Source organism: Shewanella sp. 492 (genome assembly GCF_059338445.1).
This window is the reverse complement of record NZ_CM181702.1, coordinates 807402-1268774: the sequence shown is the minus strand read 5'-3', so window position 1 is coordinate 1268774 and position 461373 is coordinate 807402. Positions and strand designations below refer to the sequence as shown.

The window sequence follows — 461373 nt, the reverse complement described above, 5'->3', positions numbered from 1 at the left end:
CGCCTTCTTCCCCCATACACAGGGGATTAAGCCAAGCACTACAGCAATTAGTCAGCAGTGAAGCAACACACTCAAGCAGATCCCAGGTATCGAGTGAGCAATCACTACTGAGCTTAGTCAAGCAGCAACTGGCTCTGGCCTTTCCTCGTCCTTTAGCCGATCTCGCCGTGCCAAACATTTTGCAACGAGAATTGATAGATACCTTAGCAGGAATAGCCTCTCCGCTAACCGCCCATACATCAGCTGCTAGTCATAGTGGCACTATCGCGGTGCTCTTTCAGTTATTATTAGGTCGTAATTTACAACAAAACAGCCAAGTCGATGCCAGTAAATACCTTATGCAACTACAGCGACAAGTTGGAGCAAGTTCTTCCCTGCTGAGATTATTAGATAAAGCGGGAGTGGGTGAATCTATGGGTAAGTTGTTATCTGGCTTGTCTTTATATCAGCAAGCCAGTAGTGATAACAATCAAGGCATCAACTGGTATTTTGCCTTGCCTTATACCCTAGACAATAAGCAAGAGGAGCTAGAAGGTCATTTTGAACAAACAACTCAAGATGCTGATAACAAGAATAAATGGCGGTTACAGCTTAAGTTTAACTTAACTAGTGGTAGCCTATTGATCAATGCTGATATCAAACAACAGCAACTTAACCTTAGCTTTACCTCAGATAGTAAGCCACTGCTCACAAGCATCGATTTACGCCTTGAGGGGCTACAACAAAAACTAACCAATATCGGTATGCGAAGTATCAATATAATTACTCAGCAAAACCAGGTACCTGCTAGCTTACTGCCTGGTGAGCACTACTTAGTTAAAATAAAAGCATAAGGCCAACCCATTATGTCTACAGACAAGAACACAACTTCGGGTGCTACTCAAGCGGTCGCGTTAAGCTATGATGGAGTATCGAGTCCGAAGATCACAGCCAAAGGCAGCGATTTAGTGGCAGCGGAGATCATCGCCCTAGCCAAAGAATCGGGCATTTATATTCATCAAAACCCGGATCTAAGTCATTTTTTACAAAAACTTGAGATTGGCGAAGAAATACCAAAAGAACTCTACCTACTTATTGCCGAGTTGATCGCTTTTGCTTATATGCTAGATGGTAAATTTCCCGACCGTTGGGATAATATGCACCAAAAAATCGTTGAAGCAGTTTAACTCCTCACCTTGAGTAGATTGTTATGACTCCACATTAGCCCTTGCCATGTAACCTGAGAAGCAATTCGGCTTCAGCTTTGGGTAATTCACACTCGGCGACCAATTCATCGACTCCAGCGCCCAATGACACCATCTTCATTGCCCTAGAATAGAGGCGCGATTGCGGATCTTGTTGGCTAGTTTCATCAATTCTGGCATCTTGCTTTGCCAATCGTTTTTCTAATTCGAGCATCCGCCGGCCAACCCCAATGGTCCCGGTGCGTAACTCTTGCAATTCGCGTTTAACCGCTTCTCGCTGGCGATCACTCTCTTTAACCAGTAATGTCAACGCATCCACCTTAGATCGTAACTTAGCTGTTTGTTTTTGTTGATATAATACTAATGCTAAGCAAGCAATTACATAGAGTAATGCCGCGATTAAAATTTCATCGGCAATCATATTCCGCTCCAATCCATTCTATTTATTGTGATACGTCACGAAGGTTAGACCACCGTTATACTGTGGGCTGTCGATTATACTAAAAAGCCATCGCGATAAGCGATGGCTTTTATCCTAGCTGAATAATATGCTAACAGCTTAACTTATTATAATTGAGTCAATTCCATCCACTCTTCATCAGATAAAAGCTTATCTAGATCAACCAAGATCAACAGCTCATTATCTCGATTACTGACACCTTGAATAAACTTAGCACTTTCTTCTGTGCCCACATTAGGGGCATTGTCGATATCTGAAGCACGTAGATAAACTACCTCGGCAACGCTATCAACCAAAATACCAATCACTTGCTTTTCAGCTTCAATGATCACGATACGGGTTGAGTCATCGACATCAGATGAAGCCAAGCCAAAGCGTGAGCGGGTATCGATAACAGTAACCACATTACCGCGCAAGTTGATGATACCCAACACATAATGCGGTGCACCAGGAACAGGAGCTATTTCGGTATAACGCAGCACCTCTTGAACCTGCATCACATTAATGCCATAGGTTTCATTGTCTAAACGGAAAGTAACCCACTGCAACACTTCATCATCTTTACTTGCAGCCACTGCCGCGACGTTTCTTACATCTGCCATATAAACCTCAGTCAATAGAGTCCTGACTACTCAATCCTAAATTCAACAATTCAATCAATGCTTGCACATGTAATATGCCGCACATCTGCTCTTTCACAACGCCAGCTAACCAAGGGCGTTTACCCGCTTTGGTACGCCAGTTAACTTCCGATTTTAAAATTTTAACTGAATTGATTAGCGATTCGCACGCCAATCCCCAGTTGCTGTTTTCTAGCTGCACAATATATTGGTAATTCACCGATTGTGCTAGTTTGTCATCGTATTTTTCGGGCATCACCCAGGCGCACGTATCGACCACGTTGAGCTGTGAGCCGCGATGCGCTTGAACACCATGGTACCAGTTCGGTCTTCCCATGATATGGTTAACCCGCTCAATCTTAACAATGCCACCTAGACTGACTAAAGGGACGGCAAGCGTTAAACCTGCAACGTTAAAAAATAATACTTGAAATTGCTCATCCAAAGTGTCGATTAATGCCTCGGTTATCCCGGGTGGACTTGAGCCCGTTTGGGTTTGAGGAGCAATAGATTGCTCTGTCTCAACAACCTCTTGACGACCCAAATTAAGAGTAGCTGAAGTTGCAATCTTTTCTTTGACTTGCGACGTAGGCTTCGCTATCTCCGCCACTGTCTTATCAGTAATCTTAACCTGCAGTTGTGTATTTAATCCCGTCTTTAATTCCGTTTTCAATTGAGGTGTTAACTTGGTCTCAATTCGAGTTTCAAGATTGGCAATTAACTTAGCGCCAATATCAGTTGGAGACGCTTCAGCCACTGGTGCTAACAGTTGCGCTAATGATTTTTTATTAACCTTTGGTGTCGCATAATTAGCCTGCTGATTTACCTTGGCGGTTTGTAACACCGGTTTAACCTCAGGGACAATGACACGGATAGCTTCATTAACCTGTTTATCATCTTGCCTGCCTTGCTGTTTATTCGGCGTTATATCCGTCTCAGGCTGCGCATTATCCTCAGTGATATCTTCTGCTAGCAACAGTGAAAAATAATCTAACACCGCATCATCAGTTGAGTTCGACATGAGCAAATTCCTTGCTGAGCAGATAATCTAATAAGCGCTCATAAGCTTTTACACCACGCGAATTCGCCGCATAATGAGAGGCTGGAAGATGCGCTAAGCTAGCGTCTCTAAACTTGGTATCTATCGGAATAACATCTGGCCACAACGCCGCGCCAAAATCACTTTCTAAGTGTTGTAGTGCTGATGAAGACGCCTTAGTGCGCCTGTCATACATGGTTGGGATCACCGTATAACTATATGTGATTTTTTTCGAACGCCCCATTAGAATCATGGTTTTCACCATTCTGTCCAGGCCCTTTATCGCTAAAAACTCGGTTTGTACCGGCACCAATATATGCTCACTGGCTGCCAATGCGTTTACCATTAAGACACCAAGGATCGGGGGGCAATCGATAAGTACGGTGTCGTAATCCTGCTCGACCAAAGACAATAGTTTTTTTAAAATCAACCCCATGCCTTCTTGATGACCTAAGGAGCGATCTAGAGTCGCTAACGCCATCGTCGCCGGCAATAAGCTTATCCCCTCGACTTTGGTCAGCACAATATGCTCGGACACCTGCTGTTTAGTCAGTGTCTTATGGTTCAAAAACAGATCATACAAGGACCCAGAAATCGATTCAGAATCGATCCCCAAATAATAGCCCAGCGATGCATGGGGATCGGTATCGACCATCAATACCCGTTGACCGCGCTTCGCTAACGCACCTGCAAGGCTGACTACCGATGTTGTTTTACCCACACCGCCTTTTTGGTTTGCTATGGTCCAGATCTTCAACAAAAACCCCTTTATATCCTGCAGCGTTTCGCTAGCTTATTGACTTAATTATCATCACGCGTGGTCACCCTAATTCCCCCATGAGGTAAGGCTATCACCTTAACACCATCTTCACTTTCAGACAGTTCATTGGTTTGCGAATGGGCAGTTCTATCACTCTTTATAGGCAAATGATCTGCTGCATCGCTCGCTTGTGGCGTCATGATCGGTGAACGTCTGCCCCTCGCATCCCCAAGTAATCCCATTTCAATCCGCACCTGTGAGCCGGGTTGAGCCTGTCCAATAATTGACTGCGTCACTTTTGGGTTAGCCGCCATCCATTGGGCAAATGTTTGCGCCTGCTCTTCTGGCACCATTAATAGTACTTGGCTATTTTCCAGTTCAGCAATTTTTGCTTCTAACAGACTATTTTTATGCCGCATATCGAAATACAGCGCCCCGGTCACGATACTGCTAATGATAAGTAAGAATAGCCACAACATAGTGGTAGTACTTATCTGCTGTTTAGCCACGACCAGTCTCAGTTAAAATCGCTTCTGCCATCTCATCCAAGGCGAATGACTTGCTTGATATCCCCGCAGCCGTTACCGCTTGTGGCATACCATACACAACACAACTGGCTTCATCTTGGGCCCAAATGGTGGCGCCCACATTTTTTAGCATTCGCGAGCCTTCACGACCATCAGCCCCCATTCCGGTCAGGATCACCGCAAGCGCATCTCCCCCAACCAACTTTGACGCCGAGGCGAAGGTAATATCGACACAGGGTTTATAGTTCATATCGGCACTGCCAGCGATAATTTTAATCCGCCCATAAGCGCCGCTGCGCTCCAGCATCATTTGCATGCCTCCGGGGGCTAAATAAGCGCAACCTGCACGCAGTTGATCGCCATTTTCTGCCTCTTTAACATTAATCGCGCACAAGCTATTTAAACGCGTAGCAAAGGCTGGCGTAAACGCCGCTGGCATATGCTGTACCAATAAAATAGGGTGTGGATAATTAGCGGGAAGCTTGGTTAAAATCCGCTGCAGGGCTACCGGGCCACCCGTTGATGTACCGATAAGTAATATTTTGTACTTTTTACCACTCGCCCGGTGTGACATTTGGCTGCGGGAAGTGGGTCTATCGGGGGCCACCACCTCTCGACTATCCGTGCTCACAGTTACGCCAGTTCTGGTTAAAGTACTCACTGACGCTGGACGTGGCGTAATAGGTCGATAAATTCGACGTCGTCCTAATGCCTTTATGCGCTGCTGCAGTAATACGATGGCGTCATCTTTATTAGTGGCAATATCTTCAAAACGCTTAGGCAGAAAATCGAGTGCGCCCGCTTCTAACGCATCTAACGTGGCTTGGGCACCATCATGAGTCAAAGAGGAAAACATTAAAATAGGCGTCGGACACTTAGCCATGATCTGACGCACAGCGGTAATGCCGTCCATCACTGGCATCTCGATATCCATGGTGATCACTTGAGGCTTGAGCTGTTCGGCCAGTTTAACCGCTTCAGCGCCATTGACGGCAGTACCTATGACTTCTAAATCTGGGTCCTTAGATACGATCTCACTGACTCTTCGACGAAAAAAACTCGAATCATCGACAACTAATACTTTAATGGCCATTCAATTTCCTATCGACAGCAAACCTCTGTAAGCAATCAAACGTGACCCTGTTACGGGGGTCACGCTTAATAGGTTATCAGACAGTCTTACTTAACGTTTACTGCTTGTTTTTAGCGTAATGCTTCAATAATCCAGGTACGTCTAAGATCAATGCAATCCCCCCATCAGAGGTGATCGTTGCACCCGCCATACCTGGGGTGCCATGAAGCAAGGTCCCTAACGGCTTAATTACCACTTCTTCTTGACCAATCAAGGAGTCAACCACAAAACCTATCTGAATTGTGCCTAACTGAACGATCACCACATGGCCTTTCTTTTTATCGCCATGCTTGAAGCCGCTCTCTTTCCTGTTAAGCCAATTCTCTAGATAGAACAGCGGCACCGCCTTATCACGAACAATAACGGTTAGCTGACCATCTACAATATTGGTTTTTGTCAAATCAAGATGGAAAATTTCATTCACACTGGTTAACGGCAAAGCAAACACTTGCTCGGCCACTTCCACCATCAGTGTTGGCATAATCGCCAAGGTCAAGGGGACTTTAATCTCTAAACAAGTGCCTTTGCCTTTGAGCGAATCAATATGCACCGTGCCATTAAGCTGGGTGATACGCGTCTTAACAACGTCCATCCCCACGCCACGGCCGGAAATATCGGAGATCTCTACCTTAGTTGAAAAACCTGGGGCGAAAATCAGATTATATGCTTCTGAATCCGTCATACGCGCAGCGGCATCTTCATCGAGCACACCACGACTGATAGCGATTTGCTTAAGCTTATCGGGATCCATACCTGCGCCGTCATCCTCAATCTTGAGCAGGATATGATCCCCCTCTTGACTGGCTGACAAGGTAATGGTGCCGGTACGCGTTTTACCGTTAGCTTCACGCTCATCAGGCATCTCTATACCGTGATCGACAGAATTACGCACCAAGTGAACTAGTGGGTCGGCCAGTGCTTCAACTAAGTTTTTATCCAGATCGGTGTCTTCGCCTATCATGCGAAGATCAATCTCTTTGTTAAGCGTTCTAGCTAAATCACGTACCACGCGAGGGAAACGACCAAATACCTTTTTAATCGGTTGCATGCGGGTTTTCATCACCGCACCTTGCAGATCGGCAGTCACCAAATCTAAATTAGCTAAAGCTTTAGACATATCTTCGTCATCACGAGAAATGCCAAGACTCAGCAGACGATTACGTACCAATACTAACTCTCCGACCATATTCATGATCTCATCGAGTCGAGCAGTATCAACCCGCACTGTGGTTTCGGCCTGTGGCATATTAGCAGCAGGTGCTTTAGTAACGGCGGCTTGTGGTTTAACTTCAGTCTTAGCCGGACTCGGTGTCACTTCAACCGCTGCAGGCGTGGGCGCTGCAACCACTTTCGCCGCCGGAGCCGCAATAGATGAAGCGCCAGGGCCTGCACCAGAGCCGTGCAATTCATCGAGTAACTTTTCAAATTCATCGTCACTAATTTCGTCGGCATCAACTGCTGGAGCTGGCGCCTCAGGCTCTTTGGCAATGGCGGCTACAGGTGGTTTAAAACTGCCTGCGCCGTGCAGCTCATCTAGCAGCGATTCAAACTCATCATCGGTAATATCATCACTGGACAAGCTAACATCATTAGAAGCTGATTCAGTCACTGTTGGGCCTTTACCCGATCCATGCAGCGCATCGAGTAAGGCTTCAAATTCTGACTCGTTGATTTCATCAATACTGCCGTCGCTGCCACCATCAATAGCACTCACTACTGTGTTATCGCTGGTATCAAGCGGTTCAAACAAGGTGGCACCTTCATCGCTAGGAACATCGGCTACCTCATCGACAATCGTTGCCTCTGCCGTACCGGCAGACAATGCCACCTCTGATGCGAGCATACCGCCAGAACTTAACAGTTTAAGATTTGCCAGTAAGGTTGCATCGGCAGGGCTTTGAACTTGTCCGGCTTTCGTCTCGGCAAACATCGAATTAATCGCATCGACAGCCTGTAAAATAATATCCATAAGCTCAGCAGAGACACTTCGTTTGCCAGTACGCAGCAAATCAAAGGTATTTTCTGCTTCATGGCAAACATCGACCATGGGAGTCAGACTTAAAAAGCCCGCTCCGCCTTTAACGGTATGAAATCCACGAAAAATGGCATTGAGCAGTTCGGTATCATCTGGATTATTTTCCAACATGACCAGCTGTTCAGATAACAGTTCGAGTATTTCTCCCGCCTCTATCAGAAAGTCCTGCAGTATCTCTTCATCAACATCAAACGACATTAATATGACTCCTACTTAGAAACCTAGACTCGACAGTAAGTCATCCACTTCATCTTGCCCTGTTACCACATCATCACGCAGTTCTGCGTTCATAATCGGGCCTTCGGCTTCGACACTCTTGGTTGACTTAAGCGCCTTACTCGATGTGGGGTGCTCACCAAAGACGGTCAACATCGACACTAAATTGTTTTCGACTTCACGCACCAACTCAATCACTCGGCGGATCATCTGCCCAGTAAGATCTTGGAAATCTTGCGCCAACAAGATATGGTTGAGCAGCTCTTTCAAGCGTGTTGAATCAGACTCGCTGCGGTCAATAAACTGCTGCACATCGTGACATAATGCTTTAAACTCATGCAGTTGGATGTCTCGCTTCATCAAGCGATCCCACGTTGGCTTAACCGCTTTAATATTGGTGGTTAGTGCATCGGCAAGGGGCAATGACTCTTCAACTGCATCCATGGTTTTATTGGCCGCTTGTTCTGTCATCTCAATGACATAACTTAAGCGCTCTTTAGCATCTGGAATTTCACTGTTGGTCAATTCAACCAAACGGTCATCAACCTGAAAATCGACAATGGCACTATGAAGTTGACGGGTTAACCTGCCAACTTCATCAAATAACTCTTTTTGAATCGGACTCGCAATATCTCTTACGATATTGTCAGCTTTATCCTGTTCATTAGCCTCAAGCAATTCAACAAGTTGTCTTGCTTGTGCTAACGTGATCAGCCCTAAAGTATTTGCTTGCATAGCTCAACCTTAATTAACTGAGTCGTTCAAAAATTTTGTCTAACTTCTCTTTTAATGTTGCCGCGGTAAAAGGCTTAACAACATAACCGTTTACACCAGCTTGTGCTGCTGCAATGATCTGTTCCCTTTTAGCTTCCGCTGTCACCATTAACACCGGTAGGTGCTTAAGATTGTCATCTGCGCGAATGGCCTTTAGTAGGTCAATTCCTTGCATACCAGGCATGTTCCAGTCGGTTACGACAAAATCAAAATCACCTTTCTGTAGCATGGGCAATGCCGTTGAACCGTCATCTGCTTCCTGAGTATTGTTAAAACCCAAGTCTCTTAACAAGTTCTTGATGATACGCCTCATTGTTGAAAAGTCGTCAACGACGAGAATCTTCATATTCTTGTCCAAGGTTTCCTCCGCGGAGCTGTTTTTATATTGCTCATGTAATCGTTATGTATGGGTCCAATGCTTTAATTTAGCTTTTAATCTCAACATGGCCTGACTCAATATCTGGCTCACTCTCGACTCGCTAACGTCCAGTACGGCTCCAATCTCTTTTAAATTTAATGCTTCGTCATAATACAATGACAAAACTAAACCATCTCTTTCTGGCAGTAATTTTATCGCGTCAACCAAGGCTTCATGAAACTGAGTTTCGGCTAATGCATCGAAGGCATCGTCTTGGTGATCGTCTTCCTGCCTTACTATATCGACCGAAACGCCGAGATCTTCAATACCAATTACCTTGCCGACTGATACATCGTTTAAAATGTGATGATATTCATCCAGTGTCATGTCTAATCGGTCGGCAATTTCGGTATCTTTAGCGTCGCGGCCCAGTTCCTGTTCGAGCTCATCAATCACTTGCGCAACACGGCGTTGATTACGGTGCACCGAACGCGGTACCCAATCGCCGCGCCTTATTTCATCAAGCATTGAGCCCCGAATTCGAATCCCCGCAAAGGTTTCAAATTTGGCGCCTTTACTACCATCAAAATTTGAAGAGGCTTCAAGCAGGCCCATCATACCGGCTTGTAACAGATCATCTAATTGAACCGATGCTGGCAAACGGGCTAATAAGTGGTGGGCAATCCTTTTTACCAGCGGCGCATACTGTTCAACGATAGACGCTTTATTATCTAAACAGGTATACGCGGCCGCTTTACTCACTCGTGCCTTCCTCTTGCTGATTGTTACGCTGTACTAAGCGTTCAACGAAAAACTCTAAATGACCACCCGGTTGCTGTGGGATCGGCCAACTGATTATTTTATTTGCTAGCCCATGATAGGCGATTGATGCAGGTGATTTTGGAAAGGCTTCGACGATAAGCTTTTGCTTACGAACTGACTTTCTGAGGTTTTCATCGAATGGAATCGTCGCGACAAGTTCAAGCGCTACATCAAGAAAACGGTCGGTCACTTTACTTAATTTAGCAAACAACTCCATCCCTTCACGTAGACTGCGAGCCATGTTGGCAACAATTTTAAAACGGAACACACCATGCTCACGGCTTAATATCTTAATCAGGGCGTAGGCATCGGTGATCGACGTTGGCTCATCACATACCACGATTAATACATCTTGCGATGCCCGTGAAAAGCTCAGCACCATGTCAGAAATACCCGCAGCGGTATCGACAATTAAAATATCAAATTGAGTACGCATTTCGCTGAAGGCGCGAATAAGCCCGGCGTGCTGAGCAGGAGATAGCTCGACCATCGACTGTGAGCCCGACGTAGCAGGGATAATACCAATCCCTTTGGGGCCTCTAACAATCACATCATCAAGATCGGCATCGCCCGATAGCACATGGGATAAATTACGCTCAGCCCTTAAGCCTAACATCACATCGACGTTCGCTAAGCCCAAATCGGCATCGAGCACTAAAACACGCTTACCCTTTTCGGCGAGTGCAACCGCGGTATTGATAGAGACACTGGTTTTACCCACGCCACCTTTACCGCCAGACACCGCAATTACTTTTACTTTTTCGTTATTTGGTTGATTCATCATTCGTAAACCGCTTGCTTGATCCCGACTCATTGTTTTACTCAAATGCATAGGCCTGTTGATGTGACCTTTCAGTTTGTTGTACAGGTTGCTCTTTCTTATCTAATACTGAAAGCGCCTTGTGTGCTAACGCGAGTGTATCTGCAACCTGCATATCTTCTGGAACTCGTTGGCCATCAGTGACATAACTTAATGGTAAACCACTTTGGATCAATACGCTCAAGGCTGGTGCTAAGGCGACCGACTCGTCCAGTTTGGTTAATACTACACCCGATAATGGGATTCTAGCGAACTGCTTCACCGCATCTTCTAGTACTCTTCTTTGACTCGTTGACGACAGTACCAGATAACTGCGTATAGGTAATCTGCTATTTGCCGTTAAATTATCGAGTTGCTGGAATAAGCGTATATCTCGCTGCCCCATGCCAGCTGTATCGATCAATACTAACTTGCGATTGCGCAGCTGATACAAAATTTGTTCCAACTCATTAAGATCATGCGCCTGCTTTACTGGACATCCCATTATTTTGCCATAGGTTGCCAGCTGCTCATAGGCTCCGATGCGATAATGATCGGTTGTTATCAATGCTACTTGATCTGAACCATGATGTGCTGCAAATCGAGCGGCAATTTTGGCAACACTGGTGGTTTTACCGACACCTGTTGGCCCAACAAAAGCGACCACACCACCTTGGCGCACAATATCATCGCCCTGATTGTCGAGCATATTCGCCAGACTTCTCGGTAAGATTTTGACTAATTCTGCTGGCGGATAATGTTCACTCAGCCCTGACAACTTGGTCGCCACTTCGGCAGAAAACTCTGCCGCTAATAGGCGGCTCTCAAGCATGGCGCCGACAGGATCCAGTCGGCTCTTTTGCTCGCTAAGCAGCGAAGTTACTTGGTGAGTCAATAGGTTACGCAGTGATGCGAGCTCTTCTCGCATTGAGTCAAATTCAACACTCGCCGCGCTCGGTTTATCACGCTTTTGACCAAAATGGTTTTGTTGGTTGGATTCGGCGCGTGCTGGCTTAGGCTCGCTACTAGGCGCTTGTAGCCCTTTAGCCCATTCAGGCATCTCTAATTCTTCATTAGTACGACCAATCTGCTGGTTAACGCGGCTTTGTTGACGCTCAAGCAGGGCTTGTAACGAATCGGCAGCGGGTGCAGGTTGTTTTTTTGACTCGGTCTTGATGGGTTGGCGACCAATGGAGACTTTTTCATCGGCGAGATCAAGTAAGCTCGACGGCGTCATATTCGCGACCGCTGGACTTGGCGATTTTTTGGGCTCGTCATAATCGACAGCCGCGACAATCTCGATGCCACCGGTGACTTTTTTGTTAGACATGATCACCGCATCAGAGCCTAAGGTCTCTTTCACTTGGGCCAAAGCTGAGCGCATATCTTTTGCTAAAAAACGTTTAATTTTCATCTAAATACTCTCTACTGACCGACCGCTGATACGATGCGAATTTGTTTTTCATCGGGCACTTCTTGATAGGAGATCACCCGTAAATTTGGAATCGTATGTTTAACGAATCGTGACAGCGTCGAACGTAACATTCCTGAGGTCAACAAGATGGCGGGCTCTCCTACCATCTCTTGCCGTTGCGATGCATCGATAAGCGATTTCTGCATCCGCTCAGCCAGACTCGGTTCAATATTCGGCCCATCGCCGCCTGTTGCTTGCATAGACTGATGCAACATCTGTTCCAACTCTGGCGCCAAAGTAATGACAGGAATTTCCACCTCTGGGCCACTGATCTCTTGGATGATCATGCGCTTTAAGGCAATACGCACTGCGGCGGTCAACACCTCAGTATCATTGCTCTTGGGCCCGTATTCTAACAGGGTTTGTACTATGGTTTTCAAATCTCGGATAGACACGCCCTCGTTAAGCAAGTTTTGCATCACTTTAACCACAGTGCCCAGCGGCATCACATCGGGAATAAAGCCATTAACTAACTTGGGCGAATGCTTAGCCAGCATATCCATTAACTGCTGCACCTCTTCATAACCTAATAATTTAGAGGCATTATTGGTGAGCAATTGGCTAAGATGCGTGGCAACCACTGTAGCTGCGTCAACGACGGTATAACCTAAGGTTTGTGCGTGCTCTCTAAGCTCTGGCGCTATCCAAACGGCTTCAAGCCCAAAGGCGGGATCGGTGGTTTCGACGCCATCAAGCTTGCCATACACTTGGCCTGGGTTAATCGCGAGCTCGCAATCATGGCGAATTTCAGCCTCACCCGACGCCACGCCCATCAAGGAGATGCGATAAGTGTTGGGCGACAGATCTAAATTGTCACGGATATGCACCGCCGGCACCAAGAAACCTAATTCTTGTGACAGCTTCTTACGCACTCCTTTGATACGGTTGAGTAATTCACCCCCTTGGCCCTTATCGACCAAGGGGATTAATCGATAGCCCACCTCTAACCCTATGGTATCGACATGTTGCACATCATCCCAACTCAACTCTTTAGGCTTATTGTCACCAGCGGGACTCGGAGAGGTTTTAGCAAGCTCTAGCGCTCTTTGACGATCGAGATCTTTTTTACGATGAATATAATAGGCACCACCGGCAGTCAGCAAACCAAAGCTGAGAAAAGCAAAATGCGGCATGCCAGGCACAATCCCCATGATCAACAATACCGCGGCCGCAATACCTAAGGATTTAGGGCTGTCAAACATCTGCCCCATCACCATTTGCCCCATGTCGCCTGACTCATTTTGACGCGTCACCATTAACGCGGCCGCAATCGACAACAACAGGCCTGGGATCTGCGCCACCAAACCATCACCAATGGTCAGCAAGGTATAAATTTCTACAGCTGAGGAGAAATCTAGCCCGTGCTGCACCATACCAATGACAAAGCCGCCGAGAATGTTGATCACTAAAATCATGATGCCGGCAATTGCATCGCCTTTGACAAATTTTGACGCACCATCCATCGCACCATAAAAGTCGGCTTCTTTAGTGACTTCTGCACGGCGTAAGCGCGCCTGATCTTGGTTTAACACCCCGGCGTTTAAGTCGGCATCGATAGCCATCTGTTTACCTGGCATCGCATCGAGGGTAAAACGGGCGCTCACTTCAGAAATACGTCCAGCACCTTTAGTGACTACGGCAAAGTTGATAATGATCAAGATAAGAAACACGACCAAACCCACGGCATAGTTACCGCCAATTACCACAGAACCGAACGCTTCAATCACCTTACCGGCGGCATCGCCACCATTATGGCCTTCGAGCAAGACGATACGCGTCGAGGCCACGTTCAGCGCCAGTCGCAGCAAAGTAGCGACTAGCAATACCGTTGGGAAGGCCGCAAAGTCGAGGGGGCGATCTGAATAGATGGCCACTAAAAGCACCACCAAGGCTAAGGCAATATTGAACGAAAATAGGATATCGAGTAAGAATGCTGGCATCGGCAAGATGATCATCGCCAAGGCTGCAAGCACGAGTACAGGCGTACCAATGCCTTTAAAGTTTGCCGGTTTAACCTGTTTTAGTTGACCTAATGTTGCTTTCAAATCCATCAATTTAGCGCCTGAACTTTGACATCTGAACGGTTAACAGCAAAAAGCGCGCCAACCTACTTGCAGTCACCTAACGACAGCAAACACGACGCTAATATTTCAGCTCATCGGGAATAGGCTGATTTAACGGCACGGGGGTGGGTCGCTTACCGCCTTTTTGTTGATATTGCTTCAACTGAAAGACATAGGCCAATACCTGAGCAACAGCGGTGAAGAGCCCCTCGGGGATCTCTTGCTCTATCTTAGTCGTATGATAAATGGCCCGTGCCAGCGGTGGAGCTGATACGATTGCCACCTCATGCTCTCTGGCAATTTCACGTATCTTAAAGGCAACCTCGTCGACCCCTTTCGCCAATACATAAGGCACTGCGGCCTTGGTGACATCATATTTAATCGCCACCGCATAGTGTTCTGGGTTGACCACTATCACATCGGCATTGGGTACCTCGGTCATCATGCGACGCTGCGCCATTTCGCGCTGCATCTGCCGCACCCGTCCCTTAACTTCGGGCTGGCCTTCGGTATCCTTGTATTCGTCTTTGATCTCCTGCTTGGTCATGCGCAGCTGTTTACTGTGGTTCCAAATTTGAAACGGTACATCAATAGCAACAATGATCACTGTCGATGAACATAAAATAATGAACATCCATATCAGCAGATCCAGCGCATTATACACATTACCCGGGAGGTGTCCTTGTGACAGGGTCAAGATATCAACGAAATAGTAATACAGTAAAAAGTACGCCATCATAGCGACCACAGAAAACTTTGCAATTCCCTTGGTTAATTCCACCAACGCTTGCACACCAAACATACGTTTAAAGCCACTCATCGGGTTCATTTTGCTCGCTTTGGGCATAAAGGCCTTCACCGAAAAGGTGATCCCCCCGATAACGATGTTGCCTAAAAAAGCCACCACAGCCAAAAACACGATAAAAATTGCCATGGGCATGGCCAGTTCACGCAGTACCAGCTCCCACACGTTGTACATACTATTGGTATCAAAAATCGCGGCACGATCCATGGTAAACAGCTTTTTCATCACATTGATAAGCGCCACACCTAAATCAGGGCCCACAATGACAAAACCAAATGCCGCCGACATCAGAACCGCAGAGGTGCCTAACTCTTTTGAGCGGGCAACCTGGCCTTTATCACGCGCCTGTTGACGCTTTCTGGAGGTGGCTTCCTCGGTTTTTTCTTGGCTAGAATCATTTTCAGCCATTAGAAACTCCCATCAGCGCGGCACTGTAACTGCACCACATCACACAGCAATAGCTGCGCTGAGCGCCAGACTTCATCGAAGTGCGCCATAATGGGCGTTAAGGTGAGCCACAAAATCACCAGCCCACTCACCATGGTGACAGGGAAGCCAACAGCAAAAATATTGAGTTGCGGTGAGGCGCGGGTCATGACCCCAAAAGATAAGTTAATCAATAACAGCGCCACAATCGCTGAAATAGACATGGTCAACGCAGCGCCAAACATGTAACTGCCCCATTCGGCTAATTGGCGATAACTGCTAATAGAAATACCTTGGTTAGAGACGGGGATGGTGTCAAAACTGGCAACCAGCATACGGATCATCAGGAGGTGGCCATCGACAGCAAGAAAGATCATCGTGGTCAACAACAGAAAAAAGTTACCAATCACCGGGGTTTGCTGGCCAGAGCCAGGGTCGACCATAGAGGCGAAACCTAAGCTGGTTTGCATACCAATAATTTGGCCTGTTAACACAAAGGTTTGCATGATAAGCAGGGTGACAAACCCCATCGCTACCCCAATGACGATCTGCTGCGCGGTGACAAATACCGCCGCCAATGAAAACAGCTCAACATCAGTATTTACAGGGAGCATAGGCGCAATGGCAAAGGTTATCGCCACCGATAACAACAGACGGATCCGCACAGAAGTGGTGTTAGCGCCAAAAACAGCCATCACCATCAACATGCTCGACACCCGATAAAGTGGCCACATGTAGGCGGAAATGGTCTCCATTATGGTGGACATCAATATTTCCATATTCGCCTCAACACTTAGCCGACCAGCGCACGTAACATGAGCGTATTGAATCGATTTACGTGAGCTAGCCTGGCGCAGTAAACCGTCATACTTAGCCAACGACCATGGGGATCATATCAACCATTTCAAAAAAGAATTCCATCATGGTTTGGACTAACAGATGTCCTAGAAACATCAGCGCTAACAAGGTCGTTAGCAGTCTAGGCAAAAAGCTTAAAGTCTGCTCGTTTATCGATGTCGCCGCTTGGAATACCGCCACCACTAACCCGACCACCAAGCCTGGCACAATGATCATCGACACTATGGTAACGATAACGGCCAAGGCTTCGCGAAAGATATCAATCAGGGCTTCGGGTGACATAGCGGCTCCTAAATCCCAAAACTATTGGCTAGGGTACCCATCACTAAGCTCCAACCATCAACCAATACAAACAGCATGATTTTAAAAGGCAGCGATACAATCATCGGCGACAACATCATCATACCCATGGCCATCAAGATACTGGCCACCACTAAGTCGAGTACTAAGAATGGCACAAATAACATAAAGCCAATCTGAAAGGCGGTTTTTAACTCACTGGTTATAAACGCAGGGATCAGCACGCTCATAGGAGCATCTTCTGGGGTGTCAATGTTTTGATAACCCGAGATCTCGACAAAGGTTTGCAGATCGGTCAGGCGAGTTTGTGACAGCATAAAGGTTTTCAGTGGCGCTTTACCCGTCTCAAACGCCTGCTCTATGGTCAGGGTTTCATCCATGTAGGGCTGCACGGCATTGGCATAAATCTTGTCAAATACTGGCGCCATAATGAAGAAGGTCATAAACAGACTCATCCCAATAAGCACTTGATTTGATGGGGTTTGCTGTAAACCAATCGCTTGGCGCAATATCGATAACACCACGATAATGCGCGTAAAAGAGGTTAGCATTATCACCATTGCGGGCAAAAAGCTCAGCGCTGTCATCAACAACAATATCTGCATGGTGACAGAATATTGCGTGGCACCGTCGGCTCCTGTCGTGACCGTTACTGCTGGTAAAATACCGTCTTGCGCCCACGCTAACTGGGGCAGCAATAAGGCGCTCATTAAGCTGACTAAGAGAATAATCCGTTTCATGATTGCGATGATTTAGCTTGGCGTAAACGGCTGGCAAACGAGTCTTGTGATACTGTCACAGGGGTCTCGAGTTTATCGATCAAGGTCACCTGATGGCTGGTCACACCAAGTAAATATTGCTGCCCTTCGACTTCCACCAAGACCATTTTCTCTTTTTGCCCTAGCGGCGTGACCGCCACGGTCTTAAGCACGCCATGGCTAGTAGGCACTAACTTGAGTCGCTTCACCACATAGGCCAATAAAAAAATCAGTGCGATAACGACAATAAGTCCACCGAGCATATTCGCCATGGTGGTTAACGCTGGCTCTCGCTCTGCGGTGACCTCTGCCGCAGACGTGGTTATTGCACTAGCCATCATTGGCATCGATAATGACATTCCCATTAACCTTGCCTCACTTAAGCTTTTTAATGCGTTCGGTTTGGCTAATGACGTCGGTCAATCGAATACCAAACTTGTCATTAACGACAACCACTTCGCCGTGGGCCACAAGAGTACCATTAACCATAACATCTAACGGCTCGCCGGCGACACGATCTAACTCCACTACCGAGCCTTGGTTCAGCTGCAGTAAATTACGAATATTAATAAAACTGCGACCCACTTCCATAGAGATGGTCACCGGAATATCCATAATAGTATCGAGTTTGGCCGCTTCCTCTTCGGTTAACGGTTGAGAACTATCAGCTAATTCGTCTAATTCAACCGCTTGAGCCTCTTCAATCGCTTGCTCGGCCATTGCTGCAGCCCAATCATCACCTGTATCTTGTGTGCTCATCACTTTTTACCTTTAAAACTCAAATAATGGTTAACTAACCTAAACTCGGATTACCTAAATATTGCCAATTTCTCTTGCCTTGCCTTTTTTGGTGACCAGCTGTAATTCGCTTTTCGCCGTCTCGGGCCGTGGGATTTTTTCCCGGATATGTAAGGCTAAATTCTCTCTTGAACGTCCGAGTTTACAGCGATAAGTGGGTAAGTCTTCGACCCGCATCACTATGTGTTCAGGCATTTCAACCGGGATAATATCGCCAGCCTTTAAGCTCAGAACGCTCTTCAATGACATCTCTTTTTCGACTATGGTGGCATCGATACCCACTTTGACGTCCATGATTTCATCTTTTAACGCCTGCGACCAGCGCATATCTGTGTCTTGGGTATCACTTTGCACCCCCGCATCGAGCAGTTCACGAATCGGCTCGATCATCGAGTAAGGCATGGTAATGTGAAAATCGCCACCGCCACCGTCGACTTCGATATGAAACGAACTCACTACCACCACTTCGGTAGGACTAACAATATTGGCCATCGCGGGATTGACTTCAGAGTCCAGATAATCAAACTCAACATCCATCACCGGGGCCCAAGCTTCTTTATAATCTTCGAAGATGATTTTAAGCAGCAGTTGCACGATGCGCCGCTCGGTGGGGGTAAATTCTCGCCCCTCAATCTTGGCATGAAATCGGCCGTCACCGCCAAAAAAGTTGTCGACCAGAATAAACACCAAACGGGCTTCCATGGTGATCAATGCAGTACCTTTTAACGGGCTAAAACGCACCATATTAAGGCTAGTTGGCACAAATAAGGTATGCACGTATTCGCCAAACTTAAGCATCTGCACGCCATTAATCGACACTTCTGCCGCGCGGCGCATCATGTTGAACATGCTGATGCGTAAATGGCGGGCAAAACGTTCGTTAACGATCTCAAGGGTCGGCATCCGGCCACGGACGATACGATCTTGAGAAGAAAAGTCATAGGAGCGCGCATCTAGCTCATTATCACTTGCCTCATCTTCATCAACGTCATCGACACCGTGTAATAACGCATCAATTTCGTCTTGGCTTAATAGATCACTCACAATATCGCCCTACCTGGTTAATCAAGGTTGCCGCTAGCATCACTGCATTACAAACCCAGTAAAGAGTACCCGTTCGACCACTTTGCGCCCGGTCACGGGTCGTAATGTGTTTTGCACATTCAGCAGCGCCATCTGTCGTAACTCATCTTTACCGGCTAACGAACTTAACTTTTGTACATTAGCACTACTGAACGTCGTTAATAGCGCATCTTCGATTAATGGAATGTGTTTCTTCAGTAACACATCATCATCAGCGCCTCGTACCATCAGCTGTACTTTTATTTCGACAATACGCGCACGCTTTTGCCCTGGCAGGTTAAACAGAAATGGCCTTGGCATACCCACATAAAACGCTTCACCACTATTAACCGATGCCGCTTGCTCTACAGGCGCCTCTTCTGATACTTCGCTATCGGATGCGTCACTCGAGCCCAATAACAACCATAGCGCCACAGCCCCCCCAAGGAGGACAACAAGCCCTACTGAAGCAAAAATAATCAGCTTTTTTTTGCTTTTGAGTGGCGGGTTTTCTTCCAGTTGTAACGATTCTTCTTCAGCCATGTTTATTTCCTATCACACGCTACTTTTTAAGTGCCTAAACCCGGTGGAGCAATCTATAACCCTATAGGTTACCTGCTTATGCGTAATAATCTATACCTGAGCGGTAACTTGTTGCGTTATTCGCGGCCAATAAGCTTTCATCTGTTGATATTTCATCCATATCCGCTGATAAGGTGCCATTTTGCTGGCCAGAGCCATCCGCTTGCCCCTGCTCTCGACCGCCACCGCCTTGGGACACATTACTGTCTGTCAGTTGCATTCCTTGTTCGGCCAACATCTCACGTAAACGCGGCAGTGCCTGCTCGACCAGATCTTTGGTTTGATGTTGCATCACCTGAAACTGCACTTGAGTCTGATCGCCCTGTACTTGAATGCGCACCATCATCTGTCCAAGCTCAGGCGGGTCGAGACGGATCTCGGCATGTTGCACCCCTTGGCTGACCATGGCGATCAATTGTTGACGCATGACGGGGGAGAATTTTTGAATCATCTCTTGCATCTGCTGGGCAGGTTCACCTTGCGGGCGAATAGAGACTTGATACTGTGCTGGTGTCTCGGCTCGCGCAAAAGGAGTCGATGTCATGGTCGATGATGTGGGTTTTAACTCGTTTGCGCCATTGTCGGCGATATCACCCTCTGCCGCCATGGAGACCATTAACTTGGCATTTTTAAGCTCATTGGCCGCACTCGTGCTGGCATCCGCTTGAGCCTGCACTTTAGCGGTTATTTGCCCGGCAGCGTCTGGTTTAAGCTCTGAGGTTACGTCAGATTGAGCTCCACCCAACATCGATTTAGCATCGTCGCCGCCCATCTTAGCCCCAAGACTGTTAGCCCCAAGGCTGTTAGCCCTACCCGCACCTTGCGCGGCTAAAACCGTGTTGGCTTGCTCGATTAAGGCGTTGAAAGCCGAACTCTTACCCTGCTGCGATCCATCAATTAATGCCGCCATCATATGCGGCGGTAATTGCGCTAGCTGTGCCTCATCTAGGCCTGTTTGACTCTCAAGCCCTTCAAGCTGGGATTGCGTTAGGCTGGCTAACAACTCGTCGGTACTCGTCTCGCCTGTCAGATTCAGATCTGAGCCTAATTCACCATCGAGTGGCAATTGTGCGCCGCCCTCGGCAAGTTCCTGGTTTTCCGCTAACTGTGTCGCCCAGTTAATTTGCGCCAACACATTGGCAACGTCATTATCCTCGTCTTGCTGCTCATCCGCTGCCACGACCTGTTGATTGTCATGCGTTATCTTATCGGCTTCAGGAGAGCCTTGGGTTTTATGACTTGGGCCATTATCGGCTGACGCTTGCGCTAACGCCGTAGAAAAGTCATTACTTTTCGGGCTGTTAGCACTAGATTTGTTAGGTTGCAAACCCAACTTATCGCCCGAGCTATCCGCTTTAGATAACAGCACGCTATTCATTTGTGGCATAAATCCTCCAACACTTTTACGCGTAACACGCGGCGCTTATGTCACGCTTCTAGTGTCAATTATTCGGTCGTACTGCCGATAAGAAATTAGTATTTTGATAAAGAATGCAAATAAAGCGCCAACTGTTAAGTTGTTGCCTTGTTTGATGATTATTTTTAATGAAGAGCAATATCGTGGCGACTGAGGCGCTTAACGCTGCGGTTTTCGAAAAAATTGCTGAGAGGCAAACTCATCAATCATCTTTTGTTCTTGTTTTAATTCGGCAAGTTGCCGCTTATGCGCCTTGCGCTCAAGCAGCAGCTCCACCGCTTTACGCTTTTGCTGTTTGACTTGCCACACTTGCTGGCCAATTTGACGCTGCTTATCAGACTCGTTCACCGCAAAATGCTGTTTGGTGATCGCCTCATCTATTTGACGGATAAACTGATGAAACTGATGATAATTACTTGCACTTATCACCTGCCCCTGTTGCTGCTCCATCTGTTTCATGTAATCAAGACGGTATTGCTGTAATGCGCTTAGTTGCTGCTGGCATTTTTGCAGCACCATCTGCGCAGAGCGCAGTTGAAGTGACGCTTGCTCTTCGGCGTCGAGCGCCAATTTAAGCACGGTATCGAGTGGATCAGGTTTCGCCATCACATCCTCTAAATCATCAAACTCAAGGGCATCTATTTATTTCACAATAGCCGCTACCCCTGACATTGGGCACTCAATTGACCTAACATCAAGGCACAACTGTCAAAACTAAGCGACTCTTTCATCGTTTGACGTAAAAAGGCGTTCATTGCCGGTTGCAGGCGAATGGCGTTATCGATACGGGGATCGCTGCCTTGGGTATAAGCACCAATCGAGATCAAGTCGCGATTTTGCTGATACAAGGAATACATCTGTTTTACTCGGCGAGTGGCTTCTAAGTGGGCTTCACTGATCACCATAGGCGCAACACGGCTAATGGATGCCTCGACATCGATAGCAGGGTAATGGCCCGAATCGGCCAAGGCACGTGACAGCACAATATGCCCATCGAGGATCGCTCGCGCCGAGTCGGCGATAGGATCTTGTAAATCATCACCTTCGGTTAATACTGTATAAAACGCAGTGATCGAACCTTGTCCCACGCCACCATTGCCGGCGCGTTCCACTAACTTAGGTAACTTGGCAAACACCGAGGGCGGATAGCCCTTGGTGGCAGGCGGCTCACCGACGGCCAGTGCAATTTCACGTTGCGCCTGCGCGTAACGAGTCAGACTGTCCATTAACAGTAAGACGTTATAGCCCAAATCACGAAAATACTCGGCGATCCGGGTCGATGTTTCACAGGCGCGCAGCCGCATTAACGGCGAGGTATCGGCCGGAGCGGCCACCACCACAGAGCGGGCTCGCCCCTCTTCACCTAAGATCTCTTCGATAAACTCTTTCACCTCACGGCCACGCTCGCCAACCAAGCCCACGACGATGATATCGGCGGTAGTGCCACGGGTCATCATCCCCAGCAGCACACTTTTACCGACGCCAGAGCCGGCAAACAGCCCCATACGTTGACCCTTGCCGACCGTCAGCATCGCATTGATGGCGCGTACGCCAACATCGAGCGGCTCGGTGATCGCCCGCCGTGCCAATGGATTAATGGGCGCGGCATGACGCGGTGCTTTTTGGTCAGTATGCAGATGGCCTAAGCCATCGAGTGGCACGCCGTTGCCATCGAGCACTCGCCCCAGTAAGGACAGGCCGACATTGAGCCCAGCCTGCGCCCCCAGTGGCGTCACTTTAGCGCCAGGCATCACGCCTCTGAGCTCTTCGACTGGCATTAAATACAGTAGTTTGTCGTCAAACCCCACCACTTCGGCAATAAGATCGCCGGCCATGGTGGCAATACTGCACAAACTGCCTACCGATGCACGGCAGCCGGTGGCTTCCAGCGTTAAGCCTACCACTCGAACCAGTTGACCACTGGCGTCGGGCATAAACGGATTGACGTTATGATTATGCTGTTTAAATTTATTCAGCAGTTGATGTTGTCGCGTCTGCATCTTGTTGGCCTTGGCTAGCATGCTTTTCATCATGGAGCGTGGCAGCATCCACGACTGGAGTGGGTTGAACCTCGGATGCCGACACCTCGCTCACCGCCTCACTCGCCTGCTTAGCTAACGTCTGTTGCTGTTGCAACTTCTGTTGCTCTAAGTGGCTTTCGCTGTGGACTAAGTTTTCAAATACCGCCTTAATGCGGTTTTCAAGCCCCATATCGACGCGGCTTCTATCATTACTGATGATGCACTCGCCGCGGCGCAGTGACGGATCGGACTCTATCTCCCAGCGATTTTTTTGCAGTTGGGCACTGCCATACAACTGCTCAACCAAGGTGACATCTTCTGGGTGCAAACGCACATTGACGCCTTGCTCTTTTAACGGAAGGGCGTCAATGCCTTGGCGAAGGGCCGCCAAGACATGTTCTGGATGCACCTGCAGCTCATGGCCTATCACAGCCTTGGCTAAGGTCATGCTGAGGTTAACCAGCGATTGCTCAATTTCGGTATCGAGTAGCGATAAAGGTGCCACTAATTGCTGCATTAAGGCTTCAAATTGTTGAACTTGTTGCTGCGCTTGCGTCAAGCCGTGCTGGTAACCTTGCTCTTCGCCTTGGCTAAAGCCTTCTTGATGACCTTGCTCTAACCCACTGAGGCGGCCTTTTTCTAAGCCCTCTTGATAGCCTTGCTGCTGGCCTTGTTCAAAACCTTCAGTTTCGGCTTCGGCGCGGATAGTTTCGATTTCAACAAGCGTTGGCGGCAGCACCTGCTGCTCTACCTCTACCGCTTCTTTTACCGCGGCACTGCGACCAAAGAGGTTTTCTTTTACCGTGGTATCGACCACTGTCACATCAGGCAATTGCCAGTGACTAAAGTCAGCCTTATCTTTAGGCGTTGAGCGATCGTTGGCGTTACTCATTATAAGAACTGCTCTCCACTGCCACCGCCGAGAATAATTTCGCCGGCATCACTTAAGCGGCGGGCAATAGACAGTATTTCTTTTTGCGCCATCTCCACTTCACTGATGCGAATAGGCCCCATGGCTTCCAAATCATCGTTAAGAATTTCAGCGGCACGTTTGGACATATTGCGTAATATTTTCTCTTTAAGTTGATCGTCAGCGCCTTTAAGCGCTTTCATCAACACATCTTGCTGCACTTCGCGCAGCAGAGTCTGCATACCAACATCGTCAACATCGGAGAGGTTTTCAAACACAAACATCAAGTCTTGGATCTGCTGGGCTAACTCTTCATCGGATTCACGCAGAGTTTCCATTAACTGACTTTCAACCCCGGTATCGAGGTAGTTCATGATGCTGGCCGCCGCTTTGAGTCCGCCCATCTTGGCCGCTTGCGCGCCGCCTTGGCCTGCAAACTGTTTCTCCATGATGTCATTAAGCTCTTGCAGCGCTGCGGGTTGAACCTCTTCGAGATTCGCAATACGCATCATCAAATCTAAGCGAGTATTTTCAGGTGCTTGGGCAAAAATTTCCGCCGCTTGATCAGGCTCTAAATACGATAAGACAATGGTTTGGATCTGCGGGTGTTCATTTTGAATAATGGTGGCCACCTGTCTGGCATCCATCCATTTTAATGACTCAAGCCCTCGCGCACCGCCGCCCATAATGATCTGCTCAATCAGGTTACCGGCTTTGTCTTCACCCAGGGCGGCAGTCAAGGCTTTACGAACAAACTCTTCACTGTTAAAGCCAATAGATGAGTATTTCTGCACCTCCTCTAAAAACAGCTTATGCACCCCAATCACTTTACTTTGACCGAAGTCTTTCATGGCTGCCATCGACATGCCGACTTTTTGCACCTGCTTAGGCTCTAAGTGTTTTAAAATCGAGGCGGCATCGGCTTCACTCAAACTGAGTAATAAAATCGCCGTTTTTTCGATCCCCGTAAGTCCATCAACGTTGAACTCGGCAGCACCACCTTTAATTGCAATATCTTTATCATTACTCATTTTCTTGTAACCAACCTTTGACTACTTGGGTGGACAGTTCCGGTTCGTTCGCCACTAGGGCGCGGATGGCCTTAATCATATCATCGTCTTTATGCAGATCCGGTATCAAAATAGAGCCATCATCGGCATAGCTGTATTCGGCATCGGGACGATTTAACATGCCCAAGGTATCGGCGGCATACTGATCTTCAATTTCTGCAAGCTCGCCCCCTAGCATAGGATCGTCTGGCATCTTATTGGCATCGGGGTAAATAAGCCGTTTTAACATCGGCCGCACCACAAAGAGGATCAACGCCAGAATAATAAGCCCACCCATCACTAGCTTAACCGCGCGCCAAAACCAGGGTTGCTCCCACATTTCTAGCGCAGGCGCGTCTTCAATCAACTGATCCATAAAGGGAACCGTAACCAGTTCAATCATGTCCCCTCGCTGGGTATTAAAGCCCACGGCGCCTTCGAGTAGCCGACGAATATTGGCCAACTCCTGCTCGGTGCGCGCCACACGCTGCACTTGACCATCGGCGCCAGCAGGACCGGTTTTAAAGTCGATGGCAACCGATACACTGACGCGTCTGACCACGCCAATTTGCTGGCGGGTATGGCTAATGGTGGTGTCGAGTTCATAGTTGCGGGTGGCTTCTTTATGGCTAGAGCCAGGTGCCGTGCGCTCTTGTTGGTTATCCATCGCGTTTTGAGGAATGTTCGACTCCATCGGCGGTTGGTTCGACAGCGCGCCAGGAATGCCGCCTGTGGTCGAGCCCACCGATTGATTTTCAACGGTCATTTCACTGCGCATGGCAGGTAAATCAGGATTAAAGCGTTTCGCGGTCTGCTCCACGGCAGTAAAGTCCATATTCACATCGACCTGAGCGGTAAAGTTTTCTGGGCCGAGAATAGGCATCAATATCGACTCAATCTTATTGCGATATTCTGACTCTTTTTGCTGTACTAACTCTTGCTCTCGCCTGGCCCTTGCAGAAACTGCATCTTGGCTGCCCGAGTTAAGTAAACGGCCATTAGAATCAGTAACCGTGACGCGCGTAGGCTCAAGACCGTGTACCGCAGAGGCGACGATGTCGACAATCGAGTCTATCTCTTCTTGGCCTAATCCGCCTCGGCGAGTACTGATAACTACGGTGGCGGTTGGAGTTGAACGATTTCGAGCAAAGACATTTTCTTTGGGGATGGCCAAAATCACTTTAGCGCGATTGACACTCTTAAGCTCTTCGATGGTACGGGCAAGGTTTTGCTCTTGGCTGTGTTTTAAACGTGCTTGCTCCATGCGCTGACTGACACCGAAGCCGCTGTCTTGGGACAGATAATCATTTTTAGCTGCCGAGTTGTCGATGCCTTCTCGGCTGAGCATCATTTTCACTTCTTGATATTGATCCTCAGGCACCTTCAACACATCAACATCAATTTGGTAGTCAACTTTATTTTTATCTAGCACATCGAGGACTTGCACCATCTCGGCAGTGTCCATTTTACCCAACGGGCGATATTCAGGCTCTTGCGCCCATAACATGACAAACACAGCCAAGGCTAAACAGATCGCCAGCGCTAAGATCATGGTCACTTGACGTAGCATGTCGACGCCGCCAAAAGCACCACCACTGGGTTTGTGCTCTTCTTGGACTCCACCGGCTAACATGTCGTCTGCAGTAGAGTTTGTTCCCACTACCATATCTGTGCTCACTATAGATACCTGCTGTGTTTTTTATTAAGAAATGCGTGATCGAAAAAGCTGCCCACTATACCGGCATGCTCATGATCTCTTTGTACGCTTCGACAAGTTTGTTACGCACTTGCACTGTGGCTTCAAATGCGACGCTGGCTTTTTCGCGTGCGATAACAGTGTCAGATAATGTCACTCGGGTATCGCCCATATCGAGACGCGTTTGCATCGACGATGAGTGCCCCTGTAATGAGTTCACTGTGCCGACCGCTTGTGAGAGGAGTTGACCGAAGTCACTGCCACTGGTGTTGGAGACTTGCTGAGTTATGTTAGGAGTGATCCCGCTAGGCTTAATTTCACCACTGAGCGATTGCATCTCCTGCAATAAAGAATTGGCACCAATCTGCATACTAACCTCTTAGTCGCCGTATTATTGACGAAAAATTTCTGTTAGCAAGTGCAATGCAATATTATTGCCAGAATGATCAACCGATAGCACTTTAAGCCAGCGAATTGCTTAAATAACCGCCTAGAGGTGACCATTAAATCAAGCATTGGTCTAGAATTGACCACGCAAATAAGCGGTGAACCGCGAGCCTTAAATAGCAGAAGTAAAAGCGCAGCATAAGAAGATAACTTCTGCTGCGCTTATCGGTCATAGCCCATGTTGTGCGTTTTACGAGGGGGAATTACGCCGGAAGTTGGATGCCTAAATCGCGCATCTTGGCCATTTTATAACGCAGTGTGCGGGCACTGATCCCCAGTTTTTCGGCAACCAACTTGCGACTGCCATTGCACTGAGACAATGTCTCGAGGATGATCACGTGCTCTTGTGCTTTGAGCTCATCGCCTAGGCCATCTAGCTCGGCACTTTTGGGTTCGCCAAATTGCGGCGCACTGTCGATACCGATATCTTGGTTGTCGATAATAATATCGCCCCCCGTGATGCTATCTCCCGACTGTAAAATCAGGGCTCGTTGTATCACGTTATCGAGCTCACGTACGTTACCCGGCCAGCGATGGGTTAATAATCGTCGTGATGCCGACTCATCTAATTGCGGTACATAAGCTAATCCGCCCGACTTGGCATGACGCTGCACTAAGTGCTTAGCCAAGGGTAAAATATCTGCAGGGCGCTGATACAATGCCGGCCATGTCAGCGGAAAAACGTTAATCCGATAATAGAGATCTTCACGGAACTCGCCTCTAGCGGCGATAGCTTTTAAATCACGGTTGGATGTCGCCAATACCCGCACATCTAGCTTAATGGTTTTGCGGCCACCTAAGCGCTCGACTTCTCGCTCTTGCAGCACCCGTAATAGCTTGGCCTGTAGGCCTAAATCCATTTCAGAGATCTCATCAAGCAACAAGGTGCCGCCCTGTGCCTGTTCAAATTTCCCCGGACAGGCCTGATAAGCGCCAGTAAATGCGCCCTTTTCATAACCAAACAGGGTCGCCTCAAGCATATTTTCAGGGATCGCCGCACAGTTAATTGCCACAAAAGGGCCTTCGGTGCGGGTACTGTGCTGATGAATGTAGCGGGCTAATACTTCTTTGCCCGAACCACTTGGCCCCATGATCATCACCGAGGCGTCTGAATGAGCCACCTTTTGCGCCAACGCCAATAATGCTAGGCTTTTGTCATCGGCCACAATCGGCTGATTTTCGATCAATTTAGGTTTTAAATAGCGCGACACCTGATTTAATAGCACCTCGGGCGCGAAGGGTTTAGCTAAATAATCAACCGCACCCAATTTAATGGCGCTCACCGCATTATCTATGGTGGCAAAAGCGGTCATTAATAGCAGTGGCAACTGACTGTAGTGCTGCTGTAAATAATTGAGTAAGCCTAAGCCGCCGATGCCGTCCATCTGCACGTCACTGATCACCATGTCAAACCGATGTTCTTTTAACGCCACTATCGCCTCTTCGGCAGAGCCAACATCGACACATTCATACTGGGCTAACAGTAAGGTATCGACCAAAGCCTCACGCAGAGAAACGTCATCTTCAACCAATAAGATATGAGCTTCAGCCATGGGCCACCTCCACGTTCTGTTCGACCATTGCCGGTAAGGCGAATGAGGCCCGGCACCCTTGACCGCGTATACAATTGAGCTGCAGTTGGCCATGATGGTTTGCCACCACGGTTTGCACCACGGCCAGACCTAAGCCAGTACCTTGAGATTTGGTGGTGAAAAATGGTTCTAATACCTGTTGCTGCATGGATTTATCCATCCCTTTGCCGTTATCAACCACTTCAAACAGGATCTCCTGCGCATTATCCTGCGCCTTAATCCAAATGTGTGTGGCTCCGGCCTCTACACTGTTGATCACTAAATTATTAATGGCAGAACTCAATGCGGCGCGATTGGCCATAAAGGTCTGTGTTGAGGTCATATCCACATGCAAGCGACACTCTTTGCGCGCCGCGATCGGCTCACAATTGGCCAGCACAATATCGACCACTTCGGTCATGGTACACTCATCGGTCAACTCTTGTTGACGCCCTTTAGCCATCAACAACATATCATCGACCTGCTGCGATAACTCATTGAGCCTGTCGATAAGCTTTGATTGAAAACGCTGGCGTGAATCCGGGGTTAGTTTCGGGCTACCCAGATTCGAGGCATACAATAAGGCAGCCGATAATGGGGTTCTCACTTGATGCGCTAAGCTTGCCACCATTTTACCTAAGGCAGATAAACGTTGCAGGTGAGATAAGTTCTTTTGCAGCAAACGGGTCTCGGTCAGATCGGTCAGCACAATCAACTGCCCTGGCTCTGGCGTTAAGGGGGTTATCGCCAACTTAACTCGGCGACCATTTTTCAGTGAGACTTCGTGGCCATCATCATGTTGCGGCGCAAAGGCGCGGTTAATGATCTGCAGCCAGCGCATGCCCGCCAGTGGCTGCCCAAGTAACTGTACCGCCACTGGATTAGCCTCAGTCACAATACCATCGCCATTAATGATCACTACACCAGATGGCATCGCTTGGAGAATATGCTCCATGGTGCTAGACATCGCATCGTTAGCGACGCTGCTGGCCATCATCAATGGCGCTGAGTCAAACTCAGTAAAATCTAATTTGGGCGTAGCGGACATAATCACTCCGTCAATAAAATGCTGCTAACGGAGTTAATGCAGATATTATGCCAATAAAAAAGGGCACTATGATGAGTGCCCTTAGATCAGTGTTTTTGTACCTGTAAGCAGGAGTGGTTAGTCTTTACTCATGCCATATTTACGCATTTTTTCAACTAAGGTGGTGCGACGTATTCCCAGCATTTCTGCGGCTCTGGCGACCACATTATCTTGTTGTTCTAGCGCTTGGCGGATCATATCAATCTCAAGTTCAGCCAAGAGATCTTTCAGGTTGACCCCTTCAGGTGGTAATTCACTGGGGAAGCGGCTCTCAGGCATATCCACCACCACTTCATCGCTAAAGATAGACGCCAAGGCATCACGCTCTAACTCTTCTTCGCTGATTTCAACTTGATATTCTGGCACATCAATATGACGATACTTCAATGGCAAGTCGTTCACATCGACTAGGCCACCAGGATAGAGAATAGTTAAACGTTCGACTAGGTTAGACAGTTCTCTGACATTACCTGACCAGCTATGCTCTTTAAGTGATTCGATGGCACGCTGGGTAAAACGTACCTTACCACGGCCCTCGTTATAGACTCGACTCACAAGCTCTTGCAGTAACAGGGGTATATCGTCTTTACGCTCACGTAGTGCTGGCATCTCAACGGGAAACACGTTTAAGCGGTAGAAGAGATCCTCTCGGAACTCCCCATCGGCAATCATGGTTTCAAGCTCACGATGAGTCGCGGCAATCACCCTAACATCAGTTTTAAGTGCCTTGCTGCCACCGACACGTTCAAAGACTTTTTCTTGTAATACACGCAGCAGCTTAACTTGCATCTGCAGTGGCATATCACCAATTTCATCGAGAAACAGCGTTCCCCCTTCGGCTAATTCAAACCGACCTTTACGTGCACTGATAGCACCAGTAAAGGAGCCTTTTTCATGGCCAAAGAGTTCACTTTCTAATAATTCAGCAGGAATAGCACCACAGTTAACTGGAATAAAAGGGCCATCACGGCGCTCTGAAAGATAATGAATATTTCGCGCCACAACCTCTTTCCCCGTACCTGATTGACCCAATATCAATACTGTGGCATCAGAGCCTGCCACTTGGTTAATCAGATGACGAACTTGAGCAATCCCTTCACTGCGACCCACTAAGCTACGAAATAATTTGGTTTGATTGCCACTGGTTGGCACTTCTGGACGTTTAGCCTGGACAAAAACCTGGCAAAAATGTAACAACTCAGTGAGCTGCGGATAGTTGAGAGGTTCTTCGATACATCCAAGAGTGTTAGATGTGCTAAGGGCATCGGTTTGACCCAATACCAGTATCGGTTGCCACGGAATTGCGCTGGCAATGGCTTTTAAAAGCTCTTTAGACTGAGCATCTTGAGCAAGCACCAGCGCCCGAAAACGGGTATTGGAAACTCGAGCTTCAAGTTCATCAACGCCAAGCCGTTCAACTTGTTCACCAAGAAACTCAAAAACACAAGATAAGCGATTAGTTCGCTCTGACTCATTACCGACAAGTAGAATTCGTTGATCTGTTTGCATCATTTAAGAAGGCCGTAAAAGCGCTCAGTGTTGTTCGCATTAGTTATTAGTGTTAGCAGCTTAGAAAACAAGAGAATACCGTTATTACTGATTTTAAATAAACTAACTACCATTAAGGAATAGTGTATTATCAGCACCGTATTAGCAAGTGTCTGATTCACTTTATGACAAACTCATCTGATTCTAGGACAATTTATCTACGATTCAAGCTCGAGGTGTCAAAGGCTTGACACCTGACAGGATTGCGACGCACAAAAAGCCTTTATAAGCCAAGCAATTACGCGTCATTGTGCGAGACTAAATGGTGATCTTTTTGCGGAATAGCATCCCAGCCCTCTTTAATCGTTCTGAGTATTTCACTTACATCATCAATGGCTTGCACATCATTATTGATATTAGCTTCCGATATTTTACGCAACATAAAATCATAAAGATCGCTAAGATTATTGGCGATATCACCGCCCGCGTCCATATTCAAACTGTTATTTAAGCCGGTAATAATTCCAATGGCTTTACCAATATAGATCCCTTTATTGGCAATATCTTTATGTTCAATTGCATAACGACTTTGCGCTAAACGTTGCAGCGCGCCCTCAAACATTAACTGAATGATACGATGGGGAGAAGCGACCGAAATTTCGCTCTCAACTGATACCTTACGGTATGATTTCAGTGACGTTCTCATAAATACCTACTATGAACCTATAGATTTATACACATTAAGCTGCTTTTGACTCTTACGCCCTAAATGCAGCAGCTGTTGACGATGTTGTAACAAGGATACCGCACGTGCTGTGAATTGATTGGTTAGCGTTAATTGTGTCTGCAGTACGTGTCTATCTTCCTCTTTAGGAGACTCAAGCAACTCATTAAGCAATAATTGACGCTGACTCACCATATCAAGCAAATTTGATACCAACTCATCTGCTTTTTCATCTTCAGCGGCAATAACCTCTAATTGATCTAATAGAGCAGCCAGCTGTGCGTTTAATGTATTAAGTGATTGCAAATCCAAATGACCTTACCATTAACCCTATGCCTTAATGACACCTGGGAGCGAATTTAATGCATTGATCACGCCATTACCTTGTGAAGTTAAATTACCGACGACTAAGTCCATGGCATTGAACTGCTTAAATAATCGCGCCTGCAATTGTTCCATCTTCATGGTAAAGGCTTCGCGCTGATCTTCTAAACGTTGCTTATCTGCTGTCAACGTATTGTTACGTGAGTCTAGCAGACCAGTGGTTTTAACATAACCTTCTACCATGGTATCTAAGCGGGTTGCCAGACCTGTGTCTTTGGTGGCAAACAGGGATTCAATGCTGCCCATATCTTCATTGATCACTTTATCTAGCTTAGTGCTATTAACAGATAACTTACCATAGCGATCGGCTTCGATACCGATATCATAGAGGGCAATACTCTCGCCGCCACCAGTATCGACCCGGGTCGAGATCATATTGCGCATTTGCGACTCGATAGAGCGGATCATTGAATCGCCTTGCATCGCCGCCGCTTTTTTCTCTTCGGCGTCATAAGATGATAGGCTTTCTATCTTATCGATCAGGCTGTTATAAGCATCAACGAAGCCCTGTACATTCTCTTTCACGGCCTCTTCATCAAGCTCAATTTTGAGTACAGAGGTCTTATTCAGATCGGCATCGGTTAGGTTTAAGGTCACGCCTGAAATCGCATTGCTAATATCATTGGTTTGCGACTGTAACTTTTGCCCGTCGATATACACAATGGCTTCTTTGGCCGCTTGAACTTCGGTCAAATTACCTGCGCCAAACATATCATTAAGCCCAGTCCCACTAATGTCGTTTGCCGCGACGCTGACATTACTGTCAGAACCTTCGGTGTCTGAGCTTATCACTAAACGGCTACCGCCATCAGTGGTCACTATGGTCGCGGTGACTCCAACGTTATCGTCGGCATTATTAATACTGGCGGCTATCGCATCGAGCGAGTCACCCGCTGCGACATCAACACTAAAGGTATTACCATTAACCGTAAAATCTAAGCTACCTTCACCAACTGCGGCTTTAGGATCGGCAGTAAAGTCGCCGGCAACCTTATGACGCTGGGCAAGTTGCTCAACCACAATATTGTAGCTACCCGACTGAGCATTTTTATCGGCGCTAGCGGTAAAATAATGACTCTCACCGGTGCTGACTAGACGCTGATTTAAGCTGTCACCATCTTTTAGTTTTTCTAAGGCGTCTTGAAAGTTAGACAGGGCGCTTTTTAAGCTGCCAATAGCTGAAACCTGCGCTTCAAGCGCATCTTCTTTTTTATTAAAGATCGCTTCTTTTGGCACTTTTTCGGCATCAACGAGTACGCCGACAATCGTATTGATATCGAGCCCAGAACCAATTCCCGTTGCTGTTAATGCCATAAATACCTCAACTTAATTATGATGTTCTAACGCCTTACACTTCAGTTTTCATCAGTAAACCTGTCACTTCCGACAGTTTTTGTGCCAATTTCAGCGCTTCTTCATTCGGAATTTGACGAATAATATCGCCAGACTCTATATCCATAACACTTACAACATTCGTGCCAGAGTCTTCATCGATTTTAAATGCCAACCCTTTTCGCATCAGCGACATCATATCAGACAGTTCATCGACGACGCCTTGCAGTTGCTTTGGTTCGGCTTGTGCTGCGGGTGCCTCTTCTGCTGCTTCCACTGCGTTAATGGCAGAGCGAGTATCTAATTCAACATCCTGCTGATTCGGCTTCAAAGCCGCATGACCTACATCCACTTTAGTCGGAGCAAGAGTGACTGAGTTAACCATATTGATATCCATTGCAATAACCCTCGATTCACCGTGTTGCTTAAAATCACGAAAGGGAGGCTCGTTGCCGAACCTCCCTTATCGTATCAATGCTTAACCTTGGCTCGTTATAGTAACGATAGTGCAACCTGTGGCAACTGGTTAGCTTGCGCTAACATGGCCGAACCCGTTTGCTGTAGTACCTGGTTTTTAGTCATTGCGGAGGTTTCTTTGGCGAAATCCACATCCACAATACGACTCTTAGCATCTGAAACATTAGCTTGCGTGTTAGCGCTGTTACTGATGTTGTAAGAGAGACGGTTTTGCACCGCACCTAAGTCGGCGCGTTGACTGTCGATAGTTTGAATCGCAGCATCAATTTTCTTCAGCGCACTTGCTCTATCGCCAGCTGACGCATTAGCTAATGCACCAAGAGATAGCGTGGTCTTGTTTGTTGTTGCCACAGAAAGAGTGATATCTTCACCATCTTGGTGACCCACTTGGAACGATTTACCGTTAGAAAAACCACCGGCTAATAATTTTGTGTTACCAAAAGCGGTATTGCTACCAATTTCATCAATCTCGGTGGCCAAGGCATCCATTTCAGCCTGCAGTGCAGTTAGATCGTCAGTACTGTTGGCACCGTTTTCTGCTTGTACGGTCAAGTCACGCATACGTTGTAGCATGTTAGTCTGTTCTTGCATCGCGCCTTCGGCAATCTGGGCAATAGAGATCGCATCGTTAGCGTTACGCATACCCACTTCAAGACCACGAACCTGAGAATCTAGACGGTTAGAGATCGCCAGACCGGCGGCATCGTCTTTTGCACTGTTAATACGCAAACCACTTGATAGACGCTCCATAGAGGTCGCTAGGTTACCACTAGACTGATTCAAGTTCTTTTGAGCTTTCATCGATGTAACGTTTGTATTTACTGTAATAGCCATTATCGTTTCCTCTACTATGCCTGACTTAATCACTTGCCTGTCTGATTTGAGCCAGGCGGAGCTAATTGGTTACAGTAAATGTAACGGCACGAGGATTTTAATCTTTAGCTTTTTTTCAAAAAAAACACAAATTTAGATTAAACAATTGAATTTATTACTTTAAATACCAAGTTCACACCGGTGAACGCACTAAAGTTGAGCCGAATTGTGCGGCTCAACTTTACCCATATCTATCTTATTGGTGACCATTAGCCTAACAGTGACAAGGCCACCTGTGGCAACTGATTCGCCTGCGCTAACATTGCTGAACCCGTTTGCTGCAGTACCTGGTTCTTGGTCATAGTGGCGGTCTCTTTAGCAAAATCCACATCCACAATACGACTCTTAGCATCGGCGACATTCGCTTGAGTATTGGCACTGTTACTGATGTTATGGGCTAAACGGTTCTGCACCGCACCCAATTTAGCGCGCTGGGTATCGATAGTGTTAATCGCCGCATCAATCTTCTCTAATGCCGACTTACGATCACCTGCTGAAGCATTAGCTAAAGCACCTACTGATAGACTGACCTTATCGGTTTTACCCACCGAAATGGTAATGTCTTCGCCATCTTGATGACCCACTTGGAAAGTTTTACCCGCAGCAAAGCCACCGCTTAACAGCTTAGTATTACCAAAGGCAGTATTACTACCAATCTCATTAATTTCATCGGCCAGCTGATCCATCTCTGCTTTTAGTGCCAGCAAATCATCGGTACTGTTGGCACCGTTTTCAGACTGAATCGTCAAGTCACGCATCCGCTGTAGCATGTTTGTTTGCTCTTGCATCGCGCCTTCGGCAATTTGTGCGATAGAGATGGCATCATTGGCATTACGCATACCCACTTCTAAGCCACGGACCTGCGAATTTAATCGGTTCGAGATGGCTAGACCTGCCGCATCATCTTTAGCGCTATTGATCCGCAAACCACTAGACAAACGTTCCATTGACGTTGCCAACCCCTGAGATGAGGTATTGAGGTTTTTCTGCGCCTTCATCGATGTAACGTTAGTATTTACTGTAATAGCCATTGTGTTTTCCTCTTCTTGGTTGCACTGCCAAGACGCTGAGCTTGGCTAAAAAATCCTGAGTTAACATCTATCGAGATAAGCCTCGTTAGATATAGTCAAATAGTGTCGTCGACCCGACTTTGCTAAACACACTCGACACCGCATTTAACGCTAATTGCTGTTTTTCGAGCTCTGTAATAGCAGAGGCGTAATCTAAATCTTCGAGCATCGATAACGCCGAATTGTTGACTAATTGCTCTTCAACATGGGCCGAACTGTGACTCTCTAGACTTTTCAAATGAGTGCCCGATTGACCTCGGGCAATACTGATTTGATTTACACCACTATCGATATCATTCAATACCTGTGCCAACTCTGATCTTCCTTGCGGCGTATTTATTTTGTTGGGATCTTCTATCAAGGAAATGGTTTGATTGATGGTGTCGAAAATACTGACTTCACTTTGAGGATTTATGGTAAAACTGTCGCCGTTTTCAGGCATGTCCGAGAGAGAAACCTCAATACCATTAACACTTACAGGGGTAGATGGGTCGAACGGCGATACCGTGGTCACCAACGCAGCGCTTGAGTCTCTTACCTCTAAATCGCCGCCCACCATGGTAAAGGTGTAACTGTCTTCAACATAAGCTGCAGGATCGGTAATACTGGCGCTGTTAACACTAAAATCACCAACTTGTGTTGCCAAATAATTGACACTGAAATCGCCTAATCCTGATGGCGCATTCATAAATGCCTGATCGCCCGGAATATTTGTGCCTAAGGTGACGCCCGATGCGACGACCGCATCACGCACGCCGCTATCGCCGTTATAAACCACATTGCCTGCGGCATCGAAACTAAATGGCTGCTTACCCGTTTCGAAGCCACCAAATAGATAATTGCCCGATTCATCTTGGGTATTGGCAATCGCAACTAACTCTTCCAAGGTTGTGCGCAGTTCGACGGCAATCATTTGCCGCTCGGAATCTTCTAAACCGCCATTTGCTGCACGCAACACTTGTTCTCTAACCGAAGCCGTCAATGTCTCGGCGCTGCCAAGCTTGCTTTCGGTCAATGACAAACGGTTGTTGGCATAGTCGATATTTTTCATAAACTGATCGACTAAGGCATTTTGTTGGTTAAGGTTATCGATACCAATAGCGGCAACTGGATCGTCACCTGCGGTATTGACTCGCTTACCGCTTGACAGTTGCTCTAAGATTTTACTGGTCGATGATTGCCTGTCTAACACACTGGTAATACTTTGGTTAAACATCTGTGCCGTTGAGATGCGCATCTGATTTACTCCTATCTCACCGAACTAAATAAAGTGTCAAAAATTTCAGCGGCCGTGGTCATGATCCGCGCTGATGCCTGATAAGACTGTTGAAAACGCATTAAATTGGCGGCCTCTTCATCGAGGTTCACCCCAGATTCGCTTTGCACTCGGCTATAGGCCTGTGCGTAAACCGCCTCGGCCGAACCTAATGCCACCTCGGCCGATTTAGCTTTGCCGCCCACGGCTAACTTAGTCGACTCATATACATCACTTAAGGTGGCGCTACCGCCCTGCATCAATTTGGCTTCGTTTAATTTGGCCATCGCAAGGGCATTGTTGTTATTACCTTCGGCAAAATTGAGATCGAAGGTAAAGCGCTGACCAGCCTCGGCGGTACTGCTTTGCACATCGAAATTCATTCCAAAGGCGTCAATATTAGGTGGCGTAAACATCCCCACACCTAAAGATGTACCTGTTGCATCAAAGGCTTGATAGCTATTGGTGATGGTGTCTATTTCAAAGGTGATTTCACCGCCTACGCCAGGAAAATTGGCTTGGCTAGGATCCATACTGTTTAATGTGAGGCTCGTGCTACCCGTATTGGCCGCATCGGCATTGATACTCGGACCCGCAGCGGCAATGCCTTTAGGGTCGCTCATCACCACATCTATACCAGCAGCCGCCCCCGCTGTGGGCCTGATCTCAAACTGATCGCCCGAGGCCAAGGTGCCAGCGGCTATTTGAATACTAAAGCCGTCACCACCAGTGAGCTCGTTACCGTTAAGCACCAATGGTGTGACAACGCCACTGTCGTTATCTTTAAGCTCATAGGTTGCAGGCGCAGTAAAACTTAACTGATAGTTACCACCAGAGAGCGCCCCAACATCATCGATATTGACCTTAAGGGTGGCATCGCCCGTGTTATTGCCGTAAGCGCCTACGCGGCCCGTCGACATCTTAGGATCGTTGATATCTAAAAAGAGGTTTGCGCCCACATTGCCATTTAAATCAAATCCTTGGCCCTGAGCTTGGTTAAAGCTATCGGCAATACCCACGGCCAGTTGCCCCATCTCCATTTGCGCTGGGATCAAGGTGTCATCCCTAAATTGAAATAAGGCGCCTAAACTACCGCCCATTTTAGCGGGATCCAGCACCAGGCTTTGATCGCCAACCGATGCGGTGATCCGCAGCTCTCCACCAAATGGATCGCCGGTTGTCGACCCCACTTGCATCGACACCTCACCAGACACCAACATGGCGGCGCCGCCAAGCATGATGCTTTTGGCGCCTGATTCCAGTGGGATCACATTGACTGCCGCGTACTCGCTCAGCTCTTGGATTAAGGCATCTTGTTGATCAAGCAGCTGCATGTCGGCCCCTTGAGACTTCATCAACTCTTGGTTGATATGCCCAAGCTCCTTGCCGATAGCATTAATTCTGTCGGTGATCGCCACGATTTGATCGTTAGTCTGCTGCATTTGACCATTAAGGTGCGAGTTCATCTGGTTTAATGCATTAGCCAGCTGTTCGGCATTCCCAAGTACGCCACCTCGAATGCCTAAATCATCGGGAAGATCGCTCAAGCTGTTTAGCCCAGCAAACAGGTCATTTAAACCTTGCGGCACCGATTTGCCGATCTGCGAAAACAGTTGGTCAAGCTCGCCCATTTTGATCTGCGTGGTCTGCGCCTGACTCACCGCTGTTTGCCCAATACGCAGTTCGCGTGCAGCGTAATCGTTATAAATACGCTTAACATCGCTCACATAGGTACCCGCACCAAAAAAACTGTTGCCTAAGCGCTGCGACTCGAGGCTCGACTGCTCGGCCACTTGACGGTGGTAGCCTTGAGTGTTGGCATTAGCGATGTTATTACTGGTTATCGCCAATTGTGACTGCGATGCCAGCACGCCCGTACGAGCAATATTAAGTAAGTCCAATGACATTAAAAAATCCCTCCTACAGGGCGGGCGATGGTAATTTGACTCATGGTGTTACTCCCGATATGGCTGAACCCAGCCCTTTGGTTACCGATTGCATCACCTTGATCACTTTGTCGGCGTAATGTGGATCGGTTGCATAACCGGCATCTTGCAGGGCTTGTACAAACGCAGCAGGATCGGCCGCCTTCTCCATGGCCGCTTGATAACGTGGCCCTTCAGAGATAAATGACACAAAGTCATCGAAACTCTGCTTTATGCCGTCATATACGCGAAAATCGGCTCGTTGCTTCACCGCCACACCTTGTTCAAACTCCAAGGTGCTCACGCCCGCTTTGTCGCCTTGCCAGCGCTTGTCGGCCTTAATATTAAATAGGTTATGACTGGGCTCACCCTGTGTGGTGCGCACCATTTTTTGTCCCCAACCGGTTTCGAGCGCCGACTGGGCAATGAGCACCTCTGGCGTGGTGCCAAGGGATTGTGCTGCGGCCTTAGCATGGGGATATAACGCGCTAACAAACTCTTCACGGCTACTGAAGCCATTTATGGGCGCGGCCGATGGCAACACTTTGCCGCTGACGACCTCGTCGAGCGCCTCAGGTAAAGAGGGAGTTTGAGTCGCTGAAACCTTAGATTGGCTTAAATGCTGCGCCGTCATATTGACGCTAGATGAGCTAGGCTGCTGCATGCCACCACGTAACACTGACGCTGGGGTAAAGGCACTGGCTGTAGGATCGAGCTGCTGCACCATCAAGTCGGCTAGGCCTAACATGCCTTTGTCGGAGAGGTTAACCGACATCTGCTGATCGTGCATCTGCTCGTAAAACTTAGTGTATTGGCTGTTCATCGGGCTGTCGGATTCAAATACAGCATTGGCGTCGCGCATGCTCTGCATCAGCATTTGCACGAAGATCCCCTCAAACTGTTGCGCCACTTCCTTCAAAGCTGACTTATCATCTTTTTGTGCTTTGGCACGCAGGGAGTCTAGCCCCCCGATGTCCATAAAGTGCGATGAATGTGACAGCTTTTCCATAGTCAACCCGACAAAAATTAGATGATGATAAGCTCTCCATGCAAAGCGCCTGCCACTTTTAACGCTTCGAGAATGGCCAGTACATCCGATGGCGCCGCGCCAACCAAGTTAACCGCCCTAACGAGCTCGTCGAGGGTGGTACCTGGGTTAAACAAAAACATACGGTTATCTTCTTCAGACACATCGATAGTGCTGTTACTGGTGACCACTGTTTCGCCATCCGCAAAGGGATTGGGTTGTGACACTTGGGTCGCCTCAGCAATAGTGACCGTCAAACCACCGTGGGTGACTGCGGCAGGCAACAAACGTACGTCAGCTCCTACAACTATGGTGCCGGTGCGGGAATTAACGATAACCTTAGCCGACTCTGATGCGGGCTCAACGTCGATATTTTCCAGCGTGGCTAAAAATGACACCCGTTGTGACACATCGCGCGGTGCACTCACTTGTACCGAAGCGGCATCAAGCGCTCGGGCCATACCTGGGCCAAGCAAGCCATTGATGGCATCGGCTAAGCGTTTAGCCGTTGAGAAATCAGCGCGGCGTAAGTTAAACGTCAGGTGATCGCCAGTTGAAAATGGCGTCGCTACCGTGCGCTCAACAATCGCGCCGTTGGGAATACGCCCCACGGTTGGGGTATTTTGGATGACTTTTGAGCCATCGAGCCCTTCGGCACTAAAGCCACTGACCACCATGCTGCCTTGAGCGATGGCGTAAACATTACCATCGACCCCTTTTAGAAAGGTTTGTATTAAGGTGCCGCCGCGCAGGCTTTTGGCTTCACCTAAGCTCGATACGGTAACATCTAAGGTTTGCCCCGGTTTAATAAAGGGCGGCATATTGGCGTGCACGGCAACCACCGCGACGTTTTTAATCTTGGGTCGAAAGTTATCCGGTAGATTGATACCGAAATTTTTCAGCATGGTTTTAAATGTCTGCTCGGTATAACGGGTCTTTTCACCGGTACCGGGCAAACCCACCACGAGACCATAACCAATGAGTTGGTTATTTCTCACCCCTTGCACATTGGCAATGTCTTTAATGCGCTGGGCAAAGCTTATTGAAGAAAACAGGGTCAGAGCACAAAGTAAAATAATTTTAACTTTCATGATATTACTTCCTAAAAAGGCCACCAATCACTCATGAAAAATTTCCCTAACCAACCCACTTTTTGTGCATCGGCAAAGGTGCCTGTCCCACTGTATTGAATGCGCGCATTAGCAACGCGTTGCGAGTCAATGGTGTTGTCGGGACGAATATCTTGCGAACGTACAATGCCGGTCACCCGCACAAATTCATCGCCGTTATTGATGGTGATCCATTTCTCACCGCGGATCACTAGGTTGCCATTATTGAGCACCTGCATCACATTGGCCGAGATACTGCCTGACAGGCTATTGCTCTGATCGGCGTCTGACTCTCGCTTGGTGTTAAAGCTGTCTTTATAACGTAAATCGATAGGTACGCCTTTGATGGTGACATTGCCGCCACCAGCATAAATGGGGTCAAGACTAAGATCTGAGCCTTTTTTAATCTCATTATTAGCGCTCTTGGACGCTTGGGTCGACTCTTGCAAAATCACCGTGATGATGTCGCCCACTTTTAACGCCTTGATATCGGAATACAATCCCGATGCCTGACTGTCTTGATACATAGATCCCGTTGCCGCCACCTTGGTTGGCGGGGCTTCTGGGTAAACGGGCGCATAATAAGGGTCATCAGCAATCGGCTTATTATTGCTAGTCGAGCTACACCCCGCTAAGGCGATGGCTGCCACCAGCATGAGATACTTAGTCATATTAAGCCTCTACAAATTCTGGTTAACGTAAGACAACATCTGATCGACGGCTGAGATCACTTTGGAGTTCATCTCGTAAATTCGCTGACTCTCAATCAAGTTAACCAGCTCTTCGGTTACATTCACGTTAGAGGTCTCCAATGCACCTTGACGAATCGCGCCCATGCCATCTAAAGAGGCCGTTCCTTGAATCGGTGCACCGCTCGCGCCAGTTTCGGTGTAGAGGTTTTGCCCCATAGGATCTAACCCACTTGGGTTAATAAAGTCGGACATGGCTAACTGGCCCACCACTTGGTTTTCGGCCGCACCCGGAGTTTTTACCGAGACCTCCCCTTCTGCCGACACTGTGATACTGGTGGCGTCATCAGGAATGGTGATCGCTGGCTGCAACACATAACCTGAGCCAGGGGTAACGATTTGACCAGTATCATCTAGGGTGAACTGGCCATTACGTGTATAGGCCGCGGTGCCATCTGGCATCTGCACTTCAAAAAAGCCGGGGCCTTCAATCATTAAATCGAGTGAGTTATCCGTGGTTAACATGTTGCCTTGGGTGAACATCTTTTGCGTCGCCACCACTTTGGTACCCGCACCGATATTCAGGCCATTGGGCAATTTGGTGTTAGAGGCACTGATGCCACCAGCTTGGTTAACCGTTTGATAAAGCAAGTCTTCAAATACGGCGCGGCTTTTCTTGTAGCCAATGGTGCTCGCATTAGCCACGTTGTTAGAGATAACCGAAATATCGGTTTGCTGAGCATCTAAGCCTGTTTTACTGATCCATAACGCGGGATGCATAATCTATCTCCTAACTAATGCGCATTAATGTCGAAGAGGCTTGATCCATCTCTTCGGCCGTTTTCATCATCTTGACCTGCATCTCAAACTGACGCTGCAAATCGATTAACGACACCATTTCATCGACAGCATTCACATTACTGCCCTCAACGGCGCCACTCTCTACAAACACCTGCGCATTGGCAGGTGCGATTTCGCCAGAGATTTGACGGAACAGGCCATCTTCTCCGCGCATTAAATTTTGGTTACCTGGGTTAACGAGCTTGATCCGGCCAACCTCTTCAATCACTTCCGCTGTCGCCCCTAAAGGGCGCACCGAAATAATGCCATCTTGGGCAATTTCTATTTTTTCGATAGGCAGAGGTAATACGATGGGACCGGCATCCCCCATAATGGGATTACCACGGTCGTTTCGCAGCAAGCCGGTGTTATCTATGCTTAAGCTGCCTGAGCGGGTATAGGCTTCGCCACCGTCGGCACTCTGCACGGCAATCCAACCATCGCCTTTAACGGCAATATCCAGATCGCGGCCTGTGGTTTTTAGCGGTCCGCTGGCAAAGTTAGCCGATGGGCTTTCTGTCATCGAAAACACCCGTGTCGGCAAACCTTCACCAAAGGCTTGCATAGAGCGAGATTGTTCTAAGTCTGACTTAAAACCATCGGTATTGGCATTAGCAAGGTTGTTCGCACGTACCGCCAGCGAATTCATATTCTGCTTGGCGCCACTCATGGCGACATAAAGTAATTTATCCACTTGCTGCTCCGTCAATGTTTCAACTAAAACTGTCGTATCACAGTACAAAGCAAGCATCGTGCCAATAGCAAAAATCAATGAGAATGGAAGATCAATGGGATGCGAAGATAAATAATACGAAAAGAGGAGCAGTTCAACGAAAAGCGGCAGTGTGTTGCCGTTGCGGCAACACACTTAAGTCAAGCATTAACGGATCTGGAGTACCGTTTGTTGCAACGTATTATTGACCTCTAAAGTACGCGAGTTAGCCTGGAAGTTACGCTGCGCAGAGATCAAATCAACCAGCTCGGTGGTCAAATCAACGTTGGATTGCTCTAATGCTGACGAGCGAAGTCCACCAAAGGTACCGCTATTAGCCTCACCGGCTAACGCTGGGCCTGAATCTAAACTAGCCTTCCACGACGTATTACCCACCTGCGTTAAGCCTTGCTCATTAGAAAAACGGGCCAACGCCACGCGGGCTAAGGCTACCGTAGATCCGTTACTGTAACTGGCATTAATCAAGCCATCGACACCCACTTCTACATTGGTTAAGCGGCCAACAGTGGTGCCATCTTGGCTCAGCTCAGTCACCTCAAAAGCTGATGAATATTGCGTCGGATTATTAAAGTTAAGCGTTAGGGTTTGCGCGCCGTCAGTACCCGGGCCTAAGACATTAGCCCCGCCCACACCAAGCGCTTCGGTCTGTACTACGGCAGGGTCGCTACCGGTATAGGTGCCAGTATCGTTAAAAGACAATACAGAGCCTTTCCAACCACTGGCATTTTCGGCATTACCTGTCGCATCGGCAGTACCATCACCAGTGGTATCTCGCCCATAAGTCCCTACAGGGCCTGCAATATCGACCTGTTTACCATCGACGGCATAAAACGCCACCCAATTACTCTCACCATTGTGCGCCGCTTCTGGCGGGCGAACAAAGTAAGTGGTTAAAATCTGTGGCTCACCTAAGGAGTCATATATGGTCACAGATGTCGAATTATTAAAGGTCTCGGGCTTAGTGGGATCGAAATTCGCTGGATCGAGCGTATCTTCAGCGGCATTCAGGTTCATCTGAATGCCCACATCATTAGTCTTTTGTGGTTGACCTGCCGTATCGGGAATTTGCACAGGCTTAGTCGTGGTTAAACTCACTGATGTTGAATTGCCATCTTTATCGACTGGAAATGTCTGCAAGAAGTTACCTGACGAATTAACCAAATAGTTATTACCATCGACTTTAAACGCTCCCGCGCGGGTATAAGACATATCTTGCGAGCCCAATTCAGATGAGGTCACAAAAAAACCACCACCATTAATCGCCATATCGAGCGCGTTATTGGTAAACTGCATACTGCCTTGGTGGAACTGCTGCGCCACTTGTGATGTGGTCACGCCGCCACCGACTGTGGTTTTACTGTTAGCAAAAATCGAGTTGGCATACACATCGGCAAATTCGGCGCGAGACTCTTTAAAACCAACCGTGTTAACGTTAGCGATATTGTTGGCCGTGGTATTAAGATCTTTTTGGGCTGCTGAGATACCGCTCAATGCAATGTTAAATGACATAAATCACCTCATTAAAAATTTTATTCGTTGTCGTGGACGTTATGCCCTAACGTAAGCTTTATCTAGGTTTCAGAGACGGCGAGTACATCACCAATCTTGATACCCCCTATGCCCCTAAGGTTTAAAATTGCGCCGGTACTGGCTGTACCTAATGAGACGCTGGTTACATGTGCGTAGGTTGATACGGCGAGGTCTTCACTTTGACCATCCACTTTGCCAGATGCCTTAATCGAATAATTGCCACTTGCCACCGGCTCGCCATTTTTATCTAGCCCATCCCAGCTGACATCAATATTGCCGCCTGCGCTGCCATCGACGGTAAACGTCTTGATGAGCTGACCTTTTTCATCTTCGATGCGCACGGTAATGTCATCGATAGCCTCTGGCGTACTGATGATCCCTTTTAAGTGCGGATCTTCAGCAGAAATATGGCCGGTATCAGAGGGGATAAGCACTTTCTGCCCAACGAGCCCTGAGGCTTGTAGTGCCTGACTCGAGGTCATCACAGCATTAAGGTTAACAATCTCCTCATTAAGCTTGCTGATCCCATCGACGGTCGAAAATGAGGCCATCTGCGCGATCATTTGGTCATTATCCACCGGCTTAAATGGATCTTGCATCGACAACTGTTGACTCAATAAAGAGAAAAAATCGTCTTGTGTCAGCTCCTGATTATTTGCCTCAGGAATCGATGACTCCTCAGGTAAGCGAATACCATCTAGAAACGGATTTCCCGTAGACTCGGTGATGGCACTGGTTCTGCTGTTTGCTTGCGGTGTGATCTGCCCACTTTGCTGTTCACTGCTCAGGGGAGACTGACTGCTTAACGGATTAATGAGGCTCACTCATTACCTCCTAAGATTTGCCGATTCGCAAAGTCTGTTGCAGCATAGACTTGGCCGCTTCAGCAACTTGTACGTTCATTTGGTACGAACGCGATGCAGAGATCATGTTCGCCATCTCCTCCATCACATTCACATTGGGTTTATAAATAAAGCCGTCGGCATCGGCCAACGGGTGATCAGGAGAATATTCTTTCTGCAGCGGCTTATCACTTTCAACAATGTCCGCCACTTTGACCGACTGTGAGGTTTGTTGCTGATGACTCGCTTTGGCCATTTCCGCTTCAAATACAGGATGCCGAGCACGGTAAGTCTGGTCGATGCTACTGGAAACCGAATCGGCATTGGCAATGTTACTTGCCGTGGTATTAAGGCGGATAGATTGCGCCGACATACCCGATCCTGAAACATCAAAGATATTAAATAAGCTCATCATTAATTTCCTTTAAGTGCTTTTTTCAGCCCAGCAAATTTACTGTCAAGAAAGCCTAACGACATCTGATACTCTAAGGCGTTTTGCATAAATTCAGATTGCTCTTGCTGAATATCGACGGTATTACCATCACCCGTATCCGGCTGATTGGGCACGCGATAACTCACATGTTGCTGACTTAAAGCCGCTAAATCGAAATGACGTTCGTCACTGCGGCTCATGGCTAAACCGCCTTGTCGAGTACGCGCCGCTTGCAGCGCCTTATCAAAATCGAGATCTTTAGCTTTATAATGAGGGGTATCGGCATTGGCAATATTAGATGAGATCACCTGCGCACGCGTTGAACGCACACCCAAAGTGAATTGATGTACACCTAATGCTTTATCAAAACTGATCGCCATAAAATTGCCTCCTCATACAGATACCAACAAGAAAGCAATTGTTATGCCAAGCAAGATGTAAACGAGCAGAGAGTGATGAATAAAAAACCAGAACGATAAAAAATGCCAGCTTATTGCTGGCATTTTAGCTAACTGAGGTGATTAAGGTTAACCACGCTTTTGATAATAGATGCCAGGATTACAGCGCACCATCTCAAATTCTTCGGTTAATCCGGCAATCGACTCTGAAGCGCCAAGGAATAAGATCCCTTTGGGGTTCAAAGCGGCAGCAAATTGCCGCAATATTTTGGCCTTTGCCTCAGGTGCAAAGTAGATCAGTACGTTGCGGCAAAATATAATGTCAAATTTACCCAGTAAGGTATAACTTTCAAGCAAATTATGGGCTCTGAAATTAACCAGACGTTTTACATTATCGTTAAGCACCATAGAGCCAGGGGTTGTGGGTGCAAAAAATTGTCGTTTACGCTCATCAGATAAACCGCGCGCCAGCGCTAAATTATCATATTGCGCCGCCTTACACTTATCGAGCATGGATGGCGAGAGGTCGGTGGCCAGTATCGATGCACTCCCCGGTAAAGCCCCCGGCTTACGCTGCTGATATTCTAAAATGGTCATGGCTAACGAATAGGGCTCTTGCCCAGACGAACACGCTGCCGACCATATTTTGAGTGGCCGGCCTAAGCGGGTATATTCTGGCAATAAGTTATTTGCCAGTAACTCGAACGGATAACGATCCCTGAACCATAAGGTTTCGTTAGTGGTCATCGCATCGATAACCTCTGCTCTTAACTGCCGCTCCGTCGGCTTCATCGAATGTTTAACCACCTCAGATAACGAGGGAAGATTATATTTCCCCATTAACGGTGCCAAGCGACTACGAACTAAATATTGCTTATTTTCACCCAGCACGATCCCGCTGTGTTGTTCCAGAAATAACCTAAATTGGTTGTACTCAGCTTCAGCAAGTGATTTATTTGGCACCTAGATATCCCAATCTCAAAAAAATAAAACAGGCTACAACATACACTACTATAGCAAGCATTAAACAGCTCAGGGTTATACATTAGCTAACACACTGAGACAAGCATAAACTACGTAAAGTTAGGGGCTTGTATAACGACGCTTAAATTACAAACTAAGGTGCTTATTCACTGCTGCGGCTAACTCATCAGGATTAAATTTGGCAATAAAATCATTGGCGCCCACTTTTTCCACCATCGCTTGATTAAACACGCCACTGAGTGAGGTATGTAGCACCACCTTAATATCTTTAAGCTTAGGGTTGTCTCTAATCTCTGCCGTTAAGGTATAACCGTCCATTTCGGGCATTTCGATATCAGAAATCACCAAGGGGAGCTCACGAGCGACATTGTCCATATTGGCCGCCATCGCCTCTAATTGGTTGAGGGCATCACGGCCATCTTTAGCGGTATCGATTTGCAGATTTAATGACTCTAACGCCCTAATAATTTGCTTACGGGCCACTGTTGAATCATCAATCACCATAATATGATAGTGGCGGTCTCTATCTATGGTTAACTTATCATCCATTTCTTGGCTTATCTGCGTCTTAACAGGGGATATCTCATCGAGGATTTTTTCGACATCAAGGATCTCAACCAACTCCCCTTCGACTTCAGTAACGGCCGTTAAGTAGGAATAGCGTCCAGCCCCCTGCGGCGGTGGCATAATGGCTTCCCAGTTCATATTAATGATTCGCTCAACAGACTGGACTAAGAACCCTTGCACGCTGCGGTTATACTCAGAAATGATAATAAAACATTCGTCAATATTTTCAATTGGACGCCCCCCCGTAGCAGCACTTAAATCAATCACAGATATCGTCTTGCCGCGAATATGCGCCACTCCCCGAACCACAGGATTTAGCTTAGGTAATGCCGTCAATGGCGGGCACTGCAGTACCTCTTTGACTTTAAATACGTTAATACCAAATCGTTGCTTACTGTTTAATTTAAACAGCAGCAATTCTAGACGGTTTTGTCCCACGAGTTGGGTACGTTTATTTACTGAATCAAGAATACTCGACATAATGCCTTTGCCTTGTGAATGCTTCCCCAACCATAGTAACTATAAGTATAGGCATGCTAATTGCTTTAAAAAATGTGTATGATAACCAGGCCCTAAACTCGTCAAATTTATGACACTAATTTCTATGAAAAATGTCTATAAAGTACGGGCCACAACGAAGTATAGGTGCTCTCTAGCTATCTAAGCTAGTCTATTCAATATGAAAGTAAATACAGTATACTTTTTCATCGCTTTACTCTGCTCATGCCCAAGTTTTGCGGCTGATGAGCTTAGCGTACCCTCTTTATCGACGATATCACGATTAGCTATAGCGGCAATTGAAAATAAAATTGAAGCCCCAAGTGATGCTAAGGTCAATATATCGCCGCAAAGTTTAGACACCCGAGTGACGCCACCCGCTTGTAGTTCAGCATTAAGCGTTGAGGTCGCCAGCGATCGCGCTATTGGCCGTAACAATACCGTTAAAATCAGTTGTGAAACTCCAGAGCTAGCCTATCCTTGGCAAATCTACATATCGGTCAGAGTCGATATTCTTTACCCTGTGGTTGTGGCGACACAAACCTTAGGCCCGGGTGATCTGATTAACGCTGAGCAGGTGACACTCGCTTATGTAGAGCAGAGTAATTTACGTGGCCAACAATTTGATGATCCGGCGCAGGTCACTGGCACCCGGGTCAAACGCAGAATTGCCGCCAACCAAACCCTGTTTAGCAGTAACCTTTGCTTTGTCTGCAAAGGCGACATGGTGTCTATTTATGCCCGTACTGCCAATTTTGAGATAAAAACTATCGGTGAGGCCTTACGTGATGGTAACTTAGGCGATAGAATTCAAGTTAGGAATAGTCACTCACAAAAAATGGTAGATGCAAACGTTATCGGGGTCGGTGCGGTTGAGGTTAGAATGTAGTACGACATGACTCACTTTGATGAGCATTTTTTGTTGCTCACCACAAAATTCTACTAAAGCTTTAAAAGTGAGCGCCGATATACAGTTATGTTGATCTCACTAAGTAACGTTGGAACCTATTATGGCTATAGACATAAAGCATGTAAATACAAGCACGAACAATCGAGTCACGTCGCCATCAACCGATAAGTCATCGGCTAAAACTGGCCTGGTATCGCCCGAAACCACTACGGCTAAAACCGTAAAAAGTGACTCGGTATCGATAACTCCTCAGGCGCAGCAACTGCAAAGTGCTCAGGCAAAATTAAACAACTTACCTGAAATCGATACTAAAAAAGTCGAACAGATAAAAGCGGCTATTGCTGAAGGTCGCTATAAGATTGATGCCGACAAACTGGCCAGTAATATTGCGCAGTTTGAAAATGAACTAAAGGATCTTGGCTAAGCTGATATGAACTCAATAATCGACATCATCGCCAATCAACATACGTTATTAAACGACTTAAAACGCCTTATCGAAGCAGAGAAAGCGGCACTCATAGCACAAAGTGCCGATGAGTTGCTAACGCTGGCCGCAGATAAAGCTAAGTTGTTAGATGAGATCAAAGCGGTCGATGTACGATTATCAGAGCACCCCGACAGCGGTAAACTCAGTAGCGATCTTAAGCTGCAAAAATTAGTCGATATAACCAAACAAGTGTTAGCCCAATGTAAGACGCTTAACGCGCAAAATGCTACATTAATCGAACACAGCATGGCCAGTATCAATCGCTTCTCTCAAGCCTTGCAAGCCAGTCGAAACGCATCCAGTCTTACCTACGATGGTAAAGGCAAAACCTCAACGATTTCGACCTTAGGCAATAACCTTAAAGCTTAGGCACTTAATCACAGCGTAGTGTTATCTTGATTCAGCATCGCGCCTAGCTCATGCACCTCGCTTTCGCTACGCAATGACCCAATCTAAAAAACACAACCAAGAGACACAAAAAAGCCTCTAAAATAGAGGCTTTAATATTGCGCAATACATTAAGTCGCTCAATTAAAATGGAGCTCCGTTAAAAGGAAACTCTCTTAGAAGTAAGTCACTTGCTTCACTTTTTGTGGACGATTTTGCTGTTGGTACAAGGCCCACACTTGAGAAAAATCAAGTTCCAGCTCAGTCACATAATGCTCACCCGCCGGGTAACTCTTAACCACTCTGGCGCCGCGTATCACCCCGGTCACCGAAGCTTGAATATTATCATCAGACAACATCCAATCCCTGACTTGGCTCGACGCAGATAACTGCTGGCCGTATACCTGCTCAGCTAACTCACGATAAGCCGCGATTTTGGATGCTTGCATCGCCATTAATACCCGTTGCGACTGCTCTTTGGCCGGTTGTGTCGCTAAGGGGGCGTAGCCGATAGCGGTTAACTTAGGAAACTGCTCAGGCGCTTCTGTTTCCCACTGAATATATCTATCTTGGGAAGCGCAGCCACTTAGCGTCAGCAGTATTGCCATTAACCAGATTCTCATTGCAGCTCTCCTACCATTTGCATGTTACCCTGCCCCTGCATGCTGTGACGGATCAACAAGCCTTGCTTAGACTCCACCCGCTCAGACGCCCTAAGATAACCAGGCAATTCAGCCAAGGTGACACTCGCCGAAGCAACTGATACCACACGATTATTGGTTACATTCACAATACGACTATTGACCACCAGCTCATCAAGCGACAGATTCATGGTCGACACCAAAACATGCTCCACTGGCAAATCGTCCGCAAGTTTACGCCAATCACGACTCAATATAAAATCACCACTGTCGGTCACGCGCACACTTTGTGCCACATTGAGATCGACCAAATTAAATTGATGATCATGCATAGCAGCAATTAAACCTTGCTGTAATTGTAACCCCAAGGGATTAGTGCCACTTAAATTGCCTAACAACACTGGCGTTGTCACCAATAACGGATGCTTAGGTGTGAGTTGATCGTTTTGCCTGATCAGTTCATTAGCCAATTGTTGGCTTAGGTGTAGCACTGCCGATTGAGCAGGCAAAGTATTGCCGCTTGCCAATGACGGCGCAGCAGGCTCATTGCTCGCACATCCCCCCAATAGTAATAAAGATGACAAAAATATCGCTGTACGCATTGCTCTGTCCTGTATAACGCTAAGCAAGGCTTAGCCGGAAAAAATGCACATATAACATGCCGTTTCAATATGAACGCAAGGGCTTGATCGCCGCCCATCTAAGTTAACCGCTAACGATTTAACTGTTGACTTAACCTTTGACGGCGCTGATGCATTAACATCACAACCCGGTCGATACTGACGCAGACGATAACTTTGATTATCGCTATGTCACACGACAAATTCGCGGCGCGTTCGACTGGCATAAATTTAAAATGCAAATTATGAGCCAATAGCTAAGTGCTAACCTAATTACTTATATGGCTATTATGGCATACTAAGTATCTCAGGCATCAGCAATCGCTGTGAGCGCGATAAGACAATAATCAACGCCAAGGTCATAGCAATAGTCACTATGGTTTCCCACCCTATATCGGCCTCAACACGCCAACCTTTAACCCCATTAAGCAAGCAATCGTGCCACAGAGTACATACGGGCATGTATATTGCTTGCTATGATGCCATCTGGCTAATATCGCCCAACAACCGCAAATACTGTCATCATTTTGGCAGTTAATAACGCAGGTTGTAGCGTTTACGTTGTTATTATTGAAAGAGACTTTTACATGAATCGGCTAACCATATCCTTGCTACTGCTCGGTTTAACCCATCTTAATGTGTCAGCACAGTGGATTGAAGCACATGGCGAGGCCAACGTGCTCAACAACAATGTCAATCAGGCGCGCGAAGAAGCCATACAACAAGCCTTAAGTGTTATCACCTTGCAATCGGGTGGCCAATTTACCAGCCAGCAACAGACGCAAAATGGTCAACTGGTACAAAGCCGGTTTTCTATGTCGAACCAAGCCAACATTGCGCGAGTCGAACTGCTCAGTGAGCGCATCGAAAACCAACAAATCACAGTGACATTAAGAGCCGATGTTATCGATGGCGCAGAGCAACAGTGCCAAGTGGAACCATTAAAAGCCGCCATTTTAGTGCCACAGGCATCGATTGCCGATCGTGCGCAGCTCAGATACGGCAATATCGGTCAATTTGAACAGGCACTATCACAACGCTTGGGAAACATCATTCAGCAGCGCAGCAATGCCAGCCTTGCCAACGTTCACGCCAACGAACGCCTCGATATTGAGCAATCGTTAGTTGATGTTCGAGGCTACCGTTTGCCCAGTTGGTTAAGCGACATCACCGACAGTCAATATATCCTACTGCCAGCAATCGTCGATATCTCCACCGATCCCGTTGAAGGCGGATTACTAGGTCTTTGGAATAACTATCCACAACGGCAATTTCATCTAAAGCTATCGCTGTATCATGGTATCAGCGGTGAGCAAGTTTGGAGCGAGCTATATCATTCATCAGCCCCATGGGAGTTTGATCGACAAGCCACAGTGCCGGCAAACAGCGCCCGCTTTTGGCATTCCAGCTATGGCCAACATATTGATGCCGTATTAGCACAAGCCAGTGCCGATATCGATAAAGTGCTTAACTGCAGGCCACTACTCGGACAAATTGTGTCTAAGCAAGACAGACGAGTGATCATCAACCTGGGGCGTAACAACGGTATAAAAGTGGGCGACCGTTTTCAAATTGTATTGCAACAAAACTTACCCGATAGGCTCGACAACATGCGCCCAATCGCCGGGGAAACTCGCGCAACGGTCACCATAGATCAAGTCACGCAGCAAAGTGCAACAGCCTTGCTCGAGCCAAAAAATGGGACGCTAAATATACAAGTAAATGACATTGCGATTAAAATTTAGCGGACAAGCGGCCACTAATTAAGCAACTAAATCTAAAGCCTTTTCATCGAGATGAAAAACAGTATAATCAACAGCGTCTCCCTATAGCTCAACAGGATAGAGCAGTCGCCTCCTAAGCGATCGATCGGGGTTCGAGTCCCTGTGGGGAGACCAGATAGACCCTTTTACTTATAAAACTCAATAACTTACGAATTTAACAAAATCTGGTGCCGCCCCTGTGCCGCCATAGAACAGGCCTTTTTTAGCACTTTTTGTTATAACTTTTTTGAATAACGCCTGTTTTGCTCAGTTAACCTCAGTTGTAGACTTTTCACTCCATTTCTAATAGTTTTGGAATGAATAAAGTAAGGCAAGGAGATTAGCTGCATGAACCCTTTTGAACCTGCGGTAAAGGAGGCAACCAAGCACATTCAAAACCAAATCACACCTCATGATTTATCGAGTAAGAACAATCCCAACCTATATGCCGTTGTAGAATATCTTGTCGCTATTGCTAACTATGATTGGCCGCAAATGCTGTTTAGCCGTCTTCTTCCAACTCTCGACAACGATATGAGTTATGAAGAACTCTTAAATAATCTTGCCAAAATCGAAAATATTCATGTGAAAATTGAACAAATAAACTCTGAAGCTGCTGAAAGTTTCTTTGAGTTATCAACCGCACTCCCAATGGCTAGAAAAGAACCTAATCATAAATTACTGCATGATTTTGCCAGATCGCCGAATCTCCTTTCAGCCTTTACACATCACGAAGATATCACTCAATACTCAGAATTAATTTCAACTCTTGGAACGAAGGAGGCCGATCTTTTACAAGCAGCTCTTTCATGTGAAATGGCTGGCTTGTCAAAACCAGCTGAAATACTAAAGAGAGAGTTTACAGAACGAATGTTCCTATATGGAAATCATTTCTATGTTTATCTAATGATAGGATTAGGAGATATTTTAGGCAGAAAAAGCTCAGTAAAATTAGCAGGAAAGATCGGGAATGACTCTAGACATGCCATAAATAGAAGAGTTAAAGAAGCTGCAATTGAATTGTATAAACAAGGTACATATCAAAATCCTAGACATGCTGCTAAGTCATTACTCCCAAAAGTCTCAGCAATCTCAAAAGAGATGGGCTCATCCCTAGAGTGGGAAATCAATGGCTTTAACCGATTATATGATTGGTTGAGATCGCCAAAAATTTAACCTGCCAATATGCAGCTCTCGCAGCGAGCCGTATACATTTCGCAGCGAGCCATGCATTTCTCGCAGCGAGAACTAAATACTCTCTAACCCCCGTCCCCTAATCTCACTCCTGACTTAATTAAATTAATCAGGAGCTATCATGACAAATTCACTTTTAACCCCTTCTATGGTTGCCGACTATCTCGGCGTAACCGAAGGTACCCTTTCTGTATGGCGCTGCACTGGTCGCTACCCTCTTAGCTTTATAAAAGTTGGTCGTCGTGTGATGTACCGCCAAAGCGATGTTGAAAACTTCATCAACGGGAGGGTTTATGAACACACTGCTTAAATTCGGCGCTATCGTCATCATTTGTTTTTTATCTCATATGTGTGGAATGCTTGATGCATCTACCACAATGCTCAAAGCCTCAATCGGATCCAGCCCGTTAACGGGTACCACAGAGCAATTATCGCCCTTGTACCCGTTAACGGGTACACAAGTCGAAAACGACGCACTTGATTCATCTATGTCCCCGTTAACGAAACATGAACTCGTTAACGGATCGGATGAAAGTAAACCTGTAACCAAGGCTTCGTTACATAACGGGCTGTCAACACCGCAGCTAACAGCAAAGAAACCATCAAAACTGCCAGCACCTGAACATGAAACAACCGCTAATACTGAAGGAGGCAATTAATGGCCGCCTTCACTAACGAGCAAGTTGAGTTCATCCAATGGTTAGCTCAGGGCAATAACATCGATGTCTGTATCGAGATCTGCCCTGACCTTTGCAAGATGACGGGCTTTGAAAGCTATCACGGGCACTTTCAAAAGCGCACCCTTTTTAAATTAAAGTCTCAGGGCTTTATCTTTGAGAGTGTCCATTACATAACGGGAATGCGTTGGTTACGTTGCAGCCTTAACCAACGTGGGCTTAATTGGCTGACAACTCATGCAGAGCAAAGCGGTGATAAAGCGCTGAGCAAGGGGCGCCACAATGCCTAACGTACATGAACATGATAAGCATTGGCTTAAAGGGCGGCTCTACGGCCTACCCTCGCTGCATAAAGCCGCCATAATGCAAGGCTACAAAAAACAACCGTCAAGACGAGAAGCGAACCTCTACGTGCTGCAAACCACCAAGGCCATTGCTAAGGTGTTAGGCAAGGACAGCCATTTTTACAGCGTTAATGTCGAAGACAGAGATCATAAACGCCAGGCTCAATATCATGCTCGTTGCTGCATTAAAATTGCAGCCGCTAGTAACGGCAGTTTACTCAACACTTATAACCGCATTATCCATTACATAACGGGTTATCAAATCACCCCGCCTAAGCTTTCTGAGTCAGTCATTAACAACCTTAAGGCTGACACATTAAACCAAACGGAACTGGCTCAAGTCGTTGGCGTACTCAAACGCGCTAACGATGAGTCGTGGTGGAAGCCAAAACTACGGCGGCAACATAACAGGCAGATTGAAACCATCTCTCGCCTGTTAAACCAAGTGAACAAACATCGGGGAATTTACGCCAGTAATATCACGGTCGATAACTTTAAAACTCAATGGCAAAACAACCAAGAGTTATTAAAAAACACCATCGCCACCAATGAACTCGATTACAGCATGAGCCTTGCTGAACTCTCAAAGCTCAACGTCTCCAACCCAGCCATACGCAAAGCAGAGTTAATGGTTCGCATCCGTGGCTTTGAAGACTATGCCAAACAGATGGGCTATTCCGCTCTCTTTCTTACCATGACAACACCGTCTAAGTACCATAGAAGCTATTCTAAATCAGGTGATGAAAACCCTAACTGGAACGGCGCGACACCACTTGACGCGCAAGAATACTTAAATCGTACCTTTCAGCGTATACGCGCATCCCTTAATCGAGACAAGATCACTCCGTTTGGTTTCCGCATTGCAGAGCCGCATCATGACGGCACGCCTCATTGGCATCTATTACTGTTTATTCCAACGGAGCAGCAACAAGCCTTAGTCGACACCTTCGAGCAATATTGCCTAGAGGAAGACGGAGACGAACGCGGCGCTAAAGAGCGCCGTTTTAAGGTTGAATACATTGATCCCGAAAAAGGCTCGGCAACGGGCTATGTGGTTAAGTACGTTTCAAAGAACATTGACGGTGAAGGCATAGATCACGACTCATACGGAAAAGAAGCGATAACCTCAGCGGTACGCATCAAAGTATGGGCTTCTTGCTGGGGTATACGTCAGTTTCAGCAAATTGGCGGCGTTGGTGTTACCCAATGGCGAGAGCTTAGAAGATTAGCACCAATCAAAGATGAATCAATGCAGTGGGTTGAAGAGATCAGGCAAGCCGCAGATGAGTCCAACTGGAACAAATATACCGACCTTATGGGCGGCGTTTTCTGTAAACGCACTGAGCAATTAATCAGGCCGCTTTATGTTCAAAAAAAGAATGATAAAAAAGTACAAGCGGTAAACAGCAAAGTTCAACAAATCAAGCAGCAAACCTACCATAGAAATTCCAGCAATCCCCAGAACGAATCTAGGGTTGCTCAACATAGTATTCCCGAAAGTATCCAGCACGCAGACTTCACCGTTTCCGCAATCGATGCCGAAAATAATGCCGCATTTCTTGAAACGGTTCCTGAATCACCTTCGGGGAATTGCGGCAATAATCCAGAAGTTTCGGAAACTGAGAACACCAGTAAACTCGCGCCAGTTGTAGGCATTGCCGAAATTAATACCGCAATAAAGGCAAGTAACCAGCCTGAAAACACATATGAACCAAAGCGAGAAAACGCATGTATAGAGCTAGAAAGCGCACATAAAGAGTACAAGACCAATCGTTATGGCGATGAGCTTATGACTCAGCTAAAAGGCATTGTCTGCTTAGGGGTGGAGATCATTACACGCCATCACGAATGGTCACTATCTTTGGTGCCTCTAGCTTTAGAAAAGCTTGATGCTGTTAACTTGGAGTTCTGTCAATAAGTGTACTAACATCCTATTACTTCTTAAATGTGTAAATTGTAATCTTTCCCTTATTGGTAGAGATACTAGATATATATCTATTTTCCTTGAGTAAATCAGAAAGAACTTCATTGTATCTAGTATGTTCAAGCTTAGGACAGCGCCCTTTTATGGGGATAGAGTTATATGGGTGTCCAAACAGGGATAGAAATGACATAACTTCATCCATTGTCCAGTCTCCGAAAGTACTGCACAGCACTTCTACTTTCAGTTGAGTATGTTTTGACTTTGAAATTGCTATTTTTAGCAAGTTTTTATCAAGTAGTCCGAGTGAAGCATCATCGGATGATGCAACTTCAAGCACTATGGTAGCAAAACCTGATTTATCCTCAAGATATTGAGAGCTTACATCATTCAGTAGCATTCTTTTATCACGAATATCTAAATCTGACTCTAACAGTTTTTGAATTATTTCCTGTTCAACGTCATACTTATTTCTATCATCTAAGTATATAGAAATATTTGATTTCAATAGAACATATTGTAACTCTTCAGACTCAGCATCTGAAAAAGTGTCAGGATTAAGCGTTAGAATTCTCTCTTTCGCTAAAAATAATAGCCGTTCAAGGCTAACGTCTACCATTTTTTTATAAACTAAGTTTAAGCAACGTTTAACTTCAGAGTATGCTTCGATAGTAAGCTCGCTTTGTTGATCCAGAAAAGATGAGATCTCCCTCCTTTCGTCTAAATTTAATCCGGATAATTTATTTGAAACCAATTCTTGTCTAAACGGTTTACTTTCTAACAAACCAACCTTGCTCGAATCAAGTACAGAGTCTGAATTCAATACTTTCGAAAAATTCGGCCACGTACCTAAAATTTTAAAACTTGAAGCTTGCTGTTCCCAAAATAACTCTGGTACCTGATTAATATCCGACATAACACATTCTTGCATTTTAAGAAATTTCAGTTTCAATTCTTCACTAACAGATTTACTCGACAACAAGTAGTGAATTGAACTTTCACTCTCCTTTGTGTTAGTAGTGATAGTTAACAACACTTTAGAAAAATATAAAGTTAAGTTATTAACAATATGACATTTTAACTTATCATCTAAATTTCTTATGTAGGAAAAGTTAGAATACCTAAAGGCATCTTCATCGAAGTTTGAAGCATCCAAGCCTGCAGATAAAACCAGCAAGTTGTTAACATTGATTTCATACAGGTCATTTCGATAGATATAATCAGCAAGTTCAGTTCTATCTTTTATTACATCTAAATCATCAACATTAACTAGCAACTCCTTAAGAAGCGAAAATTTTGAACATTCAATATTGCTATAAACCCAGACATCTTCTAAATTTCTCCTAAAAAAATCTCTAAGCAATTCATTATTTAGCGTTTTTATTATAAAATCCAACTCAAGTTCTTGAATAGCACTCAGGATATGAGAAGTTGCATTTGATGACTCAGTAACGAAAATTAAATAATCTGGAAATCTTAGATACAAACTCCTTAAAAATTTGTAGACATACTTACCAGTAGCGAGATAATTTAAAACGAAAGGCTCTGAGTCACTTTGATTTTCGTGTATCCATGAAATAGCTCTTTCATATAAAGCACTATATGTTTCATTTAAAATGATTTCATTAAAGATATGTATGTTTTGAAAATATATCTGACTAAAATCTTCCTCCCGCATATTTTTAATCACTTCATCTATATTATCAATGAGCTGGTTAAAATCTGGCTTTTGAAAGTTACGAATAGTGATTATAAACTCTCTATCGTTCTTAGTCATTCTTCCTTCATGGAAATTTGACGTATATAAATAGTAACTTTCATCAAGATATCCATTTAATATTAAATACGAAAAAAGTCTTCTCTCGCAACTGTCACCAACAATTTCATCGATTACACTTATATTCCCCTTCATCAAATCCATAAGTTTAAACGTTGAAATATCATTAATCTTCTTTTTAATGGCGTGTATTTCCAGCTTAGCTTTAGAGCGAAAATCTGAAGATTTTCGTTTCCTAATTTCAACTCTTTCAAAGTACGAATGAGTTGGGTTAATTACCTTCTCCAAATCTCTAAATGTTTCATTAATAGAACCACCGTATCCATTACCATACCTGTACTCAATTCTACTTTTGCTTTGCACAAGCTTTTTAAACAAATCAGGATTTAGCAATTGTTTCATCGAGTAGTAATTATTATCTAGCCTTATAGCATTCGCGTCATGACCAATTTGTGAGAAAATATTAGCTAAGTAAACTAGATTCAGCTCATTTATGCTGGATGATTCTTCTTTATCAATTTCTGACAATTGGCCCTCAAGATTGATTATATCATCATCCAACTCTTGTTTTAGTTTACTTAACAATTTTTCCTTTTTGGCAATGATTGAGAACAGCATACCACTACCCTGATGTAACAACTCAAAATCATTAGGGTAAACATTTTTATAAATTAAAACAGCAAGCAGACTTGTAACATTCATTTGCTTGCTACCGATCTTACTATAATAAATATTAAACTCATTAAAAATATTATGGATGAGTCTCATATCATCTAAAAAAAATGACACATCTCGAAGAAAGTCCATATTAACCAGATGATTTAGCTCTTTACATTTAACTCGTTCTAATATTTTATCCAAAGAGTTAGAGCTATTAATAACTGGAACAACAGGGATTATAAAATCAAAAAACTTCGCTCTATTTTTATTTTTAAACATATCATCTTTAAGAGCATATAAAAACTTTACAGTCCTATTAACTTTAGAATTATTGTTAACTAAAAAATTAATCTCTCTAAGCTTTACAAAAATCTCAGGATCGCCGAACCTATCTAGATCTTCAAAAACAACCACGTCATAATCTGTTTGTTGGAAAAAGTATATTATTTCATCTATATATTTATTAAGTATGGAACCATCTGAAATATTTTCAGCCTCAATTTCACCTGTAGTTAATGATACTCGCCTAAGGGAGAGACCAAAAAAAATATGATAGATAGTTTTTACAACCACAAAACTGATACCAATAGAAACTGCAAAAAAAATTGCATATAACCACCAGCCAATGTTGTTAAAATCAAACTTTAACAACATATACCGATCATTAAAAAGGAACGCCAGCAACATCATATAAACTACTATCGTAGCCGATTTTATATTGGCTTTTGTGGGTGTATTTATTCTCTTGAATCTCGAGTAAAGTAGCTTTTCAGCATCAGCACCATATAGTAACTGTTGTAAAATGCTCTCTTCAATAACCTTAGTTTCTACGAAATTAGGATCAGTTCCCCCTCCTTCGCTACCAGTTCCTTTAGCAGGTTTTGCAGTTATATCGTCTTTGAATGATGCTAAGGAAATATTGAGAAACTTATATTCAAGCTTATTATTTTTCTCAAATGTATTTATCACGCTGCTTTTTCCTGAACCATATGGACCAGTTATAGCAACGTTTTTAACTTTAGGATTATCTAATGCAAATTTTAAGGCCTTCGAGTAAGTACCATCTTTATCAGCACTGTCGATCGGAGCTAGATCTACAAACTCTACAGCTTCATGAAAAGCATCCTCCACAGCAAGATCATTGGTCATACTATATTTCAACTCTAACTCGTTTATAGTTTCACTAATCATAATCTTTCTAACCTTAAAAAATCCTCTCTCCCAATGATGGGAAACAGGCTAAATCATTAATTAATTTTCGCCACTCAAACATCTCTGCGCCACTTGGTACACGATGGCATTAACTTGTTCTTGGTTAAATGCTTGCGCTCGAAGCGTTGGTATCGTCTTCACAAGCTGCTTGTGATTCATGATTGGGAACATGGGCTTTGATTGGCAGGTAACAAACCAACCAGGGAAAACAAGAACAGGTAAAGGTGAGATAGGTTGACCGACTGATTTGGTTAACCACTCTCCTATCCACTTAGCTTGTCTTGTTGCTTGCTCTAACGGTTTAGTCTCTGCCCAAGACGGAAAGACTAAGCGATTATCTTTAAAGAAAAGTTGGTAATCTTTGCCGCCATTCTTCTTATCTTTGGTTCGCTTATGCCGCCCTTTTGTTTCAATGGCAAAAACACCATTTTGACCGATGACTAAGTGATCGATATTAAACCCATCAGCTTGTACATCATGAAAGACTTGATAGCCCAAAGCTTGTAAACCGATAAGCTCACTGGCAGTTGCTAGTTCTGCAGTATGGCCTAGCCTGAATTTAAATAGTTGAGAAAAGGATTTCCACGTTTTGTAACCCGTGTAAATAAGGCCAATAACTATAAACAGGGTAAACAACCAAGGAAATGTACCTGTGGTTAGATGTGCTTTGACACCAAGATACGCAAAAGGAAAGCAGACAACCATCACAGCCATGAGCAAGGCTGATAGTATATCAAATTGAAGATCTTGAATTTTATTCTGTAGGCCGAGTGCAGGAATTCGAGTGAGCTGTTCTCTATCAATTGGCAGCTTGACGGTTCTATCACGATGCTTAAGCATCACAAACGATACCAACAACACCGCGCCCATCCCTGAGAGCAAAATCACTATAGATAAAAGGTTCGCGGTTAACTCACTCATACTCATCCTTGAATAAACGACAAATAAGACAACAATTTAACGCAATTGTTATCCTATAAATTTGGTCTAGAGCATAGTTATATCATTTAGCTGACAAAAAATCTTTTCGTGATGAGATAGAAAATCTTCAAACTTCTCAAAGTTTGCTTTATGCATTCTATCAATAGCGAGTGCATCCCCTTCATTGACACCTAATTGAGCCATTAGTGATCTGTCTAGGTCATCGGCCAATTTCAATCTGAATTCACGTCCAACTTTTCTAAAGGTGATTCGATGTTTATCAAATAACTTATCAATATGAGCACACAATAATATGCCATTTGCACCATCTAATCGCTCTGTTGTGCTTTCACAATTGCGCCACGCTTTTATATGCGAAGCGATCAGCATATCCTTAACAGGAGTCAGAGTTAGCGCGCAAGTTTCACTTCCCCAAACTCTGATGACATTTTGCCTAAACTTCCCCTGACCAATCCTTGCCTTTATCATTTGCTCACGCTCAGAATCTCCTAGCTCTATCAACTCACAAATATCTTGAAAGAGAGCATTAGCTTCAGAGCCTGCTGTTTTGGTACGGAGGTCAAAATTGCTAACTTCCAAATCAAAAAGATCACATAAAAGTTTTACGTCTGGGCCATTTTTCTCAAACTCTTCGGCTTTAATTTTTGAGATCGTCCTCTTTTCAATCGTATCATTTACAAATCGTTTGTAATAAACATGAGCATTACTATCTCGTCGAATATCCCAAACAATAGCAAATAAAGGATCAGAGTACCCCTTACTCTGTAGGTAATCATTCCCATTAGAAAATAGTGCTTTGACGCCCCGCGTTTCATCTTCTTCTGCATATTTAATATTCTCAAATCTAGATTTAGTACGCCACTCCCCCCCTTTGTGAAGTACATTAAGCTTTATACATTTTTCACTTCCTTTTCTACTCATAATATTTCCTTATTTTCAAACTGACTTTAAAATCTATATTTTAGTTAAACCTACCTAATAACTCTCTCCTCTCCACCTCAGAGAGCTGTTGTATCTCCTTCACCAAACTATCCACTTTCGACTCTTGAACATCAGTCCCAAGTAACTGCGCCGTGGTGATCCCAAGCTCCGCCCTTACTTGCTCAACATCTAAATGAGCATAGGTGCTGGCTGTGATTCTGGCTATTGTTTAGATCTCTGTCTAACGAAAGATGGCTATGACCTAGCAGCTTACTGGTGGTTTGACTCTCGAAATGAAGAGCTACCGCCACGCATCACGCTCCAACTGGCAATGGTTCGGCGCAGATCATGAATGGTGACACTCTCGCCTTTTTTCTCACTCCGCAAGCCAGCCCGTTCGGTGATGCGCCACCAAAAGCTGCCCTTGCCCGACTTTTCAGTGATGTGACCTGACAGACTTTTGCTTGCAGGAAAAACATATTTCTCTCCACGTTTGGCCTCGCTACTTCGGCGCTCAAGAATTTCCATGACTTCTTTGGTTAATGGTACTGCATGAGGCTTTTTCACTTTCATCTTAGTAGTGGGGATAAGCCAGATAAATATCTAAACAAATATCTCGTTATCCCCTTGCTGAATGAATGTGTTGCCTTTAAAATATTTAACATACTTATCAATAAATTAAACTCTAGTTATTCAACTTTATAAGGATATTAAATGAAAAAAGTCATTTTAGGTGCACTAGTCGCGGGCATTTTAACCCTAACAGGATGTGCATCAGGCCCTAGTCCATGGGCTGGTGTACCATACGAAGAAGCAAACGCTTGGAGAGGAATTGGCGTACAAGCCTATGACGCGAAATCACTAAGACAAAATGGCTTCACACCTTCGGATGCAAGTGGTTGGATTCAAGCAGGAATCAACTCTCCAAAGCATATTATAACCTGGCATAGAGCTGGTTTTTCACCTCGCGAAGCCTCAAAGTGGATAAACAAAGGCTTCTCAGTAGAAAGAGCATTAGAGTTTAAGAAGCAAGGCTTGACTGTTGCAGGCTAATATTTCAACTAATTAACATAAACAGCTCTCTTCTATCCTCCTCAGAGAGCTGTTTTATCTCTTTCACTAACCTATCCACCTTCGATTCTTTTAAATCAGTCCCTAACAACTGAGCTGTCGTGATACCAAGCTCAGCCCTCACCTGCTCAATATCTAAGTGGGCGTAGGTGCTGGCGGTAATACTGATATCACTGTGACCAAGTAGCTTACTGGTGGTTTGAATGTTACCGCCGCGCATCACGCTCCAACTGGCAATGGTTCGCCGCAAGTCATGAATGGTGACGCTCTCGCCTTTTTTCTCACTCCGTAAGCCAGCCCGTTCGGTGATGCGCCACCAAAAGCTGCCCTTACCCGACTTTTCGGTAATGTGACCTGACAGACTTTTGTTTGCGGGGAAGACATATTTCTCTCCCCTTTTGGCCTCACTACTTCGGCGCTCAAGAATTTCCATCACTTCTTTGGTTAATGGCACCGCATGGGGCTTTTTCACTTTCATCTTAGTGGTGGGGATAAGCCAGATACCACGCTGATGATCGATCTCCTTCCACTCCATACTGAACACGCAGCTTTTACGTTGACCTGTCAGCAATAGAGTCATGACCACATCACGATAAATGGCTTCTTCACTATTGAGCGCCTCAAGCAAGTTTTTAACTTCCAATTGACTCAAAATGCGCTCACGTTTGGTGTCGGCCAGTTTTTTGATTTTGCTAAAGGGATTAGTTTGCTGTTCGGCGAACATCGACTTAAGCAAGGTTAAACACTTATTGCGCACTGACACCGAGCGTTTAGTTAATATCAGTTTTAACAGATTGCTGGCTTCTTGCTCAGTGATCTTATCGATAGGCAAATGGCCGATTCGTGCTTGCAGATGGGTTCGCCATGTGGCGCGAATATCTTGTAAGGATTTTTGACGCCGCTCGCCCGATTTTATCTTTAACTCAAATTCCACTTCAAAAACGTCAAACAATTGTTGCACCGACATTGAAAGCGCACGTTCAAGCTCAGCATCGAGCTTCTGCTGACGTTTTACCTCATTGGGGTTCTGACCGTCGGCCAATTCAGATGCGTGTTTTGCGGCGAGCTTGCGGGCGTTTTCTATTGTAATTGTTGGGAAGTGCCCTATAGTAATTGTGACGTCTCGACCTAAGCGCTTGCGGCGAAAGCGAAAAATGGTTTTTCCAGACGGCAAAACATCTAAAAACAACCCTTTAATTGAGTCTCTAAGGCCAATATCGTGGATTCTATAGCGTTTTTGGGGTATTTTTAGCTGTTCTAAACTACGTTTTGTGAAAGGTATTTCAGTGTTCATAATGACTTACCTGTAAATCTGGTGCCGCCCCTGTGCCGCCATAGGGATTAATTTTAACCAATTTACAGTAATTTTCGTTAATGTCAAAAACACCAAAATGCAACTTAAGATACTGAATAATAAAGAATGATTAAAAATCATCAATTTTCGTTAATCTCGCTAAAGCTCTCCTGTGGGGAGACCATAAGATAGCCACTAAAATGGTTATCTTATGCATAGGTAAAGTAACCATCACTAACCGCCAACATCCTAATACATCCCTCTAGGTTAACAATGGTTTAGTGCCCCTGCGTAGCTAGGTGAATAGGTTAACACTCACGGCTTAGCCTTCGATTTAATCGATTTAATCTTATTTAATTAGTGCTATACCAATCCTTGCGGCCATGATCATTTTTAAGCCCAATGTCTAAGTTTAAATCCTCACACTTGTGGTTAGGGTGCCAAGCGCATTTAATGTGATTTTTGACTGACTCGCTATCCGCTTTATCATGGATTTTGAGGCGTTTTTAAGGTACTTTAGCCCCATGAAAGTAACTGCGTATTACGGCGTGAAAGTAGCGTAATAGTCGCATGATAAATAATGCTGGCAGCCAAAGTCAGCTTTGTCGTCAACGCTGCGCAATAAACATCAACTTATCTCCATTATTCCTATTTACCTCAACCCTATAAAGGATAGCGTCAATGACTGAGCTGTTTACTGCTAACCTCGAGATCATTAATAAGCGTTGGCCTCTGCTCGCTTCAGCCTTACATGCGGCAAACATTGAACACTTCGATGCTTGTCTCGTTAATGGCAATGAACAAACCATCAGTGTCAATGGTATTCAATTGAGCAGTCGGCATAACCGTATCGCCGAAGCGCAGCTGTTGATTAAACAACTGCCAGCAAACTGCAATGACCTCACGGTTTATGGTGTCGGCATGGGAGATGTCCCCGCCGTCCTAGTGCAGCACCCCAATATAAAAAGCATTCGTATTGGCCTGCTCAATGTCAGCCTGTTTGCCTTATTACTGACTTATACCGATCAGCGCGAATGGTTGAGCGATCCGCGCCTAACGCTTATGCACCAGCTTCAACAACACCGACTACCGCCCCACTACATTACCGTCACGCCCGAACTCTTATTGAGCAGCGATGACAATGCTAGGTTGCGTGACTTATTGGTATTTAACAATAACCTTGATTTTGCCAACAGAAGCCATGGCAATGATGACGCAGAGCTTCAGCTGCGCATGCGGGATAATCTTGCGACCATGCAACAAGATAGCGATGCTGCAACGTTACGCTTGCAATATCAGCCAACTCAGACCTTAGTCATCGCCACAGGCCCCACGCTCGAGCAGCATTACGCTTACCTTAGGGCGCAACGAGCATTACCAGAAGCGACTCGGCCATTGATGATTAGCGTCGACACCGCATTAAAAGCCTTACTCAATGAACAGATTGTTCCCGATATCGTCGTGAGCATAGATCAAAATGTCACGCGTGACTTTTTACCCGATAACGTGCCTGATAGCGTGAAACTGGTCTACTTCCCCAAGTCACAGCAAGCAGTGTTACAGTGGTGGCCAGGGCAACGTTTTGCAGCCTACTCGCACAGTAAAATCTATGATGAGTTCCACCAGCAATGCCCTAAACTGCGCCTATTTGCCAATGGTAGCGTCATCCATCCGGCCATCGATTTAGCAGTACATTTAAACAGCCCATCGATAACCTTATTTGGTTGCGATTTTAGTTATCCGCATAATAAGACCCACGCTTTCTGGCAAGACGGTAAATTAGGCCCTTCTATCGCCAATGCCAAGCAACATTGGGTGATGAATGGACATGGCGAAAAAGTAGCAACCGATCTGAATTTTCGCGGCTATTTGCTTGCCCTTGAACACTATATTCTCACTAAACCTGAGGTGACTTTTTATAATGCGAGTTTAGATGGTGCCGCCATTGATGGCGCTCAATATCAGGAGTGTAAGTGATGAAAAGTACTGCAACTGACGCCCTTATCCAAATACTGACTTCGGCTGCGCATAAGTTTCGCTTAGGCCATGAAGCCGATGGCTCTCATGACTTTGCTCAGTGCATCGACCTGCTTAAACCCCTGTTGCCTGAGTTACAAAATGCCACGACGGTCGTCGAGTTATTTCGTGAGATGCTGGCGGCACAGGAACGCCACGACTGGCTTGCTTTGGCTGACAGCCTCGAATATGACTTGCCCTTACTGCTGCAAGCCGCGCAGTAACACATGATGGCGATGAATCAGGCGTACACAAGCTTAAACGGCTTTTTAAAACGCGTAAGCCCCTCAAATTGAGGGGCGTAACAAGTTTTAAAAGCCATATTACCCAGTAGTATTATTGGCGTTTAAGCGGTTTGCATTGAATCACTTGAGTAAGCTATTACTCAGCGTCTGCAATATGCTCCCACGACAGCGGCGTGCCTTTAGCGTGTGAACCGCGAAACCTTTTACCTAATAATTGTTCAAGATACTTGGGGTGTAAGCCAAATCCCGGTCTGACCGAGCGAACATTATCCAGAGAGATCACACTGCCATCGACTACATCTTGAGTAATAAACAGTGAGCGCGAAAACTGCCTTAATTTGGTGAGCTTAGGCGATAATGAATAATTAACCGTTCCGAGTGCTTTTTCGGTATCCCTAATGGTTGTGACTAGGGTGGTAAATTCTTGCGGATCGAGAGAGAAGTCGGCATCTGGGCCGCCTAACAGCTTATCTAAAATAAAATGTTTCTCCACTACGCGTGCGCCCAGAGCAACCGCGGCGGCCACCACTGTGGTGCCCAGCGTATGATCAGACAGGCCAACTTCACAACCAAACGTGCTGCGAATATTTGGAATGGTATTAAGATCCACTTCATCTAATGGCGTTGGATAAGCCGAGGTACATTTTAAAATGATGATCTCATTGTTACCCGCCTTACGACAGGTTTCTACGGCAAGTTCAATATCAGCAAGTCGTGCGATACCCGTAGAGATAATGATTGGCTTGTGTTGACGAGCCACATAATCAATCAGAGGAATATCGGTGATTTCTGCCGATGCTATCTTGTATGCTGGCACATCTAAATCGGCTAAAAAATCAACCGCGGTTGGGTCGAACGGCGAAGAGAAACAGATCAACCCTAACTGCTTAGCGTAGTCCATTATCTCTTGGTGCCACTCCCACGGGGTAAAGGCTTTTTGGTACAAGGAATATAAGGTTTCACCGTCCCACAGAGTCCCATGGTTCACCTTAAAGTGGTCACTATCGCAGTCAAGCGTTAAGGTGTCGGCGGTATAGGTTTGCAATTTAATGGCATCGGCTCCGGCATCTTTAGCCGCTTTGACCGTGGCTAAGGCAACATCTAACTGTTGGTTATGATTGGCCGACAGCTCAGCAATGATAAACGTTGGCTGATCTAGACCAATCTTTTTGTCCGCAATATTAATACTCATAATGTTCCTCAAAAATCGTTTTTAACGAAGTCCCACGACAACGTGCGCTATAGCCACTCAAATCATCTAACCGACTAAACCGTCCCTGCAATACCCTAACGGTATCGACTCCTAATAACACACCTGGCTGAATATCATGGCTGGGATTATCACCAATAATCACAGTATCCTCGATATCAACCTTCAAGTGCTTAATCGCTTGCTTAAATCCTTCTGGGCTAGGTTTAGGTGCGCCAATTTCCCAGCAGTAAACGATGAGATCGGCATAGGCCGCTAATCCCAGCGCTGCCGTTTTTTGCTTTTGCATACTGGCAAGCCCATCGGTGACGATGGCAATTTTTTTACCGTCAGCCCGTAAGCGCGTCAACACTGCTTCTGCACCGTCGACAAACTTAAGCTCCGGTTGATGCTGGCGATAAATATCGACCAATGCCGCTATCGTCAGTTGCTGCGCGATAGCAGGATAACCGTGTAGCAGCTTGTCAAAAATCTGCTCACGACCTTGGGTTAAAAAGGTCGAGTGTAGAAACTGTTTAATCTCCTCGCTCGGCAATCGACACTGCGCACCAATGTATGACGCCACGGCGCTAAAACCGCTAAGGACATAATCTCGCTCGAGCACTAAGGTGTCGTCGAGATCAAAAATAAATAATAACTTATTATTCAACATCATCTTGGATCATCAGGTCCTTAGAATATCTCAGCATTTTTAAGCCATACTGAATTGGATTGACCCGTTCAACCGTAGCGTCATCACCACAGACACTGGCGATAAGCTTTCGGGGAGAATCTAGCCCAGCAACAATGCTTAAATTAGATGCGCCGCCAAAGCGTGGATTCACTTCGATCAAGTAACTGCGTCCATCCACATAAAAGGCTTGAATGGTCACGTGGCCGCTAAAGTCAAAAGCAGAGCTTAAGCGATGCGCCAAAGCGACTAGCTCAGGATTATCGACCACCCGAGACACCTTAGACTCACCACCAACGACTATCAGTCTCTGCCTTGCCACCGCCTGTATACAGGTGCCATTATTGGCATAAAAGGCATCGATGCTGTACTCATCATACGGCACAAAAGGCTCGAACAGAAAAGCCTCTGCAGGGTACTCGGCCAACAATTGCGAAAGAGCCGCTTGACCAGACAACAGATGCACCCCAGTACCCGCACTGCTATAGGCTTGCTTAGCGACGCAAGGGTAATGCAACTCATCGGGCGCAAGCTGGGGCAATATGGGTAACCCCTTAGCGACACACGCGGCGTGAAACTGATGTTTATTGCTGCAGGTTCTTATCGTGTCACTGTCACTCATTAACAAACCGATGCCCTGCTGCGCCAATTGGTTACTGTGCTCAGCAAAAAATAACAAATCTTGATCCCGCGTAGGAATAATGTGGCCTATTTGCTGGTCGCGGCAAAACTGAAACAAGGCGTCTAAATAGTTATCGTCGCTTATTTTGGGCAGTAATTGATAATCATCGGCAAAATACAATGCTGGGCTATTGGGGCTAATATCTGTCGCGAACAGGCGCACGCCATAATCTCGGCACGCCTGCGTTAAACTTTCAATCAGCTGCACTTTGGCCGCGACACTGGTAACTAACACATGTGGATTAGTGGTCATTCATACTCTCCATCACATCTACAACCCGTGAGCATCCAAGTGCATCGACCATCTGGGCTACCGTTGACGATTGTGCTTGTAATCGCTCTGGTGAGTTCATTAGGGTGATAAACGCGCGTGCATAATCCGCCGAGCGAGTCTGCTGCTGCGGCCCTAAACAAAGATGCGCATCGATTTGACTCAGGCTCTCAGCTAACGCCTGCTGATTTAACGCCACGGTTGAGGTGATCGCAGGTAAAGCAAGGCTGCAGCGCTCCCATACAGTGGCCCCAACGGCGCCAATATAGAGAAAAGCGTGTGCCATTCGCCGCGCCATATCATCAACTTGAACCGCTAACGACAATTGGCCAAAGTCACGACAAAAGGCAGCAACATCGGCCTGGTGCGGATTATGTTTGCCTAAGATAACCTGCCCCGTTAATTGATATTGGCGCAGCAAGGGGGCAACGCCTTTGAGCGCCTTTAAGGTTTCATTATCTTTATCTATGCCGCCGAAAAAAAACAGCACTTGCCCTTGAGTAAGGCGCTGTGGATAAGGCGCAAGCTGACTTTGCAGTTGCCCAAACATCTCGTTGAGCAGGGCAAATTTGGGCCCGATAAGTTTGGTTGTCGCGGCCGCACAGCGGGCGTCATAGCGCGAGTCCATATTCAAATAGAAGTTTTGATCCAGTAAAATATCGCAGTCGAAATCTCTGTCGGCTAAATCATCGATTTGCAACACTTGCCGGCAACGACTGCGCATTGCTGTATGCCAGCGATGCTCGATCCCATAGTGGTCTATGATTAGCCAATCTAACTGAGTACAACCTATTTCGCCAAGGTAATGGTCAACAACTTGAGCCGCTTGCGCTATCTCTTGTTGGTAATCGACCCCTAACCAGTCGCCATGCTGGCAGTGATCATTTGCTGTGGTGGTCGTCATCGCACCTTGACTTAGGCGCAATACCCGAAAGTCATGGGCTGTAATTAAGTCAATCAAGTTACCGGGCAGCTGCCGACAGATAAACACCACCCGATGACCATGTTGACGCAACTGACTTGCTAAGGTCAGGCAGCGATATACATGGCCAGTGCCCATGGTTAATGACGCGTCAACGCGCAGCGCCACATTGAGCCTCATATTACACCGACTCCGATGCAGCAAGGGCTTTAAGCTGAAACAACTGCACCGCGTAACGCCAATCATCTTCGGTATCGATATCCACCACATCTCGCCTCGAAATCGGCATGGGGATAGCATAGGAGGAAAACATCGGCGTTTCCGTTAAATAACCTATCGGTCTGCCCCAATAAAACTGCCCTACGTCATGGTAGGCCGCGGGTAAATCTTGCGAGCGCATGGGAAAGCACTCAGGCTGAAACATGGTCGCGCGGCCATCATTATCAATGCCAATGGCCCTTTGTATAGGAAAGGCAAATTCACATACAGGAAAACAGAAGTAAGCATCGGGATTCGCCAGCAGCAGCGCCATCGCCTCGCGTATTTTTGTTGGTGCAATAAACGGCGAACAAGCATAAATACAGCAGACTAAATCCAGCTCAACACCTTGATGCTGGCACCACTGCACGGCGTGCTTTATCACTTGCCCTGTGGAGGCAAAATCATCGGCTATGTCACTTGGGCGCATAAAAGGTACCTCGGCGCCATAGGCTTTAGCGACGCTGGCAATTTGCTCATCGTCGGTAGACACTATGATCTTATCGAAGCACCCAGATGCCATTGCCGCCTCGATAGAGTAGGCAATAACCGGTTTGCCGAAGAAATCTTTAATATTCTTCCCCGGAATTCGCTTACTGCCGCCTCTGGCAGGAATGATGGCCACTTTCACTGTCTGCCTCCGGTTATTCAAACACTATGTATGACATATATGGGTTTTGTGGCGAGCGCGTAATTTTGTATTTCGACAACGAAAACACTTCTTTAAAGGCAATGGTTTCGCCGGGGAAAGTGGCACAATTTAACTCATCAAAGCCAATAATGCTGCCCTTGGTCAAATGCCCTTTAATGGCCTCTAAGCAATTTTTGGTCGGCTCATAGATATCAAAATCAAAGTAGGCAAAAGCGATGATGGTCTCTGGATTATCTGCCAGATATTGCTCAATCGTCTGCGACGCATCCCCTTCGACTAATTGGTATTTTTTAATGTGTGAGATTGGGCTTTCTGACTCATGGTAATCTAAGATCCCTTCAAGGTAATCTTTATATCCTTGTGTTACCGAGTAGGCGCCAACGTCAATCACGCTGTGATCGCCATCTTTAGCATCGACTGAGGGGAAACCACTAAAGGTGTCGAATCCGACAATTTTACGCGTGTAGTTATAGGGTTCGTACATACCTCGAAAGGATTCAAATAATGCGAGATTCTGCCCCCAGCGAACACCAAACTCCATCACAACACCATGCACATCGATGATTTTTTGATACATCTCATGCATAAATAGTATGCGCGATAAGGTTTGTCGATTAAGGAAAAGTCCCAAGTTGCTTAACATCTCAGACGAGGGAATTGGACACTGTTTAAAGTCTTGAAAAAACTGCTCACGCATCTGCACCTCAGCGTTACGTGAGTGCCCTGCTACCTTAATTTCTTTCGCCATTGTTATACCTTAAATTTATTTTGATCATTAACGCCATATCACTGTGGCCACACTTATTACAACGGTAGCTCACATCGCATTGTTATTGAGTGACATAAACCGTTAAGTTTCGCGACAAGCCAACTTCGGCCATGCAGCGCAGATACTCAACATGTTTATCGACACCCTGGGTGAAAACATAATTGTTGATCATGACTCGGCTCAAATGTGCCTGCTTACCTCGGCTTCTCTCTTGCGCATAATTGGAAAAATCATTTGCCAGATACATCTCAATCGGAAAATCGCCCGTCATAAACGCTAAGCGTAAACCACAATTGGCCACGAAAGCCTTTAGGCTGTCCTTATTGAAATAGTGTAAGTGTTCTGGAGGGCAAAACCAGGTATTGTCGGTTTTGTTATGTTGTTGCAGCAACGACTGAAACGCCGAGTAATCGTTAGGCACTTCGATACGTATAGCACCATTAACGGCTAACAACTGGGTTAGTGCTGCCATTAAGGCTTGAGGATCGATAACGTGTTCGAGTACATTTTTAAGATTAATTAACTCAAATTTACGCTGCTGCGCAATCAAGCCTTCTAAGGTTTGTAGCACATCACCTTGCTCAAAAAACGCCACCAGCTGCGGATTATGGTGCTGTAAGCCGTATTGAGAATAATCACATAAATGCACATGCCAGTCTTGCTTGTGACACTGCGCCGCAAAAAAGCCTTCACCACACCCCACATCCAATAAACGCGGTTGCTCAGGTAAAGGCGACAGTGATTGACAAATCGCGATAGAGGATTCCACCTCAGATAAAAAGTAAGTCAACTCATCGAGGCTATATTCACTCTGATAGCTGCTCATTTCTGCTTGGTAATATTTATCTTTATAAAACTGATCTAGCGTCGCTTTACTTGGCATTGGCGCAACAGAAAACATGCCTAAGGGATTTTTGACCAATTGGTAAGTAGTGGTACTCATAACATAACCTTGTTAATACACGCAGTGATTGGCTCGCCTTAGCAACAGCCATTCTTTTGGCACATCAAAGACAAATACAAACTTTTGCAAATCTCTGCAAACTTCATACCTAAACACCAATCAAGTGGCATAGGGAATACATTAACCATCTAAAATGGTTATCTAGAGTGTGCGAGGCAGTTACGCCATCGACACTATCAAGTTAGACGAGGCTGAATTTGGCCAGGCGAGATCACAGCAGATCTCGCAATGTCGCAATCACCTTATGCTGCTCATCAACGGTAAGCGCAGGAAATAAAGGCAAGGATAAACAATGCCGATAAAAATACTCAGCATGAGGGAAATCATGCTCGGCAAAGCCAAGATCTTGATAGTAAGGCTGCAGATGCACAGGAAAATAATGAACGTGGACACAAATGTCTGCATCTCTCATGGCATTAAATATCGCTTTTCTATCTAAGGTTTCCGGCAGCAACGCGACCATCAGATGATAGGCACTGTGACTGTTTTCAAGCGGAGTCACCCATTGCAGATTAAGATCAACAAAAGCCTGATGGTACTGGGTCGCCAACTGATTACGTGCAGCAACAAACTCATTTAAACGTGCCATCTGACTCAAACCTAATGCGGCCTGCATCTCGGTCATGCGGTAGTTAAACCCTAACGCGTGTTGCTCGTAATACCAATCGCCTTCATCTGGGCGCTGCATTTTGTGGGGATCTTTGGTAATGCCATGACTGCGATACAGCCCCATTTTAACCGCTAAATCGGCATTATTGGTGGTTGCCACGCCACCTTCGGCACTGGTGATGATCTTCACCGGATGAAAACTAAATACGCTAATATCGCTATAACAACAACTGCCGAGCTTATTGCCCTGATGACTACCGCCAATACCGTGAGAAGCATCTTCAATCACGTAAAAACCGTATTCACTGGCCAGTGCCGCAATCGCAGCCATATCACAGCTATGCCCGCACAAATGCACAGGGATCACCACTTTAGGTAAACATCCTTGAGCTTTAGCCACTTCAAGCTTAGCCTGAAGCGCCTTAGGACACATATTACCAGTAGTAGCATCTACATCGACAAAATCGACCTTGGCACCACAATAAAGGGCGCAATTAGCCGAAGCGACAAAGGTAATTGGCGATGTCCAGACATAATCGCCTGCTGCAACTCCCAGCGCTAAACACGCGACATGTAATGCTGAGGTGGCACTGTTAACGGCCACCGCGTATTGTGCCCCAGTGTAGTCACAGATAGCTTGTTCAAAAGCGGGCACTTTCGGCCCTTGAGTAAGGTAATCTGACTTTAATACCTCAACAACAGCATCAATATCATCTTGGTTAATGTGTTGTTTACCATAAGGGATCATGAGGCAGACGCTTCCTTATCAAAATGTTTAATCTCATCTGCCGTCAAGAAGTGCGGATTATTGCCAGAGTGATATTCGTACCCCTGCTGAACCGCATGCCCTTTCTCACCCAAATTATTGGCAGTGTAATCATGCTCACGACCAAAGAAGGAGATGCTCGGCGTTATTACAAAATGATCGTCAAATTCGATGGTGTGGTGCGAATCGTCGGCTGGGCACATAATTTCGTGCATCTTCTCACCCGGGCGAATCCCCACAATCTCATGCTCTAGCCCTGGGCCATAGGCCTCGGCCAAATCGGTAATTCTCACCGAGGGGATTTTAGGGACAAAAATCTCTCCCCCTTGCATGCGAGCAAAGTTCTTAAGCACAAAATCGACGCCATCTTGCAGGGTTATCCAAAAGCGGGTCATGTCGGGGTGAGTAATAGGCAGTGAGGTCGCGCCATGATTGATTAACTGTTGGAAGAAAGGCACAACAGAGCCACGCGAGCCCACCACATTGCCATAACGCACAGCAGAGAATCGGGTTTCCCCTGCGCCGACAATGTTATTCGCTGCAACAAACAGTTTATCTGACGCCAGTTTAGTGGCGCCATAAAGGTTAATGGGGTTAGCCGCTTTATCGGTAGATAAGGCTATCACGCGCTTAACTTTATTCGCGATAGCCGCCTTAATTACGTTTTCAGCGCCGTAAATATTGGTCTTGATGCATTCCATGGGATTATATTCGGCTGCAGGAACCTGCTTAATTGCCGCGGCATGAATAACAAAGTCGACGTCATTAAACGCTTGCATAAGACGATCGCCATCGCGCACATCGCCAAGAAAATAGCGCATGCAAGGATCGTTATAGACCTGCTGCATCTCATACTGTTTTAACTCGTCACGAGAGAGAATAATCAACCGCTTAGGTTTATAACGCGCTAAAATCGTCTTGGTGTATTTTTGACCGAATGAGCCTGTGCCGCCAGTTATGAGGATGGATTTATTGTTAAACATATAGTCTCCAAATAGCTGCTTTAAACAGCACGACTAAAATTAAAATGAATGTAGCGAAATCTGATCCCCAATATAATGGAGTTCACACTAAAAAATATAATATGCTGCGTTAACCAAGCAACAGGCAGACTCATAGATAGAGCCAGACAAAAGATAGAGTCAGGCGAAAAAGTAAACTTATAAACGCATTTAATTTTAGTAACTTAATCTTAATTGTCTAACTATATTTGCCCCTGCCGTGCAGCATGTTACTCATATTGTACGATTTATCGACTCACCTGCGCCCAGCTAATCACTTTTTATCCTATGAATAGAATACAATAGAATACCGTGACACCAAGCAAGGTGACTACAAGCGACAATAAACCGTCATCCATGCAATGCTCTAGCCTATATAGAGCCGCTTTTGTGACAAGCGTCTCACTTTGCACATTAAACACAGTAAAGAGCAATTGCTAGTTAACAATAAAGCAAAGCAGGGCACCAGCGATGCCAAATAGAAAGGAGCGAGTCATTATCGACAACGAATTTCGCCAGCAAAAATAGGAAACCCATTTGAATCAGCCGCATTAGCAGGTAGGCTATGCTCATCAATGGTCAAGCGCAATTCGAACCGACGAATGAGGACATCATGTTAGATAATCCGCCAGAAATCTCCAGAAGCTTTGCTGTCAGCCGCTTTGGCGAATATTACCTGCCCAGCATCAATCGTAATACATTTGAAAAAATTGACTCCACTTCATTGTATAACGAGCGCTTCAAACAGGCCTTATCTAAACCCGATACCTTACATATCATCATCGGCCTCGATTCTGGGCTGCTGGCCAATTATGTCATGGAGCGTCCGCTTGCCGATGGGGCTAAGTTTATTTTTGTTGAGCTGCCTGAAGTGCTCTCCATGTTGTCTATCGACATTCCTGAGCATCTGACAGATGAGATAAGCGTGATCTCATTTGATGAGCTTAACGAGACCATTGCCGATATCCGCAATAATGTGTTTTTAGTCAAAGGCAAATACGCCATTCATCGCTCAATTGCCGTCGATGGCAATTATTTAGAGCCCTACAGTGAGATCAATGCTGAAATCGAAAAAATGATTGAGCATGAATCCTTTAGCTTGGGCACAGCCTTTAATCAGAAGCTGTTTATCCAGACTCAGCTAACCAATGTAGCCGAAAACCTGCAACCCGCCTCAGTACTGCGTGGCCAATTTAATAATAAAACCTGCATCGTATTAGGCGGGGGTCCCTCGCTCGATAACAATATTGACTGGATAAAAGCTAACGCCGACCGACTGGTGATCATTGCCGCCTCACGCATTGTGGGCAAATTAGCCAAACTGGAGATAAAACCTGACATCATTGTCTCGGTCGACCCACAATCGATAAGTTTTGATGTCAATAAAGAGTTGATGTCACTGGAGCACGATACGTTGCTCGTCTATTCCTACCATGTGACCCCGCAAATTATCGGTCAATGGCGCGGCGCCGCGCTCTATACCGGCTCTCGTTTACCTTGGAACAATGACCACGATAACAACAATATCGAGTCCGTCGGCCCCACAGTCACCAATAGCGCTATCGAAATTGCACGGGAGATGGGGTTTAGCCAAATTTTGTTGTGCGGCGTAGATTTTTGCCATTCGCAATCGGGTATCACCCACACCGCTGGCACCTATGGCGCAAGCCTTGGACCGGACATGGGGATTATGTATGAGTGGGTTGAAACCAATTGTGGTGAAATGGCGGAAACTCCAATACAGCTCCTGTATGCCATACAATCACTTGCAGCAGCAATCGAGGCGTACCCCGGGGCGCGCTATACTAATCTGTCACCTGATGCCGCCAAGGTTAACGGGGTTGAACAGGTCAATGCCCATGACATCACCTTACCTGAGATCAGCGCCAAGCAACGCGCACTGCTGGCTCCGGCCCAGCATCTCTTGAGTATCGACAAGAAATGTCAGCTACTTCGCAGCACGCTCGACGCCTTAACAGCCACTAGCGAACAACTGGCGCAGTTAAATGACTGCAATCAAGACGCTCTGCAATTGGTCGACCAAATAGAAGCAGCGCATCAGTATCCTGAGCGTATAGGCGCATTAGCTAGCAAGCTAGATAACATCGAAAGCAACATCAACGCTAACTACTCTGGCCTAGCAAAGCTGGTTAAATTTTATGGTTATTATGAATTTAGCCACTTTTTATCCACCAAAAAAGTCGATGACTGGTCACAGCAAGATGTGACTGATAATACCCGTCTTTACTATCAAGCTTTTAGCGACATCACGAGCACATTAAGTCGATTAGTTGATGAGGCCATCGTGCGGGTAAGTTCACGCCTTGCAGAGCATCAAGATGAAGTGGTGGATATTCACACCTTATGTGAGCGCTGGGATATCGATGCACAGTGGGGACGCGCCCTTATTTGGCAACAGCAACATCCGCAGCTATATGCGAAATTACCTCCTGCTCAGCAAAGTAAACTGGCAAAAACCCGACAGCAATACCATGACCAATTTGTGGTCAAGGCGTTTATCGATCCCAGCGATGAGCCTGCTGTGCCACAACTCAACAATGCCTTTAAAAAACTGCATGCTCTGCTGCATTACAAACACCTGCTGGGCATCACAAAAATGGTGCAGTACACCGCCCCTTATGTCGACAGTGATCTTGATATTGCCCGTCTGCATAACTTAGCCAAAAGTTATCAATATCGGCTCGAAAACCAGCTAGAGCTGGCGCTCGATGCCGTGCTGGCAACCCCCATCGAACAGCGACAAGAGGCGGAGTTAAAGCAGATAATCCTACTGGCTTTAAAGCTTAACCGCCTGCCGCTGGCGCTGGCACAATATGCCAAAATTATTACCTATAGCGACGAATATCTGCCGCAATATGCTCAGGCCTTATACTTAAACGATAATGCCCAAGACGCGTTAGCCACTTATCTGGATTACCTTGATAAATATCCGCAAGATATTCCGGTCATGTTAAAACTAGGGATTTTTCTCGCTAATGTCGGCCAAATTGATGGCGCACGCGCCTGTTTTGAAAACGTCTTAAGCCTAGATGAAGAAAACCAAGCCGCGATAAGCTATATCCAGCAACTCGGTGATTAAGTTATAGGGCCTGTTGATCTTTCAAGGTTGTTTTTGCAGCGAATTGTTGGGTATTTATACAAGACAGAAGCTTTGTGGTGTAGTTATTCTTCATAAAAAGCTGAGAACGCAGTAGAAATGACCAGCAAAGATCAACAGGCCCTAGAGCATCAGCGCAAAGATTTATCCGCTGGCGCCCTTTCCCTTGCTCGCATTCAAACCGTATAATACGCCTTTGCATATCTCACCCAATTTCGATAGCGAGGCTCTGTGGCACATACTTATATTCCACTCGATCAATACCAACGTAAATGGATCTTCAATCACAAAGATCTTCCTGTCAGTGATGATGACAAGGCATTCATTAAGCCCCTTGATCAAAAATCGTCAATGGAGGTGTGGAATAAATGGATAAGTAACAAGAGCAGTCGCGCCGAGCAATTTACCAAGGGTGACTGGGCAGCAAAAGCCGATGCTTGGCTTGAAACCGACCATTGGCAAAGCGCATGGGACAGCGAAGCGGCCGAACTGCCCGAAATATTACACCATCATTTTGACTGGGAAAATGACACGCCAATCTACTTTTGCTATGAAAAATATCAAGTTATTGAAACTCGGTGGGATGTTTTTGTACGCAACTGGAAGTGTTTCCTGTTTTTTGATGACGGCCCACTACTGATCTCTCCGAAGAAAAAACAAGCGGCGATATTTCATCAAAGTGGCCAATACCAAGTGGGTCAGCGAGGTTAGCCCTCGCCCCATCATCGCCATCACGGCAACGATGACTCAAACCAATAACTAAAAATGAGACCGACGATGAAACCCATTACCACCTTAACCCTATTGCTGCCTTTACTGATGACCAGTCTGGCAAATGCCAAAACGATCGCCGATGTTGAAGTGGCTGAAATGATTCAATTAGCTGACAACACCTTGCAACTCAACGGCGCGGGCGTGCGCAGTAAATTCTTTATGGACTTGTATGTAGGCAGTCTTTACCTTCAGCAGCCAAGCAGTGACGTTGAGGCCATTATCAACGCCCCCAAGGCGGTGATCCGGCTTAATATCACCTCGGGGATGATCACCTCTGATAAAATGAGCGATGCCATTATCACCGGGTTTGACGATGCCACCCAAGGCCATGTAGCCCCCATTAAGCAACACATCGACACCTTTATGGCCTTATTTAATGAGCCTATTGTGGATGGCGATCAGTTTACCTTTGAGACCACTCAGGGCGTTGGCGTTAGTGCCTATAAAAACAACCAATTACAGGCAAATATTCAAGGTGAAGACTTTAGACAAGCTCTGCTCAATATTTGGCTTGGAGACTCACCAGCACAAAGCAGCTTAAAGGCGGCAATGCTAGGACAATAAGGTAGCGATAATAGATGGCAGGACTGACATAAACGCATTACGCTGCCCCATAATCAACAAGCCCAACGCTATTGGCTGGGCTCGTTGATTATGGACGCAATTTTTACGACTAACTTACTGTCACTGTAAGCGCCTATTAAAACTTATATTGCGCTGCAAATGCCATGGCCAGTTGATCATCTAGGGTATCGGTATTATTGGGTTCGCTCAGCTCCATTTCGCCATTAAAGTAATAACCTAAATAGCCATTGAGTGAAAATGACTCATTCACCGCCCATCCTGCACGCACAAAGCTTGCCCACTCGTCGATTTCGACGGCCACGTTATCATCTTTAACTAAAAATCGTTGAGTACGCTTCGATGCGCCAACACCCACATCGATAGCATCAGACAGCTTATAACTCAGCTCCAAACCTGCTGGGCCACTAAAACCAGCCGAAAATGGATTGCCCAGCTTGAGTCTGTCACTAATTTGCCAGTTAACCGCCAGATAAGGCACGGTTCTAACCTCTGAAATATCGTTTAAATAGGCTACGCCAAGCCCCAACATATTGCCATTATTGAATCGGTACATGCCTGAGGCGACCACACCATAGCTTTGTGCATTTGATCGCGAGGCATCATCTGTGTAAGCGTATTGGATCTTAGGCGCAAACAGGAACATCCAGCGCTGATTAAGCCGAAAACTCAGCCCCACACCGGCACTGTAACGGTCAACTGATGACCAAGGGGACAGTTGCCCCCCCATTAATCCAGCTCCTCTGCCAGACCAATCAAAATCTAACTTGTCATAGTTGGCATTTAAACTGAGAGACCACTGCTTATTCAGTGGTATATCGCTCTTAACCCCAAATAACCAGGTATCTCGCTGTAACTCGTAGCCCGAGTTATTCACGTCGGCATCTGAGGTCGCAATACGAGACACACTCAAAGTCAGCGGCGAGTAAGGTTTGGCCACAGCAGACGCGCTAGCCCCCAGGGTGGCAACCGCACCAAATAGTAAGGAGGTCGATAGGCGAGAAAAACGGCTGTTGTTATAAAAAATCATGCTAACTCCATCGCAGCAATATAAAAATAATGGATGATCGTTATCGATCACGGCAATGTTCACCGCAACAAAAACGAAATGCAATAGCTTAAAGAATTACACTGTGGCTATTACGGTTATTGAGCGCACTACTGCTTACTATCACGCCATATTATTGAGATTATTACTTTTTTACAGCATCTATAACACAACTTGTGACACCCACGACTCAGCGCCATTAATCAACTTCAGGGACTCTCTTTGGTGTAATAAAGTGGCCTGCAAGCAAAGCGTTATCAGTACGTATCAGTGCTACAAACCGATCAGCTGCGCCAAGATTATAGCTCAACTTAAATCGTCTATTTTCCCGCGATGTTTATTCACCATGCTTCAATGACACTCAAATTTCGCTGCGATTACCTCGTAAAAACATCTCAACCGTCTCTTTTATGTATCGCGTGCGATGGGGCGCGATATCCTCTACCGCCAACCCTAACTCTAACTTTAGGCGCATCTCACCAAATAACATAAGGCATAAACGCACTGCAGCGCCACGAACATCACCAAACTGATAACGGCCAACTTGTTGCAATTCAATAAAAAAGTGAGCGGTTTAAATCATCACACCTTACACAACGCTCCCCCTGTACCAAGGCCAACCCCACATTGGTGCACGCTCAATACTGTACCATTAAAAAATCACCTCTCATGTTAACAATATGGTAACTAGTTAATTTTATAATATTTTAGTTGAATTAGACCTATGTCAAAACATTGCCGATAACATTTCTATATATTTAGCAAACAATAATAAACAAGCATGGATAGACGGATGAATTACAAACATTGGCCGGTCGCAAAACAGATAGGTGTGCTCGCCTTTATACTCACCATAATCGTATTTAGTATTATTAGCAGTGTCTCTTATATCACTGCTAATAATGTGCTCGAACAAAAAGGGATCAGCGCCATGAAGGCGCAAATGGACAGCACCGCCGACCTTATCGAGCTGCAGTACCATAGTTTATTATCATTAGCTCGTCGCAACGCCGATATCTTGCGCACCATGTACCCAGGGCAATTTTATAAACCCGACAAAACCGTCAAGGTGTTAGGCACCCCTACGCCAGCATTAGCCCACGAGCGCGAGCAAATTAACGCTTCAAAAAGTAAAGTGGACCGATTTTCTAGCCTAACGGGCGGCACTGCAACGGTATTTGTGCGTGACGGAGATGACTTTATCCGTATTTCGACCTCACTGAAAAAAGCCGACGGTCAACGTGCATTAGGCACCTATTTGGGCACCAAGCACCCAGGCTACGCCGCGCTGCTCAAGGGCCAAGAATATGAGGGTTACGCCAAGCTGTTTGGTAAGGATTACATGACGGTTTATCGCCCGATAACGGGGCCAGCGGGGGATGTCATCGGTATCCTTTATATCGGCTTTGATATCACAGACTCGCTTACTGAACTGCAACAGTCGATGAACCAACTCAAGCTGGAGGAGTCAGGCTACTTCACCCTACTGCGTAATAGGGACAACACCATTATCGCCCAGCCACATCAAACGACGGGCACCCCACTTACAGAGACCATTTTAGACGGTATAAGCCTTGAGCAAGCCAAGCAAGATGAAGGTGAACGAGAATATCTCAATAGCCAGGGTGAAGCCATGTATGCATACTCACTCAACATTCCTGGCTGGCAATGGACCCTACTGGGCCAAACCAAAGTGCGCGAGCTAAATGAAGAAAGCCTAACTCTGCTCGCCATCAATGTGGCTGTTGCACTGTTCGGCATTGTCGTTATTACCCTGCTGCTCTCTTTAGTGCTATTTAAAACCCTCAAGCCTTTAGGCGTACTGCAATATCAACTCACTCAATTAGGTGAAGGTGACTTGTCACAGCAGTTTGCGACGGTATCCAATGACAGTGATAACGAGGTGGATAAAATCACCATTAGCGCGCATCAAATGGCGACCAGCCTCAGAACCTTAATTGATGCACTACAAGCCTCGGTCAATACCCTAGAAACTCAGGCCGAGACGGCTCAAGAAACCGCACGCCTCAATGGTGAAGAGTCACAAGCATTGATGGCGCAGACCGATCAAATTGCCACCGCCATTGAAGAGATGTCGACCTCCATTCGTGATGTCGCTAGCCACGCAGGTGAAGGGGCCAATCGCAGTCAGCAAGTTGACAGTGCATCACGCGATGGCCATCAGCAGTTAAATTTAGTCGTGCAAGGGCTCACCACCTTAAGCGATCAGCTTAATAGCAGCCACATCAGTGTCGAAAACGTCAGCAAAGAGAGTGAAGCGATTAACCAAGTCACGGAAGTGATCAACAGCATCGCCGAACAGACTAACCTGCTGGCGCTTAATGCCGCCATTGAAGCCGCCCGCGCGGGGGAACAAGGCCGTGGGTTTGCCGTGGTCGCCGATGAAGTCCGCACCTTAGCCCAGCGTACCCAGTCTTCAATCTCAGAAATTAGCCAGACCATTGCTCAACTGCAATCACAGGTCAAGCTTACCGCCCAGCAGATGGGGCAAAGCCAGCAGCTGGGCACAGAGTCTGCTAATCAGGGGCAAGAGGTCGCGTTGCAGCTTAATCAAATCACTACCAGTATTGGTGAGCTAGCCATCACCTCAAGTAGTATTGCCAGTGCAACGGAGCAACAAAGCGCCGTGGCCGATGAGATAACCCGTAACTTGCATCAAATCACAGAGCTGGCTCGCGAGGGGGAACTGCGCGCCAATGAAACCCTTGATGCCGCTCAAGGTCTATCCCATTTAGCCCATGAGATAAAACAGAAGATCAGCATCTTTAAATAAGCCCTAAATACACCAGGCCATCTGCAGCTTAATGGCCTGGTGTTCCTGCACTCAAAAGCCCTACCTCAGTAACCTAATTCAGCAAGCTAAATCAGTGGCCACCACCGTAATCAATTACCTAAAAATCTAGCTCACTAGCGGTAATGCTTCACCAACATTCGGCCACCCCTTGCCCACTTTAACTAATGCTTCATCACCTCAACACATGGACCGCTTAATCACTTGGCCAATGCTGCTAGCCACATTAAATTGCTCGCAAGTCAAGTTGAGTGCAACAGTCAAACACTGCTCATCGTGATGAATGTAATCTACTCACCAGCGTAAGCGTGCCGCACTGAGTTGCGAGGTATCTATTGGGAACAGCAAAGGCAATCCCTCAGCCTGTAGCAAAGGTCTGTTACGGCGGTCTTTAGCATTGTGATGATTTCTTCCTCTCAACAAACAATAAAAAACCCCGCATCTACCAAAGTAAAGTACGGGGTTTAGAGATAACGCGACTAGCCATATTTAGGCAGCGACGCTTATCTTAGCGACGAGATTAATCTTGTTGATCTGCGTCTCTGTCCATGTTTTCAGTATTTTCTAACCACAAGGCGTTGATAATACCGAAAGAACACGCCAGCAAAATGCCTAAAATCCAAGCAAAGTACCACATAGTGTCGGCTCCTTAGTAAAGTGACGTCTTGTTATCTTCGATGTAGCTGCGGCTTAAGCGGCCAAACATCTTCAAGTAAGTCCAAATGGTGTAGCTGAGGACTATCGGTACAAAGATAGCGGCTGCCCATGTCATCACGGTTAACGTCATATGACTGGCTGTCGCATCCCACATAGTTAAGCTCACATTGGGCTCAAGTGATGATGGCATCACAAATGGGAACATAGCTGCGCCACAGGTCAAAATAATCATCGCCACTGCAACAGAGCTGAACAAGAACGCAAAACCTGAGCGGTTAAAACGACTCGCTAGCAAGGCCAGTAGTGGCATTGCAATGCCCAAAATCGGGAACAGCATAGTCACAGGGTACTTGTCATAGTTTGCTAACCAGGCACCGGCTTCAACGGCAACCGTTTTTAAGGTTGGGTTTGACACGCCGTGAGTATCAAGCGCAGATGTGATCACATAACCGTCAATCCCATTGGCTAACCAAACACCAGCGAGGGTAAACAGCACAGCCAATAACAGAGCAAACACTTGAGTGGCTTTCGCAGCACGAACGCGCAGCTCACCTTCTGTCTTCATCTGTAACCAAGCAGCACCTTGCATCATGATCATCGCCACGCTCACCAGACCAGCTAATAAACCAAATGGATTCAGCAGCCCAAACAAGCCACCATGATAAGTTGCACGTAGGAACTCATCAAAGTTAAACGGCACACCTTGTAACAAGTTACCAAATGCCACACCAATGATCAGCGGCGGAACAAAACCACCGGCAAACAATGCCCAGTCCCAGCTCTTACGCCATCTTGGATCTTCAATTTTCGAGCGATAATCGAAACCCACTGGGCGCATAAACAGGGCAAACAGCACCAACATCATCGCCACATAAAAGCCTGAGAAAGATACCGCGTACACCATAGGCCAAGCAGCAAATAGCGCACCACCTGCGGTGATTAACCATACTTGGTTACCATCCCAGTGAGGGGCAATCGAGTTAATCATGATACGGCGATCGGTATCATCTTTACCGATGATAGGCAGCAATGCCCCCACTCCCATATCGAAACCGTCGGTGACGGCAAATCCGATGAATAGCACACCAATCAGTGCCCACCAGATAAATCTTAATATCTCATAATCAAACATAATCAGATCTCCGGCTTAAGCATCTAGCTGTTCAAAGTGATAACGACCTGTTTTCAGGCTGCTAGGGCCTTTACGAGCAAACTTAATCATTAAGAACAGCTCGATAACCAACAACACTGAATAGAACAAGGTAATTGAAATGATACTGAACCACAGATCACTTACGTTCAGGCTCGATGCCGACATGAAAGTAGGCAAAACCTCTGAAATGGTCCAAGGTTGGCGACCGTACTCGGCGACAAACCAACCACACTCAATCGCGATCCAAGGCAATGGTAAGCTGTATAGCGCAGCTTTAAGTACCCATGGTTTCTCTTCGATTTGGTGACGTGTGCTTTGCCAGAAAGCGGCAGCGAACACAAACAACATGATCACACCAAGACCGACCATCACGCGGAAGCTCCAAAACATCGGCGCGACCGATGGGATAGAATCTTTCGCCGCAGCTTGAATTTGCTCTTCGGTAGCATCAACCACATTGTCCGTGTAACGCTTAAGCAGTAAGCCATAGCCTAAGTCCACTTTAGCCTCTTCAAAAGCGGCTCGCAGCTCAGGAGTTTCGTTACCCGCACGCAACTCTGTTAGCATCGCGTAGGCTTTCATACCGTTACGAATACGCACTTCGTGTTCGGCAATCAAGTCACGAATACCAGTCACCTCTTCATCCAGAGAGCGAGTTGCAATAATGCCCATCGCATAGGGGATTTTAATGGCATAATCGGTGTGCATGGTTTCTTGATTTGGGAAACCCACAGCGGTAAATGCCGCAGGAGCTGGCTCAGTGTGCCATTCTGCTTCAATCGCGGCTAATTTAACTCGCTGTACTTCGCCGACCTTATAACCCGATTCGTCGCCTAATACGATAACCGACAAGATAGAGGCCATACCAAAACTGGCTGCAATCGCGAATGAACGACGAGCAAAAGGCAGGTCACGCTTTTTCAAGATGTAGTAAGCACTGATAGCTAAAACAAACATCGCGCCCGCTACATAACCTGACGCCACAGTATGCACAAACTTCACCTGCGCAACGGGGTTAAATACCACCTCAGCAAAGCTGGTCATCTCCATACGCATGGTTTCGTAGTTAAATACGCTACCGACGGGGTTTTGCATCCAACCATTAGCCACTAGGATCCACAAGGCTGACATGTTTGAGCCCAGCGCCACTAACCAGGTAACGGCTAAGTGTTGGCGTTTACTGAAACGATCCCAACCAAAGAAGAACATCCCGACTAAAGTCGATTCGAGGAAGAACGCCATCAACCCTTCAATCGCCAGCGGTGCGCCAAAAATATCACCCACATAATGTGAGTAATACGACCAGTTAGTTCCAAATTGGAACTCCATCGCCAACCCGGTGGTCACACCGAGAGCAAAGTTAATACCAAATAGCTTACCCCAGAACTTGGTCATATCTTTATAGATCTGCTTATCGGTCATCACATACAGTGATTCCATAATGGCTAGCAAGAACGCTAACCCCAAGGTCAAAGGAACAAACAGGAAGTGATACATAGCTGTCAGCGCGAACTGCAAGCGCGAGAGCTCAACAACCTCTTCAACAATCATCAGTGACTCCTTAGGTGGTGCGAACATTATTACGATGAGATCCCCATCCACCGTAAAATGCATTTTTTAAGAACTTTATTGTTCAAAGTGATCCGTATATGTCGCCATATACTAAACCGCCAAATATTTACTTTTCAGTCAAATTGAGTAAAACAGTGCCTCAAAAGGCGTCCCCCACATAAAAACGAGACACACCCCACGAAACGGTAAGCTTTGTGATCTCTAACCCCTAAAAATCAACAGCGAAATAATTAAAAGTAATTTTTTCAGAAACTTACAACAGGGCTCGGCAAGTATACCGTGGGTATTTTATACCACTGAGAATTGATTCAAATCAATCAATCATGCCAGCAATAATGGGTTTTGCGGCAGACGACACACTTCACCCGCCAAGGTGGTTGCTAAAACAAACAAAACATGCTAGGTGGTTACGGCAATTAATAAAAGACAATACTTATAACCCCTAAGCATGTATATCTCCACAAAAAGGACATTTAACAAAACTTAACAAATAAACCATTATTATCACTAACCATAAAAAACAAACAAACCAAAATAAATGCAATTAAAAACAAAAGTATAAAATCATTGACAGCTCAATAAGTAATCACTAGTGAGTTTAAATCATTATATTTACTAATGATAAATCTTAATTTTAATCGTTTGTCCAAAATAAGACGTCTGGTTACCATACCGCCCAGTAGAGGAGCCTATAAGGCCATCCGCTGAAGTCGCCCAGTGGTGTTCGGCTCCACTCATACCATCAACCACTATGTAGAGATATCAAAATGAAAAGCTTATTTGACCGTTTAGTAAACAGCTATAAGCGTATTTTTGTTGAATTATATCAAGCTAATGCTCGTTAATACGCTGTTTAGCAAGAGTTTTAGTTAGAGTTTTGTTAGCGCAAAACCGCCATCATCTCGGTAACGGGGTGGTGGCGTTTTCATATCTAGAGCCTAATTTGCCATAGTCACATTACAGTTTAGCACTTGCTGATATACCTGCTAAAAGTTAATCGCTACGGTTTAAAAAATGCCGCATAACCCTAAGTTTAAGTATATAAAGATAAAAATGGCGTATAGATAAGCCTTTATCGCTATTTAGCACAAGGTAATATAAATACTAAACTGTAACACTTTGTATTAAATACCATTTATATTTCACAGTAATGACCAATAAAAAAGGCCTCAAAATTTCGAGGCCTTTTTTGTCGCTAAACAAGTATTAACAGTTCATGTTAACCTAATTTAGCTCTGGCATTTCTAAACATTCTCATCCAAGGGCTATCTTCGCCCCATTCATCAGGATGCCATGAGTTGGCCACGGTTCTAAACACACGCTCAGGGTGTGGCATCATGATAGTTACGCGGCCATCAGTGCTACAGATCCCTGTTAAGGCGTTCGGTGAACCATTAGGGTTTTCTGGATACTGAGTGGCAATCTGCCCATGGCCATCAACAAAACGCAGGGCGATGGTGCCCGAAGCTTCTGCAGCAGCTAGGGCTGCTGGCGACGCAAACTCGGCGCGACCTTCTCCATGGGATACCGCGATCGGCATACGCGATCCTTGCATCCCCTCAAAGAACAACGACGGGCTCTGCTGCACTTCAACCAAGCTAAAGCGAGCTTCAAAGCGCTCAGAGCGGTTACGCACAAAGTGTGGCCAGTGCTCAGTGCCCGGGATAATATCTTTTAAGTTAGATAACATCTGGCAACCGTTACAGACGCCGAGGGCGAAGCTGTCTTGACGCTCAAAGAAGCGGCTAAACTGCTCACGCGCGCGGGCATTAAACAATATCGATTTAGCCCAACCTTCACCCGCGCCCAATACGTCGCCGTATGAGAAGCCACCACAAGCCGCTAGGCCTTGGAACTCTTCAAGGCTAATTCGGCCAGACAAGATATCCGACATATGCACATCACGGCTTTCGAAACCGGCTCTATCAAACGCGGCCGCCATCTCTAGATGTGAGTTAACGCCCTGCTCACGCAAAATCGCCATCTTAGGCGCAGCGCCTTTAAGGATATAAGGTGCTGCAATATCTTCGCTTGGATTAAAGGTCAGATCCACGGTCAAACCCGGAGCATCGGCCACTTGCTTAAGCTGAAACTCTTCTAGGGCGCATTCTGGGTTGTCACGTAAAGCTTGCATGCGATAGGTGGTTTCAGCCCAGATGGTTCTCAGCTCGGTGCGCGACTCACGTAATACTTCACTCGCGCCGTCAAAAATAACAATATCATCACCAGCCACTGGTTTAGCAACGCTGACACACGCCACGCCAGCGGCCTGATACTGCGCCTTAATGGCACTGGCATCAGATGCACTCACTTGGATAACGGCGCCCAGCTCTTCGTTAAACAAGCGCTCAACATGGGTTCCGCTCAAGGCTTCAAGGTTCACCTCAAGCCCAGTATTACCCGCAAACGCCATCTCGACTAAGCTCGTTAATAAACCACCGTCACTGCGGTCGTGATAGGCAATAATCGCTTTTTTCGCAACCAGTTTTTGGGTCACGTCGAAGAAACCACGAAGCAGCGCAGCATCATTAAGATCTGGCGCCACATCACCAAGCTGGCTATAGACTTGCGCTAAACAAGAGCCCCCCAAACGGTGATGGCCTGCACTCAGATCCACCAGCAGTAACTCGGTCTCACCTTTGTCGCTGCGCAGCTCAGGCGTTATCGTATTACGAATATTTTGTACGACACCAAAGGCGGTGATCACCAGTGACATCGGCGAGGTTACCGCTTTATCGACGCCATCATCTTGCCAAGCGGTCTTCATCGACATAGAGTCTTTGCCGACCGGAATGGTTAAATCAAGCTCTGGACACAGCTGCTCCCCCACGGCCTTAACCGCTTCGTAAAGGCCAGCATCTTCACCAGGATGACCAGCAGCCGACATCCAGTTAGCCGACAGTTTGATGCGCTTGAACGAGCCAATATCGGTACCGGCAATGTTCATAATAGACTCGGCAACAGCCATGCGAGCCGAAGCGCCAAAGTCTAATAAGGCCAGCGGCGTGCGCTCACCAATCGACATGGCTTCACCGGCGTAAGTGTCGAAACTCGACGCGGTCACCGCACAATCGGCCACGGGCACCTGCCAAGGGCCCACCATCTGATCGCGATTCACCAAACCAGTAACAGTGCGGTCGCCAATGGTAATAAGGAAGGTTTTTTCCGCCACTGTGGGTAAACGTAGTACACGTTGCACCGCCTCTTTCAACTCGATAGCCCCCTGATCTAACGCTGGAGACTGCGCTTTTTGTGATACCACATCGCGGCTCATTTTAGGCGCTTTACCTAGCAAGACATCTAAAGGTAAGTCGATAGGCATATTGTCAAAGTGGCTGTCAGACAGCGATAAATGCCGCTCCTGCGTTGCCTCACCGACCACGGCAAATGGCGCGCGTTCACGCTCACAAATCGCGGTAAATACAGCTAGATTTTCGGGCGCGACCGACATCACATAACGCTCTTGCGACTCGTTACACCAGATCTCTAACGGGCTCATGCCGGGTTCATCTGATGGCACATTACGCAGCTCAAATTTACCGCCGCGCTCACCGTCATTGACGAGCTCAGGGAAAGCGTTAGATAAACCACCAGCGCCGACATCGTGAATAAACTGAATCGGGTTATCATCACCCATCTGCCAGCAGCGATCGATCACCTCTTGGCAACGACGCTCCATTTCTGGGTTTTCACGCTGCACAGAAGCAAAGTCTAAGTCTTCGCTAGACTGACCCGAGGCCATAGATGACGCCGCGCCACCGCCCAAACCGATATTCATCGCTGGGCCACCTAACACAATCAGCTTGGCGCCAACGGTGATTTCACCTTTTTGTACATGTTCTTCGCGGATATTACCCAAACCACCCGCCAGCATAATGGGCTTATGGTAGCCGCGCACTTCAACACCATTATGGCTAGAAACTTGCTGCTCATAGGTACGGAAGTAACCCACTAATGCTGGGCGACCGAATTCGTTATTGAAGGCCGCTCCACCTAATGGGCCTTCGGTCATGATATCGAGCGCGGTGACGATGCGATCCGGCTTACCATAATCACCTTCCCAAGGTTGCACGAAACCTGGGATCTTAAGGTTAGAAACACTAAAGCCGGTTAATCCTGCTTTAGGCTTAGAGCCGCGGCCAGTGGCACCTTCGTCACGAATTTCACCGCCCGAGCCGGTGGCCGCACCTGGGTATGGACTAATCGCCGTGGGGTGATTGTGGGTTTCCACCTTCATCAACACATGCATAGGTTCTGTATGGTAGGCGTACACCCCATTTTGCTCAGGGAAGAAACGCCCAGCCACCGAACCTTCCATCACGGCAGCGTTATCTTTATAGGCGGATAACACATGATCAGGTGTCTTTTCGAAGGTGTTTTTAATCATTTTGAACAGCGATTTAGGCTGAACTTCGCCGTCGATTGTCCAATCGGCATTAAAGATTTTATGTCGGCAGTGCTCAGAGTTTGCCTGTGCAAACATCATCAGCTCAACGTCATTTGGATTACGGTTAAGACGGACAAAGTTGTCGACTAAGTAATCTATCTCATCGGCCGCTAACGCAAGCCCTAGCTCGATATTGGCTTGCTCGAGCGCGCGTTTGCCTTCACCGAGAATATTCACACTGGTGACTTTGGCTGGCGCAGTGCGAGCAAACAAGCTAGCAGCTTGCTCAAAATCAGTCAGCATCACTTCGACCATGCGGTCATGTAATAGTTGGTTTAACTGCTTTTGCTGCTCATCATTAAGACTATCGCCTTGGACGTAATACGCGACACCACGCTCTAAACGCTTCACTTTGTGTAAACCACAATTGTGTGCGATGTCTGTCGCTTTAGATGACCAGGGAGAGATGGTGCCGGGACGGGGAGTAACAAAGTAGAGGGTGCCTTGTGGAGCATGTGCTTCGATAGCGGGTCCATAGGTCAGTAACTTGGCTAGTTGCTGGGTTTCGCTAGCATCTAGCGTAGCGGTTAAATCGGCTAAATGTACAAACTCAGCGTAGATATTGTTAATGGGCAGAGCTGCGTTATCACAGGATGCCATTAATTTTTGAACTCTAAACGCTGATAATGCAGGGGCTCCGCGGATGATCTCCATCACGTCTTTTCACCTTATTAATTATAATTGCAGGGTCAGATCTGGCGCTATTATAGGGAAATACGGTGCACAAATCATCAGGCTTGTGGCGCCAAAACGGCGTTTCATTCAGTTTATTAGCCTCGTAATGCGAAAACTGCATTACGTGATAAAAAAACTGACTTGAAAATACAAAATATTCCCATAATTAACGGGACATGACTGCACGAAATGCCAGCAAAAATATAATGAGCAACTACTGAAAAATCGATTAAAATTAATTTATTACTCAGTAACATACTGCTGGAAGCTGTCTATTATTGAGTTTTATCTCATTATGATACAATAAGCGTCCTACTCGCTTTCAAACATGTTTTTACCGCGTATTGCCGCGCTGTCATAGATGCGATACCACAATAAACAAGGGCAGTTAAGGGCTCTTACCAACACGGTATATGACTCTATTATGCGCAGTGGATTTATACACAAAACACTAGCGCTGAGTATCACAGCGCAACGCTTCACCAGATTCGTCTGGGTACTCAACCCATTGCAAATTGATGACATGCCATCTCAAACCATAAACAGGTTCTAGCGGTGGCCTTATGACAGACAACTAGATTCACGGGGGACATTAATGCGACATCTTTTGTTGATTCTTAGCTGCTTATTATTACTGACTGCCTGTCAGCCAAGCGCTGTGGACGCAACAAAAGTGCCAACGCCAGTGGAAGTGAAAACCCAACTCAATGTTGGCACCCTTTATGGCGCACAGATATACGTCACTACGGGCCAAGGCACCGCAGGCTTTGATTATGAGATGGCTGAACGCTTTGCCCAGCATTTAGGCTTAACGCTCAATATGCAACCTTATGCCACTATTGCCGAACTCTATAGTGCGTTGCAACAAGGGGAAATTGATCTCATTGCGGCGGGCTTAACCGATACTCTGCAGCGCCGCGAGCTATTTAGGATCGGGCCGCCACTGTATTATGTCAATCAAGTCTTGGTGTTCAAACAAGGGGAAAGATATCCAGAGGATATCAGTCAGCTTGATGACAATATTAATGTGATCACCGATTCTTCGTTTATTGAAACTTTAGCCGACTTACAGAAGCTCTACCCCGAACTGGTGTGGGATCAACACAGCGATAAGGACAGCGAAGAACTATTGGCGATGATCGCTCGCGATGAAATTCGCTACACAATTGCTGACTCGACAACGTTCGAGATCAATCGCCGCTATATGCCAGAACTCAGGGCAGGCCCAGTGCTGCGGGAAGAGCAAGCCATTGTCTGGCTACTGCCAGCCAATAACAGCGATATGTTAATGAGCCAACTGCTGAGCTTTTGGCATGAGCAGCAGCGCCTTGGCACCCTAGATCATTTAAATGAAAAGTATTTTGCCCACGTCAAGCGATTCGATTATGTCGATACTCGCGCGTTTTTACGCGCCATCGACACTAAGCTGCCTAAATACCAGAAACAATTTCAACAATACGCAGGCAATATCGATTGGCGTAAGCTCGCGGCAACGGCTTACCAAGAGTCGCACTGGAATCCCAATGCTCGTTCTCCCACTGGCGTGCGCGGGTTAATGATGCTCACCTTGCCGACCGCTAAACAGGTAGGGATCAGCAACCGCTTAGACCCAGAGCAAAGCATTAAAGGCGGCGCTAAATACCTTAACGATATTCTGGAGCGACTCCCTGAGTCTATACCGGAAAATCAACGTATGTGGTTTGCCCTCGCCTCGTACAATATTGGCTATGGGCATGTGGAAGATGCGCGTAAATTAGCCGAGTCAATGGGGCTTAATCCCAGTGCTTGGCGCGATGTGAAACAAGTGCTTCCCTTGTTGCAAAAACGCAAATATTATAAGCAGACACGCTATGGTTATGCTCGTGGTAGCGAGGCTGTCCATTATGTTGATAATATCCGTCGTTACTATGATACGTTGGTGTGGATAGACAATCAGAACCAGCAACTCCAAGATAGCTTTGCGGATAATGCTCAGCAGACAGCCGATAAGACCCAGATAGAAACCGAGCCCGAGACAACCCCAAGCTTAGGTGCCGCTCCAGCGCAATAAGTAAGGGGCATTATGCTGTCACAATAGCGCGTCATCATCGGCAGCAAAGGCTGCATTCAGCATCAAAAGGAGCTTAACGATGAAAAGAAAATCTTTAAACAACTTAACGTCTCGACGTCGAGCACAGATAAAAGTTAAACATCAGAAAACGCTCAACCGTCAAAAGAAGTTTTTCACTTTTATCAGACAAAACAGCGAAAGTTGTATCGATTAACACCAACAAGGGCTTACTCAGTAAGCCCTTGTTGTTTTGCAGCCAGCTTTAACGCCTTTTTCTCTTGCCTGCGACGACGAAAAAAAGCACTCAGCTGGGTCGCGCATTCATCGGCTAGCACCCCAGAGGTAACCTCTAGCTGATGATTAAACGCATTAAAACGCAATAAGTCTAACACGCTACCTGCCGCGCCAGTTTTAGGATCGGCCGCGCCAAATACCACTCGCGACACCCTGGCATGCACCATCGCCGCGGCGCACATAGCACAAGGCTCTAACGTCACATACAAAGTAGTATCGAGCAGGCGATAATTTTCAACGACCTGACCCGCTGCTCGAATGCACAACATCTCCGCATGGGCGCTGGCATCATGCTGACCGATATTAAGATTAAAACCTTCGGCAAGGATTTTACCCTCTTTAACCAACACCGCCCCCACAGGCACCTCGCCCGCAGCTTCAGCCTTTGCGGCTAACGCCAGTGCATGGCGCATAAACTGGATATCTTGCTCTTGTTGAGCGTTTTTCGCTATCTGAGACAAGTCACTTTCTCCCCCAATTACAACCCTATACCAATAGTTTATCCCAAAGCCACTCATGATGGTTGCAGCTTATTCACGGCTCACCAATTAACCCAGATTAAAAGGCATCACATTGACATAAGTTCCTAATCGATACGCTAGATAATCAACTAGGTGATCGCTGGCGATGGCTAGCCACACCAATATTGATTGGCCAGTCGGCGCCCATAAAAAAGGGGCATATTGCTATGCCCCTCTGTTTAGTTGAGTGCTAGGAAACTATTCCCACTCAATCGTCGCAGGTGGCTTACCAGAAATATCGTAAACCACACGAGAAATACCGTCGATCTCGTTGATAATGCGATTTGATACGCGACCTAAGAAATCATAAGGTAGGTGCGCCCAATGAGCGGTCATAAAGTCGATAGTTTCAACCGCACGTAGTGATACCACCCAATCATATTTACGGCCATCACCCATAACGCCTACAGAGCGTACCGGTAAGAATACGGTAAAGGCTTGGCTGACTTTGTTGTATAGGTCGGCTTTATGCAACTCTTCGATGAAAATCGCATCGGCGCGGCGCAACAGGTCACAGTACTCTTTTTTCACTTCGCCCAGTACACGTACACCAAGACCTGGGCCTGGGAACGGATGACGATACAACATGTTGTAAGGTAGGCCTAATTCGAGACCAATCTTACGTACTTCATCTTTAAACAGCTCACGTAGCGGTTCGACTAAGCCCATCTCCATATCATCTGGCAAACCGCCAACGTTATGGTGCGACTTAATCACATGCGCCTTACCCGTTGCACTACCGGCTGATTCAATCACATCAGGATAGATGGTGCCTTGTGCTAACCACTTAGCATTAGCGCATTTTTTCGACTCTTCATCGAAAATATCCACAAACACTTTACCGATAATTTTACGCTTAGCTTCTGGCTCAGCTTCGCTGGCAAGGGCGTCAAGGAACCGGTTTTCAGCATCGACATGCACTATGTTGAGTCCGAAGTGGTCGCCAAACATCTCGAGTACTTGTTCAGCTTCATTCAAACGCAGCAGGCCGTTATCCACAAATACACAGGTCAACTTTTTGCCAATAGCGCGGTGCAGCAACATAGCAACGACTGACGAGTCAACACCACCAGACAAGCCTAAGATCACTTCGTCATCGCCAATTTGCTGCTTTAAGCGAGCAATGGCGTCTTCGATAATCGAGGCAGGTTTCCAGTTGGCTTCACACTGACAAATCTCCAGCGCGAAATGCTCTAGCATGCGCTTACCTTGACGAGTGTGCGTCACTTCAGGGTGAAACTGCACCCCGTAAAATTGCTTGTCCTCGTTCGCCATGGCAGCAAATGGACAGGTATCGGTTTTAGCAACAGTAACAAAACCCTCAGGGATTGCAGACACTTTGTCACCGTGGCTCATCCAAACGTCCAGCAGAGCCTTACCTGTATCGCTCACCGCATCTTCGATGCTCTTAAAGAGCTTAGATGGGTTTTGCACCTCTATTTGGGCATAACCAAATTCACCTTCACCTATGCCTTTAATCACTTTACCGCCCAGCTGCTCAGACATGGTTTGCATGCCATAGCAAATGCCTAATACTGGCACGCCAGCATTAAACACATATTCAGGTGCTCGTGGTGAGTTAGCTTCGGTGACACTTTCAGGGCCACCCGCCAGGATAATACCGTTAGGGGCAAACTCTTTGATTTGTGCCTCAGACACATCCCAAGCCCAAAGCTCACAGTAAACACCGATTTCACGAATTCGGCGGGCAATCAATTGAGTGTACTGAGATCCAAAATCTAAAATGAGGATCTTATGATCATGAATGTTGCTCATGGTTTACCTTAATATCTTTTAAATTTATCGCGTGGCCGAAAAACATCTCGGCAGATCAAATGAATCAACGGCAAGGCATAGTGATGCCCTGCCTGAATGCCACTTTTTATGAACCGCTACGGTAGTTAGGCGCTTCTTTACTGATGGTCACATCGTGTACATGGGACTCGCCCATACCTGCCGAGGTCACTTTAACGAATTCGGCTTTTTCGCTGAGGTCTTTAATGGTTGGACAACCGGTTAAGCCCATGCATGAACGTAGGCCACCCATGTGCTGATGGATGATCTCTTTAAGCTTACCTTTGTAAGGTACGCGACCTTCGATCCCCTCAGGTACCAGCTTGTCAGCGGCATTGTCACTTTGGAAATAACGGTCTGATGAGCCTTGTGTCATGGCGCCTAGAGAGCCCATTCCACGGTATGATTTATAGGCACGGCCATTGTAAAGTTCGGTTTCACCCGGCGCTTCTTCAGTACCGGCAAACATAGAGCCTGCCATGATGCATGATGCGCCAGCGGCTAAGGCTTTGGCTAAATCGCCAGAGAAACGAATACCACCATCGGCAATCACAGGAATATCTAGGTGCTTAACGGCTGCAGCGGCGTCAGATACGGCGGTAATTTGCGGCACACCAACACCCGTTACGATGCGTGTGGTGCAGATAGAACCAGGGCCAATACCCACTTTAACGGCGTTAACGCCAGCATCAACCAAGGCCAAAGCGCCTTCGGCTGTGGCCACATTGCCACCAACAATTTGCAGCTCTGGATATTTGGCACGGGTATCACGAATACGTTGTAAAACCCCTTCTGAATGACCATGAGATGAGTCAATCAAGAGCACATCAATACCGGCCTTAACCAAGGCATCAACACGCTCTTCATTACCAGGGCCGGCACCAACTGCGGCGCCCACACGTAAACGACCAAACTCATCCTTACAGGCATTGGGTTTACGCTCAGCTTTTTGGAAGTCTTTAACTGTGATAAGGCCTTTCAGTCTAAATTCGCTGTCGACCACTAACACTTTCTCAACGCGGTGAGCATGCATCAGTTTTTGCACTTCATCGAGCTTAGTGCCTTCAGGAACAGTCACTAAGCGTTCTTTAGGGGTCATCACCTTATCAACGGTGCGGCTCCAGTCTGTGATAAAGCGAACGTCACGACCAGTGATAATACCCACTAATTCGTGTGCATCATTCACCACAGGGTAACCCGCAAAACCATTCTTTTCCGTTAATACTTTAAGCTGCTCAAGTGTCGTAGTTGGCGTAACCGTCACAGGTTGCTGAACGATACCGGCCTCATAAATCTTAACCTGACGAACTTGCTCGGCTTGCTGCTCGATACTCATATTTTTATGAATAAAGCCCAAACCGCCCTCTTGCGCCATCGCAATAGCAAGACGCGCTTCAGTCACGGTATCCATGGCTGCAGAGACAATAGGCACATTGAGTTCAATTTTTTGAGTTAAGCGAGTTTTTAGAATGGCTGTATTAGGGAGTACAGTAGAGTGCGCTGGCACCAGTAAAACATCATCAAAGGTTAGCGCTTCTTTTTTTAAACGTAGCATGGCAACATCTCCCCACGAGGGTTAAATAAGAGGTAAAATATTGCGGCGAGATTATACCTTGCATCTTGACCTTGGTAAATGGAAAATAGCAAAAAAGTCGCCTTAGAATGAAAATGTCTATGAAAATGCCAAAAAATAATGTTTACACCGTTACACGCCTTAACGGTGAAGTGCGGCAGCTTCTCGAAAGTGAGTTAGGCAGAGTATGGCTCGAAGCCGAAATATCAAACTTTTCAGCCCCCAGCTCAGGCCATTGGTATTTAACCTTAAAAGACAATCAGGCCCAGATCCGCTCGGCGATGTTTAAAGGTAAAAACCGTAGCGTCACCTTTCGGCCAGCCAATGGCCAACAAGTACTAGTCAAAGGCTCGATTAGCGTTTATGAACCTAGAGGGGACTACCAACTCATTATCGACTCTATGCTACCGGCCGGCGATGGCTTGTTAGCCCAGCAGTATGAAGCGTTAAAAATGAAACTGGCTGGCGAGGGGCTATTTGCCGTGGACACCAAACGCCCCCTCCCCAGCCACATTCAGCGCATTGGGATTATTACCTCACCGACAGGCGCCGCCATAAGGGATGTGCTGCATGTGTTAAAGCGCCGCGATCCGTCCATTGAGGTGATCATCTATCCCAGTGCCGTGCAAGGTGAACACGCCGACAAGTCGCTGTGCCATGCCATTATGCAGGCCAACGATCGCAACGAAGTCGATGTCCTACTGTTGACTCGTGGTGGCGGATCATTAGAAGATCTCTGGTGTTTTAACAGCGAAGCGTTAGCCCATACCATCTACAATAGCGCCTTGCCCATCGTCTCAGCCGTAGGTCATGAAGTCGACACCACCATTAGCGACTATGTTGCCGACCTGCGCGCACCGACCCCGTCAGCGGCCGCAGAGTTACTGTCGAATGATGCCATAAGTAAACGCGACAAACTCAACGTCGCCATGAATCGCCTGCGTCAAGGATGGCAGCATTACCGCTTGACCCAGCAACAACGCTTTAGCCAGTTAGAACACAAATTACATCGCCAAGATCCTAAGCGGCGCTTACAGCAATATGAACAACGTTTCGATGAGATACAGCTAAGGCTCGAGTCTGCTATCAATGCTAGGCTTTCAAGCTTAACAATGCACAGCCAAGGGTTGGCCCACCGTTTAGCCCAGCAATCCCCCCGCAATCGCTTACAGCTTGAGCAGAGTCGCTTGAATTACCTCAACCAAAAGCTCAATAAAGCGCTGCAAACTCAGCTTAGTGATGCCAATAAAGCACTCGTCTACGCCGCTCATCAACTTGAGACAGTCAGCCCTCTGGCCACCTTAAGCCGCGGCTACAGTATTACCCTTGATGCAAAAGGAGGCGTGGTACACAAGGTGGACGATGTGAGCGTTGGCGATAGGTTAACCACTAAGCTTGTCGATGGCGAAGTGCAATCGACCGTGTTATGACTGCCGGCTAGATTAGCCTAAATAAACTCAGCTGAATTTGCCCCCAGTAGGTAGGCCTTCAAATGCTGGTGTTGGTATTGTTATATTTTAACATTTGGTGGTGTTGGATCTTACATCGTCAAAAAGGGCATTAGCGTTAAAACCACAGCAAAAGCCAATAACACTTTATGCCAAGTAGGCAATTTACCAACCGCCTTTTATCCAAAATATCTATGGATACACTCATCACTTTAAATACTCAATAACTAGATTATTAGCACATACGGCCTTGGCCAAGTCATTCGTCATCCAGGTCTATCAAACTAAACAGTAAAAATAAAAATCATCTAAATTCAGACACTTAATGTAGACACTTAACCCGCAATCAACAAAAAAGGCCAGCGATAGTCGCTGGCCTTTAGTGACATTAATCTAAGTGATTAGATTACTTTTTACTGTCTTTAATATGCGTCATCATACGCTTACGGCGACGCTCTTGGCTAACAGTGAGCTTCTTACTGTTCATGCCTTCAAACGGGTTACCGCCCTCTTGGAAGCGCACCTGAATTGGCGTGCCCATTACTTTGAGTGAACGACGGAAGTAGTTCATCATAAAGCGTTTGTATGAGTCTGGTAGCTTCTTCACCTGATTACCGTGAATAACCACAATCGGTGGGTTGTAACCCCCAGCATGCGCATATTTAAGCTTAACGCGGCGGCCGTTAACCAAAGGTGGCTGATGATCATCTTGCGCCATCTGCATGATACGAGTCAGCATAGAGGTACTAACGCGGCGCGTTGCACTCTCGTAAGCTTCTTGTACCGATTCAAATAGATGGCCTACACCTGTGCCATGCAGCGCTGAGATAAAGTGGATACGGGCAAAGTCAATAAAGCCAAGACGACGGTCAAGCTCGCTCTTAACTCTGTCTTTCACATCTTGGTCGATACCATCCCACTTATTTACCGCAATAACCAGCGCTCGTCCTGCGTTTAACGCAAAACCTAATAGCCCTAAGTCTTGCTCGGCAATGCCTTCACGGGCGTCCACAATCAGCAATACCACGTTGGCATCTTCAACCGCTTTCAAGGTTTTGATAACCGAGAACTTCTCGACAGTTTCATGCACCTTGCTGCGACGACGCACACCTGCGGTGTCAATGATCACATATTCTTGGCCGTCGCGCTCCAGCGGTATGTAGATACTGTCGCGCGTGGTGCCTGGCTCGTCATAAACCACAACGCGCTCTTCACCCAAAATACGGTTGGTTAACGTTGACTTACCGACGTTAGGTTTACCGATAATCGCCAGCTTAATGGGTAAATCCTGCAGGCGTTTTTGCTCGGCTTCCGCTTCTTCTTCGGTGTATTCACGCTCATCCTCAGGCGCTTCTTCATCAGTATCACGAGTAAGACCCATAGCTTCTGCATAAGGAGCGAGTGCGTACTCAATCATGTTGGTGACGCCGCGTCCCTGTGAAGCCGCCATTTGGTACACTTCGCCTAAGCCTAGCGCCCAAAACTCAGCACAAGCTGAGTCAGCATCGATACCATCGACTTTATTGGCCACAACAAAGGTGGTTTTTTGGCGGCGACGTAAATGCTCTGCAATCACCTGATCGGCGGCGGTTAAACCAGCGCGCGCATCGGTTAAAAACAGGACCACATCGGCTTCTTCAATCGCTGCTAACGACTGCTCTGCCATGCGGGTTTCAATACCCTCTTCGGTGCCGTCGATACCACCAGTGTCAACCACGATAAACTCGTAGCCAGACAGGTGAGCACGGCCGTACTTACGATCCCGAGTCAGTCCAGGGTAGTCTGCTACCAAGGCATCTCTGGTGCGCGTAAGACGATTGAACAGGGTCGACTTACCTACGTTTGGTCGGCCAACAAGGGCCACAACTGGAATCATTTTCTTGCCTCTAATCTACACATTTTTGAACATCTAAAATAAAAAGCCCCCAGAACTAACGTCCAGGGGCTTCATAAACTGTAAAGCTCGCCTTATGGAAGCGTTATTCTAGCAACCTTGCCGCCACGCGTCTGTAGATAGATTTTATCATCTATTACTAGCGGCTGGCTAAATAAACCTGAACTATCCACTTCAACACGGCCGACTATTTTACCACTGGTGCGATCGATAAAGTGTAAGTAACCTTCATAATCACCCACGACGATATAATCTTGGTATACCGCTGGCGAGGTCAAATCACGATTGGTCAGCTCACTGTTACTCCAGTTTTCCAAACCATTGCGCTTATCGACGGCATAAATACGGCTATGATCATCGACCAAATAGAGATTTAACCCTGCTGAGTCTAGCTCATTAAAGCTGGAGTATTTACGGCTCCATACGATACGACCACTGCGCAACTCCATCGAGACTAAATTACCGTTATAGCTGACTGCATAGAGGTTTTCACCACTGATCAGTGGCTTCATGTCCACGTCAGCCATACGGGTAAATTCATTACCGCCTTTTGGGGTATAAATAGCTTGTTCCCATGCAGCTTGACCATTGTCTTTAATCACCACGGCAATCTTGCCATCGGCAGTTCCCACAAAGAAGCCGCCAGCTTCATAGGTGGCCGAACCAGTACCACGCAGGGTTAATGTAGGCAACTTGCTTTTGTACACCCACAGCAGTTCGCCATCATCGACATTGTACGCTTCGAGGGTGCCAGAACTGGTGTTAACCACCACCGCATCGTCGCCAACGGTAGGCGCTGATAATAACTCTCCACCAGCGACCACATCCCAAACCATCTCACCGGTTTCGGCGTCTAGGGCGGCAAAGAAACCGCTTTCACCGCCAACAAAAACTTTGTTTCTGGCAGCAGTAACGCCAGCACCTAAACGGGCACCGTGGTTTTTCGCTAATGGGCGATCTCGAAATGAGGCGCTGATATCGACAGTCCATACTGTTTCACCAGTAGCTTCATCAAAGGCTGAAATTTGCCCATAACGATCAACCGCATACAACTTACCGTAACGAACCGCTGGACGCAGATCGGAATAGAAATCACCCACGCCACTACCGATATTGGTACTCCAGCTTACTTCTGGAAATACGCTAGCCTCAATTTCTGGCAGTGGACTAACGGGTTCCTCTTCGACATCATTTGAAGAGCAAGCGGTGAGCATGCTAATGCTCAGACCACAAGCGAGTAACGTTTTGCACCAAGACTTCATGGGCAGCATCCTTATGCCTTGTTCAGGTTATCAAGCTTCATCTGAAGCGCTGGGCTAGTGGTCGTGCCGCCATTATCGATAGCTGACTGATAGGCACTCTTAGCCTTATCGGCTTCGCCCTGACGCACTAAGAAATCACCTTTTAGCTCGTCACGTTGTACCGCAAACGCAGGCGCTGACACTTGCTCTAGTGTCGCGATAGCCGTGGCAAATTGACCTTGTTCGGCCTGCACACGGGCAAGACGCAAAGTGGCAATGGCTACTAAGCCTTCATCAGCCTGAGTCGCAACCACTTGCTTTAACGATTGCTCGGCTTTATCTAAGTCGCCCGCTTCAACCGCGGCCTTAGCCACAATGAGTTCTAACAAGGCTTGATAGCCAGTTTGTCCTTCATGCTCTTTAGCAAAACTTTCTGCAGCAGCGAGCATGCTGGTATCTGAGGTAACCGAGGCGGTAACGGTTTGGAACGCTTCAGAGGCAGCCTGTGACTGCGCCACTTGATAATCTGAATAGTAGTTCCAACCATATAGACCGCCTAGGCCGACAACGGCGCCGATAACGATCGAGCTGCCATAATCTTTCCAAAACTGTTTGATAGCATCGACTTGTTGTTCTTCTGTGCTATAAATTTCCACGTTCAACTCCCCTTAAATGAGTTCTGCAATGTAAGTTGCTAACGCATCACGTGCAACTAATTGTTGTTCTTTATCTTCACGCAGATATTTGACGGCCACTTGGCCATTAGCCAGTTCATTCTCGCCAATCAAGATAGCCACTGTTGCTCCGCTTTTATCGGCGCGCTTCATCTGTTTCTTAAAGTTACCGCCACCACAATGGCTCATCACTTTAAGCCCTGGGATATCGCGTAGTTGTTGAGCAATCTTAATGGCTTCAACGCGGCAGTTGTCACCCATCGCCGTGACATACACATCCACAGGACCACGGACATCATCGGTTAGCTCAAGGGTTTCTAGCATCAATACGATACGCTCAAGCCCCATAGCAAACCCGACAGCAGGCGTATCTTTGCCGCCTAACTGACCAACGAGGCCATCATAACGGCCACCGGCAAGAACAGTACCCTGAGCGCCTAGACTGTCTGTAACCCACTCAAATACCGTGCGATTATAATAATCTAAACCACGGACTAAGCGAGGGTTAATCGTGTATTGGATACCAACGGCGTCAAGTAGTTCACATAAATGTGAAAAATGCGCTTTAGTCTCTTCACCTAGGTAATCCATCAATTCTGGCGCGTTAACCAGTAAGGCTTGTACCTCAGGGTTTTTAGTGTCCAATACCCGCAGTGGATTACTGTACATACGGCGCTGGCTATCTTCGTCCAGTTGCTCTTTGTATTGCTCAAGAAAGGCAATAAGCGCATCGCGATACACCGCGCGCTCTGCAGGATCGCCAAGGGTATTAAGCTCAAGCTTGACATGTTCGCTAATGCCCAACTTTTGCCATAGACGCGCCGACATCATTAACACTTCGGCGTCTACATCGGCAGAGCCTATGCCATACACTTCGACACCAAACTGATTGAACTGGCGATAACGTCCTTTTTGCGGACGTTCATGACGAAACATAGGGCCCATATACCATAAACGTTGCTCTTGGTTATACAGTAAACCATGCTCGTTACCGGCACGTACGGTAGATGCCGTGCCTTCAGGGCGCAGCGTAAGATAATCACCGTTGCGATCGGCAAAGGTGTACATCTCTTTTTCAACAATATCCGTTACTTCGCCGATAGAACGTTTGAAAAGATCGGTACTTTCAACAATTGGCGTTCGAATTTCGCTATATCCATAGGCAGCCACGGTATCGCGTAACACTGCTTCTAGTTTTTGCCATAAAGGGCTTTGGGTTGGCAGAATGTCATTCATTCCGCGTATCGCTTGGATCTGTTTGGCCACTGTTCAACTCGTCCGAAATTAGCTGTAAAAATAAAAAAGCGCCTCGCATTATAGGCGCATCATACATAAACGCAAAACTGGCGACCAGCGCCAGTGAGCTAGGCCACAGTGACGAACATTGCCGTGACTATGACACCATAAAAATTAGGATTATTTGCTGATATCACTCGCTGGAATACGTGCATTAACCGCCGCCACTTTAGCGCGAATTTTTGCTTCAAGCTGATCGACAATATGTTCATTATCGAAACGCTCTTTTTGACGCACACCATCGGCATAATAGCCACTCTTACGATGACCGCCTGTCAGACCGATATCAGACACCAGCGCCTCACCGGGTCCATTGACCACACACCCAATGATAGATACATCCATTGGGGTAACCACATCTTCGAGGCGTTGCTCGAGTGCATTAACCGTGGCAATCACATCGAACTCTTGGCGAGAACAGGATGGGCAGGCGATAAAGTTAATCCCGCGAGAACGAATACGCAGTGACTTTAAAATATCAAAGCCAACTTTAATCTCTTCAACAGGATCTGCTGCTAGTGAAATACGCAGGGTATCACCTATGCCTTCAGCCAGTAACATGCCTAAACCAACGGCAGACTTTACCGAGCCCGCGCGGGCACCACCGGCTTCGGTAATGCCAAGGTGCAGTGGTTGTTTAATCTGCTTAGCCAGTAAACGGTAAGACTCGACGGCTAGAAACACATCGGACGCCTTAACGCTGACCTTAAACTGATCAAAATTCAGACGATCGAGAATATCCACATGCCGCATGGCTGACTCAAGCAGCGCCTCTGGTGTGGGCTCTTTGTACTTGTCCATTAAATCTTTCTCTAATGAACCGCCATTCACACCGATGCGAATAGGAATATTCTTGTCTCTAGCACATTCAACCACGCTACGAATACGCTCTTCATTACCAATGTTACCTGGGTTAATACGCAAGCAGTCAACGCCGTATTCGGCCACTTTAAGAGCGATACGATAATCAAAATGAATGTCGGCGATAAGCGGGATATTGGTCTGCTGTTTAATCAGCTTGAAGGCTTCGGCTGCATCCATAGTCGGCACAGAAACACGTACCAGATCGGCGCCGACTTTTTCTAGGGCACGAATTTGAGCCACTGTTGCATCAACATCGGTAGTGCGAGTATTGGTCATCGACTGCACAGCAATAGGTGCGCCATCACCGATAGGAACATCGCCCACATAAATACGTGTCGATGGGCGTCTAATGATTGGGGACTCGTTGTACATCTTAATTTACTCTTCTACTTCAAAGATTGGCTGAGCTGGTTAATGTCAATCTGGCCACACGCCCCTTGGGGTACTGAGCTAAATCGACATTTTCGCCATTGAGACTTAATGTCAGCGATTGCGGTGCCCCTAATATAACCTTAAAAGGCTCCTGCCCAAAGACATTCAGTTGGCTGCCCGCCTTCTTTAAGCCATTGACTAAGATTTGGCCTTTGGCGTCAGTGACCTTAATCCAGCAATCATCGCTTAAGCTCATCGCTACAGCCGAAGTCGATTGGCTCACTTGGCGATTAGAGCTGCTCTCTTGTTGGCTCTCGCCATGAGTGGCTGTGCCACTAGTAGTTTGGCTGGGTGCTTCAGCATCAACCATAGTCTCTGTATCTGCTTCACTCACTACACGTCCATCATCTGGGGTGATTGCAGTGTCTGCAGGCGCATTAGCGCTTGGCACTAATGGCTCAAGCGGCGTGCTAGCAGAGGGGGCAGATGTATCGAGCGAAATATCAGCCACTTCTTCTGCCGTCAGCGGCGACAAATCCACAGCCGTCATATCTGACTTTTGAACCCACCAGACCACCAGTAACGCCAATAAGGCAAAGATAATAAAGTAAGTGACCATCATCAGACGACCGTCTCGGGCCTGACGGGTGGTTTTGCGTGAAAAGCTCTGCATCGTTGGAGCATTAATCACAGGGAAATAATGCGCTAAGCCAGCGTCAAGCGCTGGCTTATCTAGGCCAACGATACGGGCATAGTTTTTTATGTAACCCTTGGCATAAGTTACTGAAGCGATATTATCAAAATTGTCGGCTTCAATATCACTGACAATCGTGGGCCGCAGGTGCAGTAAATCGGCTACGTGTGCCACACTTAAACCCTGCTTCTCTCGCGCCTGTTTTAATAGTTCGCCAAGCTTTGGGGCTGGATGGAGGGTTTTATCGTCATCGCCGTTAAGCATATCGATTTTATCATCAGTCATTAGTACATACTTTCTCGATACTGCTTAGCCTCATCGGAGGTAGGAAATTTAGCCAATAATAAAATACCAAATTTCTTCACCGCTTCCGTATTGTTGAGGCCTTGCTCTATTTTAATTCCCAACGCTAAACTTTGAGCAGACTCTGACACAACTCGATGATAACGAGCTAAGCCCTCTTTAGCCTCTTGATAGCGACCGAGCTCAAGATCTATCTCGCTCAGTTCTAATAATGAAGTTGCACGGCGAGGATCGTAATTAAGCGCCATGCCAAAGTAGCGTTGTGCTTTTTGTAAGTCACCCGACTCACGGCTACAGATACCTAAATTTTCATAGCTGGCCGCTGAGCGAGTGTATTTGGGCATTTTGACCGCTTTAAGGAACATTTGTTCAGCTTGGTCATATTTTTTCTGCTGACATAAGAATACCCCGAAGTTATTCATCGAGTCGCCCGTTGCATCACTCGCATTAATCGCTTTGCGATAGGCTTTTTCAGTCAGCTCAATTTCACCAACCGACTGATAATAGTAGGCTAGCGCTACGTGGACATCTTCGAGATTTGGAGCGAATTCTAATGCTTTATCAAGATTATACTTGGCTTGTTCGCTGTTGCCCTTTTGTAGATAGGTCAATCCCAGCTGAACTCGCTGGCGCGCAGCTGAAACATTATCAAAGGTGCGCTCAGTAACGGGCACGTCGGTGCCGCTGTAGGTTCGTTCGGTCACACAACCTGACATCATTAAGGATGTCAGGCTAATCAATAACACCATTTTTGGCTTTTTGAGCATGATTCGCAAGCCTATACTATTAGCAGATACAATAAGTTAGTTTATTGTGACTGAAATCTGACTATCTTGCATGCGTTTTTTCGCTAAACGTTTAGTTCTGTCTCGAATATCACCGGCTAACTGCCCACAAGCTGCGTCAATATCATCGCCGCGAGTCTTACGCACAATAACAGTCAAGCCATATTCCATCAACACCTTAGAGAATCGATCGATACGTGAGTTTGACGAGCGGCCATAAGGCGAACCGGGATACGGATTAAATGGGATCAAATTGATTTTACACGGAGTGTCCTTCATCAATTTGGCCAATTCATGGGCTTGCTCAGTGCTGTCATTAATGTGATCAAGCATCACATACTCAACCGTCACTCGGCCACGGTTGGCGTTTGATTTAGCTAAATAACGACGAATGGCCGCTAAAAAGTCTTCCAAAGGATACTTTTTATTGACAGGAACCAGCACATCACGCAGCTCATCGTTAGGCGCATGAATACTGACCGCAAGTGCCACATCTAAATTGTCGCCAAGAATATCTAATGCAGGCACCACACCAGAGGTAGATACCGTAACGCGGCGCTTCGATAAACTAAAGCCAAAATCATCAAGCATGATATCGATAGCTGGCATGACGTTTTTCAGGTTAAGCAACGGCTCGCCCATTCCCATCATCACTACGTTAGAGATAGGTCGATCGCCCGTTTCTTTTTGAAAACCAAGAAAATGCGATACACGCCACACTTGACCAACAATTTCTGACACCGTTAGGTTACGGTTAAACCCTTGCTGCGCGGTTGAGCAGAAGGTACATTCAAGCGCACAACCCACTTGTGATGATACACATAAGGTTGCACGGTCTTCTTCAGGAATATAAACCGTTTCAACTTCTTGGCCGTTACCTACGTTGATGGCAAACTTAATCGTGCCGTCAGCAGATTTTTGGTAGCTAGAGATCTCAGGTGCAACAATGACACAGCGCTCGGCAAGCTTGCCACGCAACACCTTATTGATGTTGGTCATCTCTTCGAAATCACTTACGCCAAAATGATAAATCCACTTCATCAATTGATCGGCACGAAACGGCTTTTCGCCCATCTCGGAAAACAGTGCTCTTAACCCTTTACGGTCAAGATCCAATAAATTGATCTTTTTCTCACTCATTTTGACTAACCTCAACACCAAATACCTGCCACAGGGCGGCGAATTATACAGACACCAACAAATTTTAGCCAGCAACGAAATAGACTATGATATTATTGCCGCTGAGCTAATATTGGCTTGTTACTCGGAGTTTTTTTACCCCTACTATGATAACCCTTATTGTGATTATCTTGGTCGCTATTGGAGTCTCGTTTCTCTGTAGCGTATTTGAAGCAGTACTTTTATCTGTTACCCCTAGCTACATTGCTAATTTAAAAGAAACTAACCCTGCTGCGGCTGAGCGTTTACGCCAGCAAAAGGCCAACGTGGAATCGCCACTGGTGTCGATCCTCACGCTTAACACCATAGCACACACTGTGGGTGCGGCAGTGGCGGGCGCGCAAGCGGCAAAAGTTTTTGGCGATGAGATGTTAGGTATATTTTCTGGTGTACTGACTTTCTTAATTCTGTTCTTTTCAGAAATTATTCCGAAAACATTAGGTGCAAACTATTGGCGCCGATTGGCACCAACGGTATCGCTATCACTCGTCTGGATGGAGCGCCTCACCAAGCCATTAATCTGGATGTCGCAACAGGTCACTCAGTTATTGGGGAAAGGTGATGACGGTGCTTACATCCGCCAAGAGCTCAGTGCCATGGCCAAAATCGGTCATGAGTCAGGCGAACTTGACGAGCAAGAGTCCAAAATTTTAACCCAGATGTTATCGGTTAAAGAGATGCCTGTTACTGCGATCATGACGCCCAGAACGGTGATGTTCAGCTTAGATGGCCATATGACCCAACAAGACTTTGCAAAAAGGCATCAAAAAAGTCCGTTCACTCGCATCCCAATATACGAAGATGATCGTGATAACATCATAGGTTACATCAACCGTAACGCGATATTGCTGTCGGAACGTAACACGCCCGACGCCCCGATTTCGGCGCTTAAGCGTAACTTGCTGATCGTCCCTGAAACAGCAAAAATATTGCCATTATTTGAATTGATGATTAAGCGAAGCACTAAAATTGCTATGGTTGTCGACGAATACGGCAGTAACCAAGGTTTGGTGACTTTAGAAGACATTATCGAGTCGCTACTGGGGCTTGAAATCGTTGACAGCAATGACCCTGTCACCGATATGCAGCAACTGGCTCGTAAGTTATGGAAACGTCGAATGACCCATAAAGGCATCCGTATATCAGATGAAGGAGCCTTCGATGATGATGCCAGTAACGACCATATTGGCGACGATAAACAACAAGATATTGTCATCAAATAAGCGTAACCGACATCAATAGGTATAATGCCAAGTCGTTACGTCACACGGTATTATTAAAGGGAAGCTTCGGCTTCCCTTTTTCATTTTAGCCTGGTGCGTTATAATCCGCCTCTGAAACAAGAGGCCTACATGACAATAAGATATACCCTAAAGCTTGCGCACATTAACGACACTCATTCACATTTCGATCCTTCGCGGGTGCAATTTTTACTTACTGAGCAACAAAAGCAGTATGAAGTGTATAGCCACAGTGGCGGCTATGCGCGCATTGGCTATCACATAGATAGTGCACGCAAGCAGGCACACGCCTCACAGCAATCCTTCTTATTTCTCCATGGCGGCGACAGTTTTCAGGGCACCCTTTATTTTAATCAATTTAAAGGTGTGGCCAATGCGGACCTATTAAGGCGACTGAGCCCAGATGCTATGGTGCTGGGCAACCATGAAATTGATGCGGGCAATGGTCCTGTAAAAGATTTTCTCGACGCTATCGACTTCCCACTATTGGCTGGCAACATGGATTTAAGCCAAGAAGAGGCCAATAAAGAGGCACCGCTGAGAAATCATCCACGCCTATTTGACTATATCCATCAAGAGAAGATTGCCAAAACCTTACTTAAACCCCTTGGCGACACTCAAATGGCGATCATGGGCATCACTCTAGATCAAATGAAGGTAATCGCACGTCCCGATGATGACACCTTGTTTGCTAACGCTATCGACACCACGCGTAACACGGTTAATGCATTACATCGCCAAGGAATAAATCACATCATTGTGCTGAGCCATTTAGGCTGGGACATGGATAAACAACTGGCGGCGGCAGTTGATGGCATTAGCCTTATCGTCGGTGGTCACTCGCATACCCTGCAAGGTGACTTTGCCAAGCTAGGCATTAACGCCCTGCCCTATGGTGAGCGCGTCAATAACACGCCTATTTTACATGCCGGCAAATACGCCGAAACGCTGGGGCTGTGTGATATCGAATTTAATGCCCAAGGTGAAGTTATCGCCTTAAGTGGCAGTAACTATTTTATGCTCGATAAACACCTACTGATCGAATCAGAAGAGCAAGTCAGTCCCGAGGTTTATCAGCAGCTGTGGCAGCAACTCGATACCCATCCTCATGTATTGTGGGATGAGCAAAACGATGAGATCCACAAGGTGATTGTGCAACAATATCGCCCAGCGATCACCGCGCTCGAACATCAAGTGCTGGGTTTTATTCCTCGCAACTTAGTTCACACCCGCTTACCCAGTAAAGCGCTGCCCCACGGCAGTGAGATCGCCCCTTGGGTATGTAAAAGTATTTATCATGAAACCAAGCGTCTGCATACTGAACTCGACTTTGCGCTGCACAACGCGGGCGGCGTACGCCAGTCACTAAATAAAGGGCCGGTGACGATGGCCGATGTATTAGGCCGCTTGTTGCCCTTCGCTCTACCGCTGGTGCAGTACCGCATTCAAGGGCGGTTTTTGTTCCAAACGATTGAGTCAGCAATTAACTCGGCAACCAATAACAGTATTTCTGGCACCGGGGCCGGTAGTTTTCCGTACACTTACGGTTTGCGCTATTGCTATGATGGCCGCCGCGCCATTGGACAGCGGATCCTCAAACTCGAAGTGTTAAGGATCCAGCATGAGCAGAAGCTATGGTATCCAGTGAACATTGATGACTATTATTATGGCGTATCATCCACTTATACTGCCTCGGGCAAAGAGGGCTACCATCCTCTGCTTGAGGCGCAGTGGCAACAGCCTTTAGATGAATTAACCCTGCCTAATGCGTTTATTCGCTTTATGGAGCGTGAGCAAGGGTTGAACGGACTATTAACACCGCAAATCGAATATACCAGCCACTTGTGGCCTTAGCTTAATACAGGATCACGACAGCGTTTTTGACAGATAGAAGGCTTGGAACACTTGGCCACACTTCTCTTGATAACGCTTGTGGTGCAAGTTAAAGCCTTGGGACATAAATAGACCGTGTGACACTCTTGAGGCATCGACACTCAAACGGTTAACGCCCGTTTGCAGCGCCCACTGTTCAACGGCTTGGTACAATGCCCTTGCGATTCCCCTACCTTGATATTCTGGCAGCACATATAAGCTGTCGATATAACCGCGGCTATAATAATGGGTTTCGACATTAATAAACCCAACACAAAGCCATTGCTCACCAACACATTGCTCAGTATCAACCATTAACCAGGCTGCCGATCGCGTTAAGCGTTTATGCCAATGGTAGGTCGATCTCGGCGCCGCGGACCAAGCTTGTTTTTGCGCCGCGCTGTAATGACACTCCGCAATCTGTTGCACCGCATTATGGTAAAGTCGACTGACTTGTAAGGCATACCCCGCCTGATAAGGGATCACACTGTACATGGATGATTAAGGTAGGCTTAAAGTGAGGCTAGTTTGCATTAAATTGAGGCAAAAAAATAGCACCGATAGTTCGCATATCGGCGCTATTTAAGAGGAGAAGTCGCGCGATGGGATTACTTTTTGTCGATACGACCAACAAACAGTAATTCATCAAAGGTGCGATTCAGTGTTTTGCTGGTGAAATCATTCATCCACATCTGCTCTTGCACCACAACCACATCACCTTTGGTTAATTCGACCTGAGGGCCTGCTGCCCAAAAAGTTTTATCGGCTTGCTTAATCTGTACATAGGTGTAACCACCGGCATTCATGGTGTCGACGACTTTACCTTCATGTACGATACCTGCAGCCCATGCGCTAGAGATACCCAGAGCCAAAGTTGCCACGGCAACCAAGCGTACTAATTTAGCTATCATCATATTTCCTTATCTAATTTAAGATCACCTCAGCATTAAAGCATGGCTTAAGTGATAAATCTTTAGGCAATACGGTGAAATTGCCTAACAATACTAAAGTTTTAGAGCAAGCTCTCATTCCCCAATATTAGCTTTACTGTTTGGGAACTAATAACGGAGCTAACATTCCCTCTAACCCATTGAGTTTGATCTCATACATCAATGCCAACTGCTGGCCTAACTTACCTTCAGGAAAGCCTTTGCTGTGAAACCACACTAGATAGGGTTCGGGCAATTCAAGTAGTTTACGTCCAGCATACTTACCAAACGGCATGGTTTGATTGATTGCCTCAAGCAATAGCTTGTCATCCATTAATTGATACTCTCTGGTCTAATCGTGCATAACAACCATTGGAACATAAAGCGCATTATCTGCCTAGCGACAGATAATGCGTCATCCCCCCCGCTCATATTTTACCCACAATAGATATATTAAATTGGAATTAAAAATTCAAAAACAAAACAATATTGCATAACAATCAAGGCAATTGCACATCTAGGTGACATGCTTAGTTTGGCTTACTGACACTATTTCAACACCAGCACAATATAACATACTGTTAATAAACATTTTATTTCAAAACGACTCTATAACATCATCGGTGCCAACTTTTTGCCACTTGCTCATTAAGGTCAATATTATGACAGATGTCATTAGGTAAAAAAGCGTCAAAATTCATACAGTTGACGAATATAGTATAAGTCCCTAAATTGTTTAACAGCATCAGTTTTACGAGTTGAACACCTCAGGTAAACCACCATAGTGTGGGCAATTCGCAAGCGGGATAAATGAATAGTATCGGCAGTCAGTGCGGTCGAGAGGAATAAGATGATCATTTTAATTGGCGGTGAAAAAGGTGGCAGCGGCAAGAGCTGTCTAGCCCAAAATATAGCAGTATTTCTTACAGTGGAATGTGGCGCCTCAGTTATTATGGTTGACTGCGATCCCCAGCGCACCACTTCAGACTGGATCCAAGCGCGCAATAATAACAGTGGTTTAGCCGGCATTAATTGCGTGCAACTGTACGGCAAAATTCGCAACGACCTACTCAGCCTCGAACAACACTATGATTATGTTCTCGTCGATTGTGGCGGGCAAGATAACTTAGCGCTGCGCGCTAGCATGTCAGTGGCCTCGCATGTATTGATGCCTCTCAGACCGAAACGCCGCGACCTTAAAACAGTAAGCCATATGGATGATATCGTCGCCACCTGTATGATGATTAACCCCAATATGCGCGCTTCATTTGTGATCACTCAATGCCCGAGCTTGCCTAATCAGGCTAACCGCATTATCGAAGCCAAAGAGGTTTGCAAAACTTACGACATTAACGTACTCGATGCGATCACTTACAGCCGTAATATTTATGATGACAGTGAGGAATCAGGGCTTTCTGTAATGGAAACCCAGCCTAAGGGCAAAGCCGCTGACGAGATCCGCAGTATTGCTTGTGAAATGTTGCAAGCTGCTAGCGCAACCGAAATACGTAATCGTCTCGCCGAAAAACAGATGGATAAGCTAAGAGGTAACTATGGGACTGGCCGATCTCAAGAAAAACTCTACGCCGTGTGAACGAGGCGATCGTCAACGACGTGCCAAACAGGTTTCGTTAGATGCATTGATTAATGACTTTATTAATGATGCTAATCATTACGCCAGCGGACGCCCCGAGCAAGCCCGCACCATGGCGCAGGTGATTGAACTCGAAACAGGCTTTAACGGCTTGCCGGTGCAAGCCATAAAGCCCGCAAGTGCTAACCAGCCGGAACGTATTAGAGGGGCGGCGCCCTATCGAAAAGCGACCTTTACCTTGAGTGAGTCCGCTATCGCCCATTTGGCAGAATTAGCCAATGGTTGTGATATGGCTAAATCTAAATTAATTCGCTTTTTGATTGAGCATCATTACTCACTCAGTGCCATTGAGCGTCGACAAAAAGAGCTATCGATTAACGTCGATTGACCTAAACTGTCAGGCTAATACTGATTACAGTCGCTACCATTTAACACTTAAAATCCAGTATTGAGTGCTTATTGTTCTGGGCATGCCAATATCGTCACTGCCAATATTGGCATAACGCTCCATGCTTCTACAAGATCATCAACAATCAAGCATTCGATTTCTTCCAACCTTTTCTGGCAGTGAACTTTCCCAAATAGTTAATCCACACTGCCAGCTTTTTTTGTCTATGCATTGCCCCATGTTGCTTACCATTAACACGGCATTAATACCTATTAAGCAAGAGCTGCCCAAAGCACAATTTACACCATGACGGGGTGGTGGCGACAAGAACGCGTCACGTATTAATACAATTCACATCGCCCCTTGAAAATCGCCATTACGCCCAAATATTAGTTATATTGAATTAAGGAGATTGAAATGCTGGCGATTTTCCTCATCGTGCTGCTAAGCGGTATGGCCATTGGCTACATTTCATTCAAGCCAGCGTATGTCAGATTTAAACGACACCAAATTAACGCCCAAGCCTTTCCTAGCCATTGGCGTGCAATTCTCAAACGGCGTATGCCCTACTTTCGGGCTTTGCCGAGTGACTTACAGTTACAACTTAAACAACACATCAAGATTTTTATTGCAGAAAAACAATTTGTTGGCTGCCAAGGTATCGTTATTGACGACGAGATCAAGGTCACCATTGCAGCGCAAGCCTGCTTGTTATTGCTCAATCGACCAACTGATTATTTTCCCAAACTAAAACAAATATTGGTCTATCCAGACCTCTTTGTCGTTAACAACTCACAGCGTAATAGCGACGGCGTTGTATGGGATAGGCAAAATATATTATCAGGAGAATCTTGGGAGTTTGGTAAGGTAATTCTGTCATGGGATACCACAAAAGACGATGCCGCTTCACCAGATAATGGCCATAACGTGGTGATCCATGAATTCGCCCACCAGCTAGACCAAGAGGATGGTCACGCCAACGGTGCACCTATTTTAGCCTCCCCCCAAGATTACACCTCTTGGTCTGAGGTAATGCGGACAGAATATGAAACCTTGCAGTATCAAGCAGAACATCGACTGCCCTCGCTGTTTCACTATTACGGCGCGACTAACCCCGCCGAGTTTTTTGCGGTGGCAACCGAAACTTTTTTTGAGCAGCCACAACAATTTCATCAACAACACCCAGCGCTATATCAGCAGATGAGTCACTTTTTTAATCTCGATCCCGTCAACTGGCATTAGTTGGGGCTCAGTCTTAATAACGTTAACGACCTAATGACATCGACAAACACACGTTAGTGAGTTGGGTAAAGTGGGTAAAACGCTCAAAGTCATCTTGAATAATTGGCCTATCCGAGCTGTGCCGATCCGCATACAAAATACCAATCACTTTATTGTCGATGATCACTGGAGCCAACATAAACCCCGTAGCCGAGGTATGCTCAATTAACTCGCTCGTGGTAGGTAAACGCCACTTATCCGCATAAGGATTATCGATAAACAGCGGCAATTTACTATCAATACAGTCAGAAAAGACACTTTTACGCGGCTGCAGCTCAATAAGTAAGTCATGCTTCATCGACTCGGCGTTATCCCCCAACACGATACGCGGTTGCAAACGCTTACGATTAGGCGATAGCAACATGACGCTACACCGGTCAAGCCCGATCCCCATTAGCATCCCCTCTAAAGTAATGCCAATGACCTCATTAAAGTGAGCGCGACTGATGGCGCAATCGGTTAATTGCCGTAGTTTACTCATTTGGATTGAGATATTGGGCTGTCGCACCTCATGCACTGCACTTCCCTGCGCCATCGGTAGCGCTAATACTTTGGCGCTAGGTAAATAATCCACTAACACTTTGGCGCCATAACTGTCGGCTAGTTTTTGGGTGGCATCACTACATCTGCGCATCTGGCCTTTAAATTCATCGACATCAATAGCCAACATATCGGCAGCCTGCTTAATGCGTTTATTCAGCAGCGCAATATCGATAGGGTTAGCCTGCATCTGTTCACTGATCTTATTGGCTAAAAAAATCGCCCTAATCTCTGGCATGCGATCATCGGGTTGAGATAAAGACTTAACTAATACATCACCTAAACCCCAACTTCTTGCTATGCCTATCGACAATTGATTAAATGAAGTACCTAGATGCTCGCGCACCCGCGCGCCTTGCAATGCTGGCGCAACGCCTAATAAATCGGCGTCGAGTCGCTCGGTGATCTCCCCTCCCATACTCCAAAAGGCGCTTTCACCTAAGTGATAGAGCAACGCGGCAACAAACACCTCCTCCTGTAACTCTTCATCGTGTTCACTCAACATCATTTTAGCCAGCATCGCAGCTTGAAAGGCACGCGCCATTAAACGCAACAGACGTTGGTATACCGGTTCAGATAATCCCTTGTTATCTAATAGGCTACTGAGCAATTTCGCGGTGATACAGATATTACGAATAGTATCGAAACCTATCACCACAGCTGCGCGGCTAATCGTGGTGACATGGGAGATCCCCTTATTATATATCGCACTGTTCGCCACCCGTAATATGCGCGAAGTTAACGCATTATCGTGCATCACACTGCGACCTAAAATGGCTAAGGAGGAGGTATCATCTTTGGCTAATGTCTCTAACGATTTAACCATGGATGACAGCGCAGGCATCTCTTGCTCACTGATCCGCTTGGTCCAATAATCGGTGCCTTTACCAGGATTAACTGCCTTCAATGGTTACTCGACTCAAATGGGGGAAAGAATGTCATCGCGTCATAAGCCGACGAAAAGTCGTAAGTAAGTATAGACACAAAAAATCGCAACATAACAGCTACATATCCACGAGGGTGAATACTTTTGCATCACATCACAATTTCGCCTTTCGCTTTATCCCGCTGGCTGTGGATAATAGCAAGCATGATAAACCTTATAGCGTAGCCATAACCCCTAGTATAAGGTTAACAAGCCAACATCATTGGTGAGAATTAAGGACATAAAAAAGGCGACTCAAGGTAGGCCGCCAAAACACGCTAAACTAACTATCCAAATTGGATGGTAATAAAAACCCCCGCACTGCACGTAGGACACAGTGCGAGGAACAACCGCTGTAAACTACAGCAAGTCGAAAAGGTTACTCTTAAAACTGATCTTCTTCGGTAGAGCCCGTTAGAGCCGTGACTGAAGATTGACCGCCTTGAATAACATTGGTCACTTTATCGAAATAACCAGTACCCACTTCTTGCTGGTGCGCCACGAAGGTATAACCTTTCTTCGCCGCGGCAAATTCCACTTCTTGTACTTTTTCAACATAGTGCTTCATGCCTTCGCCACGAGCGTAGTCATAAGCAAGATCAAACATGTTGTACCACATGTTATGAATACCGGCTAAGGTGATGAACTGGTACTTATAGCCCATGTCAGACAAGGCTTGTTGAAAACGTGCGATAGTGGCGTCATCCAAGTTTTTCTTCCAGTTAAATGACGGTGAGCAGTTATAAGCAAGCAACTGATCTGGGTATTGCGCATGGATTGCTTCAGCAAAACGACGTGCTTCTTCTAGATCGGGCTTAGCGGTTTCACACCAGATAAGATCGGCATAAGGTGCATAAGCCAGACCACGCGAAATCGCTTGCTCGATACCCGCATTCACGCGGTAGAAACCTTCAGATGTACGCTCACCAGTAACGAAATCAGCATCGTATGGGTCGCAATCAGAGGTCAGCAGATCTGCCGCATTAGCGTCGGTACGTGCAATAACCAGCGTTTCAACGCCGCTTACATCGGCCGCAAGACGTGCAGAAACCAGTTTCTGTACCGCTTCTTGAGTTGGTACTAGTACTTTACCGCCCATGTGGCCACATTTCTTCACTGACGCTAGCTGGTCTTCAAAGTGAACGCCGGCCGCACCCGCATCAATCATATTTTTCATCAGCTCGTAAGCATTCAACACACCACCGAAGCCGGCTTCAGCATCGGCAACGATCGGTAGGAAGTAGTCAGTATAACCTTCATCTTCAGGGTTAATTTCGTTGCTCCACTGAATTTGGTCAGCACGACGGAACGAGTTATTGATACGTTGTACTACTGCTGGTACTGAGTTAGCGGGGTATAACGACTGATCAGGGTACATGGTGCCCGCAAGGTTGGCATCGGCCGCAACCTGCCAACCTGAAAGGTAAATGGCTTCGATACCGGCTTTAGCTTGTTGTACAGCCTGACCACCAGTTAAAGCACCTAACGAGTTAACATAGCCTTTTTTCGCGCCGCCATTAACCAATTCCCATAGCTTGGCAGCACCGCGAGTTGCAAGGGTATTTTCTGGCACAATCGATCCGCGTAAGGCGACTACTTCTTCCGCTGTGTAAGGACGACGAACGCCTGCCCAGCGAGGATTTTCAGCCCAGTCCTTTTTTATCGCATCAATTTGCTCTTGACGTGAAATCTGTGTAGCTGCCTTAGTCATAATCATCTCCATTTGTATGTTAGGATTCAGTGCCAATCAATACTGCTTAATTCCAAAGGCGCTAAATATTGCGATTTGGGGTAAACCATTTACCCCATTTATTCAAATTAAATTAGTAAGTTAAATCATTAAAGCTCGTCAGCCTGGGTTAAAATTTCATAGCCTGGTAGTGTTAAGAAGTCGACCAACTCATCTGAAGTGGTGATATCCTCTAACAGTACAGCTGCTTGAGTGTAGCTGCCGCGAGTAAACCTATCGGGCCCGACTTCAAGCTTAACGTTGGCTAATTCCTCTACGAGCATCTCTTTGAATAACTCCTTCGTCACTAGTTTGCCGTTGGACAACTTCTGCTTATGTTGGATCCACTGCCAAATAGAGGTTCGAGAGATCTCAGCAGTGGCCGCATCTTCCATCAAGCCGTAAATCGGCACACAACCGTTACCGTTGATCCAAGCTTCGATATATTGCAGGGCAATGCGGATATTGAGGCGCATACCGGCTTCGGTTCGCTCACCGTCACAGGGTAATAGCAGATCTCGGGCTAAAATCGGGGCATCCACATCACGAGTAATATGCAACTGGTTGACATGATCTTCACCAATATATTCGTTAAAAATACCCATCGCCGTATCGGCAAGGCCAGGATGCGCAACCCAAGTACCGTCGTGACCGTTACGCGCTTCAAGCTCTTTATCACCACGCACTTTGGTCAATACCGCTTCATTTTGCGCCGGATCTTTAGCGGGAATAAATGCCGCCATTCCGCCCATGGCTAAGGCACCACGCTTATGACATGTTTTAATTAAGAGTCGAGAATAAGCACTCAAAAATGGCTTATCCATGGTGACGGCTTGTCTGTCAGGCAATACACGATCAGGATGGTTTTTAAGGGTTTTAATGTAGCTAAAGATATAATCCCAACGACCACAGTTAAGCGCGACGATGTTTGAGCGCAGCTCATAAAGGATCTCTTCCATTTCGAACACTGCAGGCAGAGTTTCAATCAAACAAGTACATTTGATGGTGCCCGGTGTTAAACAAAAACGTTCTTCGACAAAGGCAAATACCTTAGCCCACCAACGCGCTTCAACATGGCTTTCAAGCTTAGGAATGTAAAAATAGGGGCCACTGCCCTTTGCCAATAGTTGATGGTAGTTATGATAAAAATAGAGACAAAAATCGAAAAGCGAACCAGGAATAGGCTTACCGTTAAACTCGACATGCTTTTCAATAAGGTGAAGACCTCGTACGCGGCACACCAGCACTGCAGGATCGTCTTTTAAGGCATAACGCTTACCCGTTTCTGGAGCGGTAAATTCAATCTCTCCGCGCACCGCATCACGTAAATTGATTTGTCCGTCAATCACCTTAGACCAACTTGGTGCTAGCGAATCTTCAAAATCGGCCATAAACACTTTAACGTTAGCATTCAGGGCATTGATAATCATTTTGCGATCAACCGGGCCGGTTATCTCAACGCGGCGGTCGGTTAAATCGTCAGGAATACCACGGATTTGCCAGTCGCCGTCTCTAATAGCGCGAGTTTCAGGCAAAAAGTCAGGTAAACTGCCACCATCAATCACCGCTTGCTTAGCTTTACGTGCAGCCAACAAGCTAGGCACCTCATCGGCAAATTGACGACATAACACTTCGAGTAAACTTAACGCACCTTCATTAAGTATCGTATCTTGTCCTTCAACACTTTCACCCGTAATGCGAATGGATGTGTCCGTGTGGTCTTTATTTAATACTGGTTCATTCATCCTAATATCTCCCGAGTGCATAGCGTCTTATGTAAGCTCTAGTTTCATTTGGTTATATCTGTTGTCAGTCAATATTGGCAGCTTTTGTTAAACTAAGGTTCACAACAATGGTGCACAACAATTAACATCGTTCGTCCACTAACATGGCAATCTTGTAAATGTGTGCGAGTGTTACAAATGGACTACACATGTACCTTTTGAACAAAACCTACTAACAAAAGGTTGTATTTGCAACAGTCACCTTGAGCAGAAAATGAATCACACAGCACCTTTCATTGGCCAGAAAATTGGTATGACCAAACCAAAAACCCCAGACAAGACATTAATTTAAAACGGAATAATTAAACACCTCAGCTATATTGGATAGCAAAAACTTAAGTTGTCTGACAATTTGACCAACACCCCCAAGCTGTAATTAACAACGTTAATTAATTACACCGCGTAACACTAAGATTACACAGGATGTGCACGCCGCCACCTTAACTTTCTGTTAACCCTGTTTTGATTAACGTTAAAGGTAATTAGCAAAAACCGATACAGATCAGATGGATGACTGTAAAATTAATCAACAACAAATAAAACACCCGTTTCATTATTACGTTTACGTAAAGGTTATCGCATCACGAAATAGCGTGAGTTAACATTACCGCAACGTTTGTCGATCAACATCACAAAAAACATTGGTTAATCGGTATTTATTTTTAAATTTATCTATATTCCATGCTCTGTTAAGCACTTATCATTTCGAGTTATTTGAAGCAGACTTACCTAGCAGGCTAATGGAACAACATAGGATGATGTGTCGATAAGCAAGACATCTTCATGGCGAAAGCTCTAATGCGGTTAAATTTATGCTACTAACCTTCTCCCTTAGTCACCAATACAGAAGTTAACTTGCAGTTGTATGAATATCTATTACTAGCCTCTACAGCGACAAAGCTTTTAAGATTCAATACCTAAAACAGTAACCTCCTTTTAGGCTTAGTGCTGCTGACTTGCTGCACAACACACCATAAATAAAAAAGTAGAGTACGGCTCTCCACATCGAGTCGAGAGAGCGATAACGAATAAACAGTAAGGTCGACAATAGACTGAAAGCGGAATCGATATGATTACACCACGAGGGTCTGCGAGAGATTAATAAGCTCAATGGGACTGAGAAAGGAGATCTGTGAATTAATACAACTATGTAGCAATAAAGCTTATGAGGCCGCTTGAGTAATATCAGCCACCATGGACATGGTATCTTGATACTCAACCACTGCATTACGGCCTTGTGACTTAGCTTGATACATAGCGATATCAGCGCGCTTCATCATAGGATCAAGACTTAAATCAGTCTCTATATTGGTCGTCACACCAAAACTGGCAGTGATCACTAACTCTCGGGAATGAGGCTTGGTATTGATAGACTCAATTGCCGCACGGCACTGCTCTGCAAAGTGGATTGCGACCTCTGCATTATAGTCGGGCAAAAATAGCGCGAACTCCTCCCCGCCCATACGTACAAACAGATCGCGGCTTTTCAGTAGCGGGCGAACAACTTCAACAACATTTTTTAATGCCCAATCGCCAGTACTATGACCAAGGGTGTCATTAATCGCTTTAAAATTGTCGAGATCAAACATCACCACACTAAACATTCCTTGACGGGCGATAACATCAATAAACAGATCTTCAGCCAAATCTTGCCCGGTACCGCGGTTAAATATCCCCGTTAACGGATCAAGTTCAGAGACACGTTTGTATTTACGTTTTTGCACAAACATGGTTGTGCCAAAAATAATAAAAAACACCGAACATCCTAGTGCAACTAACAGCGCCATGCTTTCTTTATATCGTTGCAACTCAATCACTTTTTGCTGCGCGGTATACAAGGCCCTATCTTGATTGAGCATCTTAATTTCACGTGTTTTTTCAACGTTATCAAACCTAGCTAATTGGTAGGCGTAAGCCTTAGCTTTAGTTTCGTTATGTAATGTTTCGCTGATATCTTGATAGCGATTCAAATAACCATACGCTAACTCAAACTCACCTCTTTGTTGCGATAAGGCGGCCAACACTTTGTAAGCGTCTTTTTGATATTGAAGGTTAATGCCATCGTTAGGCGCCGCAATCACAAGATCAGCATAATATTGAGCTTGCTGCGACAGGCCTAAATCATGATAGGCGACCGCCAATAATGAATGAATATGGTTAATCTCAACTTGATACTGAAAGGGTTTATAGGCTTGTAGCGCCTGATCTAAAAAGCGAATGCTGGACTCGATATTTCCCCGCTTAAGTTCAACATCGCCTAAGCCCTTGATAGACATTGCTTCAATCATAATAAAATTATTATCACGACAATAATTCATGCTGTCATTGAACTGCGCATAAGCACTATCAAGCTGCTCTTTTTTCAACTTAGCCACCGCTATATATAACAAGCCGTAACAGTGGTTTTTGGGATCTTGACGGTTATTAAGACGTAACGCCTGATTCGCGTAGGTTTCTATCTCTTCCCACGCCTCCATTTCAAGGAACAATGCTGCAAGGCGCAAATAAGAACTGACTTTTAACTGTACATCATTTAATGACTCAATCCGGCTAAGGTTGGTCTCCATAACATCAAGCGCTTGTGAAAAAGCATTTAAACCAATAAATGCGGTGGCCTTGTACAGATAAATCGACGTCAGCATGGTGTCGGAGGGAAATAACGCTTCCGCTTGATTTAGCATCGAAAGCGCGCGGTGATAATCGGATTGATAAATATGGTAAACACTATTCAATACCCAAAAACGGGCTTGTTGCTGTGATGAAAGCTCAGCGAATTGGGGCTCAATCTGCTGCTGTATCTTTTCAAAATCGGCGGGCCTTGACGCAACGGCAGTTTCAAGTGCATCAAGTGAGGTATCAATATTTTGTAGATCGTCGGCGACCACGGCCTGCGACAAGACCATGGTTAGCACAACAAGAAATACGCTATAACGTTTCAATTTATTTTTTATCTTTAGGTGCATACACTATTTGATATACCACGCTTTGCTTACTAGGCCCAATGAGGCGATCGATTCTTGCTTTGTCGCCTGACATAATGGCGTCTATCGCTTCATCATCTAATCCATTGGCTCTCATCACTCCTTTGGGATCACGCTGATAAGCCTCTAGCAACGCAGCGTCAGATCCTAACCTTTCAAAAAAATCATTGATTGTTGCCATCTATTACTCTCCATTTTTATTATTTAATTCAACATATTCCGTTAGTTTTTCCCATATCAGCCTAAGTCTGCGGCAGTAATACCCAATTTAGCCAATACCGCATGATTCACCCTTAACGCTTGCGCGGGGGGGATAAGCAAGGTCGTTATAGGGCTTAATGCTGCGCTGGGTAAATCTTGTAATCTTAAATACTCCTTACGGGCGACTTGTATCGGTAAATTAGGGGCTTCGTATAACACCACTTCATGGTCAAGCGGATACCACTGGTTTAGCTGCTCTACCAATATTTGCAGTCTCTCGGCACTGGTATGAAATTGAGTCATTGTATGCTCACCAGCAATACCTATTTGCCAAAGCAGCAAATACGCCGCCGGATCGGGAGTATGGCAATAAAACATAAATTGACTCGCCTCAAAGCTCTGGTGGCCTGAGTCACCAGGGTCAATCCCCATATCAGCCCATAAACATGCCTCTGCCGAAATACCCGGCTCCATCTTTGCGCTAAACCCTAGTTGTTGAACACTAGCAATAGCCATATGTGATACAGACGCAAACACACCAGGATGGCCATAAAGCGCGCACACTACCTTTTTATTGGCACACACTTCATCAATAATGGCATCAACCATTTGTTGGTAACTATCACGACGATTTTTAACTTCATCGCCTTGAGCATAAAAACATTGTAAGGAACGCACATCATCATTAAGCGACTCAAGCCAATATTGTGCAAAATGATCTGGCACTAGCGAAAAAACCACATCGGCCTGCTCAATATAACTCTTACTTATCAAGCTGATCTGCCCAGCCAAATTTAGCCCTGTACCCACACACACTAAACTACCGACACCACAATTAGGCTTCATAGCTATTTCAATTCCATCATGACATTAATCATCGGCCTTTCAGTTCAGACAAATAACGAACTCTACTCGCTCGAGTTATATGCAGCATACGCCTACTAGACGCAACCACAAAAGCTACACACTTAATTTACCACATTCCTTAACAATGCAAACATAAGATAACAAATCGATTAAATCAAAACGTCAACATGATGCCTGTTTTAGATAGAGACTCCTTCGTAATGATGAAACTTATCCGCTTTATGCCTGTCAGACCCAACATTCAACTCTGGCTATTACGATAGAGCATTTTCTAACAACAGCTTGTTTTATCTGCATGCGTCTTATCTGATTAATAACGATAGCGCTTGTCAGCAAGGTGATAGCTTGGGTATTATGACTGGCAGATTTTTAGGGAAGTAGCGCATTCAATGACAATAAAAAAACATAGCATTACTCTAATCGGTGTCGCCGCATTGTCACTTTCACTCAGTGCATGTAGTGTCTTCGATTGGTTGGTTTATAAACCTGATGTGCCTCAAGGCAACTATATGGAAACCCAGCAGGTCGAAAAACTCCGCATCGAAATGACCAAAGAACAAGTTGAGTATATTTTGGGTCGCCCCGTACTGCGCGATAGTTTCGCAGACGACACTTGGTACTATGTCTACCATTACAAAAGTGGCCGTGACGCCAGCATCATTCATAAAGAATTAGTGCTGCATTTTGAACAAGATAAACTGACTAAAGTGGTTGGCGACTATGAATTATCGTCAGAGTTTACGACGCCACTAGAGCAAAGCTCTCTACCAGAAATAAGATCTTTAGTCAGCGAACAAGGTGACTTGGTACCACTCAACCCTGAGCAACGACCAGACACTAAACCATTAGTTGAAGAGCAAAAAACACAAGAACTGAATAAACAGCAAGAATTTGAATAACACAGTTAGGCTCGTTTAACTAAGTTCATTTAGCAATGAGTGACGCTTACTTTAATAAAAAAGGTTCTTATCGCATCAGCGTAAGAACCTTTTTTATTGCCTTCCACCAAACGAATTTGGCTATCTTACCCGACCACCAGTAATTTTATTGGCGCGGCCCTCATCTTTAGCTTTTTCAGCACGCTTACGGCGCACATCTTTAGGGTCGGCAATTAACGGACGATAAATCTCCACCCGCTGCCCAGGCTCTAGCACCTCATCATGCTTAACAGCACGACTAAAAATCCCCAGCTTTACATTTTCAAGATCTATCTCAGGAAAAAAACGGCACATATCACTTTGTTTAACCGCTTCAATACACGTAGTGCCAGGAGCGACCGTTACCGTAATACGCTTCTGTTGTGTCGGCAGTGCATAGATCACTTCAACCGCAAAATTCTCTTGTTCTATCATCGCGACTCAACTTCCTTCAGTAAACTAAGATTGATAAACGACTTTTGCTCGGCTAGTAAAAGCCGTGACCATAGATGACATGAGTTCTTTAAACACCTTGCCAAATGCCATATCAACCATGGGATTAGAAAACTCAAAATTGAGCTCAAAATCGACCTTACAGGCATCTTCGGTTAATGGCGTAAATACCCAGCAGCCGTTTAAATGTTTAAATGGACCATTTTCTAACGCTAATTCAATACGCTCACCGGGGATAACCTGATTTCGAGTGGTAAAGGTTTTACTGATCCCCGCCTTGGAAACATCGACCGAGGCGACCATGGTCTGACCGTCAAATTCAAGGACTTTGCCACCAACGCAGCCAGGTAGAAACTCTTTGTAAGACTCAACATCATTTACTAGCTCATACATCTGCATCGCACTAAAACGCACTAATACACTGCGGGAAATCTTGGCCATATGCTTGCTTTACCTAACACCATCGGGCTGACAAATAAAAATCTGACCGCAATTTTAACACGACCAGCCTTAAGGATCACCTATGCTACACCGCCCAAAGGAGAACAAAAATCCATCACCAAATTCACTAAACCCAACAAAAAACAGAAATAATGTGTTCAGCCAATTCCAAATTAAATTGCCGCGCGTATAATAGCGGTCTATGGCTAAGAAAAACGCAAAAAACTCAAAAAACCCATCAGCGACGATTGCACGCAATAAGCGCGCGACTTTCGATTATAAATTTGAAGAAAAATTTGAAGCTGGTTTGTCCTTAATGGGCTGGGAAGTAAAGTCGATTCGAGTCGGTAAAGTAAACCTGTCCGAGAGCTATGTGTTCTTGCGTAATGGTGAGGCTTATCTGTTCGGTTGTACCATTACCCCACTTAATACAGCATCAACCCATGTCGTATGCGATCCGATGCGCGACAGAAAGCTGTTGCTTAATCGTAAAGAGCTGGACAAACTTCAGGGGTTGGTCGACCGTCAAGGTTATTCCATTGTGCCTATCTCTATGTATTGGCGCAAAGGCGCCTGGGTAAAAATTGAGATTGGCCTAGGTAAAGGCAAGAAAGAACACGATAAGCGCGATGATACTAAAGAGCGCGAGTGGAAGATTGAAAAATCTCGTACGATGAAAAAAGCCGTTCAACAGTAATCCTAGATAATCTACTGTTTAAATAGGTAAAACGTACAGATAAACAACAATCGATTGTAAGCGCTGGATTAATCCTTGGTAATAGAGGCATTCACGGTTACAATCAAATTGTACTGGGGGCGATTCTGGATTCGACAAGATTCACGAAACCCTAGGAGCATGCCGAGGGGCGGTTGGCCTCGTAAAAAGCCGCACAGTTATAGTTGCAAACGACGATAACTACGCTCTAGCAGCTTAGGCTAGCTAGCCATCTTGCTCACGTTTCTCAAATGGGCAGAGTAATAAGATGGTCACCTTTACATTTGATAGCGAGGGAACCACGTTCAGGGGTGAACCGCGAAACAGTACTGAACTCGCCAATTGCAATCCTGTCTTTCGGAGTGTACTTGGTTAACCAAAAGAGAGACTAAGCATGTAGCGCCGAGGATGTAGGCTTTTTGGACGCGGGTTCGAGCCCCGCCGCCTCCACCAACAAAACCAAGGTTAGCAATAACCTTCAAAAGGCCGCTAAACCCCTACCAGACGGGTTTAGCGGCTTTTTTGTATCAGTCATTTACCGGCGCAAGTGTTACTGAAGAAGTGAGTATCAAGACTGGTTTTATTAATCCGCAGCCGAGCTTTAATAGATAAGTTAGCGCCTTGATAGCGGTTTACGATGATAGAGTCGCTGGCGTCGGTCGTTAAAACTGAATATTTATAAATATTGCAGTCTATGCAATGACATTAACGCTAACAGCGTCGCTAAATTAATGACAACTCTCAGCTTGAACCGCCACTAGCATGCCACCTAGTCGCAACCCCAGAAACAACCAGACTAAGCCATTAGCACAAAGAAACAGCACTGTGCGTTGCCAAAAAGGCAGTGACCATTGCCGTGCCCAGCGCCAAGCCAATAGGCTTGTCCAAGCGATGCCTGCCCACAAAATGAACCCAAGCAAACTTAATGCTGGTGCACCTCGAGCAATATTCCAACTCCACTCCGGTAACATCAAGCCCGTCAACTGACCAAAACCACGCCATAATTGCGGCGCTCCACGCACCATAAATGACAGCAATCCATGGGAAAGCAGTAAACATAAAATCATCGGGGTATTCACCGCCACCATAGCCGGCATAAATTGAATCGGAGCCTGACGATTAACCCTACTGGCAAAGGCGGCCATTGCCGCCATCCAGCACAGGGTGAGCGCGATAGCGAACAACATAATGACTAAAGAGGCGCTTTGAAACCAAGTGGGTAACGTCAATAACTGGTTAAACCACTCAGCAAAGCGATTCCAGGGCAAATCAGCATGCAAGACACTGTTATCCCAGCGATGTTTCAGCTGACTTTGCACCACAACTAACGCCGCTAATATGAGGTAAGCCAGCACATAAAATCCCCCTCTGCCGCGCTTATTCTGTGGTTGTAAACTCGGTTGTGGCTTTGCTTTGTGCCTAGGTAACCATGCCAATGTGAGCTGCTGGCACTGACCATAACACTGCAAACATAGGTGGCAGTCGCTAATGGGCTCAATATAGGCCTTATGCACCGTTAACTGTTTAGGGCATGCTCGGCTACATTGCACCGTACTACATCCTTGGCATGCCTGTGCATTCGCCGTTAAGCCTAAGCGACTTAAATGGCTAAAACACTGATTTATTATGGTAAAAGGGCAGACGCTGCGGCAAAAGGGCGCATGACGATAATAGAGAGACAGACCAATACACATAAGGAGCAGGCTACTAAACGCGAGTAAGGTGGCGATAAGCGGCAAGCGAGTAAACCCCACAGTTGCCGCATCCACCAGCCAGTAACCACCGACCAACACGGTTAAGCTAATGGCACCATGTTGCAACCAACGCGGTAGTCGCCGCTGGCCATAGCGCTTACTCAGAGTGCGCCCGAGCGTACCTAGCGGACAAATACTGCAAAACATTGAGCCGAACAACAGCAGGCTCGACACCGTTAGGAGTGGCCAGAAAAATCCCCAAAATAGACTTTTAATCCACAGTTCACTGCGTTCGGGCAGCAACCAACCCGACATTAACGTGACTAAAAACAACACCACAACCAACCACTGCACTAGGGTTAAGCCGAAACGGTTTGCACATCTGTTCATCTTAACGCCTTAAAAACGATAGTTAACGGTGGCGTTAATGTGGCGACCCGGTTGGCTGTAACGATCAATATTGAGTTGCGCATCGGCTTTAAGCCCTGCAACGTTTCCAAATAACCAATATTGTTCATCCGTCAGATTATTGAGCCCCAACTGCAGCCGACATTGTGTTGAGACTTGCCAATATCCCTGTAAATCGAGGGTCAAATACGCTGGTGCTGTTAAATTGTCTGGCGAACTCCAATCGTCAGCAGCTTTATGGTCGGCATATTTAGCAAAGAGCAATGCGCCCCACTCGCTCGAATCACTGTCGAACCCTAAGGTCATGCTGGCATTAAAGGGAGCCACACTGTCAAGCGGCCGTTGGGTACTGAGGTTTTCGCCATCGGCCCAGGCCAGCCCCATACTCAGATAGCTGCCCGGTAAAAGTGGCTCTAAGGCTAACTCGGCTTTCAGTTCAATGCCTTGTATTTTAGCGCGGCCAACATTTTGATATTGCTGATGGGAAGGGTACGCACTGTCATCGACAACTGTATCGATAAAGTCACGAAAATCATTGTTAAATAAGGCTAACTCGGCACTGAGCCTTGACGAGAAGTAACGCAATCCGAGTTCATAATTCACACTGTATTCCGCATCTAAATTGGGATTGGCGTCTAAAATAACGTGAGGAAGTTCGAGCTGATAATAGAGATCGTATAAAGATGGGGCTCGATAACCACTATTTACTGTGGCATAGGTCGACAAAGCATAATTAACCCGATATACCACACCAGTATTGAAGGTCACGGCATTACTATGATGGGACGCTAAATCGCCATCGGGCTCAGCTTGGTGATCATCAAACCGTACGCCGAAATCCCAGTGCAAAGGCAGGCTGTCGATATTCAGGCGCTGTTTAAAAAAGAGGCCTGTACGTAAAGATGTCGCATTGGGCATTAGCGTGGTGCTGTCACTGTGTAACCCACTTTGCAGCTCAATATCTTCATAGAAGGTATTAAACTCACTGCGCACAACCGATAATCCATAGCTCAATTGCTGAGTCATTGTCGAATAGCTCAAGAACTTATCAAACTGACTGTGCAATTGCAGATTATTGTCTTTTCGGTTACGCACCAGTACGCACCCTTGCAAGCAATCGGTATTTTTAGTGCGGTAGTTATCGTTATCCGTGTGCGCTTGCTGCCAGCTAAGCTGCAACTGACTGCTATCAAACCAAGCCATATCGGCTTGCCACTCATGACTGGCGGTTAACCGTAATCGTTGTTGCTGGCTGTCTAGGCTATTTTGACTGTATACGGTATCTGGCGCACCGCGGCGACCTTCGACTCGATAACCTTCCATCGACAGTAGTTCGCTCTCGCCATCAAGCTTGAACATTTCAACGGTTAAACTTAGTTGCTGCTCATCTAGCTGTGCAATGCCTTTTAACAATAGATTGTGGCTTAAGTAATCGGCAGGATCGGCCCGCCCTCTTGTTACACCCACGACATCGATCCCATCCTTATGGGTGAGGGTTTCTTGGCTATCACGTAGCGTATAAATTGCCATCCCTTGCCAGCCGCTTGCATCGTAAGCAGACTCCCATGTGGTTTTTATGCCGTGGTTTTCGCCACTGTATCCGCCGCTGATAATGAGCGCCCGCTCATTTCCCTGTAGCAGATCATCAGGGTTTTTAGTGCGTAGCATCACCGCCCCACCAATAGCGTCACTGCCGTATAAACTGGATGCGGCATTTTTATTGATCTCGATGGCAGTTAAGGTATCGAGTTCAATATTATTGGCATACTGATTAATCACACTGGTGTGCGGCGAACCACTACCCGCTTTAAAAAAAAGCGGCTGCTCGACTCCGTCTATCATGATTTTAACGCGATCATCTTGCATGCCTCGGATATTAAAACTACCCAGGCCAAATTTACCTATCCCAGCCATATAAACGCCGGGTTCGGCCTGTATCGCATCTTGTAGATTGTTCGCCATATGCTTTTTCATCGTCTGTTCATCGATACGTGTCACGCTACCACCTATCTCTGAAATCGCCGCAGCGCTACGACTGCCTACAATGACAATAGTTTCATCGACGTTAGCCGCCATGACAACAGAAGTAGAACAAAGGAAAAGAGCGAATGGCGCCCCAAATAAAACCGAATTCGTCACGTTGATATCTCAGTAGGTTATCGATGACGTGAGTATAAACAGCAGCTTTTCGCCAGAGAATGCGACACATTGCCGCAGCACAATTAACCTTTTGTTTTAAAAGTATTTATTGATAAAAAGGAAATCTACAAATGAGAGGTGACACACAAAACAATCAATAGAAAAGTAAATAAATCTTTGAATATTAATAAAAACTACTTCACTTTAAGCTAAATACTATCTAGGTTTTACATTCAATAATGCTGTACAGATGATGAAAGGGCAATGAGATGAAAAGTGACCGACAATGGCAGCTTAGCCAATAAGCCTAATTAAGGTGTTACTTTTACAGTAAAGCCAACAAAATAAGCAATATATAAAACAAGGGGCGACACGATTAACCTTATTCTGGCTTCATCATGTCAACCCCAGTGCTATGGCAGATACGCTACGCTTGGGCGATATTGTCGCGCACCCTATTAGCAAGCTTAAGTGTTTACTCTTTGTGAGTCGGCAGTTTGATGTGAAACACCCGCTAACACCAACAAGCCAGCCAAGATGCCCAGGTTTTTAACGAAGTTTTGCATCTCATGTGCGCCCTCTACCCCGCTGAAATTCCAAAAGTCATGCAAGCTAAAGTTAATCACGACAACCAAACCAGCCAATAGCAGTGAAACCAATCCGGTGTAACGATTTAAGATTAACGCTATTGCCGCTGTAATTTGAAATACACCCGCGGCGGCTAGTAGCACTGGTATCATCACCATGTTGTGCTTTTGCATCAGCGCCACATGCATATCCCAGTTGATGAATTTCATCACCCCAGGTAACAAGAAATAGAGTGCAAGTAGCACCCTGCCGATAGTGACAAATATAGGGGCCATATTATTCAACATGATTCTCCATCAATAATAGAAATTGCCAAGGCATTACAACTGCTGACCATTAACTTGCAAACTCACATCGATATTGTTACGTACCGCATTCGAGTATGGGCATACTTGGTGAGCCGTGGCGACTAATTTAACCGCTTGTTCTTGTGGTAAATCCAGCATCACGCTCAACGCCACGCTTAAGGCAAATCCGCCTTCGGCACGCGCACTAATCCCAACATTAGCCGTCACTGGCGCTTGCGTTAAATCGATTTTAGCTTCGCGGGCAACGTGTAAAATCGCATTGGAGAAACAGGCACTATAACCTGCGGCAAACAGTTGCTCTGGGTTTGTGGCTTCGCCACTGCCGCCCATCTCTTTTGGATAACTCAGCATGAGTGCTAGTTTGCCATCATCTGTGGCAACATGGCCGTTGCGTCCGGCACTCGCTGTGGCGCTGGTTTGATATAAGGTTTGCATCATTTTCTCCTTCAATAGAATCGTCGCATTAGGGCATCATCAATGGGTAAGGTATTGGCTCAACGGTAAATAATTGCCTCGTTCACCTCAGTCACAACTAAGTTGTGCGCAATTAAGAGAGCTATTTATAACAACAAAACAAGAAGCGCACAAACAAATTGTACACAATTAGATCTATTGTATTGAGATTGAGTTTATCGAAAAAACCGTTTAATGCTCATCAGCACCAACCGAGTCGCCACACGGTTTTGTCTTTTAGTTCACGCCAATTGATGGGGTATTGCTTGTGACTTATCACCGCCTCGATAATACACAAGGTGATATTGCGTTGTTCATCAAACTCGACTTCCACAATGGTAAAGTGCTTTTCTTTATTCATCGGCACTGTCTTGGTCCATTTACTGTGAAGCAGTTTTTTAGGGCTAAATAGGTTCATGCTCTGTTTTACGTGTTAAACACTGATTCAGTTCAGTAACTGGATAAAAAACCTGTGCGATAGAGCAAATGTAGTGAAAAACAAATAATGTAATCGGAACTAGGGAAGCTTGAGCCATTCAGTGACTCATGGACGACAAAAAGAGCTTGTTAGATGCTCACTGCTTGATAACTGCAATAGGTTGCTTGATAGGGTTGTCACTTTTACTAAAACGTGCCTCCGAGCAGCGCATTAGTACTCGGCGTATTATCATCTACGTCCACAAACAAAAAACCACCCGTGAAGGTGGTTTTTTGTTATCAATAAAGCTTATACCAGTTTCATCTCTTGAATGATTTCATGAGCGATTTCTGGCGTAGTGCTGACGGGTTTTTCGTGCAGATCGGCCTTGAGTTGCCCTTTTCTATGCTTGAGCGCTGCATCAAGTTTCTTGGCTGCAGTCGCTATAGCCGGATACATCACTTCACCACAACCTGAAGCTGAGATTCGGCTACCTTCGTAATTTGTTCTAAGTTCGGCTTGATACTCGCCATGTTCTTTGGAAATAATGACATCGAGTGAGATTAGCGTCGGAAAATGTGTCGCGATTTTGGAAAACTTTTGATTCACATGTTCTTTGATCGAATCGGTAATATCAACGTGGTGACCTGAAAGATTTATTTTCATAGGTTTTCCTTTTAAAAATGACTTCAATAATGAACTTGGGGCGGCTAGCTGAAAAACAAGTCGCTGATGCGATTTTTTCAATCTGACCTCAATTAATCATGGGTCAAAAACCAGTAGATATCCATTCATTGCCCTACTTCATATGTAACGCCGTTACCACTTAAAAGCAAGCCTGTTTGTTTAGATATTGATGATAAAGCCGCTATATCACTCATAAACGGATAAAACTAAACAAAATTTAATCATGTCCCTCTTGAGATAACAGCATAAAAGCGTTTGTCACAGCATTAACCACCCGGCGTTTTCAATCACTAGCTTGGTTATTAATTACTCACAAGTTGTTAAACTAGCGTCAAACACCAAGACAATGCTGGGTAATAGCATTGATAGCCGTATCGCTATCACTCATATTACGATAGTGCCACAAGTCGCATTTAAGCCATGTGACACCGTTAGTGAGACGCGTTTGGGGAAGATGCACATATTGCGCACAATAACTGTTTTATCGCTAATTCGTTATCTGCTGAGGTGCAAATCGATATCCATAACTCATCTGCGGCAATCATGACAGATAACGGCCATACCTAACCGAATGTCGAACATGAGTTATGGTTATCATTTAGGGTTAGAAACGATAGGTTATTGCCAGCTGAGGCCCTTGAAAACCATAATAAATATCAAGGTCGGATATTTTACCATCAACTTGCACATCTATGTTGTAATACTTGTACATTAGGTCGGCGTAAAAATGGTCGCTAAACTTGTAACCCACCCCGGCACTCAGGTCGACTAATTCTCCCTGAGTATCATCAATCTTGACATAAAAGTATTGGGCCAAAGCTGATAAACGCCAGTTGTCACTGAGCTTATAGCTCGCCAGTATTCCAATATCAGGTAAAGGTGCCGTCACATCAGTCGCAACTACATTATTTTTATCAAGCTCAACAACCTCACAATTATTATCAATACAAGCGCCAACCTCACCGCTAAATGATAACTCCATCCACATGACATGCAGACCCAATGTCACCGTTAACTCCCAATCGTTACTGCTATAAAAATCATAGGCGTAACCTAGCCTAGCAATATCGACATTAAACATCGTCGTTATATCAGCGCCAGCTTTAATTTGGTAGATCTGCCCAGTATCAACATCTTCATATTCATAGGGAACAGTAACCACTTTGTCGTTAGCATTGCGATGCAGTCGCCTATAATCAACATAGACGCCATGACGGTCATTAAACCAATATTCCAGCGCAATATACGGTAGCCACTCTTTTTCAACCAACTGCAGATCAGACTCGAAATCTAAAGTGTATTTATCCCCCGAGTCAGGGTTAGTCACATCCATTCCCGAATCTGAAGTGGAATAAAAACTGCCCACACGAAATGACAACCCTTTCTCATGAGCCAAGCTTGTAGAGGGAAATCCATTTAAGAGCACTGCGACTACAACTATTCCAAATCCGTGCGGTATGACAGCAAGTTTTTTCATCTCTGTACTCCTGCAATAGTATTGCATCAAAAGTCTCTGGTTTAATCAGTATATGTTTGTTATGTGCAACAACTACTAACTATAGATAATAGGTGCAGTTTTAACGAATATCTGCTGGTATAAAGGTGTGATCGCTACGCGAAAGTGTCATGGTGTTTTGGTAAGAGAATGTATTGCTCAAGATATTAACATCCAAGATCAGGGCGCTGCACATTGGCCTGACACTCGACCTCATTCACTTTGAACAGCCAACACACTCGCGAAAAGTCGCTCACCGTTGACACCTGATAGAGAACATGTGGGTTCAAGGGTAAGCAGAAATAAAAACGGAGGCTATCGACCTGGGAACCGCTTAGTCGATAGCCTCCTAAAAAGAGATATTACAGAGAAAAAGGTAACACGTTATTTAATATCTTGTGCCATCCCAGAGGCGGGCATGGGCGCTGCCTGTAATGGATTTATTGGCTGGTCAATTAACTCTTGTTGCAAGTAGCTAATGGCTTTTTCAAGCTGAGCATCATGGCCATTAAATGTCGCGAGCGGTAAGTTATCGACCTCAATATCTGGACTAATCCCTCGGCCTTCGACAATCCAGCGACCATCCATTGCATATTGCGGATACTCAGCAACACGTGCCATGCCCTTATCTGTCAACGAATTACGACCCGATAACCACACCCCAGCACCAGCGGTTTGCTTGCCGATCAATGGCGCAATGCCCAACGCCTTGATCCCCGCAGAGAAGGTTTCACCGTCTGAATAGGTCAGTTGATCAGTCAATACCACAATGTGACCACGGAAGGCTTGTTGCATATTGCTATTGGGAGTGCCTTGAGTGGGCTGCCAGAACATCCAAGCGCGGCGCAGCAGTTTCTCGATGATCCAACTGTCGATGTTACCGCCACGATTACGACGCACATCGATAATTAATCCCTGTTTGTCGATGTTGGCATAAAATTCGCGCGCAAAACTGGCGATATCCCCAGCGCCCATGGCATAAAGGTGCAGGTAGCCGATATCACCTTGACTGTTATCTTTCACCTTCTGGCTATTATGATTCACCCAATCTAAATAGCGTAATTTGGCATTAGTACGATTATCAATGGGTTCAACCACGGTTTTAATGCTGTTTTTATTACGCTTTAGCGTGAGTAAAACCTGCTTATTGACCTGATTGCGTAAAGCCTTGGCGACATCGGCCACCGTGTTGACGGGTTTACCATTAATGGCGCTGATGATATCACCAACTGCGGCGTCAACCTCTATACGGCCTAAAGGCGAAGCATGGCTAGGTAACTCGGCATCATTTTGATAAATATGACTAATACGAACTCCATGCTCAGTTTGCTCCAAACGTGCGCCCAAATTGGCCGCCTTGGGCTGCTTAGCGTCAACGGGCAGATCGCCACCATAAACTTGCGAATGTAACGAGTCTAGTTCGCCCATCATCTGCTTAAAGAGATCGTTAAGTTCATGGCGGTCGGTGAGTCTTGACAACAAGGGTTGATATTTGGCTTTCGTTGCTTGCCAATCGAGACCGCGCATGTTTTTGTCAAAAAAGGAATCGCGGTGCATTAACCATGCATCTTCAAACATCTGCTGCCATTCTAGCGGCGGTGAAATCGCCAGTTGCCATTGATCGGTACGCACTTTAGCGCGGCTAATATCTGTTGGTAGCTTCTCGGCGGTATCGAGGATCAGCATCTCTTGCCCAGCGTTACTGTGCCGACGGATAAACAGCTTACTGTCATCGGCTGATAAGCTATAGCTGGCGACATCATCGCCAAAGGTGTCGACTTTAGGCTTAATGGGGTCAAATTTAATCCACTTAAGCGAAGGGGCTGAGTCGGGCGTCGCCGAGTGAGACAGCACATATAAGCCCTTTTCGGTCACCTGCAGCTGACTATAATTGCCAGACTCAACCGGAACTTGCCATAAACGTTGCGCCAGCCCTTGCCAATCGACACGCGTTTTTATGTCATCGTCTTGCTCATCATCAGGCTGAGGTGTCAGCTCAGTAGGTTTACTAAAGGGGAACTGTGCATCTGCGCTTAGCGCCACGGCAAACAACTGGCTGCGATTATCGAACATAGGGCCCATGTTACGATCGCCCCACGGCGAGGTAGGAGTCGCTTTAAATGCACGATTAGAGATGAAATATAACCACTGTCCGTCGTCACTAAAGGCGGGGGAGAAGGATTCATATTTATCGCTAGTCAGAGCCTGTGCTTTCTTTTTTTTCAATGAATACAGCACGATTTGCGGCCGTAATTGACCTTGTTCCTCTTTGGTGATGGCCATAAAACGACTGTCATTTGACCACACCACATCACGATACGGCCCCAACCCCTGACCTTGAGTGATAATTTTTTGATTGCTGCCCTTTTCTATGTCGAGTAGCCACAAATTGCCATCGTAGTCATCATGGGCGATATAGCGACCATCAGGTGATAAATGCAGCCCCATACGCAAAGTGTGGCCGTTAGTGGTCAATTGCTTCGCTTGACGACTGCCATTGGCGGCAAAGCGCCAAATTTCCTGTTCTCCAGAGGCATCGCTAATACCGTAAACCCATTGGCCATCAGGGCTCATGATCCCGTGACGCACGCGATGATCACCCGGTAACGCTAGCTCAACTAAGCGCGAACCATCTGTGCCCGCTATCGCCACATGGCTTCGCGCCGTGACCACCACTTTGTCGCCAGCAGGCGATAACTGGGTATCGGTGGCAAACTTCATCGGCTGCGTAACCCAATGTTCACGTCGCTGTGGAAAATCAGATGTCAGCCGTATATCGAGGGTTTGCACCTGGTTAGCGGCAATATCATACAACTGAATGTCCGCCCCTTGTTGGAACACAATACGGCCATTATCCATACGGGCACCGCGCACTTGCCAGTCGCTAAACTGTGTGTGCTGACGTACGTCATCGCCATTTAGGGCCATCGACCAGATATTATCGTTACCACTGGCGTCACTGACAAAATACAGCCGTGCTTGCCACAACATAGGTTGACGCACCGAGCCTTTATGAGTCTCCGTTAGCTTTACTGCTTCAACCTGACTGCCTAAGGTATAACGCCACAGCTCACCTTTGGCGCCGCCACGATACACCTTGGCATTATCGCCTGTGGCTTGCAGACCAAAACGGGTGAAATACAAGGTCGTTCCCGCATCATCAATAACTCCCTCAATCGCATCGGCTAACGGCAGCTCTGTAGTGGTTAAGCTGACAGGATCGACACTTTTAAGGACCCAGTAGTTAGCCGGACCAAACGCATTGTCGGTGGCGTAAAGCACTTGACCATCGGCGGTCCAGCCTTGCACTCGCACTCGGCTATTCTCAAAACTCACCCGCTTGGCCACGCCGCCCTGAATAGGAATAATGTACACCTCACTGGCGCCATCATAGTTGGCAACATAAGCAACCCATTGACCATCTTTAGAGATAGCCGCGCCCAGCTCCTGCGCTGGCAAGCTGGTGAGACGGCGAGCTTGAGGATCGTTTAAGTGCTGAGTCCACAAATCGCCTTCGGCGGTAAATACCAAGGTATTATCATTTAAGGCTGGGGCGCGATAGTAGCCCTGATTAACCGAGGTCGATGCTGTATCGAAGGCGGCGATAAGTGGGGTCGTGTGTAAGGTGCCTAATGCAAGCACGCAAGAGGCAAAGAGATGACTCAATTTCATATTCGGCTCATTTATTTGTTTTATCTCGTTTTTATTAGGCTAACAAGGTAACAAACTTTATCGAGCCAGGCAGTAATTTATCATCGAAGAATTATTAGCAAATGTGTCCAATTCAGCTAATCACAGCCCCTGCGGGCTGTGGACATTATGCCAGTCGATACCCACCAGCTTTCAGCCTAAGGTTGGCTGTGAGCGTTGATTTGTTGGGTTAAGTCACGCCACCTTTGATGTAAGGGATGCGTCTTATCGGCTAATTGTGGGCGTTGCTGGTTAATGCGCTGCAACAATATCACCGCTTCAGACCATTGCTCAGTACTCACAAGCTGTTGTAAGTGATTAAGCGCTTGTTTATCGGATATTACGGCTTTGGCTTGCCCTTTAGGTGCTGGCTGTGGCTTCGCTTCGCGGACGGTTTCGGCACTCTCCTCTAGAGCCATAGGCTCGCCACCCTCTGCGTTGCTAGCATCAGCCTTGCTATCGATAATCGCTAAGGAGGAAGCATCACCTGCTTTACTGCTCTCCTCACTAACGCCTGTCATTTGACTGGCCTCTGCTATTTTGGCGCTAGCGTCACTCGCTATAGACTCGCCAACATTTGAATCACCAGCAGTAGAGCCTGTAATATCAGGCTCATCATTTTCAGGTGCAGCCATTGGCGCGCTCATCATCCGAGGTGCGTGCACTGCTTGGCTGTCTAGCGCTTGTGGCGCAATAGTAAATGGCTCCATTATCAATGGATCTTGGCTGGTCGGATTGAGCAGCAATATACTCGCGACTAATAACACAGACGCCGCCGAGGAGAGGGACCAGCGATATTGGCGCCAGAAACTCACCTGCTTAGGCGCATGGATTTGGGATGCTTGCGCCATGGCTAAAATGTGGCTGTCTAACGCCTCGCTAGGTTGCTCGGTTGCCTGTAAGCGATACAGCTGTTGCAATGCCTGATCGACGCTGTCATCTTGGCTATTTTGTGTCATGGTGTTGTTCCTGCCATTTACCTTCGACGCACTGTTTTAATGACTGAGTCGCATAGCGCAGCCGACTTTTTATCGCCTCTAGCCCTGCGCCCGCAACCTCGGCAATCACAGCGGCGGTGAACCCCATCTCCATGCTGAGCAAAAACGCCTCTTTTTGAACATGAGGCAATAGCGCAATACACTCTTTTAAGAGCGTGGCCTTTTGCCCTTGCACTGTCAGTTGCTCCGGAGCGTACTGCATACAAGGCAGCACATTGTCTATCGGTTCCCCTTCTACAACCGCATCACTAAAAAGCTCAACGGGCTTTAGCGCCCGCACATGATCAATCAACAAATTATGGGCGATACGGTACAACCAAGTGGTAAATTTGGCGCGGCGCTCATAATCCACAGCCGCTTTAATCACCCGCGCCCATGTTTCTTGATACAGATCTTCAGCCAGCTGCCTGTCACCAATTTGCCTTATAAAATAGCGATATAATCCGCCTTTATATTTTTGATAGAGGAGTTCAAACGCACGCGGATCCCCATTAGCAAACTCTTGCATCAATCTGTGATCCGTTTCTGCGGCCTTGGCAGCTTCAGACACCTTGTCCAATATCTGCTCCCTAATCGTTTATCTGGTTAAATATTGTTTTAAAGTCTGCACTGAGTGCACCTTTTTGTCTAGATTAAGAGAATCAGATACAAGCGCCTATTGATACTCACGTTACTGGACACCAAAAAGGGTTAATGGGTCATCAAACTGTGTGAGCAGCATAAAAAATGCCGCCAAGGTTAACCTTGGCGGCATTAATTAATCGATAAGTTAGTCACTCTTATTCGCCATCAAGGTAATAGGCAAACGGCACCTTGATAGCGGCAAGCGTGATTATAGATTCGCTAATTTTTCTTGTAGTTTGGCATCTTTGGCTTGCACGGCTTCTGCCGACTTGGCACGCTCTTGTTTTACCGCCAACGCCAACTCATCATCACCCACGGCCAACATTTGCGCCGCTAAATAACCGGCGTTTTTCGCGCCAGCACTGCCAATCGCAACCGTTGCAACAGGCACGCCACCGGGCATCATCACGGTTGATAATAGGGCGTCATGGCCTTGAAGCGGGCCGCAGTCAACGGGTACGCCAATCACTGGGCGAGTGGTGATCCCAGCTACAGCGCCAGCAAGGTGGGCAGCTAGGCCAGCGGCGCAGATAAAGACTTTACAACCACGCGCTTCGGCGTCGGTCACATAAGCGTGAGTCGCAGCAGGCGTGCGATGCGCCGAGGTTACTTTAGCTTCAAAGCGAATACCGAAAGTCTTGAGGACATCTAAGGTGGCTTGCATGGTGGGCAGATCTGAATCAGACCCCATTAATACGGCAACAAATGGCTTAGTCATGTTTTATCCTTTTTGTAGGGTATAGCTATTATTTTGGGCGCATTATAGTCATTTTTCCCCTTTGATAACAGGGGCGCTATAACGATAAATTGGCCAAATATGGTTTAACTAGATGCAAGATTAACAGAGGGATTAATTGCACCATCTTCGACATGACTTTGATTGCAAGCCGATGGTAAGCCGCTTTTATAGAGAAGCATAACCACTGCACTCACTTTTGATAGATAAGAAAAAGCCTCGATATTATCGAGGCGAGTAGCGGGATTGACGGCACAAAGACTAACCAAAAAACAGGCGCCACAACCAAGATGAATCAAGATCTTCTTGGCAACTACGGTATTGGGCTGCATAACGTTTCGCCCGCGCATCAACCTTGTCAGCCACCTTGACTAACCAAGCTTTATGCCGATACGTTTTACGTTTATAGCCGCCCCACCCTTCGTGGTAATTGAGGTATTGATTGCGCGCATCCCATTTCGACACGCCATTAATTTTATGGGTTTTGTAGATAAACCATCCCATAAAATCCATCGCATCATCAAAATCACTACGGCTGGACCAACTATTGCCCGTTTCTCTGACATAGTCATCCCACGTCATGGTTTTCGCTTGGGCGTAACCGTAAGCATCACTGGCTCGGCCAATAGGTATAAAACCTAAAAAGTACTCCATTGGCGGCGCGGCATTATGTTTAAACGAACTCTCTTGGTACATCATTGCCAGCGGTACATGCACAGGAACGCCCCACTTTTCACGGGTGTTGACCGCCGCTTTATACCAATCTCTATGCTCTTGATAAATCGCACACAAATTCTCAGGCTCTCTTGGCGGAGAGGTGGCACATCCACTGAGTGATACTATCAGCAGGCCGCTGAGTAAAGGGGCAAGAAACTTCTTCATGGGGAATACCAAAACTATCGTTTAATCAGCGCTATAGTTTCACATTCTTGCTAGATTGAATCAATGTAAATCAGCTGAACTTGGGATAAGGTCGAGTGAATTGGCTGAACTTAATTAACGGATAAAAACTCACATTGGTGGGCATCTTCTGACCAGACAACGGGTTGCCAATAGTCGCTGTCGAGGCCACGATAGACTTTATCTTGATTAAAACGCGCAGCTAAATGGTAACGACGATTCGGTTTAACATCTATGGTCAATGTCTTAGTGCCTCTGGCGGCCAACTTTACTTTTAGCTGCGGCGAATCAATAAGCTCTGCCACAGTGAACTCATGAACGCCCGGTTCTAGCTGATAATTGGGTTTTGAAATCACAGCCTTGCCGTTAAGGTGAGTTACCACCACCCGATAGAGCCCATCCTCTTTATCCGGTACAAGGTAACCGGCAACCGTGCCACATTGCGCACTATTATCTGGCCCTGAGGCACAGGCTGATAATAACAATACTAGGGGAAATAATAGTGCGCAGGCTCTCATCAGACGACCTCAACCTTGGGTTCGGCAAAATAGTGACTCAAATACTGCTCGAAACTCACAGTAGATTGCGCCTCTAATTGCGCTTGAGCCTGCAGTGAATCGCTCGCCGCTTGTCGATAAGCTTGCTCAACATCGGCAGCCAATGGATAGTCCATTAACTCTTGGTAATAGGTTTGCGCCAAGTCTTTTACCCAATAACTGTGATCGCGCTGCGTCGATACTAGCTCAGTTAAAATTTGGCCAGACAAGGTTTTTGATGGATCATCAACAGCCGCAAGCCAATGGGCTAATGTGGTTTGATAATCGCCTTGCTCAGCCCCATCAAGCAATTTTGCAACACTGCTTAACTCATCAAACAATTGGTGTAACCAGCTTTGCATCGCAATCGGCTGACCATGACGGCTTAACATTAAGCCGGGTTTACGCCCTTCAAGGATCACTGCATTCAGATTTTGACTGATCTCCGCCTCTTCTGCTGGCGTCGATTTCGGCGAGGGACTGAGTAAACAATGCAATAAAAATAGATCTAAGAAACGGATCTGCTGTGCTTCAATCCCGACAGATGAGTACGGGTTAACATCAAGGGCTCTGACTTCGATATACTCAACGCCCGCACGTGCTAAAGCCTCTGACGGTTTCTCACCCTCTTGAGTCACTCGTTTAGCCCGTATGGGTGAGTAAAACTCGTTTTCAATTTGCAGCACATTGGCATTAAGCTGGCGATACTCACCGTCAACCTTAACGCCTATTGCCTCAAACTTCGCCGAGGGCATCTTGATCGCCGCTTGAATACCGGTTAAATATTCAGCCAGTGAGTTATAGCTAATATTTAAACGCTCTTGTTCTTTATTGGTGTAGCCCAAATCGCTCATGCGCAGTGATGTCGCATAAGGTAAATACAAGGTGCCCTTACCCAGCTTTTCAAACGGATGAGCCGTGGGCTGATCTTTAATAAAAGAGCTACATAAGGCGGGGGATGCGCCAAATAGGTAAGGTAATACCCACACTTGACGGCGGTAATTGCGAATTAAGCCAAAATAGGACTCTGAGATAAACTCATCGCGGCTAAGCTGTTTATCTGACACCTCATAAAGCCGGTCCCACAAGGCTTGCGACACCGAAAAGTTAAAGTGTACCCCGGAAATAATTTGCATCAGGGCACCATAGCGGTAGGTTAAGCCTTTACGATACAAACGTTTGAGTTGACCCACGTTTGAACTGCCGTAATCGGCAATGGGAATATCGGCAACATCACCCACATAACAAGGCATACTCACAGGCCACAGCTGTTGCTGACCTATATTGCGCACGGTAAAGGCATGTGTCTGCGTTAAGTCTGTCAGTAGGTCATCGATATTTTGATGCACTGGAGTAATAAATTCTAACAATGACTCACTGTAATCAGTGGTGATACGAGAGTTTGTTAGCGCGGCACCTAAACTATCTGGATGCTTGTCAGTTGCTAGATGTCCCGAAGGCTCGATGCGCAGTGCTTCTCGCTCAATGCCACGTACCATACCCGTTAGCGCATCTCGTCCCTGCTCATCGTTAAGCAGGCCAATAACTTCAGTGAAAGAGTTCAATATCTGTGTCTCTTATTGCTTCAACATGATCATTTGCAGGCTAGACCTACAAAACGCGTGATAAATTTCACTCGCCTCAAAAATAGTCCTCTAACTAGCTTATTGGCAAGTAAAAAAAATAAAGCGGTGAGCTAAATCAAGCATCACCGCATCGTTAATATTGGGGTAAAAAGATCTGATTACAACGCTAAAGCACGCACTGGATAACCCAAGGCTTTAATGTCGGCTTCAATATTGGCTTTATCACCCACAATCAATACTATCATTTCAGCCAACTGAAGTTTAGCGCTGGCCAAGTTATTTAGCTCCTCTTTAGGAATATTTCTAATAATATCAGCCTGAGTCAGAGTAAAATTAGGCTCGAGGTTAAAGCGCTGGATCCGGCGCATAAAGCCTGCTTTCTGGTAAGGCGTCTCATAATCGAGCGCCTGACTTTGCGAGACGGAGTTACGCATAAAGGCTAACTCTTGATCTGTCATGCCGTTGGCTTGATAGCGGTTAATCTCCTTAGCAAACTCAACTAAGGCCTGAGCGGTAACATCGCTACGAACGCTGGCCGTAGCTTGGAATAGCCCTTGCTCACTGCCGCCAGAAAAATAGCTTCTCGCGCCATAGGTGTAGCCTTTATCTTCGCGTAAGTTAAGGTTTATACGACTGTTAAATGCGCCGCCTAAGGGGTAGTTCATCAAGTAAGATTTGAAATACTCGCCAGTGGCGTCAAACGGCATCGCCCGCTGCCCGATCTTAATCACCGACTGCGCCGCTCCCGGTTTATCGACAATATAGACAGTCCCCGCCTCAAGTGTCGGCATTGCCGCTAAGGCTGGTAATGCACTCGACTCACCTTGCCAGCTCGATAACCCTTGTAATTTGCTGAGCAGTTGTGGCTGCTTTAAATTGCTCACCGCCACGATTTGCGCGTTACCGGCACGATACTGCTGCTGGTAAAATCCTTTTACATCATCAAGGGTGAGCGCTGAGACACTGGCAATGGTGCCTTCGGTGCTGATCCCAAGGGGGGTGTTATCGCCAAAGAGCAAAGCATCAAAACCACTGTTAGCAATATAGTTAGGATCCGACTGCATATGTTGCAGACTTTGCAAATGTTGCTGCTTAACACGCTCGAAATCGGCACTGTTAAAGCCCGGTTTAAAGAGTTTTTCTTGAACTATCGCCAAGGTTTCGTCGATATGTGACGTCAGCGCCGACACCTTAACGTAGCTTTGATAAGTGCTCGCGCCAAAACTAACCGTGCTACCTAGCATTTCTAACGCCTGCGCCAGCTCTTCTGTGCTGCGCAATTGGCTCGACTCATTAAGCATTGATGCGGTTAAGCTGGCTAATCCGGCTTGCTTAACATCCACCAAACGGTGCCCGCCATTTAAGTAGATCATCAATTCAACAGTGGGAGTTTCGCTACTGGTGGTAGCCATCACGTCAATACCGTTACTGAGTGTGCCGGTCCATAACACAGGTACGGTGATCATCGGCGCCACCTGAGGTGTTGGCATGATGCTGCGATCAAACGATGGCGCAACGGCTTCAACAATCTCAAGACCGGTTACCGCTTCCTCGGCAACCTGCGGCGCTGGCGCAACATAGTTATCTTCATGGGCAATTAGCTGGGTTTGCCCTTCAGGCACCACACTCATCACTACCATAGGCTTGTTTTTAATGTAGGTGTTAAACACCCGCATCACATCCTCTTTAGTGACGTTGGCGTAGCGGGTTAAATCGTACGCTATCATATCGGGGTTGCCGAAAAAGGTTTGATTTAACGCCAGAGTCGATACTTTGCCTTTGACACTCTGTAAACCAAAGATGGTGTTAGCTTCAAATTGCACTTTGGCTTTTTGTAGATCGTCATCGGTCACGCCACGTTGCTCAAATTCGGCAATCGACTCAAGTACCCGCGCTTCAATATCACTCAGTTCGCCACCACGAGCAGGGTTGGCTAAGGCGTAAATAGAAAACTGACATGCCAATTCCTGACAAGGATGACTGACACCAGCTTGCACTGCATAGCCGTCTTTAACGAGGTTTTTATAAACTAACGAGGTTGGGCCACCACCAATAATATTGGACAGCAGATCGAGCGCAGCCTCATCTTGATGGCTGGCGTAAACCGTTGGAAACGCAATTCTTAACAGGGGTAAATGCACCCTATCTTCCATCGAGATATAACGCGTCTTATCGAGTTTCACCAACGGCTTAGGTGCAGCGGTCACTTCTGGGCCACGTGGGATCTCGCCAAAATATTTATTCACCCACGCCAATGTTTGCGCTTCGTCGAAATCACCACCTATGGTCAAGGTGGCATTATTGGGGCCGTACCAGCGCTGGAAGAAATGCTTAACATCGGTCACATCGGCGCGGTTTAAATCTTCGGGCCAACCGATAACGGGCCATGAATAAGGGTGCCCTGCAGGATACAGCGCTTGGTTAAAACGCTCGCCCATACGGCCATAAGGTTGGTTATCAATACGTTGAGCGCGCTCATTTTTGACCGTCTCGCGTTGTACTTCAAATTTCTCTTCGGTTAAGGCGGGCAAAAAGTATCCCATGCGATCGGACTCAAGCCACAACATTTTTTCTAATTGGTTGCTGGGCACAGTCTCAAAATAGTTAGTACGATCGGTATTGGTAGTGCCATTTAACGTACCGCCCGCTTCGGTAACCGCTTTAAAGTGTTGCTCGTCGGCAACGTTCTCTGAGCCTTGAAACATCATATGTTCAAATAGATGGGCAAAACCTGAGCGCCCTGGCAGCTCGCGAGATGAGCCTACATGGTACGTCACATCCACATGCACCAAAGGATCTGATTTATCTTGGTGTAATATGACGGTCAAGCCATTGGCCAGCTGATATTTTTTGTAGGGAATACCCACACCTGACTCTGTGGTGGTGACCGTTTCAACTAACGAAACTCCTTGCGGCAAACTGGTCGAGATATTCGACGCAGAGCAAGCGGTCAACGCTGCCGAAATCGCGGCAGCTAATATCCATTTCTTCATTAATGTTTACTCCTGTGTTAGCTCGTAGGCCTGCGCCTTACAACCAATGTAGCGTTAACGCTGCAACCAGCAGATAACGTATTCCTTTTCCAATAAAAATCATGATACTCGACTTCACCACTGGCAGCTTTAACCAGCCTGCCAATAGGCATAGTAGATCGCCAATAAGCGGCATCCACGCCAATAACAGACTCCAATAGCCATAACGTTTGATTAAGCCGATACTGTGACGATATCGCCCTTGGGCCATCGCTTCTGGCGTCGTGGCAAAACGACCCAATGTGCCCAAATAATAACTAGTGATCGACCCTAATCCATTGCCTAACGTCGCCACTATTACCAAAGATAACCACTTTTCAGGGGTGTTATCGATTAACGCCACCAATAAAACTTCTGATCCCCCTGGTAACAAGGTTGCAGCAATCAATGCCGCACTAAACATCAACCATAACTCGGTCATATTGGCTTACCTAATGAAAAAAAGTAATTTTTTATGTACAACACTCTAGATTGAGTGATGTTACTCTAAGGTTAAAAATTAAAGATATTAAAACATTCTTTTTAATGACAATAAGTTATAACAAAATCAATTTTGTAAGCAAGGCCAAGGGCCTATAGAATGTCGCCTAATAAAATAGTATGTTGAACAGCCTCGATGACGCGTATTAGAACAAGCGCTCTTCCCGACTCAACGGCTCCATCGCTCAACACAACATTAAATTGGACATTATCCCATGTGGCAAACGATTAAACAGATCCCTTTTTGGCAAAAGGTGCTGGCTGGTTTTATTTTAGGGATCACCTTTGGCTTAGTATTAGGTGAGCAAGCGACGCAATTAAAACCTTTAGGTGACTTATTCATTGCAGCTATTAAGATGTTGGTCGCCCCACTGGTGTTCTGCGCCATTGTGGTCAGTATCACGTCACTAGGCAGTGGTGTTAGCCTCAAACGCCTGAGCTTTAAAACCCTACTGATGTTTATGTTTACTGGCACCATCGCCTCGCTTATCGGTTTAACCGTAGGCAGTTTGATTGATATGGGTGGCACGCTCGAACTAGCGACAACTGAGGTGCGTGAACGTAATGTGCCAGGTTTTGCTCAAGTACTGCTTGATATGGTACCGGTTAATCCGTTCGCATCCCTTGCCGAAGGTAAGGTGCTACAAATTATCGTGTTTGCCGCCCTGATTGGCATCGCTATTAATAAGGTGGGCGAAAAAGCAGAGCCATTAAAGCGCACCATTGAAGCAGGCGCCGAGGTCATGTTTCAACTCACCCGTATGGTACTGCAACTGACACCAATCGGTGTATTTGGCCTAATGGCTTGGGTTGTGGGCGAGTATGGATTATCGATGCTACTGCCGTTAGGTAAGTTTATTGCCGCTATCTACATTGCTGCCGCCATCCACATTCTGTTTATTTACGGTGGATTAATTAAATTTGCCGCTAAGTTAAGCCCTGTGCAATTTTTCCGTAAAGCGATGCCAGCCCAGCTAGTGGCCTTTACTACAGCATCAAGCTTTGGCACCTTACCCGCCAGTACCCGTGCGACAGAGTCCATGGGCGTATCTAAAAAATATGGCGCCTTTGTACTACCACTTGGCGCGACCATGAATATGGATGGCTGTGGTGGTATCTACCCTGCTATTGCGGCCATATTTATCGCGCAGATCTACGGTATTCCGCTGGATATGACCGATTATATGTTAATTGCCGTGACAGCCACAGTGGCCTCTGTTGGCACCGCAGGTGTACCAGGTAGTGCCATGGTAATGCTGTCGGTCACTTTAGGGGTTGTGGGGCTGCCACTTGAAGGTATCGCCTTTATTGCCGCCATTGACCGCGTTATCGATATGATCCGCACTGCAACCAATGTCACTGGTGACATGATGACCGCCGTCGTGGTGGGTAAATCTGAAGGTCAGCTCGACGAAACGCAATTTTACAACGACGAAGAGCCCACAGTGAGCACGGCGAGTTAACATCAATTATCGAGTCAGCCTTAAAGGCAAGTTAGCCGAAATAGCACCATTCATAAAAAAAACCGCAAATGCGGTTTTTTTTATGAGTAGCCATTAGTGATCCTTCACTAAGTCTATGCTCCTATCCTGCTTAGATTAGCGACTTAGATGAAGGCCCACTCGTGATATTACAGAGGGTTTATGCGCAATAGAGCACTCACAAGTGATTGCTAGCCCCTAATAATGTCACTGCTTGAAAACGACATTTTTACCGCGTCTTCGGCATTGGTAAAATCTCAAGCCCTTGAACATACTGATGGAAAATATTCACATAATGATGTGGATAGCACCCAAAGCGTATTATACTTGGGCAATATTTGCGCTTACTTTTAGGATATTTATGGCTCGTCTGTTTTTACTTCCTATTGTGTTATGCCTATTTTGGACCCTGTTTCTGCATTTAACTGGCGTGCCGTTAAAACAGGGCAAAAAAGGCTTTATCTATATCATCGCGATCAGTATGACGGTGATCTTATCTTTGGGCTTTATACTCTGGTTAACCGCCGATCAAAATCTGAGATATTAATTTGCCTAAGGCGCTAGTGCTCATCGCAAGTTCTGGTAAGATAGCGGCCCTTTTGACGCCGTGAAGGCAATACTCTGGAAATGCTATGTCTGATAAGTTTTTCTTTAAAGGCCGTAAAACGCCTAAGCCAAAACATGAAAGTTATGGTTATAACACTAAGCGAGTCGCGAAACCTGGCAGTGAAGCGTTTCCGCTAGCACTTATCGTCAATAGCGAAGCAAGGTATGCAGAAGTGAAGGCGTTAGCTGATGAGCATCAGTTGGTCGCCAACATCGAAATCAAGCCTGAAGTGGCTGAAGATATTAACGCCTTGATGGGGATATTAAATAAACCCAAAACCGCCACAGTGGAGAAAAAACCACAGCGCAACGATCCCTGTATTTGCGGCAGCGGGCAAAAATACAAAAAATGTTGTGGTAAGCAATAAGTGGTTTAGCAGTGATAACCTTTTGCTATCACTGCGACAACATCAAATTTGTTCAGAAATAATACTAAGGTGAGCCTCTAGTTCTGCTTCGGTTGCCGGTAACGAATCAAGCTCAAACGTTAAGGGGCAGCCACCATTTAACATGAAAACTGAACGCTCACCATGATCATAGTGAAACCATTTACCGTTCACACACAGATCCGTATAGCAGTTAGCTTGTAATTCCATTATCGTCATCCTCATTCAGGTCAAATAATCACAATACTTGTGATGCGCATCACCGTTATCAGACTACAGAACAGATAGGGACTTGTTGATCTGCATCAACTGATTAAGCATTAGCTTGACTAAGCAATCGCTAACATTGGCTATATCAATGACAAAACAATCATTTGGCAAACATAAAAAAACGGCCTACTGAACTAAGTAGACCGCATTATCTTTATCACTGCCTGCGCTTACACTATCAGCCAAGCACGGCCAGTAACACACCTGCCGCCACGGCCGAGCCAAGCACACCCGCCACATTTGGCCCCATAGCATGCATCAATAAGAAGTTTTGCTGGTTCGCTTCAAGGCCAACTTTATTGACCACTCGCGCCGCCATCGGCACCGCTGAGACGCCAGCTGCGCCAATCAGAGGGTTAATCTTCCCGCCGGATAACTTACTCATTAACTTTGCCATCAAGACCCCTGTCGCGGTACCAATGGCAAATGCGACGGCGCCGAGCACCAATATGCCTAAGGTTTCTAGCTGCAAAAATTTATCGGCAGAAAGCTTAGAGCCAACGGCTAACCCTAAAAAGATGGTGACAATATTGATGAGCTCATTTTGAGCGGTACTCGATAACCTATCAACCACACCGGACTCGCGCATCAAGTTACCTAAACAAAACATGCCCACGAGCGGCGTTGCCGCAGGTAAAAACAAGATAGTTAACCCCAGCACCATCAGCGGAAAGAAGATCTTTTCTTTCTTACTGACTTCACGCAGTTGCTCCATCTTGATCTGGCGTTCAGACTCGGTTGTGAGTAACTTCATGATCGGTGGCTGAATAATGGGCACCAACGCCATATAAGAGTAAGCCGCAACGGCAATGGCCCCGAGCAGATCTGGCGCTAACTTAGAGGCTAAGAAGATTGCCGTAGGACCATCGGCTCCGCCAATAATGGCAATCGCCGCCGCATCTTGCATGCTAAACTCAAAACCGGGCACTAAGTTAAGGCCGATGGCCCCAATTAAGGTGGCAAAAATGCCAAACTGCGCCGCCGCGCCAAGCAGTAGCATCTTAGGATTAGCAATCAAGGCACCAAAATCGGTCAGCGCCCCGACCCCCATAAAGATCAGCAAGGGAAATACCCCAGTTTCAATACCCACATGGTAGGCAAAATAAAGTAAGCCGCCCTCGTCGGTAAACCCACCATTAGGAATATTAGCCAATACGGCACCAAAACCAATAGGTAATAACAACAACGGCTCAAACCCGCGAGCAATGGCTAAATACAGCAATAACCCACCCACGGCCATCATCAGTAATTGCCCGGCAGTAAAATTGGCGATACCTGATTCGGCCCAAAAGGCCAGTAATCCTTCCATGCTAACTCCTAAGCTATGGCAAGCAATTGATTGCCAACGGCAACAGAGTCACCTTCTTTTACCCAAACCTGACAGATCACCCCGTCGGACTCGGCACGGATCTCCGTTTCCATCTTCATGGCTTCGAGAATGATCACCACATCGCCCGCCTTGACGGCATCCCCTAAGGCCACATTAACCTTAAAGATATTCCCCGATAGCGGCGCACTCATTTCCGCTTTCGCTACATCGGCATCAGCGCTTGAGCTGGTGGTTGGTACCGTAAAGGGCACCACATTCTCATTGGGCACAATTTGGCTAATATCGCCACCTGGGGCCACTTCAACTACAAAACTTTGACCTTGAACATTTACCGTATAGGTCTCTGGTCCACGCTTATCACTCACCTCTGGCGATGTGTTAGCCGCTTCACTTGCCACTAGCACCTTAGGTGCTTGAGGCGTTGGCTCAAATGCGTCAGGGTTATTGCGATTATTAAGGAACTTAAGGCCAATTTGTGGAAACAAGGCGTAAGTGAGCACATCATCATCGAGCTCTGCAGCTAATAATGTCCCTTCAGCCTCAGCCTTAGTCGATAACTCGCTGCGCAACTTGTCTAGCTCTGGCGCCAGTAAGTCGGCAGGGCGACACGTGATAGCCTCTGCGCCAGCAAGTACACGTTGTTGGAGCTCTTGGTTAACAGGTGCGGGAGTTGCCCCGTATTCGCCTTTAAGCACCCCCTCGGTTTCTTTAGTAAGCGACTTATAGCGCTGCCCCGTCAATACATTGATCACCGCTTGGCTCCCCACAATTTGTGATGTGGGCGTGACCAAAGGTAAATAACCGAGATCTTGACGAACCTTTGGGATCTCCTCAAGCACTAAGTCTAATTTGTCGGCGGCGCCTTGTTCGCGCAACTGGTTTTCCATATTGGTTAACATGCCACCTGGCACCTGGGCACGTAGAATGCGTGAATCAATCCCCTTGAGTTCACCTTCAAATGCGGCGTATTTTTTTCTTACCTCACGAAAATAGGCGGCAATCTCTTCGAGCAACGCCATATCATAGCCCGTAGCCCTATCGGTGCCTTCAACCATAGCGACCAAGGTTTCTGTCGCGCTGTGGCCATAGGTTTGGCTCATCGATGAGATAGCGGTATCAAGCACGTCAATGCCTGCTTCAATCGCCTTTTGGTAGGTGGCGGTGCTAAGACCTGTGGTGGCGTGGCAATGCAGTGACACTATTAAGTTAGTTTGGGCTTTAAGCTGACTGATGAGATCATAAGCTTCATACGGCTTAAGTAGACCGGCCATATCTTTAATGCACAGTGAGTGACAGCCCATATCTTCAAGGCGTTTGGCCATATCGACCCAGGTCGACAAGGTATGTACTGGGCTTGTGGTGTAAGAGATAGTGCCTTGGGCATGGCCACCGACTTCAACGACTGACTTGATTGCCGTTTCCAGATTACGCACATCGTTCATGGCATCAAATACCCGAAATACATCGACGCCATTGTCATGGGCTCGTTCGACGAAACGCTGTACAAGGTCATCCGCATAATGACGGTAGCCCAACAAATTTTGTCCGCGCAGCAACATCTGCTGCGGCGTATTCGGCATCGCCTTTTTTAAGGCTCTAATACGCTCCCAAGGATCTTCGCCTAAGTAACGGATACAGGCATCAAATGTGGCACCGCCCCAAGACTCCAGCGACCAAAAGCCAATTTTATCTAACAGTGGCGCAATAGGAAGCATATCTTCGAGTCGAAGACGAGTGGCAAGAATAGATTGATGTGCATCGCGTAACGCAACATCGGTTAATGCAAGTGGCTTGCTCATAAAAACTCCCTACTTTTAATTATGCGTTGGCGCGATATTGATGAATCGCCGCGGTGATTGCCGCAACAAATTTAGGTTCGATAGCCGGCGAAAGTTCAGGCATGCTGCTACCGCCATCATTACTGATCATAGGTGGCTTTTGGGGACCAAATTTCCATGCCACTAGGCTTATGCCTAAGATGAGCATTGACAAAAAAACGAACACCAGCGCCATTCCCAACGCCATTATCATCAATGCGTCACTCAGTTGTTGAGCAATAGAATCCATATTATCCTCTTCGAATAACCTTAATCTCTGTAGATGCAGACAAGACACAAGCGACATACTACTTATTCAGTTTTTAAGCAAAAAAAATCACCTCAAAGCGTGAGGTGGTTATTTAGCACCAGCCAAAATGTTTCAAATACAGAATAACCATAACCAATCTATAACAAAAATGCGAGCAACATGTAAATTGGTCATACCAAATTTATTGAAACTATTTGACTCAAGCTGATAATTCGACAATTAAAAGTCGATAAATATGAATATATGATAAAAAAGCTAGCTGAAACCACTATGAATTAAAAAAGCCGCGTCATTTCGATAAAAATAGACGTCATTAACACAAGTCAAGTAACCGATTATGCAAAAATATTCAATGAATAGCTGCAATAGCAAGGATCAGAGGCTCATGTCTATACAGTATGTTCGAGAGCATTAGTTCAAGGTGACAAGCAACATCGGCAGATGGCATTGGCTAACGCCGTTTAACTATCGTTACGACTAAGCTATGGATTCGACTAAATTATCGATTAGGCTATCGAGTTAAACCGACTATGCAGGAATCACTGAGATAAAACGATTGAGTGGTGACGATTGTGCAGTCGTCATGCAGTGTAAGGAGGTGTAATGCTATAAAGGCGGCGCTATCAGGCCTGAGGACTACTTGAGTAAATAACTTAGGTAAATAACGTGGGTAAGAAAAGTATACGGTGAAAAACAGGCATAAAAAAACCCGTAACGTGTACGGGTTTTAATAATGGCGGAGAAGGAGGGATTCGAACCCTCGATGGGATTTAAAGCCCATACTCCCTTAGCAGGGGAGCGCCTTCGGCCACTCGGCCACCTCTCCGCATAAAATGGTGCGCGTGGGAGGATTCGAACCTCCGACCGCCTGGTTCGTAGCCAGGTACTCTATCCAGCTGAGCTACACGCGCAAAACTTTACGTAAAACATAAAAAAGACGGAATTGACCGTCAAATTTATTTTGAATATGGTGCGCGTGGGAGGATTCGAACCTCCGACCGCCTGGTTCGTAGCCAGGTACTCTATCCAGCTGAGCTACACGCGCAAAATAACACTTAAATTCCCGATAAATTATAGATGGTGCGCGTGGGAGGATTCGAACCTCCGACCGCCTGGTTCGTAGCCAGGTACTCTATCCAGCTGAGCTACACGCGCATCTTATCTCTATAACTTATTTACTGTAAATGGTGCGCGTGGGAGGATTCGAACCTCCGACCGCCTGGTTCGTAGCCAGGTACTCTATCCAGCTGAGCTACACGCGCATCGTTTTTTACAGTTAAGAAATGGCGGAGAAGGAGGGATTCGAACCCTCGATGGGATTTAAAGCCCATACTCCCTTAGCAGGGGAGCGCCTTCGGCCACTCGGCCACCTCTCCGTTTTCTTGGCGCACATATTACTGTTTGCCGAAAATAAGTCAAACCATTTCTAAGAAACTAAATTCGTTTGGACTGTTTTTAAGCAGTTCATCGCTATAATGGGTAATCACTGCTTGCTATATCGCCATTGCGGTCAAAAAGCTAGCGGCATAAAAACAAAAAAGTCAGCAATATGCTGACTCTTATCGTTATCGACTTTATTAAGCGTTAGCTTAAAAGTTACCGCCGTCAGAAGAGTTACCTGATTTTTCAGACTGAATACGCTGATAGATCTCTTCACGGTGAACAGACACTTCTTTTGGCGCATTAACACCAATACGAACTTGATTACCCTTTACGCCCAAAACGGTGACAGTAACTTCATCACCAATCATCAGTGTTTCACCAACACGACGAGTTAATATCAGCATGTTTTTGCTCCTTTGGTTCTAATTCTGCTTGCACGGCACTAATCCGTTATAACCTTTATTATACGGTCAGCTTAGTACAAATTAATAGTGTTCTGTTAAAAAACCCCTGCTAATAGCACCTTTATCGGTTTAAATTTTCCTGTCTAGGGTATTTGTCCGCTTTTCCTAGCGCAAAATTGTTTTGTTTACTACCGTTTTGTAGCAAAGCATCCAGTAGCAAGCACAATAGCATTCAAGGGGCATAACCAATATCTGCTGCAGTTATCCCTCTTTAACCTGTACAGCCATCACGCTGAGCTTAACCGCGCCATAGCGGTCATAAGTCTTGCCAATGGCTGGGCATAATTAGAGGTGACCATGTAGAGGTGGCCATTGATACCAAACTAACCACGCTCCAACAGTCTGCAATATCCGGTCAAGTGTTCAATTTTTCAACCCTACACAATCACCAATGACAAAACTAACTAAGTACACCTCATTAGCCACTCATTGGAGGTAAGCCACCTTTATATCGATATAGGCGCCGAAGAGATAAAAAAAGCGCTCAATGAGCGCTTTTTTATTCAATAGGGGTTATTCAATAATGAAACTTACCCTAGACGTTCAGTTAACCAAGGCAGTACAGACGCCAAGGCGCTGTCGAGCTTAGCAGGTTCGCTGCCACCGGCTTGAGCCATATCAGGGCGACCACCGCCCTTACCGCCAACCTGAGGAGCTATCATACCGACCAGTTCGCCAGCCTTCACTTTGGCGGTTAAGTCTTTAGTCACGCCCACGATCAGATTAACTTTCTCGTCACCAGCAATACCAAGCACTACGATGCCCGATTGTAATTTCTGCTTAAGTTCATCTTGCAAGCCACGTAGTGCGCCAGCATCAACACCTTCAAGCTTTTTAACCAATACCTTGATACCGCCAAGGTCGATGGCTTCTCCAGCGAGATCGGCACTGGTTGCTGCCGCTAACTTGTCTTTAAGTTGTGACAACTCTTTTTCAAGCTGCTTGGTTTTATCAAGTTGCGCCTTAAGCTTGGCCACCACGGAAGCACTGTCGCTTTTAAGCAAGCTGGCAGCCAGTTCAAGCTGAGACTGTTGCTCACGCACATATGCCATTGCAGCTGCACCCGTTACCGCCTCAATACGGCGAATACCAGCTGCAATACCACCTTCAGAGGTGATCTTAAACAGGCCTATATCGCCCGTACGTCCAACGTGAGTACCACCACAAAGTTCGATAGAAAAATCGCCCATGGTCACAACACGTACCTGAGAGTCATATTTTTCACCAAACAAGGCCATCGCACCTTGTGCTTTAGCTTGTTCAATATCCATCACCTCAGCCTTAAGCTCGTGGTTACGACGGATTTGGGTATTCACTAAATCTTCTACCGCTTGCAGTTCTGCCGGCTTTACCGCTTCGAAATGAGAAAAGTCAAAACGCAGGCGCTCAGGATCAACCAACGATCCCTTTTGGCTCACATGACTGCCTAGCACTTGGCGCAGCGCAGCATGTAACAGATGCGTGACAGAGTGGTTTAGCTCGGTGCGATGTCTTAATGTTTTATCGACCTCTGCCAACAACACTTGGCCAACACGGATAGTACCGGCTTGCAGTTTACCGACATGCCCAACCGCTTGGCCATACTTTTGCGTGTCGCTCACAACAAACTCAGCGCCATCGCCACTCAGTAAGCCTTTGTCACCGCATTGTCCACCAGATTCCCCATAAAACGGAGTACTTTCCAGCACAATCACCGCATCCTCACCTACTGACAGTTCAGTCACGGCTTGACCATCACGATACAGGGCAACCACTTTGGCTTCGCCATTAAGATCACTATAACCACAGAAGTGGGTATGTTGATCAATTTTAAGCCCTTCGTTGTAATTGGCATCGAACTGCCCTGCCGCTTGGGCGCGGCGACGCTGCTCAGCCATCGCGGCCTCGAAACCGGCTTCATCTACGGTAATATCACGTTCGCGGCACACATCAGCCGTCAAATCGACAGGGAAGCCATAAGTATCATAGAGTTTAAAAGCCGTTTCGCCGTCAAGCACCTTGCCGTCGAGCCCATTAAGGGCATTATCTAAAATGCCTAAACCACGCTCAAGGGTACGCGCAAACTGCTCTTCTTCCGCTTGAAGCGACTTTTCTACAATGGCTTGTGTCTCTTTAAGGCCTTTCGCTGCATCGCCCATCACATCAATCAGCGTCGGTACTAGCTTGTAGAAAAATGATTCGGTAGCACCTAGCTTATTGCCGTGGCGCACGGCACGGCGAATAATGCGGCGCAATACATAACCACGACCTTCGTTCGATGGCATCACACCATCGGCAATCAGGAAGGCACAAGAGCGAATATGATCGGCGATAACCTTTAGCGAGTTATTGTTAAGGTCGCTAACATTCAGAATCTCAGCGGCCTTTTTAATCAGGGTTTGGAAAATATCGATTTCATAGTTGGAATGTACGCCTTGCATAATGGCGGCAATACGCTCAATGCCCATACCAGTATCAACCGAAGGTTTAGGCAGTGGCTCCATGGTACCGTCAGCTTGACGGTTGTACTGCATAAATACGATGTTCCAAATTTCAATGAAGCGGTCACCGTCTTCTTCTGGCGTGCCAGGACGGCCACCCCAGATATGCTCGCCATGATCATAGAAAATTTCAGAACAAGGACCACAAGGACCGGTATCGCCCATTTGCCAGAAGTTATCTGAAGCGTAAGCAGCGCCTTTGTTATCACCGATACGAATAATGTTTTCAGCCGCAACACCAATCTTTTTGTTCCAAATATCGAAGGCTTCATCATCGGTTTCATAAATCGTGACGCACAGACGTTCTTTGGGCAGCTTTAACTCTTCAGTTAGAAAGGTCCAAGCGAAGGTGATTGCTTCTTGCTTAAAATAATCGCCGAAGCTGAAGTTACCAAGCATTTCAAAAAAGGTATGGTGACGCGCGGTATAACCTACGTTATCCAAATCGTTGTGCTTGCCACCAGCGCGTACACAGCGTTGCGAGGTTGTCGCCCTAGTGTAATCGCGCTTATCTTCACCAAGAAAGACATCTTTAAACTGGTTCATACCTGCGTTGGTGAACAACAAGGTCGGATCATTGCCAGGTACCAGTGAACTGCTGTCCACTACCTGGTGACTATTTCTGCGGAAGAACTCCAAGAAAGCACTTCTCAGCGCTGCAGTGGTTTGATACATGAAATCATCCTGAATTAGGTTACATTCGCGGTGACAATTGAAACTTCACCGACACTCATAGTTAGCCCAACATTATAAGCAGTCTATTGTTGAACAACCAGAGGTTTAACCTAGGAAGTGAGATAAACGAACAAAAAGGCAAGTACAGAAGGGAAATAACCAGCAGACATGATTATTGAAGCAAGCAAACATGAATCATCATATATCGGAGTCAACCTCTAGCGCGTAGGCGATTTGATCGAAGCTATAACCTTGGCCCATTAAATAACGTACACGTTTAGCACGATCTTTTTGATCGCTAATAGGCCCATTATTAGCAAATTTTTTATTGGCTTTTGATTTTGCTAGCTCAAACCAGTCACAATCACTATTGTTTAATGCCCTTTCAATCGCCTCTTTCGATAATCCTTTTTGCGCCATCGATTGACGGATGCGGTTTTGACCATGGCCCTTGCTAATATGAGAACGCAGTAATAAGGCGGCAAAGCGAGCGTCATCTAAAAAACCATTATCGACACAACGGTCGAGTACAGGCTCAATTTCGCTTAACTCAAAGCCTTTTTGAAGCAGTTTAGTTTTGATTTGATGGCGTGAATAGTCGCGGCGGGCAAGGAGCCCAACCGCGATATGCATAGCAGAAGCTGTCATAACAAGTTAGTACTTAAAACACTTCACCTGTTTCTAAGTCGATATTCTCGTCGCTAACGGCAGGTTCAGCAGCCACTTTTTGGCCACCAAGCAGCATGGCACGCAGTGCGGTATCGATCTCTTTGGCAATTTCTGGGTTTTCTGTTAGGTATTTACCGGCGTTTGCGCGGCCTTGGCCAATCTTGTCACCTTTATAGCTGTACCAAGCACCGGCTTTCTCAATCAGTTTATGCGCTACACCTAGGTCGACTAACTCACCTGTACGGTTGATGCCTTCGCCATAAAGGATTTGGAATTCAGCTTGCTTAAACGGCGCAGCAATTTTGTTTTTAACCACTTTAACGCGAGTTTCGTTACCTATAACTTCATCACGATCTTTAATCGCGCCAGTGCGGCGAATATCAAGACGAACCGAGGCATAAAACTTCAGTGCGTTACCACCTGTTGTGGTTTCTGGGTTACCAAACATCACACCAATTTTCATACGAATTTGGTTAATGAAGATAAGTAGCGTGTTAGATTGCTTAAGGTTACCGGCAAGCTTACGCATTGCTTGGCTCATCATACGCGCCGCTAAGCCCATGTGTGAGTCACCGATCTCACCTTCAATTTCAGCCTTAGGGGTTAACGCAGCCACCGAGTCGACAATGATCACATCAACCGCGCCGCTGCGAGTCAAGGCGTCACAAATCTCTAACGCTTGCTCACCCGTATCTGGTTGAGAGCATAATAGGTTATCAATATCAACACCTAGCTTTTGCGCATAAATCGGGTCAAGCGCATGCTCGGCATCGATAAAGGCACACACTTTGCCATCACGCTGCGCTGCCGCAATCACCTCAAGGGTCAAGGTGGTTTTACCTGATGACTCAGGGCCATAAATTTCAACGATACGGCCTAGGGGTAAACCACCTGCACCGAGTGCAACATCTAATGATAGAGAGCCTGTAGAGATAGTCTCAACATCCATAGAGCGGTTTTCACCTAACTTCATGATGGATCCTTTACCAAATTGTTTCTCAATTTGACCTAGAACCGCGTTAAGGGCTTTCTCTTTATTTGCATCTATCTTCATGGTGCTTTCCTCTCTATCACAGGCGTTGCGCTGTGGTAAATCCGTTAGGATAAAGCATAGCGCTTACAACGAGCTGTGCTTTATGTGTCTCAATATGCTGACTAGTATACTGTACAATCATACAGTATCAAGTACTGTTGATGATTATTTTTTACTAAATTTAAAACAGCCACTTAGCCTAGGGTTGAGCTCAGTTGAGTTTAAATAATACAATTTTGGCTGGATAAATACGCCCGTTAAAGTGAAATTATTGCTAATATTGGCGCCAATCATACGCTAGCAACCCAAGGGTTGTTATGCTGAGCTTTTTTTGCAGGATACCTTGGTTACTTCATGAACGCAGTTGATATTCAAAACCTCGAGAAACACACCCCAATGATGCGTCAATATCTGACGCTAAAAGCCGAAGCACCTGATATGTTACTGTTTTATCGTATGGGTGACTTCTATGAGTTGTTCTATGATGATGCCAAGTTAGCCTCTGAGCTGCTGGGGATCTCATTAACCGCTCGCGGCAAGAGTGGCGGCGACCCTATCCCTATGGCGGGTATTCCTTATCATGCGGTCGAAGGCTACCTCGCAAAATTGGTGCAATTACGTGTGTCAGTGGCCATTTGTGAACAAGTGGGCGATCCGGCTACGTCCAAAGGCCCAGTTGAACGCAAAGTGGTACGTATCGTCACGCCTGGCACCTTAACCGATGAAGCCTTATTACAAGAGCGGCAAGATAATTTATTGGCAGCGGTATATCATGGCAAAGTCGGCTTCGGTTATGCCACGCTAGATGTCTCCTCAGGACGTTTTGTTGTCACTGAACTTCCCAGCAGAGAAGCGTTAGAAGCTGAATTACAGCGCACTAATCCTGCCGAACTGTTACACAGTGAAGATTTTAGTGAGATGGGCCTTATTGCCAGCTTTAATGGTAAACGTCGGCGCCCAGAGTGGGAATTTGACTACGACACTAGCTATCAATTATTACTGGCACAATTTGGCACCAAAGATCTTTATGGCTTTGGATTAGGTGACGTTAGGCTCTCGCTTCAGGCCGCGGGTTGTCTGATGCAGTATGTTAAAGACACTCAACGTACCGCCTTACCCCATATCAACTCGATTGTTCGCTTTAATCAGTGCGACAGTATTATTCTCGATGCGGCGACACGCCGTAATCTCGAACTGACTAAAAACCTGCAAGGTGGCTTTGATAACACCTTAGCCGCCATCCTCGACAATACAGCAACCCCCATGGGAAGCCGTATGTTGCAGCGCTGGATCCATGAGCCACTGCGCAATCATCACACCATCCGCGCCCGCCATGATGCGGTCGAAGAACTGCTCAGCTCTGGCGACTTTGAAACCCTGCACGATCAATTAAAAGCCTTGGGAGACGTTGAGCGTATCACCGCCCGTTTAGCCCTGCGCAGTGCTCGTCCTCGCGATTTTGCTCGCTTACGTCAATCGTTATCTTTGTTGCCTGCAATCAAACAACTATTAGCTAAATGCCACAGTCAACATTTGAGCAACCTTGCGATAATGCTGGGAGAATTTCCCGAAGAGCACGCATTACTGAGCCGTGCCATTGTCGATAATCCCCCCATGCTGATCCGTGACGGTGGTGTATTAAAACCTGGCTACCATCAAGAGCTAGATGAGTGGCGTGCACTTAGCCAAGGTGCCACCGATTATTTAGCAGATCTGGAAGCCAGAGAGAAACAAGCAACCGGGGCATCGACCCTCAAGGTGGGCTATAACCGCGTACATGGTTATTACATTGAGATTAGCCGCAGAGAATCTGACTTAGTGCCGCTAAGCTATCAACGCCGCCAAACATTAAAAAATACCGAGCGCTACATTATCGCCGAACTCAAAGAGCATGAGGAGAAAGTGCTCTCGAGCCAAGGCAAGGCGTTGGCACTTGAAAAACAACTCTGGGACGAGTTGTTCGATTTGCTCATGCCTAAACTGCATGAGCTACAACTATTTGCTAGGGCTGCTGCCGAGTTAGATGTGATCAGCAATTTTGCTGAGCGCGCCGATCTGTTCAATTACCATCGCCCCGAACTGACCGCACATAACGGTATTGATATTGATGCTGGGCGCCATCCGGTTGTCGAACAGGTTAGCCAAACGCCCTTTATTGCCAATCCGGTTAACTTAAGCCCGCATCGGCGCATGTTAATCGTAACAGGTCCCAATATGGGCGGTAAGTCTACCTACATGCGTCAAGTCGCGTTGATCACCCTAATGGCTCATATCGGGAGTTTTGTGCCTGCACAGCGCGCTGCCATTGGGCCGGTAGATCGTATTTTCACCCGCATTGGCGCCGCCGACGATCTGGCTTCGGGTCGCTCTACCTTTATGGTCGAGATGACAGAAACCGCCAATATTTTGCATAATGCAACGCCAGAAAGTTTAGTCTTAATGGATGAAATTGGCCGCGGCACCTCGACTTATGATGGTCTATCTTTGGCATGGTCTGCCGCTGAACACCTGGCCAATAACCTCAAAGCAATGACGCTATTTGCGACCCATTACTTTGAATTAACTCAGTTGCCAGAATTACTGGAAAATGTGGTTAATGTCCACCTTGATGCCATTGAACATGGAGACACCATTGCCTTTATGCATGCTGTGCAAGAAGGGGCGGCGAGTAAGAGTTATGGGCTACAGGTCGCGGCATTAGCGGGGGTACCAAGTAAAGTGGTTCAAGCGGCTAAACACAAATTACATCATTTAGAGAGCCGCGATAGAGATAATGGATTGCCAAGTGATACACAACAGGTCATGAGCTTTAGTGCGCCAGAAGAATCGGCAGCACTTAAACACTTAGACAGTATCGACCCCGATCAACTCTCACCTAAACAAGCATTGGATTTGCTATATCAACTGAAGCAATTACGTTAACGGCCATGTGAAAATTAAGGCTCAGTAAGGCTATTGAGCCTGACACTCAATGCTAAAAGCAAAAAAGCGTACCATTTTTGGTGCGCTTTTTTATATTCTACAATATCCATAATAACGGCAATCAGGCTTAGCTATTTTACTTTTTCACCAAACTTATGTGCTGATACTAAATACTCGATAGTATTGCGACCTTATGGGCGAAAAATAGCTTCTACCGACAATCCCTGTGCACCAAGTAAGTCTTTAAGGCGCTTCAATGCTTCTACTTGGATCTGGCGAACTCGCTCTCGAGTCAAGCCTATCTCTTTACCCACATTTTCTAGGGTTGAAGGTTCATATCCTAATAAACCAAAACGGCGCGCTAATACTTCACGCTGCTTACTGTTCAGCTCATCTAACCAGCGAACCACAGATTTAGACATATCCTCATCTTGTACTTTATAGTCAGGCCCGACACTGTCGTCATCGGCCAATACATCGAGCAGCGCTTTATCACTGTCACCGCCTAACGGGGTATCTACCGAGGTAATGCGCTCATTTAACTTCAACATACGACTCACATCGGCACTGGGAAGATCTAGCTTCTCAGCAATCTCTTCGGCGGTTGGCTCATGGTCCAACTTATGCGCCAGTTCTCGGGCGGTGCGTAAATAAACATTAAGTTCTTTGACCACATGTATGGGTAAACGAATCGTGCGAGTTTGATTCATAATGGCACGTTCTATCGTTTGCCTTATCCACCATGTGGCATAAGTTGAGAAGCGAAAACCACGTTCTGGGTCAAACTTCTCAACCGCGCGGATCAAGCCTAAATTACCCTCTTCGATAAGGTCGAGTAACGCTAAACCACGGTTGTTGTAACGACGAGCGATTTTTACGACGAGTCTGAGATTACTCTCAATCATACGGTTACGAGATTTAGCACAGCCCTTAAGGGACTTACGTGAAAAATAAACCTCTTCCTCCGCACTCAACAGGGGGGAAAATCCAATCTCACTTAGATACAGCTGTGTGGCATCTAAATTCTTTTGCAAATCATCTTGTACTTGCTGTTCCAGTTCGGCTTCTTTTACGCTCTCTTTGCTATTTAACAGTGAAACATCAGACTCATTCTTAGACAAGTCAACTAAGGTCTCCGCTATTGCGGTAGTTGTTTTACGACCCATAATAGTTCTCCCAAATTTTACTCACTGAATTACTGCACGTTTTTATCCTCCAATTGCCAAAATGGCGCCTAAAAAAATTATGTTTTAGGCAAAAATTTAAGTGGGTCGACTGATTTACCATGGTATCGGATTTCAAAATGTAACATGACCCGATTGGTACCCGTTTTCCCCATACTCGCAACCGCTTGTCCTACTGTTACGAATTGCTTTTCCTTGACTAAGATTTTATCTGCATGAGCATAAGCACTTAAATAATCATCACTATGCTTAATAATCACTAGATTACCGTAACCTCGAAGCGCATTTCCTGCATAAACGACACGTCCATCTGCCGCTGCTTGAATGCGTTCACCTCGCGTTCCAGCTATCTTAATTCCTTTATTTCCTTGCTCTTTGGCAGAGAATTTTCCAATCAACTTTCCTTTTACAGGCCAATGCCAACGATGTACTTTCTGTGGCAAGGTCGACTTTGGCTTGTGGATAACATTGTTAACAGATTGTTGACCACTTGATACAGGGTACGCAGAATTTGAGGTCTGATCAAGTGATTTTTTTGCGACGCTTACTTTCATGGCACCGACCACACCAGAACCTATAACCACCTGTTTATTAACAGCTTTAACTGAATTAACTGCAACTTTAGGCGTATTTTCGCTCCGATTTTGAGCTTTAACTCTAGTTGTAACAGGCTTTGTCAGCTTGAGATTTAGCACCTGTCCTGGATAGATGGTATATGGCTTTTTAAGCCCATTGTGCCTAGCGATATCAACAAAATCTTTATTAGCAGCCCACGAAATTGAGTACAAGGTGTCACCCTTTTTGACTCGGTAACGCTCAGAGGTCAGACCACCTTTTTGATACTGTTTTTTAACAGGGGAATTAATACTCACCACAGGTGCAGGTCTATCCGCTTGAAAGCTACAAGCCGTGAGCTGCAGCAATAGCATAAGCAATAACAGGTATCGTATCGCTCCAGCACTCACAGAAAGTCTGCCGCCACACATGCAGGTGCAGCCGACTGTGCCAGACACGATATGCCTAAGGCTAAGCATATGATATCTGTACTGGCATTAGGCCAGTTCACCATTAACCAGCGGCACAAACTTGACCATTTCGATCATTTCAGACCGATAGTCATCGCCATAACGGGTAACGCGCAGCAGCTGTTGTGTTTCTTGACCAACAGGAATAATCAACACGCCTTGTGGACTTAGCTGGGCCAACAAGTCTTGCGGGATACTGGCCGCTGCCGCTGTGACCATAATGGCATCGAATGGACCTTTATTCGCCCAACCTTTCCAACCATCACCGTACTTAAACGACACATTGTGTAAATCGAGACGTTTTAAGCGTTGCCGCGCCTGAATTTGCAGACTTTTAATCCGCTCAACGGTACATAATTCATCTACCAATTGAGCCAGTATCGCCGCCTGATAACCCGAGCCCGTACCGATTTCTAACACCTTTTTGGGCTTGGATTCAAGCAACAGCTCGGTCATCTTGGCAACAATATAGGGTTGTGAAATAGTTTGACCTTGCCCAATAGGCAAGGCTGTATTTTCATACGCTTTATGGCCCAAAGCTGCATCAAGAAACAGCTCTCTAGGGGTTTTTGCCACAACAGACAACACGGCTTGATTGCCGATGCCTGCGCCTCGTAAAGCGTTTGCCAAATTCAATGCCGATGCGGTGGCTACACCATTCATAGTTGCTCAATCCATTGTTTCAGTTTTGGAATTTGTTCATAGGCGGTCAGATCCACAGTCAAAGGTGTGACAGATACGTAACCTTTAGCGACGGCATCAAAGTCGGTACCTTCACTGGCATCTTGCTCTTGACCTGGAGGGCCTAGCCAGAATATCTCTCGTCCGGCAGGATCTAAGGTTCTCACCATTCCCTCAGCTCTGTGTCTGGCGCCAAGGCGGGTCACTTTAATCCCCTTGATGTGTTCAAGCGGTAAGTCAGGCACATTCACATTTAAAATTTGATCTTGGGCGATCGGCGCCTTAATCAAGCCTGCCACGATTTTACACGCCACCGCTGCAGCCGTGTCATAGTAATTGAGCTCGCGCCCCACCAAAGAGATGGCAATAGCTGGTAATCCCAAAAAACGCCCTTCCATCGCAGCGGCTACGGTGCCTGAATAGAGAGTGTCATCGCCCATGTTTGCACCAGCGTTGATCCCTGAGACCACAATATCAGGCTCTTGTTCGTATAACTCGCGAATCGCCAGATGTACACAATCGGTGGGCGTACCGCTAACTGAGATATACCCATTATCTAACTTATTAATTCGCAATGGATTAGTCAAGGTTAGGGAGTTACTCGCACCGGAACAATTACGATCAGGGCCAACGGTCATCACATCATATTGTGCAGATAACGCCTGAGATAAGGCGGCGATGCCTGGCGCGGTAACACCATCATCATTACTCACCAATATCTTAATCATCTTGAGCTACACCTTCTGCACGAGCAGCTCGTCTGGCATTAAACTCTCGCTCATTAACGTCTTGGTAATCGACCAACTCTCTGAGCAGTGATGTGGCAAAGCAGCCTGCGGGCAAAATAAACTTAATGACTAGCGCATCTTCGTCGGCTTCATAACTCAAATGTTGCGGCTCAAGCAGCAAGGTGCGGCGCTCTTGATTAAGTCCCGCTTGTTCGAGTCCATTACAATCTTCAGCAAACTGCTCTGAAATGGAGGTTTCAAATGCTAATGCTTCAGCTTGTGACAACGGTTGACCACGACCCCATAATGGTGCCGATAATTGAATGTCTTTTTGGGCTAAACGTGCAAGCAACGCCTCGTCCCATGGGTTGGCTACAAAATAACTTTTACTGCCCGCCAACATCACACAGTCGCCCTCAAGCACTTGGGTACCGTACTTAGCCAAACGGGCAGAAACCACTTCGTTATAAAGATTAGATCGCACAGCCGATAAATACATGCTGCGTTTGTTTCGATCTTTCACATTACGGCCAGCCAACATCTGTCGGCCAAAAATGAGATTCTTACCGTCATGACCAAACCGTTGTTCGCCAAAATAGTTAGGGACGCCAGTTTGCTTGACTAATTCAATCCGTTTAATGACATCAGCCATATCCGATACTGCACGTAACGTTAAGGTGAAACGATTCCCCACCAGCGCACCAGTGCGCAGCTTTTTACTGTGACGACTGCTACTTAATATGGTCAATTGCTCACTATTGAGTTCATCCCACTTTGGCGTTTCTTTACCCGGAATACGGACCCCAAACCATTGCTCGGTGATCGCATGTTTATCTTTTTGTCCGGCAAAGGTGACTTCTTTCGGATGGACCTTCGCAAAACTAGATAACATTTTGGCCACATCGGCGGTATTTAACCCCTCTTTACGCACATGCAGCATGTGATGTTCGCCTTCTCCGGTAGGCAGAAAGGGTAAAATCTCCTCAACAATGAAATCACGATTGTGGGTGCGAAGATCGGCGCTCGCTTGCGGTTGGCCATGTAAATAATGCAATGAACTCATAAAATTCTCTTGTTAACTATTGCTTGTCATCAGCACTACGGCTTCCACCGCGATACCTTCTTTTCGACCAGTAAATCCCAGTTTTTCTGTGGTAGTGGCTTTGACATTTATCGCGTCAATATCACAGGTTAAATCGGCGGCTAAACAGGCGCGGATCGCTTCAATATGCGGCAGCATCTTAGGGGCCTGTGCGATCACTGTGACATCGAGGTTACCAAGGCGATAGCCTTTATCGATGGCAAGTTGGTAACAATGGCGCAGTAATACTCGGCTGTCGGCGCCTTTGAACTCGGCATCGGTATCAGGAAAGTGCTTACCAATATCGCCTAACGCCATCGCGCCCAAAATGGCATCGCTAATCGCGTGTAACACCACATCACCATCGGAATGCGCCACTAGGCCCGTATCGTAGGGGACTTCAACACCACCTAAAATCAGCGGCAGATCACCACCAAATTTATGGACATCGAAACCATGACCAATGCGAATATTCATCATACTTATCTGTCATCCCCGCGTTGCAGCTCATCTTACTGCTGTTAACGCTTATTGTTTGTGATTGAAAGCCGTCAATGAATCACGACTGTTGAGAAACAGTGCCGCTAAGCGTAAATCATCAGGGTGAGTCACCTTGATATTGTCAGCGCGGCCAACCACCAATTGCGGCGCCGCACCTGCCCACTCCATCGCTGATGCCTCATCAGTGATATTCACCCCTTGCGCTAGCGCGTTACTGAGGTTGGCCTTAAGCGAGGTAGCAGGAAACAGTTGCGGGGTGAGCGCATGCCACAAGTTGTTGCGGCAGATAGTGGTATCAATATTGCCATCTTTATTGCTGCGTTTCATGGTGTCACGCACTGGCATAGCTAAAATTGCCCCTTGAGGCGCACTATCTGCTTGCTGCTCGACAGCACTGATTAACTTATCAATATCGCTTGGGTGTAAACAAGGTCGCGCCGCATCATGCACTAACGCCCAGCTGTGTTGCCCTACATGCGATAAGCCCGCAAGTACCGAATCAGCTCGCTCCTTGCCCCCTTGTACCACTTTTAGTTTAGGGTGATGCGCCTGAGGCAAGGATTCAAAAAAAACATCATCTGGGTTCAGCGCCACGATCACTTGGGCGATCCTAGGATGTTGCAACAGTACATCTAAGGTATGAGCAATAATCGGTTGATGTTCTAACATCAAGTATTGCTTGGGGATATCGGCACCCATGCGGCTGCCAATGCCAGCAGCGGGAACAATTGCAACTAGGTGTTCAATAATTGGTGTCATTAATCAAAACTCATGTCACGGGTGATCCGATTTCACCTAGTACCAAGGTACGTAATAAAATACGGTTAGCGATGAATATCTGCATTGCGTTGGGGCTCGGCCACAACACGAAAGAAAGTTTCGCCTTTTTTGACCATGCCAAGTTCGTTACGCGCACGCTCTTCGAGTGCTTCGGTTCCACGACGAAGATCGATAATCTCCTCTTTGAGAACTTGATTACGCTCGATCAATTTGGCATTACTTTGTCGCTGCAACGCGATCTGCTCTTGCAGCTGAAATGATTCTGGCAGGCTATTTTGCCCAAACCAGAGTCGATACTGAAGTAGACCAAATAAAATGGTCATGGCAATGAGAAGACGCTTCATCCTTAATGGCTATATCACTATTAGAAATTCTGCACTGATATTACAACAAAAAAGGCCACCAAGTGGTGACCTTTTAATAATTTATTGGTTAAAGTGGCGTTTATGCTTGCCCTTTAATCTCTAGGCGACCTTTATAAGGTGCTTTTTCACCCAGCTGCTCTTCGATGCGTAGCAATTGGTTGTACTTAGCAACACGGTCACTACGACACAGTGAACCCGTCTTGATTTGGCCCGCTGCAGTCGCCACAGCCAGATCGGCAATGGTTGCATCTTCCGTTTCACCACTACGATGAGAGATAACAACAGTGTAGCCAGCCGCTTTCGCCATGCGGATAGCCGCAAGGGTCTCAGTTAGCGAGCCAATCTGGTTAAACTTAATCAAAATTGAGTTAGCGATATTGTTGTCGATGCCGCGTTGTAAAATCTTGGTATTAGTCACAAACAGATCGTCACCCACAAGTTGGATCTTGTCGCCAAGGATTTGTGTTTGGTACGCCCAACCATCCCAATCTGACTCATCAAGGCCATCTTCGATAGACACAATCGGATATTGCTCGGTCAATGATTTTAAGAAATCAGAGAAACCGTTTGAGTCAAACTTTTTACCTTCACCCGCCAGATCATATTGACCATCTTTGTAAAACTCAGAGGCCGCGCAGTCAAGTGCTAGGGTAACGTCTTCACCTAAGGTATAACCGGCTTTTTCAACTGCAACCTTAATAACCGCTAACGCTTCGGCGTTAGATGCTAGGTTAGGTGCAAACCCACCTTCATCACCAACGGCGGTGCTTAGCCCTTTATCTTGCAGCACTTTCTTCAAATTATGGAAGATCTCCGCGCCCATGCGCAGTGCTTCACGGAAGCTTTTAGCACCAACAGGTTGAACCATAAACTCTTGGATATCAACGTTGTTATCGGCGTGCTCGCCACCATTAAGAATGTTCATCATAGGCACAGGCATAGAGTACTGGCCTGGAGTACCGTTTAGCTCGGCAATATGCGCGTAAAGTGGGATGCCTTTAAAAGCAGCGGCGGCTTTGGCAGCAGCAAGCGAAACAGCCAGAATCGCGTTAGCGCCTAGCTTGTCTTTGTTCTCTGTACCATCAAGATCGATCATCACCTGATCAAGCTCGGCTTGAGCTGCAGCATCTTTACCCAGCAATGCATCGCGAATTGGACCATTGATGTTCGCGACTGCCGTTAACACACCTTTACCCATGTAACGACTCTTGTCGCCATCACGTAGCTCTAGTGCTTCACGGCTACCGGTAGAGGCTCCAGACGGCGCAGCCGCCATACCAACAAATCCGCCATCTAAATGCACTTCAGCTTCAACCGTTGGGTTGCCGCGTGAATCCATGATCTCACGACCAATGACATTGATAATTTTAGTCATAATTTCCTCGACTTAAGTTTAAGATTAAAATGAAAAGTTAATACAAAACTAAAAAATACTTGTCGTTAAATTTACATCATCTGGAACAAAAAAGCCGCTTCCGATAACCGGAAGCGGCTGTTCACTATCGCTTAGCCTAAATCGCGTTTTTGGTAGGCGATGGCTGCACCAATGAAGCCTTCAAACAATGGCTGACCATCGCGAGGCGTTGATGTAAATTCAGGGTGGAACTGACCCGCCACAAACCAAGGGTGATTTGGCAGTTCAATCATCTCAACCAACTGACGATCAGATGATAGTCCACTGAATACTAAACCGGCTTTTTCTAAACGCTCTCTGTAAGTGTTGTTCACTTCATAGCGATGACGATGACGCTCTACACAGGTCAAGCCTTTGTAAGCTTCGGCCGCTTTCGTGCCTTCAATTAAGTGACATAGCTGAGCGCCAAGGCGCATGGTGCCGCCTAAATCAGACTCTTCATGGCGTTGCTCAACGTTGCCTTCTTCGTCAATCCACTCAGTAATAAGTCCAACTACTGGGTGAGGAGTCTCTTTGTTAAACTCGGTAGAATGTGCGCCTTCAAGTCCCGCAACATGGCGAGCAAACTCGATTAATGCCACTTGCATACCTAGACAGATACCGAAGTAAGGCAGGTTGTTTTCACGGGCATATTGCGCCGCCAAAATCTTACCTTCAACACCACGCTCACCAAAACCACCTGGAACCAAAATACCATCAAGGCCTTCGAGAACTTCAACACCTTTAGCTTCTACCGTTTGAGAGTCAATATACTTGATGTTGACCGACACACGCTTAAATAAGCCTGCATGCTTAAGTGCTTCGTTAACAGATTTATAGGCATCGGGCAGTTCGATATATTTACCAACCATACCAATGGTGACTTCACCGGTTGGATTGGCTTCTTGGTAAATCACCTTTTCCCACTCGCTTAAGTCCGCTTCTTTGCAGTCGATACCAAAGCGCTTGGTGACCAAGTCGTCAAGGCCTTGTGCCTTCAATAACGCTGGGATTTTATAGATGCTATCCACATCTTTCAGTGAGATAACCGCGCGCTCTTCTACATTACAAAATAGCGAGATTTTAGCTTTTTCATTAGCAGGTATCGCACGGTCGCCACGGCACACCAATACATCTGGTGCGATACCGATAGAACGTAATTCTTTTACCGAATGCTGCGTCGGTTTGGTTTTCACTTCACCCGCCGCGCCCAAGAAAGGCACTAAGGTCAAATGCATAAATAGGGTTCGATCGCGTCCTAGCTCAACACCTAACTGGCGAATAGACTCAAGGAAAGGTAATGATTCGATATCACCTACCGTGCCGCCAATCTCAACGATTGCCACATCATGACCTTCACCACCTTCAAGCACCTTCTCTTTAATCGCATTAGTAATATGCGGAATAACCTGAATGGTTGCACCAAGGTAGTCACCACGGCGCTCTTTACGCAATACTTCTTCGTAAATTCGGCCAGTGGTAAAGTTGTTACGACGGTTCATTTTAGTGCGGATGAAACGCTCGTAGTGACCTAAGTCGAGGTCAGTTTCAGCGCCATCTTCAGTCACGAAAACCTCACCGTGCTGAGTCGGGCTCATGGTACCGGGATCCAAGTTGATATAAGGATCCAGCTTCATAATGGTTACATTAAGGCCCCGAGCCTCTAAAATTGCTGCCAATGATGCTGCTGCAATGCCTTTACCTAGTGATGAAACCACGCCACCAGTAACGAAGATATACCTTGTAGTCATGCTGAACCTGAGAAAATGAGTTGGAAATATGTGCTTGTATGAAAGCACTAGGACGGGGCAATATTATACCAAAGCCCAGCTGATTCGACAAACAACAAAGCGATATATTTTACTCTTTTGCCGTTTCGGCCCGCTTTACTTGATCCCAATAAGCGTCTAATTCTACTAAGGAGTGCGCCTTCATCGGCTTTTCGGCGGCGTTAGCTAATGCTTCAACCCCCCGAAAGCGCCGCTCAAATTTGCCATTGGCAAGGCGCAGTGCTTGCTCGGGCTCCACACCTAAATGGCGAGACAAATTAACCACCGCAAATAGCAGATCGCCCATCTCTTCACTAATCCTTTGCGGTTGCTGCTCTGGTGCGTTAACTTCCTCGAGCACCTCTGCTATCTCTTCGTGAATTTTCGCCACCACAGGGGCCAATTCATCCCAGTCGAACCCCACACTGGCCACCCGTTTTTGCACTTTTGCCGCGCGGCTTAATGCAGGTAGATTTAATGGAATATCATCCAGCACCGAATGCAATGACCGCCCAGCACGCTCGCTGGCCTTTATGCTTTCCCAGCTTTGTTTGACTGCCTCGGTAGATGTTAAGGACAACTCACCAAACACATGAGGATGGCGCTCGGTTAATTTGCGGCAGATTTTATCTACCACCACACCAAAGTCAAATAACCCCTGCTCTTTTGCTAACTGACAATAAAAGATCACTTGAAACAGCAGGTCGCCAAGCTCCCCTGGCAATTCATCGAACGCTGTCCGTTCAATGGTATCGGCCACTTCATAGGCCTCCTCGAGAGTAAATGGCACTATGGTGTGATAGGTTTGTGCTTTATCCCATGGGCAACCGGTTTGTGGGTCGCGCAATTGACTCATGATCTCGAGTAAACGGTTAATATCGTTATTGGCCTTCATCGAACAACCTCATCATAAAAGGCGACTCTCGCCGCCTTTATCTCTTGTCTGTTTGTGGGCGACACGATTAGGTGCGCCGCGCTTCCATCACCCCATCGACTTGCGATAGCTTAGCCATCACCCGAGAAAGTCCCTCTAAATTATATAACTCGAGCTCGAGCTCAATGATGACAGTTTGATTTTTAACATCCAAAGATGAGCTCATCGCCAGTACCGTCGATTTTTCGGCGGCCAGCACTGAGGTCAGATCTCGCAGCAAGCCATTTCTATCGTTAGCAAACACTTTTAAACGCAGCTTATAGCCACCGGAGTAATTTTTACCCCACACCACATCCACGCTGCGCTCGGGATGTACCCGCATCAGCTCTTTCACTTGCTCGCAATCGGCGCGGTGTACCGAGATCCCGCGGCCTTTAGTAATAAAGCCAAAAATGTCATCACCGGGTACAGGCTGACAGCATTTAGCGATATGGCTCATCAAGTTACCGACGCCATTAACCTCGACCTGACCTCTACTTTTATGGGCTATACGGGAATGATTTTTCTTGAGTAAGTCCTCAACGGCTTCCTCTTCTGACAGCTCATTGATGCGCATCCGGCTCTGCACATGGTTGACCACCTGATTAAGACGCACATCGCCGCCACCAATGCCCGCCAGAAGATCGTCCATGCTAACCATGTTAAAACGCTCGACCGCCGTTTTGGCATCTTTAAGAGTGAGGTTGCTGCGCGCTAGCTCCGCTTCGAGCATCTCCCGCCCAGCGACAATGTTTTTATCTCTATCTTGCTGCTTAAACCAATGCTGAATTTTCGACCGCGCTCGCGAGGTGCGAATATAACCTAAATTAGGGTTAAGCCAGTCACGCTTAGGGTTGGGGGTTTTCGAGGTGATGATCTCAATACGCTCACCGGTTTCAACTTGATAAGTAAACGGCACTATACGGCCATCGACCTTGGCTCCAATACACTTATGGCCGACGTGGGAATGAATATAATAGGCAAAATCCAGTACGGTAGAGCCCATGGGTAAGTCAATCACTTCGCCATTAGGGGTAAACACATACACTCTGTCTTCGAAGACTTGACTGCGCACTTCATCGACCAAGTTGCCACTTTCGGCCACATCTTCTTGCCATTGCAAAATCTTGCGCAGCCAGTTGATTTTCTCTTCGTAACCGCTTTGCTTACCTGTGGTGCCCTCTTTGTATTTCCAATGAGCCGCCACCCCTAGCTCAGCATCTTCGTGCATCTGCTCGGTACGGATTTGGATCTCGACCGTCTTTCCCTCGGGGCCAACCACTATGGTATGGATTGACTGATATCCATTCGATTTAGGGTTGGCGACATAATCGTCAAACTCTTTAGGAATATGATGCCAAAGGGTATGCACCACCCCTAGGGCGCCGTAGCAGTCTTGCAGGCGTTCGGTAACGATACGTACCGCGCGCACGTCAAATAACTCATCGAATGTCAGATCTTTACCGCGCATCTTCTTCCAGATGCTGTAAATATGTTTAGGCCTGCCATACACCTTGGCGCGAATTTGGTCTTCATCGAGGCGCTGCTGTAACTGTTTGACAAAATTATCGATGTAGCTCTCACGATCGAGCCGCTTACCATCGAGCTGTTTAGCAATTTCTTTATAGGTTTCGGGGTGCAGGTAACGAAATGAGATATCTTCGAGCTCCCACTTTAATTGGCCAATCCCTAAGCGGTTAGCCAACGGTGCATAGATATCGGCAATCTCTCGCGCCAATAAGACCCGCGTCTCCTCGTCAGCACTTTTCACTTCTCGCAGTAGGCAGATCCGCTCAGCCAACTTGATCACCACCGCGCGCACATCTTCCACCATAGCCAGTAACATTCGGCGGATGTTATCGATTTGCGGCTCGGCATTGCGGCTCTGCTCGTTCACCTTGAGTGCACCAATGGCATTCATGGTCACGACACTTTTTACCAGTACCGCTAATTTCTCACCAAACAGCTCAGGCAACTGCTCGGCGCTTATCAGGCCGGCGTCATACACCACAAAAATCACTGCGGCTTGCAGGGTTTCGATATCCATATTGAGCGGGGCTAGGATCTCAATCATCTCGCGGCCGCGCTGATTAAGTAAATGGCTTTGAGCCCCTTCTTTAACGACCAGTCCTTCAATTTTTTTCATCAACTCGAGCAGAATAGCGACTTCTTGCTCGTTATCGATGTAGCGATTAACCCACTCAGTTAATTGAAAATCTTTGTCATTAAAATGTGCTTCTCTAATAGATACCATCTAATGATTGTCCTTAATTGCTGATATTGGCGGCGCGCGCTCACCACAAGAACTCCTGCGGTGAAATATCATTCTATTACCTAAAAACCAAAGCCACTATCTTGAGGATTCCGCCCACATTGTCAATCGACTCAGGTCGTTATTTACACTAAAGATCTATTTAACCCATTAATCTCGCTCAAAAAGTGCCATTGCTTCGATATGATGCGTTTGCGGGAACATATCGATTAACCCCAATTTTTGCAGTCGATAACCTTGTTTCAGCAGTTGTTGACTGTCTCTAGCCAAGCTAACCGGATTACAAGAGACATACAGCACAGACTTGGGTTTCATCTGCTTTAGCCATTGCAAACTCTCGAACGCGCCAGCGCGGGCTGGATCGAGCAGCAGTTTATCAATCTGCCCCAGCCAAGGTTGCTCAGACAGATCGGCGCTCAAATCGGCGTGGTAAAACTCAACGCCACTAACGCCGCTGGCAACCGCATTGTCTTTGGCCGTTGCCACCATCGCAGGCACACCTTCAACCCCCACCACCTGCGCGCCCGCTTTGGCCAGCGCAATGGTGAAGTTACCCACCCCACAAAAAAGATCCAGCACACGCTCGCCAGGCTTAACAGCAAGCCACTCAATGGCCTGTTTCACCATATTACGATTCACATCGGCATTAATCTGAATAAAGTTACCCGGTGAAAAACCTAATTGGCTGCCGTCATCCAAACAGTAAAAAGGCAGGCTGGTATCACCGTCGAGGCTGTCGATGTGACCATGTTCATCGAGCAGCACCATACGCACGCTGTGCTCGGCGCCAAAAGCACGTAGACGAGCGATATCAGCATCGCTTAGCGCTTGAGTAATGCGTAGCACCACCATATTGGTCGACTCCACCGCCACTAACTCGACATGGCCTAAACTGCGCTTGGCCGCGAGCGTATTTAAACACAAGGTTAATGGGGCGATAAGTTGCGATAATGCTGGGGCCAACACTGGGCACTCGTCGATGCTAACCACCTGTTCACTCGCCAAAGCGCGAAAACCTAAGCTCAGTGTTTTGCTGTCGCGTTGATACTGAGTGGCAAGCCTTGCCTTACGCCGATAACCCCACGCCTCCCCCACCAGCGGCTCGGCCAGTTGCTGTGCCTGGGTTTGGCCCATTTTGTCGAGCAAGTTGACTAAGGCTTGCTGCTTATACTCGCGCTGCATTGGCACTGCTAGATGTTGCAGATCGCAGCCACCACACTGGCCATAGAATGCACAGCCACTGGCCACTCGATGGCTTGATGCCACATCGATGCGTAGCAGCTTAGCTTTAGCAAAACGTTTCTTTTGCTCAATTAATTGTGCAGTGACCGTTTCTTCTGGCAAGGCGCCGGGCACAAATACCACTTTGCCTTGCTGCTCAGAGACACCCGCGCCGAGATGATCAAGCTGAGTGATGTGAAATTGCTGCTTTGCCGATATTTGCTTAGCTTTATTGGGTTTAGCTTTGAAAAATTGCGCCATTTCGGCCTCTAAAACGATAAAAATAAGAGTAAACACTGCCCAAACTTAGGCAGTTTAATGTAACCTATACGCTACAACAGTATAAATTAGCCAACACCATGAATAGTGCCGACAATATGACTAAATACAGCTTAAGAGCCTGGGTTCTTGTGCTGGCGTTAGCCCCCACTATTTTGGTTGGTATTTTACTTGGCAGTTATTTTACCATAAATCGTTTCTATGAGCTGGAACAAAGCTTAATTGAACGCGGCACCAGCATTATCGAACCGCTGGCCATCGCCGCCGAAATAGGGCTAGAAACTAAAAACTTTGAAACCACCAAACGCCTCATCACCTCGGTACAGCTCAATAAGTCTAACTTAGTGCAATTTATCGCTATTTTCGACACCGAAAACCGGGTGATAGTGACTTCGCATCACTACAAAAGTCATGAGTTTATGCGTTACAACCAACCCATAGACGCATTAAATGGCATCGAAATTGAGCAGTTTGGCGATAGCCTTATTTTACGTAGTCCTATTCTTTCCAGCCAACGCGAGCTGATTGTCAGCTCGTTTGACAATAACGCTACTGCCGATCAATTAAACTCGGCCAAACTAGGTTACATCGCGGTATTGATCAACAAAGAAAACGCCCTGCTGGAGCAGCACCGCGCTGCGGTGGCGGCCTTTATCATGGTGTTAATTGGGGTTCAGCTAAACCTATTATTTACCTTTAGGTTGGTTAAAAACGTGACTCAGCCCATTACCGATATGGTGCGTGTGGTCGCCAAAATACGCGAAGGTAAGCTCGATACGCGTGTCGATGGCAATCTCATTGGTGAACTCGATCTACTCAAACGCGGCATTAATGCCATGGCCAGTTCGTTGTCGGATTACCATGAGGAGATGCAGCAAAACATCGACCAAGCCACCTCAGATCTGCGCGAAACCTTAGAGCAAATTGAAATTCAAAACGTCGAACTCGACTTAGCCAAAAAACGCGCTTTAGAGGCAAGCCGAATTAAATCAGAATTCTTAGCCAATATGTCACATGAGCTGCGCACCCCGCTCAATGGCGTTATCGGCTTTGCTAAGCAACTGCTAAAAACGCCGCTGCACACCAGCCAGCAAGACTATATAAAAACCATTGAAAAAAGCGCCAGTAACCTGCTTAGCATCATTAACGATATTCTCGACTTTTCTAAATTAGAAGCCGGCAAAATGGTATTAGAAAACATGCCGTTTGCCTTGCGTGAAGTGGTCGACGATACCGTCTCTATGTTAGCCAACAGCGCCAAAGAGAAGGAGTTAGAGCTGGTGGTCGATATCGAGCCTGCCATCAACGATAACGTCTCGGGTGATGCCTTAAGGGTCGGGCAAGTGCTCACCAACCTAGTGGGGAATGCCATTAAGTTTACCGATGAAGGCAGCATACACCTGAAGATGCGCCTTACTGGCACTGAGCCCGATAAGATCATTATTCGTTGCGAAGTCACCGACACAGGCATTGGTATCGATAAGCATCATCAAAGCCAACTATTTCAAGCCTTTGGTCAGGCAGACTCATCCATATCACGCCGCTTTGGCGGCACGGGCTTAGGACTCATCATCACCAAACGGGTGATTAATCAGATGGGTGGCCAAATCGGCTGTAACTCCACCCCAGACAAAGGCTCAACATTTTGGTTTACCTTGCCACTCAAACTGAGCCAATATCCGATTAGTCAGCCTTTAGATACCCATAAGCTCAAAGATAAATCAATTTTACTATTTGAGCCCAGAAAACTGTCGCGCCAGGTGCATGAACATCTACTGCAGCACTGGCAAATGCAGGTAACTGCTATCACCACCTTGCAACAACTTGATGCGTTGATGAGTAACACAAGCCAGCGTTTCGATTACGCCATTATCAGCTGTAATGAGCTGGCCAAAAGCCCCTTACTGCTCGATACCTTGACTCGAATTAGGCACATTAGCGATTACTCACTCTATGTGTGTAACAGTAACAATACCACCACGAGTTTCGATGTGATCCAGTCGGCTGTCGACAAAATTGTGCACGCCCCAATCGGCGAACGTGAATTGGCAAACACCCTCATTCACCCTTACCGCGCACCGCTAGCATCACAACCTAAGCCGTTACGTATTGTGCCGGTGTTAAACCGAGAGCCACTTAGCGTACTGGCGGTCGATGATAATCCGGCCAACCTTAAATTAATCGACACCTTACTGCGTGAAATCGTCACCCACGTGGCAGTCGCCGACAACGGCAAGGCCGCTGTCGAACTCGCCAAATCACGCCACTTCGATTTAATCTTTATGGATATTCAGATGCCCGGAATCGATGGTTTTAGCGCCACTAAACAGATCCGTGAGCATTCGTTAAATCGCAACACCCCTATTATTGCCGTCACCGCCCATGCCATCGCCGAAGAGCGTGAACGCATTAACCAAAGTGGCATGAACGGCTACCTGCCCAAGCCCATCGACGAGGCAGCACTCAAAGAGGTCATTAACAGTTGGAAGGTGCGCCCCAAGTTTACCCACTTTGAACAGCAGACACTCAATTGGGAACTGTGTTTAACTCAGGCGAATCAAAAAGCCGACTTGGCACTAGAGATGTTACAGATGTTGTTAGACTCGCTGCCAGAAACCCGTAATCAACTTACCTTGGCGCTTGATACCCTCGATGCCAAAGCGATGCTAGCCCATGTGCATAAACTCCATGGCGCCAGCTGCTACTGCGGCGTACCCACTACCCAACGCTTATGTAAAGAAATTGAATCATCACTTAAAAATGGCGCTAGCGTCGAAGAGGTAGAACCTGAAATACTAGAGTTACTTGATGAGCTTTCTAAGGTAGAATCTGCCACTAACCAAGTAATATCCCAGTTATCTATGGATGTGATCGATGAGTAATAAACCAGGGTTCTTCAAACGATTAAAAGCATTAGAGCTTGAGCAAAAAAAATTGTTTGCTATCGCGCTGTGCCAGCGCATGTATCCCAACTACCAGCTATTTAGTGAAGTGTGTGAATTTGGCGATCCACAGGTATTAGACACAGTGCTAAACCTGTTATGGCAGTCAATGTATGATAAAAAGCTGAAACTCAACATCGACATCTATCTTGAGCGACTCGATCTCAATACCCCAGAGCCAAGTGACTTTGACGCCTACGGTGTCTATCCCGCTATGGACGCCGCAGTGGCATTAACCTCACTATTGAGCGCACTGCAAAGTAAGGTGGAAGACGATATCATCAACATCAGCAAACTCTCTTCGAGCACGGTCGCCAATTATATTGAAGCCACTATCGAAGATGAGATGGATGAAGCCACTTTAGATGACTTTATTTTCAACCACCCCGTAATGGTTGAAGAAAAAGAGCTGCAGGCATCATTACTCGATCTCATCGAGCAAAACCCTAAAATCAGCGCCGACTTTGTCAAAGGCCTCCGTAAAGAAATTATCGAAGCAGGCGTATCTAACATTGGCATTTCAGTCGCTTAACTGCAGATGAAGAAGCTCATCTACCAAGGTTATCTATTAACCAACCGCGATGGCTTAACCGACTCTTGGATACTCACCATAGGGGAGCAACGCCGCAGTGGCTCCTTATTTGAATTACGGCGTCAGATACACTTCTATCAAGAACTGGGCGTGCTGCCAGCGGTCAACGCCCACGCGGCAAAGACAGAAGCAAGCCCACTATCTCGCTCAACTAAAAGCCCTTCTCAGTCACCTGATATCCGCCGCTCCAATAAACGCAATTAGCCCAGTTAGTTAAGTTAATATTGCCCATTAACGGCACCATATGCAGTCAAGTGGCTTTACGTTAATTCGCATTAGACCTTAGCTCAATAGCGGGCACCGACGTAAACATGCTAGGGTCGGCTTATCTTTGGGGTATATTTGGGTTTAATCATTATGATGTTGAGCCCTAGTACTGAAACACTGGCACTGAGACACCAAAGAGAGATAACGGCGTAAACTGAGCCAGCCCATGTCACAATCTAACGGATAAAAACAGCCTGAGAGGGAAAGCTCCTTAGTTTTACCACCAGCACAATTTATGGATAAATTTGTCGTATGCTACCTATCTTATCACCTCTGTTTATCGTCTTCGGCATCATGCTATCTGGCTTCATAGCCCAAAAAGCTCGGATTTTGCCCCAAGAGACAGATAACGTACTCAACCAGTACGTCTATTACATCGCCTTTCCGGCTATCATGCTGATTGTGTTAGCCGAAACCCCAATTGAACAGATCACCGATTGGGGCTTTATTGCCGGTTATAGCTTAGCGATGACCATTATCTATTTATTGACCATGGGGATATCGCTGTGGCGCGATAAAAAGCGCGATCTCGCGGCGATTCGAGCGCTTAACACCACCTTTGGCAACACCTCGTTTATCGGGATCCCGTTAATGATGATGTTGTACCCCAACAACCAGTTGGCACTGGCCGCCGCCGCTATTGCTAGCCTACTCTCGGTGACCGTATTTGCTATCGTATTGGCCCAACTCGCGCTGTATCAAGGGAAAACCGATAACGCCCTTAAGACTGTAAGCTTGGCATTACTGCAAAACCCTATCATCATCGGCAGCTTAATTGGTGTCGCCATTTCAGCGGCCAATATTACCCTTTATGCCCCTATTAGCGGCATCATCCGCCAATTTGGCATGACCTCTAGCCCCTGCGCCCTGTTTGCCATTGGCATGGTGTTGTGCAAAGCCAACCAACAGCAGGGCCGCAACGCCCCGCGCAAGCTTTCTACCGGCGCCGAACTCACCCTGCTCAACCTATTAAAATTACTATTACAACCTCTGCTTGCCTACCTACTGTGTAAAGCCTTTGGCGTTAACGGCCCACTGCTTAAGATGGCGGTACTCCTCGCGGCGCTGCCCACCGCAGCTAGCGTCTACCTGTTGGCGCACCGCTTTCAAACTAATGCCACCGTCAGCGCGCAAAATATCAGCCTAGGGATAGTACTGAGCTTTGCGGTACTGCCACTACTTGACCATTTGCTGTAGCGCTGCCATAACCTTAAATTCAACAAAATTCGCGAACAAAAAGCACACAGGTATTTACTGTATAAAAAATCAGTATATACTGTGCATTAATACAGTACTTTGTAAAAGGATGTCATTATGCTTTGCCAGCTCAGCATCAATAACTTTGCCATTGTTCGTTTTTTAGAGCTCGACTTCAAAGCCGGTATGACCAGTATCACAGGTGAAACCGGTGCCGGAAAATCTATCGCTATCGACGCCCTAGGCCTGTGTCTGGGTAATCGCGCCGAAGCCAGTACCGTTAGACCCGGCGCAGATAAAGCCGAGGTCAGCGCCCGCTTTTCTCTGCTCGATATTCCCTTGGCAAAGCGCTGGCTCGAAGATAACGACCTTGATCTTGATGATGAATGCATACTCAGGCGCACCATCAACAGTGACGGCCGCTCACGCGCCTACATTAATGGCAATCCAGTACCGCTTAGTCAACTTCGCGCACTTGGACAATTACTGATCGGCATCCACGGACAACACGCCCATCACGCCATGTTAAAGAGCGAGCATCAACTGACACTGCTCGACAGCTATGCTAACCACCGCATGCTGCTCGACAGCGTCAGTGCGAGCTATCAACGCTACAAACTGATTGAAAAAGAGCTTAAACAGCTACAACAGTCGCAACATGAGCGCATCGCCCGTAAGCAACTGCTGCAATACCAAGTTGAGGAGCTTAATGACTTTGATTTAGGCGAGCACGAATTTGACGAGATAGAAGCCGAGCATAAAAAACTCGCTAACGGCACCGCCTTAGTGCAAGCCTGCCAACACACCCTCTTCCTATTGCAAGACAACGAGCAAGGTGCGGTAGAATCGGTGCTCAACTTAGCCATAGATCAAGCTCAAGAGCTTGAGGGCTATGACACCGCCCTTAACAGCATTGGCAATATGCTCAATGACGCCTTAATCCAAGTGCAAGAGAGCAGCAGCGAGCTGCAACGCTACCTCGATGGATTAGAGCTCGACCCAGATCACTTTGCTTACCTTGAACAGCGCCTCTCTAAAATCATGCAGTTGGCGCGCAAGCATCACGTAAGTGCCAAAGATCTTTATCAGCACCATCAAGCCTTAAATCAAGAGCTAAGCAGCTTAGACTCAGACGAAGAGAAGCTTGACGAAATCGCTGAGCAGCTGCAAAGCTGCAAGCTAGGCTTCATTGCTCATGCTAAAAAGCTCAGCCAAAGCCGGAGCCGTTATGCCAAAGAACTTGACAAGCAGGTGACCCAATCGATTCATGAACTCAGCATGCCTAAGGGTAAATTTGTTATCGATATCCGCTTTAACGAAGCGATCATGTCGCCCAACGGTTGTGACACCATCGAGTTTCAAGTCACCACTAACCCAGGGCAGCCACTGCAACCTATCTCGAAAGTCGCATCAGGCGGGGAACTGTCACGTATCGGCCTTGGCATTCAGGTGATCACGGCGAAAAAGGTCGCCACACCAACGCTTATTTTCGATGAGGTGGATGTGGGCATCTCGGGGCCAACTGCTGCTGTGGTGGGAAAAATGCTACGCTCACTGGGTGAATCGACTCAAGTGCTATGTGTAACCCACCTGCCCCAAGTCGCCGGAAATGGTCATCAACACATGTTTGTGAATAAGCAAAGTAAAGCCGGACAAACCGAGACCTCTATGGTACCGCTGGATAAAACCCAACGCATCGAGGAGCTCGCCCGCTTACTTGGCGGCGATACCATTACCAGTAACACCCTAGCCAACGCCAAAGAACTACTCAGAGGTTAAAGACTGGCAACACCTAAAGCGAAGGAAATACCTTCGCTTTTTGATATCGGTGTTTCACTATTTAAACTCACTCATCCCATTGTACTTAATGAGCGAATTGCGCTCTCCATAACTCCTAGCAAGAAAAAACAAAACCATATAAGTCACGACTCGGCCGAAGTCTTAAGCAGCATTTAATTGATTCACTGCGACACCAAGCTTTCAAAATAACGAGTTCATACAAACTCTTGCGATCGCAAAAAATGGGCGTATAATCCCTCGGAATTTTTCAAAACAGAGAGCAACAATGAACCAGACAGTTAAGCACAACTTGACTCATTATCGTCGAGAAGCGGCGTTGGTTTTATGTTTCTGTTTTTCGATTTCAAAAAAAAGCCTCCTTGCTTAAGGGGGCTTTTTTTTGTCTGCTTTTTGCGTAGAGCCGGCAAGTTTAAACGACTATCTGCCCGAGGCTATTCGATGCTCATCTCGAATGTCAGTGGCAGAAAAAGTTTAAAACCATTTGTATCCGTTATCTATTTATAGGGAAGAGAAGCCATGGCGAACTCGTTGTTTCAAAAACATATCATCTCCATTCCGGAATTAAACCGAAATGAACTTGAACTCATCGTTGAAACTGCTGGAAGATTAAAAGCAGAGCCAAATCCAGAACTATTAAAAAATAAAGTCGTGGCGTGCTGTTTTTTTGAACCCTCAACACGTACTCGCCTCTCTTTTGAAACCGCAGTACAACGCCTAGGCGGCACTGTGATTGGCTTTGATAACGGTGGCAACACCTCGCTGGCCAAAAAAGGCGAGACACTAGCAGACTCAGTGCAGGTGATCTCATCTTATGTCGATGCATTTGTAATGCGTCACCCACAAGAGGGCGCAGCCCGTCTGGCCTCAGAGTTCTCTAACGGCGTACCGATTGTGAACGGTGGTGACGGTGCCAACCAACACCCAACACAAACTTTATTGGATCTCTTCTCTATTTTTGAAACTCAAGGGCGATTAGATAACTTAAATATCGCCTTCGTTGGCGATCTAAAATATGGTCGCACCGTCCACTCCCTGACCCAAGCACTGTCTAAGTTTAATAACATTAACTTCTTCTTTGTGGCTCCCGAAATTTTAGCCATGCCAGATTACATTTGTGAAGAGTTAGACCAAGCAGGGATCAGTTACAGCCTGCATGCCACTATGGAAGAGGTGATCCCTGAGCTTGATGTACTGTACATGACCCGAGTTCAAAAAGAGCGTTTCGATGAATCAGAGTACGCGCACATGAAAGCCGCTTATATTCTAAATTCAGCCATGCTAGCGGACGCACGCGACAACCTAAAGGTATTGCATCCATTGCCACGTGTTGACGAAATCACTGTCGATGTCGATAAAACCAAGCACGCTTATTACTTCCAGCAAGCGCAAAACGGGGTTTACGCCCGTGAAGCACTGCTGGCATTAGTACTGAACGAACAACTTTAAGCAGGAGATAATCACCATGACCAAGGAAACGCAACAAGTTGAAGCCATAAAGAATGGCTCTGTTATCGACCATATTCCTGCCAATGTGGGGATTAAAGTGCTTAAGCTGTTTCAGATGCATAAAACCAATCAACGTGTCACGATTGGTCTTAATCTGCCTTCCTCTGCTTTGGGCGCTAAAGATCTGATTAAAATTGAAAATGTTTTTATCAGCCCAGATCAGGCGAATCAATTAGCCCTGTATGCCCCTAACGCTACGGTTAATCAGATTGAAAATTATGAAGTGGTAAAAAAACTGACCCTGTCGTTACCAGAGCGGATCAACGCCATTTTTAAGTGCCCAAATACCAACTGTATCACCCATAATGAGCCGGTAGACAGCAGCTTTAGTGTCAGCGCTAAAAAGCAAGATGTACAACTCAAATGTAAATACTGCGAGAAGGTGTTCTCACGTGAAATAGTGACCGAGCGTCACTAAGCCGCCACTTTTTCAGCCACTCACAACTAACAAGCCTGTTCAACATTGAGCAGGCTTTCCCCTTGTACTGGTAATCAGTCATGTGCGCACTAATAAAACTCTTCTCAATCAATAGCGCACATCACCTGGGCATAACGTTTCGGATTAAAGTTGATGCAAATGACCATGGTAATTAACACCATCACCAGATGCATCATCCAGCCATAGCCAAAATCACCACTCCACTGCAATAACTGCGCAAACATCAGCGGAAAGGCGGCGGCAATCAAAAAGCCGCCACCTTGCATTAATGCGGCGAGCGCCCCAGCACTGTTAACCGCCGGTAGATGATCAAGCGCTGTGACTATGGTTAATGAAAAGGCCCCGCCCAGTCCCGCGCCGCACAAGATTGACCATAACTGCGGCGCGCTATCGGCATGAAAAGCGAACCCCCAAAAACCAATGGCCTGCATCACTAACACCCACAGCAACCAAGGGCGCCTGTCGGTGTAACTTCTGGCCAAGGCTGGTAAGCCAATGGCGAACAAGGCTTGAGTCACCGCCATCACCACAATTAAATGGCTGCTACTGGCATTATCCCAGCCACGCTGCTGATAAAAGGCCGCCAGCCAAGTGACTAATGAAGCATACCCGCCGTTGACTATGCCAAAGGCGGCCATTAGAGTCCACGTTCGCGGGCGAGCCAGTAACCCCTTTAGCGGTCGAGATGATAAGCTTAGCTGCGATAGTTCAGGTAAAGCGTTGCATTGGGTAGGCGGCATCTGCCGACGCTGGCTAAGCACCCTCCAAGCCACGACCAAGGCCGCAAAACAGGGCAATGCCAACAAGGCCAATGCATGTTGCCAACCATAGCCCCATTGCAACAACATCGGCATTAGCTGTGCGCCCAACGCGCCGCCAATCATCAATGACGCCGAATAAAGCCCGGTGACCACCGCCGAGTGCTGGGCAAAAAACTGTTTAATCATGCCCGGTAAAATAGATTGTATAAATGCCACGCCCACACCACACAGCAGCGCGGTGATAATAAGCGTGCTGCCATCGCTGACGAAATAGCGCAGCGCTGAGCCTAGCGTCATCAATGCCAATGCCAGTAACAAGCCGACATGGCTGCCAATAAGTGCAGGCCGAGCCGCCACCACAAAGGCCCCAATCCCCATCAACATCATAGGCAGCAAGGTTAGCATCGACGCTTGGGGATAACTGAGGCCGGTGTCATTAACGATACTGCCCAGCAGCGGCCCAGGTGCCACTAAAAATGGCCGCAGATTGAGACCGATTAAGACAATTAATAACAGCAAGGATAATGACTGAGCGCGCACGCTTAATTGACGGCCCATTAGTCAACCTGCTGTTTAGACGCGTTATGCTCTGCCCACTTAGCATAGAGCGCGCCGTCATTGGCATCACTTGGCGAGCACTGCTCGACCGACAACCAGCTTTGCAGCTCAAGCGGCGGCGCAAGCTCCATGGCGATATGCGCCGTCGATAACCCATAAGGCTGTGCTTGTTGATTCGAATAAGCAAACACCAAATGGTTAATTCCTGCCATGCGCATAGCAGCCAAGCACATAGGGCAAGGCTGGCCACTGGCATACACGCTGCAGCCTTCAAGGCTGGTGGCATTTAAAGCTTTACCTGCGGCCCTTAGGGCCAGCAACTCGGCGTGAGCGGTTGGGTCGCACTCTTGAAGAATACGATTGACCCCAGTGGCTACCACCTCACCTTGTTTCACTACGATGGCAGCAAAAGGACGGCCACCGGCAGCCACATTTTGCTCAGCAAGGGCTAACGCTTGCTTAATAAAGGGATCTGATGTGCGCATTTTTTCACCTTTAGCAGCTGCAATTGCTGCAATTGCTGCATGACTTGCTTTAACTTGACACTATAAAGGTGAGCATGACGGGTAAAAAATGATTTTTTTAAATAGAAACCATTCATAACGTAAATACTATTTCCCTTACTAAGTTAAAGGTCTTACTATTTATCGGCTGAATGTCAGCCCCCTCGAAAGACAGGATTAATGCTATGGATGATGTGTCATGATGTTTGAACCTCGTCTACTGCGCGCTTTTGTGGTGCTTGCCGATACTGGCAGCTTTACCTTAGCGGCAGCACATTTACACCTAACACAATCGACAATAAGCCAACAGATAAACCGCCTCGAAGCCGCCGTCGGCAAGGCATTATTTGATCGGACTCAACGCCCTATTCAGTTAACCAACTCAGGTGAGAAACTCCTCGGCTATGCGCGCAAAATTTTAGCGCTGCAATGTGAGGCCCAAGCATTGGTGGCGAACTCAGCTGGCAGCGCGCTGATTAAAATTGGCATCCCTGATGATATCGCCACCGAGCAGATGATCGGTGTGTTTGCCAATTTTGCTAAACAGCATCAGGAAATTAGGCTCGATGTCACCACAGGTCTCAGCCTCGAATTAACCCACAGATACCGCAACGGTGACTTTGATATCTTAGTAGTCAAAGAAACCCACGCCGCCGATGATCACAGATTGACCATCAGCGAGCCCATGGCCTGGTATCAATCACTCGATACCCAGCCGCACTGGAGTGAGCCGTTACCCTTAATCGCATTTCCTCCCGGCGGGCTCTACCGCGACACCATGTTTGAACGCATCACCCATGAGGGCAAACTCTGGTATGTGGCGTTTTCCAGCAGCAGCTTAAATAACCTGCTTAGCGCCGTCGAAGCGGGCTTAGGTTATAGTCTGCTTCCCGTAAGAGCCACCGCTGGGCGGCGAGTCACCCCTTGCCCGCATTTAGGTAACGAGCAGCCCATGACGCTGTCGCTATACACAAATGATGGTAATGCCATTATTAGCGAACTGGCCGACAACATAGGCCACATACTGGTTAACCGAGAAGCCGTCTTTGAACAACTCGTGACGCAGCAAAAGCAGCACCTTACCCGTAAGTCGCACGCAAATACTAAGGGAGCGGTTAACCCTTAAGTAAACACTAAAGCTCAATATTAAACGCACACATGACAAGGCTTTGCCTGGTTTGTACAAGCAACAGCCAGTACCCATTCAAAATGGCGCAGCTCATTTTACGAAAAAGATAATAACAAGCTAAACGTAGGTGACCCATCATGAAATTTATTCCACCGCAGTTATTTTTAACCTATATCGCCGTATGTGACACGGGCAGTTTTACCCGCGCAGCAGAAAGAATTCATAACTCTCAGTCGACCATTAGCCAACAGATAAACCGTCTCGAGTCTATGCTCGGCAGCACGCTACTAATGCGCACGCCGCAAAAGGTGACATTAACGGAGCAAGGGGAGTTTGTTCTGCGGTATGCCCATAAAATTATCGACTTGAACACCTCTATGGTCGATAACTTTCATGAGAAATCAGAGCAAAACATCATCAAGATAGGCGTGCCTGACGACCTGTCGGTTGACGTGACTAAGGCCATTGTTCAGTTTCAGCATAACTACAATATCTTGTTTGAATTTACCTCAGGCCTGAGCAACAGCCTGTATCAAGCCTATCAAGCGGGCCAATACGATCTCATTTTGGTCAAGCAGCCCATACTCGGTAATGCCTACGCCTATCGCAGAGAGCCGCTATTATGGCTCGACAGCGCGGCGCATCCCACCTTTAATAGCAAGATGATCCCGCTAGTGCTATTTCCCACGGGAGCCTTGTATCGCGAGCATATACTCAACTCTATGGATCAATTAGGTTACTGCAGCAAAATTAACTACTGCAGCAGTAACTTATCGGCCATTATTACCGCTTCATCTATCGGTTTTGGCATCACCCTGTTGCCCGAAACCTGCAAAACCGCCGAACATAGCGTCATCGATGAGCTGCAAACCTATGCCCCACCCAACGACTTTTATTTAGCCTTATATGTTAATAATACGCATGACATGATTGTGACTAAGATAGCCGATGAGATAATCAATACCTTTAACTTAAAGCACCATAAAACCTATTAATTGAGCTAGATGATGACCCAGATAACCCTTGCTCAACCGATTTATGAGCTGTTAATACACCACGGTTCAATAACCACAAGGGTGCATTCGGTGTTTAACGCCGCCTGCAATCTGCAAAGCCCTTATGGTTTGATATCCCTGCTGACGCAACCCAAAAAGATGAACCCCAGTGCCATCTTATTGCCGCAAGCAATCAATTTTAAATCGCTCAGTGTCGATACTAAGGTGGAGCTAAGTTGCAGCCATAACACCTGCATAGACCCTGCTTTATCAGCGTTGAGGGGCAATATCGATGATCTGTTCTTACATATCAACTTAGGCACAGGCACAAACATTGTCAGTGAACAGATTGAACGCTTTATTCCCAGCTTGCCCGCGGCGTTACCCAGAACGCTTGGCCTTCAATCAAACATTCAATCCCATATCGCTGATTTTTTACAGCGCAATCAAAAGCCGCTGGGGATCTATCCCCTACTTTGTCAGCAGCCTCAGCTCAATATCGTCACTCATCTAGTGTATCAACCTAAGATGATGGCTGAGTATATAACCCCGCATCTGCAAGGGTTTATCGCCAATCTAAGTCAGCACAACCCAACGATTGCGCTTAAATCCATTATCGGCTTTGGTGCCGGACTTACCCCTTCGATGGACGATCTACTGGTGGGTTTACTCTCCTGGCTCGACTTTAGCCAGCACCCTTACTTTTATCCGCTGGCCCACGCGGTACAAGCTAATGCGGCGCAAACCACAGATGTCAGTCAGGCCATGTTAATGCACGCCACGCTCAAGCAATATAACCAAGAGATCGTCGAGCTGTATGCCTGTTTAAATCAGTCTCATAAGTCAGATGATATGCTCGATAACGCGTTCAACGAGGTTCTCAATGAGGTTATCGCCTATGGCCACTCTTCGGGCCACGATACCCTGTGTGGTATCTACTTGGGCTTAACTCTCTTTGGTGATGTGCCAATAGACTGATTGCACAAGGCTGCTTGCTAAGATGAAGGACTGATGACTGATGTGCAGTGCTAAAGTGACCTACTCGTAGCATGTAAGGCAAAGCTAATGGGTGACAACTATCCTGACTCCGGCAGGTAAACTTAAAGCACAGTTTTTTAACTGAAAATAAAAAAGCCTCATTATTGAGGCTTTTAAGGTTTAGATGAAAAGAGTGCAGAGGATCAATAATACTCGACCGTTTCACCCAAGGTGATGCGCGTACCTGAGCGCCCAGCAATAACTGCGGGTAACTCATCTAAGGCGCCAATGGCGGCGTCGCCCAACCCCTTCGAGACAAATTTACACACGGCGTCAATTTTAGGTCCCATAGAGCCAGCCGGGAAATGGTATTTATCGAGCTCTTCAGGGGTGATATTTTTAATCGCCTGCTGATTGGCTTTGCCATAATTCAGGTAAACCGCGCCATCGGTTAAAATAATAAACAGATCCGCCTGAATCTGCTCGGCAAGTAACTCGGCCGTTAAGTCTTTATCGATAACACATTCAACGCCAACCAGATTACCATTGTCAGCCTTAAATACTGGAATACCGCCCCCACCACAGGCGATCACTGTGTTACCATTTTCAAGCAGGCTACTGATCTGCTTAGATTCGACAATATCTTGCGGCATAGGCGATGACACGACGCGGCGATAGTAATCACCATCTTTCTTATAAATCGCCGACGGATTGCCAATATTAACTCGCTCGATCTCATCTTCGTTATAGACAGGCCCAACAAATTTAGTCGGATCATTAAAGGCTGGATCGTCAATATCGACGCAAGTTTGGGTCAAAATAGTAGTGATATCTAATTTGTTGTCGCTGTTAAACAACTCCTGCTGCAACATGTAGCCGACCATGCCGCAGGTTTCTGCGCCCAATACATCCATTGGGTAAGCGGTGACCGCACTATTAATTTTTTGATATTCACAATTTTGCTCGATCAGCAGCCCCACTTGTGGACCATTACCATGAACAATCACCACATCATGCTCTCTAGCAATAGCCGCAATCGATGCCGCTGCCTTTTTAATATTATGACGAAGATTGGTCGCGGTGAGCGGTTGACCACGCTCTAGCAGCGCATTACCGCCAAGGGCTAATACAATTCTCATGGGGAACCTCAATATTTATTTTATATACAATGACGAATAAATAATCACATTATTGCGACATGGGTAAGAAGGAAAAAATTAAAAACAGTAACAATAAAAAGGTCGACCCATTTATTTATCTTTAAAACGCATTTAAATAGAGTCGACCTTTATGTTCACACCATCATTAATCGTAATTATGAAATATTATTAGCAAAGGTGATAATCGCTTTTTCAAAGCATTCAACAGGCGGGTTAGTAATACCACAACCTATCATACCAATGCCGGGCTCTTTATGAGCAATCGCAGTATTAATAATAGGTAAAATACCCGTTTCCATCACTTTACGAATATCGATACCCGATGAGATACCTTTAAAGTTTAATAATGGAATGGTGACATTCGGATTTTTAGCGGTAGTGATCTCATCCATCTGGATAGAATAATCGATCGCCTCATTTACCGTGCCGCCTACCAGCGCCACAATCGCAGGGGCGGTCGCCATGGCAAACCCACCAATACCATAGGTTTCGGTGATCGCACTGTCACCTATATCTAAACCCGAGTCTTCAGGCTTAAAGCCCGCAAACAATGGACCGATAACCTTTTGAGCAGGCCCAGTAAACCAGGTAAAGCCACCCATACCGCTGACACGAATACCAAACTCGACGCCGTTACGTGCCATGGTCGTAACCAAGGTACTATTTTCGACCCCATGACCAGCATCGAGGGCACACTTACACATCGCCATCCATGTTGGGCCAGAGAAGTAATCGCTTGATGCAATAAAATCAAACACTTCACGCTTTTCTTTGATGGTGAAATCGGTTTCTAAAATCAACGGTGTCAATGCCTGTGATAACAAGGCAGTACCAGCGTTATTACGGTTATGACATTCATCCCCCATATGCAGGGCTTGGGCGAGCATTAAGCGCAAGTCGATAGGCTCCGCTTTGTCCATGGCCGCTTTTAACATTGGGCCTAATACGTCGCGCATCCAGATTAAGCGCTCGACCACGCTTTCATCGTTAGCGCCCATACGTAAAATTTTCGCCATCTGCTCACTGAGGTTGGTATAGGCGATATTGCCGTAGGTCATGTTTTTGACCACGTGCATATACATAGACGCCGACGTCACACCGGCCATAGAGCCGACGCAATCGTGCTCGTGACATGGCGAGAAGGTGATCTCACCCGATGCTGCTAATTTAAACGCTTCATCAAGGTTAGCCGCCAAGCCTTCAAACACCAGTGCGCCAGTCACTGCGCCGCGCATTGGGCCATTCATATCATCCCAACATACTGGTGGGCCGGCATGTAAAATGGTGGTTTTGGTCATGCCTGGAACCACATCAATCGCTCTTTCATAACCCATTAACACAGGGTGTGATTTAATAATACGATTAACCGCCTCTTCGTTGGCCGCCTCAATTTTTTCTGCTATCTCTGGCTGCGCCAATTTATCGAGCGCCGCAATCACCTTGGTATTACCACCAGCAATGGGTTGCCAATTGACCTGAGTTACTGGCGCTTGCTGCTTGCTGATATCGTCTTTAAAGAACTCAAGGCCCACATTAATCACGTTTAAGTTTGAAAATAGTTCTGTCATCTTACTCATGGTTATTCTCCCTTGCTCACAAACCCGCTTGCCAATAGCCCGGTGTTTTGACTGCTACTTGAAATGGTGACCCCCGCCGAGGCGAGTTTATCGACTTGCTCACTCAGTTTTGGCGTGTCTAAATCGGTACCTAGCACGTAACCTAAGATCTCTAAGTGCTGACCACGCGCCGCCGCTTTTTGCTTGGCTTCAATAATGGCTGGTAAAGTGACGCCAACAGGATCTTGATGTGAGCCATAGCCGATCACGAAATCGAGAATGATCACCCCTACTTCTGGGTCATCTGCTTCTTTAAGCAGACGTTCGATACGCGATGATGGATCGATCATCGGATGTGGACGCCCATTGGTAAAATCATCGTCACCAAAGTCGATAAAGGTGTGCTGCTGGCTAACATTAATGTCCGCCAAGCGCTGCTCTGGTTTCTTGGCGATATTGCTATACGCCTGACGGTGAGTCTCACGTACCAGCATCATGGTTTCTTCACATAAGGTGCCACCGCAGAATAAGCCACGAATGTACTTTTGCTCAGGTGCTAACTTGGCTTTAATCTCTTCAATTAGCGGTAAGTTTAAGGCACGCTTATTGATGCTGCTCTCATCGACTCCGGCTAACACAACTGCTTGTAACGCGGCTTCTTTAGTGGTTTTAGCAAAGTGAGCACCTGCCGCAACCACTGGCCCTTCTTCTCCACCTAATAGGCAAACTACCACAGGTTTACTGAAGCTCTGCACCAGTTCAAGCACCTTAGCCTCAACGCTTTTCGCCGCAGGTTTAGAAACAATTAAGATCACCTCGGTAGCAGGGTCGGCTTCTAGTGCACGCAATCCATCGAGCATCATGATGCCACCCACTTCGGCGCTTAAGTCACGCCCGCCGGTGCCTAACAGCTGTGAAATGCCGCCGCCAAAGTCATGAATGCGCGCCGCCACTTCTTGGCTACCTGTGCCAGATGCGCCAACGATACCAATATTGCCAGGGCGAACCTTGTTGGCGAAACACAGGCCAACATGATTGATAATGGCGGTGCCGCAATCTGGGCCCATCATTAATAAGCCTTTTTCGTGTGCAAGGGTCTTAAGCTCGACCTCATCGGCCACTGACACGTTGTCGCTAAACATCAATACGTGTAAGTCGTTATTCAGCGCCGCAAGCGCTTCGCGCTTAGCAAACTCACCGGGAACAGAGATCACCGCTAGGTTGGCATCAGGGGCGTGCTTTAACGCACTTTTTAAAGTGACATGTTTTTTCTCACTGGCACCTAAACCCGTCGCCGCTTTGTCATCGCCTTTTAGGAGTACTTCGACTTCGGCAAGCGCCGCTTCGCACACTTCGTCGGTGGCAGCTTTCACCACGATAAATAGATCACCGCTGTTGGCAGATTGAACTTCGGGTAATAATAGACCGACGTTGGCTAATACCCCTTTATTCATATCGGTTGCCATGGCAACAAATGCCTGTTCAACATCGTTAATTTCATTAACTTTGGTCGTTAATGCCATTAATGAAACCGAATCGAAATAGGTATTCTTTTTTACAATTAATTTTACGACCATATTAGCCTCTACTATATTTCAACAAAAAAGGTGTAATAGCCTATGTAATAGTTGATTTGACATCACAACCACTATTACACCTATGGTGAATGTATCTTTATTTAAAAGAGTTAGTAACTACAAAACTTTATCTAATGGTTGAATTAAACTCAGCCGCTCGCTTAATTAAACATTCCTAAAAAGGACATCTAGTTAAGTATTATTTATTGAGCAAATCATGTTTAATCTCAATTAGTTCATTGCTGTCATCACAAACTTCAATCGCTTGATTAATTACCGTAACGGCTTGTTCAATCTGCCCCATTATTTCTAATGATTTAGCTTTATGCTGATAATAAAGCCCATTACGATTATCGTGTTTAATGGCATTATCTATGGCAACAATGGCCTCATTATGTAGACCCAATGAACGCAGGCTATTAGCCTGATGGAATGAATAATCATAACGATGGGGCTGTTGCGACAGTAATTGAGTCATCGCAGCGACCGCTTCTTTATGCATGCCTAGTTCACGTAAATAGTTCGACTTGTGGTACAGCACAAACGGTGACGCTGGTTGTGCTGCAATGCCGTTATCAAATTCAGCCAGTGCAAGCTGAGGTTGTTTCGCCAGTCGATAGCTATTAGCGATATACAGATAGAACTGCGCTTTATTGTCACTCAGTGCCAAGCCTTGACGGTAGGCGATTATCGCCTCCTCAAAGCGCGCTAATTCAGTGAGCACATAACCACAGTAGTAGAAATAATCTGCTGGGTTGGCAAAGTCATGGCGATTACCAGTTAATATAGCCAGCGCCGTTTGGTACTCAAACTGACGAATATGCTGTTTAACCAAACGCAGTGACGCACTATAAGCTTGCTTAACCTGCTCGTTTTGAGTCATCAAAGCGACCACATTGCTCTGGCCCTGGGCTTTAGCGTGATCAAGCGCGCTCAATCCATCGCGGTCTTGAAGGTGAATGTCGGCGCCAGCGTCGAGTAACACCTCAATCACATCGGCATATAAATACCCACCGTCACCTAAAATTACCGCTTCTAACAAGGCCGACCACCCTAGCTTATTAGCGTGATTGACCGGGATCCCCGCATCCAAACTCACCTGTACCGTACGTAGAAAACCTTTTTCGCTCGAGGGCAACAGTGGTGTGCCGCCAAAACGGTTAACACTAGTGACATCGGCGCCATGGGCTAAGGTCAGCGATAAGAGTGCGTGAAAACCATTAGCACCAGCACACAAATAGGGCGTCAGCTGATTCACATCGCGAGCATTCACATCGGCGCCATGCTCAATAAGCACTTTAGCTAGCGCCAAGTTGTTTTGCTGTACCGCAATCATCAAGGCAGTGCAGCCGTTTTCATCTCGGGTATCCACATCAACCTGCTGGGTTAAATACGCTACCACATCATCGATTCGATTATGGCTTACTAGCTGATGCAGCGACATAGGGGCATTTGTACTCATGTTCACTCCTTAAGCGGCTTCAGTTGCTTCAGTTACTGGGGTCGCAGGCACAGGCTTGCTTAAAGGTTCTTTAGCACTCTCTTTAAGGTTGTAAAAATGTTTAACCCCAAACAGACCGGCCATCATTAAGTAGGAGTAGACATACATCATCGACTCAGGCTGAGCAAAGCCAACCCCATTGGCATGGATAAATCCAACCAACGCTAGACCTGCGGCAACTAAGGCGGCAACTACGGCGCGCAGCGGAGTATTATTGATAGCAAAGACCACCATACAACCCCATAGTAAGCTCGCAAGTGGTGCACCATTACCTAAGCCAACCATGCCTTGGTAATAGATACCTTTTGCCGCTAATGCCTCAATACCTACGTCATAAGCATTGGTACCGGCTGTCGCCAAGGTGTTTTTGAACAGGGTTAATGCCCAGTAGCCAATCCAAGGGAACAAACAAACAAAGATGGCAGGCACTTCCAATTTAGGCGTTTCACGCACTACTTGGTTAGCTGTGACAATACCGATGTAGACTAAGATTGGCGCAATGGCGGCTCCTGGAATCAAGCTCAGTAGCAGCGCACCTAAACCAAACAGACACACTAAGAACATGATCACGCCATTAAATAGGGTGTAACCTATGCTCGCGCCCATCTCTTTATACGCCGCATGGCCCACATACACAGTCACAGGGAAAGGGTTACCCATGAAGGCACCGAGCATAGATGCACAGCCGTTAACCATCATAATTTTGCGTGTCGGGTAAGAGTCACCAGCAGCATCGGCACTTTCGATATTCTCAAGGTCGAATACATAGTTAGCTAAACCCAGCGGTACAGCTGATGCCAAGTAAGGTAAGGCATGAGGTACGCCTTCCATAAAGCTGTCAATGTGCAGCTGTGGAGGGTTAAAGCCCGCATCCGATAGCGAAGCAATAATTGCATCGGGTGACTGCAAACCAAACATCCAAGCCAGCACAGTACCGACAATGATCAGTAATAGCCCAGTTGGGATCTTAGGAAACAGCGGCTTTTTACCAAACCAGTTGATAAAAATAAGCCCCAGCACGACGAACGACACTACAGGCGTTGAAAACGCTTGCAGCATAGGGTTGAGCGCCAACAGTGTGAGGCCTAATCCCGCCAAACAAGACAGCAGTACGGTGCGAGGCACGATACGACGGATAGTGTCACCAAAGAATGAGCCGACGAGTAAGATCATCGCCTCGACAAAACACCAAACTAATGCGATTTGAATAGCAAATGCCGCATCTTTGGTTGTGTGATAAACCGGCATAATCACCAGAAAAGTCACGGTGAAAATAGACGGTGCACTCGGACCAGATGGCAGTGCGGTCACATCATCACGACCGGTTTCTTTTTTTAACTTATACGCAAACCAAGCATAAAATATACTGGCACACATCACTGCCAGACCAAACGCCGGGGCGACCTGCCCCATAACAAATTCTTTAGGTAAACCGACGACAAAAAGCAACAAGCCCATCATAGTCAGTAAATTGGTTAAATTATTGGTAAATAAGCCAAAGAAGGCGGCCCAATCACCTTTGCGCCATACATCACTTATGTCCATATCGCTGTCCTATTGTGATTTAATTATTTAACTTGAGTTAATAACGAACACCCCAAAGTTAACAAAATTATGACGACACAATAAATTAGGAAACTAAATGGCCTAGATTAGCTTTAGCGATACCCACAGAAAAACCAACAAACCGAGATCATTTATTTAACAAAATAAGATCAACTAGATAACGCAAGATAAGGTTAGGGTTAAATAATGTGACCCGCTTCACCCTTAAACTGGCGCCTCCCCCTTGCTGGTAATAAAACAAAGCATGACCTATATCACATTGCTATTTTTTGATTGTTGCGCAGCATAACCTTGATACCCATTCAAATAACAAGCTTATGTAAATACAACGATGATATTGATACGAGCAACCACAACCGAAAATCTATAGCGGAGACTTTTATAAGAGAACCACTAGCTGAGCACACCACCCTAGGCAACAAGATAACTAGCTGTAATTAAAGGCAATAACCTGATACTGGTAAGATCGATGGTAGATGGTAGATGGTAGATGGTAGATGGTAGATGGTAGATGGTAGATGGTAGATGGTAGATGGTAGATGGTAGTGACGATAAGTTTGATCTGGATAAAAAATGTTTATTCACTTTTTACTGCAATCTACATTGATTGCAATCTAGTACTACAGGCTGATATTGCTCACTCGAATGTTCACCGTTTAAATAGTATTTAGCCTATTTTGCCTTTGGCGAGCAAAATAGACTAAATAGTAAAGTCAGCTCACCGCTGCGCTAGCCGACGAAGTACACCACCCCTTGCAAACCCAAAAACGCAAAGGCGCCCGCTAAGACATCATCAATCATGATGCCAACACCGCCATGCACCTTGGCATCCAGCCATTTGATCGGCCATGGCTTAAGGATGTCGAAAAAGCGAAACAGCACAAATCCCAGCAGCAACCATTCCCAGCCTGCGGGCGCAGTAGCCAGGGTGATTAACATACCGACAATTTCATCCCACACGATGGCGCCGTGATCATGCACCCGCATATCTTTAGAGGCTTTATCACAAATATAAAACCCCACCAGCATCAATAGCAGCGTCACACCAAGATACCAAGGTAACGAGAGGTAGCTCATCAGCAAGTAGAGCGGAATGGCCACCAAACTACCATAGGTTCCCGGCGCTTTTGCTAGCAGACCCGAGCCAAAGCCCAACGCCAAAAAGTGGATAGGATTAGTCAGAGAGAGTCTGCGCAGCAGTGGATCGGTCGAGCGTAACTTCATGATGTAAAATGCTCAAAACTAAAATTGGTTGGCTTAAATGTGGCGCCCTCTTTCATCAAACGCAGTTTGTTGCCTGTGGCGATCTGGCCGATTTTAGCAAAAGAGACCCCGGCATGAGCCAGTGACGTTTCTAGGGCGCCGCGCTGTGATTCTGGCACGGTAAAGAGTAATTCATAATCTTCCCCGCCCGTCAGGGCATAGCTAAGCGCTTGCTCATACTCAACTGACTCCCTCATGGCTGCCGACAGCGGTAGCTGATCGACATCGACGATCGCCCCCACGTTAGAGTGTTTGAGGATGTGGCCGATATCGGACACCAAACCATCGGATAGATCGATGGCGCTCGAGGCGAGATTCCGCAGCGATTGCCCCGCCAAAACTCTTGGTGTTGGGTAATAATGACGTTGAATTAAATACTGCGCGGCATCGCCACTCAGCGTTTGCTCGCCCCGTAAAATGGCTAAGCCTAACGCAGAGTCTCCTAAGGTGCCGGTCACATAGATCCAATCGCCATTTTTAGCACCGCTGCGGGTTAACGCTTTGCCTTTAGGGACTTGGCCATTAATGGTGATGGTGATGGATTTCGGGCCACGCGTGGTGTCGCCCCCCACTAACGCCACGCCATAATACTGGGCAGCATCACTTAAGCCTTCACTAAACGCATCGAGCCAAGCTTCATCTATGCTGGGTAAAGTAATAGCCAAGGTCATCCATGCTGGCTCGGCGCCCATGGCGGCTAAGTCAGATAGATTAACGGCAACCGATTTATACCCTAGGGCCTTGGCAGGCATGTCAGCTAAGAAATGGACATTTTCAACGAGAGTATCGCATGAGATAGCGATAGATTTATGTTCGGCTGGATTAACTAAGGCACAGTCATCGCCGACACTTAATACTACGTCGCGGCGAGCTTGACCGCGCTCAGCAAAAAAACGCTCAATTACGTTAAACTCTTTCACAGTTTGACAACCATTATAAAGTTAATGTGTTGGCCCACATCCATCAGGGCAACACCTAAGACATTGATTTTTTAATACTTAGTAGTTGTTCGGGCTCAATACGTTAGTGCATGGCTATGGTATGAGGCTTAAAGGCTAAGCCAAACACTCATCACAGCGCTATTGCAGTTTTACAATCGCTATGGCATCGTAACTTAGCAGGTATTAGGCTCTTGTAGGCTATGAGCTGTGGATGACTCAAGGTCATCGGCACACCTTGCCAACCCCCCCCATAATCGGCGGCTGAAACAAGCATAAAAAATCAACAATTCCTAGCGATGATAACAAAAAAAACGGCATCCTAGGATACCGTTTCGACTATCACTTTCTACCGACTATCTTATCGAGAATGCCATTAACAAACTTATGACCATCTTCGGCACCAAAGGCCTTAGCTAGCTCAATCGCTTCGTTAATCGCAACCTTAAAAGGCACGTCTTTGCGGAAAGTCAGCTCATACGTCGCCAGACGTAATACCGCTTTTTCGATAGGTGAAACCTCATCGAACGGACGCTCAATATGAGGGGTAATTAACTCATCTAACTGGGCGCACTTTATGGTGGTTCCCGATAGCAATTCACGAAAATAGCTAACATCGACACCATCGATTTTTTGCTCAGTGAGGAATTCATGCTCCACATCGGCAACATTATTTCCGCTTAGCTGCCATGAATAGATAGCTTGTAACGCTAGACGGCGGGCTTTACGGCGCTCTGAAGGTTTCATTCTTGTTCCTAATCTTACAACTGCTGTTCTAGTTCTTGCAGAACATTGACCATTTCAAGCAAACTAAGAGCCGCTTCGCCGCCCTTATTACCTGCTTTAGTACCTGAGCGCTCAATGGCTTGCTCAATGGTATCTGTGGTCAACACACCAAATGAAACAGGAAGATCAAACTCAAGCGCAACCTGAGCCAAACCTTTGTTACATTCGCCTGCAACAAAATCAAAATGGGGAGTACCACCACGGATCACCGCGCCTAGCGCAATGATACCGTCAAATTTACCGCTTGCTGCCACACGACGAGCCGCTAGAGGCAACTCTACAGCGCCAGGCACACGTACAATCGTGATATTGTCATCTGCAACTTGACCAAAGCGCTTTAGCGTATCTAACGCGCCATCAAGCAAACTCTCAACAACAAAGCTGTTGAAGCGTGAGATCACGATGGCAACTTTGGCATTTTTCGATTCGATATTACCTTGAACTACGTTCATTTATCTTACCTAAATTAGCTTTAACAAACCCGGCACGGGAAAAAAGAGGCCGTATAATACCACAGCACACGACGTTGATCCCCATGCAATTTAAACCAAATGAGTGAATTTACTCACATGAGTATTAATCAGCAATATATTCAGTGACTTCTAACCCAAAGCCCGACAGCGAATGGTAACGCTTTGGCGAACTCAGCAGGCGCATTGTGGTGACGCCCACATCGGCCAAGATTTGCGAGCCGATACCCACTTGGCGTGAGGTGCCTTGCCATTGGGCTGGGGCTGCAGCTTCGCCTTTGTCCTGAGCTTCAAATGCCTTGACCTTGGCCAAAATTTCACTGCGGTGCTCTTGATGCCCCAGTAAGACTAATACGCCGCCTTCATCGGCAATACGTGCCATGGCTTTTTCGAGTGGCCAGCTGCGTTTTTCATCGCGCTCAGAATGAAGTAAATCATTAAAGGTATTTTGCAGGTGTACCCGCACTAAGCTGTTTGGCTTAACATCACCTTTGATTAAGGCATAGTTGAGTTGGTTGTCTATGGTGTCACGGTAGGTGATCATCTCAAACTCACCAAAACGGGTTGGCAATTTGCACTTAGCCTCGCGCACCACTGTGGTCTCTTTGGTATTACGGTATTCAATTAAATCAGCAATGGTGCCTATTTTTAGGCCATGCTTTTCGGCAAAAATCTCAAGATCGGGACGACGCGCCATGGTGCCATCGTCATTCAGGATTTCAACGATAACAGCTGAAGGCTCTAAACCTGCAAGACGGGCAATATCACAGCCCGCTTCGGTGTGACCTGCGCGCACTAAAACGCCCCCTTCTTGGGCCATCAGCGGGAAAATATGCCCTGGCTGCACAATATCGGTTGGCTTAGCATCTTTCGCCACAGCCGCTTTCACGGTCACGGCTCTATCTTGGGCAGAAATACCGGTTGTCACCCCTTCAGCAGCTTCAATCGACACGGTAAAGTTAGTCGAAAATTGCGCGTTATTGTTGGTAACCATCAAGGGTAAATTCAGCTGTTGACAGCGGGCTTTCGTCATGGTTTGGCAAATTAAACCACGTCCAAATGTCGCCATAAAGTTGATCGCCTCAGGGGTGACAAGATCTGCCGCCATGATAAGATCGCCTTCGTTTTCTCTATCTTCGTCATCCATCAAGATAACCATCTTGCCTAAACGAATATCTTCGATAATCGCTTCTATGCTATGTAGTGCCATTGTTAGACCTTGAAATGTTCTTCTAGTAATAAATATTTAATCTGCTATTGGTTGGCAATGCCAGCCTCTATCTTAAAAAGCCTGAGCGAGCTAACAGATCCAGCGTCACTTCTGGGGCTTTGCTAACATTTTCATCTGCATTGTGCTCCGAATACGTCATTAAACGCTCTAAATGACGTGCGATCAGATCCACCTCGATATTAACGCTATCGCCGGCTTTTAAGTTAATCAGGGTGGTTTCACCCGCGGTATGCGGCACTATGGTTAAGCGAAAGCGTTCGCCTTGCACCTCATTCACCGTCAGGCTAACGCCATCGATGGTAATGGAGCCTTTATGGGCGATGTAGCGCGCCAAACCTTGAGGCGGCGTTAACCAAAATTCGATAGCCTTACCACGGTATTGCCTATCGTCGACGTAAGCGACGCCATCGACATGACCGCTCACCATATGACCCCCTAAGCGTGTGGTCGGTGTGACAGCTTTTTCTAAATTAACCGCTTGCCCCACTTGATAATGAGCAAAGCCTGTCAGTGACACTGTCTCGGCAGAGATATCGGCAACATAACCGTCGCTTAAGCATTCCACCACGGTGAGACACACGCCATTGGTGGCAATACTGTCACCGAGTTTGACATCACTTAAGTCCAGCTTACCACTGGCCACGGTGAGACGAATATCGTCGCCACGGCGCTCAATTTTTCTTAGATTTCCTACTGACTCAATGATCCCAGTAAACATCTTTACCTACTTAGTTGCTCTGCACTTTAACAGGAGTGTGCACATAAATTAAATGTAAAACGCGTATCGTCACCGAGCTTACGCTCATCAGTTAACACTAACTTAGGCAGTTGCGTCATCTGAGTATAGTCGGGTAACTGGAGTAAATTACGCCCGTGGCTGCCAAGCAATTTAGGCGCTTGGTATAAGACCAATTCATCGGCCAGTTGCTGTGCCATAAAAGCCCCCGCCAAGGTGGCGCCAGCTTCGACCATCACGCTATTGCACGTTTGCCCTAGATGCGCCAGCAATGCAGCGAGCGGCACGCGCCCCTCTTGGGCGTCAAGCTGTAAATGGCTCAAATGTTGTGGCCAGAAGGCCTGTACCGACGGGCTGTAAGGCGTACAAGACACCAATAAGACAGGTGATGGGATGGCCAATAATTTTGCTTGGCTCCCTAAGCGCGCCTGACTATCGAGCACCACCCGCAATGGCTGCTTTAACAGCTCAGCAGGCAGAGAATCGGCTAGGCTGCCAAGCTCTTGATGGCGCACATTCATGCTGGGATCATCTTGCAATACGCTATCGATGCCGGTTATCACCGCACAATGACGCGCGCGCATTCGCTGCACATCGCGACGGGCATTAGCGCCCGTTATCCACTTCGATGTGCCATTGGACAGCGCCGTTTTACCGTCTAAACTGGCGGCCAACTTAATGCTCACCCAAGGCAATCCTGTCGCCATACGCTTCATAAAGCCTTGATTCAGCGCGGCCGCCTCATCACGCAGTAGTTCGATATCGACCTCAATGCCGGCTTGCTGCAGCATCTTGATACCACGTCCAGACACCTGCGGATTAGGGTCGGTTACCGCTACCACCACCCGCGCCACTTGCGCATCGATCAACGCCTGTGCACACGGCGGGGTGCGGCCATAGTGGCTACACGGCTCTAGAGTGACATAAGCGGTTGCCCCTTGGGCTTGCTCGCCAGCCATGCGCAGTGCATGCACTTCGGCATGGGGGCCGCCCGCGGCAATATGATAACCTTCGCCGACCACCTTGCCCGCCAGGGTGATAACACAGCCCACGCTCGGGTTAGGTCGAGTGGTATAGCGCCCTTTACGCGCTAACTTGATGGCTTTTGCCATCATTTCAATGTCAAATTTTGACCACGCCATGTGCCATATCCATGCAATCTAATGATTAAAAATCGGTTTATTTGGTCGACTTAGGACTCTGCAGTTTCGCAATGGCGTCACCAAACTCGGACACATCTTCAAAGGCGCGATACACAGAAGCGAAGCGGATATAGGCGACTTTATCGAGGTGGACCAAGTGGTCCATCATCAAATTACCTATCATCTCAGAGGTGACTTCGCGCTCACCGGTGGCGCGCAGCGTCGACTTTATCTTACTTAGTGCCTGCTCAATTTCATCCATAGATACCGGACGTTTCTCGACTGCGCGTAACATGCCGCCCCGCAGCTTTTCTTCATCGAACGGCTGGCGACTACCGTCTTGCTTAACCACTCGCGGCATTACTAACTCGGCGCCTTCAAAAGTGGTGAATCTTTCATGGCACTCTAAGCATTCACGGCGACGGCGAACCTGATGACCATCGGCAACCAAGCGAGAATCGATCACCTTAGTATCGGTTGCGCTGCAAAACGGACAATACATTGAGCCTCCAGCATAAAAGCACTTAAATAGATCGGTTGGCATGCATAAAAAAGCCAACTGAGAGATACAAAAATGGCCGCTATCATAGCGGCCATCGAAGTTTACCTGATTTAACCCTTAAGGTTAACCGTAAACAGGGAACTTAGCGCACAAATCAAGGACCTGGTTTTTCACCCGCTCGATAGTGGCTTCGTTGTTGATGTCATCAAGCACATCACACATCCAGTTAGTTAACTCAACCGCTTGCGCTTCTTTGAAACCACGACGCGTGATCGCTGGCGAGCCGATACGCAGACCCGAGGTCACAAAAGGTGAGCGAGGATCGTTAGGCACTGAGTTTTTGTTCACTGTGATGTTGGCACGGCCAAGTGCAGCATCAGCGTCTTTACCTGTGATATCTTTGGCAATCAAATCAAGCAGGAATAAGTGGTTGTCGGTACCGCCAGACACTACATCATAACCGCGCTGGATAAAGGTGTTTGCCATCGCTTTGGCGTTAACAACCACTTGCTCTTGGTACGTTTTAAACTCAGGCTCTAATGCTTCTTTAAACGCCACCGCTTTAGCCGCGATAACGTGCATCAATGGGCCACCTTGGCCACCTGGGAATACCGCTGAGTTTAGCTTCTTGTAAATATCTTCATCATCACAGGCCGACAAGATCAAGCCGCCACGTGGGCCAGCCAGAGTCTTATGGGTTGTGGTGGTCACCACGTGTGCATGTGGCAGTGGATTAGGGTAGATACCCGCAGCCACTAGACCTGCAACGTGCGCCATATCGACAAACAGGTAAGCACCGACTTTGTCTGCGATTTCGCGGAACTTGCCCCAATCGATAATACCAGAGTAGGCACTGAAACCGGCGATAATCATCTTAGGTTGATGCTCAACGGCAAGGCGCTCAACTTCGGCGTAATCAATCTTACCAGTGGTTTCGTCGATACCGTACTGCACGGCATTGTACAATTTACCCGAGAAGCTCACGTGAGAGCCATGGGTCAAGTGACCACCGTGGGCAAGGCTCATCCCCAAAACGGTATCGCCGCCTTGAAGTAGCGCCATAAATACCGCTGAGTTAGCTTGTGAACCAGAGTGAGGCTGAACGTTGGCGTAAGTGGCACCAAATAGCTCTTTGGCGCGAGAGATAGCGAGTTCTTCTGCGATATCCACATACTCACAACCACCATAGTAACGCTTACCCGGGTAACCTTCGGCATACTTGTTAGTCAGCTGAGAACCTTGCGCTTCTAATACACGAGGACTGGTGTAGTTTTCAGAGGCGATAAGCTCGACGTGCTCTTCTTGGCGACGAGTTTCATCTTGGATCGCTTGAAACAGTTGTGGATCGAAGTCCGCAATATTCATCTCTTTTTTCAGCATTGGTCACTCCAGCTGTTAAAGTCTTATTTAAGTAGGGTTGCGCGGTATTCTACAGTGCAATTGATCACAATCCCAGCATTAGCAACATGAAATTAGCCGTAATTCAGGCTTAGAAATATTCATCTAAGTGCCCCACAGCAGCCAACGCCATAAGCGAGTCATTGTTTGGCAAGCGGATTCTGTTACAAGCCATAAAAGTGACTGTTTACAGCACTTTGATAAAAAACACTGTTTTCGTTTTAGGATAAACCTTGGGTGGCATAAACCGAAAAGTCAGCCCAAAAGCAATTGATGCACACGCCGCCGGCGCCCATCTTCTAAAATACGATTTAAGTTCATACACGATTGCAGTAGAATTGGCGCCATTGTTTTGTCGGAGAGTAAATTTGTTATGGCACAATTTGTTTATAGCATGCTACGAGTGGGCAAAATTGTCCCACCTAAAAAGCAGATCCTAAAAGATATTTCCTTAAGCTTTTTTCCTGGCGCCAAGATTGGTGTATTGGGTCTCAACGGCTCAGGTAAATCGACCCTACTGCGCATTATGGCCGGCCTCGATACCGACATTGAGGGTGAAGCCCGCCCCATGCAGGACCTTAAAATCGGTTACCTGCCCCAAGAGCCGAAGCTGGATGAACAGCAAACCGTACGTGAAGCGATTGAAGAAGCGGTCAGCGAGGCGAAAAATGCCCTTGCTCGCTTAGATGAAGTCTATGCGCTGTACGCCGAGCCCGATGCCGACTTTGATGCGTTGGCCAAAGAACAAGGCCGCCTCGAAGCCATTATTCAAGCGCAAGACGCTCACAACCTCGATAACATCTTAGAGCGCGCCGCAGATGCGCTGCGCCTACCAGATTGGGACACTAAAATTGAAGTCTTATCTGGGGGTGAACGTCGCCGTGTGGCCTTGTGTCGTTTACTGCTCGAAAAACCCGATATGTTGCTGCTCGATGAGCCGACCAACCATTTGGATGCCGAGTCAGTTGCTTGGCTAGAGCGCTTCTTACAAGATTACACTGGCACCGTTGTGGCTATTACCCACGATAGGTACTTCCTCGACAACGCTGCTGGTTGGATCTTAGAGCTTGACCGTGGTGAAGGGATCCCTTGGGAAGGCAACTACTCTTCTTGGCTTGAGCAAAAAGATGCCCGCCTTAAACAAGAGTCGGCCACCGAAAACGCCCGCCAAAAAACCATTGCCAAAGAACTTGAATGGGTTCGCCAGGGGGCTAAAGGCCGTCAATCTAAGGGCAAGGCCCGTATGGCGCGTTTTGAAGAGCTTAATACTAACGATTACCAAAAGCGTAATGAGACTAACGAACTCTTTATTCCACCTGGACCCCGTTTGGGTGACAAGGTCATTGAAGTTAACAACCTGACCAAGTCTTATGGCGATCGCGTCCTTATCGACAATTTAAGCTTCTCAGTGCCTAAAGGCGCTATCGTGGGTATTATCGGTGCCAACGGCGCGGGTAAATCGACCCTGTTTAAGATGCTTACCGGCGCCGAGCAGCCTGATAGTGGCAGCATAGAAATTGGTGAGTCGGTGAAGATTGCCTCGGTCGATCAGTTCCGTGATTCGATGAATGATAAAAATACCGTTTGGCAAGAGATCTCTGGCGGCCAAGATATCATGCGGATCAACAACACCGAAATCCCAAGTCGCGCCTATGTGGGTCGCTTTAACTTCCGTGGTGGCGATCAGCAAAAAATTATCGGCAGCCTCTCGGGTGGTGAGCGTAACCGAGTTCATTTAGCCAAACTGTTGCAAGCGGGCGGCAACGTACTGTTACTCGATGAACCCACCAACGATTTAGACGTCGAAACCTTACGCGCCTTGGAAGAAGCCCTGCTTGAATTCCCAGGTTGCGCCATGGTTATCTCCCATGACCGTTGGTTCCTCGACAGAATCGCTACCCATATTTTAGATTATCGCGACGAAGGCCAAGTGAACTTCTACGAAGGTAACTACACCGAGTACACCACGTGGTTAAAAGAGACCTTAGGCACTGAGGCCATCGAGCCTCATCGCCTAAAATACAAGCGTATCAGCTGATCTCATTGACGTTCAAAATCGCCAGGCTTGATGCTGGCGAGCTCAGGTAAATTGATAACGGCTAAAGCGACCAAACGGAGACCCTAGGGTCTCCGTTTTCTATTAAAGGAGCTTATTTTAAATGACGTGTGTTTGAGGCTGAAGTTTAGAACAGGCTTAAACGAGTTGAGTTTCATCAGGTCTCAGGCAACTCCCCTGATCCTCATCGCCCCAGCGTCGCCTACAAAAACACACAGCAATGCAAAATAGTGCTAACATCTCTGGCAACAACTCACAGCCACAAACCGAGAATTCGCGCGCTCAATACGTCCAAAACCCCGCGAGCGCCGACAGAATAAAAGAGAGAGACCTTTGAAGCCCCTGCAATCTATCCATTTGTTTTGGCTGTTATTACTCAGTAACAGTTCGCTTGCTACTCCACAGGCGCAAGATAATACGCCTATCCATGATGGCCCCTATGTGTTTATCGAACCAGGGGCTGCCCAGCCGCAAACGGCGCACTGGATCTGCCACAATCAATTAGCTCAAACCCCAATTAAGCAAGCCAAGCTGCGCCGCCCCAGTGATTGCGCCCAATTGCCTGAGCCCACACTGAATCCCCATGCGACAGCGCTGTTACCCGATACTTATGAAGGGGTAAACAAAGTTATTGCCCTGAGCGATGTTCACGGTCAATACGATGTACTGATTAACTTGCTGCGTCGTCATAAGATTATCGATAATCAGCAGCGCTGGGCCGCAGGAGATGCGCACTTGGTGATGACAGGCGATATGTTTGACCGTGGCCATCAGGTTAATGAAGTATTGTGGTTTATGTATCAACTTGACCAGCAAGCCCAAGCGGCCGGTGGCCAACTGCATCTGTTAATGGGCAATCACGAACAGATGGTGATGCGCGGTGACCTCCGCTATGTGCATCCGCGCTATCACACCGCCAGCGAACAACTGGGGCGCAGTTATGATGCACTCTATGCTAATGACACAGTACTAGGCCAATGGCTTAGAAGTAAGCACACCATAGTCAAAATTAATGACACGCTATTTTTACACGGTGGCATAAGCCAAGAGTGGATCGATCGTAAATTAACCTTAAGCCGTGCCAATGCCTTATATCGACAACATATCGATACGTCTAAGCCCGAACTGAAGCAAGATGATTTGCTTAACTTTTTATTTTTCGGCAATGGTCCCACTTGGTACCGTGGCTACTTTAAAGCTAACTTTAATCAGCAGGAGCTAGACAACATCTTGGCTTACTTTCAAGTAAAGCGGATTGTGGTGGGCCATACCTCGCAATCACAAGTGTTAGGCCTGTTTGATAACCAAGTGATCGCGGTCGATAGTAGCATCAAGCTAGGTGAGTCGGGTGAACTGCTGATTATCGAGGATAATCAATTAATCCGTGGCCACTATGATGGCGCGCGTTCAATATTGTAACTGTACCTTACCTCTAGCAAGCCACTGTGAGTAAAACGGTTAATGGGTATGATAAAAGAGTGGTTTATCTGCCGTTAGGCATTACAGATTAATACGCCATACCGCTGTCAATGACAGCGGTATGGCTGGTCAAGCTAGACTGAAAAACCTTCCCCTAGCCTAAAGCTTTAGTCCCTTGTTGCTGAGCCTCGATAGCCTGCCGTAACTGCGCCTCGACAAAACCTGGTGAAGTCGTGTGCCCCGAGATTAAGCGGTACATCGCAGGGATCACCAGCAGGGTGATAAAGGTGGCGAAAGCCATACCGAAAAACACCACAGTCCCCACCGCAATGCGGCTCTCGGCCCCAGCACCAGTAGACATAATTAAAGGAACAGCACCAATTAAGGTGGTAAATGCGGTCATTAAGATTGGCCGTAAGCGCCGGGCTGATGCATCGATAATCGCTTGCTCAATATCGCTACCACGATCCCGAAGTTGGTTGGCGAACTCCACGATCAAGATACCGTTTTTGGTCACCATACCGATCAACATGATCATGCCAATTTGGCTATAAATATTCAGCCCTTGGCCCGTAAGGTATAACCCGAGGAAGCCACCAAATACCCCCATAGGCACAGTAAACATCACCACCAGTGGATTAATAAAGCTCTCAAATTGCGCCGCCAATACCAGATAGGCCACCAGCAAGGCTAATGCGAACACTATCATCACACTGCTTTGATTCTCTTTAAAATCTTTCGACTCGCCAGTATAACTCACCGAAATGTCACTGGGTAAATGTTCAATCGCCTTGGCATCAAGAAAGTCCAGCGCTTCGCCTAAGGTGTAACCTTCACCTAAACTGGCTTTAAGGGTGATCGACTTCTGCTTATTGTTATGGCTCAGTTTGTGAGCCGAAGCCACCTCGTCAATATGAGTAATAGCATCGAGCGAGATAAGTTCGCCTTTAGCAGAACGCATATAGATTTGACTCAGATCGGCCATGCTATTAAAGCTATCTTCATTGCCTCGAAGATAAACATCATACTCCTCACCGCGATCGATAAAGGTGGTTTCGCTGCGCCCACCCAGCATCACCTCTAGTGTTTGCGACACTTGAGCGACGCTAACGCCCAATTGCGCGGCGCGAACTCTGTCAACGGTGACCAACAACTCAGGCGTCGTTTGCGCATAGTCTAAGTCAACGCCCTCGAGCATTGGCGACAATTGAGCCTCCTGCTGCATAATACTGGCCCACTTAAACAACTCATCATAATCGGCGCCGCCAAGCACAAATTGTACCGGCTCACTGGATTTACCACGAAACCCGGGCAAGAGCGGATACACCATCACATCGGGGATCCCTTTTAATGCTTTAGCGACCACAGCCAATGCTTGCTGCGCATTAACGCTGCGATCTTGCCAATCTTCCAACTGTATGATCACAAAGCCAGTTTTATCACCCGCTCGGCCGCCAAAGGCGGGGGCTTGGATGCTAAATGACTTAATAATACCCTCACCTAACAGCGGCATTAACCGTTGCTCAACAATATCAACATTGGCAGTCATGCGATTATAACTGGTGCCCTCAGCGCCTTTAATAAAAGCAAAAATAACGCCGCGATCTTCTTGTGGCGCCAATTGTGCCGGTACCTGTTGCAACAATAGACCGCTACCAATAATGCACGCTAAGATAACCAGCGGAGCGCCAGCACGCCACTTAACAGCTTGAGCAACCCAGTGGCGATAGTGCTGCTCTAATCGGCTAAAGAGCCTGTCCATGAAACGATTAAAGCCGTTAGGTTTGACGTTGGCTTTAAGCATTTTACTGCCCAGCACTGGCGTCAATGTGAGCGCCACGATGGACGAGAAGATCACCGACATCGCAAGCATCACCGAAAATTCGGTAAATAAGCGCCCGACCATGCCATCCATAAAAGAGATAGGCAAAAACACCATGACTAATACCGCCGTCGTCGCCACCACAGCAAACCCCACCTCTTGAGCCCCTTTATAAGCCGCAAGCAGTGGCGGTTCGCCTTTTTCGATGTGATGGAAAATGTTTTCCACCACCACGATGGCATCATCAACCACTAAGCCGATTGAGAGGATCAGCGCCATCAAGGTCAGTAAGTTAATCGAAAAGCCAAAGTAGTGCGTCGCGATGAAAGAAGAGATCAGCGATACTGGCACTGTCACAGCGGGAATAAGCGTGGCTCGCTCCTGGCCAATAAAGATATACAGCACCAGTACCACCAGCGCGCCGGTAATGTACAAGGTGGTATATACCTCACTGATGGAGCGATCGATAAAGATGGTGGAGTCATAATCGACCACCAATTGCGTCCCTTGAGGTAAAAACTGTTGCAGCTTATCAACTTCAAGATGCACTTTTTTAGCAACATCGAGTGGGTTGGCATCTGACTGCGCCACTATGCCTAAGCTAAGGTTAGGAACGCCGTCACTCTTAAAGGTGGAGTTTTCATTTTCGGCGCCAATAAACACCGAAGCCACATCTTTAAGGTAAATAGGAGTGCCGTCGCTTGCCGTACGCACTAACAGGTAGTCAAAATCTTCTGGCTGATGATACAGGCGAGCGGTACGAACCGTCATGACGGTGACATCATTGCGCACCTCTCCCCCTGGACTTTCAATATTTTCATTACGCAGCGCACTAATAATATCGCTGGTGGTGACATTACGCCCAGCCATCTGCTCAGGATTAAGCTGCACATACATTACTTTGTATAATCCACCAGAAAGGGTGATGGAACTGACACCACTGATCAGGCTAAATCTGTCTTCGAGCACCCGCTGCGCGTAATCGGTCAGCTGAGTACGGTCCATGGTCGATGAGCTTAAATTAATGTAAACCGAAGGCTCACCCGAGCCATTGTCTTTAGATACAATAGGGTCGTTTGCTTCTTCAGGCAGGCGGCGCTGAGCACGGGCCACCGCATCACGTACATCACTGACCCCTTCGGTCAGATCCCAATCAAGCTCGAACGTCACGGTAATACGTGACATGCCATTACGCGTGGTGGAGGTGATCTCATCGATACCACTGATCCCAGTAAGCTCATCTTCGAGCACTGTGGTTATCTGGCTTTCCATAATGGTCGCTGAGGCACCTTCATAGGTGGTCATCACAGTTACCACAGGGCTTTCAACGTCGGGCATCTCCCGCACTGCCAACTTAGCAAAAGAGACCATACCGAACACGCATAATAGCAAGCTCAGAACGATAGCAACCACCGGGCGTTTAACCGAGACATCAGACAATAACATTAGCCACGCCCTCCTTGAGCTGCAGGCGTGGCACTCATATCATCACTGCTGGCCAAGGCCTCCTGAGGGCTTAAATTGGCTGGGGCAACTTCTTCAATTTTCAGGCCATCACGCATATTGACTAGCCCCTGCACCACTATCTTATCGCCGCGATTAACGCCGTCACTTATCAACACTTTATCGTCAATACGTGCACCTAAGGTAACTTGTGTTCGCCGCGCAACATTGTCACTGTCGATAACATAAACAAAACGCTTAGTGCCTGAATATTCCAATGCTTGCACTGGCACGACTGGTTGTTTAACGGGTGAGAAACCAATATTGGCTGACATCAACATACCCGGTTTTAACTTCTGCTGTGGGTTGTCGAAATTGACCCGCACCTTAAGGTTTAGGGTCTCTGGGTTGATGCGCGCATCGATTGCCACTACGTGGCCCACAAAGCGCTCATCTGGCCAAGCTCGACTCGTTGCGGTGACCGACATGCCGAGTTGTAAACGTGACAAATAGAGTTCGGGGACTTGAATATCCAGTCGCATTGAAGCCAGATCATCTAAGCTGAGCAGCTCGCTGCCCACACTGACCATCTTACCAACACTAAAATCCACCAGCCCGGCCGTCCCCGAAAAAGGTGCGCTGATCAGGTGAAAATCCAGCTCGGCTTGCGCCGCTTGCAAACGTGCCAAGGCGATATCGACACTGGCTTTTTGGGCATCGATTTCGGTTTGAGTAATAGCGTTATTACCAATAAGCTTTTGGAACTCGGTTAACTTGCGTTGTTCATCTTGAAAATAGGCTTGCGCCTGAGCCACATTGGCTTTAGCTCGGGTGTGTTCGAGCACCACTAAGGTCTGACCCGCGACTATTGCTTGGTTAGCATCCACATTAATGCGAGTGATTTTTCCTGCCACTTCAGCGGCTATTTGCACCGAGCGATTAGCTTCAAGTTTGCCAACCAGTGACAGATGCTGGCTCAACTTCTGCTCGGTAACGACTGATGTCACCACAGGAATGACTCGCGATTTTTTAACCCCTTTATCGCGGCTTCCACCAGCTTGAGCAGCTTGGTTTGAATGAGATATAAATTGAAAAATTAGAGCGGCAGATAAACTTAAAATAATAATCGTACTGGTAGTTAAACGCGGTTTTTTCATTATTGATTATTCGTCGATTAAAAAGGCCATTGGAGAGTGGCCGTCATTTTAAAGGCAAATCATCGCTTATAGGGTAAATCAGTGTAAATACAAGCAAATTAGCGCCGAAAAGCAACACGAAAACAACATAAAAGCACAACTGACAACTTAAACGGTACTCAATCAAAACAAGCGAACAAATATCACACAAAAATCACTTAATCCCGCTCACGCTATCGTCATGGTTAATATCTCTGGCGATGGCAACCGTAAATGACAAATAACAGATAAAGACTTGGCTATTTCGAGCGCCAACGCATTCTGCTAGGCTTAGTGAACTTTATACAAGAATAAGACTTTCATAGGATAAGCCGTGACGCTTTATTGGCTCGCCCCTTCGATGCGCCAACAGGCGTTTATTTTTTACAAGCGTCATATGCCTCATGCTCGACTGCGAAAAAAAGAGCACCTTGCGGTGAAATACCTCAATGATAATCCTCAAGAGCCATTGATTGCCGCGGTAAGGTTAAGGCCCATAGGGCCATATCAGTTATTAACCGGCATGTTGGTGCATCCAAACCATCGCAACCAAGGCGTAGCTCACAACCTAATGCGAGCACTGTCGCCAGAGCTCAATACTTGCGCCAGCTTTTTATTTGCACTCCCCGAGCTAGTGCCGTTTTATCGGCAACATCAATTTAGCAGCGAAGGTGTGTTCCCCGTTGAAATAGCGCAATTACATCAACGTTACCTTAATCAAGGAAAATCACTCACGCCCATGTACTTTAACACTAAGTCCCGATGTTAACTTGCCACCTAATTACCAGAAAATGACACAAAGGAGTCATAATTCACCACAGTGCTGCAGCTGCATGGTACAACAAAAGTACGAGTGATTAGGCGCGATGCTTATGGCTAGTGCGAGGTGAAGACTGTGGCTACGCAGCCCTTGTGCTATAGTGGCGCAATCATGCTCAACTTCGGAACACTCCTTGAAAAAACTCGCCGTATTTGTCGATGTGCAAAATATCTATTACACCTGTAAAGAAGCTTATGGCCGCCAATTTAACTACCGTAAGTTGTGGCAACACCTAAGCTATGAAGGCGATATTGTCATCGCTAATGCCTATGCCATTCATAGGGGGGACGATGGCCAGCTGAAGTTTCAAGATGCGCTCAAACACATAGGCTTCGATGTGAAACTTAAGCCGTTTATTCAGCGCAGTGATGGCAGTGCTAAAGGCGACTGGGACGTGGGCATCACCATTGATATCATGGAATCAGCTAATGAAGTCGACAGCATTATTTTGCTCTCTGGTGATGGTGATTTTGCATTATTACTGCAACACATCAACCAAAAATATGCATTAAAAACCCAAGTATATGGCGTACCCAAATTGACGGCCAAAGCACTAATCGATGCGACGGATCAGTTTCATGAGATAGATGCTGCGCTGCTGCTTTGATTATTGACCTACTCAGCTCGAACATATTAAAGCTAAATAGGGGGCATGGACGACACCCTCTACACGCCATTAGCCGTAGGGGACAAAAGCGTGCTCGTTTTAGGCTTACGATTGCATCGTTTCGACACAAACATCCCATAAACTGGCTTGCGCCACCATATTTTGATAACAAAAAAATCCTTAAAAGACAAGTGGGTAAGTTATCATTAGTTAATTTACATTGTTTGTCGTATTTATCGTCATCTCCTCCCCCCGATTCGTCTACCCCCGGCAAATACCCGATCTAGATCACGCTTTTACTTAGGTGAGGTTGTTAGGTTAGGGACAGCCAAAGCAGAACGTTTACATGCCTAAATGAGATACCTAGCTCAGATAACTAGGTAACGTTTAGGTACCAACCAATGATAAGGAGATTTTAATGGCTGCTAAATTTTTTATCCCATCAGTTAACGTGTTAGGACAAGGTGCAGTTGACGATGCTATCGGTGATATCAAAACATTAGGCTTTCAACGAGCATTGATCGTAACCGACAAGCCTCTTGTGGATATTGGCCTTGTTGGACAAATGGCAGAAAAACTGGGAAACGCCGGTATTACTTCAACCGTATTTGACGGCGTGCAACCTAATCCAACATTAACTAATGTCGAAGCGGGCCTGACACTGCTCACCGCCAATAAATGTGACTTTGTCATCTCGTTAGGTGGAGGGTCATCCCATGATTGCGCTAAAGGGATCGCCTTAGTCGCGACTAATGGCGGCAGTATTAAAGATTACGAAGGCTTAGACATGTCAACTAAGCCACAATTACCCTTAGTTGCCATTAACACCACTGCCGGTACCGCCAGTGAAATGACCCGTTTCTGTATTATTACCGATGAAGCGCGCCACATTAAGATGGCCATTGTTGATAAACACACCACCCCAATCTTATCGGTAAACGATCCTGAGTTAATGCTACTTAAGCCTGCTGGACTAACGGCTGCTACAGGAATGGATGCTTTGACTCACGCTGTAGAAGCTTACGTCTCAACGGCAGCTAACCCCATTACCGACGCCTGCGCAATAAAAGCTATCGAGCTCATTCAGGAAAATCTTATAGAAGCCGTTGAAAATGGTAAAAGCATTAATGCCCGTGAACAGATGGCTTACGCTCAATTTTTAGCTGGCATGGCATTTAACAATGCAAGCCTAGGTTATGTGCACGCAATGGCGCATCAGCTCGGTGGCTTTTACGATCTGCCCCATGGTGTATGTAATGCGCTGCTACTGCCTCATGTGCAAGCTTATAACGCACAAGTTGCAGCGACTCGTCTAAAAGATGTGGCCAAAGCGATGGGAGTTAATGTGAGTACAATGAGTGATGAACAAGGTGCTCAGGCGGCAATTGATGCAATTAAGACACTCTCGGTTGCGGTGAAGATCCCTGAGAATCTGAGTAAACTCGGTGTTAAAGCAGAAGACATTCCAACACTTGCCGATAATGCACTTAAGGATGCTTGTGGCTTTACTAATCCAAAACAAGCAACCCACGCCGAGATTTGTCAGATTTTTGAGCGGGCTCTTTAATAATACTGTAGCTCTTAGCTAGCACGGAATAAAGCACGCTGGCGGACAACACACAACTAGTCCTTTAGTTGTATTTACGCTAAAATAGCCTTAGCTTGCTTTTTCCCTGCAAAGATTCTGCTTGCTGTAAGCGCGCCTCAGTCAACTACTGAGCGCGCTTTTCTATTAAAACAACGTAGAAATAGCAGTCCAAACACACAGCACCAGCAGCTAAATCCTCACCGATTAGCAATTAGCGCAATTTAGATAAAAACCAAATTATGCCTTAAGGTTATGATTGCTATGGCATTAAGCCCAGCGACAGCAAAAACACCTGCACACAAGCAAAAATAAAGCGTGCAAAACCATCAAAGCCTGTTATTATGCACTCGCTCTGTTGTTCAAGAGTTATTAAGAAAGTAAAAGTAAAAGTAAAACCCTAAGCCAAATCCTCACCCTTTTTGTACTCAGCGTTTCCCTTAGCTTCTCGTAATAATTAATAATTCAGCTACTCAGCACATCGCACTATCGCGATACTTTTTAATGAATTTAAATAAGGGACACACAATGTCTAATACAACTACTGGTACTGTAAAATGGTTTAACGAAGATAAAGGTTTTGGCTTTATCTCTCAAGAAAATGGCGGCGCTGACGTGTTCGTTCATTTCCGTGCTATCGCTTCTGACGGTTTCAAGACCCTAGAAGAAGGCCAAAAAGTTTCTTTCGAAGTTGAGCAAGGTCAAAAAGGCCTGCAAGCGGCTAACGTAGTTCCTGCATAAGCAGCTACATTACCCCCGCTTAACTGCGAACAAAAGGCGACCTTAGGTCGCCTTTTTTGTGCCTACAATATGACCACGACTCAACGCTAAGCTCCATCTCCATATAGCTAAGCACTATGTTACTAAACACTAACTACCATATGACGAAACACCACGCCACTAAACACTCGCTAGTTAAGCCCATTGCTTCTAAGCGCTGCGTCGACAATATCACCGCTTTAGCTATAACCCTTATATTAGCCATAGTGTATCGCCATCCCAGTAATGCCCCCCCTAACAGCCCCTCTCCTATGGCGCTAACCTATGCCGCTAACAACATTAAAACCGCCTAAAAAGACAGATTCCGCATTAAGCTCGACAATAAAGCAAGTTAACCATGGTCACGCTCGGCTTTAGCACAAAATAAAATGACTAAAAATAAAACATCAACATATTGATTAGCAACAAATTAGCTTGCTAAAGTCGAGAAAGCTCTAGCGTTAGGCCAAAATAAAGCGTGCAAAGTCGATAAAGCGTGTTATCATGCACTCGCTCTGTTGTTCAAGAGTTATTAAAAAAGTAAAAGTAAAAGTAAAACCCTAAGCCAAATCCTCACCCTTTTTGTACTCAGCGTTTCCCTTAGCTTCTCGTAATAATTAATAATTCAGCTACTCAGCACATCGCACTATCGCGATACTTTTTAATGAATTTAAATAAGGGACACACAATGTCTAATACAACTACTGGTACTGTAAAATGGTTTAACGAAGATAAAGGTTTTGGCTTTATCTCTCAAGAAAATGGCGGCGCTGACGTGTTCGTTCATTTCCGTGCTATCGCTTCTGACGGTTTCAAGACCCTAGAAGAAGGCCAAAAAGTTTCTTTCGAAGTTGAGCAAGGTCAAAAAGGCCTACAAGCGGCTAACGTAGTTCCTGCATAAGCAGCTACATTACCCCCGCTTAACTCCGAACAAAAGGCGACCTTAGGTCGCCTTTTTTGTACCTATATTTCGTACTGAACTTTAATACCTACCGATAAACCTGATAATTTTTTGAACAGCCAACTTTGTATTTATCTGTTTGCATTACCTCTTACCATTCCCGCCAAGGTCTTTAATTGACCCACCTGCAATCTAGACCATAGCTCAATTCAATACGACTCGATTAGCTGCTGCTTTATTAATCAGTGGTAATATAAAATATGTAAGACTATGAGAAATGAGACATTGCACAGGTTATGCTTGCTATAGTCGTGTTACAAAAGGTCGACAGCGATTTATAACTCTACGTACTCAATCAGTTTTCTCTATGTTTTGAGTCGAATAAACATTGACCGAAAAGAAACGCGATGCCTATGATGGCATTGATATCCATAATTCAGGTAGGTAATTTATGACAGCAATCTCTCATGTTTACAACTACACAGTTCGATGCCCACACATTAAAGATCCTGCTCATCCCACCACATGGCAAAACCATGTCGAATTTAACGAATCATGCGAAATAGGCCTTAACCGTATCACCAAATGGCACGATCGCTCCGGCCATCGTATCTTTGAACAAGAGGGATTTGTTGTTAGAGAAGCCGATGCTGAAAGCTCTTATTTCTCGATGAACTATTCTCGTCTCAAGTGCAACGGTCATGTCTTGGTCACCTTTAAGATCTATATGGATGACTTCACTAAAGACACTTCGGTACAAGAAATCATGGTGCACCTTATCAAAGACTATCAGCAGAGATTATCTAAACTCGACTCACTTCAAGGATAGCCACCAGTATTCCGATACTACCTCCGTCATTGGAGGTAGTTTATTAATCATCCCCTTAACTGATCTCCTCCGTCCGTCACTTTCATCTGTCGATAAGTTAATGACACTCATTGCTATAGCCTTGCAAGGTTACACTTAAGCACGCAAGCCTTTACTGGCTCAGAGAAAGGGTTAGAATACCCTCACCACCTATCGAAATAAGCCCATATGAAAGTCATTGTTATTCCTCTTATCGCACTGCTCAGCATAGGTGGTTGCGCCGAACTTAAACAAACCGGACGTACCATTGGCGATACTACACGCGATGTTACTACTGAAATTGGCCATACCACTCGCGATGTCACTCGCGCCATTGGTCACGCTTCTCGTGACGCGGTCATTGCAGTTAAAGACGATCTGAGTAAACAAGAAAACGGCAAAGAAGAGTGACGTAACAGCACGCTTACTCTAGATGTTATTCGTCAGATAACAAGCGGCTTAAGCTAGCAAGAACCGGTTACTATAATTAATGGGCGCCAGCAACAAGCCTCCCTGAGGATGGCTTGTTGTTGGTAGCTAACCACCTTAGTTTACAGTAGAGCTTTAAGTGTCTTAATAAAGGTATCGATATCATTGCGGCTAATATCGGCATGGGTCACCAGACGCACAACCGAACCAGGGCTTAATAATATCCCCTGTGCTTTTAATCCCTTAGCAATGGCAGTGATATCAAGTTTATCGCTGACTTTAGCAAACACCATATTCGTCTGCACCTCGGCGACATTCACCTCAAACTCTGCCACGCCCTGAAACTGCTCGGCAAGATAATGGGCATTGTCATGATCTATCGCTAAACGCTCGACTTGCTCGTTAAGTGCCAACTCTGCGGCAGCGGCCAGTATGCCAGCTTGGCGCATGCCACCACCGAGCATTTTGCGCCAACGCCGCGCCTTGTTAATTAAACGCTCATCACCCAACAACAGCGAGCCCACTGGCGCACATAAGCCTTTTGACAAGCAGATAGACACAGAATCAAAATATTGGGTAAGGTCACTTATCGCCAGCCCCTGGGCCACAGCCGCATTGGCGACCCGGGCACCATCAAGATGGATTTTAAGACGATGATTAAACGCTAGCGCTTGAGCATCTGCCAAATATTGTGCCGATAACACCTTGCCACCAATGGTGTTTTCTAAGCTAAGCAGTCGGGTTTTAGCAAAATGAATATCATCGGGTTTAATGGCCGCTTCAATATCGCTCAGCAATATAGAGCCATCGGCCTGATTGGCTAATGGCTGCGGTTGCACACTGCCAAGTACTGCGGCGCCGCCCCCTTCAAATTTATAGTTGTGCGCCTGTTGCCCACAAATGTATTCATCGCCCCGTTCACAATGCGACATCAGCGCCAGCAAATTGGCTTGAGTGCCCGACGAGGTAAACAGGGCGCCATCGAAACCAAAGCGTTCTGCCGCCATCACCTCTAATCGGTTAACCGTGGGATCGTCTCCATAGACATCATCGCCAACCTCGGCGCTGGCCATTGCTTTACGCATCGCCACTGTTGGCTGAGTTACCGTATCACTGCGAAAATCTATCATTATTCCCCTATCCTATCGCTACACAATACACAGTGCAGGCATCTTACTCCTCGGCTGAAATCCTCGCCAGCATAGGAGAGGATTTTTTATTGATCAGCGCCTTATTGAAAAAGCGTCATAAAACCTTTGCTTGATTAAAAACCAGAGCCTTTAAAACCAAAGCCTTTAAAGATCCAGTAAAGTGAGTGGTTACACAAAGTGCTTTAATCTGTCAGCCCTAAAATGGCACCAAGATCTAGCTCAACACCTAATCGCGATGAGGAACTATGGCTATGCATAAAAATCCCTAAGTAAAAAACAAAATCAAATCGAGTAAGATATCGCGCCACATCAGTAAAAACCTTCAATAGCGCACCCACGCAGCATTAATAAAACTAATTAAAAACTATAAAAAATATCGTTGTCAATTTGCCTTGTCATCAGGCAAAATCCCGCTCCATTTGATCAACGAGAGCAAAAGATGCAACAAGCTGAATTTATCACCTTACTTTGGTTTATTGGCATCATCGCCGAAGCCATGACCGGCGCACTCTGTGCTGGACGCAAACAAATGGATCTGTTTGGCGTGGTGATCATCGGCTGTGCTACCGCCATTGGCGGCGGGACACTCAGAGATATGTTGCTGGGTAACTACCCTTTGATCTGGGTGGAGAATGTGCATTACTTAGTGGCGATAGCTTTTGCCTCATTACTCACAGTGATCATTGCACCGGTGATGCGCTATTTATCCAAATTATTTTTAACCATAGATGCACTCGGCTTAGCCGTATTTTCAATCATTGGCGCGCAGAAAACCTTAATGCTGGGTTTTAGCCCTGTAATGGCGATTGTGATGGGCGTGGTCACGGGGGTATTTGGCAGCGTGATCAGAGACGTTTTGTGTAACCAAGTACCATTGGTGTTCCAAAAAGAGCTCTATGCCTTAGTCGCGTTGCTCACGGCGAGCCTGTATATCGCTCTGGATCATTTTGCAGTAACCAGTTGGCTTAATTTAGCCCTGTCACTGACCTTTGGTTTTGGCTTTAGAATGCTAGCCATTCGTTATCACTGGAGCATGCCAAAATTTAACTATCAATATCATCAAGATAGTGAGGCAAGTTAAGTACAGTAAAGCCTCTATACCCGCAGGTCTCGAGGCTTTAGCTTATCGCTATTTAGCTAACCTATGCTTATTACCTATGTTAGTTTACTTATATAAAGTAAGCAGCTAAGCCATGATGAACCTACCTAAGCTTTAAGCTTACTGGCGAATACCTTCAACCACTAAATCTAAGTTAACATGGCTAGAGGCTGGCCCTAAGTCCATCTTAATATTGTAATCTTTTAGTGCCAGTTCAGCTTGGCCAACGAAGCCAACACGATAACCGCCCCAAGGGTCTTTCCCCTCACCCACCAAGTGTGCATCGATAGTGACCTCTTTGGTCACACCGTTAAGACTCAACTGACCCTTAAGTACAAATTCGCCATCACCTTGTGGTTCTACAGATGTCGACGTAAAGGTAGCTTTAGGGAATTTGGCCACATTCAAAAAATCACTACTACGCAGATGCTTATCGCGCTCAGCATGATTAGAGTCGATGCTGGCAGTATTGATAGTGACATTGACCTTAGAGGCGCCGATATCGCTGCTATCAAAACTAAAGTCACCAGCAAAGTCGTTAAAACGCCCTACCACAAAGCTGTAACCAAGATGACTGACACTAAACTGCACCGAGGCATGCGCGCCTTGAGTGTCGATAACATAATCGGCGGCATTCACTTGCGCCGACATTAAAAGTGCACCAGCAATAACGCTGCTTAATATACCCTGCTTCATTTTATCTCCTTAAATGTAGTCATTCTGATTAATGTAGAATCTTTATCTATTAGATGATGCTTAATCGCCCCTAGGGCATGTACGATCACCAAGCCGATAATGCTATAGGCCAAATATTGATGCACTAGGCCAGCAATATCGGCTTGACCAGCAAATAACTCCCCCATACTGGGCAGCTCAAACAACTCAAATACCGGTATGCTGCGCCCATCGGCGGTAGAGATCAGGTAGCCACTGACAAAAATGGCCATTAACAATAGATACAGCAGAGCATGCACCCAAGAGCTGAGCCGCTTTTCCCAACGCTTATGCTGTGGTAACGGCAAAGGTTTAGGATTGCCCCAGCGCCACATCAAGCGAACAACGGTGGCAAGCAGCAGTAGAATCCCCATACTCTTGTGTAATGCTGGCGCCGTTTGGTACCAACTACTGTAATACGTTAATTCCACCATCCAGAAACCCAGCCCAAATAAGCCGATCACCACCAGTGCCGATGCCCAATGTAATACCATACTGACCGCACCATAACGGTTCTGCGTATTGTTAATCACGGTTTTACCCCACAAGTTAATTCTGTTGCCGATATTACTTTCGACTTTAATAGGGTAATAGCGCGTAATTTAGCCAATAACGTTCTATTTTTTAGAAAAACCTAAAAATCATCAGCTCAATCGGCTCACTGGAAGCCAAAATGTGTCGAATCATTGGCGATTAAGCTCTCTCTCGATCCCCGTCCCCCCGCTCATCTCGTATCAAAAAGCAGCGTTTTTGATAAAAAAAAACCACTTCGCACACTAACTGACCATGCAGTTAAATTTATCTAAAAAAGCACTTGCAGGAAAAATATCATCGCTATATTATACGCGCACTCCAAACGAGACGGGTTACAAACACCTGGTTTGAAGTAGTTAACTAACGCTTAGTTTAGTTTGCCCGAATAGCTCAGTCGGTAGAGCAGAGGATTGAAAATCCTCGTGTCCCTGGTTCGATTCCGGGTTCGGGCACCACTATTTAGATGTAACAGTTAAGCCGGCATAGCTCAGTTGGTAGAGCAACTGACTTGTAATCAGTAGGTCCCGAGTTCGACTCTTGGTGCCGGCACCATAAAAATAAAAAAACCACTCTTTGAGTGGTTTTTTTATGTCTAAAATTTACCTCATCATCCTATCCCTAAAATAGACGTTATCGATTAGGCTGAGCTTATCAGGCTAATCAATCTCTCTTATGTAGATCATTGGCGCCCCCTGCTAAGCTAAAGCGACATAATGCCAACGTCCCCTATCCCCCTCTCTCCTTTAATCATTGTAGATAAACAAAAGATAGTGGCTTGTTATCAATAAAAATAGCCCATAAAAAAAGGAGCCTGCGCTCCTTTTGATAATCCTGTTATTCGATCACTGGCTCACTTCCAGCTTTTTATCTTATGGCCTTTCAAGGCATAAAACAGGATAAACAGATAACAAGGTAACATCACCATATAACCGCCTTGTAATCCCAAAGAGGTGGCTGAGCTGGTTAGCCCCCAAAATAGGGGACCAAACGCACCACCGGCAATCCCCATAACCAACAATGCCGAGCCGGTGCTGGTCAACTTACCCATCCCCGACAGCGCCAAAGGCCACACCGCAGGCCACACGATGGCGTTAGCTAAACCTAAAAAGGCGATCATCAGCAAGGTATCGGGCAGCATGACCCCACCTAACGGCACCAATAGGGTGTTGGCTATCACATAGGACTCATTATTCCCCAATAAAATCCCCATCGTCAGCAAGATACCCAATAGAGCCGAGATGGTTAATGCCGTGGGCTGAGAGATAAAGCGCGGAATAGTTAATATACCTAAGATATAACCTAACACCATGCAGATCATGGTATATGAGGTCATGACGCCATATTTTTCGACCCCTAAACTTAACGCAAAAATACCTATGGTATCGCCAGCAATGACCTCTACCGCGACATAGAAAAATAGCGCAACCACACCTAAAGCAAGATTAGGGTGCGATAACGCTTCGCGAGTGTGCCCTTTACCGCTTAAGGTTTCATCATCTTCCTTAGCCAGCTCAGGTAATGGCGACTTCTTCACTAAAATGGCTAAAAAGCCGATAAATAACGCCATTCCCATATAGGGATACACTAGGCTATTTGCCATTTCATCAATTTGCACTTGGGTAAGCTCTATGCCGACGCGATCACTAAAGCTGTCTAAAATGAGTGCGGTAAACACCATAGGGGCAATCACACCCGCACCTTTATTTAAAATCCCCATTACGCTAACGCGCGCTGCTGCCGATTCTTCTGGACCAATTCTTACCACATAGGGGTTTACCGCTGTTTGCAGTAAAGTTTGCCCAGTCCCCATCACTAACTGAGCCAATAAAAACAGCGCAAATATTTGTGTTTTAGCCGCGGGAATAAAGAGTAAGCCCGCCAACATCATGATCCCCATACCTAAAGCCATACCACTCTTGTAGCCTACTTTGCGGATCACCCATGCCGAGGGTAAGGCAGTAAATGTCACCGCAATATAAAAAGAGAAGAGGATTAACGATGCTTGTAGAGGGGTGAGTTGCAGGATCTGTTTGAGGTAAGGCATTAACGACCCATTTAACCACGTCGCAAAACCTAATATAAAGAACAGTCCTGCGACAATCGCCATCGGGATCACGCTGCTGCGCTTATTTTCGCTATTTAATGTCATTTCCATAAGCCAAGTTTCTTATAGTAATTAATATATTGGTATGGGGTTAACCGATACCGGCTCAGTATTGATAATGGTACTTATGACAATGGCGACGCTTATTCAACCAGACTCTTTGCCACCTTGTTTCATCGATGTTAAAACATAAACTTCAAAAAGACAACGCTGTCATTTTGGGTTTTTATAAAATCAAGTACTAACAGCAAGATTTAACGGGCTAAAAGACAATAAAACCACTCAGCAGTAAAAATTACACCTTAATAAATATGTCACGCTTATACATCCAAAAAAGTAACAACCACTGCACCAGCAATAAGGCTAGCGTGGCGGCCAACATCTGCGCATTGGCGGGTAATGTATCGATGAGCCCACCAAAGAGACTGCGTGCCATATAATCCCATTTCACCAAACTAGAGGCTAAATAGATGATGATGGCGTTACAGCCGATGACCACGAAAACATAAACCAATTTATGCCATTTCAGCACATCCACCAGCGCATAAAATACGCCAAGTAACAACAAGCTCCAGCCGGTAGTGACCAACACAAACGAGCTGGTCCACAGATCTTTATTGACTGGCAACAAGCCATCACACCACCAGCCTAAAGTTAATACGCTAACGCCAATCAGCAGCAACAGCGCCACTTTAGTCCACTCCCCTTTGGGGTGCGTTTTAACAATAAAGCGCCCGGTAAACACCCCAGCAAGGGCGTTAATCACCGCGGGTAAAGTGGATAGTATCCCTTCGGGATCCATCGCTCGTCCTTGGTAGGTGATCCCGGGGAGAAAATGACTATCGACATACGCATTAATCGAACCCTCCATCGATAAATCACCTGCCACCCCACCCGGTACTGGCAGCAGCAATTGCATCGCACCGTAGCCAATCAGCAACCCCAGCGCCACGATAATTTGAGTACGCAAACTGGTATGCCACACTAAGATGGCGGCAAAAAACCAGGCAAAGGCAATGCGCCCAAGTACACTGGCATAACGGACATCATCTAAGGATGCAGGCACCCCGCCCCCCCAACCATGGTTATAAAGCACACCCAAAAATAGCAGTAATAACAAACGCTTTACTGCGTGACGATACACAGGCCAGCGCGCAGACCAAGACAAAGCATCAAGCCGCTTGGGCGATAAGCCAAGGGCGACGCCCGAAAGGAAAATAAATAGCGGAAAAATCAAATCATAAAAGGTAAACCCGTGCCATTGGCTGTGCTGCATCTGAGCATCGGCAATGCGCCAACCTTGCCAGCTGGTCAAAGCGAAGAGGCCGGCAAATAGGGCTTCACCGCCTAAGATCCAAAACATATCGAAGCCCCGTAAAGCATCGAGTGACATTAATCTCGGCTTAGCCATCTTGGCCTGTTCGGCTTGCATTGGCATACTTCCTATGATGTTTATAAAGATGTAGTTTATCTATCACTAGATAGCGCAAGGCCCTAAAAGCATCAGGGTGAGAGCATGAATGCTTAAATATCACCCAACGTCTTTAAGCCTGCTGTTAGTACCTGCTCCAGATAATCAGTGCTGCCGTGTGCACGCTTCTGTTTGCGTGGGATACTGATTTTTCGAGTTGTTTCCGCTCGGAGCATATTCAACGCTATCTTCCTTGCTCCAGACAATACCTCCGCCGCATTGCCTCTATATATTTGACATTGGTCTTCCTTCATCGACGCGTCCAATACCCAATGCAGGCTATTTTCAACCGCCCAGTGGCTGCGTACTGCATTGGCAAAACGAGCCTTACTCAGTTTGGCCGAACTGATGTAATAACGGTACTCAAGGGATTCATTGCCGCTTTTCGTTCGACGATAGCTTAACGCAACACCAATACTTTTAAGCCCTTTCCATTCAGGGAAAGCGTCGGCTAAGCTGCCTGCGTCCATAACACAATAGGCTCTGGCTTCGTTACGTCCGTGCTGCTTCTCTAAGCAAAGCACTTCTTCGTCAATCTCGCTGCCAAGCGCCTTACGAACGGCATTATGCAGTGTTTTTTGATTACCTTTTACGGCAAGTAAATAATCTCCACCCCGCTCAATAATTTGTTCGGCGATATCTGTCTGACATCCCATGGCATCTATTGATATCAGACAACCTTTTATATCCAACAGCGCCAGTAATGCGGGAATGGCGGTAATTTCATTCGACTTACTTTCGGTTTTAACTTGCCCAAGCACGACGTTATTTTCTGTTGCGAAGGCATTTACCATGTGGATGGCTGACAGTCTGTTCTCGCGATTATATGAACTACATAGCCGTTTACCATCTATCGCAATAAGCTGACCGTCGGATAACTCAACAACAGACTTCATCCAGTCGATAAAGCAATACTGAAACTGCTCGCTATCTATTCTCGATATGACTCGAGCAATAGTGTCATGAACAGGTAACCCATTCTTAAACAATCCTTTTTTGGCAAACCAGTTAAAGTGGAGATCGCCAAAATCTTCGATATCTTCCCAACCTTGCGCCCCAGCTATTGAGGCACAAACCACGAGGAATAAAATATCAGTAAATAGATGCTCGACTTTGGCTGACTGACGAGGATCTTCTAAGGAACTGAAGAACTGTTGAAATGCACCGGAGTTCATAGGGCTCTCCACAAAAGAGAGCATAAGATCACAGCCAGTATGGCCCGTCCAGCTATTTGAGCGAATATCACCCTAATAGCTCAAATTATGTTCGCGATCTCGCCCTGCTAAAAGCATGACTTTTAGGGCCTGTTATTGATTCAAATGCGTTAGCCTTGATACACCAAGTGCCCAGCAATATAGGTTTGCTGTACCTTATGCTGGTCTAACAGTACCAAATCGGCCTTGGCGCCCACACTCAGCTGTCCCCGCTGCGCCTGATGTCCGATAAACTGCGCCGGATAGAGAGCTGCCATGCGCAGTGCTTCATCGAGTGATAATCCGAGTAAGTTGACGCTATTATTCACCGCTCCCATCATATCAAGTACACAGCCCGCCAGTTCACCTGTCACCGCGTTTAAACGCGAGCCTTGGCGAACCACCTGCGTGCCAAATAGTTCGAAACTGGCATCTTGCGCCATACCGACAGGCGGCATGGCGTCGGTCACTAGCATCACCTTACCTTTAGGTTTAGCGTAAATCGCGACTTTAGCGGCAGCGGTATGTACATGGTGACCATCGACAATCAACCCGCACCAGGCGTCACGACTCTCGATGGCAGCGCCGACCATGCCAGGCTCCCGCGACCCCATTGGTGACATGGCATTAAATAGGTGCGTAAAGCAGGTGGCCCCCGCAGCCAAGGCTGCGACTACCGTGTCATAATCGGCGTTAGAATGGCCTAAGCAGACCCTAACCCCTTGCGCGACTAATGCCTCAATCACTTCAGTGGAGACATTTTCTGGTGCTAAGGTAACGACTTTGGTGCCTAAGTCGTTGCGGCTAAAGATGGCTAATTCCGCATCAGAAATACGCCTAATATGCGACTGGGGATGCACCCCTTTTTTGGGCACCGACAAGTGCGGGCCCTCAAAATGCACCCCAAGCACACCATGACAACCTTGAGCTATCGCTTGGGCAACAGCATCGGCAGCACGCTGCATCACCTCTACCTTATCGGTGATCAGGGTGGGTAAAAATCCTGTGGTGCCAAACTGCGCGTGAGCCCGGCCTATGGTGTTAATACACTCAACACTGGGGTCGGCATTAAAAAGTGCTCCACCGCCGCCGTTCACTTGTATATCGATAAACCCAGGCACTAAGGTGCCAGTCAGTTTAATGGGCTCAACGCCCGATACCGTATCAAATACGCGAATATGACCATCTTCTAGCGTGATGGGCAGCTGATGATGAAACTGCTCACCATCAAACAGCCGTTCAGCAATGAAAGTTTGTTGCATAACTAATGTCCCCTGAAGCCGTTAACGCTGGCGGCGTGCAATAGTTAACGTGTGGTGGATTGTGCGGCCACCTGCTGGCGGGCATAGTAAGCGGCACCAAATTCTGGCGGCGCGATCACCGGCGCGATGTTGGCCACAACATCGCTATCTAACCAAGGTGCTAACGGTTCGGCTAAGCCCCCAATCATTGAAAAACGTGGTGGATTAAGCTCAAACAGTTTATGGGCCAGCTGACTTAAATAAGCGGCGCCTTCGGTCACAATCGCTTTGGCGACCTCATCATTATCATTGGCACAGGTTAACACCGTCCGTGCCAGCGTGGCATAGCTGCTGGAGGATTGTCCGGCTAAATGCGCCACGATACCCATGGCATCGTACACCTTAAAATATGCCAGTAAACGCTCAGTTAGCGCCGTTGGCGGCGCAAAGCCATCGAGGTGTAACAGCACTTGTTCGGCCGCTTTTAGCCCTAACCAAGCGCCGCTGCCCTTATCGCCTAACATAAAGCCATGGCCACCCAGGCACAGAGATTGCTCACCGACATGGGCATAACCACACGACCCCGTACCCGTTATGATAACCGCACCATCGCCTCCATTATGGGCGCCAATGCAGGCGGCGTGTAGATCGGTTGTGACATACATCTGCGCAAAGGGATGCTGCCAGTTTGCTACCTGCTGGTATAGGTGCGGCACATTAACCCCTGCTAGCCCTAATCCGGCAATGAGCTGGCGGCTATCGCTTAAGGCTAATCCTGCATCGGTTAACGCCAGCGCGGTCGACTGTTTAATCGACTCAAAGGTTTGCGACAAACCATGAAGTGGATTAGCGCGCCCAGCAACGCCACTGCCTAAAATACGATTGTCTGCAGCATAGATGGTCGCACGGCATTTACTTCCCCCACCATCTATACCTATGTATAAGGGCGTATCCTTCGTCTGATTCAATCCCATTACGGACCTCTTTTACCGTGTTAATATCCAAAATTACCGTTAATCGAAACCATAACTTTGGGTCGCTACTGCAAGTTAATACAATGTTACAATAACAATGACAGCGTTGTCATTTATTTTATTGCTATCGATAGACAACTAACATGCCATCTAGCATCGAATTGATTATTGCTCTTGATATTGCAAACTTCGCATCGAAAACGTAAGTAAAACCACATCAAAAAGGCTCCGTCATGCCGCGGCTTGTTGATGGTGGAGCAGGAAAAGAGTGACCTTGATAGTAGGTTGTCACTCTCAAATTCAAGCAGACTAATTGACGCTGAGTATGCGCCCTTTGCGCTGCCCATCCGCCGCCACGCCTCTGACCTCGACTTTGCCCTCAACCTCGACTTGTTGAGTATAGGGTTGCCACTGCCCCCCATTCAGTCGGTATTGGGCCTGCAAACCAGGATAGAAGTGGTTAATCTGCAACATGCTATTTTTAATACGCGCCCCTAGGGTCGGCACTCGATAGGCAATATTGGCCATATCAAGTTTTAGCAACTCTTTATGACCAAGCGTGTTGGCAAATACCTGCCATTGAGCCAGCTGCTTGGCGCGCATATCATCAGTAAAGAAGCCGCTATCTTGATGATAGATAGCCCCTTGGTACTGATATGGCACTTCCCAGTCGGCTTGATGCCAAGCACGCTCGGCCAGTACTAATAGGCGCGGAAAAATCATATATTCGGCAACATCGTCACTGCGAATGGTCTCACTCCATATTTGCCCTTGAAGGCCACGAAATGTCACCCTTTGGGCTAAGGGACCACTGAGACGTTGTCCTTGCTCATTGAGTTTAATGGTGTCGTCAGCGATAAAAGGTTGGCCTTCGATATTGGTCCACTGCTCGGCGTTAGCGGGGAGGTTATCGGGCATAAAGCTAAAAATCTTGCGCTCGTTGGTATTACGACTTGCCCAGTAATAGCCATGCTCTTTCGGATCGGCCTCATAAGGAAAATCGAAATAGAGCACCTCAGGATTACTCAGCACTGTATGCCACTGTAAATTAGCTTGTTTATGTGCACGCTTAAAACCGTCATGGGAGATCACATCCCAAATATTACTCTGGGTAGTGGCTGGCATCCGCTCTGGGCGAGTGTGGCTCATGCCATCGCTCCACCCTGCTGCCTCTATGCCTTTTTCAGCCAGCATATTGGCAACACGCTCAATAAAGTAGGCGCCATAATCTTGCTCACTGGCCACGCCTTTATCGTTATTGCGTAAAAACGCTTGGCATACTGGCGACTCAATCCAAGCGCCTGCCGTTTCATCGGCGCCAATATGGTAGACGGTCAAGGGCTGGCCTGCTTGCTGGTGTAGCAGGGCTATCTCATCGACCACTTTGCCGACAAAATCAAATGACGACTCCAGACACACGTTAAGCGTATTATCGTCATAATATTGGATTGAGGCGTATTGTGTGGTGTCCTGAGGATCGATTAAACGATATTGATTCGCCGCCGCAATATCACCTTTTGCCAACAACTTACGATAGCGCGCCTCCATCGACTTAATGGCTGCGCGCGAATGTCCTGGCATATCCATCGAGGGGATCACTTGGATTTGGCGCGCGTTAGCATATTTAAGGATGTCGATATAATCGGCTTTAGTGTAATAACCATTAACAGCGCTCGCGGCGTCGGGACCACTGCCAAGCTGCGGAAGCAGACAACGATTTTCCTGCAAGTCATGGCAGCGTTTACTGCCAATGTCGGTTAATTCGGGCAGGCCATCAATCTCTAATCGCCAGCCTTCGTCATCGGCCATGTGCAGGTGCAGCTTGTTAAGCTTATAGGCTGCCATCTGATCGAGCAGATCTAAGATAAACTGCTTGCTGTGAAAGTTACGCGCCACATCGACATGCATGCCTCTAAATTCATATCTTGGCTCATCTTCAATCTGCATGGTATTTACGCTAAGCGCATTCACATCGATAAGGCTAGTGAGCGAAGCGATACCATAGGCGTATCCCGCATCATCGCCAGCGCGGATCGTAATGTTCTCCGGCGCGATGGAGAGCTGATAACCGCCTGCCATAAGTGGTTTCGTTAAGGGGCGTAACGTCAACGAGATCCCCTGGTTTTGCTCGGTAACACCAAGGCGCTCAAGGCGTGCCAATGCTGCATCAATTGCGCTACGCTTGACCTCTGTAGCTGATAACTTATAGCCAGAGCTGAGTGACACTGCTTGTGCATCACTGTCGATAATTTGCGATTTAGGTGTAGGAATTATGGTGTTAATAGCAAGTGTTGGCTGCGGCTGTACCTGGGCATTGGCCTCAAATAACACCTCAGCCCTGGCCCATTTAAGCGTATCGGTACCGCTGCGCTTATATTGAGTTTGCTCACTGACAAATGCCACGGCGTAGGGGCGCGTCTCCATGCCGGTGTCAGGATCGATACCCAAGCGAGTACTGGCAATCACCTCAGGCTCAAGCCCTGACGCCACAATATAGTAATTAGGCATCGCATCCGTTTCAGATAATTGCCATAACTCCCCGAGAAAATCCACAGTATATGTTTGCCCGGCCTCAAAACCGGCAAACTGCTCGGTGGGGGTAATTTTATGTAGATCACCTTTGACATGGGTAATAGCAAACTGTGGTGATGACTCAGACAATTGCTGCGGTGGTAACACCGCCTTAACGGGCCGCAGTTGGCTGTAATAAATCGCCCAGTCGCGTGCTTTAAAATCAATTGCCGATGTAAAAGTGATTTGCGCGGCAAAACAGCGTCCATCGACACCGCTACTGGTACATTGCTGCGGATAATTAGTCAGCGTTGCATAGGTAACGGCCAAGGTGTTGGCAAAATCATGCAACTGCTGTTGCGATATCGCGCCGTTTTGAGACGCTGTCGTACTGATAGCTGCAGCTTTGGTCGTAGTGGCGGGCTGAGGATCAGATAGAAGACTTTGTGGAGATGAAGACTCGAGTGATTTTGGGCTACACGCCGCACTTGATAAGGTGAGCATCACCGCGAGAGCGGCAAGATTATTATTCATGGACTTCCTCTATTATCTTATCCACAACGCGCGATACCGAGTTTGTGGTTTTATCCATACTCATTGGAGCGATACGATTTATGATTAACCCAGTGCCTTTGCATGCTAATGAGGGTGAATAATGGTTTCACGACAGCAACTTTAAATACCGTTAGCCACTATGACGCTTCGCTACCAATCACTAAAAATAGCCATAAAAAAATGCTAGGTGCAGTAACTGTTATTCACAGAATAAAGCACCTAGCTATCTCTAGCATCTGGGGAGAGACTATAGGAAACATCAAACACAATTACGCTTGATTGACCCAAGCGGTAACTGCCAAACACATGCATGTAAGAGACCTCTTCCTACATCATGCAAACCTTACAAACAGAGATGCCACACAAGCAAATGACAACGCTGTCATCTGTAAACTTACACAACAAAAAACAGAATATCTACATTTTTTTGACAAAACATGCTTTTTTTAACTTAATCATTGATATGTCCATCCAGATTGGCACAATCTAGAGTTACAAAACAAAGCAACAATTCCACGACAATACAATCAACAATTGATAACATCGTCGTGTTACTCTTAAATGTAACCCAAGCGAGGTTAATGGTGCGGTTACAATTGAGCTCAGTTTATTCGACCATCACGCCTAGGGATGCAATGCTTACGCGAATAAAAAATACGTTAACAAACATACACATGAGCGCCGCAATTACTTATTTTGGCGCAAAGAAAATAATTGCTTAATGACTAGACATTATGGTGCCAATAAAACCGGCTCTTACTATTTGGGGTAAAACGAGCAACATTAGCTCGATTAGCAAAATAACAATCAAAGTAAAATGCCAAATAAAAAACATTAAATTAATAAAACTAATTAGCGTTAGAGATAATGTTAAAGGCGGCTATTTGACTTTAGCCAACTCAAACTAACGCCTATGCATTGAATAAAGGTAACCTGCAATGACACAAATCGTACCGCTTTCCTCACAAAAACACTTGCACTTCAAGTTAGCTCAATCAACAGACTACAGTCGATTTTCAACTCAGCACTTAATCCCTGTTGTTGCGCGAGAGATCCCCAATTTAGCCGCTGAATTCCCGATTGTGTTTGTGAAAAATAGCGAGACTGGTCAATTTACCCCTGTGGCAATGATGGGCATTAAACCTAAAATAAACCTCTATTGTCAGTCTGCAAAATGGCATTCGCCGGTAACCCCATTAGGGTTTAGTAATGCTCCTCTGTCCATCGCAAAAACATCTGCACAAAGCGATGAACTCATCATCTGTATCGATGAGCAGAGCCCCTTACTCTCACAACATGAAGGGATCAGACTCTTTACCGATAATGGTGAACAGACCGACTATCTTATTGCTCGAACCAACGCCTTAATGGATATTGCAGCACTACATCAACAAACACAGGCTATATGCCAATATCTGGCTGATAAAAATCTGCTTAGCCCTCAACAACTCACCATTAAGGGAGGCGAAGACGTACAACACATCAACATTAGTGGCGTATATGTTATCGATGATGAAAACCTTAATGCTATCAGTGATGACGACTTTTTAGCTCTTAAAAACAAAGGATTGCTGCCCCTTATCTACGCTCACAGAGCTTCGTTAAACCAATTAGCAAGACTAATTGCTGAGCAGAATAAATACGACAGCCCACAATAACTCATCACGCGATGATCTAGTGGGGATAAATCGTCATTAACACTTGGTGATATAACACAAAGTCATATCGCCAAGCGCTTCGTTTAAATCTATTAGCAGCGGCTTAAAATAAGTCATTAACCTAGCCATCATTAGCGGTAAGTCGCCCAGCCTCCTACCAAGCCACTTTTGCGCTCACCGTGATGATAACGACACTCTAAATCCCCATGTATTAGCTTTTCAAGCTGACCTATCAAGCCTAATAGCAAGAGTTTTAGCCTTGCCATGCTGCCAATAAAAAGCCCAGCAGATGCTGGGCTTATGACGATAGATCATCAGAACAGAGATTAGAACCTAAGTGCTACACCCACCTTGTATCGAGCTTCACCTTCGAAGCTCCACACTGGATAATCGGCTTTAAATTCAGGGATAACCTCGGCATCTAGCGGAGCTACACCGGTTTGAATGCTATCTTCTTCGGTTAAATTAACCGCTTCGAAGGTAATGTCCATCCAATCAGTAATACTGTAGTTCATGCTTAAGTCGAGTGAACCATAGTCTTCATGTTGACGGTTGCCATAAAATCCTGGCAGTTCACGCATCATGTACTCACTACGCCAGTTGTAAGCCAAGCGAGCATTGAAGCTCTCCATCTCATAGTAACCGACTAAGTTAACAGTATGCTTAGACGAGTCAGAGAAGACACCTACTTGATCAGGATAGTTCTCCGCTGGTGAACCCGCATCGGCAAAGGTGTAGTTAACCGAGTAGCCAAAACCATTGTCATATGAGTCTTGAAGTTGTAATTCAATCCCTTCGATACGACCACCATCGGCATTGTACTTTTCACTGACGGTCCAGCAATCGTAAATTCCAACGCCGCATTCGCTTCCACCTTGAGCGATAAGGTTATTGTCTTCAATACCAATCTGCTGCTTCAACTCTTGACGAGTGGTAATAAATGAGCTGACATCTTTAATAAAGTAAGTGACCGACGCTAAGCCTTCACCGCCAAAATACCACTCTAAGCTAAGATCTGCTTGCGTGGCTTTAAACGGGTCTAATGAAACTGAGCCACGGTTTAGTTTTTCATTGCTTGGCGTGTTGTCATTCCAGCCTGGTAAGGTTGATGTAGCAAAAAGCTCAGAATAGTTAGGACGCGATATAACTTGCGCCGCAGAGGTACGTAAAATCAGATCTGGAGCTAAATCAAATGCGATATTCACACTTGGCAACACATCGTTATAGCTAGACTTATCAGTACTCATCTCATCGGCAAATTGGCCTGAATCACTCAATGCATAGTAATCTGATTCGACATCGGTAGAGATAAAGCGCAAACCAAAGTTACCGCGAATACCATCGGCCTCAAAATTCGCCATCGCGTACGCCGCGAAGTTTTTCTCGTTCAAGGTTCCGTAACCCGACTTATCGCGAGTAAAGCCATCAACAGCGGCATATGCATCATTGATCATCGCATCAAAATTGGGCTTAGGTAGCGTAAAACCAGCACCTGAAGAGATGGTACCAGAATAATAAGCCGAGGCGTCTTTTTCGGCGATATCACCCACAATAGCGGCATCAGTTTCTTGAGTCACATCATGGTCGGCGTAGCGCACACCGGTTTTAATTGAAGTAATAGCCCCAAAGTCAACCGGGAAGGTTAAATCGACTTGCGCATAAGTCTCTTCATCTGTATTAGGTTGTTTTTTCAATGCCCAACCAGCCGTTGCCAGTTTTTCATTAAAGTCACTGGCATCAAAATCTTTATTTGCAATATCGATAAGAATCTTTTCGCCGGTAGCATCATAGTGGCCAGCAAAGTCACCGGGTTGACCAATTGAATTACCATAATTAGACGTTAGGCTTGTACCACCGTCTGAACTGGTATTGCCAACACGGCCTTCTAGAGTGAAATTATCCGCTTCATACTTAAAGTCAAAGTCATAGGTGTCTGACGACATCTCAGCTTGACGAGCCCAAGTTTGTGCCCATGCAAACCCGCCTTCACCTGTATGAGTAATATCAGTACAAACACCGGCTGCATTGGTTTGATTACAGGTACTTACACCTTGTTGAGTTGGAAACAAGAAAATAGAAGTATTAGCGTTATCCGCCTTTAAATCCATACTGGTTACCGTGAGGCCAAACTCTAATTTATCTGTAGGACGATACTGCGCTGCAACGTTATATGCCGTGCGCTCTCTGTCTTGTTGGAATGTCGTGGGGACAATTTCACCCCAGCCCAATAAAGTCTCGATACCATTGCGTTGATATTCAGTTTGAGAGCCTGCTGCCGACACTAGAATACCGAAGTTTTCGTTGTCATTTTTCCAACTGTATAGTCCTGAAAGCGCCGGATCGGTCTCTTCTGAGATCGTTCCGTAATCCCCTTTAGCACTGAGGAACACAGTGTTAGCATCTAAATCTAACGGCTTACGGGTCTTAACGATAACTGTACCGCCAATACCACCTTCGGTGATATCAGCCTGTGAAGACTTATACACCTCAATACCGCTCACCATCTCTGGCGGCAATAGTGAATAGTTAAAACTACGGTCAATAGCCTGTTGATCGAACCAGCCAGTTGAGGCAACTGAATGACCATTGAGCAGCGTGCGGGTAAGTTGTGATGAAGCGCCACGAATAGACACCTGCTGCCCCTGACCAAATTGACGATTAACAGTCACACCAGGAATACGCGCTAAAGACTCACCCACATCGCCATCGGGAAATTTACCAATATCTTCAGCGGTCACTGCGTCGACAACGGCATCAGAGAAGCGTTTAGCGTTGATGGACGCCTTCATTGATGCACGTAAGCCGCGCACTTCGATTTTTTCAATATTATCGGTATTAACAGTTTGTGCCTCAGCTTCCGCTGCGATGGCTGAAACCGACATTGCGCCGCTCATGAGTAGTGCAATATTTGTAGCTAGTATACTTTTCTTAAAAGTAGATGGTCGCATCTCGTATCCCTTCCATAACTTTATTATCGTTTTAGTTTCATGCCCATTCCCTCAACAGGAATGACAACGCTGTCATGTGGGTACAAAGATTACACAACAATTAACAGTTGCGCCACAATAAAATAACCAAAAAAACTTAAATATCGTCTAACACATCACAAAGCCAACAATAACTTGTTTAGGAATAAAAATATAAGGCATTGATAATATTAATTAAAAGTAATCGTGAATTTACTATTCGTTAAGAAGAATCGTTCGCATAAAATGCTAAAATCGATTTGATGATTGCTTAATTCGTTAAAAATTAGCAATATTGTCGGTAGGGGAAGTGAGATCTGCTGTGTCGTCATACAGTACATCGTTTGAATAAAGTTAAATTCTGTAGACTGCAATTAGCAGCTATCACAATGAGTGACCACTAGATGAAAGTAACCATAAATGATGTTGCCAAGTACGCTGGCGTCTCGATAAAGACGGTATCCAGAGTCACCAATAAGGAGCCGTCGGTCAGGCAAGCGACCATTGATAAAGTCAATCAAGCCATTACAGCGCTTAACTACCAACCAAACCTCGCTGCACGTAACCTAGCCGGAACCAAATCCTATGTCATCGCTTTTGTGTATGACAACCCTAATGCTTACTATGTCATTGATATGCAAAATGGTATTTTATCAGCTTGCAAACAAAGGGGGTACGAGCTACTGATCCACCCTTGTGACGCAACGTCAGAAAATATCTGCCAAGAACTAACAGATATGGTACGCCACGCACGCCTATCGGGCTTAGTGCTAACCCCCCCTCTGTCAGAGGATCCCAAAGTGCTCGCGGCATTGGATAACATTAACGCTAATTATGTGCGTATTATTGCCGGTGAAGCGGCGGATCAATATGGTGGCTTAACGGTATTAGTTAACGACAGGCAGGGCGCGGTATCGATTACTCAGCATTTAATCGATCTTGGCCATCAACATATCGCCTTTCTTAGCGGTGATCAGCAGCATGAATCAACAAAAGAGCGCTTAGCTGGCTTTAAGCAAGCGATGCAAAACAACCAGTTACCGGTTAATGAAACCTATATCATTAATGGTCAATACTCTTTTGAATTTGGGGTTGAAGGTGCCAAAATATTGCTTAGCAAGCCAGATAGACCGACTGCTATTGTCGCCTGTAACGATGAAATTGCGGCAGGCGCCTTATTTGCCGCGCGTTTAGAGGGCGTTTCGATTCCTGCAGAACTGTCCATTGTCGGCTTTGAAGACAGCCCCTTTTCGCGGCAAACTTGGCCTAAACTCACCACGGTGCATCAGCCAAACGATAAGATAGCCCAAACCGCTACCGAGCTGTTGATTGCACAGCAAAACAAACTAAAAGATACCCCCACCGAGCATATGTTTATGCCAGAACCAGTGATCAGAGATTCTTCTGCGAGCCCGCTGTCATCCTAAGTGTTAACTTGACTCAAGACGCGCCATGCAAGTACTAAAAAGCCGTTGTTCATTACAACGGCTTTTTAGTAACTTGAGGATCCGCAACAGCAAATAACGAACTGTCCCAGTAGCGAAAGGCCTGTCACGTGATAGAAGTTACAATAATTACACTGCTTCTTCGTTTTCTTCACCGGTACGAATACGGATAACGCGCTCGACTTCAGTCACAAATATCTTACCGTCGCCAATTTTACCCGTTCTAGCGGTATCGACTATCACTTCGATAGCCTGCTCTAGTTGTTCATCTTGGATAACAAGTTCAATTTTCACCTTAGGTAAAAAATCGACCATATATTCGGCGCCACGATATAATTCGGTGTGACCTTTCTGGCGCCCAAAACCTTTGACTTCAGAAACTGTCATGCCGGTAATGCCGATTTCAGCCAGAGATTCTCGTACGTCATCTAACTTAAATGGCTTAATTATGGCTTCAACTTTCTTCATCAAACGCTCCCTTTAACTTTATTTGGCAATAACAACATGTTGTTATTAGCTTACCACGCTATATGATTACGCAGAAGTTGAATATCTACGATACCAAGCAGAAGTAATATCCGCAGCTAAGAACAATATAAAACAATGCCAGATAACAAATCGGCACTAAGCCACGCCAACAACTATACTTTACATTCTGTGACCAATTATAGCCTAGTCAATTTAACCACCCCTACAACGCTTTTACTCAATTGAATCATCGCAGGATGCGATGATCATGTATGCACAAGGATGATGTATGGATAAGCATTATGGATTTAACCTCATCGAATTAATGGTGACTTTAATTGTCGCCACTATCTTAATCGGCATCGCCGCACCAAGCTTAAGTAACCTTTACGATGCACAGCGGGCAAACAGCTCGATTCGAGAGATTCAACAAACATTACAATTTGGCCGAAATGCAGCAATAAGCTATGGATTAAGAGTCACTATTTGCCCACTAAAAGATAACCAATGCGATGAAAATTGGCAAAATGGCTTATCCGTATTTACCGATTCTGGCGTAACCAATCAACTTGATGCTAATGACAAGTTACTATTAAGCACGAGGCCCTTTCACCCACGAGATACTGTTGACTACAACCGTGCCGCGGTGCGCTTTCAACCGGATGGTCTTGCATCAGGAACCAACGGCACACTCACTTATTGTCCGACATCGGCTAATAACCCCAACTCCAAAGCCGTTATCGTCAATCAGGCTGGGCGAGTACGATTTTCAAATAAACAACAGATTAGCTGCATTAAGTGATGCCAGTTCCCAACCATAAAATACGCTGTCACTTACTTGTCTGTAACGTATTTAATGCCAATTTATTAGCATTAAAAAGAATAAGTTATATATACTGAAATTGAAAAAGTTCTCGCTTATACTAAACCCGTTAACCACGAGGACAATATCAATGCGATATCTGCAGCAAGGGTTCACCCTAGTCGAGCTCATGGTCACGATAGTGATCGCTGGCATATTACTCACTATAGGCGTTCCCTCTTTAATATCCGTTTATGAAGACGTACGTGCCAGTAATAATATTGAAAAAATTCATAATGTCATGGCTTTTGCACGCAACCAGGCAATTAGCTACGGCACTACCGTCAATGTCTGCCCATTTGCAAGTGCAACGTCGTGCGGAACGACAACAGATTGGAGCGGTGGTGTAAGGGTGTTTATTAATGCAAATGGCGCCGATACTGAATTGAGGGCGATCGACAGTTTTAATAGTCAGGATGCTATAACAGGGCCTAACGGTAACATCACCTTTTCATCAGAAGGCTTATCATCTGGAGGAACGATTATCTACTGCCCCAACGGTAACGCCGCCTCATCACAGAGTATCGATATTAGCAGCAGCGGGTTAGTATCTTATGGCGCTACTGGTATTAGTTGCTCATAAACAAGACTAAAAATAATAAAAAAGCCCTGTACATATTACGACTCAAAAGTCTTAATATGTACAGGGCTTTATATTAATAGCGAGTGAAGATTATCTTAATGTTCGCTCATCTAATGCTTTAGAATTATCGCTACTAAACATTTCAGTTAACGGTACACACTCAACAACATCTTTAATGAAATATTTCTTACCCTTAGTATCCACTAATTGTTTACCGGGAAGCGATGCGATTTTAAGTGCCACTCCTTGTAGTTTCCAGCGATAAAAAACCACCTTATCTGCTTTAGCGGTAATAATATGGCATTTATAATCTTGCTTGGTATTCCCCGCCGCAGCTAGAACGAAAAGGGGCGTTGCACATAGTATTGCGATAATCAATTTCATCATTTCCAACACTCCTTAGATGGCCCTTTAACACCCGCTGATGTCATGGTGATAGTTTTACAGGTCGAATCTCTGCTAGCTTGACTCCCCTGCGCCGTCGCTGTGATGGTAAAAGAACTGGTACCTGCCGAGGTGACAGAGTAATGACCCGCTTCGGTCACAAACGGGCTTGCAGCAAGACCAAGCTTAGTCATGTCTGTCGCATAGGCACGGTTATCTAAATAGTACTGTTCTTGTAAGTTAGCTATTCTCATCACAGCAGCAACCCCCTCAGCACGACCACTTTTAGTAATATAGTCAATATATGAGGGGTAAGCGATTGACGCCAAAATACCAATAATAGCTACCGTAATCATCAGCTCTATTAGGGTGAAACCTTTTACTTTTTGCATTCTTAATTACTCTCATCTTGATGATAGTAAATCTTATTGGTATTTAAACAGGCATCAAGATTAATTGTTCCGGTACAATTAAACCCATTATCATCACACATACCTTTACCTATAATTAAGTACGCAGTGCTTTCGCAATCGATTGCAGTTCCATTATTAGGAGCCTCATCATCCTCACAATCCAAACCTTCGCAAGCAGGGGCTGTAATTATTTTAGGGGGCTGCGGAATACAGTTATCACAGACTTCTATATATGGTGGGATTTCAGTGTCTCCTCCATCAGGATATTCTTCTGAATACCGTCCTCCTCGGTGTAAATCTAATGTATATAACTTGCCTACAGAAGAAACCGAACATGAATCTGCATCCGGTGCAGGTCCTGTTGGTGTAAAGGAAGTAAAATAAACTTTACCACTAATAATCACCGACGGAGACAAACTTTTTTCTCCAACTCCGGCAAAATCATAGTACCAACCTCTTTTTTCACCAAAAGCTATGTTTTCACTTTCTGACGCCGGTGAACTAGAAGTAATGTTGTAAAGGTTATCTGGATAGCTAAGCGGGGATGGTACCGATGTTCCACCTGAACCAAACTGCTGAGTAATCACATGCCTATCCTGAAAAACAAAAAACATATCATTCGTTGATGTACTTAATGGATCAGCCCTATTACCAGTACCTAAAGTCACAGCATCATATGGTACATTTTGATAAGCAACAGTCGTTGTTGTGCCAGATTCATCTGTCACTGTTACGTTTGATGTATTAGTAAAATAGGTTTGCGCGACGGTTGGTTCGTAAAAAAATCGCCTATCATTATTACTTAGTGCGCCACCAACCTGAGCAAATTTAAATCCACTCCAAGTTGTCTTTTCATCCGAAGGCATATCCATGCGCCACACATTTCCACCAAGATCTGCCGCATACAGCCTATCTGTCACTCCATCACTATCACTATCTAAAGTCGCTATAGAGCCAACGATAGAGTCTTCAATATTCGGTAAAGATGTGGCACCTGCAGCCCCAAATGAGTGAATAAGTTTACCTGTGGAAGCGTCAACTATATACACCATTCGTCCTACAGAATTTTTACCGCCGCCGCTATCATAGCCAGCATTATACCCACCACCAAAAATAAGCACCGGGCCTTTAAAACCAGGTATTGTTGTCACCACTGGCGTTGACCAGGTTTGGCCTAAATCAGCAAAACCATTAGTCTCATTAGAGATCTGCCACATAAGCTTAGGTGACGCTCCTGATACATCTAATGCATAGTAGGACTGACCACCACGGCGCATACCAAAGAATAGCCAAGCTTTATTTATCGCCCCACCATTACGTTCGACATGGGCGACTGGAGACCCATCAAGACCATAGACACCATGCCCCACAGAATAATCATTTCGTCTAATCACACTAATATTTGGTAATAATTCGTAAGGCAAAAAAGCCCAATCTTCAGTTACATCATCGCCTACATCTTTAAACGCGTGCATCACTCCATGGTTTGTACCTACAAAGATCATAGTATAGTCACCATAATCGATTGCAAGCGGTTGAGAGTGAAGTGGATCACCCATGATGTCGGCTCTTACGCCGTTAATGTCTATTGACGTATACTCTTCTGGAGTACCATCTTGATTGTAAGAGGCTACGTCTACATTCCAGCCTTGAATCCACTGAAACGCTTTAATTAATTCTTCATCTGCATTATCTACGGGCAACCCCATATAAGTGGCTAAGTTGCTCTGATCACCAGCCTTCGATGAAAACATACTGATAGTATTCGTAATACCCGCAGCATTAGCAGAAAACTCCGTCAACCCATTTAAATCGCTATATAAAACGCGCTTACTCGGAATTATACTTCTTGCGGCTCCCCCAGCAGCAACAACATTACCGCCATCGACAGGGCCATTAGCATCTGTATACCCGCTTTTATCACCCTGAGCACTGCAAGTACTCCATACTGTACAGGCAGTATTAGCAATACCTCCCGACGTGTCGATTGCAGGGTTACCGTTAGCATCGACTAAACCACCACTACTATTAACTTTTAACTTCTTGAGATTACCCGTCCATTTAGGACTTTGAGAAGGCTCAAAAAGCGCATAATAAGCAGAATCAAGGGTACGTGTAGGATCGGCACTACTAAAAGCAACACCTGGCGCTGAGAATCGCTGGCCGACACTATCTATTTCACCTATAAGCCTAGTGATGACTTCGATTAATTCAACTGTATTATCCGCTCTTGAATAAGTGCCTTTAAGCCCATTCTTTGGGTCACTTGAACGGTTTGCGGTTTCTATGAGCAATGGTTCTGCAGAATCCTTATCCTCACCTAAGCTAAAACCGACAGTGTGGGTAATGACACGTTGAAATCCATCAGCAGATGAAATATCTGTATTAAACATATATTCCGCCAATGCAGGCATAAAGCTTTCTTTTGCAGGCTGGCTTCCTTCTGCATCTTTATAAACAAACCCTTTCCCACCTAACCCCTCAATCAATGTATCGGCATTTTTATCAAGTACCGGAGCCCCATCTGTAATGTAGATAACATGAGCAACTTTATTGCACTTGGATAAAGGTGATCTATAGCCTCCGCCAATTTCGATACCGGTGTCATACATAGGTTGATTCGCAGTATACTTGAAACCACGGCCGTTATAATTTTCATCGCTATGTCCAAAGTGGATTTTATCACCACTAAAATAACGATATGCCTCATACAACGTTTCACATAAAGGAGTATTTGTCTCTGCAGGAAGATTGGTAATAGTATTAATTAACGCTTCTTTTTCTGCTCCTGTACGTTGTTTTATCCCCGCAACGATTCGGCCACCATCACTATCTCCTTCATAAGGAAAGTTTAAGTTAAACACCGCCAAACCAAAATCAACAGAGGGAACAGTACTGATCACACTTGAGATTGCTGTTTTAGCTATAGCCAAACGGGTTTGATCAGGGAAGTCTCCTGAAGCTGAGTCACCGCCCTCAGCTGCTTTTTGGTAATGCCGATACCAACGGAGATAGTTAGCTGTATATAACGTAACAATTTCACCAGTATTAAAACCGTTAACTTTTGCTACTGGCCCCCAAGGGGCATACTCTTTCTTCTGCCCGTTACCTGTAGTTACTCCATCTTGAGGATAACCATCTTCAAACCCGGTGTTGGGTAATGAATCTTTATTATTACTGAGATTTTTAGCAGAAATATCCTCATAACAATCAACTGGATTATTCTGCTCCTTACCTGAATTTTGTTTGATTGGTTGCCAAGTCCCAGCGCCGTTACCTTGGGTAATGTATTCCCGTATATAACCGGAAAATCGTCCATACTTTTTAAGTGCTGTTCGGGCCTCGGCACACCCGTTTATTAAATCGTTAAAACGATTTGTTTCAGAAGGGCTATCAGGAATACCTAAACCCGCTTCATCAATGCCTGTACCCACAGCAAAATAGATCATCCCGTCATCATAAGAGTTTGAACTATCCATTGGAGTATAAGTTGTACTAGGTTCATATCCTCCGGGCAATCCCTCAACCATTGTATCCATACTGCCTGAGTTATCAAAAATAATAAGCACTTGAGGACGAACGTTATTTTCAGCAGGATTTAAATATAAATCCGTATCGTCAGCCAGTGATTGCACAGGTACAGACAGTGCAGCGACTAGGCTTGCACATAATATTTTATTAAACTTCATACTCCACTCCCATTGAGCACTTTCTGCTCAACACCTGTAACCACAGTAAGCTGACCTAACTTATCCCGACCAAAACTTACCTGACTAGATATTTCGATACGTCGACATTTAAATAAATCGGTACCACTTGCATCAGCACTTCGCTGACAAGAAACATTCTTAGGGTCTACTTTTAGGCCTCCAGCACCATCATCAACAAGAGGAAGAGGGGTCAACACTTGAGTTCCACTTGAATAGCTATTGCCATTGTCAATACTAGTCATAGTAGCTAAAAAGGCAGGGGTTTTATTGAGCAATACCGCTGCCACACCGCCATCAGCTAGAGCCTTAGCTTCCACTCGTTCTGCACCAGCACCTGCCATTCGCAGAGATTGAGTTGAATTAACCGCCAAAGCAACTCCTATTACCGTCATTATGATAAGTACAATCAGTGAAAAAAATAACACTACACCTTTTTGCTTTTGCATATTCATACTTACTCTAACTCCGAATTAGAACAGGATTTTCTAAAACCACAGTTGTAGACATAACTTTTCGCCTAAAATGATCTTTTGGAGCCTGAATCGTTTTATCACCCAATAAATATTGGGTTTCGTTAGTGTAACTCCGATCTTCCTCTACAGCCCTAACAAGCAAAAAAACTTTAAGTGCTACAATCCTCTGAAATGATTGATTATCCCACATGGTTGTATCAACGCTTGCTGGAGGCACATAGCGATTTGGGATATCATTTCCATTGTCATCAATCCCATACAGAATTCGCATATTTTCAATCCCTTCAACAAGCTGCTCTTCATTTTTCATTCCGCTTGTAACAGAAAGAGTTTTCCTTCTCAGTACCGGAGTAGAGCCATCATTTTTGATGAAATAGATATGATGTACGTATTCCCAAAGTCGACTGTTATCTAATACAGGCGTAGTTTGATTACCCGTAAAAAAAATTGCTTGGCTAGACGTTGTAGCAACATAATGATTCGACGCATCATTAGCCGTCAAAGTACTTGGCCCACTAAGCCTCTTTATTTGAAGTACATCAGTGTTATTTTTTACACCTGTTAAACAACTAAAACTTGCACCACTGACACCCGCTTCATATCCCCATAAACGCCGGAAATGAGATGCTGTGCTATTTGGTAAAGATGCATTATTAACACCGCCACCAACACAATCATTAGGCACTGCCGCTGAATTGATTGTAGTATTTGTACCGACGATAAAATCAGTCCCCGTCATATCTCCCATAAACCCAAGTTGTGAAAGGTCGCGTTCCATAATCGCCAAGGCAATACGGCCATTTTCTTGCAGTTGGTTAAATTGACTAGTAGTGGTGACATTAGAGGAAGACATGCTAAACATGGTGAATATGCCAGCAGTTAAAAATAAGCTAATCACCAAAGCGACCATCAACTCGACAAGTGATAGCCCTGACTGGAAATAATAACGACCTGACGTGTTTTTCATCTATATAATCACTGTTTGAATAGAATAGATACGGCGGTTTTCAGTGCTAGCAGCGCACTTTGGTGATGTGTCGATAATAGGTGAGTCGGCATCAATTTTAGTTTCTCTTATACCTCGCCATGCCATCACAACTGTCACCGTATTAACAGCAACGCTAATGCACCCCGTCGGCGTATCTAATCCGCCGACATTTTTGCCACCCACGGTTTCTGCAGTCCCTACAAAAGAAGCACGCCACTCATATAAATCCCATGCAACGAGTTCAGCAGGATCACATAGCGCAGCCCCCTTACACTCTTTTCCCGCAGCAGAAGGTACTCCTGAATAGACTCCAGCATAATTAGCTATCTCGCCTCGATTTAACTTCATACGGTTAATAATATCGTTTGCGTAATAGGAAGCTTGGGTTTGCTGGAAGGATTCAAAGCTGCCTCGCTTGGCAATCACATGAAGATTAAAAATACCGACTAAGCCAATAACTAAAATGACCAGCGATACCATCACTTCGATGAGGGAAAACCCTTTCCCACTGTTTTTCATGGTGTCAACTCTCCGATATACGCCATAATCTTGACAGCCATTTCAGCCATATACTCTATACAAATCTGAAAGTTAGCTTGACCATAAACTATACTCGTTAATAGTAGATTAGTCGAATGTTACCTGCTAGTAATCCATTAATCCAGCTTGAAGTAAGCTCGTTCAATTGCGTGAATTTTAAACACAAAAAAGGAGGCTAAGCCTCCTTTTTAAACCAAAACAATCGGTTAATTACCTCAGTTCCGCTGGCACGGCAAAAACAGTATCTTCTTTACGCCCTTCCACTTCAGTTATCACGCTTGGTGCTAACTGCGCGATGGCATCGATTACTTGCTTAACCAAAACTTCAGGCGCAGAGGCTCCGGCGGTCACAGCGACCTTTTCGACACCATCAAACCATTCGGCGACAATATCATCGGCATTGTCGACCAAATATGATTGAGTGCCTTTCTTTATGGCCAGTTCTTTTAACCGGTTAGAGTTTGAACTGTTCTTAGAACCGACCACGATAAACAAGTCGACATCATCGGCCACATTGCGCACCGCATCTTGACGGTTTTGGGTGGCATAACAGATATCATCTTTACGTGGCCCCTGGATCGACGGGAAACGCTGCTGTAAAGCCGCGATAACATCGGCAGTGTCATCCATTGAAAGCGTAGTTTGAGTGACAAAACATAGGTTTTCAGGATCTTTTACCACTAATGCTTCAACATCGGCTGGAGACTCCACCAGTAAAACCCCACCGTCAGGGTTGTCATATTGCCCCATGGTGCCTTCAACTTCAGGATGCCCAGCATGGCCGATAAGGATGCATTCAATCCCTTTACGGCTCGCTCTAGTCACTTGCAAATGCACCTTAGTCACCAATGGGCAAGTTGCATCGAAAACGCGTAAACCGCGTTGTTTCGCTTCAGTGCGAACAGCCTGCGACACTCCGTGTGCACTAAAGATCACTATGCTGTCATCGGGCACTTGATTTAGCTCATCGACAAACACGGCGCCTCTATCTTTTAGGTTTTGCACCACGTAACGGTTATGCACCACCTCATGACGCACATAAATTGGCGGCGAAAACAGTTCAAGGGCACGCTCAACAATGCTGATGGCGCGATCGACGCCGGCACAAAAACCACGAGGGTTGGCCAGTTTGATTTGCAAACTTTGCGGAGGGTTGGTCATCGCCATAATTAAAGTACCTGAACCACTTCTAATTCAAAAGTAACGGCGCGACCTGCCAATGGATGATTGAGATCAACCGTCACCGAGTCGCCTAACACGTCACGTACAATCCCCGGAATTTCGCTGCCACCGGGGCCAGCAAAACTGACAATCACGCCAGCCTCTAAGTTCATATCGGCGGGGAATTTTGTTCTGTCCATATGGTGAATTGCATCTGGATTGGACTCACCAAAGGCATCGGCCGCCTGCAATGTAAAGCTGTGCTTATCGCCTTGAGTTAAATTGATAAGCTCAGCCTCAAAAGCTGGGCTTAACGTCTCATCACCAATGTTCAATTTAGCCGGCTTGCCCGATGCTTTGGTACTGTCAGCGGTCGAACCATCTTCAAGTACTATATTCATGTGGCACAATAACGAACGAGATACAGACACTGAATTACCCCTTTGCGGCACTTTCGCCGTTTGGTTTACGCTCGGTAATAAACGAATCAACAATGATAAGCCCCGCACCGACACAGATAGCTGAGTCGGCAATATTAAAGGCGGGGAAATGACTCGTATTCCAATAAAAATCAAGGAAATCGACAACAAACCCATGTTGTAAACGGTCGATTAAATTACCTAATGCACCGCCAATAACCAAGGTATAGGCTAAGTTTAATCGCCACAGACCGCGGTGCTGCTTGCGCAGCCACACAGTCAATAGAGTACTAAAGCCGACGGCTACCACAGTAAATAACCAACGCTGCCAACCACCTGCATCACTCAAAAAGCTAAAGGCTGCACCATAATTTCGCACATAGGTGAAATTAAAAAATGGTAACAACTTGATTGACTCATACAGGTCAAAACTGGCTAACACCCATTGTTTGGAAAGTTGATCGGCGATAAACACCAACACAACTATCCAGTACCAACGTAAGCCACTCTCTTTCCAGCTTGATGGCATAACGATTCCCTTACGCGAACTGACGAACTTCGCCGTCACCTTCGATGTTAGTCACGCAGCGCGTACACAAGGTTGGATGCTCAGCCACTTGGCCAACATCTTCTCTGTGGTGCCAGCAACGCTCACACTTGTGAGCAGTCGACTTATGCAAACCTAGCTTCAGGCCAGCTAATTCAGTCGCAATGGCATCGGCAGGTGCCTGTGCTAAATCAACCACTGTAGTCTTGGAGGTGAGTAACACAAAGCGCAGCTCGTCACCCAAAGTGTTTAATGCACTAGCAAGAGTCTCGTCGGCATAAAGAGTTATTTCAGCCTCTAACGAGCCACCTATTTGCTTTTCACGACGTGCATTTTCAATCACTTTATTGACTTCATCACGCACGCTCAACAGCTGCTGCCAATAAGCATCACTCAAGTCAGACTCAAGCGTCACCGATTGCAAACCTTCAAACCAGGTTTCGGTAAAGACAAATTCACCACGCTCGCCCGGTAGTAAGTGCCAAATCTCATCTGCGGTAAAGCTTAAGATTGGTGCAATCCAACGCACCATGGCTTCAGAGATCAGATACAAGGCAGACTGACAGCTACGACGTGCATGGCTGCTATCTTTAGCCGTGTATTGTCTGTCTTTGATAATATCAAGATAGAAACTACCCAACTCAACCGAGCAGAACTGCATCAGTTTTTGCGTCACTAAGTGGAAGTTATATTGATCGTACGCTTCAAGCAGTTCTTGTTGCAGCGCTGCAGCGCGGCGTACAACCCAGCGATCTAACGCCACCATGTCTTCGACGGCAACCATATCGGTTGCCGGCTCGAAACCAGTAAGGTTAGCTAGCAAGAAACGAGCGGTATTACGAATACGACGATAGGCATCGGCGCTACGCTTTAAAATCTCATCAGAAACGGTCATTTCACCGCTGTAATCGGTGGCTGCGACCCACAGGCGAAGAATGTCAGCTCCCAATTTATTGGTGACATGCTGCGGAGCAATCACGTTACCCACAGACTTAGACATCTTGCGGCCTTGACCATCAACGGTAAAACCGTGAGTCAATACTTGCTTGTATGGGGCTTTACCGTTCATGGCGGTTGAGATCATCAATGATGACATAAACCAACCACGGTGCTGATCGCTTCCCTCTAAATACAGGTCAATGGGATGACCATTAAATTCAGGACGCGCAGCAACAACCGATGAGAAAGTCGAGCCTGAGTCATACCACACATCTAAGGTGTCAGTGACTTTACGGTATTGTTCCGCTTCATCACCAAGCAGTTCTGCGGCATCGAGATCCCACCAAGCTTGAATACCTTGTTGCTCAATGCGGTGCGCTACGCGCTCCATCAATGCCACGCTGTCTGGGTGTAATTCTTCAGTTTCACGGTGTACAAACAAGGTAATCGGCACGCCCCAAGTACGCTGGCGTGAAATACACCAGTCAGGACGGTTCTCGACCATTTTTTCGATGCGGCTTTGGCCCCAATCTGGGATCCACTGCGTCTGTTTAATTTCGCTCAATGCTTGCGTACGTAGCCCTTTTTGATCCATTGAGATGAACCACTGTGGCGTAGCGCGGAAGATAATTGGCGTTTTATGGCGCCAGCAATGCGGGTAGCTGTGATTAATCGCCACATGATTCATTAAGGCGCCCTTCTCTTCGAGCAGCGCAATCACACTCTTGTTGGCTTTAAATACGTGTTGACCAGCAAAGATCTCAGTATCGGCTTTATAAACCCCGTTATCACCAACAGGATTAGCCACTTCCAAACCGTACTTTTGGCCAACGACGAAATCGTCCTGACCATGACCAGGCGCGGTATGCACCACACCAGTACCAGAATCAACAGTGACGTGATCGCCTAGAATAACCGGCACATCAAAGTCGTAGAAGGGATGGTTAAAACGTAATAGCTCTAGCTCAGCACCAGCTACTTTTGCTAGCACAGTGTGGCTTTGTGCGCCATAGCGCTCCACACACGACTCAACCAATTCATCGGCTAACACTAAGGCTTGAGTATGGCCATCTTTAGTGATTTCAACCAAGGTATATTCAATGTTAGCCGCAACCGATAAGGCGCGGTTAGCTGGCAGTGTCCATGGCGTCGTTGTCCAGATAACCGCTGAAATAGTATGCTTGTAGTCACTTAAACCGAATTTAGCTAACAGTGCAGGTTTATCAACCACAGAGAATGCCACATCGATAGCTGGCGACATCTTGTCTTCATATTCCACTTCCGCTTCTGCTAAAGCAGAACCACAATCGGTACACCAATGCACTGGCTTAACGCCTTTGTGTAAATGGCCGCTTTCAATCACTTTAGACAATGAACGAACGATGTTGGCTTCGGTGCTAAAATCCATGGTTAAGTATGGATTTTGCCAATCGGCAAACACACCTAAACGGATAAAGTCTTCACGCTGACCATCGACTTGCTTGGCCGCGTATTCACGACATTGTTGGCGAAACTCTGCTGCTGAAACCTTATGACCAGGTTTGCCGACTTTCTGCTCAACCTTAAGTTCAATCGGTAGGCCATGACAATCCCAACCAGGAATATAAGGGGCATCGAAACCCGACATGGTCTTAGACTTGATAATAATGTCTTTGAGGATTTTGTTAACAGAGTGACCAATATGAATGTCACCGTTTGCATATGGAGGACCATCATGCAAAATGAAAGGCTTAGCCCCTGTGCGACTTTCACGAATCTTTTGGTATAAACCTTTTTCGGTCCAAGATTTCAACATCTCTGGCTCACGATTAGCCAAGTTACCACGCATCGGAAATTCTGTTTCCGGTAAATTCAGAGTAGATTTATAGTCGCTCATTTGATCCTATACCGTTTATTTAGCTAAAAGAGCTCAGCCTGCATCAAAGCCAAGCAGAGCCAGTGCTCTGTCAGCATCATTTTTAATTTGTCGCTTCAGCGCATCTAACGATTTAAATGGCTGTTCATCGCGAATTTTTGCCACTAATTCAACTTCAACGGTTTTTCCGTAAAGATCACCATCAAAATCAAATAAATGGACTTCTAACTGACAATGCTGTCCATTGACTGTCGGCCTAAAACCAACGTTGGCGACACCTTCATAGATATCACTTCCGGCCCAAAACAACTTAACAGCAAATACCCCCCGCACCGGAGAGACTTTACGTTTCAAGGCGATATTGGCTGTCGGAAAACCGATAGTACGCCCAATTTTTTCACCATGGGCAACACGGCCACACAGGGTAAAAGGGTGCCCGAGTAAACGCCTAGCTTGCTCTAAATTGCCTTGTGCCAATTGCTTTCTAATTTCGGTGGAGCTGACGCGCTTGTCTCCAAGGACAAAACTTGCGGTGCTGACCACGGCGAAACCAAACTTTTCACCCGCACGCTTAAGCATGTCGAAATTACCGCTACGATGTTGGCCAAAACAAAAGTCATCACCAACAACTAAGTATCTAACCCCAAGCTGTTTGACCAACAATTGTTCGATAAATGCTTCAGCAGGCATCGCGGCAAACTTACGGTTAAAGTTAACACACAGTAAGCGGTCAATCCCTAACTCTTCAAGCAACACAATTTTATCCCGCAGCAGACTCAAGCGTGCAGGCGCGCTATCACCTTGAAACAGCTCTTGAGGCTGAGGTTCAAAGGTCATAAGCGTTGCTGGAACACCATGCTGCTGCGCTTTTTTAACTAGCGCAGTAATGACTTCGGCATGGCCTCGATGCACACCATCGAAATTACCAATGGTTAGCACACAGCCATGGTGTCTAGGTAAAATATTGTGTATACCGCGGATCAGTTCCATTACATTCAATAACTAGCTAGCATAAGTTGGCGGATTATATACCAGCTAAGCACGATAATCAGCACTCAAAAGCCAGCTTTCATTCTCCAAGGACGAATTCCTAACAATACCATAGCCAATAAGTAGACCACAGCACCGAGTCCTATAAGGCCTGATAACGCCATAACTCGAGCAGTGAAAGACATGGCAAGCCATTGTTCTAAAATAGGTAAATTCAATAACAACACAATTACCATTAAGCCAGCTGCTACCAAGGTTTTGATGAAAAATATTAATGTTTGCTTACTAATCTGATAAACCCCAGCGCGATGTAAACCACGATATAACAAGCCAGCATTCAGCAACGCCGACATGGATGTGGCAATGGCTAAACCAACATAACCAAAGGGAATGGCAAAAATAAGGTTAAACGCCATATTACTGACCATAGCGATGATGCCATAGCGCACGGGTGTTTTAGTATCTTGGCGAGAGTAATAACCAGGGGCCAGTACCTTAATCAACATGAAACTGAGTAAGCCTGCACCGTAAGCCATTAAACTGTATGACGCCATATTGACATCCTCAAGGCTAAAGGCGCCGCGCATAAACAGCACCATTAACATAGGTTTAGCCAGCACGATTAAGCCGCACATAGCCGGTAGCCCAAGCAATAAAATGGCCTTCACTCCCCAGTCCATGGTCAGCGAAAACCCTTGGCCTTGCGCATTTACATGCCGCTTAGATAATGCCGGTAAAATTACCGTCGCAATGGCAATGCCAAACAAGCCTAAGGGGAACTCTAATAAGCGATCGGAATAATAGAGCCAACTGATCGAACCTGTCACCAAGAAGCTGGCAATAAAGGTATCGAGCAGCAGATTAATTTGCGACACTGACACACCAAATAACGCCGGGATCATCAAGGTTCTAATTTTCACAACCCCAGGATGATGCCAACCCCATGATGGCTTAACTAATACCTTTTCGCGTAACAAAAAGGGAATTTGAAACAAGAACTGGATCACCCCACCGAAAAAGACACCCCAGGCGAGGCCTATTTCAGGTTTTTGCAATGTCGGCGCGAGATAGATGGCCGCTGCGATGATGGCTACGTTTAAAAACACTGGCGTGAAAGCCGATACCGCAAAGCGTCCTCGAGTGTTAAGAATTGAGCCGGCCAATGCAGTAAAGGTAATAAACCACAAGTAGGGAAAGGTAATTTTAAGCATTAATGAGGCTAGTTCAAACTTTTCACCATTAGGTTCATCATTTAACCAAGCTAAAAACCAGCCACCACCAAACAAGGCGGTTAATACCGGAGAAGCTATCACCCCGACAAGGGTGACTATCGTCACTAAAATCCCCAGTGTACCTGCCACCTTCGACAGCAGTTCACGTACCTCTTGTGCATTGTGTTTTTCTTGATATTCCGTTAATACCGGCACAAAAGCTTGTGCAAAGGCTCCCTCAGCAAAAAGACGCCTTAAAAAATTAGGAATTTTATTGGCAAAAAAGAACACGTCGGCACTGCTACCGGCGCCCATTAAATTAGCGATAACCACATCGCGCACAAGCCCTAAAATACGAGAAATCAACGTCATGGCACTAACGATCATGCCAGACTTAAATAGTTTTTTGCTCAAAATGCCCCCTGTTCTGAGCACAGACAGCGACAAAATAAACGGAAAAGTCTATTTAAGCTCTGTCCCAATGCAGCTTTTGCTGCTAGAATTGCGCACCATATTACACGAGTTAGGTTGAAGAACGCCAAGTATGCTCTGATTAATTTATCTTTAAGATAAAGATCCGATCATTGTCATTGACAAAGTGACTAAAAAAAGGCATATTCCTCGACCTTTAAAAATATCTAACCCTTTTAGGAGTTGCACCTTGGCTAATAGCAAGTCTGCAAAGAAGCGCGCGCTTCAATCTGAAAAACGTCGTCAGCATAATGCTAGCCGTCGTTCAATGTTACGTTCATACGTTAAGAAAGTTATCGCTGCTATCAACGCTGGCGATCACAAAGCGGCGACTGAAGCATTTAATGTTGCACAACCAATCGTTGACCGTATGGCGACTAAAGGCCTTATTCACAAGAATAAAGCTGCTCGTCAAAAGTCTCGCTTGAATACCAGAATCAAAGCTCTAACTGCTTAATTCTGTTAGCGACATAAAAAAACCGGCTCAAGCCGGTTTTTTTGTATCTGCAATTTACCAAGACCGTGTCTTTCATCATAAAAAGGCAATAAAAAAACTGACAAAGCTTTCGCTATGTCAGTTTTGCCCTCGCTGCACTAACCGTTTCAGATCAATGGCAGTAGATAGTATTGAGCAGCTTAATGATCTCAGACACTTCTTGACTCTTTAGCGAGTAAAAGACGGTTTGAGCTTCTTTACGCGTTTCAACTAAATTATCCTTACGGAGCCACGCTAAATGTTGTGACAACGCAGATTGGCTTAGGCCTAACTTCTTATTCATCTCACCCACACACATCTCACCTTCACTCAGAAGGTAACATAAGATAAATAACCTACGTTCGTTGGCCAACGCCTTGAGCAATACAACAGCATTGTCAGCTCGTTGCTGCATCAATTCTATATTCATTACGAGCAATCTCTCCTAAAACAAACCCCGGCACTAATATAGCGTTGACTTAAAGATATAGTCGGGACATAAAGCACACTTTTTGGTAGATTGTTTTCAAAAATGGGACATACGTAATAAAAACAAAGGAAACTCATGAAACGCTCTGCCCTTACTCTACTCTCCGGCGCTCTTTTTGCTGGAATAATTGGCTGCCAACAAACACCCGCACAAGATAATCATCAAGAGGTGAGCCTGCAACTGCAACAACAAGCATTAAACTCAACATTGGCGTTTGATATTGTCGAATCATTAACCGTTGAAGTGGGCCCACGCTTACCAGGCAGTAAACAAGATTTACTCGCCGTAAAATGGGCCGAAGACAAACTCAATTCATTAGGGTTTGATAAGGTCTATAAAGAGCCGGTAAAAATCCCCGTATGGCAACGTGGTGAAGCCAGTGCTCGGGTGGTCTCTCCTTTCCCCCAACCGATAGTCATCACCGCCCTTGGCGGCAGTGTGGCAACCTCAACTACAGGCATAAGCGCCCCTATTGTTCAATTTGCCAACCTCGCGGCACTCGAACAAGCCGACAGGCAGCAAGTCGAAGGCAAAATTGTCTTTATCGATCATCGCACCCCCCGCTTTAAAACGGGCAAAGGCTATGGCCAAACCGTTGGTGGCCGCTCTAAAGGTGCTGTGGCTGCCGCTAAAAAAGGCGCTCTAGCCATAGTCATTCGCTCTATTGGTACCGATCATGATCGTATGGCGCATACCGGTATGATGCGTTATCAAGAGGGTGTGACAAAAATCCCGGCGGCCGCCATGTCAGCGCCAGATGCAGATTTATTAGGATTGATGTTAAAACGCGATCCCAATGTCGTGCTGCAATTGCACATGTCACCGACAAATTTAGGTTATGCCACCTCCTACAATGTGATTGCTGAAGTCACTGGCAGCAGCAAAAGCGATGAAATTGTACTGATTGGTGCCCATTTAGATTCATGGGATGAGGGCACAGGTGCTATCGATGATGGCGCAGGCGTGGCCATTGTCACCACTGCCGGCCATTTAATCTCACAACTAGCGACGAAGCCTGCCCGTACAGTCAGAGTCGTGCTGTATGCGGCAGAAGAGATAGGCTTAATCGGTGGTAAAACCTATGCCAAAGCACATCAGCAAGAGCTAGCTAAACACTACATTGCTGCTGAGTCCGACTTTGGTGCTGGACGCATCTATCAAATTGATTTTAATGTGGACCCCGATGCGTTTAACCCATTACAACAACTGACCCAATCTATGCAAGCCAATGATGTCGCTGCCGGCAATAATAACGCCTCTGGGGGACCAGATGTTTCTATGCTACCTAGCTATGGCGTGCCAGTTGCTTCATTACGCCAAGATGGCAGCGACTATTTTGATTATCATCACACCCCTAACGATACTCTAGATAAAATCGATCCTAAGGCATTAGCGCAAAATGCGGCAGCCTATGCTCAATTTGCCTATTTGATGGCGCAATCAGACATCCCCTTAAGACCTGTAGATACGTCAAAATAAGTCAAGGGCAACACCACAGACAAAAAATCCAATATCATCGCTGATATTGGATTTTTTTTACTGTTAAAAAGAACTTAACCGCTCACTTAACTTTTAACCGCTCAACATTGGCCTGTTGGCTAATGCCAGTCAGTTAAGCTGATTGGCATTTTTCTTTTTATGGGGATATTTGCTTGGTTTTGACTTTATAGCCCTTGGGTACACCCTATCTTCTCGTTTCGTTGGTAGCTCGAAGTTACCTAGCATTTCTATCAGTTGCTCGTAATGTTTGGGTAAATTTCCTGGGTTCATCAGTGGTAATCTTGCTAGGTAACTTAGTATCGTACTCGCACAATTACTGAAGCTGAGGCGATTGGCCCATATTCCTTTTCTTGATGCGGCCTCAGTCATTGCTTGACGCATCAGGTTGTAGCCAAGTAGTAAGCCCCAAAGTTCCTGTTCTACCATCTCTGATTTTTTACTTCTTAGCGTATACTCGCTGTTTAGTAGGGTTTGTTTCATCTCTCTGTAGCCAAGCTCTATTTCCCATCGATGATTATATAACTCAACGATGTCAGCACTTGGAAAGCGTAATGGGTCGACCATTGAGGTTAATACCTGATGCGTCTTACCTTTTATTGATTTTGTCACCAGCCTCGCTTCTATATGCGTCGGTAGCGCTGGGTTTTGTTGTCTGGCTTGGGCGGTTATTGCCAATTTCACCTGTTTATCTAACCGGCCATTTGAGTGTAAAACCTCGTACTGAAGCCCCTTTCTCGCAGGGATTAACCAGTGCCGCTCTTCACCACCTAGTTGCCATTGATGTAGCAAGTTTAAGGAGTAAAAACCTTTATCGAACATCGTGAGACTATGGTCTGGAGTTGACTGTATGAGCGCTTCTGCTAGCTTCATTTCACTCGTTTTATAACCATCAAACGCGCTATTTATCAGTTGATGGCTAGTGAGCTCCATATGACACACCATACGAACCTGAGGAAATGAGGTGTCACCATGTTGATTTGATGGTGAGCCAAAAGCATTACGATTATCAGCGGTGTCTTGAGTGCGCCAGACTACACCATCAACGGCTAATAAATTCAGTCCACACCATGTCTCAAATTGAGTGTTGCTATAGTAATGTTTTGCCATCATTTGAAAGGCATTTTTCATACTCTGCACACCTAACCTCTGGCGCCCTTGAACAAGAGCACTGGGGGCAATGAGCTTCTTTTTACCTGGTAGCATCAACTCCATATGAGTCGCAAGCTCCCATACAGACTGTTGTCGGTAAAAACTCATACCAATGACAGACCACATAACTGCATCAAGGGGTAAGCGACGTTTTCTTACTGTGGCGACCCCCGCAGTTTCAAAGGCTTGCTGGATGATGTTTTCATCCAATAAGTGATTAAGATTGGTAAAAGCTGTGGCTTCTTGGTGGTATTCAAAAGCGGTGCAGAAAGCTTGTTCTAAAGACATAAAAAAATCCAATATCATTTCTGATATTGGATTTTGAAGCCTTTTAAAGATCGGTCAACTGATCGTTTATATGCTTAACTGATCAGCATTAGCCTGTTGGCTGCTTTTTTATAGGCTTAACTACTGCGCTTCACGCAAAAAAACCGGCTCATGCTGTGTCGATTCGGCTTCGCTATAGTAATAGCCTGCACAATCGAATTTAATCACCCCTTGATAATCTTTGACATCATTATCTAACAGATAACGCGCCATCATACCGCGGGCTTTTTTGGCATAAAAACTAATGACTTTATACTGACCATTTTTATGATCTTTAAAAATAGGGGTGATCAGCTGCCCATTTAACAGCTTAGGTTTTACCGATTTAAAGTACTCATTAGACGCTAAATTGACAATCAGCTCATCACCCTGCTCTGCGAGCGCCTTATTGACCTGCTCGGTAATAATGTCGCCCCAAAATTGATACAAATTACTGCCACGAGAATTGGCTAAGCGGGTGCCCATTTCGAGACGATAAGGCTGCATTAAATCTAATGGACGCAGTAAGCCATATAAACCCGACAGTATTCTTAAACGTGCCTGAGCTCGTTGCAAACTCGACTCCGATAAGCTATCGGCATCTAAGCCGGTATAGACATCACCGCGAAATGCAAACAGTGCTTGTTTGGCATTATCAAGATTGAAATCGGCAGTCCAAGATGAAAAGCGCGCTGCATTGAGTCCCGCTATTTTATCGCTAACCTTCATTAAGGAGGCAATATCAGCAGGGGTTAATTGTCGACAAGTATCAATCAACAGCTCACTGTGTTGCAGCAAGGCTGGCAGGGTATGTTCCTGGGTTATAGCAGGATTGTCATAATCCAATGTTTTGGCTGGCGACACTAAAATCAGCATTAGATGTCCTTTAAAGGTGAGGATTCAATAGGACTATGATACTGATGCAACCATAAAAAAACCACGCTTAAACGGCGTGGTTTTTTAGATAGTGCTGATTCAATTATTAAATCAAATCCAGTAGACGTAACTAGGCTTCAGGTACGGCGCTCGATCTCTTTTCTTCATTGCTGAGTACGGTAGCACTCGGCTTACCTTTCCAGATACCTTCGTCTAAGCCATTGATCTCAGGAAAGTCAGATGCATGAAATGTGGGGGTTTGGCCGGCCTTGATCTGACGCTCGTAGTCTTTGATCACCGCAAACGCCACCTTAGATAACATCACAATTGCCGCAATGTTCACTAACGCCATCATTCCCATAGAAAGATCGGCAAAATTCCATACTAGTTGTAATGAAGCAACCGAGCCTGCCATCACCATGACAAGTACTAATGCGCGAAACGCATAGAGCACTTTTTTACTCTTAGTTAAAAACATCACATTGCTTTCAGCGTAACTGTAGTTGGCAATAATCGATGAGAAGCAAAATAAAATGATGGCAAACGCGACAAAATACGCCGCCCAGCTACCAACTTCATTCGTTAACGCCAGCTGCAACAAGCCAATGCCTTTTTGATCCCCTGGGTTATCCAGCACACCAGATAACAAGATAATCGCCGCTGAAGCGCTACAGATAATGATAGTGTCAACAAATACACCAATCATCTGTACAAAACCTTGAGAGGCTGGATGATTAGGGTTAGGACTTGCAGAGGCTGCGATATTAGCCGCACTGCCCATACCGGCTTCATTCGAAAACAGGCCACGAGCAATACCCGCCATCATGGCGCCCATTGCACCACCAGCGGCTTCTTCCCATCCAAAGGCACTTTTAACGATGAACGCTAGTGCCGCTGGCACTTGCTCGATATTTATCACTAACACCACTAGCGCAATGGCCAAATAAGCTACCGCCATCACAGGCACAATAAGCTCAGAGGCCTTAGCAACCTTCTTGAGCCCACCTGTAATAATATAGGCCGCAGCAAACATAATGACCAGACCTACAAGGGTTTTGTCGTACCCAAAGGCATTATTTAACGCATCAGTCATGGTGTTGGCTTGCGCTGCATTAAATGCAAAGCCAAAGGCGATGATCAGTAACACAGAGAATACGGTCCCCATCCACCGCTTACCCAAGCCTCGCTCCATATAATAAGCAGGCCCACCACGGTATTGACCATCGCTGTCTTTAACCTTATAGACTTGCGCTAAGGTCGACTCTATAAATGCGGTGGCCATTCCTAATAATGCAATAAGCCACATCCAAAAAATGGCTCCAGCACCACCAACCGTAATGGCAACGGCTACCCCCGCCATATTACCAGTGCCGACTCGCGCCGCCATCGAAGTGCAAAACACCTGGAATGACGAAATGCCATTTATTTTCTCACGACCTTGTATTACCAGCTTAGCGCCATGGCCAAACATGCGAAGTTGAATAAAACCTAAACGCAAAGTAAACAATACGCCAGCAGCCACCAGCACGTATATCAATACACTGCCCCATAGCACACCGTTTATCGCATTGATCGTCGTTTCAACTAAATTTAATAAAGATTCAAACATAGTACTTGATAATCCCCAGAACGAATTCAAACGGCCAACAGGCTCGCTCTCAGCGTCAGTGTGTTTAATTTCCTTCCCAATTTGATCGAACAATCTCGGTAGAATTTTCTTTTCGAATTGTCCTTTCATGATGCCTAAACATCATGCCTACCGGATTCAACGCGCCAAAATAGCATACCCTTAAAAAATCACCATGTGATCTAGATCACAATTACCCATCCACACGACAAGCTAGTCATGCAATATTACAGAAATAAATCACACTAATAACCTAAGTAACAATGCGATCACAGAAAGGTTGTTAACAAACCCATCAAATTATGACTTTTAAAAAATAAGATATCGAACACGTTTTTGTAATAAAATTACAAATATAGTGACCCACATAAGATTTAATTAACTTTTATGCTTACCATCAATGGGGTTCTTTATGTCACAACAAGAGATCAGTGCACTTAAGAAATTTGTGAGAGCGACCAACTTCCTCGCCACCTCGCAAATTTACTTAAAACAAAACGTACTACACAAACGTCCTTTAGAGCACAGCGATATCAAACCTAGACTATTAGGGCACTGGGGCACATGCCCTGGGATTAACTTCGTTTATGCTAACGTTAACCGCCTCATCGCCAAACATAACCGTTCTTTCGTCTATTTAGTCGGTCCAGGCCATGGATTTCCTGCGGTACAAGCTAACCTGTTTATGGAAGGATCGCTAAGCCACTACTACCCAGAGACCATTCCATACAATGAGACGGGTATTGAGGATATCTGTAAGAAATTTTCAGCAGCGTATGGCTACCCATCACACGCAAACCCTGAAGCGCCAGGACAAATTCTAGAAGGTGGTGAATTAGGCTACTCTCTCTCTGTTGCGTGGGGCGCCGTACTCGATAATCCAGATCTGATCGCTGCTTGTCTGATTGGTGATGGTGAATCTGAAACGGGTCCATTGGCAGCATCTTGGTATGCCAACCGCTTAGTTTCGCCAAAAAATAACGGTGCGGTACTACCGATCGTGCATATCAATGGTTACAAAATCTCTGGTCCTACCCGTATGGGACGTATGAGCCATGAAGAGCTAGATCTTGAGTTTAGAGGCTTAGGCTACCACCCCATTATTGTTGATGATCAGCTTGAAGAAGACGTATATGTTCAAATGACTGCCGCAATGGATACGTCATATGCAATGATCAACGACATTCAAACGCGTGCCCGCTCAGGCGAAGATGTGGTTAAGCCTCGCTGGCCTGTGATTCTTATGCGTACCGCTAAAGGTTGGACAGGTACCGCGGAATTTGGCGGTAAGAAATTGGAAGGTAACTGTGAATCACACCAAGTTATCGTTAACAAGTGTGCCACAGACAAAGGTCACCTAGATGCATTAGAAGCTTGGTTAGCCAGCTATAAATTTGATGAACTCTACAGCATCAATGACAAGGGAGAGCTCATTTTTGATGAAGAGATCCAGTCTTTACTACCGCCAAAAGAGCTGACTTGCGGACGTCAAAAGTTAAGTTATGGTGGCGAAGTCGTTCGTGCATTAGCGCAGCCCGATCTAGAAAAACTCGCTTACGGTGCAGAAACGCCTCGTGGTCAACGTGGTTTATCCATGTACAAAATGGGCGAATGGATGCGTGATGCGATGAAACTCAACCGAGATCAACGCAACCTACGTATTTTCTGCCCTGACGAAACTTATTCAAATCAGCTTCAAGCCGTATTTGAAGAAACCGATCGCGCTTGGCAGTGGCCGATAGAGAGTTGGGACCAAGATATGTCTCGCGACGGTCGCGTCATTGAACTGTTATCTGAAAACCTCCTGTTTGGTATGCTTCACGGCTACACAGTAACGGGGCGTCACGCCATGTTCCCCACTTATGAGGCATTCTCACAAGTGGTATCGTCTATGGCTGACCAATACTGTAAATATGTATACGCTAGCCAAGGTGTTCATTTCCGTAAGCCAGTGCCTGCATGTAACGTGGTATTGTCTTCGCTGCTTGAACGTCAAGACCATAACGGTTACTCACATCAAAACCCCTCATTCTTGGGTGCGATGTTAGAGAAGCATCCAAAAATCATCTCTGCGTATCTTCCTGCTGATGGTAACAGCACGCTAGTGTATACCGAGCGCGCATATCAAGATCGTGACAAGCTCAACATCTTAGTGGCAGGTAAGAAAGAGTTACCACAATGGTTAACGCTTACCGAAGCGCGCCAGCAAGCCAAAGATGGGGTGATGGTGTGGGACTTTGCCTCTGATGAAAATCCAGATGTGGTCCTCGTTGGTTGTGGTGACTACGTCACTCAAGAAGCAATGGCTTCGCTCGTACTCATTAGAGAACTGCTACCAAAAGTACGTATCCGTTTCGTCAGCGTAACCGAGTTAACCAGTAGCGGTCTAGGTAGCCTAGAGTTCCAAAGCAAGCCTTGGTTGATGGATGAGGTGTTCACTGCTGATAAAGGCGTGGTATTTAATTATCACGGCTATCCAAATACCATTAAAAAGTTGGTCTTTGATTACAAAGGCAGCCGCAGATTCCGCATCAAAGGCTACGAAGAGGAAGGTTCGACTACGACTCCATTCGATATGGGAGTACGTAACGGTACTTCTCGCTACCACCTTGTTATCGATATGGCATACAAGCTATTCCAACAAGGCGTTATCGACGAAACTCAGCACGTAGGTATCACAACCGATATGCTACAACGCTTAGTCGACCACCGGAATTACATCAAGGCGAATGGCGTTGACCCAAGCAATATCGAAAACTGGGTCTGGACTCGTTAAGCCAATATTCACCGTCTAAAAGACCAAAGGTGCTCATATGAGCACCTTTTTTTATTACACTAAAACAACTAAAAACCAAAAAACCTGCTACAAAAATAGCAAAATCTGAATTATCGACAGATAATATTAGGGCTAGCGATAAAAGCAAAGGATCCCCCATTAAGTGCTAGCGTGTCTTTCGTGCAATATAGACACTCTCGGGGCTAGATAAATAATCAAAGGATATTGAAATGATGAATAATACATTAAAAGCAATTCTGCTGACCTCAATGCTTCCATTTGCAGCCCATGCAGCACAAGAACTTACCCCATGGTATGTCGGTGGTGGATTAGGTGTAAATAACTACGAACCTAACTGCGATCAAAAAACCATGAAAACCTGTGGCGAAGATGACCCTTATGCTTGGGACGTTTTTGGTGGTTATCTATTCAACGACTATTTTGGTGTTGAACTAGGTTACCGCGATCTTGGCCGCGCCGAGTGGGTTGATTATGCAAACAAGCTCAATGATGCTGGCGCTAAAGGCATGACCTTAGGTTTAGTTGGTTTTTGGCCATTCGCGGATCGTTGGAGCCTTTCTGCTGAAGCTGGTGCAATGAACTACGTGCTCTCAAACAACAAACAGTGGGGTAGCGAATACTACAGCGACAACGGTATTGCCCCCTATGTTGGTGCAGGTATCGGCTATAACTTTACTGAAAACTTCAAACTGCAAGCTAAATACCGTCGCTATGAAAATCTCGATGAAGATAAATGGAACACCCTAGAGATGGAAAGCAACTACTGGGGTCTTGAACTAAGTTATCGCTTCGGCCATACCGTGCCCGATCCAGTTGTAGTTGCAGCTCCAGTTGACTCTGATAATGATGGTGTCACCGACGATATGGATCAATGCCCCAATACTCCTACAACCCATAAAGTCGACGCCAATGGTTGTACTATCTACAAAGAAGTAACGGAGCAACGTGATCTTGGCTCTATTCTATTCGCCAACAACTCTGCAGCAGTTAAGCAAGAATCATATGAGCGTATAGAGAAACTTGCGACATACATGAAGGAGAACCCCTCTTCAACCGTACTTATCTCTGGTCACGCCTCGAATGTAGGTGATCCCGATTACAACATGGATCTTTCAAAGCGCCGTGCAATGGCGGTTGCTGATATTCTGGTAAACACATATGGTGTCAGTCGAGATCGCGTATCTGCAAAAGGTTATGGTATTACCCAACCAATCATTGAAGGTCGCTCAGCTGAAGCGAATAAAGCCAACCGCCGTATAGAGGCTCATTTGACAGGTATTCGAACCGAACCGGTAATGCGGTAATTAGTTGCTAGTCACATCCATTAAGGATAAAAATCGCTGCTTAGGCAGCGATTTTATTTATTGCCACACTTAACAACGTATACTAATTAGCAATAAGATAAACTAAATAGCTAGACAATATGCCGCCGCTAGGGCACCTGCACGATATTTAGCAACTTTTCTGTATTTTTTTTTCAATCATGGTTGGAAATATCGGCAAAATCGCGTCTAATAGCGGTTAGTAAACAACAAAACTTAAGCTGCTTCTTAAGAAGGATGTAATTTTCATGGCTAATACACTAGAGCAATTCAAATCGATCACCACTATCGTTGCCGACACTGGCGATATCGAGGCGATCAAGCGTTATCAACCACAAGATGCCACGACTAACCCGTCACTTATCCTCAAAGCAGCACAAATCCCTGAATATCAACACCTAATAGATGATGCGATTGTCTGGGCTAAGGCTCAGAGCGACGATCTTGAACAACAAATAGCCGACGCGGGCGACAAACTGGCTGTCAATATTGGTGTAGAAGTCCTAAAAATTGTTCCTGGTCGCATCTCGACCGAAGTTGACGCTAGATTATCGTTTGATAAAGCGGGTTCTATCGATAAAGCACACAAGCTGATCAAGCTTTATGAAGCTGCTGGAATTGATAAATCACGTATTTTGATAAAGCTCGCCTCGACTTGGGAAGGCATTTGCGCAGCAAAAGAGCTTGAACAACAAGGGATCAACTGTAACCTAACGTTACTGTTTTGCTTTGCACAAGCACGGGCCTGTGCCGAAGCTGGTGTTTATCTTATTTCGCCATTTGTAGGGCGTATTCTCGATTGGTACAAAAAAGACACAGGTAAAGACTACGCGGCGAGCGAGGATCCTGGCGTCGTATCAGTAACCAAGATCTACAACTACTATAAGCGTCATGGGTTTAAAACCGTGGTGATGGGCGCCAGCTTCCGTAACACCGGCGAAATAATGGAGTTAGCTGGTTGCGATCGCTTAACCATTGGTCCAGCCCTCCTTGAAGAGATGGCTAATAGTCATACCCCTGTAGTACAAAAGTTAACCCCAACAACGGATATCGTTGCACCGGGCACTCCGATGTCAGAAGCCGAATTTCGCTGGGAGTTTAACCAAGATCCTATGGCTGTAGAAAAGCTGGCCGAAGGCATACGTAACTTTGCCGTAGATCAAGGCAAACTTGAACAGATGTTAAAAACGCAACTGCAAGCATAAAAGGCGGAGCATCTCATGACAGAGTTAACTCAACGCGACACTTGGGCTGCCATCGCAGCCCATACGGCACTGCTGCCTCATATGCGTACGCTGTTTGATAGCGATCCTCTGCGATTTGATAAAATGTCATTATCTTGCTGTGGCTTACTGCTTGATTACTCTAAAAATAGAGCCAATGAGAAAACGCTTTCACTATTATTCTCACTGGCTAATGAGAGCAATTTAACGGCCAAAATCAAAGCCATGTTCAGCGGAGAGATCATCAATAATACCGAGCAACGCGCTGTATTGCATACAGCGCTGCGCGCCCATGCAGATCAACAAGTATTGGTCGATGGCCGTAATATTATTGATGAGGTAAAACAAACACAGGCTAAAATGGCCCAATTTGTCGATGCTGTAACCTCGGGAAAATGGCGCGGTTATACCGGTAAAACAATTACCGATATCGTTGCCATCGGTATTGGAGGCTCATTTTTAGGCCCAAAAATAGTGACTCAGGCACTTCGTCCTTATTGGAATAAGTCACTTAATTGCCACTTTGTCGCCAACGTAGATGCCACCTCTTTATGTGAAAAATTACGCTTGGTTGATCCAGAAACAACACTATTTGTGATGTCATCAAAGTCATTTGGCACGCAAGAGACGCTCACCAATACCTTAAGTGCTAAACAGTGGTTTCTCGACCATGGCGCCACTCAGGCCGATGTTGCAAAACATTTTGTTGCAGTTACCTCTAACGTAACTAAAGCCACAGAATTTGGCATGGACGCTGATAATATTTTCCCTATGTGGGATTGGGTTGGCGGACGTTACTCTCTATGGTCAGCGATTGGTTTGCCTATTGCGCTATTGATCGGCATGGATAACTTTTACGCCCTACTTGAGGGTGCTAAAGAGATGGATGAACATTTCTTAACCGCACCATTAGAGCAAAACATGCCAGTTATCATGGGGTTGTTGTCACTGCTGTATAATAACTTCCATAATGCTCAGTCTCATGTGGTGCTCACTTATGACCATTACTTACGCGGACTACCAGCCTATTTTCAACAACTAGACATGGAAAGTAACGGTAAATCTGTGACATTAGGTGGCACTGAAGTTGACTACAATACAGGCCCGGTTATCTGGGGAGGAGAAGGAACCAATGGCCAACACGCCTATCACCAACTCATTCACCAAGGAACGGCACTGATCCCGGCAGATTTTATTTTGCCGCTACAAAGTCATAATCCATTGGGTGAGCATCATGTACAGCTTGCATCAAACTGTTTTGGTCAAACTCAAGCCATGATGCAAGGTAGAACCTATGATGAAGCCTTAGCCGAATTAAGTGCTAGCGGATTAAGCCATGATGAAAAAATATTGATCGCTAAACATAAAGTGATGCAAGGCAATAAGCCAAGTAACACCATTTTAATGAATAAACTCACGCCAACCACTCTAGGTGCCTTAATCGCACTATATGAGCACAGAACCTTTGTGCAAGGCGCGCTATGGGACATTAACTCCTTCGACCAATGGGGTGTTGAACTGGGTAAAACCCTTGGTAATGATATTTTGAGTCGACTACAAGCAGAGCATGATACGAATGAGCTCGACAGTTCAAGTAATGCATTAATCAATCTATTTCGTTCAAAACACCAATGAACAAGATATAAAAGCTAAGAACAACAATGTTAAAGCCAGTTTCGACTGGCTTTTGTATTTTCTAGCTTAACGCAACTTGTCTAATGCCCCCTCCTGTACCGCCTAAAAATCATAAAACATCCATTTGATATTAACAAAAATGAAACATTTAGCTTGCACCATAAAATGGAAATGTGATATTTAATTGATGAGAAAAAATACAACAACAGGAGGTTGCCATGAATCGTTTAGATTATGGTAGTGCGCTAGATGATACCGTCATTGAAAGACCCAGCAGTCGTTCGCGGAGCTCCAATAAAAAGCGAAAATGGCGTGAAATTGAGGCTATCAAAGAGAAACATCGTTTGCTTAAAGAACTCCAAGATATTGACAGTAGTTTCGATTACGATTTTGATAACCTTCTGATGTAAAGCCTGTTCAATACAGTAAATAAAAATAGCGCCCAGAGCGCTATTTTTATTTACTGTATTGCGGCATGGAAAGTCAATCATCAACCTTAGCAAGATAGTCACGTAACTCTTCAAACAAAACATTATCGTCATCATTAAACAGTGGATCAGAAATCAATCGCTCTTTGCACTGAGCCGCAACACTAACCCAGTCTTCATCGGTCATTCTTGCTTGCCATTGCGGAAATAAATGCTGCTCTTCATAAATCATATGTTCAGTCTGAAGTTCGACATACTCTTTCAATGCTTCACTCATCAGCTCTAATTGAACCGGAATATCACTTAAAATAAGGTTTAATGTTGCCATCAATGTCGACGAACTCTCTACCAGTCTCTCATGTTCATCAGCTAAACGTTTTTCATTTACTTCAGTAGCATATTTTTTCGTATAAAAGTCATCAATGAGATCCTCCAAAGGGTGGTGACTATGCTCGGTATAACTTTGCATATATTCAACGATATCCCGGATCAAATTAAAGTTAACCGTCTTGGCATTTTCTAGCCTATGCTGCTTTTTCTGCAATAATGTTAACAGTATCGCAATATGCTTATGGTCGTTATGAAGCCTTGCTAACATCGTCACCTCCATACTTATGAAACGCCTCTATTCACTATAGTAAATAGTTTGCTTTTAACTCACACTAATATGTAACTCAACGCTATGATGTGACTCAGATCAACTAAAACCAATTTAAAATAATCACTTACGGTATATTGCTAATAATTTGGTTGATATTAGGCCTAATGCAAACAGCACATTGAATCCCCCACGAGCTTCACCAAGCACGTCAATATTGATTAAAGTGACGCCACCACCGTAGCAGATATACGCTCAATTCAATACCGAGCTCAACGCCACAACAGCCCCCAGCCACTAGCTCTAGTTCGTCATATTTAAGGCTAAGTCACCCAATCGACCAACGAATCAATAAAGCGGCCATTAAGTAGAACATTGTGATTGAGACACGGCTATAAACACGATAGAGTCGGTGCTAATAGTGCTAACAGATTCTCACAAACTAGATGGCTACGAGATGACGATTACGTTATGTACAGCCGAGTAATACGGCTTACATATAAAGAGTGGTTTATCAAAAATTTTCAACAGGGTAGGAAATAAATGCAAGATGAACATTGGGTTGGTGCCCACGTTAGTGCAGCGGGCGGCATCGCCAATGCGCCACTCAATGCCAAGAAGATTGGCGCCAATGCATTTGCGTTATTCACTAAAAATCAGCGGCGTTGGCAATCAGCACCTTTATGCCCTAAGCAAATAGCAGCCTTTAAGCAACACTGTTACGATGCCCAAATCAATGTCGATGCTATCTTACCTCACGACAGCTACTTGATAAATCTCGGTCATCCGGATCAGGTTCAGCTCGAACGTTCACGCGACGCCTTTGTCGATGAATTACAACGTTGCCAGCAGATGGGACTCACCTTGTTAAATTTTCACCCTGGTAGTCATCTAAAGCAGATCAGTATTGATCAATGTCTCACCCGCATTAGCGAGTCGATAAACTTAGCTTTAGACTGCACCCAAGGTGTCACTGCTGTAATAGAAAATACCGCAGGCCAAGGTTCAAATTTAGGTCACAGCTTCGAGCAATTAGCGCAAATTATTGACAAAGTTGAAGATAAATCAAGGGTTGGTATCTGTATCGACACTTGCCACATGTTTGCCGCAGGATACGACTTGACCAGCAGAGAAGCCTGCGAGACAAGCTTCACCGCGTTCGACAAGATTGTCGGTTATCAATACCTCAAGGCCATGCATCTTAATGACAGTAAAACCCCTCTAAATAGCCGCGTTGATCGCCATCATTCTCTTGGCGCGGGGCACATAGGCCATGAGGCATTTAGCTTTATTATGCAACTGCCGGCCACAAAGCGTATTCCGTTAATTTTAGAAACCATAGAGCCAGCCAATTGGCCTGATGAGATTAACTGGCTGCGCCGTCAAGCCAAGCTTAGCGCTTAAATTAAGCCGTAAAGATGACAACTTTCCCAGCATAAAATAACAAAAGGACGAATGCAGTAGCAATCGTCCTTTTTATTGGGTAAAGCTTCCCCGTATTTACCCACCAGCTCATAACAAATGAGCTAAAGCCTTAACGTGCTCAACGTGACAGCGTTGCAAAAAGGTGGGCTTTGAGGGCGGTGAAATCCGCAGGCAGATTGACCGACAATATCGGCTTATCTTTTACTGTCTCTAATGCTGGCGGCAAACCGACCTCAATAGACAAGCACGCCTCGACTACCTCTTTAAATTTGGCCGGATGCGCAGTGCCAAGGAAAACCCCCTGCTCACTAGGCTTCATGGTCATCGATAGGGCCTGCGCCGCAATCGCGGCATGGGGCTCAGAAAGATAACCATCTTGATACAATTGCGACAATGCTGCCTCAGTATCGGCCTCTGATAATGCCACGCCGCTAATATCACTTAAACTCCAGCCCATCGCCTCAACAATCGCCTCAACCCTAGGCCAATTACTTGGCTCAGACACATCCATGGCATTAGACATGGTGGCGACGGTGGCTTGAGGTGCCCAATCACCTAAGGTCAAATAGCGCGGGACGGTATCATTGCTATTGGTGGCGGCCACAAAGCGTTTCACAGGTAATCCCATCGCTTTGGCAAATAGCCCTGCAGTGAGATTACCAAAATTACCGCTCGGCACGGCAATCACAGGATCGCTGTTATGAATGCGTTTAAACTGGGCAACGGCTTCGAAGTAATAACAAATTTGCGCCAGTAAGCGGCTAATATTAATCGAGTTGGCCGAATTAAGATGTAAGCCGTCGCGAATATCACTGTCTTCAAATGCAGCTTTGACTAAATCCTGACAAGCATCAAAATCTGACGCTACAGCAACGGTGTGAATGTTATCACCTAGGGTGGTAAACATTTTCTCTTGCAGCAGACTTATCTTACCTTTGGGGTACAGCACCACCACTTCGATGTTATCCAAACCATAAAAGGCGTCAGCAACGGCTGCGCCTGTATCACCGGACGTAGCCGTTAATATGGTGATCCTATCGTCGGTAGCTAAGCTATTGAGACACTGGGCCATAAAGCGTGCACCAAAATCTTTAAACGCTAATGTGGGACCATGAAATAGCTCTAAACAGTAGCGGTTGTCATCGGCTTTCACTAAAGGAAGCTCAAAATTAAACGCATTATCGACCAGTTTATCGACCATCTCCTGACCGAGTTCTTGTGCTAGCCAAGCTCCTAAGATCTGTTTAGAACGCTCGACAAACGGCATGGCTAGCAGCTCATCCATATTGTCTAATACCGGGATTAATGTCGGAAAGAACAGTCCTCGATCACGGCCTAGACCCAGCTTAACCGCCTGAGTAAAAGTAACTTTCTGCGACGGGTGTTTTAAATTATATAGTTCCATCTGTAGTGCGCCTTAATCTGATAATAATGTTCAATCGACCCGACGAGTACCTTGGGTATCAATCTGACAGATATGAGAAAATCCCACACCTTGTTTTACATAGTGGCTATCAAGCCATGCTTGCGCCGCCTGCGCGGTAGCAAGGTCGTCAGTAACCGAAAATAGAGTTGGACCGCTGCCAGAAATGCCTGTGGTTAACATGCCTAGTTCAGCAAGTGCCGCTCGGGCTTGTTCATAACCAGGAATTTCACTGGCACGATAAGGCTCGGCTAACACATCTTTTAATACCGCAATGGCAAGGGTTGCATCTTGCTTATAACTGGCGTGGACAAACGCACTAAGATAACGACCAAAATCGATAGCCACAGATTTGTCATACACCTCTGGCAATAACGCCCGCATTTTAGCGGTCGATAGGGAGATCCCAGGATATGCCACCACCCAATACCACTGTTTAAATACGGGTAATCCTTCACATACCGAATGCGGCACATCGAGCATCAATTGCATGCCACCGAGGTAACATGGTGCGACATTATCATAATGTACCGAGCCGCTAATTTTGCCCTCAAACTCCCCCATTAAACGCAGCAAGGCTTGCTCATCAAAAGGGCGATCGAAATATTCATTTAAGGCATAAAGAGCCGCTACCACTGATGATGCACTGGAGCCGAGGCCACTGCCCACAGGAAGATTCTTCTCCAACGTCATAGCGATACCCGCCTGACTATCTAATTGCGCTAAAAAAAACTCAGCGCATTGATAGACAATATTGTCAGCCGCATCTGCAGGCAACTTGTCGGCCCAGTGACCCGCCAACGATAGAGATATTCCCGTTAAGGCTGGTTCAATAGTGACGCAATCGCCAAGCAATGTGCCATCGATGGGCGCTAACGCCGCACCGAGTAAATCAAAGCCCACCCCAACATTGCCCATCGACGCAGGTGCATAAACCGTTAAACTCATGCGCCCATCTCCCGTGTCCAGTTAAGGGTTCGTAGAAGATCGGCAAAAGCCCCAGCAGCAGTCACATCGGTGCCAGCACCATAGCCTCTGAGCACAAACGGGATTGGCTGATAGTAACGACTGTAAAAGGCCAGCGCATTCTCGCCCCCTTTAACGCTATAGAGTGGATCGTTAGCATCGACTTCTGCGACCTTGACTCGGCAACCTTGCTCATCAATTTGCCCAACATAGCGCAGTACTTTACCTTGTGCCTTAGCCTCATCTACACGCTCTGCTATTTCACTGTCGAGTGACGCTAAGTTGTGCATAAAGGCCGAAACATCGCCTGATGCGTCAAAATGCGTAGGCAATACTGACTCAACCACGATATCACTTAACTCAATTTCCATTCCCACTTCACGGGCTAAGATCAACACCTTGCGCGCTACGTCCATGCCACTCAAGTCATCTCTGGGATCGGGCTCGGTAAAGCACTTGTCACGAGCAATTTTGGTGGCCTCAGAGAGGGTCATTCCCTCATCAAGCATACCAAAGATAAAGGATAACGAGCCCGATAATATGCCATTAAATTTTTGCAATTTATCGCCAGCAAATAACAATTTTTTAAGGTTATCAATCACAGGTAAGCCAGCACCTACCGTCGTTTCATACAAAAATTGACGACGCTGTTTTAACGCAGTTTGCCTTAACGCGCGGTAGTAATCTAAGTCTCGAGTATTGGCTTTTTTGTTAGGCGTAACCACATGTAAGCCGGCATTCATGACATCGAGGTAACGATCGGCAACCAACTCACTAGAGGTGCAATCAACCAATACCGGATTAAGTAATTGCTGCTCAGTCGCCCATGCTAGCATCTGATTTAAATCATAATCTTGTTGGCTGTCACTTAAGCGCCCTTGCCAATGATTAAGATCAACGCCTTGAGCATCGAGCAACATCTGGCGAGAATTAGCAATACCACAGACTCTGACGGTAATATGCTGCGCTTTAAGCATCTCTGATTGTTGTTTTATCTGCTCGAGTAAGCCTGCGCCCACATTGCCACAACCGACTAAAAATACATCCAGATAATGCTGCACATCAAAGAAGCGCTGATGGCAGGCGGCGATAGCATGTTTAGTCTTACGCAGCTCAATCACCGCCGAAATAGAGCGCTCAGATGAGCCTTGAGCAATGGCAACAATATTGACGTTCGCCTGTGCTAACGCTTGGAAAAACTTACCCGCAACGCCCTTATGAGTGCGCATACCATCACCAATTAACGACACTATCGCCAAGTGATGACGCATCTCTATCTCTTCAAGAATGTCACTTTTAAGTTCAAGCTCAAATTCTTGCTCTAACGCCATACGCACTTTGTCCGCATCTTGTGTCGCGACACAGAAGCTAATGCTGTATTCAGATGAGCTTTGGGTGATCAATGAGACCGAAACGCCCGAACGAGAGATAGCCCCCAAGGTGCGACTAGCCATGCCAACCATGCCCTTCATGCCTGGGCCTGCGATATCAAACATGGTCTGTTCATCGAGGTTAGAGATCGCCTTAACATTAAGGCCTGTCTTATCGACTTGGTTAGACACCAATGTCCCTGGTGCATCTGGATTAAAGCTATTACGGATATAACAAGGGATATGATATTGGGCAATAGGAGAGATGGTTTTAGGGTGCAGTACTTTGGCACCAAAGTAAGACAGCTCCATTGCTTCTTGATAGCTTAATTGAGTTAATAGTTTAGCGTCGGCCACCACGCGAGGATCTGTGTTGTACACCCCGTCTACGTCAGTCCATATTTCACAGCAACTAGCATCGATACAGGCAGATAATACCGCCGCCGAATAGTCTGAACCATTGCGCCCAAGGGTAACGATACGTCCATGCTTATCACCAGCGGTAAAGCCAGGCATGACCCACACGCGATGAGCATCAAGCGAAAGCGCGGCAAGTCGTTGTTTACTGGCATTAATATCGACTAATGATTCAAGCACTTCACCTGTCGCTAAAAATAAGTGTTGTGGCACAAGTTGACTAGCCGATATTTCTCGGGCCAACATTAACTGTTCCATTAAGGCCGCAGATAACTTTTCGCCACCCACGATGATTTCAGCGCGAACATAATCTGGACATTCGCCAAGTAGCATGATCCCTTGCAGTTTGTCATGCCAAAGCGACAATTGCTTGTCCAATACTCGCTGAAGATCACTAGACTGCTGTGAGGACAGTTTCTCTTGGCTCGCCTGCTGATATAGCTGTTCAAAAACCAACTTAACCTTATTCAGTACCAGTAGAAAATCACCGCCGCTAACCGCCAAGTCGACCATTTCAAGCAGCCCATTGGTCACGGTTGCTGGGGCTGAAAGCACAACGGCAATACCTTCTTGCTCTGCACTGCTAGCGACAATGTCTGCCACGCCATTAAAACGCTGCCAATTAGCCAGCGAGGTACCACCAAATTTCATCACTTTCATATCATCTCCTTGTACCGCGCTACCCCAGAAACAAAAAAGCCCGCTCCTTGGAGGGAGCGGGCTTATTCAATACTTATATTTTACGTATGTTCAGCCGGCCCCCACGATGGTTGTCGTGGTGGTTGTAATAATGGTGGTTACTACGAAATATAGGCTAAACATTATAATTATCTGTTCACAATTAATTGTGTATTAAGTGGTAACTAGAATTGCTTTTTTTGTATGCAGCTGTCAACCCCCTACAGGCAACTTTCTCAAAAATAGCTAATTCACATCACTTTGATGATGAACATATAAAGTAGATCAATTCAAACATCAACAATTGCGAACATTCGCCATTTAGGACGATACAAATCTAAGCTATACAAACAGATATTCTAGATTAATTCCTTTATTAACAGGTAATAACAGTAGAAATAGTATTCCAGAAAAAGTTAACAATGCAAAATAGACCTTTGTGTAATATTTAAGACTAAAGTCGACATAACATCATAACTCCCCCCTCATTTACTGCAATTAAGGTGAGTGCATAATTTATTGGAAATAGTGAGAAAAAATTCAACAAAAACCGACCGCATCATCACAACTTCCAACGGTACAATGACCCGAGCTAACAACCCGACTCACAATTTATAAATTTTTCATTCAAGAAGCGGTACTAGATCATCGCCAAGTATTAAAAAGCAAGTTAAAATGCCGCCACATTCTGAATTGGAGGCGATATGATAATCACCCAACACAAAGCTGTTAGCATCCATTACCGCTTAACAAACCAACAAGGTGAGTTAATTGAAAGTTCATTTGAAGGTGAACCAATGCTTTACCTTCATGGCGCCGAGAATATGATCCCAGGCTTAGAAGCGGCATTAGAAGGCAAAACGGTTGGTGATAAGCTCGATGTTACCGTTGAAGCTGAACAAGCTTATGGCCCTTATCATGATGGCCTACGCCAAGACGTACCGCTGTCAGCCTTTGGTGACATTGAAGATATCGTACCGGGTATGCGCTTCATTGCCGAAACTGAAATGGGTCAACGTCCAGTACAAGTGACAGAAGTAAAAGATGATGTTGTCGTTGTTGATGGCAACCACCCATTAGCCGGTCAATCACTTAACTTTACCGTTGAGGTGCTTGCTGTTCGCGACGCGACCGAGGAAGAGATTGCCCATGGCCACATTCATGCTGGCGGCAGTTGTGGTGGTCATGAACATAGCCACGAAGGCGGTTGTTGTGGCGGTGAAAGCCACAGCCATGAGGGTGGATGCTGCAATGATGACAGCGAAAAAGAAGCCAAAGAAGGCTGTGATGGCAATGGTGGATGTGGTTGTCGCCACTAAACACTTATCATCAGATGATGATTTAATACTCAAGTTGTAATTGATCCGACGATATAAGACTCGAGTTGTAATATTGAAAGCTGGCAGCCTTTTTTAGGATTTTGCCAGCTTTTTTATTTTAGACTTTCACTTACTTTAACTGCTTAATCAACCTCTTCACATCGATAGTCACCAATAGTTAAGCTAATCGCCATTACTTTAGGCTATTACATCGCTTATATTTTATATCCAGCAGTCGCATTATCGAAAGCGTCTCAGTCCAGATAATCCTGACTCAAGGCTTCTCAAGCACCACTTATATACGGCCTAATAATAGCAACCTTATCTTTACAATAAGGCTGCACTAACTTATTAGCAATTTATAAATAATGAGCATAGTGGCAGAACATCATAGAAGTTTTTATGACAATATTAAGGCTCGAACCGTATCGCGTTGCGCCTCGCTCATATGTTTAAGATAATTAGAGCAACGAGTAATGGTCGCAATACTTATCTCAAACTCAGCTGCCATCCGCCGTTGACTCATTTCCCCCAGTAACAGGGCTTGAAACACTTTTAAACGGCCGGCAACGGCACTTCGTTCCTCTTCAGTGAGTAATAATTCAAATAATGCGTTCAATTCACCAGGCTTTTGATGAGTCATTACTTTATCTAACACTAGATCCCAATTGGCGCGCACAGCAACCTCTGTTGTAATCGTTGACCATTACGAAAGTGTAGCAATAAAGCTACGCTAAAGGCTATAACCGTCAGTCTAAAATATGATAATTCATCGAAAATAGTAGCTTTCGTAACTGAAACACACTTAGCAACAAACATTGAAGTAACTTTAATAAAAAATGATTGGTATCTGACAGTTAATTGCGCTTAGAATAATTGCACCAAGTCACATAAACATCAAAAATCGTGAGAGCCATCCAATGAAAAAACAGATTAAGTTAGGCCTATTCGCACTTGCTGGCAGCGCCATGCTAGCTTCAGTAGCACACGCTAACAACTTTAAAGAAGTCGAGGATGCAATCGAATATCGCCAATCAGCATTTGGTCTAATCGCATACAACTTTGGTGATATGGGCGCTATGTTGAAGGGTGAAAAACCGTTTGACGCTGAAGTATTCGCTATGCGCGCACAAAATGTTGCCGCCTTAAGTCAACTACCAGCAGAAGGTTTTGTGGCAGGTTCTGATAAAGGCAATACAGAAGCATTGGCTAAAATATGGAGCGACAAGACTGATTTTGACAGCAAAATGAGTGAGTTTCAGGATAATGCAGCTAAGCTTGCCGTTGCTGCACAAGGTGATGATAAAAACGCATTTAAAGCAGCATTTATGGCTACTGGTAAGAGCTGTAAAGGTTGCCACGACGTCTACAAAAAAGACTAATCGCCAGTAACAGAGCTTGCCTAACTACTATGCCAACTAGCCAAGATGTAAGTTAATGCACTGATATTTAATAATAAAAATTAAATGATCACTTATTCACTTACATGGATACTGTTATTAAAACGAATACTAAAAAGGTTAGCGGTATCTGCCGCTAACCTTTTTTATATGGCTATTTTATCTAACAACTACAACATTACAGTTAACGGCAAAATCAAGTAATTGACCGCCAAGCCCATCAATAGACCTACCAAGATTAATGCAATAATATTAGAGCGAAATCTCAACTCAGCAACCATATCTTGAGTGACATATTTATAACCTGTGATCATTGCGCCCACCAACTTATCACCTTTAAAACTATGCACAATAACCGCTAACACATGCATAGCCGCCAGTGCTAATAGCAGATTAAAGTTCATCTTATGTAACCAGGTTAACGTGCTGCCAAGTTCACTAGTAACGTAACGATAAAGCGGCCCTTCGGTAAACACTTCATCGGTAGCAAACAGACCACTGCTTAACTGCACTAGCAGTATCACCATCATAGTTACTACCATATAGCCACCTAATGGATTATGCCCAAGCGTAGCTTTAGTCGGTTGCTTTAAATAACGGATAACTTGATGAGGTGGCTTCACGAAATGGCTAAAGCGCGCGGTATCACTACCGATGAAGCCCCATAGTAGGCGAAATATAATTAATACCATTAATGAGTAAGCAAATACCTGATGCCATTGCATTTCTCCCGCATCGGCGCTCCACCACAATGCACCGAGTAGCCCAATCATGCCCCAATGAAAGACTCGCGTGGGTAGATCCCACACCTTTAATTTGATTTTATTATCGACACTCGACAATTTGGAAGACATCTCATTTCCTTTACAACAGAAGATGCGTGAGATGATATTTGAAGCGACTCATAGAGGCAATAGAAATGAATTTCTGAAGTTATCTAATCAAATATGACGTCTTAAAATAAGAAATACAAGCTATTCCTAATGTTTATTTAGCCAATTTGTCGATGACATCAAATAAAGCGTTGAACATAAAAATACCGCCACCAAACACGATCTAGATCACATTATTAGTGCGCCAAATTGGTAATCTGAACTCAAGGAAGCAAAGACAAGGTTGGATATATGATAAAGATTACTAGCAAAGATTTCGACGTAACTGCCCCTATCCGTGAACGTATCGAAAGTCGATTGGAGAAACTCAGCAGACACGATATCCAATTAATTAATCCGCATGTCATCATAGAACAAGAGAAGCAAGGATTTAAGATAGAAGCATCGGTCGGTATTCCCAGTAATCAATTATTTGCCCAAGCAACAGATAAAGATCTTTATGCCGCAATCAATGCCATGGGACAAAAGCTTGAAAAGCAACTCAACCGTTTAAACCACAAACCCGAAGGAGCACGTCGCGCAGTACCTGTCATCGATAATGATGTTGTTGGTGATGACTTAGAAGATGAATATGAAGAGACATTTGATAAGGAGTATATCGCGTAGAGGAGTTATTGTTGAGACTGTAGGCAATAATTTTAGGCTCAATAAACACCGAGGAATATCACTAGCAAACTAGCCACATTGTCTACAGTTGCTATATTGTATTTTCGATAAATGCTTAATAATTAAAATGAACATGCCTTTCGTGTTATATCGATTGGGTCTTGGCAGCTAATAACCGCCTCAACGAGTTATCAACTTACTGGAGGAATCTAGCTAACAAACTAGCGATGTTGCCACCCCTTGTTATACTTGAAGGTAGAGCGGTATTGAGAAACAGTAATACAAGGTAAACCTGAAATAGATATAGGAGAACGCCGACACTTGAATTCGATTTTGCAACACAATAAAAAACGACGACTATCCTAGCCTTATGGTACCCAAATGTACCAACAAGGATCAGCTAACGAGCTAAACAGTAATGGTCGTCTCTCTTTGGTAAGGTCGCCAGTTTCACAACGAAAGTGAATGTTAATGGCGCAGTAACAGCATTAAGGAGAGATCACAGTTTGAGTGAAAGGCAAATGAGTTTTTAACGGCGACAGAAAAAGCCACGCAACATTGATTTAATCAACGCCTGGAACATCGCTAATGTAATAGCATCGTCGCCGAGTTGTCAGCAGGATCTAGACCAATTCACTACCAAGTTGAATTAGGGTAAGCAACAGATCCTTAGTAAGTTAGAGGAGGGCCTACCGATTTTGAGAATGCAATCTAAGCTCCAACTAAGCGCACCTGATGGTGCGCTTTTTCATACTACGCCTAAAATGATAAATTGACATACTGCATAACTTTTCATTGACACTCACAACGTAGCGATCTAATTTGATGGCTATGAAAATAACTAGCGTCACTTTTTTTACTTTCTTTTTTATTCCATCCTTTTAGGGAGGCGGAGTTTCGGTGTAAAAACGAAAGTGAAAATTCCAAAGCCTCCCTCAGGGAGGCTTTTTTGTTTTAAAACGTAACCAGATACTCGTTCATATACAGAGGACAGCATGACCAAACCACATTCCTTAAATCACACGCGGGAACAGATCAGTGCACTCGACAATGAACTACTGGCACTGCTCGCCAGGCGCCGCGACTTAAGTTTAGATGTTGCCCGCAGTAAAGAGGTTGATATTCGCCCCATTCGTGACACGCAAAGAGAAAAGGAATTATTAACCCGGCTGGTTAAACAGGGGCGTGAACAGGGATTAGATGCACACTATGTGTTGTCGCTATACCAAAGTATTATCGAAGACTCAGTACTCAATCAGCAAGCTTACTTGCAAGGACGAGCGAATCCTACATTACAAAAACAGCAATACACTATTGCTTATTTAGGGGCCCGCGGCTCCTATTCATACTTAGCCGCCACTCGCTATTGCGACCGCCGCCAAGTCAATATGCAAGACTTGGGCTGTAAAAGCTTCGATGAAATAGTACAAGCGGTAGAGTCTGGTCACGCCGATTATGGTTTTTTACCGATAGAAAACACTTCATCGGGATCGATAAATGAAGTCTATGACGTACTGCAACATACAAGCTTGTCCATTGTTGGTGAAACCACTATCGAGGTCGGTCACTGTTTACTCGCTCACCCAGGTACTCAGTTGGCTCAAATTAAGACCGTCTACGCCCACCCACAACCCATAAGCCAATGTAGTCGTTTTTTAAGCCATCATCCTGAACTCAAGTTAGAATATTGCTCAAGTAGCGCCGAAGCGATGGAACAAGTCTTAGCAAGTAAAGATATGACTGTTGCCGCCATTGGCAGCGCCGAAGGTGGCGCACTGTATCAGCTAGAAGCGATAGAGAAAGAACTCGCCAATCAAAAAATTAATCAAAGCCGTTTCATCGTAGTTGCACGTAAAGCTGTGGCAGTACCAGAACAACTCCCGGCCAAATGCACCCTGATCATGGCCACAGGACAAAAACCCGGAGCCTTAGTAGAAGCCTTATTAGTGCTTAAAGCACACAACCTCAACATGAGCAAACTGGAATCTCGCCCAATCCCGGGAACGCCCTGGGAGGAGATGTTCTACCTAGACCTAGATGCCAATTTATCGAGTGAGTCGATGCAAAAAGCCCTTAACGAGCTGGAGCATATCACTCGCTTTATCAAGGTATTAGGTTGCTACCCCTGTGAAACAGTTAACCCAACACAGTTGAACAATAGCCAGCTTATGATAGAGCCTACTACCAGCAGAACGGCTGAATTTGACGATAGCAACAACAATAATGATAGCCGTATACAAACGTCTCATCGACGCTGGAGCCTGACTCAAAAGCCTCAACTTACCCAGATCACTCATGGACAATTGGCCATAGGTGCTGGACAATTTGCCGCTATCGCACAGCTTAGATTAACCACGGATAATCAAGACTTTGGTCAACAAGCAAAACAACTAAAAGAAGCGGGTTTCCAAGCCGTACTGCTCACCGGAATACATCATATTCAACAAGTCAGTCCGCTATTGGATCAAGTAAAACGTGCCTTACACCAATTCGATTTAAGCTGCATGCTCGAAATCGAATACGAAACCGAATTAAAGCACGCTGTTGAACATGCGGATATCTTACTTATCGGCGGTAAACAGATGCACAACAAAGCATTACTGCAACAAATTGGTGCACTGCACATACCAGTTATTCTAGAGCGCAATACCATGGCCAGTATCGAGGAATTTCTCGATGGCGCTGAAACCATCCTATCTTGCGGTAATCAACAGGTTATCTTGTGTGAATCGGGCATAAGAACCTTTAATGACGCTGTTAAACCCGCTTTGGATTTAGCCGCTCTGGTGCAAATAAAAGCCATGAGTCACCTGCCAATAATCATAAATACCAGTTATGCCTGTGAAGTGCTTAACCAGACCGATATAGCCATAGCAGCAAAACAGTTACATGCTGACGGATTAATCCTGCTGGTGATGCCAGATATAAGCAGTTTCGATGAGCAAATACACCGCCACTGTCGCAGCTTAAGTGAGTTATACCGTAGTTAAGGCATACATGGAGCATTGAACGGCATATAAAAAGAGGGCTAAACACCTAATGCCAGTCAGTTAAGCTGATTGGCATTTTTCTTTTTATGGGGATATTTGCTTGGTTTTGACTTTATAGCCCTTGGGTACACCCTATCTTCTCGTTTCGTTGGTAGCTCGAAGTTACCTAGCATTTCTATCAGTTGCTCGTAATGTTTGGGTAAATTTCCTGGGTTCATCAGTGGTAATCTTGCTAGGTAACTTAGTATCGTACTCGCACAATTACTGAAGCTGAGGCGATTGGCCCATATTCCTTTTCTTGATGCGGCCTCAGTCATTGCTTGACGCATCAGGTTGTAGCCAAGTAGTAAGCCCCAAAGTTCCTGTTCTACCATCTCTGATTTTTTACTTCTTAGCGTATACTCGCTGTTTAGTAGGGTTTGTTTCATCTCTCTGTAGCCAAGCTCTATTTCCCATCGATGATTATATAACTCAACGATGTCAGCACTTGGAAAGCGTAATGGGTCGACCATTGAGGTTAATACCTGATGCGTCTTACCTTTTATTGATTTTGTCACCAGCCTCGCTTCTATATGCGTCGGTAGCGCTGGGTTTTGTTGTCTGGCTTGGGCGGTTATTGCCAATTTCACCTGTTTATCTAACCGGCCATTTGAGTGTAAAACCTCGTACTGAAGCCCCTTTCTCGCAGGGATTAACCAGTGCCGCTCTTCACCACCTAGTTGCCATTGATGTAGCAAGTTTAAGGAGTAAAAACCTTTATCGAACATCGTGAGACTATGGTCTGGAGTTGACTGTATGAGCGCTTCTGCTAGCTTCATTTCACTCGTTTTATAACCATCAAACGCGCTATTTATCAGTTGATGGCTAGTGAGCTCCATATGACACACCATACGAACCTGAGGAAATGAGGTGTCACCATGTTGATTTGATGGTGAGCCAAAAGCATTACGATTATCAGCGGTGTCTTGAGTGCGCCAGACTACACCATCAACGGCTAATAAATTCAGTCCACACCATGTCTCAAATTGAGTGTTGCTATAGTAATGTTTTGCCATCATTTGAAAGGCATTTTTCATACTCTGCACACCTAACCTCTGGCGCCCTTGAACAAGAGCACTGGGGGCAATGAGCTTCTTTTTACCTGGTAGCATCAACTCCATATGAGTCGCAAGCTCCCATACAGACTGTTGTCGGTAAAAACTCATACCAATGACAGACCACATAACTGCATCAAGGGGTAAGCGACGTTTTCTTACTGTGGCGACCCCCGCAGTTTCAAAGGCTTGCTGGATGATGTTTTCATCCAATAAGTGATTAAGATTGGTAAAAGCTGTGGCTTCTTGGTGGTATTCAAAAGCGGTGCAGAAAGCTTGTTCTAAAGACATAAAAAAATCCAATATCATTTCTGATATTGGATTTTGAAGCCTTTTAAAGATCGGTCAACTGATCGTTTATATGCTTAACTGATCAGCATTAGGCTAAACACCCTCTTTTTATATTAATAACAAATTATGAAGATAAAATATTAAATCGCTTGGCCATCAACTAGCGCCATCCAGCCCTTTATGGTGCGATGACAAAACCAACATAAAGAGACAATACTTAATGTCACCGCTAGCCAAGCCTGCGGCATGATATAAGCCAATATTAACATCGACAACAGCGTCAACATAGACCAACGTTGCCAACGGATATGTGAATAAAGTAGCTGACTCATCTTACTACTTTTCTGCGCACAATTAATGGCTAAGCCAAGCAATGGCGGCAGCAAAAACAGCGGAAATGCCAACATTAGTCCATATAACAGATGACCGAGGCTATGATCATCAATACCAGCATGTTGAGATGTCGTGGTTATCATAAGCTGGTCACTCCAAGGCTGCCAAAAAATGGTATGAGCAGACTCAATACGAGAGTCTCTATTAATTAACCATACTGTGTCACCTGCATTTACGCAAATCTGTCGAATGTAATGATGCCGCTTTTAACTCTATTTTGCTTACGTTAAAACCACCTCTATACCAATAAATCCATCAAGTATTACTCATTCAAACTCAACTTTACATTAGATTGAAGCCGAGTCGAACATGCCAAAATATAGCCCTGTTCAATTTCAGCTGAAGATAAGGTTAAAGAACTACTTGAGATGGTTTTCCCCTCGATCACCTTACATTTACACGCTCCGCATACGCCAGAGCGACATGCAGCGATAATGGGTAAGCCTTCCGCTTCAATGCCTTCAAGCACCGTTTGCTCCGCTGACAGCGGCGTCTTAACATCGCCAATATGCAACATAAACGGGGCTGACGCTGTGGTAGACTTTGACAGTAAAGGCGCTGCGAGCGCATCACCAAAGCTCTCTTGATGATAACGGCTCATGTCAAAACCAGCTTGCTCAAGCATAGTTCGAACCGCCTGCATATAAGGTGCGGGGCCGCAGACAAATATGGTTCGCTCTTTGTAATCAGGTACTGCTGACGCTAAGGAGACTAACGAGAGACGTCCCTGATAACAATCAATCTCAGCATTCTCCCCCTCTTCTAAGCTATAATCTAACGAGAAGTGTTCATGGCGTTGCTCTAGCTGTTGTAAAGCCTGATGGAAAATCAGATCTTGTGGTGATTTGGCACTATGGAAAAAAGCAATGTTGCTGCCGATTTGAGTATCGGTCAACCAGCGAGACATAGAATACATAGGGGTAATGCCGCTACCTGCACTTAAAAACAGGTACTTATCAGCATCGATATCAACCAAGTTAAACACCCCATCTGGTCCGCGAGCCGTAACGCTATGCCCAGGCAGCAGATGATCCACTAAGTAATTTGATGCTACTCCGCCCTCGATCCGCTTAACCGTTACCACGATAGAGTAAGGACGAGAAGGCGATGAAGATATGGTATAGCTACGTGCAACGGCGTTACCATTAATATTAAGCAACAAGGTGATAAATTGCCCTGGCTTAAAATGAAACTTGACACTCTGTTCGCCCTGAAAACGGAAACTAGTGACATCGTGAGTTTCTTGCCAGCGCTCGACGCACCTTAGACGTACCTCGCCATGCTGCCAAGTCGCAGAGTGATATTGTTGGCTGTTCATAGAGTGAGTTACCCTGGAAAATAGAACACCTATGACCTTAGCCATAGGTGTTAGACGAATTAAGCGACGCTTAAGATATCCTTGAGATCGGCTTCGACAGTTGTAGTCGTACGCAAACCAAACTTATCTTCTAGAATCTTAACGAGATTTTCAGTCAAGAATGCCGGAGCCGTTGGGCCTGTGCGGATGTTCTTCACGCCCAGTGATAACAAGGTCAACAGGATCACGATCGCCTTTTGCTCAAACCATGACAATACTAAGCTCAGTGGCAGCTCGCTTATCTCACACTCAAACACTTCTGACAGTGCAATCGCTAGCTGGATCGCTGAATAAGCATCGTTACATTGACCAATATCCAATAAACGCGGAATACCGTTAATATCGCCAAATGCAAGCTTATTAAACTTATACTTACCACAGCCTAAGGTCATGATAATTGAGTCTTTTGGTGCCGCTGTTGCGATATCGGTAAAGTAGCTACGCTCAGACTTATCACCGTCACACCCTCCCACAAGGAAGAAGTGTTTAATCGAGCCATTCTTCACATTTTCAATCACGGCAGGCGCAGCAGCCATTAACGCATTTCGAGCAAAACCTATGGTGATAAGATGGGGGATCTCATCATAGATAAAGCCTTCTAGCGATAGTGCTTTATCGATCACTGTAGAAAAATCATCACCCATAATATGGGTTACACCAGGCCAACCTACAATGCTGCGGGTGAAAATACGGTCAGAGTAATCGCCTACATTTGGATCGATAATGCAGTTAGAGGTCATCACTACTGCACCAGGGAAGTTAGCAAACTCTTTCTGCTGATTCTGCCACGCACTGCCGTAGTTACCGACAAGATGTGGGTACTTTTTAAAGGCGGGGTAAGCCAGCGCTGGCAACATCTCACCATGGGTAAAGACATTAATGCCCTTGCCTTGTGTCTGCTCTAAAATTAGCTCTAAGTCTTTCATATCATGGCCAGAGACCAAAATAGCTTTGCCTTTCACAGCAACCGTGTTGACTTGCGTCGGCTCAGGGTGACCAAACGACTCAGTTTCGCCCGTATCTAGCATCGCCATCACGCGATAGTTTAGCTGACCAATCTCCATTGCCGTGGCAAACAGTTTGTCGGCATCTTCTGAATCTGAGCCAAGAAACGCCATAATTTCATGGAAGTTAGCCGCTACGTCGCTATCTGTTTGATCAAGAACGCGAGCATGCTCCATGTAGGCCGCAGCACCTTTTAGGCCATAAAGACAAAGTAAACGCAGGCCCATAATATCTTCATGAACACTCTCTTTACCGCGATTAGGCACTGCTTGAGCGGCTTGAGCAAGCATTTCAGGCTTAGATGTTGCCAATATTAATGATGCTGCAGGAATAAGCGTATCGACAGCTTTGCCAGCTTCAGCGCATGCCGTTTCATAGGCCGCCTTTAGGCGGTTACGATAAAGTTCCGCCTGATTGACGTAATCGATTAATCGCTCATCATCAAAGTTGACGTTTGTTAGTGTGGCGAAAAAGGCTTTAGGAACAAAGGTATCAATTTCACTATCAATAATATCAAACTCTCTTGCCTTAACCGCATAGGCTGAAACGCCCTGAAGCAAGTAGATCAACAGATCTTGCAGATCTGAGGTATCAGACAACTTACCGCACATACCTTGAGAATAACTACAGCCATTACCCGCTGGGGTTCTAATCGTTTGCTCACACTGAATACAAAACATTACAACTACTCCTATTTTTAATCATGCCTTTATTTTGCATGTTTTAATAAAGTCTACTGCGACTTGGTCATCAGCTAAAGCGATTTATTGGATCAATGCGATAAACTATGAGGCAGATCAAATTAGAATAAGTGCAACTAATATGGGATTTTTTGAGCTTAAGAACAACGAACATATGAGATTGATGGACGATAACCTGTTTTCAATCCACAAAAAAACCTGAGCCAGATAGCGTTAATCTCGGCTCAGGTTAAGTATAGAGTTGAGTTCAAAAATGGCGCTGCCAACGCAGATAACTAGCCCACTTTCATATCGTTGACCGATTGTAACATCACACGACTCTCTCGCTGGAATTGCGGCGCAAAATCACCAAACCAGTTAGCCACCTCTTCAAACTGAGCTATAAATCCTTGCCTATTCCCCGACTTCAACAACTCAAGGGCCTGGGCATAATTATCTAAATAATCACCTATCGCCGTCAGGCTTTCGCGCTGCGCATAGATAATATCGGCGTACAGTTCCGGACTCTGAGCAAAAAGGCGCCCTACCATAGCCAGTTCTAACCGATAAATGGGCGAACTAAACTGTAATAGGGTATCGATATCAGCCGCTTCACGATAAAGATTTAGCCCATAAACAAACGAGGAGAAGTGACGCATCGCTTGCACGAGTTGCATCGCCTTATCATGCTTTTGCGCATCTGCTTCAACCAAACGTGCGCCCCAAATCTGTATCTGCTCCATCAGCCATCGATACTTTTCTGGATCGCGACCATGGCACACCACGACTACCTGTTTAGCCAAACTGCCCACATCTGGGCCAAACATAGGATGTAGGCCCACTACGGGTCCTTGGTGGGCCGTTAGCATTGCATCAAGTGGCTTGGCTTTTATCGATGTTAAATCAGCTAAAATACACGACTCGGGTAACTGGCCCAATTTACTGGCAATCAACTCACAAGTGATCCTGATGGGTACGGTAACGATAACCAGCCCAGCTCCGGCAAAAATAGCATCAGCATCTTGCCAATCATCTTTATCGAGTGATTTCACTTGATAGCCTGACAAACGTAACATTTGGCTAAACAGCCCACCAAGCTTACCTTTACCACCAACGATAACCACATGACCCAGATCGGTTTTTACCTGTTTAAAACCGACATCCTTCTCATTAAGGTACGATTCACGCATTAATCGGCGTAAAATATCTTCGATAAGCTGCGGAGAAACGTTCATTTTACTGGCTTCTTCACGGCGTTTAGCCAGCATTGACGCTTCACGTTCGGGTGCATAAATTGGCACCCCTGCAGCGTGTTTTACCGCCCCCACCTGCCCAACAAGATCCAAGCGTTTACGCAGTAGGTGCAATAATTGTTGATCGACATTATCAATATGGCCGCGTAACTTTTCGAGCTCTTCAGTGGTCTTTTCATTCATTTTTTAATTATCCATCAGGCAGTTGCAGCCTTAAGCATATCAAATCTTGTCGGTAAAACCGACGCTAATTGCGCCGCACCATGACGTAATAACTCTTCAGTATCTTGCCAATTTATACACGCATCCGTCACCGAGACACCATAATCCAGTTCACTTAAAGGTTTATCGCAAGCTTGATTACCTGCATTAAGATGACTCTCTAGCATCACCCCTATAATCGAACGATTACCCTGCTCAATTTGATCAAATACATCTTGGCAAACCACGGGTTGTTTATTGTGATCTTTTGAAGAATTACCATGACTGCAATCCACTACCAACCGTGCATTAAGCTTAGCGGCATGCAGTTGACGTTCGCACTCGGCAACGCTGTGGGCATCGTAATTTGGTACTTTGCCCCCACGCAAAATCACATGCCCATCGGGGTTGCCCGCCGTTTGTAATAAGGCCACTTGCCCCTGTTGATTTATTCCCATAAATCGATGGCTACTGGCTGCAGACTCAAGTGCATTAATGGCGACCCCTAACTTGCCATCGGTACCGTTTTTAAACCCGACAGGCATAGATAATCCAGATGCCATCTCACGATGAGTTTGCGACTCAGTCGTGCGCGCACCAATCGCCGACCAAGTGACGAGTTCAGAAATATATTGCGGGCTAATCGGGTCAAGGGCTTCAGTGGCAACCGGTAAGCCTAATTCGGCTAACCAGATCATCAATTCTCGAGCCATACGCAGCCCTTTTTCAACATCAAATGACTCATCCATATCTGGGTCATTTATCATGCCTTTCCAGCCCACGGTAGTCCGCGGTTTTTCAAAGTACACACGCATCAAAATATAAAACTCATCTTGCAATTCGTCATGTAGGGTTTTGAGTCTAAGTGCGTATTCTTTAGCAGACTTGATATCATGGATAGAACACGGTCCACTGACCACTAGCACACGATTATCACGTTTGTGCACAATATCGGATACGGTTTTACGAGCATTCAATACATATTGGTAGGCAGCAGTGGATAAAGGAAGTTGTTGCTTTAACTCTTCTGGGGTTACTAATACTTTTTCAGAACTAATATGGACATTATTAATTGTGTCTTGCTGCATACCCGTCACCAACCTCTATCTATAATTATATTGTCACAAAAATTAGGCTTATTAGAATAACGCCCACCGAACTATTACTGACTTACTCATCACCCGTAAGCGCAATGCTGTAGCAGTTCACCATTACATCATTGATTTAACTATGCCTGTGGTTTTATTTAGAATCAAGCAAAAAAATGCCTATCGATAACAATTCAATGCACTTTTGCAGTTATTCATTTTTTACTTAGGGACTAACTAGTGGTTATCGATTGAAGGTTAACCCACCTTCAATAGGTGAGCTTATAACAAGTATAAAGACAATGTTAAGGCAATGTTTTACTGCATACTAACAAGCAAGCCTCTTTTTGCGAACTTTTCCAGTGCCCTAAAACACAAAAACCCGCCATAAGGCGGGTATTTGTGCGAACACTGCATCTTGTTTACTTGAAGCGTTTGCTTACTTAGCAAGCTTCTCACGGATACGTGCAGATTTACCTGAACGATCACGTAGGTAGTAAAGCTTAGCACGACGAACACGGCCGCGACGCTTAACTTCGATGCTAGAGATGATTGGGCTGTGAGTCTGGAACGCACGCTCAACACCTTCACCATTAGAGATCTTGCGAACTGTGAATGCAGAATGCAGACCACGGTTACGCTTAGCGATAACGATGCCTTCAAACGCCTGTAGACGCTCTTTACCGCCTTCTACAACACGTACTTTAACAACAACAGTATCACCTGCACCAAATTGTGGTACGTCTTGCTTCATTTGCTCTTCGTTGAGCATTTTAATGATGTTATTCATGAATAAACTCCATCCTAGTAATAACTGACCATTTGTTACTCACCCTTTTGGGTAGCATCGACAAATTGGGCTAATAGCTTAGTTTGTTCGTCAGTCAGAGCTAGATTTTCAAATAATTCTGGTCGTCGTAACAAAGTTCTTCCGAGACTTTGTTGCAAACGCCAGCGTCTAATATGTTCGTGGTTACCACTTAGCAATACGGCTGGTACATCGATACCGTCTAAGCTTTCAGGTCGAGTATAGTGGGGACAATCCAGTAACCCATCAGAGAAGGAGTCCTGCTCTGCCGAAGCTTGTTTTCCAAGAACCCCTGGAACCAAGCGCGATACTGAATCTATCAGAGTCATCGCTGGTAGTTCGCCGCCCGAAAGCACGTAATCACCAATCGACCACTCTTCATCCACTTCCGTTTGAATAATGCGCTCATCGATACCTTCGTAGCGACCACACACTAAAATCAAACGCTCTGATTTCGCTAACTCTTCGACGCCTTGCTGAGTCAGCTTGCGTCCTTGAGGAGAAAGATAAATCACCTTTGCTTTATCACCTGCAGCGGCTTTCGCTGCGTGAATGGCATCGCGTAAAGGTTGCACCATCATCAACATACCGGGTCCGCCGCCATAAGGCCGGTCGTCCACTGTACGATGTTTATCATGGGTGAAATCACGAGGATTCCACGTTTGCAACTCCAACAAGCCGTTGCTAACGGCCCGACCCGTTACACCAAAGTCTGTTACGGCACGAAACATCTCTGGAAACAGGGTTACTACCCCTAACCACATCTGTTGCCCCTCGACTTAGAAGTCCGGATCCCAATCCACTAAAATTTGTTTCTCTGCTAAATTCACCTCAAGGATGAACTGCTCGGTCACAAAAGGAATCATACGTTCCGTTTTGCCGAAGCCATCTTTAGCGTTAGCTTTTACAAGGAGTACGTCGTTTGATCCTGTTTCCACGATCTGGTCGACCTTACCCATGTTATAGCCTTTGGTATTCACTACATTACAGCCAATTAAATCACGCCAATAGAACTCGTCTTCTGGCAAGGCTTTCATCAACTCTGCAGGAATGGCAATCTCACAGTTGGTGAGCATTTGCGCTCGGTCTCTCGAATTAACCCCTTCAAGCTCAGCGATTAACGCCTTACCTTGAAAACGCCACTGTTCGACCTTAACCTCGCGCCATTCACCTTGTTCTTTAATCAGCCAAGGTGAATAGTTAAAAATGTCTTCGACAGAATCGGTATAGCTAGTGATCTTCAACCAACCTTTAATGCCGTGACATGAGCCTAATTTGCCCAGTACGACAGGTTCTTGGTGACTACTCATTAATCTATACCTTAACGCTATTAAGCAGCTGCTTTGCTAGCGTCTTTAATCAGTTTTGCTACACGATCAGTAGTAGCAGCACCGTTAGAAACCCAGTGCTTAACACGCTCAAGGTCTAAACGTAGCGTTTCTTCTTGGCCACGAGCCAATGGGTTGAAGAAACCAACACGTTCGATGAAACGACCGTCACGAGCGTTGCGGCTATCGGCAACTACGATGTTATAAAATGGACGCTTTTTTGCGCCGCCACGAGCTAAACGAATGGTAACCATGCGTCTTTTATCCTCTAATGGTTTGCTTGTTTATAAAGCAAAAATAAAAACTGGAACCCCGTGTTCGCGAAGAGTCCCAGATAGAAAGCCGCCCGATTCTACCTGAATCGGCGACGAATGCAACTTTTTTGACCACGAAAATACTTAGCAGTAATAGGCTTACTCGCAATTGCAGAGATACAACTCAAATAGCCAAAAATAAGCTTAAGCAGTTAATTAATGATAAGTGTAAATCAAAATTTTGATAGTAACTAGCGGCTATTGAACGTTCTCTACGCTGCCAGAATTATCCGTGAAGGTTTGCTTCAGCTCGTTTGCGTTAAACACACCTCCACCGAGTGAACGATATAGCTTAATCATCGCCAGCTGTTTATCTCGTCTCACCTCACTTAAGCTAAGTTCGGCATTAAACAAGTTTCGTTGTGCATCCATTAGATCTAACGAACTCGATACGCCATTGCGATATCTTAACATCGCCAAGTGGGCATATCCGCGCGAGGCTTCAACCAGTTCTGCTTGTGCTTCTATTGCAGATTCAGAGCGCCGAAAGCTGTTCATGGCATCATTAACTTCAAAGTATGCTGCCAATACAGTACTTCGATAAGCAAGTAGAGCCTGCTTAAATGACTCTTGGGCTATATCGTATTGAGCCGCTATACTGCCAGCATTGAAAATGGGGGCTGTGATCCCCCCAAGTAGTGACCAAGTGACTCCCTGACTATCAAAGATCTTATCTAAATCATCAGATTCTGTGCCATAGCTACCGGTAATGTTAAATTTTGGGAAAAAGGCCGTTTTGGCCACGCCCACATTGGCGTTGGCCGCAATTAATGCCTGCTCTGCAGCTTTGACATCAGGCCGCTGTGACAACATTTTTGACGGGATGCCTACACTAAAGGAACCTGAAAATGGCATTTCAGCAATGAGGGATGCTATGTCTCCATCGACTTTAAGCGGATAATCATATTCGCCGAGCAAGCCCCTTAACTGATTAGCTTTTTCTTGGCGCTCAAAATCGAGTGTGGGCAAGGTGACTTTAGCGCTCTGGTATTCCACTTCGGCTTGCTTGACCTGCAAGCCTGAAATCACCCCATTTTGTTTTCTTAGCCTTGCCAAATCACGCTCTTTTTTACGCAACTTAACCGTATTGACAGAAATTTGATAACGCTGCTCAATATCGAGCCATTCATAATAACGACTGGCAACATCGCTTATCAGGCTGATAACCGCCAAATTAAGCGCTTCTTGTGCCGACAGAAAATGAGCATATTCAGCCTCACTGCGACGCCGATTAGCTCCCCAGATATCCAGCTCCCAAGACACTGTACCTGCAATGTCGAATTCATTGCTGTGAGTGGGATTAGTGCTGGTTATGCCACTGTCGACTGAACGCTCTGCATTAGCACCTAAACCAAGTTCCGGATAAAGCGTCGCGTCAGTCACAGTCACTTTCGAGCGAGCGGCGATGAGGCGAGAACGTACCGCCTCAAGATCTAAGTTTTGCGCCAGCGCATAAGAGATAAGTTTACGTACATTGGGGTCAAGGTAAAAAGACTGCCATGGCACCAGACCATCATTGTCGATGGTATTTTGTACCAACTCATGATGATATTGCGCCGGCAGCTCAACGTCTGGACGCTGGTAATCTGGTCCCATTGCACAACCAACTAAACTCAGTACCGTCGCCGTAATACCTATGACCTTAGCCTTAGCCTTAGCAACCAAAGCTAGCTTTAGCGCGAATGCTGCTTGATGTCCGAGCCATTGATTAGCCATGAGCATTGCCCTCCTGCGCAGGATGTTCATTCGCTGCAGTAGGCTTTATTTTAGACTTTAACCAGCCTGCGGTCGTGACGAAAAAGAGGGGAACCATAATAATCCCTATGGTGGTCGCAAACACCATTCCGCACAGAATAGGGATAGAGATGCTCTGGCGACTCACAGCGCCTGGCCCCACAGATAACACCAGCGGCAACACGCCTAAAATGAATGCCATTGAGGTCATTAGAATCGGACGAAAACGCATGTTAGCGGCCTCTAACGCGGCCTCAAGGTAATCTTTTCCTTCCTTATGCAATTGATTGGCAAATTCGACAATCAAAATAGAGTTCTTCGCCGCCATCCCAATGAGAGCAATAAAGGCGACTTGGAAGAATAAATTACTCTCCATGCCACTGACCCAAGTTCCTAAGGCCGCCCCCAACATAGCAATCGGTGCGATTAGCAATACCGCAATGGGGATAGTCCAACTCTCATACAGTGCTGCAAGGAATAAGAATACAAACAACATGGCTAACGCGACAGCAATACTGGTTTGATTGGCAGACTGTACTTCCTGATAGGTAATACCCGTCCATTCGTAACTAAACTCATTGGGTAACATGGGTTTAGCCACTCGCTCTATGGCTCTAATCACATCGCCAGACGCATAACCAGCTGCCGGCGTTGCATTAATCGAGGCGCTACTAAATAAATTGTAATGAGTTACCGCAGCTGGGCCAACAGAATACTCATACTTCGCCAGCACACCGATAGGCACCATAGCGCCGCTGGATGAGCGCACGTAGTAATTTTTTATCTGCTCAGGAAACTGACGATAACTCTCCTCGGCTTGCACTTTCACTCGATAAACACGGCCAAATAAATTGAAATCATTAACTGTAGCAGAATCAGTAAAGGTTTTTATCGTACTGTAGATATCAGCCACATTAATGCCAATAGCCATCGCTTTGGCTTCATCAACCGTTAAGTGCAGCTGTGGTATCGCACTTTGAAGTGACAGTCCTGCCGTCGCAACTTCTGGTTGTAATTTAAGTCGTTCAACCAGCTCATCAGCCGTTTCCATCAAGCCTTTAAAGTTTGTCCCAGAGGTGTCCTGTAGCTCCATTTCAACCCCAGAACCATTACCTAATCCTGGCACTGCCGATGGCAAATACACGTTGAACTCAGCTTCCAATATATCGAGTAACGCATGGTCTATCTCTTTCATCACTTTTTTAACCGTTGCATCATTCTGTGTTCGCTCAGACCAAGGCTTAAGAATAATTTCGAATTGACCGTTTGCTTGGTTAGAGCCTGAACGGCGATTCTCTCCGGCCAAGGTAAACGAATACGCAACAGCGGGATGGGCCAGCACTTTGGCCTCGGCTTTCTTTAGCACAGCTTGTGAACGATTCACGGTTGCACCATCGGGTAAGGTCATATCGATGAAAAAGCGACCTTGATCTTCATCAGGCATAAAACTCGAAGGTAGGTTTGACATGATCATATAAACGCCACCGACCATAATGGCAAACACCAAATAGCTACGTGTAGCCTGCCGAGCGGTTAATGCGACAATCGCGACATATTGACTGGTACAAATATCCAGCTTGTCGTTCATCCATTTGAAAAAACCCGAGGTGGCCTTATCTCCAGGCCGGAGTAATAAGGCACACAAGGCTGGCGACAATGTCAGCGCAACAACCGTGGAGATCAACACCGCCACGGTAATCGCAATGGCAAACTCACGGTACATTATCCCGGTTATCCCCGATAAAAAAGACACAGGTACAAATACCGCCGCCAAGACTAAGCTTGTTGCCACCAACGCCCCAGAAAGCTCTTTCATGGCAACACGGGTCGCCTCAACGGAGTTTAAGCCCTTTTCGTGCATTAAGCGCTCAACATTTTCAACGACCACAATGGCATCATCAACCACAATACCGATCGCCAGCACTAAGGCCAGTAAACTAACAGTGTTAATGGTAAACCCAAACGCCAGCATGGCCGCCAGCGTGCCAATCAATGATACAGGCACTGCAATCGCTGGGATCAAGGTCGCCCGAAAGTTCTGCAGGAACAGATAGACCACCAATATCACTAGTATCAACGCTTCAATTAACGTTTTGACCACTTCATCAATCGAGTTTTCAATAAAAATCGAGGCATCAAAAAAGACCTCCCAGTTCATACCTTGCGGGAACTTCTCAGCCAGTGTCGCCATCTCGTTTTTAACGTTTTTGGTCACCTCTAGGGCATTGGCACCTGGTAACAGGTAAACCTGCAAAATGGTCGCATTGATTCCATTAAGTTGTGACTGTAGGGTGTACGATGACGAGCCTAACTCCACCCGCGCAATATCACGCAACCTGATAAGAGAGCCATCGCTATTGGCGCGCACAATAATCTCTTTAAATTGCGGCACACTGCTCATACGCCCCTCAGCGGTGATAGGCAGTGTCATACTTAGGGACTCGGCATTGGGCTGCGAACCAATTGCCCCCGCGGGCGACTCCTTGTTCTGTGCTTTCACCGCCGCGATCACATCGCTAGTCGTAAGACCATAACCCGCCATAATATCGGGCTTTAACCAGACTCGCATTGAATAACTACGTGACCCGGTATTTCGCACTCGCCCGACGCCAGGGATACGTTTAAGGGCTGCTTGAATATTGATGGTAGCGTAGTTACTTAAATAAATTTCGTCATAGCGATCATCGGTCGATGTTAACGCCAATTTGAGTAGCTCAACCGAGGCTTCTTTCGAAACAGACACACCTTCGGTTTGCACATCAATGGGTAAGCTTCCAGCGGCTTGTTGAGTTGAGTTTTGCACATCAACCGCAGCCAAATCTGGGTTAGTGCCAACATCAAAGGTAATGGTGACATTAGCGCTGCCAGAGTTAGTGCTCTTAGAGCTCATATAAATCATGTTCGGTAAACCGTTTAGTTCTTGCTCTAACGGCGTAGCAACCGACTCTGCTGCAGTTGTTGATGCGGCACCAGGATAGAAAGCCGACACTTTAACTTGTGGCGGCGTAATATAAGGATATTGATCTATGGGCAGTTTGAACATGGCAATTAAACCAAGCAGCACTATCACAATGGAGATAACACAAGCATAAACCGGTCGAGTCACAAAAAATTGTGCCATGGTTACTGCTCCTGTTCTTGCTCTAAAGCTTGCTGCTTAAGCGCCTGTTCTTTTTGCGCTCTATCTTCACGTTGTTGATATTCTTGTTGAGTTAACGGTTCTGCCAGCTGACCATGACGAACGCGGTGCATCCCCTCAACAATCACCAATTCACCGGCGCGTAAACCGCTCTTAACCACTACCCCCATCTTGCCTTGATGATCTATCACAATAAAACGCCGCTCGACCTTATTATCAGGCAGCACCACCATGACATATACCCCGCCCTGTTCAACTTGGGTAGCCTTTTGTGGGATCACTACGGCGTCATTTATCTCGTCAAGCTTGATTCGTACATTGGTGTATTGGCCAGGCAGCAGCTCTTTATTAGGATTGGGTAACTCTGCCCTTACTTGGAAGGTACCTGTTTCAGGATTAACAGACGGATCGGTAAAGCGCACATCCCCCAGATATGGGTAGGCACTGTTGTCGGGTAAGGTGATGGCCACAAAACCCTCAACGGCTTTACCTTCGGTCTCGGCTTCTTTCTTGTCAGAGTAACTCGTCATGCGCCGACGAGCGTTAAGATAATCTAAGGCCGACATGTTGAAAGTGACATAAATCGGGTCAACTTGCTTCACCCGAGTAAGCAAAGATTGACCATTACTGCCAACGAGAGCGCCAATATCAACCTCTGAGCGGCTAACTAAACCCGATATTGGCGATTTAATCTCTGTATAACTCAGCTCTAACTGAGCTTCTTCCAACTCTGCCATACTCGCCGCTAAACTTGATTTGGCTTGGGATAACACAGATAACGCATTATCAAAATCGAGTTGACTCGCGGCATCTTGCTCATACAAAGGCCTTAAACGATCCACATCACGCTTGGCTTTATCCAAGGCAGATTGATGGGCCTCAACATTGGCTTTTAAACGGTTTACTACCGCCAAATAAGGTCGATTATCAATGCGATATAACACCGAACCTTCTTTGACTGCACTACCCTCGATAAAGCTTTTATCTTCAACAAAACCATTAATACGAGCCCTAACCTCTACATCGAGTGACGCTTGTGTCACGCCAATGTAGTTGCCGTAAAGTGGCACCGTTGCCGAACTGACTTTCTCAACAACGACTAATTTAGGAGTGATTTTCAGCTCTGTCTTCTCACAGCCAAATAAAGAAATGAATGCCGCAATGACAACGACGAAGTGTTTTGCCGAAAAAACGTTTATAATCATGAATATGCCCTAAATTAATCAATCGTACCGCGCAGCACAAGGAAACCCATTTAAAATACAACGAATCAATGAGCAAAGTTAATACAGCATGGTACTAACAAAGAAGCGCAAACGACAACACCCAACAACATTAAGACAACAGCTAGGCAACGGCAAGACAAAAAAACGTAAAATCAGTCACTAGCCCAACATGTCTATCTAACCATAGTTGCAGCTTTAATCGACATCACGAGGTGGAACAATAAAAAAAGCTCAAGCAGGTTGCTTGAGCTTATGATTGGCGTATTTTAAAAGACGTATTTAACGGCCTGGCATTTTCATTCCAGGCGGTAGCATTCCGCTCATGCCACGCATCATTTTTTTCATGCCACCTTTACCCGACATTTTTTTCATCATTTTTTGCATCTGGGTAAACTGCTTCAATAAGCGGTTAACATCCTGAATTTGCGTCCCAGAGCCAAGGGCGATACGGCGTTTACGCGAGCCTTTGATAATATCAGGGCGCTTACGCTCACCTGGCGTCATAGAATTGATAATCGCTTCCATTTGCCCTGTCATCTTGCCATCTTGTACTTGCGCGAGCGCTTCAGGCGGAAGCTGACCCACACCGGGCAGCTTCTCAATCATGTTCATCATGCCACCCATGTTTTTCATCTGCTGTAGCTGTTCACGGAAATCTTCTAAATCGAAACTTCCGCCCTGCTTCACTTTGGAAGCCAGCTTCATCGCTTTTTCTTTATCGACGCCGCGCTCAACTTCTTCAATCAGCGACAGGACATCACCCATTCCTAAAATACGTGACGCCACGCGATCAGGATGGAATGGCTCTAGGGCGTCGGTCTTCTCACCAACACCCAAAAACTTAATCGGTTTACCCGTGATATGGCGAATCGATAAGGCCGCACCACCGCGTGCATCACCATCGACTTTGGTGAGGATCACACCACTTAATGGTAATGCCTCATTAAATGCTTTAGCCGTATTGGCCGCATCTTGACCTGTCATGGCATCGACCACAAACAGAGTTTCAATCGGGTTAACGGCCGCATGTAACGCCTTTATCTCGTCCATCATGCTTTCATCAACATGCAGACGACCCGCAGTATCGACAATCACCACATCGATAAACTTGAGCTTAGCGTGTGCCAGTGCTGCGTTTACGATATCAATCGGTTTTTGACTGACATCCGACGGGAAAAACTCAACCTCAACTTCTGTCGCTAAGGTTTCAAGCTGTTTGATTGCCGCAGGACGATATACGTCAGCGCTGACCACAAGTACTGATTTCTTTTCGCGCTCACGCAAAAACTTAGACAGTTTGGCAACACTGGTGGTTTTACCCGCCCCTTGAAGACCAGCCATCATGATCACTGCAGGCGGCTGAGCCGATAGGTTTAGCGCTTCGTTGGCTTCGCCCATGGCGTTTTCCAACTCGCTTTGTACTATCTTAATAAAGGCTTGGCCTGGGCTTAAGCTTTTAGAAACCTCTTGGCCTACCGCTCGTTCTTTTACGCTATTAACAAAGGCACGCACTACAGGCAAAGCAACATCGGCTTCAAGTAGCGCCATGCGCACTTCGCGTAACGTTTCTTTTATATTGTCTTCAGTTAAGCGACCACGACCACTGATGTTCTTCAGGGTACGTGATAATCTGTCCGTTAAGTTCTCAAACATTATCGCGTTCTTTACCGTTTAGAATGTACATGATTGGCCAGTATTATAACCATGCATAGAGATTATGCTACCGCACTGATGCAAGTAATCGATGTCGCTCTTTTGTCTTACCACACAATAAAATCACAAAACTTAGGAGTAACGCTCAGAAAGAACTAATTTTTGTGTGTAAAGCCTCTGCCCATTTATGCGCCGATCGTGTTATTCTAATGATATTACTTGGTAACATACAATCCAGCCTAAATGGGTTGATATTGCACAGAAAGCTAACATAACGATAGGTTAATTTTCGATGGTCATTTTTTCGGCTTCAGCCATATTTTTCTATAGTATCGCCCTTATCTTGGTCGTTGGTCGTCTGTTTCATGCCCAAGGGCCTAATCGTCGAGCCGTTGCAGGGTTTGCAGCTATCGCCGTAGTACTACATGCCGCCGCACTTTACCAAGCCATCTTTACTGGCGATGGACAAAATTTTAGCCTAACCAATGTGATCTCTATGGTGAATTGGATTATTGCATTCACCTTTACTATTTTAATGTTTAGACTCAAGGTGATTGTTGTCGTACCGGTTGTCTACGCCTGCTCGGTCATTTCGGTCGCTTTACTCTGGTTACTGCCACCAGAATTTATTATCCATTTCGAACTCTATCCTGAAGTATTGGCCCACGTGGTGCTGTCGCTCATGGCCTACAGCGCATTGATGATTGCTGCGCTATATGCAATACAGCTCGCCATGATCCAAAACAAGCTTAAGAAAAAGCAATTGATGTTAAGCCCAGCTATCCCCCCTTTGATGACAGTTGAAAAACAGTTATATCATCTAGTCATTATTGGCGTCATGCTGCTAAGTTTGTCATTAGCCACTGGCTTTATTTTCCTTGATGATATGTTTGCCGAAGGTAAGGGGCACAAGGCTATTTTGTCGATTATGGCTTGGTTTACCTACATCGCTATGCTAGCGCAGCAATATTGGGTTGGTTGTAAAATCCGTACTGCCGTTGCCTATACGCTAAGTGGCGCGATACTGCTGTCACTGGCTTATTTTGGGGCCAGAATCGTCAAAGAACTGATTTTACAATAACCGCAGTAATCGCGTTTACCTGAGGCTACGCATAACCATGCGTAGCCTGGGTTAGCTTGACTCTTCAGGCAAATCGCTGTATTTACTACTCCTCAACGCTTTTTTCTTAATTATCGCCATAGTGGGGCCACTGATTGGACGCAATATCCACCAGCGTACTTTTTATTATTCTATTCGTACTCATCATTATCTCAGCCTATTTTTCAGGGTCTGAGACTGCCATGATGTCACTTAATCGCTACCGACTCCGTCATTTAGCCAACAATGGTCATAAGGGTGCGCTGCGAGCAATTAAACTACTCGATAGACCCGATCGACTTATCGGTCTTATTCTGATTGGTAACAACTTAGTCAATATTCTCGCTTCAGCGATTGCCACCATTGTGGGTATTCGTCTATTTGGTGATGTGGGCGTAGCTATCGCGACCGGAGTGTTAACCTTAGTGGTACTGGTCTTTGCCGAGGTCACTCCCAAAACGGTTGCAGCGCTGCACCCAGAGCGCATTGCCTTCCCATCTAGCGTATTACTTAAAATGCTATTAGTGGTGTTATGGCCACTGGTTAAAGTGGTCAACTTAATCACCTCAACCTTTTTGCATATTTTAGGTATTCGCTCGGTTAAGGAAGATGATGCCCTAAGCCAAGAAGAACTCCGTACTGTGGTACATGAGGCGGGCGCCTTGATCCCTAGACGACATCAAGAAATGCTGTTATCGATTATGGATCTTGAGAAAGTCACCGTGGAAGACATTATGATCCCACGCTCTGAGTTATACGCCATCAATATCAATGATGACTTTAAAAGCATTAACCGCCAAGTGATCCAGAGCCCGCATACTCGCGTGTTGCTGTATCGCGATACTATCGATGATGCCGTTGGTTTTGTGCATTTGCGTGATGCCTTACGATTGCAATCAAAGGGGCAATTTAGTAAATCATCGCTATTACGTGCGGTTAAAGAACTCTACTTTGTCCCAGAGGGGACACCGCTCAACGTACAACTAGCTAACTTTCAGCGCAATAAAGAACGTATAGGCCTTGTCGTTGATGAATACGGCGATATCCAAGGTTTAGTCACCTTAGAAGACATCCTCGAAGAGATTGTGGGTGACTTTACCACTTCGATGGTGACCACTCCGAGTGAAGATATCAATAAGCAACCCGATGGGAGTTACCTTATTGACGCCACCATTAACATACGTGATTTGAATAAAGAGATGGCTTGGCACTTTCCTATCGATGGGCCAAAAACTCTTAATGGCCTGATTATCGAATATCTTGAAGATATTCCTGAGCCCAATACCTCGATGCGTATATTTGGATACCCCATAGAAATCGTTGAAGTCGGCGAAAATATGATTAAGACCGTTCGCGTGATGCCCCAGCATTATAATCTGCCCAAAGCGAATAAACGCTAAGCTTAATCACCTCAAAAATAAAGGCGCTCAATGAGCGCCTTTATTTTAATGAGGCTAGGCTTGATATTTATCTGGACCGAGACCCTGTTTCTAACATACGACGCTTAGCAATCGCTAACGGGGTGATCTCTTTATTCAAATCTTGCTCTAATCCCAGCATAAAATAGAGCTCTGCCATCAAAAAAAATGGCCCAATCAACAGCTGATTTAAATCATCAATAAAGGCTGGCTTTGCCTTTTCATACTTGTGGCCAATCAACTGAAACACCCAACCAATGACAAACACACCCAAAGCGATAACCCAAGCCGTTTCCATTTTTGCCATGTAGTATGAACTAAATAGCACAGGTAAAATAAATAAGCTTAATCCAACGGCCAAACTCGCGTGTAACCTGAAATAATAGATAAGCACACCAATGGCACACAAACCGGCCACATTTAACACCAAAGTGGGATTATCCAATTTCAAAAACGTTATGGGTATGGTATTTAACATCACAAATGCCGACCAGATAATCAACGGAACACCGACAAAGTGAGTCTTTATATTAACCGGATTAAGATGGACACTTTTATAAGTGGATAGTTGTTCTACCGCTGATTTCATCAAAACACTCCATGTATCGTCTTAACTTTTAAGATAGGCCTAATTGTTAATCTTAAACAGCCACTGTATTAATGTAAGTTCACTTTGGAGACTCATAGTGTAACCATGAGATGAGACTACCAGTAAATTAAAAGTAACCTAGCGTATTTTAAGCAAGGTTACTAGCTTAACTGGTTAAGCGCCTTTATAAATAACAGCAATAAGCTCCCAACCATCCATAATCCCTATGATAGGCTATCTATGCTATCAAGCTAAATCAGATCATTAGCGACTTTCACTGCTCCCCTTAAGCCTTGCCGACACTAATTTACTCTTAAAGCCGCTAAAATCAGTCAAATATGCCAAAACAATCTCGTTGTATGCTCTCGTGAAAAAACTAAGCTATTAGCGTGCTATAATCGTTTTATTTCAAACGCTTGTAAAATTCATGCGATTGAAAAAACTTGTAATGATTGGGAAGCAGCAGAATTAAACGAGATAGGCTGTCTACCCAAGTTATGTTGAGGATAAGAAGCACTGCAACAACAAGTTGAACAGTATAAGTAATAGTGTGCCTTAACACTTAATTCAGCGCTTACCCGTTAATATTGGTACAACTAGTAAGCATCATGAAGTCGGTATTATATCAACAGACATCCTCTTGGGGAGATATGGAAAATTTATGCTAAACACGCTAAATGACAAGTCTGAAATAACCCACTCAGACCTACTGGCCATGTTGAAAATGGGGGTCGAGCAATCTTTTAACGCCGTCATTATTACCGATGCCGATTTAAGTCAATCTGGCAACAAAATCCTTTATGCTAATCCAGCATTTTGTAAGATGACTGGTTACCTAAGCACTGAATTAATAGGCCGTACGCCACGTATTTTACAAGGCCCATTAACCTGTCAAAATGTTATCAATCGACTACGTTACTGTTTGGCAAACAGTCAATTTTTTCACGGTTCAACCATAAACTATAAAAAAGATGGATCTATTTATTATGTAGAGTGGAACATCTCCCCAGTGTTCGATGATACGGGTAAGGTACGTCATTATATTTCGATTCAGCAAGATATTAGTCACAAGGTGGCCTCAAATAATACTGAGCAACTCCTAATGGAAGCCCTTAATACCACACCAGACTCTGTAATGATAACCGACACTAATGGCATTATAAATTATGTTAATCAATGGTTTGTATCGCAAACAGGTTATACTTACAGTGATATTCTTGGCCAACATCCCTCAATATTAAAATCAGGAGAACACCCAAAGGCATTCTATCAAGAACTTTGGAGTACCTTGTTACAGGGCAATACCTTCAGGGCGACATTTTTAAATAGGCGTAAAAATGCCAGCCAATACTATTCGGACCAAAGCATCACTCCGATCAAAGACAATATGGGTAACATCACACATTATGTTAGCGTAAGTAAAGATCTCTCTGAGCGCGTTAAAGATGAACAAGCCTTTAGAGAAACATCTAAACTTGATGGACTAACAGGCATGCTCAACCGCAATGCAGGCGAGATCGAAATTGAAAAGTACTTTATGAAGTCACGCCACGGTACCCCTTTTTCATTATCCATGATCGATATCGACCATTTTAAGCAAATTAACGATCAATGGGGGCATCCAACTGGCGACAAAGTACTGCAAATGGTCGCAAAAACGATTAAATCCTGCCTTAGGACAACTGACCATGTCATTCGGTGGGGAGGTGAAGAATTTTTGGTGCTGTTTGATAATTGTAACCTCAATGCCGCCGACAACCTGATTGAGCGGTGCCGCATTGCAGTATCGAATATTGACTACCCCAAAATGGCAAAGGTAACCATATCGGCTGGGGTTGCTCAGTTACAAGCTAAAGAAGATGTAGCATCGCTCATTGCGCGTGCTGATCAAGCGCTTTATCAATCCAAAACGGAGGGGCGTAACAAAGTTTCGTTATATCGCTAAAGCTGTTCTGTTATACCAAGCCTGCTAGAAAGGCTAGCCTATAAGGGCTGTGATACCTAAGACTCAATAATCACTGTCGCCGTGGCGTAGTGCTTTTCATCGGCGATAGAGAGATGAGCTCGCGCCCCCCCAAGTGCCGCTAACCTATCGGCAGCGCCGCCGCTAAAACTGATCAATGGGGCACCATTGTCATTGTTACTTATTTCGATATGCTGAAATGAAACACCGCGGCCAATCCCGGTACCAAGTGCTTTCGCTGCCGCCTCTTTAGCGGCAAAACGCTTTGCCAAATAGCGACCAGGCTGAGTAGAGTCGACGAAGATACCTAACTCAACATGGGTTAACACTCGTTTGGCCAGGCGACACTTGGCTAGCGCATCAATATCGCCGCCAGCAGGAATACTTTGTTCGATACGCTCAATTTCAACAATATCAGTGCCTAAACCGACGATCATAACCACTCCAACAAATCTGGCATATCATCCAGTTAACCAATACACTGGGACTTTCCCGTCACCAGTGCAGCATCATACTCGTTACCTAAAAGCCCTTAGTTACTGACCGTTACGTCCTTCAACCATTAGCTGTTTCATATCACGCACCGCCTTGTCTAAGCCGTCAATGGCCGCACGGGCGATAATCGCATGACCAATATTAAGTTCATACAACTCAGGGATCGCCGCTATCGGCTTAACATTATGATAATGCAGGCCATGACCCGCATTGACCACTAAACCTTGACCATGAGCATAAGCCGCCATCTCAGTAATACGAGCCAGCTCTTTTGCTTGCTCAGCATCCGTTTCGGCATCGGCATAACAGCCAGTATGCAGCTCAATAACCGGTGCGCCAACGGCAACGGTGGCATCAATTTGGGTTTTATCGGCATCGATAAACAGCGACACCTTGATGCCTTCTGCAGTTAAACGCGCAACTGCCGCGCGGACTTTATCCAACTGCCCCGCCACATCAAGGCCACCTTCAGTGGTTAACTCTTCGCGCTTTTCAGGCACTAAACAAACATAGGTGGGTTTAACTTCACAGGCGATGTCGAGCATTTCATCGGTCACTGCCATTTCGAAATTCATACGGGTTTTAATGGTTTTAGCCAACAGATAAATATCACGGTCGCAGATATGACGACGATCTTCACGCAGGTGTACGGTGATCCCCTCAGCGCCTGCATGCTCGGCAACGGCGGCGGCGTGTACAGGATCTGGGTAGCTAGTACCACGAGCCTGACGTAGAGTAGCAATGTGATCGATATTAACGCCCAAATGAATACGGCCCATGAAGTGTCCTTAACCTTTACAGATAGAGAGTGTTCTATGATTGATTGGCGCTTATTGTACTAAGCCACAAGGGAAAAACCAGTTGAAACTCATATGATGCGCAGTAAATTACTTGCTATAAGAAGATTTTTTAACGCCTTTATTAAATAAAGCGCGTGACTTAAGCGGCTTATCGCCCAGCACAGCCGATAATAATTGGCGCATTAACAACTTCGCCTGTTTAAAGTCATCCTGATGTAATTGCCCCGTCTCTAGGGCCAATAACATCTCACCACGATAATGATTCGATTTCGGCCCCAAGGCGCTACTAAAGCCCTCTTCTGACATCAGGCGATAATAAAAATCGGCTTCGATAGGCGCATGATCCACATCCAAATTTAACGAAGGCATCACCCCCAATTCTTTGAGTAACTCCACCTCAAAGTAGCGTAGCTGTGCCTGACTAAATCCCGCCGCCATGGCCATGAGGGTTTTATGGTAAACAAAGAAGAGTTGCTCCGCACCATGCTCTATCCCTAAGCAACGCACCAAGAGCTCATTGAGATAGAACCCTGCAAACATCACATCGCCACTTAATGGCACAGCAGGGCTGGCAGCTTCGACTTGATAAAGATTCTTTAGGCTACTGCGGCCTGCTAACTCAAACAGCAAAGGTTGAAACGGTTGTAAAATGCTTTTTATCGAGGTGCGGCCACTACCAAGACGAGCGACGCAGTCGATACGGCCTTGGCCATCGACTAATAAATTAACCAGTACACTCGACTCTTTATAGGCACGAGTATGAAGTACATATCCCCGCTGCATCAGCCCCTGCTCTATTATTGCTATTTAATGACAATAAAGGCCGAGATACTCAACTGCAAGCTTAAGTTGCCATCGACTATCTCGGCCTTTGATTCAGCTTAAGAACGGTGACTTAATCGTCGCCATAACCTAATGAACGCAGCGCCCGTTCATCATCGGCCCAACCTGACTTCACTTTCACCCATACCTCAAGGAAGACCTTGTTATCAAATAACACTTCCATGTCTAGGCGGGCTTGAGTGGCGATAGTACGGATACGCTCACCCTTATTACCTATCACCATGCGCTTTTGGGTTTCACGTTCGACTAAGATTAGGGCGTTAATTTGGTAGACGCCATTCTCCATCATCTTAAACTGCTCAATCTCCACCGTGGCATCGTATGGCAACTCGTCGCCTAAGAAACGCATCAGTTTTTCGCGGACAATTTCTGAAGCCATAAACTTTTGCGATCTGTCGGTGACATAATCTTCAGGGAAAAAATGTGGCGACTCAGGTACAGACTCAATTGCCATATCCATAATACGCTGCACATTGGTGCCTTGAGTCGCTGAGATAGGTAAAATCTCATCAAATTCAAATTTAGCAGCCAGCATTTGCAAATGCGGAAATAGTGCTTCTTTATCTTTGATATTATCGACTTTATTGATAGCCAACACGGTTTTACGGCCATCATCACGGCTTTGTAATTTCTTGAGCACCATCTCATCGTCGGCGGTCCAGTTCAAACCGTCGACCACAAATACCACTAAACAAACGTCAGCCAATGAGCTCGATGCCGCACGATTCATTAAACGGTTAATGGCACGCTTCTCTTCGATATGCAAACCTGGGGTGTCAATAAACACCACTTGACGCGGGCCTTCAGTATGAATACCCATAATACGATGGCGCGTAGTTTGCGGCTTCTTAGAGGTGATCGAAATCTTCTGCCCTAACAGCTTATTCAATAAGGTCGATTTACCCACATTTGGCCGACCGACAATGGCGACCATGCCGCAGTAAGTGACATCGTATTGACTGCCACTGGCGCCACTGCTCATACGAGACAGTAACTCGTCTAAACTGGGTTCATTATTGCCTTGTGGCTTTTCGGTATTACTCATCGCTTGATACGCTCCAAAACTTCTGCTGCGGCAATTTGTTCCGCTTTTCTACGGGAGTTGGCCACGCCAACGACCGCTTCATCTAATTGCTCCACCTTACATTCAACTGTAAAGGTTTGCGCATGGGCCTCTCCGCTAATATTGACAACCTTGTATAACGGTAGAGGTTTTTTAAAGCCCTGCAGGTGTTCCTGCAGCAGGGTTTTGGGATCTTTTTGATTAATGGGTTCAATCACCGCTAAGCGACTCTTATACCAGTTTAGTACGAGTGCGCGGCAGGTCTCGAGATCGGCATCGAGATAGATTGCACCGATAATGGCTTCGACCACATCGGCTAAAATCGATTCACGGCGAAAACCGCCACTTTTTAGCTCACCAGGACCTAATTTTAGGTAATCACCTAACTTAAACTCTTTAGCCACTTCGGCCAGCATCTTGCCGCACACCAATGTGGCGCGCATCCGGCTTAAATCGCCTTCGGTCGCCTTAGGAAACTGATGATACAAAGCGTCTGAGATAACGATAGACAATATGGAGTCGCCCAAAAATTCCAGACGCTCATTATGCTTGCTCGCGGCACTTCTGTGAGTCAGCGCCTGCTCTAACAAAGCGATATTATTAAACTCATAACCCAATGTTCTGCACAAACGTGGCAAATTTTTAATCGGTTCCATGTTAAACGATCCCACCTACACGGTTAAAACGCACCCCTGTTGGGATCCATGTGGGTAAGAAGTCCGCTGGGGTACGCTCAAATTCAAAACTGATCCAAATGGCCACCGCTTTGCCGACTAAATTCGCCTCAGGTACAAAGCCCCAAAAACGTGAATCGGTACTATTATCACGGTTATCGCCCATCACAAAATATTGCCCTTCTGGCACCACAAATTCACCCACAGCCAAGTTATTTTCACGGTAGTAGAAAGAGGTAGGCTCACCACGGCCTGGGTTGATCAAGATGTCATGGGTAACATCACCAAGCTGCTCTTTATAGCGTAATAATGGGATATTATCTTGATTAAATTCCCCTTGATTCACCCCAACACGCGCCACTTTTTCCAACTTAGGACAATCGGTTTGCCCTTCAGAGCAGCTTTTTTGAATATAAAGCTCTTTATTACGATACACCACGCGATCACCTGGCAAACCGATGACGCGCTTAATGTAATCGATTTGGGGGTTTTCAGGATACTTAAACACGGTCACATCGCCACGCGCTGGTTTTCCGGTTTCAACCAATTGGCTACGCCATACCGGATCTTTTAAGCCATAGCTGAATTTTTCAACCAGAATAAAGTCCCCTACCAATAAGGTTGGCATCATAGATCCAGACGGGATTTGGAATGGCTCATAAATAAATGAGCGTAAAATCAATACAAAAGCGATAACTGGAAAAATGGAACGCGAGGTCTCGACAATCGCCGATTCACGGACAATTTTTTCAGCGCTTTCTTCACTGATATCGGCTTGGGTCGCTTGCGCCATCGCCAACTTCTGCTGACGCTTAGGTGCTAACACTAAGGCATCAAACAGCCAGATTAAACCGCTGCTGAGTGTGACCAAAACTAAAATAAGGGAAAAATAAGCCGCCATAGCTAACTAAACTCCTGCCAAATGAGAATCTGCGCATCTGACAAGTTTGCCATACGCTCTGCATTGCTCATTTATACTGTAACAACGAAAGCGCCGCAAACCGCGGCGCCCAATATCTATCACTATTAACATTTATTAACGTAAGCAGTGATTACTCATTTAGCTTGAGTACCGCGAGGAAGGCTTCTTGTGGCACTTCGACGTTACCCACTTGCTTCATGCGTTTCTTACCCTCTTTCTGCTTATTGAGCAGCTTCTTCTTACGAGATACGTCGCCGCCATAACACTTAGCGGTAACGTCTTTACGCAGCGCCTTAACCGAAGAACGGGCAATAATTTGACTACCAATGGCCGCTTGAATCGCAATATCAAACATCTGTCTTGGAATAAGCTCTTTCATCTTATTCACTAATGCCAACCCTTGATAACGTACGTTGGACTTATGCAAAATCATCGCTAAGGCATCAACGCGGTCGCCATTAATCAAGACATCAAGACGCACCATATCAGCAGCTTCGAAACGCTTAAAATTATACTCAAGCGAGGCATAGCCACGGCTGGTTGACTTAAGTCGGTCAAAGAAATCCATAACCACTTCAGCCATCGGCATATCATAAGTGATCGCCACTTGGTTACCGTGATAAACCATATTGGTTTGCATGCCGCGTTTTTCAACACACAAGGTGATCACGTTACCTAAGTATTCTTTAGGCACTAAAATATTGGTTTCAACAATCGGCTCACGTATCTCTTCGATGTTGTTCATCGGCGGAAGATCCGATGGATTATCGACGTAGACAGTTTCGCCTTTGGTAGTGACCACTTCATACACTACAGTGGGTGCCGTGGTGATCAAATCCAGATTGTATTCGCGCTCAAGACGCTCCTGAACAATCTCCATGTGCAGCAGACCTAGGTAACCAATACGGAAACCAAAGCCCAACGCCGATGATGTTTCAGGTTCGAAGAATAACGAGGCATCGTTGAGGCTTAACTTATTAAGCGCATCACGGAAGCTCTCATAATCGTCGGTAGAAATAGGGAATACACCCGCATAAACCTGAGGCTTAACTTTCTTAAAGCCCGGTAATGGTGCTAATGCGCCATTTTTAGCCAGTGTCAAAGTATCACCGACTGGCGCGCCATGGATCTCTTTAATACCGGCAATCACATAGCCCACTTCACCCGTATTAAGCTCACCAGTGTCAGTTTGCTTAGGTGTAAAAATCCCCACTCTGTCGGCGGTATGGGTTTGTCCTGTGGACATTACCTTAAACTTGTCGCCTTTTTTGAGCTTGCCATGCTTAATACGTACCAGCGAGACGACACCTAAATAACTGTCAAACCATGAGTCGATGATCAAGGCTTGTAGCGGTGCATCAGGATCGCCTACTGGCGGGGGAATTTTGGCAACAATGGTTTCCAGTACCTCACTAATACCAATGCCGGTTTTGGCTGAGCAGCGAACCGCGTCAGTGGCTTCGATACCGACAATATCTTCAATCTCTTCGGCAACACGCTCAGGATCGGCTTGTGGAAGATCAATCTTGTTTAATACTGGAACAACATCTAAATCCATCTCTAACGCGGTATAGCAGTTAGCTAGGGTTTGTGCTTCAACCCCTTGGCCCGCATCGACAACCAGCAACGCACCTTCACAAGCCGCCAGCGAACGTGAGACTTCATAGGAGAAATCCACGTGACCAGGAGTATCAATAAAATTAAGCTGATAGGTCTCGCCATCTTTCGCCTTATAGTCGAGCGTTACGCTCTGGGCTTTAATGGTAATACCACGCTCACGTTCAAGATCCATCGAATCTAAAACTTGCGCCGCCATCTCGCGGTCAGACAGGCCACCGCATTCTTGAATAAGACGGTCAGAAAGGGTTGATTTGCCGTGGTCAATATGGGCAATAATCGAAAAGTTTCTAATATGCTTCATTATGCGAAATGACTAAACTCAAAGTTGAAAATTATCTAAAAGTGCCGAATTGTACCCGATCGCTGCCTTAATACCAATTGTAATCATACAGTGAAAGCAAATATCAACGTTGGCAGCGAGCTAATTTACTCACACGATGCGTTGTCCTAACCGTGCGATAATCACAGGTTGGCTAACCTGCTCTAACTTCTTGGCCCAACGACGCCCCACCATCCAAGCTATCACGCCACCAAACACACCAAAACCTATCACAACGACTTCGGTAGCAGCAATATCCAGCATGGGCATAAAAAAACGGCCAAAGCTTGCCCCCATAAACAAGCCTAATAACGGCAGTAAATAGACAATCGCAGCGGCTTTTAACAGTACGCTTTCGGGTAAACCCAACTTTATCAATTCGCCTGGTTGGTAGGGCTCCGTAGCTGACACAGAAAAGCGCTGTACCTTAGGCGAAAAGGCTTTCGATACCGCTGAAGTCCCACACGATTCACTGCTGTCACAGTGATTGCAGGCGTTTTTAACCTTAACTTCTACCGTAATCCAACCGTCATGATTATCACGAATGACGGTGGCAATCTCTTCCATCATAATGCCATCACTCGATTCTAATACTCTTGGCGATACGCGACAGGGTTTCAACCGGTGCTTTACCGACTGCCACCACTTCTGCATTCCCCACCCTCTCACTCGCCAGCGACAGACCGTTTCGAGTCATTAACTCTTCTGGTAACACGGTTTCAGGCGCTCTAGCCACATAAACAGAAATATGAGTTAAGCCATCACTGAGCGCGATATACTCTACCGCTTCGTGACTGCCAATTAGCCGGTGACTGTCTTTAAGCACGATAGTAAAGCCTGAGGGCAACCAGCTAAATTGCCAGTTATTGCCTTGCTCTCTTGGTGGCTGCGGCATCACAGGTGGCCACTGTTGCTTATAGGCCTCATGTAAAATCGCGGGAGCCTCTTCTAATACGATCAGCTCAACCACCAGTATCTGTTCGAGTAATTGCTTCTCAAGATTGAGCATGTCATATCGCAGCGGCAGGTAAGTATCCATATCCAACCAAACTTGATAACTGTAACGATTATCATCATTGGCTATGATACGCACCAACTGACTGGGGCGCCCTGCCAAACGGCTTCTTCCGCCGAGTACAAACTGGTACCCCTGCTCTAGCGAACTGATATTACTCGCAAATGCGGGAGGTAATACGCCTTGGATACGATCGGCTTCAATGCTATATGCCGGTTGATCATGCTCGATAAACGTCACCGTATTACCCACTCGTACGGCATTTTTAGGCGGACCGTTTAAATGCTCAAGAAAAGCCACTTCTTGATCTTCAACTTGACCATGAATATAAACCAGAGGACGAATATGATCCGACTGTAAATGGATCAGCGACATTTTAAATTCTTGAGTCCGCAGGGCTTGGCTCATGCTTTCTAACCAAGCTTTAGCGGACATATCATCCCGTGCGGTCACGGGAAGAGAGAGGACTAACAGGGCCAACCAGATAAGACGCAAGCTAACTCCTTAACATCATACTTATCATCAATCACAATATAGCGGTAGCGATAAGTAGCAATAGCTTTTAGTGATTAACCGGGATCGGTGAAGTATCACTATTGTCGTCTATATTCACACTATTATTCAATCTTTGTTGCAACATATGATCTTGAATATAGGTATTAATACGGTGACGTTGCTCCATCACTTGCTCGTTGGTATAACTTTGGTTCTTTTGCACTGGCCCAGTCTGTAGACTCACTGGTGATGCACTGCCAATCAAGGGGCGAGTATTGAGCACTGGTAATGGCGATGCGTCTAACTCGGATGTTTGGTTATAATTTTGCACCCCTACCACAGCGACTAATGCAACGCTGGCGGCAATGGCATATTGACCAAACTGCTTAAACAAAGGAATGATACCTGCCGATTTCTTGACTGGAGCAGCTTGTGTTGGTTCAACACGTTTTGGTGCAATGAGCGTAGGCTCCGCATCGATAGCAGCAGCGATGTTGGCACTGAGATCGAGATCGAACATCTTCGGCAATTCGCCACGCATCGCATCACCAATCATATGATAATCACGCCACTGACCATGTGAATCCTTATCGGCCGTTAATTCAGCCAATACCTGCTCTTCGACTTCTCCGTCGACGGCAGCGGATACCCATTCCTGACCTAATTTATCCATTTAACACCCATTTAAATTTAGTTTATTGAGATAACAATTTAGCGTTCCAGCAGTGGCTGTAACTGTTTGTCGATGGCCTCTCGCGCTCGGAAGATACGCGATCTTACCGTACCAACGGGACACTCCATCACATTGGCTATCTCCTCATAACTCATACCATCGAGTTCACGCAAAGAGATAGCTATCTTCAATTCTTGTGGCAACGTATCCAAGGTATCAAACACGACTTTCTGAATCTCTTCAGATAACATTAACCGCTCTGGCGAGGCGAATTCTTTGAGCGCATCACTGCCATCGTAATATTCAGCATCTTCGGCATCGACATCATTAGCCGGTGCGCGTCGCCCTTGGGCCACTAAATGATTTTTCGCAGTATTGACTGCAATACGGTATAACCAAGTATAAAATGCACTTTCGCCCCGAAAGTTTGGCAACGCTCGATAGGCTTTAATAAACGCCTCTTGAGCCACATCTGCCACATCGGCCTGATTTCGAACATAGCGAGCAATCAGGTTGATGACCTTACTCTGGTATTTCTGTACCAGCAGGTTAAAAGCGTTTTTATCTCCTTGCTGTACCCGTTCAACTAATTGTTGATCACTTATTTGTCCACTCATCCGAGCCGACTACTCCTAAATCTAAAATGCTGATTTCTCAGTCGCTCGAATCATATTCACCTATGTAGACTAGCGCTTACTGAAAAAGTTCTAAAAAAGTTTGCCAAATATGAATTTATTTTCTACGGCTAACCCATATCCATAATTTCTATCTTGGTTTAACATAGCAATACTCACATGACTTACCATGATACCCGATGAAACAAGTAGTTGAACACCAATCTGACGTTTTGGTTATCGGTAGCGGTGCTGCAGGGTTAACTTTAGCACTGCATCTGGCTGAAAAAACGAAAGTTATCTTACTCTCCAAGGGCCCCCTTAGCGAAGGCTCGACCTATTATGCTCAAGGTGGTATCGCCTCGGTGTTCGATGAAGAGGATACCATTGAATCCCATGTCGCCGATACACTGGTGGCAGGGGCGGGATTATGCGACGAGCAAGTGGTCACCTTCACCGCTAAAAATGCGAAAAGCGCAATGGAATGGTTAATTCAATGCGGGGTCGCCTTTGATAAAGAGGAGCGTGCCGATGGGAGTGATAACAGTGATGCCCCTTATCACCTAACTCGCGAGGGCGGGCACAGTCATCGCCGCATCCTGCATGCCGCCGATGCCACAGGTAAAGAAGTCCAGGTTACGCTGCAACAAAGCGTGATTAGTCACCCAAATATCCAAGTGTTAGAGCGCTATAACGCTATTGACTTAATCACTAGTCGCAAGCTTAAACGCCCTGGTAACCGGGTGCTCGGCGCCTATGTATGGAACCGAGATCAAGAACATGTCGAAACGGTCAAGGCCCGCTTTGTCGCATTAGCCACTGGTGGCTCATCTAAAGTCTACCAATACACATCGAACCCCGATATCGCCTCGGGTGACGGTATTGCTATGGCTTGGCGCTCTGGCTGCCGTATAGCCAATATGGAGTTTAACCAATTCCATCCCACGTGTTTGTACCATGCCGATGCACGTAACTTTTTACTGACCGAAGCATTACGAGGCGAAGGCGCTTATCTTCGTCGCCCCGATGGTTCACGCTTTATGCCCGATTTCGATGAACGTGCAGAGTTGGCCCCAAGGGATATCGTGGCACGCGCCATCGATTACGAGATGAAACGCTTGGGCGCAGATTGCGTTTATCTGGATATCACTCATAAGCCAACCGATTTTGTCATAAAACACTTCCCCACCATCTATAAGCGCTGTTTAGAATGGGGCATCGACATAACCAAAGATCCCATTCCTGTGGTCCCTGCAGCGCATTACACCTGTGGTGGCGTGATGACAGATTTACACGGCCAGACCGACCTTAACGGCTTATATGCCGTAGGCGAAGTGGCCTACACGGGATTGCACGGCGCCAATCGTCTCGCCAGTAATTCGCTATTAGAATGTTTGGTCTTTGCCCGAGCGGCGGCTGAAGATATTAGCAGTCAGCTTAATAAAATTCCGATGCCGCAGAACCTTCCGCACTGGGATGAAAGCCAAGTTTCTAACTCTGATGAAGAGGTGGTTATTGCTCATAACTGGCATGAGCTAAGACTATTTATGTGGGATTACGTGGGGATTGTTCGCTCAGATAAACGCCTCGAACGCGCACTAAGGCGCTGCACCATGCTGCAGCAAGAGATACAGGAGTATTACAGTAACTTTAGAGTAAGTAACAATCTTCTTGAGCTGCGCAATTTAGTGCAAGTAGCTGAACTCATTATTCGCTGCGCGATGGAACGTAAGGAGAGCCGCGGCTTACACTATAATATCGACCACCCTGAAAAGTGTGATGATCCACAGCCCACGATTTTACTGCCCAATAAAATCGCTTAGCTAACTCATGATATTAACCAAAACGTAACAACAGACGGCACAAGTAACGATAACTTGTGTCGTCCAACATATCTCGCCACACCATCACTAGGTGTTTATCGCCATCCTTGTGCAACTCAAATAGTACTACCAGTGGCGTTATCCAGCGCCGCTTTAATGTATAGATAGCGGCGTTGTTACCCATGCCAGCATTACCTGACTCATCAAGCCAAAAGGCAAAAGACCAACGCTGAAGCCGAATCAATAACCTAATAAAGACGGCCACCACCAAAGCGATAACCCCCCATTTAATGGCAGTAAACCAGATAACATCGACAGGCGGCCAGGCCAAGAGTGAAGTGAGGCATACGGACGCCAAAACGACCAACGCGAGTCGTTGGTCGAAAGAGGGATATAAATAAAAATTATGGCGCAGGCCGGCCACGAACTTGAATGATCATTTGAGCAAGCTCGGGATCAGGACATACTTCATGCCCCATAAACCAAGCAAATAGCTCAGGATCTTCACATTCTAACAAACGCACAAAGCTGGCTTTATCTTGATTTGATAGAATGGCATATTGGGTTTCCACAAAGGGTTGGAACAACACATCTAGCTCTAACATGCCTCGTCGGCATGCCCATCTGACTCTGGCTATGTTCATTGGTTCTGACACGCAACTACTCCCTTAATTATTATTGATGTTAGTGTATCAGCTCACCGTAATACTGGCACTCTTTAAAGCAGTTCAACTTGGCTGTCTTTGCCAGCAAACAGGTCGCTAAAATCGGTCGCCAGCAAGCGTTTCACTGCTGGGTGCTGGATCATACGCTCAGCAAACATCACGTGGTACACCTCTTTAATATCAGTGGTTTCACCCAAAAAACTTATCCCGTGAGCTAAAATATCTTGTTTATAAATCGAGGGAGCGACAAAAATCCCTTGTTTAAAATAGCCAAACGCTTTCATCATGGCAGCGTCATCAAACTCGCCCAAGATGGTGACATTGAGATTGTTCTCATCAAACCAATGGTGTAACTGTTGCCCAAGTGAAGTTCGTTTACCAGGGATCAATAGCTTAGCTTGCTCTAAACAAGCAGGAAAAGGCTTACTGTAGCGTTCTGATGAAAAGAACCCTACACCACATTCACCCAATTTTTTCGACAAGATCTCAGGATACTTTAACGACTCTCCAGCACAGTCGGACAAGATCATGTCTAACTTATGCTCGCGTAATCGCTCCATTAAGCTTTCATGCGTCGATTCAAAACAGGCCAAGCGCATTGAGCCATCGGAGGGCACCACAGACAGCAACACTCGGCTCGCTAAGGCTTTTGATAAGGCATCGGCTATGCCAACTTCAAATAGAATATTGTCTTCTTTTTGATAGTTAAGCCGATCCAGCATTTCGTAACTTAGACTGAACATCTTATCGGCATAACGAAATACTAATTCACCTAGTTCAGTCGGCTCAAGCGAGCGCCCGACACGTTTAAATAAACTGCCATTTAAACGCTCCTCCAATACCCGGATCTGCCCAGTAACCGTTTGCGGTGTTAAACAAAGAGCCTGCGCTGCTTTCGCAACCGAGCCCTTTTTATGTACCATCCAAAAATAATAGAGATGATTGTAATTAAGGTGTGACATCAGCACGTAATTAACCCCTATCGCGGCCCTCAACGCTAAGTAAATTAGCGTATGATGAATGCGAGGCACTATTCAAAGTGATAGCAACATTGGTTTATATCATACCGTACACCTCGCAGGATGCCGAACAAAAATGGCAACCATACGAGAGCGTGACGATAATCATTTATTCAGGTATTGGCAGGCTAAATACAGGGCTAAATTATTGAAGGCGTTGACAATCCATCAGATTGAACATCACACTAGTCAGCTCTTCTGCTGTATTAATGTTTCCGGCAGCGAAGGCTTCTTCTAGGCCATTCACCAAGACTTCACGATCGGGAATACGACTCTCACAGTAAGTTCTATTTGCTTGCTGAAAACGTTTACCACTGCGATATTTAAGTGCTCGTGACTCATAATCATTGGATTCGAGGCGTTGCCCCATAGTATTGGGTTTATACATTAATGCCCCATCAACAACGCCTTCAAGATAGTGCTGACAAGCAGGGCTATCGATCTCCTGATTACAAGCCTGAATCTGTGATGCTGAAGCGCCAGTCACCATAGCCAATGACAGCCCTAATATAGTTAGTTGCTTTTTCATGCGTTCTCTCCTTTCTCAGGTAGTACTTTTGATAACCAAAAGTAACCAATTAAAGCTGACAAAATCGATCCCGTTAATATGCCAAGACGTGCCAGATCACCGTACACTTCACCATCCCCAACAAACGCTAAAGAGGAGATAAACATCGACATGGTAAAACCAATACCACACATCACAGCCACTGGAGCAATATGGCGCCAGCCCATTCCTTCTGGCAATACAGCCAACTTAAACTTTACTGCCACATAACTAAAAAACAGCACCCCTAGAGGCTTACCCAATAACAAACCTAATGCTATGCCAACCGGAACAGGCGACAACAGATCAGTTATGCTCATGCCTGACAGATCGACACCGGCATTAGCAAAGGCAAAAATAGGTAAAATAACAAAGGTACTCCAAGGGTGGAGATTATGTTCCAATCTCTCCGATGGAGAACTGCCATCTTTGGCTCGTAGCGGAATACAGAAGGCGATAATCACCCCGGCAAGCGTGGCGTGCACACCCGACTTAAGCACTGCGATCCACAACACGAGTCCCACAAAGCCGTACGGTAGTATCTTAGTGACCCCTTTTCGATTGAGTGCGACCAAACCGACGATGGCGAGTGCTGCTATCAACAAACTGAAGGTCGACAAATCAGAGCTATAGAACATGGCAATAATCACCACCACGCCCAAGTCATCGATAATGGCTAACGCTAACAAAAATACCTTTAACGCTACTGGCACTCGACTACCAAGCAACGCCATGATCCCAAGTGCAAATGCAATGTCGGTGGCCGCAGGAATCGCCCAACCTGATTGAGTTATAGGATCACTAAAGTTAAATACTAAATAGATGGCCGCGGGAAATAACATGCCACCAATCGCAGCAAATGTCGGTAATGCTGCCTGTTCTTTACTGGATAGCGCCCCTTCTAATAACTCTCGTTTCACCTCAAGGCCAATAAGCATAAAAAATAACGCCATCAAGCCGTCATTAATCCAGTGAATAAGGGTCTTATCGATATCTAGGCTACCCACGCGCACTTGCATTTCTGTATGCAAAAAACCTTGATACATGTCTGCTAACGGTGAATTTGCCATTAGCATTGCCAGCAAGACGGCTCCCATCAACAAGATGCCACCAGCTGATTCTTGGCTTAGAAAGTTTCTAATAGCCTTTTCCATATATAAACTCCATTAACACTCAATGCTTTGAGTCTAGCTGAATAAGCGAATAGTGAATAATCGTTTGCATCTGCATCAAACATCGAAAATACCGATCATTTAGACTATATCATGAACAACTAGCTACAACCTCTTATACAATTTCATTCTAATTAGCTTATCAAAAAAGGCCAATAGTTAACAAAAAAAACCAAATACCGCTATTTAGTCTTGTTTTTAAGCGTTCCGGATAAAAAAAACGCAAGACATGATTAAACATGTCTTGCGCTTTACCTCAGTATTTCCGCTGTTACTTAGGAAATATTATACTGAAAATGGATACTTTATCGCGTCATGATGTTGGTAACCATGCACTTCAAAGTCATCCATAGTCACCCAAGTTTCTAAGTCATGAAGCGATTTAATATCTGGATTGATAATAAGTTGTGGTGATGGTAATGGCTCACGCTTAAGTTGTACCGTTTGCATTAGCTCCAGCTGATCTTCATAAATGTGAGCATTAACAATTTTATGGTAAGCAGTCCCCGCTTTGTTACCTGTGATCTGCGCCACTAAGGCTAATAGGGTAAACACCTGCACCTGATTAAAATTAAGCCCCAGAGGGACATCACAAGAACGTTGAAAGCTATTTAAGTAGAGGGTGTCACCCAACAAAGAAAAATTATGTGTATGCATACATGGACGTAAGCAGCCCATGTGAAACTCGCCTGGGTTATAAAAACTCAAAATTTCACCGCGGTCATCTACGCCACGACTTAAATTATCAATAATTTTTTTCAGCTGATCGACACTACCACCATCGGGTTTACGCCAAGCTCGCCCCTGCACGCCATAGACGCGTCCCATATCGTCGACACCTTTACGATGGGGATTATCGAGCCAAGCACTATTCTCATTAGCGTTGGCATCCCAAGTTTTAGCGCCTAACTTTCTAAAGTCAGCTGCATTATCGTAACCACGGATATAACCGATAAGCTCAGCGATGGCGCCTTTCCAAAAACTTTTACGCGTGGTAATTAACGGAAACTCATTTGCATCGACCCGATACGTCAAATCGGCATTTATCACGGTTAAACAACGTTTTCCGGTGCGCTCATTTTCAACCCAAACACCTTCATCAATGATACGGTTACATAGCTGTAGATACTGTTTCATGGTTCCCTACTTTAATAAGATAACAGTTAGTTATCGCTAACCAACAAACTTAAATAATAACTAATTTTTAGGTCGTGACTATCGTGACTACAGGACTAAAGTACTAACTTCAACCCGATAAATACCAATAGTACGGCAAAGATTTTCTTTAACCTTGACGTTGGCCAAATACTGGCAGCTTTAGCACCAAAGGGAGCTGCCAACATAGAAGTAGAAACGATACCAATTAAAGCCGGTAGATAAATGAAGCCTAAGGTATAATCGGTTAACCCTGGCTCTCCCCACCCTGCGATGACATAGCTGACACTACCAAACAGCGCAATGGTTAATCCGGTTACCGACGAAAACCCAATCGCCTGACGGATCTGTAACCCGCACCAACATAAAAATGGCACCAGTAGTACGCCGCCACCAATCCCCATTAAGGCGGCAATGATCGCCACTAGAAATGACACACTAAATAATACGGCTCGATGGGGTAAGGGCCGAGTCGTCGTTGGTACTTTATAAGGAAAAATCATCTGGATCGCCATCACAATAACAAAGATGGCAAACGCCTGCTTGAGTGTGTCGGCCGCAAATAAAGTCGCAATAAAGCCTGCCAATAACGCCCCAAGCACAAAGCCTGGCAACATCACTTTTAATAATGACCAAGGTACATTACCTAGGCGATGATGGGCACGTGCTGATGATAAAGAAGTTAAGATAATTGCCGCCAGAGAGGTTGCAATCGCCACGTGGGTTAAATGCTCAGGCATAATGCCTGTTTGGGGCAGTAAATAGAGTAAAACGGGAACGGCAATGATGCCACCACCAATCCCTAACAGTCCTGCCATAAAACCAATAAATGCACCGAGGGCCACACAACTTAAAAATATGGTTAACATCTTATCTCTACAGCTCAGCCCATCTATATCTATTAGCTTAAATCAAAAAAGCCTAGATTGAAATCTACTGCTTAGCAGCTAAGATGATTCAATTAACCTTTAGATAAACTCGGCTAACTGTCGATGAGAAAGAAACTCTGTCACTAATTGCCTCACTTCGGCGCCATTAGACTGTGATAACGCCTGTACTAATAGTTCACTTAAATCCGTGTAAGAAACTCGTCTAATAAGATAATTTATCTTGGCTAAACTACCTTGGTTCATACTTAACTGATTGAATCCCATCGCGACCAACAAAATAACGCCAATGGGCTCACCTGCGAGTTCACCGCAAACACTCACTGGTAACTGGTATTGGTCACACTCCAATCGCGCCCGCTTTAACGCCCTAAGAATACCTGGATGGTAACAATCATAAAGCGAACTCACTCTAGGATTATTACGATCAACAGCTAACAAATATTGGGTTAAATCATTAGACCCAACCGAAATAAAATCGACTCGCTTCGCCACCTCTTCAAGCTGAAATAACAGCGCCGGCACCTCAAGCATTATGCCAATTTTGGGCCTAACTAATGCGGGATGAACATCTTGCTTTACCTCACTATATGCCTGTTCCAAATAACCAATGGCCTGATCTATCTCGTCAAGACAACAGACCATTGGCAGCAAAATATGCAATTGCTCACCCGAGCCAGCCGCATTGAGCATCGCCCGTAACTGCACTAAAAACAACTCTGGATGATCTAATGTTAACCGTATGCCACGCCAACCTAAAAAGGGATTATCTTCAATAATGGGAAAGTAAGACAACGGCTTATCGCCACCGACATCCAAAGTACGCATCACCACCGGCTTATCGACTGCAGCCTGAAGCACTTGTCGATAAACCTCTGTTTGTTCCATTTCACTGGGAAAACGGCTCTGTAACATAAACGGAATTTCGGTGCGATACAGACCGATGCCATCTGCACCTTCGGCAATCTCCGAGGCCAAACTGCTAAGCAAACCGGCATTGAGGTACAAATGTACTCGCGTATCATCTAAGGTAATGGCAGGTAAAGCTAACTCTTGAGCATAGCGGTCTTGCAAGGCCTTTTCAGCGGCAATATGGCTACGATACTCTTTGATTAAAGTGGGGGTAGGTGACACTAACACTTGCCCCCTACTTCCATTAAGAATCATAAGCTTACCGTCGATACCTGCATTTAAAATACCTTCAACGCCAATCACGGCTGGCACCCCAAATGCGCGAGCCAATATCGCCGCATGGGAGTTCACCCCGCCTAATTCGGTCACAATCCCAACCAGTTTATGCTCAGGAAATTCAGCCAACATAGTGACAGTGGCCTCTTTGGTCACCAAAACCACTGGCACATCAAGTTCGATATGCATTTTCTGCGGTTCAATCAACTCCCTTAATACTCGCTGACCTAGGTCACGAATATCACTGGCTCGCTCTTGTAAGTAGGGATCTTGCATCTGTAAAAATTGCTCGATATAACGTAAAGAGACTCGACTTACCGCAGATATGGCGCTCCAACCAGCTTGGATCTCACGCACATATTCACCGCCCAAACTACTATCATCAAGCAGTAACAATAAGGCAGTAAAGATTGACTGTACCTCTTTCTCGTTCTCACCATCAAAACGCTGAGATTGCACGCTCAAGGCGTTACGGCAGGTGATAAGAGCGTTGTCGAGTAAGGCGAGTTCAGCGGCAATATCACTGCTCAGCTCATCGCGCTGTTCTAAAGCAATATCGCCACCAATCACCATGGCATTCGCAATCACAACCCCATCGGCCGCAGGCACCCCTGTATACACACACTTATTAGGTGTCAACTTGACTTCGGCTTTCTTACGCTGCTCCCTAACGGCCATAGCTAACTGTGCAGCAAGGGTCATTAAAAATGCTTCCTCCGCCTCGCTAAATTGCCGCGCATCGGCCTGCTGCACGACCAGCACACCTAAGATCAATTTTTGATAAATAATGGGAACAGCAAGAAAGGCACGAAAATCTTCTTCATCGACTTCGCAAAATAACTTAAAACGGGGATGTAACTGTGCATCCGCAAGGTTGACAGGCTCTTCGCGTTCGGCGACAAGCCCCACCAACCCTTCGGTCAGGCGCATTTTAACCTGTCCGACGGCGCGCGGATCTAGGCCGTCGGTAGCAGAGAGAACTAATTGATTGTCTTCAAGAATGTAAATAGAGCAGCACTGGGTTGCCATGGCAGATTTAGTTTGGCTCACCAATAGGGATAAAGCAGATTGGAGATCGTCGGCAGCTGCGACAGCCTGAGTTATGTCTCTAAGCGTTTTTAACACGGACTTGATCTCCTTATGCTATTTTCTACCTGCGGCGACCTCGTCTTCTGCCACTGTGGGAAGGCTCTTGCGTCTGAAACGGCAAGGCCGTTGGGGCAAACTCTTTCATTACTTTTCGATAAACATCTCGCTTAAACGACACAACCTGTCTCACAGGGTACCAGTAACTCACCCAACGCCAATCATCAAATTCTGGGTGACCGCTGGCGCCCAAGTCAATAGCTGACTCTTGGCTTTTTAATTGTAGCAAAAACCATTTTTGCTTCTGGCCGATACACAAAGGTTTACTGTCTTGCCTAATTAACCGTTTCGGTAATCTATAACGCAACCAGGAACGAGTTGAAGTTAAAATTTGCACATGCTCAGCTTTTAACCCAACCTCTTCATACAACTCCCGATACATGGCTTGCTCGGCACTTTCGCCTTCATCAACGCCACCTTGTGGAAATTGCCAGGAATGCTGACCAAATCTTCTAGCCCACATAACCTGCCCAAAGCGATTACAGATAATGATGCCTACATTTGCACGAAAGCCGTCACTATCAATCACATGGACTCCAAATATCAAATTTTAATGGATCGATTGTTTCACAAAGTGAGATCCTAGGCAATTGCCTAATAACAGATATTATTTGGATAAAAAACCCAAATATTTATTTTTATCAACAGAGGCGGTAAAAAACACGCGATGATATCCACAAAATCTGTGGATATCTCTGTTTGAAACTCAGTTAAAAATGTTATTACAATCAGCTAAGACTGAAATTGCAGCCTTATTCGCACCAAAGCAGCAAACCATAAGCAACTGATTAAAAACAACATAAAACACATTAACCATTTTTAATCAGAGTGACACATAAAAACAGAACACATTTTAACCAAAATAATAATTTACCATACAGGAGCGCTACCATGATTAAGGTTATACACAGGCAAAAGTATAAGGTTATCAAATTTGGCGATAGAGTACGGTCTACTAGGCTTGACAGGGACAAATACTTAGCAATTAAAAATTTAAAACCAGAGTTATCCAATATTTCTGTGGATAACCATGTTGGAAACGCTGGGAAAGAACTTGGTAGGCGAATTACGCGCCGCTTTAACAGAAAATAAAAAAACAGCAAAACAATTAAAATCAACAACTTAAGCTGAAAGCCATTTAAATCCACTTCACAAAGATGTCAGCGAGCAGTTTTTAACCGCGTTGGCTAAATGATATAAGTACAGTAAAATCGAGCCATGACCAACACACCACGCCCGCCACAAACACTAAATGAACTGATGCAACGTGCCCAAGACATGGCAGGGTTAACCCTAGGCCAACTGGCAGAGTTACATCATATTTGCGTGCCGACTGATCTCAAGCGAGATAAAGGTTGGATTGGCCAACTTATCGAACATGAACTGGGCGCAATGGCAGGCTCTAAGCCTGAACAAGACTTTCTGCACCTAGGCGTCGAGCTTAAAACCATTCCGGTAGATGAAATGGGTAAGCCGATGGAGACCACTTACGTTACCGTGGCGCCACTGGTTAATATTCAGGGACTCAGTTGGCAACAAAGCCTGGTGTTTCACAAACTGCAACGAGTGTTGTGGATCCCAGTTGAAGGAATACGAACCAAACCTGTTGGCGATAGGCAAATCGGTATGCCTATTCTATGGACCCCTTCTGTACAAGAGTTCGCTCAGATCCGTCAGGACTGGGAAGAGATAATGGAATTAATTGCGTTAGGTAAAGTCGAACAGATAACCGCACGTCACGGCGAAGTGTTACAACTGCGCCCGAAAGGTGCCAACAGTCGTTCCATGACCCAAAGCATTGCAGCCGATGGCAAGATTAAGCTAACGAATCCAAGAGGGTTTTATTTAAAAATCCCCTTCACCCAACAGATACTCAATAACTATTTATCCGGATTATCCGAAAAGTAAGTTATGGACAAGTAAAGTGCCGAATTACTGGCACAAAGAGTAAGGCTGACAAAACATAACCACAATCAACACTGCTCAGCGAAGGTGTAGAGCCAACAAGCTCTGCAGCAACTTATACTAATTTAGTAAACCACAAATAAGCACATAAAACAGTCAATAATAGATGCCACCTATCTAATACTGCATTTGGACACAGGCTTTTTTAGTACAACTCAACTTCATTTGACTTAGATCACAAATATCACTGGAAATTGTAGGTCGGTTTTCTATACACTAGCGCATTCTGAGATATAAGTAGTATTAGGGTTTATTCTTTACCGTGAGAGCGCGCAGACAAGCAAAGAAGCTCATTTTTGCCATATTCGCTTGGACAATCGCTATGGCGGCCTTTGTCTTTTTTCGCTATGCCCAAACCCCAGAGTTACCGCAATGGGCTGTGGGTAGTGCCGATCTTGCAACATTAGCGATTTATATGGGCATTATTTTTGGCAGCTTGCATTGGATGTCAAACATCATTGCTGAATTTAGCGCCATCAACCGCTTGCCCTATCTGTTTTCTGTTATCTTTAAAGGATTGTTTTTATTGCTCGGTGCAACGACACTGGCCTATATAACACAATACCTAAATATGTGGGCCATAGAAAATCATATGGCCACTCTGCGGCAAATGCTCACGGCCCATGTTCTCTATAGTCCATCCTTTCAAGCCTTAATCATCTACCTTGTCGCCGTACGTGTTGGCTTAGCCTTTATCGAACAGATGGCGCTCTTGGTTGGCCCTAAGGTACTGCTCAATATCGGTTTAGGTAAATACCATCGCCCTCGATATGAACAACGGCTGTTTTTATACTTAGATATGGTCGCCTCCACGACCCATGCCGAGTCGCTGGGCGATTATCGTTTTAGCCGCCTTATTCAAGATTGCTTTAGCCTGTTATCGGACACAGTTATCAACAATGATGCCGAAATTTATCGCTATATGGGTGATGCGGTGCTCATCTACTGGCCATTAGAGGAAGGTATCGTTCACGATCGCAGTTTCAATATCTATTATGAGTTCAGCCAGCAGCTCAATTGGCAACGCCAATATTTTGAAGACCAGTATGGTTTTGTGCCTAAATTTAAGGCTGCCGCTCATTGCGGTCAAGTTGTAGCGGCTGTGGTGGGGGTGCAAAAACAGGAGATCAGCTTCTTCAGTGATGTACTCAATACTCTTGCCAGACTCCAAGACCAATGTAACCCACTTGGACAACGTATGTTGATATCAGGTGCACTGCATTCTCAATTAGACATTGGCGAAAGTAGCTATGAATTTAATCACTTAGGCCCAATAAAACTGAAGGGGAAACAACACTCTATAGAAGTGTTTGGTGTTTCCCCTCGAGGCTCAAAGAGCTAGTTTACGGCTGCGGTGGTGCCAGTAAGTTTTCAATTGCCTTGCCTAAGGTTCTAAAAGTCATAATACGGCTCGAAGTTTGTCGCCATACCAAACCAATATCACGATAGGGCGCTTCACCAGGTGGCGTCATGGCGAGTAAATCGGTATCTTTTAAAATACCCGCATCGATTGCCATTTGAGGCAAAAATGTCGTGCCTAATTTACTGTTCACCATCTGCACTAGCGTATGTAAACTGGTCGCCGCAAACGGGTTTATCTTATCACTATCTCCCAAGCGGCACGCACTAATCGCATGTCCAGTAATACAGTGCTCCGATTGCAACAAGAAAATACTCTCATCGGGTAGTGTTTTATAATCTATCGGCTGGGTAATATCAGATGATAACTCGCGGTGCATCACCAGCTTAAAGGGATCGATTCCCACCTTCATACTGTGATAACCACTGGTGTCGGCAGGTAAAGCCAACAGCAATAAATCTAACTCTCCCTTCCCCAAAGCATCGAGCAAACGCTCAGTGGTATCTTCCTTTAAAAATAGGGTTAAATTAGGATAACTAGCCTGACAATGTTTGACGACTCGACTGAGTAGAAACGGCGCGATGGTCGGAATACATCCTAGACGAATTTCCCCCGTCATTGGCTCACCTTGATGCTTAACCAGCTCGACCAAATCATCTACATCGGTCAGTAATTTACGCGAGCGTAATACCACCTCTTCACCTATCGCGGTAAAGATAAACGACTTATGATCTCGCTCAATCAGTTGATGCCCTAGCTGCTCTTCTAAATTTTGGATCCCGCTAGAGAGCGTCGACTGACTGACATGACACAATTTAGCCGCACGATTAAAGTTCTGTTCTTGGTGCAGATTCACCAGATAGTAGAGATTTTTAAGACTCGGTAAATGTTTCATAAAATCGATTACCAACCTGTGTTTATATTCAAATACTCAATTTAAGTCTAATCTAACATAACCGCTCGCAAGATGGCTGCTGTATTTCCCCCAAATTGTGAACATCGCCGCTATCGACAATTTTTTAGCATAAAAAAAGCCCTCGATGATGACTCATCGAGGGCTTTTTCATCGGCTAAGGTTAGCCTTTAGCTTGTAAATACTGTTTTAGCTGGGCTAAATCATCACTGGCATTATCGACAATCACTTGTAGCCAAGCACCATGACCAGCGGCCCACTCAGGAGACTCACCATGTTGCAGCAACTGAGCAAACTCTTGAATGCGCTTTAAACCGACAGAGCCGGCCGCGCCTTTAAATTTATGAGCTTCAGAGCATAAGGTATCTTTATCTTGCGCAGCGTTGGCATTGACTAGGTTGCCGACATACTCAGGCATGAGCTGCTCAAATAAGACGACACTTTTAAGCAAGGTGCTAGCACCAATTGCGCTGCAGTATTGCTCTAGTGTGTTTAGATCTAAAATTGATTCTAACTCAACTGTCGCCATATTTAGACACCTCTTAAATTTAATGCTTATTTTCTAATACTGTTCATTCACTTCATAATACCGCCAATTATGGCCTGCGCAACCAACTTGAAGCAGATGACGTGAAAAAAACACCGCAATTAACACTTGCGCAACAAGCCGTTAAAGCTATTGCATAAACATTGCCGTTAACGCGCAAATTATGCAAACAGGCCTTAGCTAATAACCTAACTAGATACACATAGCTGGCCCAATATTGAGCGACTGACTCACGTTATTGGGCAGCGGCATGAAGACTAAAGTGAATATAAACACTTTTATGCTTGCGACAAATAATGCCCTTGGCCACCATTCTTGGCTAAGTCATCGACGATAGCGACTAGCCCATCCCAGCGAAAACCACACCAGTCCGGTGCCAATAACATAGGTTTTTTAGCGTAAGCGGTCACCCGATGAAACACGATATCCTGTGGGGTGAAACGGATCAGCTCCGCCGCACTATGAGCATATTCTGCCTGAGACAGCAGCGGTAAACGCCCCGCTCTCCATGCTTTGGCCATAGTACTGCCCTCGACAATATGCAGTGGGTGTAACTTTAATCCATCAACACCAGCGGCAAGCACGGCCTTATGGGTAGTGACATAATCCTCATGGGTTTCTCCGGGCAAGCCTAAAATCAGATGAGTGCACACCTTAAGCCCCGCTCGTCTTGCACGTTGCACGGTATCCTGATATTCATCGAAACCATGGCCACGGTTAATCCGTTTTAAGGTTGCTGGATTGGCGCTCTGTAACCCCAATTCTAACCAAACCTCAAGCCCTTGGCCTTGATATTGCGCCAACAGTTCAATCACCTCATCAGGTACACAATCTGGTCGCGTCCCAACACACAGACCGACAATATCACGCTCTTTTATCGCTTCATCATACTTTTGCTTAAGCACCTTATATTCATCATACGTACTGGTATAGGCTTGAAAATAAGCGATAAACTTTGATGACTTCCCCTGAGCACGCGTACGCCCCTGGGCTAACTGCTCGGCGATAGTCTCTACGGTTCCATGTTCGTGGCTAAACGAAGCCACATTACAGAAGGTGCAACCACCACGCCCAAGTGACCCATCACGATTGGGGCAGGTAAACTTAGCGTCTATGGTTAATTTTTTTAATCGCTGGCCATACTTTTGTCGGCACTGCACCCCAAAGGTATTTACGAAGCTATCTAGTCCCACAAGGTTGTCTCTATCAATAAATGGGGCGGTATTTTAGCGAATCCCAATACAATAAACCTTGGCCTACCTCAAACAAGCCTCATTGCATTATTTCCCACAATCACAAACGAGCGACATGTCACATGCTAAAACGGTCAAAGTGTTAACCACAGCCAAGATCTGTTAAATAATTCATCACACCTGCAATAAAAATCACTTTCCCAAAAATAAAACCCACCCGCCAGATTGTTAAATTTTGGTAAACCAAAAACAAACCCAAAACCAAAATTGTTTTTATTCATAATGTTATAGCAAGCGATGCACAGCTTACGTTAACGTAAGGTTGCATAATTACGCGGGTAAACCACCACCACCCAACCCACTTTTATGCATAAATTTGAATTGACCTTTTATCAGGCTAAAGTTAATTTGGTTGATTCGGGTGTATAGCAATCGTAACTTCCCCGACGTGTTTTAGTTAGTAGTATTAGGGAGTTTTTATATGAGCTTGTATCACCCCAGTTTTGAACGGGATAACTGTGGCTTTGGCTTAATCGCCCAGATGGATGGCGAAGCCAGCCATAGAATAGTACGAACTGCGATCCACGGTCTCGACCGTATGAAACATCGCGGTGGTATTGCTGCAGACGGCCGTACAGGTGATGGCTGTGGTTTGCTTATGCAACTTCCGATTAAATTTTTCGAAGCCATTGCCGCTGAAAATGACTGGCACCTTAGCCGTAAATTCGCAGTAGGTATGCTGTTTTTAAGCCAAGATGAACAACTAGCAACACAAACCAAACACTTACTCGAACGTGAATTAGAAAAAGAAACCTTAAGTGTTGCCGGTTGGCGTGAAGTCCCGGTTGATGCCGACGTACTAGGCCCGATTGGCCAAGCGAGCCAGCCACAGATCTGGCAAGTGTTAATTAATGCCCCTATCGGCTGGCGTGAAAAAGATTTAGAACGACGCCTCTATATGGCGCGTCGCCGGCTTGAACAGCAGATGAGCGACTGCAAAGATTTTTATGTTGCCAGCCTTTCAGGCCAAGTCATCGTCTATAAAGGGTTAATGATGCCAGCAGATCTGCCGGCCTTCTACCCAGATCTGGCCGACATCCGCCTGCAAAGCTCTATCTGCCTATTCCATCAACGCTTTTCAACCAATACCTCACCCAAGTGGCCATTGGCACAACCGTTTCGTTATTTAGCCCACAACGGCGAAATCAATACCATTACGGGTAACAGGCAATGGGCACGAGCGCGCGCTTATAAATTTAATGCGCCTTTGCTGCCCGATCTGCAGCAAGCGGCGCCCTTTGTCAACGAGACTGGCTCAGACTCCTCCTCACTGGATAATATGCTCGAAATGCTATTAGCTGGCGGCATGGATCTGTACCGCGCCATGCGCTTACTTATCCCACCCGCTTGGCAGAGTAATCCAGAGATGGATGATGAGCTCAAGGCGTTTTACGACTTTAACTCCATGCATATGGAGCCTTGGGATGGCCCGGCTGGCATCGTCATGACCAATGGGCGTCACGCGGCTTGCGCCGTCGACCGTAATGGTCTGCGCCCCTCGCGCTATGTGATCACCAAAGATCGTATTTTAACCCTCGCCTCTGAGATAGGTATTTGGGATTACGCCCCCGACGAAGTGGTCGAAAAAGGCCGCGTAGGCCCAGGTGAGCTATTGGTGCTCGATACCCTTAACGGTCAGCTCTACTCCTCATTTGAAATTGATAACGATCTCAAGCGTCGTCATCCCTATAAAGAGTGGATGGCCAAAAACAGCCAAACCTTGATCCCCGCCGAGCAGATGCCCGCCGAAGCCCAAGGGGTTTGCGAGTTTTCAGCCGACACCTTAGTGCAATACCAAAAGCAATTTGGTTATTCCCGCGAAGAGCTCGAGCAGGTGATTTGGGTGCTCGCCGATAAAGGCGAAGAGGCCACAGGCTCCATGGGGGATGACACCCCAATGGCGGTGTTATCGAAGCAATCACGCACCCTGTATGACTATTTCAGGCAAAAGTTTGCTCAGGTCACCAATCCACCCATCGATCCCCTGCGCGAAAAGCATGTGATGTCGCTTGCCACCTGTATTGGCCGCGAACAAAACCTGTTTAACGAAACCACAGGCCATGCCTATCGAGTGATGTTTAACTCGCCTATTTTACTCTTTAGTGATTTTAATCAGCTATTAGCCTTAGACTCAAGTAACTATCGCGCCAAGACCGTTGACCTTAATTATGATCTGTCAGAGGGGCTAGAAGCCGCCATCATTCGCATCTGCGATGAAGCCGAGCGCTTAGCCCGCACCGGCACCACGCTGCTGATTTTATCAGACCGAGCCACCGACAAGCGCAAGCAAGTGATCCCGGCCGCCATGGCGGTAGGCGCAGTACAAAAGGTATTAGTCGACAACAGCTTACGCTGCGACACTAACATCATTGTTGAAACCGCATCGGCGCGCGATCCACATCATTTTGCGATATTGCTTGGCTTTGGGGCCACTGCCATCTACCCCTATTTGGCCTACGAGAGTATCTCAGCACTGGCCGCGACCCGTGGGATCAGCGAAACCCAGCGCTTAATGCTCAACTTCCGCCACGGCATAGACAAAGGCCTGCGTAAGATCATGTCTAAGATGGGCATCAGCACAGTAGGCTCTTATCGCTGCAGTCAGCAGTTTGAAGCGGTAGGCTTATCATCAAGCGTGGTCGACTTGTGCTTCAATGGCGTCATTAGCCGTATCGAAGGCGCTGACTTTGACCTGTTAGAACAAGATCAACAGAAGCTGCAAAAACGGGCGTTTCAACCACATCAACCGCTGCCTCAAGGCGGCCTGCTTAAGTATGTTGAAGGCGGCGAATACCACTGCTTCAACCCTGATGTGGTCAACACCCTGCAAGCCTGCTTACGCGATAAGGATTACCAAGGATATAAACGCTTTACCCAACTGGTGGATGACAGACCCGTGGCGACCCTGCGTGACCTGTTGAAAGTGAACGCCAGCCAAAACCCGGTCAATATCGATACCGTCGAAGCGGCACAAACCCTCTACCCACGCTTTGACAGCGCCGCCATGAGTATCGGCGCGCTCAGCCCAGAAGCTCATGAGGCGCTAGCCGTCGCCATGAATCGTCTTGGTGGTCGCTCAAATTCTGGCGAAGGCGGCGAAGATCCACGCCGCTTTAACTCGGAGCGCAACTCAGCCATTAAACAAATTGCCTCAGGGCGTTTTGGCGTGACCGCGCACTACTTAGTTAACGCCGAAGTGCTACAAATTAAGGTCGCCCAAGGCGCTAAGCCCGGTGAAGGTGGACAGCTACCGGGTGATAAGGTCAGTGTCGAAATTGCCGCGCTGCGTAATGCCCGCCCAGGTGTCACACTGATTTCACCGCCGCCGCATCATGATATCTACTCGATTGAAGATTTGGCGCAGCTGATATTCGACCTAAAACAGATCAACCCTAAGGCGATGATCTCGGTCAAACTGGTATCAGAACCCGGCGTGGGCACCATTGCCACCGGGGTTGCTAAAGCCTACGCCGATATGATCACCATCTCTGGCTACGATGGCGGTACCGGCGCCAGCCCGATCACTTCGGTGAAATATGCTGGTAGTCCATGGGAACTAGGGCTCGCCGAAGTGCATCAGTCGCTGGTGGCTAATGGCTTACGCCATAAAATTCGTCTCCAAGTCGATGGCGGGCTCAAAACCGGCACCGATGTGATTAAAGCGGCACTGCTCGGGGCTGAAACCTTTGGTTTTGGTACCGTGCCCATGATAGCGCTAGGGTGTAAATACCTGCGTATCTGCCACCTAAACAACTGCGCGACCGGTGTTGCCACCCAAAATAAACAGCTGCGAGATAACCACTATCACGGCTTGCCAGAGCGGGTGATGACCTACTTTGAGTTTATGGCCCAAGAAATTCGTGAATGGATGGCCGCCTTAGGCGTCACCGAATTTGAACAACTTGTCGGCCGTAGCGACTGGCTCAGTGCCCTTGAAGGCACAACACCTAAGCAACAACAGTTAGATCTGTCGGCCATTTTACATAAACCCGTCGTGCCCGCAGGTTGCGCACTCACGTGGCAGGAGATCAACCCAACCGCGGATAAAGGCGAACTCAACCAAGCGATTGTGACAGCCGCTAAAACGGCGGTTGAGCAAGGCGAATCTTTTGAAGGCCGCTTTGAGATCAACAACACCGACCGCTCTGTAGGCGCCGCACTTTCAGGCCATATTGCCACGACCGTTGGCCTTAAAGGGGCTAAAGCCCCCATCAAGCTCAACTTTAGCGGCAGTGCAGGCCAAAGCTTTGGGGTATGGAACGCCCCTGGGCTGTCGCTCAATCTGTGTGGCGATGCTAACGATTACGTTGGTAAAGGTATGTCTGGTGGCAAGATCACCATCTATCCGGCTATTGGTAGCATGTTCCAAAGCGAAAAGAGCGTCATTATCGGTAACACCTGCCTCTACGGTGCTAGCGGCGGTAAGCTGTTTGCCGCAGGCCAAGCGGGTGAACGTTTTGGCGTACGTAACTCTGGCGCCATTGCCGTCGTCGAGGGCGTTGGCGATAACGGTTGTGAGTACATGACCGGCGGCATAGTCTTGGTGCTGGGTAAGACTGGAGTTAACTTTGGCGCGGGGATGACCGGCGGATTTGCCTACGTGTTTGATCGCTTCGGCCACTTCAACCGCCGCGTGAATACCGACATGGTCGACACCCATAAGGTCGACTCACCCATTCAACAGCAACATCTTAAAGGCCTGATCGAAGAACATTTGGCTGAAACCGGCAGTGAACACGCTAAGATGTTATTAAATGATTTTGAAAACTGGATCGACTGCTTCGTATTGGTTAAGCCGAAAAATATCGCGCTTAATGATCTGTTACGACTCGAGCAATCGGATACAGCACTTTCAGTAGTAGCGGGGTAACTTCAAATGAGCAATGACTTTCAATTTATTGAAGTAGGCCGTAAAGATCCGACAAAACACCAAGCGGCAAAGCGCGCGACCCAGTTTATCGAGATCTATCAGCCGTTCGCGCAGCCACAAGTCGTCGAGCAAGCCGACCGCTGTCTCGACTGTGGTAATCCCTACTGCGAGTGGAAGTGCCCACTGCACAACTATATTCCTAACTGGTTAAAACTGGCGCAGCAGGGACGCATTTTAGAAGCGGCAGAATTAGTCCATGAAACCAATACCCTGCCCGAGATCTGTGGTCGAGTCTGCCCACAAGACAGGCTGTGCGAAGGCGCCTGCACCCTCAACGATGAGTTTGGCGCTGTCACCATAGGTAACGTTGAAAAATACATCACCGATACCGCCATCGCCCAAGGCTGGCGCCCAGACATGAGTAAGGTGACCGCCCGCCCTGAGCGCGTAGCGATCATTGGCGCAGGGCCTGCTGGGCTTGGGTGTGCAGATATTCTTGCCCGTAATGGCGTACAAGCTGTGGTGTATGACAAGAACCCGCAAATTGGTGGCCTGCTCACCTATGGTATTCCCGCCTTTAAACTGGACAAAGCGGTCATGGCGACTCGCCGCTCGGTGCTTGAAGGGATGGGGATCGAGTTTAAACTTGGTATCACGGTCGGTGAAGATATCAGCTTCGATAGCCTGCTCGACCAGTACGACGCCGTATTCCTTGGCATGGGGACATATACAGCGATGCAAGCAGGGCTGGAGAATGAAGATGCCCAAGGCGTCTATCAAGCCCTGCCCTATCTTATCGGTAACACTCACCACATCATGGGGACAGAGTCGAGCGAATCGCCATATTTGAGCCTTGCTGGGCAAAAAGTGGTAGTGCTCGGTGGCGGCGATACCGCCATGGATTGCGTGCGCACCGCCATACGTCAAGGCGCCAGTGAGGTCACTTGTGTCTATCGCCGTGATGAACAAAACATGCCAGGTTCTCGCCGCGAAGTGCAAAACGCCCGCGAAGAGGGCATTAACTTCCTGTTCAACCGTCAACCGACCGCCATTAAGACCGAAAACGGGGTGGTGTGCGCCATCGAGTGCGTCGAGACGCAACTTGGTGAGCCCGACGATTCAGGTCGTCGCCGTCCACAGCCTATCGAAGGCAGCGAAAAACTGATTGAGGCCGATGCCATTATCATCGCCTTTGGTTTTCAGCCTAGCCCAGCAAGCTGGCTGGCTGATCACGGTGTAGAACTGGATCAGTGGGGATTGGTGGTCGCGCCCAAGGTGGCCGATAACCCCTTTCAAACCAGTAATCCAAAAGTGTTTGCTGGTGGCGATATGGTACGCGGCTCTGATCTGGTCGTCACCGCGATTGCCGAAGGCCGCGATGCCGCCATGGGGATCTTAAACAGCTTTGAAGCCTAACCGTTAGGCATACTGCAAAGGTTTGCTTGTGATTGGCACTTTAACTTTGAGTGAAGTTAAAGTGCTTTTTTTTGCCTCGGGAAAACGAGGTTGATTTTGAAGGTCGCACCTTCATGGCTACCTACCACCTGCGGTGAGAGTTCATTAAGCGTTAACCCGCTTTAGCTAATTGCCTACCGCAGGTGCTGTGCATGGCAGCACCAATGTCGTGATCACAGGGATGTGAAGGAACGACCTCATGTGCAAACACTTCTGCGACACACCGCAAGCACATCCTTGTGGGCTCTACGCCAGCATCCCTGCTGGCAAAGGCCGCAGTCGCGTTTACACTTGGGTTCTAACGTTTCTTCGATTAAGCTGCATTTGGTGTGAGTGGCGAGTAGAAAGCTAACTCAGTTTTGCCCCAAAGTTTGGTGGCCTTGAAATGAAGGCTTGTCATTTTTTTTAAGTTTACTTGAGCAGCGTTATGCTGAATTTTCATTTATTGATGTGCTATGAAAACGCACCTTAATGGCAATTAATAGCCTGCCGCAGGCTTTATGTGCAAGCGCTCTTTTGGCTCGGTGAGTGAAGCATAGCTTCGTGCTTACGAACGAGAGGCATGGATGCCGAACTGGCTTTTAGGCATAGACGTTGTTCAAGCACGTCCGTGTGGGCTCTGCGAAATCATCCATGATTTCGAAGGCCAAAACCGCCCTTACACCTATCTCTAACGCCTCTTCGATTTGACTTTATTTGGTGTGGATTCAGAGTTAAAAGCTAAGAAGCTTTTGTCCCTTTTCGTTTTATCCGTGCTACTGGTAACTAATTCTGCAAGCTTAAAGTTGACCAAATTTTAGTAATGCTACAGAGTGACTACTCTGTCGGTAGCGATTCAGTTTCATCTTCTGCTGATATTGCACTGCGATCTAACCATTTAAGGTATTGGATAAACTTTGTATATAAAGAATAAAAATGATGTTACCCAACACAACGAGTTAAAAATTAGAAAGGGGCCTGATGGTGTCCACTTATTTAGCCGCCAAAATGGACTTAACATACTTCTAGATGATGAAATCCCACCTGAGTCCGATTGGACTCCTAGTCCTAGGCAGGTTTCTATCGCACTTACTAATGACTGTGACTTGAGGTGTGCGCATTGTTATGCGCCGAAGCATCGTTCAACTCTGGATAAAAGTAGAGTAAAAGATTGGTTGCTTGAAATGGATAGTATGGGTGTGTTTGGTATCGGCTTTGGTGGAGGTGAGCCAACATTGCATGAAGGCTTGGTTGAACTTTGCCAGTTTGGACAAGAAGAAACCAAGCTAGCAATTAGCTTTACAACGCATGGTCATAGTTTAACTCCTGAACTAATATCTCAGCTAAAAAGTCATGTGAACTTTATTCGAGTAAGTATGGATGGAACTTATAGTAATTATGAGTCTATAAGGAAGAGACCATTTAAGCAGCTGTTAAGCAATTTAGAATTATTGAAAGGGCGTATCCCATTTGGGATAAATTACGTAGTTAACAGTAAAACTATTGACGACTTACCAAATGCCTTGGAACTGTGCAAGGAGCTAGGTGCTGATGAGTTTCTGATTTTACCAGAGGTACCAGTGGGGTTCGGTAAAAAAATCGATGATGTAACACTAAGTAAATTAAAAGAAATTGTCGACAGTCGAAGCTCAACGACAAAAAGTATGAGGGTATCTATAAGCTCTGATTACAAAAATCAATTTGTCACTGCTATCGGCCTTCAGAAAGAGAGCGACCTGCAAGGCTTTGCGCATATAGACGCGTCAGGTGTTTTCAAGCTGAGTTCGTTTGACAAGAATGGCGTTCCTATAGGTGGTGGTTCTCTCACTAATGCTTATCGTCAGTTAACAAATACTATAAGGGTTGAATTCGAATGAAAATTTGGCAGGGCTACGGTGCGGAGCACTCTTTAAATCTAGTAATCGTTGGTGAGTTCAAGGATGCAGAAAAGGCTGAAAATTTTGAGCAATTAGTATCAACGATTAGTTCTTTTTTATGCAGTGATGAATCGAATTTTGACGTGGATGCAGATAGATATGGTGATGACGTGCTTGAGTTCCTTGGCAAGCAAAATCTGTTTTGTTTTTCTCCCCAACAATTAGCGCAATTTATGTATGACCAACGCCTCGAAAGAAAAGGTTCAAAGATAATCATATCTTCAGACGACGATCTGAATGCATTTATATCTTTACTGATTCATAAAGGAGCGAAGGTCGAATGCTTTTCAGCACACGACTATCCTGATTTAGTTAAACAAGAGGATTAAATAGTGCTTGATTGGGCTAAGTTTGAACATGTGGCTGGAGAGCATCCTAGTGCGCATGCTTTTAGTTTTGAAAGCTTATGCAGAGGAATAGTCATTCGACAATTTCGAAATCATGGGCCAATAAAAGAGTTAAAAAATCAACCAGGAGTGGAGTTCCATCTTGAGCTTGATTGTGATGACCCAAGATTGGGAACAAAAGGGTTAAAGGTTGGATGGCAATGCAAATTGTTCCAATATAAGAGTGACGGTGGCTTAACTAGTGGGGCAAAGAGCCAGATTGAACACTCGCTGGATACAACGAAAAAACACTTACCAGATTTAAATGTATGGATTCTTTGGACACACAAAACCTTAGCGAAGGCTGACCAAACTTGGTTCTATGATTTACAAACAAAATATGGTTTTACATTACATCTTTGGAATGAAAACGATTTAGAGTCTTATCTCTCAGGTCCAGCAACAGAGTTAAGGGCTAGTTATTTTGGAGAGCTGGCTTTAACACCAGATATGTTAAATGAACAGCATACGAATTCAGTGGCTCCGATTAGAAATCGTTGGATTCATGAAGTCCATCAATCTACAGACGTAGAGCGAGATATAAGGAGAGTCCTCGGTGAACCTAGCGCATGGTCTGATATATATGCTGCGAAAGTTAAACTAGACGGTTATTTGTCAACTATTTCTGAGTTAGCTAGGCATAAGGATTATGTAGATCTTTCGTCTGAACTAGAAGAGTTTATAGCCTTTTGTAAACAGGTTATATCTAGCTGTAAAGTCTTTGAGTCTACAGTGTCAGGCAGAGAAATAGGTAGAATTGCAAACTTTGCTCAATCTTCAGAGCAGACAAAAAACATAAGTCAGTTGCTAAGGTTAACAAGAAGGCAGAACCTACCGCTTTCTCTTTATTTGACCAATGCGAATGCAGTCATCAAAGATATCAAAAAGCTGTTGTCAGAAGCTGTAGAACTGTTTTCTCATCAACTAGTAGCTGTTATTGGTAAAGCTGGCAGAGGTAAAACACAATTAGCTGCTGAAGTTACAAGCCAAAATGATGACAGGCTGGCAGGAATACTTCTTCATGGAAAAAAACTTCGTAAGGGGGGAACGCTTGATTCTCTGGTTCAAAATATGTCCTTTGCCTCTAACGGAGTTAGATCGTTTGAATCGTTGCTTTCAGCTATAGACTCGGCGGGAGAAAGAAATCGTTGCCGAGTTCCAATAGTTGTTGATGGATTAAATGAGGCTGAAGACCCAAGAGAATGGAAGAACTTATTGGCAAGCATCGAGACTGTATTACCTCGATATCCAAATGTAGTTCTCGTCTGTACTTTGCGAGATGGTTATCAGTCTCGGAAACATGTCGGTGCTGTCAGATCTAATAGTTCATCAAGAGAAGGTTTTGCGCAGCAAGCGCTCCCCAATGATTGCTTTGAGTTACTATTAAAAGGGTTTAGTGACGAAGTAACTGTCCAAGCTATAGGTGCATACTTTAGATATTATAAGATTAGTGCTAATCCAATAGCGGCTCCGCAAAGTTTCTTCAGTCATCCTTTAAACTTGAAAATCTTTTGTGAAGTTATGAATCGCCCAAGGAAGGCTTGTGTGGTGGTTCAAAGTTTTCCATCATCCATATACTCATTGTTTAAAGAGCAAGTCACACATATCGGACAAACTATCTCTGAAATGACTAATCTGTCTATCAGATACACAATTACTGAGGTAGAAAATGCAGTCTACTACTTAGGTGAAGCTCTGTGGGAGGCAAACGGTAGAGGTGTTTTAGAAAGAGACTTTTTGCGAAAGCATAATCCACAGTCGACAGATTGGGACAGTAATATTGTCAACTTGCTATCTCAAGAAGGTTTGATATTTAGAGATCTGGTTCGTCGTGGAGAATATCGCTTAAGCCCAGCGTATGATCGCCTAGGTGGATACATTATAGCTTTCTATTTAATGGAGCACTATTGTCTAAATCGAGACGTATCGATATTTAGTTCACAAGGTTTTATAGAGAAAATTTTCGAAGATGTGACTTTGCAGCATGAGCTGTCAGAGGACATCCTACATGCACTTGTCGCTATTGCACCGCAGTATAATCTGCCACACATTTGGCAATTAGTTCCTTCAACTTACAAAAATGAAGTTTTAAGTTTGTCGCATTTGATTGAACCGAAATTCATTTGTGATGACACAGTATGCGAATTGAAAAGCTTAATACTTAGTCAAGGGTTGAAACAAAAATACATTGAATCTTTAGGAGACGTACGATTCGCAATATCTCACCCTTTAAACGCAAAGTTTCTAAGTGATATATTGTTAGACACGCCTATGGTGGACAGAGATCTTTCATGGGGAGAGTATTTTCGAAGAAACCATGATGAATTGATAAAAGGCATTCGATTTAGGGCTGAGTGTTGGAAAAATAGAGAGTTTTCAGATCCAGAAATAGAAAAACTAAGGCTAATTACAACAATTTGGTTCCTTAACTCAGTTGTAGCTGAGCTAAGAGATGTTTCAACTGAGGCTTTAGTCTACTATGGAGTGCATAACACTAAAAGTTTCCTAGAAATAGTCAAACCTATTCTAGCGGTTGACGATGAATATATATTAGAGCGGATTATCGCAGCATGTTACTCAATAGTGAGTATTTCTTTGGATAAATCTGAAAACTTAGGTGAGATAGAGGCGTTCAGCAAACACATAGTAGCTGCTTTTTTCAGTCATGATTCGAAGTACGCTACAACCAACATATTGGTTAGAGAATATGCCTCATGTCTAGTGAAGCGTGCGAGTTTGGAATCTCAAATTAATATTGGTGAATCAGAAGTTAAAGCAGCTACTGAACCTTTTGAACAAATGCCCAGAAGTGAATGGAAAGAAGAAACAACTGATGGTATGAGCGGGCATTTATCTCCTCTTAAAATGGATTTTGAGAACTATACTATTGGTCGTTTGGTTAAAAATCGTAGCAATTACGACTATGAACATGAGGCTTATGCGAAAATTCGTAATCAGATACTATGGAAAGTATATGATTTGGGGTGGAGCGAGGACAAATTTGGCAACTTAGACAATCAAATTTCTTCGAGCGGTTATCACCGTAGACACGAAGCTACAAAAGTAGAGCGCTATGGGAAAAAGTACTCTTGGATAGCGTACTACCAAATGGCAGGAAAACTACTCGATTCGGGACAGTTGGAGTTCTGGGGGGGAAGGTTTATAGAAGGAATTGACCCTTTCTTTCCTAGTAAAAGGTTAAAAACCTTCCCTCTTAGTGAAAAAATGTACTTGGGTGATGAAGGATTGACTGAAGAAGAATGGATTAACTATTCGGAAGATCCGAATCTGGTTCATCTCAGCGATTGTGCAAGTTTTGAAACTGAAAATTGGATTTTGGTTGATGCATTTATAGTCGAGGAATCTAAGGAATTAAATCGTCATTTCTATGCTTCTGTAAACTCCTTTTTAGTTTTCGATGAGTCGTTGAAAGACTTTGATTTTGATAGCGAAGAATCTAGCAAATTGGAGTTCCCCGAAATTGCCAAATTATCTGACGTTTATTTGGGAGAGCTTTATAGTTTGTGGAGTAAAAGCCTTGAACCCCAAGTTATCAAGGAAAAATATGGTGAAGAAGAAATAGAAGTTGAATCAAACGTGTTCTTTGATGGAAGTGCTTTTGTAAGAACATCCGGAACACATACAATGACTGTTCCTAAATATAAGGAGCATTCGCTTAAAGATTTTATCATCGAATATAGTTCGGAACATTCAAGTGGTAGTTTTTCTATGCCGATGCTAGCTTCTAGTTTTGTTAAAGAGCATGCACTTAAGTTTGATTGTGAGCGGCTTTGTTACTTCAAAGACGGACAACAAATCTCAAAGTATATAGTTGAAGATCTAGACGAATACTCTAACTCTCGGAAAAGATTCTACTTGGAAAAAGAATTCTTAACTGCTGTTCTGAAATCTAGTGGCTTAAGAATAATAACTCGGATTAAGGGTGAGAGAAGAGTTTCTGACGTCGGGTATAATGGGGATTTTGCTTACAAAGATTTTGAAAGTATAGGCTTTCTGGTAAGCCCCTAATACAACTAAGATCGAGGTTTTGCTGTACCTCAGGTAATCCGTGAAATGCTAATTTAGCAAGATCGCTGACTCACTTCTGTCCAAAACCGAGTTAGCTTTTGACGGCTATGTGGTTACACCATGACGGCTAAATCGAAGAGATTAAGAAATCGGTGTAGGTGCGGCTGAGGCCTTCGATTTCAGGGATGAAATCGCAGAGCGCCCAAGGATGGCTCTTGTTTAACAAAAAGTCAGCGGTGCCGAAGAAGCACCTGCACATAAGCCTGCGGCAAGCAATTCAAAACAATGTAAGTTAACGCGACCATCAATAAATAAAAACTAACTCGACTAAATGCTACAAGCCAAACAATGCCAACACCTTCATTCGAAGGCCAAGATACTTTTGTCCAAAACAGAGTTAGCTTTTGATTGTCCGAGTGACACTAGTAAGGTCAAATCGAAGAGATTAAGAACTCGGGTGTAGGTGCGGCTGAGGCCTTCGATTTCAGGGATGAAATCGCAGAGCGCCCAAGGATGGGTTTACAGCGGTGCCGAGGAAGTACCTGCACAAAAGGCATGCTGCAGGCAATTGGTTGCCATGAATGTTAACGCTACCATCAATCAATAAAACCTAACTCGACTAAATGCTACCAACCAAAAATGCCAACACCTTCATTCGAAGGCAAGCACACTTTTGTCCAAAACCGAGTTAGCTTTTGACGGCTATGTGGTTACACAATGACGGCTAAATCGAAGAGATTAAGAAATCGGTGTAGGTGCGGCTGAGGCCTTCGATTTCAAGGATGAAATCCCAGAGCGCCCAAGGATGGGTTTACAGCGGTGCCGAGGAAGTACCTGCACGAAAGGCATGCGGCAAGCGATCTCGCCACAGAACCACTTGTTTGCTATATTAGCGCCCATTAAGCGCGGCGCAAATAAAACATGACAGCGCCTCATGAACATCAATACATCACTAAAGGTCATTCAATGAAAATTGGTATTATCGGCGCCATGGAGCCAGAAGTTGCTCACCTTATTTCCTCTATGACGAACCCTGAGTCACACACCATCGCAGGTATCGAATTTGTTGCCGGGCAACTGGCTGGCAAAGAGGTGGTGGTGACTCGCTCTGGCATAGGTAAAGTGACCGCCAGCGTGGCGACCACCTTGCTGATTGAAAAGTATGCGCCCGATTATGTGATTAACACAGGCTCGGCTGGCGGCTTTGTCGATAGCCTTGCCATTGGCGATATCGTTATCTCATCAGAGGTGCGCCACCATGACGTGGATGTCACCGCATTTGGGTATGAGATTGGCCAAATGGCGCAGCAACCAGCCGCCTTTATTCCCGACGCGACCTTGGTCAACGCCGCTAAAAAAGCCGTTGCTAGCTTAGGCGAAGTGAAAGCGATTGAAGGATTAATTTGTACGGGCGATAGCTTTATCTGCGATCCGCTTCGCACCAAAACGATGCTAGCTAACTTCCCAACGATGGCGGCCTGTGAAATGGAAGGGGCGGCAATTGCTCAGGTATGTCATCAATTTGGCGTGCCGTTTGTGGTGATCCGCTCATTGTCAGATAATGCCAATAATGACTCGCCAGTGGATTTTGACAGCTATATCGTAAAAGCGGGCCACCACTCAGCATTAATGGTCATAGCCTTGCTGCAACAGCTGTAAGCATGAACGCCTGCGCCTGACTTGATGAGGGCGCAGGGTTTATATTGACGGGCGCTGTAGCCGAGATAAAGTAGCGCTTAGCATCCAACTGGATTTCGCCATGCTGCCACACTTTTCACAACAGTTTATGCAAGACAGTCCCTTCTACCAAGGGGCGGCTATTTTATTGGTGTCAATATTACTGGCAAAGCTAGCTCCCTTGCCCAGAGCCATGCAGCCATTTTATCTCTATAGCCAACTGGCGCTGCGGCTGTCTGATAAGGTAAATCATCCCGAGCGTTCCTCTTCCCAGCAAGTGACGGCAGGCTTACTGTCGATAGTGTTATTGTTAGTTCCCTTTTGGCTTATTATCAGTTTCTTACTGCAACTGGCTGCTTATCCTTGGTTTTTTGAGTTTCTAGTCTTGTACTTATGTTTATCTGATGAGCAGTTTTATAGGGTAGCAGAGGAGGCATCGCAAACCTTACAACACGCCGATAAACCACGAACCCGCGCCTTAATTAAAGGTTGGCTCAGTCGCGACACACAGGGCTTATCTGAGGTGGGCTTAAGCAAAGCCATTACCGAAAAACTGCTGACCACACCGATATATGGCACAGTCGCCACTATGGTATTTTTTATTGTTGGCGGCGCTCCCTTGGTGCTTGGCGCGCGCATGCTGAAACAGTTGCAACTGTGCTGGCCCGCCATCAATCCGCATTATCGCCACTTTGGTAAGCCCGCTTATTACCTCTGTTATGTGCTCTATTACGTGCCCAGTATGCTATGGAACTTTACCTTGGCAATCCAAGGTGGCCCCAAAGCTCTCAAAGCGATGCTCACTCCGCGCAGAAGCCTTTATGCAATTAATCATCACCTGTCGACATATAATATCGCCGCACAGGTACTCGATGTAGAGCTTGGCGGGCCGGTGAAATTTAACGGTGTCAAAGTACCGCTGGACAAAGTCGGCCCACCACACAAACCCGATGTTAGCGTATTGCCACGCGCGCTGCGTTTAGTGAGCAGCACCAATACGCTGTGGATAGTGTCTTTAATGTTAGTACCGCTGCTCTGGACCGCGCTACGCTATCTGTAACTGGCTTGGCCGCCGTACTTTAATTGCCCACTTATTGGAGGCTTAATAAGCCAAACTGTCGTTATAAACCATTAGTTTAAGTCGTCACTAATGTTGGACTCGACACACGCCAATAGATTAGAATTACGCCATTGTGGCACGCTTACCAACTGTTGGGCATCATCACCTTGTTTAATCACCTACACGTCTCTTTGACCACGCCTGCATTACTGTTTCCGGCCATCTCGCTATTGTTGCTGGCCTACACTAATCGTTTCTTTTCACTGGCAGCCCTTATTCGCAGCCTCAGCAGTCAAGGCAAACCGGTGCACAGTGGCCAACTAAAAAACTTACGCCAACGCATCGTGATCATTCGCCGCATGCAAGAGGCGGGGGTATTGAGTTTCGCACTGTGCGTATTGTGTATGATTTTTATCTATATCGGATTCAATAAAACCGGCTCGGTGATTTTTGGCACTAGCCTGTTGCTGCTGTTGTATTCGCTGGTGTTGTCGGTTATTGAGATCCGCATTTCCGTCGATGCGCTCAACTTCCACCTTAAAGAGTTGGATCAATGAAAGAGTGGGTCTATTTTTTTGATCTTTGCGGCACCGCAGTATTCGCCCTGTCTGGCGCGTTAGCCGCCGGCCGTCATCGCATGGATCCCTTTGGGGTGATAGTACTGGCATCGGTGACCGCCATTGGCGGAGGCAGTATCCGCGATGCTTTGCTGGGCACCACGCCGGTATTTTGGATCCGCGACCCGAATTACATCATAGTGATCCTCGCCACCATATTGTTAACCTTAATTTTTATCCGAAAACCTCAAAAAGTCCCTCAATACACCCTGCCTGTCGCCGATGCCTTTGGTTTAGCGCTATTTACCGTAATTGGCGCTGAGAAAGCGCTTAATTTGGGCTTAAGTGGCATGATTGCGGTCGTTATGGGCTTGATAACTGGCGTAGGAGGCGGCATTATTCGGGACGTGCTCTGTCGCCAAGTGCCAATGATTTTACGCACCGAGATTTATGCTACCGCCTCTATTTGTGGCGGGATAGGCTACACGGTAGCGCTGCAGTTAGGGGCCGATAATAAAGCCGCATTTGGTTTAGCCTTGATAAGCGCGCTGTTCATTCGCTTAGCCGCGATAAAATGGCACTTAAAACTTCCCGCTTTTGATTTAAAGAATACCAAACAATGATCAAATATTTTTTAACTAGCATCTTAGTGTTAATGCCACTCATCACTCAGGCCAAGCCGGGCGATATGCCAATCGAGCAGCAGATGGCGGTTAAATATATTCAGGCGCTGACTGACCACGACTATCGCACTCTGGGCACCTTTTATAATCGTGACAGCGTGTTTTTCGATCGCACTGCCAGTAAAAAATACCAAGGCAGACGCGATATCTTAGAGTTTTTCGAACGCGCTCACCGTGGTGTATTAGAGTATGACTTTAATATTGAGCACATGTATAACGCAGGCTCCTTGGTGGTGATGATTGGTAACTACCATTATCGAGGTCCCGGCAGTTTATTTGGTAAACCGGGTAAGGTAATTGAGCTGGCCATTCCAGGAGTGACTACAGTAAAACTGGATTTAACCAATCATAGAGTGACTGCCCACGAAGACTTGATGGACTATCAGACGATGCAAGATCAACTCGCCACCCAGTGACGTTGGGGAGTTTGGCGTAATACCCATTAGATTGAGTCAGTTATCAGATTGTCCCCCCGTTTATACAGTTAAGAGACTACGCCTTAGGTGCAGATATAACGTAGGGTATCGAAAACATGGACGTTTTCGTTAAGCAGGCGAAGAGGCCCTCGTGGCGGCCCGAAGTGGTATCTGCACATGAGGTCATCAATATCAGCCCGCAATTTAGAGCCGTCTGTTAATACCATTTGACCATTGGCATCAATGCTCCAGACACAAATACCAAAAGTATCCCTCCCTAGCTTTTGGCATCAATGCTCCAGACACAAATACCAAAAGTATCCCTCCCTGGCTTTTGGCATCAATGTTCCAGACACAAAAAAACCTGCAGCTGCAGGCTTTTTTACTATAGCAAGTGAGTCAATAACCCTCATCAGCGTTATAGCTTACCTTAGACTAGCGTAATCTTGGCAAACTTACGCTTACCCACTTGGAACACACCCGAGGTGCCGGCACTCAGCTGCAGACGGGTATCTTCAATCTTAACGCCATCAATCTTTGCCGCGCCTTGCTTGATCATTCGCATGGCATCAGACGTCGAGCCAACCAAGCCTGCTTCTTTGAGCACATTAGCAATGGCAATGCCCTCGCCCGCAACAAGTTCAACCTCTTCGATATCCTCAGGCAGCGCCCCTTTTTGGAAACGGTTGATAAACTCTTGATGAGCCGCTTCTGCTGCGGCTTCATCATGGAAACGGGCGATGATCTCTTTCGCCAAGGCAATTTTCACATCTCTTGGGTTAGTGCCCTGGGCAACATCGGCTTTAAGCTGCTCAATCTCGCCTAGCGGACGGAAAGAGAGCAGTTCGAAGTAGCGCCACATCAAATCATCTGAAATCGACATGATTTTACCGAACATCTCACCAGCTGGCTCGCTAACACCAATGTAGTTATGCGCCGATTTAGACATCTTCTTCACACCATCGAGGCCTTCAAGCAGTGGCATCATGATCACGGTTTGCGGCTTCTGCCCTGCCGCCTTTTGTAACTCACGCCCCATAAGCAGATTAAACTTCTGGTCGGTACCACCTAGCTCTACGTCAGCTTTAAGTTCAACTGAATCATAACCTTGTAGCAGAGGATACATAAATTCGTGGATGGCAATAGACTGACCCGATGCATAGCGCTTTTTAAAATCATCACGTTCCATCATGCGGGCAACGGTCTGCTGTGATGCCAGACGGATCATGCCTGCAGCGCCCAGCTCTTCAAGCCAGCTTGAGTTAAATTCAATGCGGGTCTTAGCGGGATCGAGGATCTTAAACACTTGCTGCTTATAGGTCTCGGCATTAGCCAATACCTGCTCGCGCGTCAACGGAGGACGAGTGCTATTTTTACCACTTGGATCGCCAACCATGCCAGTGAAATCACCGATTAAGAAGATAACTTCATGACCTAAGTCTTGGAAAGTTCTCATCTTATTTAAGATAACGGTATGGCCAAGATGGATGTCAGGCGCGGTAGGGTCGGCACCCAGCTTAATGCGCAGCGGACGCCCCTCTTTCAGCTTTTCCAGTAAATCCGCTTCGAGAAGGATCTCATCGGTACCACGTTGTATTTCTGCTAATGCTTGGTCTAAATCAGCCATTTTGGCAGCTACTCCTAAGAGCCTATAGATAAATTACGGGGGACTCATGTTACTTGTTAGCCAGCACAAATGAAAGAGTGTACACTTACAGGAATCGCTTAAGTCTTGAAAATTGGTATCGGGGTCAATGGGAAAGGTCATTACACTCTTAAAATTACTACCCAAACTACATCAAATATTGTTGGGCATTCTCTTGGTCGTCACCCTAGCGGTATTACTATTACCTACCGACGATGCACAAGCTTCGCGCGCCACCAATAGCACGCTCTCTGGCACCATCAACTTGGTCGATGAAGCGCCGTTACAACACGATATCAATTCCAATGATAATGCCAAAGCTTATCCTGTGCCGCTGGCCTTTAGAACTCCAGATGCCCCCAGCGTAGACGACATCGTCAGCGAACTCAGTCAGCCAAAACAACCACCTAATAATCTTGTTGCAGCATCAGATGCAACCGAAAGCCCAGCTATGGAGCTGCACACTGAGCAATTTACCGTGCGCAGTGGTGATACCTTAGCCAAACTGTTTAAACGTGCCGACCTCACGCCCCGTGATGTGTATGAAATAACCCAACTGCCTAAAGCCAAAAAAAATCTGCTTAAAATATTACCCGGCGAAGAGATAGCCATAGTCAAAAACGGCAGCGGCGAACTCAGCCAGTTACGTTATCATCTTGATCCCATCTCTACCTTAGTCATTAGCAAGCAGGCAAGCGGCTACAGCGAAGAGGTGCTCACTAAACAGGTAGAACAGCGCACTAAATTTGCCAGCGCCACCATTAGCAGTAACTTTTGGAATGCTGGCGTGACCGCAGGATTAACCCCGAATCAAATTATGCAGCTGGCGACCATTTTCGGCTGGGACGTCGACTTTGCGCTCGATCTGCGTCAAGGCGATAAATTTGCCATCTTATTTGAGGAGGAGTTTGCCGATGGCCAGTTCCTGCAAAATGGCAATATTTTAGCTGCCGAGTTTATCAACCAAGGCGATACCTATACCGCGGTGCGCTATAAAGATGGCAACTATTATTCAGCAGAAGGGCGCAGCATGCGTAAAGCCTTCTTACGCTCGCCGGTGGACTTTAAATATGTCAGCTCAAGCTTTAATCCACGCCGCTTACACCCTGTCACTGGCCAAGTAAAAGCTCATCGCGGCGTAGACTATGTTGCCGCAGTTGGTACACCGATCAAAGCCGCGGGTAAGGGGCGCGTGATAAAGTCAGGTTACAACCAGTACAATGGCAACTATGTGTTTATTAAGCACAATGAAACCTACACGACTAAATATCTGCATCTCAATAAGCGTAAAGTCAAGCAAGGCCAAACGGTAAAACAAGGGCAAATCATCGGCACGCTCGGCTCTACTGGTCGGGTCACAGGCGCCCATTTGCATTATGAATTTATTGTCAATGGCGTACACCGTAATCCGCGTACGGTTAAGCTACCGCAGTCGATGCCTATCGACAGCAAAGAGAAGCAACAATTCTTGGCGATTAGTCAGCAGATGATGGCAAAACTGAAGCAAAATAACGATATTCAGCTTGCCGCACAGTAAGGTAAACAGATGAGCAGTCAGTACTATATCGGCCTAATGTCAGGCACCAGCATGGACGGTGTCGATGCCGTATTAGTCAAATTTGAGGGCGATAAGCTCACGCTTGTCGACACCCATACTGAGCCACTGCCCAGCCATCTGTTGAGCGGGTTACAACGTCTTTGCCAGTCTGGCAGCCATGATGAAATCAATTATTTAGGCACACTCGATAGAAGCGTGGGACAACTGTTTGCCAAGGCGGTTAATGCGCTGGTAAACAAAGTGGGTATCGATAAGGCACATATCAAGGCCATTGGCAGCCACGGCCAAACCGTGCGTCATATGCCGAACCTTGAGATGGGGTTTACCTTGCAGATAGGCGACCCTAACACCATCGCCGCCCTCACCAACATCGACGTTATCGCCGACTTTAGACGCAAAGATATCGCCTTAGGCGGCCAAGGGGCGCCACTGGTACCCGCCTTCCACCAGCAAAGCTTTGCTCAAGCGGGCAGCAAACGCATCATATTAAATATCGGTGGCATCTCTAACATCACTTATCTACCCGGTGATGCCAGCGCAGTGATTGGCTTTGATAACGGCCCAGGTAATACCCTAATAGACACTTGGATAAAACAGGTCAAAAACGAGCCTTATGATGACAACGGCCAATGGGCTGCCAGCGGTAAGACAGATGCTAAATTACTCAAACAGATGTTATCGCACGCGTATTTTTCATTAAGCGCGCCTAAGAGCACAGGACGCGAGCTTTTCAATCAAGCCTGGTTAGAGCAGCAAACCGCGGACTTTGGCTATTTAGATGAAGCCGATATTCAATCAACCTTACTGGACTTAACCTGCCACAGCATTGCCAATGACTGCCTAAAACTGACCGACAAGGCCGAGCTGTTTGTTTGCGGTGGCGGCGCGTTTAACCAAGAGCTGCTGCGCCGTCTGGCCAAATTGCTGCCCCATTATCACATCGATACCACAGCAGCGCTGGGCATAGACCCACAATGGGTTGAGGGGATCGCCTTTGCTTGGCTGGCTAGACGTTATCATGATGGCCTACCGGGCAACCTACCAGCCGTTACCGGCGCTTCACGTCTAGCTGTGCTTGGTGGCTTGTTTCCTGCCGCCTAACGTCGATTAATCATTGTCGATTGAGTAGAGCACTGTCGATTAACACGATTTGCGTTCTGGCCGACTAGCCCTTACCCCCCAAAAAATGTTCACGGCCATCAATCACTGATGGCCGTAAATCTTGCCGCAGATCTCTATCGCTATAGCAATAATCTATGCTGCAACTTGATCACATCGCGTTTCGAGTTTTGCGACTGGGTCAGCAGTAAGCTATGCGAGTCAGCAATATAAGCCATCGAGCCCGCACGTGGAATAACGCTGGGGGGAAGCTTAATAATGGGCGTGACTAAATTGGTATTAAATCGCCAAAAGTTAACTAACTGATGGTCGCGATGGTTAGCACGGTAATAGACCCCTTTATCTGTCGCGACCCAGTTGTAGCCTTCAGTAAACTTGTCGCCACCAAGCAGCAGCTCAACCTTACTCGCCGCCGTATTGTGCTGCAGAGCATGAGAACCATCGCCATCAAGGGCTAAGGCCCACAACCCTGGTTTATCCAGGCGAGTAAAGACTAACTTATCAGCGGCAATCGACTGTCCAAGGCGCATATTCAGCGGGCTTAACACCTTAGGCGGACGGTTATCGAGGTAAAACTCGGTAATGCCATCGAGCGTACTAGCAAATACGCTTTCATTGTCCCAGCCCCAGCTTGGGCGGTTATGATCTAAATAGGGCGTCGCCAAGATAGCCATAGTGCCCGAGTCGAGATTGAGCACATGGATTTTATTGCCCTCATTTTTATCATCGGGTGCTAAAAATGCCAGTTTATTGCCATCGTGAGACCAACTGGGGTAAGCCACGCGCCGTTTCAAGTGCGTATGTTGACGAACATCGCCGCCTTGTGTATTGACGCTCCACACCTCGTTAAAACCGGTTTGATTGGACACATAAGCAATACGTTGACGGCTGGCGGAATAACTTGGATTACGGTAGCTGTATTCCACATTCAATAATGAAAACGGCGTGGTGGGGATCGACTGCTCTAACGCCAGCAGCGAGATCTGATGATCACGAATATAGTTGGCGTACACTAACTCACTGCGGCCAGAGATAAAGCGTGGGTAGCTCATCCCCTCGACGTCTAAGGGCTGGATCTGTTTATCGTCAATATCGACAATATAACCGTTGCGCACGCCAGAGTTTTCGGTGCTAAAGACTAAGCGCTCACTATCATGGTGCCAGCTTAAGCCGCGGATATCTTCCAGCCCAGTGGTTAAGCGCAACTCCCGCTGTGAGCCTAAATCGCGTAAAAAAATATCTTCGGAAATATTGCCAAAACGACGCGCTATTGCCAGCCAGCGTCCATCAGGGCTATACGCAAGATCTCTATCGCGATGACCACAATCTTGCTGGCACGACACCCGTTGAGGCTGTGAGGCTGAGGAGCCCAGTGCCAAGCTATAAATACCTGAGGACTCATCGCCCTCAGCCAGCCAAATAAAGGCTAATTGATTGCCATCGGGGGCAAGATCTAACGCGGTATTAAACGAGTTACAAGGCGCCAGTGGCATCACCTCGCCGCTCTCTATGGTTAACTGCATAATATGGCACTGGCGAGTAGCAATGCGCTGTGACGGATAATAGAGCGTATTACCATCTGGGCTCCATACTGCGCGGATCTCAGCCGAATTAACCGAGGTCAGTCGTTTAGGGGTATCACTTAAGGCATTAAGATCCTTCAGATACAGGCTATAGCTTTGTCCATTACCCCGGCTGCCATACACCAACCAACGTCCATCGGCCGACACGTTAGGAAACAGTTCCGCATCTGTGGTCGTGGTTAATTGTGTTTTGGTGGTGGGGATAAAATGCGCCTCATCATGATACAGGTGCCAAGTCGTAAAACCTGCCAGCAGAAGTACCAATACCGCTGCGGCCATCAAGCCTTGTCGATACCCTCGCTTGAGCCTCGTCACTTGCTCCTGTGCCTGTTGCAAAATATCGGGTTGTTCGGCTATCTCTTCGGGATTAAATTCTGGGGCAATAAGCAGTCGATAACCTGACTTTCTCACCGTTTCAATCACCTCTTGATCGCCTGCGACCGGGCTAAGTTGCTTACGCAGGTGCCATATGGCATTGGTCAGTGCTTTTGCCCCCACATAACGATTACCATCCCAAATGGCATCGATTAACGCTTCACGAGTCACCACGTTAGGATAATGCTGGGCAAGGTAACACAGCACATCGATAAACTTAGGTTGCAAAGACACCTGCACAGCATCTTGCCCCGGCGCTTGAGGGGAAAACACTAAACGATGCCCCAGCGGAGTGACCTCACACCGACCTAATTTAAATCCCAATTCTTTTAACACAGCCACCTTAATCCCCGTTTTTTGCTAGCGCTTAATCAAAATATCAAACGTTAAAGCTATCCCTAGGCAAAGCGAGTGTAACACCAAACCCAAGATTAACGACAAAATAACACAATTAAGGATAGATAATAATAGATACTTAAACCTTTGTTTAAAAACATAATAGATTTTAAATAGAGATATAAACAACCTATAAACGACACGCTAGGCATTGTGGGGAGGTAACAAGTTAATTACAACTAGGCGCAGTAAACAGCAAGCTATCTTGATGGTTAAACGACACCGTCATTTGCGCTCTCCGCACATCACACGGAGCAGCCAGTAAAGCTCTTTAGGTTTGCAGATAAAAAAGGTAGTTAACGATAATAATAAGGATCATATTAGATGAAACCCCAACTTAAGCACTCGGCCATTACCATAGCGCTGGCGCTGGCCTTTACGCCAACCACTCTAATAGCAGCGCAGGCCGACACCGATAACAATGAAGCAAAAATAGAAAAAATCGAAGTCACAGGTTCACGTATTAAACGTGCTGACTTTGAAGGTGTGGCGCCAGTTACCGTGATCTCTGCCGACGATATCGCTAACAGTGGCTTAACGTCTATTGCAGAAGTACTGCAATCATCGGTCGCCAATACCGGCGGTTCACTTAATGGCGAAAGCGACGGTTTTACCGACAGCGCAAGCTCTGTCAACCTACGTGGCATGGGCGCCAATAGAACGCTAGTATTGATCAATGGTCGTCGTCAGGCGTCATTCCCCAGTGCTGCTGGCGGTTCAAGTAACTTCGTCGATACCTCAGATATCCCTACCGCAGCGGTAGAACGTATCGAAATTCTCACCGGGGGTGCATCGGCCATTTACGGCTCAGATGCCGTCGGCGGTGTGGTTAATATTATCTTAAAGAAAGAATATGACGGCGCTAAAGCGGCGGTTAAGTACAACTCACCGACCCAAGGCGGTGGCGAGCAACTTGATCTGTCATATCTACAAGGCATTAATACCGAAAATAGCCAAACCTTGATCATGTTCGAATATAAGAAAGTTGAAGCGATTAAAACATCCCAGCGCGACAGTTTATTCAGCCCAGCTTACTATGAAGATGAAGATGGCAATGTACGTTGGGGCGCGGGTCCCTTTGGTGATGCTGGTGCTTCTAGCTGGGCTTCATGGATCCAAGACTATGACAAGGCTTATACTAGTAACAAATACAGCCCACTGGATCAGGCGCAATGTACCGACCTATTTGGTGATAAAGGCATTTATACCCCTGCTGGTAAATACGATTGCTACTATGACAAATATGCCGACCGGGGTCTGCAATCGGCTTATGACAGAATCAACCTAGTAGTCAACAGCACCTACGATCTTAATGATGCGTGGCAGCTGTACGGCATGATCAACGCCTCATATAAAGAAGGGCAAAAATACAAAGATGAGAAAGGCTTCGGCACTTACATCTACGAAGATCAAGCCACTGGCGCGCTGAGTTATGACTCTGGTGAATTTGCTAACGACAACAAGTTCCAACTGCGTCGTCGTATGGAAGAGTTCCCAGGCGATCGTATTTATGACACCCAAAATACCAAGCTAGCGTTTTCTTTGGGTGCCAGCGGCGTAATAGGCGACTATGAACTGGACCTCTCTTGGTCGAGTGGCTTTAACCGTTACGAGAAACAAAACAACCATATGGTTCGCGCCGATGGACTGCTCGATATCATTACCTTCGATCCTAACAACACCGATCCGACCAAATGGTATCCAAACAATAAGCTTACCGATACCCAAGTTGAAGCCTTAATCGGCGCCTCAACCAAAGACTCCACCTCAAGCATGCATCAGTTCCAAGCGGTGTTTACTGGCGACCTTATGGAACTACCCGCAGGCACAGTTGGCTTTGCCACCACAGCCGAATGGGCGCGTGAAAGCTATGAAGATACCTTAGATGAAGTCACCAAGAGCGGCGGCTTTATCGGCATGGGCGGCACGGGTGGTGAAGGTGATCGCGATCGCGTTGCCATCGCAGGTGAAGTACAGATCCCACTATTGGCTAACATGACTGGGGTTAAATCATTAGATTTGTCTGCGGCGCTGCGTTATGACCGCTACTTAGACGATTCAAACGTGGGCGGCGCTACCACACCACAGATGGGCATTATGTATCGCCCTATCGATGAAGTGATGGTGCGTGCCAACATAGGTAAAAGCTTCCGTGCCCCCGATATGCATCGCTTGTATGCCGGCCTAACACGTAGTTTTGGCAGCACAGATTACCCACACCCCACCATCCCTAATGAGATTTATGAAGATAGCTACGACGGTTTTAGTTCTGGCAACCTCAACTTAACTGAAGAAAAGGGTGATTTCTGGAACATTGGCCTTGTTGCCAACCTAAGCGAAAACGCCGATGTGTCATTAGACTGGTGGAACATTGAGCTCGAGGGCGCGGTAAAAACCATCTCTACTCGTGAGATGCTCGATGACCCAAGCTATGACCAAACCGGCAACTACACCAGCTGCGATCAGATGGATGTGGTCGGCTATCTTACAGAGCTCGATGATGAGGGGATCAGCAACTTAGCGTGTATGCGTAAGGGGCCGATTAACAGTGCCTATGAAGCTTCACAAGGTATCGATGCCAGCTTTAACTATCGTTTTGCTGAAACCGCAGTCGGTGACTTTAAGCTGAAATTGGCCGCCTCTTATCTGCTAAGCAAAGAGTATCAAGAGAACCTCGACAGTGAGATTGAAGAAGAAACCGACACTAACTTTGTGCCTAAATGGAAAGGTAATGCCAGCCTAACTTGGAACTATCAAGATGTCAGCGCAACCTTGGCCTACTACTACACAGGGGAAGCCACGGGTACCGATACCTTTGACCTTATTGACGCCAATGGCGATAGCTATGAGCAAGATGATTATCCCGATACGCTCGATGCTTATCAGGTGATCAACTTAACTCTGGGCTACAACGCGCCATGGAATGGTAAGTTTACTGCTGGGGTGAAAAACCTCACCGATGAGATGCCACCTCTATATGACGTCCGCAGTGACAATCATAACGATTGGCCCTTCTTCGAAGAAGGCAACAGCAGCTACTCTATCGTGGGCCGCACCTTATTCTTAGGTTATTCACAAAAGTTTTAAGCTTTTGAATAAGTCATAAAAAGCGCCCAAATGGGCGCTTTTTCATCACTCATGCATTTAAGTCAGGATAACTAATGCACATTTTAAAATATCTAATGGCTGCCCTGATCTTGTTGTCCAGCCTACACACAACCGCTGGCGACTATCAGCAGCCCTCGGCGCCACTGCAACAGGTGCTCGAGCAAACCAAAATGGTCGATACACGACTGGCAGGCGATGCACGCCATATAGCGCTATTGCATCCTCAGGCGCACCCCACTATTCATGAGTTGGCTCAAAGCGAAAAAAAGTTGGCCGGCCTGCGAATTTCGCCAGATAATTTAGCCCAAAGCAGACCGAAAAAACGCTACCAATTTATTACGTTAATCAATCTTGATAACAATCAACGCCTCACCATACAACAGCAAGGCGCTAACATTGCTAACGTACAGTTTTCGCCCGACAGTCAATACCTAAGCTACATAGCCATTACGCCTCGGGCCGTTGATCTGTACCTGTATCAACTGGCCAGCGGCCAAACCCAGCGTCTCAATGCCAGCCCACTTAATGCAGTATTTGGCGCCAAATACCAATGGCAACATGACAGTAAGGCCATTGTCACCACCTTCGCGGTGCCGCAAGATAAGCAAGCTCCCCTTGCCAACATAGGCCCTAACATTAGCCACGCCTTGGGTGAAAAAGCACCGCGGCGTACTTATCAAGATTTAATTCAAAATCAGCAAGATGAGCAGGCATTTAAGCAGTTAACCACCAGCCAGCTGGCGATAATCTCCCTCGATGGTCAACGCACCAATGTGGGCCAACCGCAGATCAACAGTCACTTTGCCTTATCACCCAACGATCAGTTCCTGATCGCAAAACAGATACACGCGCCCTATTCCTATATCGTTAAATACTATGACTTTTCCCAGCAGGTTGAGCTATTTAACCGCGATGGCCAACATATCAAAACCTTAGGTCATATCGACAGCGGCGAGTTTCGCGCAGCTGGTGCCGACTCGGTCAGTACTGGCCCGCGCCTTATCCACTGGCGACCCGATCAACCCGACACCTTAGTGTTTGTTCAACCTCTGGATAACGGCGATGGCGAGCAGCCTGCCGCGCTGCGCGATGAAGTGCTCAACTGGCCAGCACCATTTACCCAAATCCCACACGCTTTGCTGCAAATGCCATGGCGTATTAACGATCTTGATTGGGCAGAACAAGGCCGACTGTTTGTCAGTGAAAAAAATGCCAACAAGAAGCAGGTGCGCGTCAGCATTTTGGATGTAAGCTTACTGGGTACAGACGAAGCCAAGCCCGCCAAACTCTGGTATCAAAAAGCCCAGCGTGACACCTATAAAGCCCCCGGTAGGCTCTATCGCGATAGACAACAAGGGGTTGCTCTTGTAGATATAACCCAAGGTAAATTCAGCCATTATGGTATTGGTGCATCGGCTAAGGGCTATCGCCCTTTCCTCAAGCAAACCCAGCTCGATAACAACTATAGCGAGACTATCTGGCAAAGCGCGAGCGATAAACTTGAGCAGGTTAAATATGTCATCAGTTTGTCGCCTCTTAAATTAATCATTAAGCGTGAAGACTCTATAACCCCGCCACATTTAGTGTTAGTGGAGCCACATACAGGTAGCGAGCAACTACTTTATCAAGCCGATAATGAGCTGGCCGCCTATCAAGGCATGACTCGCCAACTGGTTAACTATCAGCGCGCCGATGGCTTGCCCCTCTCAGGCATGCTCTACTTACCTGCCGGTTATGATAAATCACAAGGGCCGCTGCCCCTGCTCATGTGGGCCTATCCACGCGAATACAAAGACGCGAAAGTTGCCGCCCAAGTAAACTATTCAGTGCATCAATACCAAGGGATCAGCGCCAAAGGGCCACTGCCCTTTGTCGCCCAAGGCTTTGCCGTATTCGATAAAGTGGCTATGCCGATTGTCGGTCAAGGCGATATTCAGCCCAATGACAGTTTTCGCACTCAACTGGTGGCGAATGCTAAAGCGGCCATCGACACCTTAAGTGACATGGGTATCGCCGATCCAAACAGAGTCGCTATCGGCGGCCACTCTTATGGCGCATTTATGGTCGCCAACCTCTTGGCTCACTCGGATCTGTTTAAAGCCGGTATCGCGAGAAGCGGCGCTTATAATCGCTCCCTGACCCCTTTTGGTTTCCAATATGAAAAACGTAATTACTGGGAAGCACCCGCTCTCTACCAGCAGATGTCGCCCTTTACCCATGCCGATAAAATTGATGAGCCGCTACTGCTGATCCATGGCGAGATGGACGCCAACTCAGGCACCTACCCGATGCAATCGTCACGACTGTTTAACGCCATCCGTGGCCTAGGCGGTACGGCAAAGTTGGTGATGCTGCCCTATGAAAGCCACAGCTATGCAGCCAAAGAGTCGCTACAGCACATGCTTTGGGAGCAGCAGCAATGGCTAGAGCAATACGTTAAGCCCATTAACGCTGACATCGGCAAGGCTCACAGCGCTGAAGCCCCTGAATCTATCGAGTCGTTGGAGTAATATAATGACCCAGTCCACATTGCAAACTACATCACAACTGACATCAAAACTTACATTAGAGTCATGCTTTGCCACTATGGCGCGTCTGGCTGCGGCCATCAGCAGCTCGGCTCACTCAAGTAAGCTTAACGCGATGCTCGCCACCTTAATCGCAACCCTGCCTTGCGCAGTGGCGGCAGCGCCGACCAATATCATCTACATCATAGGCGACGGCATGGGGCCCGCCTATACCAGCGCCTATCGTTATTTTAATGATGATCTCACCACCAAGGCCGTTGAACCGACCATTTTTGATAAGTTGTTAGTGGGCATGGCAAGTACCTATCCCGATGATGACACCTATGTCACCGACTCAGCGGCGGCGGCAACCGCTTTAGCCACCAGCCATAAGAGTTATAACGGCGCCATTGCCGTTAACAGCGACAAACAAGTCTTGCCGACCTTGCTCGAATACGCCAAAGCCAAGCAGCGCACTACCGCCGTGGTGGTAACCTCACAGATTAACCACGCCACCCCAGCCAGCTTTTTGGCCCACAATGAACATCGCAGAAACTACAATGAGATAGCCGATGATTTTCTCAGCAATCTCATCAACAACAAGCCGGTGGCCGATCTTATGCTAGGTGGCGGCCAACAGTATTTCGTGCGTGAAGATAGAGATTTAGTCGCCGAACTGCGCGCCTTAGGTTATCAATATCAAGACGATCTCAGCGCGCTGAGCCAACTCGAGCGCCTACCCGCCTTGGGACTATTTGCCCCCAAAGGATTAGCGCCAGCCTTGGGCAGCCCAGCCCCACTGCGTTTAAGCCAAATGACCGAGCATGCGCTCACACTGCTGCCACCTAACCCTAAAGGCTTTGTGATGATGATAGAAGCCAGCCAAATCGATTGGTGTGGCCACAGCAATGATATTGCCTGCGCCATGGCTGAAATGACCGATTTAGCCGCCACCACCCAAGTGGTCGTCGACTATATCGACCAGCATCCCAACACTTTATTGGTGATGACAGCCGATCACTCGACCGGCGGCCTGAGCCTCGGCGCAGATGGTGTATATCAATGGCGTGGTCAGCTGCTGCATAGCGTCAAGCAGATGCCCAGTACCTTAGCCAAGTGGCTGTCTGAATCACCGACACACTTGGCAAGTGAACAAGCCTTTAGTGATTTTTGGCAAACACACTTAGGCTTACCTATCGATGCCGAGCAGCGCAATGAGTATCGCCAGCAGCTGCAAACGGCATTAGCACAAGATAATGGGGTAAAAGAAGCCACTACGCGATTAAAGCAACAAATTGACACCCTGACCTCTACTGGCTGGACAACCGGCGGGCACGACGCCGTCGACGTACAAGTCTTTGCTTATGGTCAAGGTGCGGCGCAATTTAATGGTCATCAAGACAATACCCAAATCGCCAAAAAATTGATCGACTTAATCCACTAAACCTGCTCCTTGGGTAAACATGCCGGCCGCCAATGTATTGCGGCCGGCTAACTCCCGCCTCACCGCGCAACAAAATCCTCTATACTGCGGCGTAACAAATGTTATCATTGCCGCCAATCGGTTTAGCCCCATTAAGATGAAAGAGAACACCATGAGCAAAAGTGCAAAAGATGCCAGCAAGATGACGCCAGAAGCGCGTTACGACTACCTTGTCGAACAAGCCAAGGCCCACAAAACCCTATGGACATTGCAAGACGCTGATGGCTGCGTCATGCTCACCACAGATGATGAAGATTGCATCCCAATGTGGCCTTGCGAAGAGTCTGCTGCCATGTGGGCCGTAGATGATTGGGCTGATTGTACCCCTTTAGCCATTGCCCTTGATGAATGGCTAGAACGTTGGGTTCCAGGCATGCAAGATGATGATCTGTTTGTTGCCGTATTCCCAGTGCAAGAAGATCTTGGCGTGGTGATCCCGCCTTATGAGCTAGAGCAGCGCTTAACGCCTAAGCAGAGCCACTAAGCTCGACAATCACTGGCTCGCCACAGCGCGATCAGCCAGTCGCTAAACAGCGCTTTAGCCAGACTAAAGCGCTTATCTTGTTATTCGATGACGGAGCCTCACTCGTGCAACCATCCTCACCGTTACATGATGCCACTCAGCCGCAGGAAACCAGCTCTACGCCAGTCAAAGCGCGGCTACCAAAACGTTTAATTGGCTTGTTACTCTTCTTAAGCATCGCATCGATTAGTGGCCTTGTAGCCAAACAAGGGGTGTTATTTTGTCTGTTGACGCTACTGATGGTGATTGCTGTGCTAGGCCGCCAACGGGCGGGATTGTATCTACTGCGCGGTTACACTGTGGTGCAACTTGGACTGGTCAGCATTTTACCTGTGTTGCTATACGACCCAGATAATTTGCTCACAGGCCCATCGACCTTTCAATTAGGCGAATGGCAAGGCAAAATCCCCGACTACTTGGTGTTTGGCGTGCTGATTTTATTAGCGATATTACAAGTGTGGATAGCGTTTACCGCCCAAGTGTCGGCCTACTGTCATGTTAAAAATAACATGAACATCATGCGTTAACCTTTATCGCTACATAGAGTCAGGCGCTATCACGCAGTGATTTGGGCTTTGGGCTTTGGTCTTTGGTCTTTGGTCTTTGGTCTTTGGTCTTTGGTCTTTGTGACGTTAAGACATTCAGGCTGGGTTACCACAGACACAAGGCCAATTTTTACCGTCCCTGGTAAATTGGCATAAGTGCTTTAGACACAACACCAATTTTTTACCGTCCCAGGTAAATTGGCATAAGTGCTTTAGACGCAACGCCAATTTTTTACCGTCCCTGGTAAATTGGCATAAGTGTTCCAGACACAAAAAAGCCAGCAATGCTGGCTTTTTTATGCGTCAGACTCACCATAGGTGGTCAAGCGGCTAGGTTATACCGAGAAGCTAGCACCACAGCCACAGGTGGTGGTGGCATTAGGGTTTTTCACAAAAAAGCGCGAGCCTTCAAGTCCCGAAGTATAGTCCACTTCGCCACCCACAAGATATTGTAGGCTCATTGGGTCAACTACTAACTGAACCCCTTGTTTCTCAACGGTAAAGTCACCTTCGTTGACCTTTTCATCGAACGTAAAACCGTACTGAAAACCTGAGCAACCGCCACCGGTCACGTACACACGCAACTTAAGTGCATCATTTTGCTCTTCGTCCAACAAGGTTTTTACCTTTGAAGCTGCCGCGTCGGTGAAACGGATTGGCATTGTATCTTCAACTTGTTCAGTCATTACTACCTCTATACATCGGTTTGCTGAGCGAATTATCCAATACCTGACCAATTTGTTCAAGTAATAGTCTTGGCTCAGATAAAATCAATTTATTTTTGTATTATCACCCACAGCTTATTGGGCTAGTGGATCAATGGCCTCATTGCGATTTTGGGTGTCGTCCTCATGCTGCTCAGTCTCTTCAGGTACGTCATCTTCTATAGTGACCTCCTCATCGACACCATCAACCGTCGGCTCCACTTGCAACAGATCTGCGGCGGCAAACACCAACTCGGCACTGTCGCCTTTACTCCAACGACTGGCTGGCACTGTGACTTTTGCGTCGACCTGAGAAAGCACAAAGCCTTCAGGGAATTGCACCACGGTTTCTAAAATCTGAAAATAGCGAAAGCTAAAGTTAAGCTTATCATCAGTGAGTGACGATAACGGCAGGCTCACCACTTTGTCATCCTGCAAACCGATAAACGTGAGCTCGGCCTTACCTTTCAAGGCTTGCTTGCGCTTTTGCAGTTGGGTTAATACCAATTTAACCCTGAACTGGTTGGGCAATAGGCCAGGGTTTAAGCCTAAATCATGAATTGCCACACCGTCGGCTTGGTTTTCTGGCGCCATAATGCTGCGATAAAACGCCAGTTCTCGTTCAAGCTCTTTCTGTTTTTGATGTTGAGTTAAAAACATCTTTTGCATATTGTCATTGGCTTCTTGGGCTAACGCCAATTCCAAATTGCGCGAAGCTAACATCTCGGCCTGCTTTGTTAAGGCTTGGCTTAGCTCGGTGCTATTTTTCGATTGAGCGGGCTGAATTGGATGTTGCGATGACCAGAGATCCCAGGTCAATACGCCAGCAAAAAATGCCACTAAGATCAAAAAGAAAAGATAAACGCTCGAAGGTCGAATTTTTCGCTCTATCACTTGCAAGCGATCGATCCAACGATGATAATTTGACATTAAATACTAGCCCCTTATAAAAAATCGACACTCACGCTTTTAGTACGGTAAAGGTTTACCACCATGGTTTCTGTGCAGCAACTCGTTAATCGCCTTATTTCTCAATGCCAGCATTACCTTAATACAGCACTCAAAGATAAATTGTCACAAGCCAAAATCAGTGTGCAATTGTGCGGCTTGGCGCTCGCATTTGCCTTGGTGGCTTCTGGGGTCATTATATTATTTAGGCTATTACTGCAGTGGTTACATACCTTAACCCAATCTCAAGTATGGGATTTTACTGACAACTTTAGCGACTGGCGAGTGCTATTACCGCTTTTTGGTGGATTGTTGATCTGGCTCGTGGCGCAATTGGGCTCTAAACGTTACAAACGCATGGGTATCGCCTATGTAATGCACCGCATGAAACTGCACTACGGCAAAATTCCCTTACAATCGGCGCCGGGGCAATTCTTTCAAGCCTTATTTGCCCTTGCTAGCAACTTTTCAGTGGGCCGCGAAGGCCCTGCCATCCATTTAGGCGCTGTCAGTGCCAGTGTTATGGCAGAAAAGTTCCAGCTACCGGACAACAGCGTACGCATTATGTGCGCCAGTGGCATCGCCGCAGGTATTGCCGCAACCTTTAACGCGCCATTGGCCGCGGTGATCTTTGTCTTTGAGGTAGTACTCAGAGAATATAAGGTGCATTACTTCTTCCCTATCATGCTATCAGCCATATGTGGCGCGGTGACCAGTCAACTAGTGTTTGGCAATATCCATGAATATGAACAGATAGGTATCGACCATATCCCCTTGTCGCAATATCCGATCTTAGCCCTGTGTGGCCTAACACTCGGCTGCATCGCCGCCCTGTTTAATCACAGCCTGCTAACGGTCACCGCTAAAGGCCAACAATGGCCGCTATTTGCTAGGCTCATGTTGGCAGGCTTGGTCACCTGCGCAGTCGGGCTGCTGTTACCCCAAGCTTTGGGCAGTGGTGAGCAGGCGATAAGTTACGCTATTAGTGAGCATCCAAGCCTGGGGTTATTAGTGGGCTTGCTGATAGGCAAGATTATCGCCACCATTGCCGCCATAGGTCTTGGGATCCCTGGCGGGATTATCGGCCCATTATTTGGGATCGGTGCCTTAATTGGCGCTATTTTAGCCATTATCAGCGCGCAGTTCTTCCCCGGCATTAGCCCCTATATAGGCCTGTACACCATCATAGGCATGACCGCCATGATGGGCGTGTGCCTCAGCGCACCGCTGGCCGCCTTGGTGGCATTGCTAGAACTCACCAATAACGCCGCCATCATCCTGCCCTCGATGTTTGTCACCATACCCGCCTTCTTAATCGCCCACCAAGCCTTTAATACTCAGTCGCTGTTTTATAAACAGATGGAGCTGATGGGGCTGGACTACAAAATTGCGCCGGTCAAACTGGGGCTGCAAAAAACCGGCGTGCGCGCCATCATGGATAAGCGCTTTGTTATCGTTAAAGACAATGATGAGTTGCTGCTTGAAGTACTAAAACGCGCTGAAGGACGCTCGGTGTTAATGCGTAACCGCCAAGGTCAAATGGAGATGTTGCAATTAGAGCTGCAACATGACGACAGCAAAAGCACCTTAAGCCGCCACCCGATCCAAGGCGTTGCCGATAGCAGCACATTAAAAGAGGTCTACGAAATTTTGGCCATCGAACGCCGCGGCGAGGTGTTTGTCTATCAAGGCGAGCGCGATAATGTCGTTGGCGTGATCGGCTGGTCGGCGTTACAAAAACAGATTAATTCAGGCCAAATTTAACGCTAACGAGTTCGGCAGCATTCGGCTTACGTCAACGCTGCCACCCGCCTAGCGCTCAGTTTTTCAGCACATCTTGGTTAATGTGATCCCCCCCGCCCCTTAGCTCACCCTGACCACAAATCAGTAAATAATTGATTATCATGATCTTTTATAACTTTTCATAACTTTTTACATGCTATCGCTCTCATTTAGTCTTAGTTTTGTGACCCTGGTAACACTTACGCGCATTAGCGTGAATTTAGTGATGTTTTTTTATGCGCAATTCGATAGGCACTCAATTGATGCAAATAACTCACTGACCGTTACGGCTAAACATAACTACGAGTATTAAATAACATGCAGCGACAACGTAACAGCCGCTGGCTTATTGCTTCCGTCACATTGGCAAGTATAAGCCTGTGCACCAACAGCTTTGCAGCATCGGATGAGAAACTGCTCAACATGTGTAAAGCATGTCATGGACAGTCGGGCAATAATCCATTTCCCAGCATTCCCAATCTTGCTCAGCAAAACAGTCAATATATGGTTGCGCAATTAACCGCATTTAAAAACGGCCAACGCCAAGATAAAACCATGAGTAAAGTCGCCAAATTGTTAACAACTGAGCAGATGCAGCAGATGGCGCACTATTTTTCTAAAGGTAAGGACTAACACACCATGGCAATCGATAGACGTAATTTTCTTAAAGGGGCGGTAGCCACTTCAGTAGCGGCCATGTTGCCAGTCAATTGGGTATTTGCGCAAAACCGACCAGAAGGCATGGCAGCCATGGATGTGTCAGCGGTAAAGTGGAGTAAAGTCGATCACCTGCCTGAACACTTTAAGGTACTCAACAGCAGCCCACTGAATGCCTTCCCACCAGAACATCTGCTTGATCCTGCGACCACGCCATCGGATGTGGCCTTTATTCGCTGGAATGGCCAGATGCCCGACTTCGAGAACATCAATCCTGACACTTGGGAGTTTACCGTCGATGGCGAGTCAATCGAAACGCCTAAAACCTACACCATCGCCGAGCTAAAAAAGAAGTTTAAGACCCATACCCAAAAACTGGTACTCGAATGTGGCGGCAATAGCCGAGTCAACTTCTACCCTAACGCCAAAGGTAACCAGTGGAGTAACTCGGCTGTCTTTTGCGCAGAGTGGACTGGTGTTTTAGTCAAAGACGTATTAGCCGACTGTGGCGTAAAGAGCGATGCGGTGTATACCGCGCACTATGGTGCCGACAAGCACATTAGTGGTAAAGGCGCGGCCATTTCTCGTGGCGTGCCGATTGAAGCGGCCATGAATGAAAACGCCCTTATCGCGTGGGCAATGAACGGCGAAGATATTCCTTACATGCACGGTTACCCACTGCGTATCGTCTTTGGCGGTCGTCCTGGCTCAGTATCACAAAAATGTGCCACCGGCATTGGCGTACGCGATCGCGTGCACGATGGTAAAAAGATGGCGGCTCCCGCTTATCAAGTACCAAAGCATCCTGTCGCCCCAGGTGAAAAGGTCGACAACAAAGACTTTAAGATCATCGAAGAGATGATTGTTAAGTCGTTAATTACCTCACCACAAACCGGCGGTGAGCTAGCCCTAGGCGAGAACATTGAAGTGCGCGGCCATGCTTGGGCTGGTGTGCGTGAAGTGACTAAAGTGGAAGTCAGCTATGACTATGGCACCACGTGGCAAAGCGCGTCACTCACCAAACCCGCCAATCCAACGGCATGGCAACAATGGGCCATTAGCCTCAAGCTACCACAAACTGGCTACTACGAAATTTGGGCCCGTGCCACCGACAGCCAAGGTGACACCCAACCAATGGTACAACCTCAGTGGAACCCCAAAGGGTACCTATTTAACGGTTGCCACCGCATTGCATTAAGGGTGGTGTAATGAAAAAACACCTATTTGCGGCAGCGTTAATGCTAGCAAGTATGCCAGGGGTAGCCGCAGGCTCGTCTGAGGTGGCCACCTATCCGGTGGATGCTGAAACGGGTTTGATTATGGCGCCGGGCTGGGAGATGGTAAAAGATCAGTGTAACGCCTGTCACACCAGTCATATTATCCCGCAAAACCCCGGAAATAGAGCCGTATGGCGCGAGACCATTGAGTGGATGATTGACACCCAAGGTTTATGGGATTTATCTGACACTTGGGATCCTGTGCTCGATTACCTGTCGACTTACTATAACGAGACTGGTATCGACATGCAGATCTTTAGGCGTAAACCGTTAGATCCTGAGCTGATGCCCCCCATGCCAACGGCTAAAGGAGACCACTGATGAAACGTTTATTTGTGAGCCTTGGCCTCATCGCTGCACTGCTATTTGCCGCTATTGTCAGCGGCAATGAGCGCCGAGAGTTCAACCAAACGATCGAAAATATGGGGCTAAAGATAAGCCCTAGTACCTTGGCATATTCGGCCGATGTTGAGCAGGGAAAGCAGCTGGCTTCGACTCGCTGTATCGCTTGCCATGGCGCAACTATGCTTAAGGTGATGCCAAGCTACCCCATGCTCGAAGGGCAAAAAGCCGCTTACCTGTTTAAGCAGCTAATGGCGTTTAAGCACGGCGAGCGCAGCAACCCCATTATGCAAGGGCAAGCCGCGCAGCTATCTGAGCAACAGATGAAAGATGTCTCGCTGTACTATTCGCAGCAGGCAACACTTACGCTGCACTAAGTGCATGTAAGCTCACTCAAGGTTCGAATGACTCGGCGCGGCAGCTATGCTAATGCGGTGCCATAAGATAACTTCGATACCTAACATCATGGGCGGTGCCATCAGGTCCGCCCATTATTTTTAGCCCTCTCCCCATAAAACAGACCGCTTCGCGTCAGTACTAGCAATCCGCCACTCTGTGATCGATGACATTGAAAATGCTGCGTATACGGTCACAATAATAGATCAACTTGAAGACAATTTAGTATGGGCTGATATACTCTAGCGGCTTATATTCAGGCGCAAGGTTTTGTCTCACGGTAAAACGCTAACAAGGCGCTGTTAAGTTGCACTTAACCCACAAAATTGATACACAGCATTGCAAAGATGGTGCTTATGCCCCGCTGCCACGAACGCAAGAAAAACAGGCAGGTAACGGTGGGCTATGCATGTCCATGGCAAGATTTGCAGTGATATAAAGGGTTGCGGCACAAGTTGAGCAACCCTAATGAGCCGTTAATTGATATTCACAAAAGCCGATTTTTAATCTGGCAACTGACTTTAAAGGATCTAGCATGACCCGCTCTGAAACCCTATTTGAACAGGCTAAAAAAACTATTCCTGGTGGCGTTAACTCGCCAGTACGTGCCTTTAACGGTGTTGGTGGTTCGCCACTGTTTATCGAAAAAGCGGATGGTGCTTATATTTATGATGCCGATGGCAAAGCCTATATCGATTATGTTGGCTCTTGGGGACCGATGATTCTAGGTCACAACCATCCAAAGATTCGTGCAGCGGTATTGGCCGCCGTGGAAAATGGCCTGTCATTTGGTGCCCCCACTGAACTTGAAGTGCGCATGGCTGAAAAAGTGATCGAGATGGTGCCATCGATGGAACAAGTCCGTATGGTGAGCTCAGGTACTGAAGCGACCATGAGCGCCATTCGTCTGGCTCGTGGTTTCACTGGTCGCGATAAAATCCTTAAGTTTGAAGGCTGCTACCACGGCCACGCGGACTGCTTACTCGTAAAAGCAGGTTCTGGCGCGCTGACTCTGGGTCAGCCAAGCTCTCCTGGTATTCCTGAAGATTTTGCTAAGCACACCCTAACCGCCGTTTATAATGAACTTGAATCGGTTAAAACGCTGTTTGAACAGTATCCAGAAGAGATCTCGTGCATCATTCTTGAGCCTGTAGCTGGCAACATGAACTGCATTCCGCCAATCCCTGGTTTCCTTGAAGGCCTGCGTGCCCTGTGTGATCAATACGGCGCACTGCTTATTATCGACGAAGTGATGACTGGTTTCCGCGTATCGAAAAGCGGGGCTCAGGGCCACTACGGGATCACGCCCGATCTCACCACATTAGGAAAAGTGATCGGCGGCGGCATGCCAGTAGGCGCTTTCGGTGGCCGTAAAGATGTGATGCAGTTTATCGCGCCAACGGGCCCAGTTTATCAAGCGGGTACCCTGTCTGGTAATCCGATTGCGATGTCAGCCGGTCTTGCGCAGATGGAAGCACTCAGCGAGCCAGGCCTTTACGAAGCGCTTGCTGATAAAACAAAACGTGTTGCCGAAGGCTTTAAGGCGGCGGCCAACAAACATGGTATTCCACTGAGCATCAACTATGTTGGCGGTATGTTTGGCTTGTTCTTCACTGACGAAGAGAAAGTCACACGTTTCGACCAAGTCACTCAATGTAATGCCGAGGCCTTCCCAGAGTTTTACCATGGCATGTTAGATGAAGGTGTTTATCTAGCGCCAAGCGCCTATGAAGCAGGCTTCTTGTCTATGGCTCATGGCGACAAAGAGATTGAAGCAACGCTTGCCGCTGCCGATCGCGTGTTTGCAAAAATGGCTAAATAACACCAGCGTTAAGCAGTACCGATAACGCGTATGCCTAACAAAACAAAGAGGACCTAGTGTCCTCTTTTTGTTTATCTGCCCCATGCCCATAAGGAGCCCGCCACGCTAAACCGATAAAATCACATAAAATGAGCAATCATATAATAAAGTAGAAGCTAATGTTAACGGACGATTCACAGCCAGCAAACAGTTAAATCATCTACCAAAGCCTGCAATTGCAGCACATTAAACATGAACAGCCCCCTTAAAAGCCTATCCGCATCACAGTTTTACTGCAAAGTTAGACTAAGGTAACGCTTGCCTATTGCACTTTCCTATGGTCTGATCGCCAGCTATCACAACAACCTTAATATAACCTTGATTTTAAATCTTCATTCTCATCGCCATGAGGTGCGGACTTAAGTCGGCCGTAGGAACCAATGTATGCTCGACATTTTCCTGATCACCCTTGCTGTGCTAGCGCTATTAAGCATCATTTTTGAAGAGGTGACTCACCTTAACAAAGCTAAAACTACCTTGTTTTTTGGCTGTATAGCCTGGATAACCCTGTTTGTTGCCGCAAACGATGCCGATCACCAGCGGCTAATGGCCCAGGAACTTGATCACAACCTATTAGAAATCGCCACCTTGTGGCTGTTCCTTATGTCGACCATGACCTTTGTGGCTTATCTCAATGCCAAAGGGATGATCCAAGTCTTAGTGCAAAAGTTATTTCCACAGCAAGTATCGGTACGCATGCTGATGATCCAAGTGGCCTTGTTCTCGCTGGTGCTGTCGGCCATTTGTGATAACGTCACCGCCACCTTGGTTTCACTCGGGTTATTAACCACCTTTCAACTTGAAAGCCAGATGAAACGCCGTATGTCGGTATTAATCATCTTTGCGGTCAACTCTGGCGGTGTCGCGCTGATCACGGGTGATGTGACCACCTTGATGATCTTCCTTGGCGGCCATGTGCATATCTCGCAGTTACTGATACTGTTTATCCCCGCCGCGATAAGCGTCATGTTACTGGCAGTGTTGTTCTCGCTCAAAGCCGAAGGACGAGTGAGCACCACGCCGATAAAGCCTCAGTACAGCCGTATAGATGTGCTCATCGCCATTATTTTTCTAATCACCATCATATTAACCATGGTGCTCAATATCTTGTTTGGTATTCCACCCGTGCTGACTTTCCTCTCTGGGTTGTCGGTGATGTTTTTAGTGGGCACCACCTCTCGCAGTAATAAAGAGGAGTTACAGATCCTCGAATATATTCGTCAGGTTGAATTCGACACCCTACTGTTCTTCCTCGGCATATTATTATTGGTGGGCATGCTTAAAGAGATTGGTACCTTGCATCTGCTCACCGAGGTGTATGCCAAGTTTGATCCCAATATCTCTAACTTTGTCACAGGTATAGGCTCGGCATTGCTCGATAACGTGCCATTAACAGCCGCATTACTGAAAGCCGAACCGGTGCTGACCACCCCAGAATGGTTAGGCCTCACCTATTCTGTTGGGGTTGGCGGCTCATTGCTGGTCATTGGTAGCGCGGCGGGCATCATCGCCATGAGTAAGGTCAAAGAGCTGACCTTTGTGGCCTATTTAAAATATGTCCCAGCACTTCTGTTGTGCTACACCTGCGGCTATGGCTTAACCTTACTGCTGGCCTACGAGTTTTTTGGCTAAAGCGCGCAACCACCCCTTAGCACTTAACAATGCGATGACCCTGCTCATCGCATTGTTATTAGCTCAGCCTATTGTTTGCCATACCTTCTATTACCAGCCAGCTTTATTACATGCCTGCTTGATTACCAGCCCACTTGATTAAAAGTCACCTGCTATTAAAGCCCCTTTATTGCAAGCCAGCACAATTATAAGATGAGCAGCACCAAGCTAGTTGATGGTTATCACAGCATGAGACCCAAACTGCCCCCTCTATCCATCGTCCCCAGCATAGAGTCGACTGAAGGGATTTGCTTAGTGCGACCAAAAGCATATACTGCCAAAAATTTACCAAAGCGAATCTCACTATGCCTTTGTCTAAGGAAGCCTTTAAAACCATCCATTTGATCGCTAAATCGGGGAGTTTTGCGGTTGCAGCCGAACGACTCAATCGCGTACCGTCCGCCGTGAGTTACACGGTAAAAAAAATGGAAGAAGAGCTTGGATTTGCTCTATTTGACCGCAAGGGACGACAGATCAAACTCACCCCGGCTGGGCAATATTTTATTGATCATAGTCAGTGGATGCTCGATACCTATGACGAGCTAGTGCGTAACAGCGCCATGATCTGCACCGGTGTTGATGCCACCTTTAATATTGCCATTAACAACATAATTAATCGTGATGGATTAATCGATCTAATTGCGCAACTTAATCAGCAATTTCCATCCACAAAAATTTCAGTCACCACAGAGGTGTACAATGGCTGCTGGGATGCACTCTATGATAGACGAGCCGATCTGGTAATTGGCGCGCCGCACTCCGCCCCCAAGATGGAAGGGGTGGTTTCGCAATCAATTGGTAAAATTGAGTGGGATTTCATCGTGGCGCAATCTTCCCCGTTAGCCAGCCAAATCAACGTATTAACGGCCGAGCAGCTAAGACAATATCCCGTTATTGTGGTTAAAGACACCGCCAAACATATCCTGCCACAAGATGCCTGGTCCCTCACCGGACAAAAAATCATTTACGCGCCAGAGCTATCAACGGCAATAGCCTTAATTGAGCGTGGCGTAGGGATAGGCTATATCCCGCATCACCGCATTAAAACCTCGCTTGATTTAGGTCAGGTGATTAAAAAGGCCATTGTCGAACACAAACAACCTACTCAGCTGTTTTATGCCTGGCATGCTAACCGTGAAAGCCCGGTATTAAATTGGTGTATTGAGTACTTAATGCAACCCGAACACGCCAATCAGTGGTGCGACTAAACTGCTATAACGCGCCTAACCGCGTCCTGCATCATTTTCTGAGGGATTAGCGTGTGAGCCAATTCACAGTTTCACCCCCCTCATTAAACAATTAAAGCGAAGTGATGCGTCAAAATATTTGACGCATCCTAGCCCAATACCAATTAAGACGAGACCTGCGCCCTATAGGCATCATCATATTGAGAGAGCCGTCGCTTTAACAGGTTAAAGCATCAAATTATTTGATTTCTCAAGCCTGATTTTATCACTTTTTTAATCAATATTAGCCCGATACTATCAAACGGTGTTAACCACTTTGAGTTAACCCGGCCCAATTATTATAAAGGTTATTAAATTATGACTAGATTATTTCAAGCCGAACCATTTGCATTAAACTTCGATCCAGCAACGACTGCGCTAGTCGTCATTGATATGCAGCGAGACTTTGTTGAGCCTGGTGGGTTTGGCGAAGCGCTAGGTAACGATGTCTCTTTAGTGCGCAGCGCAATTGAACCTTGTGGCAAATTATTAAACACCGCCCGCGAAACGGGGATCATGGTTATCCATACCCGCGAAGGTCACCGCGCCGATTTAACCGACTGCCCACCAGCAAAACTAACCCGTGGTGGCAAAACCTTTATCGGCGAGAAAGGGCCAAAAGGCCGTATACTTATCCGCGGCGAAGCAGGTCACGATATCATTCCTGAACTCTACCCTATTGCTGGCGAGCCGATTATCGACAAGCCAGGTAAAGGGGCGTTTTACCAAACCGATCTGCACCTAATCCTGCAAAACAACAATATCAAAACCTTGATTGTGTGTGGCGTCACCACCGAAGTGTGCGTTGGTACTACAGTACGAGAAGCCAATGACCGCGGCTATGAGTGCATTGTGCCTGAAGATTGTGTTGGGTCTTACTTCCCAGAATTCCATCAATCGACCCTTGATATGATCAAGGCGCAGGGCGCGATATTCGGTTGGGTATCAAATAGCGAAAATATCATCGAAGGACTTAAGTAAGTCGATGAGATGATACTCTCGCTCACTAAGGGATACCTTTGCCCAGCAACATCATTTAACGGCAAGGTACACAGCGTTTTTCGGCGGTCGATGAATATCAAAACCGATCTGATTGACACGCCTTGGGTATCCCTTCTTGATACACGTTTACCAGCGACTCCCACTGCATATCAGTGTGACTTCGAGTCGATAGGGCCATTAACCAACAAGATAAAGGTGGGCGAGACGCTATTTATGCGAGGTGGCATGATACGGCTAAAGTCCACTGTAAACTTAGCAATTAATACCCTTACAGCCAGAAAGTGGCAACAAGCTCCAGCGTTATTAACGATTAATCATTACCGTATTAAAAATAATGTCGGTATGACGGAAGCCTTACTTGGAAAGTATATTTCCAGTAAGGAAAAGTTAACCATTAACTCTGCTGCTGAATATATTCAACACTTAGGATTAACACTCCCAAACTGTATTTATATTCACTCAGAAAAATTAGCTAAAAATATAGGTCATGGTAAGGGACTCACACCATCAGGTGATGACTTTTTAATAGGCGTGCTGGCGGTACTATCCAGTTTAACCACAGTGCATCCGCAGGCCGAAACGCTTTTTAATCAAATTAAAACAGCAATACTGTTAGATATTAATAAGACCAATGAGATTAGCGCACATTATTTAACATTGGCTCTTTATCACCATTTTTCGCACCCAGTGCAATGGCTAATACATGATTTATTTACCGCAACGGACGCCTCGATACTTAACCACAGAGTGATGGCTAACCTCAACATTGGCGCCAGCTCAGGTGCCGACACCCTTGCGGGAATGCTGTATTGCCTCAATAACGTATTACTGAATTAAAACTTATTTTAACAGGTACTTATATGACCATTAAATATAAAACATTTGAAAATCTCTATCAGGATTCCGTTTCCTTGATGCAGATTTCAGCCCGCCTCAATAAAATGAGTGGCATAGAAGAGGCCTCTGTCGCCATGGGCACAGAAGCGAACTTAGCACGCATGACCGATGCCGGTTTTGGCAGCGATATTATTGCCAAGCCCAATGATCTGGTTGTCGCGGTAAAAGGCGACGAGGCAGCATGCCAAGAAGCGATTGAAATCGCATTTGAGGCGCTCACGGCAAAACCCGATGCAGGCAATGACAGCCAACAGTTCTCTCAGCCACTGACCAGCTTTGCGCTTGGGTTAACCCAACATCCTGATGCTAACCTGGCGATGATCTCTGTCCCTGGTGAATATGCCGCCGCAGAGGCGATAAAAGCCTTAAATCTTGGGCTGAACGTCATGATGTTTAGCGACAATGTATCGGTAGCCGATGAGCGCGCCATCAAACAACTGGCCCAGCAAAAAGAACTGATGGTCATGGGACCCGATTGCGGCACCGCCATTATCAACGGTATTCCCCTAGGTTTTGCAAACGTCGTACGCCGCGGCGCGATTGGCGTCGTTGCGGCATCTGGTACTGGGCTACAAGAAGCCACTTGCCGCATTCATCAACTGGGTGAAGGCGTATCGCAAGCGTTAGGCACGGGCGGTCATGATCTGCACCAAGATGTGGGCGGTATCTCTATGCTGCATGGCCTACAGGCACTTGCCGATGATGAGGCCACTAAGGTGATCGTGTTGATCTCTAAGCCACCCGCAAAGGCCATTGCAGAGCAAATTTTAGCGACCGCAGCCCAAGTTGATAAACCGGTTGTGGTGCATTTTCTTGGCGCGGCAGATTCCTCAATGGCACTCGATGGGGTTTATGCTGCCCACTCGTTGGCGCACTCTGCCGAAGTGGCAGTGGCAGTGTTAAACCAGCAAGCGATTCCAGACGTACAAACTCAGCCAAAAGATGATTCAGTGTTAACTACGCTAAGCAGCAAGTTATTGCCTAGCCAGCGTTATATTAGAGGGGTCTTTGCCGGCGGAACCTTCTGCTTCGAAGCGCAAATTATTGCCAGCCAATATGGCATAAATGCGTATTCAAACACGCCAACCCAAGGTAACAGCCAGCTTGATGATGTATGGACAAGCCAGCAGCACACCATAGTGGATCTCGGTGATGATGCCTTCACCCAAGGTCGTCCGCATCCGATGATCGACCCGACATTACGTAACCAGCGCATTTTACAAGATGCTCAAGACCCAGCCACCGCCGTGATCCTGTTTGATGTGGTGTTAGGTTATGGCGCGTCAGAAGCCCCACTGACTGAGCTACTTGATGTGATTGACACGGTTCGTAGCAAAACCGCCACTGCACCACTGTTTATTGCCCATGTGTGCGGCACAGAGTTAGATCCCCAGTCTCGTGATTTAACCCGTGATGCCTTGAGCGAGGCCGGGGTATTAATTGCAGATAGCAATGCCGATGCTGCGCACCTTGCTGCGAAATTCATTTCTCAACTTTGCTAAATAGGTAATTCAAATGAAAGCACTTTTCACTCAGAAACTGACAGTCCTCAATGCAGGCCTAGCAAGTTTCGCCACTAACATTGAACGTGCCGGCGGTGAAGCGATAGCCATGAACTGGCAACCTCCAGCAGGTGGCGATCGTCAAGGCGGCTTAGCCCTAGCAGAATTACTCAACCAACCAGAGATTGAGCTTGCCAACCAAACGGCCATGGAGCGCTACTTAGCCGCCCAACCTATGCTGGTCGATGTGATGCTTGCTGGCGAGGCGATACCCACCCTAGCAGAGAAAAAACTGATCCTACATGCAGGCCCACCGATTGCGTGGCAGGAGATGTGCGGCCCAGTACAAGGGGCGATTTTAGGTGCCATCTTATTTGAAAAATGGGCTGATGACCTTGAGCAAGCAGAGGCGTTGATCCACGCAGGTGAAGTGACCTTCGAGCCTTGTCATCACTTTGATGCCGTAGGCCCAATGGCCGGGATCATTAGCCGTTCAATGCCGTTGTGGGTGGTCGAAAACCCAAATAATGGTAATGAGCGCGTCTACAGCAACTTTAACGAAGGCTTAGGTAAAGTGCTGCGTTTTGGTGCCAATAGCCCAGCCGTGATTGAACGCTTAGAGTGGATGGGTACTGAGCTGGCTCAAGCGATGAAAGCCATGTTGGTTCAATCTGGCCCTATCGAGCTAAAGCCCATTATGGCCCAAGCTCTGCACATGGGTGATGAAGTACACAACCGTAATGCGGCAGCAACCGGCTTACTGTTAAAACAACTGGTACCAGCACTGCTTAATACCGCTGAGCCTAAAGAGCAGATCCAACGAGTGATTAGTTTTATCACCGCCAACGATCATTTCTTCTTAAACCTGTCGATGGCAGCGTGTAAGAGCATGCTTAAAGCGGCCGAGAATATCCCTAACAGCACCATGGTAACTGTGATGGCGCGTAACGGGGTTAACTTTGGTATCCGCCTGTCTGGCACGGGTAACACTTGGTTCCAAGCACCTGCAAACCCGGTCGATGGGCTGTTTTTCCCAGGTTATGGCGTCGAAGATGCTGCGGCAGATTTAGGCGACAGCGCCATTACTGAAACCGCGGGGGTCGGTGGTTTTGCCATGGCTTCATCGCCAGCGATTGTGAAGTTTGTCGGCGGCACCCCGATTGATGCGACTAATAATAGCCGCGCAATGCAGGCCATCACCTTAGGCGGTAACCCTGCCTTTACCTTGCCAGCACTTAACTTTGCCCCAACAGCGGCGGGTATCGATGCGCGCAAGGTTGCCGATCACTCTGTATTACCCATCATCAACACAGGTATCGCCCATAAACAAGCGGGTGTAGGCCAAATTGGCGCCGGGATCACCACAGCACCAATGCAGTGCTTTGTTGATGCTTTACAAACCTTTGCCACTCAACGTGAACACTAGGAATAACCATGACTAAAAAACCTTTAGCAGTCGTCGCCTTTGGCGGCAATGCGTTGATAGACAATGATGACCACTGCTCCATCAATGATCAGTACCAAACGGTGGTGAATAACGTAGGTTACTTGGTGGATTTAATTGAACGTGGATGGGATCTGGTATTAACCCACGGCAATGGCCCTCAAGTTGGCTTTATTCTGCGCCGCTCTGAGTTGGCCGCCCACGAAGTCGACCCTGTTCCGGTTGATTACGCGGTTGGCGATACCCAAGGTGCCATTGGCTATATGTTCCAAAAGGCATTGAGTAATGAGTTAAGCCGCCGCGGTATTGCCCGCCCTGTGGTCACACTCGTAACTCAAACCCGGGTGGATCCCAATGATCCAGCGTTCCAAGCGCCGAATAAGCCCATTGGTTCATTTATGGATAAAGCCACAGCCGAGCAATATGCCGCCGAATTAGGTTGGCACATTATGGAAGACTCAGGACGCGGTTGGCGCCGCTGCGTGGCGAGCCCTAGCCCACAAGAGATCATCGAGACCGACAGCATTAAAACCCTGCTTGGCAGTGGCGCACTCGTCATCGCCGCTGGCGGTGGTGGCATTCCGGTGGAACGCAACGCACAAGGGGACTTGGTGGGCGTTGAGGCGGTCATCGATAAAGATGTAGCTTCAGCCATGCTCGCCAAAGAGTTGCACGCCGACATGCTGATCATTCCAACTGGCGTTGAAAAGGTGGCCATCAACTTTGGCACCCCAGAGCAAGAGTGGCTAAGTGAACTGGATCCAGCACAGGCGCAAAAACTGGGCGAGCAAGGCCAATTTGGCGAAGGGTCAATGAAGCCTAAAGTCGACGCCTTATTGCAATTCTTAGCCGGTAATCCAGATGGCGCAGGGCTTATCACTAAAGCCAGCACCGTTATCGAAGCCATTGATGGTGCAACGGGCACCTGGATCCGCAACCACTAATCATTTTTTTGAGGTCCGGCATGGCCGGACCCTTTTTTTTTACGGAGTAAATCTTATGTCTAAAACAACTCTTTTAGCAGTAAACGGCACCCTAATGCGCGGCCTTGAACTCAACCCAAACCTAATCAATGTGGGCGGTAAATTCATTCGTGAAGATAAAACCGACCAGCATTACCGCCTATGGTCAATCAATGATGTTCACCCTGCAATGATCCGCACCACTGCGCCAAGCAACAGCGTTGACCTTGAAGTGTGGGAACTGCCTATGGAAGCCTTCGCTTCGGTATTGAGCAATGAGCCTGCAGGCCTTGCTATCGGTAAAGTTAAGCTTGCCGATGGTAGTGAAGTACTGGGGGTGTTAGGTGAGCCATGGCTGGTCGAAGGACAGCGTGAAATCACCGAGACCGGTGGATGGCGCAATTATATCAAGACAACCAAGGCATAAACCGTTAACGCATAAATCGAGATACACAAATAACAATAACATCGACAAGTCACCACCGATTGTCTTTGGGATCTCTTCAATCACATTCAGTTGTGAATTTAAGGCGTACTAATTATGAGTAGCAGAAATAATACCGAACAATCCAACACGGCCTCCGGTGCTCAAATCGCAATGATCCTGCTAGGGATCCTTGTAACCCCAGTGCTATTAGCCTCATCGAGTCTCGGTAGCCAGTTAACATTAGGCTCTGCAGCAGCGGTGATTGCTGTGGGCAGCTTAATCTTAACCGTGCTTGCGGTGATCAACATTGCCATTGGTGAGCAGGCTCGCTTGCCCACATACGGCATTGTGAAATACTCCTTTGGCAGCAAAGGTGCTATCGCCATCAATGTCATCATGGCCATCAGCTTGTTTGGTTGGATAGCAGTGACGGCGAACATGTTTGGCCACAGCGTGCATGATCTGCTGGCCACACAATTTGGGCTTGAGCTACCCGTAGCGCTTATCGTGGCCCTAGGTTGTGTTATTTTTGTTGCTTCTACCGCCTTTGGCTTTGAAGCGCTGGGCAAGGTATCAAAATTTGCCGTGCCCATCATAGTGTTGTTGATGTTTGTGATCCTTTATATGGCATTAACCGCCTCGGTGCCAGTGGTTGAGAAAGTCAGTAGCTTAAGTTTTGGTGCAGCGGTGTCATCGGTAGTGGGTACCATCATCGTCTTAGTGGCCACCTCACCCGATTTTGGCAGCTTTGTTCACAATCGTAAGCATGCGGTATTAGCGGGTGTATTAACCTTTGGTTTAGCCTATCCTGTGCTCTTTTTGGTGGGCGCGATACCTGGGTCTATCACCTCTGAAGGCTCGCTATTGTCTGCCATGGCGATTATTGGTAGCACGCTGCCTGCAGCTATTTTGCTGGTGTTTGCTTGCATCACAGGTAACGCGGGTAACATGTTCCAGGGCACCTTAGTGGTATCAACGCTGTTTACTAAGTTCCCTAAATGGCAGCTCACTGTGGTACTCGGTATTCTGGCGGCAATCGTCGGTAGCATGGATATTATGGCGTGGTTTATTCCATTCTTATTGTTCTTGGGTATCGCAACCCCTCCCATTGCAGGGATCTACATTGCCGACTTCTTTATCAATCGTCGTAACGGCTATGATGAAGCCTGCTTACAACAAGATCCTGCCATTAAGCCAATGACTTTTGTGGCTTGGGGTGTGGGTTCATTAGTGGGCTTTTGCACGGTAAATGGTTGGTTCACCCTATCGGGGATCCCATCGATTGACTCTTTGATGATAGCTTCAGTAGGTTACTTCCTATTAACGCGTATCGGTCAATCCAAGAGTAACGCACTGACTAATAACGGTTAACGCTTAACGACTCATGTCAAACCCTAAGGTATAAGTCAGTACTACAAGGCCATCTCTTCTGTATCAGAAGGCATGGCCTTTTTATTATGCTTAACAAATATTAAATGGCCGGCACTTTAAACTCGGTGCCAGCCACTTCAAGTACCACATCACGCGGTCTTATCTCGATAATGCGTAATGCGTCGCCAATCATGTCACCTTGCTGTAACTCGGCGCCATCGACATTAAGCCAGCGCTTATCGGGGTTACTGGCATAGACATGAGCCAATATCGTAAATTCAGGCACCTGTAGCTGCACACTAGCGGGTAACTGCCCATATTTAGGCAGCGTATCGGCGCTAGGCTCAGGAATAGGATCAAGCTTAGGTTCGGTCACAGGCGTTGCCACCGCCTTATCTATCTCCACCGCTTTTAATGCCGCTTCAAAGGCGGCGAGCAGGTTATCACTTGGCGGCTCACTTTGGCTCACAGGTGCATTGTGCCCCCGCGCGTGGGTTGAGTTGCTAAAGCCCACATCTTTAGCGGCTTCATCGACTTGCGCCTGCAGCGAATTAAGTAAGTCTTGGCCACGTTGATTACTATTCGCGCCTAAAATAATGGGCTCTTGGGCGGCGTTATCTGTCACTTGGGTTGCCATGGCGATGGTGCGCGACCCCTGCGCCAAATTGGCTTGCTCACTAACCGGCACTGCCTGCGCTTGATAGCCCATAGGCCGTGCTATGGGTACAGGCAATGCAACTTTTCCCGCCAGCTGCACATTTGGGCTCGCCGGCTGCGTGGTGTCGGCCACATCGGCTTGTGGGCTAGAATTAGCTTGCTGGCTGTGACTGACCTTAGACGGCGACATTAACGCTAGCGCATCGGGCTGCCGTGTCACTGTGGGCTCAGATAACGGCGCCTTCAAAGCGTTTGGGCGTAACGGGCTGACACTACTGAGTAGCCATGCCGCCAATACCGCGAGCACCAGCAGAGTGACAAACAGCGCCAACTTTAATCCAAGGTGACGAGTACGGTTCATCGCCTGATATTGGGCACGCGGAGTAATAATTGCATCTAGAGGCTGCTCTTGCTGTTTAGCTCGCATCACGGCATCGAGTAAAATAGACATCAGTAGCGCCCCCCACTTTCTTGCAGCCGCGGCCCTTGATCACTCAAGTAAAGATTAAGCTGCACTAAGGTTTGGCTGCCGGCAATGGCATCGGCCCGCAAACCGTGCTGACGTTGAAACGCTCGCAGCGCCTGCTCTAACTCATCGTCAAATTGGTTCACCAAACGTGGAGATTTTTGCTGGATATGTGCCAGCGCATTTTCAAGCCATTGCACCTGCGCAATTGGCGCACCGCGACCTATCTCTTTAGGCTGGTAACTGGGCGCCTGCCATAAAATTTCGAAGGTGCCACTGAAATGGCGAGTAAACCAAGCTCTGTCGACCCACAATTGCTGCTCGCCCAGTTGCAACAACAGCTGCTCACCTTGGCGCGACACCACTGTGCCATAAAATGGCTGTTGATCTTCATCTTGCAGATACACCACCGCAGGGTAGTTTAACCGTAGCAGCGAAAACCAATTACCTTGTTGCTGAAAACAATCGAGCCCTTGCTGCTGCGCCGACTGACAAGCCGTTAAGCCGATGTAGGGCGACTTGCCCCACAAGCCTAAAATACTGGCGTAGGCGCTATCTATGCTGCGGCTCTGCTCTATGGCTTGACGCAAAATCTGTTGACTGGCGCTCAGTTGCGCCGACTTAGGCGCGCTCATGCTATCAAGGTCATCTGAGGGTTGAGGAATCGCCCCCCAATCGCCTGAGCGCTCGCGCTGCGCCACTTGATTAGGCATCTGGCTCGATGAAGCGCCCGCACCTGAACTGAGTACTGCACTGGAATTAGTACTCGGCTCTGCGACCAGATTAAGCACGCCACGCTCATCAGTGTGGTTAAACAGATAAAATGCCCCCGCAAAGGTGAATACCACGGCGGCCGCCGCTGCCGTAGGCCAAAAAAGCGATCGCGACTTAACCTCTTCGCCGAGCACTTCCGTTGCCGCAGTGCGCACCATGTTGGCATCAATCGGCACCTTAGATTGCGCGTAACCGGCCATCAAGGCGCGCTCACACAACAGATTAATCAACCGCGGAATACCGCCACTGTATTGATGCAAGGCTTTGATCGCACTGCGATGAAACAAAGGCTCATGCCGCCCCGCTACCTGCAATCTGTGCTGCACGTACAGAGCAATTTCTTGCTGAGTCAAAGGCAATAAGTGATAACGGGCGGTGATGCGCTGGGCCAATTGACGTAACTCTTGGCGTTTAAGCAATTGTTGTAGCTCTGGCTGACCAATCAAAATCACTTGTAATAGTTTTTTAGTGTCGGTTTCGAGATTGGTTAACAGACGCAGCTGCTCAAGGACTTCGGCGCGCAGATGCTGCGCTTCATCAATGATCATCACGGTATTACGTCCGCGTTCATGGTTCGCCAATAAAAACTGGCTTATTTTATCGGTAAGCTGCTTCAGGCTCGGCTCGGTGCCATATTCGATATTCAATGCATCGCACAAGGTGGCTAACAACTCTAACTCGGTTAGCGAAGGGTTCAGAATAAAGGCGGTGTCGGTATTGTCCGGTAACTGATTGAGCAAGGTACGCGACACCGTGGTTTTTCCTGTGCCAACTTCGCCCGTTAGCAGTACAAAGCCCCCCGTCTCACCTAGGCCATAGGTCAAATGTGCCAACGCCTCACGATGACGGTCACTTAGAAACAGATAATGCGGGTTGGGTGCAATAGAAAATGGGTTATCGTTAAGTCCATAAAACGCTTTGTACATGCAGGCTGTAGTCCCAAAAAATAATTGACGCTCCAAACTAAGCTTTAGCCAATCCATTGTCAAAAATTAGCCTAAAATATTTGCGCGCCGCCGCGTTGCAAACAGTACGATCACGCCCCCTTAGCATGATAAGCTAGAGGCAAAGTAAGCAAAGAGACTTAAACTGGTGAAAATCTATCTCGTTGGCGGCGCGGTCCGCGACCAATTATTGCAACTGCCCATCAAAGATCGTGACTACATGGTAGTTGGCGCAACACCTGAACAGATGCTCGCTCAAGGCTACAATCAAGTGGGTAAAGATTTCCCGGTGTTTCTGCACCCTAAAACTCAGCAAGAATATGCCTTAGCGCGCACCGAACGCAAAACGGCTGCAGGTTACGGTGGCTTTAGTTGTTACGCCGCCCCCGATGTCACCCTTGAAGAGGATCTGCTGCGCCGCGACTTAACCATTAATGCGATCGCTCAAGATGAGCAAGGTACACTGGTTGACCCCTATGGCGGCCAACGCGATATTGAGCTGCGTTTACTGCGCCACGTATCGGCGGCCTTTGTCGAAGATCCACTGCGGGTATTGCGGGTGGCTCGTTTCGCCGCACGTTTCCACCACTTAGGTTTTAGTGTTGCGCCAGAAACCATGGCATTAATGCAACAGATAAGCCGCAGCGGCGAACTCGATGCCTTAACCCCAGAACGGGTATTTTTAGAATTAGATAAGGCACTGGCAACCGAGGCGCCGCAAGTGTTTTTTGAGGTATTACGCCAGTGCGCTGCACTGCCAGTGTTGTTCCCCGAGATTGACGCGTTATTTGGCATCCCCCAGCCAATAGAGTGGCACCCAGAGGTTGATACTGGTGTGCACACCATGATGGTACTCGAACAAGCCGCAAAGTTATCACCAGAGCGTGCAATCCGCTTCGCAGCCCTAGTGCATGACTTAGGTAAAGCCCTTACACCGCCTGAGCTACTGCCTAAACATCACGGCCATGGACAAAAAGGGCTGGCGCCAATCAGAGCGCTGTGTACTCGCATTAGGGTACCTAATGAATATCGCGATCTGGCTTTACTGGTATGCGATCAGCATCAAAATGTACATCAGGCTTTTGAGTTAAAGCCGCAGACCATCATCAAAATATTTGACAAAGCCGATCTCTGGCGTAAGCCCCAGCGGCTATCTCAGCTGTTGTTGGCCTGTGAAGCCGACATGAAAGGCCGCAGCGGATTTGAACAGCACGACTACCCGCAGTCGCAATACTTACAAGACTGCTTTGAGGCGGCGCAAAACGTTGCCATAAAACCCATTATCGATGCTGGCTTTACTGGGGCCGAGATCAAAAGCGAACTACAACGTCAGCGCATTGAAATTATTGCAAAATACAAAGCTAATAGGCTGCAAACTGATACAAAGCACTAGCATAAGGTTAACGGTATGGTGATCAATGACCTAAATTGACACAAATTACCTACAGGGTCTTGCTTTTGGGTGCTCATGAGATATTGTATTGCAAGGTAAACACGAAAATTCATAGCAAAATAATATAGCTATGACATAATTAACTAGTTGCAGTTGTGTTTCAACTGCTCCACTTAATCCAACACACTCTAAAGGGATTTCCCAATGAACAAAAAAGTACTTATGCTTGCTGGCGTAGCAATGACGGCCCTTCTTGGTGGTTGTGCAAACACTACTGCTCTAGAAGAAAGCGTTGCGAACCTAGGCAACAAGGTTGATCAACTATCAGCTGAAGTTAGCTCTCTTAAGTCTGAGCAAGGCGCTCTTTCTGCAGACGTTAAAGATGCAAAAGCAGCAGCTATGGACGCACAAGCTGAAGCTAAGCGTGCTAACAGCCGTATCGACAACATCGCTTCTTCTTACAAGAAGTAATTTGTCTCAAAGTTAAGCTTATTTTTATAAGTGAACTTACAAGGCTTGGTTAAAGGTGAGTAAAAGTGCCACTGTTAGTGACACACACCATACCAAGCCTTAATTTTTTGGCGTTATCCTGACTCGCATTGCCAAAGCGAATCAAAGTCTTTAGTCATAAAAATCATTACTCGCCCAGCTCCTCTAATCTTACGGCACATACAACAAAACTTCCGACAGATTCGAATACAAAGTTAGCATCTAGCATCACTTCCAGATCCTCACCTCGACCATAAATGTCATATGTTATGTAAGCCAAACTTAACTTACCGCTATTGAAGAGTGGCTCAACGGCAATAACATTCACGCTATGCTTGTGGCGGTGTCCCTTCTGCATTAGCAACAACCGCGTCAATTTGCACTAAGGCATCCATAGGGATAGCACTAACCCCGACAGTTGTTCTTGCTGGCAGAGCACCGTCAAAGAAGCGGGTATAAACTTGGTTTACCGCCTCAATATCGGCAATGTTTTTCAGCTGAATATTGATTTTAACGACATCGTCCATCACATGGTCGATACTTTCAACAATGGCTTTGATATTGCGTAAGCATTGTTCGGCCTGCCCTGTTATGCCCCCATCAACCAGTTGATTTGTTTGTGGTTCTAAAGGTAACTGAGCTGCTATATGATTATAATGTGAGAAAGCTACAGTTTGTGAATATAGCGCATTTAGGGGGGCGTTTGGCGTATTACTTGCCCTTATGACAATGCCATGTCTGTCTTCTACCGCTTGTGGCGGAGTGCCATCTCCGTGTGATACCACCGCATCAATTTGCACTAAAGCATCCATAGGCAAAGCTGCAGCAACTAAGATAGAGCGTGCGGGTACATAAGCTGCGGTTCGAGCAATTGCAGAGTCTGGGAAAAAAGTGGTATACACTTCGTTGACAGCTTCAATATCGGCGGCATTTTTAATGAATATCGTTGTTTTGACAATATCGTCAAAAGGTACATCAATACTGGTTAAAATGGCCTTGAGGTTTGTTAAGCACTGCGCAGCCTGCTCCTGTACACCACCTTCGACCATTGCCCCAGTCTTAGGATCGATAGGTAATTGAGCTGAAATATTGTTGTAATGCGAAAACGCCACTGTTTGCGTCGATACCGAACTAATGGGTGCCTGCTGCGTATTGCTGGCGACCTTGACCAGTGCACAAGGTGCTTGTGGAGCAGTACCCTCCCCATTGGAAATAACCGCATCAATTTGAACTAAAGCCCCCTGGATAGGTAAAGCAGCAACAGCAACTGTCGTCCGTGTTGGAAGATAGCTTTGGAAGAATGCGCTATAAACGTCATTTACAGCATCAAGATCGGCGATGTTTTTAAGGAAAATATTAATTTTTACAACGTCGTCCATTACATGATCGATACTCTCGACAATGGCTTTAATATTGTTTAAGCACTGCTTTGTCTGCTCTTTTACACCACCAGTCACTATTTGCCCCGTTTTAGGGTCTACGGGTAATTGAGCCGAAATATTATTGTAATGAGAAAATGCCACCGTTTGTGTATATACAGAGCTTTCGGGTGCGTTGCCGGTATTTCTTGAAACCTTAATAATTTTACCACTCATATAGTTACATCCTATTTTATATCATTTATGTAGAGTTATTTTATTTACGTTTAAATGCATGCTAATTTTTAAACACACAAAGGCTTTAAAGCATAAATTAATGCTTTAACACAATTTCGATTAAGAGGGATTAGATTATCGACTCTAATTATATTAACTAAGATAGCTAATTTAGCTCTTGAAATATTAATACCACCAAATAACAGAAACACACAAGAGATTAATAACTACGCCTTGCATTAACTGTGATACGAGTCATTAATGATATAGCGCTATTAATATCCACAATAAATACTATTCATTAAATAAATATAGCAATCGCACTTGATGAATATAAACAAACCATTTTTTTAAGTTTTAATTATTCGTGATTCAAATTATTAGTGTTTAATCTATAACTAACGACACCATAGATGCCCATTGTGGTGATTAAGCATTATCCGCTGCTCAGCAGCTTTCACGTTTAATATCACACTCATAGGCAGAAAAGCGTTTCTTATCATCCCATCATGCACAGCCTATTACGCGGACAGCGCAAATTGGCGTCGGGTCCAGCCAAATCAAGATTAATACCAAGATGCTCGCACACTAAGACTCAGAAATCCTCAAGCTCACAGAAACTACATGGTTAGGCTTTATTGGGAGCCATCGCCTTGGTGTAGCCAGTTGGAGAGAACCTCGATGTGATAATAAGCATCACGACAAGCGCGACGATCAACATCAGCCAAGAGGCCTGATAATTCCCTGTCGATTGACGGAGTATTCCTGCAATATAGGGGATAATGGCGGTGATGATAAAACCCATGCCCTGCATAAATGCGGTTAGCGCCCCCGCTAGCCTCGGTGCCGATAGATGTTCGAGTGCCACCGTCAGCGTCAGCGCAAAACCGATGCCAAGGCCGGTGCCTATCATTGCGACCCAAACCACCAACATTGGCTGAGGTACCAGCATTAGCCCACTGAATCCGATTAACTGAATGCCAATGCCAAAAAACAACCATGGGCGTCGATCTCGCTCAACTGACAGCACTGGCCCCGTCAGTGCGGCCAACACCTGAAACAGCGTCATGATGCCGATAAGTTCGCCGCTACTCTGCGCGCTCAAGCCTAAACTGCGGGCATAACTGGGTAGCCAAGCGATCATACAAGCGTAACCGCCATTAGCCAGCCCGAAGTAGATGGCCAGCAACCAAGCACGCCGATGCGTGAAAAAGTTGATTGAGACGCCATCATCCTTAGCTGCTAATACTTCGCGAGGCCTTGACCACCATAGCAGCATAGCGATGATGGCGGGGATGAACCACAGACCTAACCCTGCGCCCCAATTGCCATAATGGTGCGCCACCATAGGGCTGAATATGGCGGCGAAGCCACCTCCAGCCATCAAAGACGCTGAGTAAATACCCATGGCCAAAGGCACACGCTGTGGATACCACCGTTTAACGACACCGGGCGCTATTGCCTGCACTATAGCTATGCCTGTTCCGGCCAGTAACGCACTACTAATAAGCGCGGCGCCGTCACTCAGCCATAAACGCCATAGACAGCCAAAGGCGATGGCAAGTAGCCCAAGCGTTATCCACACACTTTCACTCAGTCGTCGTCCTAGCCAGGGTTGCAGCAAGGGAAATAGCCCCATGCATAGCATGGGCAATACGGTTAACAGTGAAGCCGTTGATAATCCTATTGCGGTACTGCTACGGATCTCTTCGAGCAAGGGACCGATGGCGGTGAGCGCCGGACGTAGATTGATTGCCAATGCGGCAATGACGAGCATAGGCCAAAAGGAAGCCAAGCTAAATTGACCCGTAAAAGACTTGGACGCCTTGTTATTATCAGTGTTCATAGGTAAATACTGGCCTGTCTGAAGAAAAAAGTCGGCGCAATGCACCGACTATCGTTATAAGGCCAATGGTTAGAAAGGCTTATAAGGCAGGAATTTACCATCAAGGGTGATCACCGCACGCGATCCACCTTCAGCATCTTCTACTTTCTTCATGTCCATCTTGAAGTTGATGGCGCTGATGATGCCATCACCAAACTGTTCATGTACTAGGGCTTTTAGTGTGGTGCCATAAACCTGCATCATCTCATAAAAGCGATAGATTGTTGGATCGGTTGGCATGTTGTTTTCAACGCTGCCACGCAAAGGGATCGTTTGTAGTAATGCAATCGCGCTATCATCAAGACCAAGGGTTTGACCCACCTTTTGGGCGGCTTCGGCTGGTAATGGCTGCTGACCTAACAGGGCGGCAGTAACAAATACATCACTAAGGCCTGTACCCTCGGCAATTTGCTCGAACGACAAGTTTTTTTCTGCTTTGGCTGCAATAATCACTTCAGTTAACGCCTGACGAGCTGTATTGCTGATTTGAGACTGGATCATAATTAATACCTCTTTTGAGTTAAGTAAGGGTTATACAGCTACTGGTAGCTGTGTTGGATAGGCGCGGACATCGGTATGATCCGCAAGTGAAACAAAGGTGTTAGTGGCACCATTTAACGCATCAATACGGCCTGACTCGATATCGTAAACCCAGCCATGTAATGCCAAACGACCTTCTCCTAGGGCCAGGCGCACTGATGGATGGGTTTTAATATTTTCAAGTTGAGCTATCACGTTTTCTCGCACCATAGCTTCAATACGGTCTCGTTCACTGACATGAGGACGAGCTTCGTTAACGATACGAGCCGAATCGGCATAGCGCAGCCAACTGCCAACTGCTGGCATATGGTCCATGCACTTGCATGTGGCTATCGCGGTCATCGCACCACAATCTGAGTGGCCACAAATGACGACATCGGTGACGCGCAATGCCGTAACTGCGTATTCCACTGAAGCTGATACACCACCAGGCTCAGGACCGTAAGATGGCACTATGTTGCCAGCGTTACGAATAACAAACAGTCCACCGGGTTCATGCTGGGTAACCAGTTCAGGCACTAAGCGGCTGTCCGAGCAGGAGATAAACAGCGTACGTGGATTTTGCTTAGTGGCCAGATTTTTGAACAGCTCGGCGCGCTCGGGGAATGCGTCACTCTGGAACTTTAAAAAACCTTCAATGATCTCTTTCATAGTGGTGTCTCTCTCTAATCGATGCAGTGGATGTTACGCCCACCTTGTAATAAGGTAAAAGACCGATGTATTATCAGCCCCATAAGTAAAACTTATGGGTGAACCATGCTATTACGACATATCAACTATTTTCTCGCCGTTGCTGAGCACCGCAGTTTTACGCGGGCTGCAAACGCTCTATATGTGTCGCAACCGGCACTGTCACAACAAATCAAGCAACTAGAGGAAAACCTTGGAACGATCCTGTTCGATCGCACCGGTCGCACCATACAACTAACCGATGCTGGAGAGGTTTATGCACGCTATGCCCGTCGCGCCCAGCAAGACTTAGAAGAGGGGCGACGAGCGATTCATGATGTGCAAAACCTGAGTCGCGGCGCGCTGCGCATTGCCATTACGCCCACCTTCACCACCTATCTCATCGGGCCGTTAATACAGGCATTTCATGCGCGCTATCCTAATGTCACACTGAGTGTGCAGGAGATGTCGCAAGAGCGGATGGAAGAGCACTTACTTGAGGACAAGTTTGATTTAGGTATCGCCTTTGATGATGTACAGTCTGCCGATCTTGTCTCGCAAACACTATTAGAGGAAACGCTGGCATTAGTCGTGGGACGAGATCACCCGCTGGCTAAGGTGGCCGCGATTGACCTACCTATACTGAGTAAACAATCACTGGTCCTGCTCAGCAGTGAATTTGCTACACGAGAACAGATCGATCGTTATTGCCGTCAACATCAGGTGCAACCGCGGGTGCTCATGGAGGTCAACTCTCTCAGTGCGGTGATTGAGATCGTGCGCCACACGGCGCTGACCACTCTGCTACCGTCCAACATTGCCAGTAATCGCGACGAACTGGTTTCAATCGCCCTTGCGCCCTCTTTGTTACAACGAACTGCGGTGTTAATACAACGCAAAGGCGCCTACCAAAGCGCAGCGGCAGCGGCATTTATTGATTTAACACATCAGATAGTGGCAGAAAAATTAACCTAACATAGGCAGCTAGCTATCCTGTTGAAACCATTCTGACAAAAGTCGGGCATAAAAAAAGCGCCCATTGGGCGCTTGATGCAAACAAGGTGAATATTAATTCCCAGATGAGCTAAACTCAGGCGAACTTATCTCATCACGAGAGATACTCACAGGAATGCCATTTTGAGTCAGTATGGCATCGTTGGCTTTAGCCCTATCGACCTTATCTTGACTGATGAACTTAACCACCTGGCTGTTTAAGGTGATCACCTTATTGCTGGGTTCATCTTCCGACTCAGACAGCGGCGAATGCACCTCAATAATATGCCTGCCATCTGGCTCAGCCGATATTTTCACCGCTTGATTTATCACTCGTACGTTATCGCCATACTTTGACTGATAAAATAACCACTCAATATCGTCAGGGTTAAGCCTAATACAGCCGGCACTGACGCGCATACCGATACCAAAATCTTTATTGGTACCGTGGATCAGATAACTACCATCGCCATAAGAGAGTTGCATCGCATATTGGCCTAAGGGGTTATCGGGCCCCGCTGGCACCACCCGCGGTAACACTTCGCCACGCTCGCGTAAGTGGTCGGCGCGAATACTGGCCGGCGGTGTCCAACTTGGATTAGGAATACGCGACTTAATTTTAGTCACCATCTCTGGTGTTTCACGCCCAACACGGCCAATACCGACAGGAAATACATGGACTTCACGGCCATTATCAGGAAAATAATAGAGACGCAGCTCAGGCAGATTAATCACAATACCTTGACGCGGCACATCTGGTAACAACATCTGTGTCGGTATGGTCAATGCCGTGCCTGGCGTTGGCAAAAAAGGATCGACGCCAGGGTTGGTTTCCATCAACTCTAAAATACCGACATTATAATGATCGGCAATAGTCTTAAAATATTCTCCCTGCTGAACCACATGCGTCTGTAACTCACCAATCAGGCGTCCACCATTGGTTGGTAAAGAATAGACATTGGCAAGTGTATAGCACGGCAATAACCACAAGATGACCAACAGCATTTTACGCATCATCAATATTACTTCCTAATCTGGGTGTTAATGGCCTAGCTTTAATAAGTTAAAGGGTACCTTGAGCCAAGCCTATTTTCTAGTGCTCAATGTTAGCCAAGGCTAATTAACCTTTTCAATCACTTGTTTACGACTTAGGGTAAGGTAAAAATCAACTTCAAGCAGGCTAAAGTCCCCAGTTAACATCTGCCGCTTGACCTTATCGGCCGCTCGCCAAGCATAAGGCGTCATCTCTAATAGGGTCACCGCCTCATCAGGGGTAACATTAAGTGTAAAACTCACTCGCTGCTGATGGATAAGCTCAAGCCCTTTCGCTAAGGTAAGATCGGCAGGTTTTTCGGTTAAGTCTTTATAGAGATACTGCTTAATTTGCCACAGATGACGCGGGCCGGGTGACACCTGTACAAACAAACCGTTAGGCTTAAGCACACGTAACAACTCTTTGCCTTTAAGTGGCTTATCGATAAGCGTGACGAGATCAAAGCATTCATCCACAAAGGGAAGCTGCTTTAACTGACTGACGATGTAGGTTGCCTCAGGGTGACTTTTAACCGCCGCAAATAAGGCGTTTTCCGCCTCACCTATCCCTGTTTGATTGCAGTTTGTTGCCACGCCTTGCAGGGTATCGGTCAGGGCTCGCAAGTAAAAGCCATCACCGCAATCAAAATCTAAATGGTTAACCGCAGCATCTTGATCTGTCACATAGTCTGTTAATGCGAGGGTCAGTTGCTGTTTTAACGCATCTAGCAGTGGGGTAAACACGCCAGACTCAAGCAAGAAACGCTTGGCGCGCATCACCTGACGAGAGTCCATGTGCGGCTTTTTAGCTTGGCTAAAAACCCAATACCCTTGCTCATTTTTATCTAAATGATGCTTGTTAGGGCAATGTAGCCCTTGTGAAGCCTCATGAATCGACATCTGAGCTTGGCAAACGGGACATAAATAATGGCTGATCATGTGATCTCTTTAATAATTCATGGTAAATAAAAACGTTAAGCGAAAATCACCACACACAACACTGCACCTAACGCTAGGCGATAAATAACAAAGGGTGTCATACCCATGCGGCTAATAATTTTAAGAAAATAATGAATACAAAGGTATGCCGCCACAAAAGAGAGCACGGTACCTAAGCCCAAGGCTTGATAGTCTAGCGCCTCACCACTTTCAATGAGATCTTTAACCACTAAAATCGCGGCCCCTAAACTCACTGGCACCGACATTAAAAATGAAAAGCGCGCTGCCGCTTCGCGGCTCAGCCCGAGCATCAAGGCGGCGGTGATGGTGGCCCCAGAACGTGACGTCCCCGGGATCAACGCCATCGCTTGGGCGATGCCTATCACTAGGGCTTTCTTCCACCCGACCTGAAACTCACTAAACCCTTCTCGCGTCATGCGGTCGGCCCACCAAAGTAGCAGGCCAAATACTATGGTGGTAAAGGCAATGACTTCAATATTGCGCAGATGCGTGGCGATAAACCCTTTGGCAGTAAAACCGACAATAACTGCTGGAATGGTGGCTAAAATGATCCACCATGCGAGTTTACTTTGCTCATCTTGCTGACCGCTGACAATGCTGCCCGTCCAAGCGGTAAACATCGACCATAGCTCACGGCGAAAATAGATAACCACTGCCAATAATGATCCAGTATTCACGGCGACATCGAAGGTTAACCCTTGATCTTGCCAGTCTAAAAGCTGGGCAGGCAGAATTAAATGCGCCGAGCTAGAAATAGGTAAAAACTCCGTAAGGCCCTGTATCAGTGCCAATACAATTACCTGAAACGTATCCATATTTATCCTTTAGCGATGGATTGTTAGTAACACCAATGAAATTCAATCGGCCACAGCTTTTGCTGCGACTTATCAAAGTTATCCCACAAGGTTTGGTAGGTTTGTTGCTCGACGGGATGCCGTAAGGTCGGCGCGATCTCGGCTAATGGCCACAGTACAAAAGCATTGGTGGTGATCTCTGCGCGAGGCAGTTCTACCGGGGTTTGACCCACCCAGTCGTCATACAATAACAGGTCAAGGTCTAAGGTGCGTGGGCTGTACTTTTTGGCCCCTAAACTGCGGCCGTTATCTTGCTCTATGCGCTTAAACAACGCAACCACTTGCACTATGGTTAATGGCGTGTCGGCAGCCACCACCATATTGAGAAAATTACTGCCCCTAAATCCCACCGCTTCGCTTTCAAATACCGATGACAAGCACAAATTTGAAAAGTGTTCGGCTAACGCCTTAAGGGCCGCGTTAAAGTAATGCTCGGCGTCAATATTACTGCCAATACTAATAAAAATACGCGCCATAGTGTTATAGATGACCTCGTTGTATCTCGACGCCCACAGCGGATGCTAAAGGGACCGCACCGGGCTTCATCACTTTCACTTTCACCCAAGGTACATCAAACTCAGTCATCACGCACTTAGCGCACATTTCGGCAACCGTTTCAATGAGTTCAATTGGCTTTTCGGTAATAAGCTCAACTAAACGATTAGAAACCGTTTCATAGCACAACGCATATTGATAATCGTCGCTGTCAGCGGCAGGGCCATTATCCCAGGCCATTTCCAGATCGATTAACAGTTGCTGATGGATCTGCTTTTCCCACTCGTAAATTCCAATCACTGTTTCCACTTTCAATTGTGAAATAAGCACCTTGTCCATAATGCCTCCCGCTAGGCAAGTTAAGTGTTGGTAAAAAGAGGTCTAATAAGCTAATGAGTCCAATCTTGATATAATGACAAAATTGTACAGATAACTGTGTTTACCCCTTTCTTACAGCTAAAAACCCAAGTAGGATAAGCTGCTGTAATGGCATCGAAACAGGGTCTATGAGAACGGATGACATCGCCCCGCTGCTCATTACAACCGCTCTATCAACCAGTGCGTAAAATATAAGGTTAATGAGAGGCCTCAATGCTAGGTCGCGATAATACCTTAAGAAGGATAAGGAAACCAATTTGAGCTTAACGCTGTTCACTCTAGCGATGATTTTGATCGCCTACTTGGCCGGTTCAATCTCCAGTGCAGTGCTAGTGTGTCGTCTTCGAGGCTTACCCGACCCCCGTAACGAAGGTTCTGGTAACCCTGGCGCGACCAATGTCTTGCGTATCGGTGGCGCGAGCGCCGCAGCCACGGTGTTGCTCTTCGACATGCTTAAAGGCGCCATCCCTACCTACATCGCTTTTCGCCTCGGTGTCGATGCCGTTCCCTTAGGTATTATCGCTATTAGCGCCTGCCTAGGGCATATCTTTCCTATCTTTTTTAAATTTAAAGGTGGTAAAGGCGTTGCGACCGCCTTTGGCGCTATGGCTCCCATAGGTGCAGACCTATCACTCTCGTTGATGCTGACATGGATAATCTTAGTCATTATCTGCCGTTATTCATCTTTAGCGGCCATCATGACCGCTTTACTCGCACCACTTTATACGTGGTATTTCGACGATCGCTTCACCATCCCCGTAGCCATGTTGTCCATGTTAATCGTGATCCGCCATCGAGAAAATATCGCTCGCCTGTTAAAGGGAGAAGAGTCGAAAGTGTCGCGTAAAAAGAAAGAAAAAGCCCAGTAAAAAGGGCTACTTTGTACTGGGCTATTCACAGGCTAACGGCACGACTATACTGGCGGTAATGAATCTAACGGCCAGCGTGGCATACCTTTAACGGCTAAATCTTCTATCTGGCCGGCTTTTAAACGCTGCATGCCCGCATAGGCGATCATCGCGCCATTATCGGTACAGAACTCACCACGTGGATAATAAACCTGCCCGCCGAGATCTTGCATCATTTGCGCTAATGACGCTCTTAAACGGCTATTGGCACTCACGCCGCCGGCTATCACTAAGCGGTTATACCCAGTTTGCTTAAGCGCGCGCTTACATTTGATGGCTAAGGTATCAACCACCGCCTCTTCAAATGCGCGGGCAATATTCGCGCGAGTCTGCTCATCATCGGGCTCGGCGGCAATCGTATTGGCGGCAAAGGTTTTAAGGCCAGAAAAACTAAAATCAAGCCCTGGGCGATCTGTCATAGGGCGTGGAAAACGATAACAATTAGGTTGCCCTTGAGCGGCCAATTTTGCCAGTCTTGGGCCTCCGGGGTAATCTAAGCCCATCAGCTTGGCGGTTTTATCAAACGCCTCACCGGCAGCATCATCAACCGACTCGCCCAGCACCTGATAACGACCGATGCCTTCAACCGCGACCATCATCGAATGCCCCCCTGACACCAACAAGGCCAAGAAAGGGAATTCAGGTACATTATCTTCGAGCATGGGCGCGAGTAGATGCCCTTCCATGTGGTGAACGCCCACGGCGGGTTTTCCCCAGGCAAAGGCCAACGCACGGCCAACACAGGCACCGACAAGTAAGGCCCCCACTAAACCTGGGCCTTTGGTGTAAGCAATGCCATCGATATCATCTTGGGTGCAGTTAGCATCGGCTAACGCTTGTTTTATCAGTGGCACTATTTTACGGACATGATCACGCGAGGCCAGCTCAGGGACCACCCCACCATAATCGGCGTGTAACTTAACCTGACTGTAAAGTGTATGAGATAAAAGCCCTTTCTCGTCGTCATAAACGGCAATACCGGTTTCATCACAAGATGTCTCTATACCTATAACTCGCATCGTTTCCTGTCTACCTAAATGAAGTGGCGACCAATTTTACCTGCTCTGTGGCAATTATACCAATCGATAAATGACCTCCCTCTTCCCCCCTTGCCGCGACGGCGTTATAATGGTTGATTATCACGCTATATCAGGGCTGAGGACTCACCAAGTCCAACGCCAAATGCTAAACTTTATCTAAACACCGAGTAAAGATCGCAAATAGGATCGCTACAAAGGGGTTTACAAACTATTGGTAGTCGGTATAGAATTCCGCACCATTTTTAAATTAACTTGAGTTAATTAATTAACTCAATACAACCTACACCTAAGGGGTGATGGCGTATGCCAATTATTAAAGTACGTGAAAATGAACCATTTGACGTAGCTTTACGTCGTTTCAAGCGCTCTTGTGAAAAAGCTGGTATCTTAGCCGACGTTCGTGCTCGTGAATTTTACGAGAAGCCAACTACTGCACGTAAGCGTGCTAAAGCCGCTGCAGTTAAGCGTCTTGCTAAGAAGCTTTCTCGTGAAAATGCGCGTCGCGTACGTTTATACTAATCTCTTATGAGCCTAATTGATCAGCTAAAAGACCAAATGAAAGATGCCATGCGCGCCAAAGATAAGGTGCGCTTGGGAACTATTCGTATGGCACTGGCTGCCATCAAACAGATTGAAGTGGATACCCGCGAATCTCTGAATGATGATCAAGCCATAGCTGTCTTAACCAAAATGGTTAAACAGCGTCGTGATTCTATTGCGCAATACAGTGCAGCGGGTCGTGACGAACTAGCCGATGCTGAAGCAAGTGAGATTCAAGTACTTGAAACTTTCCTGCCGAAACCTCTTTCACAAGAAGAGGTAGCTCAGCTAGTAGATGCAACGGTCCAAGAGGTCGGTGCATCATCCATGGCGGATATGGGCAAAGTAATGGGAGCGTTGAAACCTAAGGTACAAGGACGAGCTGACATGGCGGCGATTGGCGCCATGATTAAGGCTAAGCTTCAGTAACTTAGTGTTCAATGTATGAATGAGCCGTGCTAAAGCACGGCTTGTTTGTTTGTACTATTTCAATTTTTTCGCGAAAAGGCGGCATTTATATACCAATGGCGATACCTCGTGATTTTATCAATGAGCTTGTAGCTCGCACCGATATAGTCGATCTTATCGATGCTAAAGTCCCCCTGAAAAAGGCGGGGAAAAATCATTCTGCCTGTTGCCCGTTTCATAGCGAAAAATCACCGTCCTTTACTGTCAGCAGAGACAAGCAGTTTTACCACTGTTTTGGCTGCGGCGCTCATGGCAATGCTATCGACTTTGTCATGGAATATGACAGATTAGACTTTGTCGATGCGATAGAAGAACTTGCAGGCCAATTAGGCTTAGAAGTCCCCAGAGAGCAAGGCACCGGAAAACGCCGTGATGAAGGGCTAAGTCGCGACCTCTACCAATTAATGGATGAGGCCAGCCTATTTTTTCAAAGCCAGCTGAGACAGCATCCAGATAAACAAAAAGTGCTCGATTATTTAAGCCATCGTGGATTGTCCGATGAAGTAATTAAACACTTCAATATTGGCTTTGCACCCGATGGCTGGGATGGATTACTCAGTCGTTATCGGCACAACCAAGATTCACAAGATAAACTGCTCACCGCCGGAATGGTGATCGAAAACGATAATGGCAAACGTTACGACAGGTTCCGTGACAGGCTGATGTTTCCGATCCGCGATAGACGTGGCAGAGTGATCGGCTTTGGTGGGCGCGTCCTCGGTGACGGCACGCCAAAATACTTGAATTCGCCTGAAACGCCCATATTTCATAAAGGGTATGAGCTATACGGCTTATATGAGCTAAAGCAGCGTCACAGAGACCCGCAGCAGATATTAATCGTTGAAGGTTACATGGACGTGGTGGCATTGGCTCAATTTGATGTCGATTACGCCGTCGCCTCGCTCGGTACATCAACAACGGCAGAACAATTTCAGTTACTGTTACGAAGTGCTAAAGAGGTCGTTTGTTGTTATGACGGCGATAAAGCGGGTATCGAAGCCGCCTGGCGCGCTTTAGAGACGGCGCTGCCGCTGTTAAAACCTGGCGATCAGGTCAAATTTATGTTTTTGCCTCAAGGCGAAGATCCTGACTCTATGGTCAGACAAATTGGCAAGCCAGCATTTGAACAGTTAATAACAGAGGCTAAGCTGTTACCCGAATTTTTATTCGATACCTTAGCCAGCCGCTATGGCACAGATAAAGGCACCTTGGCTAAACAAGCCATGGTGCTGATAGAAAAAGTACAAGATACTGTTCTGCAAAGTTTATTACTAGAAAATCTAGCCTATAAACTGGGCATGAACAGTGCGGAAGAGTTGCAACGTAAACTCGGTTTTAAAGCAAGCAAACAGAGTCAAACGCTGCACAATAAAGCGCTCAAGGGACGTGGGACACCGTTGCGACTAGCCATCGCACTGTTAGTACAAGATCCCAGCTTAGGTAACGGATTACCAGAGCAACCAGCGCTAAAACATATCAAGATGGCCGGCATCGATTTGCTGACCCTCTTATTAGACCGAACTCGAGCCAACAAGATAAACAGCGCACAACTACTTGAACAGTTCAGAGGTGATGACCAATTAGGCACCCTGAAAAAATTGACCCAATGGGAACATCAAGTGGCGGATGAAAATTTGCAGCAAGAGTTCAAAAAAGCCCTGATATGGTTAAACAATCAATACATTGAGCAACGATATCAGGAATTGAGCTTAAAACAGCACCATACTAAAGAAGAGCGGATGCAATTGAAAAAGCTCATTGCTGTGATACAGGGTCAAACTTAAGAGCAAAATTTGTCTTAAAGTAATGACTTGGGCTAGCACAGCGCTACACACAAGGCTATAATTGACGATTTGCGCGGCACTCGTTTGTCCGTCGTTGTAACAGTTACCCAACTTGGATGATATCTATGGAGCATACTCCGCAGTCGCAACTTAAATTGTTGCTTGCCAAAGGTAAAGAGCAAGGTTATTTAACCTATGCAGAAGTGAACGATCACTTACCTGCAGATATGGTCGATTCTGACCAGATCGAAGATATTATCCAGATGATTAATGACATGGGTATTCGCGTCTACGAGCAGGCGCCGGATGCCGATGAGATCATGATGTCTGAAGACAGCACCGATGAGGATGCTGCCGAAGAAGCTGCCGCAGCACTGGCTACGGTAGAGGCTGAACTCGGACGTACGACAGACCCTGTGCGCATGTACATGCGTGAAATGGGCACGGTAGAACTTCTGACCCGTGAAGGCGAGATTGTTATCGCTAAGCGTATTGAAGAAGGCATCAATACCGTTCAGGCCTCTGTAGCTGAGTATCCTAAAGCGATCGCCATGATCCTTGAGCAATACGACCGCTATGAAGCTGAAGAAGTCAGACTATCAGACATAATCTCTGGATTTGTGGACCCCAATGCTGAAGATGTTGCTCCAACAGCAACACACATTGGCTCGGAACTCTCAGACGACGAACTCGATGACGAAGATGACGACGATGATGAGGATAGTGAAGATGAAGAGGATGATACCCCGAAAGGGCCAGATCCTGAAGAAGCGCGCGAGCGTTTCACTCAACTTCGCGAAGCCCATGAACGCGCATTAAAAATCATTGCCGAAAAAGGCCGTGAGCATCCGGAATCGACCAAGGCGTTATTTGAAATTGGCGAAATCTTTAAAGAGTTCCGCCTAGTTCCAAAACAGTTCGATCGCCTTGTTAAAAGCATGCGTGAAATGATGGACAAAGTGCGTGTGCAAGAACGCCTCATCATGAAACTGTGTGTTGAACAAGCCAAGATGCCAAAGAAAAACTTCGTTAAAGTGTATACTTCTAACGAAAGTAGCATCGACTGGTTTAACGACGAAATCGCCGCTAAAAAGCCTTATTCAGAAGGTTTAGCTATGGTTGCCGACGACGTACGTCGTTGCCGCGCTAAGCTCGATGCGATTGAAAACGAAACCGGTCTGGCGATTGCCGCGATTAAAGATATCAACCGTCGTATGTCAATCGGTGAAGCTAAGGCTCGCCGGGCGAAAAAAGAGATGGTCGAAGCCAACTTACGTCTGGTTATCTCTATCGCGAAAAAGTACACCAACCGTGGTTTACAATTCTTGGATCTAATTCAAGAGGGTAACATTGGTTTGATGAAAGCCGTTGATAAGTTTGAATATCGTCGCGGCTATAAGTTCTCAACTTATGCAACATGGTGGATCCGTCAGGCGATCACTCGCTCTATTGCTGACCAAGCAAGAACGATCCGTATCCCAGTGCATATGATTGAAACTATTAACAAGCTCAACCGTATCTCTCGTCAAATGCTACAAGAGATGGGGCGCGAACCTTCACCAGAAGAGTTGGCCGAGCGCATGTTAATGCCTGAAGATAAGATCCGTAAGGTACTAAAGATTGCTAAAGAGCCAATCTCAATGGAAACTCCTATTGGTGATGATGAAGATTCGCACTTAGGTGATTTTATCGAGGATACTACCCTCGAGCTGCCATTGGATTCGGCGACAGGCGAAAGCTTGAGAAACGCCACTCACGAAGTGTTAGCCGGCCTTACCGCCCGCGAAGCCAAAGTACTGCGGATGCGTTTCGGTATCGACATGAATACCGACCACACGCTTGAAGAAGTGGGCAAACAATTTGACGTAACACGTGAACGTATTCGTCAGATTGAAGCAAAAGCGTTGCGTAAGCTACGTCACCCTTCTCGCTCAGAGATCTTAAAGTCGTTCCTCGACGAGTAGTCATACGCGTTTTAACGACCAAAAAAAGCCCAGCATCTTGCTGGGCTTTTTGTTTTCAATGGAGATTTGCGCCAGATTGATTAACAGATAACCAATTGAATTCAAACTTGGGATTTGAGCCATATTCTGGGGTGACAAGCGCAATTAAACCTCGTATACTTCTCTGCGCTTTCGATGGTGACGACCATCTTAAGTCGGCCCCTTAGCTCAGTTGGTTAGAGCATACGACTCATAATCGTCAGGTCCACAGTTCAAGTCTGTGAGGGGCCACCAATTTAAACAGAAAAGCCTGCACCTAGTGCGGGCTTTTTTGTGCCTGTAATTTTTCATGCCAATAAGCTTACTGACTACACTAAAAGTGGCCACCTCACCATAGTCATCAGTTCAAGTACCAAGCAGTTCAAGTCTGTAATGGGCACCCATTTAAACAAAAAAGCCCGAGAGACTCGGGCTTTTTAATACTTCATAATAAGTCGTTAGCGTATTGCGGCTACACCTTTATTTATACGCCAAGCTTATCACGCATGGTGTAATACCAAGCGCCGATGGCTGAAAATGGCACCTGCAACAGATGGCCGCCAGGGAATGGATAATGAGGCAAGCTGGCAAAGGCATCAAAACGTTTAGCCTGACCATTAATTGTCTCAGCCAAGATTTGACCAGCCAGATGAGTGTAGGTTACACCATGGCCGCTACAGCCTTGGGAATAATAAATATTACTGCCGATGCGCCCCACTTGCGGCAGACGAGATAGGGTCAGTAAAAAATTCCCCGTCCAGGCAAATTCTATCTTAACGTCTTTAAGCTGCGGAAAGGTCTCGAGCATCTTGGGTCGAATAATAGCTTCAATATCGGCGGGATCCCGCGCGCCATACACCACCCCGCCGCCGTAAATAAGACGTTTATCACCCGATAAACGGTAGTAATCAAGCAGGTAGTTACAATCTTCGACGCAGTAATCTTGTGGTAATAACGATTGCGCCAACTCAGCCCCTAAGGGTTCAGTGGTGATCACCTGAGTGCCACAAGGCATAGATTTAGCTTGTAGCTCAGGTATTAAACCATTGAGGTAGGCGTTACCCGCCACGATCACAAACTTACATTTGACCGAACCTTCTTTCGTGTGCACTACAGGGCTATCCCCCTCATCGACTTTAATGACAGCCGAATCTTCAAAAATTTGCCCACCAAGGGATTCCACCGCATCGGCTTCGCCTAACGCTAAGTTAAGCGGATGAATATGGCCGCCACTCTTGTCGAGCAGGCCGCCGATGTAACGCTCAGAATCGACCACCCCACGAATTCCCGACTCATCGAGTAATTCAAGGTGCCCAAGGTGACCATGGCGCTCCCATAGGGCTTTTTGTGATTCTAAATGCCCCATCTGCTTTTTATTGAGTGCAGCAAATACCCCGCCATCTTTTAAATCACATTGAATATTATATTTCGCGACTAAATTTTTAATAATGCGTCCACCTTCGAACGCCATCTCACCAAATAATTTAGCCCTGTCCACGCCAACCGTTTTTTCAATCATATCGATATCACGGCTAAAACTATTGACGATTTGCCCACCATTACGACCAGAAGCACCAAAGCCCACACGGGCGGCCTCTAGCACAGTGACTTTAAAACCCGCTTCTAATAGATGGATCGCCGAAGATAAACCAGTATATCCTGCGCCAATAATACAGACATCAGTCTCAATATTATCGGCCAGTTTTTCGCGTAACTGCTTGTTATTTGCAGACGCGGCATAATAGGAATTTGCATGAGGTGTACAGTTCATATCAACCACCCTGAATTGTTATCGTTATAATAATTATGCTGTTGTATTAACAAGCTACAGCAGCCTTACTGCTGTAGCTTGCCATTATTTTGCGATGCTATCGGTGTTATTCGCTGGCCATCCGGCTGCGCTTATCGGCGCGGCGCGCCATATACCATGAGATAAAGGCGATCAGTGACACCAGTAAAATAATCAAGGTTGCCAGCGCATTGATTTTAGGTGATACCCCCATCCTTACCGACGAGAACACTACCATAGGCAGCGTGGTCGCACCTGGACCAGAGGCAAAACTGGCGATCACGAGATCATCGAGCGATAAGCTAAATGACAACAACCAACCGGCAATTAAGGCAGGTGAGATCATCGGCACCGTGATATAGAAAAAGGTCTTGAGCGGGGTCGCGCCTAAATCTTGCGCCGCCTCCTCTATCGACATATCTAACTCACGTAAGCGCGACGAGACCACCACAGCAACATAGGCGGCACAGAAGGTGGAATGGGCAATCCATACCGTCAACATACCGCGTTCAGCAGGCCAACCAAACAGATCTGCCATATGTACAAACAATAGCAATAGTGACAAACCCGTGATCACCTCTGGCATCACCAGAGGCGCCGTAATCATGTTCGACAAGGTTAACCTGCCCCATGAGCGAGCAAAGCGTGTCATAACAAATGCCGCCATGGTGCCTAAGATCACCGCCATGGTAGAGGCGAAGAAAGCCACTTTTAAACTGGTCGCAACCGCATCTAAAATTTGATCATCGCGAAACAACTCGCCATACCACTTGGCCGAAAATCCGCCCCACACCGTCACCAACTTGGATTCATTAAATGAGTAGAACACCAAGATGAACATAGGCGCGTAGAGAAATATCATCCCAGCCCATAGCATAACGGTAGAAAAGCTGAGTTTTTTTAGTCTGTTACTCATATCTTTTTCTCCATGCTTTTTGACTGATAACGGTGAAACAGCGTGATAGGAATAATCAATAGCGCCAACATCACAATCGCAAGCGATGAGGCTACAGGCCAATCACGGTTATTAAAGAACTCCTGCCACAACACCTTACCTATCATCAGAGAATCTGGGCCACCCAATAGTTCAGGAATAACAAACTCACCCACCACAGGAATAAAGACCAACATAGAGCCAGCAATCACCCCCCCCTTAGAGAGCGGCAAAGTGACCTTCCAGAAGGTATTTAAGCTGCGCGAGCCTAAATCGGCTGCCGCTTCGAGTAAACTGCCATCTAGCTGAGATAAATTGGCATACAAAGGTAAAATCATAAACGGCAGATAGGTATAAATAATACCAATATAAACCGCAAAGTTGGTGTTAAGCATTTGAATAGGATCGGAAATAACCCCCAGCCACATCAACACATTATTGATCACACCGTTATTACTTAATATGCCCATCCAGGCATAAACGCGGATCAAAAATGAGGTCCATGAAGGCAACATCACTAGCAAAATCAGCACGGTTTGATGCTGCTTCGGCGCTCTAGCAATGGCGTATGCCATTGGATATCCCACCAGCAGACACCCAATCGTGGTGATACAGGCCATTTTCAATGACCCCAAATAGGCATTCACATACAGGGAGTCTTCAAACACCAAGATGTAGTTACCCAGATTAAGTAAGATCTGCAGCGACTCATCGGCATATTGAAACAGTGCGTCGTAAGGCGGAATGGCGATCGCTGGCGATGATAGGCTGATCTTCAATACAATCGCAAATGGCAAGGCAAAGAACATCAACAACCACAGGTATGGCACACCTATGGTCAAATGCTGCCCTTTGAATAATCGTTGTCTTAGCGATTTTTTTCGCTTTTGCACGACCCCACTCATGATCTTAATACCACTCCACTGGTGGCCTCCCATCCGATAAACACCTTCTCCTCCCAGGTGGGGGAATCTGAGCGGCGATCGCTGTTGGTCATCACCGACTGGACCAGTTGGCCACTGCTTAAGCGAATGTAGTAGACCGAAATACCACCAAGGTAAGCGATATCCTCCACGACCCCTGCACACCAGTTGTATTCGCCTTGGGGTTGCTCTCGGCTGATCTGGGTTTTTTCCGGTCTAACCGCTAACCATACCTGTGTGGTATCCACGCTAGTCGATACCCCGTAGCCAACGTAGAATCGCTGGTCAATATTGGGCGATTGAATAATCACATGGTCGACCTCATCCTCGACAATATCGCCTTCAAATAAGTTAACCGAGCCAATAAACTCAGCCACCATACGGCTAGCTGGGCTCTCATAGATATCGATAGGAGAGCCTGTCTGTACTATCCAGCCATCGCTCATAATGGCGATACGTTCGGCCATGGTCATGGCTTCTTCTTGATCATGGGTCACCATGACACAGGTGACCCCGACCGCTTCGAGAATATCGACCACTTCAAGCTGCATCTGAGTACGCAACTTTTTATCCAGTGCGCCCATGGGCTCATCGAGCAGTAATAATTTAGGCCGCTTAGCAAGCGAACGAGCGAGTGCGACACGCTGACGCTGACCACCTGAGAGCTGATTTGGCTTACGTTTGGCATAAGCTTCCATGTGCACCAGTTTCAACATCTCTTGCACACGAGTGTCGATTTCGGCTTTGGACATTTTGTCTTGTTTTAAACCAAAGGCGATATTCTGCGCCACTGTCATATGCGGGAATAACGCATAAGACTGAAACATCATATTGATAGGACGCTCGTAGGGCGGCATATCGGTAATATCTTCGCCGTCGAGGTAGATGCGACCTTCAGAGGGTTTTTCAAAACCGGCTAATATGCGCAGCAAGGTTGACTTGCCGGAGCCCGATCCGCCTAATAAGGCAAAAATTTCCCCACGATTAATATTCAATGACACGTCGTCTACCGCGCGAACATCGTCAAATAATTTGCTGACTCTATCGATCTTCAGCAATACCTCTCCTTGCGTCTTTGTTGTCGGTTTATTGGTGACGCCCGAATTGTTGGTCATAGTACTTCTCCACGACAGTGCCTCATTGGCACTTACTGCAACACTAAAAATTAAAAAGTGAATAAAAAGGGCAAACCCATGGGTTCGCCCTTACTAAGGGATCACATACCCGATTTGACCTTAGTCCACACGCGAGTCATCGCGCGCTGTGCTTTCATTGGGCGCACATCGGCAACGTATAAACGCTCAAGTACTTCAGCCGTTGGATAGATGGCCGGATCGTTTAAAATCTCTTCGTCGACAAACTCTTGCGCTGGCACATTAGGATTAGCGTAAGCGACGTAGTTAGTGATTGGCGCGATAACTTCAGGACGAAGCAGGTAGTTAATAAAGGTATGCGCATTTTTGGCGTTCTTCGCATCTGCTGGAATGGCTAACATATCAAACCATAAGTTAGCACCTTCTTTAGGGATGGAATAACCAATCTCTTGGCCATTTTCAGCTTCCTCGGCACGCGCGGCAGCTTGAAACACATCGCCAGAATAACCAAAGGCAACACAGATATCGCCGTTAGCCAAATCGGTTATGTAGCGTGAAGAATGGAAATAGGTCACATAAGGGCGCACCTTAGACAATACCTCACCCGCTTTGGCATAATCATCGCTACTGGTGCTGTTTGGATCTAGACCGAGATACACCAACGCCATCGGCAGCATCTCATCGGCAGAGTCGAGGAAAGACATACCACATTTAGACACTTTCTCTGCGTACTTAGGGTTAAATAACAGTTCGAGTGAATCAACAGGTGCATCTTCACCTAGGACTTCCTTCACCTTTGCCACATTATAACCAATGCCTGTGGTGCCCCATAAATAGGGCACTGAATACTCATTGCGCGGATCGGCGGCTTCAAGTTGCTTCATCAACTCAGGCTTGAGGTTGTTATAGTTACTCAGCTGGCTCTTATCGAGCTTTTGAAACGCCCCAGCATTAATTTGCTTAGCAAGAAAATTGTTTGATGGCACGACTAAATCATACCCTGAACGACCCGATAGCAGTTTAGCTTCAACCACTTCGTTGCTGTCAAACACATCGTAAACGACTCGGATACCCGTCTCTTTTTCAAAGTTTGCTAGGGTGTCTTCGGCGATATAATCAGACCAGTTATACACATGTACCACTTCTTCAGCATTGGCCATCGAACTGGCAAATACACCAGCCGTGACGACGGCGACCGTGGACATTTTCTTTAAAAGATTCATGCTATCTCCTTATTTAGCTTGCCAGTAATATCGTTAAGACTTACTGCCGTTGCATGGCCGATAATGACGGCTTTCGTTGTTATAGTTATCCAATGCTACAGCCAGTTAAACGCATCGGTAGATTGCTTAATACTTTACAAGATCTAATGGATTAATAGATATACTTATCAACTCATTAGATGGATTAAAGACCAGATTTCGCTTTCGTCCAGGCTCTAGTCATTGCCCGCTGAACACGCAGAGGACGAACCTCTCGAATGTACAAGTTTTTCAGCACCGCTTCGCTCGGATAGATCCCCGGGTTATTACGGATCGCCTCATCGACCAAGGCTTGCGCCGGATCATTAGGGTTAGCGTAAGCCACATAATTAGAGATCTCGGCTATCACATCTGGGCGCAGTAGATAGTTGATAAACAGGTGCGCATTATGTTTGTTCTCTGCATCAGCAGGGATAGCCAACATATCAAACCACAAATAGGCGCCCTCTTTGGCTATGGCATATTCAACCTTTTGACCATTGCCAGCCTCTTCGGCGCGCGCCGCCGCTTGAAATACATCGCCAGAGAAACCAAATGCCACACAGGTGTCGCCATTGGCTAAATCGGTGATATAACGCGATGAATGAAAGTAGGTCACGTAAGGACGCACCTGCTCAATGACTTCACCGGCTGCCTGATAATCATCAGGATCGGTACTGTTAGGATCGCGCCCCAGATAAGATAAGGCTTGCGACATCATTTCGTCAGCAGAGTCCATCATAGACAAACCACAACTCGTGAGCTTTTGTGCATATTTGGGGTCGAAAATCAGCGCTAAAGAATCCACAGGTGCATCGTCGCCTAATAGCGCTTTCACTTTGTCGACGTTATAGCCAATGCCTGTGGTTCCCCAAAGATATGGCACCGAATAAAGGTTCTGCGGATCGGCTTTTTCAAGCTGCTTCATCAGGTCGGCGTTGAGATTACCTAAATTAGTCAGCTTACTTTTATCCAGTGGGGTAAATGCCCCTACTTTTATCTGTTTGGCAAGAAAGTCATTGGATGGCACGACAATATCGTAGCCAGAATGGCCCGACAACAACTTGGCTTCCACCATTTCGTTGCTATCAAACACATCGTAAATCACCCGCACCCCAGTCTCTTTGTAGAAGTTATCTAGGGTATCTTTGGCGATATAATCGTTCCAGTTATACACTTTCAATACTTCTTCGCTGTAGGCCGCACTGCTGGCTAATGCCGATAGCGCCACCAAACAAGATGCGGTTATTCGCTTTAATAATGTCATTTTTTCTCCCTTGCCACGCCGCTTTCACGGGTAAGACTGTGTCATAGTGATAGCCAATTGGCTTGTATCCCTTTTGGACCAACAATTGCCGACTTAGGCAACCCTGATCTGGTTATTACCTACAATGCTACAGCTTACATCCGCATCGAACTGGTTAAGCCTCCTTCATTTTCTCTATGTAGATAAGGTTATGGGCACTGTGGTGCAGCACAACACTGCGCCCAATATACTGACCATTTCTACGTCTCAGTTAGCAGGCAACTGGACTAAGACATTCATAACAGTAATGGTTATACGGTTAGTAATAAGAACTCACGTTCCCAAGAACTGATCACGCGGCGGTAGTTTTCCAAATCAGCTTGCTTGACCGCAATATAGCCATTGGTGAATGTCTCACCCAAATATTCACGCACAGCTAAGCTTTCAGACATCACAGCTAAGGCTTCTTCTAGCGTTAACGGTAAGCTGTTACCGAGTCGATTCTCGTTTGCGCGCCCTTGTACTGGTGTCGATGGTTTCACATCTTCAACCATGCCCATAAAACCACACAGTAGTGTCGCTGCAATGGCCAAATAGCTATTAGCATCGGCGCCGGCTATGCGGTTTTCGATACGGCGGTTTTGCGGCGAAGACTCTGGAATACGTAGACCACAAGTGCGGTTTTCATCACCCCATTCCAAGTTAACGGGCGCCGAAGTACCAGGTAAGAAACGTCTAAATGAGTTCACATTAGGCGCCATCAAAGGGAGCAGTTCAGGAATATATTTTTGTAAGCCACCGATATAACTTAAAAATTTTGCGCTCTTAGTACCATCTTCATTAGTGAAAATGTTTTTACCCGTCTTAGCATCAACCACGCTTTGATGAATATGCATCGCACTGCCGGGCTCATCGGTAACGGGCTTCGCCATAAAGGTGGCGCACACGTTATGCTTCAGTGCTGCCTCACGCAACGTACGTTTAAACACAAACACTTGATCTGCCAGTGATAACGCATCACCATGACTGAAGTTAATTTCCATTTGAGCAGTGCCCTCTTCATGGATCAGGGTATCGATATCTAGCCCCTGTGCTTCACACCAGTCATACATATCTTCAAACAGTGGATCGTATTCATTCGCGGCATCGATTGAAAATGACTGACGACCAGACTCACGGCGACCACTTCGACCAATAGGTGGACTCAGTGGAATATCAGGATCTTCATTTGGCTTAGTAAGATAAAACTCCATCTCTGGCGCGACGACGGGCTTCCAGCCTTTATCTTCATAAAGTTTTAAGACTTTTTTTAGCAAGTTACGCGGTGACAACTCAATCGGGTTGCCCATTTTGTCATAGGTATCGTGGATCACTTGCGCGGTGGCTTCAATACACCAAGGCAACATAAAGATGGCTTTATCATCGGGGACACAGACAAAATCAATATCGGCTTTATCGAGCAATGAGTCATACACCTCATCATCAACATAATCACCCGTCACCGTTTGCAATAAAACGCTCTCAGGCATACGCATGCCTTTTTCATCAATAAACTTAGCAACAGGGGCAATCTTACCGCGGGCGATACCTGTCATATCACTGATAACACATTCAACTTCTGTAATTTTATTTTCTTTTAAATAGCTGATTAACTTTTTCATTTTTATTATCTCGTTCGTTGCGCTGCTCTTTGTTGGCAGGCTTTGTTAAAGGCGGTGAAAATTGCGCGATAAAAAGGATGGTCTAAGACCTTCCATTCCGGATGAAACTGCACCCCTAACGCAAAGTTTTTCGCATCTTTGACCGAAAACGCCTCGACTAATCCATCGGGAGCGTAAGCTTCTGGCCGCAATCCAATGCCCAAGCGGTCGACACCTTGGGTATGTACAGAGTTAACCTCTGCCAAATTGCGGCCCCATGCCTCGTGGAGCAGGCCTCCAGGTTCAATTTGGATTGGATGCGATATCCCATATTGAACCTCTACTGGTGCGGTTTTATCTTCGCGGTGTTCAATAAAACCACCCACTTGATGTAATTTTTGATGTAAAGAACCGCCATACACCACATTCATCTCTTGAAACCCGCGGCAGATAGCCAGCACAGGGATTCCCGCGGCAATAGCAGCCTTTAATAGGGGGAGTGTGGTTGAATCACGCTTAGGATCGTGTAACGTTTCTGCGTCACTCACCTCACCATCATAATGATGAGGCTCGATATTAGAGGGAGACCCAGTGAATAGAATGCCATCGAGTCGTGGCAGGATCGCCGCCGCAGGGCAATGACCCAATGACGGGATAACGAGTGGCCAAGCGTTAGTGGCGTCAGCAATGCTTAATAGATATTTCTCACCGACGATATTAAATGGGTGTAGGCCTAATTGTTGATTACAAGCTGTCACGCCAATAACAGCCAGTCCTTCCTCGGACATAGATCACCTGTAGAGTTGTTGCTTTTCTTATAGTTGTTAATAATGAGCAAAGGCTAACCGAATGTTCATTTTTTCACACACTACACTGAAAAATAACACTAGGCAATAGGTCTTCAAAACAAAAAATAAACACTTGCGCAACAAAAGCGGCAAAACTGAATTAAAACAGTAAAGCGATCACCAAACAGATTGATAGCACCAGCTACAACGACGAATATTTTGAACAAAAGTCTGCGATAATACGGGGAGTACAGTGAGTGGAGGAGGTAAAAACAAGCCGATTGAGTGGATAAAATTATTTACACCTCAAACGAAATAATGCTCCGTTAGAGATCAAATATCAAACACAGCGCAGCAAGGATAACCCCATAGCGCTGCTTATCAATCAAGCACCGCCAAAGGAGTTACTGATTAGAAGTTAGCGGGAGTCGTGGCACTCACAATACGGCAAGCTTGTTCAAACGGGTTGCGAAAGCGATGCGGTAATTCACTGTTAAAGTAGTAACTGTCACCTGCGCAGAGAATAAACACTTCATCGCCAACGGTGATCTCAATTTGCCCCTCAATCACCATAGCAGCCTCTTCGCCTTCATGCTGCAACATCTCTTCCCCCGTATCGGCGCCGGGGGGGTACACTTCATTCATCACCGACATGGCACGGTTAGGATAATCACGACCGATCAGTTTGTAATCAAGGTTGCCATCACCGATATCGAGCAGTTCACCAGCGCGATAAACCACCTTTTGCTCACTGGGCAGGCTCTCTTCAATAGAAAAAAAGTCCACCAATGACATAGGCAGTCCTGACAAGACTTTTTTCAAAGAACTGACTGAAGGACTCACACTGTTCTTTTCTATCATCGAGATAGTGCTATTGGTTACGCCCGCACGCTTAGCTAACTCTCGTTGCGATAACCCCTTCATTTTTCGAACAGCTTTGAGATTTGCACCGATATCCAAAAAACCTCTCCTATCCAACCGATTTATGGCAAAACAATTTGTCATACTAGTTTGTATCAAACAAAAAAGCATGTTAAATATAATCAACAAGTGTGAATTATAACCAACCCGAAAGCTAAAAGTACACTCTTCCTCGGGTCGATTAAGTCGAATAACAACAATAAAAAGCGATTCAGGAGCCACAATGTCTAGCAAACCGCCGATCCACAGTGACAATTACCCCCAGTCTTACTACTTCGCCACGGCTAATGCATTAGAGCCACTGCCTAAACTGACCGAACATATCAAGGTTGATGTCTGCGTCGTTGGCGGCGGCTTTAGCGGTATCAATACTGCCATTGAACTGGCTCAAAAAGGCTTTAGTGTGGCTTTACTGGAAGCCAAACGCATTGGGTGGGGTGCATCGGGTCGAAATGGCGGTGAATTGATCCGCGGCATAGGCCACAACGTTGACCAATTTAGAACCGAAATCGGTACCGAAGGGGTACAGGCTATCCATGAGATGGGCTTTGAAGCCGTCGATATCGTCAAAAACCGCGTCAAACAGCATAATATCGACTGTAACCTACAGATGGGTTATTGCGATCTCGCCACAAAGCCTCGTCACATGACAGAGCTTGAAGCGGATTATCAAGAGATGGTGGATCAAGGTCGCGGTGAAGGATTCTCGCTGCTACAGCAGCACCAAATCAAAGAGGTGATTGGCTCGGACTGTTACATTGGCGCGCTGGTCGACATGAATAGTGGTCATCTACATCCTCTTAATCTGGCGTTGGGCGAGGCGCGGGTGGCTCGTGCTTTGGGCGTGCAGATGTTTGAATACAGCGCCGCCACAAACATTATCAAGGGCGAACGCCCGACAGTCATCACCGAACAGGGGCAAGTGGATTGTCAATATGTGGTGCTGGCAGGCAATGCCTATATTGGCCATAAACTGGAAAGTTATGTCGGCGGTAAAGTGTTGCCCGCTGGCAGTTATTTACTGGCGACCGAACCTCTAACTCAGGCACAGTGTGACGAGATCATCCCCAAAAATATGGCCTTTGCCGATCTGCGTATCGATTTAGATTACTTTCATTTATCACAAGATAATCGCTTACTATTCGGCGGCCTGTGCACCTATTCGGGTAAAGATCCTAAAGACATTAATGCCGCACTGCGCCCCAACTTAGAAAAGGTCTTTCCACAGTTAAAAGGGGTCAAAATTGACTACGAATGGGGGGGGATGATAGGCATTGGCGCTAATCGTTTACCGCAAATAGGACGCCTCCCCGACTGCCCCAATATTCTCTACGCGCAGGCCTATGCTGGCCATGGGGTTAACGCCACCCATATGGCAGCTAAACTGATCAGTGAAGCACTAACGGCCCAGGCTGAACGCTTTGATATTTTTGATAAAGTGCAGCATATGACTTTTCCTGGTGGGCCGACCTTTAGATCGCCCATGCTGGCTGCCGGTATGCTGTACCACAGATTTAAGGATCTATTTTAAGCGTCGGGGACGATAACAGGTGCACAGGGGCTAATGGGCAAGTGATGATGACTGCCCCACTCGGTCCAAGAGCCATCATAGAGCACGGTTTTAGGGCAACCCGATGCCACAGCGGCCAATATCAATATGCAGGCGGTGATGCCAGAGCCACAGCTAAAAATTCGCTCGATGTTATCGCCACTCTCTTGCTGAGCAAATAACGTCTGTAACACTGGCGTTGCTTGTAATTTATGCCCATCAAGCACCTGACTAAATGGCAGATTAATCGAACCTGGGATATGACCACTACGTACATTGGCACGAGGCTCTGCCATTTCACCATTGAAACGTTCGGCGGCGCGGGCATCAAACACTTGTGCATTGTCGGCATCAAATCGCGCTAACACATATGCCATATCGCATACTAAGCCCGCTTGATATTGGCCTTTGAAATTACCTTGATGTGGGTGTTGGTGATACTGCTCAACCGTGGTGCGCCCCTCAAGCAGCCACTGCGGTAAGCCACCATCGAGCACAAACACACGCTCAAACCCCATCACTTTAAACATCCACCAGGCCCGTGGTGATGAATAAATACCTTGATTATCATAGATAACCACAGTGCTATCACTGTCGATACCTAAATTGGCAATACCTTGATTAAACTGCTCGACGCTAGGCATGGCATGCACTTGTGCTGAGGTGGTGTCGCAAAACACCGTTTCTAAATCGATTTTCTGCGCTCTCGGTATAGCGATAAATTTATCGTAAACAATAGGCGTCTTACCTATGACGTTATCCATACTGGCGTCGAGAATAATGACACCTGCTTCAAATAGATTCGCTTCAAGCCAGGCAGTGCTAACTAAAGGGTATTGCATTGTAACTCCAAACAGGCTTTGGCCAATTAAACTGGTGACTGTTTGGCAACATATACGAATAACCTAGGTAGCTACAAGCAAAAAATGCCAATAACAATCTCGGTATCAACTGTTAGGCATACAATCTGCCACTGTCCCTAGTGGGATGTAAATGCTCACCATAAAAAACCGCACACTATGCATGATGCTAGCGTGCGGTTACGGGGTTAGCACCAGAAAGTGCTGAGCGAGTGGCTGAGCAACTGACGATGTTAAGTAAGGCTTTTTACTTAAAGCGCAATCCAGGTAGCCTTGATTTCAGTATATTTATCAAATGCATGCAGCGACTTGTCACGACCATTGCCCGACTGTTTATAGCCACCAAATGGCGCCGTCATATCGCCACCATCGTAATGGTTAATCCAAACCATGCCACTGCGCAGTGCCTTGGCGGTTTTATGTGCCTTGCTGATATCGCTAGTCCATACGCCTGCGGCCAGCCCATAGATGGTGTCATTGGCAATACGAATGGCTTCATCCATGCCCTCAAAACTTATCACAGACAACACAGGACCAAAGATCTCCTCTTTGGCGATGGTCATCTGATTGTTTACATCGGCAAAGATGGTTGGCGCCACATACACGCCACCCGACTCAGCCATCACCTGCTCGCCGCCTTGCACTAAGCTTGCTCCTTCGGCAACACCAGAGCGGATATAGGCCAATACGTTATCGAGCTGCTGCTGGTCAACAACCGCGCCACAAGTGGTGTCAGGATCGAGAGGATGACCCGGTTGCCATGCTTGCATCTCGGCAGCAATCAAGGCTATCAACTCATCCTTAACCCCAGCTTCCACCAGCAAACGAGAGCCAGCGGTGCACACTTCGCCCTGATTAAATGCAATGGCCGACGCTGCGGCAATGGCCGCTTCTTGCAAATTAGGCGCATCGTTAAAGACGATATTAGGACTCTTGCCCCCCGCCTCTAACCAGACTCGCTTCATATTAGACTCGCCAGCATAAATCATTAATTGCTTGGCTATTTTAGTTGAGCCAGTAAACACTAAGGTATCAACATCCATATGCAAGGCTAACGCCTTACCCACAGTGTGCCCGAACCCTGGTAACACATTGAGCACCCCCTTAGGGATCCCGGCCTCGATGGCTAGCTGTGCCACACGAATAGCGGTTAACGGTGATTTTTCTGATGGTTTTAATACCACACTGTTACCGGTTGCCAGCGCAGGGCCGAGTTTCCAGCAGGCCATTAACAACGGAAAATTCCACGGCACAATGGCCGCGACAACGCCCACGGCTTCGCGGGTGATCATGCCTATTTCGTTATGAGCCGTTGGCGCAATTTCATCGTAAATTTTATCAACCGCCTCTCCCGACCATCGCAGCGCTCTAGCGGCGCCAGCAACATCCACGCAAGTAGAATAGCGAATAGGCTTACCCATATCTAAGGTTTCTAATAAGGCTAATTCATCTTGATGTTGCTCAAGCAGTGAAGCAAAACGAATCATTACCTGCTTACGTTTAACGGGCGCCATCTGTGACCAATCACCGCGTTCAAACACGGCTCTACCACTGGCCACGGCAATATCGGCATCGGCAAGATCGCAACTGGCTACTTGCGCCAACACCTTGCCATCAATCGGGCTAATACAATCAAACGTCTCACCAGACACCGCAGCGCAATATTCGCCATTGATAAATGCCTGACCATTAATTGATAGCGAATCTGCCATCTGCTGCCACTGTTCTCGACTTTGGGGAGTACTCATTCTGACCTCTTAGCGGGTGATAAATCATCATTACGATAGTTACAATCAATTTGCAGCGCACCCTTTGCACATTAGTGCGCGTCTTGGCTGCCTAGATTACGCCTTTCGTTAATAAAATTTCAATATTTTTTACAAAAAGATATTTTTCGCTACAAATAATGCACAAATCACTTTCATGTTCATTATTTCTGACATAGCATAGCAAATATCGACCACTCAAAAAAACAACAAATAAACCGAACCAAGGTAAATGATATGGAACACGATAATAAGACAGGGCAAACACTCGACCACTATTGGATGCCATTTACCGCCAATAGGCAGTTTAAACAAAGCCCGCGATTACTTGCTCAAGCAGAAGGTATGTATTACACCGATGTGCACGGCCGTGCCGTGCTCGACGGAACTGCTGGCCTGTGGTGTTGCAACGCAGGACATGGCCGCAAGGCGATTTCTGAGGCGGTGAGCAAACAGATCCACGAAATGGATTACGCCCCCTCGTTTCAGATGGGCCATCCTCTGGCATTCCAGCTAGCCGAGCGCCTTGCCGATATCGCGCCCGCTGGCATCAATAAAGTGTTCTTTACCAACTCAGGCTCTGAGTCAGTAGATACGGCATTGAAGATTGCCCTCAATTATCACCGTGCCCGAGGTGAAGCCACTCGCACCCGCTTTATCGGACGAGAGTTGGGCTACCATGGCGTCGGCTTTGGTGGGATTTCCGTCGGCGGCATCGGCGGTAACCGCCGTACCTTTAGCCAGCAATTACTGCAAGGGGTCGATCACCTGCCCCACACCCTAGACATCAACACCAATGCCTTTTGTAAAGGGCTGCCCGAAACCGGAGCAGAAAAAGCCGATGTCTTAGAGCAATTGGTTACCTTGCATGGTGCTGAAAATATCGCGGCTGTGATTGTCGAGCCAATGTCAGGCTCTGCAGGGGTGATTTTACCGCCACAGGGTTACCTTAAACGGCTACGTGAAATCACTAAAAAGCATGGCATCTTATTAATTTTTGATGAAGTGATCACCGGTTTTGGCCGCGTAGGCGATGCCTTTGCCAGCCAGCGCTGGGATGTCAAACCCGACATGATCACCACGGCAAAAGCACTCAATAATGGCACCATTCCCATGGGCGCGGTGCTGATTGATGATGCGATTTATGATGCCAGCATGGATGCACCTGAAGGTGCCATTGAGCTGTTCCATGGCTACACCTACTCAGGCCACCCAGTAGCTGCGGCTGCGGCATTAGCCACGCTCGATATTTATCAAGAGGAGCAACTCTTTGCTCGCTCGCGCTCACTTGAAGATTATTTTGAACAGGCGGTGCATAGCTTAAAAGGGCTGCCCAATCTTATCGACATTCGCAATACCGGCCTTGTCGCTGGTCTGCAATTTAGTCCAAGCGAAAAAGGCATAGGCAAACGTGGCTTTGGCATTTTTGAAACCTGCTTCAATAACGGCACCTTAGTCAGAGCGACTGGCGATATTATCGCCCTGTCACCGCCACTGATTGTCGATAAACAGCAGATAGACCACATGGTCAATACGCTCAGTGATGCCATTACTGCGGTGGGCTAATAGGCCAGCGTCCATCGAATCCATTTTATCCCATTTTTTAGGAATACCAGTGTTATGCAACAGATAAACCATTACATCAACGGACAGCACAGTAACCAGAGTGAGCGCTCAAGCGCCGTATTTGAACCCGCCACTGGCGAACAAAAAGCCAGTGTCTCGTTAGCCAGCGCTGCAGAAGTGGCCGGCGCCATTGAGCTGGCGAAGAAAGCCCATGGCCCTTGGTCACAGATGACGCCGCTGAATCGCTCACGCATCTTATTTAAGTTTAAAGCCTTAGTCGAAGCCAATATGGATGAACTCGCGGCGATGATCACCCGCGAACACGGCAAAGTACTCGATGACGCCAAGGGCGAAATCATCCGTGGTTTGGAAGTGGTCGAATTTGCCTGTGGTATCCCCCACCTGTTAAAAGGCGAGCATACCGAGCAAGTCGGTGGTGGCGTCGATGCATGGACACTCAATCAATCCTTAGGTGTGGTGGCCGGCATTGCCCCCTTTAACTTCCCTGTCATGGTGCCCATGTGGATGTTCCCAATCGCCATCGCCGCAGGCAACACCTTTATCATGAAGCCGTCAGAAAAAGATCCCAGCTCAGTGATGCGCATGGCCGAACTGCTTAGCGAAGCGGGTTTACCTGATGGCGTATTTAATGTCGTCAATGGCGATAAAGAGGCGGTCGATACCCTGTTAACCCATCAAGATGTTCAGGCGGTCAGCTTTGTGGGTTCAACCCCTATTGCGCAATATATCTATGAAACTGCCTCGAAACATGGCAAGCGCGTCCAAGCCTTGGGCGGCGCTAAAAATCACATGTTATTGATGCCAGATGCCGATCTTGACCAAGCGGTAAGCGCATTGATGGGCGCGGCCTACGGCTCAGCAGGAGAGCGCTGCATGGCCATTTCGGTGGTACTCGCTGTAGGTGATGCCGGGGATGCATTAGTCGACAAACTGCTGCCGCAAATTAAGGCGTTACGAGTGGGTAATGGTCTAGAAGCCGATATGGATATGGGGCCGCTCGTGTCGGCGCAGCATCTTGATAAGGTTCGCAGCTATGTCGATATCGGTGTGGCCGAAGGCGCGACACTGCTTGCCGATGGCCGTCAATTGAGCGTTGCCGATCACCAGCAGGGTTATTTCCTCGGGGGCTGCCTGTTTGACCACGTCACACCGGAGATGACCATTTATAAAGAGGAGATCTTTGGCCCAGTACTGGCCATTGTGCGCGTTAAAGATTATGCCCAAGCCCTACAGCTGATCAACGATCATGAGTTTGGTAACGGCACCGCCATCTTTACCCAAAGCGGCGAAGCGGCGCGCCATTTCTGTCACCACGTTCAGGTGGGCATGGTCGGTGTCAATGTGCCGATCCCTGTGCCAATGGCATTCCATAGTTTTGGCGGCTGGAAACGCTCTTTATTTGGACCACTGCACATGCATGGCCCCGATGGCGTACGTTTTTATACCAAGCGTAAAGCGATCACCGCTCGCTGGCCTAAACCGAAAGAAGCGCAGGCTGAATTTGTTATGCCAACAATGAAATAAACCTATAAAACAATTAAAAAAAGGGTGCAGTTCTCGCTGCACCTGTATATGTTTAACCATTGGAGATGTAATGACAAAACAAGTCGATGCCATCATAAATCTTGCTCTACATAGCACTCAGGTTGAGCACTATGATGTAGCCAAAGAAAAAGTGCTCTCTGGCGACCCAAAACAACAGCTTGAAAATCATTATTCCAGCCCATGCGATCAGTTTCACACGGGTGTATGGCAAGGTGAAAAAGGCAGTTGGAAGGTCAATTACACTGAGCACGAATATTGCGAAATTTTAGCGGGTAGCAGCGAGATCACCGACAGCCTAGGCAATAGCATAACCGTGATCAAAGGCGATCGTTTTGTGATCCCAGCAGGCTTCTCTGGCGTGTGGAAAGTGATTGAACAATGTAGAAAAATTTACGTCATTTTTGAACCGAAGTAACTGAGTTCGATTGTGAGTAATCGCCATGATGTCTCAGCAATAGCAGCTGTTGTTTGGCTAAATTTGGTATTTTTACTCGTTTAAAAATACCCATGTCAACAAAGTGAAATGGAGAAATTACCGTGCATAAAAAATTTAATAAGAAACGGATTGCCCAAGCGGCGGCTTTGACCTTAACAGCAGCGCTACTCTCACCAATAGCGCACGCTGAAGTGTCTGGCGAAGTGAGTGTTACAAACGACTACCGCTTTCGTGGCGTGTCACAATCGGCTGGCGATTTTGCCATACAAGCTGGTATCGATTACAGCATGGACAGCGGCTTCTTTGTAGGCGCTTGGGGCAGTAATGTTGATTTTGATGATCCAGAAGATGGTAATGGCGCCGACATAGAGGTCGATCTCTATGCGGGCTACGCTGGAGCCATTGGTGAAGAAGTCGAGTATGACGTGACTTTACTCTACTACACCTACCCAGGTGATGATGTCTCACAAGATTACCTTGAAGGCTCAGTCGGTTTCTATTTTGCCGACTTTCATGCAGCCTATTGGTACACCAATGACTACGGCGGAAGTGACTTAGACTACCACTACACTGAACTCAACTACGGCTGGGAATTCGCCGACAACTGGAGCCTAGACTTGCATGTAGGCTACAACTTTGGTGATGCGCCAGATGATGATATGGGTAAATATGTTGACTACTCAATTGGTGTCTCAACAGAGCTTGCTGGCATCGGCTTATCTGCCGCTTGGTTAGATAACGATATCGATAGCGAGTACCAATTTGATGAAGGCAGCTTCCGTAATGACAGTACTTTCTTAGTCTCGGCAAGTTACGCTTTTTAAGCGCTTAACCTGATATGAAGTGCAGCACTGCACTCATTGCCCATCAAAAAACCGCCATTTGGCGGTTTTTTATCTTTCACTCAGTACATTCACCAGTAACGCTAGTCGGTTAATTTAGGGCTTTCACCATTACGGATCTTATCGGCCAGTAAACGCCACTCGCCCCCAAGTTGTTCATGATGCTGTTTTCGCTCTGGAAAAGTCGTAGATAGACGCTCTACCAATTCGGCTTGTTGTTCACATAACTGCGCCCAGCGGCGTGCATTAGAAAGTTGCATCATGTCATCCTTAAGTGATGTAAATCGCTCCCTGTAAACCACCAATCCACACTCGCCACTGGTGTTACTCATAACCCTACCTATTGGCAAAGTACGCCGCAAAAGCGGCAACCTAAGCAGGAAAAAATAAGTATAGCCATCTTTTAAAAAGTTGATCTGCAGCGCTATGAAAAAACCGCCAGCGGGAGTATCTTGATTAAAAAGTGCAATAAGGAGTTAGCATGACAGCGACAGTACTCAAAGTTATCTTTATTCTTGTCGGTTTAATGTTGGTATATAAACTTATTTTTAGCGGTAAGAAGGGACTCACCCTATTTGAGATGCATTTTAAACAGGGCCGCCTGACTGAACACAAAGGCAAGATCCCCGAAAAGTTCCTGCGTGAATGCAGGGCGATCGCCAAGGCTGAAAAACTTACCTGTGTGGTGCGCGCTGAAAAAGCGGGCGATGTTCGCTTACATGTTTCGGCCAATGTGGGGGATAGCATTACCCAGCGTATTCGTAATGTATTTCCGTTCGAATACTATGATAAAAAAACCACCGACAACTCACGCCAAGCGGGTTAACTCAATCCTATTAAACGAAGTCGGCCTAGCGCTCAAGCTAACCTTGAGCGCTATTGTTAAAGTGTTGCGTAATGACACGCCTCATCCTTGCTCCACTGATAAACTGTTACCATTGAGCCAACAATGGCTAACGGCTTATGTTTTAACTCAACGTTTCCTTCCCGCAAAGTATTCCAGCGCCCACACCAAAGCGATACCGGTACACATGGCCACAAGCGCCCAGATAAACTGTGATGGCTGGCCAGTCACGGCTTCAAACTGCATGGGTGATAAGTTTTGCTCTAGCAGTGGCACTTGTTCTCCATGGGAGTTAGTGCGCCACGTCAGCACTTGTTTCCATGGCCAAATTTTACCTAAGGTGCCCAGCATCAAACCGGTCAAAAAAATCAATGTGGCGTCATGATACTTACGCAGTAATGCCGATAAGAGATGACTAAATGACAGCAAACCAACAATACAGCCCGCCGCAAAGGTCGCCAACACAGCGATATCGATATTCTTGGCCGCGCTCAGCACCGAGGTATACAGGCCCAGTAGCAGCAAAATAAAGCTGCCGGAGATCCCCGGTAACAGCATGGCGCAAATCGCAATACAGCCGCCAATAAAGACATTTAAGTAGGTCATCTCCATTGCGATAGGGTTAAGCATGGTGATGCCCCACGCAAATACAGCGCCCATTACAAACAAGGCCAAACGCACCAGACTAAAACCCTGTACCTGCTTTAACATATGCACCACAGAGATAATGATCAGGCCGAAGAAAAACGACCACACAGGGATTGGGTGAGCCACCAGCAGATAGGTGATCAATTTAGCCAAGGTAAAGATACTGGTTAAAATACCGCCGAATACCGCGAGTAAAAATGGGCCATTGATATGTTCAAACGCGGCCTTAATGCCCTGCTGACGAACGAGCTTAATCAGATTAGGGTTAATGCGGCGGATACTCTCCAGTAGGGTGTCTAAAATTCCGGTAATAAACGCGATAGTACCGCCAGATACGCCCGGCACCACGTCGGCGGCGCCCATCGCCATGCCCTTTAAATAAGTCAGCAGGTATTTCACTCAAAATCCTTATGTTAATGATTAATGCTTAGGCTCTGGAGCCTCTGTGGGGAATTATACCCATGCTCACGAAGCAAGTGGAAATGAACTTTGTTTTATTCAGTTTTAATCATCTCTGCGGCCGCTCTACTGCGCCCCAATTGTTAACTAGCCCCTATTGTTAACTAATTGTGATTAGGCTAACCTAGGCACTCATCAGACCAGATAAATATAATCATAGACACTCATAATGAAACAGAAACCCACCAAAGTTATGCGCCTCTACCACAGGCTGAGCAAACTCCCCCTTGGCAATAAGCTGTTCTCAATCATGGTGGCACGCATGGCCCCCTATTTTGGCACCATACGCCCGTTGATCACCGAGTTACGCCCCAATTACTGCCAATGCCTGATCAAAAAACGTAAGGCGGTGCACAATCATATTCAGACCGTGCATGTTATCGCCATCTGTAATGGCTTAGAAATGGCCATGGGGGTAATGGCTGAGGCCTCTATTCCGGCGCACCTAAGGTGGATCCCCAAAGGGATGAGTGTCGACTATACCGCAAAGGCGGGCAGTGACATCCGCTGCGAAGCTGTGGTACAACCTGAGCAATGGGTTGAGGGCGATCTATTGGTGCCCGTGACCGCTTATGATCAAGATGATGTTGTCGTTGTAAAAGGACATATCAAACTGTGGATCTCGGCCAAACCCACCCCAAAAGCGGCGGCTTAGGCGCTAGCTTCCTCATTACCCCATACAGGATGTAGGTACCCCATTGAGACCACTAACAGGCACACTCGTTAATTGGAATAACGACAAGGGTTATGGCTTTATTCAACCCGATAATGGCAACGAACGACTGTTTCTCCATATCAGTAGCTTAGGGGCGCAGGCTACAGCGCCCAAAGTCGGTGTTAAATTGCATTACCAAACAGCAAAAGACAAGCAGGGGCGCAGCTGCGCCCTCATCGTCGATGATAAGGGCGCGCCCGTGTATCAGCGTAGAGGCAAGATTAACACCAAAGCTAAACGGCATAAACACAAGGCCCCCTCTCGCTTTGGTGGACAACTCGGGGTTAGGTTACTGCTGATTGGCGCCTTGTTTAGCGGTCTGTTCTTTGCCAGCCTAATGCAACGCCTACCTATTGGCTTAATACTCTATTATCTCCTTGTTAGCCTAATCACGTACCTTGCTTACGCCCAAGATAAACAGGCGGCGCAAACCGGGCAGTGGCGCATCAAAGAAAATAGTTTACAACTCTTAGCACTCATTGGTGGCTGGCCTGGTGCCCTGCTCGGCCAACATTCATTGAGGCACAAATCTAAAAAAGTGACCTTTCGTCTTGGCTTATGGCTAATGGTGCTATTAAACAGCAGCTTGCTTATCTGGCTGGTGACAGATAATGGCCAAGCCATGCTTAAGCAATGGTTAAGGTAACCCATTTTCAATAGTTTATACCGATGAGATAGCTATATTTAGCCTAAGAGATTGGTTATCATGGCGCCAGGGTTAACCAGAAGAATTGACTATGAGAATGTTATTAGCGGTTGTCGTTATTGCTGGAGTGTTGTTCTACTTCTACAGCAGCATGAACAACCAAAAAGCGGCCAAAAAAAATATCGAAATTGGCCAGAAATTTTTAGCCGACAATAAAAACCAACCGGGCGTGGTCGAGACCTTATCAGGCCTGCAATATCAAGTACTGGCTAAAGGAGAAGGTAACGTCCATCCCAAAGCCAGCGATACCGTGACGGTGCATTATCACGGCACCTTAATCGACGGCACAGTCTTTGACAGCTCAGTTGAGCGCGGTGAGCCCATCGCTTTCCCGCTTAATCGGGTGATTAAAGGGTGGACCGAAGGAGTACAATTGATGAGTGTTGGCGACAAGTATCGTTTCTTTATCCCAAGCACGCTCGCCTATGGCAACCGTGCAACGGGTAAAATTGAGGGCGGCTCGGTACTGATTTTTGATGTTGAACTCATCAGTATCGACAACTAGTCGCAAGAGCGACGCTCGCTCAACAAAAAACGCGCCCCCCAAGGCGCGTTTTTTTATGCATTAATCATTAGGGCCTGTTGATCTTTGCTGGTTGAATTTTGTTCGAGACAAAAACGTTTTAATTGAGGCGAGTGGATTGCAGCCTAGTCATCTAAGCAAAATTCACTTAACAAAGAGTAAAACGTTTTTAGCCGACCCCTTCGGGCAACGTTTGTTGGTCATTTCTACTGCGTTCTCAGCTTTTTATGTAGAACAACTACACCACAAAGCTTCTGCCTTGTATAAATGCCCAGCAATTCGCTGCAAAAACAACCTTGAAAGATCAACAGGCCCTAGTACCCAAATGGGTTATCGATTGAGTGAGCAGGCTCGGTAAACCATACTGGGCCCTGCTCTGTCATGTAAAAGTGATCTTCATGCCGCACACCAAACTCACCCGGCACACACAGCATAGGCTCATTACTAAAGCACATTCCCGCTGCCAGTGGTGTGTGATCGTTTAATACCAAATAGGGCCACTCATGGATATCGAGTCCAACACCGTGACCGGTACGATGTGGCAACCCTGGCACGTCATATCCAGGGCCAAAACCTGCGGCCTCCAGCACATCACGCGCGGCGCGATCGACACTAGCACAGGTCGCGCCAATTTGAGCCGCATCAAATGCCGCAAGCTGAGCCTCTTGCTCTAACTGCCATAACTGTCGCTGGCGCGCACTAGGCGTGCCAAACACATAGGTGCGAGTAATATCTGAATTATACCCATGTAACTGGCAACCAGTATCGATAAGCACAGTGTCATTTAATGCTAACGCCTTAGGCGATTTCACTCCATGGGGGTAAGCGGTGTCTTCACCAAAGAGTACAATACAAAAATAAGAGCCAGCAGCAATGCCGACCGCCTTATGCGCGTCGTTGATAAAGGCTTCTACCTCGGCTACCGTGATCCCTTCATATAAGATACGCGCCGCCGCTTGGTGCACCGCTAAGGTCATCTCTTTCGCCCGTTGCAGCAGGGCTAACTCCTGAGCCGATTTTATCATGCGGCAGCCCGCAGTAATGGTTTTAGCATTGACATACTCAAGATGCGGCGCCACTTGACGCACACCGTCAAAGATAAAAAAGGCGGCAGATTCATCGATACCGACCTTACCTTGCGCTACGCCCATCTGCGCTAATACCTTAGCGCACAAGGCATAAGGGCTCTCATCTTCATGCCAAGTATTCACCTCGCCTTCAATCACCATAAAGCCGAGTAGGGTCGATAATTCAAATGCCGGCGCGATATATTGCAACGCACCGTTAGCCGGTAAGATAGCCCCCACCATGCGCTCGCTAGCATACCAGCGCGTGCCGGTAAAATAATACAGATTAGTCCCCGCATTAAGGTAGATGGCATCTATCCCCTGCGCTTGCATTAATGCCTGCGCCTTGGCAATTCTTGCCTGATATTCAGCGTAGCCTATCGCCTCAACCCCTTGAGTCATATCAACAAGCTTGGCCAATTCCTGTGCCGGCGTTGAACCACCTATACCGTTTGTCGTCGTTATTGTCATTACACTACCTTTGATGCGTCGGCGCTAACCTGTTAGCGCCACTCATCTGATTAAATGAAGGGATGATTATTTGGCATAAAGTATACAAAAATTTAGCCGTGATTAAATAGCAAATCGTGCGCCGCGATTGGCCCACTCAGGGTTAATAAATAGAAGTTCAATAAGCCCGTTAAGGCTCAGGCTATAACTCAAGTTTCTGCTCTTTGCTTACCGTTATTCGCCCCCACGCCATCAACAACAAATGCATGGCGATCAACGGAATGCAGGTCACGAGCATCACTTCCCAGCCCATATTATGTAACACCCAGCCGGCGCTGAGTGATGCCACCGCTTGGGCGCTAAAAACAAAAGCATCGTTAAAGGACTGCACCTTAAAACGCTCATCACTATGATAAAATTGCGGTAACAGTACCGTCCCACCCACAAAGAGAAAATTCCAACCGATCCCGAGTAACACCAGTGCCAGCCAGTAATTAAGCAGATCATGCCCCAGCAAAGCCACCACAATGGTGATCCCATAGGCGGCAAGCCCCACCAGCATCATAGGTTTGGGGCCAAATTTTGACATCAAATAACCACTGAATAATGAGGGGAAATACATCGCAATAATGTGACTTTGGATAACCCATTTAGTATCGGCTAATGAATGGTGCTCAACATGGTGCATATGCAGTGGTGTCGCGGTCATAATAAAACTCATCATGCCATAACCTATGGTGGCCGCGCCGATGGCGGTCCAAATCTGAGGTTGCAACAAGATCTGCTTTAAGTCTCGACCGTCGCGGCGCTTAACCACCTGACGCCCCATCGGCGCATCGACGTTTTCATAAAAGCTTAATATCACCGCAGCGGTTAGGCACACTAAGGTTAAAAAGATAAAAGCGCCCACATAAGGCTGGCTTATCAGCTCAGATCCTAAGACTGCCAATTCGGGGCCAAAGAACGCCGCCACCAGCCCGCCGACTAACACCCGTGATGCGGCTTTAGCCCCATCAATGGCTGCCACCGACTCCATCGCCGCAAATCGATACTGCTGCACCACCGCCCCGGCTGCGCCCAGCATAAAACCGCTCACACAGAATAAGCCAAACCAATGCAACTGCGTGGCAATCGCCGCAACCACACCGGCGCAGGCGCCTAACAATGCCCCCGAAATAAACACTGTTTTACGCCCAAAACGGCGCATTAAGCGGCTCACTGGAATTACCGATAACGCTACGCCTATCACCATCATGGCGATGGGTAGCGTCGCTAATGCGGCGCTTGGGGCCAGCTCGACACCAATTAAGCCCCCTAGCAACATCATCATCGGCGTGGCGCTCATGGCGAACGCCTGCGCTAGGGTTAATACCCATACATTTCTTGGCATTAGCTTACTTCCTGGTCAGTTATCTTATTGTCATTATTATCGATACAAGATAAACCAGTATGGCCGTTGCAATCTAGTACAAATCCTTAACGGCACTTCCAACCCACGCCAGCAACTGCGATAATCCTTGCACTTAAAGCCCGACGCCACAAGATTGTGGTAATAACAGGAGCCATAATGACCCAACCGATTGCAGAACGCCTTAGCGCCGTGCGCGCCGAGATGACGACCGCTAATATCGATGCTTTTATCGTCCCTCGAGCCGATGAATACCTCGGCGAATATGTGCCAGAACGCAACGAGCGTTTACACTGGTTAACCCATTTCACCGGCTCTGCCGGTATGGCTATCGTGTTAAAAGAGCACGCAGCCATCTTTGTCGATGGCCGTTACACAGTGCAAGTGAAACAACAAGTCGATGAGACGCTGTTTCAATATCAAAGCCTCACCGACACGCCGCAGATCCCCTGGTTAATAACACAGCTGCCGAGCGGGGCTAAGGTCGGCGTCGATGCACGCTTACATTCACTGAGTTGGTATCAAGATGCCAAGACCCAGCTCGAACGCGCAGGCATTGAGCTGGTCTGTGTCAGCGACAACCCTATCGACAGGCATTGGCATAATCGCCCTGCAGCATCGACCCATGAGATCATTTTATTTGATCAACAAAGCGCCGGGGCCAGCAGCCACGACAAGCGCATCCACATTGGCCAATTGATTAAACAAGCCGGCGCCGATGCGGCGCTTATCGCCGCACTGGACTCATTTTGCTGGTTGCTGAATATTCGTGGCCGCGATGTGCCTCGCTTACCTGTGGTACTGGGCACCGCTTTGCTGCATGCCAATGGCGATATGGTGTTATTTACCGACATCAATAAACTGCCCGCAGGCATCAGCGAACACGTAGGCGCAGGCGTCAGCTTTAACGCTGAAAGCGAACTCGAAACTGCGCTAAGCCAACTCAATGGCGTTAAGCTATTGGCTGACCCCAACAACGCCAACGCTTGGATGCAACTGGTTGCCGAGCAACATGGCGCTAAGCTCATCACAGGTGACGATCCGGTCGCCTTACCCAAGGCGCAGAAAAACCCAGCAGAATTAGCCGGCATGACCGCCAGTCATATCCGTGATGGTGTGGCCGTCAGCCAATTTTTAGCGTGGTTAGACAACGAAGTGGCCGCCAAACGTCTCTATGATGAAGGCCAACTGGCCGATAAATTGGAAAGCTTTCGCCTAACCGACCCGCGCTATCGCGAGCCGAGTTTCGATACCATTTCGGCCGCTGGCGCGAATGCGGCGATGTGCCATTACAATCATAACAATGGCACGCCCGCTATGATGAGCATGAACAGTCTCTATCTGGTCGACTCTGGCGCGCAATACCTCGATGGCACCACAGATGTGACTCGCACTATCGCCATTGGTGATGTCACCGATGAGCAGCGTAAGATGTTCACCTTAGTGCTTAAAGGCCATATCGCACTTGACCAAGCACGCTTCCCTAAAGGCACCACAGGGCAACAGCTCGATGGCTTTGCGCGCCAATACCTGTGGCAGCACGGCTTCGATTATGATCATGGCACCGGCCATGGCGTCGGCCACTTCTTAAGTGTGCACGAGGGACCACAGCGGATCGGTAAAAACAGCAACAATGTGGCTTTATTGCCCGGCATGGTACTGTCCAATGAGCCAGGATATTACCGCGCCGATGCGTTTGGTATTCGCATCGAAAACTTAGTCGCCATTCGTCCATGCCAAGCATTGGCTGGGGCTGAACGAGAGATGTATGAGTTTGATGCGCTCACCTTAATCCCCATTGATACGCGCCTAGTTGAGCGCCAGTTGCTGACAACGCAGGAGCTCACTTGGCTTAATGATTATCATCAACGAGTGCGTGACACCTTATCACCATTAATGCAAGGTGACGCGCTAGCTTGGCTATTACAAGCAACCGCAGCGATTTAAGTTACGTTCAAGTGATGACAACTTTTCTGTAAAAAATATCGATAAACAGCACCGAATCTAGGTGCTGTTTTTATTTCTACTGATAAAAACTCACTCAGGGCTTACCTAGCATTACATCCAAAGCTCGAACTTTATTAAGCGCACTTACCCCAATACAATAAAAGTGCAGGTTTTAACCAAAAATTTTGCTATACTCCGCGGCCGCCATTTGGCGTCGGTCATTAATCTAGCGATGCGTTCTCTACTGATTAAATAGACCAAACTAAATTGTTATATTGTCGATATGTTGAATAGGTAAAAACAGGATACCCCAATGAGATTTGAATCTTTTAGTTTTGCTCCAGAGATTGTGCGTGCTATCTCCGATTGTGGCTATCAAAAAATGACGCCTATTCAGCAGCAAGCGATTCCAGCGATTCGCCGTGGTCAAGATGTACTGGCTAGTGCACAAACCGGTACTGGTAAAACAGCAGCCTTCGCGTTGCCGATACTGCAAAAGATGGTTGATAAGCCAAGCGAAACCCAACGCTCAAACACCCGCGCCTTAATTTTAGCGCCCACCCGAGAACTCGCGGCTCAAGTGGCTGACAATATCAAAGAGTACAGCCGCTATCTGCCTATCTCTGTGCTGACCATTTATGGCGGCGTCAAGATGGATACCCAAGCGCAAAAGCTGAAAAAAGGGGCCGACATTATTGTCGCCACGCCCGGGCGCTTACTCGAGCATATCCAAGCCTGTAACTTGAGCCTGTCGAATGTGGAATTTTTGGTACTCGATGAAGCCGACCGTATGTTGGATATGGGCTTTATCAGCGACATTCAAAAAATCTTACAAGCAGTAAACAGCAAGCGTCAAAACCTGTTGTTCTCGGCGACCTTCTCTAATGCCGTTAAGCAACTGGCTAACGAAATGTTGGTTAAACCAAAGCTTATCAGCGTGGACAAACAAAACACCACAGCGGTAACCGTCAGCCAAGTGGTTTATCCGGTAGAGCAACGCCGCAAGCGTGAGTTACTGTCTGAGCTTATCGGTAAGAAAAACTGGCAACAGGTGTTGGTGTTTACCGCCACCCGTGAAGCGGCCGACACCTTAGTGAAAGAACTTAACCTTGACGGCATTCCTGCGGCCGTGGTCCACAGTGAAAAAGCCCAAGGCAATCGCCGCCGTGCGCTGCGCGAATTTAAAGAGGGCAAGGTACGCGCATTGGTTGCGACCGAAGTGGCCGCTCGTGGCTTAGACATCCCAGCGCTGGAATATGTGGTTAACTATGATCTGCCCTTCCTCGCCGAAGACTATGTGCATCGTATTGGCCGTACAGGCCGTGCCGGTCGCAGCGGCGTCGCCATCTCTTTGGTGAGCCGTGAAGAGGAGCGCACCTTAGCCGATATCGAAAAATTGATCGGCACTAAGATCCGCCGCATCACTATTCCGGGCTACGAAGTGGGCAGTCGTGAGCTGCTGATTAAACAGCTGCAAAAACGTCGCAGCTTTGCTAAAAAGCAACAGCGTAGCGACAATGTGGGCGCGCAGGTGATCGCTGAGAAGAACATGGGCGCTCGCCGCGTCAAAGTGAAGAACTCGGCAAACGCTAAAATTAAGAAGCAAAAATAATCGACGTACGGTCACAAAATTATTTACTAAACAATTAAGGCACTTAACGGTGCCTTTTTTGTGCACCGCGCTTAATTATGCATCGTAAGCCGCGTGCCACTAATAGCCTCAGCATCGTTCGCTATCGCGAACAAGCACAGGGTGATCACCGCACTCTAGGGCGTTAGCGACAACATAAGGTATACTCGGCGGGCAAATTGCCCCCTTTTTTTGTGCTCGGAGAAACCATGACAGAGCAAACCTATAATCAAGCCCTCGTTGAATTAGCGCAAGCAGGACTGGCCGCTTTAGCTGCACGCGCCGACAGCCCCAACGCCCTTAAAACCGCCGCGGCCGAGAGTCACTTTATCTGCAGTTGGATGGCGCAATCGTTAAAGGAGCGCCGTTTTTCAAAACTGGTGGCTGACGATCTGAATCACTGGATCCGCGACGGACGTAGCATGGGCGCCGCAGCTAATCTGCCGGGGTTACTGGCTCGTATCGACCAGCAATACCGCGCAGCGATGGACAACCACACCATTGGGGCATCGCTGCAAACTATGCTCGACTCTCTCAACGAGGATGACTGGTTGGTGATTGTGGATTGCGAAGTCAGTGGCAAACTCAAGCTCGACAGCGATGGCCGCAACAGCTTAATCATCTCAGTGGAGCAATATGAGCAAGATATTGCCGAGGGTAAATTACTAAAACCTATTACCCTTTATGTGCGCAGCGATGAACAAGCGCTCGCTAAGTTAGCCGCCGAGCATCAATTGTTGCTCAGCGCGGGGAATAAAAAAGCCAGCTTAATTAAGCATCATAAGGCCTATAAGCTCTATCCTAATAATCGACAGCCGGCGCTTGCCCTGCTCGTCAAATAACTAAAATAACCCCGATAGCCAGCCAACGAGACAGCCCATGACATCAAGATCACACTACAATGCCCTGTGCCAGCAGTTTAAAACCATCTATCATTTTGAGCACTTACAAGCCCTTGGTGACTGGGATCAAGCCACCATGATGCCAGCGGGCGGCAGTCAGGCGCGGGGTGAAGCGATGGCGCAATTAGCCTTGCACATTCATGCATTAAAAACCGCCCCCAGCCTAGCGGAACACTTGGCCCGCGCGGCCGACGAGCCCTTATCTGCCGCGCAACAGGCTAACCTGCGTGAAATGCGCTATCAGCAGCTACAAGCGACCGCGCTGCCGGGCAAGTTGGTGCAGGCGAAAACGCAATTAACCTATACTTGTGAACATGCCTGGCGCGCCCAGCGACAACAAAACGACTGGCAAGGATTTAAACCAAATTTAGAAGCCGTTATCGCCTTGGTGCGAGAAGAGGCGCAGATCTTAGGTGAGGCACAGCAGCTTGCGCCCTACGATGCGCTGCTGAATAAATTTGAGCCCGGTACCACTATGGCGCAAATTGATCGCGTGTTTGGCGACCTCAAAACCTGGTTACCCTCGCTCATCCAGCAGGTACAAGCCAAGCAGCAAGAGTGGCCGACCAAGACGCTGCCTCACGCGACAATCGCCCAGCAAAAAGCGCTCAATCTAGATGTGATGACCTTGCTGGGGTTTGACTTTAAGCAGGGCCGACTCGATACCAGCAGCCACCCCTTTTCAGGCGGAGTTCCGGGCGATGTGCGCATCACAACCCGCTATGATGAGCATGACTTTTTAACAGCACTCTTTAGCACTATCCATGAAACTGGCCACGCCAGATACGAGCAAGGCTTACCCCTTGAGTGGCGCGGCCAGCCCGCAGGTAATGCACGATCCATGGCGATACATGAAAGCCAAAGTCTATTTTTTGAGATGCAGATGGCGCGCGGCACGGGCATATTGCCGCTATTACTGCAACGCATTAATCACCATTTAGGCTGCCAGCTCAGTGAACTAGAGCTACAACATTGGCTCACGCGAGTCTCACCGGGGCGCATTCGCGTCGATGCCGATGAGGTCACTTATCCCTGCCATATCATGTTGCGCTATGAGGTGGAAAAAGGCCTGATTGAGGGTCGTTTAACGGTAGCCGATCTGCCCGAATTTTGGGATGCCTCGATGCAATCACTCTTAGGTCTATCCACCCAGGGGGATTATCGCAACGGCTGTATGCAAGATATTCACTGGCCAGTGGGTGAACTGGGTTACTTCCCAAGCTATAGCTTAGGCGCCATGTATGCAGCCCAATTTAGCGCCAGCATGCAAAACCAAATTGGCAGTATCGATGCCTTAATTGCCGCGGGCGAACTGACATTAGTGACCCAATGGTTACAGGACCATATTTGGTCGAAAGGCGCATTACTGACAACTGATGAGTTAGTCATCGCCGCCACTGGAGAGACACTAAACCCGGCGCACTTTAAGCAGCATTTAATGACTCGCTACCTCTAATTTTCCTGGGGTAATGGCATCTAGATAGTCGCACCGTGATCACCCTGTACTTGCCATCACGGGGCGGCTTATAACGCCCAAATTGATTAGCCTAGCCAGCTGTGAGACCATCAACATTAATCACCACTGACAAGAAAGCGACTCATAGAGTACAACCGCCATGATTATCCGCCCTATTCACGCCGCTGACTGGCCCGCGATACTGCAGATCCAAGATGAGTGCTACCCCAATATCGAACCCGAATCGCTACAGGCACTGCAAAGTAAGGTACAACTGTCACCAGACTCTTGCTACGCCATCGAACGTAACGAGCAACTGATTGGCTATTGCCTCGCCCATCCATGGCAATTGGATCAGCCGCCAACATTAGAGCAGGTAGTAACTCAGCCTAGCCGCTGCAATACCCTGTATCTGCACGACATCGCCTTATCATCCAAGGCCAGAGGTTTAGGCGCGGGTGAACAGATCTTTAAGCGCTTAATCGATAACGCCAAACAGCACAATGTGGCCAGTATCTCTTTAGTGGCCGTGGGCGGTGCTCACACATATTGGCAACGATTAGGCTTTAAATCGCGTATAATCAGCAAATCTCTCGACGACTACCCCGCTGACGCCTGCTATATGGTGTATCCGTTAGCTTGAGCTGGGTCTGTAAGTCGATGAAAAATTAGTTAATTACATATTTAAGAGAGCAATATGGCCCGTAGAGTCGGTTACACCTTTAACAAGCAGTACAAAGAGATCAACTTCGTTTACGACAAGTATAACGACATGTATGAAGCGGTTGCAGCCGCCGAAGGGGTCGATTTGACCCGTTATCATGCGATGGAAGCCCAAGTGGCGATGACCTCTAAAGGCTCACAAGCGGTAAAAGATTATCGCTTAAAAGAGTTTGAGCGCTTTGGCTTTACCAAAATTCACTTTATTCGCGATGAAGTCGAATAATCAGATCTTAATGGCAGCCATAACAGCCCTAGCTAACCTGTAGATGTAGGAACTCAAATGTCCAATAGTGAACACGCTAACTTTCCTCGGGCGGGATTTATTCGCCGCCTCGGGGCCATCGTTTATGACTTATTACTGGCCGTGGCGGTATATATGATCGCTGGCGCCATCGGCTTTGGTGTCTTTATCGCACTCACCGCCAGCGGCATGTTATCGATGCAAGGTGTTGATCATGTCTCCGATCTGCTCAACGGCACCCCGCTTTATCAAGGTCTGTATCAGCTGTGGATCGCCTTGTGTGTAGGGCTGTTTTACGTCCTGTTTTGGAGTTACGGCGGCCAAACCCTCGGCATGCGCGCTTGGCGTCTGAAGATCCAACACCCTAACGGCCAAAGCCTGAGTGTGATCACCGCCACCGCACGTTTAGTCTGGTCACTGCTTGGCATAGGTAATTTGTGGATCTTAATCAATGGCGACAAGCTCGCGCTGCAAGATATGATGACCCGCTCTGAAGTGGTGGTATTGTCTAAAGAAGCCAACCAACTGCGTAATTGGCACGGGGTATAACCCTCAACACCAGCATCAAAAAAGGACCATTCAATGGTCCTTTTTTGTGCTAGGTGCTAGGTTTTCGCGCAACGAGCTTAAACCTTTCAGCCTTATTTACGAATGTAGTAAATCGCCAAGCTACTGAAGATCAAAGGCGGCATTATCGCCCCAAGAATAGGCGGTAAGCCATACACTAAGGTCATGGGGCCAAATATCTCATTACAGATATAAAAACTGAAACCGGCCATCACCCCCAATAACACTCTGGCGCCCATGGTCACGGTGCGCAGCGGCCCAAATACAAACGACAGCGCCACCAACATCATTACCGCCACGGTCACTGGCTGCATCACCTTACGCCATAGTGCCAGTTCATAACGACCGGAATCTTGATTGTTAATCTTTAAATAGTCCAGATAATCCACCAAGCCTTCGATAGACAAGCCCTCGGGTTTCACCGACACCACGCTAAGCTTATCTGGCGTAAGCGTCGATTCCCAGCGGTAAAGGGTTAAATTGCTCGAGCTCACCCTATCTTGTTCCAGCAAGGTTTGACGCACATCCAAGAGGCGCCAATGATCGCCCGAATAGACTCCGCGCTTTGCCGCAATCGTGCGCACCAGGTTGAGTTCGGCGTCAAACTCATACAGTACAATATTACGTAGGTTATCAATACTTTGGATTTCACCTATATTAACAAATAGATCGCCATCTTTAGCCCAGATCCCACGGCTGGATTTAAACAGACTACCGCCAGACACTTTCACCGCTTGCAACTCTTTCGCGTGACGCTCGGCAACGGGTGCGCCCCATTCCCCCAAGGCCATCACAATTAGCATCAGTGGCACCGCGGTTTTCATCGCCGATAAGGTAATTTGAAAGCGTGACAAACCAGATGACTGCATCACCACTAACTCAGAGTTAGAGGCCAGCATGCCCATGCCGATCAACGCGCCGAGTAGCACCGCCATCGGGAAAAACATCTCAATATCACGAGGGATCAAAAACAGCACGTAAATGCCTGCATCCACCATGGAATAACTGCCGCGCCCCACGACACGCAGTTGATCGACCCACTTAATAATGCCCGACAAACCGGTAAGCACCAGCAAGCACAATGCCGAGGTGGTGATCAGGGTGCGGGCGATATAGAAATCTAAAATTCTCATGCGGCCACCTTCTTACGTCTTAGAAGGCCAGCAAGTTTGGCGCCAAAAGGTCGTTCCTTACCCAGTAGCAATATGCCTAACAACAGCGCCGACGCATGGATCCACCACATGCCTAAATAGGCCGGGATCACCTCATCTTCGAGTGCTTTACGCCCGGCAATCATCAAACCAAAATAACCTAGGTAAAGTAAAATCGCCGGAAACATCTTGGCAAACTTACCTTGACGCACATTAACCCGCGCCATGGGCACGGCAATTAAGGTCATAAAGGGGATCGCCAACGGAATGGCCAAACGCCAATGGAACTCGGCGACGGCGCCCGCCCCTTCGGTGGCCATCAATTGGTCGATAGGCAAAGCCGACAACTTACGCCTTCGCTGATCCACCTCTTGCTCTTTAATCTGCATCTCATACCCGCTAAATTCAACCAACTGATAGTCGAGTTGATTAGGAGTATTTTGGTACTGAGTGCCCTCGTTTAGCTTGAGCCTTTGCGCGCCCGATTCATCTTCCACCACACTGCCCCCATGAGCGACAACGATGTTGGATTGCCCCGAATCATCCTCAGGATCAGGTAACTGGGCCACAAATACTTTATCTAGTTGATTGTCACGGCCAATACGTTCAACAAACAATACCGCTCGACCATTGGGGCTGGTTTGAAAACGCCCTTGAGTGATTGCCGCGAGTCCCGCTTCAGACTGGGCATGTTCTAACACGCGATTTTGCGCCTCTTCGGCCCAAGGCGTCACATAAATCGATAATATGCCGGTAAACAGCATATTGGCTAGCGCCAGCAGTAGAGTGACGCGGGTGATATACCATTCGCTTACCCCGACCCCATGTAACACCACCATTTCACTTTCGGCATACATGCGCCCATGGGCCACCAAAATGCCCAAAAACAGGCTTAAGGGCACTACAAGTACGGCAAGGTAAGGCAGGTTAAGGCCAAGCAGGGTCATGACTAAGGAGGCCGGAAACTCTCCTTCGGATGCATCAGCAAGTACGCGGACAAAATGTTGGCTAATAAAAATAGCTAACAGCACTAAAAGTACCGCCATTTGCGCTTTTAAAACTTCTCGAATCAAGTATCTAAATACAATCACAGGCAGGATCCAGTCCCTAAACTTATATTTATGCTGGTGTCAGCCTACTTTTCATGTAGACTGTCTACTTTTGGTAGTTTTGTGACCAAACCTTAACTAAACTTGGCAGAAGAACACCCATAAAATTAACAGCGGTGTACCATTTTTTAGGGACGATTTGGACATAAGCAGACATTATCTAATAAATAATAAAATTTGTCTTTAAGAATCTAGGAGAGCTCATGGAGTTTAGCGTTAAGAGCGGCAGCCCAGAAAAACAACGGTCAGCCTGTATTGTCGTTGGTGTCTATGAACCTAGACGCCTATCTGGTATTGCAGAGCAACTCGACAAAATCAGTGAAGGCTATATTAGTAACCTTTTACGCCGTGGCGATTTAGAAGGTAAACCTGGACAGATGCTACTGTTGCATCATGTACCTAACGTGCTAAGTGAGCGCGTACTATTGGTTGGCTGTGGCAAAGAGCGCGAGCTCGATGAGCGCCAATACAAGCAGATCATCACCAAAACCATTAACACCCTCAATGAAACGGGTTCGATGGAAGCGGTGTGCTTTTTAACCGAGCTGCATGTTAAAGGGCGCGATACCTACTGGAAAGTCCGCGAAGCGGTCGAAACCACCCAAAACAGCTTGTACTGCTTCGATGCACTCAAGACTCGCAAAGGCGAAACCCGTCGTCCGCTGCGCAAATTAGTGTTTAATGTGCCTACCCGCCGCGAACTGACCTTAGGCGAACGGGCTATCGAACACGGCATGGCCGTCTCTTCAGGGATGCACCTGTGTCGCGACGTGGCCAATATGCCACCTAACATCTGTAACCCTGCTTACCTTGCCTCACAAGCACGTCAAATTGCCGAGCACCACGACACCTTAAAAGTGAGCACCCTAGGTGAAGAGCAAATGGCCAAACTGGGCATGAACTCCTACCTTGCCGTCGGTCGTGGCAGCGACAACGAATCGGTCATGACGGTCATGGAATATAAGGGGTCGGTCGACAGCACAGAAAAACCTATCGTATTGATAGGTAAAGGTCTTACGTTTGATTCTGGCGGTATTTCTCTCAAACCTGGCGAAGCCATGGATGAGATGAAGTACGACATGGGCGGCGCAGCCGGTGTGATTGGCGCAATGAAAGCCTTATGTGAGCTTAAGCTACCTATCAATGTAGTGGGCATCTTAGCCGGCTGTGAAAACATGCCGTCGAGCAATGCTTACCGCCCGGGCGATATCTTAACCACCATGTCGGGGCAAACCGTTGAGGTACTCAATACCGATGCGGAAGGCCGCTTAGTGTTATGCGATGTACTGACTTACGTTGAGCGTTTCGACCCAGAGTTGGTGATCGATACCGCGACCCTAACGGGCGCCTGCGTGATCGCACTGGGTAAGCATGCTTCAGGGCTGTTTTCGTCACATAACCCATTAGCACACGAGCTACTTAATGCGGGTGAGCAAAGTGGTGACCGCGCATGGCGCATGCCACTGTGGGATGAGTATCAAGAGCACCTTGAAAGCCCCTTTGCCGACATGACCAACTTAGGTGGCCGCCCAGCTGGCGCTATCACCGCGGCGTGTTTCCTGTCACGCTTTACCAAAAAGTACAATTGGGCCCACATCGACGTTGCAGGCACAGCATGGAACAGTGGCGCAAACAAGGGGTCAACTGGCCGTCCAGTGCCTTTGTTAACCCAATTTCTGATCAATCGCGCCGGTGTTGAACAAGGCGAGTAATTGATACAGTAAAAAGGTTTTTGGCCGATAAAAGTGAAGCGCTCAGCTTCACTTTTTTTATCTGGCTAACAACCGAGCGGATCGCCAAGTGCTGTAATCACTTTCAACCACTTGTTGATGCACAGTAAACCGACTAACCTAACCATAAATTAGACCTGACAAGGGATGTCTGGTGGAAGAAACCATTTTGAATTCAGACTTTAATCTCGACAAATTTTCTTGTAGCAACTGCGCCAACAACACCCAGTTATGCTTTGATTTTACCATGGCCTTTCAGCCCATCATTAATATTAAGCAACAGCAGATATTTGGCTATGAAGCCTTAGTGCGCGGCTTAAATAATGAATCGGCCTTTTCTATTATCTCCCAAGTCACCGAAAAAAATCGTTACGCCTTCGATCAGGCGTGTCGGGTAAAGGCCATTGCCTTGGCCTCTAAGCTTGAGCTCGACTCTATGCTGAGCATCAATTTTTTACCTAATGCCATTTATCAACCCGAGCGCTGCATTCGCACCACCCTCGCTGCTGCCAAAGAGTATGGCTTTCCCACCAATAAAATCATGTTTGAATTTACCGAGGTGGAAAAAATTGAAGACAGCAACCATGTTCAACGTGTAGTCGAATACTATCGCTCACTGGGGTTTATCACCGCAATCGATGATTTTGGTGCAGGGTATGCCGGACTGGGCTTATTAGCCAATTTCCAGACCAATATCATTAAGCTCGACATGGATCTTATCCGTAATATCGACCAAGACATTGCGCGCCAAGCCATTGTAAAACACACCCTCAATATGTTTAATGAGCTCAACATCACCTGCCTAGCCGAAGGCATAGAAACTGTCGAAGAGATGGTTTGGCTGCGTGATATTGGTATTGAGCTAATGCAGGGCTACCTGTTTGCCAAACCTGGATTTGAGCACCTGCCACAAGTCGATTTTTCTCAGTTTTAACGCCTCAATCGCCACCAAAGAGTTAAGGTGCCAATCAAACGCGCTCACCACACTATTTAGGGACATGAGTTATTGACCAAGAGCGCGGCCTAACGCTGCGCCTTTTAACCCTGACAACCGCCAGCCACTAATACAGCAAGCTAATTCTTCAAGCCAGCCCTTAAAACCAGTCTTTCAAGCCCGTCTTTCAAATCTATTCTTCCACCGACGGCATTAACTCACCTCAGCAATAGACACACTCATATATCCTCATGGCCATTCACGCCGCAGTTTTGTCATCGCGGGCCATTTTTACAATTGAATAATCTTGATATTCAGCATCAGCATATCTGCTTTAGGTTTTATAACATCTAAATCGGCAAAATATGTCTCTACCCTGCACAACAAAAAGCAGTGATAAACACCATATTTTTGCCGATACACACTATAAAACCAGCACTGGATTACCCACTGATTAATTGAGAATTTTTGATTTATCATCGGCGAATGCAGTGTGATTAAGCTCAATATATCCCCAAATGCCTAAGCTCATAATAGCCCAACTCATCTACAGCCCAACTCACCTTTCATCGCCGAAAACGCGCTGGGTCTGCGAGATGAAACACAGTGTGAAATCTGTAAGGAATACTGCCAACGTCGCTCTGTTAGCGCCAATTGCAGTCGTAATAATGCGCAAGCTTAGCCCGGTTAGCCATCACCGGCACGACATAAAAGGAAACACTATCCAATGAAATCGTACTTAAATATTGCCTTAATCTGCGTTGCATTCGGCCTCAGTGCCCAAGCACAAGCCTTTGATGCCAAGTTAGCCCAAAGCTATCAGCAGCAGTTTAACAACGCCAAAGGCGCGACCGTGGGTAAGGCCATTGGCCTAATGAGTCCCGATGCCTTTATAACGCTGGCTCAATCAAACCAACCCATGCTTGCCATCGATATTCGCACCCCCGAAGAGCGTGGCATCTTTGGTTTAGGGATAAACCAGCAAATCGATATTAGTCTTAATGAGCTATTTACCCCAGAAAACCTCGCCAAGATCCCAACCGATAAACCTGTGGTGATAGTGTGTAAATCTGGCCTTCGCGCCATGGCCGCTGGCACGGCGCTGCGTCATCTGGGTTATGACAATGTCAAAGTGCTCAAAGGCGGCTTTGCCAGCCTGACAAAACAAGTTAGCCCCAAACTGGCAAAATAGTGTCGGCGCAAATGAAAATGGTCAATGGCCTGCTTACCAAGCAATTTAACAACGCGAACATCATGAGTTCGCCCGAAAAAAGGAGGTGATGACCCCAATACGCTGCAATACATAGTTAATTATCATCTGTTTATCATCTCTGCATTTAGGCAGCCTGTAAGGGCTGCCCTTTTTTTATCAATTAAAACGGCCACTCCGGCCTTAATCGTTATCTTTATGGTCAAGGAGTTGGCATCTAGGAGTGGAAATTGTTAGGGTGTGATCCGCTCAAACCTGTTTGATACGACATCTTTATATTTGCTCAAAGGAATCCGCTATGTCACGCCTGTTGTTACCTCTATTAACCCTTATTTTCATGCAGTTTTCGATACAGGTTAACGCCGCGACTAATAATGAAGATGCAGAAACTCCCCCAGTAACCCCATTGGCACATTCACAAACGGATATTCTCGATAGACCTCTGATTGAGCGCTATATTCTCGATGAACTGAAACTGTTAAGAAGCGAGCAACAAGATCTTGAGCGCCGCATGATCGTCAGCATTACCGACCGCGAGCTGTCGGTCGCCGACAAGTCACTTAACTATGCCAACGTGACCGTGACCTACTTCTTTTATATTATCGCTGGCGTCGCCTCGCTTATCGCCTTTATCGGCTGGCAATCACTGCGTGAGATAAAAATGAATACCGCCAAACTCGCCGCCGATCAGCTCGATAACATTACCGAACAATATGAATCTAAGTTTAAGGAGTTGGAAAATGACCTTAAACGGAAAAGCCGCATCATCACCAAAAACAACCGTGATATTGAAATTATTAATGAAATCCATACCCTATGGTTACACGCTCAAGGCGCACAAACCCCAGAGCAAAAAATCGCGGTGTACAATGAGATCTTAAACATTCGCCCGGGCGATCTTGAAGCCATGACCTCGAAAGCCGATGCTGCCATGGAGATGCGCGAGTTTAACTGGGCGCTCAGCCTGTGTAATCGCGTGCTCGAAGTCGACTCTAATAACGCCCATGCGCTCTATCAACGTGCCTGCGCCTTCGCCTGCCTAGGGCAGGAAGATCGCGCCTTGTCGGATCTACAGCAAGCCATTGAAAATAGCGTGTCCTTTAGAGAGGTAGCCGCCAATGAAGCCGACTTTGCGAACTTAAGAGACAACCCAAGGTTCGATATTCTTATCTCATCGACCGAGAGTTAATTCAACGCCAGTTCGACGGGGGGCATGTGCAGAGACTTCTGCTACACGGTAAGTAATGTGCTAGCTGACATTTAGCTGAGTTCGTATTTATTGGATGTGTTTGAAGGTCGTACCTTCATGGCAATCTATCGCCTGCCCGGCGGGGGATGTGCAAACACTATTTTGGCTCGCCGCAAGCACATCCATGTGGGCTCTGCGAAATCATCCATGATTTCGAAGGCCAAAATCGTGTTTACACTGAGTATCTAACGTCTCTTCGATTTAACTCTATTGTGGGCGATTGGGAAGGAATCTTTGCCCTAATTTGTATTTACAGGAGATTTGAAGGTCGTACCTTCATGGTAACCAATCACCTGCCGTGGGCTTATGTGCAGATACTTCTGCTACACGGTGAGTGAAGCGTAGCTTCGAGTCCACGAACGAGAGGCAGGGATGCCGAACTGGCTTTTAGATAGGGATATCGTTGTGAGCCGTCCGTGGAGGCTCGACGATGGCATCCCTGCCATCAACGTCCGCAGCCGCATCTGCACTGGATTATTAACTTTCTTCGATTTGACTTCATTTGATACTGTGAATGAAGTGTTAGCTGACATTTTGCTGAGTGCTTATTTATTGAATCTGTTTGAAGGTCGTACCTTCATGGCAATCTATCACCTGCGGTGAGGGTTGATTAAGCGTTAACCTTCGCTGCTATCAATCACCTGCCGTGGGCATATGTGCAGATACTTCTGCTACACGCCGTAAATCCGTCCGTGGAGGCTCGACGATGGCATCCCTGCCATCAACGTCCGCAGCCGCATCTGCACTGGATTATTAACTTTCTTCGATTTGACTTCATTTGATACTGTGAATGAAGTGCTAGCTAACATTTAGCTGAGTGCTTATTTATTGAATGTGTTTGAAGGTCGTACCTTCATTGCTACTTAACGCCTGCCCGGCGGGGGATGTGCAGATACTGCTTCGGGACGCTGTACGCCATCCATGGCCGCTTAACGAAAACATCCATGTTTTCGATACCCTCAGCCGCATCTGCACTGGGTCATTTCGTCTCTTCGATTTATCTGCGTTTGATACACCTTGATACAAGCCATTATTTTTATGGAAAAAAGCATACTGAAATGTGACATAACATGTTGATTGCAACCAGCAGGGTAGATTAAAGTATCACCACTTAAGGACAGAGCCAGGCCAACTCGACTCAAACATCGACCACGCCATTCAGGGAATGAAAAGGCCAACCAATATGCCTCGATTGATTCCCTTATAAAGTTCACTCCTCTCACTTATTCAAAGATTTTGGCTCGCTCAAAGGAGAAATAAATTGGCTAGACGAGGAAGTGGCTTAAGAACGGCTATAAAAATTGTGAAGGCTATAGATAAAGCCAACAAGCAAGCTGTTCGTGAAGCTCAACGTAGAGAAAAAGCTCGCCAACGAGCAGCAGCTCAATCACTCAGAGAACATGAAAAATCATTACGCGAAGCTCAAAGAGTATTACAAAAGCAAATTCGGGCACAAAAATCAGCTGATAAGCAAGCATTTAAAGATGCTCTGACTAGCGCAAGCGAAGATTACCAGGAACGTAGTGAAGAACGAGCAGTCCTTAGGAAGCAATTTATACAAGAGGTTTTAAAATAAACAATGGACAATAACGCACTAATATTAATAGTGTTATCTCTAGTCGCAATTTTACTGACCTATGTGTTAACGAAGCGTTCTATGGAGAAAAAAGCTGGGCAATTCAAATCACTCAATGAAGCATTAACCAAGACTAAGGACGAACTTGAATCACTAGAAAAAACTAAAGAATCAATTAAACGATCCACCGAGCTCGCTAAAAAAGAGTTTGAGACAATCAATGCTGATACAGCTGAACTACAGTCTTTAAAAGGACAAGACGATTCACTAAAACTGAGCATCCTGAAGCAGCAAGAACATCTTGAAACTGTTAAGAATACTTTAAGTGAAATTAATGCCAGCATCGAAAAAGGCGAACTCGACCTGAACGAGTTAATGGGCGATATAGACTTGTATTCACGACTTGATGAATACACTGCTCATGGTCATTTTGAAATGCCACAATATCTTTATGAAACATCTACTCGCTATGTCGAAGAAATTAAAGACATCAGACAACAGCAAAAAGATATGATTAGAGACAAGACCGCTATCACTTTCCCAGAAACAACGGTCATCTCTAATGATAACTCTTTCAATAAAAGAATCCTTAATGGTCAAGTCAAATTGATGCTAACTACATTCAATATCGAATGTGACATGCTTATTGGCAAAGTATCTCCCAGCTCATTTGCTCGAACATTAGAGCGAATTGAGAAACTAGCCAACAACCTTGAAAAATCGGCAGCTACATTTGAATGCGGCTTTGACCTCGAATACATAGAATTAAAATTTGAAGAATGTAAGCTTCAGTATCAATACACTTTGAAAAAGCAGGAAGAAATTGCCGAACAGCAACTTATCAAAGAGCAAATCCGTGAGGAACAACGAGCGATCAAAGAATTTCAAAAGGCGATTGCTGATGCAGAAAAAGAAGAGAAAATGTACCGCAATCTTCTAGATAAAGCACAACAAGAGCTTGCCAAGGCCACTGAGCAAGAGCGTAGTGAAATGGAACAAAGAATTGCCATTTTAGAGCAACAACTTGCTGAAGCTGAAGCCAAAGAAGAACGAGCGAAGAGCATGGCAGAACAAACACGCAAAGGTCATGTGTACGTGATAAGTAATATCGGCTCCTTTGGTGAAGATGTTTATAAAATTGGCTTAACACGTAGATTAGAGCCCATGGATAGAGTTAAAGAACTCGGCGATGCAAGCGTACCATTCCCATTTGATGTTCACGCAATGATTTATACCGATGATGCCCCTGCTCTAGAAACAGCACTACATCGAGAATTCCACGCACAACGTATCAACGCTGTTAACCTCCGTAAAGAGTTCTTTAATATTGATCTAATGGAAATTAAAGATACCGTTGAAAAACTCGCAGGAATAGAGGCTGATTTCAAAATGACAGCTCTGGCCGAAGATTATTACGAAAGCCTTCGTCTTAGTGATGCGGCATAAAAAGTAGTGGAATCAGAGTAAATATTAAGAAAAGATCTAGCGATCTTAATGCTTTAAAATCCAAATATGACTCCATAACGCTAAATCAAAGAGATGGATAACTCGGTGTAGGTACGGCTGTGACCTTCCGTGACAGGGATGTCACGGCAGAGCCTACAGGGATTGTACTTGAACAACATCCCTGTTTAAGGGCCAGTTCGGCATCCATGCCTCTCGTTCGTTGGCTCGAAGCTGCGCTTCACTCTCCGTGTCACAGAAGTACCTGCACGAAAGGCCTGCGGCAAGCAATTCAGCGCAATAAAGGTTAAACCTTCAAACCCAACCAATAACAAAGCCTCCAAAACCTCCCACAAGGTCAAATCGAAGAGAGCAATAACCCAGTGCAGATGAGGCTGCGGACGTTGATGGCAGGGATGCCATCGTCGAGCCTCCACGGACGGATTTACGGCGTGGAGCAGAAGTATCTGCACATTCCCCGCCGGACAGGCGATTGATAACAATGAAAGCTAACCCAACAGTTGGCTCGCTAAACCTCCTAAAAGGCCTTGGCCTACAAAACCCCAATATTACCCAATTTGTTATTCGACAAATCCCCTCCCCCTATGGTTTACCCCCCCACTTTTAGTGTAAAATCTCCCCTTTCGTCAATCATCAAGTCAGACTCAGCCAACATAGAGCCAGATAATGCCAAACGCCCTGTTTTACCTGATGCCGCAAACACTTCCTAAAGCTGGGCAACCTGCTGCCGCAGCAGCTACGGTGACATCGGCGCTCGATGATGTTTACCGTTTGGCGTGTCAACTTGCACAGCAAGCGTTTGCTCGCCAGCAGTTAGTGTATGTTCACTGTAATGACCAACAGCAAGCCTATGCCATTGACGAAATATTATGGCAATTTGAGCCCACAGCATTCGTGCCCCACAACCTAAAAGGTGAAGGGCCAACGGGCGGCGCGCCAGTGGAAATTGGCTTTGATAAGCTCGGCCCCAATAAAAATCGTCATCTTCTGATAAATCTTGCAGACCAAGCGCCGCAATTTGCGGTAAACTTTGGCCAGATTATCGACTTCGTTGCTAACGATGCTGCCATGAAAGCGACCGCCCGCGATCGTTATCGTCAGTATCGCCAGTTAGGGATCCCCCTGACGACCCAACAACCAATTAATTAGTTTGAGAAGCACACGCTCCTATGGAAAAGACATACAACCCGCAGTCAATCGAACAAAGCCTCTACCAGAACTGGGAAGAGAAAGGTTACTTTAAGCCCCACGGCGATGAGTCAAAAGGCAACTATTGCATCATGATCCCGCCACCAAACGTGACGGGCAGTCTGCATATGGGCCATGCCTTCCAAGATACCATCATGGATACTTTGACCCGTTACCAGCGCATGAAGGGCAAAAACACCCTTTGGCAGGTGGGTACCGACCATGCGGGTATTGCCACCCAGATGCTGGTTGAGCGCAAAGTAGAAGCCGAAGAGGGTAAGAGCCGTCACGATCTCGGTCGCGATGCCTTTATCGAGCGCATCTGGGATTGGAAAAACCAATCGGGCGGCACCATCACTAAACAGCTACGTCGTCTTGGCGCATCGGTTGATTGGGATCGTGAGCGTTTCACCATGGACGAAGGGATGTCTGAAGCGGTACAAGAGGTGTTTGTTCGTCTGTATGAAGATGAGCTCATCTACCGTGGTAAGCGCCTCGTTAACTGGGATCCTAAGCTGCACACCGCGATTTCTGATCTCGAAGTTGAGAACAAAGAGAAGCAAGGTAGCATGTGGCATTTTCGCTACCCGCTGGCCGATGGCGCACTGACCGCTGACGGAAAAGACTACCTTGAAGTGGCCACTACGCGCCCTGAAACCATGTTAGGTGACAGCGCCGTTGCAGTGCACCCTGATGATGAGCGTTATCAATCACTGATTGGCAAATTTATCCTGCTGCCTATCGTTAACCGCCGCATTCCGATCATTGCCGACGATTACGTCGACATGGAATTTGGTACCGGTTGTGTCAAAATCACCCCGGCCCATGACTTTAACGACTACGAAGTCGGTAAACGTCACAACCTACCCATGTTTAACATCTTAACCATGGACGCGGCGATCCGCTCAACGGCTGAAGTGGTTAACAGCGACGGCACCGCCAACAGCGAGTTAGACAACGCTCTGCCAGAGCGTTATGCCGGCCTTGACCGTTTTAAAGCCCGTAGCGCCATTGTTGAAGAGTTTGAAACCTTAGGCCTGCTGGGCAAAATTGATCCCCACGGATTAAAAGTGCCTTATGGCGATCGCTCTGGTGTGGTGATTGAGCCACTACTGACCGACCAATGGTATGTTGCCGTAGCGCCAATGGCGAAAACCGCCATGGAAGCGGTTGAAAACGGTGATATCAAATTTGTACCGCAGCAGTATGAGAACATGTACAACTCTTGGATGCGTGACATTCAAGATTGGTGTATCTCACGCCAGCTATGGTGGGGACACCGTATTCCTGCTTGGTATGACGAAGCGGGTAAAGTGTACGTGGGCCGCGATGAAAGCGAAGTACGTGCTAAGCACGGCTTAGCCGACACCGTTGTGCTACGCCAAGACCCTGATGTACTGGACACTTGGTTTAGTTCAGCGTTATGGACCTTCTCAACCTTAGGCTGGCCAGAAGATACTAAGGCGCTTAAAACCTTCCACCCAACGGATGTGTTGGTGACAGGTTTTGACATCATCTTCTTCTGGGTGGCGCGCATGATCATGATGACCATGCACTTCATTAAAGATGAAAATGGCAAACCACAAGTGCCGTTTAAGACGGTCTATGTGACAGGCCTTATCCGCGATGAAGCGGGTAACAAGATGTCTAAGTCTAAGGGTAACGTGCTCGATCCGCTGGATATGATTGACGGTATCGATCTTGAAACCTTAGTTGAGAAGCGCACCGGCAACATGATGCAGCCTCAACTAGCCGCAAAGATTGAAAAGAGCACCCGTAAAGAGTTTAGCGATGGCATCGAAGCTCACGGTACTGACGCACTGCGTTTCACCTTGGCATCAATGGCTTCAACTGGCCGCGATATCAACTGGGACATGAAGCGTCTCGACGGTTACCGCAGCTTCTGTAACAAGATCTGGAACGCATCACGCTACGTGTTAATGAACACCGAAGTGCAAGCGGATGATGCTGCAGATGATGCTGTAGGCGAGCCATTAGATTGTGGTCAACATGGCGGCGAAATGGAGCTGTCATTGGCCGATCGCTGGATTATCGGTCTGTTTAATCAAACCGTGAAAACCTATGATGAGCACATGGAAAACTACCGCTTCGACTTGGCGGCCAACACCATTTATGAGTTCACTTGGAACCAGTTCTGTGACTGGTACCTAGAGCTCACTAAGCCTGTGATGCAAAGCGGCACTGACGCCCAGCTGCGTGGTACTCGCCACACCTTGGTGACCATCCTTGAAGCGATGCAGCGCCTGATGCACCCCATGATGCCTTACCTCACTGAGACGATTTGGCAGCGCGTTAAACCGCTAGCTGGCGTTGAAGGCGACACCTTGATGCTCGCGCCGTTCCCTGAGTATCAGGCAGATAAAGTCGATGCCACCGCGATGGAAGATCTTGAGTGGGTGAAGCAAGTGATCACCGCGGTACGTAATATTCGCGCCGAGCTTAACATCGCCCCAAGCAAGCCGCTTAATGCACTGCTGCGTGGCGTAAGTGAGCGCGACAAGGCCCGTATCGAGACCAACCAAGCCTTCTTTAAGACCTTGGCTAAACTTGAAAGCATGACCATTCTTGGCGACAACGACACTGCGCCTATGTCGACCACTCAGTTGATTGGTGACATGGAGCTGTTGATCCCAATGGCGGGGCTTATCGATGTGGCGGCAGAGATGGCGCGTATCGACAAGCAGCTTGAGAAGCTAGCGGGTGAGTTTAAGCGTATCGAAGGTAAGCTGTCTAACCCAGGTTTCGTAGCGAAAGCCCCTGCTGCCGTGATTGAAAAAGAGCGTGCTAAGCAAGCGGAATACCAACGTGATATGGACAAGCTCACCGAGCAAAAAGCAGAACTTGCCAAGCTGGAAGCTTAACCGCGTTTGAAAGCTGCAAGGTTTTAGGGCTGAAAGGTTTAAAAGCTGAAAACCTAGAGACTTAACCGCTTAACAAGAAAGGCAGTCATAAGACTGCCTTTTTTATTGCCTAACACCTTTATTGCTAATGCTTTCATGGCTTAAGTCTATATTGCCTAAACCATTATTATAAAAGCTATGGCGCTATAGGCTTAACTAAAAGGGCTCACACCTTGTAATGAGCAATATCAGCTTCCATCGATTCGGCGAGTCTGGCTAAATCCTCGGTCGCGGCGCTGCTCTGCCTTGCCCCTTCTGCGGTTTGATCTGAGATCTCGCTAATATTAGTGATGTTAATATTGATCTCCTCAGTTACCGAGCTTTGCTCCTCTGAAGCAGTCGCAATTTGTGCATTTAAGCCATTGATCTGCTCGATGCTATTCATGATCAACTGTAATGCTTCTCGCACCGAAAGGGATTTATCGACACTCAGTTTCACCTGCTCGGTGCCACTTTGCATCTTCTGCATCGAACTTTGCGCGCCCTGTTGTAACCGCTGAATCATCTTCTGGATCTCTTCGGTAGAGTCTTGAGTGCGCTTAGCGAGCGAACGTACCTCGTCGGCCACCACAGCAAATCCTCGTCCCTGTTCGCCTGCCCTTGCCGCCTCAATCGCTGCGTTCAATGCGAGTAGGTTAGTTTGTTCTGAAATAGCCTGGATCACATCGACTACGCTACCAATCTCATTTGAGTGCTGTGCGAGTAGCGTCATCGCTTCACTCGCACTGGTCAGCTCTGTGGCAAGCGCTTCGATAACCGAGATACTCTCATTGACTACGGTTTGCGCCCCGCAGGCGGCACTATTCGCCTCCTCTGACACTGTTGCCGCCGCAGCAGCACTTTGCGCTACCTCACGCACGGTCGCGGTAAACTCATGAATCGCCGTGGCGATAAGCTGGGTTTGTTGTTGCTGGTCTAAGACGTTACGCTGGGTCTGCGTTGACACCACGGCGTTCTCTTCGGCTGAACTAGCCAAACGAGATGTGGATTGATGGGTGTTGTTGACCGCCTTTTGGAAGTCTGACGCGATCCGATTAACATTGTCGGCAATATGGGCAAACTCATCGCTACCGCCAAGTGTAATGCGCTTGGTGAGATCTCCCGCGGCAATATCGATCGCGGTAGCTTCTAATTGAGTGACTGACTCACTGACCCGTTTGATGATAAGCATTGAGCTGACGCTAATGACTAACATACTGATGCCAGAGAAAATTGCCACCAGCCAGATATACTGAGCAATATTATCTTCAGATAGCTCAAAACTGTGCTTCGCCTCGCCGATTTGGAGATCTAAGAACCCTTGAGCCTCGCCAGTGATATCTTTAAATAGTGGGTTGATTTTCGTCAACAGGAGATGATTCGATTGAGTATAATCACCATTACTTAAGGCTGCTATGGCGGGTTTAAAGCCCTCTTCTGTCACCTTGTCGAGTAAGTTAACGAGTCGATTGACCTGCTGGCGCTCACTATCATCTAAATTTGAGCTTAAAATCTCGTTATCGACAATATCGTGCAGCTTTTTAATCGATGCCTTACTGGCATCGATATGAAACTCAAGGGGATGATTGTGCATATCGGCAAACTGACTACTGGGATCATGTTGAAACCCAAGCAATAGGCCGCTACGGGCCTTCTCTAGCTCGTTTAATACTGTACCAGCCCGAATGCTGTGCTGCATGCCTTGGGTGTAAAGCTCACCAATCGAATCCCCGGCCTGCTGCATTCCGGTTATCCCTTTATACCCCAAAAACAAAAAAGCGATAATGCTCAAAAACACATTGAGCTTTAACTGAAAGCGCACTGATTTGAAGCGTTCAAAAAAACGCAGGCCTTTGGTGGATGATGCCAGTGTATTGGCTTGAAGCAATTCGTTTTCTAACCGAGACATACCGATTTTCCTTGATTCACCCTAGTCGACAGGATAAAGATGATGATTTGAAACGACACCATATTTATTGTCGGGCAGTCTAACAAGCGCTATATATCAATACTTGGGGGGAGATCAATATATAAGAAACAGTTTGAACAACATCCAGAAGTATAAACTTTAAAAACAACAGCTTAACCAAAAACGGCTGCGTAAGCAGTGAATGAATATCACTCATCCTTAGCGTCAATATTTTTACTAACGTCAACAAACCAGATTAACCATTGTTTTTATTGACTAATTTCTTTAAACAATTGCTTTATCATATTAATGCAATCAAAATAGCGCCAAAATGATCATGGAATGTTAATAATGAAACAATGGTTACTCCTGCCCCTCATACTGGGGTTGATGGCTTGTAGTGGTGGTGGCGTAGAGGACAACTCCCCTAGCATCCCAGACAGTGGTACAGGTGAAGGCAACATTATCCCGCCAACCACGCCGCCTCCGACTACACCCGATCCGGATCCAGAGCCTAATCCCGATCCAACCCCAGATCCGGAGCCAGAGCCTAACCCAGATCCTGATCCGGAGCCAGAGCCAACCCCGGAGCCGGAGCCTGTGCAGCCACCCGATGTTGAACTGGGCCCAGACTTGCAGGGGTGGAACCATCAGCTGCAAACCCTCATCGCCGAGGTGGCCGTCTATAACCAGGGCACCGTGAGCTACCGCTGGCAGCAACTGAGCGGCCCAAGCGTGAACTTATCGGGCGCAGATACCGCCGTGTTAACCATTGATGCCACTGCATTAGAGCAAGATGCCGACATCAGCTTATCGCTAGAGGTTACCGATGGCGCAGGTCAACGCAGTCAAGATCAGCTGACATTGAGCCTTAAAGATCAGATCAGCGCCGCCATTCGCACTGGGGATGCTGGCCAAATGAGTGGCTTTGAGACTCAGGTGATCGACCGCGCCGTCAACCTTATCGCTCAGTATCGCCAAGAGCATCTGACGATGCTGCGCGAGATTTATCAAAATGATGTGGTGCGTTATGACTCGGGTCAACAATCGCAAATGATCCAGATCATCTCCGCCGCCAATGCCTACCCCAACAGCAAACGTTTCGAACTGGTGCGCGGCAATAATGGCCGTATTTTCGCGGCGACCAGTGAAACGGCAGGCCAGCGTAACGCCGCGTTTGGCTCAGATATCATCTCTGGTATGCAAGAGGGCAATAATCTCGATTTTGAACCCAGTATGCTGCGACTCTTAGGTTGGTTGTTAGCCCAAGATGCCACCACCTTGCCTCAAGCAAAGCAGGTCAAATTGCTAATGATGGGCGATTGGAGCAATAACCGTATTACAGCATGGTTAGGTAAACAGTTCCCCGATTGGCAAGTGACGCGCTGCAATGTGGCCGCCGAGCTCAGCGACTGCTTAGCCGATGCTCAACTGGTGATCACTGGCTCAAGCGGCGATTTTAGCGACGCACTGGTCAGCGACAACCTAACGCGCCTACAACAGGCTGGTACACCACTGCTTTATCAGCATATGCACAGTTGGAACAGCGTGCCGCTCACTCAAACTGTGCTCAACACCATGGGATTTGCCATGCAAGGTCCGGGTGGACCAGGTAACTATTTTGGTGCCGATAAAGCCGACTGGCCTAACTATAGCGCCATGTTTAACGCTAAACCCTCGTTAACCCAAGAGAGTCTATGGTTAAGCCTACTAAGGGATGAAACAGCGCCGTTTAATTTAGCGGCCTGCGCCACTGGCTGCGATGCTCGCTTTAATAACGATTATCGCCCCGCCCTCAATCATATTCGTAGCCAGATAGTTGGGTTTGATAGCCAAAAACTCGACATTTTCAGCCTAGATGATCACCAGCTGTACAAATACCTGATCATGCTGGGCGATGTGTATCGCCATGACATTAGCTACCCTATGAATGTGGCGACCACTGCCACCATGGACTATTTAAAGGCTTTTTTTGCCGATCATACGGTTTATTACACGCGTGATATCAATGCGGTGCCGCTCGATTTAGGTAACTTCAGCCGCACCGATTTTAGCCATATCACCCCGATGAGTCAGCAGGTCAAGTTGGTCAGCAAGCAAGGGTTTCGATCGGCGGGTGTCTATGCACTGCCCGGACAAACCGTTAAGGTCACCCGCACCGATGACAGCCCACTGCGCGCTTGGGTATTTATTAATACCCAGCGCTCAGGCTCAACCCATGAGTTTGCCAATAATGGCTATAACCGCGCTAAGTTTTTACAATCACCCCATATTGAAATTAAGCCGGGTGAAACTATTAAGCTGACCTCCCCCTACGGCGGTCCATTGCAGGTCAGTTTTAATGCCAACGATCTCCCGGTGACACTGTCGTTTACGACTGTAGGGCAACACCCCTATTGGCGTGAAGGGATGGACGGGACCGCCTTTTTACAAGCACTCGACAAAGGTGACTACGATTGGGCAGAGCTGGCCACACCGCACTTTGAGGTGCATTCTAGTCTCGACAAGATGCGCAGTACCATGAGCCATGAACCGCTATGGGACACCCCAGAGAAAATGGGGCAGGCAATCATGACCTATGTGCATAACTACCCTCACCTACTGGCGGGTTTTCAAGGCCCATTTATTGAAAGGGTCGATGAAATTCATGACTTTGCCGCCAGCAAAGGGCTGACCATCAATCAGCTCGACATGGTTAAACACATGAATGCCGATCAACCCACCTGCGGTGCAGGCTGCTCGGGTAACCCCTACGATGCGGGCTGGTCATTTAGTCCTACCGGACATGGCGACATTCATGAGTTAGGCCATGGCTTAGAAAGCTGGCGCCTACGTTTCAACGGCCATGAGGGGCACGCCTCAACCAACCCTTACTCCTATTACAGCAAGTCTCGCGCCTACCTTGAAAGCGGCAAGTTACCACAATGCCAAGGGCTAGAGATAAGCGATGAATTTGCCACCTTGCAAGCGAGCCAAAATGAAGCCGATCCCTTTGCTTATATGCAGGCGGCTAAACTCACTGGCTGGTCTAATGGCATGGCGATTATGCTGCAATCTATGGTCGTGGCGCAGCAACAAGGGCCCCTGCAAAACGGTTGGCACCTGCTTGCACGACTGCACATTGTGTTGCGTTCATTTGAGCGGGCACAGGCCAATGAAGCAAGTTGGCTAGCGGATCGCGCAGGGATAGGGTTTGACCAATTCAGTTTGGATGATGCTAAAAACATGAGCCAAAACGATTTCTTGATGATCGCCATGAGCTACTCAACTGGCTTAGATTATCGTGACTTCTATCAAATGTGGGGACTGGAGACCACTGATGCCGCTAAGGCTCAGGTGGCCAGCTTTGTTTATCCCTTAGTGAACAAATCTGTCTATGTGTACCAACCGGGTGACTATTGCTTTGGCTTAGACTTACTCGAGGTACCAGTTGATGGCACTCAAGCTTGGCCACTCTAATCGGCCTGAGCTAATTGCTTAACCACGGTTAAATCATCTCGCGAGCATCTTAGGTGCTCGCTTTTTTCATCTTGTTATCCACCTTTATAGCCCTCTCATCTATCACCTAACTGATGCCATTTGCTTTGCAGCGGCAAGACTAAGCGCTGTAACACCAAGCACATTGACAACAATCACTTTGGTTTTTAGGGCGAAATTTAGGTAAAGTGTGCCACTAGATCACACACTATTAGCGCAATATCAACATTATTGCCTATAAAACAACAATAAAGAGTACCCATCACATTTAATAAGCGATGACTTATCGATCAACAAATGGACGAATGCAAAGGTAAACTCAATAGCTGGTCATATTAAATTTACCCCGTAGTAACAGCCCATTTTAAGCATCAGTCAGCAGCACATCATTAATGGGATTGGGATAATAATAAGAAGGAAGGGTATGAGCGATTCCAACAATACTTACGCAGATAACGACCTGCGTGAAGTGAAACAGCTGGGTATGTGGGCCTCCATTGCCAGCTTAAGTTATATTTTTTGGATTGTCGGCGGCATGGAGCTAGTAGAGCGTATCGCTTACTACGGCGTCAAAGCCAGTGCTGGCCTGTATGCCAAAGCGCCGGTGTCTGAAGGCGGTTTGGGCATTAGTTTGCACGACTATGGCGTTATCATCTCTATTTGGGCCTTGATGCAAACCTTTATTCCTGTGTTTACTGGGGGCATTTCCGATCGCGTCGGTTACAAGGAAACAATTTTCGCCTCCACCTTAATCAAAATTGGCGGCTATTTAGTAATGGCCTTATTCCCCAGTTTCTGGGGGTTCCTGTTTGGTGCCATGTTATTAGCAGGCGGTACCGGCATCTTTAAACCCGGTATTCAAGGCACCTTAGTGCTATCGACGGGGAGACAAAACACCTCGATGGCGTGGGGTATTTTTTATCAGGTCGTCAACATTGGGGGCTTCTTAGGGCCGCTCGTTGCCGTGCATATGCGCCAGCTCTCTTGGGACAATGTGTTTTATGCCTGCGCGGCAATTATTTCGCTCAACTTTCTCTTTTTACTGGCCTATAAAGAGCCGGGGAAAGATGAGCGTTTAGCGCGTAACCTACAGATAAAAAATGGCGAAGTGACCCAGCAAGCCCTATGGAAAGATGCTTGGCATGAACTGAAAAAACCAGTCGTGATCTACTATATGTTGGTGTTTGCTGGTTTCTGGTTTCTGTTTAACTCGTTATTTGATGTGCTACCTATCCACATTGCCGAATGGGTCGATACCAGCGTAATTGTCACCAGTTTGTTTGGCCCTGAGGGCACCTCAAACGGTATATTGCAGTTCTGGCTCGGGCTCGATAACAGCGGCACTAAGGTGATGCCAGAAGGCATGCTTAACCTTAACGCTGGCATGATCATGACCAGTTGCTTCTTAGTCGCGGCGCTCACTGCTAAATACCGTATCACCACCGCCATGTTAGGTGGCTGCTTATTGAGTATCTTAGCCTTTGTGTTCATTGGCGCGACCAATGCAGCTTGGATGATTGTACTGGCCATCGCCATGTTCTCTTTCGGTGAGATGATGATTAGCCCGAAAAAGAACGAATTTATGGGCAACATTGCCCCCGAAGGT

395 protein-coding genes, 10 tRNA genes, 1 other RNA gene and 1 other annotated feature (2 of these 407 running past the window's edge) are annotated in these 461373 nt (G+C 46.5%); of the genes, 146 read left to right on the top strand and 260 right to left on the bottom strand.

Annotation, left to right across the window (positions count from 1 at the left end; all coding sequences use genetic code 11):
• Both AC5YBX_RS05665 and AC5YBX_RS05660 read left to right on the top strand, forming a co-directional pair.
• Positions 1–833, top strand: the end of a protein-coding gene (locus tag AC5YBX_RS05665) for a hypothetical protein (RefSeq protein ID WP_494524522.1). It extends 949 nt beyond the left edge of the window; 833 of the gene's 1782 nt are visible here — the last part of the coding sequence; its start codon lies beyond the left edge, outside the window; the stop codon is at positions 831–833.
• 12 nt (positions 834–845) lie between these two features.
• Positions 846–1166, top strand: coding sequence for an EscU/YscU/HrcU family type III secretion system export apparatus switch protein (locus AC5YBX_RS05660; protein WP_494519641.1), 321 nt, complete (start codon positions 846–848; stop codon positions 1164–1166).
• 34 nt (positions 1167–1200) lie between these two features.
• On the opposite strand, the gene AC5YBX_RS05655 is transcribed toward AC5YBX_RS05660, so the two are convergent.
• The 50 genes from AC5YBX_RS05655 to AC5YBX_RS05410 form a co-directional block, all read right to left on the bottom strand.
• Positions 1201–1602, bottom strand: a complete 402-nt coding sequence (locus tag AC5YBX_RS05655) for a DUF2802 domain-containing protein (protein ID WP_494524799.1) — start codon at positions 1600–1602, stop codon at positions 1201–1203.
• 149 nt (positions 1603–1751) lie between these two features.
• Positions 1752–2246: a chemotaxis protein CheW gene (locus AC5YBX_RS05650; protein WP_110456347.1), complete on the bottom strand. Its 495-nt coding sequence runs from the start codon at positions 2244–2246 to the stop codon at positions 1752–1754.
• 7 nt (positions 2247–2253) lie between these two features.
• On the bottom strand, positions 2254–3285 hold the full coding sequence (locus AC5YBX_RS05645; RefSeq protein ID WP_494519642.1) for a chemotaxis protein CheW: 1032 nt from the start codon (positions 3283–3285) through the stop codon (positions 2254–2256).
• The gene (locus tag AC5YBX_RS05640) at positions 3269–4060 is read right to left on the bottom strand and encodes a ParA family protein (RefSeq protein WP_494519643.1); all 792 of its coding nucleotides are present in this window, start codon (positions 4058–4060) and stop codon (positions 3269–3271) included. The genes AC5YBX_RS05645 and AC5YBX_RS05640 overlap by 17 nt, the downstream gene beginning before the upstream one ends.
• A 44-nt stretch (positions 4061–4104) precedes the next feature.
• A complete protein-coding gene (locus AC5YBX_RS05635; RefSeq protein ID WP_494524521.1) occupies positions 4105–4572 on the bottom strand; it encodes a membrane anchored protein in chemotaxis locus in 468 nt (155 codons plus the stop codon).
• On the bottom strand, positions 4565–5683 hold the full coding sequence (locus tag AC5YBX_RS05630; protein ID WP_494519645.1) for a protein-glutamate methylesterase/protein-glutamine glutaminase: 1119 nt from the start codon (positions 5681–5683) through the stop codon (positions 4565–4567). The genes AC5YBX_RS05635 and AC5YBX_RS05630 overlap by 8 nt, the downstream gene beginning before the upstream one ends.
• 97 nt (positions 5684–5780) lie before the next feature.
• Complete coding sequence (locus AC5YBX_RS05625) at positions 5781–7955, bottom strand: chemotaxis protein CheA (protein WP_494524520.1); 2175 nt, start codon at positions 7953–7955, stop codon at positions 5781–5783.
• 15 nt (positions 7956–7970) lie between these two features.
• The gene (locus tag AC5YBX_RS05620; protein ID WP_494519647.1) at positions 7971–8708 is read right to left on the bottom strand and encodes a protein phosphatase CheZ; all 738 of its coding nucleotides are present in this window, start codon (positions 8706–8708) and stop codon (positions 7971–7973) included.
• A gap of 13 nt (positions 8709–8721) precedes the next feature.
• Positions 8722–9105 (bottom strand): chemotaxis response regulator CheY, encoded by a 384-nt coding sequence (cheY, locus tag AC5YBX_RS05615; RefSeq protein ID WP_119977497.1) that lies wholly within the window; start codon positions 9103–9105, stop codon positions 8722–8724.
• Positions 9106–9147: 42 nt separating this feature from the next.
• A complete protein-coding gene (locus tag AC5YBX_RS05610; protein ID WP_494524519.1) occupies positions 9148–9867 on the bottom strand; it encodes an RNA polymerase sigma factor FliA in 720 nt (239 codons plus the stop codon).
• The gene (locus AC5YBX_RS05605; RefSeq protein ID WP_494519649.1) at positions 9860–10741 is read right to left on the bottom strand and encodes a MinD/ParA family protein; all 882 of its coding nucleotides are present in this window, start codon (positions 10739–10741) and stop codon (positions 9860–9862) included. The genes AC5YBX_RS05610 and AC5YBX_RS05605 overlap by 8 nt, the downstream gene beginning before the upstream one ends.
• Before the next feature lie 4 nt (positions 10742–10745).
• Entirely contained in the window at positions 10746–12140 is a 1395-nt protein-coding gene (gene flhF, locus AC5YBX_RS05600; RefSeq protein WP_494524518.1) for a flagellar biosynthesis GTPase FlhF, read from the bottom strand.
• A gap of 11 nt (positions 12141–12151) precedes the next feature.
• On the bottom strand, positions 12152–14251 hold the full coding sequence (flhA, locus tag AC5YBX_RS05595; RefSeq protein WP_494519651.1) for a flagellar biosynthesis protein FlhA: 2100 nt from the start codon (positions 14249–14251) through the stop codon (positions 12152–12154).
• A gap of 91 nt (positions 14252–14342) precedes the next feature.
• Positions 14343–15476 (bottom strand): flagellar biosynthesis protein FlhB, encoded by a 1134-nt coding sequence (gene flhB, locus AC5YBX_RS05590; RefSeq protein WP_494524517.1) that lies wholly within the window; start codon positions 15474–15476, stop codon positions 14343–14345.
• Complete coding sequence (gene fliR, locus AC5YBX_RS05585) at positions 15476–16273, bottom strand: flagellar biosynthetic protein FliR (protein WP_494519653.1); 798 nt, start codon at positions 16271–16273, stop codon at positions 15476–15478. The genes flhB and fliR overlap by 1 nt, the downstream gene beginning before the upstream one ends.
• 91 nt (positions 16274–16364) lie before the next feature.
• Positions 16365–16634 (bottom strand): flagellar biosynthesis protein FliQ, encoded by a 270-nt coding sequence (gene fliQ / locus AC5YBX_RS05580; protein WP_110456360.1) that lies wholly within the window; start codon positions 16632–16634, stop codon positions 16365–16367.
• An 8-nt stretch (positions 16635–16642) separates the two neighbouring features.
• Positions 16643–17362 (bottom strand): flagellar type III secretion system pore protein FliP, encoded by a 720-nt coding sequence (gene fliP / locus AC5YBX_RS05575; RefSeq protein WP_475516948.1) that lies wholly within the window; start codon positions 17360–17362, stop codon positions 16643–16645.
• Positions 17363–17388: 26 nt separating this feature from the next.
• Positions 17389–17769: a flagellar biosynthetic protein FliO gene (fliO, locus tag AC5YBX_RS05570; protein WP_475516947.1), complete on the bottom strand. Its 381-nt coding sequence runs from the start codon at positions 17767–17769 to the stop codon at positions 17389–17391.
• A gap of 16 nt (positions 17770–17785) precedes the next feature.
• Complete coding sequence (fliN, locus tag AC5YBX_RS05565) at positions 17786–18169, bottom strand: flagellar motor switch protein FliN (RefSeq protein ID WP_475516302.1); 384 nt, start codon at positions 18167–18169, stop codon at positions 17786–17788.
• Between the two features lie 54 nt (positions 18170–18223).
• Positions 18224–19252: a flagellar motor switch protein FliM gene (gene fliM / locus AC5YBX_RS05560; RefSeq protein WP_475516301.1), complete on the bottom strand. Its 1029-nt coding sequence runs from the start codon at positions 19250–19252 to the stop codon at positions 18224–18226.
• A gap of 39 nt (positions 19253–19291) precedes the next feature.
• On the bottom strand, positions 19292–19813 hold the full coding sequence (gene fliL, locus AC5YBX_RS05555; protein WP_494519654.1) for a flagellar basal body-associated protein FliL: 522 nt from the start codon (positions 19811–19813) through the stop codon (positions 19292–19294).
• A 76-nt stretch (positions 19814–19889) separates the two neighbouring features.
• Positions 19890–21239, bottom strand: a complete 1350-nt coding sequence (locus AC5YBX_RS05550; RefSeq protein WP_494519655.1) for a flagellar hook-length control protein FliK — start codon at positions 21237–21239, stop codon at positions 19890–19892.
• A 189-nt stretch (positions 21240–21428) separates the two neighbouring features.
• Entirely contained in the window at positions 21429–21875 is a 447-nt protein-coding gene (gene fliJ / locus AC5YBX_RS05545; protein WP_494519656.1) for a flagellar export protein FliJ, read from the bottom strand.
• A gap of 53 nt (positions 21876–21928) precedes the next feature.
• Positions 21929–23269 (bottom strand): flagellar protein export ATPase FliI, encoded by a 1341-nt coding sequence (gene fliI, locus AC5YBX_RS05540; protein WP_475516297.1) that lies wholly within the window; start codon positions 23267–23269, stop codon positions 21929–21931.
• The gene (gene fliH, locus AC5YBX_RS05535) at positions 23238–24182 is read right to left on the bottom strand and encodes a flagellar assembly protein FliH (protein ID WP_494519657.1); all 945 of its coding nucleotides are present in this window, start codon (positions 24180–24182) and stop codon (positions 23238–23240) included. The genes fliI and fliH overlap by 32 nt, the downstream gene beginning before the upstream one ends.
• Positions 24182–25231 carry a flagellar motor switch protein FliG gene (gene fliG, locus AC5YBX_RS05530; protein ID WP_494519658.1) on the bottom strand — a complete coding sequence of 350 codons (1050 nt, stop codon included), beginning with the start codon at positions 25229–25231 and terminating at the stop codon, positions 24182–24184. Before fliG ends, fliH begins: the two co-directional genes overlap by 1 nt.
• Positions 25224–26915: a flagellar basal-body MS-ring/collar protein FliF gene (gene fliF / locus AC5YBX_RS05525; RefSeq protein ID WP_494524798.1), complete on the bottom strand. Its 1692-nt coding sequence runs from the start codon at positions 26913–26915 to the stop codon at positions 25224–25226. Before fliF ends, fliG begins: the two co-directional genes overlap by 8 nt.
• Positions 26916–26982: 67 nt before the next feature.
• Positions 26983–27315 (bottom strand): flagellar hook-basal body complex protein FliE, encoded by a 333-nt coding sequence (fliE, locus tag AC5YBX_RS05520; protein WP_494519659.1) that lies wholly within the window; start codon positions 27313–27315, stop codon positions 26983–26985.
• 280 nt (positions 27316–27595) lie between these two features.
• Positions 27596–28945 (bottom strand): sigma-54-dependent transcriptional regulator, encoded by a 1350-nt coding sequence (locus AC5YBX_RS05515; protein ID WP_494524516.1) that lies wholly within the window; start codon positions 28943–28945, stop codon positions 27596–27598.
• Positions 28938–30011 (bottom strand): sensor histidine kinase, encoded by a 1074-nt coding sequence (locus AC5YBX_RS05510; RefSeq protein WP_494524515.1) that lies wholly within the window; start codon positions 30009–30011, stop codon positions 28938–28940. Before AC5YBX_RS05510 ends, AC5YBX_RS05515 begins: the two co-directional genes overlap by 8 nt.
• A 117-nt stretch (positions 30012–30128) precedes the next feature.
• On the bottom strand, positions 30129–31562 hold the full coding sequence (locus tag AC5YBX_RS05505) for a sigma-54 dependent transcriptional regulator (protein ID WP_494524514.1): 1434 nt from the start codon (positions 31560–31562) through the stop codon (positions 30129–30131).
• A 274-nt stretch (positions 31563–31836) separates the two neighbouring features.
• Complete coding sequence (gene fliS, locus AC5YBX_RS05500) at positions 31837–32244, bottom strand: flagellar export chaperone FliS (protein ID WP_494519663.1); 408 nt, start codon at positions 32242–32244, stop codon at positions 31837–31839.
• A gap of 9 nt (positions 32245–32253) precedes the next feature.
• On the bottom strand, positions 32254–32568 hold the full coding sequence (locus AC5YBX_RS05495) for a hypothetical protein (protein WP_494524513.1): 315 nt from the start codon (positions 32566–32568) through the stop codon (positions 32254–32256).
• Between the two features lie 24 nt (positions 32569–32592).
• Positions 32593–33960: a flagellar filament capping protein FliD gene (gene fliD, locus AC5YBX_RS05490; protein ID WP_494524512.1), complete on the bottom strand. Its 1368-nt coding sequence runs from the start codon at positions 33958–33960 to the stop codon at positions 32593–32595.
• A 34-nt stretch (positions 33961–33994) separates the two neighbouring features.
• Positions 33995–34375 (bottom strand): flagellar protein FlaG, encoded by a 381-nt coding sequence (locus tag AC5YBX_RS05485; protein ID WP_494524511.1) that lies wholly within the window; start codon positions 34373–34375, stop codon positions 33995–33997.
• Positions 34376–34470: 95 nt separating this feature from the next.
• The gene (locus tag AC5YBX_RS05480) at positions 34471–35289 is read right to left on the bottom strand and encodes a flagellin N-terminal helical domain-containing protein (RefSeq protein WP_494524510.1); all 819 of its coding nucleotides are present in this window, start codon (positions 35287–35289) and stop codon (positions 34471–34473) included.
• Positions 35290–35537: 248 nt separating this feature from the next.
• Complete coding sequence (locus AC5YBX_RS05475) at positions 35538–36359, bottom strand: flagellin N-terminal helical domain-containing protein (protein ID WP_494524509.1); 822 nt, start codon at positions 36357–36359, stop codon at positions 35538–35540.
• An 85-nt stretch (positions 36360–36444) separates the two neighbouring features.
• On the bottom strand, positions 36445–37635 hold the full coding sequence (gene flgL / locus AC5YBX_RS05470) for a flagellar hook-associated protein FlgL (protein WP_494524508.1): 1191 nt from the start codon (positions 37633–37635) through the stop codon (positions 36445–36447).
• 11 nt (positions 37636–37646) lie between these two features.
• Positions 37647–39560 (bottom strand): flagellar hook-associated protein FlgK, encoded by a 1914-nt coding sequence (flgK, locus tag AC5YBX_RS05465; RefSeq protein ID WP_494524507.1) that lies wholly within the window; start codon positions 39558–39560, stop codon positions 37647–37649.
• Between the two features lie 40 nt (positions 39561–39600).
• Positions 39601–40587 carry a flagellar assembly peptidoglycan hydrolase FlgJ gene (gene flgJ, locus AC5YBX_RS05460; RefSeq protein ID WP_494524506.1) on the bottom strand — a complete coding sequence of 329 codons (987 nt, stop codon included), beginning with the start codon at positions 40585–40587 and terminating at the stop codon, positions 39601–39603.
• Positions 40588–40604: 17 nt separating this feature from the next.
• Positions 40605–41696: a flagellar basal body P-ring protein FlgI gene (locus tag AC5YBX_RS05455; RefSeq protein WP_494524505.1), complete on the bottom strand. Its 1092-nt coding sequence runs from the start codon at positions 41694–41696 to the stop codon at positions 40605–40607.
• An 11-nt stretch (positions 41697–41707) separates the two neighbouring features.
• Positions 41708–42385, bottom strand: a complete 678-nt coding sequence (gene flgH / locus AC5YBX_RS05450) for a flagellar basal body L-ring protein FlgH (RefSeq protein ID WP_494524504.1) — start codon at positions 42383–42385, stop codon at positions 41708–41710.
• 9 nt (positions 42386–42394) lie between these two features.
• Positions 42395–43183, bottom strand: a complete 789-nt coding sequence (gene flgG / locus AC5YBX_RS05445) for a flagellar basal-body rod protein FlgG (RefSeq protein ID WP_110456386.1) — start codon at positions 43181–43183, stop codon at positions 42395–42397.
• 10 nt (positions 43184–43193) lie between these two features.
• Entirely contained in the window at positions 43194–43937 is a 744-nt protein-coding gene (gene flgF / locus AC5YBX_RS05440; RefSeq protein WP_494519672.1) for a flagellar basal-body rod protein FlgF, read from the bottom strand.
• A 186-nt stretch (positions 43938–44123) separates the two neighbouring features.
• Positions 44124–45485: a flagellar hook protein FlgE gene (gene flgE / locus AC5YBX_RS05435; protein WP_494519673.1), complete on the bottom strand. Its 1362-nt coding sequence runs from the start codon at positions 45483–45485 to the stop codon at positions 44124–44126.
• 62 nt (positions 45486–45547) lie between these two features.
• Positions 45548–46330, bottom strand: a complete 783-nt coding sequence (gene flgD, locus AC5YBX_RS05430) for a flagellar hook assembly protein FlgD (protein ID WP_494519674.1) — start codon at positions 46328–46330, stop codon at positions 45548–45550.
• 10 nt (positions 46331–46340) lie between these two features.
• Complete coding sequence (flgC, locus tag AC5YBX_RS05425; RefSeq protein ID WP_494521644.1) at positions 46341–46760, bottom strand: flagellar basal body rod protein FlgC; 420 nt, start codon at positions 46758–46760, stop codon at positions 46341–46343.
• A 2-nt stretch (positions 46761–46762) separates the two neighbouring features.
• Positions 46763–47161, bottom strand: coding sequence for a flagellar basal body rod protein FlgB (flgB, locus tag AC5YBX_RS05420; protein ID WP_494519675.1), 399 nt, complete (start codon positions 47159–47161; stop codon positions 46763–46765).
• A 147-nt stretch (positions 47162–47308) separates the two neighbouring features.
• Positions 47309–48142 carry a CheR family methyltransferase gene (locus AC5YBX_RS05415; protein ID WP_494519676.1) on the bottom strand — a complete coding sequence of 278 codons (834 nt, stop codon included), beginning with the start codon at positions 48140–48142 and terminating at the stop codon, positions 47309–47311.
• Positions 48143–48289: 147 nt separating this feature from the next.
• Positions 48290–49210, bottom strand: a complete 921-nt coding sequence (locus AC5YBX_RS05410; protein ID WP_494519677.1) for a chemotaxis protein CheV — start codon at positions 49208–49210, stop codon at positions 48290–48292.
• Between the two features lie 199 nt (positions 49211–49409).
• Here AC5YBX_RS05410 and flgA point away from each other — a divergent pair, with 199 nt between their 5' ends.
• From flgA to AC5YBX_RS05395, 3 genes are all read left to right on the top strand, one after another.
• Positions 49410–50117 carry a flagellar basal body P-ring formation chaperone FlgA gene (gene flgA, locus AC5YBX_RS05405; protein ID WP_494519678.1) on the top strand — a complete coding sequence of 236 codons (708 nt, stop codon included), beginning with the start codon at positions 49410–49412 and terminating at the stop codon, positions 50115–50117.
• 121 nt (positions 50118–50238) lie between these two features.
• Entirely contained in the window at positions 50239–50562 is a 324-nt protein-coding gene (gene flgM / locus AC5YBX_RS05400; protein WP_494519679.1) for a flagellar biosynthesis anti-sigma factor FlgM, read from the top strand.
• A 6-nt stretch (positions 50563–50568) separates the two neighbouring features.
• The gene (locus AC5YBX_RS05395) at positions 50569–50994 is read left to right on the top strand and encodes a flagella synthesis protein FlgN (RefSeq protein ID WP_494519680.1); all 426 of its coding nucleotides are present in this window, start codon (positions 50569–50571) and stop codon (positions 50992–50994) included.
• 194 nt (positions 50995–51188) lie between these two features.
• Here the strand turns inward: AC5YBX_RS05395 and AC5YBX_RS05390 are convergent, their stop codons facing one another.
• Together AC5YBX_RS05390 and AC5YBX_RS05385 are read right to left on the bottom strand one after the other, a co-directional pair.
• A complete protein-coding gene (locus AC5YBX_RS05390; protein WP_475516272.1) occupies positions 51189–51635 on the bottom strand; it encodes an LPP20 family lipoprotein in 447 nt (148 codons plus the stop codon).
• Positions 51632–52255 (bottom strand): FlgO family outer membrane protein, encoded by a 624-nt coding sequence (locus AC5YBX_RS05385; protein WP_494524503.1) that lies wholly within the window; start codon positions 52253–52255, stop codon positions 51632–51634. Before AC5YBX_RS05385 ends, AC5YBX_RS05390 begins: the two co-directional genes overlap by 4 nt.
• A gap of 605 nt (positions 52256–52860) precedes the next feature.
• Between AC5YBX_RS05385 and AC5YBX_RS05380 the strand changes: the two genes are divergently transcribed.
• From AC5YBX_RS05380 to AC5YBX_RS05350, 7 genes are all read left to right on the top strand, one after another.
• Positions 52861–54018: a flagellar assembly protein T N-terminal domain-containing protein gene (locus AC5YBX_RS05380; RefSeq protein ID WP_494524502.1), complete on the top strand. Its 1158-nt coding sequence runs from the start codon at positions 52861–52863 to the stop codon at positions 54016–54018.
• A 77-nt stretch (positions 54019–54095) separates the two neighbouring features.
• Positions 54096–54171: transfer RNA gene (locus tag AC5YBX_RS05375), tRNA-Arg, on the top strand.
• A 213-nt stretch (positions 54172–54384) separates the two neighbouring features.
• Positions 54385–55212 (top strand): hypothetical protein, encoded by an 828-nt coding sequence (locus AC5YBX_RS05370; protein ID WP_494524501.1) that lies wholly within the window; start codon positions 54385–54387, stop codon positions 55210–55212.
• A gap of 139 nt (positions 55213–55351) precedes the next feature.
• The gene (locus AC5YBX_RS05365; protein ID WP_494524500.1) at positions 55352–55540 is read left to right on the top strand and encodes a helix-turn-helix domain-containing protein; all 189 of its coding nucleotides are present in this window, start codon (positions 55352–55354) and stop codon (positions 55538–55540) included.
• On the top strand, positions 55524–55889 hold the full coding sequence (locus AC5YBX_RS05360) for a hypothetical protein (protein ID WP_494524499.1): 366 nt from the start codon (positions 55524–55526) through the stop codon (positions 55887–55889). The genes AC5YBX_RS05365 and AC5YBX_RS05360 overlap by 17 nt, the downstream gene beginning before the upstream one ends.
• Positions 55889–56197: a hypothetical protein gene (locus AC5YBX_RS05355; protein WP_494524498.1), complete on the top strand. Its 309-nt coding sequence runs from the start codon at positions 55889–55891 to the stop codon at positions 56195–56197. Before AC5YBX_RS05360 ends, AC5YBX_RS05355 begins: the two co-directional genes overlap by 1 nt.
• Positions 56190–58169 carry a replication endonuclease gene (locus AC5YBX_RS05350; RefSeq protein WP_494524497.1) on the top strand — a complete coding sequence of 660 codons (1980 nt, stop codon included), beginning with the start codon at positions 56190–56192 and terminating at the stop codon, positions 58167–58169. The genes AC5YBX_RS05355 and AC5YBX_RS05350 overlap by 8 nt, the downstream gene beginning before the upstream one ends.
• A 16-nt stretch (positions 58170–58185) precedes the next feature.
• Here AC5YBX_RS05350 and AC5YBX_RS05345 read toward each other — a convergent pair whose 3' ends face one another.
• The 4 genes from AC5YBX_RS05345 to AC5YBX_RS05330 all read right to left on the bottom strand — a co-directional run bounded on the left by AC5YBX_RS05345 (position 58186) and on the right by AC5YBX_RS05330 (position 64251).
• Complete coding sequence (locus tag AC5YBX_RS05345) at positions 58186–61800, bottom strand: YobI family P-loop NTPase (protein WP_494524496.1); 3615 nt, start codon at positions 61798–61800, stop codon at positions 58186–58188.
• 60 nt (positions 61801–61860) lie between these two features.
• Positions 61861–62742 carry a nuclease-related domain-containing protein gene (locus AC5YBX_RS05340; RefSeq protein ID WP_494524495.1) on the bottom strand — a complete coding sequence of 294 codons (882 nt, stop codon included), beginning with the start codon at positions 62740–62742 and terminating at the stop codon, positions 61861–61863.
• 66 nt (positions 62743–62808) lie between these two features.
• Complete coding sequence (locus AC5YBX_RS05335; protein WP_494524494.1) at positions 62809–63684, bottom strand: HNH endonuclease; 876 nt, start codon at positions 63682–63684, stop codon at positions 62809–62811.
• 270 nt (positions 63685–63954) lie between these two features.
• Positions 63955–64251: a tyrosine-type recombinase/integrase gene (locus tag AC5YBX_RS05330; protein ID WP_494524493.1), complete on the bottom strand. Its 297-nt coding sequence runs from the start codon at positions 64249–64251 to the stop codon at positions 63955–63957.
• Between the two features lie 147 nt (positions 64252–64398).
• Here AC5YBX_RS05330 and AC5YBX_RS05325 point away from each other — a divergent pair, with 147 nt between their 5' ends.
• On the top strand, positions 64399–64737 hold the full coding sequence (locus AC5YBX_RS05325) for a hypothetical protein (protein WP_494524492.1): 339 nt from the start codon (positions 64399–64401) through the stop codon (positions 64735–64737).
• 4 nt (positions 64738–64741) lie between these two features.
• Here the strand turns inward: AC5YBX_RS05325 and AC5YBX_RS05320 are convergent, their stop codons facing one another.
• Positions 64742–66049 carry a tyrosine-type recombinase/integrase gene (locus tag AC5YBX_RS05320; protein ID WP_494524491.1) on the bottom strand — a complete coding sequence of 436 codons (1308 nt, stop codon included), beginning with the start codon at positions 66047–66049 and terminating at the stop codon, positions 64742–64744.
• 681 nt (positions 66050–66730) lie between these two features.
• Between AC5YBX_RS05320 and AC5YBX_RS05315 the strand changes: the two genes are divergently transcribed.
• The gene (locus AC5YBX_RS05315) at positions 66731–68026 is read left to right on the top strand and encodes a motility associated factor glycosyltransferase family protein (protein WP_494524490.1); all 1296 of its coding nucleotides are present in this window, start codon (positions 66731–66733) and stop codon (positions 68024–68026) included.
• Positions 68026–68289, top strand: coding sequence for a hypothetical protein (locus AC5YBX_RS05310; protein ID WP_494524489.1), 264 nt, complete (start codon positions 68026–68028; stop codon positions 68287–68289). The genes AC5YBX_RS05315 and AC5YBX_RS05310 overlap by 1 nt, the downstream gene beginning before the upstream one ends.
• 157 nt (positions 68290–68446) lie before the next feature.
• Here the strand turns inward: AC5YBX_RS05310 and pseI are convergent, their stop codons facing one another.
• From pseI to pseB, 9 genes are all read right to left on the bottom strand, one after another.
• Complete coding sequence (gene pseI, locus AC5YBX_RS05305) at positions 68447–69502, bottom strand: pseudaminic acid synthase (protein ID WP_494524488.1); 1056 nt, start codon at positions 69500–69502, stop codon at positions 68447–68449.
• Positions 69492–70175, bottom strand: coding sequence for an HAD family hydrolase (locus AC5YBX_RS05300; RefSeq protein ID WP_494524487.1), 684 nt, complete (start codon positions 70173–70175; stop codon positions 69492–69494). Before AC5YBX_RS05300 ends, pseI begins: the two co-directional genes overlap by 11 nt.
• Positions 70162–71124: an ATP-grasp domain-containing protein gene (locus AC5YBX_RS05295; RefSeq protein ID WP_494524486.1), complete on the bottom strand. Its 963-nt coding sequence runs from the start codon at positions 71122–71124 to the stop codon at positions 70162–70164. Before AC5YBX_RS05295 ends, AC5YBX_RS05300 begins: the two co-directional genes overlap by 14 nt.
• Positions 71114–72244, bottom strand: a complete 1131-nt coding sequence (gene pseG, locus AC5YBX_RS05290; RefSeq protein WP_494524485.1) for a UDP-2,4-diacetamido-2,4,6-trideoxy-beta-L-altropyranose hydrolase — start codon at positions 72242–72244, stop codon at positions 71114–71116. The genes AC5YBX_RS05295 and pseG overlap by 11 nt, the downstream gene beginning before the upstream one ends.
• A gap of 1 nt (position 72245) precedes the next feature.
• The gene (gene pseF / locus AC5YBX_RS05285; protein ID WP_494524484.1) at positions 72246–72953 is read right to left on the bottom strand and encodes a pseudaminic acid cytidylyltransferase; all 708 of its coding nucleotides are present in this window, start codon (positions 72951–72953) and stop codon (positions 72246–72248) included.
• Positions 72954–72966: 13 nt separating this feature from the next.
• Positions 72967–73722, bottom strand: a complete 756-nt coding sequence (locus AC5YBX_RS05280) for a hypothetical protein (RefSeq protein WP_494524483.1) — start codon at positions 73720–73722, stop codon at positions 72967–72969.
• An 82-nt stretch (positions 73723–73804) separates the two neighbouring features.
• Positions 73805–74686, bottom strand: a complete 882-nt coding sequence (locus AC5YBX_RS05275) for a class I SAM-dependent methyltransferase (protein ID WP_494524482.1) — start codon at positions 74684–74686, stop codon at positions 73805–73807.
• 232 nt (positions 74687–74918) lie between these two features.
• Entirely contained in the window at positions 74919–76064 is a 1146-nt protein-coding gene (pseC, locus tag AC5YBX_RS05270) for a UDP-4-amino-4,6-dideoxy-N-acetyl-beta-L-altrosamine transaminase (protein WP_494524481.1), read from the bottom strand.
• Positions 76061–77065, bottom strand: a complete 1005-nt coding sequence (gene pseB, locus AC5YBX_RS05265) for a UDP-N-acetylglucosamine 4,6-dehydratase (inverting) (RefSeq protein WP_494524480.1) — start codon at positions 77063–77065, stop codon at positions 76061–76063. The genes pseC and pseB overlap by 4 nt, the downstream gene beginning before the upstream one ends.
• Before the next feature lie 631 nt (positions 77066–77696).
• Here pseB and AC5YBX_RS05260 point away from each other — a divergent pair.
• The 3 genes from AC5YBX_RS05260 (at position 77697) to AC5YBX_RS05250 (ending at position 81539) form a co-directional block, all read left to right on the top strand.
• Positions 77697–80183: a motility associated factor glycosyltransferase family protein gene (locus AC5YBX_RS05260; protein WP_494524479.1), complete on the top strand. Its 2487-nt coding sequence runs from the start codon at positions 77697–77699 to the stop codon at positions 80181–80183.
• Between the two features lie 249 nt (positions 80184–80432).
• Positions 80433–80912, top strand: a complete 480-nt coding sequence (locus AC5YBX_RS05255) for a DUF2947 domain-containing protein (RefSeq protein ID WP_475516247.1) — start codon at positions 80433–80435, stop codon at positions 80910–80912.
• 66 nt (positions 80913–80978) lie between these two features.
• A complete protein-coding gene (locus tag AC5YBX_RS05250; RefSeq protein ID WP_494524478.1) occupies positions 80979–81539 on the top strand; it encodes a chalcone isomerase family protein in 561 nt (186 codons plus the stop codon).
• Between the two features lie 136 nt (positions 81540–81675).
• Here AC5YBX_RS05250 and AC5YBX_RS05245 read toward each other — a convergent pair whose 3' ends face one another.
• Both AC5YBX_RS05245 and AC5YBX_RS05240 read right to left on the bottom strand, forming a co-directional pair.
• The gene (locus tag AC5YBX_RS05245) at positions 81676–82587 is read right to left on the bottom strand and encodes a DUF6268 family outer membrane beta-barrel protein (RefSeq protein ID WP_494524477.1); all 912 of its coding nucleotides are present in this window, start codon (positions 82585–82587) and stop codon (positions 81676–81678) included.
• 379 nt (positions 82588–82966) lie between these two features.
• Entirely contained in the window at positions 82967–83158 is a 192-nt protein-coding gene (locus tag AC5YBX_RS05240; RefSeq protein WP_494524476.1) for a hypothetical protein, read from the bottom strand.
• Positions 83159–83398: 240 nt separating this feature from the next.
• Between AC5YBX_RS05240 and AC5YBX_RS05235 the strand changes: the two genes are divergently transcribed.
• Complete coding sequence (locus AC5YBX_RS05235; protein WP_494524475.1) at positions 83399–85399, top strand: methyl-accepting chemotaxis protein; 2001 nt, start codon at positions 83399–83401, stop codon at positions 85397–85399.
• A 538-nt stretch (positions 85400–85937) separates the two neighbouring features.
• Here AC5YBX_RS05235 and cydX read toward each other — a convergent pair.
• The 4 genes from cydX to purL form a co-directional block, all read right to left on the bottom strand.
• Positions 85938–86054: a cytochrome bd-I oxidase subunit CydX gene (cydX, locus tag AC5YBX_RS05230; protein WP_494519691.1), complete on the bottom strand. Its 117-nt coding sequence runs from the start codon at positions 86052–86054 to the stop codon at positions 85938–85940.
• Positions 86055–86066: 12 nt separating this feature from the next.
• A complete protein-coding gene (cydB, locus tag AC5YBX_RS05225; protein ID WP_475516241.1) occupies positions 86067–87206 on the bottom strand; it encodes a cytochrome d ubiquinol oxidase subunit II in 1140 nt (379 codons plus the stop codon).
• 15 nt (positions 87207–87221) lie between these two features.
• A complete protein-coding gene (locus tag AC5YBX_RS05220; RefSeq protein ID WP_494519693.1) occupies positions 87222–88778 on the bottom strand; it encodes a cytochrome ubiquinol oxidase subunit I in 1557 nt (518 codons plus the stop codon).
• A gap of 1240 nt (positions 88779–90018) precedes the next feature.
• Complete coding sequence (gene purL, locus AC5YBX_RS05215) at positions 90019–93900, bottom strand: phosphoribosylformylglycinamidine synthase (RefSeq protein ID WP_494524797.1); 3882 nt, start codon at positions 93898–93900, stop codon at positions 90019–90021.
• Between the two features lie 616 nt (positions 93901–94516).
• Here purL and mltF point away from each other — a divergent pair.
• Positions 94517–95971: a membrane-bound lytic murein transglycosylase MltF gene (mltF, locus tag AC5YBX_RS05210; protein WP_494524474.1), complete on the top strand. Its 1455-nt coding sequence runs from the start codon at positions 94517–94519 to the stop codon at positions 95969–95971.
• A 227-nt stretch (positions 95972–96198) separates the two neighbouring features.
• On the opposite strand, the gene tadA is transcribed toward mltF, so the two are convergent.
• The 3 genes from tadA to guaB all read right to left on the bottom strand — a co-directional run bounded on the left by tadA (position 96199) and on the right by guaB (position 100135).
• Entirely contained in the window at positions 96199–96726 is a 528-nt protein-coding gene (tadA, locus tag AC5YBX_RS05205) for a tRNA adenosine(34) deaminase TadA (RefSeq protein ID WP_494519695.1), read from the bottom strand.
• A 258-nt stretch (positions 96727–96984) separates the two neighbouring features.
• Positions 96985–98562, bottom strand: coding sequence for a glutamine-hydrolyzing GMP synthase (gene guaA / locus AC5YBX_RS05200; protein ID WP_494519696.1), 1578 nt, complete (start codon positions 98560–98562; stop codon positions 96985–96987).
• Positions 98563–98668: 106 nt separating this feature from the next.
• Complete coding sequence (guaB, locus tag AC5YBX_RS05195) at positions 98669–100135, bottom strand: IMP dehydrogenase (RefSeq protein ID WP_494519697.1); 1467 nt, start codon at positions 100133–100135, stop codon at positions 98669–98671.
• 119 nt (positions 100136–100254) lie between these two features.
• Here guaB and xseA point away from each other — a divergent pair, with 119 nt between their 5' ends.
• Positions 100255–101583, top strand: a complete 1329-nt coding sequence (gene xseA / locus AC5YBX_RS05190) for an exodeoxyribonuclease VII large subunit (protein ID WP_494519698.1) — start codon at positions 100255–100257, stop codon at positions 101581–101583.
• A 424-nt stretch (positions 101584–102007) separates the two neighbouring features.
• Here the strand turns inward: xseA and der are convergent, their stop codons facing one another.
• The 8 genes from der to rlmN form a co-directional block, all read right to left on the bottom strand.
• Positions 102008–103477, bottom strand: a complete 1470-nt coding sequence (gene der, locus AC5YBX_RS05185; RefSeq protein WP_494524473.1) for a ribosome biogenesis GTPase Der — start codon at positions 103475–103477, stop codon at positions 102008–102010.
• A 92-nt stretch (positions 103478–103569) separates the two neighbouring features.
• Positions 103570–104757 (bottom strand): outer membrane protein assembly factor BamB, encoded by a 1188-nt coding sequence (bamB, locus tag AC5YBX_RS05180; RefSeq protein ID WP_494519699.1) that lies wholly within the window; start codon positions 104755–104757, stop codon positions 103570–103572.
• A gap of 11 nt (positions 104758–104768) precedes the next feature.
• The gene (locus AC5YBX_RS05175; RefSeq protein ID WP_494519700.1) at positions 104769–105392 is read right to left on the bottom strand and encodes a tetratricopeptide repeat protein; all 624 of its coding nucleotides are present in this window, start codon (positions 105390–105392) and stop codon (positions 104769–104771) included.
• Between the two features lie 12 nt (positions 105393–105404).
• A complete protein-coding gene (gene hisS / locus AC5YBX_RS05170; protein WP_494524472.1) occupies positions 105405–106676 on the bottom strand; it encodes a histidine--tRNA ligase in 1272 nt (423 codons plus the stop codon).
• Between the two features lie 150 nt (positions 106677–106826).
• Positions 106827–107942, bottom strand: coding sequence for a flavodoxin-dependent (E)-4-hydroxy-3-methylbut-2-enyl-diphosphate synthase (ispG, locus tag AC5YBX_RS05165; protein WP_119977447.1), 1116 nt, complete (start codon positions 107940–107942; stop codon positions 106827–106829).
• A gap of 19 nt (positions 107943–107961) precedes the next feature.
• Positions 107962–108921 carry a RodZ domain-containing protein gene (locus AC5YBX_RS05160; protein WP_494519702.1) on the bottom strand — a complete coding sequence of 320 codons (960 nt, stop codon included), beginning with the start codon at positions 108919–108921 and terminating at the stop codon, positions 107962–107964.
• The gene (gene pilW / locus AC5YBX_RS05155) at positions 108921–109706 is read right to left on the bottom strand and encodes a type IV pilus biogenesis/stability protein PilW (RefSeq protein ID WP_494519703.1); all 786 of its coding nucleotides are present in this window, start codon (positions 109704–109706) and stop codon (positions 108921–108923) included. Before pilW ends, AC5YBX_RS05160 begins: the two co-directional genes overlap by 1 nt.
• A gap of 36 nt (positions 109707–109742) precedes the next feature.
• On the bottom strand, positions 109743–110864 hold the full coding sequence (rlmN, locus tag AC5YBX_RS05150) for a dual-specificity RNA methyltransferase RlmN (RefSeq protein ID WP_494519704.1): 1122 nt from the start codon (positions 110862–110864) through the stop codon (positions 109743–109745).
• 146 nt (positions 110865–111010) lie between these two features.
• Between rlmN and AC5YBX_RS05145 the strand changes: the two genes are divergently transcribed.
• Both AC5YBX_RS05145 and AC5YBX_RS05140 read left to right on the top strand, forming a co-directional pair.
• Positions 111011–112126 (top strand): CNNM domain-containing protein, encoded by a 1116-nt coding sequence (locus tag AC5YBX_RS05145; protein WP_494519705.1) that lies wholly within the window; start codon positions 111011–111013, stop codon positions 112124–112126.
• A gap of 129 nt (positions 112127–112255) precedes the next feature.
• Entirely contained in the window at positions 112256–113998 is a 1743-nt protein-coding gene (locus tag AC5YBX_RS05140) for a bifunctional metallophosphatase/5'-nucleotidase (RefSeq protein WP_494519706.1), read from the top strand.
• 12 nt (positions 113999–114010) lie between these two features.
• On the opposite strand, the gene AC5YBX_RS05135 is transcribed toward AC5YBX_RS05140, so the two are convergent.
• The 3 genes from AC5YBX_RS05135 to AC5YBX_RS05125 form a co-directional block, all read right to left on the bottom strand.
• Positions 114011–114511: a GNAT family N-acetyltransferase gene (locus tag AC5YBX_RS05135; RefSeq protein ID WP_494519707.1), complete on the bottom strand. Its 501-nt coding sequence runs from the start codon at positions 114509–114511 to the stop codon at positions 114011–114013.
• A gap of 113 nt (positions 114512–114624) precedes the next feature.
• A complete protein-coding gene (locus AC5YBX_RS05130) occupies positions 114625–114927 on the bottom strand; it encodes an NrfJ (protein ID WP_475516942.1) in 303 nt (100 codons plus the stop codon).
• Between the two features lie 133 nt (positions 114928–115060).
• Positions 115061–115279, bottom strand: coding sequence for a DUF3820 family protein (locus AC5YBX_RS05125; RefSeq protein WP_494519708.1), 219 nt, complete (start codon positions 115277–115279; stop codon positions 115061–115063).
• 516 nt (positions 115280–115795) lie between these two features.
• Here AC5YBX_RS05125 and AC5YBX_RS05120 point away from each other — a divergent pair.
• The 3 genes from AC5YBX_RS05120 to AC5YBX_RS05110 all read left to right on the top strand — a co-directional run bounded on the left by AC5YBX_RS05120 (position 115796) and on the right by AC5YBX_RS05110 (position 118169).
• Complete coding sequence (locus tag AC5YBX_RS05120) at positions 115796–116539, top strand: AAA family ATPase (protein ID WP_494519709.1); 744 nt, start codon at positions 115796–115798, stop codon at positions 116537–116539.
• Positions 116499–116927 (top strand): CopG family transcriptional regulator, encoded by a 429-nt coding sequence (locus AC5YBX_RS05115; RefSeq protein ID WP_494524471.1) that lies wholly within the window; start codon positions 116499–116501, stop codon positions 116925–116927. The genes AC5YBX_RS05120 and AC5YBX_RS05115 overlap by 41 nt, the downstream gene beginning before the upstream one ends.
• Before the next feature lie 417 nt (positions 116928–117344).
• Entirely contained in the window at positions 117345–118169 is an 825-nt protein-coding gene (locus tag AC5YBX_RS05110; protein ID WP_494524470.1) for a M90 family metallopeptidase, read from the top strand.
• A 22-nt stretch (positions 118170–118191) separates the two neighbouring features.
• Here the strand turns inward: AC5YBX_RS05110 and AC5YBX_RS05105 are convergent, their stop codons facing one another.
• The 6 genes from AC5YBX_RS05105 to AC5YBX_RS05080 all read right to left on the bottom strand — a co-directional run bounded on the left by AC5YBX_RS05105 (position 118192) and on the right by AC5YBX_RS05080 (position 127214).
• Positions 118192–119592, bottom strand: a complete 1401-nt coding sequence (locus tag AC5YBX_RS05105) for an HDOD domain-containing protein (RefSeq protein WP_494524796.1) — start codon at positions 119590–119592, stop codon at positions 118192–118194.
• 466 nt (positions 119593–120058) lie between these two features.
• Positions 120059–121384 (bottom strand): isocitrate lyase, encoded by a 1326-nt coding sequence (aceA, locus tag AC5YBX_RS05100; protein WP_494524469.1) that lies wholly within the window; start codon positions 121382–121384, stop codon positions 120059–120061.
• A gap of 128 nt (positions 121385–121512) precedes the next feature.
• Positions 121513–123147: a malate synthase A gene (aceB, locus tag AC5YBX_RS05095; RefSeq protein ID WP_494524468.1), complete on the bottom strand. Its 1635-nt coding sequence runs from the start codon at positions 123145–123147 to the stop codon at positions 121513–121515.
• Positions 123148–124349: 1202 nt separating this feature from the next.
• Positions 124350–126125: a GGDEF domain-containing protein gene (locus AC5YBX_RS05090; protein ID WP_494524467.1), complete on the bottom strand. Its 1776-nt coding sequence runs from the start codon at positions 126123–126125 to the stop codon at positions 124350–124352.
• Position 126126: 1 nt separating this feature from the next.
• Positions 126127–126348 carry an RNA-binding protein gene (locus AC5YBX_RS05085; protein ID WP_494524466.1) on the bottom strand — a complete coding sequence of 74 codons (222 nt, stop codon included), beginning with the start codon at positions 126346–126348 and terminating at the stop codon, positions 126127–126129.
• A gap of 56 nt (positions 126349–126404) precedes the next feature.
• Positions 126405–127214: an SAM-dependent methyltransferase gene (locus tag AC5YBX_RS05080; protein ID WP_494519716.1), complete on the bottom strand. Its 810-nt coding sequence runs from the start codon at positions 127212–127214 to the stop codon at positions 126405–126407.
• 410 nt (positions 127215–127624) lie between these two features.
• Between AC5YBX_RS05080 and AC5YBX_RS05075 the strand changes: the two genes are divergently transcribed.
• Positions 127625–128134, top strand: a complete 510-nt coding sequence (locus AC5YBX_RS05075) for an outer membrane protein assembly factor BamE (RefSeq protein ID WP_494519717.1) — start codon at positions 127625–127627, stop codon at positions 128132–128134.
• Between the two features lie 120 nt (positions 128135–128254).
• On the opposite strand, the gene AC5YBX_RS05070 is transcribed toward AC5YBX_RS05075, so the two are convergent.
• Complete coding sequence (locus AC5YBX_RS05070; protein ID WP_494519718.1) at positions 128255–128587, bottom strand: RnfH family protein; 333 nt, start codon at positions 128585–128587, stop codon at positions 128255–128257.
• A 24-nt stretch (positions 128588–128611) separates the two neighbouring features.
• Positions 128612–129046 carry a type II toxin-antitoxin system RatA family toxin gene (locus tag AC5YBX_RS05065; RefSeq protein WP_475516210.1) on the bottom strand — a complete coding sequence of 145 codons (435 nt, stop codon included), beginning with the start codon at positions 129044–129046 and terminating at the stop codon, positions 128612–128614.
• Between the two features lie 202 nt (positions 129047–129248).
• Here AC5YBX_RS05065 and smpB point away from each other — a divergent pair, with 202 nt between their 5' ends.
• Both smpB and ssrA read left to right on the top strand, forming a co-directional pair.
• A complete protein-coding gene (smpB, locus tag AC5YBX_RS05060) occupies positions 129249–129743 on the top strand; it encodes an SsrA-binding protein SmpB (RefSeq protein ID WP_475516211.1) in 495 nt (164 codons plus the stop codon).
• A gap of 115 nt (positions 129744–129858) precedes the next feature.
• Positions 129859–130214, top strand: a transfer-messenger RNA (tmRNA) gene (ssrA, locus tag AC5YBX_RS05055).
• 275 nt (positions 130215–130489) lie between these two features.
• Here ssrA and AC5YBX_RS05050 read toward each other — a convergent pair.
• From AC5YBX_RS05050 to AC5YBX_RS04975, 16 genes are all read right to left on the bottom strand, one after another.
• Positions 130490–131845, bottom strand: a complete 1356-nt coding sequence (locus tag AC5YBX_RS05050) for a 4Fe-4S binding protein (RefSeq protein WP_494519740.1) — start codon at positions 131843–131845, stop codon at positions 130490–130492.
• Between the two features lie 9 nt (positions 131846–131854).
• Complete coding sequence (locus AC5YBX_RS05045) at positions 131855–134002, bottom strand: TonB-dependent hemoglobin/transferrin/lactoferrin family receptor (RefSeq protein WP_494524465.1); 2148 nt, start codon at positions 134000–134002, stop codon at positions 131855–131857.
• Positions 134003–134469: 467 nt separating this feature from the next.
• The gene (locus AC5YBX_RS05040) at positions 134470–134877 is read right to left on the bottom strand and encodes a DoxX family protein (protein ID WP_494519742.1); all 408 of its coding nucleotides are present in this window, start codon (positions 134875–134877) and stop codon (positions 134470–134472) included.
• Between the two features lie 33 nt (positions 134878–134910).
• A complete protein-coding gene (ohr, locus tag AC5YBX_RS05035) occupies positions 134911–135333 on the bottom strand; it encodes an organic hydroperoxide reductase Ohr (protein ID WP_494524795.1) in 423 nt (140 codons plus the stop codon).
• 220 nt (positions 135334–135553) lie between these two features.
• Positions 135554–135769: a TIGR02450 family Trp-rich protein gene (locus tag AC5YBX_RS05030; RefSeq protein WP_494519743.1), complete on the bottom strand. Its 216-nt coding sequence runs from the start codon at positions 135767–135769 to the stop codon at positions 135554–135556.
• 309 nt (positions 135770–136078) lie between these two features.
• Entirely contained in the window at positions 136079–136435 is a 357-nt protein-coding gene (gene hpf / locus AC5YBX_RS05025) for a ribosome hibernation-promoting factor, HPF/YfiA family (protein WP_494519744.1), read from the bottom strand.
• Positions 136436–137060: 625 nt separating this feature from the next.
• Complete coding sequence (locus AC5YBX_RS05020; RefSeq protein ID WP_494524464.1) at positions 137061–137933, bottom strand: hypothetical protein; 873 nt, start codon at positions 137931–137933, stop codon at positions 137061–137063.
• Between the two features lie 402 nt (positions 137934–138335).
• On the bottom strand, positions 138336–141623 hold the full coding sequence (locus AC5YBX_RS05015) for a S41 family peptidase (RefSeq protein ID WP_494524463.1): 3288 nt from the start codon (positions 141621–141623) through the stop codon (positions 138336–138338).
• A gap of 176 nt (positions 141624–141799) precedes the next feature.
• A complete protein-coding gene (locus tag AC5YBX_RS05010; protein WP_494524462.1) occupies positions 141800–142600 on the bottom strand; it encodes a hypothetical protein in 801 nt (266 codons plus the stop codon).
• Complete coding sequence (locus AC5YBX_RS05005; RefSeq protein WP_494524794.1) at positions 142587–143147, bottom strand: sigma-70 family RNA polymerase sigma factor; 561 nt, start codon at positions 143145–143147, stop codon at positions 142587–142589. The genes AC5YBX_RS05010 and AC5YBX_RS05005 overlap by 14 nt, the downstream gene beginning before the upstream one ends.
• Before the next feature lie 324 nt (positions 143148–143471).
• Complete coding sequence (gene purE, locus AC5YBX_RS05000) at positions 143472–143981, bottom strand: 5-(carboxyamino)imidazole ribonucleotide mutase (protein ID WP_475516196.1); 510 nt, start codon at positions 143979–143981, stop codon at positions 143472–143474.
• A 279-nt stretch (positions 143982–144260) separates the two neighbouring features.
• The gene (locus tag AC5YBX_RS04995; RefSeq protein WP_494524461.1) at positions 144261–144881 is read right to left on the bottom strand and encodes a transglycosylase SLT domain-containing protein; all 621 of its coding nucleotides are present in this window, start codon (positions 144879–144881) and stop codon (positions 144261–144263) included.
• A 110-nt stretch (positions 144882–144991) separates the two neighbouring features.
• On the bottom strand, positions 144992–145417 hold the full coding sequence (locus tag AC5YBX_RS04990) for a hypothetical protein (RefSeq protein WP_494524460.1): 426 nt from the start codon (positions 145415–145417) through the stop codon (positions 144992–144994).
• The gene (gene gshA / locus AC5YBX_RS04985) at positions 145417–147000 is read right to left on the bottom strand and encodes a glutamate--cysteine ligase (RefSeq protein WP_494524459.1); all 1584 of its coding nucleotides are present in this window, start codon (positions 146998–147000) and stop codon (positions 145417–145419) included. Before gshA ends, AC5YBX_RS04990 begins: the two co-directional genes overlap by 1 nt.
• A 179-nt stretch (positions 147001–147179) precedes the next feature.
• Positions 147180–150014, bottom strand: coding sequence for a M16 family metallopeptidase (locus AC5YBX_RS04980; RefSeq protein ID WP_494524458.1), 2835 nt, complete (start codon positions 150012–150014; stop codon positions 147180–147182).
• A gap of 37 nt (positions 150015–150051) precedes the next feature.
• Complete coding sequence (locus AC5YBX_RS04975) at positions 150052–150474, bottom strand: YqaA family protein (protein ID WP_494524457.1); 423 nt, start codon at positions 150472–150474, stop codon at positions 150052–150054.
• Positions 150475–150748: 274 nt separating this feature from the next.
• Here AC5YBX_RS04975 and AC5YBX_RS04970 point away from each other — a divergent pair, with 274 nt between their 5' ends.
• The 3 genes from AC5YBX_RS04970 (at position 150749) to AC5YBX_RS04960 (ending at position 152988) form a co-directional block, all read left to right on the top strand.
• Positions 150749–151996, top strand: coding sequence for a dicarboxylate/amino acid:cation symporter (locus tag AC5YBX_RS04970; RefSeq protein ID WP_494519750.1), 1248 nt, complete (start codon positions 150749–150751; stop codon positions 151994–151996).
• A 379-nt stretch (positions 151997–152375) separates the two neighbouring features.
• A complete protein-coding gene (locus AC5YBX_RS04965) occupies positions 152376–152561 on the top strand; it encodes a hypothetical protein (RefSeq protein WP_110456469.1) in 186 nt (61 codons plus the stop codon).
• Between the two features lie 85 nt (positions 152562–152646).
• Positions 152647–152988 (top strand): PBPRA1643 family SWIM/SEC-C metal-binding motif protein, encoded by a 342-nt coding sequence (locus AC5YBX_RS04960; RefSeq protein WP_494519751.1) that lies wholly within the window; start codon positions 152647–152649, stop codon positions 152986–152988.
• 42 nt (positions 152989–153030) lie between these two features.
• Here the strand turns inward: AC5YBX_RS04960 and AC5YBX_RS04955 are convergent, their stop codons facing one another.
• The 14 genes from AC5YBX_RS04955 to recA form a co-directional block, all read right to left on the bottom strand.
• On the bottom strand, positions 153031–153216 hold the full coding sequence (locus tag AC5YBX_RS04955) for a hypothetical protein (protein ID WP_494524456.1): 186 nt from the start codon (positions 153214–153216) through the stop codon (positions 153031–153033).
• Between the two features lie 238 nt (positions 153217–153454).
• The gene (locus AC5YBX_RS04950; protein ID WP_494519759.1) at positions 153455–154585 is read right to left on the bottom strand and encodes a sodium ion-translocating decarboxylase subunit beta; all 1131 of its coding nucleotides are present in this window, start codon (positions 154583–154585) and stop codon (positions 153455–153457) included.
• Between the two features lie 8 nt (positions 154586–154593).
• Complete coding sequence (gene oadA, locus AC5YBX_RS04945; RefSeq protein WP_494524455.1) at positions 154594–156405, bottom strand: sodium-extruding oxaloacetate decarboxylase subunit alpha; 1812 nt, start codon at positions 156403–156405, stop codon at positions 154594–154596.
• Positions 156406–156424: 19 nt separating this feature from the next.
• The gene (locus AC5YBX_RS04940) at positions 156425–156673 is read right to left on the bottom strand and encodes an OadG family protein (protein WP_494519761.1); all 249 of its coding nucleotides are present in this window, start codon (positions 156671–156673) and stop codon (positions 156425–156427) included.
• 755 nt (positions 156674–157428) lie between these two features.
• Positions 157429–157520 (bottom strand) — tRNA-Ser (locus tag AC5YBX_RS04935).
• A gap of 8 nt (positions 157521–157528) precedes the next feature.
• A tRNA-Arg gene (locus tag AC5YBX_RS04930) sits at positions 157529–157605 on the bottom strand.
• A gap of 57 nt (positions 157606–157662) precedes the next feature.
• A tRNA-Arg gene (locus AC5YBX_RS04925) sits at positions 157663–157739 on the bottom strand.
• Between the two features lie 33 nt (positions 157740–157772).
• Positions 157773–157849, bottom strand: a tRNA-Arg gene (locus AC5YBX_RS04920).
• A 30-nt stretch (positions 157850–157879) separates the two neighbouring features.
• A tRNA-Arg gene (locus AC5YBX_RS04915) sits at positions 157880–157956 on the bottom strand.
• A 22-nt stretch (positions 157957–157978) separates the two neighbouring features.
• A tRNA-Ser gene (locus tag AC5YBX_RS04910) sits at positions 157979–158070 on the bottom strand.
• A gap of 213 nt (positions 158071–158283) precedes the next feature.
• Positions 158284–158481 (bottom strand): carbon storage regulator CsrA, encoded by a 198-nt coding sequence (gene csrA / locus AC5YBX_RS04905; protein ID WP_110456474.1) that lies wholly within the window; start codon positions 158479–158481, stop codon positions 158284–158286.
• A gap of 590 nt (positions 158482–159071) precedes the next feature.
• The gene (gene alaS, locus AC5YBX_RS04900) at positions 159072–161696 is read right to left on the bottom strand and encodes an alanine--tRNA ligase (protein WP_494524454.1); all 2625 of its coding nucleotides are present in this window, start codon (positions 161694–161696) and stop codon (positions 159072–159074) included.
• 198 nt (positions 161697–161894) lie between these two features.
• Positions 161895–162344: a recombination regulator RecX gene (recX, locus tag AC5YBX_RS04895; RefSeq protein WP_494519764.1), complete on the bottom strand. Its 450-nt coding sequence runs from the start codon at positions 162342–162344 to the stop codon at positions 161895–161897.
• A 13-nt stretch (positions 162345–162357) separates the two neighbouring features.
• The gene (gene recA, locus AC5YBX_RS04890) at positions 162358–163419 is read right to left on the bottom strand and encodes a recombinase RecA (protein WP_494519765.1); all 1062 of its coding nucleotides are present in this window, start codon (positions 163417–163419) and stop codon (positions 162358–162360) included.
• Between the two features lie 333 nt (positions 163420–163752).
• Here recA and mutS point away from each other — a divergent pair, with 333 nt between their 5' ends.
• Positions 163753–166320: a DNA mismatch repair protein MutS gene (gene mutS, locus AC5YBX_RS04885; RefSeq protein WP_494524453.1), complete on the top strand. Its 2568-nt coding sequence runs from the start codon at positions 163753–163755 to the stop codon at positions 166318–166320.
• A 191-nt stretch (positions 166321–166511) separates the two neighbouring features.
• Here the strand turns inward: mutS and rpoS are convergent, their stop codons facing one another.
• The 13 genes from rpoS to rlmD form a co-directional block, all read right to left on the bottom strand.
• Entirely contained in the window at positions 166512–167486 is a 975-nt protein-coding gene (gene rpoS / locus AC5YBX_RS04880) for an RNA polymerase sigma factor RpoS (RefSeq protein ID WP_494519767.1), read from the bottom strand.
• 77 nt (positions 167487–167563) lie between these two features.
• On the bottom strand, positions 167564–168490 hold the full coding sequence (locus AC5YBX_RS04875) for a peptidoglycan DD-metalloendopeptidase family protein (RefSeq protein WP_494524793.1): 927 nt from the start codon (positions 168488–168490) through the stop codon (positions 167564–167566).
• 66 nt (positions 168491–168556) lie between these two features.
• Positions 168557–169192 (bottom strand): protein-L-isoaspartate(D-aspartate) O-methyltransferase, encoded by a 636-nt coding sequence (locus AC5YBX_RS04870; RefSeq protein ID WP_494524452.1) that lies wholly within the window; start codon positions 169190–169192, stop codon positions 168557–168559.
• Positions 169189–169938, bottom strand: a complete 750-nt coding sequence (gene surE, locus AC5YBX_RS04865) for a 5'/3'-nucleotidase SurE (protein WP_494524451.1) — start codon at positions 169936–169938, stop codon at positions 169189–169191. The genes AC5YBX_RS04870 and surE overlap by 4 nt, the downstream gene beginning before the upstream one ends.
• Positions 169931–171001, bottom strand: coding sequence for a tRNA pseudouridine(13) synthase TruD (gene truD, locus AC5YBX_RS04860; RefSeq protein WP_494524450.1), 1071 nt, complete (start codon positions 170999–171001; stop codon positions 169931–169933). The genes surE and truD overlap by 8 nt, the downstream gene beginning before the upstream one ends.
• 12 nt (positions 171002–171013) lie before the next feature.
• Positions 171014–171496, bottom strand: coding sequence for a 2-C-methyl-D-erythritol 2,4-cyclodiphosphate synthase (gene ispF, locus AC5YBX_RS04855; RefSeq protein ID WP_494524792.1), 483 nt, complete (start codon positions 171494–171496; stop codon positions 171014–171016).
• Between the two features lie 51 nt (positions 171497–171547).
• Positions 171548–172279, bottom strand: a complete 732-nt coding sequence (gene ispD, locus AC5YBX_RS04850) for a 2-C-methyl-D-erythritol 4-phosphate cytidylyltransferase (protein ID WP_494524449.1) — start codon at positions 172277–172279, stop codon at positions 171548–171550.
• 65 nt (positions 172280–172344) lie between these two features.
• On the bottom strand, positions 172345–172644 hold the full coding sequence (gene ftsB, locus AC5YBX_RS04845; protein WP_494524448.1) for a cell division protein FtsB: 300 nt from the start codon (positions 172642–172644) through the stop codon (positions 172345–172347).
• Between the two features lie 100 nt (positions 172645–172744).
• A complete protein-coding gene (gene eno / locus AC5YBX_RS04840) occupies positions 172745–174040 on the bottom strand; it encodes a phosphopyruvate hydratase (protein WP_494524447.1) in 1296 nt (431 codons plus the stop codon).
• A gap of 131 nt (positions 174041–174171) precedes the next feature.
• Positions 174172–175809 carry a CTP synthase gene (gene pyrG, locus AC5YBX_RS04835; protein WP_475516174.1) on the bottom strand — a complete coding sequence of 546 codons (1638 nt, stop codon included), beginning with the start codon at positions 175807–175809 and terminating at the stop codon, positions 174172–174174.
• A 109-nt stretch (positions 175810–175918) separates the two neighbouring features.
• Positions 175919–176722: a nucleoside triphosphate pyrophosphohydrolase gene (gene mazG, locus AC5YBX_RS04830; protein WP_494524446.1), complete on the bottom strand. Its 804-nt coding sequence runs from the start codon at positions 176720–176722 to the stop codon at positions 175919–175921.
• 67 nt (positions 176723–176789) lie between these two features.
• Positions 176790–178994: a GTP diphosphokinase gene (gene relA / locus AC5YBX_RS04825; protein WP_494524445.1), complete on the bottom strand. Its 2205-nt coding sequence runs from the start codon at positions 178992–178994 to the stop codon at positions 176790–176792.
• A gap of 168 nt (positions 178995–179162) precedes the next feature.
• Complete coding sequence (rlmD, locus tag AC5YBX_RS04820) at positions 179163–180494, bottom strand: 23S rRNA (uracil(1939)-C(5))-methyltransferase RlmD (RefSeq protein WP_494524444.1); 1332 nt, start codon at positions 180492–180494, stop codon at positions 179163–179165.
• Positions 180495–180610: 116 nt separating this feature from the next.
• Here rlmD and barA point away from each other — a divergent pair, with 116 nt between their 5' ends.
• The 7 genes from barA (at position 180611) to pyrI (ending at position 189234) form a co-directional block, all read left to right on the top strand.
• Positions 180611–183394 (top strand): two-component sensor histidine kinase BarA, encoded by a 2784-nt coding sequence (gene barA / locus AC5YBX_RS04815; RefSeq protein WP_494519777.1) that lies wholly within the window; start codon positions 180611–180613, stop codon positions 183392–183394.
• Positions 183387–183986, top strand: coding sequence for a YjaG family protein (locus AC5YBX_RS04810; protein WP_494519778.1), 600 nt, complete (start codon positions 183387–183389; stop codon positions 183984–183986). Before barA ends, AC5YBX_RS04810 begins: the two co-directional genes overlap by 8 nt.
• A 6-nt stretch (positions 183987–183992) precedes the next feature.
• On the top strand, positions 183993–184250 hold the full coding sequence (locus tag AC5YBX_RS04805) for a DUF3319 domain-containing protein (RefSeq protein ID WP_494519779.1): 258 nt from the start codon (positions 183993–183995) through the stop codon (positions 184248–184250).
• 315 nt (positions 184251–184565) lie between these two features.
• Positions 184566–185510: an AEC family transporter gene (locus tag AC5YBX_RS04800; RefSeq protein ID WP_494524443.1), complete on the top strand. Its 945-nt coding sequence runs from the start codon at positions 184566–184568 to the stop codon at positions 185508–185510.
• A 117-nt stretch (positions 185511–185627) separates the two neighbouring features.
• Positions 185628–187289 (top strand): DNA repair protein RecN, encoded by a 1662-nt coding sequence (gene recN / locus AC5YBX_RS04795; RefSeq protein WP_494519780.1) that lies wholly within the window; start codon positions 185628–185630, stop codon positions 187287–187289.
• A 537-nt stretch (positions 187290–187826) separates the two neighbouring features.
• Positions 187827–188756: an aspartate carbamoyltransferase gene (gene pyrB / locus AC5YBX_RS04790; RefSeq protein WP_494519781.1), complete on the top strand. Its 930-nt coding sequence runs from the start codon at positions 187827–187829 to the stop codon at positions 188754–188756.
• A gap of 16 nt (positions 188757–188772) precedes the next feature.
• On the top strand, positions 188773–189234 hold the full coding sequence (gene pyrI, locus AC5YBX_RS04785; protein ID WP_475516164.1) for an aspartate carbamoyltransferase regulatory subunit: 462 nt from the start codon (positions 188773–188775) through the stop codon (positions 189232–189234).
• A 104-nt stretch (positions 189235–189338) separates the two neighbouring features.
• Here pyrI and AC5YBX_RS04780 read toward each other — a convergent pair whose 3' ends face one another.
• Both AC5YBX_RS04780 and AC5YBX_RS04775 read right to left on the bottom strand, forming a co-directional pair.
• Complete coding sequence (locus AC5YBX_RS04780; protein WP_494519782.1) at positions 189339–190574, bottom strand: MFS transporter; 1236 nt, start codon at positions 190572–190574, stop codon at positions 189339–189341.
• Positions 190574–191059 (bottom strand): nucleoside deaminase, encoded by a 486-nt coding sequence (locus AC5YBX_RS04775; RefSeq protein ID WP_494519783.1) that lies wholly within the window; start codon positions 191057–191059, stop codon positions 190574–190576. The genes AC5YBX_RS04780 and AC5YBX_RS04775 overlap by 1 nt, the downstream gene beginning before the upstream one ends.
• A 217-nt stretch (positions 191060–191276) precedes the next feature.
• Between AC5YBX_RS04775 and AC5YBX_RS04770 the strand changes: the two genes are divergently transcribed.
• The 3 genes from AC5YBX_RS04770 (at position 191277) to AC5YBX_RS04760 (ending at position 194179) form a co-directional block, all read left to right on the top strand.
• The gene (locus AC5YBX_RS04770; RefSeq protein WP_494519784.1) at positions 191277–192203 is read left to right on the top strand and encodes a LysR family transcriptional regulator; all 927 of its coding nucleotides are present in this window, start codon (positions 191277–191279) and stop codon (positions 192201–192203) included.
• Between the two features lie 140 nt (positions 192204–192343).
• A complete protein-coding gene (locus AC5YBX_RS04765; protein WP_494524442.1) occupies positions 192344–193201 on the top strand; it encodes a LysR family transcriptional regulator in 858 nt (285 codons plus the stop codon).
• 9 nt (positions 193202–193210) lie between these two features.
• Positions 193211–194179, top strand: a complete 969-nt coding sequence (locus AC5YBX_RS04760; RefSeq protein WP_494524441.1) for an oxamate carbamoyltransferase subunit AllH family protein — start codon at positions 193211–193213, stop codon at positions 194177–194179.
• 203 nt (positions 194180–194382) lie between these two features.
• On the opposite strand, the gene AC5YBX_RS04755 is transcribed toward AC5YBX_RS04760, so the two are convergent.
• The 14 genes from AC5YBX_RS04755 to glyA form a co-directional block, all read right to left on the bottom strand.
• Complete coding sequence (locus AC5YBX_RS04755; protein ID WP_494519787.1) at positions 194383–195318, bottom strand: carbamate kinase; 936 nt, start codon at positions 195316–195318, stop codon at positions 194383–194385.
• A gap of 176 nt (positions 195319–195494) precedes the next feature.
• Entirely contained in the window at positions 195495–196916 is a 1422-nt protein-coding gene (locus AC5YBX_RS04750; RefSeq protein WP_494519788.1) for a YlbE family protein, read from the bottom strand.
• Positions 196917–196918: 2 nt separating this feature from the next.
• Positions 196919–198472: an acyl-CoA synthetase FdrA gene (gene fdrA, locus AC5YBX_RS04745; RefSeq protein WP_494519789.1), complete on the bottom strand. Its 1554-nt coding sequence runs from the start codon at positions 198470–198472 to the stop codon at positions 196919–196921.
• A 199-nt stretch (positions 198473–198671) separates the two neighbouring features.
• On the bottom strand, positions 198672–199934 hold the full coding sequence (locus AC5YBX_RS04740; protein ID WP_494519790.1) for an ankyrin repeat domain-containing protein: 1263 nt from the start codon (positions 199932–199934) through the stop codon (positions 198672–198674).
• A 9-nt stretch (positions 199935–199943) separates the two neighbouring features.
• On the bottom strand, positions 199944–201518 hold the full coding sequence (locus AC5YBX_RS04735; RefSeq protein ID WP_494519791.1) for a hypothetical protein: 1575 nt from the start codon (positions 201516–201518) through the stop codon (positions 199944–199946).
• 750 nt (positions 201519–202268) lie between these two features.
• The gene (locus AC5YBX_RS04730) at positions 202269–202763 is read right to left on the bottom strand and encodes a phosphatidylglycerophosphatase A family protein (protein WP_494524440.1); all 495 of its coding nucleotides are present in this window, start codon (positions 202761–202763) and stop codon (positions 202269–202271) included.
• Positions 202760–203722: a thiamine-phosphate kinase gene (gene thiL, locus AC5YBX_RS04725; protein WP_494524439.1), complete on the bottom strand. Its 963-nt coding sequence runs from the start codon at positions 203720–203722 to the stop codon at positions 202760–202762. Before thiL ends, AC5YBX_RS04730 begins: the two co-directional genes overlap by 4 nt.
• A 360-nt stretch (positions 203723–204082) precedes the next feature.
• Positions 204083–204487 carry a transcription antitermination factor NusB gene (nusB, locus tag AC5YBX_RS04720; RefSeq protein WP_119977396.1) on the bottom strand — a complete coding sequence of 135 codons (405 nt, stop codon included), beginning with the start codon at positions 204485–204487 and terminating at the stop codon, positions 204083–204085.
• A gap of 14 nt (positions 204488–204501) precedes the next feature.
• Positions 204502–204978 carry a 6,7-dimethyl-8-ribityllumazine synthase gene (gene ribH, locus AC5YBX_RS04715; RefSeq protein WP_494524438.1) on the bottom strand — a complete coding sequence of 159 codons (477 nt, stop codon included), beginning with the start codon at positions 204976–204978 and terminating at the stop codon, positions 204502–204504.
• 124 nt (positions 204979–205102) lie between these two features.
• Positions 205103–206206: a bifunctional 3,4-dihydroxy-2-butanone-4-phosphate synthase/GTP cyclohydrolase II gene (gene ribBA, locus AC5YBX_RS04710; protein ID WP_494524437.1), complete on the bottom strand. Its 1104-nt coding sequence runs from the start codon at positions 206204–206206 to the stop codon at positions 205103–205105.
• A gap of 67 nt (positions 206207–206273) precedes the next feature.
• Positions 206274–206945 (bottom strand): riboflavin synthase, encoded by a 672-nt coding sequence (locus tag AC5YBX_RS04705; RefSeq protein WP_494524436.1) that lies wholly within the window; start codon positions 206943–206945, stop codon positions 206274–206276.
• 26 nt (positions 206946–206971) lie between these two features.
• Positions 206972–208105 (bottom strand): bifunctional diaminohydroxyphosphoribosylaminopyrimidine deaminase/5-amino-6-(5-phosphoribosylamino)uracil reductase RibD, encoded by a 1134-nt coding sequence (gene ribD / locus AC5YBX_RS04700; protein WP_494524435.1) that lies wholly within the window; start codon positions 208103–208105, stop codon positions 206972–206974.
• 37 nt (positions 208106–208142) lie between these two features.
• Positions 208143–208607: a transcriptional regulator NrdR gene (nrdR, locus tag AC5YBX_RS04695; RefSeq protein ID WP_494519795.1), complete on the bottom strand. Its 465-nt coding sequence runs from the start codon at positions 208605–208607 to the stop codon at positions 208143–208145.
• Between the two features lie 123 nt (positions 208608–208730).
• Positions 208731–209987, bottom strand: coding sequence for a serine hydroxymethyltransferase (gene glyA / locus AC5YBX_RS04690; RefSeq protein ID WP_494524434.1), 1257 nt, complete (start codon positions 209985–209987; stop codon positions 208731–208733).
• Between the two features lie 391 nt (positions 209988–210378).
• On the opposite strand from glyA, the gene ettA reads away from it, so the two are divergent.
• Complete coding sequence (ettA, locus tag AC5YBX_RS04685) at positions 210379–212043, top strand: energy-dependent translational throttle protein EttA (protein WP_494519796.1); 1665 nt, start codon at positions 210379–210381, stop codon at positions 212041–212043.
• Positions 212044–212394: 351 nt separating this feature from the next.
• Positions 212395–213480 (top strand): metallophosphoesterase, encoded by a 1086-nt coding sequence (locus AC5YBX_RS04680; RefSeq protein WP_494524433.1) that lies wholly within the window; start codon positions 212395–212397, stop codon positions 213478–213480.
• Positions 213481–213634: 154 nt separating this feature from the next.
• Here the strand turns inward: AC5YBX_RS04680 and AC5YBX_RS04675 are convergent, their stop codons facing one another.
• Entirely contained in the window at positions 213635–216748 is a 3114-nt protein-coding gene (locus tag AC5YBX_RS04675) for a multidrug efflux RND transporter permease subunit (RefSeq protein WP_494524432.1), read from the bottom strand.
• Positions 216748–217902 carry an efflux RND transporter periplasmic adaptor subunit gene (locus AC5YBX_RS04670; RefSeq protein WP_494524431.1) on the bottom strand — a complete coding sequence of 385 codons (1155 nt, stop codon included), beginning with the start codon at positions 217900–217902 and terminating at the stop codon, positions 216748–216750. Before AC5YBX_RS04670 ends, AC5YBX_RS04675 begins: the two co-directional genes overlap by 1 nt.
• 352 nt (positions 217903–218254) lie before the next feature.
• Between AC5YBX_RS04670 and AC5YBX_RS04665 the strand changes: the two genes are divergently transcribed.
• From AC5YBX_RS04665 to AC5YBX_RS04630, 8 genes are all read left to right on the top strand, one after another.
• The gene (locus AC5YBX_RS04665; protein WP_494519800.1) at positions 218255–218689 is read left to right on the top strand and encodes a GNAT family N-acetyltransferase; all 435 of its coding nucleotides are present in this window, start codon (positions 218255–218257) and stop codon (positions 218687–218689) included.
• Between the two features lie 184 nt (positions 218690–218873).
• Positions 218874–219347 (top strand): LabA-like NYN domain-containing protein, encoded by a 474-nt coding sequence (locus AC5YBX_RS04660; protein ID WP_475516141.1) that lies wholly within the window; start codon positions 218874–218876, stop codon positions 219345–219347.
• 418 nt (positions 219348–219765) lie between these two features.
• Positions 219766–220914: an L-threonine dehydrogenase gene (gene yiaY / locus AC5YBX_RS04655; RefSeq protein WP_475516140.1), complete on the top strand. Its 1149-nt coding sequence runs from the start codon at positions 219766–219768 to the stop codon at positions 220912–220914.
• Between the two features lie 546 nt (positions 220915–221460).
• A complete protein-coding gene (gene cspE, locus AC5YBX_RS04650) occupies positions 221461–221673 on the top strand; it encodes a transcription antiterminator/RNA stability regulator CspE (protein WP_110456523.1) in 213 nt (70 codons plus the stop codon).
• A 116-nt stretch (positions 221674–221789) separates the two neighbouring features.
• Complete coding sequence (locus AC5YBX_RS04645) at positions 221790–222005, top strand: hypothetical protein (protein WP_494519801.1); 216 nt, start codon at positions 221790–221792, stop codon at positions 222003–222005.
• 374 nt (positions 222006–222379) lie between these two features.
• Entirely contained in the window at positions 222380–222592 is a 213-nt protein-coding gene (gene cspE / locus AC5YBX_RS04640; RefSeq protein WP_110456523.1) for a transcription antiterminator/RNA stability regulator CspE, read from the top strand.
• Between the two features lie 451 nt (positions 222593–223043).
• On the top strand, positions 223044–223421 hold the full coding sequence (locus tag AC5YBX_RS04635; RefSeq protein ID WP_494519802.1) for a cytoplasmic protein: 378 nt from the start codon (positions 223044–223046) through the stop codon (positions 223419–223421).
• A 207-nt stretch (positions 223422–223628) separates the two neighbouring features.
• Positions 223629–223850: a hypothetical protein gene (locus AC5YBX_RS04630; RefSeq protein WP_494519803.1), complete on the top strand. Its 222-nt coding sequence runs from the start codon at positions 223629–223631 to the stop codon at positions 223848–223850.
• Positions 223851–223990: 140 nt separating this feature from the next.
• On the opposite strand, the gene ltaE is transcribed toward AC5YBX_RS04630, so the two are convergent.
• Entirely contained in the window at positions 223991–224998 is a 1008-nt protein-coding gene (ltaE, locus tag AC5YBX_RS04625) for a low-specificity L-threonine aldolase (RefSeq protein ID WP_494519804.1), read from the bottom strand.
• A 460-nt stretch (positions 224999–225458) separates the two neighbouring features.
• On the opposite strand from ltaE, the gene AC5YBX_RS04620 reads away from it, so the two are divergent.
• Positions 225459–226100, top strand: a complete 642-nt coding sequence (locus AC5YBX_RS04620; RefSeq protein ID WP_494519805.1) for a trimeric intracellular cation channel family protein — start codon at positions 225459–225461, stop codon at positions 226098–226100.
• A gap of 138 nt (positions 226101–226238) precedes the next feature.
• Here AC5YBX_RS04620 and AC5YBX_RS04615 read toward each other — a convergent pair whose 3' ends face one another.
• Together AC5YBX_RS04615 and AC5YBX_RS04610 are read right to left on the bottom strand one after the other, a co-directional pair.
• A complete protein-coding gene (locus AC5YBX_RS04615; RefSeq protein ID WP_494519806.1) occupies positions 226239–226814 on the bottom strand; it encodes a YceI family protein in 576 nt (191 codons plus the stop codon).
• A complete protein-coding gene (locus tag AC5YBX_RS04610) occupies positions 226811–227365 on the bottom strand; it encodes a cytochrome b (protein ID WP_494519807.1) in 555 nt (184 codons plus the stop codon). The genes AC5YBX_RS04615 and AC5YBX_RS04610 overlap by 4 nt, the downstream gene beginning before the upstream one ends.
• 380 nt (positions 227366–227745) lie before the next feature.
• Between AC5YBX_RS04610 and AC5YBX_RS04605 the strand changes: the two genes are divergently transcribed.
• Together AC5YBX_RS04605 and AC5YBX_RS04600 are read left to right on the top strand one after the other, a co-directional pair.
• A tRNA-Phe gene (locus AC5YBX_RS04605) sits at positions 227746–227821 on the top strand.
• Between the two features lie 21 nt (positions 227822–227842).
• Positions 227843–227918: transfer RNA gene (locus tag AC5YBX_RS04600), tRNA-Thr, on the top strand.
• Between the two features lie 298 nt (positions 227919–228216).
• Here AC5YBX_RS04600 and nagP read toward each other — a convergent pair.
• From nagP to AC5YBX_RS04570, 6 genes are all read right to left on the bottom strand, one after another.
• Positions 228217–229521, bottom strand: a complete 1305-nt coding sequence (gene nagP / locus AC5YBX_RS04595; RefSeq protein ID WP_494519808.1) for an N-acetylglucosamine MFS transporter NagP — start codon at positions 229519–229521, stop codon at positions 228217–228219.
• Between the two features lie 244 nt (positions 229522–229765).
• Positions 229766–230902 (bottom strand): transmembrane glucosamine N-acetyltransferase NagX, encoded by a 1137-nt coding sequence (nagX, locus tag AC5YBX_RS04590; protein WP_494519809.1) that lies wholly within the window; start codon positions 230900–230902, stop codon positions 229766–229768.
• Between the two features lie 92 nt (positions 230903–230994).
• The gene (locus tag AC5YBX_RS04585; RefSeq protein WP_494524430.1) at positions 230995–232116 is read right to left on the bottom strand and encodes an ISAs1 family transposase; all 1122 of its coding nucleotides are present in this window, start codon (positions 232114–232116) and stop codon (positions 230995–230997) included.
• A gap of 149 nt (positions 232117–232265) precedes the next feature.
• Entirely contained in the window at positions 232266–233396 is a 1131-nt protein-coding gene (gene nagA, locus AC5YBX_RS04580) for an N-acetylglucosamine-6-phosphate deacetylase (protein WP_494519810.1), read from the bottom strand.
• A 44-nt stretch (positions 233397–233440) separates the two neighbouring features.
• Positions 233441–234349: an N-acetylglucosamine kinase gene (nagK, locus tag AC5YBX_RS04575; protein ID WP_494519811.1), complete on the bottom strand. Its 909-nt coding sequence runs from the start codon at positions 234347–234349 to the stop codon at positions 233441–233443.
• A 309-nt stretch (positions 234350–234658) separates the two neighbouring features.
• Positions 234659–237394 carry a beta-N-acetylhexosaminidase gene (locus AC5YBX_RS04570; protein ID WP_494524429.1) on the bottom strand — a complete coding sequence of 912 codons (2736 nt, stop codon included), beginning with the start codon at positions 237392–237394 and terminating at the stop codon, positions 234659–234661.
• A 959-nt stretch (positions 237395–238353) separates the two neighbouring features.
• On the opposite strand from AC5YBX_RS04570, the gene AC5YBX_RS04565 reads away from it, so the two are divergent.
• Positions 238354–239073 (top strand): SapC family protein, encoded by a 720-nt coding sequence (locus AC5YBX_RS04565; protein ID WP_475516123.1) that lies wholly within the window; start codon positions 238354–238356, stop codon positions 239071–239073.
• Between the two features lie 326 nt (positions 239074–239399).
• On the opposite strand, the gene AC5YBX_RS04560 is transcribed toward AC5YBX_RS04565, so the two are convergent.
• Positions 239400–242021: a TonB-dependent receptor gene (locus AC5YBX_RS04560; RefSeq protein WP_494524428.1), complete on the bottom strand. Its 2622-nt coding sequence runs from the start codon at positions 242019–242021 to the stop codon at positions 239400–239402.
• A gap of 422 nt (positions 242022–242443) precedes the next feature.
• On the opposite strand from AC5YBX_RS04560, the gene AC5YBX_RS04555 reads away from it, so the two are divergent.
• Positions 242444–243466, top strand: a complete 1023-nt coding sequence (locus AC5YBX_RS04555) for a LacI family DNA-binding transcriptional regulator (protein WP_494524427.1) — start codon at positions 242444–242446, stop codon at positions 243464–243466.
• Between the two features lie 147 nt (positions 243467–243613).
• Here AC5YBX_RS04555 and AC5YBX_RS04550 read toward each other — a convergent pair whose 3' ends face one another.
• Positions 243614–243952 carry a P-II family nitrogen regulator gene (locus AC5YBX_RS04550; RefSeq protein ID WP_110456541.1) on the bottom strand — a complete coding sequence of 113 codons (339 nt, stop codon included), beginning with the start codon at positions 243950–243952 and terminating at the stop codon, positions 243614–243616.
• 289 nt (positions 243953–244241) lie between these two features.
• On the opposite strand from AC5YBX_RS04550, the gene AC5YBX_RS04545 reads away from it, so the two are divergent.
• Together AC5YBX_RS04545 and AC5YBX_RS04540 are read left to right on the top strand one after the other, a co-directional pair.
• Entirely contained in the window at positions 244242–244754 is a 513-nt protein-coding gene (locus AC5YBX_RS04545; RefSeq protein WP_494524426.1) for a GspH/FimT family pseudopilin, read from the top strand.
• A gap of 151 nt (positions 244755–244905) precedes the next feature.
• Entirely contained in the window at positions 244906–245397 is a 492-nt protein-coding gene (locus AC5YBX_RS04540; protein ID WP_494524425.1) for a GspH/FimT family pseudopilin, read from the top strand.
• 90 nt (positions 245398–245487) lie between these two features.
• Here the strand turns inward: AC5YBX_RS04540 and AC5YBX_RS04535 are convergent, their stop codons facing one another.
• From AC5YBX_RS04535 to murJ, 12 genes are all read right to left on the bottom strand, one after another.
• Positions 245488–245784 (bottom strand): TapY2 family type IVa secretion system protein, encoded by a 297-nt coding sequence (locus AC5YBX_RS04535; protein WP_494519819.1) that lies wholly within the window; start codon positions 245782–245784, stop codon positions 245488–245490.
• Positions 245781–246173 carry a type IV pilin protein gene (locus AC5YBX_RS04530; protein WP_494524424.1) on the bottom strand — a complete coding sequence of 131 codons (393 nt, stop codon included), beginning with the start codon at positions 246171–246173 and terminating at the stop codon, positions 245781–245783. The genes AC5YBX_RS04535 and AC5YBX_RS04530 overlap by 4 nt, the downstream gene beginning before the upstream one ends.
• 2 nt (positions 246174–246175) lie before the next feature.
• Positions 246176–249883, bottom strand: a complete 3708-nt coding sequence (locus AC5YBX_RS04525; RefSeq protein WP_494524423.1) for a pilus assembly protein — start codon at positions 249881–249883, stop codon at positions 246176–246178.
• On the bottom strand, positions 249880–250350 hold the full coding sequence (locus AC5YBX_RS04520) for a pilus assembly PilX family protein (protein ID WP_494524791.1): 471 nt from the start codon (positions 250348–250350) through the stop codon (positions 249880–249882). Before AC5YBX_RS04520 ends, AC5YBX_RS04525 begins: the two co-directional genes overlap by 4 nt.
• Before the next feature lie 13 nt (positions 250351–250363).
• A complete protein-coding gene (locus AC5YBX_RS04515; RefSeq protein ID WP_494524422.1) occupies positions 250364–251344 on the bottom strand; it encodes a PilW family protein in 981 nt (326 codons plus the stop codon).
• Complete coding sequence (gene pilV / locus AC5YBX_RS04510) at positions 251345–251884, bottom strand: type IV pilus modification protein PilV (RefSeq protein WP_494519824.1); 540 nt, start codon at positions 251882–251884, stop codon at positions 251345–251347.
• Between the two features lie 231 nt (positions 251885–252115).
• Entirely contained in the window at positions 252116–253045 is a 930-nt protein-coding gene (gene ispH, locus AC5YBX_RS04505; RefSeq protein ID WP_494521653.1) for a 4-hydroxy-3-methylbut-2-enyl diphosphate reductase, read from the bottom strand.
• A gap of 29 nt (positions 253046–253074) precedes the next feature.
• Positions 253075–253497: an FKBP-type peptidyl-prolyl cis-trans isomerase gene (gene fkpB / locus AC5YBX_RS04500; protein ID WP_494519825.1), complete on the bottom strand. Its 423-nt coding sequence runs from the start codon at positions 253495–253497 to the stop codon at positions 253075–253077.
• A gap of 4 nt (positions 253498–253501) precedes the next feature.
• Complete coding sequence (gene lspA / locus AC5YBX_RS04495; protein ID WP_494519826.1) at positions 253502–254014, bottom strand: signal peptidase II; 513 nt, start codon at positions 254012–254014, stop codon at positions 253502–253504.
• A 10-nt stretch (positions 254015–254024) separates the two neighbouring features.
• The gene (gene ileS, locus AC5YBX_RS04490; RefSeq protein ID WP_494519827.1) at positions 254025–256847 is read right to left on the bottom strand and encodes an isoleucine--tRNA ligase; all 2823 of its coding nucleotides are present in this window, start codon (positions 256845–256847) and stop codon (positions 254025–254027) included.
• A 33-nt stretch (positions 256848–256880) separates the two neighbouring features.
• Positions 256881–257816, bottom strand: coding sequence for a bifunctional riboflavin kinase/FAD synthetase (gene ribF / locus AC5YBX_RS04485; RefSeq protein ID WP_494519828.1), 936 nt, complete (start codon positions 257814–257816; stop codon positions 256881–256883).
• 65 nt (positions 257817–257881) lie between these two features.
• The gene (gene murJ, locus AC5YBX_RS04480) at positions 257882–259441 is read right to left on the bottom strand and encodes a murein biosynthesis integral membrane protein MurJ (protein ID WP_494524421.1); all 1560 of its coding nucleotides are present in this window, start codon (positions 259439–259441) and stop codon (positions 257882–257884) included.
• A 247-nt stretch (positions 259442–259688) separates the two neighbouring features.
• Between murJ and rpsT the strand changes: the two genes are divergently transcribed.
• Positions 259689–259955, top strand: coding sequence for a 30S ribosomal protein S20 (gene rpsT / locus AC5YBX_RS04475; protein ID WP_494524420.1), 267 nt, complete (start codon positions 259689–259691; stop codon positions 259953–259955).
• Between the two features lie 151 nt (positions 259956–260106).
• Here the strand turns inward: rpsT and AC5YBX_RS04470 are convergent, their stop codons facing one another.
• The gene (locus AC5YBX_RS04470) at positions 260107–260403 is read right to left on the bottom strand and encodes an ArsR/SmtB family transcription factor (RefSeq protein WP_110456556.1); all 297 of its coding nucleotides are present in this window, start codon (positions 260401–260403) and stop codon (positions 260107–260109) included.
• Between the two features lie 135 nt (positions 260404–260538).
• On the opposite strand from AC5YBX_RS04470, the gene AC5YBX_RS04465 reads away from it, so the two are divergent.
• Positions 260539–261942, top strand: coding sequence for a M28 family peptidase (locus AC5YBX_RS04465; protein ID WP_494524419.1), 1404 nt, complete (start codon positions 260539–260541; stop codon positions 261940–261942).
• A gap of 129 nt (positions 261943–262071) precedes the next feature.
• Here AC5YBX_RS04465 and AC5YBX_RS04460 read toward each other — a convergent pair whose 3' ends face one another.
• The 3 genes from AC5YBX_RS04460 to AC5YBX_RS04450 all read right to left on the bottom strand — a co-directional run bounded on the left by AC5YBX_RS04460 (position 262072) and on the right by AC5YBX_RS04450 (position 265903).
• Complete coding sequence (locus AC5YBX_RS04460) at positions 262072–263400, bottom strand: IS4 family transposase (RefSeq protein WP_494523596.1); 1329 nt, start codon at positions 263398–263400, stop codon at positions 262072–262074.
• A 120-nt stretch (positions 263401–263520) separates the two neighbouring features.
• Complete coding sequence (gene yaaA, locus AC5YBX_RS04455) at positions 263521–264294, bottom strand: peroxide stress protein YaaA (protein WP_494524418.1); 774 nt, start codon at positions 264292–264294, stop codon at positions 263521–263523.
• A 130-nt stretch (positions 264295–264424) separates the two neighbouring features.
• Positions 264425–265903 (bottom strand): alanine/glycine:cation symporter family protein, encoded by a 1479-nt coding sequence (locus tag AC5YBX_RS04450; protein ID WP_494519832.1) that lies wholly within the window; start codon positions 265901–265903, stop codon positions 264425–264427.
• Positions 265904–266333: 430 nt separating this feature from the next.
• Here AC5YBX_RS04450 and AC5YBX_RS04445 point away from each other — a divergent pair, with 430 nt between their 5' ends.
• The 5 genes from AC5YBX_RS04445 (at position 266334) to AC5YBX_RS04425 (ending at position 273308) form a co-directional block, all read left to right on the top strand.
• Positions 266334–268697, top strand: a complete 2364-nt coding sequence (locus tag AC5YBX_RS04445; RefSeq protein WP_494524417.1) for a phosphoketolase family protein — start codon at positions 266334–266336, stop codon at positions 268695–268697.
• Positions 268698–268927: 230 nt separating this feature from the next.
• Positions 268928–270022, top strand: coding sequence for an OmpA family protein (locus tag AC5YBX_RS04440; RefSeq protein WP_494519834.1), 1095 nt, complete (start codon positions 268928–268930; stop codon positions 270020–270022).
• 266 nt (positions 270023–270288) lie between these two features.
• The gene (tal, locus tag AC5YBX_RS04435; protein ID WP_475516100.1) at positions 270289–271245 is read left to right on the top strand and encodes a transaldolase; all 957 of its coding nucleotides are present in this window, start codon (positions 270289–270291) and stop codon (positions 271243–271245) included.
• Positions 271246–271260: 15 nt separating this feature from the next.
• Positions 271261–272898 (top strand): glucose-6-phosphate isomerase, encoded by a 1638-nt coding sequence (pgi, locus tag AC5YBX_RS04430; RefSeq protein WP_494519835.1) that lies wholly within the window; start codon positions 271261–271263, stop codon positions 272896–272898.
• A gap of 218 nt (positions 272899–273116) precedes the next feature.
• A complete protein-coding gene (locus tag AC5YBX_RS04425; RefSeq protein ID WP_475516098.1) occupies positions 273117–273308 on the top strand; it encodes a DUF3545 family protein in 192 nt (63 codons plus the stop codon).
• A 73-nt stretch (positions 273309–273381) separates the two neighbouring features.
• Here AC5YBX_RS04425 and AC5YBX_RS04420 read toward each other — a convergent pair whose 3' ends face one another.
• Positions 273382–273924, bottom strand: coding sequence for a hemerythrin domain-containing protein (locus AC5YBX_RS04420; RefSeq protein ID WP_494519836.1), 543 nt, complete (start codon positions 273922–273924; stop codon positions 273382–273384).
• A gap of 543 nt (positions 273925–274467) precedes the next feature.
• On the opposite strand from AC5YBX_RS04420, the gene nfo reads away from it, so the two are divergent.
• Complete coding sequence (nfo, locus tag AC5YBX_RS04415) at positions 274468–275328, top strand: deoxyribonuclease IV (protein ID WP_494519837.1); 861 nt, start codon at positions 274468–274470, stop codon at positions 275326–275328.
• 139 nt (positions 275329–275467) lie between these two features.
• Here nfo and thrC read toward each other — a convergent pair whose 3' ends face one another.
• From thrC to thrA, 3 genes are read right to left on the bottom strand one after another with little or no spacing between them, the layout of a single operon-like run.
• Positions 275468–276754, bottom strand: coding sequence for a threonine synthase (gene thrC, locus AC5YBX_RS04410; protein WP_494524416.1), 1287 nt, complete (start codon positions 276752–276754; stop codon positions 275468–275470).
• Between the two features lie 30 nt (positions 276755–276784).
• On the bottom strand, positions 276785–277720 hold the full coding sequence (gene thrB / locus AC5YBX_RS04405; protein WP_494519839.1) for a homoserine kinase: 936 nt from the start codon (positions 277718–277720) through the stop codon (positions 276785–276787).
• On the bottom strand, positions 277717–280185 hold the full coding sequence (thrA, locus tag AC5YBX_RS04400) for a bifunctional aspartate kinase/homoserine dehydrogenase I (RefSeq protein WP_494519840.1): 2469 nt from the start codon (positions 280183–280185) through the stop codon (positions 277717–277719). Before thrA ends, thrB begins: the two co-directional genes overlap by 4 nt.
• Positions 280186–280907: 722 nt before the next feature.
• On the opposite strand from thrA, the gene slyD reads away from it, so the two are divergent.
• Positions 280908–281522, top strand: a complete 615-nt coding sequence (gene slyD, locus AC5YBX_RS04395) for a peptidylprolyl isomerase (RefSeq protein WP_494519841.1) — start codon at positions 280908–280910, stop codon at positions 281520–281522.
• Positions 281523–281922: 400 nt separating this feature from the next.
• Here the strand turns inward: slyD and trpR are convergent, their stop codons facing one another.
• Positions 281923–282201 carry a trp operon repressor gene (gene trpR / locus AC5YBX_RS04390; protein ID WP_494519842.1) on the bottom strand — a complete coding sequence of 93 codons (279 nt, stop codon included), beginning with the start codon at positions 282199–282201 and terminating at the stop codon, positions 281923–281925.
• 241 nt (positions 282202–282442) lie between these two features.
• On the opposite strand from trpR, the gene AC5YBX_RS04385 reads away from it, so the two are divergent.
• Positions 282443–282904: a c-type cytochrome gene (locus AC5YBX_RS04385; RefSeq protein ID WP_494524415.1), complete on the top strand. Its 462-nt coding sequence runs from the start codon at positions 282443–282445 to the stop codon at positions 282902–282904.
• 188 nt (positions 282905–283092) lie between these two features.
• Here the strand turns inward: AC5YBX_RS04385 and AC5YBX_RS04380 are convergent, their stop codons facing one another.
• Positions 283093–283776 carry a cytochrome b/b6 domain-containing protein gene (locus AC5YBX_RS04380; RefSeq protein WP_494519844.1) on the bottom strand — a complete coding sequence of 228 codons (684 nt, stop codon included), beginning with the start codon at positions 283774–283776 and terminating at the stop codon, positions 283093–283095.
• Positions 283777–284046: 270 nt separating this feature from the next.
• Here AC5YBX_RS04380 and hpf (AC5YBX_RS04375) point away from each other — a divergent pair, with 270 nt between their 5' ends.
• Positions 284047–284421 (top strand): ribosome hibernation-promoting factor, HPF/YfiA family, encoded by a 375-nt coding sequence (hpf, locus tag AC5YBX_RS04375; RefSeq protein WP_475516088.1) that lies wholly within the window; start codon positions 284047–284049, stop codon positions 284419–284421.
• An 833-nt stretch (positions 284422–285254) separates the two neighbouring features.
• Positions 285255–285375 (top strand) — a sequence feature (Phe leader region).
• A 41-nt stretch (positions 285376–285416) separates the two neighbouring features.
• The gene (gene pheA / locus AC5YBX_RS04370) at positions 285417–287411 is read left to right on the top strand and encodes a prephenate dehydratase (RefSeq protein ID WP_494524414.1); all 1995 of its coding nucleotides are present in this window, start codon (positions 285417–285419) and stop codon (positions 287409–287411) included.
• 56 nt (positions 287412–287467) lie between these two features.
• Here the strand turns inward: pheA and AC5YBX_RS04365 are convergent, their stop codons facing one another.
• The 14 genes from AC5YBX_RS04365 to ffh all read right to left on the bottom strand — a co-directional run bounded on the left by AC5YBX_RS04365 (position 287468) and on the right by ffh (position 304975).
• Positions 287468–288796, bottom strand: coding sequence for an IS4 family transposase (locus tag AC5YBX_RS04365; RefSeq protein ID WP_494523596.1), 1329 nt, complete (start codon positions 288794–288796; stop codon positions 287468–287470).
• A gap of 140 nt (positions 288797–288936) precedes the next feature.
• Positions 288937–289272 (bottom strand): hypothetical protein, encoded by a 336-nt coding sequence (locus AC5YBX_RS04360; RefSeq protein ID WP_475516086.1) that lies wholly within the window; start codon positions 289270–289272, stop codon positions 288937–288939.
• Positions 289273–289451: 179 nt separating this feature from the next.
• A complete protein-coding gene (locus AC5YBX_RS04355; RefSeq protein WP_494524413.1) occupies positions 289452–290507 on the bottom strand; it encodes an FAD-binding oxidoreductase in 1056 nt (351 codons plus the stop codon).
• A gap of 59 nt (positions 290508–290566) precedes the next feature.
• A complete protein-coding gene (gene hcp / locus AC5YBX_RS04350) occupies positions 290567–292231 on the bottom strand; it encodes a hydroxylamine reductase (RefSeq protein ID WP_475516084.1) in 1665 nt (554 codons plus the stop codon).
• Between the two features lie 296 nt (positions 292232–292527).
• Positions 292528–293667: a bifunctional chorismate mutase/prephenate dehydrogenase gene (gene tyrA / locus AC5YBX_RS04345; RefSeq protein WP_494519848.1), complete on the bottom strand. Its 1140-nt coding sequence runs from the start codon at positions 293665–293667 to the stop codon at positions 292528–292530.
• 14 nt (positions 293668–293681) lie between these two features.
• Entirely contained in the window at positions 293682–294773 is a 1092-nt protein-coding gene (locus tag AC5YBX_RS04340; RefSeq protein WP_494519849.1) for a 3-deoxy-7-phosphoheptulonate synthase, read from the bottom strand.
• A gap of 439 nt (positions 294774–295212) precedes the next feature.
• Positions 295213–295563, bottom strand: a complete 351-nt coding sequence (rplS, locus tag AC5YBX_RS04335) for a 50S ribosomal protein L19 (RefSeq protein ID WP_475516081.1) — start codon at positions 295561–295563, stop codon at positions 295213–295215.
• Between the two features lie 35 nt (positions 295564–295598).
• A complete protein-coding gene (trmD, locus tag AC5YBX_RS04330) occupies positions 295599–296345 on the bottom strand; it encodes a tRNA (guanosine(37)-N1)-methyltransferase TrmD (RefSeq protein WP_110456581.1) in 747 nt (248 codons plus the stop codon).
• A 15-nt stretch (positions 296346–296360) separates the two neighbouring features.
• Positions 296361–296891 carry a ribosome maturation factor RimM gene (gene rimM / locus AC5YBX_RS04325; RefSeq protein WP_110456582.1) on the bottom strand — a complete coding sequence of 177 codons (531 nt, stop codon included), beginning with the start codon at positions 296889–296891 and terminating at the stop codon, positions 296361–296363.
• 20 nt (positions 296892–296911) lie between these two features.
• Complete coding sequence (rpsP, locus tag AC5YBX_RS04320; RefSeq protein WP_110456583.1) at positions 296912–297163, bottom strand: 30S ribosomal protein S16; 252 nt, start codon at positions 297161–297163, stop codon at positions 296912–296914.
• 258 nt (positions 297164–297421) lie between these two features.
• Positions 297422–298939 (bottom strand): efflux transporter outer membrane subunit, encoded by a 1518-nt coding sequence (locus AC5YBX_RS04315; protein ID WP_494524412.1) that lies wholly within the window; start codon positions 298937–298939, stop codon positions 297422–297424.
• Positions 298932–302078, bottom strand: a complete 3147-nt coding sequence (locus AC5YBX_RS04310; protein WP_494524411.1) for an efflux RND transporter permease subunit — start codon at positions 302076–302078, stop codon at positions 298932–298934. Before AC5YBX_RS04310 ends, AC5YBX_RS04315 begins: the two co-directional genes overlap by 8 nt.
• Before the next feature lie 2 nt (positions 302079–302080).
• Positions 302081–303301, bottom strand: coding sequence for an efflux RND transporter periplasmic adaptor subunit (locus AC5YBX_RS04305; protein WP_494519852.1), 1221 nt, complete (start codon positions 303299–303301; stop codon positions 302081–302083).
• Between the two features lie 300 nt (positions 303302–303601).
• Entirely contained in the window at positions 303602–304975 is a 1374-nt protein-coding gene (gene ffh, locus AC5YBX_RS04300; protein WP_494519853.1) for a signal recognition particle protein, read from the bottom strand.
• 292 nt (positions 304976–305267) lie between these two features.
• Between ffh and AC5YBX_RS04295 the strand changes: the two genes are divergently transcribed.
• Both AC5YBX_RS04295 and AC5YBX_RS04290 read left to right on the top strand, forming a co-directional pair.
• Complete coding sequence (locus tag AC5YBX_RS04295; protein ID WP_494519854.1) at positions 305268–306056, top strand: cytochrome C assembly family protein; 789 nt, start codon at positions 305268–305270, stop codon at positions 306054–306056.
• Positions 306057–306190: 134 nt separating this feature from the next.
• Positions 306191–307474 carry an HlyC/CorC family transporter gene (locus AC5YBX_RS04290; RefSeq protein WP_494519855.1) on the top strand — a complete coding sequence of 428 codons (1284 nt, stop codon included), beginning with the start codon at positions 306191–306193 and terminating at the stop codon, positions 307472–307474.
• 67 nt (positions 307475–307541) lie between these two features.
• Here AC5YBX_RS04290 and AC5YBX_RS04285 read toward each other — a convergent pair whose 3' ends face one another.
• Positions 307542–308081, bottom strand: coding sequence for an Mpo1 family 2-hydroxy fatty acid dioxygenase (locus AC5YBX_RS04285; RefSeq protein WP_494519856.1), 540 nt, complete (start codon positions 308079–308081; stop codon positions 307542–307544).
• Between the two features lie 661 nt (positions 308082–308742).
• Here AC5YBX_RS04285 and AC5YBX_RS04280 point away from each other — a divergent pair.
• Positions 308743–310026 (top strand): sensor domain-containing diguanylate cyclase, encoded by a 1284-nt coding sequence (locus AC5YBX_RS04280; protein ID WP_494519857.1) that lies wholly within the window; start codon positions 308743–308745, stop codon positions 310024–310026.
• A 56-nt stretch (positions 310027–310082) separates the two neighbouring features.
• Here the strand turns inward: AC5YBX_RS04280 and acpS are convergent, their stop codons facing one another.
• From acpS to rpoE, 11 genes are all read right to left on the bottom strand, one after another.
• Entirely contained in the window at positions 310083–310481 is a 399-nt protein-coding gene (gene acpS / locus AC5YBX_RS04275) for a holo-ACP synthase (protein WP_494519858.1), read from the bottom strand.
• Positions 310482–310580: 99 nt separating this feature from the next.
• On the bottom strand, positions 310581–311318 hold the full coding sequence (gene pdxJ, locus AC5YBX_RS04270; protein WP_494519859.1) for a pyridoxine 5'-phosphate synthase: 738 nt from the start codon (positions 311316–311318) through the stop codon (positions 310581–310583).
• Positions 311319–311426: 108 nt separating this feature from the next.
• The gene (recO, locus tag AC5YBX_RS04265; protein WP_494519860.1) at positions 311427–312122 is read right to left on the bottom strand and encodes a DNA repair protein RecO; all 696 of its coding nucleotides are present in this window, start codon (positions 312120–312122) and stop codon (positions 311427–311429) included.
• 112 nt (positions 312123–312234) lie between these two features.
• On the bottom strand, positions 312235–313227 hold the full coding sequence (era, locus tag AC5YBX_RS04260; RefSeq protein ID WP_494519861.1) for a GTPase Era: 993 nt from the start codon (positions 313225–313227) through the stop codon (positions 312235–312237).
• The gene (rnc, locus tag AC5YBX_RS04255; RefSeq protein ID WP_110456593.1) at positions 313224–313901 is read right to left on the bottom strand and encodes a ribonuclease III; all 678 of its coding nucleotides are present in this window, start codon (positions 313899–313901) and stop codon (positions 313224–313226) included. Before rnc ends, era begins: the two co-directional genes overlap by 4 nt.
• Before the next feature lies 1 nt (position 313902).
• Entirely contained in the window at positions 313903–314820 is a 918-nt protein-coding gene (lepB, locus tag AC5YBX_RS04250; protein ID WP_494519862.1) for a signal peptidase I, read from the bottom strand.
• Between the two features lie 151 nt (positions 314821–314971).
• Positions 314972–316762, bottom strand: coding sequence for a translation elongation factor 4 (gene lepA, locus AC5YBX_RS04245; RefSeq protein WP_494524410.1), 1791 nt, complete (start codon positions 316760–316762; stop codon positions 314972–314974).
• 129 nt (positions 316763–316891) lie between these two features.
• Positions 316892–317350, bottom strand: coding sequence for a SoxR reducing system RseC family protein (locus AC5YBX_RS04240; RefSeq protein ID WP_494519864.1), 459 nt, complete (start codon positions 317348–317350; stop codon positions 316892–316894).
• Positions 317351–317357: 7 nt separating this feature from the next.
• Positions 317358–318290: a MucB/RseB C-terminal domain-containing protein gene (locus AC5YBX_RS04235; RefSeq protein WP_494519865.1), complete on the bottom strand. Its 933-nt coding sequence runs from the start codon at positions 318288–318290 to the stop codon at positions 317358–317360.
• A gap of 67 nt (positions 318291–318357) precedes the next feature.
• Positions 318358–318963, bottom strand: a complete 606-nt coding sequence (locus AC5YBX_RS04230) for a sigma-E factor negative regulatory protein (protein WP_494519866.1) — start codon at positions 318961–318963, stop codon at positions 318358–318360.
• Positions 318964–319001: 38 nt separating this feature from the next.
• On the bottom strand, positions 319002–319580 hold the full coding sequence (rpoE, locus tag AC5YBX_RS04225; RefSeq protein WP_110456599.1) for an RNA polymerase sigma factor RpoE: 579 nt from the start codon (positions 319578–319580) through the stop codon (positions 319002–319004).
• A gap of 197 nt (positions 319581–319777) precedes the next feature.
• Between rpoE and nadB the strand changes: the two genes are divergently transcribed.
• Positions 319778–321400 (top strand): L-aspartate oxidase, encoded by a 1623-nt coding sequence (gene nadB, locus AC5YBX_RS04220; protein ID WP_494524409.1) that lies wholly within the window; start codon positions 319778–319780, stop codon positions 321398–321400.
• Between the two features lie 13 nt (positions 321401–321413).
• Here nadB and AC5YBX_RS04215 read toward each other — a convergent pair whose 3' ends face one another.
• The 9 genes from AC5YBX_RS04215 to rppH all read right to left on the bottom strand — a co-directional run bounded on the left by AC5YBX_RS04215 (position 321414) and on the right by rppH (position 329708).
• Positions 321414–321824: a protein YgfX gene (locus tag AC5YBX_RS04215; RefSeq protein WP_494519868.1), complete on the bottom strand. Its 411-nt coding sequence runs from the start codon at positions 321822–321824 to the stop codon at positions 321414–321416.
• A complete protein-coding gene (locus AC5YBX_RS04210) occupies positions 321805–322044 on the bottom strand; it encodes an FAD assembly factor SdhE (RefSeq protein ID WP_494521654.1) in 240 nt (79 codons plus the stop codon). The genes AC5YBX_RS04215 and AC5YBX_RS04210 overlap by 20 nt, the downstream gene beginning before the upstream one ends.
• A 74-nt stretch (positions 322045–322118) precedes the next feature.
• Entirely contained in the window at positions 322119–323027 is a 909-nt protein-coding gene (gene nhaR, locus AC5YBX_RS04205; protein ID WP_494521655.1) for a transcriptional activator NhaR, read from the bottom strand.
• A gap of 202 nt (positions 323028–323229) precedes the next feature.
• Positions 323230–323613: a hypothetical protein gene (locus tag AC5YBX_RS04200; protein WP_494519869.1), complete on the bottom strand. Its 384-nt coding sequence runs from the start codon at positions 323611–323613 to the stop codon at positions 323230–323232.
• Positions 323610–324785, bottom strand: a complete 1176-nt coding sequence (gene nhaA, locus AC5YBX_RS04195; protein WP_494524408.1) for a Na+/H+ antiporter NhaA — start codon at positions 324783–324785, stop codon at positions 323610–323612. The genes AC5YBX_RS04200 and nhaA overlap by 4 nt, the downstream gene beginning before the upstream one ends.
• Before the next feature lie 303 nt (positions 324786–325088).
• Positions 325089–325940: a thymidylate synthase gene (locus tag AC5YBX_RS04190; protein ID WP_494519871.1), complete on the bottom strand. Its 852-nt coding sequence runs from the start codon at positions 325938–325940 to the stop codon at positions 325089–325091.
• 95 nt (positions 325941–326035) lie between these two features.
• The gene (locus AC5YBX_RS04185) at positions 326036–326827 is read right to left on the bottom strand and encodes a sulfite exporter TauE/SafE family protein (protein WP_494524407.1); all 792 of its coding nucleotides are present in this window, start codon (positions 326825–326827) and stop codon (positions 326036–326038) included.
• Positions 326828–326926: 99 nt separating this feature from the next.
• Positions 326927–329158, bottom strand: a complete 2232-nt coding sequence (gene ptsP / locus AC5YBX_RS04180; protein ID WP_494519873.1) for a phosphoenolpyruvate--protein phosphotransferase — start codon at positions 329156–329158, stop codon at positions 326927–326929.
• A gap of 25 nt (positions 329159–329183) precedes the next feature.
• The gene (gene rppH / locus AC5YBX_RS04175; protein WP_494519874.1) at positions 329184–329708 is read right to left on the bottom strand and encodes an RNA pyrophosphohydrolase; all 525 of its coding nucleotides are present in this window, start codon (positions 329706–329708) and stop codon (positions 329184–329186) included.
• A 689-nt stretch (positions 329709–330397) separates the two neighbouring features.
• Between rppH and mutH the strand changes: the two genes are divergently transcribed.
• Entirely contained in the window at positions 330398–331087 is a 690-nt protein-coding gene (gene mutH / locus AC5YBX_RS04170; protein WP_494519875.1) for a DNA mismatch repair endonuclease MutH, read from the top strand.
• A 319-nt stretch (positions 331088–331406) separates the two neighbouring features.
• Complete coding sequence (locus AC5YBX_RS04165) at positions 331407–332486, top strand: adenylate/guanylate cyclase domain-containing protein (RefSeq protein ID WP_494519876.1); 1080 nt, start codon at positions 331407–331409, stop codon at positions 332484–332486.
• Position 332487: 1 nt separating this feature from the next.
• Here AC5YBX_RS04165 and oxyR read toward each other — a convergent pair whose 3' ends face one another.
• From oxyR to mnmL, 3 genes are all read right to left on the bottom strand, one after another.
• Positions 332488–333399, bottom strand: a complete 912-nt coding sequence (gene oxyR / locus AC5YBX_RS04160; RefSeq protein WP_494519877.1) for a hydrogen peroxide-inducible genes transcriptional activator OxyR — start codon at positions 333397–333399, stop codon at positions 332488–332490.
• Between the two features lie 181 nt (positions 333400–333580).
• Positions 333581–333946 carry an Hpt domain-containing protein gene (locus tag AC5YBX_RS04155; protein WP_494524406.1) on the bottom strand — a complete coding sequence of 122 codons (366 nt, stop codon included), beginning with the start codon at positions 333944–333946 and terminating at the stop codon, positions 333581–333583.
• 296 nt (positions 333947–334242) lie between these two features.
• A complete protein-coding gene (gene mnmL / locus AC5YBX_RS04150; RefSeq protein WP_494519879.1) occupies positions 334243–335157 on the bottom strand; it encodes a tRNA modification radical SAM protein MnmL/YtqA in 915 nt (304 codons plus the stop codon).
• Positions 335158–335638: 481 nt separating this feature from the next.
• On the opposite strand from mnmL, the gene gltB reads away from it, so the two are divergent.
• From gltB to AC5YBX_RS04100, 10 genes are all read left to right on the top strand, one after another.
• Complete coding sequence (gene gltB / locus AC5YBX_RS04145; RefSeq protein WP_494524405.1) at positions 335639–340087, top strand: glutamate synthase large subunit; 4449 nt, start codon at positions 335639–335641, stop codon at positions 340085–340087.
• A 6-nt stretch (positions 340088–340093) separates the two neighbouring features.
• The gene (locus AC5YBX_RS04140; protein ID WP_494519881.1) at positions 340094–341503 is read left to right on the top strand and encodes an FAD-dependent oxidoreductase; all 1410 of its coding nucleotides are present in this window, start codon (positions 340094–340096) and stop codon (positions 341501–341503) included.
• A gap of 935 nt (positions 341504–342438) precedes the next feature.
• Positions 342439–343398, top strand: a complete 960-nt coding sequence (locus AC5YBX_RS04135) for a radical SAM protein (RefSeq protein WP_119978805.1) — start codon at positions 342439–342441, stop codon at positions 343396–343398.
• Positions 343395–343787 (top strand): DUF6375 family protein, encoded by a 393-nt coding sequence (locus AC5YBX_RS04130; protein WP_119978804.1) that lies wholly within the window; start codon positions 343395–343397, stop codon positions 343785–343787. The genes AC5YBX_RS04135 and AC5YBX_RS04130 overlap by 4 nt, the downstream gene beginning before the upstream one ends.
• A 3-nt stretch (positions 343788–343790) precedes the next feature.
• Complete coding sequence (locus AC5YBX_RS04125) at positions 343791–347873, top strand: hypothetical protein (RefSeq protein WP_494524404.1); 4083 nt, start codon at positions 343791–343793, stop codon at positions 347871–347873.
• Between the two features lie 966 nt (positions 347874–348839).
• Positions 348840–349532, top strand: a complete 693-nt coding sequence (locus AC5YBX_RS04120; protein ID WP_494521656.1) for a 5'-methylthioadenosine/adenosylhomocysteine nucleosidase — start codon at positions 348840–348842, stop codon at positions 349530–349532.
• Positions 349533–349632: 100 nt separating this feature from the next.
• On the top strand, positions 349633–350610 hold the full coding sequence (locus tag AC5YBX_RS04115; RefSeq protein ID WP_494524403.1) for a cobalamin biosynthesis protein CobD/CbiB: 978 nt from the start codon (positions 349633–349635) through the stop codon (positions 350608–350610).
• Between the two features lie 167 nt (positions 350611–350777).
• Complete coding sequence (locus AC5YBX_RS04110) at positions 350778–351167, top strand: DUF2721 domain-containing protein (RefSeq protein WP_494521657.1); 390 nt, start codon at positions 350778–350780, stop codon at positions 351165–351167.
• Entirely contained in the window at positions 351164–351790 is a 627-nt protein-coding gene (locus AC5YBX_RS04105) for a trimeric intracellular cation channel family protein (RefSeq protein ID WP_494524402.1), read from the top strand. The genes AC5YBX_RS04110 and AC5YBX_RS04105 overlap by 4 nt, the downstream gene beginning before the upstream one ends.
• The gene (locus AC5YBX_RS04100; RefSeq protein WP_494524401.1) at positions 351787–352266 is read left to right on the top strand and encodes a nuclear transport factor 2 family protein; all 480 of its coding nucleotides are present in this window, start codon (positions 351787–351789) and stop codon (positions 352264–352266) included. Before AC5YBX_RS04105 ends, AC5YBX_RS04100 begins: the two co-directional genes overlap by 4 nt.
• A gap of 430 nt (positions 352267–352696) precedes the next feature.
• Here the strand turns inward: AC5YBX_RS04100 and tyrS are convergent, their stop codons facing one another.
• Entirely contained in the window at positions 352697–353893 is a 1197-nt protein-coding gene (gene tyrS / locus AC5YBX_RS04095) for a tyrosine--tRNA ligase (RefSeq protein ID WP_475516045.1), read from the bottom strand.
• Positions 353894–354020: 127 nt separating this feature from the next.
• On the opposite strand from tyrS, the gene AC5YBX_RS04090 reads away from it, so the two are divergent.
• Positions 354021–355448: a peptidoglycan DD-metalloendopeptidase family protein gene (locus AC5YBX_RS04090; RefSeq protein WP_494524400.1), complete on the top strand. Its 1428-nt coding sequence runs from the start codon at positions 354021–354023 to the stop codon at positions 355446–355448.
• Between the two features lie 9 nt (positions 355449–355457).
• The gene (locus AC5YBX_RS04085; RefSeq protein ID WP_494524399.1) at positions 355458–356570 is read left to right on the top strand and encodes an anhydro-N-acetylmuramic acid kinase; all 1113 of its coding nucleotides are present in this window, start codon (positions 355458–355460) and stop codon (positions 356568–356570) included.
• A gap of 140 nt (positions 356571–356710) precedes the next feature.
• On the opposite strand, the gene AC5YBX_RS04080 is transcribed toward AC5YBX_RS04085, so the two are convergent.
• Positions 356711–358888, bottom strand: coding sequence for a winged helix-turn-helix domain-containing protein (locus tag AC5YBX_RS04080; protein ID WP_494524398.1), 2178 nt, complete (start codon positions 358886–358888; stop codon positions 356711–356713).
• A 378-nt stretch (positions 358889–359266) separates the two neighbouring features.
• Between AC5YBX_RS04080 and AC5YBX_RS04075 the strand changes: the two genes are divergently transcribed.
• The 5 genes from AC5YBX_RS04075 to AC5YBX_RS04055 all read left to right on the top strand — a co-directional run bounded on the left by AC5YBX_RS04075 (position 359267) and on the right by AC5YBX_RS04055 (position 367090).
• Positions 359267–362029 (top strand): TonB-dependent receptor plug domain-containing protein, encoded by a 2763-nt coding sequence (locus AC5YBX_RS04075; protein ID WP_494524397.1) that lies wholly within the window; start codon positions 359267–359269, stop codon positions 362027–362029.
• 74 nt (positions 362030–362103) lie between these two features.
• A complete protein-coding gene (locus AC5YBX_RS04070; RefSeq protein ID WP_494524396.1) occupies positions 362104–364560 on the top strand; it encodes a S9 family peptidase in 2457 nt (818 codons plus the stop codon).
• Positions 364561–364693: 133 nt separating this feature from the next.
• Positions 364694–366001 carry an alkaline phosphatase gene (locus AC5YBX_RS04065; RefSeq protein ID WP_494524790.1) on the top strand — a complete coding sequence of 436 codons (1308 nt, stop codon included), beginning with the start codon at positions 364694–364696 and terminating at the stop codon, positions 365999–366001.
• A gap of 151 nt (positions 366002–366152) precedes the next feature.
• Positions 366153–366524 carry a DUF2750 domain-containing protein gene (locus AC5YBX_RS04060; RefSeq protein WP_110456079.1) on the top strand — a complete coding sequence of 124 codons (372 nt, stop codon included), beginning with the start codon at positions 366153–366155 and terminating at the stop codon, positions 366522–366524.
• 104 nt (positions 366525–366628) lie between these two features.
• A complete protein-coding gene (locus AC5YBX_RS04055; protein WP_494519895.1) occupies positions 366629–367090 on the top strand; it encodes a hypothetical protein in 462 nt (153 codons plus the stop codon).
• Between the two features lie 353 nt (positions 367091–367443).
• On the opposite strand, the gene erpA is transcribed toward AC5YBX_RS04055, so the two are convergent.
• Together erpA and AC5YBX_RS04045 are read right to left on the bottom strand one after the other, a co-directional pair.
• Complete coding sequence (erpA, locus tag AC5YBX_RS04050; RefSeq protein ID WP_220061717.1) at positions 367444–367794, bottom strand: iron-sulfur cluster insertion protein ErpA; 351 nt, start codon at positions 367792–367794, stop codon at positions 367444–367446.
• A gap of 114 nt (positions 367795–367908) precedes the next feature.
• Positions 367909–368742 (bottom strand): DUF6776 family protein, encoded by an 834-nt coding sequence (locus AC5YBX_RS04045; protein WP_475516038.1) that lies wholly within the window; start codon positions 368740–368742, stop codon positions 367909–367911.
• A gap of 63 nt (positions 368743–368805) precedes the next feature.
• Between AC5YBX_RS04045 and AC5YBX_RS04040 the strand changes: the two genes are divergently transcribed.
• From AC5YBX_RS04040 to AC5YBX_RS03970, 15 genes are all read left to right on the top strand, one after another.
• Entirely contained in the window at positions 368806–370524 is a 1719-nt protein-coding gene (locus AC5YBX_RS04040; RefSeq protein ID WP_475516037.1) for a chloride channel protein, read from the top strand.
• A gap of 336 nt (positions 370525–370860) precedes the next feature.
• On the top strand, positions 370861–371175 hold the full coding sequence (locus AC5YBX_RS04035) for a c-type cytochrome (RefSeq protein ID WP_494519897.1): 315 nt from the start codon (positions 370861–370863) through the stop codon (positions 371173–371175).
• 6 nt (positions 371176–371181) lie between these two features.
• A complete protein-coding gene (locus AC5YBX_RS04030) occupies positions 371182–372408 on the top strand; it encodes a molybdopterin-dependent oxidoreductase (RefSeq protein WP_475516035.1) in 1227 nt (408 codons plus the stop codon).
• Positions 372408–372797, top strand: coding sequence for a cytochrome C (locus AC5YBX_RS04025; protein WP_475516034.1), 390 nt, complete (start codon positions 372408–372410; stop codon positions 372795–372797). The genes AC5YBX_RS04030 and AC5YBX_RS04025 overlap by 1 nt, the downstream gene beginning before the upstream one ends.
• Complete coding sequence (locus AC5YBX_RS04020) at positions 372797–373195, top strand: c-type cytochrome (protein ID WP_475516033.1); 399 nt, start codon at positions 372797–372799, stop codon at positions 373193–373195. The genes AC5YBX_RS04025 and AC5YBX_RS04020 overlap by 1 nt, the downstream gene beginning before the upstream one ends.
• A 554-nt stretch (positions 373196–373749) precedes the next feature.
• Entirely contained in the window at positions 373750–375036 is a 1287-nt protein-coding gene (hemL, locus tag AC5YBX_RS04015) for a glutamate-1-semialdehyde 2,1-aminomutase (protein ID WP_475516032.1), read from the top strand.
• A 423-nt stretch (positions 375037–375459) separates the two neighbouring features.
• The gene (nhaD, locus tag AC5YBX_RS04010) at positions 375460–376707 is read left to right on the top strand and encodes a sodium:proton antiporter NhaD (RefSeq protein ID WP_494519898.1); all 1248 of its coding nucleotides are present in this window, start codon (positions 375460–375462) and stop codon (positions 376705–376707) included.
• 344 nt (positions 376708–377051) lie between these two features.
• Positions 377052–377954, top strand: a complete 903-nt coding sequence (locus AC5YBX_RS04005) for a LysR substrate-binding domain-containing protein (RefSeq protein ID WP_494519899.1) — start codon at positions 377052–377054, stop codon at positions 377952–377954.
• Between the two features lie 336 nt (positions 377955–378290).
• Positions 378291–378953 carry a cysteine hydrolase family protein gene (locus AC5YBX_RS04000; protein WP_475516029.1) on the top strand — a complete coding sequence of 221 codons (663 nt, stop codon included), beginning with the start codon at positions 378291–378293 and terminating at the stop codon, positions 378951–378953.
• A 9-nt stretch (positions 378954–378962) separates the two neighbouring features.
• Complete coding sequence (locus AC5YBX_RS03995) at positions 378963–379811, top strand: oxamate carbamoyltransferase subunit AllH family protein (RefSeq protein WP_494519900.1); 849 nt, start codon at positions 378963–378965, stop codon at positions 379809–379811.
• Between the two features lie 23 nt (positions 379812–379834).
• On the top strand, positions 379835–381373 hold the full coding sequence (gene fdrA / locus AC5YBX_RS03990; RefSeq protein ID WP_494519901.1) for an acyl-CoA synthetase FdrA: 1539 nt from the start codon (positions 379835–379837) through the stop codon (positions 381371–381373).
• Positions 381374–381386: 13 nt separating this feature from the next.
• Positions 381387–382799: a YlbE family protein gene (locus AC5YBX_RS03985; protein ID WP_494519902.1), complete on the top strand. Its 1413-nt coding sequence runs from the start codon at positions 381387–381389 to the stop codon at positions 382797–382799.
• Positions 382800–382807: 8 nt separating this feature from the next.
• The gene (arcC, locus tag AC5YBX_RS03980; RefSeq protein ID WP_494519903.1) at positions 382808–383761 is read left to right on the top strand and encodes a carbamate kinase; all 954 of its coding nucleotides are present in this window, start codon (positions 382808–382810) and stop codon (positions 383759–383761) included.
• Between the two features lie 55 nt (positions 383762–383816).
• On the top strand, positions 383817–384206 hold the full coding sequence (locus tag AC5YBX_RS03975; protein WP_494519904.1) for an allophanate hydrolase-related protein: 390 nt from the start codon (positions 383817–383819) through the stop codon (positions 384204–384206).
• Between the two features lie 114 nt (positions 384207–384320).
• Positions 384321–385577, top strand: a complete 1257-nt coding sequence (locus AC5YBX_RS03970; protein ID WP_494519905.1) for a cytosine permease — start codon at positions 384321–384323, stop codon at positions 385575–385577.
• Between the two features lie 100 nt (positions 385578–385677).
• Here the strand turns inward: AC5YBX_RS03970 and AC5YBX_RS03965 are convergent, their stop codons facing one another.
• Positions 385678–386685 (bottom strand): general secretion pathway protein GspB, encoded by a 1008-nt coding sequence (locus tag AC5YBX_RS03965; RefSeq protein ID WP_494524395.1) that lies wholly within the window; start codon positions 386683–386685, stop codon positions 385678–385680.
• Positions 386685–388400 carry an ExeA family protein gene (locus AC5YBX_RS03960; protein WP_494524394.1) on the bottom strand — a complete coding sequence of 572 codons (1716 nt, stop codon included), beginning with the start codon at positions 388398–388400 and terminating at the stop codon, positions 386685–386687. Before AC5YBX_RS03960 ends, AC5YBX_RS03965 begins: the two co-directional genes overlap by 1 nt.
• Before the next feature lie 166 nt (positions 388401–388566).
• Between AC5YBX_RS03960 and AC5YBX_RS03955 the strand changes: the two genes are divergently transcribed.
• Both AC5YBX_RS03955 and AC5YBX_RS03950 read left to right on the top strand, forming a co-directional pair.
• Positions 388567–389811 (top strand): multifunctional CCA addition/repair protein, encoded by a 1245-nt coding sequence (locus tag AC5YBX_RS03955; protein WP_494524393.1) that lies wholly within the window; start codon positions 388567–388569, stop codon positions 389809–389811.
• Positions 389812–390015: 204 nt separating this feature from the next.
• Positions 390016–390282 (top strand): Lpp/OprI family alanine-zipper lipoprotein, encoded by a 267-nt coding sequence (locus AC5YBX_RS03950; RefSeq protein WP_110456066.1) that lies wholly within the window; start codon positions 390016–390018, stop codon positions 390280–390282.
• Positions 390283–390629: 347 nt separating this feature from the next.
• Here the strand turns inward: AC5YBX_RS03950 and AC5YBX_RS03945 are convergent, their stop codons facing one another.
• The 4 genes from AC5YBX_RS03945 to AC5YBX_RS03930 all read right to left on the bottom strand — a co-directional run bounded on the left by AC5YBX_RS03945 (position 390630) and on the right by AC5YBX_RS03930 (position 394971).
• Entirely contained in the window at positions 390630–391895 is a 1266-nt protein-coding gene (locus AC5YBX_RS03945) for a RidA family protein (RefSeq protein WP_494519909.1), read from the bottom strand.
• Between the two features lie 628 nt (positions 391896–392523).
• Entirely contained in the window at positions 392524–393741 is a 1218-nt protein-coding gene (locus AC5YBX_RS03940; RefSeq protein WP_494524392.1) for a CynX/NimT family MFS transporter, read from the bottom strand.
• Between the two features lie 69 nt (positions 393742–393810).
• A complete protein-coding gene (gene cynS, locus AC5YBX_RS03935; RefSeq protein ID WP_494519911.1) occupies positions 393811–394281 on the bottom strand; it encodes a cyanase in 471 nt (156 codons plus the stop codon).
• 30 nt (positions 394282–394311) lie between these two features.
• Positions 394312–394971 (bottom strand): carbonic anhydrase, encoded by a 660-nt coding sequence (locus AC5YBX_RS03930; RefSeq protein WP_494519912.1) that lies wholly within the window; start codon positions 394969–394971, stop codon positions 394312–394314.
• A gap of 105 nt (positions 394972–395076) precedes the next feature.
• Here AC5YBX_RS03930 and cynR point away from each other — a divergent pair, with 105 nt between their 5' ends.
• Entirely contained in the window at positions 395077–395964 is an 888-nt protein-coding gene (gene cynR / locus AC5YBX_RS03925; RefSeq protein WP_494519913.1) for a transcriptional regulator CynR, read from the top strand.
• A gap of 93 nt (positions 395965–396057) precedes the next feature.
• On the opposite strand, the gene AC5YBX_RS03920 is transcribed toward cynR, so the two are convergent.
• The 5 genes from AC5YBX_RS03920 to folB form a co-directional block, all read right to left on the bottom strand.
• Positions 396058–396999: a L,D-transpeptidase family protein gene (locus AC5YBX_RS03920; protein ID WP_494524391.1), complete on the bottom strand. Its 942-nt coding sequence runs from the start codon at positions 396997–396999 to the stop codon at positions 396058–396060.
• 99 nt (positions 397000–397098) lie between these two features.
• Positions 397099–397953, bottom strand: coding sequence for a methyltransferase domain-containing protein (locus AC5YBX_RS03915; RefSeq protein WP_494519915.1), 855 nt, complete (start codon positions 397951–397953; stop codon positions 397099–397101).
• A gap of 35 nt (positions 397954–397988) precedes the next feature.
• The gene (locus AC5YBX_RS03910; protein ID WP_494519916.1) at positions 397989–398789 is read right to left on the bottom strand and encodes an undecaprenyl-diphosphate phosphatase; all 801 of its coding nucleotides are present in this window, start codon (positions 398787–398789) and stop codon (positions 397989–397991) included.
• A gap of 23 nt (positions 398790–398812) precedes the next feature.
• The gene (gene folK, locus AC5YBX_RS03905; protein WP_494524390.1) at positions 398813–399304 is read right to left on the bottom strand and encodes a 2-amino-4-hydroxy-6-hydroxymethyldihydropteridine diphosphokinase; all 492 of its coding nucleotides are present in this window, start codon (positions 399302–399304) and stop codon (positions 398813–398815) included.
• 4 nt (positions 399305–399308) lie between these two features.
• A complete protein-coding gene (gene folB, locus AC5YBX_RS03900) occupies positions 399309–399662 on the bottom strand; it encodes a dihydroneopterin aldolase (protein ID WP_494519918.1) in 354 nt (117 codons plus the stop codon).
• A 296-nt stretch (positions 399663–399958) separates the two neighbouring features.
• On the opposite strand from folB, the gene plsY reads away from it, so the two are divergent.
• Positions 399959–400570 (top strand): glycerol-3-phosphate 1-O-acyltransferase PlsY, encoded by a 612-nt coding sequence (gene plsY, locus AC5YBX_RS03895; protein WP_494524389.1) that lies wholly within the window; start codon positions 399959–399961, stop codon positions 400568–400570.
• Positions 400571–400614: 44 nt separating this feature from the next.
• Here plsY and tsaD read toward each other — a convergent pair whose 3' ends face one another.
• Entirely contained in the window at positions 400615–401628 is a 1014-nt protein-coding gene (gene tsaD, locus AC5YBX_RS03890; protein ID WP_475516010.1) for a tRNA (adenosine(37)-N6)-threonylcarbamoyltransferase complex transferase subunit TsaD, read from the bottom strand.
• A 324-nt stretch (positions 401629–401952) separates the two neighbouring features.
• Between tsaD and rpsU the strand changes: the two genes are divergently transcribed.
• From rpsU to AC5YBX_RS03865, 5 genes are all read left to right on the top strand, one after another.
• Entirely contained in the window at positions 401953–402168 is a 216-nt protein-coding gene (gene rpsU / locus AC5YBX_RS03885) for a 30S ribosomal protein S21 (protein ID WP_006080725.1), read from the top strand.
• Positions 402169–402174: 6 nt separating this feature from the next.
• Positions 402175–402618: a GatB/YqeY domain-containing protein gene (locus tag AC5YBX_RS03880; RefSeq protein ID WP_494524388.1), complete on the top strand. Its 444-nt coding sequence runs from the start codon at positions 402175–402177 to the stop codon at positions 402616–402618.
• 95 nt (positions 402619–402713) lie between these two features.
• On the top strand, positions 402714–404441 hold the full coding sequence (gene dnaG / locus AC5YBX_RS03875; RefSeq protein WP_494519920.1) for a DNA primase: 1728 nt from the start codon (positions 402714–402716) through the stop codon (positions 404439–404441).
• A gap of 125 nt (positions 404442–404566) precedes the next feature.
• On the top strand, positions 404567–406405 hold the full coding sequence (gene rpoD, locus AC5YBX_RS03870) for an RNA polymerase sigma factor RpoD (protein WP_494519921.1): 1839 nt from the start codon (positions 404567–404569) through the stop codon (positions 406403–406405).
• A 196-nt stretch (positions 406406–406601) separates the two neighbouring features.
• A tRNA-Ile gene (locus AC5YBX_RS03865) sits at positions 406602–406678 on the top strand.
• A 229-nt stretch (positions 406679–406907) separates the two neighbouring features.
• Here the strand turns inward: AC5YBX_RS03865 and AC5YBX_RS03860 are convergent.
• The 9 genes from AC5YBX_RS03860 to AC5YBX_RS03820 form a co-directional block, all read right to left on the bottom strand.
• Entirely contained in the window at positions 406908–408194 is a 1287-nt protein-coding gene (locus AC5YBX_RS03860) for an NAD(P)/FAD-dependent oxidoreductase (protein WP_475516006.1), read from the bottom strand.
• A gap of 106 nt (positions 408195–408300) precedes the next feature.
• A complete protein-coding gene (locus tag AC5YBX_RS03855; RefSeq protein WP_494519923.1) occupies positions 408301–409128 on the bottom strand; it encodes an ABC transporter permease subunit in 828 nt (275 codons plus the stop codon).
• Positions 409125–410051 (bottom strand): ABC transporter permease subunit, encoded by a 927-nt coding sequence (locus AC5YBX_RS03850; RefSeq protein ID WP_475516004.1) that lies wholly within the window; start codon positions 410049–410051, stop codon positions 409125–409127. Before AC5YBX_RS03850 ends, AC5YBX_RS03855 begins: the two co-directional genes overlap by 4 nt.
• The gene (gene potA, locus AC5YBX_RS03845; RefSeq protein ID WP_475516003.1) at positions 410048–411184 is read right to left on the bottom strand and encodes a polyamine ABC transporter ATP-binding protein; all 1137 of its coding nucleotides are present in this window, start codon (positions 411182–411184) and stop codon (positions 410048–410050) included. Before potA ends, AC5YBX_RS03850 begins: the two co-directional genes overlap by 4 nt.
• 101 nt (positions 411185–411285) lie before the next feature.
• On the bottom strand, positions 411286–412386 hold the full coding sequence (locus tag AC5YBX_RS03840; protein WP_475516002.1) for a polyamine ABC transporter substrate-binding protein: 1101 nt from the start codon (positions 412384–412386) through the stop codon (positions 411286–411288).
• Positions 412387–412570: 184 nt separating this feature from the next.
• The gene (locus AC5YBX_RS03835) at positions 412571–413671 is read right to left on the bottom strand and encodes a polyamine ABC transporter substrate-binding protein (RefSeq protein WP_494524387.1); all 1101 of its coding nucleotides are present in this window, start codon (positions 413669–413671) and stop codon (positions 412571–412573) included.
• Positions 413672–413961: 290 nt separating this feature from the next.
• Positions 413962–415311, bottom strand: a complete 1350-nt coding sequence (locus tag AC5YBX_RS03830; RefSeq protein ID WP_475516000.1) for a glutamine synthetase family protein — start codon at positions 415309–415311, stop codon at positions 413962–413964.
• 5 nt (positions 415312–415316) lie between these two features.
• Complete coding sequence (locus AC5YBX_RS03825; RefSeq protein ID WP_494519926.1) at positions 415317–416078, bottom strand: gamma-glutamyl-gamma-aminobutyrate hydrolase family protein; 762 nt, start codon at positions 416076–416078, stop codon at positions 415317–415319.
• Positions 416079–416489: 411 nt separating this feature from the next.
• Positions 416490–417038, bottom strand: a complete 549-nt coding sequence (locus tag AC5YBX_RS03820; RefSeq protein ID WP_494519927.1) for a cupin domain-containing protein — start codon at positions 417036–417038, stop codon at positions 416490–416492.
• A 184-nt stretch (positions 417039–417222) separates the two neighbouring features.
• Here AC5YBX_RS03820 and AC5YBX_RS03815 point away from each other — a divergent pair, with 184 nt between their 5' ends.
• Positions 417223–418530, top strand: a complete 1308-nt coding sequence (locus AC5YBX_RS03815; RefSeq protein ID WP_494524386.1) for an NAD(P)/FAD-dependent oxidoreductase — start codon at positions 417223–417225, stop codon at positions 418528–418530.
• Here AC5YBX_RS03815 and AC5YBX_RS03810 read toward each other — a convergent pair.
• Positions 418527–419390, bottom strand: a complete 864-nt coding sequence (locus AC5YBX_RS03810) for a sulfurtransferase (RefSeq protein ID WP_494519929.1) — start codon at positions 419388–419390, stop codon at positions 418527–418529. The genes AC5YBX_RS03815 and AC5YBX_RS03810 overlap by 4 nt on opposite strands.
• 269 nt (positions 419391–419659) lie before the next feature.
• Positions 419660–421156: an aldehyde dehydrogenase gene (locus AC5YBX_RS03805; protein ID WP_494519930.1), complete on the bottom strand. Its 1497-nt coding sequence runs from the start codon at positions 421154–421156 to the stop codon at positions 419660–419662.
• Positions 421157–421411: 255 nt separating this feature from the next.
• On the opposite strand from AC5YBX_RS03805, the gene aptA reads away from it, so the two are divergent.
• The 4 genes from aptA to AC5YBX_RS03785 all read left to right on the top strand — a co-directional run bounded on the left by aptA (position 421412) and on the right by AC5YBX_RS03785 (position 425566).
• Positions 421412–422740, top strand: coding sequence for an omega-aminotransferase AptA (gene aptA / locus AC5YBX_RS03800; RefSeq protein ID WP_475515994.1), 1329 nt, complete (start codon positions 421412–421414; stop codon positions 422738–422740).
• A gap of 54 nt (positions 422741–422794) precedes the next feature.
• Complete coding sequence (locus AC5YBX_RS03795; protein ID WP_475515993.1) at positions 422795–424285, top strand: CoA-acylating methylmalonate-semialdehyde dehydrogenase; 1491 nt, start codon at positions 422795–422797, stop codon at positions 424283–424285.
• Between the two features lie 70 nt (positions 424286–424355).
• Entirely contained in the window at positions 424356–424721 is a 366-nt protein-coding gene (locus AC5YBX_RS03790) for a cupin domain-containing protein (RefSeq protein ID WP_494524385.1), read from the top strand.
• Positions 424722–424843: 122 nt separating this feature from the next.
• On the top strand, positions 424844–425566 hold the full coding sequence (locus AC5YBX_RS03785; protein WP_475515991.1) for a TorF family putative porin: 723 nt from the start codon (positions 424844–424846) through the stop codon (positions 425564–425566).
• A 101-nt stretch (positions 425567–425667) separates the two neighbouring features.
• On the opposite strand, the gene AC5YBX_RS03780 is transcribed toward AC5YBX_RS03785, so the two are convergent.
• Positions 425668–425847, bottom strand: a complete 180-nt coding sequence (locus AC5YBX_RS03780) for a hypothetical protein (RefSeq protein ID WP_494519931.1) — start codon at positions 425845–425847, stop codon at positions 425668–425670.
• Between the two features lie 218 nt (positions 425848–426065).
• On the opposite strand from AC5YBX_RS03780, the gene AC5YBX_RS03775 reads away from it, so the two are divergent.
• Positions 426066–426410, top strand: coding sequence for a DUF3634 family protein (locus tag AC5YBX_RS03775; RefSeq protein WP_475515989.1), 345 nt, complete (start codon positions 426066–426068; stop codon positions 426408–426410).
• Positions 426411–426557: 147 nt separating this feature from the next.
• Here AC5YBX_RS03775 and AC5YBX_RS03770 read toward each other — a convergent pair whose 3' ends face one another.
• Positions 426558–427475, bottom strand: a complete 918-nt coding sequence (locus AC5YBX_RS03770; RefSeq protein WP_494519932.1) for a polyprenyl-phosphate transporter — start codon at positions 427473–427475, stop codon at positions 426558–426560.
• A gap of 229 nt (positions 427476–427704) precedes the next feature.
• Between AC5YBX_RS03770 and AC5YBX_RS03765 the strand changes: the two genes are divergently transcribed.
• The 3 genes from AC5YBX_RS03765 to bamJ all read left to right on the top strand — a co-directional run bounded on the left by AC5YBX_RS03765 (position 427705) and on the right by bamJ (position 429461).
• A complete protein-coding gene (locus tag AC5YBX_RS03765) occupies positions 427705–428190 on the top strand; it encodes a hotdog fold domain-containing protein (RefSeq protein WP_494519933.1) in 486 nt (161 codons plus the stop codon).
• A gap of 43 nt (positions 428191–428233) precedes the next feature.
• Positions 428234–428896: a DUF1294 domain-containing protein gene (locus AC5YBX_RS03760; RefSeq protein ID WP_494524384.1), complete on the top strand. Its 663-nt coding sequence runs from the start codon at positions 428234–428236 to the stop codon at positions 428894–428896.
• 91 nt (positions 428897–428987) lie between these two features.
• Complete coding sequence (gene bamJ, locus AC5YBX_RS03755; protein ID WP_494519935.1) at positions 428988–429461, top strand: BamJ family beta-barrel-assembly machinery protein; 474 nt, start codon at positions 428988–428990, stop codon at positions 429459–429461.
• Positions 429462–429793: 332 nt separating this feature from the next.
• On the opposite strand, the gene AC5YBX_RS03750 is transcribed toward bamJ, so the two are convergent.
• Entirely contained in the window at positions 429794–431017 is a 1224-nt protein-coding gene (locus tag AC5YBX_RS03750) for a M24 family metallopeptidase (protein WP_494519936.1), read from the bottom strand.
• A 181-nt stretch (positions 431018–431198) separates the two neighbouring features.
• Complete coding sequence (locus tag AC5YBX_RS03745; protein ID WP_494519937.1) at positions 431199–432386, bottom strand: MFS transporter; 1188 nt, start codon at positions 432384–432386, stop codon at positions 431199–431201.
• A 177-nt stretch (positions 432387–432563) separates the two neighbouring features.
• Between AC5YBX_RS03745 and AC5YBX_RS03740 the strand changes: the two genes are divergently transcribed.
• From AC5YBX_RS03740 to AC5YBX_RS03710, 7 genes are all read left to right on the top strand, one after another.
• Positions 432564–434351 (top strand): aminopeptidase P family protein, encoded by a 1788-nt coding sequence (locus tag AC5YBX_RS03740; RefSeq protein ID WP_494524383.1) that lies wholly within the window; start codon positions 432564–432566, stop codon positions 434349–434351.
• 313 nt (positions 434352–434664) lie between these two features.
• The gene (locus tag AC5YBX_RS03735; RefSeq protein ID WP_475515982.1) at positions 434665–435963 is read left to right on the top strand and encodes a DEAD/DEAH box helicase; all 1299 of its coding nucleotides are present in this window, start codon (positions 434665–434667) and stop codon (positions 435961–435963) included.
• A gap of 227 nt (positions 435964–436190) precedes the next feature.
• Entirely contained in the window at positions 436191–436823 is a 633-nt protein-coding gene (locus AC5YBX_RS03730; protein WP_475515981.1) for a DUF2913 family protein, read from the top strand.
• Between the two features lie 37 nt (positions 436824–436860).
• On the top strand, positions 436861–438339 hold the full coding sequence (locus AC5YBX_RS03725) for a carboxypeptidase M32 (RefSeq protein WP_494524382.1): 1479 nt from the start codon (positions 436861–436863) through the stop codon (positions 438337–438339).
• Between the two features lie 160 nt (positions 438340–438499).
• A complete protein-coding gene (locus AC5YBX_RS03720; protein WP_475515979.1) occupies positions 438500–438982 on the top strand; it encodes a GNAT family N-acetyltransferase in 483 nt (160 codons plus the stop codon).
• A 54-nt stretch (positions 438983–439036) separates the two neighbouring features.
• Positions 439037–439285 (top strand): DUF2960 domain-containing protein, encoded by a 249-nt coding sequence (locus AC5YBX_RS03715; RefSeq protein WP_110456014.1) that lies wholly within the window; start codon positions 439037–439039, stop codon positions 439283–439285.
• A gap of 57 nt (positions 439286–439342) precedes the next feature.
• Positions 439343–439852 (top strand): RDD family protein, encoded by a 510-nt coding sequence (locus tag AC5YBX_RS03710; protein ID WP_494524381.1) that lies wholly within the window; start codon positions 439343–439345, stop codon positions 439850–439852.
• Between the two features lie 92 nt (positions 439853–439944).
• Here AC5YBX_RS03710 and lptG read toward each other — a convergent pair whose 3' ends face one another.
• On the bottom strand, positions 439945–441003 hold the full coding sequence (gene lptG / locus AC5YBX_RS03705) for an LPS export ABC transporter permease LptG (RefSeq protein ID WP_475515977.1): 1059 nt from the start codon (positions 441001–441003) through the stop codon (positions 439945–439947).
• Positions 441000–442112, bottom strand: a complete 1113-nt coding sequence (gene lptF, locus AC5YBX_RS03700; RefSeq protein ID WP_494519941.1) for an LPS export ABC transporter permease LptF — start codon at positions 442110–442112, stop codon at positions 441000–441002. Before lptF ends, lptG begins: the two co-directional genes overlap by 4 nt.
• Positions 442113–442333: 221 nt before the next feature.
• Between lptF and pepA the strand changes: the two genes are divergently transcribed.
• From pepA to AC5YBX_RS03655, 9 genes are all read left to right on the top strand, one after another.
• The gene (pepA, locus tag AC5YBX_RS03695) at positions 442334–443842 is read left to right on the top strand and encodes a leucyl aminopeptidase (protein ID WP_475515975.1); all 1509 of its coding nucleotides are present in this window, start codon (positions 442334–442336) and stop codon (positions 443840–443842) included.
• A gap of 172 nt (positions 443843–444014) precedes the next feature.
• On the top strand, positions 444015–444794 hold the full coding sequence (locus AC5YBX_RS03690; RefSeq protein ID WP_475515974.1) for an EAL domain-containing protein: 780 nt from the start codon (positions 444015–444017) through the stop codon (positions 444792–444794).
• Positions 444795–445521: 727 nt separating this feature from the next.
• A complete protein-coding gene (locus AC5YBX_RS03685; RefSeq protein WP_475515973.1) occupies positions 445522–445986 on the top strand; it encodes a rhodanese-like domain-containing protein in 465 nt (154 codons plus the stop codon).
• A gap of 316 nt (positions 445987–446302) precedes the next feature.
• Positions 446303–447193 carry a TPR end-of-group domain-containing protein gene (locus tag AC5YBX_RS03680; protein WP_475515972.1) on the top strand — a complete coding sequence of 297 codons (891 nt, stop codon included), beginning with the start codon at positions 446303–446305 and terminating at the stop codon, positions 447191–447193.
• A gap of 465 nt (positions 447194–447658) precedes the next feature.
• A complete protein-coding gene (locus AC5YBX_RS03675) occupies positions 447659–447856 on the top strand; it encodes a hypothetical protein (RefSeq protein WP_494524380.1) in 198 nt (65 codons plus the stop codon).
• 658 nt (positions 447857–448514) lie between these two features.
• Positions 448515–448829: a hypothetical protein gene (locus AC5YBX_RS03670; protein WP_494524379.1), complete on the top strand. Its 315-nt coding sequence runs from the start codon at positions 448515–448517 to the stop codon at positions 448827–448829.
• Positions 448830–448910: 81 nt separating this feature from the next.
• Complete coding sequence (locus AC5YBX_RS03665) at positions 448911–450275, top strand: SNIPE associated domain-containing protein (protein ID WP_494524378.1); 1365 nt, start codon at positions 448911–448913, stop codon at positions 450273–450275.
• Positions 450276–450959: 684 nt separating this feature from the next.
• On the top strand, positions 450960–451442 hold the full coding sequence (locus tag AC5YBX_RS03660; RefSeq protein ID WP_494524377.1) for a DNA polymerase III subunit chi: 483 nt from the start codon (positions 450960–450962) through the stop codon (positions 451440–451442).
• A gap of 20 nt (positions 451443–451462) precedes the next feature.
• Positions 451463–454363, top strand: coding sequence for a valine--tRNA ligase (locus tag AC5YBX_RS03655; RefSeq protein ID WP_494524376.1), 2901 nt, complete (start codon positions 451463–451465; stop codon positions 454361–454363).
• Positions 454364–454568: 205 nt separating this feature from the next.
• Here the strand turns inward: AC5YBX_RS03655 and AC5YBX_RS03650 are convergent, their stop codons facing one another.
• Complete coding sequence (locus tag AC5YBX_RS03650; RefSeq protein WP_494524375.1) at positions 454569–456290, bottom strand: methyl-accepting chemotaxis protein; 1722 nt, start codon at positions 456288–456290, stop codon at positions 454569–454571.
• Positions 456291–456641: 351 nt separating this feature from the next.
• On the opposite strand from AC5YBX_RS03650, the gene AC5YBX_RS03645 reads away from it, so the two are divergent.
• Both AC5YBX_RS03645 and AC5YBX_RS03640 read left to right on the top strand, forming a co-directional pair.
• Positions 456642–459749, top strand: a complete 3108-nt coding sequence (locus AC5YBX_RS03645; RefSeq protein ID WP_494524374.1) for an ImpA family metalloprotease — start codon at positions 456642–456644, stop codon at positions 459747–459749.
• Between the two features lie 442 nt (positions 459750–460191).
• Positions 460192–461373 carry the 5' portion of an MFS transporter gene (locus AC5YBX_RS03640; protein ID WP_494519952.1) on the top strand. The gene runs 354 nt beyond the window's last position, so 1182 of the gene's 1536 nt are visible here — the first part of the coding sequence; it begins with the start codon at positions 460192–460194; the stop codon falls past the right edge of the window.

What these genes read in the sequence shown, in the direction of transcription:
- AC5YBX_RS05660 (WP_494519641.1), top strand. Translation starts at nt 846, where the DNA reads ATGTCTACAGACAAGAACACAACTTCGGGTGCTACTCAAGCGGTCGCG.
- AC5YBX_RS05650 (WP_110456347.1), bottom strand. Translation starts at nt 2,246, where the DNA reads ATGGCAGATGTAAGAAACGTCGCGGCAGTGGCTGCAAGTAAAGATGAT.
- AC5YBX_RS05645 (WP_494519642.1), bottom strand. Translation starts at nt 3,285, where the DNA reads ATGTCGAACTCAACTGATGATGCGGTGTTAGATTATTTTTCACTGTTG.
- AC5YBX_RS05630 (WP_494519645.1), bottom strand. Translation starts at nt 5,683, where the DNA reads ATGGCCATTAAAGTATTAGTTGTCGATGATTCGAGTTTTTTTCGTCGA.
- AC5YBX_RS05625 (WP_494524520.1), bottom strand. Translation starts at nt 7,955, where the DNA reads ATGTCGTTTGATGTTGATGAAGAGATACTGCAGGACTTTCTGATAGAG.
- AC5YBX_RS05620 (WP_494519647.1), bottom strand. Translation starts at nt 8,708, where the DNA reads ATGCAAGCAAATACTTTAGGGCTGATCACGTTAGCACAAGCAAGACAA.
- AC5YBX_RS05605 (WP_494519649.1), bottom strand. Translation starts at nt 10,741, where the DNA reads ATGAGTCGGGATCAAGCAAGCGGTTTACGAATGATGAATCAACCAAAT.
- flhF (WP_494524518.1), bottom strand. Translation starts at nt 12,140, where the DNA reads ATGAAAATTAAACGTTTTTTAGCAAAAGATATGCGCTCAGCTTTGGCC.
- flhA (WP_494519651.1), bottom strand. Translation starts at nt 14,251, where the DNA reads ATGGATTTGAAAGCAACATTAGGTCAACTAAAACAGGTTAAACCGGCA.
- flhB (WP_494524517.1), bottom strand. Translation starts at nt 15,476, where the DNA reads ATGGCTGAAAATGATTCTAGCCAAGAAAAAACCGAGGAAGCCACCTCC.
- fliR (WP_494519653.1), bottom strand. Translation starts at nt 16,273, where the DNA reads ATGGAAATATTGATGTCCACCATAATGGAGACCATTTCCGCCTACATG.
- fliQ (WP_110456360.1), bottom strand. Translation starts at nt 16,634, where the DNA reads ATGTCACCCGAAGCCCTGATTGATATCTTTCGCGAAGCCTTGGCCGTT.
- fliP (WP_475516948.1), bottom strand. Translation starts at nt 17,362, where the DNA reads ATGAGCGCCTTATTGCTGCCCCAGTTAGCGTGGGCGCAAGACGGTATT.
- fliO (WP_475516947.1), bottom strand. Translation starts at nt 17,769, where the DNA reads ATGTCATTATCGATGCCAATGATGGCTAGTGCAATAACCACGTCTGCG.
- fliN (WP_475516302.1), bottom strand. Translation starts at nt 18,169, where the DNA reads ATGAGCACACAAGATACAGGTGATGATTGGGCTGCAGCAATGGCCGAG.
- fliL (WP_494519654.1), bottom strand. Translation starts at nt 19,813, where the DNA reads ATGGCTGAAGAAGAATCGTTACAACTGGAAGAAAACCCGCCACTCAAA.
- AC5YBX_RS05550 (WP_494519655.1), bottom strand. Translation starts at nt 21,239, where the DNA reads ATGCCACAAATGAATAGCGTGCTGTTATCTAAAGCGGATAGCTCGGGC.
- fliJ (WP_494519656.1), bottom strand. Translation starts at nt 21,875, where the DNA reads ATGGCGAAACCTGATCCACTCGATACCGTGCTTAAATTGGCGCTCGAC.
- fliI (WP_475516297.1), bottom strand. Translation starts at nt 23,269, where the DNA reads ATGCAGACGCGACAACATCAACTGCTGAATAAATTTAAACAGCATAAT.
- fliH (WP_494519657.1), bottom strand. Translation starts at nt 24,182, where the DNA reads ATGAGTAACGCCAACGATCGCTCAACGCCTAAAGATAAGGCTGACTTT.
- fliG (WP_494519658.1), bottom strand. Translation starts at nt 25,231, where the DNA reads ATGAGTAATGATAAAGATATTGCAATTAAAGGTGGTGCTGCCGAGTTC.
- fliF (WP_494524798.1), bottom strand. Translation starts at nt 26,915, where the DNA reads ATGGTAGTGGGAACAAACTCTACTGCAGACGACATGTTAGCCGGTGGA.
- fliE (WP_494519659.1), bottom strand. Translation starts at nt 27,315, where the DNA reads ATGCAGATTGGTGCCAATTCTTTATTGCAGGAGATGCAATCGCTCAGT.
- AC5YBX_RS05515 (WP_494524516.1), bottom strand. Translation starts at nt 28,945, where the DNA reads ATGGCTGAAGCTCATATCTTATTGGTTGAAGATGACGTTTCTCTGCGT.
- AC5YBX_RS05510 (WP_494524515.1), bottom strand. Translation starts at nt 30,011, where the DNA reads ATGTCCGCTACGCCCAAATTAGATTTTACTGAGTTTGACTCAGCGCCA.
- AC5YBX_RS05505 (WP_494524514.1), bottom strand. Translation starts at nt 31,562, where the DNA reads ATGATGCAAACAGATCAACGAATTCTACTTGTCGGTAATGAGTCAGAG.
- fliS (WP_494519663.1), bottom strand. Translation starts at nt 32,244, where the DNA reads ATGAGAACGTCACTGAAATCATACCGTAAGGTATCAGTTGAGAGCGAA.
- fliD (WP_494524512.1), bottom strand. Translation starts at nt 33,960, where the DNA reads ATGGCATTAACAGCAACGGGAATTGGTTCTGGGCTCGATATCAATACG.
- AC5YBX_RS05485 (WP_494524511.1), bottom strand. Translation starts at nt 34,375, where the DNA reads ATGGATATCAATATGGTTAACTCAGTCACTCTTGCTCCGACTAAAGTG.
- AC5YBX_RS05480 (WP_494524510.1), bottom strand. Translation starts at nt 35,289, where the DNA reads ATGGCTATTACAGTAAATACAAACGTTACATCGATGAAAGCTCAAAAG.
- AC5YBX_RS05475 (WP_494524509.1), bottom strand. Translation starts at nt 36,359, where the DNA reads ATGGCTATTACAGTAAATACTAACGTTACATCGATGAAGGCGCAGAAA.
- flgL (WP_494524508.1), bottom strand. Translation starts at nt 37,635, where the DNA reads ATGCGCATCTCAACGGCACAGATGTTTAACCAAAGTATTACCAGTGTG.
- flgK (WP_494524507.1), bottom strand. Translation starts at nt 39,560, where the DNA reads ATGTCATTGGACTTACTTAATATTGCTCGTACGGGCGTGCTGGCATCG.
- flgJ (WP_494524506.1), bottom strand. Translation starts at nt 40,587, where the DNA reads ATGGAAAAGCTGTCACATTCATCGCACTTTATGGACATCGGGGGGCTA.
- AC5YBX_RS05455 (WP_494524505.1), bottom strand. Translation starts at nt 41,696, where the DNA reads ATGAAAGTTAAAATTATTTTACTTTGTGCTCTGACCCTGTTTTCTTCA.
- flgH (WP_494524504.1), bottom strand. Translation starts at nt 42,385, where the DNA reads ATGACTAAGTATCTCATGCTGGTGGCAGCCATCGCCTTAGCGGGGTGT.
- flgG (WP_110456386.1), bottom strand. Translation starts at nt 43,183, where the DNA reads ATGCATCCCGCGTTATGGATCAGTAAAACAGGCTTAGATGCTCAGCAA.
- flgE (WP_494519673.1), bottom strand. Translation starts at nt 45,485, where the DNA reads ATGTCATTTAACATTGCATTGAGCGGTATCTCAGCAGCCCAAAAAGAT.
- flgC (WP_494521644.1), bottom strand. Translation starts at nt 46,760, where the DNA reads ATGAGCTTATTTAATATCTTTGATGTTTCAGGATCGGGTATGTCGGCG.
- flgB (WP_494519675.1), bottom strand. Translation starts at nt 47,161, where the DNA reads ATGGCGATCAGTTTTGATAAAGCATTAGGTGTACATCAATTCACTTTG.
- AC5YBX_RS05410 (WP_494519677.1), bottom strand. Translation starts at nt 49,210, where the DNA reads ATGTCGAGTATTCTTGATTCAGTAAATAAACGTACCCAACTCGTGGGA.
- flgA (WP_494519678.1), top strand. Translation starts at nt 49,410, where the DNA reads ATGAAAGTAAATACAGTATACTTTTTCATCGCTTTACTCTGCTCATGC.
- flgM (WP_494519679.1), top strand. Translation starts at nt 50,239, where the DNA reads ATGGCTATAGACATAAAGCATGTAAATACAAGCACGAACAATCGAGTC.
- AC5YBX_RS05395 (WP_494519680.1), top strand. Translation starts at nt 50,569, where the DNA reads ATGAACTCAATAATCGACATCATCGCCAATCAACATACGTTATTAAAC.
- AC5YBX_RS05390 (WP_475516272.1), bottom strand. Translation starts at nt 51,635, where the DNA reads ATGAGAATCTGGTTAATGGCAATACTGCTGACGCTAAGTGGCTGCGCT.
- AC5YBX_RS05385 (WP_494524503.1), bottom strand. Translation starts at nt 52,255, where the DNA reads ATGCGTACAGCGATATTTTTGTCATCTTTATTACTATTGGGGGGATGT.
- AC5YBX_RS05380 (WP_494524502.1), top strand. Translation starts at nt 52,861, where the DNA reads ATGAATCGGCTAACCATATCCTTGCTACTGCTCGGTTTAACCCATCTT.
- AC5YBX_RS05370 (WP_494524501.1), top strand. Translation starts at nt 54,385, where the DNA reads ATGAACCCTTTTGAACCTGCGGTAAAGGAGGCAACCAAGCACATTCAA.
- AC5YBX_RS05365 (WP_494524500.1), top strand. Translation starts at nt 55,352, where the DNA reads ATGACAAATTCACTTTTAACCCCTTCTATGGTTGCCGACTATCTCGGC.
- AC5YBX_RS05360 (WP_494524499.1), top strand. Translation starts at nt 55,524, where the DNA reads ATGAACACACTGCTTAAATTCGGCGCTATCGTCATCATTTGTTTTTTA.
- AC5YBX_RS05355 (WP_494524498.1), top strand. Translation starts at nt 55,889, where the DNA reads ATGGCCGCCTTCACTAACGAGCAAGTTGAGTTCATCCAATGGTTAGCT.
- AC5YBX_RS05350 (WP_494524497.1), top strand. Translation starts at nt 56,190, where the DNA reads ATGCCTAACGTACATGAACATGATAAGCATTGGCTTAAAGGGCGGCTC.
- AC5YBX_RS05345 (WP_494524496.1), bottom strand. Translation starts at nt 61,800, where the DNA reads ATGATTAGTGAAACTATAAACGAGTTAGAGTTGAAATATAGTATGACC.
- AC5YBX_RS05340 (WP_494524495.1), bottom strand. Translation starts at nt 62,742, where the DNA reads ATGAGTGAGTTAACCGCGAACCTTTTATCTATAGTGATTTTGCTCTCA.
- AC5YBX_RS05335 (WP_494524494.1), bottom strand. Translation starts at nt 63,684, where the DNA reads ATGAGTAGAAAAGGAAGTGAAAAATGTATAAAGCTTAATGTACTTCAC.
- AC5YBX_RS05325 (WP_494524492.1), top strand. Translation starts at nt 64,399, where the DNA reads ATGAAAAAAGTCATTTTAGGTGCACTAGTCGCGGGCATTTTAACCCTA.
- AC5YBX_RS05320 (WP_494524491.1), bottom strand. Translation starts at nt 66,049, where the DNA reads ATGAACACTGAAATACCTTTCACAAAACGTAGTTTAGAACAGCTAAAA.
- AC5YBX_RS05315 (WP_494524490.1), top strand. Translation starts at nt 66,731, where the DNA reads ATGACTGAGCTGTTTACTGCTAACCTCGAGATCATTAATAAGCGTTGG.
- AC5YBX_RS05310 (WP_494524489.1), top strand. Translation starts at nt 68,026, where the DNA reads ATGAAAAGTACTGCAACTGACGCCCTTATCCAAATACTGACTTCGGCT.
- pseI (WP_494524488.1), bottom strand. Translation starts at nt 69,502, where the DNA reads ATGAGTATTAATATTGCGGACAAAAAGATTGGTCTAGATCAGCCAACG.
- AC5YBX_RS05300 (WP_494524487.1), bottom strand. Translation starts at nt 70,175, where the DNA reads ATGATGTTGAATAATAAGTTATTATTTATTTTTGATCTCGACGACACC.
- AC5YBX_RS05295 (WP_494524486.1), bottom strand. Translation starts at nt 71,124, where the DNA reads ATGACCACTAATCCACATGTGTTAGTTACCAGTGTCGCGGCCAAAGTG.
- pseG (WP_494524485.1), bottom strand. Translation starts at nt 72,244, where the DNA reads ATGAGGCTCAATGTGGCGCTGCGCGTTGACGCGTCATTAACCATGGGC.
- AC5YBX_RS05280 (WP_494524483.1), bottom strand. Translation starts at nt 73,722, where the DNA reads ATGGCGAAAGAAATTAAGGTAGCAGGGCACTCACGTAACGCTGAGGTG.
- AC5YBX_RS05275 (WP_494524482.1), bottom strand. Translation starts at nt 74,686, where the DNA reads ATGAGTACCACTACTTACCAATTGGTCAAAAATCCCTTAGGCATGTTT.
- pseC (WP_494524481.1), bottom strand. Translation starts at nt 76,064, where the DNA reads ATGATCCCTTATGGTAAACAACACATTAACCAAGATGATATTGATGCT.
- pseB (WP_494524480.1), bottom strand. Translation starts at nt 77,065, where the DNA reads ATGTTTAACAATAAATCCATCCTCATAACTGGCGGCACAGGCTCATTC.
- AC5YBX_RS05260 (WP_494524479.1), top strand. Translation starts at nt 77,697, where the DNA reads ATGTTAGATAATCCGCCAGAAATCTCCAGAAGCTTTGCTGTCAGCCGC.
- AC5YBX_RS05250 (WP_494524478.1), top strand. Translation starts at nt 80,979, where the DNA reads ATGAAACCCATTACCACCTTAACCCTATTGCTGCCTTTACTGATGACC.
- AC5YBX_RS05245 (WP_494524477.1), bottom strand. Translation starts at nt 82,587, where the DNA reads ATGATTTTTTATAACAACAGCCGTTTTTCTCGCCTATCGACCTCCTTA.
- AC5YBX_RS05235 (WP_494524475.1), top strand. Translation starts at nt 83,399, where the DNA reads ATGAATTACAAACATTGGCCGGTCGCAAAACAGATAGGTGTGCTCGCC.
- cydX (WP_494519691.1), bottom strand. Translation starts at nt 86,054, where the DNA reads ATGTGGTACTTTGCTTGGATTTTAGGCATTTTGCTGGCGTGTTCTTTC.
- cydB (WP_475516241.1), bottom strand. Translation starts at nt 87,206, where the DNA reads ATGTTTGATTATGAGATATTAAGATTTATCTGGTGGGCACTGATTGGT.
- AC5YBX_RS05220 (WP_494519693.1), bottom strand. Translation starts at nt 88,778, where the DNA reads ATGATTGTTGAAGAGGTTGTTGAGCTCTCGCGCTTGCAGTTCGCGCTG.
- purL (WP_494524797.1), bottom strand. Translation starts at nt 93,900, where the DNA reads ATGGAGATCATCCGCGGAGCCCCTGCATTATCAGCGTTTAGAGTTCAA.
- mltF (WP_494524474.1), top strand. Translation starts at nt 94,517, where the DNA reads ATGCGACATCTTTTGTTGATTCTTAGCTGCTTATTATTACTGACTGCC.
- guaA (WP_494519696.1), bottom strand. Translation starts at nt 98,562, where the DNA reads ATGAGCAACATTCATGATCATAAGATCCTCATTTTAGATTTTGGATCT.
- guaB (WP_494519697.1), bottom strand. Translation starts at nt 100,135, where the DNA reads ATGCTACGTTTAAAAAAAGAAGCGCTAACCTTTGATGATGTTTTACTG.
- xseA (WP_494519698.1), top strand. Translation starts at nt 100,255, where the DNA reads ATGAAAATGCCAAAAAATAATGTTTACACCGTTACACGCCTTAACGGT.
- der (WP_494524473.1), bottom strand. Translation starts at nt 103,477, where the DNA reads ATGATTCCAGTTGTGGCCCTTGTTGGCCGACCAAACGTAGGTAAGTCG.
- bamB (WP_494519699.1), bottom strand. Translation starts at nt 104,757, where the DNA reads ATGAAGTCTTGGTGCAAAACGTTACTCGCTTGTGGTCTGAGCATTAGC.
- ispG (WP_119977447.1), bottom strand. Translation starts at nt 107,942, where the DNA reads ATGTACAACGAGTCCCCAATCATTAGACGCCCATCGACACGTATTTAT.
- AC5YBX_RS05160 (WP_494519702.1), bottom strand. Translation starts at nt 108,921, where the DNA reads ATGACTGATGATAAAATCGATATGCTTAACGGCGATGACGATAAAACC.
- pilW (WP_494519703.1), bottom strand. Translation starts at nt 109,706, where the DNA reads ATGCTCAAAAAGCCAAAAATGGTGTTATTGATTAGCCTGACATCCTTA.
- rlmN (WP_494519704.1), bottom strand. Translation starts at nt 110,864, where the DNA reads ATGAGTGAGAAAAAGATCAATTTATTGGATCTTGACCGTAAAGGGTTA.
- AC5YBX_RS05145 (WP_494519705.1), top strand. Translation starts at nt 111,011, where the DNA reads ATGATAACCCTTATTGTGATTATCTTGGTCGCTATTGGAGTCTCGTTT.
- AC5YBX_RS05140 (WP_494519706.1), top strand. Translation starts at nt 112,256, where the DNA reads ATGACAATAAGATATACCCTAAAGCTTGCGCACATTAACGACACTCAT.
- AC5YBX_RS05135 (WP_494519707.1), bottom strand. Translation starts at nt 114,511, where the DNA reads ATGTACAGTGTGATCCCTTATCAGGCGGGGTATGCCTTACAAGTCAGT.
- AC5YBX_RS05130 (WP_475516942.1), bottom strand. Translation starts at nt 114,927, where the DNA reads ATGATAGCTAAATTAGTACGCTTGGTTGCCGTGGCAACTTTGGCTCTG.
- AC5YBX_RS05125 (WP_494519708.1), bottom strand. Translation starts at nt 115,279, where the DNA reads ATGGATGACAAGCTATTGCTTGAGGCAATCAATCAAACCATGCCGTTT.
- AC5YBX_RS05120 (WP_494519709.1), top strand. Translation starts at nt 115,796, where the DNA reads ATGATCATTTTAATTGGCGGTGAAAAAGGTGGCAGCGGCAAGAGCTGT.
- AC5YBX_RS05115 (WP_494524471.1), top strand. Translation starts at nt 116,499, where the DNA reads ATGGGACTGGCCGATCTCAAGAAAAACTCTACGCCGTGTGAACGAGGC.
- AC5YBX_RS05110 (WP_494524470.1), top strand. Translation starts at nt 117,345, where the DNA reads ATGCTGGCGATTTTCCTCATCGTGCTGCTAAGCGGTATGGCCATTGGC.
- AC5YBX_RS05105 (WP_494524796.1), bottom strand. Translation starts at nt 119,592, where the DNA reads ATGCCTGCGCTGTCATCCATGGTTAAATCGTTAGAGACATTAGCCAAA.
- aceA (WP_494524469.1), bottom strand. Translation starts at nt 121,384, where the DNA reads ATGACTAAGGCAGCTACACAGATTTCACGTCAAGAGCAAATTGATGCG.
- aceB (WP_494524468.1), bottom strand. Translation starts at nt 123,147, where the DNA reads ATGAATGAACCAGTATTAAATAAAGACCACACGGACACATCCATTCGC.
- AC5YBX_RS05085 (WP_494524466.1), bottom strand. Translation starts at nt 126,348, where the DNA reads ATGGCAACAATCAATGATTTTTTTGAAAGGTTAGGATCTGACGCTGCG.
- AC5YBX_RS05080 (WP_494519716.1), bottom strand. Translation starts at nt 127,214, where the DNA reads ATGAAGCCTAATTGTGGTGTCGGTAGTTTAGTGTGTGTGGGTACAGGG.
- AC5YBX_RS05075 (WP_494519717.1), top strand. Translation starts at nt 127,625, where the DNA reads ATGACAATAAAAAAACATAGCATTACTCTAATCGGTGTCGCCGCATTG.
- AC5YBX_RS05070 (WP_494519718.1), bottom strand. Translation starts at nt 128,587, where the DNA reads ATGATAGAACAAGAGAATTTTGCGGTTGAAGTGATCTATGCACTGCCG.
- AC5YBX_RS05065 (WP_475516210.1), bottom strand. Translation starts at nt 129,046, where the DNA reads ATGGCCAAGATTTCCCGCAGTGTATTAGTGCGTTTTAGTGCGATGCAG.
- smpB (WP_475516211.1), top strand. Translation starts at nt 129,249, where the DNA reads ATGGCTAAGAAAAACGCAAAAAACTCAAAAAACCCATCAGCGACGATT.
- AC5YBX_RS05050 (WP_494519740.1), bottom strand. Translation starts at nt 131,845, where the DNA reads ATGAACAGATGTGCAAACCGTTTCGGCTTAACCCTAGTGCAGTGGTTG.
- AC5YBX_RS05040 (WP_494519742.1), bottom strand. Translation starts at nt 134,877, where the DNA reads ATGTTGAATAATATGGCCCCTATATTTGTCACTATCGGCAGGGTGCTA.
- ohr (WP_494524795.1), bottom strand. Translation starts at nt 135,333, where the DNA reads ATGCAAACCTTATATCAAACCAGCGCCACAGCGAGTGCCGGACGCAAC.
- AC5YBX_RS05030 (WP_494519743.1), bottom strand. Translation starts at nt 135,769, where the DNA reads ATGAACCTATTTAGCCCTAAAAAACTGCTTCACAGTAAATGGACCAAG.
- hpf (WP_494519744.1), bottom strand. Translation starts at nt 136,435, where the DNA reads ATGAAAATAAATCTTTCAGGTCACCACGTTGATATTACCGATTCGATC.
- AC5YBX_RS05020 (WP_494524464.1), bottom strand. Translation starts at nt 137,933, where the DNA reads ATGAAAAAACTTGCTGTCATACCGCACGGATTTGGAATAGTTGTAGTC.
- AC5YBX_RS05015 (WP_494524463.1), bottom strand. Translation starts at nt 141,623, where the DNA reads ATGAAATTGAGTCATCTCTTTGCCTCTTGCGTGCTTGCATTAGGCACC.
- AC5YBX_RS05010 (WP_494524462.1), bottom strand. Translation starts at nt 142,600, where the DNA reads ATGACACAAAATAGCCAAGATGACAGCGTCGATCAGGCATTGCAACAG.
- AC5YBX_RS05005 (WP_494524794.1), bottom strand. Translation starts at nt 143,147, where the DNA reads ATGCAAGAGTTTGCTAATGGGGATCCGCGTGCGTTTGAACTCCTCTAT.
- purE (WP_475516196.1), bottom strand. Translation starts at nt 143,981, where the DNA reads ATGACTAAGCCATTTGTTGCCGTATTAATGGGGTCTGATTCAGATCTG.
- AC5YBX_RS04995 (WP_494524461.1), bottom strand. Translation starts at nt 144,881, where the DNA reads ATGAAGAAGTTTCTTGCCCCTTTACTCAGCGGCCTGCTGATAGTATCA.
- AC5YBX_RS04990 (WP_494524460.1), bottom strand. Translation starts at nt 145,417, where the DNA reads ATGAGAGCCTGCGCACTATTATTTCCCCTAGTATTGTTATTATCAGCC.
- AC5YBX_RS04980 (WP_494524458.1), bottom strand. Translation starts at nt 150,014, where the DNA reads ATGAAGAAATGGATATTAGCTGCCGCGATTTCGGCAGCGTTGACCGCT.
- AC5YBX_RS04975 (WP_494524457.1), bottom strand. Translation starts at nt 150,474, where the DNA reads ATGACCGAGTTATGGTTGATGTTTAGTGCGGCATTGATTGCTGCAACC.
- AC5YBX_RS04970 (WP_494519750.1), top strand. Translation starts at nt 150,749, where the DNA reads ATGTGGCAAACGATTAAACAGATCCCTTTTTGGCAAAAGGTGCTGGCT.
- AC5YBX_RS04965 (WP_110456469.1), top strand. Translation starts at nt 152,376, where the DNA reads ATGGCTCGTCTGTTTTTACTTCCTATTGTGTTATGCCTATTTTGGACC.
- AC5YBX_RS04960 (WP_494519751.1), top strand. Translation starts at nt 152,647, where the DNA reads ATGTCTGATAAGTTTTTCTTTAAAGGCCGTAAAACGCCTAAGCCAAAA.
- AC5YBX_RS04955 (WP_494524456.1), bottom strand. Translation starts at nt 153,216, where the DNA reads ATGGAATTACAAGCTAACTGCTATACGGATCTGTGTGTGAACGGTAAA.
- AC5YBX_RS04950 (WP_494519759.1), bottom strand. Translation starts at nt 154,585, where the DNA reads ATGGAAGGATTACTGGCCTTTTGGGCCGAATCAGGTATCGCCAATTTT.
- oadA (WP_494524455.1), bottom strand. Translation starts at nt 156,405, where the DNA reads ATGAGCAAGCCACTTGCATTAACCGATGTTGCGTTACGCGATGCACAT.
- AC5YBX_RS04940 (WP_494519761.1), bottom strand. Translation starts at nt 156,673, where the DNA reads ATGGATTCTATTGCTCAACAACTGAGTGACGCATTGATGATAATGGCG.
- csrA (WP_110456474.1), bottom strand. Translation starts at nt 158,481, where the DNA reads ATGCTGATATTAACTCGTCGTGTTGGTGAAACACTGATGATTGGTGAT.
- alaS (WP_494524454.1), bottom strand. Translation starts at nt 161,696, where the DNA reads ATGTATCAAACCACTGCAGCGCTGAGAAGTGCTTTCTTGGAGTTCTTC.
- recX (WP_494519764.1), bottom strand. Translation starts at nt 162,344, where the DNA reads ATGACAGCTTCTGCTATGCATATCGCGGTTGGGCTCCTTGCCCGCCGC.
- recA (WP_494519765.1), bottom strand. Translation starts at nt 163,419, where the DNA reads ATGAAGATAGATGCAAATAAAGAGAAAGCCCTTAACGCGGTTCTAGGT.
- mutS (WP_494524453.1), top strand. Translation starts at nt 163,753, where the DNA reads ATGAACGCAGTTGATATTCAAAACCTCGAGAAACACACCCCAATGATG.
- rpoS (WP_494519767.1), bottom strand. Translation starts at nt 167,486, where the DNA reads ATGGGTCGTAAAACAACTACCGCAATAGCGGAGACCTTAGTTGACTTG.
- AC5YBX_RS04875 (WP_494524793.1), bottom strand. Translation starts at nt 168,490, where the DNA reads ATGTGTGGCGGCAGACTTTCTGTGAGTGCTGGAGCGATACGATACCTG.
- AC5YBX_RS04870 (WP_494524452.1), bottom strand. Translation starts at nt 169,192, where the DNA reads ATGAATGGTGTAGCCACCGCATCGGCATTGAATTTGGCAAACGCTTTA.
- surE (WP_494524451.1), bottom strand. Translation starts at nt 169,938, where the DNA reads ATGATTAAGATATTGGTGAGTAATGATGATGGTGTTACCGCGCCAGGC.
- truD (WP_494524450.1), bottom strand. Translation starts at nt 171,001, where the DNA reads ATGAGTTCATTGCATTATTTACATGGCCAACCGCAAGCGAGCGCCGAT.
- ispF (WP_494524792.1), bottom strand. Translation starts at nt 171,496, where the DNA reads ATGAATATTCGCATTGGTCATGGTTTCGATGTCCATAAATTTGGTGGT.
- ispD (WP_494524449.1), bottom strand. Translation starts at nt 172,279, where the DNA reads ATGACACCAATTATTGAACACCTAGTTGCAATTGTTCCCGCTGCTGGC.
- ftsB (WP_494524448.1), bottom strand. Translation starts at nt 172,644, where the DNA reads ATGAAGCGTCTTCTCATTGCCATGACCATTTTATTTGGTCTACTTCAG.
- eno (WP_494524447.1), bottom strand. Translation starts at nt 174,040, where the DNA reads ATGACTAAAATTATCAATGTCATTGGTCGTGAGATCATGGATTCACGC.
- pyrG (WP_475516174.1), bottom strand. Translation starts at nt 175,809, where the DNA reads ATGACTACAAGGTATATCTTCGTTACTGGTGGCGTGGTTTCATCACTA.
- mazG (WP_494524446.1), bottom strand. Translation starts at nt 176,722, where the DNA reads ATGAAGGCCAATAACGATATTAACCGTTTACTCGAGATCATGAGTCAA.
- relA (WP_494524445.1), bottom strand. Translation starts at nt 178,994, where the DNA reads ATGGTATCTATTAGAGAAGCACATTTTAATGACAAAGATTTTCAATTA.
- rlmD (WP_494524444.1), bottom strand. Translation starts at nt 180,494, where the DNA reads ATGGCGCAATTTTTCAAAGCTAAACCCAATAAAGCTAAGCAAATATCG.
- barA (WP_494519777.1), top strand. Translation starts at nt 180,611, where the DNA reads ATGACTAAATACAGCTTAAGAGCCTGGGTTCTTGTGCTGGCGTTAGCC.
- AC5YBX_RS04810 (WP_494519778.1), top strand. Translation starts at nt 183,387, where the DNA reads ATGAGTAATAAACCAGGGTTCTTCAAACGATTAAAAGCATTAGAGCTT.
- AC5YBX_RS04805 (WP_494519779.1), top strand. Translation starts at nt 183,993, where the DNA reads ATGAAGAAGCTCATCTACCAAGGTTATCTATTAACCAACCGCGATGGC.
- AC5YBX_RS04800 (WP_494524443.1), top strand. Translation starts at nt 184,566, where the DNA reads ATGCTACCTATCTTATCACCTCTGTTTATCGTCTTCGGCATCATGCTA.
- recN (WP_494519780.1), top strand. Translation starts at nt 185,628, where the DNA reads ATGCTTTGCCAGCTCAGCATCAATAACTTTGCCATTGTTCGTTTTTTA.
- pyrB (WP_494519781.1), top strand. Translation starts at nt 187,827, where the DNA reads ATGGCGAACTCGTTGTTTCAAAAACATATCATCTCCATTCCGGAATTA.
- pyrI (WP_475516164.1), top strand. Translation starts at nt 188,773, where the DNA reads ATGACCAAGGAAACGCAACAAGTTGAAGCCATAAAGAATGGCTCTGTT.
- AC5YBX_RS04780 (WP_494519782.1), bottom strand. Translation starts at nt 190,574, where the DNA reads ATGGGCCGTCAATTAAGCGTGCGCGCTCAGTCATTATCCTTGCTGTTA.
- AC5YBX_RS04775 (WP_494519783.1), bottom strand. Translation starts at nt 191,059, where the DNA reads ATGCGCACATCAGATCCCTTTATTAAGCAAGCGTTAGCCCTTGCTGAG.
- AC5YBX_RS04770 (WP_494519784.1), top strand. Translation starts at nt 191,277, where the DNA reads ATGATGTTTGAACCTCGTCTACTGCGCGCTTTTGTGGTGCTTGCCGAT.
- AC5YBX_RS04765 (WP_494524442.1), top strand. Translation starts at nt 192,344, where the DNA reads ATGAAATTTATTCCACCGCAGTTATTTTTAACCTATATCGCCGTATGT.
- AC5YBX_RS04760 (WP_494524441.1), top strand. Translation starts at nt 193,211, where the DNA reads ATGATGACCCAGATAACCCTTGCTCAACCGATTTATGAGCTGTTAATA.
- AC5YBX_RS04755 (WP_494519787.1), bottom strand. Translation starts at nt 195,318, where the DNA reads ATGAGAATTGTATTAGCCCTTGGCGGTAATGCGCTGCTAGAGCGTGGT.
- AC5YBX_RS04750 (WP_494519788.1), bottom strand. Translation starts at nt 196,916, where the DNA reads ATGAGTAAGATGACAGAACTATTTTCAAACTTAAACGTGATTAATGTG.
- fdrA (WP_494519789.1), bottom strand. Translation starts at nt 198,472, where the DNA reads ATGGTCGTAAAATTAATTGTAAAAAAGAATACCTATTTCGATTCGGTT.
- AC5YBX_RS04740 (WP_494519790.1), bottom strand. Translation starts at nt 199,934, where the DNA reads ATGAGTACAAATGCCCCTATGTCGCTGCATCAGCTAGTAAGCCATAAT.
- AC5YBX_RS04735 (WP_494519791.1), bottom strand. Translation starts at nt 201,518, where the DNA reads ATGGACATAAGTGATGTATGGCGCAAAGGTGATTGGGCCGCCTTCTTT.
- AC5YBX_RS04730 (WP_494524440.1), bottom strand. Translation starts at nt 202,763, where the DNA reads ATGAAGTTACGCTCGACCGATCCACTGCTGCGCAGACTCTCTCTGACT.
- nusB (WP_119977396.1), bottom strand. Translation starts at nt 204,487, where the DNA reads ATGAAACCTTCAGAGCGCCGTAAAGCCCGCCGTCTAGCGTTACAAGCT.
- ribH (WP_494524438.1), bottom strand. Translation starts at nt 204,978, where the DNA reads ATGAACGTAGTTCAAGGTAATATCGAATCGAAAAATGCCAAAGTTGCC.
- ribBA (WP_494524437.1), bottom strand. Translation starts at nt 206,206, where the DNA reads ATGGCACTACATAGCATAGAAGCGATTATCGAAGATATTCGTTTAGGC.
- AC5YBX_RS04705 (WP_494524436.1), bottom strand. Translation starts at nt 206,945, where the DNA reads ATGTTTACTGGGATCATTGAGTCAGTAGGAAATCTAAGAAAAATTGAG.
- ribD (WP_494524435.1), bottom strand. Translation starts at nt 208,105, where the DNA reads ATGGCGTGGTCAAAATTTGACATTGAAATGATGGCAAAAGCCATCAAG.
- nrdR (WP_494519795.1), bottom strand. Translation starts at nt 208,607, where the DNA reads ATGTATTGTCCGTTTTGCAGCGCAACCGATACTAAGGTGATCGATTCT.
- glyA (WP_494524434.1), bottom strand. Translation starts at nt 209,987, where the DNA reads ATGCTGAAAAAAGAGATGAATATTGCGGACTTCGATCCACAACTGTTT.
- ettA (WP_494519796.1), top strand. Translation starts at nt 210,379, where the DNA reads ATGGCACAATTTGTTTATAGCATGCTACGAGTGGGCAAAATTGTCCCA.
- AC5YBX_RS04675 (WP_494524432.1), bottom strand. Translation starts at nt 216,748, where the DNA reads ATGTTATTGTCTGATGTCTCGGTTAAACGCCCGGTGGTTGCTATCGTT.
- AC5YBX_RS04670 (WP_494524431.1), bottom strand. Translation starts at nt 217,902, where the DNA reads ATGAAAAAACCGCGTTTAACTACCAGTACGATTATTATTTTAAGTTTA.
- yiaY (WP_475516140.1), top strand. Translation starts at nt 219,766, where the DNA reads ATGGCTGCTAAATTTTTTATCCCATCAGTTAACGTGTTAGGACAAGGT.
- cspE (WP_110456523.1), top strand. Translation starts at nt 221,461, where the DNA reads ATGTCTAATACAACTACTGGTACTGTAAAATGGTTTAACGAAGATAAA.
- AC5YBX_RS04645 (WP_494519801.1), top strand. Translation starts at nt 221,790, where the DNA reads ATGTTACTAAACACTAACTACCATATGACGAAACACCACGCCACTAAA.
- cspE (WP_110456523.1), top strand. Translation starts at nt 222,380, where the DNA reads ATGTCTAATACAACTACTGGTACTGTAAAATGGTTTAACGAAGATAAA.
- AC5YBX_RS04635 (WP_494519802.1), top strand. Translation starts at nt 223,044, where the DNA reads ATGACAGCAATCTCTCATGTTTACAACTACACAGTTCGATGCCCACAC.
- AC5YBX_RS04630 (WP_494519803.1), top strand. Translation starts at nt 223,629, where the DNA reads ATGAAAGTCATTGTTATTCCTCTTATCGCACTGCTCAGCATAGGTGGT.
- ltaE (WP_494519804.1), bottom strand. Translation starts at nt 224,998, where the DNA reads ATGATAGATTTTCGCAGTGATACGGTAACTCAGCCAACAGTGGCGATG.
- AC5YBX_RS04620 (WP_494519805.1), top strand. Translation starts at nt 225,459, where the DNA reads ATGCAACAAGCTGAATTTATCACCTTACTTTGGTTTATTGGCATCATC.
- AC5YBX_RS04615 (WP_494519806.1), bottom strand. Translation starts at nt 226,814, where the DNA reads ATGAAGCAGGGTATATTAAGCAGCGTTATTGCTGGTGCACTTTTAATG.
- nagP (WP_494519808.1), bottom strand. Translation starts at nt 229,521, where the DNA reads ATGGAAATGACATTAAATAGCGAAAATAAGCGCAGCAGCGTGATCCCG.
- nagX (WP_494519809.1), bottom strand. Translation starts at nt 230,902, where the DNA reads ATGCAAGCCGAACAGGCCAAGATGGCTAAGCCGAGATTAATGTCACTC.
- AC5YBX_RS04585 (WP_494524430.1), bottom strand. Translation starts at nt 232,116, where the DNA reads ATGAACTCCGGTGCATTTCAACAGTTCTTCAGTTCCTTAGAAGATCCT.
- nagA (WP_494519810.1), bottom strand. Translation starts at nt 233,396, where the DNA reads ATGCAACAAACTTTCATTGCTGAACGGCTGTTTGATGGTGAGCAGTTT.
- nagK (WP_494519811.1), bottom strand. Translation starts at nt 234,349, where the DNA reads ATGGGATTGAATCAGACGAAGGATACGCCCTTATACATAGGTATAGAT.
- AC5YBX_RS04570 (WP_494524429.1), bottom strand. Translation starts at nt 237,394, where the DNA reads ATGAATAATAATCTTGCCGCTCTCGCGGTGATGCTCACCTTATCAAGT.
- AC5YBX_RS04565 (WP_475516123.1), top strand. Translation starts at nt 238,354, where the DNA reads ATGACACAAATCGTACCGCTTTCCTCACAAAAACACTTGCACTTCAAG.
- AC5YBX_RS04560 (WP_494524428.1), bottom strand. Translation starts at nt 242,021, where the DNA reads ATGCGACCATCTACTTTTAAGAAAAGTATACTAGCTACAAATATTGCA.
- AC5YBX_RS04555 (WP_494524427.1), top strand. Translation starts at nt 242,444, where the DNA reads ATGAAAGTAACCATAAATGATGTTGCCAAGTACGCTGGCGTCTCGATA.
- AC5YBX_RS04550 (WP_110456541.1), bottom strand. Translation starts at nt 243,952, where the DNA reads ATGAAGAAAGTTGAAGCCATAATTAAGCCATTTAAGTTAGATGACGTA.
- AC5YBX_RS04545 (WP_494524426.1), top strand. Translation starts at nt 244,242, where the DNA reads ATGGATAAGCATTATGGATTTAACCTCATCGAATTAATGGTGACTTTA.
- AC5YBX_RS04540 (WP_494524425.1), top strand. Translation starts at nt 244,906, where the DNA reads ATGCGATATCTGCAGCAAGGGTTCACCCTAGTCGAGCTCATGGTCACG.
- AC5YBX_RS04535 (WP_494519819.1), bottom strand. Translation starts at nt 245,784, where the DNA reads ATGATGAAATTGATTATCGCAATACTATGTGCAACGCCCCTTTTCGTT.
- AC5YBX_RS04530 (WP_494524424.1), bottom strand. Translation starts at nt 246,173, where the DNA reads ATGCAAAAAGTAAAAGGTTTCACCCTAATAGAGCTGATGATTACGGTA.
- AC5YBX_RS04525 (WP_494524423.1), bottom strand. Translation starts at nt 249,883, where the DNA reads ATGAAGTTTAATAAAATATTATGTGCAAGCCTAGTCGCTGCACTGTCT.
- AC5YBX_RS04520 (WP_494524791.1), bottom strand. Translation starts at nt 250,350, where the DNA reads ATGCAAAAGCAAAAAGGTGTAGTGTTATTTTTTTCACTGATTGTACTT.
- AC5YBX_RS04515 (WP_494524422.1), bottom strand. Translation starts at nt 251,344, where the DNA reads ATGAAAAACACGTCAGGTCGTTATTATTTCCAGTCAGGGCTATCACTT.
- pilV (WP_494519824.1), bottom strand. Translation starts at nt 251,884, where the DNA reads ATGAAAAACAGTGGGAAAGGGTTTTCCCTCATCGAAGTGATGGTATCG.
- lspA (WP_494519826.1), bottom strand. Translation starts at nt 254,014, where the DNA reads ATGCCATCAAGCTGGAAAGAGAGTGGCTTACGTTGGTACTGGATAGTT.
- ileS (WP_494519827.1), bottom strand. Translation starts at nt 256,847, where the DNA reads ATGAGCGACTATAAATCTACTCTGAATTTACCGGAAACAGAATTTCCG.
- ribF (WP_494519828.1), bottom strand. Translation starts at nt 257,816, where the DNA reads ATGGAACTGATCCGCGGTATACACAATATTTTACCTAGACACCATGGC.
- AC5YBX_RS04470 (WP_110456556.1), bottom strand. Translation starts at nt 260,403, where the DNA reads ATGAATATAGAATTGATGCAGCAACGAGCTGACAATGCTGTTGTATTG.
- AC5YBX_RS04465 (WP_494524419.1), top strand. Translation starts at nt 260,539, where the DNA reads ATGAAACGCTCTGCCCTTACTCTACTCTCCGGCGCTCTTTTTGCTGGA.
- AC5YBX_RS04460 (WP_494523596.1), bottom strand. Translation starts at nt 263,400, where the DNA reads ATGTCTTTAGAACAAGCTTTCTGCACCGCTTTTGAATACCACCAAGAA.
- yaaA (WP_494524418.1), bottom strand. Translation starts at nt 264,294, where the DNA reads ATGCTGATTTTAGTGTCGCCAGCCAAAACATTGGATTATGACAATCCT.
- AC5YBX_RS04450 (WP_494519832.1), bottom strand. Translation starts at nt 265,903, where the DNA reads ATGTTTGAATCTTTATTAAATTTAGTTGAAACGACGATCAATGCGATA.
- AC5YBX_RS04445 (WP_494524417.1), top strand. Translation starts at nt 266,334, where the DNA reads ATGTCACAACAAGAGATCAGTGCACTTAAGAAATTTGTGAGAGCGACC.
- AC5YBX_RS04440 (WP_494519834.1), top strand. Translation starts at nt 268,928, where the DNA reads ATGATGAATAATACATTAAAAGCAATTCTGCTGACCTCAATGCTTCCA.
- tal (WP_475516100.1), top strand. Translation starts at nt 270,289, where the DNA reads ATGGCTAATACACTAGAGCAATTCAAATCGATCACCACTATCGTTGCC.
- pgi (WP_494519835.1), top strand. Translation starts at nt 271,261, where the DNA reads ATGACAGAGTTAACTCAACGCGACACTTGGGCTGCCATCGCAGCCCAT.
- AC5YBX_RS04425 (WP_475516098.1), top strand. Translation starts at nt 273,117, where the DNA reads ATGAATCGTTTAGATTATGGTAGTGCGCTAGATGATACCGTCATTGAA.
- AC5YBX_RS04420 (WP_494519836.1), bottom strand. Translation starts at nt 273,924, where the DNA reads ATGTTAGCAAGGCTTCATAACGACCATAAGCATATTGCGATACTGTTA.
- nfo (WP_494519837.1), top strand. Translation starts at nt 274,468, where the DNA reads ATGCAAGATGAACATTGGGTTGGTGCCCACGTTAGTGCAGCGGGCGGC.
- thrC (WP_494524416.1), bottom strand. Translation starts at nt 276,754, where the DNA reads ATGGAACTATATAATTTAAAACACCCGTCGCAGAAAGTTACTTTTACT.
- thrB (WP_494519839.1), bottom strand. Translation starts at nt 277,720, where the DNA reads ATGAGTTTAACGGTTTATGCACCTGCGTCGATGGGCAATGTTGGGGTG.
- thrA (WP_494519840.1), bottom strand. Translation starts at nt 280,185, where the DNA reads ATGAAAGTGATGAAATTTGGTGGTACCTCGCTGGCTAATTGGCAGCGT.
- slyD (WP_494519841.1), top strand. Translation starts at nt 280,908, where the DNA reads ATGATAATCACCCAACACAAAGCTGTTAGCATCCATTACCGCTTAACA.
- AC5YBX_RS04385 (WP_494524415.1), top strand. Translation starts at nt 282,443, where the DNA reads ATGAAAAAACAGATTAAGTTAGGCCTATTCGCACTTGCTGGCAGCGCC.
- AC5YBX_RS04380 (WP_494519844.1), bottom strand. Translation starts at nt 283,776, where the DNA reads ATGTCTTCCAAATTGTCGAGTGTCGATAATAAAATCAAATTAAAGGTG.
- hpf (WP_475516088.1), top strand. Translation starts at nt 284,047, where the DNA reads ATGATAAAGATTACTAGCAAAGATTTCGACGTAACTGCCCCTATCCGT.
- pheA (WP_494524414.1), top strand. Translation starts at nt 285,417, where the DNA reads ATGACCAAACCACATTCCTTAAATCACACGCGGGAACAGATCAGTGCA.
- AC5YBX_RS04365 (WP_494523596.1), bottom strand. Translation starts at nt 288,796, where the DNA reads ATGTCTTTAGAACAAGCTTTCTGCACCGCTTTTGAATACCACCAAGAA.
- AC5YBX_RS04360 (WP_475516086.1), bottom strand. Translation starts at nt 289,272, where the DNA reads ATGATAACCACGACATCTCAACATGCTGGTATTGATGATCATAGCCTC.
- AC5YBX_RS04355 (WP_494524413.1), bottom strand. Translation starts at nt 290,507, where the DNA reads ATGAACAGCCAACAATATCACTCTGCGACTTGGCAGCATGGCGAGGTA.
- hcp (WP_475516084.1), bottom strand. Translation starts at nt 292,231, where the DNA reads ATGTTTTGTATTCAGTGTGAGCAAACGATTAGAACCCCAGCGGGTAAT.
- tyrA (WP_494519848.1), bottom strand. Translation starts at nt 293,667, where the DNA reads ATGAATGAAAAGACCACTGAAGAGCTCGAAAAGTTACGCGGCCATATT.
- AC5YBX_RS04340 (WP_494519849.1), bottom strand. Translation starts at nt 294,773, where the DNA reads ATGCAGCAAGACACAATTAATAATGTCCATATTAGTTCTGAAAAAGTA.
- rplS (WP_475516081.1), bottom strand. Translation starts at nt 295,563, where the DNA reads ATGAATAACATCATTAAAATGCTCAACGAAGAGCAAATGAAGCAAGAC.
- trmD (WP_110456581.1), bottom strand. Translation starts at nt 296,345, where the DNA reads ATGTGGTTAGGGGTAGTAACCCTGTTTCCAGAGATGTTTCGTGCCGTA.
- rimM (WP_110456582.1), bottom strand. Translation starts at nt 296,891, where the DNA reads ATGAGTAGTCACCAAGAACCTGTCGTACTGGGCAAATTAGGCTCATGT.
- rpsP (WP_110456583.1), bottom strand. Translation starts at nt 297,163, where the DNA reads ATGGTTACCATTCGTTTAGCTCGTGGCGGCGCAAAAAAGCGTCCATTT.
- AC5YBX_RS04315 (WP_494524412.1), bottom strand. Translation starts at nt 298,939, where the DNA reads ATGGCTAATCAATGGCTCGGACATCAAGCAGCATTCGCGCTAAAGCTA.
- AC5YBX_RS04310 (WP_494524411.1), bottom strand. Translation starts at nt 302,078, where the DNA reads ATGGCACAATTTTTTGTGACTCGACCGGTTTATGCTTGTGTTATCTCC.
- AC5YBX_RS04305 (WP_494519852.1), bottom strand. Translation starts at nt 303,301, where the DNA reads ATGATTATAAACGTTTTTTCGGCAAAACACTTCGTCGTTGTCATTGCG.
- ffh (WP_494519853.1), bottom strand. Translation starts at nt 304,975, where the DNA reads ATGTTTGAGAACTTAACGGACAGATTATCACGTACCCTGAAGAACATC.
- AC5YBX_RS04295 (WP_494519854.1), top strand. Translation starts at nt 305,268, where the DNA reads ATGGTCATTTTTTCGGCTTCAGCCATATTTTTCTATAGTATCGCCCTT.
- AC5YBX_RS04285 (WP_494519856.1), bottom strand. Translation starts at nt 308,081, where the DNA reads ATGAAATCAGCGGTAGAACAACTATCCACTTATAAAAGTGTCCATCTT.
- AC5YBX_RS04280 (WP_494519857.1), top strand. Translation starts at nt 308,743, where the DNA reads ATGCTAAACACGCTAAATGACAAGTCTGAAATAACCCACTCAGACCTA.
- acpS (WP_494519858.1), bottom strand. Translation starts at nt 310,481, where the DNA reads ATGATCGTCGGTTTAGGCACTGATATTGTTGAAATTGAGCGTATCGAA.
- pdxJ (WP_494519859.1), bottom strand. Translation starts at nt 311,318, where the DNA reads ATGGGCCGTATTCATTTGGGCGTTAATATCGATCACATTGCTACTCTA.
- recO (WP_494519860.1), bottom strand. Translation starts at nt 312,122, where the DNA reads ATGCAGCGGGGATATGTACTTCATACTCGTGCCTATAAAGAGTCGAGT.
- era (WP_494519861.1), bottom strand. Translation starts at nt 313,227, where the DNA reads ATGAGTAATACCGAAAAGCCACAAGGCAATAATGAACCCAGTTTAGAC.
- rnc (WP_110456593.1), bottom strand. Translation starts at nt 313,901, where the DNA reads ATGGAACCGATTAAAAATTTGCCACGTTTGTGCAGAACATTGGGTTAT.
- lepB (WP_494519862.1), bottom strand. Translation starts at nt 314,820, where the DNA reads ATGGCGGCTTATTTTTCCCTTATTTTAGTTTTGGTCACACTCAGCAGC.
- lepA (WP_494524410.1), bottom strand. Translation starts at nt 316,762, where the DNA reads ATGAAGCATATTAGAAACTTTTCGATTATTGCCCATATTGACCACGGC.
- AC5YBX_RS04240 (WP_494519864.1), bottom strand. Translation starts at nt 317,350, where the DNA reads ATGATGGAAGAGATTGCCACCGTCATTCGTGATAATCATGACGGTTGG.
- AC5YBX_RS04230 (WP_494519866.1), bottom strand. Translation starts at nt 318,963, where the DNA reads ATGGATAAATTAGGTCAGGAATGGGTATCCGCTGCCGTCGACGGAGAA.
- rpoE (WP_110456599.1), bottom strand. Translation starts at nt 319,580, where the DNA reads ATGAGTGGACAAATAAGTGATCAACAATTAGTTGAACGGGTACAGCAA.
- nadB (WP_494524409.1), top strand. Translation starts at nt 319,778, where the DNA reads ATGAAACAAGTAGTTGAACACCAATCTGACGTTTTGGTTATCGGTAGC.
- AC5YBX_RS04210 (WP_494521654.1), bottom strand. Translation starts at nt 322,044, where the DNA reads ATGAACATAGCCAGAGTCAGATGGGCATGCCGACGAGGCATGTTAGAG.
- nhaR (WP_494521655.1), bottom strand. Translation starts at nt 323,027, where the DNA reads ATGTCACACCTTAATTACAATCATCTCTATTATTTTTGGATGGTACAT.
- AC5YBX_RS04200 (WP_494519869.1), bottom strand. Translation starts at nt 323,613, where the DNA reads ATGAAAAAGCAACTAACTATATTAGGGCTGTCATTGGCTATGGTGACT.
- nhaA (WP_494524408.1), bottom strand. Translation starts at nt 324,785, where the DNA reads ATGGAAAAGGCTATTAGAAACTTTCTAAGCCAAGAATCAGCTGGTGGC.
- AC5YBX_RS04190 (WP_494519871.1), bottom strand. Translation starts at nt 325,940, where the DNA reads ATGAAACAGTATCTACAGCTATGTAACCGTATCATTGATGAAGGTGTT.
- AC5YBX_RS04185 (WP_494524407.1), bottom strand. Translation starts at nt 326,827, where the DNA reads ATGTTAACCATATTTTTAAGTTGTGTGGCCCTCGGTGCATTTATTGGT.
- mutH (WP_494519875.1), top strand. Translation starts at nt 330,398, where the DNA reads ATGACCAACACACCACGCCCGCCACAAACACTAAATGAACTGATGCAA.
- oxyR (WP_494519877.1), bottom strand. Translation starts at nt 333,399, where the DNA reads ATGAAACATTTACCGAGTCTTAAAAATCTCTACTATCTGGTGAATCTG.
- AC5YBX_RS04155 (WP_494524406.1), bottom strand. Translation starts at nt 333,946, where the DNA reads ATGGCGACAGTTGAGTTAGAATCAATTTTAGATCTAAACACACTAGAG.
- gltB (WP_494524405.1), top strand. Translation starts at nt 335,639, where the DNA reads ATGAGCTTGTATCACCCCAGTTTTGAACGGGATAACTGTGGCTTTGGC.
- AC5YBX_RS04140 (WP_494519881.1), top strand. Translation starts at nt 340,094, where the DNA reads ATGAGCAATGACTTTCAATTTATTGAAGTAGGCCGTAAAGATCCGACA.
- AC5YBX_RS04130 (WP_119978804.1), top strand. Translation starts at nt 343,395, where the DNA reads ATGAAAATTTGGCAGGGCTACGGTGCGGAGCACTCTTTAAATCTAGTA.
- AC5YBX_RS04120 (WP_494521656.1), top strand. Translation starts at nt 348,840, where the DNA reads ATGAAAATTGGTATTATCGGCGCCATGGAGCCAGAAGTTGCTCACCTT.
- AC5YBX_RS04115 (WP_494524403.1), top strand. Translation starts at nt 349,633, where the DNA reads ATGCTGCCACACTTTTCACAACAGTTTATGCAAGACAGTCCCTTCTAC.
- AC5YBX_RS04105 (WP_494524402.1), top strand. Translation starts at nt 351,164, where the DNA reads ATGAAAGAGTGGGTCTATTTTTTTGATCTTTGCGGCACCGCAGTATTC.
- AC5YBX_RS04100 (WP_494524401.1), top strand. Translation starts at nt 351,787, where the DNA reads ATGATCAAATATTTTTTAACTAGCATCTTAGTGTTAATGCCACTCATC.
- tyrS (WP_475516045.1), bottom strand. Translation starts at nt 353,893, where the DNA reads ATGGCTGATTTAGACCAAGCATTAGCAGAAATACAACGTGGTACCGAT.
- AC5YBX_RS04090 (WP_494524400.1), top strand. Translation starts at nt 354,021, where the DNA reads ATGGGAAAGGTCATTACACTCTTAAAATTACTACCCAAACTACATCAA.
- AC5YBX_RS04085 (WP_494524399.1), top strand. Translation starts at nt 355,458, where the DNA reads ATGAGCAGTCAGTACTATATCGGCCTAATGTCAGGCACCAGCATGGAC.
- AC5YBX_RS04075 (WP_494524397.1), top strand. Translation starts at nt 359,267, where the DNA reads ATGAAACCCCAACTTAAGCACTCGGCCATTACCATAGCGCTGGCGCTG.
- AC5YBX_RS04070 (WP_494524396.1), top strand. Translation starts at nt 362,104, where the DNA reads ATGCACATTTTAAAATATCTAATGGCTGCCCTGATCTTGTTGTCCAGC.
- AC5YBX_RS04065 (WP_494524790.1), top strand. Translation starts at nt 364,694, where the DNA reads ATGCTCGCCACCTTAATCGCAACCCTGCCTTGCGCAGTGGCGGCAGCG.
- AC5YBX_RS04060 (WP_110456079.1), top strand. Translation starts at nt 366,153, where the DNA reads ATGAGCAAAAGTGCAAAAGATGCCAGCAAGATGACGCCAGAAGCGCGT.
- erpA (WP_220061717.1), bottom strand. Translation starts at nt 367,794, where the DNA reads ATGACTGAACAAGTTGAAGATACAATGCCAATCCGTTTCACCGACGCG.
- AC5YBX_RS04045 (WP_475516038.1), bottom strand. Translation starts at nt 368,742, where the DNA reads ATGTCAAATTATCATCGTTGGATCGATCGCTTGCAAGTGATAGAGCGA.
- AC5YBX_RS04040 (WP_475516037.1), top strand. Translation starts at nt 368,806, where the DNA reads ATGGTTTCTGTGCAGCAACTCGTTAATCGCCTTATTTCTCAATGCCAG.
- AC5YBX_RS04035 (WP_494519897.1), top strand. Translation starts at nt 370,861, where the DNA reads ATGCAGCGACAACGTAACAGCCGCTGGCTTATTGCTTCCGTCACATTG.
- AC5YBX_RS04030 (WP_475516035.1), top strand. Translation starts at nt 371,182, where the DNA reads ATGGCAATCGATAGACGTAATTTTCTTAAAGGGGCGGTAGCCACTTCA.
- AC5YBX_RS04025 (WP_475516034.1), top strand. Translation starts at nt 372,408, where the DNA reads ATGAAAAAACACCTATTTGCGGCAGCGTTAATGCTAGCAAGTATGCCA.
- AC5YBX_RS04020 (WP_475516033.1), top strand. Translation starts at nt 372,797, where the DNA reads ATGAAACGTTTATTTGTGAGCCTTGGCCTCATCGCTGCACTGCTATTT.
- hemL (WP_475516032.1), top strand. Translation starts at nt 373,750, where the DNA reads ATGACCCGCTCTGAAACCCTATTTGAACAGGCTAAAAAAACTATTCCT.
- nhaD (WP_494519898.1), top strand. Translation starts at nt 375,460, where the DNA reads ATGCTCGACATTTTCCTGATCACCCTTGCTGTGCTAGCGCTATTAAGC.
- AC5YBX_RS04005 (WP_494519899.1), top strand. Translation starts at nt 377,052, where the DNA reads ATGCCTTTGTCTAAGGAAGCCTTTAAAACCATCCATTTGATCGCTAAA.
- AC5YBX_RS04000 (WP_475516029.1), top strand. Translation starts at nt 378,291, where the DNA reads ATGACTAGATTATTTCAAGCCGAACCATTTGCATTAAACTTCGATCCA.
- AC5YBX_RS03995 (WP_494519900.1), top strand. Translation starts at nt 378,963, where the DNA reads ATGATACTCTCGCTCACTAAGGGATACCTTTGCCCAGCAACATCATTT.
- fdrA (WP_494519901.1), top strand. Translation starts at nt 379,835, where the DNA reads ATGACCATTAAATATAAAACATTTGAAAATCTCTATCAGGATTCCGTT.
- AC5YBX_RS03985 (WP_494519902.1), top strand. Translation starts at nt 381,387, where the DNA reads ATGAAAGCACTTTTCACTCAGAAACTGACAGTCCTCAATGCAGGCCTA.
- arcC (WP_494519903.1), top strand. Translation starts at nt 382,808, where the DNA reads ATGACTAAAAAACCTTTAGCAGTCGTCGCCTTTGGCGGCAATGCGTTG.
- AC5YBX_RS03975 (WP_494519904.1), top strand. Translation starts at nt 383,817, where the DNA reads ATGTCTAAAACAACTCTTTTAGCAGTAAACGGCACCCTAATGCGCGGC.
- AC5YBX_RS03970 (WP_494519905.1), top strand. Translation starts at nt 384,321, where the DNA reads ATGAGTAGCAGAAATAATACCGAACAATCCAACACGGCCTCCGGTGCT.
- AC5YBX_RS03965 (WP_494524395.1), bottom strand. Translation starts at nt 386,685, where the DNA reads ATGTCTATTTTACTCGATGCCGTGATGCGAGCTAAACAGCAAGAGCAG.
- AC5YBX_RS03960 (WP_494524394.1), bottom strand. Translation starts at nt 388,400, where the DNA reads ATGTACAAAGCGTTTTATGGACTTAACGATAACCCATTTTCTATTGCA.
- AC5YBX_RS03950 (WP_110456066.1), top strand. Translation starts at nt 390,016, where the DNA reads ATGAACAAAAAAGTACTTATGCTTGCTGGCGTAGCAATGACGGCCCTT.
- AC5YBX_RS03945 (WP_494519909.1), bottom strand. Translation starts at nt 391,895, where the DNA reads ATGAGTGGTAAAATTATTAAGGTTTCAAGAAATACCGGCAACGCACCC.
- AC5YBX_RS03940 (WP_494524392.1), bottom strand. Translation starts at nt 393,741, where the DNA reads ATGAACACTGATAATAACAAGGCGTCCAAGTCTTTTACGGGTCAATTT.
- cynS (WP_494519911.1), bottom strand. Translation starts at nt 394,281, where the DNA reads ATGATCCAGTCTCAAATCAGCAATACAGCTCGTCAGGCGTTAACTGAA.
- AC5YBX_RS03930 (WP_494519912.1), bottom strand. Translation starts at nt 394,971, where the DNA reads ATGAAAGAGATCATTGAAGGTTTTTTAAAGTTCCAGAGTGACGCATTC.
- cynR (WP_494519913.1), top strand. Translation starts at nt 395,077, where the DNA reads ATGCTATTACGACATATCAACTATTTTCTCGCCGTTGCTGAGCACCGC.
- AC5YBX_RS03920 (WP_494524391.1), bottom strand. Translation starts at nt 396,999, where the DNA reads ATGATGCGTAAAATGCTGTTGGTCATCTTGTGGTTATTGCCGTGCTAT.
- AC5YBX_RS03915 (WP_494519915.1), bottom strand. Translation starts at nt 397,953, where the DNA reads ATGATCAGCCATTATTTATGTCCCGTTTGCCAAGCTCAGATGTCGATT.
- AC5YBX_RS03910 (WP_494519916.1), bottom strand. Translation starts at nt 398,789, where the DNA reads ATGGATACGTTTCAGGTAATTGTATTGGCACTGATACAGGGCCTTACG.
- folK (WP_494524390.1), bottom strand. Translation starts at nt 399,304, where the DNA reads ATGGCGCGTATTTTTATTAGTATTGGCAGTAATATTGACGCCGAGCAT.
- folB (WP_494519918.1), bottom strand. Translation starts at nt 399,662, where the DNA reads ATGGACAAGGTGCTTATTTCACAATTGAAAGTGGAAACAGTGATTGGA.
- tsaD (WP_475516010.1), bottom strand. Translation starts at nt 401,628, where the DNA reads ATGCGAGTTATAGGTATAGAGACATCTTGTGATGAAACCGGTATTGCC.
- rpsU (WP_006080725.1), top strand. Translation starts at nt 401,953, where the DNA reads ATGCCAATTATTAAAGTACGTGAAAATGAACCATTTGACGTAGCTTTA.
- AC5YBX_RS03880 (WP_494524388.1), top strand. Translation starts at nt 402,175, where the DNA reads ATGAGCCTAATTGATCAGCTAAAAGACCAAATGAAAGATGCCATGCGC.
- dnaG (WP_494519920.1), top strand. Translation starts at nt 402,714, where the DNA reads ATGGCGATACCTCGTGATTTTATCAATGAGCTTGTAGCTCGCACCGAT.
- rpoD (WP_494519921.1), top strand. Translation starts at nt 404,567, where the DNA reads ATGGAGCATACTCCGCAGTCGCAACTTAAATTGTTGCTTGCCAAAGGT.
- AC5YBX_RS03860 (WP_475516006.1), bottom strand. Translation starts at nt 408,194, where the DNA reads ATGAACTGTACACCTCATGCAAATTCCTATTATGCCGCGTCTGCAAAT.
- AC5YBX_RS03855 (WP_494519923.1), bottom strand. Translation starts at nt 409,128, where the DNA reads ATGAGTAACAGACTAAAAAAACTCAGCTTTTCTACCGTTATGCTATGG.
- AC5YBX_RS03850 (WP_475516004.1), bottom strand. Translation starts at nt 410,051, where the DNA reads ATGAGTGGGGTCGTGCAAAAGCGAAAAAAATCGCTAAGACAACGATTA.
- potA (WP_475516003.1), bottom strand. Translation starts at nt 411,184, where the DNA reads ATGACCAACAATTCGGGCGTCACCAATAAACCGACAACAAAGACGCAA.
- AC5YBX_RS03840 (WP_475516002.1), bottom strand. Translation starts at nt 412,386, where the DNA reads ATGAATCTTTTAAAGAAAATGTCCACGGTCGCCGTCGTCACGGCTGGT.
- AC5YBX_RS03835 (WP_494524387.1), bottom strand. Translation starts at nt 413,671, where the DNA reads ATGACATTATTAAAGCGAATAACCGCATCTTGTTTGGTGGCGCTATCG.
- AC5YBX_RS03830 (WP_475516000.1), bottom strand. Translation starts at nt 415,311, where the DNA reads ATGAAAAAGTTAATCAGCTATTTAAAAGAAAATAAAATTACAGAAGTT.
- AC5YBX_RS03825 (WP_494519926.1), bottom strand. Translation starts at nt 416,078, where the DNA reads ATGTCCGAGGAAGGACTGGCTGTTATTGGCGTGACAGCTTGTAATCAA.
- AC5YBX_RS03815 (WP_494524386.1), top strand. Translation starts at nt 417,223, where the DNA reads ATGTCTAGCAAACCGCCGATCCACAGTGACAATTACCCCCAGTCTTAC.
- AC5YBX_RS03810 (WP_494519929.1), bottom strand. Translation starts at nt 419,390, where the DNA reads ATGCAATACCCTTTAGTTAGCACTGCCTGGCTTGAAGCGAATCTATTT.
- AC5YBX_RS03805 (WP_494519930.1), bottom strand. Translation starts at nt 421,156, where the DNA reads ATGAGTACTCCCCAAAGTCGAGAACAGTGGCAGCAGATGGCAGATTCG.
- aptA (WP_475515994.1), top strand. Translation starts at nt 421,412, where the DNA reads ATGGAACACGATAATAAGACAGGGCAAACACTCGACCACTATTGGATG.
- AC5YBX_RS03795 (WP_475515993.1), top strand. Translation starts at nt 422,795, where the DNA reads ATGCAACAGATAAACCATTACATCAACGGACAGCACAGTAACCAGAGT.
- AC5YBX_RS03790 (WP_494524385.1), top strand. Translation starts at nt 424,356, where the DNA reads ATGACAAAACAAGTCGATGCCATCATAAATCTTGCTCTACATAGCACT.
- AC5YBX_RS03780 (WP_494519931.1), bottom strand. Translation starts at nt 425,847, where the DNA reads ATGATGCAACTTTCTAATGCACGCCGCTGGGCGCAGTTATGTGAACAA.
- AC5YBX_RS03775 (WP_475515989.1), top strand. Translation starts at nt 426,066, where the DNA reads ATGACAGCGACAGTACTCAAAGTTATCTTTATTCTTGTCGGTTTAATG.
- AC5YBX_RS03765 (WP_494519933.1), top strand. Translation starts at nt 427,705, where the DNA reads ATGAAACAGAAACCCACCAAAGTTATGCGCCTCTACCACAGGCTGAGC.
- bamJ (WP_494519935.1), top strand. Translation starts at nt 428,988, where the DNA reads ATGAGAATGTTATTAGCGGTTGTCGTTATTGCTGGAGTGTTGTTCTAC.
- AC5YBX_RS03750 (WP_494519936.1), bottom strand. Translation starts at nt 431,017, where the DNA reads ATGACAATAACGACGACAAACGGTATAGGTGGTTCAACGCCGGCACAG.
- AC5YBX_RS03745 (WP_494519937.1), bottom strand. Translation starts at nt 432,386, where the DNA reads ATGCCAAGAAATGTATGGGTATTAACCCTAGCGCAGGCGTTCGCCATG.
- AC5YBX_RS03740 (WP_494524383.1), top strand. Translation starts at nt 432,564, where the DNA reads ATGACCCAACCGATTGCAGAACGCCTTAGCGCCGTGCGCGCCGAGATG.
- AC5YBX_RS03735 (WP_475515982.1), top strand. Translation starts at nt 434,665, where the DNA reads ATGAGATTTGAATCTTTTAGTTTTGCTCCAGAGATTGTGCGTGCTATC.
- AC5YBX_RS03730 (WP_475515981.1), top strand. Translation starts at nt 436,191, where the DNA reads ATGACAGAGCAAACCTATAATCAAGCCCTCGTTGAATTAGCGCAAGCA.
- AC5YBX_RS03725 (WP_494524382.1), top strand. Translation starts at nt 436,861, where the DNA reads ATGACATCAAGATCACACTACAATGCCCTGTGCCAGCAGTTTAAAACC.
- AC5YBX_RS03720 (WP_475515979.1), top strand. Translation starts at nt 438,500, where the DNA reads ATGATTATCCGCCCTATTCACGCCGCTGACTGGCCCGCGATACTGCAG.
- AC5YBX_RS03715 (WP_110456014.1), top strand. Translation starts at nt 439,037, where the DNA reads ATGGCCCGTAGAGTCGGTTACACCTTTAACAAGCAGTACAAAGAGATC.
- AC5YBX_RS03710 (WP_494524381.1), top strand. Translation starts at nt 439,343, where the DNA reads ATGTCCAATAGTGAACACGCTAACTTTCCTCGGGCGGGATTTATTCGC.
- lptG (WP_475515977.1), bottom strand. Translation starts at nt 441,003, where the DNA reads ATGAGAATTTTAGATTTCTATATCGCCCGCACCCTGATCACCACCTCG.
- pepA (WP_475515975.1), top strand. Translation starts at nt 442,334, where the DNA reads ATGGAGTTTAGCGTTAAGAGCGGCAGCCCAGAAAAACAACGGTCAGCC.
- AC5YBX_RS03685 (WP_475515973.1), top strand. Translation starts at nt 445,522, where the DNA reads ATGAAATCGTACTTAAATATTGCCTTAATCTGCGTTGCATTCGGCCTC.
- AC5YBX_RS03680 (WP_475515972.1), top strand. Translation starts at nt 446,303, where the DNA reads ATGTCACGCCTGTTGTTACCTCTATTAACCCTTATTTTCATGCAGTTT.
- AC5YBX_RS03665 (WP_494524378.1), top strand. Translation starts at nt 448,911, where the DNA reads ATGGAGAAAAAAGCTGGGCAATTCAAATCACTCAATGAAGCATTAACC.
- AC5YBX_RS03660 (WP_494524377.1), top strand. Translation starts at nt 450,960, where the DNA reads ATGCCAAACGCCCTGTTTTACCTGATGCCGCAAACACTTCCTAAAGCT.
- AC5YBX_RS03655 (WP_494524376.1), top strand. Translation starts at nt 451,463, where the DNA reads ATGGAAAAGACATACAACCCGCAGTCAATCGAACAAAGCCTCTACCAG.
- AC5YBX_RS03650 (WP_494524375.1), bottom strand. Translation starts at nt 456,290, where the DNA reads ATGTCTCGGTTAGAAAACGAATTGCTTCAAGCCAATACACTGGCATCA.
- AC5YBX_RS03645 (WP_494524374.1), top strand. Translation starts at nt 456,642, where the DNA reads ATGAAACAATGGTTACTCCTGCCCCTCATACTGGGGTTGATGGCTTGT.